This window comes from Sulfitobacter sp. M368, assembly GCF_025141875.1.
Lineage (GTDB): Bacteria > Pseudomonadota > Alphaproteobacteria > Rhodobacterales > Rhodobacteraceae > Sulfitobacter > Sulfitobacter mediterraneus_A.
This window is the reverse complement of record NZ_CP081113.1, coordinates 229877-679548: the sequence shown is the minus strand read 5'-3', so window position 1 is coordinate 679548 and position 449672 is coordinate 229877. Positions and strand designations below refer to the sequence as shown.

The 449672-nt window shown below is 58.0% G+C and carries 468 protein-coding genes, 5 tRNA genes, 1 other RNA gene, 1 pseudogene and 2 riboswitches (2 of these 477 running past the window's edge); of the genes and pseudogenes, 183 read left to right on the top strand and 292 right to left on the bottom strand.

Going from position 1 to position 449672, the window contains the following annotated elements; all coding sequences use genetic code 11:
• The 8 genes from rplF to rpmC all read right to left on the bottom strand — a co-directional run.
• Window positions 1–248 carry the 5' portion of a 50S ribosomal protein L6 gene (gene rplF, locus K3754_RS03480; RefSeq protein ID WP_203209032.1) on the bottom strand. Its footprint begins 286 nt before the window's first position, so the window shows 248 of its 534 coding nt (coding positions 1–248); the start codon lies at window positions 246–248; its stop codon lies off the left edge, out of view.
• Window positions 249–258: 10 nt separating this feature from the next.
• Window positions 259–651 (bottom strand): 30S ribosomal protein S8, encoded by a 393-nt coding sequence (gene rpsH, locus K3754_RS03475; protein ID WP_025048083.1) that lies wholly within the window; start codon window positions 649–651, stop codon window positions 259–261.
• Window positions 652–663: 12 nt separating this feature from the next.
• Window positions 664–969 carry a 30S ribosomal protein S14 gene (rpsN, locus tag K3754_RS03470; RefSeq protein ID WP_025048084.1) on the bottom strand — a complete coding sequence of 102 codons (306 nt, stop codon included), beginning with the start codon at window positions 967–969 and terminating at the stop codon, window positions 664–666.
• A gap of 18 nt (window positions 970–987) precedes the next feature.
• A complete protein-coding gene (gene rplE, locus K3754_RS03465; protein WP_203209033.1) occupies window positions 988–1551 on the bottom strand; it encodes a 50S ribosomal protein L5 in 564 nt (187 codons plus the stop codon).
• The gene (gene rplX, locus K3754_RS03460) at window positions 1544–1855 is read right to left on the bottom strand and encodes a 50S ribosomal protein L24 (RefSeq protein WP_025048086.1); all 312 of its coding nucleotides are present in this window, start codon (window positions 1853–1855) and stop codon (window positions 1544–1546) included. The genes rplE and rplX overlap by 8 nt, the downstream gene beginning before the upstream one ends.
• A complete protein-coding gene (gene rplN, locus K3754_RS03455) occupies window positions 1855–2223 on the bottom strand; it encodes a 50S ribosomal protein L14 (RefSeq protein WP_025045929.1) in 369 nt (122 codons plus the stop codon). The genes rplX and rplN overlap by 1 nt, the downstream gene beginning before the upstream one ends.
• A 73-nt stretch (window positions 2224–2296) precedes the next feature.
• The gene (rpsQ, locus tag K3754_RS03450) at window positions 2297–2533 is read right to left on the bottom strand and encodes a 30S ribosomal protein S17 (RefSeq protein ID WP_025048087.1); all 237 of its coding nucleotides are present in this window, start codon (window positions 2531–2533) and stop codon (window positions 2297–2299) included.
• Window positions 2534–2545: 12 nt separating this feature from the next.
• Complete coding sequence (rpmC, locus tag K3754_RS03445; RefSeq protein ID WP_025048088.1) at window positions 2546–2752, bottom strand: 50S ribosomal protein L29; 207 nt, start codon at window positions 2750–2752, stop codon at window positions 2546–2548.
• A gap of 205 nt (window positions 2753–2957) precedes the next feature.
• On the opposite strand from rpmC, the gene K3754_RS03440 reads away from it, so the two are divergent.
• Entirely contained in the window at window positions 2958–3368 is a 411-nt protein-coding gene (locus K3754_RS03440) for a DUF6636 domain-containing protein (protein WP_259941030.1), read from the top strand.
• Window positions 3369–3415: 47 nt separating this feature from the next.
• Window positions 3416–4036: a TIGR02466 family protein gene (locus K3754_RS03435; protein WP_259941027.1), complete on the top strand. Its 621-nt coding sequence runs from the start codon at window positions 3416–3418 to the stop codon at window positions 4034–4036.
• 44 nt (window positions 4037–4080) lie between these two features.
• Here the strand turns inward: K3754_RS03435 and K3754_RS03430 are convergent, their stop codons facing one another.
• From K3754_RS03430 to rpsL, 16 genes are all read right to left on the bottom strand, one after another.
• Entirely contained in the window at window positions 4081–4287 is a 207-nt protein-coding gene (locus tag K3754_RS03430; protein ID WP_025048092.1) for a hypothetical protein, read from the bottom strand.
• A 286-nt stretch (window positions 4288–4573) separates the two neighbouring features.
• A complete protein-coding gene (gene rplP, locus K3754_RS03425; RefSeq protein WP_025048094.1) occupies window positions 4574–4987 on the bottom strand; it encodes a 50S ribosomal protein L16 in 414 nt (137 codons plus the stop codon).
• A 13-nt stretch (window positions 4988–5000) separates the two neighbouring features.
• Window positions 5001–5708: a 30S ribosomal protein S3 gene (gene rpsC, locus K3754_RS03420; protein ID WP_203209037.1), complete on the bottom strand. Its 708-nt coding sequence runs from the start codon at window positions 5706–5708 to the stop codon at window positions 5001–5003.
• Window positions 5708–6088, bottom strand: coding sequence for a 50S ribosomal protein L22 (rplV, locus tag K3754_RS03415; RefSeq protein ID WP_025048096.1), 381 nt, complete (start codon window positions 6086–6088; stop codon window positions 5708–5710). Before rplV ends, rpsC begins: the two co-directional genes overlap by 1 nt.
• Window positions 6089–6091: 3 nt before the next feature.
• Window positions 6092–6370, bottom strand: a complete 279-nt coding sequence (gene rpsS / locus K3754_RS03410; protein WP_025048097.1) for a 30S ribosomal protein S19 — start codon at window positions 6368–6370, stop codon at window positions 6092–6094.
• A gap of 3 nt (window positions 6371–6373) precedes the next feature.
• Complete coding sequence (gene rplB / locus K3754_RS03405) at window positions 6374–7216, bottom strand: 50S ribosomal protein L2 (RefSeq protein ID WP_203209038.1); 843 nt, start codon at window positions 7214–7216, stop codon at window positions 6374–6376.
• A gap of 206 nt (window positions 7217–7422) precedes the next feature.
• Window positions 7423–9216 carry a DUF262 domain-containing protein gene (locus K3754_RS03400; protein WP_259941018.1) on the bottom strand — a complete coding sequence of 598 codons (1794 nt, stop codon included), beginning with the start codon at window positions 9214–9216 and terminating at the stop codon, window positions 7423–7425.
• Window positions 9217–9667: 451 nt separating this feature from the next.
• Entirely contained in the window at window positions 9668–9964 is a 297-nt protein-coding gene (locus K3754_RS03395) for a 50S ribosomal protein L23 (protein ID WP_203209040.1), read from the bottom strand.
• Complete coding sequence (gene rplD, locus K3754_RS03390; RefSeq protein WP_203209041.1) at window positions 9961–10578, bottom strand: 50S ribosomal protein L4; 618 nt, start codon at window positions 10576–10578, stop codon at window positions 9961–9963. Before rplD ends, K3754_RS03395 begins: the two co-directional genes overlap by 4 nt.
• Entirely contained in the window at window positions 10575–11411 is an 837-nt protein-coding gene (gene rplC, locus K3754_RS03385; RefSeq protein WP_203209042.1) for a 50S ribosomal protein L3, read from the bottom strand. Before rplC ends, rplD begins: the two co-directional genes overlap by 4 nt.
• 18 nt (window positions 11412–11429) lie before the next feature.
• Entirely contained in the window at window positions 11430–11750 is a 321-nt protein-coding gene (gene rpsJ, locus K3754_RS03380; RefSeq protein WP_025048103.1) for a 30S ribosomal protein S10, read from the bottom strand.
• A 528-nt stretch (window positions 11751–12278) separates the two neighbouring features.
• The gene (tuf, locus tag K3754_RS03375) at window positions 12279–13454 is read right to left on the bottom strand and encodes an elongation factor Tu (RefSeq protein WP_259941012.1); all 1176 of its coding nucleotides are present in this window, start codon (window positions 13452–13454) and stop codon (window positions 12279–12281) included.
• A gap of 24 nt (window positions 13455–13478) precedes the next feature.
• Window positions 13479–13982, bottom strand: a complete 504-nt coding sequence (locus tag K3754_RS03370) for a DUF6778 family protein (RefSeq protein WP_203197589.1) — start codon at window positions 13980–13982, stop codon at window positions 13479–13481.
• Between the two features lie 26 nt (window positions 13983–14008).
• The gene (gene fusA, locus K3754_RS03365) at window positions 14009–16129 is read right to left on the bottom strand and encodes an elongation factor G (protein WP_203209045.1); all 2121 of its coding nucleotides are present in this window, start codon (window positions 16127–16129) and stop codon (window positions 14009–14011) included.
• A gap of 95 nt (window positions 16130–16224) precedes the next feature.
• Window positions 16225–16695, bottom strand: a complete 471-nt coding sequence (gene rpsG / locus K3754_RS03360) for a 30S ribosomal protein S7 (protein WP_037911456.1) — start codon at window positions 16693–16695, stop codon at window positions 16225–16227.
• 87 nt (window positions 16696–16782) lie between these two features.
• Window positions 16783–17154, bottom strand: coding sequence for a 30S ribosomal protein S12 (gene rpsL / locus K3754_RS03355; RefSeq protein WP_011570072.1), 372 nt, complete (start codon window positions 17152–17154; stop codon window positions 16783–16785).
• A gap of 381 nt (window positions 17155–17535) precedes the next feature.
• Between rpsL and K3754_RS03350 the strand changes: the two genes are divergently transcribed.
• The gene (locus K3754_RS03350; RefSeq protein ID WP_259940991.1) at window positions 17536–18360 is read left to right on the top strand and encodes a putative rhamnosyl transferase; all 825 of its coding nucleotides are present in this window, start codon (window positions 17536–17538) and stop codon (window positions 18358–18360) included.
• On the opposite strand, the gene K3754_RS03345 is transcribed toward K3754_RS03350, so the two are convergent.
• The 15 genes from K3754_RS03345 to K3754_RS03275 form a co-directional block, all read right to left on the bottom strand.
• The gene (locus K3754_RS03345) at window positions 18346–19212 is read right to left on the bottom strand and encodes a DMT family transporter (protein ID WP_203209047.1); all 867 of its coding nucleotides are present in this window, start codon (window positions 19210–19212) and stop codon (window positions 18346–18348) included. The genes K3754_RS03350 and K3754_RS03345 overlap by 15 nt on opposite strands.
• Window positions 19213–20025, bottom strand: a complete 813-nt coding sequence (locus tag K3754_RS03340) for a glycosyltransferase (protein WP_203209048.1) — start codon at window positions 20023–20025, stop codon at window positions 19213–19215.
• Window positions 20026–20052: 27 nt separating this feature from the next.
• Window positions 20053–21930, bottom strand: a complete 1878-nt coding sequence (locus tag K3754_RS03335) for an FAD-dependent monooxygenase (protein WP_259940985.1) — start codon at window positions 21928–21930, stop codon at window positions 20053–20055.
• A gap of 136 nt (window positions 21931–22066) precedes the next feature.
• Window positions 22067–26314, bottom strand: coding sequence for a DNA-directed RNA polymerase subunit beta' (gene rpoC, locus K3754_RS03330; RefSeq protein WP_203209050.1), 4248 nt, complete (start codon window positions 26312–26314; stop codon window positions 22067–22069).
• 97 nt (window positions 26315–26411) lie between these two features.
• A complete protein-coding gene (rpoB, locus tag K3754_RS03325) occupies window positions 26412–30551 on the bottom strand; it encodes a DNA-directed RNA polymerase subunit beta (protein WP_259940981.1) in 4140 nt (1379 codons plus the stop codon).
• A gap of 288 nt (window positions 30552–30839) precedes the next feature.
• A complete protein-coding gene (gene rplL / locus K3754_RS03320; RefSeq protein ID WP_203209052.1) occupies window positions 30840–31211 on the bottom strand; it encodes a 50S ribosomal protein L7/L12 in 372 nt (123 codons plus the stop codon).
• A gap of 74 nt (window positions 31212–31285) precedes the next feature.
• Complete coding sequence (rplJ, locus tag K3754_RS03315; protein ID WP_203209053.1) at window positions 31286–31798, bottom strand: 50S ribosomal protein L10; 513 nt, start codon at window positions 31796–31798, stop codon at window positions 31286–31288.
• Window positions 31799–32131: 333 nt separating this feature from the next.
• On the bottom strand, window positions 32132–33049 hold the full coding sequence (locus K3754_RS03310) for a glycosyltransferase family 2 protein (protein WP_259940978.1): 918 nt from the start codon (window positions 33047–33049) through the stop codon (window positions 32132–32134).
• Between the two features lie 274 nt (window positions 33050–33323).
• On the bottom strand, window positions 33324–34022 hold the full coding sequence (gene rplA / locus K3754_RS03305; protein WP_203209055.1) for a 50S ribosomal protein L1: 699 nt from the start codon (window positions 34020–34022) through the stop codon (window positions 33324–33326).
• A 1-nt stretch (window position 34023) separates the two neighbouring features.
• Window positions 34024–34449 carry a 50S ribosomal protein L11 gene (gene rplK / locus K3754_RS03300; RefSeq protein WP_203209056.1) on the bottom strand — a complete coding sequence of 142 codons (426 nt, stop codon included), beginning with the start codon at window positions 34447–34449 and terminating at the stop codon, window positions 34024–34026.
• 288 nt (window positions 34450–34737) lie between these two features.
• Window positions 34738–35271 (bottom strand): transcription termination/antitermination protein NusG, encoded by a 534-nt coding sequence (gene nusG, locus K3754_RS03295; RefSeq protein WP_025048119.1) that lies wholly within the window; start codon window positions 35269–35271, stop codon window positions 34738–34740.
• A gap of 210 nt (window positions 35272–35481) precedes the next feature.
• On the bottom strand, window positions 35482–35679 hold the full coding sequence (secE, locus tag K3754_RS03290) for a preprotein translocase subunit SecE (RefSeq protein WP_025048120.1): 198 nt from the start codon (window positions 35677–35679) through the stop codon (window positions 35482–35484).
• 87 nt (window positions 35680–35766) lie between these two features.
• Entirely contained in the window at window positions 35767–36495 is a 729-nt protein-coding gene (locus K3754_RS03285; RefSeq protein ID WP_259940964.1) for a hypothetical protein, read from the bottom strand.
• A gap of 138 nt (window positions 36496–36633) precedes the next feature.
• Window positions 36634–36709, bottom strand: a tRNA-Trp gene (locus K3754_RS03280).
• A 44-nt stretch (window positions 36710–36753) separates the two neighbouring features.
• Entirely contained in the window at window positions 36754–37335 is a 582-nt protein-coding gene (locus K3754_RS03275) for a Crp/Fnr family transcriptional regulator (protein WP_259940961.1), read from the bottom strand.
• A 79-nt stretch (window positions 37336–37414) separates the two neighbouring features.
• Here K3754_RS03275 and K3754_RS03270 point away from each other — a divergent pair, with 79 nt between their 5' ends.
• Window positions 37415–37957 (top strand): hypothetical protein, encoded by a 543-nt coding sequence (locus K3754_RS03270; protein ID WP_259940958.1) that lies wholly within the window; start codon window positions 37415–37417, stop codon window positions 37955–37957.
• Here K3754_RS03270 and K3754_RS03265 read toward each other — a convergent pair whose 3' ends face one another.
• Window positions 37958–38629, bottom strand: coding sequence for a CatB-related O-acetyltransferase (locus K3754_RS03265; protein ID WP_259940956.1), 672 nt, complete (start codon window positions 38627–38629; stop codon window positions 37958–37960).
• 111 nt (window positions 38630–38740) lie between these two features.
• A complete protein-coding gene (locus K3754_RS03260) occupies window positions 38741–39859 on the bottom strand; it encodes an aminotransferase (protein ID WP_259943219.1) in 1119 nt (372 codons plus the stop codon).
• 242 nt (window positions 39860–40101) lie between these two features.
• On the opposite strand from K3754_RS03260, the gene K3754_RS03255 reads away from it, so the two are divergent.
• Window positions 40102–40980, top strand: a complete 879-nt coding sequence (locus K3754_RS03255) for a putative rhamnosyl transferase (RefSeq protein WP_259940954.1) — start codon at window positions 40102–40104, stop codon at window positions 40978–40980.
• Window positions 40981–41238: 258 nt separating this feature from the next.
• On the opposite strand, the gene tuf (K3754_RS03250) is transcribed toward K3754_RS03255, so the two are convergent.
• Both tuf (K3754_RS03250) and K3754_RS03245 read right to left on the bottom strand, forming a co-directional pair.
• Entirely contained in the window at window positions 41239–42414 is a 1176-nt protein-coding gene (gene tuf, locus K3754_RS03250) for an elongation factor Tu (RefSeq protein ID WP_203209043.1), read from the bottom strand.
• Between the two features lie 120 nt (window positions 42415–42534).
• Window positions 42535–43101, bottom strand: coding sequence for a hypothetical protein (locus tag K3754_RS03245; RefSeq protein ID WP_231024230.1), 567 nt, complete (start codon window positions 43099–43101; stop codon window positions 42535–42537).
• A 133-nt stretch (window positions 43102–43234) separates the two neighbouring features.
• Here K3754_RS03245 and K3754_RS03240 point away from each other — a divergent pair, with 133 nt between their 5' ends.
• Complete coding sequence (locus K3754_RS03240; RefSeq protein WP_259940947.1) at window positions 43235–44590, top strand: cytochrome P450; 1356 nt, start codon at window positions 43235–43237, stop codon at window positions 44588–44590.
• Window positions 44591–44655: 65 nt separating this feature from the next.
• Here the strand turns inward: K3754_RS03240 and K3754_RS03235 are convergent, their stop codons facing one another.
• From K3754_RS03235 to K3754_RS03225, 3 genes are all read right to left on the bottom strand, one after another.
• Window positions 44656–45771 (bottom strand): M48 family metallopeptidase, encoded by a 1116-nt coding sequence (locus K3754_RS03235; protein ID WP_259940945.1) that lies wholly within the window; start codon window positions 45769–45771, stop codon window positions 44656–44658.
• Window positions 45768–47033, bottom strand: a complete 1266-nt coding sequence (locus K3754_RS03230; protein WP_409202379.1) for a DUF898 family protein — start codon at window positions 47031–47033, stop codon at window positions 45768–45770. Before K3754_RS03230 ends, K3754_RS03235 begins: the two co-directional genes overlap by 4 nt.
• Before the next feature lie 101 nt (window positions 47034–47134).
• A complete protein-coding gene (locus tag K3754_RS03225) occupies window positions 47135–49438 on the bottom strand; it encodes a DNA topoisomerase IV subunit A (protein ID WP_259940940.1) in 2304 nt (767 codons plus the stop codon).
• A gap of 215 nt (window positions 49439–49653) precedes the next feature.
• On the opposite strand from K3754_RS03225, the gene K3754_RS03220 reads away from it, so the two are divergent.
• The 6 genes from K3754_RS03220 (at window position 49654) to K3754_RS03195 (ending at window position 54003) form a co-directional block, all read left to right on the top strand.
• Window positions 49654–50286: an SH3 domain-containing protein gene (locus tag K3754_RS03220; protein ID WP_259940937.1), complete on the top strand. Its 633-nt coding sequence runs from the start codon at window positions 49654–49656 to the stop codon at window positions 50284–50286.
• Between the two features lie 61 nt (window positions 50287–50347).
• Window positions 50348–51175: an SDR family oxidoreductase gene (locus tag K3754_RS03215; RefSeq protein WP_259940936.1), complete on the top strand. Its 828-nt coding sequence runs from the start codon at window positions 50348–50350 to the stop codon at window positions 51173–51175.
• A gap of 59 nt (window positions 51176–51234) precedes the next feature.
• On the top strand, window positions 51235–51441 hold the full coding sequence (locus K3754_RS03210; protein WP_203209066.1) for a twin transmembrane helix small protein: 207 nt from the start codon (window positions 51235–51237) through the stop codon (window positions 51439–51441).
• Entirely contained in the window at window positions 51441–52013 is a 573-nt protein-coding gene (locus K3754_RS03205) for a cob(I)yrinic acid a,c-diamide adenosyltransferase (protein ID WP_203209067.1), read from the top strand. The genes K3754_RS03210 and K3754_RS03205 overlap by 1 nt, the downstream gene beginning before the upstream one ends.
• Window positions 52014–52318: 305 nt before the next feature.
• Window positions 52319–53077, top strand: a complete 759-nt coding sequence (locus K3754_RS03200; RefSeq protein ID WP_259940933.1) for an electron transfer flavoprotein subunit beta/FixA family protein — start codon at window positions 52319–52321, stop codon at window positions 53075–53077.
• The gene (locus K3754_RS03195) at window positions 53077–54003 is read left to right on the top strand and encodes an electron transfer flavoprotein subunit alpha/FixB family protein (protein WP_203209069.1); all 927 of its coding nucleotides are present in this window, start codon (window positions 53077–53079) and stop codon (window positions 54001–54003) included. The genes K3754_RS03200 and K3754_RS03195 overlap by 1 nt, the downstream gene beginning before the upstream one ends.
• 64 nt (window positions 54004–54067) lie before the next feature.
• Here the strand turns inward: K3754_RS03195 and K3754_RS03190 are convergent, their stop codons facing one another.
• Window positions 54068–54901 (bottom strand): DUF6473 family protein, encoded by an 834-nt coding sequence (locus tag K3754_RS03190; protein WP_259940929.1) that lies wholly within the window; start codon window positions 54899–54901, stop codon window positions 54068–54070.
• Window positions 54902–55058: 157 nt separating this feature from the next.
• On the opposite strand from K3754_RS03190, the gene K3754_RS03185 reads away from it, so the two are divergent.
• Window positions 55059–55934: a 3-hydroxybutyryl-CoA dehydrogenase gene (locus K3754_RS03185; protein ID WP_259940927.1), complete on the top strand. Its 876-nt coding sequence runs from the start codon at window positions 55059–55061 to the stop codon at window positions 55932–55934.
• Between the two features lie 134 nt (window positions 55935–56068).
• Here the strand turns inward: K3754_RS03185 and K3754_RS03180 are convergent, their stop codons facing one another.
• The 7 genes from K3754_RS03180 to K3754_RS03150 are packed head-to-tail and all read right to left on the bottom strand — an operon-like array spanning window position 56069 to window position 61470.
• Complete coding sequence (locus K3754_RS03180; protein ID WP_203212224.1) at window positions 56069–56947, bottom strand: lysophospholipid acyltransferase family protein; 879 nt, start codon at window positions 56945–56947, stop codon at window positions 56069–56071.
• Window positions 56948–56992: 45 nt separating this feature from the next.
• Window positions 56993–57262: an HPr family phosphocarrier protein gene (locus K3754_RS03175; RefSeq protein ID WP_203209072.1), complete on the bottom strand. Its 270-nt coding sequence runs from the start codon at window positions 57260–57262 to the stop codon at window positions 56993–56995.
• A gap of 13 nt (window positions 57263–57275) precedes the next feature.
• The gene (locus K3754_RS03170; protein ID WP_203209073.1) at window positions 57276–57668 is read right to left on the bottom strand and encodes a PTS sugar transporter subunit IIA; all 393 of its coding nucleotides are present in this window, start codon (window positions 57666–57668) and stop codon (window positions 57276–57278) included.
• Window positions 57665–58558, bottom strand: coding sequence for an RNase adapter RapZ (rapZ, locus tag K3754_RS03165; protein ID WP_409202378.1), 894 nt, complete (start codon window positions 58556–58558; stop codon window positions 57665–57667). The genes K3754_RS03170 and rapZ overlap by 4 nt, the downstream gene beginning before the upstream one ends.
• Before the next feature lie 20 nt (window positions 58559–58578).
• Window positions 58579–59010, bottom strand: coding sequence for an HPr kinase/phosphorylase (locus K3754_RS03160; protein ID WP_259940921.1), 432 nt, complete (start codon window positions 59008–59010; stop codon window positions 58579–58581).
• A gap of 21 nt (window positions 59011–59031) precedes the next feature.
• Entirely contained in the window at window positions 59032–60759 is a 1728-nt protein-coding gene (locus tag K3754_RS03155) for a sensor histidine kinase (protein ID WP_259940918.1), read from the bottom strand.
• Window positions 60760–60768: 9 nt separating this feature from the next.
• A complete protein-coding gene (locus tag K3754_RS03150) occupies window positions 60769–61470 on the bottom strand; it encodes a response regulator transcription factor (RefSeq protein WP_037905394.1) in 702 nt (233 codons plus the stop codon).
• Between the two features lie 373 nt (window positions 61471–61843).
• On the opposite strand from K3754_RS03150, the gene K3754_RS03145 reads away from it, so the two are divergent.
• On the top strand, window positions 61844–63442 hold the full coding sequence (locus tag K3754_RS03145; protein WP_259940913.1) for a phosphoenolpyruvate carboxykinase: 1599 nt from the start codon (window positions 61844–61846) through the stop codon (window positions 63440–63442).
• A gap of 72 nt (window positions 63443–63514) precedes the next feature.
• Here the strand turns inward: K3754_RS03145 and K3754_RS03140 are convergent, their stop codons facing one another.
• Both K3754_RS03140 and K3754_RS03135 read right to left on the bottom strand, forming a co-directional pair.
• Window positions 63515–64231 (bottom strand): hypothetical protein, encoded by a 717-nt coding sequence (locus K3754_RS03140; protein ID WP_259940911.1) that lies wholly within the window; start codon window positions 64229–64231, stop codon window positions 63515–63517.
• A 98-nt stretch (window positions 64232–64329) separates the two neighbouring features.
• Window positions 64330–65271 carry a LysR family transcriptional regulator gene (locus K3754_RS03135; RefSeq protein WP_259940909.1) on the bottom strand — a complete coding sequence of 314 codons (942 nt, stop codon included), beginning with the start codon at window positions 65269–65271 and terminating at the stop codon, window positions 64330–64332.
• 147 nt (window positions 65272–65418) lie between these two features.
• Here K3754_RS03135 and K3754_RS03130 point away from each other — a divergent pair, with 147 nt between their 5' ends.
• Window positions 65419–65778, top strand: a complete 360-nt coding sequence (locus K3754_RS03130; RefSeq protein ID WP_025046922.1) for a helix-turn-helix domain-containing protein — start codon at window positions 65419–65421, stop codon at window positions 65776–65778.
• Between the two features lie 44 nt (window positions 65779–65822).
• Here K3754_RS03130 and K3754_RS03125 read toward each other — a convergent pair whose 3' ends face one another.
• Window positions 65823–66587, bottom strand: coding sequence for a sulfite exporter TauE/SafE family protein (locus K3754_RS03125; protein WP_259943217.1), 765 nt, complete (start codon window positions 66585–66587; stop codon window positions 65823–65825).
• Window positions 66588–66732: 145 nt separating this feature from the next.
• Between K3754_RS03125 and K3754_RS03120 the strand changes: the two genes are divergently transcribed.
• The gene (locus tag K3754_RS03120) at window positions 66733–68418 is read left to right on the top strand and encodes an acyl-CoA dehydrogenase family protein (RefSeq protein WP_259940904.1); all 1686 of its coding nucleotides are present in this window, start codon (window positions 66733–66735) and stop codon (window positions 68416–68418) included.
• Between the two features lie 36 nt (window positions 68419–68454).
• Here the strand turns inward: K3754_RS03120 and K3754_RS03115 are convergent, their stop codons facing one another.
• Entirely contained in the window at window positions 68455–68820 is a 366-nt protein-coding gene (locus K3754_RS03115) for a hypothetical protein (RefSeq protein WP_203209080.1), read from the bottom strand.
• 78 nt (window positions 68821–68898) lie between these two features.
• Between K3754_RS03115 and K3754_RS03110 the strand changes: the two genes are divergently transcribed.
• Together K3754_RS03110 and K3754_RS03105 are read left to right on the top strand one after the other, a co-directional pair.
• Window positions 68899–69453: a TetR/AcrR family transcriptional regulator gene (locus K3754_RS03110; RefSeq protein ID WP_203240794.1), complete on the top strand. Its 555-nt coding sequence runs from the start codon at window positions 68899–68901 to the stop codon at window positions 69451–69453.
• Window positions 69450–69884 carry an META domain-containing protein gene (locus tag K3754_RS03105; RefSeq protein WP_259940899.1) on the top strand — a complete coding sequence of 145 codons (435 nt, stop codon included), beginning with the start codon at window positions 69450–69452 and terminating at the stop codon, window positions 69882–69884. Before K3754_RS03110 ends, K3754_RS03105 begins: the two co-directional genes overlap by 4 nt.
• Here the strand turns inward: K3754_RS03105 and recO are convergent.
• From recO to folK, 12 genes are all read right to left on the bottom strand, one after another.
• Window positions 69859–70593: a DNA repair protein RecO gene (gene recO, locus K3754_RS03100; RefSeq protein WP_203209082.1), complete on the bottom strand. Its 735-nt coding sequence runs from the start codon at window positions 70591–70593 to the stop codon at window positions 69859–69861. The genes K3754_RS03105 and recO overlap by 26 nt on opposite strands.
• Window positions 70593–70922: a DUF1491 family protein gene (locus tag K3754_RS03095; RefSeq protein ID WP_203209083.1), complete on the bottom strand. Its 330-nt coding sequence runs from the start codon at window positions 70920–70922 to the stop codon at window positions 70593–70595. Before K3754_RS03095 ends, recO begins: the two co-directional genes overlap by 1 nt.
• An 84-nt stretch (window positions 70923–71006) precedes the next feature.
• Window positions 71007–71915: a GTPase Era gene (gene era, locus K3754_RS03090; RefSeq protein ID WP_259940897.1), complete on the bottom strand. Its 909-nt coding sequence runs from the start codon at window positions 71913–71915 to the stop codon at window positions 71007–71009.
• Window positions 71912–72598 (bottom strand): ribonuclease III, encoded by a 687-nt coding sequence (gene rnc / locus K3754_RS03085; protein WP_203209085.1) that lies wholly within the window; start codon window positions 72596–72598, stop codon window positions 71912–71914. Before rnc ends, era begins: the two co-directional genes overlap by 4 nt.
• Complete coding sequence (gene lepB / locus K3754_RS03080) at window positions 72595–73431, bottom strand: signal peptidase I (protein ID WP_203209086.1); 837 nt, start codon at window positions 73429–73431, stop codon at window positions 72595–72597. The genes rnc and lepB overlap by 4 nt, the downstream gene beginning before the upstream one ends.
• A 111-nt stretch (window positions 73432–73542) precedes the next feature.
• Entirely contained in the window at window positions 73543–73944 is a 402-nt protein-coding gene (acpS, locus tag K3754_RS03075) for a holo-ACP synthase (protein ID WP_203209087.1), read from the bottom strand.
• A 9-nt stretch (window positions 73945–73953) separates the two neighbouring features.
• The gene (locus K3754_RS03070) at window positions 73954–74394 is read right to left on the bottom strand and encodes a hypothetical protein (RefSeq protein ID WP_259940893.1); all 441 of its coding nucleotides are present in this window, start codon (window positions 74392–74394) and stop codon (window positions 73954–73956) included.
• Between the two features lie 2 nt (window positions 74395–74396).
• The gene (locus K3754_RS03065; RefSeq protein ID WP_203209089.1) at window positions 74397–75152 is read right to left on the bottom strand and encodes a pyridoxine 5'-phosphate synthase; all 756 of its coding nucleotides are present in this window, start codon (window positions 75150–75152) and stop codon (window positions 74397–74399) included.
• Window positions 75153–75186: 34 nt separating this feature from the next.
• Window positions 75187–75843: a DUF2062 domain-containing protein gene (locus K3754_RS03060; RefSeq protein WP_025046934.1), complete on the bottom strand. Its 657-nt coding sequence runs from the start codon at window positions 75841–75843 to the stop codon at window positions 75187–75189.
• A 35-nt stretch (window positions 75844–75878) separates the two neighbouring features.
• On the bottom strand, window positions 75879–78029 hold the full coding sequence (locus K3754_RS03055) for a bifunctional (p)ppGpp synthetase/guanosine-3',5'-bis(diphosphate) 3'-pyrophosphohydrolase (protein WP_259940889.1): 2151 nt from the start codon (window positions 78027–78029) through the stop codon (window positions 75879–75881).
• 37 nt (window positions 78030–78066) lie between these two features.
• Window positions 78067–78420: a DNA-directed RNA polymerase subunit omega gene (rpoZ, locus tag K3754_RS03050; RefSeq protein ID WP_025043502.1), complete on the bottom strand. Its 354-nt coding sequence runs from the start codon at window positions 78418–78420 to the stop codon at window positions 78067–78069.
• A gap of 72 nt (window positions 78421–78492) precedes the next feature.
• Complete coding sequence (folK, locus tag K3754_RS03045; RefSeq protein ID WP_203209091.1) at window positions 78493–79104, bottom strand: 2-amino-4-hydroxy-6-hydroxymethyldihydropteridine diphosphokinase; 612 nt, start codon at window positions 79102–79104, stop codon at window positions 78493–78495.
• Window positions 79105–79231: 127 nt separating this feature from the next.
• On the opposite strand from folK, the gene K3754_RS03040 reads away from it, so the two are divergent.
• Both K3754_RS03040 and K3754_RS03035 read left to right on the top strand, forming a co-directional pair.
• On the top strand, window positions 79232–79786 hold the full coding sequence (locus K3754_RS03040; protein ID WP_203209092.1) for an NYN domain-containing protein: 555 nt from the start codon (window positions 79232–79234) through the stop codon (window positions 79784–79786).
• 179 nt (window positions 79787–79965) lie between these two features.
• Window positions 79966–80685 carry a LuxR family transcriptional regulator gene (locus K3754_RS03035; protein WP_259940879.1) on the top strand — a complete coding sequence of 240 codons (720 nt, stop codon included), beginning with the start codon at window positions 79966–79968 and terminating at the stop codon, window positions 80683–80685.
• Here K3754_RS03035 and K3754_RS03030 read toward each other — a convergent pair.
• Window positions 80682–81566: a DMT family transporter gene (locus tag K3754_RS03030; protein ID WP_259940877.1), complete on the bottom strand. Its 885-nt coding sequence runs from the start codon at window positions 81564–81566 to the stop codon at window positions 80682–80684. The genes K3754_RS03035 and K3754_RS03030 overlap by 4 nt on opposite strands.
• A 95-nt stretch (window positions 81567–81661) precedes the next feature.
• On the opposite strand from K3754_RS03030, the gene K3754_RS03025 reads away from it, so the two are divergent.
• From K3754_RS03025 to K3754_RS02995, 7 genes are all read left to right on the top strand, one after another.
• A complete protein-coding gene (locus K3754_RS03025) occupies window positions 81662–82141 on the top strand; it encodes a MarR family winged helix-turn-helix transcriptional regulator (RefSeq protein WP_203209095.1) in 480 nt (159 codons plus the stop codon).
• 78 nt (window positions 82142–82219) lie between these two features.
• Window positions 82220–83170, top strand: a complete 951-nt coding sequence (gene ispH, locus K3754_RS03020; RefSeq protein WP_259940875.1) for a 4-hydroxy-3-methylbut-2-enyl diphosphate reductase — start codon at window positions 82220–82222, stop codon at window positions 83168–83170.
• 63 nt (window positions 83171–83233) lie between these two features.
• Entirely contained in the window at window positions 83234–83848 is a 615-nt protein-coding gene (locus tag K3754_RS03015; protein WP_259940873.1) for a LysE family translocator, read from the top strand.
• A 1-nt stretch (window position 83849) separates the two neighbouring features.
• Entirely contained in the window at window positions 83850–84302 is a 453-nt protein-coding gene (locus K3754_RS03010; protein WP_259940871.1) for a DUF3429 domain-containing protein, read from the top strand.
• Complete coding sequence (locus K3754_RS03005) at window positions 84299–84886, top strand: bifunctional 2-polyprenyl-6-hydroxyphenol methylase/3-demethylubiquinol 3-O-methyltransferase UbiG (protein WP_259940869.1); 588 nt, start codon at window positions 84299–84301, stop codon at window positions 84884–84886. The genes K3754_RS03010 and K3754_RS03005 overlap by 4 nt, the downstream gene beginning before the upstream one ends.
• Window positions 84879–85331 (top strand): ribonuclease HI, encoded by a 453-nt coding sequence (rnhA, locus tag K3754_RS03000; protein WP_203209100.1) that lies wholly within the window; start codon window positions 84879–84881, stop codon window positions 85329–85331. Before K3754_RS03005 ends, rnhA begins: the two co-directional genes overlap by 8 nt.
• Window positions 85328–85951 (top strand): trimeric intracellular cation channel family protein, encoded by a 624-nt coding sequence (locus K3754_RS02995; RefSeq protein ID WP_203209101.1) that lies wholly within the window; start codon window positions 85328–85330, stop codon window positions 85949–85951. Before rnhA ends, K3754_RS02995 begins: the two co-directional genes overlap by 4 nt.
• A 74-nt stretch (window positions 85952–86025) precedes the next feature.
• Here K3754_RS02995 and K3754_RS02990 read toward each other — a convergent pair whose 3' ends face one another.
• From K3754_RS02990 to def (K3754_RS02970), 5 genes are read right to left on the bottom strand one after another with little or no spacing between them, the layout of a single operon-like run.
• Complete coding sequence (locus K3754_RS02990; RefSeq protein WP_259940866.1) at window positions 86026–86262, bottom strand: hypothetical protein; 237 nt, start codon at window positions 86260–86262, stop codon at window positions 86026–86028.
• Between the two features lie 2 nt (window positions 86263–86264).
• Entirely contained in the window at window positions 86265–87179 is a 915-nt protein-coding gene (fmt, locus tag K3754_RS02985; RefSeq protein WP_259940863.1) for a methionyl-tRNA formyltransferase, read from the bottom strand.
• Window positions 87180–87213: 34 nt separating this feature from the next.
• Window positions 87214–87711, bottom strand: coding sequence for a peptide deformylase (gene def / locus K3754_RS02980; RefSeq protein WP_259940860.1), 498 nt, complete (start codon window positions 87709–87711; stop codon window positions 87214–87216).
• Window positions 87708–88205 (bottom strand): peptide deformylase, encoded by a 498-nt coding sequence (def, locus tag K3754_RS02975; protein ID WP_259940857.1) that lies wholly within the window; start codon window positions 88203–88205, stop codon window positions 87708–87710. The genes def (K3754_RS02980) and def (K3754_RS02975) overlap by 4 nt, the downstream gene beginning before the upstream one ends.
• The gene (gene def / locus K3754_RS02970) at window positions 88202–88720 is read right to left on the bottom strand and encodes a peptide deformylase (protein ID WP_203209106.1); all 519 of its coding nucleotides are present in this window, start codon (window positions 88718–88720) and stop codon (window positions 88202–88204) included. The genes def (K3754_RS02975) and def (K3754_RS02970) overlap by 4 nt, the downstream gene beginning before the upstream one ends.
• Window positions 88721–88815: 95 nt before the next feature.
• On the opposite strand from def (K3754_RS02970), the gene K3754_RS02965 reads away from it, so the two are divergent.
• Both K3754_RS02965 and K3754_RS02960 read left to right on the top strand, forming a co-directional pair.
• Complete coding sequence (locus K3754_RS02965) at window positions 88816–89985, top strand: MalY/PatB family protein (RefSeq protein WP_259940853.1); 1170 nt, start codon at window positions 88816–88818, stop codon at window positions 89983–89985.
• Window positions 89986–90128: 143 nt separating this feature from the next.
• Complete coding sequence (locus K3754_RS02960) at window positions 90129–91025, top strand: DMT family transporter (RefSeq protein ID WP_259940851.1); 897 nt, start codon at window positions 90129–90131, stop codon at window positions 91023–91025.
• Here K3754_RS02960 and K3754_RS02955 read toward each other — a convergent pair.
• A complete protein-coding gene (locus K3754_RS02955; RefSeq protein WP_203209109.1) occupies window positions 91022–91381 on the bottom strand; it encodes a hypothetical protein in 360 nt (119 codons plus the stop codon). The genes K3754_RS02960 and K3754_RS02955 overlap by 4 nt on opposite strands.
• A 174-nt stretch (window positions 91382–91555) precedes the next feature.
• Between K3754_RS02955 and K3754_RS02950 the strand changes: the two genes are divergently transcribed.
• A complete protein-coding gene (locus K3754_RS02950; RefSeq protein WP_259940845.1) occupies window positions 91556–92530 on the top strand; it encodes a glutathione S-transferase family protein in 975 nt (324 codons plus the stop codon).
• Here K3754_RS02950 and K3754_RS02945 read toward each other — a convergent pair.
• A complete protein-coding gene (locus K3754_RS02945; RefSeq protein ID WP_259940843.1) occupies window positions 92527–92892 on the bottom strand; it encodes a response regulator in 366 nt (121 codons plus the stop codon). The genes K3754_RS02950 and K3754_RS02945 overlap by 4 nt on opposite strands.
• A 187-nt stretch (window positions 92893–93079) precedes the next feature.
• Between K3754_RS02945 and K3754_RS02940 the strand changes: the two genes are divergently transcribed.
• Genes K3754_RS02940 through K3754_RS02920 form a run of 5 tightly spaced genes read left to right on the top strand, consistent with a single transcriptional unit; the run spans window position 93080 to window position 96833 of the window.
• The gene (locus tag K3754_RS02940; protein WP_259940841.1) at window positions 93080–94027 is read left to right on the top strand and encodes a threonine-phosphate decarboxylase; all 948 of its coding nucleotides are present in this window, start codon (window positions 93080–93082) and stop codon (window positions 94025–94027) included.
• Entirely contained in the window at window positions 94024–94938 is a 915-nt protein-coding gene (cbiB, locus tag K3754_RS02935) for an adenosylcobinamide-phosphate synthase CbiB (protein WP_259940839.1), read from the top strand. Before K3754_RS02940 ends, cbiB begins: the two co-directional genes overlap by 4 nt.
• Window positions 94939–94947: 9 nt before the next feature.
• Window positions 94948–96120, top strand: a complete 1173-nt coding sequence (locus K3754_RS02930) for a lytic murein transglycosylase (protein ID WP_409202366.1) — start codon at window positions 94948–94950, stop codon at window positions 96118–96120.
• A 12-nt stretch (window positions 96121–96132) separates the two neighbouring features.
• Complete coding sequence (locus K3754_RS02925) at window positions 96133–96528, top strand: rhodanese-like domain-containing protein (RefSeq protein WP_203209115.1); 396 nt, start codon at window positions 96133–96135, stop codon at window positions 96526–96528.
• Window positions 96529–96578: 50 nt separating this feature from the next.
• Entirely contained in the window at window positions 96579–96833 is a 255-nt protein-coding gene (locus K3754_RS02920) for a hypothetical protein (RefSeq protein WP_259940834.1), read from the top strand.
• A gap of 18 nt (window positions 96834–96851) precedes the next feature.
• Here the strand turns inward: K3754_RS02920 and K3754_RS02915 are convergent, their stop codons facing one another.
• The 3 genes from K3754_RS02915 to K3754_RS02905 all read right to left on the bottom strand — a co-directional run bounded on the left by K3754_RS02915 (window position 96852) and on the right by K3754_RS02905 (window position 101158).
• Window positions 96852–97157 carry a hypothetical protein gene (locus K3754_RS02915; RefSeq protein ID WP_259940832.1) on the bottom strand — a complete coding sequence of 102 codons (306 nt, stop codon included), beginning with the start codon at window positions 97155–97157 and terminating at the stop codon, window positions 96852–96854.
• A gap of 84 nt (window positions 97158–97241) precedes the next feature.
• Window positions 97242–100697, bottom strand: a complete 3456-nt coding sequence (smc, locus tag K3754_RS02910) for a chromosome segregation protein SMC (protein ID WP_259940830.1) — start codon at window positions 100695–100697, stop codon at window positions 97242–97244.
• Between the two features lie 167 nt (window positions 100698–100864).
• Window positions 100865–101158, bottom strand: a complete 294-nt coding sequence (locus K3754_RS02905; protein WP_259940827.1) for a hypothetical protein — start codon at window positions 101156–101158, stop codon at window positions 100865–100867.
• A 140-nt stretch (window positions 101159–101298) separates the two neighbouring features.
• On the opposite strand from K3754_RS02905, the pseudogene K3754_RS19875 reads away from it, so the two are divergent.
• Both K3754_RS19875 and K3754_RS02900 read left to right on the top strand, forming a co-directional pair.
• A pseudogene (locus K3754_RS19875) lies at window positions 101299–101508 on the top strand (FadR/GntR family transcriptional regulator); the annotation flags it as partial.
• 21 nt (window positions 101509–101529) lie between these two features.
• Window positions 101530–102063 carry a FadR/GntR family transcriptional regulator gene (locus tag K3754_RS02900; RefSeq protein WP_409202377.1) on the top strand — a complete coding sequence of 178 codons (534 nt, stop codon included), beginning with the start codon at window positions 101530–101532 and terminating at the stop codon, window positions 102061–102063.
• 12 nt (window positions 102064–102075) lie between these two features.
• Here K3754_RS02900 and K3754_RS02895 read toward each other — a convergent pair whose 3' ends face one another.
• The 7 genes from K3754_RS02895 to K3754_RS02865 all read right to left on the bottom strand — a co-directional run bounded on the left by K3754_RS02895 (window position 102076) and on the right by K3754_RS02865 (window position 106780).
• Window positions 102076–102876, bottom strand: coding sequence for a serine protease (locus tag K3754_RS02895; RefSeq protein ID WP_259940823.1), 801 nt, complete (start codon window positions 102874–102876; stop codon window positions 102076–102078).
• 238 nt (window positions 102877–103114) lie between these two features.
• Window positions 103115–103675 carry a F0F1 ATP synthase subunit B gene (locus K3754_RS02890; RefSeq protein ID WP_203209121.1) on the bottom strand — a complete coding sequence of 187 codons (561 nt, stop codon included), beginning with the start codon at window positions 103673–103675 and terminating at the stop codon, window positions 103115–103117.
• 3 nt (window positions 103676–103678) lie between these two features.
• Window positions 103679–104212 (bottom strand): F0F1 ATP synthase subunit B', encoded by a 534-nt coding sequence (locus tag K3754_RS02885; protein WP_203209122.1) that lies wholly within the window; start codon window positions 104210–104212, stop codon window positions 103679–103681.
• A gap of 87 nt (window positions 104213–104299) precedes the next feature.
• Window positions 104300–104524: a F0F1 ATP synthase subunit C gene (locus K3754_RS02880; protein WP_025046967.1), complete on the bottom strand. Its 225-nt coding sequence runs from the start codon at window positions 104522–104524 to the stop codon at window positions 104300–104302.
• Between the two features lie 58 nt (window positions 104525–104582).
• Window positions 104583–105341, bottom strand: coding sequence for a F0F1 ATP synthase subunit A (locus K3754_RS02875; RefSeq protein ID WP_259940817.1), 759 nt, complete (start codon window positions 105339–105341; stop codon window positions 104583–104585).
• A gap of 27 nt (window positions 105342–105368) precedes the next feature.
• Window positions 105369–105695, bottom strand: a complete 327-nt coding sequence (locus tag K3754_RS02870; protein ID WP_203209124.1) for an AtpZ/AtpI family protein — start codon at window positions 105693–105695, stop codon at window positions 105369–105371.
• A 185-nt stretch (window positions 105696–105880) separates the two neighbouring features.
• Window positions 105881–106780, bottom strand: a complete 900-nt coding sequence (locus K3754_RS02865; protein ID WP_259940814.1) for a LysR substrate-binding domain-containing protein — start codon at window positions 106778–106780, stop codon at window positions 105881–105883.
• Window positions 106781–107157: 377 nt separating this feature from the next.
• On the opposite strand from K3754_RS02865, the gene K3754_RS02860 reads away from it, so the two are divergent.
• Window positions 107158–107517 (top strand): metalloregulator ArsR/SmtB family transcription factor, encoded by a 360-nt coding sequence (locus K3754_RS02860; protein ID WP_259940812.1) that lies wholly within the window; start codon window positions 107158–107160, stop codon window positions 107515–107517.
• Window positions 107518–107652: 135 nt separating this feature from the next.
• Here the strand turns inward: K3754_RS02860 and K3754_RS02855 are convergent, their stop codons facing one another.
• A complete protein-coding gene (locus K3754_RS02855; RefSeq protein ID WP_259943214.1) occupies window positions 107653–108522 on the bottom strand; it encodes a DMT family transporter in 870 nt (289 codons plus the stop codon).
• 26 nt (window positions 108523–108548) lie between these two features.
• Window positions 108549–109427 carry a LysR family transcriptional regulator gene (locus K3754_RS02850; protein ID WP_259940810.1) on the bottom strand — a complete coding sequence of 293 codons (879 nt, stop codon included), beginning with the start codon at window positions 109425–109427 and terminating at the stop codon, window positions 108549–108551.
• A gap of 81 nt (window positions 109428–109508) precedes the next feature.
• Here K3754_RS02850 and K3754_RS02845 point away from each other — a divergent pair, with 81 nt between their 5' ends.
• The 12 genes from K3754_RS02845 to trmD all read left to right on the top strand — a co-directional run bounded on the left by K3754_RS02845 (window position 109509) and on the right by trmD (window position 116575).
• Entirely contained in the window at window positions 109509–110000 is a 492-nt protein-coding gene (locus K3754_RS02845) for a hypothetical protein (protein ID WP_259940808.1), read from the top strand.
• Window positions 110001–110158: 158 nt separating this feature from the next.
• The gene (ffh, locus tag K3754_RS02840; protein ID WP_259940805.1) at window positions 110159–111658 is read left to right on the top strand and encodes a signal recognition particle protein; all 1500 of its coding nucleotides are present in this window, start codon (window positions 110159–110161) and stop codon (window positions 111656–111658) included.
• Entirely contained in the window at window positions 111655–111987 is a 333-nt protein-coding gene (locus K3754_RS02835; protein WP_259940801.1) for an NIPSNAP family protein, read from the top strand. The genes ffh and K3754_RS02835 overlap by 4 nt, the downstream gene beginning before the upstream one ends.
• On the top strand, window positions 111984–112487 hold the full coding sequence (locus K3754_RS02830) for a GNAT family N-acetyltransferase (protein ID WP_259940798.1): 504 nt from the start codon (window positions 111984–111986) through the stop codon (window positions 112485–112487). The genes K3754_RS02835 and K3754_RS02830 overlap by 4 nt, the downstream gene beginning before the upstream one ends.
• Window positions 112484–112768, top strand: a complete 285-nt coding sequence (locus tag K3754_RS02825) for a hypothetical protein (RefSeq protein ID WP_259940795.1) — start codon at window positions 112484–112486, stop codon at window positions 112766–112768. The genes K3754_RS02830 and K3754_RS02825 overlap by 4 nt, the downstream gene beginning before the upstream one ends.
• Complete coding sequence (locus tag K3754_RS02820; RefSeq protein ID WP_203209133.1) at window positions 112765–113061, top strand: chorismate mutase; 297 nt, start codon at window positions 112765–112767, stop codon at window positions 113059–113061. Before K3754_RS02825 ends, K3754_RS02820 begins: the two co-directional genes overlap by 4 nt.
• A 43-nt stretch (window positions 113062–113104) precedes the next feature.
• Entirely contained in the window at window positions 113105–113506 is a 402-nt protein-coding gene (gene rpsP / locus K3754_RS02815) for a 30S ribosomal protein S16 (protein ID WP_259940793.1), read from the top strand.
• Window positions 113507–113524: 18 nt separating this feature from the next.
• The gene (bluB, locus tag K3754_RS02810; RefSeq protein WP_259940790.1) at window positions 113525–114154 is read left to right on the top strand and encodes a 5,6-dimethylbenzimidazole synthase; all 630 of its coding nucleotides are present in this window, start codon (window positions 113525–113527) and stop codon (window positions 114152–114154) included.
• A gap of 1 nt (window position 114155) precedes the next feature.
• On the top strand, window positions 114156–114305 hold the full coding sequence (locus K3754_RS02805; RefSeq protein WP_162933416.1) for a hypothetical protein: 150 nt from the start codon (window positions 114156–114158) through the stop codon (window positions 114303–114305).
• A 175-nt stretch (window positions 114306–114480) separates the two neighbouring features.
• Window positions 114481–115002: a ribosome maturation factor RimM gene (rimM, locus tag K3754_RS02800; protein WP_203209137.1), complete on the top strand. Its 522-nt coding sequence runs from the start codon at window positions 114481–114483 to the stop codon at window positions 115000–115002.
• Window positions 115002–115790 carry a hypothetical protein gene (locus K3754_RS02795; RefSeq protein WP_259940782.1) on the top strand — a complete coding sequence of 263 codons (789 nt, stop codon included), beginning with the start codon at window positions 115002–115004 and terminating at the stop codon, window positions 115788–115790. Before rimM ends, K3754_RS02795 begins: the two co-directional genes overlap by 1 nt.
• On the top strand, window positions 115787–116575 hold the full coding sequence (trmD, locus tag K3754_RS02790) for a tRNA (guanosine(37)-N1)-methyltransferase TrmD (RefSeq protein WP_259940780.1): 789 nt from the start codon (window positions 115787–115789) through the stop codon (window positions 116573–116575). Before K3754_RS02795 ends, trmD begins: the two co-directional genes overlap by 4 nt.
• A gap of 19 nt (window positions 116576–116594) precedes the next feature.
• Here trmD and K3754_RS02785 read toward each other — a convergent pair whose 3' ends face one another.
• Together K3754_RS02785 and ppk2 are read right to left on the bottom strand one after the other, a co-directional pair.
• Window positions 116595–116846: a YdcH family protein gene (locus tag K3754_RS02785; protein ID WP_203209140.1), complete on the bottom strand. Its 252-nt coding sequence runs from the start codon at window positions 116844–116846 to the stop codon at window positions 116595–116597.
• 23 nt (window positions 116847–116869) lie between these two features.
• Window positions 116870–117733 (bottom strand): polyphosphate kinase 2, encoded by an 864-nt coding sequence (ppk2, locus tag K3754_RS02780; protein WP_231024241.1) that lies wholly within the window; start codon window positions 117731–117733, stop codon window positions 116870–116872.
• Between the two features lie 370 nt (window positions 117734–118103).
• Between ppk2 and rplS the strand changes: the two genes are divergently transcribed.
• Window positions 118104–118478 carry a 50S ribosomal protein L19 gene (gene rplS, locus K3754_RS02775; protein ID WP_203209142.1) on the top strand — a complete coding sequence of 125 codons (375 nt, stop codon included), beginning with the start codon at window positions 118104–118106 and terminating at the stop codon, window positions 118476–118478.
• Window positions 118479–118491: 13 nt separating this feature from the next.
• A complete protein-coding gene (rpmE, locus tag K3754_RS02770; protein ID WP_025046988.1) occupies window positions 118492–118713 on the top strand; it encodes a 50S ribosomal protein L31 in 222 nt (73 codons plus the stop codon).
• A gap of 116 nt (window positions 118714–118829) precedes the next feature.
• Here rpmE and K3754_RS02765 read toward each other — a convergent pair whose 3' ends face one another.
• From K3754_RS02765 to K3754_RS02755, 3 genes are all read right to left on the bottom strand, one after another.
• The gene (locus K3754_RS02765; protein WP_259940777.1) at window positions 118830–120194 is read right to left on the bottom strand and encodes an IS1182 family transposase; all 1365 of its coding nucleotides are present in this window, start codon (window positions 120192–120194) and stop codon (window positions 118830–118832) included.
• A gap of 104 nt (window positions 120195–120298) precedes the next feature.
• Window positions 120299–121819, bottom strand: coding sequence for an ABC-F family ATP-binding cassette domain-containing protein (locus K3754_RS02760; RefSeq protein ID WP_259940773.1), 1521 nt, complete (start codon window positions 121817–121819; stop codon window positions 120299–120301).
• Window positions 121820–122035: 216 nt separating this feature from the next.
• Window positions 122036–123040 carry a PAS domain-containing protein gene (locus tag K3754_RS02755; protein ID WP_259940771.1) on the bottom strand — a complete coding sequence of 335 codons (1005 nt, stop codon included), beginning with the start codon at window positions 123038–123040 and terminating at the stop codon, window positions 122036–122038.
• Window positions 123041–123290: 250 nt separating this feature from the next.
• Between K3754_RS02755 and K3754_RS02750 the strand changes: the two genes are divergently transcribed.
• Complete coding sequence (locus tag K3754_RS02750; RefSeq protein ID WP_203209145.1) at window positions 123291–124100, top strand: division plane positioning ATPase MipZ; 810 nt, start codon at window positions 123291–123293, stop codon at window positions 124098–124100.
• Between the two features lie 5 nt (window positions 124101–124105).
• On the opposite strand, the gene K3754_RS02745 is transcribed toward K3754_RS02750, so the two are convergent.
• Together K3754_RS02745 and K3754_RS02740 are read right to left on the bottom strand one after the other, a co-directional pair.
• The gene (locus K3754_RS02745; protein WP_259940768.1) at window positions 124106–124966 is read right to left on the bottom strand and encodes a DMT family transporter; all 861 of its coding nucleotides are present in this window, start codon (window positions 124964–124966) and stop codon (window positions 124106–124108) included.
• Window positions 124967–124992: 26 nt separating this feature from the next.
• Window positions 124993–125442 (bottom strand): MarR family winged helix-turn-helix transcriptional regulator, encoded by a 450-nt coding sequence (locus K3754_RS02740; protein WP_259940765.1) that lies wholly within the window; start codon window positions 125440–125442, stop codon window positions 124993–124995.
• Window positions 125443–125511: 69 nt separating this feature from the next.
• Between K3754_RS02740 and hmgA the strand changes: the two genes are divergently transcribed.
• The 7 genes from hmgA (at window position 125512) to K3754_RS02705 (ending at window position 133642) form a co-directional block, all read left to right on the top strand.
• The gene (gene hmgA / locus K3754_RS02735; protein ID WP_259940763.1) at window positions 125512–126873 is read left to right on the top strand and encodes a homogentisate 1,2-dioxygenase; all 1362 of its coding nucleotides are present in this window, start codon (window positions 125512–125514) and stop codon (window positions 126871–126873) included.
• Window positions 126874–126969: 96 nt separating this feature from the next.
• Window positions 126970–128235 (top strand): fumarylacetoacetase, encoded by a 1266-nt coding sequence (gene fahA, locus K3754_RS02730; RefSeq protein WP_259940760.1) that lies wholly within the window; start codon window positions 126970–126972, stop codon window positions 128233–128235.
• The gene (locus K3754_RS02725; RefSeq protein WP_259940757.1) at window positions 128232–128612 is read left to right on the top strand and encodes a VOC family protein; all 381 of its coding nucleotides are present in this window, start codon (window positions 128232–128234) and stop codon (window positions 128610–128612) included. Before fahA ends, K3754_RS02725 begins: the two co-directional genes overlap by 4 nt.
• 57 nt (window positions 128613–128669) lie before the next feature.
• The gene (locus K3754_RS02720; RefSeq protein ID WP_259940754.1) at window positions 128670–129620 is read left to right on the top strand and encodes an MBL fold metallo-hydrolase; all 951 of its coding nucleotides are present in this window, start codon (window positions 128670–128672) and stop codon (window positions 129618–129620) included.
• A gap of 30 nt (window positions 129621–129650) precedes the next feature.
• A complete protein-coding gene (locus K3754_RS02715) occupies window positions 129651–131255 on the top strand; it encodes an FAD-dependent oxidoreductase (RefSeq protein ID WP_259940751.1) in 1605 nt (534 codons plus the stop codon).
• Window positions 131252–131440, top strand: coding sequence for a DUF2783 domain-containing protein (locus K3754_RS02710; protein ID WP_259940748.1), 189 nt, complete (start codon window positions 131252–131254; stop codon window positions 131438–131440). The genes K3754_RS02715 and K3754_RS02710 overlap by 4 nt, the downstream gene beginning before the upstream one ends.
• Window positions 131441–131965: 525 nt before the next feature.
• On the top strand, window positions 131966–133642 hold the full coding sequence (locus tag K3754_RS02705) for an ABC transporter substrate-binding protein (protein ID WP_203209153.1): 1677 nt from the start codon (window positions 131966–131968) through the stop codon (window positions 133640–133642).
• Between the two features lie 50 nt (window positions 133643–133692).
• Here K3754_RS02705 and K3754_RS02700 read toward each other — a convergent pair whose 3' ends face one another.
• From K3754_RS02700 to K3754_RS02635, 14 genes are all read right to left on the bottom strand, one after another.
• Window positions 133693–134199 (bottom strand): 3-hydroxyacyl-CoA dehydrogenase family protein, encoded by a 507-nt coding sequence (locus K3754_RS02700; RefSeq protein ID WP_259940744.1) that lies wholly within the window; start codon window positions 134197–134199, stop codon window positions 133693–133695.
• Window positions 134196–135083 carry a helix-turn-helix transcriptional regulator gene (locus K3754_RS02695; protein WP_259940742.1) on the bottom strand — a complete coding sequence of 296 codons (888 nt, stop codon included), beginning with the start codon at window positions 135081–135083 and terminating at the stop codon, window positions 134196–134198. Before K3754_RS02695 ends, K3754_RS02700 begins: the two co-directional genes overlap by 4 nt.
• A gap of 84 nt (window positions 135084–135167) precedes the next feature.
• Window positions 135168–135593, bottom strand: a complete 426-nt coding sequence (locus K3754_RS02690) for a thioesterase family protein (protein ID WP_203209156.1) — start codon at window positions 135591–135593, stop codon at window positions 135168–135170.
• Window positions 135594–136772 (bottom strand): benzoyl-CoA 2,3-epoxidase subunit BoxA, encoded by a 1179-nt coding sequence (gene boxA, locus K3754_RS02685; protein ID WP_259940739.1) that lies wholly within the window; start codon window positions 136770–136772, stop codon window positions 135594–135596.
• 82 nt (window positions 136773–136854) lie between these two features.
• The gene (gene boxB, locus K3754_RS02680) at window positions 136855–138306 is read right to left on the bottom strand and encodes a benzoyl-CoA 2,3-epoxidase subunit BoxB (RefSeq protein ID WP_203209158.1); all 1452 of its coding nucleotides are present in this window, start codon (window positions 138304–138306) and stop codon (window positions 136855–136857) included.
• Window positions 138307–138390: 84 nt separating this feature from the next.
• On the bottom strand, window positions 138391–140049 hold the full coding sequence (boxC, locus tag K3754_RS02675) for a 2,3-epoxybenzoyl-CoA dihydrolase (protein ID WP_259940736.1): 1659 nt from the start codon (window positions 140047–140049) through the stop codon (window positions 138391–138393).
• Window positions 140050–140159: 110 nt separating this feature from the next.
• Window positions 140160–140606 carry a DUF309 domain-containing protein gene (locus K3754_RS02670; protein ID WP_259940734.1) on the bottom strand — a complete coding sequence of 149 codons (447 nt, stop codon included), beginning with the start codon at window positions 140604–140606 and terminating at the stop codon, window positions 140160–140162.
• Window positions 140599–141423: an alpha/beta fold hydrolase gene (locus K3754_RS02665; RefSeq protein ID WP_259940732.1), complete on the bottom strand. Its 825-nt coding sequence runs from the start codon at window positions 141421–141423 to the stop codon at window positions 140599–140601. Before K3754_RS02665 ends, K3754_RS02670 begins: the two co-directional genes overlap by 8 nt.
• Window positions 141423–142961: a benzoate-CoA ligase family protein gene (locus K3754_RS02660; RefSeq protein WP_203209162.1), complete on the bottom strand. Its 1539-nt coding sequence runs from the start codon at window positions 142959–142961 to the stop codon at window positions 141423–141425. The genes K3754_RS02665 and K3754_RS02660 overlap by 1 nt, the downstream gene beginning before the upstream one ends.
• Before the next feature lie 75 nt (window positions 142962–143036).
• Window positions 143037–144851 carry a feruloyl-CoA synthase gene (locus K3754_RS02655; protein ID WP_259940728.1) on the bottom strand — a complete coding sequence of 605 codons (1815 nt, stop codon included), beginning with the start codon at window positions 144849–144851 and terminating at the stop codon, window positions 143037–143039.
• A 70-nt stretch (window positions 144852–144921) separates the two neighbouring features.
• Window positions 144922–146241, bottom strand: coding sequence for a TRAP transporter large permease (locus K3754_RS02650; RefSeq protein ID WP_203209164.1), 1320 nt, complete (start codon window positions 146239–146241; stop codon window positions 144922–144924).
• 1 nt (window position 146242) lies between these two features.
• Window positions 146243–146824 (bottom strand): TRAP transporter small permease, encoded by a 582-nt coding sequence (locus K3754_RS02645; RefSeq protein ID WP_203209165.1) that lies wholly within the window; start codon window positions 146822–146824, stop codon window positions 146243–146245.
• A 73-nt stretch (window positions 146825–146897) separates the two neighbouring features.
• The gene (locus K3754_RS02640; protein WP_203209166.1) at window positions 146898–147932 is read right to left on the bottom strand and encodes a TRAP transporter substrate-binding protein; all 1035 of its coding nucleotides are present in this window, start codon (window positions 147930–147932) and stop codon (window positions 146898–146900) included.
• 321 nt (window positions 147933–148253) lie between these two features.
• A tRNA-Met gene (locus tag K3754_RS02635) sits at window positions 148254–148330 on the bottom strand.
• 205 nt (window positions 148331–148535) lie between these two features.
• Here K3754_RS02635 and K3754_RS02630 point away from each other — a divergent pair.
• Window positions 148536–149531: a phosphatase PAP2 family protein gene (locus tag K3754_RS02630; protein WP_259940723.1), complete on the top strand. Its 996-nt coding sequence runs from the start codon at window positions 148536–148538 to the stop codon at window positions 149529–149531.
• Here the strand turns inward: K3754_RS02630 and K3754_RS02625 are convergent, their stop codons facing one another.
• Genes K3754_RS02625 through clpS form a run of 3 tightly spaced genes read right to left on the bottom strand, consistent with a single transcriptional unit; the run spans window position 149532 to window position 151695 of the window.
• Window positions 149532–150332: an SDR family NAD(P)-dependent oxidoreductase gene (locus K3754_RS02625; protein ID WP_203209168.1), complete on the bottom strand. Its 801-nt coding sequence runs from the start codon at window positions 150330–150332 to the stop codon at window positions 149532–149534.
• A gap of 22 nt (window positions 150333–150354) precedes the next feature.
• Entirely contained in the window at window positions 150355–151347 is a 993-nt protein-coding gene (locus tag K3754_RS02620; RefSeq protein ID WP_259940719.1) for a class I SAM-dependent methyltransferase, read from the bottom strand.
• Between the two features lie 3 nt (window positions 151348–151350).
• The gene (gene clpS, locus K3754_RS02615) at window positions 151351–151695 is read right to left on the bottom strand and encodes an ATP-dependent Clp protease adapter ClpS (protein ID WP_025047014.1); all 345 of its coding nucleotides are present in this window, start codon (window positions 151693–151695) and stop codon (window positions 151351–151353) included.
• Between the two features lie 88 nt (window positions 151696–151783).
• Between clpS and K3754_RS02610 the strand changes: the two genes are divergently transcribed.
• Complete coding sequence (locus tag K3754_RS02610) at window positions 151784–152491, top strand: HAD family hydrolase (RefSeq protein ID WP_259940717.1); 708 nt, start codon at window positions 151784–151786, stop codon at window positions 152489–152491.
• A gap of 263 nt (window positions 152492–152754) precedes the next feature.
• Complete coding sequence (locus K3754_RS02605) at window positions 152755–154206, top strand: serine hydrolase (protein WP_259940715.1); 1452 nt, start codon at window positions 152755–152757, stop codon at window positions 154204–154206.
• A 21-nt stretch (window positions 154207–154227) separates the two neighbouring features.
• Here K3754_RS02605 and K3754_RS02600 read toward each other — a convergent pair whose 3' ends face one another.
• Window positions 154228–155109 (bottom strand): LysR family transcriptional regulator, encoded by an 882-nt coding sequence (locus K3754_RS02600; RefSeq protein ID WP_259940711.1) that lies wholly within the window; start codon window positions 155107–155109, stop codon window positions 154228–154230.
• A 99-nt stretch (window positions 155110–155208) separates the two neighbouring features.
• On the opposite strand from K3754_RS02600, the gene K3754_RS02595 reads away from it, so the two are divergent.
• The 3 genes from K3754_RS02595 to K3754_RS02585 are packed head-to-tail and all read left to right on the top strand — an operon-like array spanning window position 155209 to window position 156149.
• Window positions 155209–155355 (top strand): hypothetical protein, encoded by a 147-nt coding sequence (locus K3754_RS02595; protein ID WP_259940708.1) that lies wholly within the window; start codon window positions 155209–155211, stop codon window positions 155353–155355.
• Between the two features lie 7 nt (window positions 155356–155362).
• Entirely contained in the window at window positions 155363–155890 is a 528-nt protein-coding gene (locus K3754_RS02590) for a cysteine hydrolase family protein (RefSeq protein ID WP_259940705.1), read from the top strand.
• A 34-nt stretch (window positions 155891–155924) separates the two neighbouring features.
• Complete coding sequence (locus K3754_RS02585; RefSeq protein ID WP_203209174.1) at window positions 155925–156149, top strand: DUF6552 family protein; 225 nt, start codon at window positions 155925–155927, stop codon at window positions 156147–156149.
• Between the two features lie 9 nt (window positions 156150–156158).
• On the opposite strand, the gene K3754_RS02580 is transcribed toward K3754_RS02585, so the two are convergent.
• The 6 genes from K3754_RS02580 to K3754_RS02555 form a co-directional block, all read right to left on the bottom strand.
• Entirely contained in the window at window positions 156159–156923 is a 765-nt protein-coding gene (locus K3754_RS02580) for a DUF2189 domain-containing protein (RefSeq protein WP_259940702.1), read from the bottom strand.
• Window positions 156924–156974: 51 nt separating this feature from the next.
• Window positions 156975–158555, bottom strand: coding sequence for an ABC transporter ATP-binding protein (locus tag K3754_RS02575; RefSeq protein ID WP_259940699.1), 1581 nt, complete (start codon window positions 158553–158555; stop codon window positions 156975–156977).
• Window positions 158552–159658 (bottom strand): ABC transporter permease, encoded by a 1107-nt coding sequence (locus K3754_RS02570; RefSeq protein WP_203209177.1) that lies wholly within the window; start codon window positions 159656–159658, stop codon window positions 158552–158554. The genes K3754_RS02575 and K3754_RS02570 overlap by 4 nt, the downstream gene beginning before the upstream one ends.
• A complete protein-coding gene (locus K3754_RS02565; protein WP_203209178.1) occupies window positions 159658–160749 on the bottom strand; it encodes a microcin C ABC transporter permease YejB in 1092 nt (363 codons plus the stop codon). Before K3754_RS02565 ends, K3754_RS02570 begins: the two co-directional genes overlap by 1 nt.
• A gap of 9 nt (window positions 160750–160758) precedes the next feature.
• Window positions 160759–162687: an extracellular solute-binding protein gene (locus K3754_RS02560; protein ID WP_409202365.1), complete on the bottom strand. Its 1929-nt coding sequence runs from the start codon at window positions 162685–162687 to the stop codon at window positions 160759–160761.
• 154 nt (window positions 162688–162841) lie between these two features.
• The gene (locus K3754_RS02555; protein WP_259940697.1) at window positions 162842–163342 is read right to left on the bottom strand and encodes a cytochrome c family protein; all 501 of its coding nucleotides are present in this window, start codon (window positions 163340–163342) and stop codon (window positions 162842–162844) included.
• Window positions 163343–163470: 128 nt separating this feature from the next.
• Here K3754_RS02555 and K3754_RS02550 point away from each other — a divergent pair, with 128 nt between their 5' ends.
• Window positions 163471–164313, top strand: coding sequence for a prephenate dehydratase (locus tag K3754_RS02550; protein ID WP_203209181.1), 843 nt, complete (start codon window positions 163471–163473; stop codon window positions 164311–164313).
• A gap of 3 nt (window positions 164314–164316) precedes the next feature.
• On the opposite strand, the gene K3754_RS02545 is transcribed toward K3754_RS02550, so the two are convergent.
• From K3754_RS02545 to nudC, 3 genes are read right to left on the bottom strand one after another with little or no spacing between them, the layout of a single operon-like run.
• On the bottom strand, window positions 164317–165117 hold the full coding sequence (locus K3754_RS02545; RefSeq protein WP_259940693.1) for an endonuclease/exonuclease/phosphatase family protein: 801 nt from the start codon (window positions 165115–165117) through the stop codon (window positions 164317–164319).
• 45 nt (window positions 165118–165162) lie between these two features.
• The gene (locus tag K3754_RS02540; RefSeq protein ID WP_203209183.1) at window positions 165163–165630 is read right to left on the bottom strand and encodes an SRPBCC family protein; all 468 of its coding nucleotides are present in this window, start codon (window positions 165628–165630) and stop codon (window positions 165163–165165) included.
• A 59-nt stretch (window positions 165631–165689) separates the two neighbouring features.
• The gene (gene nudC, locus K3754_RS02535; protein WP_259940691.1) at window positions 165690–166658 is read right to left on the bottom strand and encodes an NAD(+) diphosphatase; all 969 of its coding nucleotides are present in this window, start codon (window positions 166656–166658) and stop codon (window positions 165690–165692) included.
• A gap of 155 nt (window positions 166659–166813) precedes the next feature.
• Between nudC and K3754_RS02530 the strand changes: the two genes are divergently transcribed.
• Together K3754_RS02530 and ffs are read left to right on the top strand one after the other, a co-directional pair.
• Entirely contained in the window at window positions 166814–168649 is a 1836-nt protein-coding gene (locus tag K3754_RS02530) for a 5'-nucleotidase C-terminal domain-containing protein (protein ID WP_311201466.1), read from the top strand.
• A gap of 37 nt (window positions 168650–168686) precedes the next feature.
• Window positions 168687–168784, top strand: an RNA gene (ffs, locus tag K3754_RS02525) — signal recognition particle sRNA small type.
• Between the two features lie 35 nt (window positions 168785–168819).
• On the opposite strand, the gene K3754_RS02520 is transcribed toward ffs, so the two are convergent.
• Entirely contained in the window at window positions 168820–169659 is an 840-nt protein-coding gene (locus K3754_RS02520; protein WP_259940687.1) for an alpha/beta fold hydrolase, read from the bottom strand.
• 126 nt (window positions 169660–169785) lie between these two features.
• On the opposite strand from K3754_RS02520, the gene K3754_RS02515 reads away from it, so the two are divergent.
• Window positions 169786–170340, top strand: a complete 555-nt coding sequence (locus K3754_RS02515; protein WP_203209187.1) for a TetR/AcrR family transcriptional regulator — start codon at window positions 169786–169788, stop codon at window positions 170338–170340.
• Here K3754_RS02515 and K3754_RS02510 read toward each other — a convergent pair.
• Complete coding sequence (locus tag K3754_RS02510) at window positions 170337–171188, bottom strand: neutral zinc metallopeptidase (protein WP_203209188.1); 852 nt, start codon at window positions 171186–171188, stop codon at window positions 170337–170339. The genes K3754_RS02515 and K3754_RS02510 overlap by 4 nt on opposite strands.
• Window positions 171189–171251: 63 nt before the next feature.
• Here K3754_RS02510 and K3754_RS02505 point away from each other — a divergent pair, with 63 nt between their 5' ends.
• The 4 genes from K3754_RS02505 (at window position 171252) to recR (ending at window position 174485) form a co-directional block, all read left to right on the top strand.
• Window positions 171252–171614 carry a YidH family protein gene (locus tag K3754_RS02505; RefSeq protein ID WP_203209189.1) on the top strand — a complete coding sequence of 121 codons (363 nt, stop codon included), beginning with the start codon at window positions 171252–171254 and terminating at the stop codon, window positions 171612–171614.
• 67 nt (window positions 171615–171681) lie between these two features.
• Window positions 171682–173427: a DNA polymerase III subunit gamma/tau gene (locus tag K3754_RS02500; protein ID WP_259940683.1), complete on the top strand. Its 1746-nt coding sequence runs from the start codon at window positions 171682–171684 to the stop codon at window positions 173425–173427.
• 54 nt (window positions 173428–173481) lie between these two features.
• Window positions 173482–173826 carry a YbaB/EbfC family nucleoid-associated protein gene (locus K3754_RS02495; protein WP_203209191.1) on the top strand — a complete coding sequence of 115 codons (345 nt, stop codon included), beginning with the start codon at window positions 173482–173484 and terminating at the stop codon, window positions 173824–173826.
• Window positions 173827–173891: 65 nt separating this feature from the next.
• Complete coding sequence (recR, locus tag K3754_RS02490; protein ID WP_259940681.1) at window positions 173892–174485, top strand: recombination mediator RecR; 594 nt, start codon at window positions 173892–173894, stop codon at window positions 174483–174485.
• 103 nt (window positions 174486–174588) lie between these two features.
• Here the strand turns inward: recR and K3754_RS02485 are convergent, their stop codons facing one another.
• The 3 genes from K3754_RS02485 to K3754_RS02475 form a co-directional block, all read right to left on the bottom strand.
• Entirely contained in the window at window positions 174589–175767 is a 1179-nt protein-coding gene (locus tag K3754_RS02485) for a type III PLP-dependent enzyme (RefSeq protein ID WP_203209193.1), read from the bottom strand.
• Between the two features lie 244 nt (window positions 175768–176011).
• Entirely contained in the window at window positions 176012–177109 is a 1098-nt protein-coding gene (locus K3754_RS02480) for an endonuclease/exonuclease/phosphatase family protein (RefSeq protein ID WP_259940678.1), read from the bottom strand.
• A gap of 126 nt (window positions 177110–177235) precedes the next feature.
• The gene (locus K3754_RS02475) at window positions 177236–178009 is read right to left on the bottom strand and encodes a DUF1013 domain-containing protein (protein WP_259940675.1); all 774 of its coding nucleotides are present in this window, start codon (window positions 178007–178009) and stop codon (window positions 177236–177238) included.
• 127 nt (window positions 178010–178136) lie between these two features.
• Here K3754_RS02475 and K3754_RS02470 point away from each other — a divergent pair, with 127 nt between their 5' ends.
• Window positions 178137–178781: a ribonuclease T2 gene (locus K3754_RS02470; RefSeq protein ID WP_259940671.1), complete on the top strand. Its 645-nt coding sequence runs from the start codon at window positions 178137–178139 to the stop codon at window positions 178779–178781.
• Window positions 178782–179060: 279 nt separating this feature from the next.
• Here the strand turns inward: K3754_RS02470 and K3754_RS02465 are convergent, their stop codons facing one another.
• The gene (locus K3754_RS02465; RefSeq protein ID WP_259940669.1) at window positions 179061–180047 is read right to left on the bottom strand and encodes an NAD(P)H-quinone oxidoreductase; all 987 of its coding nucleotides are present in this window, start codon (window positions 180045–180047) and stop codon (window positions 179061–179063) included.
• A gap of 129 nt (window positions 180048–180176) precedes the next feature.
• On the opposite strand from K3754_RS02465, the gene K3754_RS02460 reads away from it, so the two are divergent.
• Both K3754_RS02460 and K3754_RS02455 read left to right on the top strand, forming a co-directional pair.
• Complete coding sequence (locus tag K3754_RS02460; RefSeq protein WP_259940667.1) at window positions 180177–181415, top strand: AMP-binding protein; 1239 nt, start codon at window positions 180177–180179, stop codon at window positions 181413–181415.
• Window positions 181412–182515: a thiolase family protein gene (locus tag K3754_RS02455; protein ID WP_259940665.1), complete on the top strand. Its 1104-nt coding sequence runs from the start codon at window positions 181412–181414 to the stop codon at window positions 182513–182515. Before K3754_RS02460 ends, K3754_RS02455 begins: the two co-directional genes overlap by 4 nt.
• On the opposite strand, the gene K3754_RS02450 is transcribed toward K3754_RS02455, so the two are convergent.
• The 4 genes from K3754_RS02450 to K3754_RS02435 form a co-directional block, all read right to left on the bottom strand.
• Window positions 182504–183049 (bottom strand): biotin transporter BioY, encoded by a 546-nt coding sequence (locus K3754_RS02450; protein WP_203209200.1) that lies wholly within the window; start codon window positions 183047–183049, stop codon window positions 182504–182506. The genes K3754_RS02455 and K3754_RS02450 overlap by 12 nt on opposite strands.
• 80 nt (window positions 183050–183129) lie before the next feature.
• On the bottom strand, window positions 183130–183726 hold the full coding sequence (locus K3754_RS02445; RefSeq protein WP_259940663.1) for an energy-coupling factor transporter transmembrane protein EcfT: 597 nt from the start codon (window positions 183724–183726) through the stop codon (window positions 183130–183132).
• Window positions 183701–184435: an energy-coupling factor ABC transporter ATP-binding protein gene (locus tag K3754_RS02440; protein WP_259940660.1), complete on the bottom strand. Its 735-nt coding sequence runs from the start codon at window positions 184433–184435 to the stop codon at window positions 183701–183703. The genes K3754_RS02445 and K3754_RS02440 overlap by 26 nt, the downstream gene beginning before the upstream one ends.
• Window positions 184436–184522: 87 nt before the next feature.
• The gene (locus K3754_RS02435; protein ID WP_259940658.1) at window positions 184523–185221 is read right to left on the bottom strand and encodes a COQ9 family protein; all 699 of its coding nucleotides are present in this window, start codon (window positions 185219–185221) and stop codon (window positions 184523–184525) included.
• A 114-nt stretch (window positions 185222–185335) separates the two neighbouring features.
• On the opposite strand from K3754_RS02435, the gene rpsU reads away from it, so the two are divergent.
• Entirely contained in the window at window positions 185336–185542 is a 207-nt protein-coding gene (gene rpsU / locus K3754_RS02430; RefSeq protein ID WP_007118112.1) for a 30S ribosomal protein S21, read from the top strand.
• 88 nt (window positions 185543–185630) lie between these two features.
• Here rpsU and K3754_RS02425 read toward each other — a convergent pair whose 3' ends face one another.
• Both K3754_RS02425 and K3754_RS02420 read right to left on the bottom strand, forming a co-directional pair.
• Window positions 185631–186593, bottom strand: coding sequence for an HWE histidine kinase domain-containing protein (locus tag K3754_RS02425; protein ID WP_259940593.1), 963 nt, complete (start codon window positions 186591–186593; stop codon window positions 185631–185633).
• A gap of 166 nt (window positions 186594–186759) precedes the next feature.
• On the bottom strand, window positions 186760–187218 hold the full coding sequence (locus K3754_RS02420) for an Lrp/AsnC family transcriptional regulator (RefSeq protein ID WP_025047050.1): 459 nt from the start codon (window positions 187216–187218) through the stop codon (window positions 186760–186762).
• Window positions 187219–187357: 139 nt separating this feature from the next.
• Between K3754_RS02420 and ald the strand changes: the two genes are divergently transcribed.
• Window positions 187358–188476, top strand: coding sequence for an alanine dehydrogenase (gene ald, locus K3754_RS02415; protein ID WP_259943209.1), 1119 nt, complete (start codon window positions 187358–187360; stop codon window positions 188474–188476).
• Here the strand turns inward: ald and K3754_RS02410 are convergent, their stop codons facing one another.
• Complete coding sequence (locus K3754_RS02410) at window positions 188477–189358, bottom strand: LysR family transcriptional regulator (RefSeq protein WP_203209205.1); 882 nt, start codon at window positions 189356–189358, stop codon at window positions 188477–188479. It lies immediately after the preceding gene.
• 102 nt (window positions 189359–189460) lie between these two features.
• Here K3754_RS02410 and K3754_RS02405 point away from each other — a divergent pair, with 102 nt between their 5' ends.
• The gene (locus K3754_RS02405) at window positions 189461–189742 is read left to right on the top strand and encodes a DUF1330 domain-containing protein (protein ID WP_259940589.1); all 282 of its coding nucleotides are present in this window, start codon (window positions 189461–189463) and stop codon (window positions 189740–189742) included.
• Window positions 189743–189807: 65 nt separating this feature from the next.
• On the opposite strand, the gene mscL is transcribed toward K3754_RS02405, so the two are convergent.
• Window positions 189808–190242: a large conductance mechanosensitive channel protein MscL gene (mscL, locus tag K3754_RS02400; RefSeq protein ID WP_203209207.1), complete on the bottom strand. Its 435-nt coding sequence runs from the start codon at window positions 190240–190242 to the stop codon at window positions 189808–189810.
• A gap of 148 nt (window positions 190243–190390) precedes the next feature.
• Here mscL and K3754_RS02395 point away from each other — a divergent pair, with 148 nt between their 5' ends.
• Window positions 190391–191092, top strand: coding sequence for a glutathione S-transferase family protein (locus tag K3754_RS02395; RefSeq protein ID WP_203209208.1), 702 nt, complete (start codon window positions 190391–190393; stop codon window positions 191090–191092).
• A gap of 2 nt (window positions 191093–191094) precedes the next feature.
• On the opposite strand, the gene K3754_RS02390 is transcribed toward K3754_RS02395, so the two are convergent.
• From K3754_RS02390 to K3754_RS02360, 7 genes are all read right to left on the bottom strand, one after another.
• A complete protein-coding gene (locus K3754_RS02390; protein ID WP_259940584.1) occupies window positions 191095–191541 on the bottom strand; it encodes a YtoQ family protein in 447 nt (148 codons plus the stop codon).
• A 15-nt stretch (window positions 191542–191556) separates the two neighbouring features.
• On the bottom strand, window positions 191557–193956 hold the full coding sequence (gene pheT / locus K3754_RS02385; RefSeq protein WP_259940581.1) for a phenylalanine--tRNA ligase subunit beta: 2400 nt from the start codon (window positions 193954–193956) through the stop codon (window positions 191557–191559).
• Window positions 193957–194034: 78 nt separating this feature from the next.
• A complete protein-coding gene (locus K3754_RS02380; RefSeq protein WP_259940577.1) occupies window positions 194035–194838 on the bottom strand; it encodes a PHB depolymerase family esterase in 804 nt (267 codons plus the stop codon).
• Between the two features lie 36 nt (window positions 194839–194874).
• Window positions 194875–195645 carry a type 1 glutamine amidotransferase gene (locus K3754_RS02375; protein WP_259940575.1) on the bottom strand — a complete coding sequence of 257 codons (771 nt, stop codon included), beginning with the start codon at window positions 195643–195645 and terminating at the stop codon, window positions 194875–194877.
• Window positions 195646–195956: 311 nt separating this feature from the next.
• Window positions 195957–196385: a hypothetical protein gene (locus tag K3754_RS02370; RefSeq protein WP_259940573.1), complete on the bottom strand. Its 429-nt coding sequence runs from the start codon at window positions 196383–196385 to the stop codon at window positions 195957–195959.
• A gap of 23 nt (window positions 196386–196408) precedes the next feature.
• Window positions 196409–197482: a phenylalanine--tRNA ligase subunit alpha gene (pheS, locus tag K3754_RS02365; RefSeq protein ID WP_203209213.1), complete on the bottom strand. Its 1074-nt coding sequence runs from the start codon at window positions 197480–197482 to the stop codon at window positions 196409–196411.
• Window positions 197483–197556: 74 nt separating this feature from the next.
• The gene (locus tag K3754_RS02360) at window positions 197557–198135 is read right to left on the bottom strand and encodes a TetR/AcrR family transcriptional regulator (RefSeq protein ID WP_259940571.1); all 579 of its coding nucleotides are present in this window, start codon (window positions 198133–198135) and stop codon (window positions 197557–197559) included.
• Window positions 198136–198237: 102 nt separating this feature from the next.
• Between K3754_RS02360 and K3754_RS02355 the strand changes: the two genes are divergently transcribed.
• Complete coding sequence (locus tag K3754_RS02355) at window positions 198238–198825, top strand: NAD(P)H-dependent oxidoreductase (RefSeq protein ID WP_259940569.1); 588 nt, start codon at window positions 198238–198240, stop codon at window positions 198823–198825.
• 76 nt (window positions 198826–198901) lie between these two features.
• Here K3754_RS02355 and rplT read toward each other — a convergent pair whose 3' ends face one another.
• From rplT to pyk, 5 genes are all read right to left on the bottom strand, one after another.
• On the bottom strand, window positions 198902–199267 hold the full coding sequence (gene rplT / locus K3754_RS02350; RefSeq protein WP_025047063.1) for a 50S ribosomal protein L20: 366 nt from the start codon (window positions 199265–199267) through the stop codon (window positions 198902–198904).
• 15 nt (window positions 199268–199282) lie between these two features.
• Window positions 199283–199483: a 50S ribosomal protein L35 gene (gene rpmI, locus K3754_RS02345; RefSeq protein WP_203209216.1), complete on the bottom strand. Its 201-nt coding sequence runs from the start codon at window positions 199481–199483 to the stop codon at window positions 199283–199285.
• 119 nt (window positions 199484–199602) lie between these two features.
• Complete coding sequence (locus K3754_RS02340; RefSeq protein ID WP_259940563.1) at window positions 199603–201081, bottom strand: EF-hand domain-containing protein; 1479 nt, start codon at window positions 201079–201081, stop codon at window positions 199603–199605.
• Window positions 201082–201327: 246 nt separating this feature from the next.
• Entirely contained in the window at window positions 201328–201552 is a 225-nt protein-coding gene (locus K3754_RS02335; RefSeq protein WP_259940560.1) for a hypothetical protein, read from the bottom strand.
• 30 nt (window positions 201553–201582) lie between these two features.
• The gene (gene pyk, locus K3754_RS02330; RefSeq protein ID WP_259940557.1) at window positions 201583–203028 is read right to left on the bottom strand and encodes a pyruvate kinase; all 1446 of its coding nucleotides are present in this window, start codon (window positions 203026–203028) and stop codon (window positions 201583–201585) included.
• 121 nt (window positions 203029–203149) lie between these two features.
• Here pyk and K3754_RS02325 point away from each other — a divergent pair, with 121 nt between their 5' ends.
• Genes K3754_RS02325 through K3754_RS02315 form a run of 3 tightly spaced genes read left to right on the top strand, consistent with a single transcriptional unit; the run spans window position 203150 to window position 204566 of the window.
• The gene (locus tag K3754_RS02325; protein WP_203209220.1) at window positions 203150–203887 is read left to right on the top strand and encodes an N-formylglutamate amidohydrolase; all 738 of its coding nucleotides are present in this window, start codon (window positions 203150–203152) and stop codon (window positions 203885–203887) included.
• Between the two features lie 11 nt (window positions 203888–203898).
• The gene (locus K3754_RS02320) at window positions 203899–204240 is read left to right on the top strand and encodes a 5-carboxymethyl-2-hydroxymuconate Delta-isomerase (protein WP_259940552.1); all 342 of its coding nucleotides are present in this window, start codon (window positions 203899–203901) and stop codon (window positions 204238–204240) included.
• A gap of 14 nt (window positions 204241–204254) precedes the next feature.
• Window positions 204255–204566, top strand: a complete 312-nt coding sequence (locus K3754_RS02315; RefSeq protein WP_259940549.1) for a DUF1244 domain-containing protein — start codon at window positions 204255–204257, stop codon at window positions 204564–204566.
• Window positions 204567–204589: 23 nt separating this feature from the next.
• Here the strand turns inward: K3754_RS02315 and K3754_RS02310 are convergent, their stop codons facing one another.
• The gene (locus K3754_RS02310; protein WP_259940546.1) at window positions 204590–205048 is read right to left on the bottom strand and encodes a MaoC family dehydratase; all 459 of its coding nucleotides are present in this window, start codon (window positions 205046–205048) and stop codon (window positions 204590–204592) included.
• 60 nt (window positions 205049–205108) lie between these two features.
• Between K3754_RS02310 and K3754_RS02305 the strand changes: the two genes are divergently transcribed.
• On the top strand, window positions 205109–205552 hold the full coding sequence (locus K3754_RS02305) for a DMT family transporter (protein ID WP_203209224.1): 444 nt from the start codon (window positions 205109–205111) through the stop codon (window positions 205550–205552).
• On the opposite strand, the gene K3754_RS02300 is transcribed toward K3754_RS02305, so the two are convergent.
• From K3754_RS02300 to dgcN, 3 genes are read right to left on the bottom strand one after another with little or no spacing between them, the layout of a single operon-like run.
• On the bottom strand, window positions 205549–206409 hold the full coding sequence (locus K3754_RS02300; protein WP_203209225.1) for a D-amino-acid transaminase: 861 nt from the start codon (window positions 206407–206409) through the stop codon (window positions 205549–205551). The genes K3754_RS02305 and K3754_RS02300 overlap by 4 nt on opposite strands.
• Before the next feature lie 6 nt (window positions 206410–206415).
• On the bottom strand, window positions 206416–207381 hold the full coding sequence (gene dgcA, locus K3754_RS02295) for an N-acetyl-D-Glu racemase DgcA (protein WP_259940544.1): 966 nt from the start codon (window positions 207379–207381) through the stop codon (window positions 206416–206418).
• Between the two features lie 57 nt (window positions 207382–207438).
• Window positions 207439–208440, bottom strand: coding sequence for an N-acetyltransferase DgcN (dgcN, locus tag K3754_RS02290; protein WP_259940541.1), 1002 nt, complete (start codon window positions 208438–208440; stop codon window positions 207439–207441).
• A 244-nt stretch (window positions 208441–208684) separates the two neighbouring features.
• Between dgcN and K3754_RS02285 the strand changes: the two genes are divergently transcribed.
• Window positions 208685–209641, top strand: coding sequence for a CoA ester lyase (locus K3754_RS02285; protein WP_203209228.1), 957 nt, complete (start codon window positions 208685–208687; stop codon window positions 209639–209641).
• 170 nt (window positions 209642–209811) lie between these two features.
• Here the strand turns inward: K3754_RS02285 and K3754_RS02280 are convergent, their stop codons facing one another.
• On the bottom strand, window positions 209812–210264 hold the full coding sequence (locus K3754_RS02280) for an Lrp/AsnC family transcriptional regulator (protein ID WP_203209229.1): 453 nt from the start codon (window positions 210262–210264) through the stop codon (window positions 209812–209814).
• A gap of 73 nt (window positions 210265–210337) precedes the next feature.
• Here K3754_RS02280 and K3754_RS02275 point away from each other — a divergent pair, with 73 nt between their 5' ends.
• A complete protein-coding gene (locus K3754_RS02275; RefSeq protein ID WP_203209230.1) occupies window positions 210338–210937 on the top strand; it encodes a LysE family translocator in 600 nt (199 codons plus the stop codon).
• Between the two features lie 72 nt (window positions 210938–211009).
• Entirely contained in the window at window positions 211010–211972 is a 963-nt protein-coding gene (locus tag K3754_RS02270) for an acetyl-CoA carboxylase carboxyltransferase subunit alpha (RefSeq protein ID WP_203209231.1), read from the top strand.
• 3 nt (window positions 211973–211975) lie between these two features.
• Here K3754_RS02270 and K3754_RS02265 read toward each other — a convergent pair whose 3' ends face one another.
• A complete protein-coding gene (locus K3754_RS02265) occupies window positions 211976–212431 on the bottom strand; it encodes a GNAT family N-acetyltransferase (RefSeq protein ID WP_259940535.1) in 456 nt (151 codons plus the stop codon).
• A 311-nt stretch (window positions 212432–212742) separates the two neighbouring features.
• Between K3754_RS02265 and K3754_RS02260 the strand changes: the two genes are divergently transcribed.
• Window positions 212743–213054: a hypothetical protein gene (locus K3754_RS02260; protein WP_259940532.1), complete on the top strand. Its 312-nt coding sequence runs from the start codon at window positions 212743–212745 to the stop codon at window positions 213052–213054.
• On the opposite strand, the gene K3754_RS02255 is transcribed toward K3754_RS02260, so the two are convergent.
• Genes K3754_RS02255 through K3754_RS02245 form a run of 3 tightly spaced genes read right to left on the bottom strand, consistent with a single transcriptional unit; the run spans window position 213051 to window position 215286 of the window.
• Window positions 213051–213701: a GntR family transcriptional regulator gene (locus tag K3754_RS02255; RefSeq protein WP_203209234.1), complete on the bottom strand. Its 651-nt coding sequence runs from the start codon at window positions 213699–213701 to the stop codon at window positions 213051–213053. The genes K3754_RS02260 and K3754_RS02255 overlap by 4 nt on opposite strands.
• A gap of 50 nt (window positions 213702–213751) precedes the next feature.
• The gene (locus tag K3754_RS02250) at window positions 213752–214588 is read right to left on the bottom strand and encodes a GNAT family N-acetyltransferase (protein ID WP_259940529.1); all 837 of its coding nucleotides are present in this window, start codon (window positions 214586–214588) and stop codon (window positions 213752–213754) included.
• The gene (locus tag K3754_RS02245) at window positions 214588–215286 is read right to left on the bottom strand and encodes a M48 family metallopeptidase (protein WP_259940526.1); all 699 of its coding nucleotides are present in this window, start codon (window positions 215284–215286) and stop codon (window positions 214588–214590) included. Before K3754_RS02245 ends, K3754_RS02250 begins: the two co-directional genes overlap by 1 nt.
• Window positions 215287–215397: 111 nt before the next feature.
• On the opposite strand from K3754_RS02245, the gene K3754_RS02240 reads away from it, so the two are divergent.
• From K3754_RS02240 to K3754_RS02230, 3 genes are all read left to right on the top strand, one after another.
• Window positions 215398–215724: a TIGR02300 family protein gene (locus K3754_RS02240; RefSeq protein WP_203209237.1), complete on the top strand. Its 327-nt coding sequence runs from the start codon at window positions 215398–215400 to the stop codon at window positions 215722–215724.
• A 90-nt stretch (window positions 215725–215814) separates the two neighbouring features.
• A tRNA-Ala gene (locus K3754_RS02235) sits at window positions 215815–215890 on the top strand.
• A gap of 145 nt (window positions 215891–216035) precedes the next feature.
• Window positions 216036–216422, top strand: a complete 387-nt coding sequence (locus K3754_RS02230; RefSeq protein ID WP_203209238.1) for a GFA family protein — start codon at window positions 216036–216038, stop codon at window positions 216420–216422.
• Between the two features lie 12 nt (window positions 216423–216434).
• On the opposite strand, the gene K3754_RS02225 is transcribed toward K3754_RS02230, so the two are convergent.
• Window positions 216435–216770 carry a helix-turn-helix transcriptional regulator gene (locus tag K3754_RS02225; protein ID WP_259940522.1) on the bottom strand — a complete coding sequence of 112 codons (336 nt, stop codon included), beginning with the start codon at window positions 216768–216770 and terminating at the stop codon, window positions 216435–216437.
• 31 nt (window positions 216771–216801) lie between these two features.
• On the opposite strand from K3754_RS02225, the gene K3754_RS02220 reads away from it, so the two are divergent.
• The 3 genes from K3754_RS02220 to mnmH are packed head-to-tail and all read left to right on the top strand — an operon-like array spanning window position 216802 to window position 219729.
• Window positions 216802–217677, top strand: a complete 876-nt coding sequence (locus tag K3754_RS02220) for a PhzF family phenazine biosynthesis protein (protein WP_259940519.1) — start codon at window positions 216802–216804, stop codon at window positions 217675–217677.
• A 5-nt stretch (window positions 217678–217682) separates the two neighbouring features.
• Window positions 217683–218651 carry an ornithine cyclodeaminase family protein gene (locus K3754_RS02215; protein WP_259940516.1) on the top strand — a complete coding sequence of 323 codons (969 nt, stop codon included), beginning with the start codon at window positions 217683–217685 and terminating at the stop codon, window positions 218649–218651.
• A gap of 25 nt (window positions 218652–218676) precedes the next feature.
• Window positions 218677–219729, top strand: coding sequence for a tRNA 2-selenouridine(34) synthase MnmH (gene mnmH, locus K3754_RS02210; RefSeq protein ID WP_259940513.1), 1053 nt, complete (start codon window positions 218677–218679; stop codon window positions 219727–219729).
• On the opposite strand, the gene selD is transcribed toward mnmH, so the two are convergent.
• From selD to K3754_RS02185, 5 genes are all read right to left on the bottom strand, one after another.
• Window positions 219707–221878, bottom strand: coding sequence for a selenide, water dikinase SelD (gene selD / locus K3754_RS02205; protein ID WP_259940511.1), 2172 nt, complete (start codon window positions 221876–221878; stop codon window positions 219707–219709). The genes mnmH and selD overlap by 23 nt on opposite strands.
• A gap of 134 nt (window positions 221879–222012) precedes the next feature.
• Window positions 222013–225324 carry an error-prone DNA polymerase gene (locus K3754_RS02200; RefSeq protein WP_259940509.1) on the bottom strand — a complete coding sequence of 1104 codons (3312 nt, stop codon included), beginning with the start codon at window positions 225322–225324 and terminating at the stop codon, window positions 222013–222015.
• A 581-nt stretch (window positions 225325–225905) separates the two neighbouring features.
• On the bottom strand, window positions 225906–227450 hold the full coding sequence (locus K3754_RS02195; protein WP_259940506.1) for a DNA polymerase Y family protein: 1545 nt from the start codon (window positions 227448–227450) through the stop codon (window positions 225906–225908).
• Window positions 227344–228075: an ImuA family protein gene (locus tag K3754_RS02190; protein ID WP_259940503.1), complete on the bottom strand. Its 732-nt coding sequence runs from the start codon at window positions 228073–228075 to the stop codon at window positions 227344–227346. The genes K3754_RS02195 and K3754_RS02190 overlap by 107 nt, the downstream gene beginning before the upstream one ends.
• A 160-nt stretch (window positions 228076–228235) precedes the next feature.
• Entirely contained in the window at window positions 228236–228778 is a 543-nt protein-coding gene (locus tag K3754_RS02185) for a MarR family winged helix-turn-helix transcriptional regulator (protein WP_203209246.1), read from the bottom strand.
• A gap of 216 nt (window positions 228779–228994) precedes the next feature.
• Here K3754_RS02185 and K3754_RS02180 point away from each other — a divergent pair, with 216 nt between their 5' ends.
• Window positions 228995–231055, top strand: a complete 2061-nt coding sequence (locus K3754_RS02180) for a DEAD/DEAH box helicase (protein WP_259943208.1) — start codon at window positions 228995–228997, stop codon at window positions 231053–231055.
• Window positions 231056–231241: 186 nt separating this feature from the next.
• Here the strand turns inward: K3754_RS02180 and K3754_RS02175 are convergent, their stop codons facing one another.
• The 3 genes from K3754_RS02175 to K3754_RS02165 form a co-directional block, all read right to left on the bottom strand.
• On the bottom strand, window positions 231242–232507 hold the full coding sequence (locus tag K3754_RS02175) for an ABC transporter permease (protein WP_203212232.1): 1266 nt from the start codon (window positions 232505–232507) through the stop codon (window positions 231242–231244).
• 5 nt (window positions 232508–232512) lie between these two features.
• The gene (locus tag K3754_RS02170) at window positions 232513–233319 is read right to left on the bottom strand and encodes a taurine ABC transporter ATP-binding protein (RefSeq protein WP_203209248.1); all 807 of its coding nucleotides are present in this window, start codon (window positions 233317–233319) and stop codon (window positions 232513–232515) included.
• Window positions 233320–233427: 108 nt separating this feature from the next.
• The gene (locus K3754_RS02165; protein WP_203209249.1) at window positions 233428–234429 is read right to left on the bottom strand and encodes an ABC transporter substrate-binding protein; all 1002 of its coding nucleotides are present in this window, start codon (window positions 234427–234429) and stop codon (window positions 233428–233430) included.
• Window positions 234430–234839: 410 nt separating this feature from the next.
• Here K3754_RS02165 and K3754_RS02160 point away from each other — a divergent pair, with 410 nt between their 5' ends.
• The 10 genes from K3754_RS02160 (at window position 234840) to K3754_RS02115 (ending at window position 246616) form a co-directional block, all read left to right on the top strand.
• Complete coding sequence (locus K3754_RS02160; RefSeq protein WP_259940498.1) at window positions 234840–235229, top strand: hypothetical protein; 390 nt, start codon at window positions 234840–234842, stop codon at window positions 235227–235229.
• Window positions 235154–236545, top strand: a complete 1392-nt coding sequence (locus tag K3754_RS02155) for an aspartate aminotransferase family protein (RefSeq protein WP_203209250.1) — start codon at window positions 235154–235156, stop codon at window positions 236543–236545. The genes K3754_RS02160 and K3754_RS02155 overlap by 76 nt, the downstream gene beginning before the upstream one ends.
• Before the next feature lie 136 nt (window positions 236546–236681).
• On the top strand, window positions 236682–236945 hold the full coding sequence (locus K3754_RS02150; RefSeq protein ID WP_203209251.1) for a glycine zipper 2TM domain-containing protein: 264 nt from the start codon (window positions 236682–236684) through the stop codon (window positions 236943–236945).
• Window positions 236946–237202: 257 nt separating this feature from the next.
• Window positions 237203–238666: a PLP-dependent aminotransferase family protein gene (locus K3754_RS02145; RefSeq protein ID WP_259940494.1), complete on the top strand. Its 1464-nt coding sequence runs from the start codon at window positions 237203–237205 to the stop codon at window positions 238664–238666.
• Window positions 238667–238783: 117 nt separating this feature from the next.
• Window positions 238784–240562: a sulfoacetaldehyde acetyltransferase gene (gene xsc, locus K3754_RS02140; RefSeq protein WP_203209253.1), complete on the top strand. Its 1779-nt coding sequence runs from the start codon at window positions 238784–238786 to the stop codon at window positions 240560–240562.
• Window positions 240563–240602: 40 nt separating this feature from the next.
• Window positions 240603–241601, top strand: a complete 999-nt coding sequence (pta, locus tag K3754_RS02135) for a phosphate acetyltransferase (RefSeq protein WP_259940491.1) — start codon at window positions 240603–240605, stop codon at window positions 241599–241601.
• Window positions 241602–241619: 18 nt separating this feature from the next.
• On the top strand, window positions 241620–244439 hold the full coding sequence (locus K3754_RS02130; RefSeq protein WP_259940488.1) for a molybdopterin oxidoreductase family protein: 2820 nt from the start codon (window positions 241620–241622) through the stop codon (window positions 244437–244439).
• 79 nt (window positions 244440–244518) lie between these two features.
• Window positions 244519–245265: a 4Fe-4S dicluster domain-containing protein gene (locus K3754_RS02125; protein WP_203209256.1), complete on the top strand. Its 747-nt coding sequence runs from the start codon at window positions 244519–244521 to the stop codon at window positions 245263–245265.
• Complete coding sequence (locus K3754_RS02120; protein WP_259940484.1) at window positions 245265–246137, top strand: DmsC/YnfH family molybdoenzyme membrane anchor subunit; 873 nt, start codon at window positions 245265–245267, stop codon at window positions 246135–246137. The genes K3754_RS02125 and K3754_RS02120 overlap by 1 nt, the downstream gene beginning before the upstream one ends.
• Window positions 246134–246616, top strand: coding sequence for a GNAT family N-acetyltransferase (locus K3754_RS02115; protein WP_259940481.1), 483 nt, complete (start codon window positions 246134–246136; stop codon window positions 246614–246616). Before K3754_RS02120 ends, K3754_RS02115 begins: the two co-directional genes overlap by 4 nt.
• A 35-nt stretch (window positions 246617–246651) precedes the next feature.
• Here K3754_RS02115 and K3754_RS02110 read toward each other — a convergent pair whose 3' ends face one another.
• Together K3754_RS02110 and dapA are read right to left on the bottom strand one after the other, a co-directional pair.
• Complete coding sequence (locus tag K3754_RS02110; protein WP_259940479.1) at window positions 246652–247818, bottom strand: M20 aminoacylase family protein; 1167 nt, start codon at window positions 247816–247818, stop codon at window positions 246652–246654.
• 99 nt (window positions 247819–247917) lie between these two features.
• Complete coding sequence (gene dapA / locus K3754_RS02105; RefSeq protein WP_203209260.1) at window positions 247918–248793, bottom strand: 4-hydroxy-tetrahydrodipicolinate synthase; 876 nt, start codon at window positions 248791–248793, stop codon at window positions 247918–247920.
• Window positions 248794–248921: 128 nt separating this feature from the next.
• On the opposite strand from dapA, the gene K3754_RS02100 reads away from it, so the two are divergent.
• Window positions 248922–250895, top strand: coding sequence for a lytic transglycosylase domain-containing protein (locus tag K3754_RS02100; RefSeq protein WP_259940474.1), 1974 nt, complete (start codon window positions 248922–248924; stop codon window positions 250893–250895).
• Here the strand turns inward: K3754_RS02100 and K3754_RS02095 are convergent.
• Together K3754_RS02095 and mnmD are read right to left on the bottom strand one after the other, a co-directional pair.
• A complete protein-coding gene (locus K3754_RS02095) occupies window positions 250851–251729 on the bottom strand; it encodes a DMT family transporter (RefSeq protein ID WP_259940472.1) in 879 nt (292 codons plus the stop codon). The genes K3754_RS02100 and K3754_RS02095 overlap by 45 nt on opposite strands.
• A complete protein-coding gene (gene mnmD / locus K3754_RS02090; RefSeq protein WP_259940470.1) occupies window positions 251726–252403 on the bottom strand; it encodes a tRNA (5-methylaminomethyl-2-thiouridine)(34)-methyltransferase MnmD in 678 nt (225 codons plus the stop codon). The genes K3754_RS02095 and mnmD overlap by 4 nt, the downstream gene beginning before the upstream one ends.
• A 61-nt stretch (window positions 252404–252464) precedes the next feature.
• Here mnmD and K3754_RS02085 point away from each other — a divergent pair, with 61 nt between their 5' ends.
• Entirely contained in the window at window positions 252465–253496 is a 1032-nt protein-coding gene (locus K3754_RS02085) for an FAD-binding oxidoreductase (RefSeq protein WP_259940468.1), read from the top strand.
• 9 nt (window positions 253497–253505) lie between these two features.
• On the opposite strand, the gene K3754_RS02080 is transcribed toward K3754_RS02085, so the two are convergent.
• Window positions 253506–254303, bottom strand: a complete 798-nt coding sequence (locus tag K3754_RS02080) for a MaoC family dehydratase N-terminal domain-containing protein (protein ID WP_259940466.1) — start codon at window positions 254301–254303, stop codon at window positions 253506–253508.
• 26 nt (window positions 254304–254329) lie between these two features.
• On the opposite strand from K3754_RS02080, the gene K3754_RS02075 reads away from it, so the two are divergent.
• Window positions 254330–254746, top strand: a complete 417-nt coding sequence (locus tag K3754_RS02075) for a VOC family protein (protein ID WP_203209266.1) — start codon at window positions 254330–254332, stop codon at window positions 254744–254746.
• Here K3754_RS02075 and K3754_RS02070 read toward each other — a convergent pair.
• From K3754_RS02070 to K3754_RS02060, 3 genes are all read right to left on the bottom strand, one after another.
• Window positions 254743–255279 (bottom strand): NADPH-dependent FMN reductase, encoded by a 537-nt coding sequence (locus K3754_RS02070; protein WP_203209267.1) that lies wholly within the window; start codon window positions 255277–255279, stop codon window positions 254743–254745. The two genes, K3754_RS02075 and K3754_RS02070, sit on opposite strands and share 4 nt — an antisense overlap.
• 115 nt (window positions 255280–255394) lie before the next feature.
• Complete coding sequence (locus K3754_RS02065; RefSeq protein ID WP_203209268.1) at window positions 255395–256063, bottom strand: OmpA family protein; 669 nt, start codon at window positions 256061–256063, stop codon at window positions 255395–255397.
• A 123-nt stretch (window positions 256064–256186) separates the two neighbouring features.
• Window positions 256187–257056: a bifunctional helix-turn-helix domain-containing protein/methylated-DNA--[protein]-cysteine S-methyltransferase gene (locus tag K3754_RS02060; protein WP_259940463.1), complete on the bottom strand. Its 870-nt coding sequence runs from the start codon at window positions 257054–257056 to the stop codon at window positions 256187–256189.
• Between the two features lie 110 nt (window positions 257057–257166).
• On the opposite strand from K3754_RS02060, the gene nth reads away from it, so the two are divergent.
• The 3 genes from nth to K3754_RS02045 are packed head-to-tail and all read left to right on the top strand — an operon-like array spanning window position 257167 to window position 259393.
• Window positions 257167–257811 carry an endonuclease III gene (nth, locus tag K3754_RS02055; protein ID WP_259940461.1) on the top strand — a complete coding sequence of 215 codons (645 nt, stop codon included), beginning with the start codon at window positions 257167–257169 and terminating at the stop codon, window positions 257809–257811.
• Window positions 257808–258803 carry an adenosine kinase gene (locus K3754_RS02050; RefSeq protein ID WP_203209271.1) on the top strand — a complete coding sequence of 332 codons (996 nt, stop codon included), beginning with the start codon at window positions 257808–257810 and terminating at the stop codon, window positions 258801–258803. Before nth ends, K3754_RS02050 begins: the two co-directional genes overlap by 4 nt.
• On the top strand, window positions 258800–259393 hold the full coding sequence (locus tag K3754_RS02045) for a GNAT family N-acetyltransferase (protein ID WP_259940456.1): 594 nt from the start codon (window positions 258800–258802) through the stop codon (window positions 259391–259393). Before K3754_RS02050 ends, K3754_RS02045 begins: the two co-directional genes overlap by 4 nt.
• On the opposite strand, the gene K3754_RS02040 is transcribed toward K3754_RS02045, so the two are convergent.
• Genes K3754_RS02040 through K3754_RS02030 form a run of 3 tightly spaced genes read right to left on the bottom strand, consistent with a single transcriptional unit; the run spans window position 259390 to window position 260812 of the window.
• A complete protein-coding gene (locus K3754_RS02040) occupies window positions 259390–259866 on the bottom strand; it encodes a hypothetical protein (protein WP_259940454.1) in 477 nt (158 codons plus the stop codon). The two genes, K3754_RS02045 and K3754_RS02040, sit on opposite strands and share 4 nt — an antisense overlap.
• Window positions 259863–260345, bottom strand: coding sequence for an RNA pyrophosphohydrolase (locus K3754_RS02035; RefSeq protein ID WP_203209274.1), 483 nt, complete (start codon window positions 260343–260345; stop codon window positions 259863–259865). The genes K3754_RS02040 and K3754_RS02035 overlap by 4 nt, the downstream gene beginning before the upstream one ends.
• Window positions 260342–260812 (bottom strand): GNAT family N-acetyltransferase, encoded by a 471-nt coding sequence (locus K3754_RS02030; protein WP_203209275.1) that lies wholly within the window; start codon window positions 260810–260812, stop codon window positions 260342–260344. The genes K3754_RS02035 and K3754_RS02030 overlap by 4 nt, the downstream gene beginning before the upstream one ends.
• A 125-nt stretch (window positions 260813–260937) precedes the next feature.
• On the opposite strand from K3754_RS02030, the gene K3754_RS02025 reads away from it, so the two are divergent.
• The 3 genes from K3754_RS02025 (at window position 260938) to K3754_RS02015 (ending at window position 265035) form a co-directional block, all read left to right on the top strand.
• Window positions 260938–262965 carry an NADPH-dependent 2,4-dienoyl-CoA reductase gene (locus K3754_RS02025; RefSeq protein WP_259940448.1) on the top strand — a complete coding sequence of 676 codons (2028 nt, stop codon included), beginning with the start codon at window positions 260938–260940 and terminating at the stop codon, window positions 262963–262965.
• A 77-nt stretch (window positions 262966–263042) separates the two neighbouring features.
• A complete protein-coding gene (locus K3754_RS02020) occupies window positions 263043–263984 on the top strand; it encodes a CorA family divalent cation transporter (RefSeq protein ID WP_259940446.1) in 942 nt (313 codons plus the stop codon).
• Window positions 263985–264129: 145 nt separating this feature from the next.
• Window positions 264130–265035 (top strand): LysR family transcriptional regulator, encoded by a 906-nt coding sequence (locus K3754_RS02015; RefSeq protein WP_203209278.1) that lies wholly within the window; start codon window positions 264130–264132, stop codon window positions 265033–265035.
• 70 nt (window positions 265036–265105) lie between these two features.
• Here K3754_RS02015 and K3754_RS02010 read toward each other — a convergent pair whose 3' ends face one another.
• The 4 genes from K3754_RS02010 to K3754_RS01995 are packed head-to-tail and all read right to left on the bottom strand — an operon-like array spanning window position 265106 to window position 268095.
• Window positions 265106–266080 carry an OmpA family protein gene (locus K3754_RS02010; RefSeq protein WP_259940444.1) on the bottom strand — a complete coding sequence of 325 codons (975 nt, stop codon included), beginning with the start codon at window positions 266078–266080 and terminating at the stop codon, window positions 265106–265108.
• Window positions 266077–266646, bottom strand: coding sequence for a peroxidase-related enzyme (locus K3754_RS02005; RefSeq protein ID WP_259940442.1), 570 nt, complete (start codon window positions 266644–266646; stop codon window positions 266077–266079). The genes K3754_RS02010 and K3754_RS02005 overlap by 4 nt, the downstream gene beginning before the upstream one ends.
• Before the next feature lie 13 nt (window positions 266647–266659).
• Window positions 266660–267379 (bottom strand): GNAT family N-acetyltransferase, encoded by a 720-nt coding sequence (locus tag K3754_RS02000; protein ID WP_259940440.1) that lies wholly within the window; start codon window positions 267377–267379, stop codon window positions 266660–266662.
• Complete coding sequence (locus K3754_RS01995; protein ID WP_203209282.1) at window positions 267376–268095, bottom strand: molybdopterin-binding protein; 720 nt, start codon at window positions 268093–268095, stop codon at window positions 267376–267378. The genes K3754_RS02000 and K3754_RS01995 overlap by 4 nt, the downstream gene beginning before the upstream one ends.
• A gap of 47 nt (window positions 268096–268142) precedes the next feature.
• On the opposite strand from K3754_RS01995, the gene sfsA reads away from it, so the two are divergent.
• The 3 genes from sfsA (at window position 268143) to K3754_RS01980 (ending at window position 271057) form a co-directional block, all read left to right on the top strand.
• Complete coding sequence (gene sfsA / locus K3754_RS01990) at window positions 268143–268859, top strand: DNA/RNA nuclease SfsA (protein ID WP_259940437.1); 717 nt, start codon at window positions 268143–268145, stop codon at window positions 268857–268859.
• A 31-nt stretch (window positions 268860–268890) separates the two neighbouring features.
• On the top strand, window positions 268891–269703 hold the full coding sequence (gene map / locus K3754_RS01985) for a type I methionyl aminopeptidase (protein WP_231024207.1): 813 nt from the start codon (window positions 268891–268893) through the stop codon (window positions 269701–269703).
• A gap of 142 nt (window positions 269704–269845) precedes the next feature.
• Window positions 269846–271057, top strand: coding sequence for a PLP-dependent aminotransferase family protein (locus K3754_RS01980; RefSeq protein WP_259940434.1), 1212 nt, complete (start codon window positions 269846–269848; stop codon window positions 271055–271057).
• Here K3754_RS01980 and rsmD read toward each other — a convergent pair.
• Complete coding sequence (gene rsmD / locus K3754_RS01975) at window positions 271054–271614, bottom strand: 16S rRNA (guanine(966)-N(2))-methyltransferase RsmD (RefSeq protein WP_259940432.1); 561 nt, start codon at window positions 271612–271614, stop codon at window positions 271054–271056. The genes K3754_RS01980 and rsmD overlap by 4 nt on opposite strands.
• Window positions 271611–272819 carry an NAD(P)/FAD-dependent oxidoreductase gene (locus K3754_RS01970; protein ID WP_259940430.1) on the bottom strand — a complete coding sequence of 403 codons (1209 nt, stop codon included), beginning with the start codon at window positions 272817–272819 and terminating at the stop codon, window positions 271611–271613. Before K3754_RS01970 ends, rsmD begins: the two co-directional genes overlap by 4 nt.
• Before the next feature lie 90 nt (window positions 272820–272909).
• Between K3754_RS01970 and K3754_RS01965 the strand changes: the two genes are divergently transcribed.
• A complete protein-coding gene (locus K3754_RS01965) occupies window positions 272910–273398 on the top strand; it encodes a peroxiredoxin (RefSeq protein ID WP_203209288.1) in 489 nt (162 codons plus the stop codon).
• Window positions 273399–273453: 55 nt separating this feature from the next.
• On the opposite strand, the gene K3754_RS01960 is transcribed toward K3754_RS01965, so the two are convergent.
• The 9 genes from K3754_RS01960 to K3754_RS01920 form a co-directional block, all read right to left on the bottom strand.
• A complete protein-coding gene (locus K3754_RS01960; protein WP_259940426.1) occupies window positions 273454–274299 on the bottom strand; it encodes a mechanosensitive ion channel family protein in 846 nt (281 codons plus the stop codon).
• A gap of 10 nt (window positions 274300–274309) precedes the next feature.
• Complete coding sequence (locus K3754_RS01955) at window positions 274310–274618, bottom strand: 4a-hydroxytetrahydrobiopterin dehydratase (RefSeq protein WP_203209290.1); 309 nt, start codon at window positions 274616–274618, stop codon at window positions 274310–274312.
• Window positions 274615–275802 carry a GNAT family N-acetyltransferase gene (locus K3754_RS01950; protein ID WP_259940423.1) on the bottom strand — a complete coding sequence of 396 codons (1188 nt, stop codon included), beginning with the start codon at window positions 275800–275802 and terminating at the stop codon, window positions 274615–274617. Before K3754_RS01950 ends, K3754_RS01955 begins: the two co-directional genes overlap by 4 nt.
• Before the next feature lie 47 nt (window positions 275803–275849).
• Window positions 275850–276611 carry a glycerophosphodiester phosphodiesterase family protein gene (locus K3754_RS01945; protein ID WP_259940421.1) on the bottom strand — a complete coding sequence of 254 codons (762 nt, stop codon included), beginning with the start codon at window positions 276609–276611 and terminating at the stop codon, window positions 275850–275852.
• Complete coding sequence (locus K3754_RS01940; protein WP_259940418.1) at window positions 276608–277066, bottom strand: RidA family protein; 459 nt, start codon at window positions 277064–277066, stop codon at window positions 276608–276610. Before K3754_RS01940 ends, K3754_RS01945 begins: the two co-directional genes overlap by 4 nt.
• A gap of 70 nt (window positions 277067–277136) precedes the next feature.
• A complete protein-coding gene (locus K3754_RS01935; RefSeq protein WP_259940415.1) occupies window positions 277137–278432 on the bottom strand; it encodes an HlyD family type I secretion periplasmic adaptor subunit in 1296 nt (431 codons plus the stop codon).
• Window positions 278429–280165, bottom strand: coding sequence for a type I secretion system permease/ATPase (locus tag K3754_RS01930; protein WP_259940412.1), 1737 nt, complete (start codon window positions 280163–280165; stop codon window positions 278429–278431). The genes K3754_RS01935 and K3754_RS01930 overlap by 4 nt, the downstream gene beginning before the upstream one ends.
• Window positions 280166–280258: 93 nt before the next feature.
• Window positions 280259–281107: a PhzF family phenazine biosynthesis protein gene (locus K3754_RS01925; RefSeq protein WP_259940410.1), complete on the bottom strand. Its 849-nt coding sequence runs from the start codon at window positions 281105–281107 to the stop codon at window positions 280259–280261.
• 117 nt (window positions 281108–281224) lie between these two features.
• On the bottom strand, window positions 281225–283438 hold the full coding sequence (locus K3754_RS01920; RefSeq protein ID WP_259940408.1) for a transglycosylase domain-containing protein: 2214 nt from the start codon (window positions 283436–283438) through the stop codon (window positions 281225–281227).
• A 254-nt stretch (window positions 283439–283692) separates the two neighbouring features.
• Between K3754_RS01920 and K3754_RS01915 the strand changes: the two genes are divergently transcribed.
• Together K3754_RS01915 and K3754_RS01910 are read left to right on the top strand one after the other, a co-directional pair.
• A complete protein-coding gene (locus K3754_RS01915; RefSeq protein WP_203209297.1) occupies window positions 283693–284031 on the top strand; it encodes a P-II family nitrogen regulator in 339 nt (112 codons plus the stop codon).
• 30 nt (window positions 284032–284061) lie between these two features.
• Entirely contained in the window at window positions 284062–285369 is a 1308-nt protein-coding gene (locus K3754_RS01910) for an ammonium transporter (protein ID WP_259940405.1), read from the top strand.
• A 165-nt stretch (window positions 285370–285534) separates the two neighbouring features.
• Here the strand turns inward: K3754_RS01910 and K3754_RS01905 are convergent, their stop codons facing one another.
• The 4 genes from K3754_RS01905 to smpB form a co-directional block, all read right to left on the bottom strand.
• Window positions 285535–286719, bottom strand: coding sequence for an amino acid aminotransferase (locus tag K3754_RS01905; protein ID WP_259940402.1), 1185 nt, complete (start codon window positions 286717–286719; stop codon window positions 285535–285537).
• Entirely contained in the window at window positions 286719–287573 is an 855-nt protein-coding gene (gene sseA, locus K3754_RS01900) for a 3-mercaptopyruvate sulfurtransferase (protein WP_259940400.1), read from the bottom strand. Before sseA ends, K3754_RS01905 begins: the two co-directional genes overlap by 1 nt.
• An 87-nt stretch (window positions 287574–287660) precedes the next feature.
• Entirely contained in the window at window positions 287661–288305 is a 645-nt protein-coding gene (locus tag K3754_RS01895; protein WP_259940398.1) for a glutathione S-transferase family protein, read from the bottom strand.
• On the bottom strand, window positions 288298–288786 hold the full coding sequence (gene smpB, locus K3754_RS01890) for an SsrA-binding protein SmpB (protein WP_203209302.1): 489 nt from the start codon (window positions 288784–288786) through the stop codon (window positions 288298–288300). The genes K3754_RS01895 and smpB overlap by 8 nt, the downstream gene beginning before the upstream one ends.
• A 139-nt stretch (window positions 288787–288925) precedes the next feature.
• On the opposite strand from smpB, the gene K3754_RS01885 reads away from it, so the two are divergent.
• Window positions 288926–290581 carry a hypothetical protein gene (locus K3754_RS01885; protein ID WP_259940393.1) on the top strand — a complete coding sequence of 552 codons (1656 nt, stop codon included), beginning with the start codon at window positions 288926–288928 and terminating at the stop codon, window positions 290579–290581.
• A gap of 84 nt (window positions 290582–290665) precedes the next feature.
• Complete coding sequence (locus K3754_RS01880; protein WP_259940391.1) at window positions 290666–291379, top strand: SGNH/GDSL hydrolase family protein; 714 nt, start codon at window positions 290666–290668, stop codon at window positions 291377–291379.
• A 3-nt stretch (window positions 291380–291382) separates the two neighbouring features.
• On the opposite strand, the gene K3754_RS01875 is transcribed toward K3754_RS01880, so the two are convergent.
• A complete protein-coding gene (locus K3754_RS01875) occupies window positions 291383–292201 on the bottom strand; it encodes a sulfotransferase family protein (protein WP_203209304.1) in 819 nt (272 codons plus the stop codon).
• Window positions 292202–292345: 144 nt separating this feature from the next.
• Here K3754_RS01875 and K3754_RS01870 point away from each other — a divergent pair, with 144 nt between their 5' ends.
• Window positions 292346–293923, top strand: a complete 1578-nt coding sequence (locus tag K3754_RS01870) for a beta-1,6-N-acetylglucosaminyltransferase (RefSeq protein WP_259940388.1) — start codon at window positions 292346–292348, stop codon at window positions 293921–293923.
• A gap of 104 nt (window positions 293924–294027) precedes the next feature.
• On the opposite strand, the gene K3754_RS01865 is transcribed toward K3754_RS01870, so the two are convergent.
• The 9 genes from K3754_RS01865 to K3754_RS01825 all read right to left on the bottom strand — a co-directional run bounded on the left by K3754_RS01865 (window position 294028) and on the right by K3754_RS01825 (window position 303485).
• Complete coding sequence (locus K3754_RS01865) at window positions 294028–294663, bottom strand: DUF1523 family protein (RefSeq protein ID WP_203209306.1); 636 nt, start codon at window positions 294661–294663, stop codon at window positions 294028–294030.
• A 12-nt stretch (window positions 294664–294675) separates the two neighbouring features.
• Complete coding sequence (locus tag K3754_RS01860; RefSeq protein ID WP_203209307.1) at window positions 294676–294942, bottom strand: hypothetical protein; 267 nt, start codon at window positions 294940–294942, stop codon at window positions 294676–294678.
• A gap of 1 nt (window position 294943) precedes the next feature.
• Window positions 294944–296299 (bottom strand): DUF6638 family protein, encoded by a 1356-nt coding sequence (locus tag K3754_RS01855; protein WP_259940384.1) that lies wholly within the window; start codon window positions 296297–296299, stop codon window positions 294944–294946.
• Window positions 296296–297123 carry a hypothetical protein gene (locus K3754_RS01850; RefSeq protein ID WP_259940381.1) on the bottom strand — a complete coding sequence of 276 codons (828 nt, stop codon included), beginning with the start codon at window positions 297121–297123 and terminating at the stop codon, window positions 296296–296298. Before K3754_RS01850 ends, K3754_RS01855 begins: the two co-directional genes overlap by 4 nt.
• A 3-nt stretch (window positions 297124–297126) precedes the next feature.
• Window positions 297127–299064, bottom strand: a complete 1938-nt coding sequence (locus K3754_RS01845; RefSeq protein ID WP_259940378.1) for an ATP-binding protein — start codon at window positions 299062–299064, stop codon at window positions 297127–297129.
• 54 nt (window positions 299065–299118) lie between these two features.
• Complete coding sequence (locus K3754_RS01840; RefSeq protein WP_259940376.1) at window positions 299119–300240, bottom strand: hypothetical protein; 1122 nt, start codon at window positions 300238–300240, stop codon at window positions 299119–299121.
• A 27-nt stretch (window positions 300241–300267) separates the two neighbouring features.
• Window positions 300268–301344 carry a hypothetical protein gene (locus K3754_RS01835; protein WP_203209311.1) on the bottom strand — a complete coding sequence of 359 codons (1077 nt, stop codon included), beginning with the start codon at window positions 301342–301344 and terminating at the stop codon, window positions 300268–300270.
• Between the two features lie 120 nt (window positions 301345–301464).
• Window positions 301465–302682 carry an MFS transporter gene (locus tag K3754_RS01830; protein WP_259940372.1) on the bottom strand — a complete coding sequence of 406 codons (1218 nt, stop codon included), beginning with the start codon at window positions 302680–302682 and terminating at the stop codon, window positions 301465–301467.
• A gap of 14 nt (window positions 302683–302696) precedes the next feature.
• Window positions 302697–303485, bottom strand: a complete 789-nt coding sequence (locus K3754_RS01825) for an alpha/beta hydrolase (protein ID WP_259940369.1) — start codon at window positions 303483–303485, stop codon at window positions 302697–302699.
• 96 nt (window positions 303486–303581) lie between these two features.
• On the opposite strand from K3754_RS01825, the gene K3754_RS01820 reads away from it, so the two are divergent.
• The gene (locus tag K3754_RS01820; RefSeq protein WP_259940366.1) at window positions 303582–305054 is read left to right on the top strand and encodes an NAD-dependent succinate-semialdehyde dehydrogenase; all 1473 of its coding nucleotides are present in this window, start codon (window positions 303582–303584) and stop codon (window positions 305052–305054) included.
• Between the two features lie 55 nt (window positions 305055–305109).
• On the opposite strand, the gene K3754_RS01815 is transcribed toward K3754_RS01820, so the two are convergent.
• Complete coding sequence (locus K3754_RS01815; RefSeq protein ID WP_203209315.1) at window positions 305110–305736, bottom strand: TetR/AcrR family transcriptional regulator; 627 nt, start codon at window positions 305734–305736, stop codon at window positions 305110–305112.
• A gap of 108 nt (window positions 305737–305844) precedes the next feature.
• Here K3754_RS01815 and K3754_RS01810 point away from each other — a divergent pair, with 108 nt between their 5' ends.
• Together K3754_RS01810 and K3754_RS01805 are read left to right on the top strand one after the other, a co-directional pair.
• Entirely contained in the window at window positions 305845–306528 is a 684-nt protein-coding gene (locus tag K3754_RS01810) for a PspA/IM30 family protein (RefSeq protein ID WP_259940361.1), read from the top strand.
• 19 nt (window positions 306529–306547) lie between these two features.
• Window positions 306548–306826, top strand: coding sequence for a YiaA/YiaB family inner membrane protein (locus tag K3754_RS01805; protein ID WP_203209317.1), 279 nt, complete (start codon window positions 306548–306550; stop codon window positions 306824–306826).
• 101 nt (window positions 306827–306927) lie between these two features.
• Here K3754_RS01805 and K3754_RS01800 read toward each other — a convergent pair whose 3' ends face one another.
• The 6 genes from K3754_RS01800 to K3754_RS01775 all read right to left on the bottom strand — a co-directional run bounded on the left by K3754_RS01800 (window position 306928) and on the right by K3754_RS01775 (window position 313236).
• Entirely contained in the window at window positions 306928–307398 is a 471-nt protein-coding gene (locus K3754_RS01800; protein WP_203209318.1) for an Hsp20 family protein, read from the bottom strand.
• A gap of 129 nt (window positions 307399–307527) precedes the next feature.
• Window positions 307528–308235: a serine protease gene (locus K3754_RS01795; RefSeq protein ID WP_203209319.1), complete on the bottom strand. Its 708-nt coding sequence runs from the start codon at window positions 308233–308235 to the stop codon at window positions 307528–307530.
• Between the two features lie 119 nt (window positions 308236–308354).
• Window positions 308355–309143, bottom strand: a complete 789-nt coding sequence (locus K3754_RS01790; RefSeq protein WP_203212236.1) for a serine protease — start codon at window positions 309141–309143, stop codon at window positions 308355–308357.
• 95 nt (window positions 309144–309238) lie between these two features.
• Window positions 309239–310570 (bottom strand): glycolate oxidase subunit GlcF, encoded by a 1332-nt coding sequence (gene glcF / locus K3754_RS01785; RefSeq protein WP_259940355.1) that lies wholly within the window; start codon window positions 310568–310570, stop codon window positions 309239–309241.
• A 39-nt stretch (window positions 310571–310609) separates the two neighbouring features.
• The gene (locus K3754_RS01780) at window positions 310610–311728 is read right to left on the bottom strand and encodes an FAD-binding protein (protein ID WP_203209321.1); all 1119 of its coding nucleotides are present in this window, start codon (window positions 311726–311728) and stop codon (window positions 310610–310612) included.
• Between the two features lie 59 nt (window positions 311729–311787).
• Window positions 311788–313236: an FAD-linked oxidase C-terminal domain-containing protein gene (locus K3754_RS01775; RefSeq protein ID WP_259940353.1), complete on the bottom strand. Its 1449-nt coding sequence runs from the start codon at window positions 313234–313236 to the stop codon at window positions 311788–311790.
• A gap of 81 nt (window positions 313237–313317) precedes the next feature.
• On the opposite strand from K3754_RS01775, the gene K3754_RS01770 reads away from it, so the two are divergent.
• Window positions 313318–314010: a DUF599 domain-containing protein gene (locus K3754_RS01770; RefSeq protein ID WP_259940351.1), complete on the top strand. Its 693-nt coding sequence runs from the start codon at window positions 313318–313320 to the stop codon at window positions 314008–314010.
• A gap of 44 nt (window positions 314011–314054) precedes the next feature.
• Window positions 314055–314408 (top strand): hypothetical protein, encoded by a 354-nt coding sequence (locus K3754_RS01765; protein ID WP_203209324.1) that lies wholly within the window; start codon window positions 314055–314057, stop codon window positions 314406–314408.
• A 4-nt stretch (window positions 314409–314412) separates the two neighbouring features.
• On the opposite strand, the gene rlmH is transcribed toward K3754_RS01765, so the two are convergent.
• The 3 genes from rlmH to K3754_RS01750 all read right to left on the bottom strand — a co-directional run bounded on the left by rlmH (window position 314413) and on the right by K3754_RS01750 (window position 316846).
• A complete protein-coding gene (rlmH, locus tag K3754_RS01760; RefSeq protein WP_259940349.1) occupies window positions 314413–314883 on the bottom strand; it encodes a 23S rRNA (pseudouridine(1915)-N(3))-methyltransferase RlmH in 471 nt (156 codons plus the stop codon).
• Window positions 314884–314905: 22 nt separating this feature from the next.
• A complete protein-coding gene (gene rsfS, locus K3754_RS01755; protein WP_259940347.1) occupies window positions 314906–315271 on the bottom strand; it encodes a ribosome silencing factor in 366 nt (121 codons plus the stop codon).
• Window positions 315272–315484: 213 nt separating this feature from the next.
• Window positions 315485–316846: a mechanosensitive ion channel family protein gene (locus K3754_RS01750; protein ID WP_259940345.1), complete on the bottom strand. Its 1362-nt coding sequence runs from the start codon at window positions 316844–316846 to the stop codon at window positions 315485–315487.
• Between the two features lie 273 nt (window positions 316847–317119).
• Between K3754_RS01750 and leuC the strand changes: the two genes are divergently transcribed.
• The 8 genes from leuC to glpK all read left to right on the top strand — a co-directional run bounded on the left by leuC (window position 317120) and on the right by glpK (window position 326163).
• On the top strand, window positions 317120–318526 hold the full coding sequence (leuC, locus tag K3754_RS01745) for a 3-isopropylmalate dehydratase large subunit (RefSeq protein WP_203209328.1): 1407 nt from the start codon (window positions 317120–317122) through the stop codon (window positions 318524–318526).
• Complete coding sequence (leuD, locus tag K3754_RS01740; RefSeq protein WP_203209329.1) at window positions 318526–319131, top strand: 3-isopropylmalate dehydratase small subunit; 606 nt, start codon at window positions 318526–318528, stop codon at window positions 319129–319131. Before leuC ends, leuD begins: the two co-directional genes overlap by 1 nt.
• A 313-nt stretch (window positions 319132–319444) precedes the next feature.
• Window positions 319445–320275 carry a hypothetical protein gene (locus K3754_RS01735; protein ID WP_203209330.1) on the top strand — a complete coding sequence of 277 codons (831 nt, stop codon included), beginning with the start codon at window positions 319445–319447 and terminating at the stop codon, window positions 320273–320275.
• Window positions 320276–320304: 29 nt separating this feature from the next.
• Window positions 320305–321261: an endonuclease/exonuclease/phosphatase family protein gene (locus tag K3754_RS01730; RefSeq protein ID WP_259940341.1), complete on the top strand. Its 957-nt coding sequence runs from the start codon at window positions 320305–320307 to the stop codon at window positions 321259–321261.
• A gap of 66 nt (window positions 321262–321327) precedes the next feature.
• The gene (gene leuB, locus K3754_RS01725; RefSeq protein WP_259940339.1) at window positions 321328–322434 is read left to right on the top strand and encodes a 3-isopropylmalate dehydrogenase; all 1107 of its coding nucleotides are present in this window, start codon (window positions 321328–321330) and stop codon (window positions 322432–322434) included.
• Between the two features lie 118 nt (window positions 322435–322552).
• Window positions 322553–322933: a VOC family protein gene (locus K3754_RS01720; protein ID WP_259940337.1), complete on the top strand. Its 381-nt coding sequence runs from the start codon at window positions 322553–322555 to the stop codon at window positions 322931–322933.
• 71 nt (window positions 322934–323004) lie between these two features.
• Window positions 323005–324624: a glycerol-3-phosphate dehydrogenase gene (glpD, locus tag K3754_RS01715; protein ID WP_259940335.1), complete on the top strand. Its 1620-nt coding sequence runs from the start codon at window positions 323005–323007 to the stop codon at window positions 324622–324624.
• 51 nt (window positions 324625–324675) lie between these two features.
• Window positions 324676–326163 carry a glycerol kinase GlpK gene (glpK, locus tag K3754_RS01710; protein ID WP_259940333.1) on the top strand — a complete coding sequence of 496 codons (1488 nt, stop codon included), beginning with the start codon at window positions 324676–324678 and terminating at the stop codon, window positions 326161–326163.
• 15 nt (window positions 326164–326178) lie between these two features.
• Here glpK and K3754_RS01705 read toward each other — a convergent pair whose 3' ends face one another.
• From K3754_RS01705 to K3754_RS01665, 9 genes are all read right to left on the bottom strand, one after another.
• Window positions 326179–327324 (bottom strand): M56 family metallopeptidase, encoded by a 1146-nt coding sequence (locus K3754_RS01705; protein ID WP_259940331.1) that lies wholly within the window; start codon window positions 327322–327324, stop codon window positions 326179–326181.
• Window positions 327311–327706, bottom strand: a complete 396-nt coding sequence (locus tag K3754_RS01700) for a BlaI/MecI/CopY family transcriptional regulator (RefSeq protein ID WP_025047187.1) — start codon at window positions 327704–327706, stop codon at window positions 327311–327313. Before K3754_RS01700 ends, K3754_RS01705 begins: the two co-directional genes overlap by 14 nt.
• Window positions 327707–327785: 79 nt before the next feature.
• Complete coding sequence (locus K3754_RS01695; RefSeq protein ID WP_259940329.1) at window positions 327786–328187, bottom strand: DUF2160 domain-containing protein; 402 nt, start codon at window positions 328185–328187, stop codon at window positions 327786–327788.
• Window positions 328187–328984, bottom strand: coding sequence for a carbohydrate ABC transporter permease (locus tag K3754_RS01690; protein WP_025047189.1), 798 nt, complete (start codon window positions 328982–328984; stop codon window positions 328187–328189). The genes K3754_RS01695 and K3754_RS01690 overlap by 1 nt, the downstream gene beginning before the upstream one ends.
• The gene (locus tag K3754_RS01685) at window positions 328981–329844 is read right to left on the bottom strand and encodes a carbohydrate ABC transporter permease (RefSeq protein ID WP_259940325.1); all 864 of its coding nucleotides are present in this window, start codon (window positions 329842–329844) and stop codon (window positions 328981–328983) included. The genes K3754_RS01690 and K3754_RS01685 overlap by 4 nt, the downstream gene beginning before the upstream one ends.
• Entirely contained in the window at window positions 329841–330914 is a 1074-nt protein-coding gene (locus K3754_RS01680) for an ABC transporter ATP-binding protein (protein ID WP_259940323.1), read from the bottom strand. The genes K3754_RS01685 and K3754_RS01680 overlap by 4 nt, the downstream gene beginning before the upstream one ends.
• Window positions 330914–331975 (bottom strand): ABC transporter ATP-binding protein, encoded by a 1062-nt coding sequence (locus tag K3754_RS01675; RefSeq protein ID WP_259940321.1) that lies wholly within the window; start codon window positions 331973–331975, stop codon window positions 330914–330916. The genes K3754_RS01680 and K3754_RS01675 overlap by 1 nt, the downstream gene beginning before the upstream one ends.
• Before the next feature lie 106 nt (window positions 331976–332081).
• The gene (locus K3754_RS01670; RefSeq protein ID WP_203209341.1) at window positions 332082–333815 is read right to left on the bottom strand and encodes an ABC transporter substrate-binding protein; all 1734 of its coding nucleotides are present in this window, start codon (window positions 333813–333815) and stop codon (window positions 332082–332084) included.
• A gap of 151 nt (window positions 333816–333966) precedes the next feature.
• On the bottom strand, window positions 333967–334890 hold the full coding sequence (locus K3754_RS01665) for a LysR family transcriptional regulator (protein WP_203209342.1): 924 nt from the start codon (window positions 334888–334890) through the stop codon (window positions 333967–333969).
• 211 nt (window positions 334891–335101) lie between these two features.
• Between K3754_RS01665 and K3754_RS01660 the strand changes: the two genes are divergently transcribed.
• From K3754_RS01660 to K3754_RS01645, 4 genes are all read left to right on the top strand, one after another.
• Window positions 335102–336160, top strand: coding sequence for a saccharopine dehydrogenase family protein (locus tag K3754_RS01660; protein ID WP_259940319.1), 1059 nt, complete (start codon window positions 335102–335104; stop codon window positions 336158–336160).
• Between the two features lie 301 nt (window positions 336161–336461).
• Window positions 336462–338798 (top strand): FecR domain-containing protein, encoded by a 2337-nt coding sequence (locus tag K3754_RS01655; RefSeq protein ID WP_203209344.1) that lies wholly within the window; start codon window positions 336462–336464, stop codon window positions 338796–338798.
• A 37-nt stretch (window positions 338799–338835) separates the two neighbouring features.
• On the top strand, window positions 338836–343683 hold the full coding sequence (locus tag K3754_RS01650; protein WP_259940314.1) for a PKD domain-containing protein: 4848 nt from the start codon (window positions 338836–338838) through the stop codon (window positions 343681–343683).
• A gap of 92 nt (window positions 343684–343775) precedes the next feature.
• Entirely contained in the window at window positions 343776–345494 is a 1719-nt protein-coding gene (locus K3754_RS01645) for an adenylate/guanylate cyclase domain-containing protein (protein ID WP_259940311.1), read from the top strand.
• On the opposite strand, the gene K3754_RS01640 is transcribed toward K3754_RS01645, so the two are convergent.
• Window positions 345484–345873, bottom strand: a complete 390-nt coding sequence (locus K3754_RS01640) for a DUF3307 domain-containing protein (protein ID WP_203209347.1) — start codon at window positions 345871–345873, stop codon at window positions 345484–345486. The two genes, K3754_RS01645 and K3754_RS01640, sit on opposite strands and share 11 nt — an antisense overlap.
• A gap of 199 nt (window positions 345874–346072) precedes the next feature.
• Here K3754_RS01640 and K3754_RS01635 point away from each other — a divergent pair, with 199 nt between their 5' ends.
• Window positions 346073–349003: an ABC transporter transmembrane domain-containing protein gene (locus K3754_RS01635; protein ID WP_259940307.1), complete on the top strand. Its 2931-nt coding sequence runs from the start codon at window positions 346073–346075 to the stop codon at window positions 349001–349003.
• On the opposite strand, the gene K3754_RS01630 is transcribed toward K3754_RS01635, so the two are convergent.
• The 9 genes from K3754_RS01630 to K3754_RS01590 all read right to left on the bottom strand — a co-directional run bounded on the left by K3754_RS01630 (window position 348988) and on the right by K3754_RS01590 (window position 357510).
• The gene (locus K3754_RS01630; RefSeq protein ID WP_259940305.1) at window positions 348988–349821 is read right to left on the bottom strand and encodes a phosphotransferase family protein; all 834 of its coding nucleotides are present in this window, start codon (window positions 349819–349821) and stop codon (window positions 348988–348990) included. The genes K3754_RS01635 and K3754_RS01630 overlap by 16 nt on opposite strands.
• A 4-nt stretch (window positions 349822–349825) precedes the next feature.
• Complete coding sequence (locus K3754_RS01625; RefSeq protein WP_203209350.1) at window positions 349826–350599, bottom strand: LamB/YcsF family protein; 774 nt, start codon at window positions 350597–350599, stop codon at window positions 349826–349828.
• A gap of 1 nt (window position 350600) precedes the next feature.
• Window positions 350601–351629 carry a biotin-dependent carboxyltransferase family protein gene (locus K3754_RS01620; protein ID WP_259940303.1) on the bottom strand — a complete coding sequence of 343 codons (1029 nt, stop codon included), beginning with the start codon at window positions 351627–351629 and terminating at the stop codon, window positions 350601–350603.
• On the bottom strand, window positions 351626–352363 hold the full coding sequence (locus K3754_RS01615; RefSeq protein WP_259940301.1) for an allophanate hydrolase subunit 1: 738 nt from the start codon (window positions 352361–352363) through the stop codon (window positions 351626–351628). The genes K3754_RS01620 and K3754_RS01615 overlap by 4 nt, the downstream gene beginning before the upstream one ends.
• Window positions 352356–353294 carry a hypothetical protein gene (locus K3754_RS01610; RefSeq protein ID WP_259940299.1) on the bottom strand — a complete coding sequence of 313 codons (939 nt, stop codon included), beginning with the start codon at window positions 353292–353294 and terminating at the stop codon, window positions 352356–352358. Before K3754_RS01610 ends, K3754_RS01615 begins: the two co-directional genes overlap by 8 nt.
• An 11-nt stretch (window positions 353295–353305) precedes the next feature.
• Window positions 353306–354616 (bottom strand): TRAP transporter large permease, encoded by a 1311-nt coding sequence (locus K3754_RS01605; RefSeq protein WP_203209354.1) that lies wholly within the window; start codon window positions 354614–354616, stop codon window positions 353306–353308.
• 4 nt (window positions 354617–354620) lie between these two features.
• On the bottom strand, window positions 354621–355145 hold the full coding sequence (locus K3754_RS01600; RefSeq protein ID WP_203209355.1) for a TRAP transporter small permease: 525 nt from the start codon (window positions 355143–355145) through the stop codon (window positions 354621–354623).
• A gap of 105 nt (window positions 355146–355250) precedes the next feature.
• Entirely contained in the window at window positions 355251–356240 is a 990-nt protein-coding gene (locus K3754_RS01595) for a TRAP transporter substrate-binding protein (protein ID WP_203209356.1), read from the bottom strand.
• A gap of 31 nt (window positions 356241–356271) precedes the next feature.
• Window positions 356272–357510 carry an FAD-binding oxidoreductase gene (locus K3754_RS01590; protein WP_259940296.1) on the bottom strand — a complete coding sequence of 413 codons (1239 nt, stop codon included), beginning with the start codon at window positions 357508–357510 and terminating at the stop codon, window positions 356272–356274.
• A gap of 170 nt (window positions 357511–357680) precedes the next feature.
• Here K3754_RS01590 and K3754_RS01585 point away from each other — a divergent pair, with 170 nt between their 5' ends.
• Window positions 357681–358376, top strand: coding sequence for an aspartate/glutamate racemase family protein (locus K3754_RS01585; RefSeq protein ID WP_259940294.1), 696 nt, complete (start codon window positions 357681–357683; stop codon window positions 358374–358376).
• Between the two features lie 12 nt (window positions 358377–358388).
• Here K3754_RS01585 and K3754_RS01580 read toward each other — a convergent pair whose 3' ends face one another.
• Both K3754_RS01580 and K3754_RS01575 read right to left on the bottom strand, forming a co-directional pair.
• Window positions 358389–359588 (bottom strand): winged helix-turn-helix domain-containing protein, encoded by a 1200-nt coding sequence (locus tag K3754_RS01580; protein WP_259940293.1) that lies wholly within the window; start codon window positions 359586–359588, stop codon window positions 358389–358391.
• Between the two features lies 1 nt (window position 359589).
• On the bottom strand, window positions 359590–360627 hold the full coding sequence (locus K3754_RS01575) for a LacI family DNA-binding transcriptional regulator (protein WP_259940290.1): 1038 nt from the start codon (window positions 360625–360627) through the stop codon (window positions 359590–359592).
• A 124-nt stretch (window positions 360628–360751) separates the two neighbouring features.
• Between K3754_RS01575 and K3754_RS01570 the strand changes: the two genes are divergently transcribed.
• From K3754_RS01570 to K3754_RS01555, 4 genes are all read left to right on the top strand, one after another.
• Window positions 360752–360828, top strand: a tRNA-Arg gene (locus tag K3754_RS01570).
• 57 nt (window positions 360829–360885) lie between these two features.
• Window positions 360886–361134 carry a hypothetical protein gene (locus tag K3754_RS01565; protein WP_259940288.1) on the top strand — a complete coding sequence of 83 codons (249 nt, stop codon included), beginning with the start codon at window positions 360886–360888 and terminating at the stop codon, window positions 361132–361134.
• Window positions 361131–362219, top strand: a complete 1089-nt coding sequence (locus tag K3754_RS01560) for a helix-turn-helix domain-containing protein (protein ID WP_259940286.1) — start codon at window positions 361131–361133, stop codon at window positions 362217–362219. The genes K3754_RS01565 and K3754_RS01560 overlap by 4 nt, the downstream gene beginning before the upstream one ends.
• 135 nt (window positions 362220–362354) lie before the next feature.
• Window positions 362355–362711: a MobC family plasmid mobilization relaxosome protein gene (locus K3754_RS01555; protein ID WP_259940283.1), complete on the top strand. Its 357-nt coding sequence runs from the start codon at window positions 362355–362357 to the stop codon at window positions 362709–362711.
• Window positions 362712–362749: 38 nt separating this feature from the next.
• On the opposite strand, the gene K3754_RS01550 is transcribed toward K3754_RS01555, so the two are convergent.
• Together K3754_RS01550 and K3754_RS01545 are read right to left on the bottom strand one after the other, a co-directional pair.
• On the bottom strand, window positions 362750–363076 hold the full coding sequence (locus K3754_RS01550; RefSeq protein ID WP_259940281.1) for a hypothetical protein: 327 nt from the start codon (window positions 363074–363076) through the stop codon (window positions 362750–362752).
• Window positions 363077–363235: 159 nt separating this feature from the next.
• Complete coding sequence (locus tag K3754_RS01545; protein WP_259940280.1) at window positions 363236–363493, bottom strand: hypothetical protein; 258 nt, start codon at window positions 363491–363493, stop codon at window positions 363236–363238.
• 49 nt (window positions 363494–363542) lie between these two features.
• Here K3754_RS01545 and K3754_RS01540 point away from each other — a divergent pair, with 49 nt between their 5' ends.
• Together K3754_RS01540 and K3754_RS01535 are read left to right on the top strand one after the other, a co-directional pair.
• Window positions 363543–364088 (top strand): hypothetical protein, encoded by a 546-nt coding sequence (locus K3754_RS01540; RefSeq protein ID WP_259940277.1) that lies wholly within the window; start codon window positions 363543–363545, stop codon window positions 364086–364088.
• Window positions 364089–364091: 3 nt separating this feature from the next.
• On the top strand, window positions 364092–364313 hold the full coding sequence (locus K3754_RS01535) for a hypothetical protein (RefSeq protein ID WP_259940274.1): 222 nt from the start codon (window positions 364092–364094) through the stop codon (window positions 364311–364313).
• A 113-nt stretch (window positions 364314–364426) separates the two neighbouring features.
• Here the strand turns inward: K3754_RS01535 and K3754_RS01530 are convergent, their stop codons facing one another.
• From K3754_RS01530 to K3754_RS01500, 7 genes are all read right to left on the bottom strand, one after another.
• Complete coding sequence (locus K3754_RS01530) at window positions 364427–365266, bottom strand: DUF3037 domain-containing protein (RefSeq protein WP_259940271.1); 840 nt, start codon at window positions 365264–365266, stop codon at window positions 364427–364429.
• Window positions 365263–366051 carry a HipA family kinase gene (locus K3754_RS01525; RefSeq protein ID WP_311201461.1) on the bottom strand — a complete coding sequence of 263 codons (789 nt, stop codon included), beginning with the start codon at window positions 366049–366051 and terminating at the stop codon, window positions 365263–365265. The genes K3754_RS01530 and K3754_RS01525 overlap by 4 nt, the downstream gene beginning before the upstream one ends.
• A 146-nt stretch (window positions 366052–366197) precedes the next feature.
• Window positions 366198–367001, bottom strand: a complete 804-nt coding sequence (locus tag K3754_RS01520; protein WP_259940264.1) for a metallophosphoesterase — start codon at window positions 366999–367001, stop codon at window positions 366198–366200.
• A 5-nt stretch (window positions 367002–367006) separates the two neighbouring features.
• The gene (locus K3754_RS01515) at window positions 367007–367234 is read right to left on the bottom strand and encodes a hypothetical protein (RefSeq protein ID WP_259940262.1); all 228 of its coding nucleotides are present in this window, start codon (window positions 367232–367234) and stop codon (window positions 367007–367009) included.
• Complete coding sequence (locus K3754_RS01510; protein ID WP_259940257.1) at window positions 367235–367801, bottom strand: metallophosphoesterase; 567 nt, start codon at window positions 367799–367801, stop codon at window positions 367235–367237. It abuts the gene before it with no gap.
• Between the two features lie 180 nt (window positions 367802–367981).
• Window positions 367982–368830 (bottom strand): hypothetical protein, encoded by an 849-nt coding sequence (locus K3754_RS01505; protein ID WP_259940255.1) that lies wholly within the window; start codon window positions 368828–368830, stop codon window positions 367982–367984.
• The gene (locus tag K3754_RS01500; protein WP_259940253.1) at window positions 368827–369597 is read right to left on the bottom strand and encodes a hypothetical protein; all 771 of its coding nucleotides are present in this window, start codon (window positions 369595–369597) and stop codon (window positions 368827–368829) included. The genes K3754_RS01505 and K3754_RS01500 overlap by 4 nt, the downstream gene beginning before the upstream one ends.
• Window positions 369598–369669: 72 nt before the next feature.
• Here K3754_RS01500 and K3754_RS01495 point away from each other — a divergent pair, with 72 nt between their 5' ends.
• On the top strand, window positions 369670–369879 hold the full coding sequence (locus tag K3754_RS01495) for a helix-turn-helix domain-containing protein (RefSeq protein ID WP_259940250.1): 210 nt from the start codon (window positions 369670–369672) through the stop codon (window positions 369877–369879).
• A gap of 52 nt (window positions 369880–369931) precedes the next feature.
• On the opposite strand, the gene K3754_RS01490 is transcribed toward K3754_RS01495, so the two are convergent.
• The 7 genes from K3754_RS01490 to K3754_RS01460 form a co-directional block, all read right to left on the bottom strand.
• Window positions 369932–373069: a type I restriction endonuclease subunit R gene (locus K3754_RS01490; protein ID WP_259940248.1), complete on the bottom strand. Its 3138-nt coding sequence runs from the start codon at window positions 373067–373069 to the stop codon at window positions 369932–369934.
• Entirely contained in the window at window positions 373066–374355 is a 1290-nt protein-coding gene (locus K3754_RS01485; RefSeq protein WP_259940245.1) for an FRG domain-containing protein, read from the bottom strand. The genes K3754_RS01490 and K3754_RS01485 overlap by 4 nt, the downstream gene beginning before the upstream one ends.
• Entirely contained in the window at window positions 374348–375247 is a 900-nt protein-coding gene (locus K3754_RS01480; protein ID WP_259940242.1) for a DUF6615 family protein, read from the bottom strand. Before K3754_RS01480 ends, K3754_RS01485 begins: the two co-directional genes overlap by 8 nt.
• Window positions 375244–376512 carry a restriction endonuclease subunit S gene (locus K3754_RS01475; RefSeq protein ID WP_259940240.1) on the bottom strand — a complete coding sequence of 423 codons (1269 nt, stop codon included), beginning with the start codon at window positions 376510–376512 and terminating at the stop codon, window positions 375244–375246. Before K3754_RS01475 ends, K3754_RS01480 begins: the two co-directional genes overlap by 4 nt.
• Before the next feature lie 7 nt (window positions 376513–376519).
• Window positions 376520–378085 (bottom strand): class I SAM-dependent DNA methyltransferase, encoded by a 1566-nt coding sequence (locus K3754_RS01470; protein ID WP_259940238.1) that lies wholly within the window; start codon window positions 378083–378085, stop codon window positions 376520–376522.
• Window positions 378082–378240 carry a hypothetical protein gene (locus K3754_RS01465; protein ID WP_259940237.1) on the bottom strand — a complete coding sequence of 53 codons (159 nt, stop codon included), beginning with the start codon at window positions 378238–378240 and terminating at the stop codon, window positions 378082–378084. The genes K3754_RS01470 and K3754_RS01465 overlap by 4 nt, the downstream gene beginning before the upstream one ends.
• A gap of 128 nt (window positions 378241–378368) precedes the next feature.
• Window positions 378369–378776, bottom strand: a complete 408-nt coding sequence (locus K3754_RS01460; protein ID WP_259940235.1) for a helix-turn-helix domain-containing protein — start codon at window positions 378774–378776, stop codon at window positions 378369–378371.
• Window positions 378777–378877: 101 nt separating this feature from the next.
• On the opposite strand from K3754_RS01460, the gene K3754_RS01455 reads away from it, so the two are divergent.
• Together K3754_RS01455 and K3754_RS01450 are read left to right on the top strand one after the other, a co-directional pair.
• A complete protein-coding gene (locus tag K3754_RS01455) occupies window positions 378878–379114 on the top strand; it encodes a helix-turn-helix domain-containing protein (protein WP_259940232.1) in 237 nt (78 codons plus the stop codon).
• A gap of 195 nt (window positions 379115–379309) precedes the next feature.
• A complete protein-coding gene (locus tag K3754_RS01450) occupies window positions 379310–380419 on the top strand; it encodes a tyrosine-type recombinase/integrase (RefSeq protein WP_259940229.1) in 1110 nt (369 codons plus the stop codon).
• 280 nt (window positions 380420–380699) lie between these two features.
• Here the strand turns inward: K3754_RS01450 and K3754_RS01445 are convergent, their stop codons facing one another.
• Genes K3754_RS01445 through K3754_RS01435 form a run of 3 tightly spaced genes read right to left on the bottom strand, consistent with a single transcriptional unit; the run spans window position 380700 to window position 384621 of the window.
• Window positions 380700–382193, bottom strand: coding sequence for an aldehyde dehydrogenase (NADP(+)) (locus tag K3754_RS01445; protein ID WP_259940226.1), 1494 nt, complete (start codon window positions 382191–382193; stop codon window positions 380700–380702).
• 19 nt (window positions 382194–382212) lie between these two features.
• Complete coding sequence (locus tag K3754_RS01440; RefSeq protein ID WP_259940224.1) at window positions 382213–383859, bottom strand: thiamine pyrophosphate-binding protein; 1647 nt, start codon at window positions 383857–383859, stop codon at window positions 382213–382215.
• 18 nt (window positions 383860–383877) lie between these two features.
• On the bottom strand, window positions 383878–384621 hold the full coding sequence (locus K3754_RS01435; protein ID WP_203209363.1) for a FadR/GntR family transcriptional regulator: 744 nt from the start codon (window positions 384619–384621) through the stop codon (window positions 383878–383880).
• A gap of 134 nt (window positions 384622–384755) precedes the next feature.
• Between K3754_RS01435 and K3754_RS01430 the strand changes: the two genes are divergently transcribed.
• From K3754_RS01430 to K3754_RS01410, 5 genes are all read left to right on the top strand, one after another.
• Entirely contained in the window at window positions 384756–385652 is an 897-nt protein-coding gene (locus K3754_RS01430; RefSeq protein WP_259940221.1) for an NAD(P)-dependent oxidoreductase, read from the top strand.
• A gap of 71 nt (window positions 385653–385723) precedes the next feature.
• Window positions 385724–386695 (top strand): TRAP transporter substrate-binding protein, encoded by a 972-nt coding sequence (locus K3754_RS01425; RefSeq protein WP_259940218.1) that lies wholly within the window; start codon window positions 385724–385726, stop codon window positions 386693–386695.
• Between the two features lie 57 nt (window positions 386696–386752).
• Entirely contained in the window at window positions 386753–388039 is a 1287-nt protein-coding gene (locus tag K3754_RS01420; protein WP_259940216.1) for a TRAP transporter large permease, read from the top strand.
• Window positions 388036–388509: a TRAP transporter small permease gene (locus K3754_RS01415; protein WP_259940214.1), complete on the top strand. Its 474-nt coding sequence runs from the start codon at window positions 388036–388038 to the stop codon at window positions 388507–388509. Before K3754_RS01420 ends, K3754_RS01415 begins: the two co-directional genes overlap by 4 nt.
• On the top strand, window positions 388506–388826 hold the full coding sequence (locus tag K3754_RS01410) for an NIPSNAP family protein (RefSeq protein WP_259940212.1): 321 nt from the start codon (window positions 388506–388508) through the stop codon (window positions 388824–388826). Before K3754_RS01415 ends, K3754_RS01410 begins: the two co-directional genes overlap by 4 nt.
• 158 nt (window positions 388827–388984) lie before the next feature.
• Here K3754_RS01410 and K3754_RS01405 read toward each other — a convergent pair whose 3' ends face one another.
• The gene (locus K3754_RS01405; protein WP_231024193.1) at window positions 388985–389521 is read right to left on the bottom strand and encodes a helix-turn-helix domain-containing protein; all 537 of its coding nucleotides are present in this window, start codon (window positions 389519–389521) and stop codon (window positions 388985–388987) included.
• A 176-nt stretch (window positions 389522–389697) separates the two neighbouring features.
• Here K3754_RS01405 and K3754_RS01400 point away from each other — a divergent pair, with 176 nt between their 5' ends.
• From K3754_RS01400 to K3754_RS01380, 5 genes are read left to right on the top strand one after another with little or no spacing between them, the layout of a single operon-like run.
• On the top strand, window positions 389698–390831 hold the full coding sequence (locus tag K3754_RS01400; protein ID WP_259940209.1) for an FAD-binding oxidoreductase: 1134 nt from the start codon (window positions 389698–389700) through the stop codon (window positions 390829–390831).
• Window positions 390828–392111: a TRAP transporter large permease gene (locus K3754_RS01395; RefSeq protein ID WP_203209371.1), complete on the top strand. Its 1284-nt coding sequence runs from the start codon at window positions 390828–390830 to the stop codon at window positions 392109–392111. Before K3754_RS01400 ends, K3754_RS01395 begins: the two co-directional genes overlap by 4 nt.
• Window positions 392112–392140: 29 nt before the next feature.
• The gene (locus K3754_RS01390; RefSeq protein ID WP_231024192.1) at window positions 392141–393115 is read left to right on the top strand and encodes a TRAP transporter substrate-binding protein; all 975 of its coding nucleotides are present in this window, start codon (window positions 392141–392143) and stop codon (window positions 393113–393115) included.
• A 4-nt stretch (window positions 393116–393119) separates the two neighbouring features.
• Window positions 393120–393650 carry a TRAP transporter small permease gene (locus K3754_RS01385; protein WP_259940206.1) on the top strand — a complete coding sequence of 177 codons (531 nt, stop codon included), beginning with the start codon at window positions 393120–393122 and terminating at the stop codon, window positions 393648–393650.
• Window positions 393647–395095, top strand: a complete 1449-nt coding sequence (locus K3754_RS01380) for a M81 family metallopeptidase (protein WP_259940204.1) — start codon at window positions 393647–393649, stop codon at window positions 395093–395095. Before K3754_RS01385 ends, K3754_RS01380 begins: the two co-directional genes overlap by 4 nt.
• Window positions 395096–395136: 41 nt before the next feature.
• Here K3754_RS01380 and K3754_RS01375 read toward each other — a convergent pair whose 3' ends face one another.
• Window positions 395137–396177, bottom strand: a complete 1041-nt coding sequence (locus tag K3754_RS01375) for a pyridoxal-phosphate dependent enzyme (protein WP_259940202.1) — start codon at window positions 396175–396177, stop codon at window positions 395137–395139.
• 132 nt (window positions 396178–396309) lie between these two features.
• On the opposite strand from K3754_RS01375, the gene K3754_RS01370 reads away from it, so the two are divergent.
• Window positions 396310–397863 carry a trimethylamine methyltransferase family protein gene (locus K3754_RS01370; RefSeq protein ID WP_259940200.1) on the top strand — a complete coding sequence of 518 codons (1554 nt, stop codon included), beginning with the start codon at window positions 396310–396312 and terminating at the stop codon, window positions 397861–397863.
• A gap of 57 nt (window positions 397864–397920) precedes the next feature.
• Here the strand turns inward: K3754_RS01370 and K3754_RS01365 are convergent, their stop codons facing one another.
• From K3754_RS01365 to K3754_RS01350, 4 genes are all read right to left on the bottom strand, one after another.
• A complete protein-coding gene (locus K3754_RS01365; RefSeq protein ID WP_259940199.1) occupies window positions 397921–398481 on the bottom strand; it encodes a hypothetical protein in 561 nt (186 codons plus the stop codon).
• Entirely contained in the window at window positions 398481–400721 is a 2241-nt protein-coding gene (locus K3754_RS01360; protein ID WP_259940196.1) for a xanthine dehydrogenase family protein molybdopterin-binding subunit, read from the bottom strand. Before K3754_RS01360 ends, K3754_RS01365 begins: the two co-directional genes overlap by 1 nt.
• A gap of 2 nt (window positions 400722–400723) precedes the next feature.
• Window positions 400724–401182, bottom strand: a complete 459-nt coding sequence (locus K3754_RS01355) for a (2Fe-2S)-binding protein (RefSeq protein WP_259940194.1) — start codon at window positions 401180–401182, stop codon at window positions 400724–400726.
• A 102-nt stretch (window positions 401183–401284) separates the two neighbouring features.
• Complete coding sequence (locus tag K3754_RS01350) at window positions 401285–402397, bottom strand: S-(hydroxymethyl)glutathione dehydrogenase/class III alcohol dehydrogenase (RefSeq protein ID WP_203212239.1); 1113 nt, start codon at window positions 402395–402397, stop codon at window positions 401285–401287.
• A 278-nt stretch (window positions 402398–402675) separates the two neighbouring features.
• Here K3754_RS01350 and K3754_RS01345 point away from each other — a divergent pair, with 278 nt between their 5' ends.
• Complete coding sequence (locus K3754_RS01345; RefSeq protein WP_203209380.1) at window positions 402676–402897, top strand: DUF2061 domain-containing protein; 222 nt, start codon at window positions 402676–402678, stop codon at window positions 402895–402897.
• On the opposite strand, the gene K3754_RS01340 is transcribed toward K3754_RS01345, so the two are convergent.
• Window positions 402894–403343 (bottom strand): Lrp/AsnC family transcriptional regulator, encoded by a 450-nt coding sequence (locus tag K3754_RS01340; RefSeq protein ID WP_259940191.1) that lies wholly within the window; start codon window positions 403341–403343, stop codon window positions 402894–402896. The genes K3754_RS01345 and K3754_RS01340 overlap by 4 nt on opposite strands.
• Before the next feature lie 135 nt (window positions 403344–403478).
• Here K3754_RS01340 and K3754_RS01335 point away from each other — a divergent pair, with 135 nt between their 5' ends.
• A complete protein-coding gene (locus tag K3754_RS01335; RefSeq protein ID WP_259940190.1) occupies window positions 403479–406877 on the top strand; it encodes an indolepyruvate ferredoxin oxidoreductase family protein in 3399 nt (1132 codons plus the stop codon).
• A 47-nt stretch (window positions 406878–406924) separates the two neighbouring features.
• On the opposite strand, the gene K3754_RS01330 is transcribed toward K3754_RS01335, so the two are convergent.
• The 4 genes from K3754_RS01330 to hisD all read right to left on the bottom strand — a co-directional run bounded on the left by K3754_RS01330 (window position 406925) and on the right by hisD (window position 411885).
• A complete protein-coding gene (locus K3754_RS01330; RefSeq protein WP_259940188.1) occupies window positions 406925–409330 on the bottom strand; it encodes an FAD-dependent oxidoreductase in 2406 nt (801 codons plus the stop codon).
• A 139-nt stretch (window positions 409331–409469) separates the two neighbouring features.
• Complete coding sequence (gene comE, locus K3754_RS01325) at window positions 409470–410024, bottom strand: sulfopyruvate decarboxylase subunit beta (protein ID WP_203209384.1); 555 nt, start codon at window positions 410022–410024, stop codon at window positions 409470–409472.
• Window positions 410024–410521: a sulfopyruvate decarboxylase subunit alpha gene (gene comD, locus K3754_RS01320; RefSeq protein WP_025047231.1), complete on the bottom strand. Its 498-nt coding sequence runs from the start codon at window positions 410519–410521 to the stop codon at window positions 410024–410026. The genes comE and comD overlap by 1 nt, the downstream gene beginning before the upstream one ends.
• Window positions 410522–410577: 56 nt before the next feature.
• A complete protein-coding gene (hisD, locus tag K3754_RS01315) occupies window positions 410578–411885 on the bottom strand; it encodes a histidinol dehydrogenase (protein ID WP_259940184.1) in 1308 nt (435 codons plus the stop codon).
• A 336-nt stretch (window positions 411886–412221) separates the two neighbouring features.
• On the opposite strand from hisD, the gene K3754_RS01310 reads away from it, so the two are divergent.
• Window positions 412222–413490 (top strand): flavin-dependent oxidoreductase, encoded by a 1269-nt coding sequence (locus K3754_RS01310; RefSeq protein WP_259940183.1) that lies wholly within the window; start codon window positions 412222–412224, stop codon window positions 413488–413490.
• A gap of 20 nt (window positions 413491–413510) precedes the next feature.
• On the opposite strand, the gene K3754_RS01305 is transcribed toward K3754_RS01310, so the two are convergent.
• The 3 genes from K3754_RS01305 to K3754_RS01295 form a co-directional block, all read right to left on the bottom strand.
• A complete protein-coding gene (locus tag K3754_RS01305) occupies window positions 413511–414041 on the bottom strand; it encodes a hypothetical protein (protein WP_203209387.1) in 531 nt (176 codons plus the stop codon).
• A gap of 77 nt (window positions 414042–414118) precedes the next feature.
• Window positions 414119–414865, bottom strand: a complete 747-nt coding sequence (locus K3754_RS01300; RefSeq protein ID WP_259940180.1) for an SDR family oxidoreductase — start codon at window positions 414863–414865, stop codon at window positions 414119–414121.
• Between the two features lie 9 nt (window positions 414866–414874).
• Complete coding sequence (locus K3754_RS01295; protein WP_259940178.1) at window positions 414875–416329, bottom strand: aldehyde dehydrogenase family protein; 1455 nt, start codon at window positions 416327–416329, stop codon at window positions 414875–414877.
• Between the two features lie 239 nt (window positions 416330–416568).
• Between K3754_RS01295 and K3754_RS01290 the strand changes: the two genes are divergently transcribed.
• Window positions 416569–418305 (top strand): SulP family inorganic anion transporter, encoded by a 1737-nt coding sequence (locus tag K3754_RS01290; protein ID WP_259940175.1) that lies wholly within the window; start codon window positions 416569–416571, stop codon window positions 418303–418305.
• Between the two features lie 71 nt (window positions 418306–418376).
• Window positions 418377–419891: a malonyl-CoA synthase gene (locus K3754_RS01285; protein WP_259940173.1), complete on the top strand. Its 1515-nt coding sequence runs from the start codon at window positions 418377–418379 to the stop codon at window positions 419889–419891.
• 6 nt (window positions 419892–419897) lie between these two features.
• Here the strand turns inward: K3754_RS01285 and K3754_RS01280 are convergent, their stop codons facing one another.
• From K3754_RS01280 to K3754_RS01255, 6 genes are all read right to left on the bottom strand, one after another.
• The gene (locus K3754_RS01280; protein ID WP_259940171.1) at window positions 419898–420953 is read right to left on the bottom strand and encodes a cupin domain-containing protein; all 1056 of its coding nucleotides are present in this window, start codon (window positions 420951–420953) and stop codon (window positions 419898–419900) included.
• A gap of 100 nt (window positions 420954–421053) precedes the next feature.
• Window positions 421054–421452 carry a DUF2177 family protein gene (locus K3754_RS01275; RefSeq protein WP_259940169.1) on the bottom strand — a complete coding sequence of 133 codons (399 nt, stop codon included), beginning with the start codon at window positions 421450–421452 and terminating at the stop codon, window positions 421054–421056.
• Window positions 421453–421479: 27 nt separating this feature from the next.
• The gene (locus tag K3754_RS01270; RefSeq protein ID WP_259940167.1) at window positions 421480–422217 is read right to left on the bottom strand and encodes an SDR family oxidoreductase; all 738 of its coding nucleotides are present in this window, start codon (window positions 422215–422217) and stop codon (window positions 421480–421482) included.
• Entirely contained in the window at window positions 422210–423367 is a 1158-nt protein-coding gene (locus K3754_RS01265) for a cyclopropane-fatty-acyl-phospholipid synthase family protein (protein WP_259940165.1), read from the bottom strand. Before K3754_RS01265 ends, K3754_RS01270 begins: the two co-directional genes overlap by 8 nt.
• A complete protein-coding gene (locus K3754_RS01260; RefSeq protein WP_203209396.1) occupies window positions 423367–424122 on the bottom strand; it encodes a DUF1365 domain-containing protein in 756 nt (251 codons plus the stop codon). The genes K3754_RS01265 and K3754_RS01260 overlap by 1 nt, the downstream gene beginning before the upstream one ends.
• Window positions 424119–425399 carry an NAD(P)/FAD-dependent oxidoreductase gene (locus K3754_RS01255; protein WP_259940162.1) on the bottom strand — a complete coding sequence of 427 codons (1281 nt, stop codon included), beginning with the start codon at window positions 425397–425399 and terminating at the stop codon, window positions 424119–424121. Before K3754_RS01255 ends, K3754_RS01260 begins: the two co-directional genes overlap by 4 nt.
• Before the next feature lie 158 nt (window positions 425400–425557).
• On the opposite strand from K3754_RS01255, the gene K3754_RS01250 reads away from it, so the two are divergent.
• Together K3754_RS01250 and K3754_RS01245 are read left to right on the top strand one after the other, a co-directional pair.
• Entirely contained in the window at window positions 425558–426124 is a 567-nt protein-coding gene (locus tag K3754_RS01250) for a sigma-70 family RNA polymerase sigma factor (protein ID WP_231024191.1), read from the top strand.
• Window positions 426125–426760, top strand: a complete 636-nt coding sequence (locus K3754_RS01245; protein WP_259940160.1) for a ChrR family anti-sigma-E factor — start codon at window positions 426125–426127, stop codon at window positions 426758–426760.
• A 235-nt stretch (window positions 426761–426995) separates the two neighbouring features.
• On the opposite strand, the gene K3754_RS01240 is transcribed toward K3754_RS01245, so the two are convergent.
• Window positions 426996–427071: transfer RNA gene (locus tag K3754_RS01240), tRNA-Lys, on the bottom strand.
• A gap of 104 nt (window positions 427072–427175) precedes the next feature.
• Between K3754_RS01240 and dapF the strand changes: the two genes are divergently transcribed.
• Both dapF and mtaB read left to right on the top strand, forming a co-directional pair.
• Entirely contained in the window at window positions 427176–428009 is an 834-nt protein-coding gene (dapF, locus tag K3754_RS01235; protein WP_259943206.1) for a diaminopimelate epimerase, read from the top strand.
• Entirely contained in the window at window positions 428006–429262 is a 1257-nt protein-coding gene (gene mtaB, locus K3754_RS01230; RefSeq protein WP_259940158.1) for a tRNA (N(6)-L-threonylcarbamoyladenosine(37)-C(2))-methylthiotransferase MtaB, read from the top strand. The genes dapF and mtaB overlap by 4 nt, the downstream gene beginning before the upstream one ends.
• A 100-nt stretch (window positions 429263–429362) precedes the next feature.
• On the opposite strand, the gene K3754_RS01225 is transcribed toward mtaB, so the two are convergent.
• From K3754_RS01225 to K3754_RS01205, 5 genes are all read right to left on the bottom strand, one after another.
• Complete coding sequence (locus K3754_RS01225) at window positions 429363–430154, bottom strand: cytochrome c1 (protein ID WP_203209401.1); 792 nt, start codon at window positions 430152–430154, stop codon at window positions 429363–429365.
• 11 nt (window positions 430155–430165) lie between these two features.
• A complete protein-coding gene (petB, locus tag K3754_RS01220) occupies window positions 430166–431506 on the bottom strand; it encodes a cytochrome b (RefSeq protein WP_203209402.1) in 1341 nt (446 codons plus the stop codon).
• 12 nt (window positions 431507–431518) lie between these two features.
• Window positions 431519–432076 carry a ubiquinol-cytochrome c reductase iron-sulfur subunit gene (gene petA / locus K3754_RS01215; RefSeq protein ID WP_203209403.1) on the bottom strand — a complete coding sequence of 186 codons (558 nt, stop codon included), beginning with the start codon at window positions 432074–432076 and terminating at the stop codon, window positions 431519–431521.
• Window positions 432077–432251: 175 nt separating this feature from the next.
• Window positions 432252–432863 carry a glutathione S-transferase gene (locus tag K3754_RS01210; protein ID WP_259940153.1) on the bottom strand — a complete coding sequence of 204 codons (612 nt, stop codon included), beginning with the start codon at window positions 432861–432863 and terminating at the stop codon, window positions 432252–432254.
• 72 nt (window positions 432864–432935) lie between these two features.
• Window positions 432936–433559 (bottom strand): FMN-binding negative transcriptional regulator, encoded by a 624-nt coding sequence (locus K3754_RS01205; RefSeq protein ID WP_259940151.1) that lies wholly within the window; start codon window positions 433557–433559, stop codon window positions 432936–432938.
• Window positions 433560–433624: 65 nt separating this feature from the next.
• Window positions 433625–433775: riboswitch (FMN riboswitch) on the top strand.
• A gap of 75 nt (window positions 433776–433850) precedes the next feature.
• On the opposite strand from K3754_RS01205, the gene K3754_RS01200 reads away from it, so the two are divergent.
• Complete coding sequence (locus K3754_RS01200) at window positions 433851–434300, top strand: 6,7-dimethyl-8-ribityllumazine synthase (protein WP_259940149.1); 450 nt, start codon at window positions 433851–433853, stop codon at window positions 434298–434300.
• Window positions 434301–434443: 143 nt separating this feature from the next.
• Here the strand turns inward: K3754_RS01200 and K3754_RS01195 are convergent, their stop codons facing one another.
• The 3 genes from K3754_RS01195 to thiB are packed head-to-tail and all read right to left on the bottom strand — an operon-like array spanning window position 434444 to window position 437632.
• Complete coding sequence (locus K3754_RS01195; RefSeq protein ID WP_259940147.1) at window positions 434444–435136, bottom strand: ATP-binding cassette domain-containing protein; 693 nt, start codon at window positions 435134–435136, stop codon at window positions 434444–434446.
• Window positions 435123–436679 carry a thiamine/thiamine pyrophosphate ABC transporter permease ThiP gene (locus K3754_RS01190; protein ID WP_259940145.1) on the bottom strand — a complete coding sequence of 519 codons (1557 nt, stop codon included), beginning with the start codon at window positions 436677–436679 and terminating at the stop codon, window positions 435123–435125. The genes K3754_RS01195 and K3754_RS01190 overlap by 14 nt, the downstream gene beginning before the upstream one ends.
• Entirely contained in the window at window positions 436655–437632 is a 978-nt protein-coding gene (thiB, locus tag K3754_RS01185) for a thiamine ABC transporter substrate binding subunit (RefSeq protein WP_259940143.1), read from the bottom strand. Before thiB ends, K3754_RS01190 begins: the two co-directional genes overlap by 25 nt.
• 36 nt (window positions 437633–437668) lie before the next feature.
• A riboswitch (TPP riboswitch) is annotated at window positions 437669–437771 on the bottom strand.
• A gap of 91 nt (window positions 437772–437862) precedes the next feature.
• Between thiB and aroC the strand changes: the two genes are divergently transcribed.
• The 4 genes from aroC to K3754_RS01165 all read left to right on the top strand — a co-directional run bounded on the left by aroC (window position 437863) and on the right by K3754_RS01165 (window position 441423).
• Window positions 437863–438966, top strand: coding sequence for a chorismate synthase (aroC, locus tag K3754_RS01180; protein ID WP_259940141.1), 1104 nt, complete (start codon window positions 437863–437865; stop codon window positions 438964–438966).
• 102 nt (window positions 438967–439068) lie between these two features.
• The gene (locus K3754_RS01175) at window positions 439069–440043 is read left to right on the top strand and encodes a DMT family transporter (RefSeq protein ID WP_203209411.1); all 975 of its coding nucleotides are present in this window, start codon (window positions 439069–439071) and stop codon (window positions 440041–440043) included.
• Between the two features lie 13 nt (window positions 440044–440056).
• A complete protein-coding gene (gene cobO, locus K3754_RS01170; RefSeq protein WP_203209412.1) occupies window positions 440057–440656 on the top strand; it encodes a cob(I)yrinic acid a,c-diamide adenosyltransferase in 600 nt (199 codons plus the stop codon).
• Window positions 440656–441423, top strand: a complete 768-nt coding sequence (locus K3754_RS01165) for an SDR family NAD(P)-dependent oxidoreductase (protein ID WP_259940136.1) — start codon at window positions 440656–440658, stop codon at window positions 441421–441423. The genes cobO and K3754_RS01165 overlap by 1 nt, the downstream gene beginning before the upstream one ends.
• Window positions 441424–441436: 13 nt before the next feature.
• Here the strand turns inward: K3754_RS01165 and K3754_RS01160 are convergent, their stop codons facing one another.
• Complete coding sequence (locus K3754_RS01160) at window positions 441437–442306, bottom strand: branched-chain amino acid aminotransferase (protein WP_259940134.1); 870 nt, start codon at window positions 442304–442306, stop codon at window positions 441437–441439.
• 158 nt (window positions 442307–442464) lie between these two features.
• Here K3754_RS01160 and K3754_RS01155 point away from each other — a divergent pair, with 158 nt between their 5' ends.
• From K3754_RS01155 to dxs, 5 genes are all read left to right on the top strand, one after another.
• Window positions 442465–442977 (top strand): MarR family winged helix-turn-helix transcriptional regulator, encoded by a 513-nt coding sequence (locus tag K3754_RS01155; protein WP_259940129.1) that lies wholly within the window; start codon window positions 442465–442467, stop codon window positions 442975–442977.
• A complete protein-coding gene (locus tag K3754_RS01150; RefSeq protein WP_203209416.1) occupies window positions 442974–443675 on the top strand; it encodes a response regulator in 702 nt (233 codons plus the stop codon). The genes K3754_RS01155 and K3754_RS01150 overlap by 4 nt, the downstream gene beginning before the upstream one ends.
• Window positions 443676–443828: 153 nt before the next feature.
• Window positions 443829–444071, top strand: a complete 243-nt coding sequence (locus tag K3754_RS01145; protein ID WP_259940124.1) for an exodeoxyribonuclease VII small subunit — start codon at window positions 443829–443831, stop codon at window positions 444069–444071.
• Window positions 444031–444957: a polyprenyl synthetase family protein gene (locus tag K3754_RS01140; RefSeq protein WP_259940123.1), complete on the top strand. Its 927-nt coding sequence runs from the start codon at window positions 444031–444033 to the stop codon at window positions 444955–444957. The genes K3754_RS01145 and K3754_RS01140 overlap by 41 nt, the downstream gene beginning before the upstream one ends.
• Window positions 444958–444978: 21 nt before the next feature.
• Window positions 444979–446907: a 1-deoxy-D-xylulose-5-phosphate synthase gene (dxs, locus tag K3754_RS01135; protein ID WP_259940119.1), complete on the top strand. Its 1929-nt coding sequence runs from the start codon at window positions 444979–444981 to the stop codon at window positions 446905–446907.
• Here dxs and K3754_RS01130 read toward each other — a convergent pair.
• The 4 genes from K3754_RS01130 to K3754_RS01115 form a co-directional block, all read right to left on the bottom strand.
• Window positions 446904–447695: an ion transporter gene (locus K3754_RS01130; protein WP_259940114.1), complete on the bottom strand. Its 792-nt coding sequence runs from the start codon at window positions 447693–447695 to the stop codon at window positions 446904–446906. The two genes, dxs and K3754_RS01130, sit on opposite strands and share 4 nt — an antisense overlap.
• 66 nt (window positions 447696–447761) lie before the next feature.
• Window positions 447762–448346: an exopolysaccharide biosynthesis protein gene (locus tag K3754_RS01125; RefSeq protein ID WP_259940112.1), complete on the bottom strand. Its 585-nt coding sequence runs from the start codon at window positions 448344–448346 to the stop codon at window positions 447762–447764.
• 4 nt (window positions 448347–448350) lie between these two features.
• A complete protein-coding gene (locus K3754_RS01120) occupies window positions 448351–449211 on the bottom strand; it encodes an SDR family oxidoreductase (protein WP_259940108.1) in 861 nt (286 codons plus the stop codon).
• Between the two features lie 46 nt (window positions 449212–449257).
• Window positions 449258–449672, bottom strand: partial view of a sugar transferase gene (locus K3754_RS01115; RefSeq protein ID WP_259940106.1) — the 3' portion only. It continues 203 nt past the right edge of the window; only the last 415 of its 618 coding nucleotides appear in the window; its start codon lies off the right edge, out of view; it ends in the stop codon at window positions 449258–449260.

Below are 449672 nucleotides of genomic sequence, written 5' to 3'. Positions count from 1 at the left end.
AAGCCTTCGGTCACGCCGGTGACCAAGTTGGCGACCATGGTGCGGGACATGCCCCACTGCTGGCGCGCGCGCTTGGATTTGCCGCGTGGCGTGATGGACACAACGTTGTCTTCAACAGACATTGTCACATCATCTGTGGCCTTAAAGCTCCGAGTACCCTTAGGGCCCTTCACTTCGATGGTCTGACCGCTGACAGAGGCGCTTACGCCGCTGGGCAGTTCAACCGGTTTTTTACCAATACGAGACATGATCTACTCCTTAGAATACGGTGCAGAGCACTTCGCCGCCAACGTTCTGGCTGCGTGCACTTTGATCCGACATCACACCCTTTGGGGTGGAGACAATCGACACACCCAGGCCCTGACGGACAACTGGAATGTCATTGACGCCCATGTAGACGCGGCGGCCAGGCTTGGAAACCCGCTTCAGCTCACGAATAACAGGTTCGCCCTCGTAGTACTTGAGGCTGATTTCGATGGCTGGGTGGCCATCTGCGCCCGTGGTTTTTTCGTAGCCACGGATGTAACCTTCGTCTGCAAGCACATCCAGAACCCAGGCACGCAGCTTGGACGCTGGTGTCGAGACAGTGGATTTGCCGCGCATAGAAGAGTTACGGATGCGTGTCAGCATATCTGCGATAGGATCGTTCATCTGATGCGCTCCTTACCAGCTCGACTTGACCATGCCGGGGATCTGGCCTGCTGAGCCAAGATCACGCAGCGCGATACGCGAGATTTTCAGTTTACGATAATAAGCGTGTGGACGACCTGTCAGCTGGCAGCGGTTGTGCAAACGCACAGCGCTGGAGTTGCGAGGCAGTTTCGCCAGCTTCAGGGAGGCGCGGAAACGCTCTTCCATTGGCTTGCTTTCGTCGCTCACGATCTCTTTGAGAGCGGCACGCTTTGCTGCGTATTTCTTGACCAGTGCTTCACGCTTTTTCTCGCGTGCGATCATGGATTTCTTAGCCATATCTAATCCTTCCCGCGCTTATTGGCTGAAAGGCATGTTGAACGCTGTCAACAATGCTTTCGCTTCTGCGTCGGTTTTCGCCGTGGTGGCGATGACGATGTCCATACCCCAGTTTTCATCAACTTTATCAAAGTCGATTTCAGGGAATACGAGGTGCTCTTTGAGACCCATGGCATAGTTGCCACGGCCATCGAAAGACTTGCCAGAGATGCCGCGGAAGTCGCGGATACGAGGCATTGCAATCGTAATCAGACGGTCAAGGAATTCGTACATACGTTCGCCGCGCAGGGTCACTTTCGCGCCCAGTGGCATTTCTTCACGCACACGGAAACCCGCGATGGATTTCTTGGCAATTGTGGTCATCGCTTTCTGGCCGGCAATCGCAGTCAGGTCTTCCTGAGCGGATTTGGCTTTCTTGCTGTCACGAACAGCAGCAGCACCACAACCGATGTTCAGCACGATCTTATCAAGACGTGGGATCATCATGTCGTTCTTGTAACCGAATTCTTCTTTCATCTTGGCGCGGATCTCGTCGCGGTAGACGTTCAGAAGGCGGGGTGTGTAGTTTGCAGTATCAAGCATCAATCACGTCCCCCGTGGTTTTTGCAAAGCGCACTTTCTTGTCGCCTTCCATTTTGAAGCCTACGCGTGTCGCTTTGCCGTTGGCATCCACGATGGCGAGGTTCGACAGGTCGATCGGCATCGCTTTTGGGATGCGGCCGCCCTGGCTTTCCTGGGATTGGCGTGTGGCGCGGATGGCGATTTTAACGCCGTCTACGATGGCCTTACCGGATTTTGGGTCTACAGAGGAAATTGTCCCTGTTTTGCCCTTGTCCTTACCGGCAAGCACGATGACCTTGTCACCTTTGCGAAGTTTAGCAGCCATTACAGCACCTCCGGCGCGAGCGAGATAATCTTCATGAAGTTTTTGCCGCGGAGCTCACGAACAACTGGTCCAAAGATACGTGTACCTACGGGCTCATTGTTGTTGTTCAGGATGACCGCTGCATTGCGGTCAAAGCGGATGGCGGTGCCATCGTCGCGACGAACTTCTTTGGCTGTGCGAACAACGACGGCCTTGCGGACGTCGCCTTTTTTCACACGACCGCGTGGGATGGCTTCCTTAACCGAGACAACAATGATGTCGCCTACGGATGCGTACTTACGCTTGGAACCACCCAGGACCTTGATGCACTGAACACGGCGCGCGCCGCTGTTGTCAGCAACATCCAGGTTGGTCTGCATCTGGATCATTTGGTTTCTCCCGACCTGTAGGGGGCGATGCGTGCCTTATCCCTAGGGTTTCGATTAAGTTGGTTAGATCTGGTTACGCCTCGGCGGTCAGAACTTCCCAACGTTTGGTCTTGGACTTGGGTGCACATTCGATGATGCGAACGCTGTCGCCCACTTTGTATGCGTTGTTCTCGTCGTGAGCCCGGTACTTCTTGGACTTACGGATGGTTTTTTTCAGAACCGGGTGCGTAAAGCGACGCTCTACGGATACGGTGACTGTCTGTGCATTGGCGTCCGATGTTACGGTGCCTGTCAGGATACGCTTTGGCATTATTCAGGCTCCTTATTCAGCGGATGCCGCGGCAGCGGCTTTTTGGTTCAACACAGTGTGGACACGTGCCACGTCGCGCTTAACACTGCGCAGACGCGCAGGGTTCTCGAGTTGGCCAGTCGCCTGCTGGAAACGCAGGTTAAAGGCTTCTTTCTTGAGGTTCACAAGTTCGTCACGGAGTTGATCCGGCGTCTTGTCATGCAGTTCGTTGGCTTTCACGGCCTTGTCCTTTCAACATCACCAGTAGGCCCCAAGAGGGTGACCATGATTCTGGTGGAGTTCATGATGAAGGGTGCCAATACGCCCTGCCCGATCATAATGCAAGCCCCTAGGGGGCCGGTATTCCAATGATCCGCCCGCTGGTAGCCGAATCCGGGATTTTTCATTTATACTTGGCCTATTATCACGATGAATTGGAGAGATCATGTTTCGTTTGTCCCTTGTCCTGCTGACCCTTTCAGCCGCCCCGGCCCTTGCCGATGTCTGGACCTTCAACACTCCTTCGGGGAACATCGAATGTTCGGTGGGCGAAGGGTTTGACGGATCAGACATCATTTGCAGCATCTTCAAACGCAGCGGCCCGTCGTCGGTACCGCAGATGGCCGGTTGCCCTGTAAGCCGCGGGATCAAGGTCGAGATGTTGGACCGCGGCTATGTCAGCATGAGCTGTCTCGGGGCGGGAGAGCGTGGCTACGGCGGGCAAAGCGTCGCAGAATACGGGGTGACAGGCCAGTTTGGCGGCATCACCTGCCAGTCCTCGACCAAGGGGCTGGATTGCCGTAATCAGGACGGTCACGGGTTCTTCTTGTCCCGCGCCGTTCAGAATGCATGGTAGCGCCTTCCCCTCTCGCCTCCGGATCTCAGCTGCGTTAAGAACGGCCCATGTCAGATATCAAATCACTGTTTGTGACCCGCCTTTATCACGCCGCGCTGACCGAGCACGGCACACCCGTCGATCAAGCGGAGCTTGAAGCATCCTGCTGGTCCATTGCAGAGGACGATGAGGCGGGCCAGCAATGGTGCGAGGACAACGGGTATCCCGGCTACACCTCCTATGCATCGCTCACGGATCTGGGCTGGCGGTTTCCGGTGTTCGAGGCGCTGATCAAGGTGCTGGACGCACATGTTGTGGCCTTTGCCAAGGAGCTGGCCTTTGATCTGGACGGCAAAGAGCTGAAGCTCGAAGACATCTGGATCAACATCCTGCCTGAGGGCGGCATCCACACCTCCCACATCCATCCGCATTCAGTAATCTCCGGCACCACCTATGTGGCCCTGCCGGACGGCTCTGCTTCGATCAAATACGAAGATCCACGCCTGCCGATGATGATGGCCGCACCGGGCCGAACCAAGGACGCGCCGGATGATTTGCGGGCGTTCTTCTATGCCAAACCGGCGGTTGGCGATGTGCTTCTCTGGGAAAGCTGGCTGCGCCATGAGGTGCCAATGAACATGGCCGAAGACGACCGGATCTCGGTCAGCTTCAACTACAGCTGGGGTTAATGCCAGTGGCGGGGCCGTATCCGGCGACCTGAGCCGAACCGAAACTACTTCTTCGCGGCCTTCTTGGCCTCTTCTTCCTGCGCCTTCACAGCGGCCTTTTCCTCTTTGGTCAGCTTGTTACCCCACTGATTGTTGCTCAGCCCCAGGTCAGCAGGCATCGGCTTGGTCTTGCCCTTTTTGACAGACCCGCCCTTATCAAGAAATTCCTTGATCAGGTCCGCATCAGTGGTGGGCTTTGGAACATGTTTCATATGTGGTCCGCCTGGCAGCTGTGAGTATGTGGCTTACGCTACTCGGCTCAGGCGCAGTTGGCCAGAGGGATGCTGTGGGGGCTGGCCCGCCGGCTTGCAGTAATGGCGCGCACTGATCACCCTCAAAAACAAAAAGCCCCCGCCGAAAACTCGGCGGGGGCTTATTCTAAAACTGTGGGTGCGCATCAAATGTGCACCGGACCTCAAAAACCGGGGCCGGAACGGGCATTTCTGCGAAATACCCTGCCTCCGGCTGGCCCGCACCGGCGATGCCGGTGCGACCTGTTTACCAGTCTTCGCGGACCACGACGCGTGTTTTGATTGGCAGCTTCATTGCCGCCAGACGCAGCGCTTCACGCGCGATGTCATCATTCACACCATCGATCTCAAACATGATCCGGCCCGGCTTGACCTTGGCCGCCCAGAAATCCACGGAACCTTTACCTTTACCCATACGCACTTCGACGGGCTTAGAGGTTACGGGCACATCCGGGAAGATGCGGATCCAGACACGGCCTTGACGTTTCATGTGACGCGTCATGGCACGACGTGCAGCTTCGATCTGGCGTGCAGTCACACGCTCAGGCTGCAGAGCCTTCAGGCCGTAGGTGCCAAAGTTCAGGTCAGACCCGCCCTTTGCCAGACCCTTGATCGAGCCTTTGAACTGCTTACGGAACTTCGTACGCTTTGGTTGAAGCATCTTTCAGCCCTCCTTAGCGACGACCGCCGGCACCGCGAGGTGCTGGGCCGTCTTGGATTTCTTGTGCCTTGCGGTCACGTGCTGCCGGGTCATGTTCCATGATCTCGCCTTTGAAGATCCAGGTCTTGATCCCGATGATGCCGTAAGCGGTTGTCGCTTCAACATGTGCGTAATCAATGTCAGCACGCAGAGTGTGCAGTGGCACGCGGCCCTCACGGTACCATTCGGTACGCGCGATTTCTGCACCGCCCAGACGGCCGGCAACGTTCACACGGATACCCAGGGCACCCATACGCATGGCGTTTTGTACCGCACGCTTCATGGCGCGGCGGAAAGATACCCGGCGCTCCAGCTGCTGTGCGATGCTTTCACCAACCAGTGCGGCATCCAGTTCGGGCTTGCGGACCTCAACGATGTTCAGGTGCAGTTCCGAAGAGGTCATCTTGGCGATTTTCTGACGCAGACCTTCAATGTCTGCACCTTTCTTACCAATGATAACGCCAGGACGGGCAGTGTGGATCGTAACGCGGCACTTCTTGTGCGGACGTTCGATGATCACACGCGCGATACCGGCCTGCTTGCACTCTTCTTTGATGAAGGCACGGATGGCCAGATCTTCGAGAAGAAGATCACCATAGTCCTTGGTGTCGGCGTACCAGCGGCTGTCCCATGTGCGGTTCACCTGCAGGCGCATGCCGATCGGGTTTACTTTGTTACCCATTATGCTTGCTCCTCAACTTGACGCACGACGATTGTGACTTCTGCGAACGGCTTCATGATCTTGCCGAAACGGCCACGCGCACGTGGACGACCACGCTTGAGTGTCATGTTCTTACCGACATAGGCCTCGGCCACGATCAGCTCGTCCACGTCAAGGTTGTGGTTGTTCTCGGCGTTGGCGATTGCAGACTGAAGGCATTTTTTCACGTCTTGTGCGACACGCTTTTTAGAGAACGTCAGGTCCGTCAGGGCCTTGTCCACCTTCTTGCCGCGGATCAGGCCAGCAACGAGGTTCAGTTTCTGCGGCGACGTCTTCAGCATGCGCAGTTTTGCACGTGCTTCATTGTCTGCCACGCGGCGGGGATTCTTATCCTTGCTCATGGCTTATTTCCGCTTCGCTTTTTTGTCGGCGGCATGACCGTAGTAGGTCCGTGTTGGCGAGAACTCACCAAACTTCTGACCAATCATGTCTTCGCTGACGTTTACAGGGATGTGCTTGTGACCGTTATAGACACCGAATGTCAGGCCAACAAACTGGGGCAGAATTGTCGAACGGCGCGACCAGATCTTGATCACTTCGTTACGACCGCTTTCGCGAGATGCTTCGGCCTTCTTGAGGACATAAGAGTCAACAAAAGGACCTTTCCATACTGAACGAGACATTGATTAACGCCCCTTCTTCTTGGCGTGCCGGGACCGTACGATAAGACGGCTGGACGCTTTGTTCTTGTTGCGGGTCTTTGCACCCTTTGTCGGCTTACCCCAAGGTGTCACTGGGTGACGACCACCGGATGTACGGCCTTCACCACCACCGTGCGGGTGATCGATCGGGTTCATCACGACACCACGTACCGAAGGACGGATGCCCTTGTGACGCATGCGGCCCGCTTTACCGTAGTTCTGGTTGGAGTTGTCAGGGTTGGACACGGCACCAACGGTGGCCATGCATTCCTGACGCACGAGACGCAGTTCGCCGGAGCTCAGACGGATCTGAGCGTAGCCACCGTCACGGCCCACGAACTGGGCGTATGTACCGGCGGCACGGGCGATCTGACCACCCTTACCGGGCTTCATCTCGATGTTGTGCACGATTGTACCGATTGGCATGCCAGAGAAAGGCATTGCATTGCCTGGCTTGATGTCGGCTTTGGCGGAGGCGATGACCTTGTCACCCACAGCCAAACGCTGCGGTGCGAGGATATAGGCCTGCTCGCCATCTTCATATTGAATCAGGGCGATAAACGCGGTCCGGTTCGGGTCATATTCGATCCGAGCCACAACAGCGGACATGTCCATCTTGTTGCGCTTGAAATCAACGATACGGTAAAGGCGCTTTGCACCCCCACCTTTGCGACGCATTGTGATCCGTCCGGTGTTGTTCCGTCCGCCGTGTTTTGTAAGACCTTCCGTGAGGGCCTTAACAGGGCGACCTTTCCAAAGCTCCGAACGGTCGATCAGTACCAGCCCACGCTGGCCCGGCGTCGTCGGTTTGTACGACTTGAGTGCCATGTTGTCTGTCTTCCGTTTAGCTGTAGTGCCACCCCGAAAGGCGGCAATGGTTATAGGGCCCCGAAGGTCCCCGGTGGATGTCTGCTTGTTGGGCCATGGCCCCGCAATGCAAACAACAACAAAGCCCCAGACGAATCTGGGGCTGTGCCGATGGGGTCGTTTAGGAGGGATTGGGAGTGGGGTCAAGGGCAAGTATCTAGCCGTTGTTAACTGAACCTAGCGAAAAGGCTGTGTAGGTCTTCTGTCGCAACCTCTTGTGTTTGTGTTCCTTGGCGCTGAAAGAACCTATTATCATACAGGGATGGTCCTTTTTGCCCTTCCACTTCGAACACGAAGATCGTTTTGTCATAGTAACTCACGCTCTTTAGACGGCCGTTCAGTACCGATTTGAGTGGTTCAGATATAGGGCTAGCAGATAACCTTTGAGTGATGTCATGGAAAAGATCGTCAAGCGACTTATTGAGATGTTTTGCCTCATGCTCAACTCCGGTCACGTAGAAGCCATTGAAAGCATCGCTGGATGTACCAAATAACTCGGACACGCGCGTTGCTGTTTGCTCGTTCTCAGCGACGCCGACGACAACATAACCACGATGCTTTGGTGCTATGTTCGAGATCGCGACACACGTCTCAAGAATGCGCCGAAATGCATCCTCATCAAAGCTCGGTTTGTCAGCTAATTTAAGAAACCCTTGCTTGAAATCATAAGCAGATTGCTCGGTTCGAGAACTTGTAAGCAAATTCTGAAACTGCGACACCCAATGAACCTTTGCTGGGTCAGGCGCCGTATTGTCTTCAAAAAAGCCCTGTATCATGCCAACTACAGCATTAACTGCATTAGACCGATTCTCTGCGCCCCAACGCCCACCCTCTTGGATCGCGATGCTTTTTCCGCAATCAACCATCTGCTTTACAAGCCCGGCTCGATCGGAGACGATCATGTTTCTTCTCACCATTAACTCATGAAACGCTAAGAATATGGCTTGGAAGTATCTAGGTGCAGGGTTATTCGCATTATTGTCGGCGAAAAGTAATTGCGTAAAGTTACTATTTGCATGGGCAATGGTCAAAACAATGTCGTCAAAGACCCTAGAAAAATCATAAGACAGCAGGTCAGTTGTTCGCTGCTTCACCGCTTTGTCCATTGCAATGAAGCGCTCCTCCCGGGCACCAGTTCGCGGGAAAAACGACCCATAGTAGTCATCAAAAAGCTCAGTTCTAGAAGCAGTAGGGGAATCCGACGCCATATAAGCGACAAGATCAGCAATTAGTTCCTCATCTCTGCTTTGCCTAAGCTGGTCACGTGTAATTATGTTGTTCTTGATCCAGAACACGTCATCTGCATTGATGCCGTATTCAAGCTCCCTGTTAGTGATGCTGATATTTTTCATATCATTTAGGGAAACAATATCGGTACTAGATGCATCACCGCGAACATGAGAAGAAATAACGCGCACACACTGAGCAAATGCGTCCGTTGCACCAGCGACTCGCAGCTCTTGTCTAGAAAGCTGCCTTCCGCCAGAATTGATGCGTCGAAAGACTTCATCCACAGAACTAGCCTCAGCTGACTCATAAATGGACAGCGGTACAGGGTATCCAGCAATTGCCACACACAGTGATCGGTCTAGAACTGGCTCCTTTTGTTCCAACTCGCCACTATCGAGAAGCGCCTTTGCTTCCGCAAAAGTGTTCAGGTCAAAGTACCCACCCTCAATCGCGTATTCGTTATTTATAAACGACGTAACCGCGTTGAGGCGTTGCATGCCGTCGATTAGTTCGTACGTCCCAGCTTTTGCATCTTTCGGTTCAGCTAAGAGGATTATTGGAACAGGAAGACCTTTGGCGAGGGAGTCAATAAAGCTCTGCTTCTCTTCAAGAGTCCAGATCAATTTTCTCTGATATCGTCTGTTTACGATGTACCTTTCATTACGGTATGAAGAATAAACTCTCTCGACTGTTTCGCCTCTGACTACGAGTTCTTGCTGTATATCAGCCAATTCGCCGCTCCTGAAAATGAGGAAGTGCCCAAACCATGAGTGGGCCATACCTTTCCCAAGTCTAAGAAAAAAATGAGGATCTCGGCAAGTGGCCATTGTGAGCATATTGCGACTAACTTATCCAAAGTTATGGTTGCAACAAAATTCGGCCCCATTGCAGGGTACGATGGTATTTTGAGATTACGTCCCGCCCCCTACTCCACCAAGCGCACAAAAGATGTCTGCCGCGTACCAACCCACTTCTGCAGTTGGCACATCGGCGTGCAATGAACATATTCTCCGCTACTTCAATCCTTTAGAATAGTTACGTTTCCCCAAAAAACCATCCGCTCCCGTATCTGCGCTCTTGATGTACAACTTGTGTACAGTGTGTAAGGGTTAACCTATCCATCACAATCAAAAAGCCCCCCGCGTTTCCGCGAGGGGCTTTCAGATTGTCTAAAACCGGGAATTACAGACCGGTGCTCACGTCGATCGTGTTGCCTTCTTCTAGCGTCACATAGGCCTTTTTCACGTCTTTACGCTTACCAATCTGGCCGCGGAAACGTTTGACCTTGCCTTTGGTGATGGTCGTGTTCACGGCCTTCACCTTGACACCAAAGAGCGCCTCAACGGCCTCTTTGATCATCGGCTTGTTGCTGTCCATCGCCACTTCGAAAACAACGGCGTTGGCTTCGGATGCCATGGTTGCTTTCTCGGTGATGATCGGCTTGCGGATCACGTCATAGTGGTTGTGCTTGGCGCTCATTTCAAACGGGCCTCCAGTGCTTCGATACCCGCTTTGGTGATCACCAGAGTGTCACGCTTCAGGATATCATATACGTTTGCACCCATTGTCGGCAGGATATCCAGACCTTCAATGTTGCGGGCAGCCTGAGCGAAGTTTTCGTTCACGGATGCACCGTCGATGACCAATGCACGCTTCCAACCGAGGCTGGAGATCTGCTTGGCCAGTGCGGCAGTTTTGCCTTCGGATGCGGCTTCGTCGATGATGACCAGCTCGCCCGCTTTGGCTTTGGCGGACAGCGCATGGCGCAGGCCCAGCTTGCGGAACTTCTTGGTCAGCTCGTGGCCGTGGCTGCGCGGGGTTGGACCCTTGTAGATACCACCTTTACGGAAGATCGGCGCGTTGCGGTCACCGTGGCGTGCGCCGCCGGTGCCTTTTTGGCGATAGATCTTCTTGGTCGAATAGGAGGTCTCGGACCGGGTCTTTACCTTGTGCGTGCCAGCCTGCGCATTGTTACGCTGCCAGCGCACAACACGGTGCAGGATGTCGGCGCGTGGCTCAAGACCGAACAGGGCCTCGTCCAGGTCTACCGAACCGGCTTTGCCGCCGTCGAGTTTGATGACATCGAGTTTCATGCGTCACCTTCTTTCTTGTCTGCATCGTCACCGGCTGGTGCTTCTGCGGCTTCCATCGCGGCCTGCTCTGCTGCTGCGGCCTCGGCTGCTGCTGCTTCTGCTTCGGCCTCTGCGGCGGCGGCTGCTTCTTCAGCGGCTTTCGCAGCTTCTTTGGCAGCGGATGCCAGCGCGGCTGGTACAATCGCGTTCTCAGGGAACGGCTTTTTCACCGCGTCCTTGATTGTCACCCAACCACCTTTGGAGCCTGGAACCGCACCTTTGACCATGATCAGGCCGCGGGCTGTGTCGGTTTTCACAACTTCAAGGTTCTGGGTTGTCACGCGGGCGGCGCCCATGTGACCGGCCATTTTCTTGCCTTTGAAAACCTTACCGGGATCCTGACACTGACCGGTGGAACCGTGCGAACGGTGAGAGATCGAAACACCGTGTGTCGCACGCAGACCGCCAAAGTTGTGGCGCTTCATCGCACCGGCAAAACCTTTACCGATGGATGTGCCCGCAACGTCAACATACTGACCTGCGAAGTAGTGGTCCGCGATGATCTCTTCGCCAACCGGCAGCATCGCATCCGGGTCAACGCGGAATTCAGCAACCTTACGCTTTGGTTCAACCTTTGCTGCTGCAAAGTGGCCGCGCATCGCCTTGGACGTCCGCTTGGCTTTGGCTGTACCGGCACCCAGCTGAACAGCAACATAGCCGTCCTTCTCGATGGTACGCTGTGCAACAACCTGAAGGTTGTCGAGCTGAAGAACGGTCACAGGGATCTGCTTGCCATCTTCCATGAACAGACGGGTCATGCCCATCTTTTTTGCAATAACGCCTGAGCGCAACATGATATTACCCTCCTACGCTTATGACTGCAGCTTGATCTCGACGTCCACACCAGCGGCGAGGTCGAGCTTCATCAGCGCGTCCACGGTCTGGGGGGTCGGATCAACGATATCCAGCATACGCTTGTGCGTGCGGATCTCGAACTGGTCACGGGATTTCTTGTCCACGTGTGGGCCACGCAGAACGGTAAATTTTTCGATCTTGTTCGGCAGCGGAATGGGGCCACGAACAGAAGCGCCTGTGCGCTTTGCGGTGTTGACGATTTCCTGGGTGGAGGCATCAAGCACCCGGTAATCAAACGCCTTCAGGCGGATGCGGATGTTTTGGCTTTGAGCGGCCATATGCATATCCCTTACTTGGGGATTTTAACGGAGAGGAAGATATACGCTCATCGCAGACCTTCATCGCGTCATATGTCAACTGAAACGGGGCGCGTATGAACGCACCCCGAGGCAGTGGGGGTGCTATAGGGGGAGTCGCGGGGCATGGCAAGGGGGTTTTGAAAACTCCCATGTTTTCAGAACCGGTGCGCAAGATCGCTTCTCTTGGGACGGGACCGCTCGGACCGTCAGCGTTCAACCAAAGCAGGTGGGGTACACCCGGAGTGATAGCTCAAACAATGTCATTCGCCCCATATCCCGATGTCTTTAAAGACATCGCACCGGACCTTTTGAAAGGTCCGATTGGGGGTCTGCCGCAGACCGGGGTTCACCCCGGCACAGCACGACCCAATGAAATAGGCCGCCCCGGTGAGGAGCGGCCTTTGTTGTTTCAGCAACCGGGTGCCTTTGCCTTGCTCTCGTGTTCTTTTCCCAAAGGTAAAAGACACTGCCACAAGGCTGCGCACCGGTAACAACGCTTATGCGTTGTTACTCAGTGATCTTGGACACAACGCCCGCGCCGACCGTACGGCCACCTTCGCGGATCGCGAAGCGCAGACCCTGCTCCATCGCGATCGGTGCGATCAGCTCAACGTCGAACTTCAGGTTGTCGCCTGGCATAACCATTTCTGTGCCCTCGGGCAGCTGAACGGTGCCGGTCACATCCGTGGTCCGGAAGTAGAACTGTGGACGGTAGTTCGCGAAGAACGGCGTGTGACGGCCGCCTTCTTCCTTGGTCAGGATATAGGCCTCGGCTTCGAACTTGGTGTGCGGGTTAACCGAACCTGGCTTACACAGAACCTGGCCACGCTCAACACCTTCACGGTCAATACCGCGCAGCAATGCGCCGATGTTGTCGCCAGCTTCACCGCGGTCGAGCAGCTTGCGGAACATTTCAACGCCTGTGCAGGTGGTTTTCTTGGTGTCGCGGATACCGACGATTTCGATCTCGTCGCCCACGTTGATCACACCGCGCTCAACACGGCCTGTCACAACTGTACCACGACCGGAAATCGAGAACACGTCTTCCACAGGCATCAGGAACGGCTGGTCAACCGCACGTGCAGGTGTCGGGATGTACTCGTCCACAGCCGCCATCAGTTCCTTGATCTTCTCTTCGCCGATTTCTGGCTTGTTGCCTTCCATCGCCGCCAGGGCGGAACCTGCAATGATCGGAATATCGTCGCCTGGGTACTCGTAAGAGGACAGCAGCTCGCGGATTTCCATTTCCACCAGTTCCAGCAGCTCTTCGTCGTCGACCTGGTCAACCTTGTTCATGAAGACAACCATGTAAGGGATGCCAACCTGGCGGCCCAGCAGGATGTGCTCACGCGTCTGTGGCATCGGGCCGTCAGCGGCGTTCACAACCAGGATCGCGCCGTCCATCTGCGCCGCACCGGTGATCATGTTCTTGACGTAGTCAGCGTGGCCGGGGCAGTCGACGTGCGCGTAGTGACGCGCTTCGGTTTCATACTCAACGTGCGCGGTCGAGATCGTGATCCCGCGGGCCTTCTCTTCGGGCGCGCCGTCAATCTGATCATACGCCTTGAAGTCACCAAAATACTTGGTGATCGCCGCTGTCAGCGTCGTTTTACCGTGGTCAACGTGGCCAATCGTGCCAATGTTGACGTGCGGCTTATTACGTTCAAACTTTTCCTTTGCCATGGTAGTGGCTCCTTCTTAATTCAGTTATTTCTCTGCGCCGAGCAGGCGCTTGCGGACATCCTGAGAGAAGCCCACGATTGTTGCTTTGTAGTCCTGCTCAGGGGTTTGATCCGCCTTCACAGCCGCACCGACCAACCCACCGAGCGCCCATCCGCCCTTGGCTGTGCCGTAGACCTTGGTAGGTTCGAGAACCACCGTGCCATTGCGGGCATCTTTGACAGTCAGCACACCGGAGATTGTGCTTGTGCCGCCAACCAGCAAGGCCTGACCTGGAGAGACCAGGTGGAATTGCGTGATGGAGACCTCTGCCTTGACGGGCCGGCTCCCGACTGACCCATCCTTGAGATAGGCCAGCAGGTGATTGCGGACATCCGCCTGGATTTTTTCGGGGGCGACGGTGATCTGCCGCCCCTTCACACCTTCGATTTGCGAAACGTCAACCGACACATCCACAACCTTGAGGCTCCCCGCTGTCTGTTCATCCAGAAGCGGTTCCGCACAGGCTGCAACGGCTGTCAAAGCAGCCATTGCAAGGAATGAACGCCGGTTCATCATCACGCGAACTTTGCCTGAATCTCGTCAGAGATGTTCTGAGGAACGGCTTCGTAGTGGTCGAACTGCATGGTGAAGTTCGCACGACCAGAAGACATCGAACGCAGGGTGTTGATGTAGCCGAACATGTTCGCCAGAGGCACGAAGGCGTCGATGGCAATCGCGTTACCGCGGGTGTCCTGACCCTGTACCTGACCGCGACGGGATGTCAGATCGCCGATGATGCCGCCTGTGTATTCTTCAGGCGTGACAACTTCGACTTTCATGATCGGCTCAAGCATTTTCGCGCCGGCTTTTTTCATGCCTTCGCGCATACCCATACGGGCCGCGATTTCGAACGCCAGAACCGAGGAGTCAACGTCGTGGAACTTACCGTCGATCAGGGCCACTTTGAAGTCGATCACAGGGAAGCCCGCCAGAGGACCGGAGTCCATGACCGACTGGATACCTTTTTCAACACCCGGGATGTATTCCTTTGGAACAGCACCACCAACGATGCGGCTCTCAAATGAGTAACCTTCGCCTGGCTCGGTTGGCATCAGGATCATTTTCACTTCAGCAAACTGACCGGAACCACCGGACTGTTTCTTGTGGGTGTAAGTGATCTCAGCTTCACGAGAGATGGTCTCACGATAAGCAACCTGAGGCGCACCGATGTTCGCTTCAACTTTGAATTCACGCTTCAGACGGTCCACAAGGATGTCGAGGTGAAGTTCGCCCATGCCCTTCATGATGGTCTGACCGGATTCCAGATCAGTCTCAACACGGAAGGATGGATCCTCTGCAGCCAAACGCTGAAGGCCAATGCCCATTTTCTCTTGGTCGGCCTTCGTTTTTGGCTCAACCGCGATCTCGATCACCGGATCAGGGAAGGTCATTGTTTCCAGAACCACAGGATCGTTGACGGCGCAAAGCGTGTCACCTGTTGTGGTGTCTTTCAGACCCGCCAGCGCGATGATGTCGCCTGCGAATGCTTCGGTGATTTCCTCACGGTCGTTGGAGTGCATCATCATCATCCGGCCAACGCGCTCTTTACGCTGCTTGGTGGAGTTCAGAAGCGTGTCACCTTTGTTCAACACACCAGAGTAGATGCGTGTAAACGTCAGTGTACCCACAAACGGGTCGTTCATGATTTTGAACGCAAGGCCAGAGAACGCCATGTTATCGTCCGCGCGGCGGGCGATGTTACGTGTTTCTGTCTCATCGCCTGGCTTGAAGCCCATGTAGTCAACAACATCCATCGGGGATGGCAGATAGTCGATCACAGCGTTGAGCAGAGGCTGAACGCCTTTGTTCTTGAACGCGGAGCCACACAGAACGGGGATGAATTTGATGGCCAGAGTACCGGCACGGATCAGACGGCGCAGTGTTGGCACATCCGGCTCAGCACCGTCCATCAGGTAGTTTTCCATCGCGTCATCGTCCATTTCGACGGCGACTTCGATCATTTTGGCGCGCCATTCGTCGGCCAGCTCTTTCAAGCTGTCGCGGATCGGGCGTTTTTCCCAGGATGCGCCGAGGTCTTCACCGGCCCAGACCCATTCTTCCATGGTGACCAGATCAACCATGCCTTCCAATTCGGTTTCTGACCCGATTGGAATCTGGATCGGACAAGGTGTGGCACCTGTACGGTCTTGGATCATGTGAACGCAGTTGAAGAAGTCCGCGCCGATTTTGTCCATCTTGTTGACGAACACGATACGTGGAACCTTGTAACGGTCGGCCTGGCGCCAAACGGTTTCGGTCTGCGGCTCGACACCGGCGTTGGCGTCCAGAACAGCAACAGCGCCGTCGAGAACAGCCAAGGAACGCTCAACTTCGATAGTGAAGTCAACGTGGCCAGGCGTGTCGATGATGTTCATCCGGTGCTTGGGCGTGTCCGCCGTTGCGCCGTCCTCTGTACGCTCCCAGAACGTGGTGGTCGCAGCGGAAGTGATGGTGATACCACGTTCCTGTTCTTGCTCCATCCAGTCCATCGTGGCGGCGCCATCATGCACCTCACCGATGTTGTGGGATTTGCCTGTATAATACAGGATACGTTCGGAACATGTGGTCTTGCCGGCATCAATGTGAGCCATGATGCCGAAGTTGCGATAGCGGTCTAGCGGATAGTCGCGTGCCATTTGAAAAGCTTCCTCAGGAGTGTGCTTTGAAAAGGGCCAAAGCCCAATGAAACGATGGGGCCCAGCGGATCTGAGCCCCGATCTTTTGATCTAGATTACCAGCGGTAGTGGCTGAACGCTTTGTTGGCGTCGGCCATCTTGTGCGTGTCTTCGCGCTTTTTCACCGCGGTGCCGCGGGACTGAACAGCGTCCAGAAGCTCGCCTGCGAGGCGCTCTTCCATGGTGTTCTCGTTGCGCGAACGGGCCGCTTTGATCAACCAACGGATCGCCAGAGCCTGACGGCGCTCGGGGCGCACTTCGACAGGCACCTGATACGTCGCACCACCAACGCGGCGCGAACGCACTTCGACGGATGGCTGGATGTTTTCAAGCGCTTCGTGGAACACTTCGATGGGCGCGCGTTTGATCTTGTCTTCAACGCGGTTCATCGCGCTATAGACAATGCGCTCAGCGACGGATTTCTTACCGTCGATCATCAGGTTGTTCATGAATTTTGTCAGAACCAGATCACCATACTTGGCGTCTGGCAGTACTTCGCGTTTTTCAGCGGCGTGACGGCGTGACATGTCGTTGTCTTCCTTGGAATTTGGGGCGGCGGGGTAAACCCCGCCCTACAAATGGACGGTAGGGCGGGGTTCACCCCGCCACTGCGATTACTTGGGACGCTTGGCGCCATACTTGGAACGGCGCTGCTTACGGTCTTTAACGCCCTGAGTATCCAGAACACCGCGCAGGATGTGGTAACGCACACCGGGAAGGTCTTTTACACGACCGCCGCGGATCAGAACCACCGAGTGTTCCTGAAGGTTGTGGCTTTCACCGGGAATGTAGGAGATCACTTCGAAACCGTTTGTCAGGCGCACTTTGGCCACTTTCCGCATCGCGGAGTTCGGTTTCTTAGGAGTGGTTGTATAAACGCGCGTACATACGCCGCGCTTTTGTGGGCACTCTTGCAAGTGCATGGATTTGGATCGTTTGATTTTAGGCTGCCGCGGTTTGCGGATCAGCTGCTGGATCGTTGGCATTCAGGTTATCCCCGTCTTAGCTCACATGGTGCACGAGGAGGCCCCCATGCGGTTTCAAATTCAATGCTTTGCATCATGCAAAGACTTCTGCGTGGCCCTCTGTCAGCGCCGCACGTCGTGCAACGCAAAATCACCGCAGCGTTTCCGTACCGGGGAAAACGAGGCGGTGGGGCTACAGAGGATCGGGTCAGCATTAGACCGGATCTTGACCACTTTGGTTCTGATGTCGGTTTGGCGGGTTTTCCCCCACCTTCCGAGATAGCGGGCGTATAGGAGGTTGCAGCCCAGCTGTCAACAGCTGCCCCTCCCTTGCGCGGACTGGCGCAGGCTGCAATGCTGTCGGCATATTGCTGACCCTTCTGTGACAAGGCCCGCCCCTATATGCAAGCCATCGGCATTTGCCGCTTTTCCTACCCCGGTGACGGCGGGTTTCAGGTTGAACATGACAGCCTCAAGGCGCGGATGGACTATCTATATGCCCCAACCCGCATGGAAGAACGCTTTGCCACCTTCGAGACAATGATGCTGCCGCCCCTGCGCGCCCAGACAGATGGTGATTTCACACTGGCCGTGGTGATTGGCGACAGCCTGCCTGCCCCGTACCGCGACCGGCTTGAGGCGCTATTGGCCGATATGCCGCAGGCGGTGATCTTGCCCCGCGCCCCCGGCCCGCACCGCAAAGTGATGCAAGACGCCATCAACAGCGTCAGGCGATTCGATGACGCGCCGTGCCTTCAATTCCGCATGGACGACGATGATGCCGTGGCCTGCACCTATGTCGAAAAACTGCGTCAAGCCGCCCGCGATGTTGCACCGATGGCGGCCCGGCATCGACATATCGCAATAGATTTCAACCAAGGCTACATCGTGCAGCCCGGACCGGACGGCCTGTTGGCGGCGCCCACCAAAGCGCCCTATGCCACTGCGGCATTGGCCCTGATGATCCGCCATGATTTGCCGCTCAGTGTGATGAACTTCGCCCATATGAAGGTGGGGCGCAAAATGCCCACTGTTACTTTCACAGGTGAGGATATGCTGCTGCGGGGGCACAACGCCTATAACGATTCCCGGCAAAAGCCCGGCATCAAGCAACCGGATTTTGCGCCGCTCGATGCTGCGGGCCAAACGCACTTCAAAAAGACCTATAACATAGATGCAGGCAAGGTCGCGGCGGCCTTTGCCGCGCTGCCCTCAGCTGCCCGCTAGTTTGCGCTCACGGTAAAGCGTGAAGATCCCGGTTCCGACAACGATCCCTGCTCCGGTCAATGTCATCCATCCGGGCCATTCGCCAAAAAACACGAAGCCCAGCAGCAACGCCCAGACCAGCCCTGTGTACCGGAACGGCGCGATAAAGGAGACATCACCGATCCGCATCACGTGAATGGAAAAGAAGTAACCGCCCAGAACCAGCACCGCCGAGGCGGCAATCAGCAGGCCAACAGATGGATCAACCGCCACCCAGGGCTCTGTCAACGACGCCAGACCAGCCGCAATCAGAACTGTCAGCGCCGTGACCAAAGTGACCGTCATCGACGGCACCGATGGCGACAGCTTGCGGGTGATCAAATCGCGGAAGGTCACGCCCAACATCGCGATCACGGCATAAAGGGACCAGACGTTAAACCCGTCCGCCCCCGGCTTGACGATCAACAGCACCCCGATAAAGCCAACCGCAATCGCAACCATCCGCCGCCAACCCACGGCCTCCCGCAGAAAGAGCGCCGATGCCAGTGTCACCGTCAGAGGCACACATTGCAAAATCGCTGTCAGGTTCGCCAAAGGCATGTTGAACAGCGCCGTGAGAAAGAAGTATGCGATCAAGGCTTCGGTCACCGCGCGGATCATGATCAGCACCCAATCGCGCCGCGCAATATCGAAATGCAAGGCGCCCAAACGCCCTTTCGTGGCAAGGATCAACGCGCAGGAGATCAGCCCCCGCAAAAACAAAAGTTGAAACAGCGGCACCGCGCCGCCGGTCAGTTTGAGCACCGCATCGCTCACCACAAAACAGGCCATTGACGCCATCATCAACAGCGCACCCACCAGATTTGGCGACATTCAGAACCCTTCCAGCATTTCAGGGGTCAGATCGAACCCCTCGCGCAAGTTGCGCCGGATCCCCGCCGGGCGCAACTGCCCCCGCCGCCCCGTGGTAGAGGCCGCTGAATCGTTGTCCTGATGCACCGATCGGATAAACATCGGCCGCGTCGTTTCTGTGTAGCAATCGTAGTATTCGGTCAATTGCCGGTGATTGCGCCGGAATATGGTGGCCGGATCTCCCTTCGCCGCAATCATCGCAAGCCCGATGCCCAGCGGCGTCCGTTCATACCATTCGGTGATCGGTTCAGGCGCCGAGGGATCAAAGTAGAAACCTCGGTTAAACCCGATCACAAAGGGCCGCTTGGTCTCGCGGGTTTGCAACAACGCGCCGCCCAAACTGCGAATGCGGGCCAGCGTGCTGCGGTGCATCGCGTCATCGTCATCTTGCCGGAACGTCGCAATATGGGTCGCCTTGGCCTGATCGGGCAGCGCGGCATATGCCTGCTTCACGGCTTGAATATGCACCATCGGCGGCAGGGCAACGATATGGGCCTGTTTGAAATCCACCAGCAAGTTCTCAAGCCGTTGCCGCGCCGCATCGGGCAGGCTGTCTCCAATGAGGATCGCCACCGAAAAATCCGGGTCATCCTGTATCGCCAGTGAATGCAGTGCCAGACGTTCAAACAGCGCAAACCGCCGGTTGAGCCGCTCCGGATCATAAAGTGTTGCGCGGGTTTTCTCGATCCCTTGCGCCGAATGGGCAAAGCCGTTTTCGGACAGGTATGAAAACCGTATCAGCCCTTTGATCTGTATCCGATGTGCCTGTGCCATCCGCGCCCTGCTGCTTTTCCCTGCAACCTAGGGCAAAGACGGGGCTGGCAAAAGCACCTGATCCAGAAAAGCCGAAAGTCCTGCGTGATTTGACAAGGAATAGACCCCCGCCACAAACTGGTCGGGTCGGACCAGCACGATCGCACCCCGCTGCCGATCAATGCCGCGCATATCAAAAACATCCCCTGCCCCGGAATGATCCGCGCAGAAAATCTTTTCATAATCAGTCAACCCCAGCCGCCCCTTAGAGGGCCGCAAGGCCGCTGGCATCATGCCAAGATCCAACTGCCGGTGGCCTTGTTGGAAAACGGCCCGCAGATCAATAACCGCGTCGCGGTCTGCGCCGGCAATTGTCACCTTGGTCATCGGACCAGTCGAAAGCGCTTCACAGGCATCCGCCACTGCCCCGTCCGCTACGCCGGTATCCCCCTCAGGCGCAAAAAGGATCGCCCGCCAACGCCCGTCAGCCCGGACCACATGACCAAGCTGCATGGGCTTGGCATCCGCCAAACGGATTACCGGTGCAGAATGAAACCGCGCCCCGACAGGCAATCCAGCGGCAAGGCTTTGATCACATCCCTCTGCAATGACCAGCGATGGATCATACCGCGTTTCTACACCCGCTGTGTAGCGGCCATGCTTTTGAAAATACGCCTGAAACGTCGCCTCATCACTGGATTTGCGATCTTTCGAGCTGAAGAGTTTGGCCATATCGCGGTCGAAATCTATCAACTCTTGCGCTTTTGCCTGCCGTTCCTCCGAGTAGCTTTTCAGAAGCGCAGACGGCGCCTGCCCGCGCAGAACGGCGGCGAGTTTCCAACCTAGATTGAATGTATCGGCCATCGACACGTTCATGCCCTGCCCCGCCTTGGGGCTGTGAGTATGGCAAGCGTCCCCAGCGATAAACACATGCGGATCGTCCCCGCTGTTCAGAGCCCCGCCCAGATTGTCGAACCGCGCCGAGACCCTTTGCCCGATCTCATAGGCCGAGCACCAAACAACCTCTTTCACCTCAAAGCGATAGGGCGACAGGATTGCACCTGCCCTTTGGATCAACATATCCGAGGTCACATTGCGGTCCGCCACGCGCTCATCATCTTTGAGCGCGTCTAGTTCAATATACAGCCGGACCATGGTCCCGCCCTCACGCGGAATGATCAGCATGCTGCCCGCATCGGCAGATTGGATCGCACATTTCAGCCGAATATCGGGAAAATCCGTGATCGCCAGCACATCCATCACGCCCCAAAGCTGCCGTGCGGATTGCCCCTCAAGGCGCAGACCCATGGCTTTGCGCACCGCGCTGCGGGCACCATCACAGCCCACAACATATTTCGCCCGCACCACTTCGTCCGCAGCCCCTTTAAGCCCGCGCAGCTGCGCCACTACCGGATGCGTCGCACCACTTTCAATGCGCAGCCCATCCAGCTCCAGATCATAATCGGGCGTCAGCCGGCTGGGCGCTTTGGCCATTTCCTCAAGAAAGAAATCATGCACACGGGCCTGACTGAGAATGGTATGCGGCATTTCCGACAGATCATCTTCGACATCTTTGATCCTGTCCGCGCGGGCGATACCACCGTCCTGAGCGGGACGCCAAAAACAGGTCTCGTTCACCCAATAGGCTTCCTTTTTGACCCGATCTGCAAATCCGAATGCCTCGAACATCTCCATCGACCGGCAGGCAATCCCATCGGCTTGCCCCATCTCAAGCGGTCCTGATTTGCGCTCCACTATGCGGGTCGAGATATCAGAAAATTGCGCAAGCTGGGCCGCAAGGGTCAGGCCCGCTGGGCCACAGCCGATGATCAGAACATCCACCGCAGACCGATCAAAGTCTGCGGCTTTGGCCTGAGGTTTCACACTGGGATCGCCGGGGTGAAACCCATCATAATGGTACTGCATTTTGTACTCCGGGCCGGAATTACGTCCCTGCCACGCTATCACAGCGGCCCGCCCTGCCAAGCCTTACAACAGTCCAAAAGAAAAGCCCCCACAGCGGTCAGGCTGCGGGGGCTTTTGATTTCAGGTATGGATCAGATCAGCTGCGGCTGTCGTCGTCCGTGATCACCGTGTCAAACACGTCACCACCCACGATGTCATCCGTGCTGGCCGTTGGCGCGGCAAGCGCGGCGGCGGCTTCGGCTTCTTCGCGGCGGGCTTCGATCACGACGTTGTCGCGATCTTGTGCCACTTTGCGCATCTGCTGCGTTGCACCACCGGTGCCCGCCGGGATCAGACGACCCACGATGACGTTCTCTTTGAGGCCAACCAGCTTGTCACGTTTGCCCTGCACCGATGCTTCGGTCAGAACGCGCGTGGTTTCCTGGAAGGACGCCGCAGAGATAAAGCTACGGGTCTGCAACGACGCCTTGGTGATGCCAAGCAGGATCGGTTCGCCCTTGGCAGGACGGCCACCTTTCGACAGCGCCTTTTCATTGGCGTGATCGAATTCCTGTTTGTCCACATGTTCACCCTTGAGCAACGTGGTGTCACCAGATTCCTGGATCTCCCATTTCTGCAACATCTGGCGCACGATCACTTCGATATGCTTGTCGTTGATCTTCACACCCTGAAGGCGATAAACATCCTGCACTTCGTCGATCATGTAATCAGCCAGGGCCTCAACACCCATGATCGACAGGATGTCATGCGGCGCCGGATTGCCGTCCATGATGTAGTCGCCCTTCTGGACAAAATCACCTTCCGCAACCGGAATGTGTTTGCCCTTCGGCACCATGTATTCGACCTTCACATCGGCATCGTCAGAGGACTCAATCGCGATACGGCGCTTGTTTTTGTAGTCCTTGCCAAAGCGCACATAACCATCGATTTCCGCGATGATGGCGTGATCTTTGGGACGACGTGCCTCAAAGAGTTCGGCCACACGTGGCAGACCACCGGTGATGTCCTTTGTTTTGGCGCCCTCACGCGGGATACGTGCAACGACGTCACCGGCCTGAATTTCAGAACCGTCCTCAATGGACAGAACCGCATCAACAGACATCGGATAGGTCACTGGGTTGCCCGCATCATTGCGCACAGGCTCACCGTTCGCATCAACCAGAATGATCTCAGGCTTCAGCTCGTTGCCTTTTGGCGCTGCACGCCAGTCGATCACGATTTTCTGGGTCATACCGGTCGCATCATCGGTCTCGTCGCGGACAGCAATGCCCGAAACCAGATCAACAAATTTGGTTGTACCGGATTTCTCAGCGATGATCGGCAGGGTGTAGGGATCCCATTCAAACAGCTTGTCGCCACGAGAAATCGATTGTCCGTCTTTGACAAACAGTTTGGAGCCATACCCAACCTTGTGGCTGGCACGCTCTTCCCCGTCGTCACCTTGGATGGACAACTTCATGTTCCGGCCCATGACCATGATCTCGCCGGCGGCGTTCTCAAGGGTCTGTGCGTTTTCAAACACGATCTTGCCTTCCTGAGAGGCTTCGAGGAACGACTGCTGGCCACCCTGCGCAACGCCGCCGATGTGGAACGTCCGCATCGTCAGCTGTGTACCCGGCTCACCAATGGATTGCGCCGCGATGATACCCACCGCCTCGCCTTGGTTCACCAAAGTACCGCGTGCAAGGTCACGGCCATAACACATGGCGCAAACACCCTCTTCGGCCTCGCAGGTCAGCGGCGAGCGGATGCGTGTGGATTGAACACCCGCCTCTTCGATCGCATCCGACAGACGTTCGTCGATCAGCGTGCCTGCAGGCACCAGCACTTCATCCGTGCCCGGCACCAGAATGTCGTCCGCAGCCACACGGCCCAGCAAACGCTCGGCCAGCGAGGAAACAACCTCACCATCGTTCACGGCCGCTTCTGCAGTGATCGCGGTTTCGGTACCACAGTCGTGCATACGTACGATGCAGTCCTGCGCAACGTCCACCAGGCGACGTGTCAGGTAACCGGAGTTCGCTGTTTTCAAAGCCGTGTCCGACAGACCCTTACGGGCACCGTGGGTGGAGTTGAAGTACTCCAGAACGGTCAGACCTTCTTTAAAGTTCGAGATGATCGGCGTCTCGATGATGTCGCCGTTCGGCTTGGCCATCAAGCCGCGCATCCCGCCCAGCTGTTTCATCTGCGTTACAGAACCACGCGCACCGGAGTGGGCCATCATGTAGACCGAGTTCGGCTCCATTTCGGCGCCGTTCTCGTCCGTCCGCTCAGCGGAGATCGAGCCCATCATCGCGTCGGTAACCTTGTCGTTACACTTTGACCAGGCATCGACAACTTTGTTGTACTTTTCACCCTGGGTGATCAGGCCGTCCATGTACTGCTGTTCAAAGTCTTTGACCTGATCGCGTGTCTCATCAACCAGCGTCCATTTTGTTTCCGGGATCAACATGTCGTCTTTGCCGAAGGAAATGCCAGCCTTGAACGCTTCACGGAATCCCATGGTCATGATCTGGTCACAGAAGATGACAGATTCTTTCTGACCACAGTAACGGTAGACCGTATCGATGACCTGCTGCACTTCTTTCTTACGCAGCAGACGGTTCACCAGATCAAAAGGTGCCTTGGTGTTCAGAGGCAGCAAAGCGCCCAAACGGACACGGCCCGGCGTGGTGTCAAAGCGTACGAACACTTCGTTGCCTTCGTCGTCGATCTGTTTGATCCGCGCTTTGATCTTGGAGTGCAAATGAACTTCACCGGCGTCAAGCGCATGCTGCACCTCATCGACGGTGCCGAACACTTTGCCTTCGCCAACCATGCCGTCACGCGCAAGGGTCGTGTAGTAGAGACCCAAGATCATATCCTGCGATGGAACAATGATCGGAGCACCGTTTGCAGGCGACAGAACGTTGTTCGTGGACATCATCAGAACACGTGCTTCAAGCTGTGCTTCGAGGGACAGCGGGACGTGAACCGCCATCTGGTCACCGTCAAAGTCGGCGTTGAAGGCGGAACACACCAGCGGGTGCAGCTGGATGGCTTTACCCTCGATCAGAACCGGCTCAAACGCCTGAATGCCCAAACGGTGCAGCGTCGGCGCACGGTTCAGCATGACAGGGTGTTCGCGGATCACTTCGTCGAGAATATCCCACACTTCGGGACGCTCTTTTTCGACCAGTTTTTTGGCTTGCTTCACTGTAGAAGACAAACCTTTGGCCTCAAGACGGCTGTAGATGAACGGCTTGAACAGCTCCAGTGCCATCTTCTTCGGCAGCCCGCATTGATGCAGCTTCAGCTCTGGACCCGTCACAATCACCGAACGACCGGAGAAGTCGACGCGCTTACCCAAAAGGTTTTGGCGGAAACGGCCTTGCTTGCCCTTCAGCATGTCAGACAGCGATTTAAGCGGACGCTTGTTGGCGCCCGTGATCACGCGGCCGCGGCGGCCGTTGTCGAACAATGCATCAACAGATTCCTGCAACATCCGCTTTTCGTTGCGGACGATGATATCAGGCGCACGCAGTTCGATCAGACGCTTCAGACGGTTGTTCCGGTTGATCACTCGGCGATACAGATCGTTCAGATCCGACGTCGCAAAACGGCCACCATCCAGCGGCACCAGCGGGCGCAGTTCCGGCGGGATCACTGGGATCACGGTCAGCACCATCCATTCCGGGCGGTTGCCGGATTCCAGGAAGCTTTCCACAACCTTCAGACGCTTGATGATCTTCTTCGGCTTCAACTCGCCTGTGGCCTCTTTCAGATCAGCACGCAGCTGGTCTGCTTCGGCTTCCAGATCGATCGCCGCCAGCATCTCGCGGATCGCCTCAGCGCCGATATTGGCGGTGAAAGCATCCATGCCGTAAGCATCTTGGGCATCCATATATTCTTCTTCGGTCATCATCTGGCCATAGGTCAGATCCGTCAGACCGGGCTCGATCACCACGTAGTTCTCGAAATAGAGAACCCGCTCCAGATCGCGCAGGGTCATGTCCAGCATCAGGCCGATCCGGGACGGAAGCGACTTGAGGAACCAGATATGCGCAACAGGCGCGGCCAGTTCGATATGGCCCATACGCTCGCGGCGGACCTTTTGCAGGGTCACTTCGACCCCGCATTTTTCGCAGACAACGCCGCGATATTTCATGCGCTTGTATTTGCCGCAGAGGCATTCGTAATCTTTGATCGGGCCAAAGATACGCGCACAGAACAAACCGTCACGTTCTGGCTTGAACGTCCGATAGTTGATGGTTTCTGGTTTCTTGATCTCACCGAAAGACCAGCTCAAAATCCGCTCTGGCGAGGCCAGCGAGACTTTGATCTCGTCAAACACCTTGGGTGGTGTGAGCGGGTTGAACGGGTTGTTTGTCAGTTCCTGGTTCATTTTCAAATCCTTGAAAGGGGAGCGTTAGGCAAATGTTTGGGGGTCGTTTTCTTTCAAAGAAAACGGTCGGGAATTTTCAAAATTCCCGCGCCATCCCTCACTCATCTTCCTCCGCATCCAGGAGTTCCATATTCAGGCCGAGGCCGCGCACTTCCTTGACGAGAACGTTAAAGCTCTCTGGGATGCCCGCTTCGAAGTTGTCCTCGCCCTTGACGATGCTTTCATAGACCTTGGTCCGGCCTGCCACGTCATCCGACTTAACGGTGAGCATTTCCTGCAGGGTATAGGCCGCGCCATAAGCTTCGAGAGCCCAGACTTCCATTTCCCCGAAACGCTGACCACCGAATTGCGCTTTACCGCCCAATGGCTGCTGGGTGACCAGCGAGTATGGACCAGTAGAACGCGCGTGGATTTTGTCGTCCACAAGGTGGTGCAGCTTCAGCAGGTATTTGACACCCACGGTCACAGGACGCGCAAACTGCTCGCCCGTGCGGCCATCAAACAGAACCGACTGGCCAGATGTGTCAAAGCCGGCGCGGATCAGCGCATCGTTGACATCCAGTTCCTTGGCCCCATCAAATACGGGTGTCGCAATCGGAACGCCGCGTGTGACATTGCCCGCCGCTTCCAGCAGAGTTTCCTCGTCCATGTCGGTGATGCCCTCTTGGTAGACATCCTCGCCATAGGCCAGGCTCATCGCCTCACGCACAGGGGTCAAATCGCCGGAGCGTTTGTATTCCTGCAGCGCCTCATCAACGTTCACACCCAGACCGCGTGCGGCCCAACCCATGTGGGTCTCAAGGATCTGACCAACGTTCATACGCGATGGAACACCAAGCGGGTTCAAACAGAAATCAACCGGTGTACCATCCGCAAGGAACGGCATGTCTTCCATTGGAACAACCTTGGAAATAACACCCTTGTTCCCGTGACGGCCCGCCATCTTGTCGCCTGGCTGAAGCTTACGCTTCACCGCGACAAAGACTTTGACCATCTTCATCACACCCGGAGGCAGATCGTCGCCGCGGCGCACTTTCTCGACCTTGTCCTCGAACCGTGCATCCAAGGCCCGTTTCTGGATCTCGTACTGCTCGTTCAGGGCTTCGACGATTTTGGCGTCGTCTTCATCCTCAAGCGCAAGCTGCCACCACTGACCACGGGTCAGTTGCTCTGTCAGCAATTCTTCGGTGATCTGGCTGTTCGGTTTGACACCCTTGGGGCCTTTTACAGCAATCTTACCCATGATCAACTGCTTGAGACGGGCATAGATGTTGCGGTCAAGGATCGCCAATTCGTCATCCCGGTCACGGGCCAGACGTTCGACTTCTTCACGTTCGATCTGCAGTGCGCGTTCGTCTTTTTCCACACCATGGCGGTTAAAGACGCGCACTTCTACAACCGTACCGAAATCGCCGGGCTTCACGCGCAACGATGTATCGCGCACGTCAGAGGCTTTCTCACCAAAGATAGCACGCAGAAGCTTTTCTTCCGGTGTCATCGGGCTTTCGCCCTTCGGTGTGATCTTGCCCACCAGGATATCCCCCGGCTCAACGTCCGCGCCGATGTAAACGATGCCCGCCTCGTCGAGGTTGCGCAGCGCTTCTTCACCGACGTTCGGAATGTCGCGGGTGATCTCTTCTGGCCCAAGTTTGGTGTCACGCGCGGCGACCTCGAACTCTTCGATATGGATCGAGGTAAAGACGTCATCACGTGAAATCCGCTCGGAGATCAGGATGGAGTCTTCGTAGTTGTAGCCGTTCCAAGGCATAAACGCGACGACCACGTTCTTACCAAGGGCCAACTCACCCATGTCAGTGGATGGACCATCCGCCACAACCTGACCTTTTTGAACCGTATCGCCCACCTTCACCAGCGGTCGCTGGTTGATGCAGGTGTTCTGGTTCGAACGCTGGAACTTGCGCATGCGGTAGATGTCCACCCCTGCATCGCCCAGTTCAAGATCTTCGGTGGCCCGGATCACGATACGCTGTGCATCAACCTGGTCGATGATGCCGCCACGTTTGGCCATGATCGCAGCGCCGGAATCGCGTGCCACAACCTCTTCGATACCTGTCCCGACAAGTGGCGCTTCTGCTTGCAGCAGCGGCACAGCCTGACGTTGCATGTTCGAACCCATCAAGGCGCGGTTGGCGTCATCGTTTTCAAGGAACGGGATCAAGGAAGCCGCAACCGACACCAACTGCTTGGGCGATACGTCAATCAGATCCACGTTTTCCGATGGCGCCAGCGTGTAGTCACCGGACTGACGTGTAGAAACCAGATCGTTCACGAACTTCATGTTTTCATCAAGGTTCGCGTTCGCCTGCGCCACGGTGTGACGCATCTCTTCGGTGGCGGACATGTAGTGAACCTCATCGGTCACAACGCTATCCTTCACCACACGATATGGCGTTTCGATAAAGCCGTATTTGTTCACGCGGGCAAAGGTCGCCAGCGAGTTGATCAGACCAATGTTCGGCCCTTCCGGCGTTTCAATCGGACACATCCGGCCATAGTGGGTCGGGTGAACGTCACGCACTTCAAAGCCGGCACGCTCGCGCGTCAGACCGCCAGGTCCAAGCGCGGACAGGCGACGCTTGTGCGTCACTTCGGACAGCGGGTTGGTTTGGTCCATGAACTGCGACAGCTGCGAAGAGCCGAAGAATTCACGCACCGCAGCCGCGGCCGGTTTGGCGTTGATCAGGTCTTGTGGCATCACGGTGTCGATCTCGACGGAGGACATCCGTTCTTTGATCGCACGTTCCATGCGCAGCAGGCCGACGCGGTACTGGTTTTCCATCAATTCACCGACAGAACGCACACGGCGGTTGCCGAGGTGGTCGATGTCGTCGATGTCGCCGCGACCGTCACGCAGATCCACCAGCGCCTTGATGCAGGCCACGATATCTTCGCGGCGCAATGTGCGTTGGGTGTCTTCTGCATCCAGATCCAGACGCATGTTCATTTTCACACGGCCAACCGCCGACAGATCATACCGTTCTGAATCGAAGAACAACGTATCAAACAGCGCAGACGCCGCTTCTACGGTGGGCGGCTCGCCCGGACGCATGACGCGGTAAATGTCCATGAGCGCGGTGTCGCGGTTCATGTTCTTGTCGTTCGCCATGGTGTTGCGCATGTAGGGGCCGACATTGACGTTGTCGATGTCCAAGAGTGGGATCTCGGTAATGCCCGCGTCGATCAGTTCTTTGGCTGTGCCGCCAATCAGATCTCCGTCTTTGTCGTATTCCAGCGTCAGTTCATCACCGGCTTCGACATAGATCGCGCCGTTTTCTTCGTTGATGATGTCTTTGGCGGCAAATTTGCCGACGATGTGGTCAAACGGCAAAAGCAGCTCTTTGACCGCGCCTTCGTCGATCAGCTTTTTCACCGCGCGTGGCGTGACCTTCTTGCCCGCTTCAAACAGAACTTCGCCTGTCTTGGCGTCAACGATGTCATAAGTCGGACGTGTGCCCCGCACACGCTCAGGGAAGAACGGCGCAACCCAGCCTTTGTTCTTCTTCAGCTTGTAAGTCACCGTGTCGTAGTAAGCATCCATGATGCTTTCCTGATCCAGACCCAGCGCATAAAGCAAAGTTGTCACGGGCAGTTTGCGGCGACGGTCGATCCGGGCAAAGACGATATCTTTTGCGTCGAATTCAAAGTCGAGCCAGCTGCCGCGGTATGGGATGATACGGCAGGCAAACAGAAGTTTACCGGACGAGTGGGTTTTGCCCTTGTCGTGGTCAAAGAACACGCCAGGCGAACGGTGCATCTGGGATACGATCACACGCTCGGTGCCGTTCACAATGAACGTACCGTTTGGTGTCATCAAAGGCATGTCGCCCATAAAGACGTCTTGTTCCTTGATGTCCTTGACCGATTTCGCGCCGGTATCTTCGTCGATATCAAACACGATCAGACGCAGGGTGACTTTCAGCGGCGCCGAATAGGTCATATCGCGCTGCTGGCACTCTTCTACGTCGTACTTTGGTTTTTCCAGCTCATACTTGACGTATTCAAGCACACTGGTTTCATTGAAGTCCTTGATCGGGAAAACCGACTGGAAAACGCCCATGATACCCTCACCATCGGTGGGGGTCTCGGCATCGCCGGAATTCAGGAACAGATCATACGAGGATTTCTGCACCTCGATCAGATTTGGCATCTCCAGCACTTCGCGGATTTTGCCGTAATATTTACGAAGACGTTTCTGGCCAAGAAAAGTTTGTGCCATGTGTCGTGTCACCTTTCGTGTCTCTTGCCGAGCGCACCAACCACCGGGGCCGTGGTGTGCGCCCATAAGAGCGGAAATTACCGGTCAATTCTTGAGACACGTCCCACCGCGCCTCTTCCGACCTTTGGACCTTTCCAGAGGGATGCTTTGGAAAAAGCACCCTTCAAGACAGGTTTGGCTGGACAGGGAAATCTCCCCATCCAGCCATTGTTTTCTCCGGGAACATCGCAAACTTCAGAAGTTTGCGACCGCATTGTTTGAAACAACGCGTTCCCTTTTTCGCGCGACTTAGGCCAGCTCGACTTCGGCGCCAGCTGCTTCCAGCTTGCCCTTGATGTCTTCTGCTTCGGCTTTGTCGACGCCTTCTTTGATTTTGCCGCCGGCTTCAACCAGATCTTTGGCTTCTTTCAGGCCCAGACCGGTGATGCCGCGAACTTCCTTGATCACGTTGATCTTGGATGCGCCAGCGTTCTTCAGAACGACGTCAAATTCAGTTTTCTCTTCCTCGGCGCCACCGGCGTCTGCAGGGCCAGCCATCATCACTGCGCCGCCTGCTGCGGGCTCGATGCCGTACTCGTCCTTGAGGATGGTTTTCAGTTCTTGTGCTTCAAGCAGTGTCAGACCAACGATCTCTTCTGCCAGTTTCTTCAGATCAGCCATGTTTAGCTCTTTCCGTTAACGATATGTGTGTTCCAACGTGTTGTTTCAACCAACGCGTCGATATGACGTTTGCTTTACGCAGCTTTGTCCTCGATCGTGGACAAAATGGATGCGATATTGCTTGCAGGTGCGCCAATGGCTCCGGCGATGTTGGAAGCAGGTGCGCCCAGCATACCCGCGATGGTGGAGATAAGCTCCTCCCGCGAAGGCATTTTGGACACGGCTTCAACACCGGCGACGTCCAGAGCGTTCTCGCCCATTGCGCCACCAAGGATCACGAACTTTTGGTTCTCCTTGGCGAACTCCTGAGCAACCTTGGCCGCGGCCACAGGATCCTCAGAATAGGTCAGAACGGTCATACCCGTCAGCAAGGAAGAAATGCTTTCGCATGGCTTCCCGTCGAGGGCGATTTTGGCGAGCCTGTTCTTGGCAACACGCACGGCCCCGCCAGCGGCACGAGCACGCGCGCGAAGGTCCTGCATTTCAGCAACTGTCAGACCGACGTAGTGGGCTACCACAACGACGCCAGAGCTTTCAAAGATTTGGCCGAGCTCTTCGACCAACTGTTCTTTTTGTGCTCTATCCACAGTTTCACTCCAGTAAGGGAGGGGTGACCCTCCGGCTCAGTTCTGCCGGGACGAAAGTCCCGACTAATCGGGTCCTTACGGGGTCCTGCGCATCGCTGCGGATGGCCAAATGTGGCTATCCGAAGAAAATCTGCCGTTACCCGTCTCAGGCAGGAATTATGTCATGCGGTTGCGTGACACCCACCGTCTCGGACGAATCGCCCACAGGGGTACAGATGCAACCCTATGGACAGAGGCGCGGAATAGAATGTTTTGGGGTAAATGTGAAGGGGCTTTTACAAAAAACCCGATGCCGTCACGTCAACAACCTAAAATTGTTCTGCCTGCGCAGGGTCACGCTGCCCGAACCAGCCGGCCGGGAAAGTAGTCTTCCACCAATCCGCTCATGTTCAGACGTACCTCAAGACGTGACTGCAATAGCTCTAGCAAACCCATCCGATCCTCGTCAAACACATGCAGTCTGTTATAGATCTCGCGCAAACGATCTTCGGTGTCTGGTCCATTCAGGCAGGCACGCAGATGGTCTTTGAAGTTCTCGCGAAATCCGCGTGAGCTCAGCCGCCAGTTTAGTTTCGAACGCCAGATATCATAGCCCTGATCAAAAAAGTGCAGCACATAGGCGCCCTCGCCATGCCCCAGCACTTGATCCAGCACACGCTCCCCATCTGGGCCTTGCATGAAATGCTGACGCATCTGAAATCCCACAAGCCCGGCCCGCGTTGCCGTTTTGCCAATGGTGTGCCCGCTGAGCCCGCGGCGCTTGACCATAAAGGGGGCCAGATCGCCATAGACCCGCCCGCAAGCCTCATCCGACATCGCAAGCCGGAATTGCAAATGCGGCGTTTGCGGGCATTGGATCGCCTCGGCAGGACGCAGGGTCACCGACCGGACCTCATCGGGTTGCGCGGCCAACAGGTTGCGAAGGTTGCGCCTCTGCACGTAGGCCAGTTCATCCCCGTCCACATTCAGGAACCAGCCCTCGGTCAGCCCGTCATACACATATTGCATCGCGCGGTTCTGACGGCGCGTGAACCGCGTGCGCGGACGACATCCAAGGTTGATCCAGAAACTACGGGTACAGCGGATGCAGCGCACCTTGGGATGATCACGCAAGATCTCGATAGCCGGATCAAGCGGATCATCAAAACACAACACAATCTGATCGGCACCCGCGTCCAGATACCAGCTCACAAACCGAAGCGTGGTCTCCAGCGGTTCTTTCAAAATGGCCCCTACCGTCAGCATGGCCATGCCACCACCCGGCGGACCTCTGAATTTCTGTGCTGCATTCTGCACCCTGCCCTCATTTGGCGAAGGACACTGGAATCGCGACATCAAAAAGGATGTCACTGCTTTGCCCCTCGCCCCGCCCAAAGCGGAAAGCGCCTGAACTTACCGCCCAGTTAACGCTCAATTAATGAAGGCAATTTGCGCCAGCCTTGGCGCAAAAGCAAAAGGCGAACCCGAAGGTCCGCCTTTTCCAAATCACTTGTTACGTCCACGCCACAGTGGCGCGACGGACGGCTTATTCGCCAGCGGCGTTTTCAACAGCCACAGATACGCCTGGACCCATTGTGGAGCTCAGGTTGATCTTTTTCAGGTATGTCCCCTTGGACCCCGATGGCTTGGCCTTGGCAACTGCGCCAACAAAGGCACGGATGTTTTCAGCCAGTTGCTCTTCGCCGAAGGATGCTTTGCCAACACCTGCGTGCACAACGCCGCCTTTCTCCGCCTTGAACTGAACTTCGCCACCTTTGGCCGCTTTTACAGCGTCCGCAACGTCCATGGTCACTGTGCCAACTTTCGGGTTCGGCATCAGGTTACGTGGGCCAAGCACTTTGCCCAGACGGCCAACAATTGGCATCATGTCTGGTGTCGCGATGCAGCGATCAAAGTCGATCTTGCCGGATTGTACGATTTCCATCAGATCCTCGGCGCCCACGATGTCGGCTCCGGCCGCTGTCGCTTCTTCTGCTTTTGGACCGCGTGCAAAAACCGCAACGCGCATGGTTTTGCCGGTGCCGTTTGGCAGGCCAACCACACCGCGGACCATCTGGTCAGCGTGGCGTGGGTCAACACCGAGGTTCATTGCAATCTCGACAGTTTCGTCGAATTTGACGTTGGAGTTGGCTTTGATCAGCGCTACGGCTTCTTCAACTGTCAGGTCTTCTTTGCCGGCGAATGCTTCGCGTGCGGCGCGGGTGCGTTTTCCTACTTTTGCCATCTTATTTGACCTCGATGCCCATGGACTTCGCAGAGCCCAGAATGATCTTCATAGCCTGTTCAACGTCATTGGCGCTCAGGTCGACCATTTTCGCTTCGGCGATTTCACGCAGCTGCTTGGGGGTCACCGAACCAACGGTTTCACGGGACGGGGTTTTTGCACCAGAATTGATCTTGGCCGCTTTTTTCAGGTAGTAGGACGCAGGAGGCGTCTTGATGTCCATGGTAAAGGACTTGTCCTGGAAATAGCTGATCACGGTCGGGCAAGGGGCGCCTGGCTCCATGTCCGCTGTCTTCGCGTTGAACGCTTTACAGAATTCCATGATGTTGATGCCGCGCTGACCCAATGCTGGACCTACGGGCGGGGACGGGTTGGCTTGCCCCGCCTTAATCTGCAACTTCATCGTACCGACGAGTTTCTTGGCCATTGGCCTTCTCCTTTTCAACTCCCTTGGGACGCGTCCCTCAGGATGTATGTTGCGTGGTCCGGTCTGGTCACCGCGGTGCCCTCGCCTCCCACAAACCGAGTCGCCATTGCGGGCGACTTGCGCGGGATATAGCGGTGTGGGGCATATTGCAAGGGTTTGGTTGAGGAGACACCGAGGGTGGAGGATTTACCCGCCCCGAACCAATCAGCATCACTGCACCGGGCGTTAGCGTAAGGCGGGGTTCACCCCGCCACCGCGTAAAAAAGGCGGGGAAAACCCCGCCTAAAATCAGGTCTGCTTGATCACCTGAGTATATTCCAGCTCAACCGGTGTTTCGCGACCAAAGATAGACACGGACACTTTCAAACGCTGGTTGTCGTCGTCAACTTCTTCGATCATGCCGTCGAAGTCTTCAAACGGACCATCGGCCACTTTGACCTTCTCACCGATCTCAAAGTGAATAAGCGTACGTGGTGCTTCTTCGCCTTCTTGAACGCGGCCCAGGATGGCCTGCACTTCGGCATCGCGCATTGGCATCGGGCGGCCCTGCGGACCCAGAAAACCAGTGACGCGGTTGATGGAGTTGATCAGGTGATAGCCCTGGTCGGACATTTCCATGTGAACCAGAACATAACCGGGCATAAAGCGACGCTCGGTCGTGACCTTCTTGCCGCGGCGCACTTCGATCACTTCTTCGGTCGGAACCAAAACTTCGTCGATCTGCTCGCTCAGACCCTGCTCCTCAGCAGTTGTGCGGATCTGTTCTGCGATTTTCTTTTCGAAATTCGAAAGAACACTGACCGAATACCACCGTTTTGCCATCTGAACTCTGGTCCCTGTCTTGCGATGCAACCCATCAATCGGGGCATCTTAACCGTAAATCATGTCGGGCCAATACCCGGCGCTTGTGAACAAAAAATCGGCGCGCAACTCGAATCGCCGCACGCCCTATTCTTTGGTCAGGTCTGCGCAATAGCCCGCGCACCCCGATGTTTCAAGTCTGCAAAGCGATTTTTGGCTGACCTGTGCTGCTTAACCAAACATCCCAAGAACGCCCTGAAGGCCGCTCCGGATGATGATATCGACGATGGCAAAGAACACCGCCGTCAGCGCCGCAAGGATAAACACCATCACTGTGGTCAACATCACCTCGCGGCGGGTTGGCCAAACGACCTTGGCAACTTCAGCACGCACCTGCTGGATAAACTGAAGAGGGTTGGTGGTTGCCATGACGGGTATCCTTGATTGTCTGCCTGCTGCATCTAACGGCAGTTTCACGCGGTTTCAAGCCTGCGCTGCACCGCGCCTGCGCAATGATCAGACTTCGTTTTCGCGCAAGTCCTGCATCCGGCGGTCCAGCGCCTCTGCATGGCGGGCGTCCCGTTGGGCCATATCGCCCAGATCCGGCAGGTAAAGACCGTCCACCGTGCCTTCGGGAAAACGGTCAAGAAACGCATCCCATTTCATCGCGAAAGTGTCGAATTTCCGGTTCAGTTCTTCAGCACGATCCGGGTGGCGGCTGGCATACCACCGCGCCGCGCCCATCGCCCTGAGCCAGAAGCCGTCATAACCGAGCACCAGAAAGACCAGACCCAAAAGCAACAAACCCAAGACCAACAAACCAACAACGAGCCAAGGCCGGAACACGATCAGCAGGGCCGCACTGGCCAACAGGATGTGCCGCGGGGTTGGCCGATAGCCGGTGATCCGCGCCTTGACCGCACCGATCCAGCCAGATCCGGCGCTTTGTTGTTTCGCCGCCCTGGGTGCCGGCTTGCTCCGCTTGAACCTCGATTTCCTGGGAGGCGGCGCCGGGGCGGCTTCTGCCAGATCTGGAAAGGCCTGCGCCGCCCGGCGCTCTGGCTCTGGCTCCGGTTGTGGTGCCTCGCGATAAGCAGCTTCCGCCGCCACCGCGTTCACGGCCGCATCCTCCGGCGCTTCTTCGACCAGCAACGCCTTGATCGCCGCCAGGGATTGCGGGTCTAGATCGTCTGTCATCGCTCCATCGGATTGCGGGTTCTCTGTGGTATTCGGTTCAGGTTTCATCTTCATCTCACTCGCCCAAGCGACATCAGGATACCGGTGCATTCGGACAGGGAATGGGCCGAAAAATGGTGAAATGATGGCGACCGCACAAAGGTTGAAACCGGTGCATTATCGTAAACTGCAAAGATGGAAGTGGCGTGGCAGGGGCTGAGGGACTCGAACCCACGACCCTCGGTTTTGGAGACCGATGCTCTACCAACTGAGCTAAACCCCTACGCCGGGGGTTGGGTAGTCGGAAACGCGCCTAGGATCAAGAGCCTAATCGCCCCCGGATCGCGTTTCCTTGCGCAATCGGCTCAGGCTGACGGGCGTCATACCCAGAAACGACGCAATCAGCCCGTGCGCAAAGCTGTTTTCGTACTCCGGGTAATTTGTCCGAAACCACGCAAGACGGCCCGCGCCCCCCAGTGAGGCCAGCGCCCATTCGCGATCTGCCTTCCGCTGAATCTCCTGTCGCAGCACCGCATTGGCCCAATTGCGAATCTCTTCGTTGCTCAGCATCCGCTCGGTCAGGGCCTCAGTGTCCATCTGTGCGATCAGCGCCTCTTCGGTGATCTCCAGCGTGGCGAAGGCATCGCCGTCGCGGGTCCGCGCCAGATTGGGCGTGATCACGCATGGGCTGTCAAAAAGCCCGACACAGACAAGCCCACCCTCCGTATCGCCAATCGTCAGGGTGGCTTTGCCGTTCAGCAACAGATATTCGCCCCTGTCCGGCTCTCCCTGACGGCAGAGCAGCGCTCCGGCCATTGCCCGCCCGACCTTCCAATCGGCGGCAAATCCTGCTGCCGCCGCACGGGCCATCGGGTTGTTGCCCTGTGTCAGAAAAGAAAGAAGGTCCATTCGTCGCGGCCATTATCAAATGTTAACGCAGGCCAACCGCCAGCGCCCTAAGGATCACCCATTCATAGGAGCATAGCAAATGACGCAACCCTTTTCCCCACAGCAAGAAGGCCGCCGCGCCTTGCGTTTCGGATTGGCTGCCCTAGCCGTCTATCTGATCATGACCCAAATCACCCTTGCGCATCTGCATCAGATTGCAGGGCTGGTGCCTTTCGATCTGCGCCCAACTGGATACGGTCCCGTGCAGGCTCGTAACTTGCTTGAAGCATTGGGCGCGGATGGCCAGCACTATTACCTCACCCGGCAGTTGCCCCTTGATCTGCTGTATCCGACGCTCTTTGGCCTTTGCCTGTCTGCCGCGATCCGGTGGGCGCTTGGCTGGACGGCACCATCCCGGATCACACGAGTGGCGCCCATCCTGCCGTGGTTGGCCGCCCTTGCCGATTATCTTGAAAATCTCGGCATCGCGTCGATGATCATGCTGTGGCCTGCACTGCCTGATCCCCTGATTCATGCCTCCGCCGCCGCCTCGGTCAGCAAGGCGGGCCTGACAACCGTCGCGGTCTTGGTGTTCATCACCGCTTTGGCGGCCAAGGGCATTGGCCGCCTGAACCGGGCGTAATCAGTCAGGCGCAACCAACTCAAGCGCATCAACATTCCCTGCCATGATCAGGCTCTCATGGGCGAGGATCAGATCAATGGGCCAATCCCACCAAGCGATCCGTTGCAATCGCCCGGCATCTGCCTGCGAAAAACGCTGGCGCAAAACCCGCGCCGGGTTGCCGCCAATGATGGAATAGGCTGGGACCCTTCCGGCAACCACGGCCCCTGCACCGACAATCACACCATCACCAATATCCGCGCCGGGCAATATGCGCGCGCCTTGACCGATCCAAACGTCGTTGCCAATGTGTGTGTCCGCGCCCGGTCCCGGCATCGAGGGCCGGTCTTCAATCGGACCACCGCCGAATATCGCGAAAGGATAGCTTGAGATCCCGTCATAGCGATGATTGGCCGACGATGTAATGAATACGACCCCGTCCGCGATCTGACAGAACTTGCCGATGTGAAGCTGCTCGGGGCTGAAGTCGAACAAATAAGGGGCCAGCCGCGCCGCCCAATCCTCTGGCGGGTCAAAGGCACTGGCGTAAGTGTAATCCCCCACCACAAATCGAGGGTGATCCACCGCAGCATTCAGAAATACGGTGCCCGCATGAGGGCTGCCATCGGGCAATCTAACGGGATGAGAGGTATCAGGCGCCGGAAAGGGGCGCAGGTCGTCTTGGTCAGGCATGACAAATCCTTTGATCGAGTATGATTAATGCTCAGATCCCGGTCTTGTTCATGTCACCCTCCATCACTTTCACGCATTTTATCCATTGGTGCGATCCAAGCGCAATAGCCCTTAAAGCCGCGCAAGAAATTCCGAGATTTTTGCCAGCCCTGCGCGAAGGTCATCCTGCGGATTGGCAAATCCGATCCGCAGATAACCTTCCATCCCGAAAGCGGAGCCCGGGGTCAACAGCACACCTGTTTCTTTCAGCAACTGAATGCAAAACGCCTCTGACGGAATATCCACATCATAGCGCAGCAGGGTCACGGTGGCCGATTTTGGCCTAACCCATGCGATCTTGGGCTCGCCTTCGACCCAAGCCTCAAGGATGGCCAGATTGTCCCGCGTGATCTGCTTGCTGCGGGCCAAGATGCGATCGCTGTTTTCCAAGGCCAAGGCCGCAAAATGGTCGTCAATCTTGCCCACCGAGATCGTGTCGTAGTCGCGGTGGATCGACACTGCTTCGATCACCTCGCCTGGTCCGGCGATCCACCCCAGACGCAATCCGGCCAAGGAAAACGCCTTGGACATGCCCGCCGTGGAGATGCCCTTTTCATAAATGTCCGCAACCGCATCCGTCATGCCGCCGCCCTGTTGATCTGTCCCGCGATAGACCTCATCGCACAGCAACCAGGCATCGGCCTGCCGCGCGATTTGCGCGATCTCTTCCAGCATTGCGCGATCCATCAAAGCACCGGTTGGATTATTGGGATTGTTGATGGCAATCAGCCGGGTTTGCGGTGTGACGAGACGGCGGAGCGCTTTCAGATCCGGCAGCCAACCATCCTCTTCACGCAACTTCAGCTGATGGACATCTGCACCTATGCTCGCAGGAATCGAATAATGCTGTTGATAGGTTGGCACCACAGCGACAACCCGGTCGCCCCTGCTGATCATCGCCTTATGCACCAGCATATTGGCCCCGATGGTGCCATGGGTCACGATCACGTTTTCGGTCTGTTGTTTGCGGTAAAGAGCACAAATCGCATGGATCAGCCGCGATGATCCACGAATTTCGCCATAGGTCATTTTGAGGCCAAGCAGCTCGGACAGATCTGCCGTGTTCTTGCCGGACAAAGCCAGCAACTGTTCGATTGTCAGACTTTCCACACAGGTTTCAGCCAGGTTCAGTTCGCATTTGAACTCCCACTCGTTCATCCAAATCTCTACGCCGAATGGATCAATATGCATCATGTACCCCTGTGCGCTGACGTTTGACCGGCCTTTGGTGCCGGTTCTGTCTTGAATGACAAGTAAAGCCATAGCCGCGCAATTGGCCAGCGGACAATTCGAAATGCGATGGCCAAGCGGTCCGAGAACACTTGGATCGGCGCTGGCGGACCTGCATGGGCGGTGATACGCTAAAGATGCGCAATCTGTGGAAACATCAACCATAGAGTGCAACAGTGCATGAGATCGCAAGGGCCAGTTGGATGACAGATCCAAAAATTCAAACGCTTGGCGTCACTCGGTGGTCTTATCCCGGCCAAACTCGAGGGTTTCGCCGGTCTGCTGATGATTTGGACCACCTGCGCACGCAGCTTTATGCCCCCCATCGGCTGGATCATCGGTTGTTCTTGCTTGAACAACTTCTGATCCCCTGTCTGGCCCATCAAACCGACCCTGACTTTCTGCACCTGGTTGTCATTGGGGATCAGCTTCCTGATCCGTGGCGGTCCCGCGTTCTGGACCTTGTCGATAGCCTGCCGCAGCTTGAAGCCGTGATCGAACCCGAAGGCAACGACATGCGCGACATGCTGTCAGAGGTGATCCCGCGATACAAAGACGATCAATGCGATGTGATCGCGCAATATCGGTTGGATGATGACGATGCGGTCGCCGTGGAGTTTGTCGCCAAATCGCGGGAGATATTTTCGGACCTGCGGCCTTTCTTTGCTGCAGACGGCATTACAGCGTTGGACTACACGCGCGGTTTCATCATGTCGACAGACGACAGCGGCCTGAACATCCGTTCCGTCTCCTCGCGGTTTTGGGCCCCCGGCATGATGATCTTTCAAGACATGGAAACGGCAAAGTCACTGTTCGAGTTTCCGCATATGCGGGTCTGGCACGACATGCCCACGTTGACATGGAAAGAGACCCCGATGTTCATTCGCGGATCACATCATGACAATGACAGCGAATTGAGCAATTTCGGGCGGCGCACGAAGTCGTTCAAATTCAATCCGCAAAACCTTGGGCGCTATATGGATCGGCGGTTCGGGATCGACCTCAAACAAATGCGCAAGGAATGGACCATGCACCGACAATGGTTCATGGGTGAGACCGAAAACCAAACTGCCGCGCAGTAATTCCCCGCGCTCCGCGTTTATGAGAGAATGCGCTCCGGTGATTTTGAAAACACCGGGTGGTGGGCGGCGCATGTTCGTCGCCGCAGACTGGGGTTCACCCCGGCACAACACGGGGCCCAACGCAAAAGGCCGCCCCGGTGAGGAACGGCCTTAGTTTTTTAGCAACCGGGTGTCTCCGCCTTGCTCTCATCGTTCTTGCAGAACGACTGCCGCAAGGCGTCGCACGCGGCAGGCTTTGCTGGCGCAAAGCCGCCGTGCTTACTCAGTGATCTTGGACACAACGCCCGCGCCGACCGTACGGCCACCTTCGCGGATCGCGAAGCGCAGACCCTGCTCCATCGCGATAGGCGCGATCAGCTCAACGTCGAACTTCAGGTTGTCGCCTGGCATAACCATTTCTGTGCCCTCGGGCAGCTGAACGGTGCCGGTCACATCCGTGGTCCGGAAGTAGAACTGTGGACGGTAGTTCGCAAAGAATGGCGTGTGACGGCCACCTTCTTCCTTGGTCAGGATATAGGCTTCGGCTTCGAACTTGGTGTGCGGGGTCACGGAACCGGGCTTACACAGAACCTGGCCACGCTCAACACCGTCACGGTCCACACCGCGCAGCAATGCGCCGATGTTGTCGCCCGCTTCGCCGCTGTCCAGCAGCTTGCGGAACATTTCAACGCCTGTGCAGGTGGTTTTCTTGGTGTCGCGGATACCAACGATTTCGATCTCGTCGCCCACGTTGATCACACCGCGCTCAACACGGCCGGTCACAACTGTACCACGGCCGGAAATCGAGAACACGTCTTCCACAGGCATCAGGAACGGCTGGTCAACCGCACGTGCAGGTGTCGGGATGTACTCGTCCACAGCCGCCATCAGTTCTTTGATTTTCTCTTCGCCGATTTCTGGCTTGTTGCCTTCCATCGCCGCCAGAGCGGAACCTGCAATGATCGGAATATCGTCGCCTGGGTACTCGTAAGAGGACAGCAGCTCGCGGATTTCCATTTCCACCAGTTCCAGCAGCTCTTCGTCGTCGACCTGGTCAACTTTGTTCATGAAGACAACCATGTAAGGGATGCCAACCTGGCGGCCCAGCAGGATGTGCTCGCGCGTCTGTGGCATTGGGCCGTCAGCGGCGTTCACAACCAGGATCGCGCCGTCCATCTGCGCCGCACCGGTGATCATGTTCTTGACGTAGTCAGCGTGGCCGGGGCAGTCGACGTGCGCGTAGTGACGCGCTTCGGTTTCATACTCAACGTGCGCGGTCGAGATCGTGATCCCGCGGGCCTTCTCTTCGGGCGCGCCGTCAATCTGGTCATACGCCTTGAAGTCACCAAAATACTTGGTGATCGCCGCTGTCAGCGTCGTTTTACCGTGGTCAACGTGGCCAATCGTGCCAATGTTGACGTGCGGCTTATTACGTTCAAACTTTTCCTTTGCCATGCTGCAAGCACCCTTTTGTAATTGAAGAGCCCATCGGACCCGATCCTCATATGGCGGGCGATGTATTGGGTCTGGAGGCTAAAATCAAGCAGGAGTTCGCGCGATCACGTGGAACCGCAATTATTCTGCCGTAACTGCGCCTTCTGCGTCCCCGTTGAACCAGCCGTTTTCAGCGTTTTGCTTGACCAGATAGCTTTCAATGGCTTTTGCGGCATTCTGCGACAGGTTCTTAAGCTGCTCTTCGGCGCTTTTGGTATAGCCCGACCCCACCACTGGCCCTTGATCCAGAGATTCGAAGACGGTGATCTGGTGCGGCTTGGGCGTCAGCTTGAGATTCTTGGCATCGTCCCAGACCGTCAGGTTGATCACGAGAATCGATTTCGGCGCAAACAGCACCGGCACCCCTGGCTGGGCCAGCACATAGCCTTCGATGCTCATCCCGAAATGATAGTTGCGCGTGCCGTTGTAACGACCGAACCGTTCGGCGGTGGCATCAGTCAACGCTTTGGTCAGCTCTTCTTTGCTTGCCTCACGGCTGAGCGGGCCTTTCACAACCTTGGGCGCCACAGCGATGTTATGCTGCAGTTTGAAATCCCCCAGCGGCACCGCAGCCTTGTTCAGATCAGCCGCACCGTTGCAGGCAACCAGCATGAAAAGGGACATCACAACCAAAACAACACGCATCATAACATAGCCCTTTCAAGGCGGAGGAGACCGCATTTCGATACCTCAAGCCCCCGCAAGGTGCAATCATTTGCCGCCTTGGCCAAACTGCAGTTCAACCCTATCTAGAAGACAGGACCATTCGGAGGACCGCAAGATGACCGCCGCCAGCCCCCTGCCCGTACGCGTGCCCCTTGTCACAGAACCCAAAAGCATTCTCGAAAGCCTGCAAATGGCGCGGCGTAATGTGCTGAGCATTATCCCCGCTATCGCCATGACACAGCCAATGGTCTCTGGCAAAACCGGCAAGCGCTGGCATATGGTCATGGACCCCGGCGCGATCCGGCAAATCCTGCTGGACCGGCTGGAGGATTATCCAAAGTCCGTGGTCACCAAAAACCTGCTGAAACCGGCCATTGGCGAATCGCTGTTTATTGCTGAAGGGGCGCACTGGCGCTGGCAAAGACGGGCCGCTGCACCGGTGTTTTCGCACCGCAACGTGATGAACCTCTCGCCGATCATGACAGCCGCTGCAGAACGTGCGGCAGATCGGATCACCGCCGCAGGGCCACGGGCGATCAATATGCTGGACGAGATGGTCACAACGACATTTGACGTCATTGGCGATGTGACCTTTTCGGGGGGCGATACCTTTGACCGCGACAAGGTGCATGGCGCGATTGACGATTACATCGCCGAGGCGGGCAAGATCAGCCTGTTTGACATACTCGGCCTGCCAGACTGGATCCCGCGCCCCGGCAGGGTGATGTCGGGCAAGGCGCTCAAGGAAATGAAAGCCCTGGCAGACCATGCCATCGTAGAGCGGGCACATCGCGGCCATGACGGCACACCGGATTTGCTCGACCTGCTGCTTGACGGGATCGACCCTGAGACAAAGCGCCAGATGTCCACCAGCGAACTGCGCGACAACCTGCTGACCTTTATTGTGGCGGGGCATGAAACCACTGCCCTGACCCTGGCCTGGGCGATGTATCTGGTTGGGTTTGACCAAAAGGTGCAAGACCGCGCCCGCGCCGAGGCACAAAGTGTTTTGAACGGCCGCGCCTGCACCGGCGATGATGTGGAGAAATTGCCATTCATCCGCATGATCATTGACGAAGCCCTGCGCATGTACCCCGCCGCCGGAATCATTTCGCGCACCGCCCAAAAGGCCGATACCCTCTGCGACCGCGAGATCAAACCAGGCGATACGGTGATGATCCCGATCTATGCACTTGGGCGGCACCAGATGCTGTGGGACGATCCGGACAGTTTCCGCCCAGAAAGATTTGCCGACCGCAAGGCGATTGACCGCTATGCCTATCTGCCCTTTGGCGACGGGCCACGCATCTGCATCGGAGCCTCCTTTGCCCTTCAGGAGGCAGTGATCATTTTGGCGACCTTGCTGTCACGGTTTGAGTTCACGCCTGTGGCTGGCAAAGACCCCGAACCGGTGATGATCCTGACACTGCGCCCGGAAGGCGGCGTCTGGATGACAGCCAAGCCGCTCTAATCCGGCGGCGGCGTTTTCTTCAGTCAAAACGGTACGGATCGTTCGGGTCAGGCCTACCGCTCGGCTCATTTGCAGATGTTTTGCAGCGCCGCCCAATCCTCATCGGGCATTGACGGGCCGTAGGCCGCATCCGGATCGACCGCTGCCCGCGCCGCGCGAATGCGATCCCCCATCGCCGGGTGGGTCAGGAAATGCGCGGCCACGCCGCTGCGGTCTCCATGCTCGCCCTGCAGGTTCTCAAACATCCGCCCCAATGCCGCCGGGCTGATCCCCGCATCCTCCAACGCCTCATGTGCAAATTCATCCGCAGCGGTTTCTGCAGCTTGGGAATACTGGGCGGCAATCAACCGTTCCGTCAGGAACAACACCGCCGCCCCGCCCGCAAAATCTCCGAACAAAAGTCCCAGCACCCCAATAGACCCGGCAGAGCGCAAAGCATGGCGCGTCGGGTCGCGGCTGTTCACATGGCCAATTTCATGCGCGACAACGGCGGCCACTTCATCAGGGCCATCTGCGGCCTCGATCAAACCCCGAAACAGCACGACATAGCCGCCCGGCAAGGCGAAGGCATTGACCATCTCGTGATCAAGAACGGCAATCGTCACGTCCTGCCGAAATGCGCGATCGCCGCTGAGCTTGGCAACCAGTTTGTTCAATGCCGTGGTGCCAACCTCAGAAGTACAAACCTCAATCGGGCTGAGCCCGGTGTCATCAAGCGCCTCTCGGATATGGCCAAAGGTCGCCTCGCCCAGCGCCTTTTCCCCGTCAACCGGGATGAACTTCGCCATGTTATCCGCAAGCAACGGCACCAGCACAAAGATTTGCAAAGCCACGGCAGCCACGGCAGCAAAAGCCCATTTGATCAACCGCCCGCGCCCTTTTGGCGGCGCACGGCGCGTGGCCTGTGGCAGCGCGGACAGCAAAAACGGATTGGGCGATACAAGCCGCGCCAAAGGATCGCCCGTCCAGCGCAGAACATATTGCGCCCGGCCCGAAATGTCCGGCAAGGCGCGGACCTCAGTCAAAGGCCATTCCACCACCTGCCCGTCGTCCAGCGTGATCTCAAGCAGGCTCTGCCCCTGTGTCAGCGCCAGTGTCACCTCCCGCGGCTGCGGCACATCCCCGTCGAAATAGCTGGCTCCGGTGGCATCCATCGCACGGGTTGCCAAAACATCGGTCATATCGCGGCCCCCAGATCAAGGGCTTCGGCAAAGCCTTCGGCCTCGGCAAAATCATCGCGGGCGCGTTGGCTGATATGATCCAGACCGTGATAATCCGGCAACCGTGTGGTCAGCGCCATATGCCGCATGATCGGGAAGGTCACAAAGGTGTTGTAGAGCACGCCCCAAAGCAAAAACGCAGACAGATAGAGCATCCCCATCAGCACCACCGCCACCCAGCGCGGCCAATCTCCGACCGCCGAAATGCCGCCTAATCCGAACCATGCCAGAAAACTGTCAAAGCCAAGCATCGCCGCGCCTATGAGGATCACCGCAAGGATCGCAACCGTCAGCACAAGATACGACAGGAAAACGCCCAAAACGTAAATCATCGCTATGCGCGGCGGCTTAAGATCAGAATAGAAGGTGATCCCGGGCGCGGTCTTGTAATTGGCCAGGATACGTTTGGCCGCCCACCGGTAATGAACAGCGCCATACATCAAGCCGAGAGCGCAGAGAACAAACAGCCACAGGCGTTCAGGATCGGCAAGAGCCGGCAATTCGGCATCGTCGTCAAACAAACCGTTCCAGCCTTCTGTTACAAGCTCGGCGAATGTTGTTTGTGGGAATACAGGTGCAAGCCAAATAATCCAGACCGTCAGGACAACCGTCAGTGCCAAGGACACTCCAATAGGCACCGCCGCACGATACAGCATTGTCCAATGCCCACCCTGCATCAGCCGGGCCGACCCAAAGAACGTTCTGTCAGTGCGGTATTTCTCAAGCCAGAAGGTCATGCGCGGCCACAAGACGCCCAAGGTACAAATCGTGATGGCCCAATGCACCAAGGCCCGCCATGCATAGCCCCATGCGCCTTTCTCCAGGCCGAACCGCACACCGCGCCAGCGGGTGCGGCCCAGAACATATCGCCGCGCCCGATACCGGGCATAAAACCAAAGCGGGATCACCCCGGCAAAGCTGGCCAGATACCCGACCCATGACGAATTGAAGACCGAGAAACTGACAAACATCAGCAGCAGATTCACGATGCCGATGTAGAAAGTCAGAATCACCACTGCGATAAAGAACCCCAGAAGCTTTTCAATCGGATCGCCCACATATTCCATCGGATTGCCGCCCGGCCGGATCGCGGACCAATACCAGCGGCGCAGGCGGGTTTTCATCCAGAACCGGTAGATGCCCAATGTGATGACTGTCAGAAACCCGGTCTTGAGCGCCAGCCAGAACAGCGCCCAGCGGCTGCCGACAAATTCCACCTTCATCCAGCCCGGTGCCTTGGCGGCAATCGGTGTGGTGGGCGCGGTCGGCGGTGTCCCCCAAGGGCCAGCATTGGAGGAACGGTCAGTCATCTGGCGTGCCCGGATCAGGTAAACGTGTTGTCACGAGGAAAACCGCGCGGCGCCATGCGCCCGGCACTGGCCCGTTTGCCCGACCATTCGGTCAGATCCGTTTCAGTGCGCGTGCGCCCGGCAGGGTCAAGCCAGCTGAGCCCCTGTGCACTGTCAAAGGTGGTGGCATCGGAAAGCCCGCCGTCCTTGTACTTTTGCAGCCGCACCCCTTTGCCGCGACCCATCTCGGGCAGTTCATCCACCCCAAAGACCAGCACTTTGCGGTTCTCGCCAACGGTCGCGACCATATCGCCATCGACCTCATGGCAAATCAACGCCGTGACATCGCCGCGCACGTTGAGCACCTGTTTGCCACTGCGCGTCTGCGCCACCACATCATTTTCGGGGACAATAAATCCATCCCCGGCACTGGAAGCCACCAGCAGCTTGCGATCCGGACGGTGGATAAACAGCCGGACGATCTGCACTTCATTGGGCAGATCGACCATCAGGCGCAAAGGCTCGCCCATGCCGCGCCCGCCCGGCAAGGCGCTGGCAGAGACAGTGTAGAACCTCCCGTTTGAGCCAAAGACCAACAAACGATCCGTGGTTTCCGCATGGAAGATAAACCGCGGCCCGTCGCCATCCTTGAACTTCAACTCGCGGGTCAGGTCGATGTGACCGGTCATTGCGCGAATCCAGCCCATCTCGGAACAGACCACCGTGATCGGCTCACGGTCGATCATCGCCTCGATTGGCACCTCTTCGATCTCGCCTGCCTCGGCAAATGTGGTGCGGCGCGCGCCGCCAGCGTAGTCCTTGCCAAATTGCTTTTTCGTGGCCCGCAACTGATCTGTGATCGTGGTCCATTGCAGGTCTTCGCTTTCCAGCAGGTCTTCAAGGCCCGCGCGTTCTTCCATCAGTGCAGATTGCTCGCGCAGCAATTCCAACTCTTCCAAGCGGCGCAGGGACCGCAGACGCATGTTCAGGATCGCATCCGCCTGAACCTCGCTCAGCTCCCCCTCTCCGGGTGCAGGCGACACATAGTCGGCCTCATTCATCGCGCGGACGTGGGTCTTGCCCCAATCCTCCCGCATCAGGGCTGCTTTGGGATCGTCGTCGTAACGGATAATATCAATAACCCGGTCAAGGTTGAGGAAGGCCACGATAAAGCCTTCGAGCACCTCAAGACGGTGGTCGATCTTCTCCATTCTATGGACAGAGCGCCGCTGCAACACCTCGCGCCGGTGGTCAACAAAGGCGCGCAGCACCTCTTTCATCGAGCAGACCTTGGGTGTGACCCCGTCGATCAGCACATTCATGTTCAATGAGAACCGGACCTCAAGATCCGAGTGGCGGTACATCATGCCCATCAGAACCTCTGGATCGACATTCTTGGACCGTGGCTCAAGGATCATCCGGATGTCATCGGCAGATTCGTCGCGCACATCGGCAAGGATCGGGATCTTCTTGGTCTGGATCGCCTCGGCAATCTTTTCGATCAGTTTCGACTTTTGCACCTGATAGGGGATCTCGGTGACAACGATCTGCCACTGCCCGCGCCCCAGATCTTCGACCTCGTAGCGGCAGCGCAGCCGGAAACCGCCCTTGCCCGTACGATAGGCCGTCGCGATGTTTTCTGGCGGCTCCACAATGATGCCACCGGTCGGGAAATCCGGCCCCGGCACGTATTTCAACAGCGTATCATCCCGGGCGTCGGGTGTTTTGATCAGATGGATGCAGGCGTCACACAATTCTGAGATATTGTGCGGCGGAATATTCGTCGCCATGCCAACGGCAATGCCGCTGGAACCATTGGCCAACAGATTGGGGAATTGGGCGGGCAAGACCACGGGTTCGGTCAGGGTGCCGTCATAATTCTCCCGAAAATCAACGGCGTTCTCGGTCAACCCATCCAACATCGCCTCTGCGACGGCGGTCATTCGGGCTTCGGTATACCGGCTGGCGGCGGGGTTATCGCCGTCAATATTGCCAAAGTTCCCCTGCCCATCGACCAGCGGATAGCGAACGTTGAAATCCTGCGCCAGACGCGCCATCGCGTCATAGATCGCCGCATCCCCATGGGGGTGATAGTTGCCCATCACATCGCCCGAGATTTTGGCCGATTTTCGGAAACCGCCGTTGGAGGCCAGCCGCAATTCCCGCATCGCATAGAGAATCCGGCGGTGTACCGGCTTGAGCCCGTCCCGCGCATCCGGCAAGGCCCGGTGCATGATCGTGCTCAGCGCATAGGTCAAATACCGTTCACCCAGCGCGCGGCGCAGGGGTTCGGACAGATTATGCGGGTCCATGCTGGGGGGATCGGTCACGTCAGACATAGATGTTGTGTAGCCAAGGGGGGCGGATGCAGCAAGCGCATCATTGGCCGCGAAAGCAAAACACACGTGCAAATTGCGACAGATTTACCACGGGGAGAGGTCGATATCATTTCCCCTCCCGGTGAATCGTTAAATTTGGTATTGAACTTTTGGGGGGAGTTTGACGTTAAACTCCAAACAGCTGCACTTTCGGGGTTCTTGTCATGTTTCGGTTTATGTTGGTTTCTTTCGGCTTTATGGGATGGGCGTTCTATGAGATGAGCGGCGGCTCGGATTTTGATCCGATTGCGACCCGCATGGCGCGTATTGAGCCCGCAGCCGAAACTCCATTCGATACTCCGGCCATCCCCAACGATCAGGTGGTCCTTGCCTCTGCCTCCACCGACATTGTGGATACCGACCCTTTTGCAAACGACACGGTCACACGCGTTTCGCTGAACCTGACCAGCCTGCAAGATGCGCTTGGTCAATCGGGCGATGCGGCGGTTGTGGCCCCGGCTGTACAAACGGTTGATCCGGCGGTTGTGCCAACCAACGTCGCAATCACCACGTCATCTGCGGACACGCCTGCCATTATCCCAAGCCTGATCGTGCAAGACGATACTGCGACGGACAACGCCACCCCTGCAGCGCTGATCTCCGAGGCCGGCCTCGATATCCGCACCGTATCCGGCAACCGCGTCAATGTGCGTGGCGGGCCAAGCACGAATTTCTCGGTGGTCAGCAAACTGGTGCGCGGTGACGCCGTCGAGATCCTCGAAGACAACGGGAATGGCTGGGTCAAGATGCGCTCGGTCCTGACGGGCGAAGAAGGCTGGATGGCCGACTTCCTGCTGTCTGAAAGCTGATACGATATTGCCAATCTGAGCATCGCACGTCATGAAAGGCCTCCGCTCCGGAGGCCTTTTTATGTCTGAACGCACTATCCTCATCACCGGCTGCTCCAGTGGTATTGGCTATGCCGCCGCGAAAACCTTGCGCGAACGCGGCTGGCGCGTGTTTGCTGCCTGTCGCAAGCAAGAAGACTGTGACCGCCTGCGCGGAGAAGGGTTTGATGCACCGCGCCTCGATTATCAGGACGAGGACAGCATCAAAACCGCGCTGGATGAGGTGCTCGGGGCGACTGGTGGCACTTTGGACGCTCTGTTCAACAATGGTGCCTATGCGATCCCCGGCGCGGTGGAAGACCTGCCAACGGAGGCACTTCGCGATATTTTTGAGAGCAATTTTTTCGGCTGGCATAGCCTGACGCGGGCTGTTCTGCCCGTGATGCGGGCGCAGGGGCATGGCCGGATTGTGCAATGCTCTTCGGTTTTGGGCCTGATCACAATGCCCTGGCGCGGCGCCTACAACGCCAGTAAATTTGCCCTCGAAGGGCTGACAGACACCTTGCGCATGGAAATGCGTGACACGGGCATTGACGTGGTGCTGATTGAACCGGGGCCAATCACCTCTGCTTTCCGGGCCAACTCGATCATTCAATTCGAACGTTGGATTGATTGGAAGAATGCCCCCCGGGCCGCGCAATATGAGACGCAACTGCGCCCGCGCCTCTACGATTCAGTGAAAAAGACCACGTTTGAGCTTGGCCCCGAAGCCGTGGTGGACAAGCTGATCCATGCCCTCGAAGCGCCCCGCCCCCGCCCGCGCTATTACGTCACAGTTCCCACCTATTTCTCCGGTTTCATGCGGCGTTTGCTGCCCACGCGCCTGCTCGACAAGGTCATGGGCGGCTGAAAAAACTTGCGCAAAGATTGTGGCCCGCTACATCACCATAGAACCCGAAAGGATTGGCCATGCCCTCTGACCCGCTATTTATCATCGTGATTCTCGCCGTGCTGGCGGTTGCCGTTGTTCTGCTGATCGGGCTTGGCGGTTTTGCCGGCGGCGGGGCGTTCAACAAGCGTAACGGCAACAAGATCATGCGCCTGCGCATCATCGCCCAGTTTGTCGCGGTACTGCTGATCCTCGGCTATATCTATCTTCGCAAGGACGCAGGCTGATGGTTGTTCTCAATAAGATTTACACGCGCACCGGCGATGCAGGTGCAACTGCGCTTGGCAACGGCGCACGGGTTGCCAAGCATAACGCACGGGTTGAGGCATATGGCACCAGCGATGAGCTGAACTGCTTTGTCGGCGTGGCCCGGCTTGAGGCCAGCGGCGAAACCGATGATGCATTGTCGCGCATCCAAAATGATTTGTTCGATCTGGGTGCCGATCTTTGCCGCCCCGATATGGAGGCCGACAAAGAAGCAGAATACCCGCCGCTGCGCATGACGGCAGAACAGGTCGACCGCCTTGAGGCGGAGATCGATATCATGAACGCCGAACTGGACCCCCTGCGCAGCTTTATTCTGCCCGGTGGCACTACATTGGCCGCGCAATTGCATGTTTGCCGCACCGTGGCGCGCCGCGCCGAACGGCTGGCTGTTTTGTTGTCAGAGCAAGAACCCATCAATCCTGTTGCAGTGAAATACCTCAACCGGCTCAGCGATTGGTTCTTTGTCGCGGCACGTATGGCCAACAACGGCGGCAAGGACGACGTGCTTTGGGTGCCGGGCGCCAACCGCTGAGCTTGGGACAGATCATGCCCGAACAAACAGGTAATCCAGCCCGGCCAATGCATCCCGCCTGACATAGGACCAAGGCCACGCCGCGAACAGCTGGTCCCAAATCACCCTGACTTCGAAACATCCCGATTTTTGAAACAATTCGGAAAAGTTTTGCCAAGCTGAGGCGCTAACATAAAAAACGCGGCGTACTTAATGCCGCAATTGCCGATTTTGCCCTGTTTCGGTTGTAAACCTTTCGCTAAACCACCCGAGAGGAAGTTCAAGGATTTGCCATTGGGTGAGTCGTAATCAAGGAGAAAACGCTCATGAAGGTACTCGTGCCGGTCAAGCGCGTGATTGACTACAACGTGAAAGTGCGCGTCAAAGCGGACGGATCGGGTGTTGATCTAGCCAACGTAAAAATGTCGATGAACCCGTTTGACGAGATTTCCGTCGAACAGGCGATCCGTCTGAAAGAAGCCGGTCAGGCGGATGAAGTGGTTGTTGTATCCATTGGCGTCAAGCAGGCGCAGGAAACACTGCGTACCGCGCTGGCCATGGGCGCAGATCGCGCCATTCTGGTTGTGGCTTCTGACGATGTACACAATGACATCGAACCGCTGGCCGTGGCCAAGATCCTCAAAGCGATCGTGGACGAAGAACAGCCCGGTCTGGTTCTGACAGGTAAGCAGGCGATCGACAACGACATGAACGCCACCGGCCAGATGCTTTCTGCGCTGCTGGGTTGGTCGCAGGGTGCATTTGCCTCCGAGATCAATATCGACGGCGACAACGCCGTTGTGACCCGCGAAGTGGACGGCGGTCTTCAGACCATCAAGGTGTCCATGCCAACGGTCATCACCGTTGACCTGCGCCTGAACGAGCCACGCTATGCCTCGCTTCCGAACATCATGAAGGCCAAGAAAAAGCCGCTGGAAGAAAAGACAGCCGCTGACTACGGCGTTGACGTGTCCAACCGTCTGGAAATCGTAAAAACAGTTGAGCCAGAAGAGCGTGCCGCCGGTATCAAGGTGGGCTCCGTGGATGAGCTGGTCGAGAAACTCAAAGAAGCGGGGGCTGTGTAATGGCTGTTCTACTCCTTGCAGAAGTAACCGATGGCGAACTGGCGATGGACGCAACGGCCAAGGCCGTGACCGCTGCCAAGCAATTGGGTGATGTAACTGTTCTGGCCGCCGGTGGCTCTGCCGCCGCGGCGGGCGATGCGGCAGCCAAAATTGACGGTGTTGCCAAGGTTCTGGTTGCGGAAGATGCCTCGCTGGGTCACCGCCTTGCGGAAGCCACAGCAGCATTGATCGTGTCTCTGGCGGGTGATTACGATCACATCGTTGCGCCAGCTACCACAGACGCCAAGAACGTGATGCCACGTGTTGCGGCGCTCTTGGATGTGCAGATCATCTCTGACGCCTCCGGCGTTGTGGACGCAGACACCTTCGAGCGTCCGATCTATGCGGGCAACGCAATCCAGACCGTCAAATCCACTGATGCCAAAAAGGTCATCACTTTCCGGACCGCGACATTTGACGCGGCTGGCGAAGGTGGCTCTGCATCTGTTGAAACAATTGGCGCGGCGGCAAACCCCGGTCTGTCTGAATGGGTCGAAGACAAGGTCGCCGAATCCGATCGCCCAGAGCTGACGTCGGCTGGCGTTGTTGTTTCCGGCGGTCGCGGTGTCGGCTCCGAAGATGACTTTGCCCTGATCGAAAAACTGGCTGACAAGCTGGGTGCCGCCGTTGGCGCATCCCGTGCGGCGGTTGACAGCGGCTATGCCCCGAACGACTGGCAGGTTGGCCAAACCGGCAAAGTTGTTGCACCTGATCTTTATGTTGCTGTTGGCATCTCCGGTGCGATCCAGCACCTTGCCGGTATGAAAGACAGCAAAATCATCGTCGCAATCAACAAAGACGAAGAAGCACCGATTTTCCAGGTTGCTGATTTTGGTCTGGTTGCCGACCTGTTCGAGGCCGTGCCCGAATTGATCGAAAAACTCTGATTGTCAGAGGTTCTCTTCTGAGCAACCGACAAACGGCCCGCCCTCACCGGCGGGCCGTTTTGCGTCAAAGGATCCTGTGCAGGGCTGACACCACTGCGTCCGCGGCCTCGATATGCGCCTGTTGGCCCAACATTTCTTCTGCGGCCATGGCCTCCATCTCGGCAAATATCATCCCTTCGGTTCCCATCACCCGCGCACGGGGGGAGGCAACAACCTCAACCACATGTGTGGCATGACCGGCAATCTCGTCCATCATCTGGCGCGTGATGAAAAGCGGATCATTCCCAATGGAGTGCGGCGGGCCACGCCCGGCATCCCTTGGCTTGTGCTCCGAAAACCAAAGCAGAACGGATTTGCCTCTGACCTGGCTCAACATCAACCGCATCCGCGCAAGCCAGGCTTGCTGCAACTCTTGCAAGACCGTCGCAAAACGATCTGGCGACACCTCAAGCAGCTTGCTCAACATATGTTTGGTAAAGTGGAAATCGGCAAAATCCACCTCGCGGTATATCGTCGCCAAAAGCGATGAGGCAGAGACAAACCGATCATTGCGCCTTGGATGCACAGCATAGAACCGATTGGTCATATTCTGCGCGCCCAGCACCTGTATCACCGCAACATCCGCCTGCGCTGCAGCGCCCAAAATGAACGGATCATTCACAAAAACGTCGATCCCGGCATTTGGCACACCAAAATTCGCGGCAGTTTTGCCAAACTCCTCTTCCACCAAAACAGGAAACGGTTTGGCGAGGAATTTTCCATAGGTTTCCGTCCCACCGATAAACGCGATATAGGGCTCGTCCAAACTTCGTTTCGGTCCCCGAAACAGCAACTTCGAATTGCCATAGCGGCACGGAAGATAATCAAGGGCCCCCAGCCCTAATGCATCAATGGTCATCACACCCACCTTGTTTCATTCACCCAGACACAACATGCAGCTGCTATTCCTGCGATTCGCTTAACGGGTGAATTTGCCACGCTTTTTGGACAAACCCTGCCCTTGCGACTGCCCCCCACCGCGCCTTATTGTAGGGGCAGGCAGAAAAGGACATTCCATGGACATCCAATCAATCGGCATCGTCGGCGCAGGCCAGATGGGCAACGGCATCGCGCATGTGATGGCTCTGGCCGGCTACGACGTGCTTGTCACCGATGTGAGCGCGGAGGCGCTCAAAAATGCCATGGAAATCATCGAAGGCAATCTTGGCCGACAGGTGGGCCGGGGCAAAGTGTCGGAGGCCGATGCCAATGCCGCCATGGCCCGGATCAAAACAACCCAAACCCTCACCGATCTGGGGCAAAGCGATCTGATCATTGAGGCCGCCACCGAACGCGAGACAGTCAAGCAAGCCATTTTCGAAGATCTGCTGCCGCATCTGAAGCCAGAGACAATCCTGACCTCGAACACCTCCTCGATTTCCATCACCCGCCTGGCCAGCCGCACCGACCGCCCGGAAAAATTCATGGGCTTCCACTTCATGAATCCGGTCCCGGTGATGCAATTGGTCGAATTGATCCGCGGCATCGCCACGGACACCGAAACCTATGACGCCTGCAAGGCCGTGGTGGACCGGCTTGGCAAAACCGCCGCTTCCGCCGAAGACTTCCCGGCCTTCATTGTGAACCGCATCCTGATGCCGATGATCAACGAGGCGGTTTACACCCTGTACGAAGGGGTCGGATCGGTGCAATCGATCGACAGCTCCATGAAACTGGGCGCCAACCATCCCATGGGCCCGCTTGAACTGGCAGACTTCATCGGCCTCGACACCTGTCTTGCGATTATGAATGTGCTGCACGACGGTCTGGCCGACACGAAATACCGCCCCTGCCCCCTGCTCACCAAATATGTTGAGGCCGGATGGCTGGGCCGCAAAACCAACCGCGGCTTCTACGACTACCGAGGCGACGTGCCCGTACCCACCAGATAGGGCAGACGGCCTTTGCCCCTTTTTGGCTCTAAATATTCCGGGGAGCTTGAGGGGCTGGCCCCTCAATCCGACCTGTCAGACAAACTCAACCGTCCAATATGCGCCCGGCACAACAGTTAGCCTGAACGCTGTAGTCAGTCCGTCAAACCAAGGGTCTGCTCGCGCAGCCACGCCATGAATCCGCGCGGATCATCTGCGCGGGCGTCGATTTCTTCTTGCGGGATAGGATGGCCGACAATAGGCGCTTGGGGTTTGTCACAACTGTGCACAATCTCATGCAACAAAAGACCCTGCCGCAACATCGGACTGACCTTGTTTGCGATCTGATAGGCGCGGCTGTTCTGTCCGGGGAATTTCATCGGAACCACCGTGGCGCCCGACCTGCGGATCATCTTGGCGGTAAAGACATTCCACTCCGCTTCCACCGCTGGCCCCCACCATGTTTCTGATGAGGCGACCACACCCGATGGGAACAGGGCCACGACACCGCCCTCTTTCAAATGCGCCATCGCCTTGGCCCGCATCTCAACGCCTTTGCGCTGCGCATCAGGATCATGGGGAAACGGCACCGGGATCATGTAGCTGCCCGCGACCTCATCAATTGAAGTCAGCAACGACCGCGTCAGAATACGATAGTCGGGGCGCACACGGCCAATCAGATCGGCAAAGATCATCCCGTCCACCATACCGTGCGGATGGTTGGCCACCACAATCACGGGGCCGGTCTTGGGAATGCGATCCAGTTGCGCCTGAGGGGTCAACAAATCAATGCCCATCGTATCAAGAGCGGCCCGCCAGAACGGTTGCCCTGACGGGGTGCCGCGCTTTTCAAACTGCTTGATCATGCGCAAGATCTTCAGCTTGCCGGTAAACAGCTCGATAATGCTGATGATCCGCGATTTGACCGGATCATCAAAAGTCGAGGCATAAGAAAGACTGCGGCGGTCATAGGTGACAAATGACACTTCGCCCGCTTCAGGCGTGCCTGTTTCAGCCGCGTCTGATGTTTGCAGATCTTTCACCAAGACATGTCACCCTTTTCCGGTCGCCTGAAATGCTCAGAAACCTTCGCCGAACTTGTCCGCCACCAACGCCTTCAGCGCCTCAGCAAGGGCATCTGCATCCGGTCCGGTGGTTTGGATGTCAATCGTGCTGCCCCGCGACGCGGCCAACATCAACAATCCCATGATGCTGTCGCCACAAGCGGTCATGCCATCCTTGCTGACATCAGCGCGGGCGTCAAATGCCTCAACCACTTCAACAAGTTTGGCCGAGGCGCGGGCGTGCAAACCCTTTTCGTTCACGATTTTTAGGGAAAATTCGGGCATAAATTTGGGCCTTCTAACCTGCGCTCACATTTTGGCTGTCGATATACTTCTTACCAGCATCAAGCGCGGCGCGCACCGCATCGGGCACATCCATCTGGCGGGATTTGGCCAGTTTGATCAACATCGGCAGGTTGGCACCATAGAGAATGCGCCGGTTCTCTGGACGGCACGCCAAAAGCGACAGGTTCGATGGCGATCCGCCAAACAGATCCGTCACGATCACAACGCCTGCACCCTGGTCAACCTCGTCAGCGGCGGCGCAGATCTCGGATTCCTTGGCACTGCGATCATGGTCAGCGTGGATCGAGATCGCCCGGACCCCATTTTGCGAGCCAACAACATGTTCAATCGCGGCAAGGTATTCCCCCGCCAGTCCGCCATGTGCGACTATCACAATTCCGATCACGTCGATGTCTCTTTCCGGTCCTGACGATCCAACTCGCGGTGTCTTATTGACACTTGCCAACCCTCCTGTGCAAGGCGCAAAGCATGATCTTCTGCCAACGTCACCGACCGATGCTGCCCGCCGGTACACCCAAAGGCGATTGAAATGTGTGACTTTCCCTCATCCTGAGAAGCAGGCAGAATCATCTGGCACAATTCAAAGACCTTCTCCGAGAAACTCGCAAAGCGCGGATCACTCCTGACATAGCCTGCAACCGCATCATCCGTGCCATTCAATCCCCGAAGGCTTTCGTCCCAGAACGGGTTGCGTAGAAAGCGGCAATCGAACACCAAATCCACACTGCGCGGCAGCCCCCGCTTGTAGGAAAAAGACTGCACAGAGATGCTCAGGTCATGCTTGCCGCCGGGCGCAAACCAATGCTCCACCTCCGCACGCAGCTCATGCACGTTCAGCTGGCTGGTGTCGATCAGAACGTCGGCCCGGGTCCGAAGCGGGCGCAGCAACAGCTGTTCGCGTTCAATGCCTGCGGCAGGGCTGTCTTCGGGGGCGAGCGGGTGCCTGCGGCGGGTTTCCGAAAACCGACGAAGCAGCACATCTGTGTCACAGTCGAGATAAAACAATTCGACCTTCAAATCGCTGCGGGCCGACAGTTCGCCCAACAGATCAAGAATGGCATCGGTCGAAAAATCACGGTTCCGCGCATCTATGCCCAAGGCCATCGGGTGGTCCTGTTCCGGGCTGGACAGCAGGGCAGGTAAAAGCCGAAGTGGCAGGTTGTCGATGGCCTCAAAGCCCGCGTCCTCAAGCACATTCAACGCCGAGGACCGGCCTGCGCCGGACGGTCCGGTCACGAGCACGATGCGGCGCTGTGGCCCTTCAACGGGGGTCATTGAGGCGTTGTCATTGGGGATCATGATCGAAGATTTATACTTCGCCGGAGGGAAAGCAAGATAGCTGCGGCAAAATGCGGCCCGTCAACACGGCGCAGACAGGGCAAGGGGATGTCCAGCACTTCGATACTGACAGGATCAGGCAATCGCTGTGCGCTATGCTGCCCCATATCAACGGCCAATACCACTTGTGCGGAATGCTCATAGGGCACGTTCAGAATACCGACGCCTCGTGCCTCGATCTTGCCTGCGATTGCGTCTGGCGCAGATGCGGTGACGGTCTTTGCATCGGATGTGAGGAGCGTTCGGTCATCCGCCACCAGAACCGCCCCAAGCGCGATCAGTTGAAGCGCCAGCGCGGATTTTCCGGTTCCCGATGCACCAAGGATGAGTGCCCCATGCCCATCCAGACTGACGGTTGTGGCATGCAGGGTCTCGGTCAGCGGTGCCATACCGTCATCATCGCCTTCTGATCAGGTTGGCAGGCCCACAACAAACCGGGCGCCCAGTGGTTCTGATGTGATGTCGGCCTCGGTCGGGCGAATATTCTCGGCCCAGATCACACCGCCATGCGCTTCCACGATTTGCTTGGAAATCGCCAGACCCAGACCAGAGTTGTTGCCAAAATGCTCGACCGGCCGTTCGGAATAGAACCGCTTGAAAATCTTGGACAGAGCCTGATCCGGAATACCGGGGCCAGTGTCCTCGACGACGACAAGAACGCGGTTCTCACGCTTGCGCGCCCAAACCCGGATAGCATCGCCATCTTCGCAAAACGAAATGGCGTTTGTGATCAAATTCACAAAGACCTGCGCCAAACGGGCCTCTAGCCCGTGAACGAGAATCGGGTTGGCCGGCAGATCGGTGATGAAATCAATGCCTTTGCTCTTGGCATCCTCGCCCAGGTACTGGCTCAGGTTGCCAACCATATTGAGCAGATCGAACTGTTCTTCTTCTTCTTTGACCAGTTCTGAATCCAGACGCGATGCGTTCGAAATGTCGCTCACCAGACGGTCAAGGCGCCGCACGTCGTGATCAATCACATCCAGCAGTTTCTCGCGCTGATCTTCACGCTTGATCATCCGCAGCGTGCCAACAGCGGAGCGCAGCGAAGCCAGTGGGTTCTTGATCTCATGCGCCACATCGGCTGCAAATTGTTCGTTGCCGTCAATCCGGTTGTAGAGTGCCGAAACCATGCCGCGCAACGCGCCGGACAAGCGCCCGATCTCATCAGGCCGCGCGGTTAGGTCAGGGATCCTTATCCGCCCCGGGTTCATCTTGCGGGCATCCTTGTCACGGCCAAGCTCGGCCGCAGCGGCCAGATCAGCCAGTGGATTGGCAATGGTTGACGCCAAAACAAGGCTCAGACCAATGGAAACCAGTGTGGCAATCACAAACATCTGCAAGACACGTTCACGTTCACTGCGGACAAGCTTATCAATTTCACCCGCGGCGGAGGCAATTGCCACAACGCCGAGCGGCTGACCGGACTGCATTATGGGGGTCAGCACCGTGAACAAGGTGTTGCCATTGGCATCAATGGTGTTCTCGATATGCGTGCCAGAGGTCAGGCTACCGGCGATCAACGGTTTGAACTGGTCTTCCAATGGCAGGGCGGCGGCATCGTCCTGACCACCGCTAAACACGCCGGACACGGCATCCCAGACGAAGGTCAGCCCGTCCGTCAGCAATGTGCGGCTGTCATCCCCTTCTGCGCCAAGTTTTTCGGCCAAGGGCAAACGCCCTTCGCTGGTGGCAATCAGTGTCTCGGTGGTGTCGAACACAAAAACATCGACGCCGCTGCGCAGATCGAGCCCCTCCAAGGTGGCCTCGACGTCAATGCCACCGCCGGTGGCAAGATCGACAACACCCCCCTCCGGCAACCGTGCCTCAATCACGTCGGCAATCAATTCCGCCTCAGACAAAAGCGAAGACGCCCGTTGAAGGGCCAGAGAATCCCGAGAAGAGTTCAGATACAAGATGCCCGCCACCAGCACATTCAACGCAATCAGGTTGAACGTGATGATCTTGCGGGTCAGCGGCGAGGTGCGCAGCGAAAACAACCCACGCCGTTCACGCCGCACGCGCAGCTCGTCCGGGGCGGATTGATCCGGGGCGACCCAATCATCGCCCAGAACAACATCTCCGTCCCGTGGGGTGGTGCTCAGGTCCCGCACAAAGTTCCTTTCGGCCAGTGCCATCGGTTCAGATCATTCTTCGTTATATCTGTAGCCGATGCCGTACAGTGTCTCAATCGCGGAGAACTCATCATCCGCGGTGCGCATCTTCTTACGCAGACGTTTGATGTGGCTGTCGATGGTGCGGTCATCCACATAGACCTGATCGTCATAGGCGACATCCATCAACTGATCGCGCGATTTTACAAAACCGGGGCGCTGCGCCAGTGCTTGGAGCAGCAGGAACTCTGTCACTGTGAGAGACACGTCCTTGCCCTTCCAGCTGACGGCGTGGCGCAGCGGATCCATCCGCAGATCGCCGCGTTCCATCACCTTGGTCTCTTCGGTCTCGCCCACCTCATCCGTGGCAACTGCGTCCTGCCGACGCAAAAGGGCGCGGATGCGTTCCACCAACAGGCGCTGGCTGAACGGTTTTTTCACGTAGTCATCTGCGCCCATCCGCAGGCCAAGAACCTCGTCAATCTCGTCATCTTTGGACGTGAGAAAGATTACTGGCATCGCAGTTTTCTGGCGCAACCGCTGGAGCAGGTCCATGCCGTCCATGCGCGGCATCTTGATATCCAGAACGGCCATATCGGGAAGGCGTTTGTTGAATGCGTCGAGTGCGGCCTGCCCGTCGTTGTAGGTTTCAACTTCAAAGCCTTCTGCTTCGAGAGTCATCGAAACAGACGTCAGGATGTTCCTGTCGTCGTCCACCAATGCAATTTTTGACATTGCCTGTTTCCTTATGCTGCTCAATTTTTAATTTTTTGTTTTGAGGCCATTGATCAACACTTTTGCCCCCCGAATCAATCTCAAACTGCGAATCAGTCCCGAAACACACCGTAATTTCGCCATAATTTGGTTAGGAATGGCTAAATTGCCGCAGTTTGCCCGATCGAACCCTGCCGCGATTTCAGGCGTTGCCCTGCGGAATTTGGGGCCTGAGGCCAAAGTTCGCCATGATGGCGCTAACTGCGGCAAAGCCGCCTGTTCATATCTTTCGCGGTCGTGTTATGAGGCGTTTCAAGGCCCTTTGAGGCCCAGGGCCAGTTGGCCCGATCAAGCCAGATAGCGCCAGTTTGCGCGCGCCTACAGGAGACATTGTATGACATTTGGACGGGTAAACCCGCAGTTCCGCCTTGAGGATCAACAGATCAACGGGCTGGGCAATGTCTATTATAACCTGATGGAACCCGCGCTGATCGAAACCGCGCTCAAGCGCGGCGAGGGCACCCTTGGCAACGGTGGCGCGTTCCTTGTTACAACAGGCAAGTTCACTGGACGTTCGCCCAAAGACAAACATGTCGTCAAGACAGACAGTGTCGCTGACAGCATTTGGTGGGAAAACAACGCGGAGATGTCGCCCGAAGGGTTTGACGCCCTATACGAAGACATGATCACCCATATGCAAGGCGGCGAGTATTTCGTTCAGGATCTGGTGGGCGGTGCAGATCCGCGGCATGCCATCAACGTGCGCATGGTCACCGAGTTGGCTTGGCATGGCCTGTTCATCCGCACCATGCTGCGCCGGCCCGAGCGTGATGCATTGGATGAATTCATCGCCGATTTCACCGTCATCAACTGCCCCAGCTTTCAGGCAGATCCGAAAAAGCACGCCTGCCGGTCCGAGACCGTGATCGCCATGAATTTTGACCGCAAGATGATCTTGATCGGCGGGACGGAATACGCAGGCGAAAACAAGAAATCCGTCTTTACCCTTCTGAACTACCTGCTGCCGGAAAAGGGCATCATGCCAATGCACTGCTCTGCCAACCATGCGACGGGCAATCCTGTGGACACAGCGGTGTTCTTTGGCCTGTCCGGGACCGGCAAGACGACACTCTCTGCCGATCCGCAGCGCACCTTGATTGGCGATGACGAACATGGCTGGTCTGACAATGGCACCTTCAACTTTGAAGGTGGCTGCTATGCCAAAACGATCAACCTCAGCGCCGAGGCAGAGCCAGAGATCTATGCGACCACCAAGAAATTCGGCACCGTCATCGAAAACATGGTCTTTGACGAAGACACCAAGGAACTGGACTTCAACGACGACAGCCTGACAGCCAACATGCGCTGCGCCTATCCGCTGCACTATATTTCAAACGCATCAGAAAAGGCTGTGGGCGGCCATCCCAAGAATATCATCATGCTGACCTGCGATGCCTTTGGCGTCTTGCCCCCCATTGCGCGGCTGACCCCGGCACAGGCGATGTATCATTTCCTGTCCGGCTTCACCTCCAAAGTGGCCGGAACAGAGCGCGGCGTGACCGAGCCGGAGCCGACCTTCTCCACCTGTTTTGGAGCGCCTTTCATGCCGCGCCGGCCGGAGGTTTACGGCAACCTGCTGCGCGAAAAGATCGCCCAACATGGCGCGACCTGCTGGTTGGTGAACACCGGCTGGACCGGCGGGGCATACGGCACCGGCTCCCGCATGCCGATCAAAGCCACACGCGCCTTGCTGACCGCCGCGCTTGAAGGGGCTCTGGCGGATGTAAAATACCGCAAGGACGCAAACTTCGGTTTTGAAGTACCCGTATCTGTAGACGGTGTCCCTGACATCCTGCTGGATCCGCGCCGCACATGGGACAATGCTGAAGCCTACGACCGTCAAGCGACCAAGCTGGTCAATATGTTCTCCGAAAACTTTGCACAGTATCTGCCCTTCATCGATGATGATGTGAAAGCCGCCGCTATCGGCTGATCTGCAGAACAAAAAAGAAAAAGAGCCGCAGAAACCTGCGGCTCTTTTTCTTTTTGCCAAAGGATAGTCAGGTCAGGCCGCTTCCATAACCAGATCTTCGACAGGAATATCCAGCAAGAACCGCGCGTCTTCCTGGCTGAGCCAGGTCAGGAACGCCTCGATCGGCACATCGCGGCCAGCGATCTGCCATTTCAATGCGTTCGGTTCGTTGTGCATATAGCCCATCCGCTCAGAGAACCCTTTGAACGCTACGGTGCGCAACATAAAGCCGAACATGAAGTCAGGATTCCAACGGCGCGTCACCTCAAGCAGGCCTGTACGCGCCAGAACCGTCGACAAACCAGAGCCGCGATACTTGCCCTTCTCGGGGGCCATCCAAACTTCGCCATGATAAACAACGTTGCCTACAATACGGTGGGAGCCCGGCGTCGCGCGAAACCGCGACCGCTCAAGGTTGACACCCGGAATTGGCGGCGGGAAATCCCGGAACCGGCTAAGCAGATGATTGGCCAGTGTTTTTCCGCGCAAAGGCACCTTCTTCGCCGCTTGGGTGTGGATCAATTCGCCCTCTTTGCTCCGCCCAATCAGCCAAAAGGCATTCTTCTTCGACAGATCATGCATTTCGTAATTGAAAGGCGCGCCGAGATTCTGAACCTTGCGTTCTTCTGAAATAATCCGGCTGTATTCCTCGAAATCACTACCAATTGTGACTTCGACCCCGTGAGCCCGCAATACATTGCGACTGGTCGCGATAAACGGCGCCGCGTCCTGAGGGAATTGGATCGTCATACTCTGTCTCCTTTGGCCTATTGTTTCTCACACTAGTACAAACAGCAAAAAAACACCCGATAATTGAATCGGATGGCCAAAGTTGTTGAGATATGATGTTATTTTCCGGAAATTCCCCTTTCGAATACGGCATCTTCGGGATCGAACGCGATGGGCGTAACGGGGTCTAGTGATTCGATCAGCGACGGGTCGAGCCCGCTGATCCGGACCTGATCCACTGGCAGAATCAGCGACATAACCGCCGGTGATCCATCCGGAAAGAACCCGCTGAGAATCAATCTTTGGTAGGCAACAGGGGCAAGCGAATCGCTTGGAAGGCGCGGCATTCGTGTAAAAACGTGGTCCAAACGCGCAGTTTGGGTGGCTTCAACCTCGTGGAACGCCTCGTAAATCAGGTAGGAAAACTCCTCACCGGCAGGCATTTGACTGATCGGGCGGCCAATACTTGAGCGGGCATAGTCCTGTCCGAACCAATTCACATAGACCGATTTTTGGCCAAATTCGACGCAGATCCACGCCCCTTCGGTCTGCCGATAGATGATCAGATAGGGACGGACATGTGCAAATTGCGGGCTCTCAATTTCGCCCGCAGACATCGCCCAAGCACGAAATGTTTCGCGCAACAGCAAGGACGGGTCTTTCCAAATGCGGCCGATGGGTTGCTGTTCTTGATAGAAATCCCACTTTCCAACATGCGCCTTGAGAAGCTGCAAATGACCAACAGAACTGACCTGCCCGCGCAGCCAAGTGGTCCCGCGGGCCAATAAATCCTTGGCTCCCGGCAGTGCGGCCTCTCCTGCGGCGGTCAATTGGTAGCGGCGGTCATCGACGAAGAAAAGCTGCGCACCCATCTGTTCTTCGAGCGTAGAGATGTGCCGCCTGACAGTCTGCCGCGTGCTGTCGAGCTCTTTCACGGCATGAGACAGGTTCAGCGTCGCAGCTAGGGTTACGAAAGACCGTATCATTTCAAACAAGAGCGCCGGTGGCGGAGGAGGCGCGTCCGATGCCGCCTCGGGCTTGGGATTAAGATGTTGGTTCATAACGGGCCTATGGTATGTAAATCATCCATTAGCGCAACAAAAATCATCCATCAATTGTACATATTTCTCCCAAAAGTGGAAAAATCTATTCAATTGAACGCGCTTAAGAAGTTCGCGATCAATGTCAGGCACAACCAGAGGTTTTTTATGTCACATCCAGTCGATATTCACGTTGGCCGCAAGCTGAAGCAGATCCGCACATTGCGGCGCCTGTCCCAGACCGACGTCGCCAAGAAGCTGAACCTGTCTTTCCAGCAGATTCAAAAATACGAGATCGGTTCGAACCGGGTCGCTGCAAGCCGCCTTTTTGAATTGGCTCAAATCCTTGATGTTCCGCCGTCCTACTTCTTCGAAGGTCTGCACGACAACAACAACGCCGCCCCTGCCCAAGACGCCGGGATGGAGATCGTGACCGCACTTGCCGCGATCAAAGACGAAGCGGTCAAAACCCGCATCAAAACCTTCATTGAAGACGTTTCAGGCGTCACCGTCGCACGGCGCGGCTAGATCTGGGGCGCAACAGCGACCCCAAAAAGGTCGGCCCAAGCGCTCTAGAACAGAGCGCGGCGTACCAAATTTGCACCAGCAAACAGCAGGACAATCAACGTAGACCGCCGGAAGATCTTTTGATCTATCCGGTCGGAGACGCGTCCGCCCAGCCACATGCCAAACAACGCAGGCGGCAGAAGGGCCAGCGAAAATGGCAACGTCTCGGCACGCAGTACACCTGACCCGAGATGTGCGCCAAACAGCGCCAACGCCCCCCCGCTGTAAATCACCCCCTGAATGCGCATCTGGTCCTGTTTTGCGGTCTCAAGCGCAGTCAGATACATCACAGTTGGCGGCCCCCAGACACCGGACAGCCCTCCGATAAGGCCCGCAATTGCCCCGATCACCGCTTCAACCGCCGCAGACTGGCCAGAGAGACGTAACGTCACTCCAAGAAGCTGGATCAGCACGAACACCATAACCGGCACCCCGATCAGCAGTTGCAGGGTCTCAACCGGCACAGTCCGAACCATCTGCGCGGATGTCACAAGAGCAATCCCGCCAACGGCGAGAAACACACGAAACGCTTTGATTGATTGCCAGGCGGCCCCAACCCCTTGCCTCAGGGACTGAACCGTATTGGCGACGAGCGTGGGAATGATCAGACCTGCCAGCGCATATTCCGGCGCGATAAAGGTGGTCAGCCCCGAAATGATGACCAAAGGCATCGCAAACCCCACAACACCTTTTACGAATCCGCCAAAAGCCGCGATCAACAGGGCAAGCGACAAGGTGGCGGGCGTCAAAAAGGGAAAAATCGCATCCATGCGTCTACATAACACCTCTGGTTTTCGCTGCACCCGCAATTTCGCCGCGTAATTTTCGAACAAAATGTCACATTCAAACGTATCTTTGTTGCGCTGCAACTGCGAAAGAGATATGCCGTGGCCAAGCAAAAAGAGGATCAGAAACATGGCTCATGATGGTCAGGACGTGACAATGCACACTTCGATTATTCTCGACAACCTGTTGGAACTGACGGCTGCTGCGGTTGGTCCGGTTGACGCGGTTCTGGAAAAAGCGGTTACATCCGTCCGCGCCCTGGTCAGTGCCGATGGCCGCGTTTCTGCTGCGCTTATTGAGCAACATCAAACAGCTGCGCATGGTTTGGCATGGCTTGCGACCTACGCACAGGCGCTACGGCAAATGCAAAAATGGGCCGAAAAGTTGTCCGGTGAGGGTCGCTTTGGCGAGACCGAGCAACTGATCCACCAGATCGCCTTTGGTGAATACCTCTGGCAGATCTACGGCGGCATCCAGATGAATCAGGGGGAAATGCTGCGCCTGCAAGATCTTGGACTGTCCCAAGACGACATGCGCGACATGATGGACCCCGCCATCATGGCCCTGACCCAAGGTGGCAACACCCAGAATGCCCGCACCCGCTTGGTCGAGCTGATGCAGGAACATTCCGCAAATATCACCGTCGGCGCGAGTGGTCTTGACGAAGAGCTAGAGATGATCCGTGAACAATTCCGCCGCTATGCAGTGGAGAAGGTTGAACCCTTTGCCCACGATTGGCATCTCAATGATGAGCTGATCCCGATGGAGGTTATCAATGAGCTGGCCGAGATGGGCGTCTTTGGCCTCACCATTCCTGAAGAATACGGCGGGTTTGGCCTGTCCAAAGCTTCCATGTGCGTGGTCTCCGAAGAACTCTCGCGCGGCTATATCGGTGTTGGTTCGCTCGGCACCCGTTCCGAGATTGCGGCGGAACTGATAATCGCAGGCGGCACGGACGAGCAAAAAACCAAATGGTTGCCCCGCATTGCCTCTGCCGAAACCCTGCCCACGGCCGTCTTTACAGAACCGAACACCGGCTCCGATCTGGGCTCCCTCCGAACCCGCGCCGTGAAAGAGGGCGACAACTACAAGATAACCGGCAACAAGACCTGGATCACCCATGCCGCCCGCACCCATGTGATGACATTGCTGGCCCGCACCGATCCGAACACAACCGATTATCGCGGGTTGTCCATGTTCCTGGCGGAAAAGACCCCCGGCACCGATGAAGACCCCTTCCCGACCGAAGGCATGACCGGCGGCGAGATCGAAGTGCTCGGCTATCGCGGTATGAAAGAATACGAACTGGGCTTTGACGGGTTTGAGGTTAAAGGCGAGAACCTTCTTGGCGGTGAAGAGGGCAAGGGTTTCAAGCAATTGATGGAGACCTTTGAAAGCGCCCGAATCCAGACCGCGGCCCGCGCCATCGGCGTGGCGCAATCAGCGTTGGATATTTCGATGCAATATGCGCAGGACCGCAAGCAATTCGGCAAGGCGCTGATCAACTTCCCGCGTGTGTCGTCCAAACTGGCAATGATGGCGGTGGAATTGATGGTTGCCCGCCAATTGACCTATTTCTCCGCCTTTGAAAAAGACGAGGGGCGCCGCTGCGACGTTGAGGCAGGCATGGCCAAATTGCTGGGCGCCCGTGTCGCCTGGGCGGCGGCGGACAATGGTCTGCAAATCCACGGCGGCAACGGCTTTGCGCTGGAATACAAAATCAGCCGCGTTTTGTGTGACGCCCGCATCCTGAATATCTTTGAAGGTGCGGCAGAAATTCAGGCGCAGGTCATCTCACGCCGTCTTTTGGGCTAAACTGGCGGGGCGGATCACTCCGCCCCGGCCAAGGATTTACCCGTAGACCGCCCAAAGGCTGAGCGCGGGTATGCCCAAAAAGATGATCCATTGTGGCATCTGTTTGAGATTGCCAAGCCGGCCCATGCCATAAGCAATAAACAATCCGGCAAACCCGATCTGCACGGCACATATCATCCAAAGCAAGGCTGGGTTAGGCACATAGGCCAGCCAGGCCAAACCCGCTGCCATCAGTAACAACATCACAGTGATACCGTGCCAAACCACATCGGCAACGGCCTTGACCGGCTTGCTCAAGTCGGATTGGCGAATGGGTGTCATAATTTCAGGACCGCCCGCAAACACATGAATGGCGCTGGTCAGCAGCATTAGAAAGGCGGCAATCATCAAAGCAACGGACATCTGGCTTCTCCTTATCCATACGCCAGCGTATGTTGCATATCTCCTTGCCGTCGTCAATACGGTGGCGTATGGTAAATCATGCCCAAACCAAACCGCCTCACCTCTGAAAATTGGATTGCTGCTGGCTTTCTTTCCTTGGCCCAGAATGGTCCGAAATCCCTGCGAGCGGAGCCTCTGGCGCGCAGCCTGAAAACCACAAAAGGTTCATTTTATTGGCATTTTGCGGACGTTCCGGCGTTTCATCAGGCCATGTTGACCCTTTGGGAGGATCGCGCCTTTTCCAGCATCGTTGCAGAATTGGACACCATGCCGGACCCAAGGCAACGCCTGCGGGCTTTGGGACAAATTGCTGCAGTTTCTGCACCCGAGGAAATGGGCGGGCAAGACCTTGAACCCGCCATCCGTGCCTGGGGCCGCGACGATACAAATGTCGCCGAGGCCATTGCGCGGGTTGACGCCAAGCGCGAGGGCTACCTTGCCGATCAACTGGCGCAGCTGGGCCTCTCCAACCCCGCTTTTGCCCGCATCATCTATGCCGCCTATGTGGGAGGCGATGATCTGTGCAGCCGCGATGGCAGCGATCCCGCTCCGGCGTTGACCACCTTGATTGATCTTATCCTCGCCTTGGAATGACCCTTGCAGTGGCCAAACGCCAATCCTACCTGAATAGAATGAAATGGATTGCCGCCCTTATCCCGCTCAGCTTGGTCGCAGGCTGTTTTGCCGACGAAACACTGCGCGGACACGGTGCGGCAGATAAAATCTGGGTGCTGGCAGAGGCGCGGGATTTTACCGCCACGCCAAGTATCACGCTGACATTCCCCGAACAGGGGCGCATTGTGGGTCAAGCCCCCTGCAACAGCTACGGTACCACGATGGACGTGCCCTACCCCTGGTTTGAGACCGGGCCGATTGCCGCGACCAAACGCGCCTGCCCTGAGTTGGAGACCGAGGTCGCTTTTTTCGACGCACTTGGCTCTGCCACACTGTCCGAGGTGTTTGGCAACACCTTGATGCTTTCGGATGATGATGGAATGCTTATGGTTTTCCGCTCAGACGGCTGAACGCTTCAACATACCGCGCACGCGCTTCGGGCAAGGGCTTACCGCCCAGATCCTGCGCCAGATGTGACTTCAGGAAATACCCAGTGGTTTTGAAGGCCTGCATAATCTGCGCCGCCTTCCCGTCGCCCTCGCCCCGCAAAACAGGCGGCAGTGGCAACAGACGATCCGCCCATTCTCCTGCACCTTTGGCGGAAACCGCCCTGCCCGATTTGGGCGAAACATAGATCAAATCCTCGGTTGATCCCGTCACGGCGCAAACCGTCAGATCGAGCCCATAGCCCATGTCTTCCAGCAAGGTCAGTTCCCAATGCAGATAGGCCAAAGGCCAAACGGTGTCTTCCCCCAGCAAATCCAATAACGCCTCTGTGCGTTGATAAAGCGCTAAGTGCGGCTCCCGCTCCGGCAGGCAGAACGACAACAGTGCTGTCACCGTGTTCAGCCCCGCCAGCGCCATCCGGTCGCCCATCGCCGCAGCAGCGCGGCTGCGCACCGGCTCAACCGTGAAACTGCCAATATGGTCTTCCAAACGCGCCCGCCAGGCCACGTCAAGCTGCGCACCCGGTTGCAGGATCGGCGCAATTTTGCGGCTGGTGCCACCGCGCACCACGCCCATATGGCGGCCCTGCTGGGGCGTGAACATCTCAATAATGGCCGAGGTTTCCCCATGGCGGCGCGTGCTTAGCAATATGCCCTGATCGCGCCATTCCATCAGCCAAGCCCCTCTTCATCCAACAGATGCCGGCCCTGCCTGTCCTCGACCTCAATCACCCAGATATCCGGATCAAACCCGCGCTGCCGTGCAATGGCCTCGTCTACCTCGGCCTCTTCCCCGCTGCTGAGTTCAATCCAGCGCCGCTCGCCGCTCATCAGGTCAAAAGACCGCTGAAACACCATTGCGCGACCATCCAGCGTGGACAATTTCACCAGAACCGCACCGCCCGTGTCGTCGCCATGAGCCACCACAAAGGCCGGGATATCCTGAAACCGCAAACGCGCAAGATAGGCATCAACCCAAAACCGAGAGGTCAGTCGCGCCATCTGCGGCCCCTCTTCCTTTGGCCAAAGAAACTCAATCCGCCGGTGTAACCCCCGCAGGCGTGAAAAATGTCAGAGCTTGCCCGCTCAGCCATTCCCATCTTTGAAATCCAAACCCATCTCAGAATAGCGTTCCGCATCATCCAGCCAGTTTGGCCGCACTTTGACTTGTAAGAAAAGGTGCACTTTGCGGCCAAGGAATTCTTCCAATTCTTCCCGCGCGGCCTTGCTCACCGATTTGATGGTCTCACCTTTATGGCCAAGCACGATCCCCTTGTGACCGTCGCGGACCACGTAAATCAATTGATCAATCTTGGCAGACCCGTCTTTGCGCTCTTCCCAATTTTCGGTCTCGACCGTCATCTGGTACGGCAATTCCTGATGCAGCCGCAGCGTCAGCTTTTCGCGGGTCATTTCGGCGGCAATCATCCGCATTGGCAGATCGGCGATCTGGTCTTCTGGGTAAAGCCACGGTCCTTCCGGCAGCACGCCCGCCAGATAGCGCCGCAGTACATCAACGCCATGCCCCCGTTCGGCCGAGATCATGAATGTTTCTTCGAAATCGAACCGTGCATTCAGATCCTGGCTGAGACCCAGCAACACCGGCGCTTCGACCTTGTCGATCTTGTTGATGGCCAAAGCCACGCGTCGCCCCTCGCCGATATCGGCAAGCCCTTCAAGAATACGCTCCACGCCTTCGGTAACACCGCGATGCGCTTCGATCAGCAAGACAACGACGTCCGCATCCGCAGCTCCGCCCCATGCAGCGGCCACCATCGCACGGTCAAGACGGCGACGTGGCTGAAAAAGGCCGGGCGTGTCAACAAAAACGATCTGCGCATCCCCCTCCATCGCGACGCCGCGAATGCGGGCACGGGTGGTCTGCACTTTATGTGTGACGATACTGACCTTGGCCCCAACCATACGGTTGAGCAAAGTGGATTTGCCTGCGTTAGGCTCTCCGATCAGGGCGACGAAACCGGCGCGGGTGGTCATTTGTTTTTCTCCAACTGCGCCAGCAAACTTGTGGCGGCAGCCTGCTCGGCTGCACGTTTTGATGAGGCGGTGGCACTTGCCTCAGCCCCGTTGTCCAGACGCGCTGCAATGGTAAACACCGGCGCATGGTCCGGTCCGCTGCGGGCGGTGGTGACGTATTTTGGTGGCGCCAGCTTGCGCGCCTGCGCCCATTCCTGCAAGGCGGTCTTGGCATCGCGGGCGTCCTCTTCGACGGTTTCGATCCGCCCGCCCCAAAGCCGAAGCACCAGCCCCTTGGCCGCATCAAAGCCGGCATCCAGGTAAACCGCAGCAATCACGGCCTCAATCGCATCACCAAGCAGCGCCTGTTTGCGCCGCCCCCCCGATAGCATCTCGGATCGGCCAAGCTTGAGCACTGTGCCCAGATCAATCTCGCGGGCCACATCCGCGCAGGTCTCCTTGCGCACCAGCGCGTTAAATCGTGGGGCCAACTGCCCCTCGGTCGCACCGGGGTCCAGCGCCAGCAGCGCCTCGGCCATGACAAGGCCCAAGACCCGATCGCCCAGAAACTCAAGCCGCTGGTTGTCGTCGCGATTGGCCGAGGACATCGACGCATGGGTGACCGCCCGATTCAACAGCTCCGGCGCGGCAAAGTGGTGGCCAATCCGGCCTTCAAAGGCCTTGAGTTCGCCGCTCAGCTTCATTCGATGCCTTTAAAGAACCGGTCGCTGCGCCATGTCCAGAAGAACAACATCGACCGCCCGGCAGAGCTGAACATGATCCGGTCCGCACGGCCAATCAGGTTTTCATAAGGCACAAATCCGACGCCACCCGCCTGCTGGGCCAAACGGCTGTCTGCGGAATTGTCGCGGTTGTCACCCATAAAGAAGTAATGCCCTTCCGGCACGGTATAAACACCCGTGCGGTCGGACCCTTGGTTCGTGATATTCAAGATCGCGTGGCTGGACCCGCCGGGCAGCGTTTCGATCATGCGGCCTTTCTTGCACAGGCCGCCCTCGCCAACCGCGCCGTTTTCACAGCGCGGGCGCAACCGTTGCGGACCTTGCGGAGCCATGACCTCTTCAAAAGTGCCAGCCTCTTTCAGCTTCACCGCCTCGCCATTGATGTGCAAAACGCCAGCTTTCATCTGGATCTTGTCACCGGGCAAGCCAGTCAGCCGTTTGATGTAGTCACGCCCTGAAACCGGATGGCGGAACACCACAACATCGCCGCGCTCAGGCTCGCCACCAAACAGGCGCGTATTGTCACCGTCAAAGGCACCGCAGATGTCCTTGGCATCCACTTCGATGCCAAACCGCGGCATCATCAGACTTGGGCAAGAGGCATAGGAATAACCATAAGCCATTTTGTTCACAAAGAGGAAATCGCCAATAAGCAGTGTCTCTTTCATCGATCCTGACGGAATCCAGAACGGCTGAAAGAACAGCGTCCGGAACACGCCCGCGATCAGCAGGGCATAAACAATGGTCTTGATCGTTTCGACAAAACCGTTGTCTGTCTTTTCCTTCTCGGCCATGCGGCGCAATCCTTCATTCGTGGGTGTGGGGTACATGCGGGGCGATGCCCCCACTGTCAAGGGAATGACGCCCGCATCGGCGGTCTGCCGTGGCGCCTCTTGCCTTTGTGATCAGGTCAGAGGCCGCGCTTCGATCACCACAAAGGCCTGTGCCCAGGGATGATCGTCCGTCAGGGTCACATGGATGATCGCCTCGTGCCCAGGCGGCGTCATGCTGTCCAATCGGTCTTTCGCCCAGCCTGTGACCTCCATCACCGGTTGCCCCGTGCGCAGATTGCTGACTGCCATGTCTCGCCAGCTGATCCCCATGCGCAGCCCCGTGCCCAGCGCCTTGGAACAGGCCTCTTTGGCGGCCCAGCGTTTCGCGTAGGTACCTGCAATGTCTTTGCGGCGTTCGGCCTTACGCTGTTCGACTTCGGTAAACACCCGATTGCGGAACCTGTCGCCAAACCGGTCCAGAGTGCCCTGAATGCGTTCGATATTGGCCAGATCTGTGCCTATCCCAAGGATCATCTGCGACTCCTATCGCGCCTGCCAGGCTTGCAACCGGGCAAGATCGATCCGCCAACGGGTTGGCACAGTCGGGCAGCAGCGCGGATCATTCGGCCCCGGCATCGTTGTTGTCATCATCGCAAAGCCACCCTCGAAGACTACATCCCTCGGGTTGTGACCAAAGAGATCGGCCACTGGCCCTGCAAACCCCCACTGGCCGCCAGATGGACGCAGGAACAGGCCAACCGCGATGGTCGTGTTTCCTGCGGACCCCGCGATATGTTCATAGACCACACCAAAGGCCGCCGTGGCCTGTGCGGGATCAATGGAATTGGGCAACCAATAGGACGTCTCTGCTCTGCCGCTGCGGGTCAAATGCGAAAACAGCAGCACATCAAGATTGCCCCAGCCTTCTGCCGCTACGGGCAAGCCCGCAACGCAGATCGCGGCAGAGAGCAAAAGTCCCTTCATCCTCACACCGGATCGCGCGCGTCATCCATCAGGCGGCGCATCTCGGCAATCGCAGGCTCCAGCCCGAGGAAGATCGCCTCACCAATCAGGAAATGCCCGATATTCAGCTCCCTCACTTCGGGGAAGGCCGCGACTGGCGATACGGTGTCATAGGTCAAACCATGCCCCGCATGTACCTCCAAGCCCAATGAATGGGCAAAGGTCGACATCTCTTCAAGCTTTTTGAGCTCCGCCTGCGCTTCGGGCCAGCGGCCTTCGGAAAAGGCGTCACAATAGGCACCGGTGTGAAGTTCGATCACTTCCGCACCAATGCGGTTCGCCGCCTCGATCTGGCGTTGATCGGCGGCGATAAAAATAGACACACGGCTGCCGGCCTCGCGCAAAGGCGCGATGAAATGGGCCAGCTTGTTTTCCTCGCGGGCCACCTCCAAACCACCCTCGGTGGTGCGCTCTTCCCGCTTTTCCGGAACAATGCAAACCGCATGCGGCTTGTGGCGCAGGGCGATCTTCTGCATTTCGTCCGTGGCGGCCATTTCAAAATTCAAAGGCACCGACAGCACATCCATCAGCCCCTCGATATCGGCATCCGAGATGTGACGGCGGTCTTCGCGCAGATGCGCGGTGATCCCGTCCGCACCAGCTTTTTCCGCAATCTTGGCCGCCCGCAACGGATCAGGATATGCCCCGCCCCGCGCATTGCGTACTGTCGCCACGTGATCGATGTTCACACCCAGCCTAAGCTTTTCCTGCGATGCCATACCGCCCCCTTTGAATCAGTCAGTTAAAGGGAACCTAGTCCGCTTTGCGCTTGGCGTCAGCCTTATGTGCCGCTTTTTGTTTCAAAGCTTCGAATTTCGCTTTGATCAGACCGCGGCGGCGTTTTTGGTAGGCCCGCAAGAGCGGCACCATCAGGTAATAGCTGATCGTCGCGCAAATGATGCCGGGCAGGATGCCACCAATCATATAGGGATAAAAAACCTCATCCGCGAAAACCAGAATGCCGGTCCAATCGGTTTCTTCGTGGGTAAAGATCGCACGGAAATTCACCCACAGATCCGCGCCCGCATCGGCGAACTTACCCACGAAGGAACGATGTTCACCTTCGTGCATCCGCGTGCCCAAGATCCAGTGGCCGGTTTTGAGAGAGGCAATGCCAATCGGCACATAGGTCAGGGGATTGCCGAAAAACGTGCCCATCAAGGCGGCAAGGATATTGCCCTTCATGGTCCGTGCAATCAGCGCCGCAATGATGAAGTGAAACCCATAGAGCGGCGTAAACGAGGTAAAGACCCCGCCCCAGATCCCCCGCGCGATGCGTTCGGGACTGTCGGGCAGGCGCCGCATCCGGTGTTTGACGTAATGAAACGCCCGCGTCCAGCCACCGCGCGGCCAAAGAAACTCGGCCACCGCGCGCAATGTCGGCTTTGGATCGCGGCGCTTAAAGATCAAACCTGGCTTCCCTCGTGGTCACACGCGCACCTCGGTCACGCGCCTTTCTCAGCATGCTGCACCGCGTTTACATCCCGATACCTCGAAATGGCAGCGACTTCGCTCTCGGCTTCCAATGTGACCATCAGGGAGTGCAGATGCGCAACATCCCGCAGAGACACATAGATCAAAAGGCGGTAAAAATCCGGTTTGCGTTCTTGAAACTCAAGATCGGAGATATTGGCTCCGGCCTCACCGATCAAGGTGCAGATCCGCCCCAGAACCCCGGTTCCGTTGCCTATCGTCAGGTCAATCACCGCATCATAAACCGCCGGATGGTTGCCCTCGTGCCAGCGCAGGTCGATCCAGCGTTCGGGCTGGTCCTCATAGGCCGACAGGCGGTCACAATCGATGGAATGTACCGTAACACCCTGACCGCGGAACGTAATGCCGATGATCCGCTCTCCCGGCAGCGGGTGGCAACAGGGCGCACGGTCAAACGATTGCCCCGGCTCAAGGCCAACGACAGCGCGTGCCGTATCAACCTGTTCCCCCTTGCGCGGGCTCAGATCGGCATAGACCGCCTGCACCACGTCATGACCGGTGATCTCGGAGCTGCCAAGCTGCGCCAGCAAATCCTGCATCCCGTCAAGCCGCATGTTCTTCGCAGCGGTTCGCAAGACCTTGTCCGTCGCCTCTTTGCCGACATGGGCAAAGGCAGATCGCGCCAGTTCGCGGCCCAGTTTCACAAACCGTGCCCTGTCTTCTTCGCGTAGGGATCTGCGGATCGCAGATTTGGCTTTGCCCGTGGTCGCAATGTCCAGCCATGTCACCTGCGGGGTCTGGCCCTCAGCGCGGATGATCTCGATCGACTGGCCGTTCTTGACCCGCGTCCAAAGCGGCACGCGCATGCCGTCAACCTTGGCGCCCACGCAGGCATTTCCGATCCGCGTGTGGATTGCATAGGCAAAATCAATTGGCGTGGCCCCGCGGGGCAGTTTTACGACATCACCCTTGGGCGTAAAGCAGAACACCTGGTCGGCATACATTTCCAGTTTGACCGCTTCGAGGAAATCTTCGTGATCCTCTTCTGCGTCAAACTGTTCGGTCAGCTGTGCAATCCAGCGGGCCGGATCGACCGCAAAGGGGTTTTTCGACCGGACACCATCGCGGTACGACCAATGCGCCGCAACGCCAGTTTCGGCCACATCATGCATCTGCCGGGTGCGGATCTGCACCTCGACCCGCTTGCCATCGCGCCCTGACACGGTTGTATGAATGGACCGATAACCATTGGTCTTGGGCTGGCTGATGTAATCTTTGAACCGACCGGGCACCGCGAACCAGCGGCGATGGATGGTGCCCAACGTCCGGTAACAATCCTCTTCGGTATCCGTGATGATCCGAAAGCCGTAAATATCGGACAGCCGGCTGAAGCTCAGCTCCTTTTCCTGCATCTTGCGCCAGATTGAATAGGGCTTTTTGGCGCGGCCAAACACATCGGCCTCGATGCCCGCCTGTTCCAGCTCATGGCGCATGTCACCCGTGATCCGCTGGATCACATCGCCGGTTTCACGCTGCAAGGTGATGAAGCGGCGGATGATGCTGGCACGCCCCTCGGGGTTCAGCACACGAAACGCCAGATCCTCCAGCTCCTCGCGCATCCATTGCATGCCCATGCGGCCCGCAAGCGGCGCATAGATATCCATGGTCTCACGCGCCTTTTGCAGCTGCTTTTCAGGGCGCATCGACTTGATCGTGCGCATGTTGTGCAAACGGTCCGCCAGCTTGACCAAAATCACCCGCAGGTCTTTTGACATCGCCATAAAGAGCTTGCGAAAGTTCTCGGCTTGTTTGGTCTGGGTTGAGTTCAGCTGTAGATTGGTCAGCTTGGTCACACCATCGACCAGTTCTGCCACCTCATTGCCAAACAGTTTCTCAACCTCGGCATAAGACGCAGGCGTGTCTTCGATGGTGTCATGCAACAGCGCGGTAATGATCGTGGCATCATCCAACTGCTGTTCAGTCAGGATCGCGGCAACGGAAACGGGATGGGTGAAATAAGCCTCACCCGAATGGCGGAACTGTCCGTCATGCATCTTGGCCCCGTAATCAAAGGCCGCGCGGATCAGTTTTTCATTTGTTCTTGGATTGTAGCCCTGAACAAGGGCTACAAGATCATCGGCAGTGATTTCGGCGGTGTCCATGCCTGCTGCCTTCTTAGCGCCCTTGGGCGCGCGGGCCTTAGCCCTGCCCCTGTGCAGCCATCAACTGGCGCAGCAACATTTCTTCGGACATGCTGTCTTCTTCAGGCTTGTCCTGCTCGGCCCCCATAAGAAGCGCCATTGCGTCCTCTTCGGGTTCATCAACCTCGATCTGGTTCTGGTTGCTTTCGATCAGGCGCTCGCGCAGATCATCCGCAGACTGGGTTTCATCTGCAATCTCGCGCAGGGAGACAACGGGGTTCTTGTCGTTGTCGCGGTCCACTGTCACGGCGGACCCGGCAGAGATTTCACGCGCACGATGCGCCGCAAGCATCACCAGCTCAAAGCGGTTTGGAACTTTATCAACACAATCTTCTACTGTGACGCGGGCCATGGAATACTCCGTTCAGTCTATCGGATCTCAGAAGCAGGCTATCTAGGCCTCTTTTGTACGATATACAAGTCGCTATTGACAGAGCCGGACCTCTAATTTGTCCTCCTCAGGCAGGGCGTCAAGCATCTGCGCAACGCTGATCCCGAGGATCGGATGCACCCAGTCCGGCGCGATCTCTGCCAGCGGCACCAGGACAAACGCCCGATCCTGCATGCGTGGATGCGGCAGGATCAATCGGTCCGGCGTACTGCCCACCTGTTTCTCAAGCGGCATATCGCGCCATGTGGCATGGGTTTGCCGGTCCGGCAGGACGGTGCTGCCATAGGCGATCATATCCAGATCCATGGTGCGCTGACCCCACCTTTGCACCCTCTCGCGGCCCAGCTGCGCCTCAACCTCGTGCAACACCGCCAGCGTCTCGGCCGCGCCCCAAGGCACAGCTATCTCGGCGGTTGCATTGATATAGTCAGGTCCAGCCCCTGCGGGAAAGGCCGGAGTGTGATATAATGAACTTGTTTTTCGAATCACTGCCCCGCGTTTTTTCAGGGCTTCAAACGCTGCCAGCGTGGTTTCGACCGGCGTTCCCACCGATGACGTCAGGTTACCCCCAAGTGCAATTAGGACCAATTGATCTGAATTAAGCTGATTCCCGCCGTTTTCTTTGTCTTCTCGGTCTTGCAGCATGGTCAAAAATCCTTAGGAATGCGCCCCGGCCAATCGGGCGAGAATACTTCGGTCACGTACTGTTCTCATAAGCTACCTGCACATTGGATCAACAGCATGAGTGGCGGCACCGCCGAAAGGAAATCAAATGTTTTACAAGGATGAGCGTCTTGCGCTGTTCATTGACGGCTCAAACCTCTACGCAGCGGCCAAGACCCTTGGCTTCGATATCGACTATAAATTGCTGCGACAGGAGTTTGTCCGCCGCGGCAAAATGCTGCGTGCCTTTTATTATACCGCGCTGCTGGAGAATGACGAATATTCCCCGATCCGCCCATTGGTCGATTGGCTGAACTACAACGGCTTCACCATGGTGACCAAGCCGGCCAAGGAATACACCGACAGCATGGGCCGCCGCCGGGTCAAGGGCAACATGGACATCGAACTGGCCGTCAATGCGATGGAGCTTGCACCCCATGTAGACCACATCGTGATCTTCTCTGGCGATGGTGATTTCCGCCCGCTGGTCGAGAGCCTTCAACGTCAGGGCGTGCGCGTGTCGGTTGTTTCGACCATCCGCAGCCAGCCGCCGATGATCTCAGATGATCTGCGCCGCCAAGCCGACAATTTTATCGAACTGGAAGACCTCAAAGATGTCATCGGCCGCCCCCCTCGGGAACCAATGGGCGACGCCGAAGACTAATCTCAACTAAGTTATTGAAAAAACGCGCCAGAGGCGGATAAATGCTTCTGGCGCGTTTGCGTGCTGAAATTGTTCGGGAAGTAATCGCCGCGCATTGCTTTGCGACGCCCCATTAAGACTATACATATTTACAACCCTCACGCGATCCCCCGAAACGGGGGAGGGAGATATTAAACAGGATGCTTGTTGACCAAGCGACCAGGCTGGAGCAGATCCAGTGTACAGAAGCATTGTGGCTTGGCGTTGTCGAAACCTTCGCCAAAGCTGGCCTTAGTCATGCGGTCTACCTCACCGTCGGAGCCGAGTTTGACGCGCCTTTCATGCGCAGCACGATCCCCGGCCTTTATGACAATTACCCCCCGGAACGTGATCCGTTTCTACGCCATTCCTGCACCAGCTACGATATCCTCACCCTTGGTGCCGCCTATATCGACAGCCACCCCTATGTGAGCGAGACCGAACGGGCCTTTGTCGAACGCGCAGCCAAGGCGGGGCTCAATGCGGGCCTCGGCATTCCTGTGCGCCTCAAGGGATTCGACCGGTTTGGTGGTTTCATTGTTGGAAATGACCAGGACAGCAAGGGCTTTGATGCCAATATCCTGCCCCGTGCGGACGAATTGCGGTTGTTCTGTCACCTGATCCATCGCCGATTTGAAGATCTCGCCGCCGACTCATCTACCCCCCTGCCCAAGGCCTTTGATGACCTCAGCCCTCGCGAGCGTGAGATTGTTCTGCTCCTTGCCCGCGGATGCAGCAGACAGGAAGCCGCCGAGATTTGTGACATTTCGGTTCATACGGTTTCGGACTATGCCAAGGCCGCCTACCGCAAACTTGGTGTTCACAATCGCGCACAGGCCGCCGCATTGCTGCACGCGGCGGCCACAGGCCATCGAGGTTAGGCCGCCACCCTGCCGCTGGCGCTTGGACGTTCGGGACGACGCAAAGCATATTGTCCGGCAATCACACTGCCCAGCACGATGACCATGCCAAGCCCTTGAGCCGGGGTGAGTGTCTCCGACACAAAAAGCCACCCCAGAACCGTTGCACTGATCGGGCTCAGCAGACCCAGAACCGACACCGCGTCAGGCTGCAACCGCGCGATCCCGCGCAACCAGATCACATAGGTCAGGGCCGCACCGATCAGACCGAGATACCCAAGCCCGATCATATTGCTTGGGGTCAGCGTCGCCCAATCCGTGCTGGCAAAAGGCGCGAACGGCAGCAAGAGCAGTCCTCCTGCCGTCAATTGCCACGCCGTAAACGTCAGGGCTGGCACCGGCGGTTGCCATTTGCGGCTCAAGACCGTGCCCAGCGCCATAGAGGCAGAGCCCATGATCCCCGCAAGAAGGCCCAGACCGTCCAACTTTGCCTCGGGGGTCAAAATCAACAAGGCCACCCCAAGCACGCCCGCCCCGATGGCCAGCAATGACAGAGGCCGGATCGCTGTACCCAGCAGCCCACGTGCAGCAAATACCACGATAAGGGGCTGCAACGCCCCCATGACCGCAGCCACACCGCCCGGCAAGCGGTATGCGGCGTAGAACAGCAAGCTCCAGAAAATAGCGAAGTTCAACGCCCCCAGAACCAGCATACGCAACACCCAGATTCCCCTGGGAAGCTGCCGCACGATCAGCAACAGCAACAGCCCCGCAGGCAAGGCTCTGAGAAGAGAGATCGTCAGCGGATCAAGGTTCGGCAGAAACTGCGTTGTGACAATATAGCTGCTGCCCCAAATCGCAGGCGCCAGGGCAGTCAGCAAAAGGTCTGTTGTACGGGTCATGGTTTGGATCTCCATTATCTTGGTATAAAGAATCTTGATGTGGAGATAATAGAGAAAATCTTGACGTCAAGACATAACCGATGTTTTCTGCGCGGATGGACGACATTGACAAGATCAAAGCCCAATGGGCCAAGCAGCGGCCAGACCTGAACACCGACCCGATGGCGTTGATCGGGCGGATCTCACGGCTGTCGCACCACTTGAGCCAGGAAATGGGCAAAACCTTTGACGCGCATGGCCTGACCAGCGCGGGTTTTGATGTTTTGGCCACCTTGCTGCGCTCCGGCCCGCCGCATGCCCTTTCGCCCAATCAACTGCTCGCCACGATGATGGTCACATCTGGCACCATGACCCACCGCATTGATCTGCTTGAAAAAGACGGGCTGGTGCGCCGCATCCGCAACCCGGACGACAAACGCGGTGTGATGGTTGCCCTGACAGACAAAGGCAAACAAATCATCAATGCCGCCGTCACGGATCACGTGGCAACCCAAGCACGGCTGGTCTCGCATCTTGGGCCGGATCAGCAAAAGCAGCTCAACGCATTGCTCAAGGTGTTTCTCAACGGCCTGTAACACTTCCGTTTCCAGCACCGCCAGACTGGACCCGGCCCGCGCGAACCCCTATCTGACATCCAAGAGCAGGAGCCCGCCATGACAAAACCGCCCCTCACCCTATACCTTGCAGCGCCGCGCGGCTTTTGTGCGGGTGTGGACCGCGCGATCAAGATTGTCGAAATGGCCTTGGAAAAATGGGGCGCCCCCGTCTATGTCCGCCACGAGATCGTGCACAACAAATTTGTCGTCGATGGCCTGCGGGAAAAGGGCGCGGTGTTTGTCGAGGAATTGACCGACTGTCCCGACGACCGGCCCGTGATCTTTTCCGCCCACGGCGTACCAAAATCAGTGCCTAACGCGGCGCAGGCCCGGAATATGATCTATGTTGATGCCACCTGCCCTCTGGTCAGCAAGGTGCATATCGAGGCCCAGCGCCACGCCGATGCCGGCCTGCAAATGATCATGATCGGCCACGCGGGCCACCCAGAGACCGTTGGCACCATGGGGCAATTGCCCGAGGGCGACGTTCTGTTGGTGGAAACCCCGCAAGACGTGGCAGAGGTAACAGTTCACGATGCATCCAAACTGGCCTATGTCACCCAGACCACCCTTAGCGTCGATGACACAGCCGAGATTGTCGCGGCGCTCAAATCCCGGTTTCCAGCCATCATTGGCCCGCACAAAGAGGACATCTGTTATGCCACCACCAACCGGCAGGAGGCGGTCAAGGCAATGGCCCCAAAATGCGACGCCATGCTGGTTGTCGGCGCGCCCAATTCATCAAACTCCAAACGGCTGGTCGAAGTCGGCACCCGCGCGGGCTGTTCCTATTCGCAACTGGTGCAACGCGCCGCCGATATCGACTGGCGCAGTCTTGAAGGTATCTCTTCGATCGGCATCACCGCTGGCGCCTCTGCGCCCGAGGTTCTGATCAACGAAGTCATCGACGCCTTTTGCGAGCGGTACGCTGTCACCCGCGAGCTGGTGGAAACCGCACAGGAAAACGTAGAGTTCAAAGTGCCGCGTGTGTTGCGCCAACCGGCCTGAGCATTGGCCTTTACGCCCCCGCCCACCTTGCATAGGTTTGGCTGAAACGGCTGGAGGCACCTGATGATCACCTTTCAATTTTTGCTCACCGCATTGGTGGTTGTTCTGGCCCCCGGCACAGGCGTGATTTACACGCTGGCGCTTGGCCTTGGTCAGGGCCGCCGCGCCGCGCTGTGGGCTGCGCTTGGCTGCACCTTCGGGATCGTGCCGCACCTCGCCGCCGCGACACTCGGCCTTGCCGCAGTATTGCACACCAGCGCCTTGCTGTTCTCCATCGTCAAATGGGCCGGGGTTGCCTACCTGCTGTATCTGGCATGGCAGATCCTGAAATCCGGAGGTGCGCTTTCTGTCACGGCAGAGGACAAGAGCGACAGCGGCCTGCGCATTGCCCGGCGCGGGGCGCTGATCAATATCCTGAACCCGAAGCTGTCGATCTTCTTTCTGGCCCTGCTGCCGCCCTTCCTGTCCGGTAACGCTGTCACGGCAACGGCTGAAATGGCCCTGTTGGGATTGGTGTTCATGGCCATGACCTTTGCCGTCTTTGTGATTTACGGATGTTTCGCCGCCGCCGCCCGCAGATGGATTCTCGGTTCTGAACGGGTGATGCGCGGGCTGAACCGCAGCTTTGCTGCGATCTTTGCCGCGCTTGCGGGTCGCCTCGCGCTTGAACGTGCCTGACATGCACCGCATCCCCGCCCCGGCATTTCTGCTTGGCCTTGCGGGGCTCTTGCCGTTTCTCTGGGGCGCCTTGCTGGTTCTGGGTTTTTCGGGTGGGTTAGAGGCTATCCTGCCCCAATCCCTAGGTGGGGATGGACGGCTGATCATGATCCGTTATGGCGGGATCATCCTGCCATTCATGTCCGGTGTACTTTGGGGATTTGCCACCAAGGCTGAAGGGCCACAGGCCGCCATGGCCTATGCACTATCGGTCCTGCCTGCGCTTTGGTGGTTCTTCATGCCCGGCACGGGCTATATGTCCGCGCTGATCAACCTGGCCAGCGGCTTTGCGGGCCTGTTGTTTCTGGACTACGCCTTTCAAAAATGGGGTCTTGCGCCCGGTTGGTGGATGTCTTTGCGCCTGCAACTGTCATCCGTTGTGCTGGCCTGTATTGCCGTGGGGATATGGGCATGAGCGATGATGAAACACTCAAGGTCTATGCCCAAAAGGCAGACGATTATGCAGCCGTTGTCGGCGACGATCACGATCCGCATCTGGCGGACTTTGCCAAGGCTTTGCCCAAAGGTGGCACGGTCCTCGACCTCGGTTGTGGGCCCGGGCATGTCGCGGCGGCGCTGGCCGATGGTGGCTTTGATGTCACCGCTACAGATGCCGTGCCCGAGATGGTCGCAATGGCAGATGCGCACCCCGGCGTCACGGCCTATTGCGCGACCTTTGACGAAATCTCCGGAACGGATCTCTATGATGGCATCTGGGCTAACTTCTGCCTTCTGCACGCACCCCGTGCCGATATGCCCCGCCACCTTGCCGCGCTAAAAACCGCGCTGAAACCCGGCGGCGTCTTTCACATTGCCCTGAAATCCGGCACCGGCAGCAAACGTGACGCCATTGGCAGGCTCTACACCTATTATACCGACGCAGAACTCACCGGTCTTTTGGAGGCAGCAGGGTTTTCTGTCACCGATCACACCTCAGGGCGCGGAAAAGGGCTGGACGGCACCTATGCCGATTGGATAGCCCTGCGCGCATATGGCTAAATTATACGCATACACAGATGGCGCCTGCTCAGGTAACCCCGGTCCCGGTGGCTGGGGCGCATTGATGCAGGCAAAGGACGGGGATACCGTCGTCAAGGAACGTGAACTCAAGGGCGGCGAGGCAGCAACCACCAACAACCGCATGGAACTGATGGCGGCGATCAGCGCGCTAGAGGCACTGGACCGGGCGACAGAGATCACCATCGTCACTGACAGCAACTACGTCAAGAACGGGATCACTGGCTGGATCCACGGCTGGAAGAAAAACGGCTGGAAGAACGCCGCGAAAAAGCCGGTGAAAAACGCGGAGCTTTGGCAGCGGCTGGACGCCGCCAACGCCCGCCACAAAGTGACATGGGAATGGGTCAAAGGCCACGCAGGCCACCCCGAAAACGAACGCGCCGATCAACTGGCCCGTGACGGCATGAAGCCGTTCAAACCGTGAGCCTGATCGACCTCCTGGATTATGGATCTGTCCTAATCTTCGCGATCACCGGCGCGTTGGTTGCAAGCCGCGCCCAGCTTGATCTTGTCGGATTTGCCTTCATCGCCAGCCTGACCGCCCTTGGCGGCGGCACCATCCGCGACCTGCTGCTGGACCGCAATCCAATCTTCTGGATCGACAACCCCGCCTATCTGGCCGTGGCAGGGGCTGCCGCACTGGCGGTGTTCTTTTCCGCCCACCTGCTCGAAAGCCGTTATCGCACTCTGATCTGGCTTGATAGCTTCGCTCTCGCCATCGCCGTTGCCGCGGGTGCAGCTGTTGCCATCGGTCAGGACCAATCTGCGGTGATCGTGATCCTGATGGGCATGATCACCGGATGTATGGGCGGGCTGATGCGGGATGTTGTGGTCGGGCAGGTTCCACTGATCCTCAAACAGGGGGAGCTCTATGCAACCGCCGCCTTTGCCGGTGCCGCCGCCGCCGCGACAGGCCGTCACTTCGGCCTCGATCCGCTGTTTTCACTGTCTGCTTGCGCGTTGATCAGCTGGATCTTGCGGGCAGGATCACTGGCGCTGGGTTGGCATCTGCCGGTCTACAAGAGCACACCGCCCAAGGTCTGATCGCGACCCGCTGCGCTTTTTGGCCCAAAATACTCCCGCCGGAGGCATGGCCTTGCCGCGCAAGGCCACCTGCATCAACGCCGCCAGTGAAACGGCACAATAATGAGCGCCCCGATCGAAGATATGATTGCATTCATCCCGGCGCTGTCAAAACCGATGTTGAACATGATCCGCACAAAGAAGAACACAAAAGCCCCGCCCACACAGATAATGATGCTCTGCAAAATGCCGTTGTGGGTCCAACCGGTCTTTTCCGACAGATAGCCAACGATCCCGGCGATCACGACCGTGCCAAACATCGTCAGAAACATCGCTACTCTCCCGTCAACTGCTGGCCAGCGCCGATCTGTGCGCCCTGCTGAAACACTTGCGTATCCTGCGCCGCTTTTCCTGCCCGTTGCAAGCGCGTCAACGCCACCGCGCCGGTCCCGCAGGCCACCCGTAGGTCAGGGCCAAGCACCTCACCCGGTGCGCCGGTGCCTTCCGCCAGCCGTGAGCCAAGCACCTTGATACGTACCCCGTCCAACTCAAACCACGCGCCGGGAAAGGCGGACAGCCCCCGGATCAGACGATCTACCACGGCGGCGGGTTTGGTCCAGTCAATCCGCGCTTCGGCCTTGTCGATCTTGGCAGCATAGGTCACGCCTTCCTCCGGCTGCGCGGCCGGGGTCAATTGATCCAACTGGTCCAGTGCCTCTACAATCGCGTCTGCGCCCATCCGGCTGAGCCGGTCATGCAGCTGTGCCGTGGTTTCTTCTGCGCCAATCGGCGTCGCCTTGCGCAACAAGACCGGCCCCGTGTCGAGCCCCGCTTCCATTTGCATGATGCACACACCGGTCTCTGCATCCCCAGCCATGATCGCCCGGTGAATGGGCGCCGCGCCGCGCCAACGCGGCAACAGGCTGGCGTGGATGTTCAAACACCCCCGCGCCGGCGCATCCAGAACAGATTGCGGCAGGATCAGCCCATAGGCCACGACGACCGCTACATCGGCATTGAGCGCGGCAAAATCCGCTTGTGCCTCTGGCGTCCTGAGCGAAACCGGATGACGGACCTCGAAACCCATCTGTTCGGCCCGCGCCTGAACTGGACTTGGGCGATCCTTCTTGCCCCGACCTGCCGGGCGCGGCGGCTGACAATAAACCGCCGTAATCTCATGCCCTGCCGTGGCCAGCTCCTCCAACACGGGCACGGAAAAATCCGGGGTTCCCATAAACACAATGCGCATCGCTGGCTCCTGACTGCCGGAGGTGCCGGCCCTGTTATCCGTTCAGTTTGCGCGCCTTGCGCAACAGCATGTCACGTTTGACCTTGCTGAGATTGTCGAAATACATCCGCCCTGCCAGATGGTCGATCTGGTGTTGAACGCTGGTCGCCTCAAGCCCGACAAAATCGCGCCGGGTGATCACGCCGTTCTCATCCAGAAACCGCACAGACACGCCGCGCGGGCGTCTGATCTTGGCCGATACGCCTGGCAGGTTCGGGCTGGCCTCTTCGTGCACATGCATCACGGCGGAGGCATCAATCACCTCCGGATTGGCCATGCGAACCCGGCGGTTGCGCCCTTCGGAGGCATCCACCACGGCCACCTGTAACATCACACCAATTTGCGGCGCGGCCAGCCCCACACCGGGCATGGCGTCCATGGTTTCGATCATGTCATCCCAAAGCCTGCGGATTTCGTCGGTGATCTCGTTCACCGGCTCTGCGGCGCGGCGCAGACGGGGGTCGGGCCAGGGGATAAATCGACGTTTGGTCATTGGGCCTCATACTCCGCTATCAGATCAGCGCGGGTTTGCGCATCCAGATGATCAAAGGTCACAACTCCGTCCAGATGATCCAGCTCATGCTGAGCACAGACCGCGCCAAAGCCGTCAAAACTTTGCACATAGCGCCCGCCGTTCAAGCCGGTCCAGACCATCTGCACCTGTGAAGGCCGGGATACATCGGCGGTCACACCGGGAATGCTCAGACATCCTTCGGTGTTCACGGCGCGGTCTTCGCCAATTTCCTGCAACATTGGATTGATGCAAACCAGTGGGTCAGATTTGCCCTCTTTCCATCCGATATCCATGACAAAGATCCGCAGCATCGCCCCCACCTGCGGCCCGGCAAGTCCACGGCCCGGCGCGGCATACATGGTCTCAAGCATATCGCGGGCCAGTGTCTCGATCTCCGGTGTGATCTTTTCCACCGGCGCACAGATCTCGGCCAGACGGGGGTCGGGCCACAGGACAATCGGCAGAACGCTCATCCGCGCGCCAACTCCCGCTTGAGCTTGACCATTTTGCGGGTGATCATCTGACGCTTGAGCGGTTTGAGGTAGTCAATGAACAGCTTGCCGTCCAAATGGTCGATCTCATGCTGCACACAGGTTGCCCACAACCCATCGAATCCTTCTTTATGTTCCTTGCCATCCCGATCCATCCAGCGCACCTCCACCTCGGCGGGGCGCGTCACTTCGGCAAATTGCTCGGGGATCGACAGACAGCCCTCCTCGTAGGTGTTCAAATCCTCTGACGAGGCCAGAACCTCGGGATTATACATCACCACTGGGCGCGGGCTGTCGTTTTCCTCTTTGTTGCAATCCAGCACGATCACGCGTTGCAACAACCCGATCTGCGGTGCCGCCAACCCAATGCCTGGGGCGTCATACATCGTTTCGAGCATATCATCGCCCAAAGCCCGCAGCGCATCGGACAAATCATCAACAGGCGCAGCGGTTTTCTTGAGCCGTGGATCGGGGTGCAGAAGGATATTACGTTTCATGAAGCTGATGTAGGCGATGGGCCTGCGCACTGCAACAGGGGCTTGCAGCCCCTGTATTTCCCGGTAGCTTGGCGCAAATTCCACAGGAGACCTTCATGAGCTTTGACGAGATTATCGACCGCCGCGGCACCCATTGTGCAAAATGGGACATGATGGAGGCGATTTATGGCGTCCCCGCCGATGACGGTATCGCGATGTGGGTCGCCGATATGGACTTCAAGCCGCCGCAAGTGGTGCGCGACGCCATGCAGGCACAGGTTGACCACGGTATTTTTGGTTATTTCGGCGATGACAGCAAATACATCGCGGCAATCCAGTGGTGGATGCAGAACCGTCATGGCTGGACCGTAGAGGCCGATTGGATTTTTACCACCCATGGTTTGGTCAATGGCACGGCCATGTGCCTTGACGCCTTCACGGCCCCCGGCGACGGAATTGTCTTGTTTACGCCCGTCTATCACGCCTTTGCCAAGGTGATTAACGCCTCTGGCCGCAGGGTTGTCGAATGCGAGCTGGTCAACAACAACGGCCATTATGAGATGGATTTCGACAGCTGGGATGCACAAATGACCGGCAAGGAAACCATGCTGGTGCTGTGTTCCCCGCACAATCCCGGCGGCCGGGTCTGGACCAAAGACGAGCTCGAGCAGGTGGCCGCGTTTGCCAAGCGGCATGACCTGATCCTTGTGTCCGACGAGGTGCACCACGATCTGGTGATGCCCGGCAACAGCCATACCCCCATGGCCAAGATCAAAGGCGTTGCCGACCGTTTGGTGATGATGACGGCCACCACCAAGACCTTTAACCTTGCGGGTGGTCATTCCGGCAATGTGATCATCCAAGATCCCGACCTGCGCGCGAAGTTTGCCGCACGGATGAACGCATTTGGATCATCGCCCAATTCCTTTGGCCTGATCATGGCGACCGCCGCCTATTCTCCCGAGGGCGCTGCATGGGTCGATGATCTGGTTGCCTACCTTGATGGCAATCGCAAACTCTTTGACGCTGCGGTCAATGCAATTCCCGGCTTGTCCTCTATGGACCTGCAAGCAACCTATCTGGCTTGGGTGGATTTTGAAGACACCGGAATGAGCAGGGAAGAGTTCACCAGGCGGGTTGAAGGGGACGCCCGCATTGCGGTCAACCATGGCACAACCTTTGGCAAAGGCGGTGAAAGCTTCCTGCGGTTCAACATCGCCACGCCCCGCGCCCGCATAGAAGAGGCCTGCAACCGTCTGGCTGAAGCTTTCAAAGACCTGCAATAACCGCTCCAACGGGACCGATCCAAGCAGGGCACTGACCTCGCTTGGATCGATCGGTCGGCAAGTCCACATTTGCCGAATTTTTCCTTGACCTAAAGTTAGGTGAAGCCCGCAAGGTCTCTCTCAGACCTTTTTGAGAGACAACTATGATACCGATCTGGATTATCGCCGCCCTTGCCACCGCCACCTGCTTTGCCGTGTCGGGCCTCCTGGCATATGACGCGGCGCGGGCACTTGGTGCGACGGTGTTCAGCTTTGTCCGGATGGCACTGGTTGCGATCGGCGCAGGTGGGTTGGTGCTGGTGTTCGGGCTCGACAGCCGGATGAACGGCGATGACGTTGCTCTGCTTTGTGCCTCGGGGGTGATGGGCGTGTTTTTGTCCGACACATGGCGCTACGCCTCGCTTGCGCGGGTGGGTCCGCAATTTCAATCGCTGCTCGGCACCGCGGTCGCACCCTTCGCGCTTCTTCTTGGGTTTCTTGTTTTAGGACAGACGGTTTCTATCCTGTCTTTGATTGGCACAGTTATGATCATTTCAGGTCTCGTGGCCGCTGCTGCCGCCCGCAGCAATACCAGCGACACAAGATTTACCGGCGAACCTGCGGGGCTTTTGGCGGGCATCGGTTTTGGTCTTGGGGCCGCGCTCACCCAAGCGGGCAGCGTCTTGATCGCAGCGCCGGTTATGGCCAAGGGCATCGATCCGTTGTCAGCAACCTTTGTGCGTTCCGTTGCCGGGGCGCTGAGCTTGCTTTTGCCCGTCTTGCTATCTGCCCCGCGCCGAAACCAAATTCAAAGCATGAGCCGCACCGTGGCAAAGCAGGTTGTCTTCAGCGCAGTCGTCGGCACTGGCCTTGGCATGTCGTTGCAGCTTTTCGCATTGGCAAGTGGGCCGGTCGGCATTGTTGCAACCTTGTCCGCAACAACGCCCCTGATCGTTTTGCCGTTGATTTGGATCATCGGTCGGTCTCGGCCCAAAGCATTGGCATGGCTTGGCGCCGTTATCGGGGTGGCTGGCGTCGCGCTGATCTCGAACGCGTCCTAGCCGGCCCGCCCATCCGAAATCAGACCAACAGGCGCATCCGCTGCCTTTTCAAAGTCCAGCGCAGCGGCGTAGGCCACGGCAGTGGCGCGCTTGAATTCATAGCGCATCTCGCCTGCCTCTTCCTCGCTGGCGACGATCAGGCACTGAAACAGGTGGTTGGCCCCATCGTACAAATCGACCAACCCGCGCAATTTTGGCGCGTCCTGCGCGTCCACGGCAAAGCCGGTTTTCCACATGCGCAGCACCGGATGGATCACGCCATTCACGTCGATCCGCAGTCGCGAGGCTTTGCGCAGACTGTCACGCCGCGCCGCATCGAGCCCCGCCTGAACTTCCTTGGAGAAATAAATTTCCATAGCAAACCCCCATTCACCTGATCAAAAACTGCCCTAAACCATGGCAAAATCAAGTTAAATTTCTGTGACACCCTTCTGGATGTGCAATTTTGCAGAGTCTCATGCGCAGCGCCATCCCTGTAGATTTACCCAAATGACACTAGATCTACCCTAACAGCACACAAGGAGATCAAAATGGGCCTTTTGGTAGATGGAAAATGGCAAGACCAATGGTATGACACCAAATCCACGGATGGTGCATTCAAACGCTCCTCTGCAAAATTCCGCAACTGGATCACCCCAGATGGAACCGCCGGCCCCTCAGGCGAAGCAGGCTTCAAAGCCGAATCGGGCCGCTATCATCTCTATGTCAGCTATGCCTGCCCCTGGGCGCACCGGACTTTGATCTTTCGCGCCCTCAAGGGCTTAGAAGATCACATTTCTGTCTCGGTTGTGCATCCTGATATGCTTGGCGAAGGATGGACCTTTGACGACGATTTTGACGGTGCCACCGGCGACACCCTGTTTGGCACACCCTTTGCCCGCGATATCTACATTCGCGCCAACCCCACATTCACCGGGCGGGTCACGGTGCCAATTCTGTGGGACAAATCCCAAAACACAATCGTCTCTAACGAAAGCTCTGAAATCATCCGCATGTTCAACAGTGCTTTTGACGGTATCACCGGGAATACGGATGACTTCTGGCCCGAGGACCGACGCGACCAGATCGAAGCGCTAAATGACCGGATTTATGACACCTTCAACAACGGTGTCTACAAGGCCGGATTTGCGACAACTCAGGCGGCCTATGATGCGGCGATTGTACCGCTGTTTGATACTCTTGATTGGGTCGAGGGCATCCTGTCAAAGAAACGCTATCTGACCGGTAACCAGATCACCGAAGCCGACTGGCGGCTCTTCACCACCCTTGTGCGATTTGATCCGGTGTATCACCAGCATTTCAAATGTAACCGAAAACGCATTGTCGATTATCCGAACCTCTGGGCCTACACCCGTGAGCTGTATCAGATACCGGGCGTTGCCGGTACGGTGAATTTTGATCACATCGTACGCCATTACCACTACAGCCACGATACGATTAATCCGAACCGGATCATCCCGATCAACCCTGTTTTGGATTTCGACGCCCCGCACGGGCGTGGTTAACAGCCCTCAGCACAGTAATGTTCAACCATCGTCGCCAGATCCTCTGGCGGCGTGGTGACAGGCAGAAACGCCCGTGCATTGGCAAAATGTGCAAAGATCGACCCATCCGAAAAAAACGTTTTGCCGGTCACAAAAACCACCCGCGCGTCGGGCTGTCGAAAGCTGGCATAATCGGCCACGTTCATCGCTGATCCACCTTTGAGTTCAAGATCAAGCACGATGGTCTCAACCGGTTCAGCCGAGAGACAGGCAATTGCATCGTCCGGACAGCACACCAGCTTTGTCGCCATGCCCAAACGGGCCAAGTGCCTTTGCCACAACTGACCAAGTTCTTGGCAGCTTTGGACGATCAACACTTGCATGGAGGCTCCTTCAATTGGATCAAAAAGACCCGCACCTCACTGGTCTGCCCAATTGGTTAACAAAAGGTTAACGCGAACCCGAAACCTTTAACCTTTGCAACATGACTTGAACACTTGGCACATTTCCGCTTTGACCTTTGCACCATCCGGCAAAATTTGGCCGGTGACGCACAAGAGGAAATGCAAGGTGGACAACGGCAAACGGGATCACGGCGGCGGATTGGACGCCGCAGCGGCGCGTCACGGCGGGCAGCGCCGCGACTGGCTTGACCTGTCAACCGGCATCAACCCCGTGCCCTACCCCCTGCCACAGATCGGTATGGATGCCTGGACCGCATTGCCCGATGAGGCGGCCCTGTCAGAACTGGAGGCCGCCGCACGTTTCTTCTGGCAAGTGCCGGACGATGCCGCCGTGATGGCGGTGCCTGGGGCCTCCGCCGCGATCGTTCATATTCCCCATCTCGCCCCCGCTGGCACCGTGCATATTCCCGGGCCAACCTACAATGAACATGCGGCCAGTTTCGCACAGGCCGGTTGGCGCGTCACCGACGAGGCCTCAGGCGCCGCCGCGAGTGTCCATGTCCACCCGAACAATCCCACAGGGCAACTTTGGCGAGCGCCCGATCTTACCGGTTCGTTGCGCGTGATCGACGAGAGCTTTTGTGACGTGACACCCGACCAGACCCTGATGGATCAATCGCTGGTCCCCGGCACTTTGATCCTGAAAAGCTTTGGCAAATTCTGGGGCTTGGCGGGCGTGCGCCTGGGGTTTGTCATTGGCGATCCTACTTTGGTGAACCAGCTGCGTGCGATGCTGGGACCATGGTGCGTTGCCGGTCCTGCACTGGCGATTGGAGCCGATGCTCTGCGCGCTGAACGCTGGGCTGAGGAGACACGCAACCGGTTGCACATAGACGCCCTGCGCCTTGACGCATTGGTTGCGCCCAAAGGTGCCAAACTGCTGGGCGGCACAGATCTGTTCCGGCTTTACGACGTGGAAAATGCGGCGGATTGGCAAAACATGCTGGCAAAGCACATGATTTGGAGCCGTGTTTTCCCGTACAATTCCCGTTGGTTACGGCTTGGCCTGCCCGCCCCGGACCAATGGCCCCGAATTGAAAAGGCGATATCATGACAATGGCAGGCCTTTTGATCATCGCGATGGTTTTGGACGCCATCCTGGGCGAGCCGAAGTGGCTTTGGCAACGGGTGCCACATCCGGCCGTTCTGATGGGCCGCGTCGTGGGCTGGCTTGATGAAAGACTGAATACCGGCAATGGCCGCAAGGCCAAAGGCCTCTTGGCGCTGCTGCTGTTGATCCTTCTAGGCTATCTGATTGGGCAGATCTTGGCCGCGTTCGGTCCCATAGCTGAAATCGCCACCGCCGCTGTGCTACTGGCCCAACGATCACTGGTTCAACATGTGCAAAAGGTCGCCGATGGGCTGCGCATGTCCGTTCAACAAGGCCGCCGCAATGTCGCGATGATCGTCAGCCGTGACACCGCCGCAATGGATGGACCTGCCGTCGCCCGATCGGCCATCGAAAGCGCCGCAGAAAACCTCAGCGATGGGGTGATCGCCCCGGCATTCTGGTTCCTGATCGGCGGGTTGCCCGGATTGTTGATCTACAAATTTGTCAACACAGCAGACAGCATGATTGGTTATCGAACGCCCCGGCATGAACAGTTTGGATGGGCGGCTGCGCGGATGGATGACCTGTTGAATTTGGTGCCCGCTCGGCTGACCGCTTTGTTTATCGCGCTGCCCGCGGGTGCGGTTGGCCAATGGCGATTGATCCGCAGCGATGCCGCCCAACACAAATCACCCAACGCCGGTTGGCCCGAAGCGGCGATGGCCCGCGCCATTGATGTGGCCCTTGCTGGCCCGCGCACTTATGATGGTGTGACACAGCAATTTGCATGGGTGCACAGCGCCGGATCGCGCAACATCGGCCCTATCGAAATTGATGCGGCGATCACCCGTCTGTGGCATGCTTGGGCTGTGATGTTGGGCGCTGCAATTCTGCTGTGTCTGTTAACGAGTTAAAGGATGAAAATGCGCCGCTTTCTAATTGCCGCTGCTTTGATCGCAGCCCCACTGACCGCTCTCGCCGATGCGCCCTGTGGCGGGTCATTCTCCAAGTTTGTGCAAGGGCTGAAGACCGAGACCATTGCCACGGGTATTGACGCCGCGACAGCAGATGCCTTTTTCAATGGCGTAAAACAAGACCCTGCCGTTCTGCGCGCCGACCGCAAACAGGGCGTTTTTCAAATCCCCTTTGTTGATTTCTCGCGCCGCCTGATTTCCAACGACAGGATCAACAGAGGCCGCGCCAACGGCAAGAAATACGATGCTGTCTTTGACCGGATTGAGAAAACCTATGGCGTGGATCGCGGTGTATTGCTGGCGTTTTGGGCCTTTGAAACCGACTACGGCAGTTTTCAGGGCGATTTCAACACCGCAAATGCCCTCATCACGCTCGCGCATGACTGCCGCCGCCCCGAGCTGTTCCGCCCGCAAGTCATTGCCGCAGTAGAGCTTTTTGCACAAGGCGGATTTGATCCCAAAACCACCACAGGCGCATGGGCCGGCGAGATCGGCATGGTGCAAATGCTGCCCCGCGACATACTGGAAAACGGTGTGGACGGAGATGGCGACGGCATAGTGTCGCTCAAGACTTCTGCGGCGGATGCCCTGATGTCGGGGGCCAAGATGTTGCACCATCTTGGCTGGCGCGCAGGCGAGCCATGGCTGGACGAGGTGAGCCTACCGCAGGACTTTGATTGGTCCCTGACTGGGTTGGACGTGCAAAAAACCACAGCCGAATGGCAGGCTATGGGCGTCGCCCCGCGCAACGGTGATCTTGCCAATGGATTGACCGCCTCCCTGCTTTTGCCCCAAGGGCGCGGTGGCCCCGCCTTTATCGCCTACCCCAACTTTCGCGTTTACTTTGAGTGGAACCAAAGCTTTACCTACGTATTGACCGCCGCTTATTTTGCCACCCGCTTGCAGGGCGCCAAAGTCTTTGACGCTGGCAATCCAGAGCCGGGTCTTGAGGGCGGTCAGATGAAACTGCTGCAAACCAAATTACAGAACCATGGCTATGATGTGGGTGAGATCGACGGTATCCTTGGCGCCAAAACCCGCTCTGCCGTGCGCAAGGAACAAGCGCGGCTAGGTCTGCCCGTGGATGGATGGCCGACCCCCGCCCTACTTGCCAAACTCTGATCGGAGACCGATATGCCGCTAAAGCTTTCTTCTGCCCAAATGGTCGCCGACGCCCGCGCCCGCATTGAAGAGATTGACAGCGCCGAGGGCATCGCCATGGTCGATGATCCGAATGTACAGATCGTCGATATCCGAGATCCCCGCGAGCGGGAGCGGGTTGGCTTTATCCCTGGCAGTTTCCACTGCCCCCGCGGAATGCTGGAGTTTTGGATCGACCCGGACAGCCCCTATTTCAAAGAGGTGTTCGGCGAGGACAGAAAGTTCGTCTTTCACTGCGCCTCTGGCTGGCGCTCGGCCATTTCCGTGGCCACGTTGCAAGATATGGGGTTTGAGGCTGCACATCTCAAAGATGGATTTTCCGGTTGGGAAAAGGCCGGCGGGCCGGTCGAAAAGAAAGCCGCGAAGTAAGTCCCTGTTAACCATGCTGTGCCAGGTAAATTGAAATCCAAAAGGGGTTTTTGAGTACCTTGGAGTTGCGGCACGTGCATATTCAAACATATCACGGCAAAAAAGACCCCGCAGAGCTGTTACTCTGCGCGGTCACCTTCATTCGGGGCCTTTGGACCGCAAACAAGGACCGGATGACCGTCACCAGCAGCGTTGCCGTTGCGATAAAGACTATCCACTTCCAGAACGTGTTTTTACTCGATCCAATCACCTTCTTGCACCGCAACAAGTTGCGGCATCGACAGCCCAGCAATGAAATCTCGTGAAGGTATTATCCAAAAATCCTAGGGCCGGATCGGGAACCTTTGACCATCTTCGGTAATCATCACAACCCGACCGTGGCTGTGCACAAATTGATCGCAGCGGTTTCGGCCATTGCGGAAATCCACACAAACCACACCATCCGGGCCAACTTGGAACCGACCAAAGGCCGTACCCCCGCCCGCGTAGGTGTAGCTGTACGCGCCGCCGACGGAATAATGCGATACGCCGCCTTCATAGAATTCCACCCGTTGAGTGGCCGTCAGAGACAGAACCTCTTCCCGGCTCAAGGCCGCATCCCCGTCAAGCAGGGAAAAGTCACCAGCCATGGCCACGCCGGGCAAACACAAAAGAAACAATAAGATCCGCATGCGACAACCCTATGCGATCCGCCCCAGCCGAACCACAAACGTTTACGCGACCAGTGTTTCCGCTTTCTTGAGGTCCACCGATACCAACTGGCTGACGCCTTGTTCGGCCATCGTGACACCAAACAATCGATCCATCCGCGCCATTGTCACCGCGTGGTGTGTAATGATCAAAAACCGCGTGTCGGTCTGGCGGCACATCTCATCCAGCAGATCGCAAAAGCGCGTCACATTGGCATCATCCAGTGGCGCGTCGACCTCATCCAAAACACAAATCGGCGCAGGATTGGCCAGGAACACAGCAAAGATCAACGCCATCGCCGTCAGCGTCTGTTCTCCACCAGACAGCAGGCTCAGCGTGCTGAGCTTCTTGCCCGGAGGTTGGCACATGATCTCAAGTCCGGCCTCAAGCGGATCATCGGATTCCACCATCACCAGATTGGCCTCACCGCCACCAAACAGATGGGTGAACAGCATCGAGAAGTTGGAGTTCACCTGCTCAAAGGCCGTCAAAAGGCGCTCGCGTCCCTCGCGGTTCAGACTGGCGATACCGCTGCGCAGGGTCTTGATTGCCTCTTCGAGGTCAGCCTTTTCATTGGTCAGGGTATCATGTTCTTCCTGAACCTCCTTGGCGTCCTCCTCCGCGCGCAGGTTGACCGCGCCCAATGCGTCCCGTTGCCGTTTCAAACGGCTCACGTCGGCCTCCAGCGTGCCAGAGGGGGGCATCCGGTCCGGGTTCACCTCAAGGGAGGTCAGCAATTGATTGGGCGTCATCTGGCTTTCTTCGGCAATCCGCTCGGCCGCTGCACCCACAGTTTCACGCGCTGCCTCGGCCAAAGCTTCGGCCCGCGCCCGTGCCTCGCGGGCCTCGGAGGCCAGCCGCTCTGCATCACGCTCCTGCACTGTTGCCTCGCGCAGGGTCGCTTCGCCCTTGGCCAAAACCTCCGCTGCCTCTGTGCGCCGCTTCTCCGCCGCTGACATCTCGGTGCTCAGCTGATCGCGCTTGGCTGCAATCTCGGCCGGGGCGGCGCTGGCCTCTTTCAACTCAGCTTCAGATGCGGTCTTGCGCTCCAACAATTCGGCGCTGCGTTTCTCAGCTGTTTCCAAGCGGTGCCGCCACCCGCTCAGCTCTTTTGTCACCTCTTGCGCACGGCGCGTGCGGGCCTCGCCCTCACGGCGCAGTTCGTCATGGGCGGACCGGCGCGACATCATCGTGATCCGGGCGGCTTCGACCGTCATGCGGATGTCTTCGATGCCAGCCCTGGCCGCGCCCAGATCGCCCAAATCAGACAGGGCGCGTTCGGCCTCCAACACACGGCCCCGCGCCGACAATGCCTCATCCTCATGACGCTTGACCGCCAGACCGAGGCTCTCCAACCGCCCCTGCGCCAGATTGCGATCTGCCTCGGCACGGCTCAGGGCTCGGCCCGCATCCGCGACCATCCGGTCTGCCATGCGCCGGTCCTCGCGGGCACGTTTGTCGGCCTCCGATTGCTCTGCCAAGGTCCGGGTCAAAAGGTCATGCGCCGCGCGCGCACCTTCAGCCCGCTGGCTCGCCTGTTCAAGCGATTGCTTGAGCACCTCAAGACGGTTCAACTGCTGCAACCGCAGCGCCGCCGCAGATGGCGCATCTTCGGCCCATGCGCGAAACCCGTCCCAACGCCACAAATCCCCCTCGGGCGAGACAAGACGCTGGCCCGGCAAGAGGGCCGCCTGCAACGCAGGTCCGTCATCAGGATCAACCAATCCGATCTGCCCCATGCGCCGCGACAGAACATCCGGCACCGATACGTGCTGTGTCAGAGGCGTCACGCCTGCCGGCAACGGCTGTGCGGTGTCATAGCTTGGCAAAACCGCCCAGCCTGACGGACCGTCCGCGTCCACCTCGGGCGCCCGCAGATCATCGGCCAAGGCAGCGCCCAATGCTTTTTCAAACCCGTGTTCCACCTGTAAACGGTCCAGAATCTGGCCACCCTCGGCTGTGTCCCGCTCAACCAGCTTGGCCAACGCCGTGGTCTCCGCCCGCAGCGCGTTCATCTCGCCTTCGGCCTCAGACCGTTCTGCGCGGGCTTCGGCCTCTCTGGTTTGGGTCTGTGCGCGGGTTTCTTCAGCGCGGATCAAGGCCTCGTCCGCCGCTTTGGCCGCCGCAACGGCCTCCGCTTCGGCCAATTGAGCCGCCTCGAAGTCATCACCAGCCTTGGTCAATGCCGCCTGGCTTTGCGCAACTGCATCATGGGCTTTTTGCGCCTCGGCTTCGGACCGGTTCTGGGTCTTGCGACTGTCTTCCAGCAGGCGTTCCGCCGACCCGTGCCGGGCGGCAAGGCGGGCCACATCCTCGGTCTGCTGCGCCAGATCTCCCTCGCGGGCCTGCAACACAGCCGCCGCCTCACGGGCCGCTTCCGACGCGGCCTCCAACGCCGCCTCATGGCCTTCGCCGGCCTTTGCCAATTCGCGGGCTTCCCATTCCAACCGCTCAATGGTTTCGCCCGCGTCGCGGTTCAATCCACCTTCGCGTTCAATGTCACGCGCCAGTTGGGCAATGCGGCCAGTGAGCGTATCAATCGTCGCCTTGGCACGGGTTTCCTGATCATCCAGCGTGTCACGTTGCACCGTCAGGCGCTGCAAGACGGCCACCGCAATCGCCTCTTCCTCGCGCAGGGGCGGCAAGGCGTCCTCGGCCAGCTGTCGCGCTTTGGCGGCCTGCTGTACGATGGCCTGCCCCTGACTGGCGGCACTCACACGGTTGCGCAATTCCTCATCCGCCGCGGCACGGGCATCATCGGCCTCGCGCCACCGCCGATACAGCAACATGCCTTCGGTCCGGCGCAGCTGGTCGCCGATCTCGCGGTAGCGGGCCGCCTGCCGTGCTTGCCGCGCCAGTTGTGCCAATTGCGCCGCCAACTGTTCGATCACATCATCCACACGGGCAAGATTGGTTTCCGCCGCGTTCAGCTTGAGCTCCGCCTCATGGCGGCGTTGATAAAGGCCCGAAATCCCGGCGGCCTCTTCCAGAATGCGCCGCCGGTTCTTTGGCTTGGCGTTGATCAGTTCCGCAATTTGTCCCTGCCGCACCAAGGCCGGGCTGTGCGCCCCTGTCGAGGCATCGGCAAACAGCATCTGCACATCCCGCGCCCGCACGTCTTTGCCCGCCGCTTTATAGGCGCTGCCCACATCACGGGTGATGCGGCGCACAATCTCGAGCTGGTCGTTGTCGTTGAAACCTGCGGGCGCCAAACGCTCGGTGTTGTCGATATGCAGGGCCACTTCGGCAAAGTTGCGGGCGGGCCGCGTGGCCGCACCGGCAAAGATCACATCTTCCATGCCGCCGCCCCGCATCGCCGTGGGCCGGTTTTCCCCCATCACCCACCGCAAGGCCTCAAGCAGATTGGACTTCCCACAGCCGTTTGGCCCCACCACCCCTGTCAAACCATCGGCGATGATCAGGTCGGTTGGATCCACAAAGCTCTTGAAGCCCGTCAATCTGAGTTTGGAAAAGCGCACGTGTGTGACGGCTCCGATGATTCCTTGGGTTCATCGAAAATGCGGGCTGCACCCCCTTCAAGTCAACCAAAACACACAACAGACGGGGGTATTCCGCCGGTTATCCCCAAGATATTGGGGTTATCCCCAGCTTGCGACCCTGAATTGAACGTCCCATTGGCGGCCTTTCAATCACAATCCAATATTCCCGTCGCCTGTGCCTGATCACCGCGCACATCCTTGACGGTGCAACCGCTGACCTGCGCCATCGCGATACCCGCACGCCGCTGGATCGGGCCAAATCGGGGCGCATATTCCGCATTGATGCGAATGACCTCGGCCAGTTCACCACGCACGCGCACATCGAAGGTTGACCCCTCAACCGTGATCCGCGTGGCAGGCAGCCCGCGGAAATGCGGCCCAGCGGTGTTACAGGCCGAAAGCATGGCCAGAGAGATCAGAAGCGGCAAGAGTGGTTTCATACCCAATCTTGCCGGGCATTTGGTTAACAAATTCTTTCCGCCTTCAGCCTCCGTCACGGGACAAAACAACTTAAGACTGAATTTGAATTGCGGGTTGTTCCTCGTGGTCATATAATTTGACCAATCAAAGGAAATGCTGCATGCCCTTTCGCCCCGTCGCGCCTGAAAAACTATCCCATGCGGTTGTCCGCCAGATCGAAGAACTGATCCTGCGCGGAATCCTGCGCCCCGGTGAGCGCCTGCCATCAGAACGCGAGCTGGCCGAGCGGTTGAACGTGTCACGCCCCTCCCTGCGGGATGCCATTGCGCAATTGCAGGACTCGGGGCTTTTATCCGCCAAGCCGGGTGCCGGTATCTATGTGGCCGAGGTCTTGGGGAGCGCTTTTGCCCCAGCATTGGTTGATCTCTTTGGCCGTCATGATGAAGCGGTTTTTGATTACCTGTCGTTTCGCCGTGATATGGAAGCCCTCGCGGCAGAGCGGGCCGCGAAATATGCCTCCGACACCGATCTCGCGGTGGTGCAGGCGGTATTCGACAAGATGGAAGCGGTCCACAGCAAACGCAACGCCGAAGAAGAGGCACAGCTCGACGCGCAGTTTCACATGGCAATCATCGAGGCCAGCCATAACGTGGTGATGCTGCATATGATGCGGTCGATGTATGAGCTGCTGCGCGGCGGCGTTTTCTACAACAGGCAAGTGATGTTCAAACAGCGCACCAGCCGTGCCGCGTTGTTGGACCAGCACCGCGCGATCAACGACGCCTTGCAACGGCGCGACCCGGCAGGCGCGCGGGCCGCGATAGAGAAACATCTGAATTTTGTTGAGGCGTCCCTGAATGATCAACAAAAAGCAGAACGGAACGAAGAAATCGCCCGCCAGAGGCTTCAGCACGAGACTGGGTAATAGGGCCGGCCCTTATGATCCGCCGCCGTCGAGGGCATTCTGCAATGCCCTTCGAAACACGCCGTTGCGCACACTCAGGCTGAAGACACCGCTTGGGGTCACGAATGTTCCCACAAAAACGCCGGCAATCTGATACGCCCCACCTGTATTGATCAGCAAAGGTGCGCCGGAATCCCCCCGCATTGCCGCGCAGGAGTTGAGATAGATCCGATTTGCCCGGTCTGTTGACGTCGCGCCGCACGCCTCAACCAAGGACAAAACATGGGACCGCAGCGCAGGATATCCGGCAAGCTGCACCTTGGCCGATTTGTCGGCAGGACTGAAAGCTGCAAGCGGCAGATACCCCATCGTATCCAAAATCGGTTCGTCCAGAATCAATAACGCCCAATCCTGTGCAAAGCCCGCCCTGAAATCCCGGCTGCTCACGTCATGCACCGGATCAACCACGTAGCGGGCAATTCGTGCGGTCGCCTGACCCTTGCCACGTTGGTATCCGGCCACAAAAAACAGGCTCTGAACCGGAATCCACGCCTTGCGTTGAAAGTTATAAAGGCAGTGAGACGCCGTCAGAACCACGGTGCTTGCCAGCAGCGTCCCGGTGCAATGGCTGCGGATATTGCGGTCAGTGGAATTGACCCGGCCGACCGTGCGCCATGGCCAATCAGCGGAAGGCAACATCGGCCGCGCGCGGATCGCCTCGCAACCCTCACCCAGCCGTTGCCCCACACCGCAAACCGCATCCAGCGCAGGCTGGAACAAATCAACATCCAGTAGACCAGCATCCGGCAGATCGGCATCGTCTGCCTGTACCATGGGCGCAAAAGTCAGCGTCAAAAGACATGAAATGATCGCAAGTCCACATCGAAATACCATGTGTGCCCCTAGATTAACCCAAAGCTCGCCCATTATGTGAAATCACGGCGCCAAGTGGGGGATGTTAGAATGGCAGAGACAAAAAGAGAAATCATTGTCTGCTGCCGATAAAAGCTATGTCTGAAATGAAAAAGCCCCGGCACGAACCGGGGCCTTTTGTCTGTCTGTAACGCGCCGCTTAGTGCAGCTTGTCACCCACCTGTACGATGGCATCGTCAATCAGCTTGTTGCCGTCCGTGGCCGTCATCTGTTTGGCGATCACGTCACGCGCCGCGGCGATTGCGATTGTCACCGCCTGATCACGCACCTCTTTGACAGCGGCAGCTTGGGCAGATGTGATCTGATCCTCGGCTGCGGCCATGCGGCGTTCAAGAGATTTGGCCAAATCCACCTGCGCCTGTGCGGCAGCGGCTTTGGCTTCTTCCTTGGCGGCGGTCACAATACGGTCCGCTTGATCCTGAACTTCCTTCTGCTTGCGCTCATATGACGCCAGCAGTGTCTGGGCTTCTTCCCGCAACGCGCGGGCTTCTTCCAGTTCGGATTTGATGGTGTCCGCACGTTTATCCAACATGCCGCCCAGAAGGCTAGGCACTTTGAAGTAGAACAGAACCGCGATGAACAGGATGAACGCCAGCAGAACAACAAAATCGGTGTTCTTCAGCGAGAAGAAAACATCACCTGCCGCGAGGGCGGGAGAGGCGATCATACCGGCAAGAACGGCTGTAAGGGTCAAACGCATGGCTTATCCTTTCATCCGTGCTGTGACTGCGGCGGTGACGGTCTTGGCATCTGCCTTACCACCCATCGCAGCGACGATTTCCTTTGCGGTGTCTTTTGCCACAACCTTCACGTTCTCCAGCGCGGAGGCGCGGATCTCGCTGATGGCTTTGGCCGATTCCGCTGACTTCGCAGCAATCTCGGCATCCGCCTTGGAAATGGCGACATCAAGGTCCGCCTGAATTTCTGCTTTGGCGTCTGCTACGATCCGCTGCGCCTCGGCGCGGGCATCGAGCAAAGCCTTGTCGTAGGCAGCTTCGGCCTCAATGGCCTTGGCCTTGAGATCTTCGGCTGCGGCGATGTCATTGGTGATCGTACCCTGACGTTCGGCCAGAACCGCGCCAATACGTGGCAGGGCCACGCGGGACAGGATCAGATAGGTCGCGATCAGCGCAAGGACGAGCCAAAAGATCTGGTTGCCCCAGGTGGAGAAATCCAGCTGTGGCATGCCCGGACCCGCGGCTGCGGCGTCGGCTGCGCTATGTGTTTCAGTTGCCATCTTGGCTTCTCCTTGGAAACTTGGCCGTTACAGTCGGGCAGACATATATCACGCCTGCCCGCTCGTAAGGATGTCGTTACCTAAGAGTTAAACAGCGAACATCAGCAGCAGAGCGACGAGGAACGAGAAGATCCCCAGGGCTTCTGCGAACGCGATGCCGATGAACAGTGTTGCTGTCTGGGAAGCAGCAGCGGATGGGTTGCGCAGTGCGCCAGCCAGGTAGTTGCCTGCAACGTTGCCAACCCCGATTGCGGCTGCGCCGGAACCGATTGCTGCCAGACCTGCGCCGATGTGTGCGAGTTCGCCTTCCATGTGAATTCTCCTTACGATTGGAAGTTGAGTATTTGGACGGGTGTATAGATCGCCCGAATTAGTGAGACGGATGCAATGCGTCTTTCAGATACACGCATGTCAGAATGGTAAATACGTAGGCCTGGATAAAGGACACCAGCACCTCAAGCCCGTACATGGCTGTGATGGCCACAACCGAAACCGGGCTGATCACCGTGATCGCGGCAAAGCCTGCGAACACTTTGATCACCGCGTGGCCCGCCATAACGTTGCCCGCCAAACGAATGGAGTGGCTGACCGGACGCACGAAATAAGAGATCAGTTCGATGATCGCCAGAACCGGACGGAGCGGAAGCGGTGCCGAAGACACCCAGAACAGCCCCAGGAAGGCCGCGCCGTTTTTGACAAAGCCCAGCACGGTCACGGTCAGGAATACCGCCAGTGCCAGCACCACCGTGACCGCAAAATGCGACGTCGGGGTAAAGGATGTCGGGATCAGGCCGAGGAAGTTGGCACAGACAATGAACATGAACAGCGTCATGATATAGGGGAAGTATTTCACCCCCTCCTTGCCACAGATGTCTTCGACCATTTTATAGACAAAACCGTAGGCCAGCTCCGCAACCGACTGCATCCGCGAGGGGATCATCGCCCGTTTGGAGCTGCCCAGAACCAGCAGCGCAAAGGTTGCAACAACGGCCAGCGCCATCCAGACGGTGGCATTGGTCACGGTGAACATGCCGATCGCGCCATCGCCAAACGCTGGTTCGATTTTAAACTGGTCCATCGGGTGAAAGACCAGACCGCCTTCTTCCGCACCGGGTGTCTCTGTCGCCATTTCAGGCTCCTTCGTTCTTGCCGCCACTTAGGGCGATTTGTTCTCGGCCTCTTCGGCCATTTTCTTGTCCTGGATCTCTTGCGCAGATCGGAGCATCGTCTTCACTCCCGCCGCAAGGCCCAGCATTACAAACAGCACCATAAAGATGGGCAGGGTGCCAAACAGCAGGTCCAACCCGTATCCGATGCCGAAACCGATCCCTAGACCGGCCACCAGTTCAATCACCATCCGCCACGCCAAGTTGGCCTGAGAATAATGTTCATCCGCGCGGGGCTTGGGCGCAGAACGCTGTTTTGCTGCGTCGATCTTGGCCTCAAGCTGCTCAAGTTGCCGCTGTTGGTCCGGGTCAGCCACGCCGATATCCCCACTGGATGCTTGAGGCCTGTGCTAATGGTGGGGCGGCTCAGAGTCAACATGCGTGACAATTGGCGCAACACATTGATTTACATATCATTTTTAAACCACCCATCAGCCATTCTGCTGTAAGCTTTGGGCATTTGCGTAAATACCGGCGCTTTGCGGTTATTCAACCAAATGGTTTAGGATGGCGATCGGCCGCTGCGCCACTGCGCACTTTGCGCCATCAACCACTCGCGAAAGATCCGCACAGGTTTGCGGCGCAACACCCCTTCGGTGCGGATCAAATGATAACCGCCCTCGCGGAACCCGATGTCCGACACCCTAACCAATCGGCCCGCCGCAACCTCGCCCGCGACCACCTCGGCAGAGACAAGCAACACACCCTGCCCGGCAATCGCCGCCTCGACCGCCAGGACCGATGACATGCGCCAGGTAAGCTGCGGCACATCTTGCAGCGCCACGCCGCCGGCCTTTTCAAACCAGACGCCCCATGTGCCATTGGTCCGGTCGCGCAGCAGTGGATAGTTGAGCAAATCGGCAGGCGTAGACAGCGGCAGATCAACCACCCCTGGCGCGGCAAAGGGATATAGCGGCGCGTCACTAATTAATTCGGCCCCCGGATAGGCTCCGCCCGGATGCACAAAACGGATCGCGAGATCGGCTTCGTACCGAGCCACATCCGCCAGATGGCGCGAAGCCTCAAGCCGAACATCAATCTCTGGGTAGGCCTGGGAAAAATCCCCCAACCGCGGCACCAGCCATTTGGTCGCAAACAGCGGCTCACTGTTGATGGTCACGGTGCCTTTGGGCCGCTCTGATAAACCTTCTGTCGCATCGGCAATCGCATCCAAGGCCGGCGACACCTGCGCCAGATAGGCCGCGCCGTCGGGTGACAGGGCCAGCCCGCGCGGCAGATCGCGAAACAATTGCACATTCAGCCGGTCCTCCAGCCCGCGCACATGGCGGCTGATGGCGGAATGGCTGACGCCCAACTCCTCCGCTGCGCGGGAAAAGCTTTGATGCCGCCCCGCAGCTTCAAACGCGCGCAGGGCATTCAGAGGGGGAAGTTTTCGGGCCATGAAATATGTGACTTTTCCAGACATATGTTGTCAAGCAATTGTCTTTGATACGTCCCGCGCCAAGGCTCATATTCAGAGTGTAGTCACAAAGAATTGGCCCATCTCATGACCGTTACACCACCTACCGCCGTTTCTTGCGGGGATTGCGCACGTTCAGAAAACGCACATCTTGGCAAGATAATCCAATGGCTCGCTCGAAAGTGGCGATACCGCAAGCATCCGCATGTTCGGGATATATCCATCAGGCAAGCCTGTGATATTGGCCTTTCCACATCTGAACATTCTCGGCTGACCCACCGCTGGCCGTCCGAAACCACCCATCACCCGCGCGGCTGAAACGCTTTGCTCTGACCTGCGCCGCGATGTAGATACCAAGGATGAGCAATCAGCTGGATCAGGTATTTGCCGCCCTCGCGGACCCGACGCGCCGCGCTATTCTGGCGATGTTGCTGGAGGACGACATGGCGGTGACCGATGTGGCAGACCCGTTCGAGATGTCGCTGGCAGCGATTTCCAAACATCTGGGGGTGCTGACAGCGGCAGGCCTGATCTCTCAGGAGAAACGCGGGCGGGTGAAATGGTGCAAGATCGAGCCGGACGCCTTGCGCGATGCCAGCATCTGGATGCAGGGGTTTGGGCAGTTTGAACCGGTCAACCTTGAGGCGTTTGAACGGTTCTTGGCAGTTGAGCTGCCCGAAATAGAAGAGGCTGACGATCCGGTCGGACCATCAGCCTGATTTTGTAGGGGTCAAAGGACGAACTGCACAATCGCAAGAACAATCACAACAAGTCCGACAAGATAAATAATATTTCGCATGGCGAGGCCTTTCATATTTTGCACGACTTAACGCCTGAACCCGCAAAAGGTTCCCTCACCCGGCCTTTGGTGCCGCGCTGTCATCCCGCAGGAGCATCAGCAGCGCCAAAATGGTCAGTGCCACACCGCCCAACGTCAAGGCCGAGGGCACCCCGTTGCCCAGCGCGATTTCCCACACGATCACCCATGTCGGCGTCAGATAGGTATAGGCCATCACCTTGGCCGACGGCAGGCGCAGGGTGGCAAATTGCAAAAGCAGCGCAGTCGCGGCGGTGGCAATGACCACGATATAGGCCAGTGTCACCCAAACCATTCCCGGCAAGACGGCCCATTCGGTGACTGCCAGATCAGGCGCGGCATAGATCAGCAGCACGATGGAGCCCGCTACCAGCATCCCGAAAGTGAAGCTATAAATGCTTTCGCCCCGGTTCAGACGCCGCACCATGGGTGTGTAGATTGCATGAGATACGCAACCGATGAAGTAAATCACCTCGCCCCGCCCGACATCAAAGCCAAGAAGGGCAGACAGGTCCGCCCGAAAAATCACCCAAAGCGCCCCGGCGGCTCCGATGGCCAGCGCTGCCGCCATCCGCCCTGTCATCACCTGACGCAGCAGGAACCAGGCAAAGATCGCGGACATGACCGGCACCAGAGTAAACACAGACGCCGCACTGACCGGTGGCGCGGTCTTGAGCCCCTCAAACATCATCACAAAATAGAACGCGAACAACCCGCCCAGGATCAGATACCGCCAGGGTGCCGCAAAATCACCCGCACGAAACCCGCCACGCATATGGGTGATCAAACCCACAAGCGCTGCGCCAAGGCAGAACCGCAAGGCGGTGATTGCAGACGGCGCAATGTCATTGGCAACCATCGCGCCCAAGGAAAACGACCCCGCAACAAGGGCGGAAAACGCTAGCATGGCCAGATGCCCCTGTGCGCCAGGGCTCACCAGCCCTCCTCTTTGACTTCATCCTTGATAAACGACAGCAACGCCTGCACCTTGAACGTGCGATGCAGGTCCACATGGGTCACAAGCCACAGAGGCGAAGACCACACGTCCCGCGCGGCATGGACTTCGACCAGATCGGGGTGTTTCTGCGCTTCGGTCACGGGCATAAAACCGATGCCTGCCCCAGCCAGAATCGCCGATTCCACAGCGCCCGCATCGGTACAGCGGAAGGTCACAGAGGCATCCGGAACATTATCGCGCATCCAGACATAGCAAGGTGCACGGCTTTCGCGGTTTTCCGGCCCGACGAAGCGGTGTTTGGTATAGTCCTCTGAACCGCCCGGTACCCCATGCGCCTCAACGTAGGATGTGCTGGCATAGGCCGCCATTTGTAGCTGCACCAAGGGCTGCACCACGTTGTCCGGTTGTTCCGGCGCAGCGCCAGCGCGCACCGCAACATGGGCCTCTCCGTATTCCAGCCGAAACAACCGCTCTCCGGTCACATATCGCACGACAACGGCTGGATGCATCTTTTGAAACCGCGCCAACATCGGCGCCATATATCCGGCCAGTGACACCAGCGATGTCACCACAAGATCCCCCGCCACATCAGATCCACGCCCCTTGATCCGGCCAGACAACTGGCTGAACTGATCGTCAGCCGACTGCGCCACCCTCAACAGGTCTTCACCCGCCTCCGTTGGTGTATAGCCACGCGCATGACGTTGGAAAAGCTTTGCGCCCAACCGCTGCTCCAGCGCATCGATGTGCCGGATGACAGTGGCATGATGCACACCCAGCACCTCGGCCGCGCCGCTGACCGTGCCCATCCGGGCGACCTGAAAGGCGGTCCTGATCTCGTCCCAATTGTCCATGCCCTGCAAAATGCCGGATGTTCCGGTCGGGGCAAGGGTAAAATCACTTGGCGCGGGAAAATGCGATGGCATACTGCAACGATGAAGATCACCCGCAACACACCCGAACAGCTTATCGTGGAAAATAATCCGCTTTGGCTGGCAATCTTTATCTCTGTCTTTTCGCTGGTCTTTGTCGGCATCGGCCTTGTCACCATCCGGACCGAACCGGGCACCGGCATCGCTTTCCTTTTAGGCGGGCTGGTTATGGGCGGCGGTTTTACGACAGCCTTTATCAGGCGCACCCAACTGATCCTCGACCGCCCCCGCAATCTGGTGGAACTGCGGCGCAAGTCGCTGCTTGGGTATCACCGGCGGAGCTGGGATTTGCACGACCTCGACCGGGCCTTTGTCGAAACCTCACAATCTGGCGACACCAACACCTACCGTGCAGCCCTGCATTTCAGCGGCGGCATGGATGCAGGCACCCATCCGATCACTCTGGTCTATTCCAGTGGCGGTGGCGCCCGCCGCGCCGAAGCGGCGATCAACGATTGGCTCGCTGCCCTTGACTCAGCGCCCCCTGCGGCGTAAATCGCCCCCAATTCCCGGAAGCATTGCCTTCCGGTCCCGGCCTATTGTCGGGATCGCCCCCCGTCAGCGCGTTGCGCCCACGGGGGCATTTGTGCATTCACGCTGGCGTTCCTAAGTTAGGAACATCCCGCAACCGACCGACGAAAGGGCCTGTGCCCATGTTTGAAAATCTCAGCGAACGCCTCTCCGGTGTCTTTGACCGCCTGACCAAACAGGGCGCTCTGTCCGAGGACGACGTCAAAACCGCCCTGCGCGAGGTGCGCGTGGCCCTGCTTGAGGCGGACGTGTCGCTGCCGGTTGCACGCGACTTTGTCAAAGCAGTGCAGGAACAAGCCACCGGTCAGGCCGTCACCAAATCCATCACCCCCGGTCAGCAGGTTGTCAAAATTGTCCACGACGCCCTGATCGACGTGCTGCAAGGCGAAGGCGAGCCCGGCGCGCTCAAGGTCGACAACCCGCCCGCACCGATCCTGATGGTCGGCCTGCAGGGCGGCGGTAAAACCACAACCACCGCCAAGCTCGCCAAACGCCTGAAGGAAAGAGACGGTAAACGGGTGCTGATGGCCTCGCTCGACGTGAACCGCCCTGCCGCGATGGAACAGCTGGCGATCCTCGGCAACCAGATCGGCGTGGATACCCTGCCCATCGTCAAGGGCGAAGATCCCGTTGCGATCGCAAAACGCGCCAAGACCCAGGCCGGCCTCGGCGGCTATGATGTCTATATGCTCGACACCGCCGGGCGCCTGTCCATCGACGAAGAGCTGATGCAACAGGTCAAAGCGGTGCGCGATGTCGCCACCCCGCGCGAGACCCTGCTGGTGGTCGATGGCCTGACGGGCCAGGACGCCGTGCACACGGCTGAGAATTTCGACGAGCGCATCGGCATCACCGGCGTGGTCCTGACACGGATGGACGGCGACGGACGCGGTGGTGCAGCCCTGTCCATGCGGGCCGTCACCGGCAAGCCGATCAAATTTGTCGGCTTGGGCGAGAAGCTGGACGCGCTGGAAACCTTTGAGCCGGAACGTGTGGCGGGCCGAATCCTCGGTATGGGCGACATTGTCGCGCTGGTCGAAAAGGCCCAGGAGACCATCGAGGCCGAACAGGCCGAGAAGATGATGCGCCGCATGACCAAGGGCCAGTTCAACATGAACGACCTGAAAATGCAGCTTGAACAAATGATCAAGATGGGCGGCATGCAAGGCATGATGGGCATGATGCCCGGCATGGGCAAAATGGCCAAACAGGTCGAAGACGCGGGCCTCGATGACAAGATCCTCAAACAGCAGATCGCGTTGATCCAGTCGATGACCAAGAAAGAACGCGCCAACCCGCAGCTTTTGCAGGCCTCCCGCAAGAAACGCATCGCCAAAGGCGCGGGTATGGAGGTTTCCGACCTCAACAAGCTGATGAAAATGCACCGCCAGATGTCCGACATGATGAAAAAGATGGGCAAAATGGGCAAAGGCGGCATGCTGAAACAAGCCATGAAAGGCATGTTCGGCAAGGGCGGCATGGACCCGGCCGCCATGGCACAGGGCATGGACCCCAAGGCACTGGAAGCGGCCGCCAAACAAATGGGCGGCAAACTGCCCGGAGGCATGGGTGGCGGTATGGGCCTGCCCTCTGGCCTGTCCGGGTTTGGCAAAAAGAAATGATCACCTGTTCGCTGACATATGAAATTGACCCGGCCAAGGTGGACGATTTTGAAACCTACGCAAGGGCGTGGATCAAGATCGTGAACCGCATGGGCGGCACACATCACGGCTATTGGCTGCCCCATGAGGGCGCCAATGACCTCGCCTATTGCCACTTTTCATTTGCCAGCCTCGCCGCCTACGAAGACTACCGCACACGCATGGCAGAAGACGCCGAATGCCAGGCCGCCTATGCTTTCGCGGAACGCACCCAGTGCATCCACCGCTATGACCGCAGCTTCACCCGACCCGTGCTTGAAGGCCGCGCTCTGGAAAGCAACCAGCCATGACACAAGCCCCAATCCTCACCGGCGACACCATCCGCCTGCGGCCACACCACCTGTCCGATATGGAGGCCTTCTGGACGTTCTACCAATCGCCCCGCGCCGCCCTGATGGATGTGCCGAACAACAAGACACACCTGTGGTACGGCTTCGCCTCCGAAGTCGGCAGTTGGGCTTTGAACGGGATGGGGGGCTGGGCCATTGAAACCCTGGACGGCGATCTCGCCGGTCAGGTGGCCCTGACCCACCCCCCGCATTTTGCCGAAACAGAACTTGGCTGGATGGTCTTTGACGGCTTCGAAGGGCGCGGTATCGCAGGCGAAGCGGCCAGGCTCGCCCTGGGTTATGCCCGCAGCACACTCAAACCGGCAAGCCTTGTCAGCTACATCCACAAGGACAACACACGGTCCATCGCACTGGCCCAGCGGCTCGGGGCACAGCTTGACCCTACGGCCATCCCACATGACGAGACCGATGTGGTCTACCGCCATGAGGTGTCCCAATGACCCGTATTTTCAAAGGTGATTCTGCCCAGGGTCAAGGATCGCGCAGCGACCAATCTTTGATTGGCCTGTCCTTGACGCTGGGCGGAATCGCCACCCACCCTCGCACAGGTGCCTTGAGCGCAGACCTGCGGCTCAAGCACCTCAGCGCAAAACGGGCCACTGCCCTATCAACGGCCGCCGCGCCGATGACGCGGGCTCAGGATGCAACAGGCACCCATAATCTCATCGCGCGTCAGCGCGGCAATGGGATCACGTCCAATGACCGGAGGGACTTCGCATGACCGATCCAGTAACCCGCGCCGCCGAGGTGCTCAAAGGTCACCGCGCCTCCATCGACCGGCTCGACGCGATCCTCGTCTTTACCCTGGGCGAGCGCTTCAAACACACACAGGCTGTGGGGAAACTCAAAGCCGAACACGACCTTCCCCCGTCCGATCCAAACCGCGAAGCGGATCAGATCGCACGGCTCGAAGATTTGGCGAAAGAGGCCGACCTCGATCCCGAATTCGCCAAGAAGTTTCTCAACTTCATCATCGCTGAAGTCATTCAGCACCACAAAAAGCACCAATCGTAAGCCGGGGTTCACCCCGGCAACAAACCCAAAAGGACTACACACCATGGCTATGAAAATTCGTCTCGCCCGCGGCGGCTCCAAAAAGCGCCCCTTCTACCGTATCGTTGCAGCGGACAGCCGCATGCCACGCGATGGCCGTTTCATCGAAAAGCTGGGCACATATAACCCGCTGCTGCCGAAAGACAGCGAAGAGCGCGTGAAAATGGACATTGAAAAGATCCAGGACTGGATCTCCAAAGGCGCCCAGCCAACAGAGCGCGTTGCACGTATGCTCGAAGCGGCTGGCGTGAAAGAAAAAGTTGCGCGCAACAACCCCAAGAAGGGCACACCGGGCAAGAAAGCCCAGGAACGTGTAGAAGAGAAAGCCGCCAAAGCCGCAGCAGCAGCCGAAGCCGCCGCAGCCCCGGCCGAAGAGGCATCTGCTGACGAAGCCGCAGCAGAATAAGCAAGGCCAGCGCCCGGCATGGAACAGTTTTGTGATGATTTCCGTGCCGGGCTGCACGATCTGATGCGTTGGCGGCGCGATGTGCGCCACTTTCGCACGGACCCGGTGGATGAGGCCTTGGTGCAAACCTGCTTGGACACCTTTAATCTTGCCCCCTCCGTGGGCCTGTCAGAGCCTTGGCGCATCCTGCGCGTGGCATCAGACACAGCGCGGCAAGCCGCGCTTGAGAATTTCAAAACCGCAAATGAAACGGCCCTTGCTGGCTATGACGGGGATCAGGCGGCGCTTTATGCCTCTCTCAAACTGTCGGGCATGCAGGATGCGCCCGTGCAACTGGCGATCTTTTGCGATGACACCACAACCAAGGGCAGCGGCCTTGGTGCCGCTTCAATGCCGGAAATGCGCCGGTATTCGGTGGTTGGCGCCGTCACCCAGATGTGGCTTGCCGCCCGCGCCTACGGATTGGGCGTTGGCTGGGTCTCCGTGCTTGACCCGGGTCGCCTGAGCCGTGATCTTAAGGCCAAGGAAGAGTGGCATCTGGTGGCTTATCTTTGCCTTGGCTGGCCAAAGGAAGAGACCCTGACGCCCGAACTGGAAACCAAAGGCTGGGAACATCGCGCCCGGCACCTGATTATCGAGACACGCTGATATGTTGCGCCTGATCTTCTTGCTGTTTGCCGCCGCCATCGGCTTTGGTCTTGGCATCAAATATGATCGCATGCAGATGGCCGCTGAATGCGCCAATGGCGAGGGCGAATGGACCGGCACGATCTGCGTCAACTCGGAGCTTTTGCAATGACAATCCTACGCGCTTGGGGACGGCAGGTGCTGCTTTCGTTTGTTGTGCTCGCCGCCGTTTTTGCGTCCGGCTTCCTCGCAGGATCATCTGCCAGCGTCGCTGCGATGCAAGACGAGTGTTTGTTGGCTGATGGTAAATGGTCCCAGGGATTCTGCGTAATTGTGGAGATGTCGAAATGACCGACAGAATTTGTGTAGGGGCCATTGCCGGCGCTTATGGCGTCAAGGGCGAGCTGCGCATCAAGAGCTTTTGCGCCACCCCTGAAGACATCGAAAACTACACCCCGCTGTGGTCCGAGGACGGCAGCCGCCAGTTTGCCCTGGCCATCCTGCGCCCCATCAAGAACGGGTTTTCCGCCCGCATCGCCGATGTCGCCACCAAGGAAGAGGCCGACGCCCTGCGCGGCGTGAACCTTTTTGCCGACCGCAATCAGATGCCGTCCCTGCCTGATGATGAATTCTATCATGCCGATCTGATTGACCTTGAGGTCTACGACACCGGCGGCGTGCTGCTGGGCCGTGTAAAAACTGTTCAGAACCACGGGGCCGACGACCTTCTGGAACTGCAGTTGGCAGGCACCTCCGCAACGACCTTTCTGCCCTTCACCAAGGCGGCTGTCCCCACCGTGGATCTCACTGCGGGTCGCATCGTCGCTGATCCGCCTTTGGGCATACTGCCGGAAACGGACAAGGACTGATGCCGCGCCGGATCATCCTGCATGCAGGGTTTCACAAGACCGGCACGACCACCCTTCAAGCCACCCTGCGCGGGAACCGGGCCGCGCTGAAAAAACACATCGCGCTGCGTCTGCGCTGGCATCTCAAGGATTTGCTGTCTGCCACGCGCGGCTATTCGACATGGCGCGATCCCCTGACCATGCTCAAGGTGCAAGACCGTTTTGAGGCGATGCTGAACGAGCTGCCCGGCATGCCGCGCCGCAGTTTGATTATCTCTTCCGAGGAGCTTTGCGGCCATCTGCCCGGTCGCGGCGACCTGATGGATTATTCCGCTGCGCCCGTGCTGCTTTATGCCTTCTGGGACAGCGCCCGCCAGCGGTTCCCCAAAGCCGATATACTGATCTATCTGACCACGCGCGCGCCGGGTGCCTGGCTGCGCTCGGCCTGGGCCGAACATGTCAAATCGTCCGGAATGACCCTGGATTACCCCGCGTTTGAGACCAAATATGCCGCCGCCGCAAAGCTGGAAGAGATGGTGCAGGAAATCGCCAGCCGCGTGCCCGCGCCGGTGCATCATGCCGCGCTGGAAGACTGTGCCGATCTGCCCCTTGGAACCGCCGATCCCTTGCTGGATCTATGTGACATCCCGCTTGCCCTGCGCGGCACTCTTCACGCGCCGCCCCCCGCCAACACACGATTGGAGGATGACATCCTGCGGCAGATGTTGCAGATCAACCGCACCCATGACGGGGCCGAGGCCCGCAATGCCGCCAAGGCGGCACTACTGAACAAGGTGCAGGACAAATGAAACCGACACGGTCCCATGGCCGCCAATCCATTCGCGCCACTCTGCAACCGCGCGAGCTGATGCAGGACAAACCGGATTACTCGGATGTCTGGCAGGCGCGGATCGTGACGTTGTTTCCCGACCTCTTTCCCGGTGTGCTGGGGGCCAGCCTGACGGGTAAGGCCCTGCAGGACGGTTTATGGCAATTGCACACCCATGATCTGCGCCAGTTCGGGATTGGCAAGCACCGCAATGTCGATGACACCCCTGCGGGCGGTGGTGCAGGCATGGTCATGCGCGCTGATGTCGTCGGCCCCGCAATAGAAGCGGCGCAGGCCCACGCCCATGGCCGCTGGCCCATCCTTTACATGTCCCCGCGCGGCCGCCGCTTTGATCAGGCGATGGCCCGTGATCTGGCGGGCTGTGCCGGTGTGACCATGCTGTGCGGGCGGTTTGAGGGCGTCGATGAACGGGTCATCGAACACTATGGCATCACCGAGGTCTCGCTTGGGGATTTTGTGATGACAGGCGGCGAACTGGCCGCCCAAGCCATGATCGACGCTACCGTGCGCCTGCTACCGGGTGTGTTGGGCAATGCCGAAAGCACGGTCGAGGAAAGCCATTCCAACGGTTTGCTTGAGCATCCACAATATACCCGCCCGGCCATTTGGAAGGACCGTGAAATCCCGCCAGTGTTGATGTCGGGCAATCACAAGGAAATCGCGAAATGGCGCCGTGCACAATCGCTGTCTCTCACGCGGTCGCGGCGGCCAGATCTGGTCAGGGATGAGGATGGCGATACCTGATCGCCACCCTCGATGGCCATTAGGCCGTTTCTGAATTGGCCTTCACATAGGCATAGATCTCATCTTTCAGCGCCATGCGTTCTTTGCGCATGTCGACCATGTGATCATCACTTGTCGGCTCCACATTTGTTTCGGCACGGTGCAGGGCGCGGTTCAGCGTGTGATAGGCATCGCTCAGCTTTTCGAAATGGCTGTCGGATTGGCGCAGGGCCGCCATCTGATCCACCAGTTCGGGGAACTCTTCGGTCAGTTCATGTGGTGTGTGAGACATAGGTGATCTTCCTTCTGTTGGGTTTATGTACGTTTCCGGCTCTTCGGATGCAGCGAAGAAGCCAGGATATGGTCGCTGTCGCGCAGCAGGGCTTCGGCCTGATGAAAGATCAGCGGATCGGGTGCGGTGGCGACAGAATGGTCCTTGTCTGGATAATCGAGCTGCGACAGGAAGTGCCGCATACAGGTCAGCCGGGCGCGTTTCTTGTCATTGGATCTGATCACGGTCCAAGGCGCATCCGCCGTATCTGTGTAGAAAAACATCGCTTCCTTGGCCTCGGTATAATCGTCCCACTTGTCCAGGCTGGCGCGGTCGATCGGGGAAAGTTTCCACCGCTTGAGCGGATCGGTTTCCCGCGAGGCAAAGCGGCGCTTTTGCTCTTCTTGCGTGACCGAGAACCAATATTTGAACAGCTTGATCCCGGACCGGACCAACATCCGTTCGAATTCCGGCGTCTGGCGCATGAATTCGAGGTATTCCGCCGGAGCGCAAAAATCCATCACCCGCTCTACACCGGCGCGGTTGTACCAGGACCGGTCATACAGAACGATCTCGCCCGCCGTGGGCAGATGTTTGACATAGCGTTGAAAGAACCATTGCCCGCGCTCTTCGTCGGTGGGTTTGTTCAGGGCCACAACACGGGCGGCGCGTGGGTTGAGGTGTTCGGTGAACCGCTTGATCGTGCCGCCCTTGCCCGCCGCATCACGGCCTTCAAACAACAGCACAAACTTCTGGCCGGTCTCCTGCACCCAATGCTGCACCTTCAACAACTCGACCTGAAGCGCGGATTTCTCAGCCTCGTATGTCTTGCGGTCCAGCTTGGTCTGATAGGGGTATTCACCTTGTTCAAATCCAACAATTGCCGCGCTGCGGTCTGAATGTTCCATCGCCTCTGTCTGCTGTGTTTCAGCCGCCATGCTGTCCCCTTCCAATGCCTGGTTTTCTCTTGCGGCCCTACCTAGCCACAGCCGCACGGCCATTGCCTTGACGTGGATCAAGCAAAGCGGCAAAGCTGTGGAACCCGGATCAAATCCAGACGGGTTTTCCCCCCTTGATCCCTGCTAACTTCCCCCCTATACCCCGCCCATCCGGAATCGCTTGTCGCGTCTCCGGTGCTTTGCGTTACGTGCAGGGCAAACAAGGAATGACGATGCTACCTCCGGCGGGCCGCTACGGCGCAGTCCCGATAGACCCCGAAGCTCTTGGATCGCGCAATAACTTCGTGGAACACCACGAGCATCATAGGAGAAGCGTCAGATGAACCTGATCGCAGAGATTGAGGCGGAACAAATCGCCGAACTTGGCAAGGAAATCCCAGATTTCCGCGCGGGCGACACCATCCGCGTTGGCTTTAAAGTCACCGAAGGCACCCGCACCCGTGTGCAGAACTACGAAGGCGTCTGCATCGCCCGTAACAACGGTCACGGCATTGCCGGGTCTTTCACAGTTCGCAAAATCAGCTTCGGCGAAGGTGTTGAGCGCGTATTCCCGCTGCACTCCACCAACATCGACAGCATCACAGTGGTCCGCCGTGGCCGTGTGCGTCGCGCCAAACTGTACTACTTGCGCTCACGTCGTGGTAAATCCGCGCGTATCGTTGAGAATTCCAACTACAAGCCGAAGAAAGCGTAAGGGGGCCGGACCAATGAAAGCCGATACACATCCCGAATACCACATGATCAACGTCAAGATGACTGACGGTACGATCGTACAGATGAAATCCACATGGGGCAAAGAAGGCGATCAACTGTCGCTGGACATCGACCCATCCGTGCACCCAGCATGGACAGGCGGCACATCCCGCCTCATGGACACCGGTGGCCGCGTGTCCAAGTTCAAGAACAAATACGCAGGTCTCAGCCTGTAAGTCACTTGACGACGTTTATTGCGAAAAGGCGCGGACCACGGTCCGCGCCTCAGATTACTGACAAACCCCGTCATTTTGGCGGGGTTTTGTTTATGTGTTTAGGGGTTTGCTCTGTCTCAGGTGCTTTGTGGTGTTCCACGCGATACAGCCATTGCGATTTTCTTGATGTTCTGGGCGGTGGCTGCCAGGAGGCATTGGGTCTGGACTTTGGCTCGGGATCGGAAGCGGGCGTAGCGGTGGCCGAAGAGTTGTTTGGCGTCCGCAAAGGAGCGCTCGACGGTTTCTTTTCGTCGTTTGTAGAGCGCCTTGCCCCAGTCGGTCAGGCGGTGGGCATCTGTGCGTTCGCGGGCGTCGGCCCAGACATGGCGGGTGACGGTTTTCTGGGCCTTGGCGTTGGTGGTACAGGAGGCCAGCAGTGGACAGTCGCGGCACTGTGACGGGTCAGATTTGTAGTGACGGTAGCCGCTGCGGTCGGTCGTGGCGTAAGGGATCACCTGACCTTCGGGGCAGCGATAGGCGTCCACTGCCGCATCATACCGGAAGGCGCGTTTGGGCAGCATCCCTTTAGGACGCGACGGGCGCAGGTACCCCGTAACACCGAGGATACCGCGATCCTCCAGCCCCCTGGCAATCGGCGCGCTGGCATAGCCTGCATCCAGGCCCACCGCCTGCACGTCAAATCCGAACCGCGCCCGCTGACGGTCCAACCGCCCCAGATAGGGGATGCTGTCATGCACGTTGGCGGCCGTCACATGGGTGTCGGTGATGATGGCGTAGCGCCCGTCCACTGTACGGTGATCAAGGTAAAAGAACCCTTTAGGTTTGCCGTCACGCACCATGTAACCTGCGTCCGGGTCGGTGCGGCTGACCTTGGTTTCCTTCACCGGCGGCTGGCGATCCTTCGGCTTGAGGGGATTTTTGCCATGCGCGGCACGGTCGGCAGTGATGGCCGCATCCAAATCATCCCAATAGGCGGCGCGGGATTTGGCGACCATGTCCTTGTCATAGCGGCCCTTGTTGGCATTGGCCTTCAGATGCGTGCTGTCTGTATAGAGCACCTCACCGCCCACAAGCCCGCGCCCAATGGCCTGCTCCACAATATGATCAAAGATGCGCTGTGCGATATTCGTCCCGTCGAACCGGCGGCGGCGGTTCTGGCTGAAGGTGCTGGCGTCAAAAACGCTGTCCGTTAGCCGCAGCCCGATGAACCAACGATAAGCCACGTTCACCTCGATCTCCCGCATCAGCTGCCGTTCCGAGCGGATGCCGAACAAGTATCCGACAAACAGCGCCTTGAAGAGCATCTCAGGCGCAATCGGCGGGCGACCATTGTCGGGGCAATAAAGGTCCTCGGTCATCTCCCGGATGAACCCGAAGTCAATCGCAGAACTCACCTTGCGCAAAAGATGATCGCTCGGCACCAATTGCTCCAACGTAACCATCTCAAGTTCGGTCTGCTGTGGGGAAGGCTTTCTCAACATACCCCATTGAATCAAAAGTCCCCGCTCATGGCGAGGACTTTGTCAGCAGTCTGAGGCGCGGACCACGGTCCGCGCCTTTTTTGTTGCGCGATGTGATATGGGCATTAGTTGCCCGCCATCTCGCCTTGCAAAAAGGCCTCTGGGCTGTCGACCTCTTCCAGCTTCTTTCCGTTGATCCACCAAAACCTGTTGCCCACATTGCGCAGAAAGCTCCGGTCGTGACTGACCAAAAGGCAAGACGCGCCATGAGCGATCAATTCCTCCTCAAGCGCCTCCTGCCCCTCGATATCCAGATGGTTGGTTGGTTCATCCAAAAGATAAAAGTTCGGGTTTCTCAGCCGCAGCACCAGCATCGCCAGACGTGCCTTTTGCCCGCCGGACAATGCGCCAATCTTGGTATCCTGCATCTGGATGTTCACACCGGCCCCCGCCAGCAACCCCCTCGCCCGCTGATCACCCACGTCGAACTGACCCGCCACTGTTGTCATGGGTGTGGCGGCATCGTCCAACTGGCTGAGATGTTGATCCGAATAGGCAGGCACCACCGAGGGCGCGGACTTGACCGCGCCGCCCTCATGCCCCTCAAGCGCGCGCTGCACCATCTCGATCAACTGGGTCTTGCCCGTGCCATTGGCCCCAAGCAAAACCACACGGTCCCCTTTCGAGATCCACTTTTGCCCGGTCCGGTACAAAAGCCGGCCGTCGGGTGTGGTCACATCCGCCTCGTCAAAGGTGATCAAGGCTTTGGCATGGGTACCGCTGTTGCCCAGCTTGATCTCGCCTGCGCTGCGTTCCCTATGTGCCGGTTTCGCGGCCGCTTCCATCTTGGCGGCGCGTTCATTCAACTGCTTGGTCTTGGTGATCAACAGATCAGAGCCAGAATTGACGCCGATGTTCTTGAGCTTGGCCGCCTGTTTGCGCAACTGCTGCGCCTTGTTCAGATCATTGGCAAACCGGCGCTCGTCGGCCGCGTCGGCCTCTTCCAGCGCGGCCCGCGCCGGTGTGAAAGGCAGATCGAAAGCCCGCGATCTTTCCGCCCTCAGAAACAGCGTGCGATTGGTAGTGGCATCCAGAAACGCCCGGTCATGCGATGTGATCAATACCGGCAGTTCCCTCGGCAATGCCGCAATCCAGCCCTGCAATAACCCGATCCGGTGCAGATCAAGGTGGTTGGTCGGCTCATCCAGCATCAACATGTCCGGCTCATTGATCCAGGCCGCCGCCAGCAGCGCCGTGCGCTGCCAGCCGCCGCTGAGTGTGTTCAGGGGCTGATGTTGCAAGTCATACGGCACTGCCAGCTCATCCAGCGCCACGTCCACGCGCCAGCTTTCGTATTCGGCCTGTTCCGTCGGGAGGGCGTCGAGCACCAGATCATAAAGCGTCAGCTCTTGTGCCGCCTCGGGCACATATTGCTGCACGTGGCCGATGCGCAACCCGCGCGCGCGGGTCACATCACCAGTGGTCTGGTCCAACGTGCCGGCAAGGCAGCTCATCAATGTGGATTTGCCGCGCCCGTTCGCGGCCACCAAACCGATGCGGTCGCCTTTGGAAATGGTCAGGTTCAGGTCGGTAAAAAGCGGGTCACCAAGGGTTACGCCCAAGGCATTTACATTCAACAGTGTCATTTTGGTCTCAAGTCATATCAAAACGGGCCGCAAAGCGGCTTGAGGCAGACCAATGGGCAATTGTTCCCTGATCAGCCCTGCAAACGGATTTACAGGGCGGTGCGGGGACCATGCTGAAGACGGCGGATGATACGCATATTCAGCTGTTGCCCTCCTGTTGTTGAAATAGACCGTTGCATCAGACTAGGAAAAGCCTGCCACAATGGCAACCATGGATCACAGTGGGAAATCCGCCTTAACGATCAGCCCACTTTCGCGCCAATCAAAGGCCATATCGCCGCCGGTGCTGGTGGTGAGGGTCTTGATGATGCGCGATCCGCTTTGCCGGGCTGGCACAACCACGGGCGGACCGTTGGTTTCCTCCCAATGAAAGGCAATGCTGCGCCCCTCTTCGCGGTCCTGCACAACCCATCGCAATTCAACCCGCCCTTCAGCCACACTGAGCGCGCCGTGTTTGACGGAATTGGTTGCCAACTCATGCAGGCCAAGCGTGATGGGCGAGATCAGCCCCGCAGGCAGTGCCACGGCAGGCCCGGAAAGAGTGAGCTGCACCAAACCGCCCGGCGCATAGGGGGCCAGAATGGTCCGCGCCAGCGCTTCAAATTCTGTTCCCTCATCCGTATTGGGCCGGATCGTGTTGAAATGCACATCGCTCAGCGCCGTCAGACGCTCGCCGATCTTGGTGGCCAACGCCGCGGTGTCATTTTCCTCACGCCCCGTCATGCGCACAATCACATTCATCACGTTCACAATATTGCGCAACCGGTGCAGCAGCTCATCATCGGCAAGCTGGCGTGCCTGTTTCTCCATCTCTCGTTTGGCGGTCACATCCAGTTGCGAGCCAAAATAATACATCAGCGCCCCGTCATCATCGAGGATCGGACCGATCTGCAATGCATTCACAAATGAGGTGCCATCCTTGCGGTAGTTCAGGATCTCGACCGTATCCACCTCGGCGCTTGCAATCACCTTGCGGATCGCCGCAACGCTTTCTTCCGTTGTGCCCGGCCCCTGCAACATCCGGCAGTTCTGGCCGATGACCTCTTCCTCAACGTAACCTGTCAACTCACAAAACGCCGCATTGGCAAACACAATCGGATTATCCGGCAATGTCGGATCCGTAATACAGAGGGGAATTTGCGCGTGCCGCACGGTCTCTGCAATCGCACGGTCATTGCGCAGCGCCCATGCGCCTTCCCTGCCGTTTCTGTCCAACGTCACTCTCCGGTAAAAATTTCGCACCAAGGCCGTCTTGCGCATCCGATCCTGGCACATCATAGAGATGCAGACCGTCCGGAGACGCGGCCCCTAGCGTTAAACATAAGGTCTGAAATCACAATTTGCCAAGCCCAAGCATCGGTGACGCAGAGGGAAGCTTGGCCAATCCTAACACTTTCAAATTCAGGCAACCCAACATATAGTGGTGCCCAACAAGATCCTGTGAGTAGCAGGCATGAAGAGGGACAGCAGAATGGCGCATATCATTGTCGTCGGTAACGAAAAAGGCGGCGCGGGCAAATCCACCGTATCCATGCATGTGGCGACCGCCCTTGCCCGGATGGGGCACCGCATCAGCGGCTTGGATCTGGACCTGCGCCAACGCACATTCGGCCGCTATATCGAAAACCGTCGTGCCTATATCGAGGACTCGGGTCTGGATCTGGCCTGCCCTGCCCTGTGTGATTTGCCCGAAGTGGCACAAGAAAGCCTGCGTCCTGGCGAGAACATGTATGATCACCGGCTCAGCGCTGCGGTGGCGCAGATGGAAGCTGACAACGATTTTATCCTGATTGATTGCCCCGGCTCCCACACCCGGCTCAGCCAAGTGGCGCATTCTCTGGCCGATACGTTGATCACGCCCCTGAACGACAGCTTTATCGACTTTGACCTGCTGGCCCACACCGATGCCAGCGGCGAAAAGATCACCGGACCGTCCGTCTACTCCGAAATGGTCTGGAACGCGCGGCAGTTACGGGCACAGGCTGGCCTGTCCGCGATTGACTGGGTTGTGGTGCGCAACCGCATGGGCGCACAGCGCATGGTCAACAAGGAAAAGATGGAACGCGCGATTGAGAATCTTAGCAAGCGCATCGGGTTCCGCATCGCACCGGGCTTTAACGAGCGGGTGATCTTCCGAGAGCTGTTCCCACGTGGCCTGACTTTGCTGGACCTCAAGGACATTGGCGTCAAACAGCTCAATATCTCAAATATCGCGGCCCGTCAGGAATTGCGCGATCTGGTCAAGGCGCTGAACCTGCCGGATGTGACCGTCGATTTCTGATCCCGCTACCGGCGTTGCCGGAGCAGCACCACCAGATTGGACAGAAACAGCGCACCAATCACAATCGCGCCGCCAATCAGCGCATAGGGGCCGGGATATTCCCGGATCACACCCCATGCCAAAAGCGGCGCAAGCACGGATTCCAACAAAACCAGCAACCCCACCTCTGCCGAGGTGATATAGCGTGGCCCAATCGCCAGAAGCACGGAACTGATCAGAATCACCCCCGCATGGGCCAACACCAGCGGCCATGCACCGCTTGGCATGTCAAAGGGCGCGGCCCATGGCAGGATCAACAGCGCCGCCATGACATAGCCCATCGCCACCCCTGCCACCATGGATGTGCCCTTGGCCGCCCGCGCCGCCGTCAACGCCGCTGCAAACAGGGCCGAAAGGCAGAGCGCCAACAGATCTCCGGCAATATGCGCATTTTCGGTCTCGCCTGAGCCATAGGCGATCACCGCCAGTCCCGGCACCACCGCGGCAATGGTCAACAGCGTGCGCTGGCTAAACGGCTCGGACAAAAAAATCCGGCTGAACACCGCGGCAAACACCGGCAGCGACGCGATGATAAAGACAACATTGGCGACTGATGTCAGGCTGACCGCGATCACAAACAGAACACCGCTTGCCCCCACGCCAACCATATAGATCCACCCGTAGAGGCCCGTCTCCAGAACTGCCCCAAACGGCGCTGTGCCACGGCGCAGCAACAACCAGATCCCGGTGCCGCCGCCCGCCAGCAGAACGCGCCAGAAGGCAATTGTCAGAGGGTCGGCAGGGATCAACCGCACAAAAAGCGAATCCGGCACCACAAACAGGACACCGAAAAGGGTTATCAAAAGGCCTTTGGTTTGATCACTCATGCGCCATCGGTGACGGTTTTGGGGCGTTAAGTAAAGCGGCCCGGATCAACCTGAGACAGTTTCATCAACGCCTTGCGCAGCACCTTGCCTTCCTGCGGTGTCAACTCAGACAGCAGTTTTTGCTCGTACTGGCGCGCCGTTTCGCGCAGATCCCTATACGCCGCCTCGCCCTGAGCGGTCAGGGCAAGATGCTCCACCCGCCGGTCCGTCTTGTCCTTTGTTCGCGTCAGAAACCGGCGCTCGGCAAGGCGCTGCACAGCGCGGCTGATCTTGGTCTTATGAAGCCGGGCCCGGTTGCCGATCTCGCTTGCGGTCATGCTGCCATAAAGGCCGAGGTGAAACAAAACCCGCCATTCCGTTCGCAACATGCCATAACGGTCTTTGTAGATACGCTGAAACGCGAGGGAACTGACCTCTGCAGACTGGTTCAGCAGGTAAGGAAGGAACTCTTCCAGTTCAAAATTGTCGTCAGACATGCGCCACACCGCTTGTTAGTTACAAAAACAACTATTACATCCGCAACAAACTCGCAATAGGGGAACCTCATGAACCGTCAGACAAGTCCCAGCGGCATGATCCGCGCCGCATCGCCCGCCGGCCCGCACGAAGGCTATATGCCCGGCTTTGGCAACGATTTTGAAACGGAGGCCCTGCCCGGTGCCTTGCCGCAGGGCATGAACAGCCCGCAAAAGTGTAACTATGGTCTTTATGGTGAACAGCTGACCGGCACCGCCTTCACCGCGCCCAGCCACCAGAACGAGCGCACATGGTGCTACCGCATCCGCCCCTCGGTGAAACATTCCCACCGCTATGAACGCATCGACCTGCCCTATTGGAAATCGGCGCCGCACATCCCCGAAGATGTGACATCGCTTGGCCAATACCGCTGGGATCCCGTACCACATTCAGAGGAAAAGCTGACATGGCTCACGGGCATGCGCACCATGACCTCAGCCGGTGATGTGAACACGCAGGTCGGCATGGCCACGCATATCTATCTGGTCACCGAAAGCATGGTGGACAGCTATTTCTACTCCGCCGACAGCGAATTGCTGGTGGTGCCCCAGGAAGGCCGCCTGCGGTTCTGCACCGAGCTGGGGATCATTGATCTGGAACCCAAGGAAATTGCGATCCTGCCGCGCGGGCTGCTGTACCGCGTCGAGGTGCTTGAAGGGCCGGCACGCGGCTTTGTCTGCGAAAACTACGGGCAAAAGTTCGAATTGCCGGGCCGCGGCCCCATCGGGGCCAACTGCATGGCCAACCGCCGTGATTTCAAAACCCCCGTGGCCGCCTACGAAGACCGCGATGCCCCCTCCACAGTGACGATCAAATGGTGTGGCCAGTTCCACGAAACCAAGATCGGCCATTCGCCGCTGGATGTGGTGGCCTGGCACGGCAATTACTGTCCGGTGAAATATGACCTGCGCACCTATTGCCCGGTCGGCGCGATCCTCTTTGATCACCCCGATCCCTCGATCTTTACCGTGCTGACCGCCCCTTCGGGCCAGCCCGGCACCGCGAACATCGACTTTGTCCTGTTCCGCGAACGCTGGATGGTGGCCGAAGATACCTTCCGCCCGCCCTGGTATCACAAGAACATCATGTCCGAGCTGATGGGCAACATCTATGGACAGTATGACGCCAAGCCGCAGGGCTTTGTTCCCGGAGGCATCAGCCTGCACAACATGATGCTACCGCACGGGCCGGACAAGAACGCCTTTGAGGGGGCGTCTAACGCCGATCTTCAGGCGGAAAAGCTGGACAACACCATGTCCTTCATGTTCGAGACCCGCTTCCCGCAGCATCTGACGGAATTCGCCGCCAAAGAGGCACCGCTGCAGGACGATTACATCGACTGCTGGGAAGACATTGAAAAGAAATTTGATGGCACACCGGGCCAGAAATGACGCCGCAAAATGACGGGTTGTGGTGGGGATAATCCCCACCCTACCTTGCTTGCATTGGGCGGGAAGCCTCCCGCCGCACCGACCAAAGGACCATACATGACCCTCCTCCCCTCTTGGGTGACCAGCGCCAACAGCGCAGACACCGACTTTCCTCTGAACAACCTGCCCTATGGCGTGTTCTCGACCGACGATCTGTCGCCGCGTTGCGGTGTGGCCATCGGCGATATGATCCTCGACATGGCCCGCGCCGAAGAAGAAGGGCTGATCAACCTCAATGATGAGGCGCTGTTTGACGTGCCGTTTTGGAACGAAGTCATGGAATTGGGCCCTGACACATGGTCCAGCCTGCGCGCCCGCCTGACCGAGATCCTCGCCGAAGGATCGCCCGATCAGGCCGCCGCTGCGCCGTTGCTCGTTGCCCGCGCCGACGCCGAACTGCACCTGCCGTTCCTTGTGTCCGAATACACCGATTTCTACGCAGGCCGCCAACACGCGGAGAACATGGGGTCTATCCTGCGCGGCGGTCCGGAACTGCCCGCCAACTGGCTGCATATCCCCATCGGTTACAACGGCCGCGCCTCTTCGGTGGTGGTCTCTGGCACGCCCATCACCCGCCCATTGGGCCAGATCAAAGCGCCTGACGCCGAAGTGCCAAGCTTTGGCCCCAGTAAGCGCCTTGATATCGAGCTGGAGATGGGTGCGGTTGTCGGCATGGGCAGTGAATTTGGCCAGCCGATCACAACCGAACAAGCCGATGAGATGATCTTTGGCTATGTCCTGCTGAACGATTGGTCCGCGCGGGACATTCAGGGCTGGGAATACCAACCGCTTGGCCCGTTTCAGGGCAAGGCATTTGGCACCTCCATCTCGCCATGGATCGTCACCAAAGAGGCGCTTGAACCTTTCCGCACCGAGGTGCCCGAGCGCAGCAAGGAACTGCTACCCTACCTCAGCGAAAGCAAGCCGGGCCTTTATGACATTGACCTCGAAGTGTTGATGCAACCCGAAGGCGCGGCCAAGGCCAGCTCCATCGCCAAAACCAACTACAGCCGCATGTATTATTCCGCCGCACAACAGCTGACCCACCACGCGGTGGGCGGTTGCGGCATGAACCCCGGTGATCTGCTGGGCTCAGGCACAATCTCCGGCCCCACCCGCGCCGAATACGGATCATTGATGGAACTCAGCTGGGCCGGGCGCGAACCCTTCACGCTGGAGACCGGCGAGACCCGCGGCTTTCTCGAAGACGGCGACACGATGACCCTGCGCGGCGCGGCCCATGGGGACGGCTACCGCATCGGTTTTGGCGATTGCACCGGGCAGATCCAGCCTGCCCTTGACGATCCGTTCACCCGCCAATGACCCTGCGACTGGATCATATCCAACTTGCAATCCCCGCAGGCGGAGAAGATCAGGCACGCACCTTTTGGTGCCAACTGATCGGCCTGCCGGAGATCCGCAAACCCGCTGCCCTGCAAGGGCGCGGCGGGCTTTGGTTGGCGCTTGCCGGGGCCAAGTTGCACTTGGGGGTCGAAACCCCTTTTGCCCCGGCTGGCAAAGCCCACCCCGGCTTTCTGGTCGAAGACATCGAAGCGCTGGCAATGCAGCTGAACGCCGCCGATCACCCGCTGCAATGGGACGCGGCGCTGAAAGACCGCAAACGGTTCTTCACCACCGATCCATTTGGCAACCGGCTGGAGTTTCTGGCCTACGACGCCAGCCCGCAACCAGCCCCTTAAACGCACGCCAGCAGCACCCTATACCGGCATCCACCCAACGCACAAAGGACATCCCTCATGGCCAAAGCATTCGCATCCCAAGGCGACATGACCGAAAAGAAAATCACATTTGACGAGATCGGCCGCGATCTCTGGGCCTTTACCGCCGAGGGTGATCCCAACTCCGGCGTGATCATTGGCGACGACAGCGTGATGATCGTCGAGGCACAGGCGACCCCCCGTCTGGCGGGCAAGGTGATCGAAAAGGTCCGCGAAGTGACCGACAAACCGATCAGCCATGTTGTGCTGACCCATTATCACGCGGTGCGTGTGCTGGGCGCATCGGCCTATGGCGCGGACCAGATCATCATGTCCGATGCTGCGCGTGGCATGGTTGTGGAACGTGGGCAGGAAGACTGGGACAGCGAATTCCAACGTTTCCCGCGCCTGTTTGAAGGCCATGAAAGCATCCCCGGCCTGACCTATCCAACCACCACCTTCTCAGACAGCATGACCGTCTATCTGGGCAACCGCCGCGTCGATCTGATGCATCTGGGCCGCGCCCATACGGCGGGTGATATCGTGGTGCAGGTGCAGGACGAAAACGTGATGTTCACCGGTGACATCGTCGAAGACCATTCCGCCTGCTATTGCGGCGACGGGCATTTTCACGAATGGGGTCACACCCTTGATAACATCGCCAGCTTTGACGTCGATGCCATCGCCCCCGGTCGCGGCGGCGCATTGATCGGCAAAGACGCCGTGGAACGTGCCATCGAAAGCACCCGTGATTTTGTCGACAGCACCTATGCCCCGGCCGCCCGCGTCGCGGCCCGTGGTGGCACCTTGAAAGAAGCATGGGATGCGGTCCGCGCCGCCTGCGATCCCAAGTTCGCGGACTACGCCATCTACGAACACTGTCTGCCCTTCAACGTTGCCCGCGCCTATGACGAAGCCCGCGGCATCGAAACGCCCCGCATCTGGACCGCACAGCGCGATCTGGAAATGTGGGAGGCCTTGCAAGGCTGACCCGAAAAACACCCAAAACAGGAGCGCCCCATGGCCTATGATTACGCCCCATACCCCTACATCGCACCGCCCGGTTTAAGCGGACCCGAGCCGCGCCATCCGGTTGTGATTGTGGGCGCGGGGCCGATCGGGCTGGCCATGGCGGTCGATCTTGCGCTGCAAGGCGTCAAATCGGTGGTGTTGGACGACAACAACGTGGTGTCGGTCGGATCACGCGCGATCTGCTGGTCCAAACGAACGCTGGAAATCTTTGACCGGCTCGGCGTGGGCGAACGGATGCTCGAAAAAGGCGTCACATGGAAAGTCGGGCGTCAGTTCCACGGCAAGGACGAGATCTACAGCTTTGATCTGTTGCCAGAGCCGGGCCACAAATACCCTGCTTTTATCAATCTACAGCAATACTACGTCGAGCAATATCTGGTGGAACGGGCGCAGGACTTTCCGGACCTGATCGACCTGCGGTTCCTCAACAAAGTCATAGATCACACCGACAATGGCGATCATGTTGTGCTGACGGTGGAAACGCCAGATGGCCCCTATAGGCTTGAGGCAGAGTGGTACATCGCCTGCGACGGGGCCGGCAGCGCCACGCGGCAACGGATGAACCTCGCTTTTGATGGCCAGACCTTCGAAGAGCATTTCCTGATTGTCGACGTGGAAATGGAAAGCTCGCCCTTTGGCGATCACGACACGCCCGAACGCTGGTTCTGGTTCGCACCGCCCTTCCACCCCGGCCAATCCGCACTGCTGCACAAACAACCTGACAACATCTACCGGATTGATCTGCAACTGGGGCCGGACACCGACCCCAAGGAAGAAGCCACCGAAGAAAAGGTGATCCCCCGGATCAAACAGATCGTTGGGGATGCACCCTTCCGCCTTGATTGGATGAGCGTCTATAAATTCCGCTGCGCCAAGCTGGACAGGTTTGTGCATGGCCGGGTTCTGTTTGTCGGGGACAGCGCCCATGTGGTCAGCCCCTTTGGGGCAAGGGGCGGCAATGGCGGGGTGCAGGATCTCGACAATCTCGGCTGGAAACTCGCCGCCGTGCTGCGCGGTGATGCACCGCTTGCCCTGATTGAAACCTACAACGAAGAGCGCTCCCATGGGTCGGCCGAGAATATCCTGAACTCGTCCCGCGCCACCAATTTCATGACACCCAAATCCCCGATTGAAGCGCTGTTTCGCGATGAGGTTTTGACCCTCGCGAGCCGCCATCCCTTTGCCCGCCGGTTGATCAACTCCGGGCGGCTGTCTTTGCCGTGTTCCCTCGAAGGGATGCGCCTGCAAACCCCCGGCGGCGCCCCCGTGGCCCCCGGTGAGGTGGTCACAGACGCCCCGTTGTCCGGCCCCAACGGCGACACCTGGCTGATCCACGAGGTGCAGGGACAGTTTACGCTTGTCGGTTTTGGCGATGTGGCATTGCCGCAGATCGACGGTATCGCCCGTATCGGGATCAACAGCCGCGGAAATTACCCCTGCTTCGAGGCAACGGACGGCCACGCCATCCGCCGCTATGGCCGTGACCATATCTATCTGTTCCGCCCCGACGGCCATGTCTGCGCCGTGTTCTCCACACCGGATGTCACCGCGATCAGCACTGCAATGGAAAATGCAATGGGAGCATCCCTATGATCCTTGATGATAAATTGGGGCAGGACACCGACGCCTTTTATAACGCCCTCATGGACCTGCACGACGGCCTGAGCGAGGCACAAAGTCATGCATTGAATGCCCGCCTTGTCTTGATTTTAAGTAATGAAATCGGAGATTTGGAAAAACTTAAGAAACTGATGCACGCAGCTGTTGATGTGACCTGAAGCGGCGCGAATAGATTCGTTTGCACGCCCCCTCAAGGCCCAAGTTCGCGCCTCCGGCAGATCTATCCAAACTTTTTTTATTTCAAAATGCGCCGCAATTCGGAAAGAAACGAACCCGAATTGCGGCGGGAAAATCGCCTCCGTCCACGGCTGAAAATTGTGGGGGTTATACCTTGGCTCCATGGCGGCTTGCCCGAAAGCGACACATGAGCAGCCTGAATTGGCGCTGACGGACTGAAATTGCGAGTGGCTTAGATCTTCATCACTCTGCCGCAAAACCGCTGCAAGAAAATGAACATCCTGACCGCCGACGCACAACCGCTGTTTGCGTGGCCTATCCGATCCCGCGACCCATGGACAAGATACCGTGATGGGCTTGACGCCACGGGCCTGTGTGTTTGACTATTGCCATGCAACCGCGTCAGCGGGCCAGAAAAGCAGGAAAACTGTATCATCTGGCGCCATCAAATTGGCGTCACAAAGGGCGGCTCTCAGAGATCGCCACCGACAACAGAGAGGAAGACCATGAGTTATTTGACACGCACCGGAAAGCCACTGCCGCAATCGATCCACGATTCCGCAGAAGCCGCCAAGAAAGATCCGGTCAACCGCCGCGAGTTCCTGGCATTGGCCAGCGCATTCGGCGCAACCGCCGCAACCGCCTATTCCATGATTGGCATGGCAGCTCCGGCAAACGCCGCAGCCCACGCCAACATCAAGCCGGGCGGCACTGTCCGCATTCAGATGGAAGTCCGCGCGTTGAAAGATCCACGCACATATGACTGGTCACAGATCGCGAACTTCTCACGCGGTTGGCTGGAATATCTGGCCATCTGGGAGAACGATGGCACATTCACCCCAGCCTTGCTCGAAAGCTGGGAAATCAACGATAACGCAACCGAGTACACACTGAACGTTCGCAAAGGCGTCAAGTGGAACAATGGTGACGACTTCACCGCCGAAGATGTTGCCCGCAACATCACAGCATGGTGTGATAAATCCGTTGAAGGTAACTCCATGGCCGGCCGCTTTGCGACCCTCATCGACGAAGCCACAGGCAAAGCCATCGAAGGTGCCATTCAGGTTGTTGACAGCCACACTGTGAAACTGATGCTGCCTGCATCCGACATCACGTTGATCCCAGGCATGGCCGACTATCCTGCCGCGATTGTCCACAGCTCCTTCACCGCGGACAGCATGCTGGACAACCCGATCGGCACCGGTCCTTATCTGCCAGAATCCCTCGAAGTGGGCGTAAAAGGTGTGCTGGTTAAAAACCCAGATCATACATGGTGGGGCACGGAAATCACCGGCGGACCGTTCATCGACCGTCTGGAATACATCGACTACGGCACCGACCCATCTGCATGGATCGCCGCTGCCGAAGCCGAAGAGGTTGATGGTTTCTATTCCATGGAAGGCGAATACATCGACATCATGTCGACGCTGGACGGCTGGGTCGAGAACTCCATCGCGACCGCCGCGACAATCGTTATCCGTCCCAACCAGCTGGCAGAAGTTGATGGCAAGCAGCCTTATGCAGACAAACGTGTGCGCCAGGCGATTGGCATGGCCGTAGACAACGAAGTTCTGCTGGAACTGGGGTATGGCGGCCGCGGTATTGTCGCGGAAAACCACCACGTTGGTCCGATGCACCCGGAGTATGCCGAAATGCCAGCCCGCAAGGTTGATCCGGCCGCCGCCAAGGCGCTGATGGACGAAGCCGGCATGGCCGACTTTGAGCACGAACTGATGTCGATCGACGATGCGTGGCGCAAAGACACCACCGATGCCGTCGCCGCCCAGCTGCGTGATGCGGGCATCAAGGTCAAACGGACAATCCTGCCCGGTTCGACGTTCTGGAATGACTGGTCCAAATATCCGTTCAGCTCTACCAACTGGAACGCCCGTCCATTGGGTGTTCAGATCTGGGCCCTGGCCTATCGCAGCGGCGAAGCATGGAACGAGTTTGGCTGGAGCAATGCAGAGTTTGACGCACTGCTGGCCGAAGCCCTCGCAACTGCGGACGTTGAAAAGCGCCGTGGCTTGATGGCCAAAGGCCAGGCGATGATCCAGGACGAAGGCGTGACCATTCAGCCGTACTGGCGCTCTCTCTACAACCACACCAGAGAGGGTCTGGTTGGTGCGGCGCACCACATCGGTTTTGAATTGCACCCCGCACGTATGGGTTGGTCTGCATAAAACTCGCCGATCACAGACATTGAAAAAGGCCGCGCATGTCGCGGCCTTTTTTATGTCCGCTGGGTGAGTTCCCCCAAGATCTTGTCTTTGGGGAAATGCACGGCCCGCACCAACACAGACAACGCCTCCGCATCCGGCAAGGACAACCGATCTAACGCTTGGACCAACGCGGCATTCATCGTCTCGACGATCTGTGCATCGCTGATCTCGCTCCGAACATCGCCGGCAAACCATGCCTCCTCGCGAAACATATCTTCAATCAAAGGGTCAATGACCGCCCCGCCGCCACCGGGATAGCGATAGTAGCCAACGCCGCCCGATTTGCCGATACGCCCTTCCGCCACCATGCGCGGCAAAATCGGCACTGGGCGGTTTGGTTCGCGGGCAAGGATCTTTTCCAGCCCGATCAGATCCTGCGCTTCACATGGGCCCATGGTATAGCCCCAATCGGTCAGCGCCTCGTCCAGCTCCCAAGGGGTCGTATGGAGATACATCAGCGCCTCACCGGCCTGCCAGAACGCATCCTGCAACACAGCCGCCGCATCACGCGCGGTCATTTGGCCCCGTCAAGGAAACGGTATTTGGCAATCACCGCCAGCAGATCATTGGCCGATGACCGCACCGCACGGTTGGTTGTGTTCACCTGCGCTTCGGCTTTTTGATAAAGTGGTATCCGGCTTTCCAACAGCGACTTGAGATGCGCCATTGCCGCCGGGTTGCCCTCCATCGGGCGCAGGTCACCCTGCCCGCGCACCCGCTGCATATGCTCTGCCGGGCTGGTCTTGATCCAGACGGTGTGAAACCGCTCAAGCAGGCGGGCATAGGTATCCGGCTGGGCCACAATCCCTCCCGCAACGGCAAGGATCATCTTGTCATGTTTGGCCGATGCACGCTCAAGCGCCTCGGCCTCCAGCTTGCGATAGCCGTCCTCACCGTAAAACGCCATCACCTCCGCGAGCGGCATATCGGCGTCTGTCTCAATGTTGTGATTCAACTCCACAAACGGAATGCCCAGCGCCTCTCCGGCCATGCGGCCAAGGGTGGATTTGCCCGCCCCACGCAGCCCGATCAAACAGATCCGCCCGGCCCGCATGACCTTGGGGTTTTGCGGCGCGAGCAACCCGCAGACCTGCTGTTGTATCTGCGGCGGCGCCTGCCGGAACAAGGCCGTGATCCGCTCTGCCTCGTGGTCCATCGGGATGCCTTCAGCCAACAGCGCCTCAATCCGCAGATCAAGGGCACTGGCCACCCGCTGCAACAGCAGCACCGAGATATTGCCCTCACCCGCCTCCAGCTGCGCCAGATAGCGCGGCGAGACACCGGACATCTCCGACAAGACCCTCCGCGACAGCCCGCGCAGCTTGCGGGCCTCCGCCACGCGGGCCGCCAGGCGCGCAATCAAAGCGGCGCCGAGGTCTTCTGAGGGGGAAAGGTCAGTCATAAAACCAGAGAGATGATTAGGAATAATACTGCATCGTTGCCTGTCATTTGGCGAAAAACAATCCTTACGGAACGATTTGTTGCACTATTCCGCACGCAGACGCGGCTCAATCACCGCCCTGAACTCTGCCGGAGCCGATTGGCTTTTGAACTGATCGGCAATGATAAACACGCAGGTAAAGCGGCCTTCAAAACACAGCACATCATCTTGCCGCCCCTTCACCGCAAAGGTGATCGACTTGTCGCCCAGCCGTGTCGGATATGTTTCGCACAACAGCTTATGGCGAGGCGTCACGGGGCTGCGAAAATCCATCGACATGTTGACGAATGGCGTACCGACATTGCGATCAATCTCCATCTGGAACCAACCGTCGCCATCCAGATGGGCCTCCCACCAGGCATTGATCGCATCCAATGCAAAGTAAGGCAGCCGCGCGGTATAGGCGATGCGGGCGGGGTCACAATCGGCCCAGGTCACATTGACCGGATGCACAAAATTCTCTGCGCTCATCTAATAGGTCTCCACGTGATAGCGACCCTCGTCACGCATCACATCACGCAGGGCGGTCCATTGCTGGCCGATGCTTTCGGCGATGGAGGTCATGGCAAGCTCAACCCCCTCTTCCATCCCCCGCAACCCGCAGATGTAGATATGGGTGCGGTCATCACCCAGCATTTCGGCGACCTCGTCCTGTTCGGCCACGATCCGGTCCTGCACATATTCCTTGTCCGCATCCGGCAGGCGGCTAAACACCAGATGTTGCCGCAGGATCTTTTCCGGGATCTTCTTGAGCGGTCCGAAATACGGCAGGCTTTCGGGTGTGCGTGCACCAAAGAACATGGTCATGCCGCCCGTGGCACCGCCGCGCTGCCGCTGCATGGTGAAGGCCCGCATCGGCGCTGATCCGGTGCCGGTACAGATCAACAACAGGCGCGCATTGGGGTCATTCGGCATCAGGAAGGTAGAGCCAAACGGACCAGTGACCTCAACCTCTGAACCTTGCTCAAGATCGCACAGGTAGTTGGACGCCAGCCCGCCATTTTCGCGTTTCACGGTCAGCGAGATGTTGTGATAGCCGGGGCGCTCTCCGTCGCGGGGGCTGGACACGGAATAGAGCCGCGGCAAATGCGCCTTGCCTTCCGCATCTTGCCCCGGTGGAATGATGCCGACCGATTGCCCCTCCAGCACGGGAAAGGGCAATGCGCCGGGGTCCAGAATGATATGGCGCACATCATGGCTTGGATCGTCGGTCAGGCGGTAGTTGCCCTGTACTTTCATCTTGGCCGGTTTGCCAAGCGTGTACATATTGACCGCCGGTTTCGCCGCTGTCAGTGGCGCACGCGCCTTGCCGCCCGCGCCCTTGTGCGCCTCGGCCAACAGGGCCGCAACCGGATCTGCGTCGCCCTCGTCACCGCCCGCTGGCGCCGCCTCGATCTCGGCCTGTTCGGGCAGTTCATCAAATCCGTACTGCTCTTCAAGGGTGTAAGGCGTTTCCACCACCCGCCATTCGTCAATGGACCCCGTAGGACAGACCGGGATACAATCCATGCAGAAATTACAGACATCCGCATTCACAACGACATTGTTGTCGTCATGTTCGATTGCCCCAATTTGGCAGGTCATCTCACAGGTGTAGCAACGGATACAGATCTCGGGATCAATCAGGTGCTGTTTGACGGGGGTGGTCATAGGCTCTCCCATTCATCAAAAGAAGGGCGGAGAGACCCCCACCCTTGGTATTCTGCAAGGCGGGGTCTACCCCGCCAAACTGTCAGGCCATGTGCAGCTTAACATACTCATAATCGCCCGGCTTGTTGTCTATCCCAACCTTGGGCGCTGCGATCCAAGAGGCGTATTTGCCCGGCTCAAAACAAGGCACCATCAAGGATTGGATGAAATCCCCATCGGCCTTGGTCGGCAACCAGTCACCCTGACGCTTTTGCCACTCTTCCGCCGACAGGATATTGCCGTCCGGATCAATCGCAACTGTGCTAAAGACACCGATCTGGCGGTGGAAACCCTCATGCGGCAGCTTCAGTTCAAACTCCACGCCCGACTTGGCAATCAGCTTGTTCCAACGGCCCACCCCGCCCGCAGCATCGCGCACGTAATCATCGCGAAGGCGCATGTTGATCGCGGTCAATGCAGGTACATCTTCAGTCAGGATCTTGCCATCCTTGATCGAGGTGACCGGATAGGTCGCATCATTCAGCTTGTGATCGTCGTCGATCCGCTGCTCCATATAGCGGCCCTTGATGCCGGAGTTGAACGCATTGGCGGCGTTGGTGGACACTTCCTGACCAAACAGATCCAGTGAAAGCGTATAATGCAGGTTCAGCTTTTTCTGGATCGTCGGCAGGTCAATCACCCCCAGATCGCGGATCTTGTTGATGTCATAGGGATCGGTGATACCATTTGCGTTCATCGCCTCAACAGTTGCCTGAATGGTCCGGCCCACGCCGGTCTCGCCGACAAACATGTGATGCGCCTCTTCGGTCAGCATGAACCGGCAGGTGCGCGACAGCGGGTCAAACCCCGATTGCGCTAGGCTTTCCAATTGCATCTTGCCATCACGGTCGGTGAAATAGGTGAACATGAAGAACGACAACCAATCGGGCGTTTCCTCGTTGAACGCGCCCAACATGCGCGGCGCGTCTTCGGACCCGGAGGAGCGCACCAACAGGTCGTTCGCCTCTTCGCGGCCATCGCGGCCAAAATATTTCTGCAGCAGATACACCATCGCCCAAAGGTGGCGGCCTTCTTCGACGTTCACCTGAAAAAGGTTGCGCATGTCATAAAGGGATGGCGCCGTCAGACCAAGAAACCGCTGCTGTTCTACCGATCCCGGCTCAGTGTCGCCCTGAATGACGATCAGGCGCTTGAGCATATTGCGATACTCACCTGGCACCTCTTGCCATGCCGGCTCACCGTAATGCTCACCCATCGGGATCTTGCGATCCTCAACCGCTGGTGCCAGCAGAACACCCCAGCGATATTCTGGCATCTTCACATAGTCGAACTTCGCCCAGCCCTTGGGATCAACGCTCACCGCGGTGCGCAGGTAGACCATGCTTTCCTGAAAGTTCTGGGGGATCAGATCATTCCACCAGTTGATATAACCGGGGTGCCATTTCTCCAGCGCTTTGAGCACCTTCTTGTCCTCGGACAGCCCGACATTGTTCGGGATTTGCGTGTCATAACTTACGTTGATCAGATCGAGCATTGTCGAAGTTCCTTTTCAGTCTGGGCATCGGAAACCTGAGGCGTTCCCGACCGGCTTCTTTCGAGGACGCCGTTCCATTGATGATTACACACGTTCCATATTGTATTTGCCGCGCACCCCGGTGCCGTAGCGTTGCAAGGCGCCCTCTTCACCAACTGCGTTGGGGCGCTGGAAAATCCAGTTCTGCCATGCAGTCAGGCGGCCAAAAATCCGGGTTTCCATGGTTTCTGGCCCGGCAAAGCGCAGATTGGCTTCCATCCCCGTCATCGCATCGGGGCTGAAACTGGCACGTTCTTCCATGAACAGGCGCACCTCATCCTCCCAATCGATGTCGTCGTAGGCATAGGTGATCAGGCCCAGTTCCTCTGCGTCATCCGCCTCCAGTGCCTCCCCTATGGAGGATTTCAGCTTTTCCACCTGCTCCGGAGTGCCAAGGAAACGGGTCTGCAAACGGGTCAGGTCATTGCCCATCGGATAGGTGCCAAAGTTGCCCTCTGACATCGCAACGGTTGCCAGCGCCCGGTTGTCGCCGTCAAACTCCTCCAGCATCATATAGCTGCGGTCCACCGCCCAAAGCAGTTCGGCCAGAACCCCGGCAAAGCATGATCCATGCTCCACGATCGCCACCAATGACCGCGAGGTCATGTCGATGCGTTTCAGTACCCGTTTCCAATATTGCAACACCTCGTTGGCCAGCCAATGATCAGGGTTGCCCAGCAACAGCGCCTCATGCGCCAGCACGGTTTCAGGATCGCCCTGGGTCTGGAATTCAATCAGCCCCAGTTCCTTTTCGTTGTTGCGCAAATGCAAAATTGCGTCGTCCAGTTCCCGCGCACAGCGCAGCATCCAATTCTCCGCCCCCTTGGCGGTGAAGGCATCCATATCCGCCGGCGCATCTCCCTCGGGCCCTTTGATTGTGATTGTGGCACGGCTTTCATTCCGCACAAGCGCCACCTCAACCGTGGAATAGCTCACACCATCCTCGGCAAAACTGCGGGACAGCGGAGTAAGTTCGATCCCCTCCGCCACATCAGGTTTGGCCGATTCTGCGGCCAGCGTGGCCGCCCGTTCCGCGACCTTTTCATCAAAGCTGGAGTTCGGGAACACTTCGTCCACCAGCCGCCATTGCACCGCGCGTTTGCCCTTCACGCCCTCTTCGATAGAACAGAACACATCTGCCAGATCACGGCGCACCTTGCGTTTGTCGGTCACTCGGGTCAGCCCACCTGTGCCCGGCAGAACCGCCAGCAACGGCACCTCAGGCAAGGCCACAGAGGACGTGCTGTCATCGGTCAGCATGATGTGATTGCACGCCAAGGCCAGCTCATAACCGCCGCCCGCACAGGCCCCTTTGACCGCGCAGATATAGTTCTGCCCGCTGTCGGCCAAAGCGGCCTCATACGTGTTGCGGGTCTCGTTGGTGAATTTGCAGAAATTGACCTTATGGGCATGCGCCGCGCCGCCCAGCATGCGGATGTTGGCCCCTGCACAGAACACCTTGTCCTTGGCCGAACGCATGACCACCACTTTGACCTCAGGATGTTCAAACCGCATCCGTTGCACAACGTCAGCCAGCTCGATGTCGACACCCAGATCATAGCTGTTCAGCTTGAGCTCATAGCCGTCGAACAACCCGCCCTTTTCGTCCACATCCATCGAAAGCCATGCAATCGGACCATCATATTCAATCTTCCAGTGCCGGTACTTGGACGGATCGGTCTGAAAGTCGATCACTTTGGTCATCGGTGGTCCCCTCATGAATCAGTCGCATTGATGCGATATAGTTCAGAATACTTAGCGGAAACGGCCGGTAGTTACATTATTTTCCGGATAACGTGAATTATAGTGCATCTTCATTGATCGATCAGGATCAAAGTTTCCTGCACCAGCCGTTCCATCTTGGGCCGTTCCAACCCCAAAACCGGCAGTCCCATCGGGCATCGCGCAAGATGTGCCAGCACCATATCACACAGCCGCCGCGCAGCATTTAGGCGCTGCATCCGGATCTTGATCCGTGCATTGGCCAGCTGGATCATCGCCTGCGCCATGTCCCGCTCTGCCGACCACTCCGGCGTTTGCAACCAAACAGCCTCAAGCACCTCGTGGCATTCCCAGTAATAGCCGGCCTCGAAATATTCCAATCCCGCCTGCCAGGCGAGCGTCAGATGCAGCGCATCCAGCGGTGTCTGCGGGCCCACACTGATCTTGATGTCATCGAACCAATCTTCGGGATGACGTGCATTCACCCCCGGCAAATAGGCATGGGACGGCCGCGGAATATGGGCGGGCTGATCAGCCAATCCTGACCTCATCCTCTTCGAGCCGCCGCAGCCGGGCGCAGAACTCCGTGATCTCCGCCAGGGTTTCCTTCGGTTTCTCCAGGTGCGGCGCATGCCCGCAATCGTCAAGGATCAGCGTATCCAGCGGTGAATAGATCCGGTCTTCTATCTCTTGGATTTGCGCCAGGGTGCCATAGGCATCATCGCGCCCCTGAATGGCCAGAACCGGAATGCGCCAGTGGTCAATTGCATCAGCCACGTTCCACTTGGCAAAGGCAGGATCAGTCCAGACATCATGCCAGCCCTTGAACGCCACTTCGACATTGGCGTGATATTTCCCAAGGCGCTGTTTCAGATCCCCGTCTTCAAACGCCTCGCCTGCCGCGCGGATCGCCGCCAGCCCGGAAGGTTCGGTAAAGAAATGCGGCGCGATCAGGACAAGCCCGCGCACCCGCATATCGGACACTGAACCGGCATAAATTGCGGCAATGGTCGCACCGTCCGAATGCCCCATCAAAATGCAATGCTCGATTCCGGCCGCATCCAACACGTCACCCAGAACATCCTCAGCCTCACGCGTCTGAAAATCAAGCGGTCGGGGCAGTGTCACGGGATCAGAGCCGCCATAACCCGCTCGACTATAGGCAAAGACACCAAAGCCCGTGCGTGCGGCCAATTGCGCAGGCACATCCTTCCACTGCGCGACAGAACCAAGCCCCTCATGCAGCAGCACCAGCGTAGGTGCCTTGTGCGGCGCGGGGCCCCAGCAGGCATACTCAAGCGATTGGCCGTTGACCGCAATCCGCGCCCCATCGGCATTCGTCCAATTGATCGCCATCACGCGCCCTCTCTGAGTTTGAACCGCTGGATCTTTCCGGTTGCGGTTTTTGGCAAGTCTTCCACCACTTCGATCCAGCGGGGATATTTCCATTTGCCGATTTTCTCTTTCACAAAGTCTTTCAGCTCGGCTTCAAGGGTGTCTGATCCCTCACCCGATTGCAGCACGATAAACGCCTTGGGCTTTTCCAGCCCATCGGAATCCCGCATGGCCACGACCGCCGCCTCCAGCACCTGCGGATGGCTCACCAACGCGCCTTCAACCTCGAACGGGGACAGCCAGATACCCGAGACCTTGAACATGTCGTCCGTGCGCCCGCAATAGACCAGCCGCCCATCCTCGCGGCGCTCGTATTTGTCGCCCGTGCGGGTCCAGACCCCTTCGAAGGTCTCACGCGATTTGTCGCGCTGGTTCCAGTAACAATGCGCGGCGGACGCCCCGTTGACCAAGAGTTCCCCCACTTCTCCAACGCCCACCTCTGCGCCGCTTTCGTCGACCAGACGCAATTCGTATCCCGGCACCGCAACCCCCGAAGTGCCATAGACGATATCGCCCGGCCCGTTGCTCAGGAAAATATGCAGCATCTCGGTTGATCCGACACCATCCAGAATGCCCACTCCCGTATGCGCCTCCCACCGTTTGCCCACATCTTCGGGCAACGCCTCACCTGCCGAGATGCAGGTGCGCAATGGCGCATCGGGCGCACCAGTTTGATCCATCTGTGCGACCATCGCCGCATACAGTGTCGGCACCCCGCAGAAGATCGTCGGCCGATGCGCGGCAATTGTTTCGATCATGTCCGGCGGCGTGGGCCGGCCAGTGAACAGCACCGTGCTGGCCCCGACAGACAGCGGAAAGGTCATCGCATTGCCCAGCCCATAGGCGAAAAAGAATTTGGCGGCTGACAGCACCACGTCATCCTCGGCAATACGCAGCACCTTGGCACCGTAAGTGTCTGCCGTGGCCTTCAGGGCGGAATGCACATGCGCAACGCCCTTTGGCTGCCCGGTAGAGCCAGACGAATAGAGCCAGAATGCCACCTCGTCGGCACTGACGGCCATGGTGTCTTGGGCGGGGGCATCGCGCATGAAGTCATCAAACCCCTGCGTGTCCTCCGGCGCATCGCCAATCATAACCACCTGCCGCAGATAGGGATTGCCTGCGACCGCAGGGGCAACCACGGGCCAAAGCGCCTCTGACACAAACAGGACCGCCGCGCGGCTGTCGCGCAGGATCGCGTCATAAACCGGCGTGGCCAACAGCGTGTTGAGCGGGACCGGCACCACACCGGCCTTGATCGCGCCCCAGAAAATCTGTGGAAATTCGATCTGGTCCAGCACCAGCATCGCCGCGCGTTCCTCGGGCCGGATACCAGCGCGGGTCAACGCCCCCGCCACCTGCGCGGCACCTGCGGCCATGTCGCTATAGCTCAGGCTGCGTCCGCTTTGTGCTTCCAAGAAGGCACGCTTGTCGCCGCGTCCTTCGTCCAGATGTCGATCCACAAAATAGGTGACAGCGTTATTGTCGGTAGAAACCATGTAACCCCCCAGTATTTGCGCAACATTGTGCATCCCGCCCGCATATGCGCAACCGGCAGCACAAAAGGTTGCACTTTAATGCGCAGTGGTGATCCGGCTTGCGGTCTGCGGATTATAAAGCTGATCCACCAGATCGGCGCGGCGGCGCAGGAACTTGGGAAAGTTGATATTTCCCTTCGCGGTCGCCTCTCCCTCGGCCATGGAGGCCGGTTCAGACAAGACCAAGGCGCAGCTGACATGCGTGGATTGATCTGACTGCGCGGCCAACGCCGACAGACGCCGGCCCAGTTCTTCTTGCAACGGGGCGCAGGTGATTACGCCATCCGCCTCTGTCATAGTCCAGCCTTGCGCGGTAATCGCGGCGCGGTTGGGCAGGATCATCACCCCCACCTCGGACCGGTCTTCCCCGGTGATCACCACGTCCTGCGCCAGGGGGGCCAGTGCCGCCAGCAGATCAAGGCGCAATTGTGAGGCCCGCACCCAAGTGCCGGTCATCAGTTTGAAGTTTTCGGAGATCCGCCCGTCAAACATCAGCCCGCGATCGGCAACTGCGGGGTCCACCAACTGCATTGCGTCGCCGGTGATGAAATAACCCTCGCCGTCGAACGCCTCCTGCGTTTTTTCAGGGTTGTTCAGATATCCGGGCGTGACGTTGTCGCCTTTGACCCGCACATCAAAGCGGCCATCCCCATCCGGCACCAGCTTGACCGTGCACCCCGGCATCGGCACGCCAACAAGCCCTGCCCCCTTGGCCGGCTCGTGGCTGATCATCACCCCCGGTGCGGTTTCGGTCAGCCCCCAAGAGGTGGTGATCAGGGGCAATTGCCCGCAAGTGTCCAACGCCAGTTGTTCCAACGCCATCCAGATGTCCTGCGGCAGGGACGCGCCTGCGTAAAAGATCATATCGAGATCGGCAAAATAGGTCTCGCGCAGCGCCTTATCCGCCTTTAGCGCCGTGACCAACTGGGCAAAACCAACAGGTACGTTAAAGCTTATGGTGGCCGAGATTTCGGCGAGGTTCTGGCGGGTCCGGTCAAACAGCCCCGGCGCAGGTTTGCCATCGTCCAGATGCATGCTACCGCCATTGACCAGCACCAGATTGAAATTATACGACCCTCCGAAGGTGTGATTCCACGGCAACCAATCGACCAACCGGGGCGGGCGTTTGGCGAGGAACGGCAGGCAGGCCGCGACCTGTGCCTGATTGGTGGTCATCATTCGCTGCGTGGTCAGCACCCCTTTGGGATCGGAGGTGGAACCGGAGGTGAGCAGGATCTTGGCCAGCGTCTTGGGCGTCACCGCATCCGCCGCCGTCTGCACATCGCCGGTGCCAGGGCGCATCAAATCGGCCAGATCTGTCGCACCACTGCCCCCCGGCATCGACGATAGTTTTTCAACGCCCGCAAATATCTCCAGATCCAGCGCGGCTGCATATTGGGACGCATCCGATGCATAGACCAAACCGGGGCGCACCATGTCTGCGGCATGGATCAACCGCCCATGCGCGGCGGGGATCAGGGCGTATTGTTCGGCAACAGGCACCACTGGAATGCCGACATATTGCGCCGCAAGGCTGAGCAAGGCGTGGTCAATGCTGTTGCCGGAGATGATCAAAACAGGCCGGTCCGGGCCAAGATCGCGGTTCAGCAGGTGCCCCGCTATCGTCCGGACCTTATCCCGCGCCGCGCCGTAGGTGACCTTGCGCCAGCCTGTGCCGGACCGTTCGGCCAGAAACAGGGCGTCGGGCGTTGCATCCGCCCATTGATCCAGCCAATCCCCTGTGCACCGCGCCACCGGCCCATGGGTATACCCGGACTGCAAGACAATTGCCCCATCCGCGCGATCCGCGCGCAGAACCTGATGTGGTTTTAGCCCCAAATGTGCCGTCATTGCAAACCTCCCTAAGCCTGCAAAATTGCAGGGCGGTTGATCCAGCGGCAGCTTTCCCGATGGCGGCCCGTCAGCCGGGCAGCAGGAACAATGTAATCGCGGGGAAAGCCACCAGAATGATAACGCGCAGGATGTCGGAGCCGACAAAATACATCACTGATTTGTAGGTCTCGGTCATCGGGGTCTCGCGGTCCATCGAGTTGATGATAAACAGGTTCATCCCCACCGGCGGCGTGATCAAACCAACCTCGACCACGATCAGCACCAGAATGCCGAACCAGATCGCCAGATGTTCCGGGCTCATCCCAAAATCCATCGCCGAGATCACCGGGAAAAAGATCGGCACGGTCAGCAGGATCATCGACAGGCTGTCCATCAGACAACCAAAGACCAGATAGAAGGCCAAGATTACGCAAAGCACCAACAGCGGGCTGAAGCCTTGTGTCACGACCCAATCGGCCATGAACTGCGGCACGCCCGACAGGGCAAGGAAGCCGTTGTAAAACGCCGCGCCCAGCACGATGAAAAAGATCATCGCCGTGGTCCGCGCTGTACCCAAAAGGCTGTCACCCAGCACTTTCCAGTTCAAACTGCCGGACACCAGCGCCACCAGCCCCGTGCCCATCGCGCCAATGGCGGAGCCTTCGGTGGGTGTAAACCAGCCCAGATAGATGCCGCCAACCACCACGAGGAAGATCACCAGAACCGGCCATGTGTCGGCCAGAGCGCGAAACCGCTCGGCCATGGGGACCGCAGGACGGGTGCCTGCCGCATCCGGGTGCAGACGCACATAGATGGAAATGGTCAGAATATACCCCAGCGCCGCCAGAATGCCCGGTATGAACGCTGCGAGGAACAGCTTGGCGATATTTTGTTCGGTCAGGATGGCGTAGATCACCAAGATCACAGAGGGCGGGATCAGAATGCCCAGCGTGCCGCCAGCGGCCAGCGTCGCGGTGGAGAAACCACCCGAATAGCCATAGCGCTTCAGCTCTGGCAGGGCGACCTTGGACATGGTCGCAGCCGTGGCCAGCGACGATCCGCAAATCGCGCCAAACCCGGCACAGGCTCCCACCGCCGCCATGGCAACGCCGCCGCGGCGGTGACCAAGAAAGCTTTCTGCTGCTTTGAAAAGGGCTTGGCTCATCCCGGACAGGGTCGCAAATTGCCCCATCAGCAAGAACATCGGAATGATGGTCAGCGAATAGCTGGAAAAGGTGGTGTAGGTCTCAGATTTCAGCTTGGCCAACAGCGGGGTCGGATTGCCGCCCATCGCCATATACCAGCCGCCAAATCCGCACAGCAGCATAGCCAGACCAATCGGCGCGCGCAGAAACACCATGATCATCAGGATGGGAAAGGACCAAAAGCCCAATTCGAGGTTGGTCATTTCAATGTTCCCCATGCTCGGACGGCAGAATGCTGTGGTTCTGCACCGCCTCCAAAAGGCGCATCACCGCGCAATAGGCCGCGACAATGCAGGTCACGACGCCAGCAGCAAAGCTGGCCGCATAGGCCCACCAAACCGGAAACTGCAGGAACAACGTTGTCTCGCCATTGCCCATGTAGCGCTGCATCCCCTCGTACAGCCGCCAGATGATCAGCGCCAGCACGAGCGCCAGAACAATCTCCCAAAATGCGGCGATCCAACGGTTCGCCCGGACCGGAAGAGCGGCGGTAAACACATCCACTGTCGCATGGGCGCCATAAAGCTGGCACAGCGGCAGGAAAGAAAAAATCGCAAAGGCGACGCCGGCCTCAAGCAGCTCGTAGCTGCCATTGATCTCACCAATGCCGAGATCAAGCAGGGCTTGGGAAAAGCCGGTCATCTTTTGCTGAAAGAAGTCATTGTGCAGCAGCTTGTTCACGGAGCGCCCAATGATCGACAGTGACGTTAGAACGATCAACACGATCAGCACAAACCCACCAGCCAAAGCGGTGAGGCGTGCAAGGGACTGGATCAGCCGGTGCATTGCTATTCTCTCAGTTCAGTAAAAAAGATCTGCGGCAGCAGGACTGCCGCAGATCTGTATTCATGCAAGGCGATTACTTATCGTAAGCGTCCATCAGCATTCTTGCTTCGTCGATCAGAGCCTGACCGTCGATGCCTTTAGACTTCATGTCTGCGATCCATTCGTCATAGATCGGCTGCGCCACATCGCGCCACGCCTGAACATCATCACCCGAAACTGTCACGATGGTGTTGCCACGATCCACGGCGGCCTGACGTGAAGGACCATCGGCATCGGACTGCGTGCCACCTGCAAAGATCGAGAATTCCAGACCGGAGTTGTCGTCGATCACCTTTTGCAGATCCGCTGGCAGACCCTCGTAGCGGTCCTTGTTCATCGCCAGAACGAAGGTCAGAACATAAAGGGCATTGCCTTCAAATTCGGTGTGGTAATCCACCAGCTCTGGCACTTTCAACGCGCCGGTCACTTCCCAAGGGATGGTTGTGCCGTCGATCACACCTTTGGACAGGCCTTCTGGCACGGCCGGAACCGGCATACCCACGGGTGTGGAGCCCATTTTTTCCAGCAGAGAGTTCACAAGACGCGAACCACCGCGGATTTTCAGGCCTTCCATATCGGCAGGCGTGCGGACTTCCTTGTTGACGTGAATCATGCCGGGGCCGTGAACCCATGTGCCCAGAATGTGCACATCTTTGAATTCACCGTCTTTCATGTGCTTTTCAAACATCTGCCAATAGGCCGAAGAGGCCGCGCGGGCGTTGGTCATCATGAACGGCAGTTCGAACACCTCGGTGCTGGGATAGCGGCCCGGCGTATAGCCAACCACGGTCCAGACGATGTCGGCCACGCCGTCGATCGCTTGGTCCATCAGTTCTGGTGGTTTGCCGCCCAGCTGCATGGAAGGATAGCGCTCAACCTTGATACGGCCGCCGCTGTCTTTTTCAACGTTGTCCGCCCAGACATCCAGCACCAGCTTGGGCACATTGGCCTGCGGTGGCAGGAATTGGTGCATGCGCAGCGTCACCTCCTGCGCCATTGCGGTTGTCGCCATCAAGGTTGCAGCAACAGCTGCCCCCGCCATACCCATCAGGGTTCTGCGAAAAATCATAGTGGTCTCCCTTTGTTATCCATCTGGCCCCGGTTGTACCGCGGTCCTGATTTTGCCGAAGTGCTGCTTGCACCCCCGGTTGTGCCTATAATCAATACCCGCTGGCCGCGATGACGCAAGCCAAGACAGGCAAAAACGCAATTTGTCACAGGTTTACCGGCCAAAACCGGCCCTTCCGACAGGACAAGTCGCGCACAGACAAAGCATTTTAGTGCAGATCATCCCAAGCCAGCGCCGCGCCGCAGTCAACGGCAAAGATAAATCTGCGCATTATAGTGCTTAGGTGCAGACCTGAGCGGCATTGGAAAACCAGGGAGGAGATGGTGGCGTTACCTGGATTTGAACCAGGGACCTAACGATTATGAGTCGTTCGCTCTAACCAACTGAGCTATAACGCCATCGGCGCGTGAAGTAGGACAGCCTCCGCTTGGCGTCAAGCCCAAAACCTCATCGAAAATTACATCAGTTTGCTGGCGCAGGCACCGCCGGGAATTTCCCGTTGCGGGCCGCGACGCACTGAGCTTCACCCAATTGCCCCGCTCGCGCCCAAATCTGGCCCAAAAAACCAAAGATACCAACTGTGACCAACTCCGGAGAGCGTCCATGCCAACCGATGCCAGCCTAACTTTCGCCGCCCCTCAAAAGACGGCACCAAGACCCGCCTTGGAAAAGGTCGGGCTGTGGCTGGCCCCTGCCGAGATTTTCCTCATTGTGTTGTCAGTGCTGACAGGCGCGCTCGCGGCAGTTCTGGCCTTTGCATTTGACCAGCAGGTCGCCTGGGCCGCGTTTCTTATCAGCTTTGCACCGGCCATCGGGTTGATTGGTCTGGGTGCATTTATCCGTGTCAAAAAACAAATGCACCGTGCCGGATTGGCGGCGATTGGCGCGGGCATCTATATCGGGTTTTCCGGCGTCATCGCGATCTTGATCTATCTGCGGTTTCCGATCAGCACGCCGTTGATCGACACAGACCTTATGCGTATCGACCAGTGGCTGGTTGGATATGACTGGGTCGGCTTCGTCGGCTTCATTGCGCAGTATCCAACCCTCGGCAAGATCCTTGGCTGGGTTTACAACACCTCACTGGGTCAGTTGTTCGTGGTGATCTTTGTACTGGGCTTGACGGGCCGCACGGTGCAATTGCACCGCGTGCTGGTGGCCGGCATTGTCTCGCTGCTGTTTGCTGTGGCGTTCTGGTGGGCTTGGCCCAGCATTGGCCCTTCCGCATATTTCACCTTGCCAACCTCCACCGAACAGGCGCTTGGGCTGGTCCACGGTCACGCCGAAGGCGGGCAGTTGTTGCGCATGACCCAGGAAGGCAATGCATTGATCGCCCCCGGTATGATCATGGGCACAATCGCCTTTCCATCATACCATACGGTGATGGTGTTTCTCGCGATCTGCTTTGTTCGGGGGACGATGATCTTTTGGCCGATGGTCTTGCTCAATATCGGGATGTTGCCAGCGATCCTGTCACACGGCGGGCATCACTTTAGCGATCTGTTGGGCGGATTTGCGGTGTTTGTCTTGGCGTGGCTGTTTGCCCGCTGGATTGTGCCGAGCAATGCGAAAGATCAAGCCGCAGAGGCAAACGCCTGATCAATGTGCAGGGGCGCTCACCGCGTCCAGCAGGCTGCGCCCGCCGTCGATCACCATCACTTCACCGGTCATAAAAGCAGAGCTTTCAGCGGCGAGAAATTGCACCGCTTCGCACAGTTCCGTTGGAGAGGCGATGCGCCCAAGCGGGGTATGATCGCGAATATCATCGCGCCACTCGCGGTTTTCCGCAACCGTGGCCCGCAAGCTCCCGCTCATCACCGATCCGAACGAGATCGCATTCACGCGAATCCGGTGCTGGGCCAGAACCAGCGCCATGGAGCGCGTCATCTGCTGCACCGCGGATGCGGCGATGGCATAACCCATCAAGTCCGGCTGAATTTGCCGCGCCGCGATCGAGCTGAGATTGATGATAGAGCCGATTTGCCCCTCGGGCTGGTCCGCCTCTTGTTTGATCATGCGTTTGGCCACGAACTGCGTCAAACGCAGGGCCGTCATCAGGTTTTGATCCAGCAGCGTCGAAACAGAATCGTCTTCGACGTTAAGCGCATCTGTCGGCAGCAATTGCCGCGAGGCGTTCACCAGAATGTCGATCTGATCAAAAGCATCAATGGTTGCCGATACCAGATTGGCCACCGTCAACCGCTGGCGCAGATCCCCTGCAAAGGTGCGGATATTGCCATCTTCCGGTTCATCCCCCAATTCGGCGATCAGACCTTTTTCATCCGCATCCGCACACATCACATTGGCGCCGTGGTCGGCCAGATGGCGGGCAATGGCCAGGCCGATCCCATTGGCCGCACCTGTCACAATGGCGGTTTTTCCAGAAACAGAAAAAGACATGAGGTGCCCCTTTTTGGTGAAATCAGCGCCTTGGGCGCGATGGCCGCGTCGCGTGGAACAGCTTGAACCGCGCATCGCCGCCCATCTCTTCTACATGGGCGAAGCGTTTTTTCAACTCAACTTCATAAGGCAGGTGCCGGTTGGCGACCATCCACAGATGCCCCTGCGGCGCCAAAATCCGCGCGGCAGCGGCGACAAAGGCCTGACCGATCTGCGGCTCTGCGGCGCGGCCCGTGTGAAAGGGCGGGTTCATCACGACCGTATCCATCCGGTGCGGCGGCTGCCAAGTGGTGGCATCCTCCCAATAGAACTTTGCACGGTCATCGGTGACATTGTGGCGCGCACATTCCAGCGCCATATGCCCCGCCTCAACCATATGCACAGAAGTCACTTCGGGCCGTGTGAGGACATGCGCGGAAAGAAAGCCCCAACCGGCCCCCAGATCCGCAACTTCTTTGCCCAGTTTATCTGGCAGGGCATCTACCAGCAAAGCCGAGGCCAGATCGACCCCATCCGCAGAAAACACCCCCGGCGCGGTCCAGAACCCGCCATCGGTCTGCTCTGGTCCGGCCTCCCAATCGGCAAAACAATCGGCGGCAGGCGCGTCGATCCAGAACAATTTGCCATGCGCCTTGGAAATCGGGCCATGCACTGTCACCCGGCCGCGCATCTCACGAAAAATGGAATCGATACCATCGGTCTTTTGGCCATCTACAACGACCGGCCCATCGCTGAACGCGCAGGCCTGCGCAATCAAACTGCGGGCCTCTTGCTTGGCCCGAGGCAGGCAAACAACCGTCGCGGCAAAGCGCTCAGTTGGCGCATTGGCCACGGTATAGCCGCGGCTTTCCCATGCTGCGTAGAATGGTTTGAAATCATGCAGAATCTGGCACCGATCCATGACGATCCCGTCAAGGTCGGCATCAACAGGCGGACGGAACACCCCGATCAGACCGTCCTCGGGCAGGTCCAATCCACCCCCACCCAGCGCCAGCTGCAATCGCGCGTCAATCACGCGCTATTCTTCCTTTTCCATCGTGCACTGCAACGGATGCTGATGCCGGCGGGCAAAATCCATAACTTGCGCCACTTTGGTTTCGGCAATCTCGTGGCTGAACACACCCACAACTGCCAGCCCCTTTTTGTGAACTGTCAGCATGATCTCGAAAGCCTGCGCATGATTGAGCCCAAAGAAACGCTCAAGCACATGCACAACAAATTCCATCGGTGTGAAATCGTCATTGAGCAGCATCACCTTGTACAAAGGCGGGCGTTTGGTCTTTGGCTTGGTCTTGGTCAGCAGGTCGGTCTGGCCGTCGTCATCGCCGGGCCGGTCTGCCATCATATGATCATCAAGGCGCATTGCTGCTCCTGAGTTGCTTCGAAACATTGGTGAGTCGTGTTGGCGTCTATATAACCTGCCACAGGCATTAGAAAAGAGGCAGAAGAAAATGACCACGCCGTTAACAGCCATCGGATTGGATGCCGATGACACGCTTTGGCACAATGAACGCTTCTTTGCGATGACTCAGGCCCATTTTGCCGAACTTCTGGCCGATCACACCGAGAAGGACCATTTGATGGGCCGCCTCTTGGCGGCGGAGCGGCGCAATTTGCCGCATTACGGCTTTGGCATCAAAGGGTTCACCCTGTCGATGATCGAAACCGCGATTGAAGTGACAGAAGGAAAAGTGCCCGCAGACGTCATTGGCGAAATACTCGCGGCGGGGCGCGATATGCTGTCCCATCCGATTGAATTGCTGCCCCACGTCGAGACCACGCTGGCGACGCTGCGCGATGATTTCAAACTGATACTGATCACCAAGGGCGATCTTCTGGACCAGTCGCGTAAATTGGCGCAATCGGGTCTGCGCGAGCATTTTGATGCCATCGAGATCGTTTCCCACAAGACCGCCGCCGAGTACCACGAAATTTTTACCCGGCTTGGCACGGGCGCGGATCAGGGTTTGATGGCGGGCAATTCCATGGCCTCGGATGTGGTGCCGATGATTGATGCGGGCGGATGGGGCGTGTTGATCCCGCATGGGCTGACCTGGGCGATTGAGCACGCCAAAGCCCCCGCTGACGCGCCACGATTTGCAGAGCTTGCTGATCTCGGCGCGCTACCCGATTTTATTTACGGTCTGACGCAGGCCTGATCAGGGCGATTCCGAACCCAAAAATCCGGGCCAAACGAAAGATGGCGGCCCGCCAAGTTCTTGCCTTATTCCCGCCACAATGGCCGTGGTGGGGTCACGCGCCGGAGCAAACCCAACATGTTGACAAGCCAGAACGTTAATTTCCCGTTAATCCTTTGAATGAATGGGTTTATTTTGAATACACCTTATGCTAGTGTCGAACGATAATAATACATGGTCAGCCGAATAAATCGGCGGCTTGAGGCAGAAAAAGGCAGTTCATCATGAAGGCGCGGCGCGTTCAGCCGGCCCGTTTGGGGCTATTTTTTATCACGGCTTTTTGGCTCTTGGTGGTGCTTCCGCTCAGTGCGATGGCTGCACCCTATGCCGCTTATGTAATCGATGCCCGCACCGGTAAGGTGCTGCATGCCCGCAACGCCGACACCCGCCTACATCCGGCATCTCTGACCAAGATGATGACCCTTTACGTGGCCTTTGAGGCGATACAGCGCGGTGAAATCTCCCTTGATACCAAGGTCACTATTTCCAAGAAGGCCGCAGCAGAGCCGCCCAGCAAACTGGGCCTGCGCCCTGGACAGCGCATCGCCCTGCGTTATCTGATCCGCGCCGCCGCTGTGAAATCCGCCAATGACGCCGCCACCGCAATTGGCGAGGCGATCTCGGGGTCCGAAGCCAAGTTTGCCCGCCGCATGAACCGTACCGCCAAGGCGCTGGGTATGACGCGGACCACGTTCAAGAATATGCACGGCCTGACCGAAGCGGGCCACCTGTCCACCGCCCGCGACATGACCATCGCGGGGCGCCACCTGCTGTATGATTTTCCGCAATATTACAATCTGTTTTCGCGCATCACCGCTGATGCGGGTGTGCGCAAAGTAACACACACGAACCGCCGTTTCCTGAACGACTATCGCGGTGCAGACGGGATCAAGACGGGATATACACGCGCCTCCGGCTTTAACCTCACCGCCTCTGCTGAACGGGGCAATGAACGCATTATCGTGACCGTGTTTGGCGGCAAATCCACCTCTTCACGCAATGCCAAGGTGGCAGAGCTGATGGATCTTGGTTTCCGCCGCGCGCCCTCACGTGCGCCGTTGCGCAAACCGGCCAAGCCGGTTTATGCCGATGTCGAGACCGAAAAATCCGTTGTGCCCGGTTCCACTGCAGGTGGCGCTGGCAAGACCATTCGCGTCGTCGGCGCCGTCAAGAAATCAAAGCGCCCTGTTCTGCGTCCGGGCCATCAAGCCCCGGTATTGGTCGCCGAGGCCAAGCCGGCAGAGCCAGCAAAGCCGCCAGTTAAACCTGTCGCCGAAGCCGCCGAAACGAAACCAGCCGAAACAGCGCCGGTTGTGACCCTGGCCTCTGCCGCCGTGTCAATCAGACCTGCAGCACGTCCATCCACCTTGGCCTCAGTCGCGCCAGAACCGAAGAAGGCCCGTTCCCAAGAAATCGTGACCCGTGTTTCCACATCAGGTGGCCGGCATTGGGGCGTCAACGTGGGCCGCTACCCCAGCAAGTTTGCCGCAGAAAAAGTGCTGCTTAAAACCGCCTTGGCAGAAATGGCCACACTCGATGGCAGCCTGCGCAAGGTGGTGCGACGCCCACAGGGCTTTGACGCCAATTTTCTCGGGATGACACGCGAAACCGCCGATCTGGCCTGCCGACGTCTGGCGGCGCGCAAGATCAGCTGTTTCATGATTGGGCCCAGCTAGACCGCCCACACCATTTCCTGGTCAGGCAGTCTCACGCGCCTCACGGCGTATCCATGTCACAAATGATTTCAGAACGGGCCGCATCACGCCGGGCCGTTTGACAAGGTGATAGCCGGCATCATCGTCCGGTTCGATGTGCAACTCACGCAATCGCCCCGCCGCGATATCCCGCGCAACAAATTCACGCACGGTTACAATCACCCCCTGCCCGTCCCGCGCCCCGTCAAGCAAGAGATTGCCGGGCACCTGCACCATCCCGTGTTTGCGTGCGCCGGACATCCCGTGACGGTCCAGCCATCTGGTGCTTTCAGATGTGCCAAACTCTTCGAGCCACGGCAGATCGGCCAAGGCATTGATGTCCGGGCCCGGACCATCGCCAACCAAACAGGGCGCAGCCACCACGACCATAGGCGAGCGGAGCAGCATTTCCGCATCCAGCCCCGGCCACGGCCCAACGCCATAACGCAGCGCCACATCAATTCCGTCTGAGGACAGCGTGACAATCTCTGGTGTTGGATCAATCATCAGATCCACCTCGGGATGCCGCGCCCGAAACTTTGGCATGCGCGGCATCAACCATGAGGCGGCAAAGGTGGGCGTGACAGAAATATGCAGCGGCTTGTCGTCCAACGCGCCGGTGATCTCTTGCGTCGCTTCGATCATCGCGGCAAAGCCCGCGTGCAGGGCTTTGGCCAATGTCTCGCCCGCGTCCGTCAGCAGCAGACCCCGCCCGGACCGATCAAGCAATGCCACGTCCAGATGTGACTCAAGCGCACGCAACTGTTGGCTGATCGCGGCGTGGCTGACGCCAAGCGCCTCACCTGCCGCCACCACATTACGGGTCTGGGCAAAGGCCGAAAACGCCCTGAGCGCCGACAATGGCGGTAGGTGACGCCAATCCATATTAAACCCCAGCTTACACAATGCGAACATCCGTGACTCGCAGTATGTCACCGTTTCAAACATATTCAACAGCAGATGCATGCAAGGAAAGGAACCGACATGTTAAAAATTTATGCTCAAGCCTTCATGACTGCGACCCGCACCGACAAAGTGGAAATGCGCGAGCACCCCAAGACAAACAAGACCACCCGGCGCCGCTGGTTCCAGCGCGGCAAGACCGTCCAGATCAACCCGCTGGACCTGTGAGGCTGGTATGAGCAATGCAAATGCCCTGATCATTGTGGACATTCAGAACGACTATTTCACCGGCGGGCTGTGGCCCGTGGAAGACATGGAAAGCGTCGCGTCACATGCTGCCGAAGTGCTGCAGGACACTCGGACCGCTGGTGAGATGGTCGTGCATGTCTATCACGAAGCCGCCAGCGACAGCGCACCATTCTTTCGTCCCGGCACCCAGGGGGCGCAAATCCACGCCTCCGTCGCACCGCAGGAAGGTGAGGCGGTGATCCTCAAACACCGCCCCAACAGCTTTCATGGAACAGATCTGCACGCACATCTTCAGGCGGCGGGGATCACCCATGTGACGATCATCGGCGCTATGACGCAAATGTGCATTGATGCGACCGCGCGTGCGGCACGAGATCTGGGATATGACGTGACGCTGGTTGCCGATGCCTGCGGGGCCAAGGCGCTGTCATTCAATGGCGTGCACCTCAGCGCTGCCGAAGTGCAGGCGGCCTTTCTCGCCCCGCTTGTCATGTCTTATGCAAAGGTGATCTGAAATGCCGTCAATACCCCACCCTCGTCTCGGGACAATGCAACGGGAACGCGGCATCATGACCCTCAAATGGGCCGCTTCGGTTGTGCAGATCATGGGCTACAGCGCCACGGCATTCGGGCTGACGCCGCTCAATATCTATCTGTTCCTGATCGGGCTGATCGGCTGGTTCACAGTGGGCGTGTTGTGGCGCGACAAGGCGATCATGTTGATCCATGTCGTGGCCTTGGGCGCCATGGTGGCAGGATTGATCAGCGGTTAGGGCCTGATCCTAGGCAGCCACGCGCCGGTAGAGATGCCATGTGGCGTGGCCCAGCACTGGCATCGCAATAAAAAGCCCCAGAAACAGCGGGATCATCGCAGCCAGGGTCACAACGCCGATGAATATCCCCCAGAGGATATAAAGCGCGAAACTGTCCTGCACCGCGGACATGGAACGCAACATCGCTGTCATAAAATCGACGTCGCGATCCAGCAGCATCGGCATACCAAGAACGCTGAGCGAGAACACCACAGTTGCAAAGATCGCACCGATCACGGTGCCGAAGCCAAGCATCATCAGTCCATCGGGGCGCAGAAACACCTCAAGCGAGGTGGAAACATTGGTCATAGGAGAAAGGCCCAGAAACAGCGCAAAAATCATATGACCTAGGAAGAACCAGAACAGGAAAATCACCACAATGATTGTGGCCAGCCAAGGCAACTGGCCCGATTTGCTGGTCCAGACCACGCGCAGCACATCGGGGAAATGAATATCTTCTCCTGCGGCCCTGAGGCGGCTTGTCTCATAAAACCCAAGTGCCGCCAGCGCCCCGACCAAAGGAAAGCCCAGCACCGCAAGGATCAGCCAGAACGTCTGTCCGGTGGCATAGGTGATCCAGCCCATGATCAACCCGACAATGACAAAGAAACTGGCGAAGAACAGATCCGTGACAGGATTGGCAAGGAAATCGCGAAGGCCCAGTCCAAGGCTGGTTTTGAAATCTGCAATAGTGGGTCTGCGCAGGGTTGGTGCGCCTTCGGGTCTGGTGTTCATTCCGGCAGTATTGCCAAGAAATTCAGAAAAGCAAATTCTTGCTTTTGTTTCTCAGGTCGCGGCCTGCAACAAGGTGCGGGTATAGTCACTTTTTGGTCTGTCGTAGAGGTCTTCTGCAGCGCCATATTCGACCACGTCACCGCGTTTCATCACCAGCACCTTGTGCGACATTGCGCGGACCACCTTAAGGTCATGACTGATGAACAAATAAGCCAGCCCGTATTTGACCTGCAGGTCGCGCAGCAGCTCAACAATCTGAACCTGCACAGTCATATCCAAGGCCGACGTTGGCTCATCCAGCACCAGAAGGCGCGGGCGCAGGACCATGGCGCGGGCAATGGCGATCCGCTGACGTTGGCCGCCGGAAAACTCATGCGGATATCGGTCCATGGTGGCCGGGTCGAGGCCCACTTCGACCATCACTTCGTGGACCAGTTCACGCTGGTCACGGTTTGGGTCCACTTTGTGAATGTCGAGACCCTCGGCAATGATCTGAAAGCAGGTCATGCGCGGGCTCAGCGATCCAAAAGGATCCTGAAACACGATCTGCATATCCTTGCGCAGCCGCCGCAACTCACGGGTCGACCATTTGCGCACGTCCTGCCCCATAAAGGTGATCCCCCCCTCGGAGGAAATCAGACGCATGATTGCCAGCGCCAGCGTTGTCTTGCCCGACCCGCTTTCCCCGACAATACCAAGCGTTTCACCGGCACGCACAGACAGGGTCGCGTCATTCACGGCCTTCACATGGCCCACCGTACGGCGCAGCAGCCCTTGCTGGATCGGAAACCACACCTTGAGGTGTTCGGTGTTGACGATCTCTTCGGCCTCTGGGGCAACGGGGTCCGGCGCGCCTGTTGGTTCGGCGCTGAGCAGCTTGATCGTATAGGGATGCTGCGGGGCGTCAAAAATCTCTTTGGTGAGGCCTTGCTCAACAATCTCGCCATTCTGCATCACACAGACACGGTCCGCGATGCGGCGCACGATGCCCAGATCATGCGTGATGAACAAAAGACCCATGCCCTCGCTGTCTTTGAGATCTTTTAACAGATCAAGGATCTGCGCCTGAATGGTCACATCTAGCGCGGTTGTTGGTTCATCCGCGATCAACACGTCGGGCTTGTTGGCCAAGGCCATTGCGATCATCACACGCTGGCGCTGTCCACCGGACAACTGGTGCGGATAAGCACCCAAGCGGCTTTGCGCATCGTTGATGCCAACCTTGTCCAGCAATTCAAGAATCCGGTCTCGGGCCGCCACCCCAACCAGCCCCTGGTGCAGGGCCAGCGATTCCGCCAGTTGCTTTTCAATCGTGTGCAGCGGATTGAGCGAGGTCATCGGCTCTTGAAAGATAAAGCTGATGTCGTTGCCGCGCACCTTGCGAAGCAATGCGTCATCCGCGCCGATCATCTGCTGGCCGTCATAGGTGACAGAGCCGGACACCTCTGCACTGCTGCCCAACAGGGCCACAGTGGACAGCGCCGAGACCGATTTGCCCGAACCGCTCTCCCCGACGAGCGCGACCGTCTCGCCCCGCTCCACGTGGAAGGAAACACCCTTGACCGCATGGGTCAGCGCCCCGTCCTGGCGGAAAGATACGCTCAGGTCTTTGACATCTAGCAGTGCAGTCACGAAAACGTCTTTCTTGGATCAAAGGCATCGCGGATGCCCTCAAAAATGAACACCAACAGCGACAGCATGATCGCAAAGGTAAAGAACGCGGTGAAGGCCAGCCAGGGCGCTTGCAGGTTCTGTTTGGCCTGCAATGTCAGCTCACCCAGCGAGGGGGCCGATGAGGGCAGACCGAAGCCGAGGAAATCCAGCACCGCCAGCGTGCTGATGGTGCCCGTGATGATAAAGGGCAGCATCGTCAGCGTTGCCACCATCGCATTGGGCAGCATATGGCGGAACATGATAGTGATATTCCCCACGCCCAGCGCCCGCGCCGCCCGCACATATTCAAGATTCCGCGCCCGCAGGAATTCGGCCCGCACCACGCCCACAAGGGACATCCAGCCGAACAGCACCATCAGGAACACCAACAGCCAGAAACTGCGCCCCAGAATGGCGAACATAATAATGATCACGTAAATCTGCGGCGTGGAGGACCAGATCTCGATGATCCGCTGAAAGATCAGATCGACCCACCCGCCAAAGAAGCCCTGCACCGCCCCTGCAATAATCCCGATGACAGAAGCCAGCCCCGTCACGATCAGGGTGAACAGGATCGACAGGCGGAAGCCATGGATGACCCGCGCCAGCACGTCGCGTTTGGTGCCGTCCGTACCAAGCCAGTTTTGTTCATTCGGCGGCAAGGGCGCCGCGCCGGGGCGGTCCACGGCCGTGTTGAAAGAATAGGGAATGATCGGCCAGATCGCCCAGCCCTTGACGATGTCTTCGCCGTCGATCACGCCATCTTGGGCATCTTCGATCAAGGCCTCGGGGTCGTCAAAACAGGCGTCAAGCCCGCCGGTTTCGATCAGGCATTTTACCTCTGGATCGCGGTAGATCGCTTCGGTCTGGAAATCGCCACCAAACTCGGTCTCCGGGTAGAAGTTAAAAATCGGCGTGTAATATTCGCCTCGATAATTCACGAGGATCGGTTTGTCGTTGGCGACAAATTCGGCAAACAGCGAGATCCCGAACAGCACCGCAAAGATCCAGAGCGACCAATAGGCGCGGCGGTTGCGGGTGAAATTGCGCCAACGGCGTTGGTTCAGGGGGGACAGGGTCATCAGCCTTCCCTCCGTTCAAAGTCAATGCGCGGATCAACCAGCACATACATCAGGTCCGACAGAATTCCCACCAACAGACCGATCAGCCCGAAGATAAACAATGAGCCAAACACGATCGGATAATCCCGCGCCACCGTCGCCTCAAAGGCAAGGCGCCCCAAGCCATCAAGGCTAAAGATCGTCTCGATGATCAGGGAGCTGCCAAAGAAGACCCCGATGAACACCGCCGGAAAACCCGCGATCACGATCAACATCGCGTTGCGGAACACATGGCCATAAAGCACCTTGCTCTCGGACAGGCCCTTTGCGCGGGCGGTCATGACATAGTGTTTCTTGATCTCGTCGAGAAAGCTGTTCTTGGTCAGCAGCGTCAGCGTGGCAAAGGCGCTGATGGTCGAAGCCAGCACTGGCAAGGTGATGTGCCAGAAATAGTCCCCGACCTTGCCCAGCAGGCTGAGCTGATCAAAATTGTCGGAGGTCAGACCGCGCAGCGGGAAGATCTGCCAGTAAGATCCGCCAGCAAAGAGCACCAGCAGCAGGATCGCGAACAGAAATCCGGGGATGGCATAGGCCGCAATGATCGCGCCGGACGTCCAGGTGTCAAAGCGGCTGCCATCGCGCACCGCCTTGCGGATTCCAAGCGGGATTGAGATCATATAAGCGATGAGCGTTGACCATAGGCCCAGCGTGATCGACACAGGCAGCTTTTCCTTGATCAGGTCAATCACACTGATGGAACGAAAATAACTCTCCCCGAAATCAAAGCGCATGTAGTTCCACATCATGTTGATGAAGCGTTCGACGGGCGGTTTGTCAAAACCGAACTCTTTTTCCAGTTCCGCAATGAACTCTGGCGGCAAGCCGCGCGCGCCCACATAGGTGCTGTCAGAGGCGTTATCGATCGGATCGGAACCGGCGTCAGAGTTGGTCCCGGCAAATCCGCCAAACACGTCGCCGCCACCCTGCGCACGGGCAATCGCCTGCTCAACCGGACCGCCGGGCACAAACTGCGCCAGGGTAAAGTTGATCAGCATGATCCCCAACAATGTCGGGATGATCAAAAGCAACCGTCGAAGAATATATGCGCCCATGGCTGCGGCTTACCTCAATGCACCAGAGGCGCGCAATGCAGCGGCTTTTTCCGGGTTGTACCACCAAAAATCAAGATAGCCCAAACCATAGGCTGGGATCTCTTCGGGATGTTCGTACTGGTCGTAATAGGCCACCCAGTGACTGTCGTTGTACCAGACCGGGATCATGATCAACTCTTGGCGCAAGGCGCGGTCGATGGCCATCATCGCGGCGGTTTCTTCCTCGCGGGTTTGGGCCGCCAGCGACACTTCGATCAACTCATCCACCAGTTTGCTGGCCACGCCCGCCGGGTTGAACAGGGAATAGCTTGCCGCTTCGGACCCGAAGTATTGGGCCAATCCGGTGCCGGTACCCAAAAAGGCAGGATAGCTATCATAGATCAGATCATAATCGCGATCACGCTCGCGGGCGGTGTATTGCGAACTGTCGACTTTCTCCAACTTGGCGTCGATGCCAAACGCCTGAAGGTTTGACACAAAATTCTCGATCACCGCCGAAATGGTGGCGGAACTGGCGGAGTTGAACAGAAAATTGAGCGACAGCGGCTCCCCTTCCGCATTGACCCGCTTGCCATCCTTTATCGTCCATCCAGCCTCTTCCAGAAGCTTGCCAGCGCGGCGGGCATTGCGCCGGTCAAACAACCGGTCCCCTTTGGAGGTATGCGGCACGCGCACCTCCTCGCTTAGCATCTCTGGCGGGACCAGATCGCCGAGTTTCTGCAATAACGCCAATTCAGCCCCTTCGGGTTTGCCTTGGGCCATCAGCGGCGTGTCTTGTGAAAAAGAGGCCCGTTGCTTGAACAACCCGTATTGCAGCGATTCATTGGTCCATTCAAAGTTGAACGCCAAAGAGATCGCCTCACGCACGCGTTTATCCTGCAAGTTCTCGCTCGCCAGATTAAAAATGATCCCGCTGGAGCTCGGCGGCTGACCGTCTGGCAGCTCTTTCTTGACCACCTGACCCCGTTCGACTTTGGGGAAGTCATAGCCCGCCGCCCATTTCTTGGAATCGGACTCGCGGCGGAAGGTGTATTCACCTGCTTTGAACGCTTCAAACGACGCGGTGTCATCGCTGAATATCTCAAGGCGGATGGTGTCAAAGTTGTTTCGGCCCTGATTGATCGGCAGGTCTTTGCCCCAATAATCGGGGTTCCGCTCAAGCACGATCCGCCGGGTCAGATCGATATCCTTGATCACATAAGGCCCAGAACCGGGCGGCGATGTGAGCCATGAATCCTTCAGGCCGACACCATTCTTCTCCATCCATTCTTTGGGCCAAGCCGGCACGCCGCCGACCTGCTCAATCAAGCTGCGGCGCGAGATACCATCGGCAAAGTAGAACTTGATGGTGTGGTCGTCGATCACCTCAACCTTGGGAATGCGTTTGCGCACGGCATCAGCATAGGATTTTAGCCCCTCATCAAGCAGCAGATTGTGGGAAAATGCGATGTCATGCGCCGTTACTGGTGCGCCATCGGAAAATCGCGCCTCGGGTCGCATTCGGAAAATGACCCATGATTTGTCTTCTGGGTACTCCACAGACTCGCACAGCAGGCAGTAAGCTTCGGAGTATTGATCGGCAGGCAAACCATCCGAGGGCGCTTCGCCCAACAGGCTTTCATAGCCAAAGATGGAGAACAGATGCGCCCGACCTTTGCCGGAATAGGGGTTCATCGAATCCAGCGATCCGACAAAGGCAATTGCCAATTCGCCACCCTTAGGGGCGTCTGGGTTCACATAGTCAAAATGCGGATAGTCGGCCGGATAAGACAGATCGCCATAAAAGGAATAGCCATGGCTGACGGTGGTATCTGCATCCTGCGCCCGGACCGCCCCGGCCATGACGACCCCAACCCCAAGTGACAACAGCGCAGTCCAGTTCATCCAGCTTTTTATGGGCAGGGTTCGGGCGGCGGTGCGGGTCTTGGGTCTGGTCATCAGGCGCATCCTCTTGATCGCAAATCACGTTTGTCGCTTGATGTAAGCTAAAGTGCGGCCATGCCAAGATACAAGTTGCGATTATGTGATTGGCTGCTCCTCGCACAAAAAAGGCCGCCCAATGGGCGGCCTCTCGTCCCTCAAAGGGATCAAATCAGTTTGCGATGCTTTGCAGATAGGCAATCACGTTTGCGCGGTCTGTCGGCTTTTTCAGACCGGCGAAACCCATTGTGGTGCCCGGCGCATAGTTTTTAGGGCTCTCAAGGAAACCGCTCAGGTTTTCTGGGGTCCATGCGCCTTCCAGACCGGTCAAGGCGCCGGAGTACCCAAACCCATCAACCGCGGCGATGTCGCGGTCAACAACAGCATAAAGGTGTGGACCAACGGCATTGGCGCCATCTTCGACTTTGTGACAGGCCGTGCATTTCTTGAACACTTTGGCGCCCTTGTCGACATCGGCTTCGGCCATCATGGCGGCAAAGTCGATCTCTTCTTCTGGCTCGGCCTCGCCACCGGCAACTTCAATCACATAGGACTGTTCGCCATGCGCTTCGGCATGATAAATCTCTTCGGCCGCCCATTTGCCCAGAAGCAGGATCAGCCACGCGCCAAACAGGCCGCCGGCAATTTTGGTCAGTGTCATTGTATCGAACATGGCATAGGTCCAGTGTTTTGGTATCAAGCGTCGTTTTGCGCGTATCTATTGCTTTCCCTTGTCGCAAGCAAGGTGTAGTTACCGCGACCATTCGCCCATCCTCCGATATTTTACAACGGATTGCGTTCATGAGTGCCAAAACCACCCCCCGTATCGCCTTTCAAGGTGCCTTGGGTGCCTACAGCCACGAGGCCTGCCTGCAGGCCCGGCCCGAGATGATTCCCGTGCCATGCCTCACATTCGAAGAGGTGATCCGCGCGGTGAAAGAAGGCCATGCCGATCTGGCGATGTTACCGGTGGAGAACACGACCTACGGACGGGTCGCCGATATTCACAGATTGCTACCCGAAAGTGGCCTGCACATCGTCGGAGAGGCCTTTGTCCGCGTGCGCATTGCGCTGATGGCCAAGCCGGGAGTGAAGCTGGAGGACATCAAACATGTCCGCGCCCATCTGGTCTTGCTGCCGCAGGCCCGGACCTTCTTGAATGCCCATGGCATCACATCCGAGCCCGCCGCCGACAGCGCAGGCGCAGCAGCGGATCTGGCAGCCTCCGATTGCATGACCGAAGGGGTTCTGGCCAGTGAGGTTGCGGCGGAGATTCACGGACTTGAGGTTCTGGCGCGGGATATTGAGGATCTTGACCACAACACCACGCGCTTCTTGCTGATGTCGCCGGAAATCGATGAAACGCGCCGCAGTGAAAAGATGCTGACCACGTTCATTTTTGAGGTCCGCAACATCCCTGCTGCGCTTTACAAAGGCATGGGCGGTTTCGCGACCAATGGCGTGAACATGACCAAGCTGGAAAGCTATATGGTGGGCGGCTCTTTCACGGCCACCCAGTTCTATGCCGACATCGAAGGCCACCCCGAGGATCCGCCCGTGCGCCGTGCGTTGGAGGAATTGGATTACTTTACCAATATGCTGGAAATCCTTGGGGTATATCCTGCTGACGCGGATCGGGGCTGAGGGTCAAAGGCGCAGAACCAGCGGACAATGATCCGAGACTTCTGGCGTGTAGATCACATCAAAGTCTGCCCTCCCACCCAAACCGCGCACCAACATGTAATCAGCGAACCGGCCCGGTTTGAGATATTGTGCGGTGCGGGTGCCGGGGAAATTGCCGGAAGTCACCAGTTCTTCAAATCCGGCTTTGCGCATCAAGGCCAGCGTTTCGCTGTCCGGCTCAACGTTGAAATCGCCGCAGATCACTGCGATGTCATCTGCCCGCGCCACGCTGTCAAACAGCGCCAGCATTGATCGCGCCTGCGCCCTGCGTTCGACGGTGTCCATCTTGCCGCGCAAATCGCGCAACCCGTGCATATGCCCAACCGTCACGCTGCGCCCGGTTTCGTGATTATGGACCCGCACCACATGGGCGCTGCGCGATCTGGGATGATCACCGTAACCATCTGTGCCGTAGGATTTGTGAACGAACCCCTGCGCCTGACCGATCACAGGCAAATCCCGGCTGACAAAGGTCGCAAGCCCCCATTGGGACGGCACCGACATGTCGCCATCCCACAACACGCCCTGCGCAGCCGGGCAAAAGCTGGCAGCATGTGTGGGCAGCACCGCACAAACATCCCCAAAGAAATTCGCCCGCTGCGGCAAGACATGGTCCCCGTCGCGGTAGGTCAGTTCAGGTTTTGAAGACCGCGGGCTGTGCACCACTTCCTGCAGACAAAGGATATCGGGCTGTTCACGTTGCAGGTAAGGCAAAAGCACATCGTGCATCTTGCCGCCCCAGCCGTTCAGACACATGATTTTCATCGGCACGGCCCTCAGTTCGTCGATGCAAGTTGCCGCGATAGCGCCTCAGGCCTGCTTAAGATACCGTTCTTCCATCGTGGTGGCATAATCAGCCACGCGCAGTTTGTATTTCTTGGTCAGGGACGCTTTGGCGAGTTTGAGAGATTGCACAAACAGACGTGCGCTGAGGTTCTTCGGCTTTATTTCAAGTTCAACCCTGATACGGGTCCGGGAGCGGGACAATGCAATCAGTTCAAACCGCATTTCTCCGATAAGCCCGGGTGACGTGCTGTGGATGACCATCTCGTTTGGACGATCAAACTGCACCATCTCGACCTGCAATTCCCGGCGTTTGCCGCGCAGTTCGAACACCGCGTGCCATTGCATTCCGATACCGGGATCGTCCAGACGATCCACGCGCCGCACATCCGCACCGCGCCGCATTGCCGCCCGTTCAAAGCTTTCAAAGTCGCACAACATCGCAAAAACTGCATCAATCGGAGCTTCGAGGTCTTCTCGTGTTGAAAACTTCATCGGTCTGCCTTGTCTCTTCGTCAACTTGTCTGCGTTAACGTTCGTTTAACACATTCACCTCAATCCAGCGTATCCGCAAGCCAATTTTCCAGCAGGAAATGTGCGATTGCGCCCTTACGCGCGGGCAGCAGCTTGGGGTGGTTTCCGGCAAAGACGTCCATCATATCTTCGCGACTGACCCAAAGCGCATCTTCGATTTCCACCGGATCAATGGTGATCTTGTCGTCAAGGGCCTCACCTTGGCATCCAAACATTAACGAAGCCGGAAAAGGCCAGGGTTGGCTTGCCAAATAGCTGACCGGACCAACCGGCACGCCCGCCTCTTCGAACACCTCGCGGCGCACAGCGGCCTCAAGCGTTTCGCCTGGCTCCACAAATCCTGCTAGCAGCGAATACATCCCTTCGGGCCAGCCGGGCGAACGCCCCATCAACACCGAATTGCCATGGGTGATCAGCATGATCACAACCGGATCGGTACGCGGGAAATGCGAGGCATTGCAAGCCGGGCATGTCCGTTGCCAACCGCCGTGCGTGATATCAGAGGCCACACCGCAAACCGCGCAGAACCCGTGGATGTCATGCCAGCCAATGATCGCCTTGCCGGTCGCGGCCAGTTCCGCATCACGGGGGGACAGCCAAGTCATAACGCGCCGCAATTCATAAAAACCCATCGTGTCCGGTAGAGCCGGATGGCGCTGCTCTGACGGGTCAAGGAACGCGCCCAAAGACGCCTCATCAAGACCTTCGGGCAACCAGGGCGAGAGGTCAAAAGCAAACCGCGGACCGCCATTTTCGCGTCCCAAAAGGATCGGGTCGGCCTCTGCTTCGTTCAAAATTACGTGATCCATCGGCAGCCGCACCAATTGGGAAGGCCGTTCGGGGGAGATCAGGACCTTGCCTCGCCAAAATAGGATCGCACGGGCATCAGGATGCTGGCGCGCTTCGGTCAAGGCTTTGGGATCACTGCGAATTTCGCCTGCACGATCCAATGCGGACCCTCCAAAGGTCACCTGCTCTGCATGCTTCATACCGTGCTCCTGCTGACAATTACGCTGCTCGGATACAGGAATGCACCATGGTCACCGCGAGGGCAATCGGATGCTGTCACTTGACGAAGTTGTGACACCTATGCGAACTCAATCATTAGTAGACTGAGTCAACTATCTATACCGTTAGGCATGTATTGACAGCTTTTGACACATTATTCTCCGGACCGCCCTTGGGCCCGGATGACCACAAGGGGAGATCGGTCGGGCTCAGGATTCTGGCGACCACGGATCTGCATTTGCAACTTCACGGATATGACTACCACGCAGACCGGCAGGGCCCACATTTCGGCCTCGCGGGGCTTGCGCCCCAAATCACGACCGCCCGCGAGGAGGCAGAGCGGATGGGAATGGCCTGCGTCCTGCTCGACAACGGTGATTTCATTCAAGGCGGCGCGATGGGTACATGGCTGGCCAACCGGCCCGTGACCGCCGCGCATCCGCTGGTCAAGACAATGAACACCATCGGGTACGACGCCATCGGGTTGGGCAATCACGATCTGGATTTTGGCTTGCCCTATCTCAACGCGCTGGCGGGGCATCTGAATATGCCACTGGTCGCCAGCAATCTGCGGGGGCCAACGACATCCGCCCTTTACCGCAGTGCGATCGTCTCTGCCCGGCTCCCCTCGCACGGAACACCCCCGGCCGCGGCGCTGCGGGTTGGGGTGATCTCTGTCCTGCCGCGCGGTACGGATCAATGGAATGCCAACGTTCTGTCAGGGCAAGCCACGGTACAAGACTATCACAAAGCGGTTGAACGGGCCGCGCCCGCCCTGCGCAGTGCCGGGGCGCACGTGGTTGTCCTTCTCGCGCATATGGGCAGGCAAGAGTTCCATACAGGGACCGCATCAGACCCCGCATTGGCATCCCTCAGGGGCATCGATGCGATCGTTTTGGGACACACTCATGAAAGCTTTCCACTGTCAAAAAGCGCCTGCAGCCCCAACAGTCCTGCGGGCCGCATTGCAGGTCGTCCCGCGATCATGCCCGGACATCACGGATCTCATCTGGGCGTGCTGGACATCACCTTGCAAGCGGGCAGCGACAACCAGTGGCGCGTCTGCGCCCATCAAGCCGAATTGCGAGAAAACACATCAAGGCCCTGCGAAAAACTCCTGTCCGCCTCTGCGCAGGCGCACGGTCTGGTCCAGCGTCACTTGAGACAGCCGGTAGGGCGCCTTCAACGCCGGATGCACAATTACTTTTCCTTTGCCGCGCCCACACAGATATGCGCCCTGCTCGCACAGGCCAAAAGGGCCGCCATATTGGACCAGATTCGCGACACCGCCAATGCGGCTTTGCCCCTTGCCATTGCTGTCTCTGCCCAAACCGCGGGTGGGCGCAGCGGCGCTGACAACTTTGTTGAGGTTGCGCCCGGCCCCATTCTCCGGCGTGATCTCAACGCGCTTTGCCCCCATGACAATGAAATCTGGGCGCTTCGTGTGACGGGCCGCGAAATTCGCGGGTGGCTCGAACAGGCGGCGGCGGTGTTTCAGCGCTTGCAAGCATGCGAACCCGATCAAAACCTGCTGAACCCCGGCACGGCACCCTTTCACTTTCTTACCCTTTATGGCCTGCGTTATGAGATTGATCCGACAAAGCCCTTGGGCGCACGCATCAGCGATTTACGCTGCGATCAGGGGCCATTGGCGCCAAAAGATTCTGTCGTGCTGGTCACAGACCATTTTCGCGCCGGTGGTGGCGGAGGATATCCGGCACTTGATCCAAAGAACGTGATCCTGCGCCATGCCGCCAATCTGCACGCCGCAGTTCAAGATAGTCTTACCGGCAACATTCTGGAAGAGGATCCCCTGGTCAGGCCTTGGAAACTCAAGCCATCCCAAAGCGTGAAAGCGATTCTGAATACATCACCAAGGGCGCGACACCACTTGCAAGACATCGCTCATCTCAAGCCAGAGGACTGCGGGACAAGTGAAGATGGCTTTGCAAAAATACGCCTGTCGCTCTGATGCTTGCGCTTGGTGCGGCGGCGTCCTATATGAGCGGTGAGAGGTTGGTGCGGGCAGGCGCCTCGCCAACCCGGTCAGATCCGGAAGGAAGCAGCCGTAACGAGTCCCGCTTGGGTCGTTATCAATCTCTCACCTGATGCAACGGTCCCCAGTGGGCCGCGCATTCCGGCTCATCGTAAAATCTGATCCCAAACCGCCCGGTTCTTTCGGGAAAACGCGCCGATATGGCCAACGGCTTCGAGACCAAGCGCCGCTGGCGTAATCACGGTGACATCGGCATCGGTTTTGCCATAATCCCGCGCCAGCCGTTTCACACAATGCGGCGGCATCATTACGTCATCTTCAAAGGCGATGAATTTGACCTCGGTCGCGGGTTGGTTCCAGTTGATCGCAGGCAAGGTCTGGCCGGCCTCATCGCCAAAGGTGTTCTTGGAAGTGCACCAATGCCGCCATTGCCAATAGGCCGGTCCCGGCAGATCCTCCCCAATGCCAAGCAGTTTGCCCGGAATATATCCAAACAGCGCCGCCACCATTGGCCCAAGGCCAAACCAGAACATAAGCGCCTGTGCGCGGTAAGGCCAAGGATGATCGGAGTGGCTGACATTGCCGGAAGCCACACAGATCACGCGATCAATACCGCTCGTGTCCTGCTGTAACGGCAGTGTCATGGCACCAAGGGAATGGCCAATTGTCCAGAATGCAAGTTCAGGGAAATTCCGCCGCACATAGGCGCGGGCGGCTTGCTGATCTTGCAACCCCCAGTCGGCCATCGAAGCGGTCGATTTGCGTACAGATCCACGCCCGGACCGCCCCATATCGCGGTAGTCATAGGTGAACACGACAAAGCCATGCTCTTGTGCAGCATATTCGGCAAAGGCCCGATAAAATGTTTGCGGTACGCCCGTAGCGCCATTGATCACCAGCGCGCCGCGTGCGGCCCCCGACGGCAAGAAAAACTCGCCAATCAATTCAGCTCCATCTTTGGTCTTGAAGACCTCAACCTTCTTCATCGGGCCCCTCAAATGGGCATATGTCGCGCCGTCTGCCATGCTGTTTCTCCACAGAATACAGGCTAGACCAATCGGTCCAATTGATTCCATCTGGACCAATCGGTCTAGTTATGTCAAGAAGGAAAAATGACCAAACGCGCACTCTCCACCAAGGATCGATTGATACGATCTGCCGCCAACCTGTTTCGGGTGCGCGGGTATCATGGGGTCGGACTGAACGATCTTTTGGCCCATGCAAATGCGCCCAAGGGTTCGCTTTACCATCATTTTCCTGATGGAAAACCGGACCTTGCCAAGGCGGCGGCGATCTGGGCCTCCGATGAAATGCTGCGGCTTATCGCCGTCAGCTTTGAGGAGGCAAAAACCTTTGAGGACGGCATGACAACGCTGTGTCACAAACTGGCGAAATTGTTTGACCTTGCCGGCCGATGGGATGGTTGCCCGATCTCGTCCACCCTATTCGAAGGGCCGGACAACGAAGATTTTCGTGCCTGCGCCGAGCAGTTGTTCAACGGCTGGATTGCCGAAGGGGCAGAGGCGGCGGAACGTCTGGGTGATGCGCCCGACGAGGCCCGCCGCAAATCGGAACGCATGTTTATCATGGTGCAGGGCGGCTGGACGCTTGCCCGCGCCCGCCGGTCCTCCGATGTGCTGCGCGAATTGCCCGGTTTGCTCAACTAAAGCCGTGCGGCGGCGAAGGTATCACATTGCCCGATATCACCGCTTTCATAGCCCCGCGCAAACCAACGCGCCCGCTGTTCTGAGGTGCCATGGGTAAAGGTATGCGGCTGCGGGACACGCCCGGCCTGTCTTTGCAAATGGTCATCGCCGATCTTGCGGGCCGCATTCAGCGCCTCTTGCAAATCGCCCTTTTCCATCAACCCCTGCACATTGGTGGCCCAAATACCCGAGAGACAATCGGCCATCAGCTCCAGCCGGACGGTCAGGGCATTGGCTTCGACCTTACTGGCTTGCTGCCGCGCGGCGTTGACCTTGGGCAAGATGCCAAGCTGGTTCTGCACGTGATGCGCCACCTCATGGGCGATCACATAGGCCGCGGCAAAATCACCGCCCGCCCCCATACGTTGATCCAGCAAGGTGAAAAAGCTGGTGTCCAGATAAGCCTTGTTGTCCGCCGGACAGTAGAACGGCCCCGTGGCGCCCGATGCACCGCCACACGGGCTTTGCGTAACGCCGGAAAATACGACCAGCTTTGGTGGTTGATATTGGCGGTTGAGCTGCTGCGCAAAGATATTGGTCCAGACATCTTCGGTGGTGGCCAAAACCTGCGCTGAGAATTGGGTTGCGCGACTGTCGGCGTCAGACACGGGCGCAGTTTGCTGCGTTTGAACGGTGCCGCCGCCTTGCAGGAGAGGGCTCACATCAATGCCGGTGAAATATCCGATTGCAAGAACCGCAATGACACCCACAAGGCCAAGCCCACCAGCACGGCCACCGCGGCCACCGCCCCTGCGTCCCCCGCTGCGCACTTCTACATTTCTGCTGCGCCGAATACCTCTCAACCGCATGACACCACCCCTTTTTGCAACGGCACTATTGTCAGCCGAACGCATCAGCCACACAATAGTTCAATGAACGATAGCAATGAAATGGCAAAAGACCGGACAGATTGGGCCGAAGACCGCACCATTCTGGCGAACGAACGCACTTTTGCAGGCTGGATGCGCACAGGCATGGCGTCATTGGCCATCGCTGTGGGGCTCAAGGCGGTGTTTGGCGCATTTGACCCCACATGGCTGGCCAAGTCGGTTGCATCGGTGTTTGTCCTGATCGCGATCTATATTTTCTGGGCCGCGCAGCAGCAAAGCCGCCGCACCCTCGACCGGCTCAGCGAACATCAGGCCGCCTCACAACCCCACAGCCGAATGCGCAACCTTGCCATTGCCTTCATCGGCGGTTCGATTGCGACGGGCGCGATCCTCTGGACACTGTGAGGGTGGTGGACGCCGCGCGGCGGAACGCCTAGTTTAACACCTTGACCGAATCCGCCGCAGGAACACCATGACCGCACCCACAGCCTACCGCGTGCTGGCCCGCAAATACCGGCCCGAAACCTTTGTCGATCTGGTCGGCCAGGACGCCATGGTGCGCACCCTCAAGAATGCCTTCGAGGCGGATCGCATTGCCCAAGCCTTTGTAATGACAGGCATTCGCGGCACCGGCAAAACCACAACCGCGCGGATCATCGCCAAAGGCATGAACTGTATCGGCCCCGATGGCACCGGCGGCCCAACCACCGAACCCTGCGGCGTTTGCGAGCATTGCACCGCAATCATGGAGGGGCGCCATGTTGACGTGATGGAAATGGACGCCGCCTCTAATACCGGCGTCGCCAACATCCGCGAAATTATCGACAGCGTGCATTACCGCGCCGCATCGGCCCGTTACAAAGTCTACATCATCGACGAAGTTCACATGCTGTCCACAGGTGCGTTCAACGCCTTGCTCAAGACGCTGGAAGAACCGCCCGAGCACGTCAAATTCATCTTTGCGACCACCGAGATTCGCAAAGTGCCGGTCACGGTGCTGTCGCGCTGCCAGAGGTTTGACCTGCGCCGGATCGAACCCGAAGTCATGATCGAAATGCTGCGCCGGATTGCAAACGGCGAAGAGGCCCAGATCACGGATGATGCGTTGGCCCTGATCACCCGCGCCGCCGAAGGATCCGCGCGGGATGCGACCTCCCTTCTTGATCAGGCAATCAGCCACGGCGCCGGAGAAACCACCGCTGATCAGGTGCGGGCCATGCTGGGTCTGGCCGACCGGGGCCGGGTGCTCGATCTGTTTGACATGATCTTGCGCGGCGATGCTGCCGCCGCCCTGACCGAACTGAGCGGCCAATATGCCGATGGTGCCGATCCGATGGCGGTGCTGCGCGATCTGGCCGAGATCACCCACTGGATTTCGGTGGTGAAAATCACACCAGAGGCTGCCGAAGACCCAACCGTATCCCCCGAAGAGCGCAATCGCGGCACCCAGATGGCTGAGGCCCTGCCGATGCGGGTGCTGACGCGGCTCTGGCAGATGCTGCTCAAGGCGCTGGATGAAGTCGCGGCGGCCCCCAACGCGATGATGGCCGCAGAAATGGCGATTATCCGATTGACTCACGTGGCCGATCTGCCCTCCCCCGAGGAACTGGTGCGCAAGTTGCAAAACACCACGCCCCCCCCCGCCCCTTCGGGCGGCGGATACGGCGGCGGCATGGCCCCCTCAGGCGGTGCACCCATGGCCCAATCAGGCCGGACCGCGCCATCCGGTGGTGGCGGCGGCAGCCCGGTAACGGCCTTGGCGACGGATACCGACGCAGCATTGGCGCGTTTTCCGACCTTTCACCATGTCGTCGAGCTGATCCGCGCCAACCGCGATGTGAAACTGCTGGTCGAGGTGGAAACCTCCCTGCGTCTGGTCGCCTACCAGCCCGGTCGCATCGAATTTACCCCAACCGACAATGCCCCGCGCGATATGGCACAGCGCCTTGGCGCAAAGCTTCAGCAATGGACAGGCAACCGCTGGGCCGTGACTGTGGTGAACGACGGCGACAGCGAGACCATTGCCGAAGTTCGGGACGCCAAAGACCGCGCCCTGCGGCAAGAGGCCGAAGATCACCCCCTGATGCAGGCCGTTCTGGCGCAATTCCCCAAGGCAAAGATCACCGCGATCCGCACCCCCGAAGACATCGCAGCCGCCGCTGTTCAGGAGGCATTGCCGGAAGTCGAAGACGAATGGGATCCCTTCGAGGAGGATTGATTCCCCCTTCTCAGGGCCACATATAGATCCGAACAACACCCAAAGGAGAGAGCAATGCTCAAAGGACTAGGCGCACTTGGCGATATGGCCGGGATGATGAAAAAAGCACAGGAAATGCAGGGCAAGATGGCCCAACTGCAAGACGACATGCACAACATCATGGTCACCGGCGAAAGCGGCGCGGGTCTGGTCAAAGCGGTCTGCTCTGCCAAGGGCGAGCTGAAATCGCTCGACATCGACCCGTCGATCTTCAATGGCGATGACAAAGAGGTGGTCGAGGATCTCATCCTTGCAGCCATCAAAGACGCCCAGGCCAAAGCCTCTGACAAGGCGCAGGCCGAAATGGCGAAATTGACCGAAGGCATGGGCCTGCCCGCCGATATGAAACTGCCGTTCTGACAATGCGGCCGCTGCTTCATTTGGAAAAATAAACTCAACCCTTCCCGCGCAACAGGTGCCTCCCTTTGAGCTCAACCCGCGACATCGACAACCTGATCGAGATGATGGCCAAGCTCCCGGGGCTTGGCCCGCGATCGGCGCGGCGGGCGGTTTTGCATCTGATCCGAAAACGTGCCCTGTTGCTGACGCCCTTGTCGGACCTGATGCAGACGGTCGCGGCCACGGCACGGGAATGTCTGAACTGCGGCAATATCGGCACTGAGGACATCTGCGATATCTGCACCTCTGAAAAACGCGCCAATGGAGAGTTATGCGTGGTCGAAGACGTGGCCGATCTATGGGCGATGGAGCGGTCAGGCGTGTTCAAAGGGCGCTATCATGTGCTGGGCGGCACATTGTCTGCGCTGGATGCCATCGGCCCGCAGGAATTGCGCATTCCCCGCCTGATTGACCGCGTCGCGACCGAAGCGGTCAGCGAGGTCATCCTTGCCCTCAACGCCACCATCGACGGCCAGACCACGGCGCATTACATCGCTGATCAACTCGACGGGCAGGTCACACTGACCTCACTGGCGCAGGGCGTGCCCATCGGCGGAGAGCTTGACTACCTCGATGATGGCACGATCACGGCGGCCATGCGCGCACGCAAAAGCCTGTAGCCAGATTTTTTGAAAATTTCCGCCAACCCCAGCAGCCAGCATCAAACAAAATTGGCCGCCTGCCCCTCCCAAGACAGACGGCCATTCCGCGCGATGACAATTGTCAGAGGACAATCACATCCAGCGGCGGAAAACCATTGAACCCGACCGAGCTGTAAGAGCTGGTATAAGCCCCACAGTTGCGAATGACGACCTTGTCACCACAGGCCAGTGCCATTGGCAGATTGATCGGCCGTTTTTCATACAGAATATCGGCACTGTCACAGGACGGTCCAGCAAGAATGCAAGGGCCAGTGTCGCCGCCATCATGTTTGGTCACAAACTGATAACGGATCGCCTCGCCTTCGGTTTCGGCCAGACCGGAGAAACGGCCAATGTCCAGATAGACCCAGCGGTGCAGATCATCCGCAGATTTCCGCGAGACAAGCATCACCTCGGCTGCGATATGCCCCGCCTCGGCCACCAGACCGCGGCCCGGCTCTGCCATCACCTGCGGCACATCGCCAAACCGCGCGGCAACCGCACGCATGACCGAAGCGGCATAGATGCGCGGCGCTTCGACATGCTCGCCGTAGAAGGCCGGAAAACCGCCGCCAAGGTTCAAGAGCTGAAGCTCGTGACCTGCCGCAATCGCCGCTTTCCACAAAGGCGCGATCTGATCCAAAACCGGGTTCCAGAACTCTGCCTTGCGGGTCTGCGATCCAACGTGGAACGACAGACCAAATGGCACAAGACCAACCGCTTTGGCATGATCCAGCAGTGCAGGCAGCGCTGATGCGGCGCAGCCAAACTTACGGCTCAGCGGCCAATCGGCCAGCGAATTTTCCACGATCAGGCGGATATAGACCCGTGCACCAGGTGCATGGGCGGCAATCTTGTCCAGCTCGGCCTCGGAATCAGCCGCGAACAGGGACACACCAGCGGAATGCGCGAAGGCAATGTCAGAGGCGCGTTTGATTGTATTGCCAAAGGAGATATTGGCCGGCTTGGCCCCTTGCGACAGGCACAGTTCGATTTCGGCGCGGGATGCGGCATCAAAACCAGAACCCTTTTTCACCAACAGGCGGATGATTTCCGGCGCAGGGTTGGCTTTGACAGCATAATGGATATGTGCGCGACCCAAACCCGCGTGCAGCGCATCGTATTGTGCGGCAACGCGATCACGGCTGATCACCAGTGTTGGACGGTCAAAATCATTGGCCGCAATAAATGCAACTGCAGGATCGGCATAGACAGGGGTTGCGGCGCGCAGGGCGCCGGGGAGGGTAGCGTTCATGGTCATCTCCAAAGAGCAAGTGGGGAATAGCCCCATAAGTCGTTTCAAGAGACGTTACCGTCGCTACATAAACGCGGGTCAGTCAGGCCCAAGTTGGGAAAGCTGACCGGCCAGAGGCGCGTGCGTTGGCGTCTGTACGCCGCCATTTACGCCGATTTCGGATTCGCACAATATGGAAAATGCACCGCCATGCATTTTTTGCCGCAATGTCAAAACTGTGTCGCAAAAGCCGCAGCAAGGCTGTTCGATGCTAGCCGTCTTCCCAATCGCTTCCGATAGCCTCCCGGTCACGCTTCTTCTCTTCGGCGATCATCTCTTTGACGTCCTGCTCTTCCTGCGCATCCGCCTGTTCTGGCAGGGTGTCCGGCAGGGCATCTCCAGTCAGTGCCAGAACAAACCACATCGGGAAATGATCCGATCCGATTTTGCCAAGCCGCGCCATGTCGATCAGCCTGAACCGCGCATCATGAAACAGATGGTCCAGCGGCCAGCGCATCCAGGGCATCGTCGCACTAAATGTGTTGTAGAACCCGCGCCCGACCCTTGGGTCCAAAAGCCCTGAAAGACGTTGAAACCGCCGCGTGGTGGTGGACCATGCCACATCGTTCAAATCTCCGGTCACGACGGCAGGCAGCAAATCCTCGGCCGCCTCCAGCCCGATCAAAGCAATCTCGCTGTCGCGGCCCTTGGTGTCATGAGAGATGATGGGCGGCTCCGGGTGTACGACATAAAGTCGGATCTGTTGCCCGTCCCGCAAGGTCACTTTGGTACGGATGGACGGCACCCCTTCGGTCACCAACTCGCGCACTTCTGTTTCATCCAGTGGCAGCCGCGACATCAGACATAGGCCGTAACTGTTGGCCCGTGGCACCTCGACCCAATGCGGGAACATCCCGCCAAGTGGCCCGCGCAGTGCGGCGATCCACTCCGCATCCACTTCAATGGCCATCAGAACATCTGGCGTTTTTTGCTGTACCAGTGAAATCAGCCTATCATAGGCGCGGTTGGACTGTTTGACATTGGCGGCGAGCAGGCTGATCTGGCGGCCCTTGTCCGCGAGATGCGCCGATGATGCATCAACAGACTGCTTCTTCCAGATCGGGGTAAATTTCGCGATATAGACCAGCTGCACCAGAGCCACCCCCAGCAAAAGCGCCACCCCTACACTGGCAGCAGGCGCCGGCTGAAAGAATATCATGAACGGCAGCAGGACGACCGCCAGCACAAAAAATTGCTCACGCGGGAACGCCAACCCTCGGATGGTGCCAAAAGGGATCTTGCTGAGCGGCAGCAAGCTCGCGATCACCAAGAACCCCGTCAAACCCCAAAGCACGATTGCGCTGATCATCTTGTCCCTTTCCGCCAGAAGCGGCTGTCACTGCATCACAAACGAAAAAGGGTGCAGGGCCAATGCCCCACACCCTTTATCCAAACACGCAGCGGCCCAATTGGTTCCGCTGGAGCAGCACCGCGATCACGCCTTGGCGTCATCCTCATCATCATCCGCGCCACCTTCGGGCAGGGAAAAGAAGCTGTCGGCATCGGAATAGTCACCTTTGCTCGCATCATCTTCATCCTCGTCATCAACATCGCTGCCAGACAGGGTAAAGGTTTCAAGCCCTTCGATGGCTGTCGGGATCTTCGGCTCTGTATCCATGCCGAGGCTCTGCTCTGTGCTCACCAGCTTGCGGCGCTCGTCATCGCTCATCACTTCGCCATCCGCAGCCTTTTTCGCCGCCGCTTTCTGCACAGCCGCGTCCAGTTCGGACTGCTTGCACAGACCCAAGGCCACAGGGTCGATCGGCTGAATGTTGGAAATGTTCCAATGCGTCCGCTCGCGAATCGCCTGAATGGTCGGCTTGGTGGTACCCACCAGTTTACTGATCTGGCCATCGCTCAGTTCAGGGTGGAATTTGACCAACCACAGGATCGACGCCGGACGGTCCTGACGTTTCGACAGCGGCGTATAACGCGGCCCGCGGCGCTTTTCTTCACCCTGCGCTGCTGCGTTGAATTTCAACGACAGTTTGTGCAGCGGATTGGCCTGCGCCTCGTCAATCTCTTCCTGGGTCAACTGGTTGTTGGCAATGGGATCAAACCCCTTGACTCCCTGCGCCACATCGCCATCCGCGATGCCTTGCACTTCCAGTTCGTGCATACCGACAAAATCAGCAATCTGTTTGAAGCTGATTGTTGTGTTGTCCACCAGCCAAACTGCGGTGGCTTTGGCCATAATCGGTTTTGCCATTGTGATCTCTCCTAAAGTCGCAACTTTCCCGTCGCCTGAAAAGGCTGTCTCGGCGGGCCGAAACGGTCTCCATTGTCGGGGAACTTGCACGCCTTATACTGAGCCATAGCAAATAAGGAAAGACCCAATGCACAAGCTGCTTTTGCCGCTTTCGATCTGGCTGATCACAGCCGCCCTGCCCGCCAGCAGCGAAACAGGCAAGGCCGGGGCGTTTGACTATTACGTCCTCGCGCTCAGCTGGTCACCCAACTGGTGTGTCCGGACAGGCAATGCCCGCAACTCACCCCAATGCGTCCGAAACAGCGGCCACGGCTGGATCCTGCATGGCCTCTGGCCGCAATATCACCGCGGCTATCCATCGTTCTGCCGCAGCGCAAAGAAACCGCCCTCACGGGGAATGACTGCACAAATGGCCGATATCATGGGCACCAGCGGCCTGGCCTGGCATCAATGGAAGAAACACGGGGTCTGCACAGGACTTTCGGCGAAGGACTACTACAACCTATCGCGCCGCGCCTATGGGCAAGTTAAACGGCCAGCCGTGTTCCGCAAATTGACCCGCACGGTCAAGCTGCCCGCATCGGTGGTTGAAGAAGCCTTCCTCAAGGCCAACCCCGACATGGAACCCGACGGGGTCACCGTGACCTGCAAAGGCGCCCAAATCCAGGAGGTCCGCATTTGTCTGTCCCGCAGCCTTGCGCCGGTGCCATGCGGCCAGGACGTCGTGCGTGACTGCAAAAAGAAAGACGCTCTTTTCGCACCTCTGCAATGAACACTGACGCCCCGCCCGCCGCTTTTTGCGGAACGCTCCGCGGGGAGTATTTATTTGCCAAAAAGGCGTAAGAAACTCTTAACCTTAATGTGGTCAATTCCCGATGCGGTACAGGCGGGAGCGCCGATGACCGCGCCGGAAAGGAAGCGTTGCTTTCGTCCGAAGGGAGGAAAGGACATGAGCCATTCCTCCCTTTTTGGCTCTTAAATATTCCCGCCGGAGGCACGATTTGCGCCTGCGCAAATCCAAACATCGTGCCGCGCGCAGCGCGACCTTTTCTTAACCACCGACGCTGAGCACGATCTTGCCAATATGGCCGCTTGTTTCCATCCGCGCATGGGCCTCTGACGCTTGATCCAGCGGATAGCAACTGTCCATCACAGGTGCGACCTGCCCGCTTTCCAACAGTGGCCAGACCTCACTGCGCAAATCTTGCGCAATCCGCGCCTTGGCCAAATCACTTTGCGGGCGCAGGGTTGATCCTGTCATCGTCAACCGCCGGGTCATCAGCGCGGCGAAATTCACCTCTGCCTTGGGCCCTTGCAAGAATGCGATCTGCACCAAACGTCCATCCTCGGCCAAAGCCTTGAGATTGCGCGGAATGTAATCGCCGCCGACCATATCAAGGATCAGATCGGCGCCACCCTCGGCCTGCATCACATCCACAAAATCCATATCACGATAGTTGATCGCGGCCTCCGCCCCCAGCCCGGCGCAGGCGGCGCATTTGGCATCCGTACCAGCAGTCGCAAAGACCCGCGCACCTTTCACATGCGCCAGCTGGATCGCGGTTGTTCCAATCCCGGATGATCCACCATGCACCAAAAACCGTTCACCTGCCTTCAGCCCGCCGCGCATAAACACGTTGGACCAGACCGTGAAAAACGTCTCGGGCAAGCAAGCCGCCTCTTTCATCCCCATGCCCTTTGGCACGGGCAGACAATGCGCCGCCGGGGTCGCCACAAATTCCGCATAACCGCCCCCCGGCAGCAGCGCACAGACCTGATCACCAATGCGCAGATCAGACACCCCTGCACCCAGCGCAACCACCTCGCCTGACGCTTCAAGCCCTGGCAAATCGCTGGCTGTTGGGGGCGGCGCATACATGCCTGCCCGTTGCAGCGCATCTGGCCGGTTCACACCGGCAAAAGCCACTTTCAGCACCACCTGACCGGGGCCTGCCTGCGGCATTGGTCGCTGCGTGGGTTGCAAAACATCCGGGCCGCCGGGTTGGGTAATCTCAATCGCGCGCATTGTGTCGGGCATCAGCTATCCTTTGGGTCTTGGTTCGCGGTCAACATAATGCGCAAACAGGTGATGCACACCCCGATTGTCACGCTTGGCCTTTCGCGCGGCAATTTGATAGGAACACCAGCGAAAGACACAGGCAGCGCAATGACAGACAATCAGCAACGTTTTCGCTGGCATCCCGATGCGCAGCTCTTTGCCGGGGCTTTGCCTGTCCCCCGCATTGATGTGCGCCCCGCATCCCGGTTTTGCGCCATTGACGCCATAACCACCGCCGATGCCCTCACCGCCCTTGGCGCGGCATTGCAAAGCGGTTCGGGCTTTTGTCTTTACGAGGGCATTGATCCTTCCGGGCTGAGCTCGGAGCCGGATCAGTTCATCACGCTTTCAGGCGGCTCGTCCGGCCAGCCAAAGGGCATTCTGCGCCGGCAATCCAGCTGGATCGACAGTTTCGACACGAACGCCCGGCTTTTTGGGTATACCGCACAGGACCGGATCGCGGTTTTGGGCCGGTTGAGCCATTCCCTGGCCCTTTATGGTGTTTTGGAATCCTTGCATCTTGGCCTTGACGCATTTGCCCTCGATGCCGTGCCATATCGCAAGCAGGCCGCCATTCTGGCCGCTCGGGACATCAGCATTCTCTACGCCACCCCAACTCAATTACGCCTGCTGGCGCTTGGCACCGCGACCGAAGGGTTGCCCCATCTCCGGTTGATCCTATGTGGAGGTGGCGCGTTGGATGACAGCACCGCGCAAAGCATTCAAAGCCTCTGTCCCAACGCCGAGATCCGGGTGTTCTATGGCGCGGCCGAAACCAGTTTTATTACACTGTCCGGACCGGACACGCCGCATGGGTCCGTTGGCCAGGCCTATCCCGAAGTGACAATTCAAATCCGTGATCCCGATGGACAAAAAACCACGCAAATTGGCGAGGTCTGTGTGCGCAGCCCTTACCTATTTGATCGCTACGCCTTGGGCCATGCCAATGACACACGGCTTCATAGCGGGTTCCTCAGCGTTGGTGAAATGGGCCGCCTCGATGACGATGGCAACCTGTTCTTGCTGGGGCGCAAGACGCGCATGGTTCAGATCGCGGATCAAACGGTTTTCCCCGAAGAAATCGAGGCGCATGTCTGCGCATCGACCGCCGTTGCCGCCTGTGCCATCTTGCCCCGACCCGACCCCGTGCGCGGCCAACGCTTGAGCGCAGTGATTGAAGGTCCGGCCGATCCTGACCTGGCCGCCCAGGTGCAACAGATTTGCCGTGACCGCTTTGGTCCGCTCATTGCCCCAAAACAGATCTTGTTTCACCCCGCTTTGCCCTTGTTGGCGTCAGGCAAAATTGATTTGCCACAACTCGCAAAATGGGTGGAGGGTCAGACATGACCAGCTTTATCGCCAGCGCTTGCCGCAGCCCTGTTGCCCCGCGCGGCGGCGGTTTGTCCGCAATGGCGTTGCATGAACTCGCAGCGCCCGTGATCCGCGCCGCACTGCGCGGCGCTGGCCTGAGCCCACAGGACGTGGACGAGGTGATCTTGAGCAATGCTCTGGGCGGCGGCGGCAACCCTGCCCGCATCGCCGCGCTGGCGGCGGGTCTACCGGAACATGTCGCAGGACTGAGCACGGACCGACAATGTGCAGGCGGGCTCGACGCCATTTTATTGGCCGCGATGATGGTGCAAAGCGGCCATGCCGATGTGGTGGTTGCTGGTGGTGCAGAAAGCTATTCCCGTCGCCCCCTGCGGCTGCGGACCTTTGCGGATGGCCGTGCACCGGAGCCTTATGATCAGGCGCCCTTCACCCCTTGGCCGGACCGCGACCCTGAAATGGCCCTTGCGGCGGCAGAACTGGCCAGATCGCAGGGCATAAGCAGGATGGCCCAAGACGATTGGGCCGTCGCCAGCCACGCCAAAGCCTTGGCGCAATCAGCGGGATCGTCCGAAATCCTTCCCCTTGCCGGCCTGCAAACAGACAGCTTTGCCCGTGCTCTAAGCCCTGGGTTGTGCAAGCGGGCCAAGGTAATCTCGGGCGACATCACAGCGGCCAATGCGGCGGTGGCGGCCGATGGCGCGGCATTCTGCGTGGTGGTTTCGCCAAGGGTTGCAGCGCGGCTAACCTCGCCGCTTGTGCGCGTGATTGGCGGGGCCACACGCGGCGGAACGCCAGAATGCCCCGGCGTTGCGCCCGTCGTTGCGATTCAGTCATCACTGGCCCGCCACGGTCTCAGCGCCGCGGATATCGGCACCGCCGAGATTATGGAGGCCTATGCCGTACAGGCCATCGCTTGCGTGCAAGGGGCGAAACTGGATCCAGCGGTTGTCAACCGTGGCGGCGGCGCCCTGGCGCGAGGGCATCCCATTGGCGCATCAGGTGCGATCAACGCAGTGCGTCTTTACCACGAGTTGATCCGGTCCGGTGGCGGCACCGGCCTTGCCGCAATTGCGGCGGCCGGTGGCCTTGGTACGGCGCTGCTGTTAGGAGCGTGAGAGCAGGCTTGCAGGACGCGCCTTGGCCAGACCTGCGGTGATGAACCCCGCCAGCACGGCCTTGATCAGATCACCCGGCACAAAGGCCAGCACCAGACCGGAGGCTTCAAGCAGGTCTTTTTTCAGCGCCACCATCAGGCCGCCAATGCCAAAGGCATAAAGCACGACAACACCGCCCAGGATCGACGCCACGCCAGCCGCCCAACCAATCGGCAAAGCGCGGAACTGTTGCATAGCCAGACCCGTGACAAAGGCTGCGATTGGAAACCCGATGACAAAACCTGCGGTGGGGCTTGCAAAGACACCCAGACCGCCCCGGCCGCCCGCCAAAAGCGGCAGACCCAGCGCGACCAGCCCAATGAACAGGAGCGCCGCCAAACCGCCACGCTTGGCGCCCAAAACCGTACCACATAGCATGACACCCATGCTTTGCGCCGTGATCGGCACACCAAAGGCAAGGTCGAATTTCGGGATCAACCCCAGTGCCGCAATCAGAGCGGCAAAAAGGGCGATAAGCGTGAGGGAACGTTCCATATCAATCCTGTTATTTGCGTTTTGGTGCATGTTGGGCGCAGCGGTAGGGTGCAGGCCTGGTAAGGTCAACCGCTATTGCGTCACAGCCCGCCCCGCGCCCGCAAGGCTTCGGCGACATGTTCGGCATCGTCAATGGCTAGAATCGCAAAGGGCGTGATCACCCGCCAGCCCAAACGCCGGGCGGCGCGGGCCTTCCAAGCCAGCGCGAGTGTCTGCCCCTTCTGCGCCAACACCGGCGTGAATCGGACCACCAAGGCAATGGCAAGTTCGATACTCCGGGTTTGCACGCCAAAGCGGCGCAGTGGTGCAGAGAGCCAGCGCACAACCTCAATCATATCGCTGAGCTTGGTGGTCATTGTGACAAGATTTGCCAGACCAACAGCAGTGATCATCCGCACCACGATCACAGCGCCGTTGGCAAAGTCATTTGTGAAATAATGCCAAAGCAAGATGATCACGGCAAACGGCCATAGCACCCGCAGCCGCCTCATACCGCCTTGGAAAAACGACCACCCCGGCAGCGCGTACATGCACAGCGCAGCGGCGAGAAACCCAAGATGCCAAACCAGTCCTTCAACCGCGAAAAGCATCACTGTCGCCAAACAAAGCCCCGCGAGCTTGGCCCCAGCGGGCCAGCCGTGCGCCCGTGTTTCAACCGGTGAGGTCAGAGAGATCATCGCCCGCTCCGATCTGGGTCATACGGTCTTGAAAGGCGGGCAAAACCTGCGCAGCTGCGCCAATCAATTCGGTTTTTCCTTGATCAACCCAAAGCACCTCGTCGTATCCAACCAGCACAGCAGGATCATGGGTGATGTGAACCAGCGTCAGATCAATGGCCTTCAAAGTGCGCTGTAAATGCAATGTCGTCGGGATATCCAGCCCCGCAAAAGGCTCATCCAGGATGATCACCTTTGGGCGCATCGCCAGAACCGACATCAGGCACACAAGCTGCCTTTGCCCTTGTGACAACTGATGGATCGCCGCCTTGGCCCAATGGCTCTTTCCAAATTCGGCAAGGGTCTGGGCCACTGCTCGCGCGGCTTCGCTTTTCGGATGGCCTTGTTGCAGCAGGCCAAAGGCAAGCTCTTCTTCGACCGTGGGAAAGATGATCTGATGGTCGGGATTCTGGAACAAAATTCCGATCACGCCCAGCGCCGCTTTGCGATCCTTGGCCACATCGATGCCTGCAATACGGACCTGACCGGCGTCCGGCGCGATCAATCCCGCCATGATCCGCGCCAAGGTGGTCTTACCCGATCCATTGCGCCCAACCACACCGATCCTGCGGGCATTGCTGCGCAGATCAATGTCCGACAACACCGGCTTGCCCTCCGGGGCAAAGCCGATGGCCTGCATATCTATCAGATGCGCATTGGGGTCAGTCATAGGGATCTAGGGCCGGCTGTTCACTGGCGCACTGCCTAACAGGTCGCGGCCTGAAGTAAAGTGGGCCGCACACCCTGGGCCAAGCCCCTAGTCGCGCGGGGCCGTCCATGAGCCAGGCAAATTCCCTTTGGGAAATCTTGTAGGCGCTTTGATCTGTCCCAGAACCCAGTTTGGACCAGCCAACAATTTGCTCAGCGTCGGGCTTTGACGCACCTGCGCTTTGACCTTTTCGATTTGCATTACGTTGTCGATGCGGCGGTCTAGGAAATCCCAGGTGGCCTGATTTCCTTCGCTGGTGTCACCGAGCCAGAACAGCAAGGTAGAGGAATATACCCCCGAGAGCGTAGCGCGCTTTGTGTACCAGTTCACATCTTCGGAGGTATCGCCCAGCGCGGTCCAAATCGCATCACATGTCCCCCAGACCAGTTTGGCCCCTTCGGGCGCATGATGCGGCAGCGCAAACAGCGTGGTGCCACGGCGCACGACCTCTTTGTCGGTGGCCACCTCCAAACGCAGCCGCACTGCCCGTGCAATCCGGTCACGAAACCGCAGCGCGTCCAGATCTTCTTCCTTGAGCTGCGCCAACATCACCGCATCGCCGCGATGATGATAGGCCACTGCCAGATCAACCGCGCCGCGTGGACAGATCGCCCGCGCCACAGTCGGATCAACACCGCTGTCTTTCACGGCGGCGGCAAATGTTGCCTCTGACCAGCCGTCAAAAGGCACATGATCAAGGGCTGCGTTTAACAATTGGGTCTTTGGCTCTGGCTGCGGATCGGTCATCGCGGGCTCCTTTTTGTGCAGGGATGAAAGACTCGACAAACCCAAATGGGCTTGCTATAGGCCGGTTTCCTGCAAATCATTGCAACTTTATCCTAGAAAGGTGGTGACAACCACATGCAGGTTAGTGTTCGCGACAACAATGTCGATCAGGCCCTCCGGGCTCTGAAGAAAAAGCTCCAGCGCGAAGGCGTTTTCCGTGAAATGAAGCTCAAGCAACATTTCGAGAAGCCGTCCGAGAAAAAAGCGCGCGAGAAAGCTGAAGCGATCCGTCGTGCCCGTAAACTGGCACGCAAAAAAGCACAACGCGAAGGGATGATGTAAATCATCCTCAGCATTGGCTGAGAATTAGAACCCCCGCACCATCGTGGTTGCGGGGGTTTTTCTTTGGCTGTGTCGGACATTCGCCGGGTCAATCAGGCCTGTTGATCGTCAACTCGTACCGAAATGTATCGCCGTCGAAATGCCGCGTGCCCACGCCATGCAACTGCCGCGGCAAGATCGTGGTCAATAGCATCGTGCCATAGCCGGTTTGCTCTGGACCATCCGATCCGCTGACCCCGGTCTCCTGCCAAGTGAGGGTGACTGTATCCTGGCTGTCAACCGCCCAAGAAATGTCCAACTTTCCATCGGGATTGCGGATTGCGCCGTATTTCAGCGAATTGGTGCTCAATTCATGCACTGCCATCGAAACCGCCTGCGCCTCAACCGGCGAGAGCGGCACGTCCGGCCCGGATTTGACAATCCGGTCATGCGCCGAAGCAGCATAAACCTTAAGCTGTTCATCGATCACCGATTGCAGACCGTCCCGCTGTTCACTGCCGGGCATCAGTTGTTTCTGGATGGTAAAGAACGATTCAAGCCTGCTGTTGAAGCGGTCCATAAAGTCGGGCACATCCGCTGCACTGCGGGCCACCTGCCGCCCGATCGCGCCCACCACGGCAAAGAAATTGCCGATGCGGTGCTGCATTTCGCCCAGCATAGCGTCCTTGAGTTCGCGCAGGTGCACCTGCTCGGTGACATTCTCGCTATATTGGACAAGGTATTTGATGGACCCATCCGCCCCCGGCACAGGTGCATGAGATGCCGTCCACCAGTGTTCGACCAGCTTTCCATCTCTTGCAATCGTGAAAGGAATTTCCTTGAAGACTGGTCGCTCCCCTTCAAACACCTTTTGAAAAATCTCGACCATGGCTTCAACGCGATCCGGTTCTTCCGGGAAGACGTCAAAAACATATCGTCCGATCAAATCCCCCTTAGCCTTTGACACCATCGTGAGATAGGCATCATTGGCCGTGACAAAATGCAACTGCCGGTCCAACACCATCATTGGAACGGGCGCATCCATTAAAATCGCTTCGAAGTTCAGGGGCATTCGCACTGTCCTTGTTACCCGGAGCGGACAATCGGCTTGGCGCATGACATGTTCAGCGGGTCAGCAAGATACGTCCAAAGACGTGTTTACCCACCACCGATTTGCTTGGCTACAAAAATAAGCGATTGCGCGGGCCACTTTGGGTCCTGAACCCAAGGTCACGCTCTCAAACAGGCAAAGCCGTGGTTTTGCACACGGTTCGCAAGGCAAAGCTGGATTGCATTTGCCCGACACCGGGCAGACGGGCCAGATATTGCCTATGGATGCGGGCAAAATCCTCGGTATTCTCGGCAACGACCTTGAGCAGGTAATCCGCCGACCCCGCCATCAGATGACATTCCAAAACATCAGGGATACGGGCTACGGATTTCTCAAAAGCATCCAGAATCTCGTCCGCCTGACCGCGCAGGGTAATTTCCACAAAGACGGTAGTCGGCACGCCCAGTTTACGCGGGTCCAGTAACGCGACATAATCACGGATATATCCCTCTTTCTCCATCCGCTGCACCCGGCGATGGCAGGCAGAGGGAGACAGATGCACATCTTCGGATAGCTCCGCATTCGACATTCTGCCGTTGCGCTGAAGCGCCTTCAGGATACGTCGATCAATCTCATCAAGGCTCATTTGCGCAAAACTTTCGCGTGGCTGTGGCATGTTGCGCAATACTATCCCAACAAGCATCGCTCTGACCACGGTTATTCGTGCCTCTTTGCACAGCGGATCGCCTAAAAATCAGGCAATCTACAAACAAAAGGTCATCACCATGAAAATCGGCTGCCCAACAGAGATCAAACCCCAGGAATTCCGCGTCGGCCTGACGCCAAGCGCGGCCCTGGAAGCCGTGAACAACGGCCACGACGTGATCGTGCAATCCAGCGCAGGCATCGGCGCCGGCTTTGACGATGCCGCTTATGAGGCCGCAGGCGCCAAAATCATCGCCACAGCGGAAGAGGTTTTTGCCCAGGCGGACATGATCGTTAAGGTCAAGGAACCGCAGGCCGCAGAGCGCAAGATGCTGCGCGAAGGCCAGCTGCTGTTTACCTATCTGCACCTCGCCCCCGATCCAGAGCAAACCAAAGATCTGCTGGCCTCCGGCTGCACGGCCATCGCTTATGAGACCGTGACTGACCGTAATGGCGGCCTGCCCCTGCTGGCCCCGATGTCAGAGGTTGCCGGGCGCCTTGCTCCACAGGTGGGCGCATGGACACTTCAAAAGGCCAATGGCGGTCGTGGGGTCTTGATGGGCGGCGTGCCCGGTGTTGGCCCGGCGCGGGTCATGGTCATCGGCGGCGGTGTCGTCGGCACCCACGCGGCCCGCATTGCGGCTGGCATGGGCGCCGATGTGACCGTCCTTGACCGGTCCCTGCCACGGCTGCGCTATCTTGATGATGTCTATGGCGGTACCTTCAAGACCTCCTATGCCTCGGCGCAGAACACAATCGAACTGGCCCGCGAGGCCGATATGATCATCGGTGCGGTGCTGATCCCCGGCGCAGCCGCGCCCAAGCTGATCAGCCGCGCACAATTGTCCGAGCTCAAGCCCGGTGCGGCGCTTGTTGATGTTGCCATTGACCAAGGTGGTTGTTTTGAAACCTCGAAAGCCACAACGCACCAAGATCCCGTCTACGACGTTGACGGCATCATGCACTACTGCGTGGCCAACATGCCCGGCGCGGTGGCGCGTACATCGACCATTGCCCTTGGCAATGCCACGATGCCTTTCATGCTGAACCTTGCCAACAAGGGCTGGCGTCAGGCCTGCAAAGATGATCCGCATCTCAAGGCAGGCCTGAACGTACACGCCGGCCAGTTGACCTATGCCGCCGTGGGTGAGGCGCTTGGCATGGATTTCATCACCGCCGATCAAGCCATCGCTGGCTGACTACTGCGCTGCGCCCTCGAACAGGGGGCGCAGCGCTGCAAATTCACGAGCAGCAAAATCGGTGAAAGCCGAGACTTTGGCGGTTTTCGCCAAATCCGGATGCGCCAGTACCCACAGCGGGCGATAGGGCAGCAAAGGCACATTTGGCAAACGCTCCATTAACGGATCGGGATCGCCCAGAAAACACGGCATCCGGGTCGCTCCGATATTCTCACGCACGGCCGCAATCGCCGCGTACATATCATCCACCGTCATCCGCACGCGCCGGTTCGGCCAGTTCTGCTTGATCACCTCGGGCGGTCCGGGCCAATGGGCAAATCGCACCCAATCCAGCGGCAACGCCGGATCATCGCGCAACCGCGCGGCCTGCTTTTTGCCGACATAAACGGTCGCATTCTGTTCCGTCACCCGGCGCCCCACGAGCGTATCGCCCGGCGTGTCAGAGATGCGAAAAGCCACGTCCGCCTCCATCCGCGACAGGTTCAATTCGCGGTTCGCCGCCACCACCTTGAGCTCAATCGCCGGATAGCGGTTCGCGAACTGGTGCAGGATCGGGGCCAGCGTCCGTTCAAACAGCAGTTGAGGCGCAGTGATGGTCAATGATCCGCTGAGCGCCTGATCCTTGGCCCCGATGCGGCGGCCCAGATCATGACTGGCCGCCTCCATCTGCTCGGCGCTGCGAGCGGCTTCTCTGCCCGCCTCGGTCGGGCGATAACCGCTGGCATGACGGTCAAACAGTCGCGTGCCCATCGCCGCCTCCGCCGCGGTGATCCGCCGTGCAACGGTCGCATGATTGACCCGAAGCGCCCGCGCCGCTCCGCTGATCCCGCCTTGGCGCACGGTCTCCAACACAAACCGCAGATCATTCCAATCAAGAGACATTCGGCCTTCCGATCATTACCGCACATCCATTCCGCAACCTTGCGCGGTTTTCGCACATTGTCGCAACACCTATTTTTCAACCATCAACAAAGGAGAGAGACCATGACCGCATATGCCGTTGTTACCCTGAACGTCACCGACCCTGACATGATGGCCCGCTACCGCGAGGCCGCTGGCCCCGCGATGGAAAAACATGGAGTGTCTGCCCTGCACGTCAGTCCTGCGCCCAAACAGATTGAGGGCGATGGACCTGTCCCACAAATCATCGTCCTGCTGACCTTCCCCAGCCGCGAAGCTGCCGAAGCCTGGAACACCGATCCTGAGATCGCCGATGTGCGTGCGATGCGCCAAAACGCGGGCGAGTCCAATATCTTTCTGCTGTAAAGTGCGCCAAAAAGAAAAGGCCCGCCAAACGGCGGGCCTGATCCAATCACGAGAACTCGCGCCTTTTACTTGGCTTTTGCCAGGGAATCCCGGATCTCAAGCAGCACGTCGAGTTCGGATGGGCCAGTCGGCACTTCTGGCGCAACCTCGTCGGGCTTCTCTGCCACCGCCTTGGCCTTGTTCACAGCTTTGACCAACATGAACACCACATAAGCAATGATCAGGAAATTGATCACGGCCATGATGAAGGAACCATAGGCAAAAACCGATGCTCCCGCCTCCCGCGCGGCCTCAAGCGATGCGCCTTCCGCAACCTCACCCGCCAGCACGGCATATTTATTGGTGAAATCCACACCGCCGGTAAACAAGCCGATGATCGGATTGATCAGATCACTGACCAAGGATTTCACGATCGCCGTAAAGGCGGCACCGATGATGATACCAACCGCCATGTCCATAACATTGCCCTTGGCAATGAAGTCTTTGAATTCTTGAAGCATTTTCCGTCCCTTTTTTTGACATGCGGCTTGATATTCGCACCAAACGGTTCGCCGCTGCACAATTGTTAACACAAACGCGCACAGACCAAACTCTGTATTTGCGGGGAAAAATCCCTACCTCTTACCCATACCAAAAAAGGAACCACACATGACCGATCTCTCCGCTTTCCCGATCACCAAGAAATGGCCTGCACAGAACCCAGATGTGCTGCAGCTGTATTCATTCCCAACCCCCAATGGCGTCAAAGTGTCCATCGCGCTTGAGGAAATGGGCATTCCCTACGAGGCACATCGTGTGACTTTGGCGGATGCAGATGTCAAAAGCCCTGAGTTCTTGTCCTTGAACCCCAACAACAAGATCCCTGCGATCATTGATCCCAACGGTCCGGATGGCACGCCGATTGGCCTGTTCGAATCCGGTGCGATCCTGATCTATCTGGCCGAGAAATCCGGCAAACTGCTGGGCAATAACGCGGCTGAGCGGGCACAGATCATTCAATGGGTGATGTTCCAGATGGGCGGCCTTGGCCCCATGCTTGGACAGCTTGGGTTCTTCTACAAATTTGCCGGTTCCGAATGGGAAGACAAACGCCCGATGGAGCGCTACCTGAACGAGGGCAAGCGTCTTCTGAACGTGCTGAACCTTGAACTGGCAGGCAAGGAATGGATTGCAGGCTCGGAATTTTCAATCGCCGATATCGCCATCGCACCATGGTTGCGGGCGCTGGATTTCTACGGCGCGAAAGAGGCCATCGGCTGGGAAGAACACGGCAATCTGGTCGACTACCTCAAACGGTTTGAGGCGCGTCCGGCGGTGCAAAAAGGGCTGGTCACACCGCCGCGCGACTGATCCTAGCCGGGCAAATTGCCCGACAAAACATAGCGCAGGATCTGGACAACCTGTTCCGGTTCCTGCGCGACGGCCAGCGCCGCAGCGTCGACTTCCTTTAACGCATGTGCGTGATCAGGCCCGTGCAGGATGATCAAGGACTTGCCCAAAGCCGCAGCGTAGCCTGCATCAAAAGCTGCGTTCCACTGTTTGTACTGATCGCCAAAGCGCACCACGACAACATCCGCATCCGCAATCCCCTTGCGGGTGCGGATCGCGTTCAACTGGGCGCCTTTGCGGTCGTGCCAGAACTTGTCCGCCTCCGCCCCGAGGATCGCAACGCCGCAATCATCGCTGGCGGCGTGATCGGTGACAGGGCTGTCAAATCTGACATCCAATCCCTCAGCCCCATTGATGATCCGCTCGCGCCAATCGGTGTGAATTTCGCCCGATAGATAAACCTTAAGCATCCAGAACCCTCCTCTTCAGCCGCGCAGCACGCCGCCGGTGGCTTTGGTAACCTTTTCGATCACCTTGGCACCCACCGCTTCGATGTCCGCATCCTTCAATGTTTTGTCACTGGGTTGCAGGCGCACTGTGATGGCGAGAGACTTCTTGCCCTCACCAAGGCTACCGCCGATGAATTCATCAAAGACGCGGACCTCTTCGATCAATGCCTTGTCTGCGCCTTTCGCGGCATTGACCAAGGTCAGCGCCTCTACGTCTGCGTCCACGACAAAGGCAAAATCACGTTCAACCGCTTGCAGATCACTGATCTGGAGGGCGGCCCGTGTTGCACCGGATTTGCGCGGCAAAGGCACTTCGCCCGGCCACAGGGTAAAGGCCATCGCAGGTCCTTTGACATCCATCGCAGCCAGCACACGCGGGTGCAATTCGCCGTAGATGCCCAGCACCTTTTTCGGACCAAGACAGATCTTGCCGTGACGCCCCGGATGCCACCAATCGGCAGCATCGCGCAGAATTTGCACCTTTGCAGGCGCACCCATTGCAGCCAGCACCGCCTCGGCATCGGCTTTGACATCAAACACATCCACAGGGCGGGACGCGCCATGCACATCTTTGGGACCAGTACGCCCAACGATCAGACCAGAGACCAGCATATGTTGCTCTCCCGGTTCACCGCCGTGAAACGCCGGGCCAACCTCGAACAGCGCCATATCGGCAAAACCGCGCGCCTGATTGCGGGCCGCAGCCTGCAACAGACCGGGCAACAGGGCGGGGCGCATGTGGCTCATGTCCGAAGAGATCGGATTTTCCAGACGGGTTTCGTCAGTCCCGCCACCAAAGAGCGCGGCAGAAGCCTGATCAATAAAGCTGTAGCTGATGCATTCGTTGTACCCCAGAGCGGCGCAGGTCCGCCGCGCGGCGCTCATCCGCCGCTGCATGGGCGACAGGATCGGGCGCGGCACGCCATCGGTCAGGCGCGGCAAGGGCCGGCCCTCAAGCTGGGTCAGGGAGGCAATTCGCGCGACCTCTTCCACCAGATCCGCCTCGCCCTGCACATCGGGGCGCCAGCTTGGCACATGGGCCATGTTGCCCTCAAGGCGGAAGCCAAGCGCTGTCAACGTCTGGCGCTGGTCGCTTTCGGGGATGGTCATGCCAACCAGCGACTGCACCCGCGCGGCATCGAGTTTATAGGCGCGTGAAGTGTCCGGGATCTTACCCGCGACCACCACTTCGGAAGCTTCGCCCCCCGCGATATCGAGAATCATCTGGGTGGCATGTTCGATGCCATAGGGTGTCCATTCGGGATCAATCCCGCGCTCGAACCGATACCGTGCATCCGAATTGATCTTGAGCGCCCGGCCCGTATATGCGGTGCGGATCGGATCGAAATAGGCCGCCTCAAGGAACACATTTACGGTGTCTTCGGAACAGCCGGACGCCGCGCCACCCATAATGCCGCCAAGGCTTTCCACACCTTCGGCATCGGAGATGGCGATCATCTCAGGTTCAAGGGTGTATTCCTTTTCATCCAGCGCCACCAAGGTTTCGCCGCCCTTGGCGCGGTGAATACGCAAGGTGCCACCCGAGACTTTGTCGGCATCGAATACGTGCAGGGGGCGGTTGCGATCATAGGTGAAATAGTTGGTCACATCGACAAGGAACGAGATCGGACGCAGGCCAATAGCCCGCAGCTTGTCTTGCAGCCAAGTCGGGCTTGGCCCGTTCTTCACACCCTTGATCAAACGGCCGTAAAAGACCGGACAGGCGTCCAGCGTGTCTTCATCAATGGTGACAGAGATCGGGCAGGGGAATTGTCCTTCGACCGCGGGCACATCGCGCGGCTTGAGTTTGCCAAGACCGCGCGCCGCCAAATCACGGGCAATCCCGCGCACACCCAGCGCATCGGGGCGGTTCGGGGTGATCGCAATCTCGATCACCGGATCAACCTTGGCCGGATCATTCTCGGCCAGCCAATCGACAAACCGGTCACCCACCGAACCGGACGGCAGCTCGATGATGCCATCATGTTCTTCGCTCAGCTCCAGCTCCCGTTCGGAGGCCATCATGCCAAAGCTTTCGATGCCGCGGATTTTGCCAACGCCGATGGTCGTGTCGATACCCGGCACGTAAACGCCCGGCTTGGCAATCACCACCGTGATGCCTTCGCGGGCATTGGGCGCACCGCAGATGATTTGCTGTACACCTTCGTCAGTCTCGACCTGACACACACGCAGACGGTCCGCATCGGGGTGTTTCTCAGCTGACTTCACAAAACCCAATGTGAAATCGGCAAGCCGCGCACCGCGATCTTCGACGCCTTCAACCTCAAGGCCCAGATCGGTCAGGGCATAGGTGATTTCATCCACCGAAGCGGTGGTATCGAGATGTTCTTTCAGCCAGGACAGGGTGAATTTCATCGGTCAGTTCCTCGTGCAAACGCTTGTGGCTTCGGTATCGTCAAATGCGCAAGGTTTCAATGCATCTAGCATGTGGACCTAAGGATACTGCGGCACACGCCCCATCAATTGATCCAATTGCCAGCCGATCCAGCCATGCGGTATGAAATGCCCACCCGAATGCAGATCCAGCGTCACGGTGTGCCCGCGATCACAATTGTCCCAGTGCCAACGCTCAAAAGACAGAAAGCTGACGATCTCCCATTGCGGCAGGCGGCGGCCAGCACCACAGCCCAGCGCCTCGCGCCACAGGGCCACCGGATGGGTCTCATCGCCGTCCGGCCCCATCGGGAAATCCATTACAGTATCGGCAAAACCATGCACATGACGGATATGTTTGGGGGCCTGCGGGCAGCGCTCCGATTGGCGCAACGTGCCGGACACCGCCAATAGCCCCGCGACCCCATTGCCATTCTCACAGGCATAGCGCCACGCCATCGCAGCGCCGTAGGAATAGCCCGAAACAAAGATCCGATCACGGTCTATTGGAAACCGCTTGGCCACATCTTCGATCACGGCGGCGGCAAACGGCACATCGGCGCTGTCTTGATCCCAGAAATCCCATGTGCGCCCCCGGCCATTGGGCGCAACCAACAGAACGCCGCGCCGGCGTGTATGACCCGAAATCCGTTGGTGTTTGACGATCAGATCACCCTGTCGCCCCCAGCCGTGAAAATGCAAGAGCACCGGCAGCGCGGTTTCACCATCCCAATCATCGGGCATACGGATGTGATAGGATCGGCCGTCCAGTTCACAGGCCTTTGCGCCTTCGCAAGCCTGCCACGGCCCCATGGCAGGCAAGATCGAGATAACAATCAAGAACAAAAATGAACGCAAAATCATGGCGCCAAGGAACGACGCCCGCGCCCGAATGTCACTTCACAATGACGCCAGCCAATTGTGCAATTCGGTCATCCGCGTGTTCGGATTCATATCAGAGACCCGCACCCCCAAACGCTGTGCCGCGTCTGGATCCCGCTCGACAATCTCCAGATCCTGCGCGTCTTGCGCGGACAGCCAGTTCATCCGCCCCAAGCTCGGGCCCAGATTTTGCGGATCAAGCTCGGGGTGGTACTGCATGCCCCAGAATTTCACCCCGTCCCGCTCATAGGCGAAGGCCTGGACGCCGGAATGGTCATTGCCCGCCAAAAGCACGGCCCCTTCGGGCAGCTGCGTGACCTCATCGCGGTGCACACAGGGCACGGCAAAGCCATCTTCGCGCCCCTTGAGCAGCGGATGATCCCGTCCTGCGTCCGTCAGGCGCACACCTTTGGCCAGACCATCCTCGCGGCCATTTGGCGAAGCATCAGATTTGCCGCCCAGCACGCTTGCCGCCAGTTGCATGCCATTGCACGACCCGAGCGTTGGCAGACCCTGGGCGAACACCTTGCGCATCACATCAGCCAAAGGCGCGGCGCGGGTGTCGTCGGTGTTCCATTCCACGCTGGAGCCGGTGAACACCACGCCATCGAATTCTTTGAGTGCCGGCAGTTCCTCTCCGTCATAGGGCGCGACAATCGTAATCGTCAGATCATCCCGACAGGTTTGCAGCGCTGCTGCGTAATTCTCACCGATGGTCATGCCTTGCGTTTCCTTAAACGGGGCATTGGCGGCGGCAGGGTTGGAATCGACGATGAGGATGTTGAGCATGATGTGTCTCGCGCAATGGGGTGCACGCTCACTCTTCCGCACCTATTGGAACGAAATCAAGCACAGACATTTGTAAAGGCGCAATTCGTTCATTCAGCCGTGCCATCGCCTGCCCGCGGGATGGTGATGAAACAGCCGGTCTCTGGCAATTAATGTTTCGGCTTTGCTGGAAACTGTCGAGGGTGGGCCCAGCCTCACCAAATCGCCAGCCCGGTGGTGCGGGCAGGCGATGGCACAACGGCTGCAAGCAGCCTTGAGTCCGTGCGGAGGGGCTAGACAATAAAAGAGTTGAAAAATCCAAGGCCCAACTGTCAAACCCAGCCAAATAGCCTTGCAATCCACGCTGCCAAAAGGGTCGCCAGAACCGAAGTTACAATGACCGGTACATTGTTAGATATTTGCCGAAACCAACTTTCAATAATCGGAACATCGTGAGCTTCTATATACTCCCATCCTGACTGGGTAAGTCTCACAATTTCATCACCTAGATCATATCCCGACTTGTTGGGTCCGCTTTTCCATTCGATCTCTCTGAAGTTGGACCTTTCTACATAGCCGAAACGGTAAGCAAGTATCAGATAATCTTCGAATTCTTGGCTAGAAAAGGTCAATGCAGGCAATGGGGAAATTCGCGCTTTTGACGACTGACGGGTACCAACCGCATTCATCAGCTCCAATAGCGCATTGTACTCTAAACCGTGAATTCCTGCTTCCCCAACGATAGCCAAAGCTTGAGCCATTGCTTTTCGTCGGAATGAAAAACTCACCTGCTCAAACCACCATGCAAGTTCGGCTGATCCAGGCTCGCAAACCCGTAGTGCCGCAGCCAGCGCAGATCGCTGTCGAAGAATGCCCGCAGATCGGGGATGCCGTATTTCAGCATCGCAATCCGGTCGATCCCCATGCCAAAGGCAAAGCCTTGCCATTCATTCGGATCAATCCCGCCTGCGGCCAGCACCTTGGGATGCACCATGCCGGAGCCCAGAACCTCAAGCCAGCCGTCGCCTTCGCCAATGCGCAGCTGTCCATCAACCCAGGAACACTGGATATCCACCTCTGCAGAAGGTTCGGTGAACGGGAAATGCGAGGCCCGGAAACGGGTCTTGATGCCGTCAATCTCAAAGAATGCGGCAAAGAATTCTTCCAGCACCCATTTGAGATTTGCCATCGAAATGTCTTTGTCGATCGCCAGACCTTCGACCTGATGGAACATCGGTGTGTGAGTCTGGTCATAATCGGCACGGTAGACACCGCCGGGGCAAATGATGCGCAACGGTGCGCCTTCGGCCTCCATCGTGCGAATCTGCACGGGGCTGGTGTGGGTGCGCAGCACATGCGGCGGGCGGTTGTCGCCTTCGGCACGGCTCATGTAAAACGTGTCCATCTCGGCGCGGGCCGGGTGGTGGCCGGGGATGTTCAGCGCATCGAAGTTGTACCAATCGGTATCAATGCGCGGCCCCTCGGCGACAGAAAAGCCCATTTCTGCAAAAATCGCAGTCAGCTCTTCAGTCACTTGGCTGACAGGATGGATGCTGCCTTCGCGGCGGGCGCGGGTTGGCAAGGTCACATCCAACCATTCACTGCGCAGACGTTCATCCAGCGCCGCATCGCCCAGCGCGGCCTTTTTGGCGGCAAGGGCGCTGTTGATCTCATCCTTGAGCGCATTCAGCGCGGGACCGGCCACTTGCCGCTCTTCCGGGGTCATCTTGCCCAGCTCGCGCATTTTCAACGCCACTTCGCCTTTTTTGCCAACCGCAGCGAGCCGGATATCCTCAAGCGCCGCTTCATCCGCAGCATCGGCAATCTGGCTCAGGTATTTTTGCTTGAGATCGTCCATCGTCCGCCCGTCCTTCAAAGTCCGCTGACGTGCTAGCAGATACGCGGCTGATTACAAGGGAGAGCCGCCCCGGATCAGCCTTTGGGCAGCAGCCAGGCATCGAGATAGACCTGCAAACGGTCCCGCATATCCACATCGGCATGAATGGCGCAGAAATGCAGGGCCATCACCTGCACCAGAAAGGCCTGCACCCCTTCGGCCATCAACAAGGTCGAGATGTCACGCCGAAACGGCCCATCACGCAACCAATCCGCCACCACGATCAGATGTCGGCCAAAGGTCTTTGCGATCGGCCCGATTTGATCAGACATAGCCGCTCCGGAATGGCGCAGGATCACATCGAACACATAGCGCTCGCAGGTCATGAACCGCATCATTGGATCCATTGCCGCGATCAGATCTGCGGTGGAGCCCGGCACTGGCTGCCGTTCCAGATCATCCAGGAGCCCGTCAATTTTGGCCCCGATCAGCAGGTCCATCAACGCATCCTTGTCCTTGAAATGCGCAAAGAAGGTGCCCTTGGCCACCCCCGCGGTCTTCACCACCTCTTCCACCCGCAGGGCATCATAGCCGTGATCTGCGATCAGAGCTTCGGCAGCCGCAGTCAGTTTGGCGCGAGTTTTCAGTGTGCGGGGTTGGATGGCATCTTTCATGCGTTGTGTTTCGCATGCTTTTTGACCGCGGTCAAATTAGTTATTGACCACGGTCATTTTTGAATCTACCAAATTGACCACGGTCATTTATTGGAGATTCCCATGCCCAAACGCATTTTCGTCCTCAACGGACACCCCGCTGACAACTCACTGAACCACGCGCTTGCCGATAGCTATGCCAAGGCGGCCCGCGCCGCAGGGCATGATGTTCGCCTGACACATCTGCACGATCTGAGCTTTGATATGGATTACGAATTCGCAGGCTACAAAAAGTCCAAACCGCTTGAACCGGCCCTCGAAACCGTGATGAGCGATCTCGAATGGTGCGAACACTTCGTCCTTGCCACCCCGATGTGGTGGGGCAGCCTGCCTGCGAAATTGAAAGGTCTGTTCGACCGCGTCCTATTGCCCGGCCGCGCCTTTGACACGCGCGTGCCCCCCGGCACTATGCCCAAACCAATGCTTGGCGGGCGCACGGGGCGGGTCTTGCTCACCTCTGATTCGCCAAAATGGTTCCTGAACCTGATGTACCGCGGTGCCATGCTGCATCAGTTGCGCGGCCAAATCCTGAAATTCATCGGCATCAAACCTGCCAAGATCAGCTATTTTGCCGGTGCCAGCCATCCCAAGCCGGGCCAGCCGGAAAAATGGCTCAAGCAGGCTGGCGCATTGGGCGGCCTAGCGGCGTAATGCGCAGCGCCCACCTGAACAAACAAAAAAGCCGCCCCGGTTGGAGCGGCTTTTCCAATTCTAGTACCAAACCAGCTTAAGCAGCCAGCGCAGCCTGTGCCTGCTTTACAATCGCACCGAAGGCTTCGGGCTCGTGTACAGCCAGATCGGCCAGAACCTTACGGTCCACTTCGATACCGGCCATGTTCAGACCATTGATGAAACGGCTGTATGTCAGCGCTTCGTCGTGGGAACGCACAGCGGCGTTGATCCGCTGAATCCACAGGGCGCGGAAATTCCGCTTGCGGTTCTTACGGTCGCGCGTGGCGTATTGGTTGGCCTTGTCGACCGCCTGTGTGGCGACTTTAAAGACATTGGAACGACGACCATAGTAGCCTTTGGCGGCTTTGATGATCTTCTTGTGACGGGCGTGGGTTACTGTACCACCTTTAACTCGGGACATCTCAGCTCTCCTCTATCAGCGGTCGTAGGGCATGAAGCCCTTGATGATCTTTGCATCGGGCTCAGACAAAGCTGTTGTGCCACGTGCGTTACGGATGAATTTATTGCTCCGCTTGATCATGCCGTGCTGTTTGCCAGCCTGGCTGCCGATGACCTTGCCGGTCGCCGAGATCTTAAAGCGCTTTTTGGCGCTCGATTTCGTCTTCATCTTGGGCATTTCCGTCTCCTATCTTAGGTCGGTGATCGCACGACTCGGCATGCCTCTTGGGCCGGTCGCACGGGATGAAAGGGGCGTATAGGCCCATGTCTCAGCTTTGGCAAGAGGGGTCGGGTGGATCAATCCAACGAGGGCAGCATTTCGCATGGCACCCCATCAACACAGCGACCTGTCTCCAGATTTTCATAGTTGTATTCACTCAGATTACCAGCCTCAATGTCCAGCGTAACCTGCGGGTCAACATAGAACCGGTAGCCCCTGCTATTGGCCCCGTTCGTTTTAAACCCAGAAGGCAGCATTTCAACCGGGCGGGTGATCACCAATGTGTCGACTGCATGCCCCCGCAACACGCCTTGATCCAACAATTGTAGCAGGCCTGCTTGTAACGGGAGCACCGAATAGCGCTGCGCCTTGCCCTGCAAAACCAGCGTTTCCGGGTCAATGCGCGCAACGCCGTAGGGATAATCAAGGTCAAACTGGTACTGAACCTGCCGCCGCGATGCCACGTCGTTCTCCAGCTCGCGCAGGGCGCCGTCCACCATTTCAAAAGCCTTGCCATTGCGACGGATCGGTTTGTCCACCGCATCAAGCTGATCCTTGTGAATGATCCGTTCATGACTGGGGAAGGTCCGACTGCCCATCCACTCGGCCGTTTTTCCATCAAACCGTTGCCGGTCAAAAGCGACCTCAAGCGTGCTTCGGAATGTCCGCTGCGCAACCGCCTGCCCGAGATCTGATGGACCCGGAACGCAGACACCCGACCGCGCAAAGTGAACCTGCGTGCTGTCCAGACCCGAAACCGCATTGCCCGAATGCGTGATCAGCCGCTCGATACGCTCGACAGCGCCGGTGAATTGCCAAATCACAGAAGTCTGCGCACCCGCGATCAGGTAAAGAGGTTGCTCACCTGCTTCGACATGCAACCTCACAACAGTGGTGGCTTGATGCAGGCCACTAATCGAAATCGTTGAAACCGCGCCTCCACGCAGGGTCGAAAGCCAATGCAAACCCGCCTCTTCGGACTTGGGCGGATAGGCGCAAATCTCGGGCAACCCGGCCTCTGCCAACGCCACCCGCTTGGCCTCGAACCGCGCCTCATATTCGGCCATTCGCAGCTCGCGTTCCTTTTGGGCGGCTGTCAGCGCCGGGGATTTCCTTGTGTCCTTGTTATTCTTTTTTGAATTGCCGTCTGCTTCATCACGAAGCAGATCAACCACGGCAATGATTTCCTCTGCAGTGACTGCCCCATCATCGTTGAGGTCAAATTGCATCAGCTGCGATCCGGGCGCTCGGGTGGTCTCCAACTGACCAAGCTGCGCATCCTCCGCCATCATCAGTTCTGATTGGGACAGATTTCCATCCTTGTCCGCGTCAAAAGCATAACGCAGCCAGATCAGTTCCGCCCGATCCTGCGGCTTCAGCGCCGGCTCTTGTTGCTTGATCTCGGCTGCACTCACCAAATGGTCGCCATTCAGATCGAACCGAAAGTAGGCGGACCGAAAATGTGCACGGCGGCGCAAAACCTCGGCGCGATGCCGCTGGTCCAGAATGTCTTGAGTCACCAAATCCTGCACCGCATAGCTGAAAAACGCGTTCAATGTTCTCTTTACAAAGTATTCTGGCTTGGTCCGCGCCTGCGCCACAGACCGATTGTCCAACTTGGCAAGTCCGCGGGCCTGGTCCCCTGAAGTTTGGTCCGCAACTGCGGGACCAGACAGAACCGAAAAAACCAAAATCCAGAATAACCTGTGCATGAATCCTGCCTTTTCTCCACAACCATTTGCAGAACGCCTATTGCGCAAATAGGGCAAGACTATGTCAGCTGCGCCAACTGGTGTCGGCAATTAGATCAAGTAGCGGTTAAAGACCCTATTGAACACGTCAGGGACATCACCCAGAGAATACCCTCCCGGCTGTGACTGGACCGCAAACAAGATCAACGCGCCACCGATGAGGATGGTCAGTGCAGAGGCACGCGGGGCCCGCCTGTCTGACATGGCCGACAGCACGGAGGGAATAGACAGACCTGCGATAGTGACACCCAGAACAAGTGCAAGATCCGGTTCCATCGTCATTCCTCCTTCCCTGACGGCAGGAGTTTACTCCGGATCAGAGGAAAAAATCAATCTTTCGTCGCAGGGCGCAACCCGCAGGATGTTGGTGCTGCCCGGCACATTGAAAGGCACACCGGCGGTGACCACGATGTGATCCTCCGGCCCGGCAAAGCCTTCGCTGCGCGCCGCTTTGGCAGCGGAGACCACCGCGCTCTTGAACCGCTCCAACTCGCCGGTGATCACACAATTGGTGCCCCAGCTGAGCGCCAGACGCCGCGCCGTGCCGACCAGCGGGGTTAAGGCGATGATCGGCACGCGGGGCCGCTCGCGGGCGGTCAGCAGCGCGGTTGTCCCGCTTTGTGTGAAACAGCAGATCGCTTTGATATCGGTCGTTTCAGCGATCTCGCGGGCGGCGGCCACGATCCCGTCCGCGACGGTCATCCGGTCGGCCTTGCGCGAGGCCTCGATAATCTGGGTATAGGTCGGGTCTTGCTCAACCTCGGTTGCAACGTTGTCCATCGTCTGGACCGCTTGCACGGGATAATCGCCTGCTGCGGATTCCGCGCTCAACATCACGGCGTCCGCGCCTTCATAGATTGCAGTGGCCACATCGGACACTTCGGCGCGGGTCGGCATCGGGCTTTCGATCATGCTTTCCAGCATCTGCGTGGCCACAATCACCGGCTTGGCCGCCGCACGGCATTTGCGCACGAGACGTTTCTGGATCGGCGGCACGTTCTGCACCGGCAGTTCCACACCCAGATCGCCCCGCGCCACCATGATGCCGTCGCTTGCAGCGAGAATGTCATCAAACCGGTCCACGGCAGAGGGTTTCTCGATCTTCGACAGAATCGCTGCACGCCCCTTGGCCAGCGCCCGTGCTTCGTCCACATCTTCAGGGCGCTGTACAAAGCTGAGCGCAAGCCAATCCACACCCAGACCGCAAACAAATTCCAGATCGGCGCGATCCTTGTCCGACAGCGCCGCCAGCGGCAGCACCACATCCGGCACGTTCACGCCTTTGCGGTTAGAGATCACACCGCCGGTGATCACCTCGCAATTGGCATAGTCGGCCCCGCAATCGGTGACCTTGAGGCGGATCTTGCCGTCATTGACCAACAGGCTTGCACCTGGCTCAAGCGCGGCAAAAATTTCTGGATGCGGCAGGCAAACCCGTGAAGCATCCCCATCCGCCGGATCAAGATCCAGACGGAAACTGGCACCCTCATCCAATTGTTCGCTGTCACCTGCAAAGACGCCCACACGCAACTTTGGCCCTTGCAGATCGGCAAGAATGCCAATGGTGCTGCCCGTGGCTTCCTCAACCTTGCGGATGATCGCGTGTTTCTCGCGGATTTCCTCATGGCTGCCGTGGCTCATATTGAGCCGGAACACGTCCGCCCCCGCCTTGTGCAGCGTTTCGATCATGTCGTAAGTGTCTGATGCTGGTCCCAGCGTCGCCACGATCTTTACATTGCGCAAGCGTTTCATATGGTGCGTCCTCGTTGGTTGGTTGGCAGGCCCGCCAACAGAAAGAAAATTCGTTAGCGATAACAATACGTCGCTTAGGCGCTTATAGAATGCCGTCATGCAAGTCAAAGGTTTCACAAATATGACCTATCAACCTTTTCACATCGAGGGAGAGGACAGACCCGCCCGTTGGCTGATCACCTGTGATCACGCTGCCAACACGGTGCCGCCACAGATCAATGGCGGATCCCTGGGCCTGGACCCTGCGGATATGGGCCGCCACATCGCCTATGATCCGGGAACCGCCGGGGTTGGCAAGGCGCTTGGCAAACTGCTGAATGCGCCGGTGATCATGTCCAACTTTTCGCGGCTGGTGATTGATCCAAACCGCGGCGAGGATGACCCAACCTTGCTGATGAAACTCTATGACGGCACCATCATTCCCGCCAATCGTCACGCCGATCTGGCCGAACGCGAACGCCGGCTGGACCTGTGTTATCGCCCCTATCACGATGCCCTGACCCGCCTCGCGGCACGGCCAGGCACCGTTATCCTGTCTCTGCACAGTTTTACCCCGCAACTGCGCGGCCGCCCGCCACGTCCTTGGGAAATTGGTGTGCTATATGCCCGCGACACCCGGCTGGCCCATCCGTTTCTGAACCGTCTGCGGCAAGAACCGGATCTGACCGTTGGCGACAATGAACCCTACTCGGGCCATTTGCCCGGTGATGCCGTGGACCGTCATGCGCTGCAACACGGGCGGCCAAACGTCCTGATCGAACTGCGCAACGATCTGATCTCGGATGGTGAAGGGCAAACCAAATGGGCAAACCGGCTTGCCCCCATGCTGACCGAAGTCCTTGATGCCACCGGATTATAAAGGAAACGCAGATGCCTCACTTCATTCTCGAACATTCACCCGACATTTCAGCGGATCAGATCTCTGACACACTCGACGCGCTCTTTGCTGCGGCCAGCGATCACCCCGAATTTCCTGACCCCGCGGCGATCAAAATGCGCGCCCTGCCCTGCGCCCAACAGCGGATGGCGGGCAAGGTACACAGCTTTGCCCATCTGACAATCAAACTGCTGACCGGGCGCGACACTCCAACAAAAGCGGCATTGGCACAAGACATGCTAATGGTCTTGGACTCGCAATTGCCGCAGGTTGGCCAGCTCACCGTTGACCCCCGCGATATGGCACGCGACACTTACGCAAAACGCATTCTCTGAAGTTAGGAGCCGTCATGGACGACCAAACCAAGCTGGAAATCGAAGCCGCCGCCTTTCGCCGGTTGCGGCAGCATCTGATGCAAGACCGGACCGATGTGCAAAACATCGACATGATGAATCTCGCCGGTTTTTGCCGCAATTGCCTGTCCCGTTGGTATCAAGAAGCGGCCAATGAACGCGGCATCGAAATGACCAAGGATGAAGCGCGAGAAAGCTATTACGGGATGACCATGGCAGAGTGGAAAGCCAACTATCAGACCGACGCATCCCCGGAAAAACAAGACGCGTTCAAAACCGCATTCGCAGAAAACGTCGGCAAATCGTAGGGCGGGATTCACCCCGCCATCCGTCAAAACGAATACAGCAACAACCACTCCGCCCTGAGCACGGGGCGGGCCGTCCCCTGCATCTGCACCTCCGCACCGATCCGCACCATCAGATCGCTGCGGCCACGTACTTTGACATCCAGCACAGTAAATTGCCCCCGGACCATCGCACCAACCGGCACGGGTGCCAGAAACCGCACCTTATCAAACCCGTAATTCATACAGGCGCTTTGCCCCTCCACCTGCGGCATCGCTTCAAAGGCCATGCCAGACATCATCGACAAGGTCAGCAAGCCATGGGCAATCGTGCCGCCAAATTCGGTCATCGCCGCCCGCGCCGGATCTATATGCAGGAACTGCCTATCCCCGCTCACTTCAGCAAAGGCATCAATCTGCGCCTGATCGACCAAGGTCCAGTCTGATTGCGCCAAGATCTGGCCGATCATAGCGGTCAAAGCCTCACGGTCGATGGGATTTGCCATTGGGTGGCCTCTTGGGGTTCATTGGGACAGATCCTTCTTCTTTGACCGAAAGACCCCCTTATGAACACCCCTCTGATTGCCCTTGGCCTTGTCGCCCTTGCTGGTTGCGCCGTTGCTTTGCAAACCCCGATGAACGCTGCCCTTGGCCGCAGCCTTGGCAGCGGGGTCGCCGCCGCTGCCGTGTCATTCGGTGTTGGATTTCTGGTGTTGCTGGCCGTTCTCGGCCTGTCCGGCGATCTCGCGTCACTTGGGCGGGTCGCCACCACGCCACCTGTCTTTCTGGTTGGCGGGGCATTGGGGGCATTTTATGTCTGGACCGTACTTTGGGCGATCCCGACCCTGGGCGCGCTGACCACGATCACCGCACTGATCCTCGGGCAACTGTCGGCGGCGCTGTTGATCGACGCCGCCGGTCTGTTTGGTCTGGCCGTACAGGCCATCACTCCGACCCGCCTCGCCGCAGCGGCATTGGTCGGGGCGGGCGTTGTTTTGTCGCGGTTTTAGATCGCAGCCTTGCGCATCTCGTCAAGGTAGATTTCCCGCAGGCGCGGGGCCACACGCCCCGGCGTACCATCGCCCAGCGCAACACCGTCGATCTCCACCACCGGCATGACAAAGGCACTGGCCGAGGTGGTAAACGCCTCATCGGCCTGTTTCGCCTCGTCGATGGTGAAGTTGCGCTCTTCCACTTCCATCTGCGCCTCTCGGGCAAAACGCAAAACCGCCGCGCGGGTGATCCCGTGCAGAATGTCATGGCTCAGGGCGCGGGTGATGATCTTGTTGCCCTTCACGATATAGGCGTTGTTCGACGTGCCTTCGGTGACAAAGCCATCCTCGACCATCCAGGCATCATCACAACCTGCCTTCTTGGCCATCATCTTACCCATCGACGGATAAAGCAGCTGCACTGTCTTGATGTCGCGGCGACCCCAGCGAATGTCATCAATCGAAATAATCTTGGCACCACGCTTGGCCGCAGGACTATCCGCCAGACCCGGTTTGTTCTGCGTGAACAAAACAATGGTCGGTACCGTGGTTTCAGGGTCAGGGAAAGCAAAATCCCGATCGCCATCCGATCCGCGCGTGATCTGCAGATAGATCAAACCCTCGTCAATCTCGTTCAAACGCACCAATTCTCGGTGGACTTCAAGCAGATCCGCCTTGCTGATCGGGTTTTTCATCTCCAACTCGTTCAAGGATCGGCTCAGCCGTACCGCATGACCGTCAAAATCAATCAGCTTACCATCCAGCACCGATGTCACCTCATAGACACCGTCCGCCATCAAAAAGCCGCGGTCAAAGATGGAAATGCTGGCTTCGGTTTCTGGCAGGTATTCGCCGTTTACATAAACTGTCCGCATGATGTCTTAGCCCCAAAGTCCGGCCACGGGCGGATGCACCCCGGCCTTGTCAAAAATCAAAGGTTCATCGCGGTCTTCGGCCAACAGAAGCGGGCCGTCAAGGTCTACAATTTTGGCCCCCTGCGCCACGAGGGTCGCGGGCGCCATGGCCAATGACGATCCAACCATGCAGCCAACCATCACATCATAGCCTTCGGCGCGGGCGGCATTCCGCAACGCCAAGGCCTCGGTCAAACCGCCGGTCTTGTCCAGTTTGATGTTTACCACGTCATATTTGCCCTTGAGTTTGGGAAGGCTGGCACGGTCATGGGCGCTTTCATCCGCGCAAACCGGCACGGGCCGGTCCAGCCCGATCAGCGCGTCATCCTCGCCGGCTGGCAGAGGCTGCTCCACCAGGGCCACACCAAGGCGCTGCAAATGCGGGGCCAGATCGGCATAAACTGCAGCGGACCACCCCTCATTGGCATCCACGATGATGGTCGATTTGGGTGCACCGGCCCGTACGGCCTCAAGCCGGGGCATGTCATCGGGCGTGCCCAGCTTGATCTTCAACAAAGGCCGCTGGGCATGTTTGGCCGCCTGCGCCTGCATCTCGGCAGGGCTGGCCAGTGACAGGGTATATGCTGTGATCTCTGGCCCCGGCTGCGCCAGTCCCGCCAATTGCCAAACCCGCTTGCCGGCTTGTTTGGCCTCAAGATCCCACAGCGCACAATCTACCGCATTGCGTGCCGCACCCGCTGGTAGCAGATCGTAAAGTGCCGCGCGGGTGATATCGCCAGGCAGCGCCTCGATCTCGGCGGTGACACTTTCCAAGGTTTCCCCATAGCGAGCGTAAGGCACACATTCGCCCCAGCCCGTGAGGCCGCCCGCATGCAAGCGCACAGTCAGAACCTTTGCCTCGGTCCGCGATCCGCGCGAGATGGTGAACACCTCCGCCAGCTTAAAGACGTCCCGCGTCACTTCGATGCGCATACCGGCTCCTTCATTTGGCCAAAAAACTCAATCCCCCGCGCGGGGCTTGGTGCAGACTTACAATGCCTCCAGCGCTTCGGCCAGCCGCGCCGCGCCGTGGCGGAACGGATCCACCGCAGGCAGGCCCATCTCCGCCTCGACCTTTGCAAGATAGGCGTTTGCCTCGTCTTCCGACATATGTTGGGTATTGACGGAAATACCCACGACCTTACAGGCCGGATTGGCCACTTTGGCCAGGGTCAACGCCATATCCGACACCGCTTGCATGGTCGGCAGCTGGTATTCCGGAAGGCCGCGCATGTGTTTGCGTGTGGGTTCGTGGCAAATGATCAAAGCGTCCGGTTGGCCGCCATGGATCAGCGCCATCGTGACGCCCGAATAACTAACGTGGAACAGGCTGCCCTGCCCTTCAATGATATCCCAATGGTCCTCATCATTGTCAGGGGTCAGATATTCCACTGCACCAGCCATAAAATCGGCAATCACAGCATCCAGCGGCACACCCGATCCGGTGATCAGAATGCCGGTCTGGCCGGTGGCGCGGAAGGTGCTGTTCACACCGCGTTCCTGCAACGCTTCGTCCAGCGCGAGCGCCGTGTACATCTTTCCGACCGAACAATCGGTGCCAACCGCCAGCACCCGTTTGCCGCTGCGCTTGACCCCATTGGCAATCGGATATTGAACGTTCGGCACCCGCACATCGTGCAAGGTGCAGCCGTTCACCTGGGAAGCGGCGACAAGATCGCCCTCGTCATGCAGCATGTTGTGCAGGCCGGAAGCCAGATCAAAACCCATACCCAGCGCCTCGATCAGCACCTCTTTCCAGGCCTGAGAGATCACGCCGCCCCGGTTGGCCACACCGATCACCAGCGTTTTGGCGCCGGCCGCCTTGGCTTCTGCCAATGTCAGGTCTTTCAGACCGACATCCGCCTTGCAGCCATCCATGCGGAACTGGCCCACGGCATTTTCCGGCCGCCAGTCCTTGATGCCCTGCGCCACTTTCGCGGCAAGTTGGTCCGGTGCATCGCCGAGGAAAAGAAGATATGGTGTTTCGATCATGGCGGTCTCCTAGCGTTGAGTTTCAGCACATATTGAAGCACGATTGCCGCAAATCCTTTGCGAGTCTGCGGTCAAATTCAGAAACTGCGCGATAATCTCTCGCTCAATAAGATTCCGGCGCGAGATTTTTGCATGCCGCAACTGCGAATGCTGCATGTGCGAAATCAGCCTTGCAGGCCGCGGCGCAATTTAATACCAGATAAACCCAGAGCAAACGCAACAATATTACCGCAAGGAATCGCCCATGTCTTTCCGCCTGCAACCTGCCGCCCCGGCCCGCCCGAACCGCTGCCAGCTTTTTGGCCCCGGATCACGCCCGGCAATCTTTGAAAAAATGGCCAGTTCTGCTGCGGATGTCATCAACCTTGATCTTGAGGACAGTGTGGCACCTTCGGACAAAGAAAGCGCTCGCGCCAACGTGATTGCCGCCATCGGCGATCTCGACTGGGGCACCAAGACTCTTTCGGTGCGGATTAATGGCTTGGACACGCCATATTGGTATCGCGACGTTGTGGACCTGATGGAACAGGCTGGCGAACGGCTTGACCAGATTATGATCCCCAAAGTTGGCTGCGCGGCGGATATCTATGCGGTCGACGCATTGGTGACCGCGATCGAAGCGGCCAAAGGGCGCAGCAAACGGATCTCTTTTGAGGTGATCATCGAATCGGCGGCGGGCCTGGCCCATGTCGAAGAGATCGCGGCCAGCTCACCGCGCTTGCAGGCGATGAGCCTTGGCGCCGCCGATTTTGCTGCCTCGATGGGCATGCAGACGACCGGCATCGGCGGCACACAGGAAAACTATTACATGCTGCGCGACGGTGAAAAGCACTGGTCTGATCCATGGCATTGGGCACAGGCCGCGATTGTAGCCGCATGCCGGACCCATGGCGTGTTGCCTGTAGACGGCCCGTTTGGCGATTTCTCCGATGACGAAGGCTTCCGCGCGCAGGCCCGCCGTTCAGCGACCTTGGGCATGGTTGGCAAATGGGCCATTCACCCAAAGCAGATCGGCATCGCCAACGAAGTGTTTACGCCGTCCGAAGAAGCAGTGGCGGAAGCGCGGGAAATTCTGGCTGCGATGGAACAGGCCAAGGCAAACGGCGAGGGCGCGACAGTTTACAAAGGCCGGTTGGTCGACATCGCCAGCATCAAACAGGCCGAAGTTATCGTGCGTCAGTCCGAAATGATTGCAGGCTGATACATCGGATCGCTTGCGCGATCCGACAGGGGCGGGGCGTTGCCCCGCCTTTTTTCACGCGTGGGTGATTTCGGCGGTTGGCAACGGGTTTCACGCCCCAGACCCGGCGTCGCTACTGGGATTTCACACCTCCAGACCCCCGTGGAGGTTTTCCGGCCAAATGAAGGGGGTCAGGCGCGTTCGTCTTTGGGGGAACCCATCACAACGTAAGATGTGATGCCATTCACTTGCGGCAAAGCACCCAGCATGTCGGTGTGAAAGCTCTTGTAAGCTTTGAGGTCCGCGCATTCTACGCGCAGCAGGTATTCAATTGTGCCGGTGATATTGTGGCATTCACGTACTTCTGGGGCATGCGAAATCGCACGCTCAAAGGCCTCTTGGCTGGCTTTGGAATGATCTTTGAGGCCGACGCCCACATAGGCCACAAACCCCGCCCCCAGCGCCGCCCGGTCCAGCACCGCACGGTAGCCGGTGATCACGCCGCGCTTTTCCAGATCCTGCACCCGGCGCAGGCAGGCAGAGGGCGACAGGCCCACCTTGTCAGCCAGTTCGATATTGCTGATCCGCCCATTGCGAGATAACTCTTGCAATATCTGTTCGGAAATTCGGTCAAGAACCGCCATATATTGTCCAAATCTTGTAAAGAACCTCCAATTCACAATTACGCGGCGCGGAATATCTGTCAAACATTGCGTCATGAATCTTGATGTCATTCCCGCGCTTGCGCTTTTCGCCTTTGTCAGCTCCGCCACACCGGGGCCGAATAACCTGATGTTGATGGCCTCCGGTGCAAACTACGGGTTCTTGCGGACCATTCCGCATATGCTTGGGATTTCTGGTGGTTTCATGGTGTTGATGCTGTTGACCGGTATGGGGCTGGTGCAAATCTTTGACCTCTACCCGGTTAGCTACACCCTGCTGAAGATCGCCAGCGTCGCCTATATGGTTTATCTGGCGTGGAAGATTGCCAATGCCGCCCCGATCGAGAAACGATCCGCAGAAGGCCGCCCGATGACATTTCTGCAGGCGGCAGCCTTTCAATGGGTGAACCCGAAAGCCTGGGCCATGGCGCTGACCGCGATCACCGTCTATGTGGCGGATCAGGGGGCGTTGATGCTGCTGGCGGCGGCGCTGTGTTTTTCCACCGTCAATCTTCCATCAGTCGGGGTCTGGACCATTCTGGGCCAGCAGATGGCGCGGTTTCTAACCAATCCGGGGCGGCTCAGGGCATTTAACTGGACCATGGCGGCCTTGCTCATTGCCTCGCTTTATCCTGTTCTGGGCCTTGGTGGGTGATCAACGCACCGCGGCGCGTTGCAAATGCCCCAAATGCCCGCCATATATCATGGCAAACAGCCGGAGCACCCAATGACCCAATATCTGGATTTCGAAAAACCCTTGGCCGAGATTGAAGGCAAGGCGGAAGAACTGCGCGCATTGGCGCGGGCGAATGAAGAGATGGATATCACCGAAGAGGCCAAGGCGCTTGATGCAAAGGCCGCTGCTCTGCTGGAGGAACTCTACAGCGACCTGACCCCTTGGCGGAAATGCCAGGTGGCGCGGCACCCCGAGCGACCCCATTGCAAAGACTACATAGAGGCGCTGTTCACAGAGTTCACGCCGTTGGCGGGAGACCGCAATTTTGCCGATGACCTGGCGGTGATGGGCGGGTTGGCGCGTTTCAACGATCAGCCGGTGATGGTGATTGGTCACGAAAAGGGCAATGATACCAAGTCCCGGATTGAACGGAACTTCGGCATGGCCCGCCCCGAGGGCTATCGCAAAGCGGTGCGGCTCCTGGAGCTTGCGGGCCGCTTTGGCCTGCCTGTGGTGACACTGGTCGATACCCCCGGCGCCTATCCCGGCAAGGGTGCAGAGGAACGTGGGCAGTCAGAGGCGATTGCGCGCTCCACAGAGAAATGCCTGCAGATCGGCGTGCCACTGGTCAGCGTGATCATCGGCGAAGGCGGTTCTGGCGGCGCGGTGGCCTTTGCCACGGCAAACCGAGTCGCGATGTTGGAGCATTCGGTGTATTCCGTCATCACTCCCGAAGGTTGCGCCTCGATCCTGTGGAAAGACAGCGAGAAAATGCGCGAAGCGGCAGAGGCAATGCGGCTGACGGCCAAGGATCTCAAGAAGCTGGGCGTGACAGACCGGATCATTCCCGAACCCAAGGGCGGTGCCCATCGGGATGCCAAGAAGACCATCGAAGCAGTGCGCGGCGCCATCGCCGAAATGCTCAAAGAGCTAGAGGGCAAGGATGGCAAGGCGTTGATCGCGGACCGGCGGCGCAAGTATCTTGATATTGGCGGCAAGGGGCTGGCGGCTTGATCGCTAGTCAAATTTGATCCGAAAGCGTGGTCCGATCCCGTCAAGCGGCTCAAATCCGGCGGCCAGATAGATGCCCTGCGCGGTGACGTTATCTGGATGGGTGCCAACGGTCATATAGCGGCACCCTTGGTCCTTCGCTGCGGCAATACTGGCATCAATCAGTTGCTTGCTCAGCCCAAGACCGCGTGCCTGCGGGCTGACAAACAGATGGTGCAGGTCCATGCCCCGCACACCGAATTGCAGCTGCGCCATTGGGCATAAAGCGGTATATCCCAGCAGCACCTTGCCTTGCGCGGCCACCAACACCGTCAGCCACGGTGCGGCGCCCATCACATCCCGTTCAAGGGTGGAAAGGGTCACGGCGGCCGTGTCCTCGTGATGGGCCGCGAGCCCCTTGATCATCTCAAGGACAGCCGGAAGATCGGGCGCAGCAACGGGTCTGATAGTGATGGATGACATTTGTTGTTCCTAGGGGCAGCGCTGCACGGCACAAAGCCGCGCAAGGCGGCCAGTGTTCTGAAATTGCAAGGAAAGGGCCGCGACTAAATAGAGCGGCGATAATAAGCGATATGTCTGTGCGCGAGCATGGGTGCACCTTGCGCGATGGTGTGGCGGTGGTCAAGTGGGCGGATGAGCCGTCCATCCCCGAATTTGTGATCACACTTGAATTGAAACGGCTGTCGCGCATCCCCATATCAATAGATGAGGGAGCCACAGACCCCTTCTTTGCGTTCTGCGCTCCTTCTTTCGCCTGAGAAAAGGAGCATGTCATGTACAAACGTATCCTCACCTCCGCCCTGCTGTTCGGGATGGTCGCGACGGGCCCTCCCGCTGCGGCAATGACCTGTGCGCCGCGTGTCGATCTGGTGGATCGGCTCAGCACGGAATTCAACGAAACACTGACCGCCACAGGCCTTCAGAATGCCCGCTCTTTGATTGAGGTCTGGTCCTCCGTGGGCGGCGATAGCTTTACCATATTGGTCAGCCATCCAAACGGGATCAGCTGCGTTGTGTCTGCCGGCAAATACTGGACAACCATCACGCCCGCACCTGCGCCCGACAAGGAAGGTGTTGCCGGTTAACTGGCCAGCATCCGCAAGCCCTGGGTCACATCGGATCGCACGGCAAGGCGCAAGCCCGGTTCATCCCCCGCCTTGAGCGCAGCAATGATCAACCGGTGGAATTGCGGTGGATCGGTGCGGCGCAGGCGGCCGTAAAGCGCCCGCATTGTTGGCCCCATCTGGAGCCAGACGGTCTCGGCCATCGCCAGCATCGCCGGCGCCTGTGCCCGCAGATAAAGCGTGCGGTGGAATTCCAGATTGGTGCGGATGTAGCTGACCGCGTCGCGGTGGGCGACGGCCTCAGATATGGCGTTATTGATGGTTTGCATCCGGTCAATCAGCGCCATATGCGCACGCGGCAATGCCCGGCTGGCCAGTTCGACCTCTATCAAGGCGCGCAGCGCGGCCAGCTCTTCGATCCGCTCATTAGACAGCTCCGGTGTGCTGATCCGGCCAGAGGTGGACATCGTCAAAGCGCCTTCTGCGACCAGCCTGCGCACGGCCTCACGGGCGGGCGTCATCGACACCTCGTATTCCTTGCCAATCCCCCTCAGGGTCAGCGGGTGACCGGGGGGCAAATCTCCATGCATGATCCGGCTGCGCAACCCGCGATAAACGCGGTCATGGGCGGGCGAGGTTGCATCGGATGGACGGGCGGTCAGGGTCATATCTGTTTGTGATCACAAAACCGAGCACCGTCAAGTCCCGCTTGCCTGTTTCATAGCGGCATCGCCATTTCAAACTGTTGCACAAGCGGGCGAGCCTCACAGGCCCGCATGAACGCGGCAAAGCTCGCATCGCTCGCATCTGCATTGATCACCAGCAACTCCGCCACTTGGAGCCGCCGGCCCGCAGCCGTCAACAGCGCCCGCCCAAGACCCTGGCGGCGCAGCGCGGGCCGCACGGCAAGTTGGGCAACGCTCGCCCTATCCTGATAAAGCGCCAGATACCCGGCAAGCTGATCCCCGTCCCAGGCCGCGAGGCACTGCAGATTGTCGCCTGCCGCCTCAAGCGCGGGACTATCATTCTGCCAAGAGGGCCGCCATTGCCAAAGGGTCGGGGCCGTGGCGGAAATGTCTGACAAGGGGCAAAACCTGATTTCGAATGCGGTCTCCGCGCTTGAGGAGGGCGCGGTCAGTGAATAGCTGTTCAGATCACGCTGGGTCTGCAGGCCAAGGCCCTGATAAAGCGCAATTGCCGCTGGGTTGTTCTGCAAGACCTCCAGCTGAAACCTGCAAACGCCACGCGCCTTCAGGACCTCGAACGAACGGGCCGCCATCGCCCGTGCCAAGCCCTGCTTACGAAAGGGCGGGCGGGTGCCGCTGCTCGCCAGATAGGCCGCTTGCCCCCTGATGGCAGTGAGCCAAAGCGCGGCGATTTCGTCTCCCTGTGTTGCGACAACCGCGCTGGCCAGATCAACGCCGCGTTGACGCAAGAAAGCCTCGAACCCCGGCAGATCCTGTTGCAGAGGAACCGGATAATCGGAAAAGGCGTCATTCATTGCTGTCAGAAGCTGCGCGGCGGAAAAGCGATCCGCGGGTTGGAGATCAAACATCAGCGGTCCTCCCCAAACCGATAACGATGTAAATCACTGCCGTGTTGGCGCAACCACCTGCGCGGCGCTTTGTAGTCACCGTAGATCCGTTCAACTCCGGCCCAGAAGGCGGCGGAATGGTTCATCTCGGCCAGATGCGCGACCTCATGTGCGGCGACATAATCCAGCACTTCGGGCGGTGCCATAATCAGCCGCCAGGAAAACATCAACGCACCGTCACTTGTACAGCTGCCCCAACGGGACCGGGTGTCGCGCATCGTGATCCGGCCATAGCTTTTGCCAAGCAATGCAGCATAGTCATCGCAAGCACCCGCCAGCCGATCACGCGCCACTTCCTTGAGATAAGCACCAAGCCGCACGGCCACCCGATCCGGGGCCCCGGGCACGGCGATACTGTCCTGCCCGATCTGCACGCCGCGCCCCTGCCCCGGCACGATTCGCAACATCTGCCCGCCCACTGGCAGCGCCGCGCCCAGTGCAACCGGCACGTCCTCGCCGCGTGCCTCAAGATGTTTGCGAATCCATGGCTCCTTGCTGCGGGCAAAGGCCATCGCCTCGGCTTCTGCCAGCTTGGCGGGCATGGTCAATGTCACTCGGCCGTCCAACTGGGAAATCCGCAAAGAGATCCGTTTTGCCCGCGCAGAACGCCGCGTCAGCAACACAATTGGCGGATCGCCGGGCAGAATTGGGTCGGTCATCAACAGGGTCCAATTGGCAACAGTCGGCTAAAGCCTTTGACAGTGCCACCCTCATATGGCACTTGGCCGGAATCATCTATACGCAACCGAAAATTCGAAGAGGGGTGTTCCATGCCCAAAGAAGAATGGGGAACGAAGCGCCTGTGCCCCACAACGGGCAAGCGCTTCTATGACCTGAACAAGAGCCCGATCGTTAGCCCCTACACCGGCGAAGTACTGGAAGTAGACGCATCCAAATCCCGGATGATCGCGGCCGACGCCGAAGATGCCGTCACAGCCAAGGCCAAGGAAGCCGAAGTCGACGAGGATGTAATCCTCGATGACGACGACGTCGATGTAGATCTGGATGACGATATTCTGGACGATGATGACGACGATAGCGACACTGTTCCGCTAGACGATATTGCGGACGTGGCATCGGACGACGACGATTCCTAAAATTCGGGGGCGGGAGGTGGATTTTCCACTTGATCCCGCCTTCGCTTGCGCCTAGACACCGGCGCATCCACTAAGGTCACAGACCTGAATGGGGCATTAGCTCAGCTGGGAGAGCGCCTGCATGGCATGCAGGAGGTCAGCGGTTCGATCCCGCTATGCTCCACCAAACCCTTCCCTTCCAGCACCTTGATACTTATCGCACCTCACAAGGGCTGACTGTCGCCCGTATTCCATTCCGATTTGCTATTGTTGCGCACCAAATGTTCACGTATTGTTCTCTCACTGCAGTCATTGAAAAAGGGTTTGGGCGCATGCTGAAGGGAAGTTGTTATTGCGGGGCCATCGAGTTTGCTTTGGACGCGCCGCCGACGACGATGGGCACCTGCCATTGTTCGCGCTGCCGCAAGGCCGGGGCCAGTGCGATTGTCTTTGTGAAAAAGAACGATTTGCGTTGGATCAAAGGCAAAGACAACGTGCAGGCCTTTGTCCCTGAGGCGCCTTACAAATACCCCAGATGCTTTTGCAAAACCTGTGGCACCTCTCTCGGCGAAATCCTGTCAGAGGAGGACAGCTTTCCCATCTCGGCCAATGCCTTTGACGATGAATTGCCGATCAAGAACGGCTTTCATGAACATGTGAACGAGAAGCCGTCTTGGTACGAAATTTGCGACCCCTCGGAACCGCCGGCAAAAGGCTAAGCCTCTGCCGGATCATGTCTTGGCAAGCTGACTGACATCCTCAAGACAGCTTGCAACCTTCCCTCGGATCAATTGGTAAAAAACCCAGTTCTTGATCCGTTTGCTGCGCACAAAGCCGGCATCCTGCAAAATCTTCATATGATTGGTCACAGTCGGCTGTTTAAGGCCAATCTTCTCGGTGATGAAACCGACACAAACGCCGTCCTGCACCAAATCGCCATCCACTTGCGGCGGAAAGAACCGCTCCGGATCAGCCAACCAATGCAGGATCAGCAATCGGTTCTCGTTCGCCAAAGCCTTCAGTGGGCCAGCGATTGACACAATTTCGGCAAGCGTATAGTCATTCATCTATATAGATTCTCCACTATGCAGGTGTGCTATGCCACGGACGCAGGATGACTACAACTTTGTGCATTGCGACGTCTTTGCCAGCCAACCCTATGCAGGCAACAGCCTTGCGGTTTTTACCGATTGCGCCGGGCTCAGCGCCCAGCAGATGCTGCGCATGACACAGGAAATGCGCCATTTCGAATCCATATTCCTCAGTCAGGATCAAGATCGCATCACGGCACGCGTCTTTGATCTGTTGGAAGAACTGCCGTTCGCCGGACATCCGTTGATTGGCGCGGCCTGCACATTGCATCGCGCCTCGGGCGACACTGCACCGCAAACATGGGCCATTACGCTAAACGGTGGCCGAATGGTTACGATCCGCACCGCGTTGGAGAATGGCATATACACCGGCACCCTCGATCAAGGTGCCCCGGATTTCATCGCCGTTCTGCCCATGGGCGCAAAGCCCGGCTTTGCGGATGCGTTTCATCTCGCCGAGACGCAGATGGCCGATCTGCCATTGGAGGTGATCTCGACAGGGCTGAAGTATTTGGTGATCCCGGTAAGCCGCGGCTTGGATCAGGCGCGGATCACCGTGGATGATCTTGATCAGCAATTGGCCGCAGTTGGCGCAGAATTTGCCTATCTTTTCGACGTAGACACCTTTGAAGGGCGGCATTGGAACAACGATGGTGTGATCGAGGACGTCGCCACAGGAAGCGCGGCGGGAGTGGTCGGGGCTTATGCGTTAAAACACGGGCTGATCAATGCGGGCGACCCCGTCACCCTCAGGCAAGGGCATTTCATGGGCCGCCCGAGCCAGTTGCAGGTGACGGCCTATGGCACCCCTGATAGCATCACAAATATCTCCGTTGCAGGGCATGTTGCCTTTGTGGGTGAAGGAAAGGTCTGCGCTCCATGATCCCCATGTTCCAACCAGATGATATCGCCCCGCATCTGGACATCGCTGCCCTTCTGCCCGCCGCAAAAGACGCCTTTCGCGCCATTTCAGATGGCAGTGCACAGGCGCCCGTCTATGTGTTGCATCCCAATGACATGGCAGACATTCACGTCAAATCCGCCTGCCTGCCCGATTGCCCGATCTTTACGGTGAAAATGGCGGGTTGGTCACAGGTGCTGATCGATCGCGGAGAACCGGCCTCCAGCGGATTGATCGTGGTGTTTGACAGCATCACCTGCAAACCGATTGCGATCCTGCAGGACAATCACCTGATTTCGGACTATCGCACTGCCGCAGCTGGCGCAGTTGTCGCCGAATTGTTGGTCCCGGTCGATGCCGCCAATGCATTGGTTGTCGGCACTGGAATGCAGGCGCGTTTGCAGGTTGAGGCATTGCTGTTATCGCGCAGCGTGCAGCAAATTGCCGTCTGGGGGCGCGATCCACAAAAGTCCGAGCAACTGCGCGATGATCTGGCCAAGACCCACCCTGAAACAGAATTCTCACTCGCAGGCGATCTTGCAGAGGCCGTGCCGCTTGCCGATGTCATCCTCACCGCCACTGCCGCCAAAGATCCGGTGATCGACGCAAATTGGCTTCGGCCCGGCCAACACATCACCTCCGTTGGCTCCGATGACGCAACCAAATGCGAGATTGACCCGCAGGTGATGGCACAGGCGACTATCTTTGTAGATGCCTGCACCTCGGGTGAAGCGTTTGGATCACCCCATCGGGCGATCGCGCAAGGGATTATCACGGCAGATGACCTGACCGAGATTGGCACCTGTTTGACACATGGTACAGTGCGCGACCCCAAGGGCGTCACCCTCGCGTGCCTGAGCGGTCTGGGCATTCAGGATCTCACCGCCGTGCGCCACCTTTGGCAAAAGATCCAAGCCGCCGCGCAACTGGACCTCACCGGCAAAGCCGTTACATAGGGAAGGTTCCGATCCGAGGCACCTGATGATCCCCTGCACCCTTTCCACTTATAGCGACCTGACAGATCTGGCTGTGGATACGATCATTGATGTCCGCGCGCCTTCTGAATTTGCCGAAGACCACCTGCCCGGCGCGATCAACCTGCCGGTGCTCGATGATGCCGAGCGGGCCAAGGTTGGCACGATATACAAACAAGACAGCCCCTTCAGTGCCCGCAAAATAGGCGGCGCACTTGTGGCGCAAAACACCGCTGCGCATTTGCAAGGGCCGCTGGCCGGCAAAGGTGGCGATTGGCAACCACTGGTCTATTGTTGGCGCGGTGGCCAAAGGTCCGGTGCATTTACCACCATCCTTGATCAGGTGGGCTGGCGGGTGCGGCTGCTCAGCGGCGGCTATCGCAGTTACCGCAGTCTGGTCAGCAAGATGCTTTATGATGGTCCGCTGCCGCACCAGTTGATCTTGGTATCGGGAGGCACCGGCACCGCCAAAACCCGCCTGCTCCAACATCTTGAAACCGCCGGAGGCCAGATACTGGACCTCGAAGCGCTGGCCGGTCACCGCGGTTCGATCTTTGGGGCAACCGCAAGCGAACAACCCAAACAAAAAATGTTCGAATCCCGTTTGGCCTCGGCTTGCGCACAGCTTGATCCAAACAAGGTGACTTGGGTCGAGGCCGAAAGCAGTAAAATCGGCGACCGAGTCGTGCCGCCTGCGCTTTGGAGCCGTATGTGTACGGCTCCGAGGATTGAAATATCGGCCCCCTTGCCAGCCCGCGCCGATTTCCTGTGCCGTGCTTACGAGGATTTGACGGACGATCCGGCGCAATTCGGTGCACAGATTGAACAATTGCGGCCCTATCACCCCGTAGAGCTCATAGGACAATGGCATGACCTTGCCAAAAACGGCGATTGGCAAACCCTCGCAACCGGCCTTGTGCGCGACCACTACGACCCGCGCTATGCGAAATCCGCCGCCCGCTCCGCCACGCCGGTCAGACGTCTGGAATTGCCTGACCTGTCAGAAACCACTTTGCAACAGGCAGCACAAACATTGCTCAGCGGCGCTGCTCCAGCGTGATCGCGCCTTGGCCGGAAGATAGCCTGCCAATCACCGCCGCCGTAATGCCCTGCGCCTCCATCTGCGCCACGGCTGTGGCTGCGGCATCTGGCGGCAAAGCGGCCAGCAATCCACCCGCCGTTTGCGGATCATAAAGCAGCGCATCATCCACCCCCGCAACCGGCGCATCACGGCGATTGGCCGGCATCAGGCTTGACGCCATCCCCTTGTCCGACAAGGCCCGCGCACCACCATAGACCGGTATCTGATCCTGCCACAAAACCGCATCCATGGCCGACGCCCGGCACATCGCCTGAATATGCCCGGCAAGGCCAAACCCCGTTACATCGGTCATTGCATGGGCCTTGGCCAGCGCCGCCGCCGCGATATCCTGCGGCTCTTGCATGACGCGCAAGGCAGCAGCGACATCGCGCCCATCCGCCTTGCCTTGCATATCCGCCGCAAAGATCACCCCCGTGCCAATGGGCCGGGTCAACACCAAAAAATCACCATTCTGCGCCCCGGAAACGGTAATCGGCATCTCGTCACGCAGCCCCGTTACCGTGAACCCGACCGTCAATTCGGCCCCCATGGTGGTGTGCCCGCCCACCAGTTGCGCCCCTGCCGCGCCCATCACAGCCGAGGCCGCCTGAGTGATCTCTGCCAAGGTTCGTGCCTGCAAATCCGGTGTCATCTGCGGCAAGATCAGATGCGCCAGCGCCACCTGCGGCTTGGCACCCATTGCCCAGATATCTCCCAGCGCATGAACCGCCGCCACCTGTGTCATGCATACGGGGTCCGCAATCATCGCCCTCAGATGATCCGTACTGATCACCTGAAAACCACCGCCAGGCTGGCGCAATACCGCCGCATCATCCCCTGCTCCGGTCAGAATTGCGCCGCTGACAGGCTTCAACCGATCCAACGCAGTGCCCAAGACACCGCCACCCACCTTGGCCCCGCAACCACCACAAAGCGGCGCAGCTTCCAGCATCTCGGCAACACCTGCCGCCACGGGGCCGCGCGGTGGTGCCACCTTCATCACCGGCAGGTTGGTGAATTTTTCCATAAAGGCCCGATCAATCCGGTCCTTCCAGCGCCACAGCAATGGGCCAGACAGGCTCACCCCGAACTTCTCCGCCATCGCGGATTTGCCGCCAAGCGAGATCAACTTGAGATAATGCGCTTGCGGCTTGAACCTGCGGCGGCGACCAACGCCCAGAGCCGCTCGTAAATTGTGATGCAGAACCGGGGCGGCACGCACGGCAAACACCCCGGCCTTTGGCCTTGGCGCGAAAGGCATATGTGCGCAATCCCCCACGGCAAACAAAGCGGGGTCACCCTCCACGCCCAATGTTTCATCAACCCGAATAAAGCCATCCTGAAGCGGCAGGTCAGTCTCGCCAACCCACTCATGCGCAAAGGCACCAGCAGCCCCGACACAAAACGCGGCGGCAACCGTGTCTTGCCCGGCAATCTCGACCCGCTGTGCCCCGATCCGGGTCACTTGCGCCCCGCACCGCACGGCCACGCCAAGCTGCTGCATCTGTGCCAACAACCGCCGCCGCGCAGAGGCGCCCACACCGGAAATCTCGGCGGCGGCCTCGATCACAGTCACCTCTGGTACAGCGCCTGCCTGCCGCAAGGCATGGGCCATCGCCAGCGCCAGCTCGCACCCGGCGACGCCGCCACCGATCACCGCAACCTCCGGCGCGGCATCCCCTGCCTGCACCTGCGCCAGAAAATCACGCCAGCGGGCCGCATAAACATCCAGCGGCTTGGCCCCGACCCCGTGCTCGGCAAATCCCGGCAGATCCATCTGCGCGGTGATCCCCACGTCGATGGAGGCCACGTCATAGGCCACCGGCATCCGCCCCTCCATCAAGACCTGCCGCCCTGCCCGATCAATCCCGCAGGCCTTGTCCAGAATAAGCCGCGCACCGGCATGGCGGCACAATCGCACCAAATCAATCTCCAGCGTGTCCCGCGCATAATGTCCCGCCACATGCCCCGGCAACATCCCCGTATAGGGTGCCGTCGGCCCCGGATTGATCACCGTCAACCGCACCCCCGGCAGGGGCTTCATCCCCCAGGACCGCAACACCAGCGCATGGGCATGCCCGCCCCCGACCAACACCAGATCCCGCGTCAAAGGCACGTTGCCCAACATCTTTGCCCACTTCCCTTTTTGGCCCCAAATACTTCAGGGAGTTTGAGGGACAGCGTCCCTCATCACCAAAATTAAATCACTTGCGGGCCCCTAAGGGGGCCGCGCCTGTCCCTACCAGTGCCACATAGACACCGCTAATGAAAATCCCGCGACTTCGGGATCACCCGCACATCGCGTGGATGCCTCCGGGCGCTCACCTGCCCCGCGATCGGATGCGTCGGATGATCGCCCCGCGCCTGCGTTTGCGGCACCCGGTCCACCGCCAGATCATCAAGCCGGTCGGTGCGGTTCTCAAGCCGGTCCGCAACCACGTGAATAACCCGCCCGTCACTCTGCACCCGCCCATGCACCACCAAAAGCCGTGCCCCCATGATCACCGGGCGGAAATGCTCAAACAGCTTGGGCCAGATCACCAGATTGGCCACCCCTGCCTCATCTTCCAGTGTGATGAAACACACGCCCTTGGCACTGCCGGGCTTTTGCCGCACCAACACCAGTCCCGCCAGTGACACCCGCGCCCCATTTCGCATCCCCGGCAGTTGGTCGGTCACAGCAAACCCCTGACGCCGCAGGCTGGCCCGAAAAAAGCTGACCGGATGCGCCTTCAGCGACAGCCGCAGGGTCTGATAATCGGCCACCACATGTTCGGCCTGGGGCATGGCGGGCAGCGATACTGCTGGCTCCGCACCCTCATCCATGGCCTCGGCGTGGGTAAAGATCGGCAGATCCGGCGCATCTTTCAAGGCCTGCCCCTGCCACAGCGCCTGACGCCGGTCGATTCCCATGGACCGCATCGCATCCGCCGCCGCCAACCGCCGCACCGTCCCGCGGTCCAGCCGCGCCCGCGCCTTGAGATCGGCCACATCAACAAACGGCATGTCCCGCGCTGCCATGATCCGCGCCGCGGCATCCTCGCGCATGCCGTCCACCTGCCGCAGGCCAAGCCGCAGTGCAAATCCGGTCTCGCAGGGCTCCAGCGTGCTGTTCCAATCGGAATAATTGGCATCCACCCCGCGCAATTCGACACCATGTTCCCGCGCATCCCGCACGATCTGCGCGGGCGCATAAAACCCCATCGGCTGGGAATTGAGCAGCGCACAGGCAAAGGCCGCCGGATAGTGGCATTTCATCCAGGAGGACACATAAACCAGCTTGGCAAAGCTGGCCGCGTGGCTTTCGGGAAAGCCATAATCGCCAAATCCTTTGATCTGATCAAAACACCGCCGCGCAAAATCTTCCGAATAGCCGCGATCGGTCATCCTCCCGACCATCTTGTTTTGCAGCGTTTCAATGGTCCCGCGTGAGCGAAAAGTGGCCATCGCCTTGCGCAGCTCATTGGCCTCCTTGGGCGTAAACCGCGCCGCATCAATGGCGATCTTCATCGCCTGTTCCTGAAAGATCGGCACGCCCAGCGTCCGCCCCAGGATCTTGAGCAGTTCATCCTGCGGATGTTCCGGCCCCGGCGCGGGATAGCTGACCCCCTCCAATCCCTGACGCCGCCGCAGGAACGGATGCACCATATCGCCCTGAATAGGGCCGGGGCGCACAATCGCCACCTCGATCACCAGATCGTAAAACACCCGGGGCCGCAGCTTCGGCAGCATCGCCATCTGCGCCCGGCTTTCCACCTGAAACACCCCAAGGCTGTCCCCCGCACAGAGCATATCATAGGTCGCCGCATCATCCGCCGGAACGCTGGCCAGATCATGATTCACGCCGTAATGCGCCCGCAGAAGGTCAAAACACTTGGCAATACAGGTCAACATCCCCAACGCCAGAATATCCACCTTGAAGATGCCCAAGGCATCAATGTCATCCTTGTCCCATTCGATGAAACTGCGCTCTGGCATCGCGCCATTTCCAATGGGCACCATCTCTGTCAGGGGCCGTTCGGTCAGGATAAATCCGCCCACATGCTGGCTCAAATGGCGCGGCATGCCGGTCATCTCGCGGGCCAGCGCGATCACCCGGCGCAGATAGGGGTCAGACAGGTCCATGCCCGCATCCTTGACCCGCTCATCGCCCATCTGCCCCTCAAAACTGCCCCAGACCGTGCTGGCCAGTTTCGCCGTCACATCCTCGGACAGGCCCATCGCCTTGCCGACCTCGCGGATCGCGGATCGCGGGCGGTAATGGATCACCGTGGCGCAGAGCCCGGCCCGCTCCCGCCCGTATTTTTCATACATGTACTGGATCACTTCCTCGCGCCGCTCATGTTCGAAATCCACGTCGATGTCGGGCGGCTCGTCCCGCTCTTCGCTGAGAAACCGTTCAAACAGCACGTCATGTTCCTCTGGATCCACCGCCGTGATGCCAAGGCAGAAACAAACGGCAGAATTGGCGGCAGATCCACGCCCCTGGCACAGGATGGGCGGCTCTGCCACCTCGCGGGCAAAGCGGACGATGTCGTTGATGGTCAGGAAATAGCGGGCAATCTTCTTGGAGCGGATCAGCGCAAATTCCTTTTCGATGATCCCCCTGATCCGCGCCGATACTCCATCCGGGTAACGCTGCGCTGCACCTTCCCACGTCAGATGCTCCAACTCCTCCTGCGCACCGCGCCCTTCCGGCACGATCTCATGGGGGTATTCGTATTTCAGATCACTCAGCGAAAAGGCGCAGGCATCCGCCACCTCGCGCGTGGCCCGGATGGCATGGGGCCAGGCACCGAACAAACGGCACATCTCGGCGGGGGATTTCAGATGCCGCTCTGCGTTGGCCTCCAGCAGGAAACCGGCCTTGTCGATCGTACAGCTCTCGCGGATGCAGGTCATCACATCCTGCAGGGGGCGGCGCTGGGGCGTGTGGTACAGCACGTCGTTGGTGGCCAGAATGCCCAGGCCCTGCGCCCGCGCCATCCCATCCAACCGGTTGATCCGCGCCACATCATCGCCGCGATAAAGATAGGCCGCGCCGATATGGCGCAGCTGCGGCAGCGCCCGCACCAGCCGGGGCAATCCGGCCTCAAACACATCCAGTTGCGCAGGCGGCATCACGATCAGTTGCAGCCCCTCGGCATGGGCGGCCAGCATCTCAAGCGTCAGATGGGTTTCACCTTTTTCCTGCCAGCCGCCCTCAACGTCCGACATCTTGCCACGGCTCAGCAGTGTCGACAGCCGGGCATAGGCGGCGCGGTCTTTTGGATAGGCCAGCAGTTCTGTGCCGCACAGCAAAACCAGCCGCGCCCCGATCAATGGGCGCAGCTTGGCTTTCTGTGCCTCGGTATGGATGCGCACGACCCCGGCCAGCGTGTTGTGATCGGCAATGCCCATGGCGTCATAGCCCAGCAGATTGGCCGTCGCTGTCAGATCCACCGCGTCAGAGGCCGCCCGCAGAAACGAAAAACAGCTGGCCAGACCCAGCTCCACATAGGGGCTCGGCGGGTGCCACTGGAACGGATCGTCAGGATCCAGCGTGCGGCGTTTATGTCCGTCTTGCTGGGGCATGGAACGTTATAAAGCGACAGGGCGATGCAGGTGATTTCTACAGGCGGAGGATCTAAAGAGGCGCAAATCAAAAATATTTGCACCCGGCACGGAGCCAAGGCTGCAAAGCAGCCGCCGCGCCATCGCCGGCCCGCCCCACCGGGCAGGCGATTTGGAAAAGCTTGGCGTACCCTTGTCAGATCGCGCCATAAAGGCAGGCATAAACTGCCATACTGCACCCTTCGGATCGCCCACCCGCGGGCCCGCGATGGCGCGGTGCGCATAACGGCAAAACAACGGAGCGCCCCTCAATGTGCTCTCAAAGACAACGGTGGGTGGGGTGCTGCCACAGGCGCAAAGTGGCCCGCTTTGCACCCACTTGGATGCATCATGCTGTGCCATCGCCTGCCCGTGGGTTGGTGTGCCCATCTGTGCCGTCTGGCAGTTTATCTTAGCGTTTGTGATGGGTGCCAGAAACCTGGCACCGGAGCGGGCCAAATCGCCTACCCGTCCGGGCGGGCAGGCGATGGCACGGCGGCTGCAAGACAACCTGGATTCCGTGCCAACGGTAGATTTTGGTGGGGCGCAGGCCGGTCCTTTCATCATGCAAAGATTCCCTGCATGAACCAGCGCGGATCGCCGCCGCGCCCGTCGCCCAGAATCCCCTCGCGATAGATCCAGAACCGCCGCCCATCGCCGACCTCGACCTTGTAATAATCCCGCAGCCGCGTACCGGGCCGGTCGCGCCACCATTCGGGGGCAATCCGTTCCGGCCCCTCGTGGCGACGCGTCAGATAGGCCACCCGCCGCCAGCGAAACCGCGCGGGCGGACCTTCGGGCACGGCGTACAGCACCGCGATCTCTTCGGGCGGCTCAAGCAATCGCAAGGGCCGCGCCCGGTCCAGCACCGGTGCCTGCCTCGCCACATGCCCCAGCGCCGGCAGGGCATGCTCCACCCGTTCGGGCAGATGGCTTTGCACCCAGGCGGACCAGGTGATCTTGTCCGGCCCCAGCCGCGCGGTCAGCCGGTCCAGCAACGCCGCCACATCCCGCTGCGCATCGCGACGGCCCTCCAGATGGTCCTGCTGCAACGCCAGCGGTTCAACCCGCAATGCCTCAAGTGTCAGCAGATCAAAGCCAAAGCCGGGGTCGATCCCGTCCAGCTTGCCCGCCAACAACCGCAACAGATGCGCCGGATCACGGCTGGCGCTGGCCGTGGCCACATCGCGGCTGCGCCATTCGCCATCCACGCGGTAGATCGTCAGCCGCAGCTGCCGCGCGCCTTGCTCCGCCTCGGCCAGTTGCACACATAAATCCTGCGCCAGTGCCTCAAGATGCGGCAGCGGATCAATCACCGGTTCGGGCAGGCGTACCCGCGCCAGCCAATGCCGTGCATCCGCAGGCGCATTCAGCGGATCCGCCGTCCGGCCAAGGGCACGGTCCAGCAACACCAGCGGATTGATTTCTTCGGCCAGCCGGTCAAAGCGCCGCATCAGCGCCACACGCGGCACCTGCATCAAGGCGCCCAGCGTCTTGAGGCCCAGCCGTTGCAGCAGCCGATCTGTATCCGCGCCAATCCGCAGCGCCGCCACGGGTAGCGGTGCAAGACACATCTCAAGATCCTCGGTGTCACAGATCACCCGCCCCGCGCCAAACCGCGCCAACATTTGTGCGCCGCCACGCGTCGGCGCCATCGCCAGCCGCGCGGTCAGCCCCTGCATCTGAAATCTTGTACCAATATCACGCAACATCGCGGTCTCTCCGCCAAACAAATGGTCCGCGCCGGTCACATCCATCACAATGCCATCTGCGCCATCCCGCACCGTCCACGGGCACCAACGCCGTGCCCAATGGGCAACCCTGTCCAACAGCTTGCGATCCCCTGGTGCATCGGCCTGTTCCACATGCAGATCAGGGTGGATCGCCTGCACATCAACAATCCGTTCGCCTTCCGATATGCCCCGCCTCTGCGCCGCCACACTCACCGCATAGACCACCGGCCCATGACGGCCCGCCTGCGCCAGAACCACAGGCACGGTCTCATCCGGCAGCGTCCGCTGCTGCGCGGTGATCCTCCGCCAGCGATCCATCGCCAGATCGGGAAACCAGACGGAGACGATCCGCGGCTGTGCGGGCGCTGCTGTCATAGCCCGCGCTCCAGACCCCCGGCGCACGACCACGGGCGCGAAACAGCTCGGCCTCCCATTGCGGTAGACCCGGCGCCTGTGGATTGTCCGGGTGCATCTGCGACGGCAAGGATGACAACCGCCAGCGTTCGCGGGCCGCCGACAACGCCCCGTGATCGGCAGACCGGATCAACCAGACCGGCACTTGCGCGGTCTCGGCCCTGAGCGCCAACCGCTTGGTCGCGGTAAAGCTCAGCACCTCGGGCGCGCCATGAATCTCGCCCACCACCGCCGCCAATCCGGCACAGCCCGCGCCCTCTTCCATCGCCCAAAGCACATCGCGCGGGTGGCTGACCTCGACCCGCAGGATTGGCCCCTTGAGACCAAACTGCGCCAGCGCTGGCCCATAAAGCCGCCCGTTTTCGCGCCGTGACATGCGGTCGCTGACCCAAAGCACCGGCGCGGCACTGTCGGGCAAAGCGGCCAGAACAAACCCCGCCGGTGCCGCATCGAACGGCCCGCCTGCCAGCACATCGCGCAACACCGCAGCGCCCGGCGCGGCGGCGTCGCCGGGGCGCGGCACATCCTGAACCAAATGTTTGTGAGACAGGGAAATCACCTGTCCAAAAGGGGAATCGGGTGGCATACATTCCTCCATATGTTCACTATTTGTTCTAATTGAAAAGACAGCATTTGGCGAGAGGCCCAAGCCATTTTCCGCACATTTTCCGCTAAGCCTGCGCAGCCAAAGTGAAATATTACGGCACTGCCGCCTGGCCCTGAAAATAACGATGGGGCCGCCCCGATCAGTTCCCGCGGCGCATCTGTCCTTCAAGGTGATCATAGCTGTGATCAATCAACCGCTGCAGCATATCACTGAACAACAGAATTTCCTCTGCGGACAGCGGCGCAAGCACTTCTTCATTGCTGCGCAGCACCTCAGCCATCATGCTGTTGTATAGCTTGTCGCCCTCGGGCGTGAGTTCCAGCATCAGCGCCCGGCCATCATCGGGGTCTTCGCCCGTGACAACCAGCCCCTTGGATTGCAGGGATTTGATCAGACGGCTGGCCTGGCTTTTGTCCATCAGGATAAAGTCGGCAATGTCGCCCGCCCGCGCCGGCATCCGCGCCTTGATCAATGCCAAAAGCCGCCATTCATTCAAGCTGAGATCAAACAGATCCTCGGACCAAAGATGGCCCTCACGTTCCCCAATCAACACCAGCCGCCGCAGCTTGAAGGTGATCACGTCCTCAATCGTCAGAACGTCAGGATGCTTGCCGCCCGTCCGCAGCACCCCGCCGCGATTTGGCACGGAATCACCCTGCGCTGCATTAAAATCATCAGACATAAAAAACCTTTCCCACAGGCCTGCGAGATAAAATTACGGTAAAATACCCAAAACAGTTCTTAAAATCCACAAAACAAGGGTCACATTTACCCCACGAAACATAAACACCATGTACAATCACCCTGCAAACCCTTACCGACGCCCAAACCTTGCGCCGAGGCTCTCTGCCTCTGGCCGCCTGCACTGCAGGCTATGCTTTCAGAACAGGATGATCCCTTGATCCAGACCATCGCAGATGCGCTAGCCCAACAGGGCTATGAAACTCTTACCGCCGTTCAGGAGGCCGTGACCGATCCGGCGCTTGCCCAGGCCGACCTTTTGGTCTCGGCCCAGACCGGCTCTGGCAAGACCGTCGGCTTTGGCCTGGCCATCGCACCGACCTTGCTGGACGGGGCTGAACATTTCGGCCCGGCCGCCGCGCCCTTGGCATTGGTGATCGCACCAACACGCGAATTGGCCATGCAGGTCAGCCGCGAGCTCAGCTGGCTCTATGGCAAGGCTGGCGCGATTGTCACCACCTGTGTTGGCGGCATGGACCAACGCACCGAACGCCGCGCCCTGGACCGGGGTGTTCATGTGGTTGTGGCCACGCCGGGGCGTCTGTGCGACCACATCAAACGCGGCAACATCGACCTTGGCGATCTGCGGGCCGTTGTTTTGGACGAAGCAGATGAAATGCTCGATCTCGGGTTCCGCGACGAGCTGGAATTCATCCTGTCCGAAGCGCCCGAAGACCGCCGCACCCTGCTGTTCTCGGCCACCGTGCCGGCCGCAATTGCCAAGCTCGCGCAGTCCTACCAACGTGACGCGCAACGCATCAGCACCGTCGGCGAAGCCAAACAGCACGCGGATATCGAATACCGCGCCCTGAACGTGCACCCGCGTGACACGGAAAACGCTATTATCAACGTGCTGCGGTTCTACGAGGCCAAGAATGCCATCGTTTTCTGCAACACCCGCGCCGCTGTGGCGCGGCTGACTGCCAAGTTCACCAACCGCGGCTTTTCTGTTGTTGCCCTGTCAGGGGAGCTGACCCAATCGGAACGCACCAATGCCTTGCAAGCCCTGCGTGATGGCCGGGCGCGGGTCTGTATTGCCACCGATGTGGCCGCACGCGGGATCGACCTGCCCAATCTGGAGCTGGTAATTCACGCCGATCTGCCGTCCAACTCGGACACCCTTCTGCACCGCTCTGGCCGGACCGGCCGTGCTGGGCGCAAGGGGGTTTCGGCGCTGATCGTCCCGCCCAAGATGAAAACAAAGGCCAACCGCCTGCTGGGTTGGGCCAAACTGAAAGCCGAATGGGCCGCCGCACCCACCGCCGCCGAGGTGAATGCCGCCGACGAAGCCCGACTGCTGGGCGATGATGCATGGTCTGCGCCTATCCCTGAAGACGCAGAAGCTTTTGTGGCCAACCTGGTCGAGCAATTCAGTGCCGAACAACTGGCAACCGCATTTGTGAACCTCTACCGCGCACGTGCCTCTGCCCCCGAAGATCTGACCGATCCGGGCGAACGCGGCGACGACAAACCCCGCCCCGCCTTTGGGCCTTCTGTCTGGTTTTCGGTCTCTGCAGGCCGCAATGATGGGGCAGAGCCGCGCACCTTGCTGCCGATGCTGTGCCGCTTGGGCGATCTGACCAAAGACGACATTGGCGCAATCCGCGTACAGCCAAGCCACAGCTTTGTTGAAATTCTGGCCTCCTCCGCAACCAAGTTTGTCAATGCTCTTGGGCCAGACATGAAAGCCGAAGGCGGCGCTGTTGTCACCCAGCTCGACAGCCCTCCGGACCTGCCGCGCGGTCCAAAGCCAGGCGGCCCGAAACGGGGTCCCAAGCCGGGTGGAAAGCCGCATCGCAAATCTTACGATTCCGACGCACCGTCCGAACCGCGCAAGCCGCGCAAACCCTACCGCGAGGATCCGGTGGCCGAAGTTCGCGCAGAGCGCAGTGAAAAGCCCAGGTTCGACAAACCGCGCGGCGGCCCCAAGGGCGAGCGCCCGCCGAAGTCTCACAAAACCGACCGCAGCCCGATGAAGCCCGGCGCCAAGCCAAAGCCAAAATCAAATGGCGAAGCCCCCGGCAAGCCCAAGGCAAAGGCCGTCTGGAAGAAAGAGAAACCAGCGACCGAGGCGCCGCGCAAACCTAAGGGTGCGCCGAAGAAGTCGGCACCGGAGCCAAGCAGCTACAAACGCGCAAGCGATCCGTCCAAGCGTTTCTCTCCGCCAAACAAGGTCGGGAAACAAGGCGGTAAAGCCGGACCCAAACGCGGCAAATAACCGTGATACCCCAAGAGGCGAATAATGAATAAGTCCACTTCGTTTTCTTTCAAGAAAATAGCTTCGCGATCATTGGGCTAACAGCCAAACAAAAAAACGCCGGAGGAACCCCTCCGGCGTTTTCTATTCCGTGACCGGAGTTTCCAAAAACCCCGGCACACTTGCTTTGATGAAAGCGGGCTCAGATCAGCCCTTACCTTTCCATGGTACGAGATACTTCTCAGCGGCCCGCATCAGCATATCAATGCCAAACCCGATAACGCCAATCAGGATGATCCCCATAATCACGATGTCGGTGTTCTGGAACTTTGACGCGGTCATGATCATCATACCCGCGCCTTGTTCCGCCGCGACCAGTTCGGCGGCCACGACCGTGCCCCAACAAACGCCCATCGCAACCCGCGCACCGGTAAAGATCTCCGGCAGAGAGTTCGGGACAATCACGTGGCGCATGATCTGCCATTTGCTGGCGCCCAGCGAATAGGCCGCATGCACCTTGGAGATTTTCACCCCGGACACACCGGACCGCGCCGCAATCGCCATGATCCAAAGCGCCGCAAGGAACAGCAGGATGATCTTGCCAGCCTCGCCAATACCGGCCCAAATGATCACCAGCGGGATCAAGGCAAGCGGCGGTACTGGGCGCATGAATTCCACAATCGGATCGAACCAACCCCGGAACCAATTGCTGAGCCCCATCGCATAACCCAACGGAATGCCGACGATTGCACCAAGAACGAAGCCAACAACAACCCGGAAGAGCGAGAAGCCAAGGTGTTCAAGCAAGGTGAAGTTACGGAAGCCCTCCTGCATGATCTGGACCGAACGGGTCCAAACCTGTTCGGGCGCTGGCAGATAAAGCGGTTCCATCTGCCAGCCCTTCGCTGGCTCAAAGTTGGGCGTTCCCTTGTCAGAAAGGGTCACGGCACCGCCCGCCGTCTTGACGGTTTCGCCCGGCGCAATTTTCTGGCCGTTGATGGCAATCACCTTGGCGCCGTCTTTCTTGGTCAGCTCGTCATTCTTGTCGACCCGCACCAGACCAGTCCGCCACTGCGCGATGGCAATGGAATCGTTCTTGGCAAATCCGTCACCCGGCGCAACTTCGGGCGCCTCTGCCGGTTCGCTACGTGGATGCACAAGGACCGTCACCTCCGCATCATCGGGGGCCTGCCCTTCGACCTGCGCAGTATAGGTAAAGCTGGTGGTCCCCTCAAAAGGGCCCGGCGCATGCAAAAAGGATGGCAGCAGGTTTGACCCGGTGAACACGCCCCACATCAGGAAAATCGTCAGGATCGAGATGATCCCGGCAGCACGGTTGGGTGTCACCGCACTTTCGTCACCGAAGGTCACAGTTTTCAAAGATGTGTAATCACGAATGCCTTTCTGCAGCAGTTTTGTCACCACAAAGGCGCTGCCGACAAAGATCGCTACATAAATGATCAGAAAGAAAATGCCGGTCATGCCGCGTCCTCCTTGGTGCCCATGATCTCTTCTTCCATGTCCCAGATCATATTGAGGATCTCTTCACGTTTGGGGCCGAAATCGGGATGTTTCTTGACCTCGCGCAGGTCGGCGTTCACGCCCAGCTCTGCAAACGGCAGTCGGTATTCCTTGTGAATGCGCCCTGGCCGCGGGGCCATCACGATCAAACGCTCGCCCAAGAGCAACGCCTCTTCGACGGAGTGGGTGATCAGGATGATCGTCTTGCCGGTCTCTTTCCAAAGTTTCAAAACCAGGCTCTGCATCTTTTCGCGGGTCAAGGCATCAAGCGCGCCCAGCGGTTCGTCCATCAAAATGACATCGGGGTCATTGGCCAGACAACGGGCCAAAGCCACACGCTGCTGCATCCCGCCCGAAAGCTCGTAAACGGCCTTTTCTTTAAAGTCCTGCAAACCAACCACATCCAGCAGATGATCGACGATTTCTGCCTTGTCATTCTTGGGCATGCCTTTCATCGACGGACCAAAGCCCACGTTCTCACGCACACTCATCCATTCAAACAGCGCACCTTGTTGGAAGACCATGCCGCGTTCGGCGTCCGGGCCGGTGATCGTGTGACCATTGAGGGTCATCACACCGGAAGTTGGCGCGAGAAAACCCGCAACGATATTGAGCAGCGTCGTCTTACCGCAGCCCGATGGCCCCAGCACACTCAGCAATTCGCCCGCTTTGAGGTCAATCGATACGTCTTGCAACGCTTGCACGTGTCCGCCATCCGGCAGATCAAATCGCATCGACAGTTTATCAATGGAGAGTCCGGTCATAATTCCGCGTCCCACCCCCGTCAGGGATCAAAGGGCAGGGTTTTCCCCACCTCTGTTTCATTGGAAAAAGGGCGGTGCGGCCCTCACGGCCACACCGCCCCCTTTGGATTACATGCCTTTGGCAGCTTCGAGTGGGCCAGTGTTCACTGTGCCTTCATAGCTGTCGAGCGCGGAGTCGATGGACCCTGCTTCGACAAACACATCTGCCACACCTTTCATGAAGGAGGCCGCGTTGCCGCCAAGCCATGCTTCGGAAAGCTGCTCATCTACAGATGGGAATTCAAACGTGGAGATGGATGCCTTGGTTGCTTCAACGTCCATGCCGGATTCTTTTGCAATCACCGCGAGCATTTCGTCACTCTGGTTGGCTTTCCAGTCTGCGTTTGCCGCGGCTGTCACAGCGGCGAATTTAGCCGCGGTATCGCCGTTTTCGGCAAGGAAGGCCGCTGGCGCGGATGTCACGTCAAACACCAGAATGCCCAGTTCCTGCTTTTCAGCACCGGTCAAAAGGATGTTGCCGTATTCTTTCATCCGTGCGAGGCCACCGCCCCAACCGCAGGCGAAGTCAACTGCGCCCTGGCTGAGCGCGGCTGCGCCTTCTGGTGGCGCCATGTCCACAACCTGCAAGGTGGACACATCAACACCGAAGTGGTCCATCTGGCGCAGGAAGCCGTAGTGCGCGGCTGTACCCAGTGGCACAGCGACTTTCTTGCCAGCCAGTTCGCCAGCGCTATCCTTGTCGATCTCCAGATCAGAGCGAACAACGCAGTTGTCGTTTTCTGAATAGGACACCGCAACGTCGATGATCTGAAGATCCTGACCGCCAGATGTTGCCACAACGAAGGGCGGCACACCCTGCGAGACGGAAATCTGCACATCGCCCGACGCCATCGCTGCAGACATTGCGGTACCGGTTTCAAAAGAAACCCAGTTCACTTTCATGCCCAGCGCTTCGTCGTAGGCACCGGATGCCTTTGCTGCGAGGAATGGCATTGGCCATTCGAGGAAGTAACCGACGGTGATTTCACCGTGGCCATCGGCCATTGCGGCCTGACCGGTCATCGCCATTACGGCGCCGGCTACAAATCCTGTTGCTGTCTTCTTGATCATAACAATCTCCCTGTTGATCTTTTGTCCGGCCTGTCCAAGCCGGTTTGTTGATTAGATACGCCGGCATGTTTTGCCGGTCTCATTTTGTGATGCATGTGCCCACATATACCTTGGTACTATGTGGAAAATTTGCGACGATGTCAGTTGGTGTGCGACACCAGCATGTAATTTATCTGCGAATTGGGCAACCTTCTCTGCCGAACTTGCGTTTTGTCACATCTACCCTTTGAGTTATTCAAAAGATGGCTTTCCCAACGGACCAGATCTGACCTGGGAAAATTCTGGCGGGAATCGAGGTCAATAATAAACGTCCACTTCCAATGCCTGCATGAGTCCAGTTCCCGCACTTCAATTCATTGAGATGCCCCTGGGTCAACGATGAGCCGGACAAAGGGCAACTGTACAATAGTATGGACCTGCCGGTTCGGGCCGGCGGCTGCGCTTTCTTTATCTGCAATAAGCGCCCTGCCTTTACTGATCTTTGGGGCAAAACCGCATTGCATGGCCATGGGGGCGTCAAAGTGTTGCCCAGGCTTGATCTTTCAGCTTGCCTGCCCGATCCAACGCGCCATTCAGCCTGTTGGACAGTATTGATTTCTGGCGCTAACAATACGAATGATCTGGCCCTACTTGATTCTGCATTCAAACAGCAAAGATTGACCCATAGAGGCGCAGTGCGCCTTGATTTCATTCATCCAACCCGCGCAACGAAAGGTCTGGCACCATGGACGGTAACTTCAATGAAAACGACATTTCCCGCGTTGTCGAAGCAGACCGCGCGCATATCTGGCATCACCTGAGCCAGCACAAACCCTATGAGACCACCGATCCGCGCATTATTGTCGAAGGCAAGGGCATGCGCGTTTGGGATCAAAAGGGCAAAGAGCACCTTGATGCTGTGTCCGGCGGTGTATGGACCGTCAACGTGGGCTATGGCCGCGAACGGATCGCCAATGCTGTGCGTGACCAGCTGATCAAGCTGAACTACTTTGCAGGCTCTGCCGGATCCATCCCGGGCTCCAACTTCGCCGAAATGTTGATCGACAAGATGCCCGGCATGAGCCGGGTCTACTATTGCAACTCTGGCTCTGAAGCGAACGAGAAGGGCTTTAAGATGGTCCGCCAGATCGCGCACAAACGGTATGGCGGCAAGAAGCACAAGATCCTCTACCGCGACCGTGACTATCACGGCACCACCATCGCCTGCCTGTCGGCTGGTGGTCAGGACGAGCGCAATGCACAATACGGCCCCTTCACCGATGGCTTTGTGCGCGTTCCGCATTGCCTTGAGTACCGTGCATTCGAACAGGACGGTGCGCCGCAGGAAAATTACGGCGTCTGGGCGGCGGATCAGATCGAAAAAGTGATCCTTGCCGAAGGCCCAGACACCGTAGGCGCCCTTTGCCTTGAGCCCGTCACCGCAGGCGGCGGTGTGATCACCCCGCCCGAAGGCTATTGGGACCGCGTGCAGGAGATCTGCAAGAAATATGACATCCTGCTGCACATCGACGAAGTTGTCTGTGGCGTGGGCCGGACCGGCACATGGTTTGGTTACCAGCATTACGGCATCAAGCCCGACATGGTGACCATGGCCAAAGGTGTGGCCTCCGGGTATGCCGCGATTGCCTGCCTTGTGACCACCGAAGAGGTGTTCAACATGTTCAAGGACGACGCCTCTGATCCGATGAACTATTTCCGCGACATTTCGACCTTTGGCGGCTGCACGGCCGGACCAACGGCAGGTATCGAGAACATGGCGATCATCGAAGATGAGAACCTGCTGCAAAACACCACCGACATGGGCCACTATATGTTGGATGAGCTGAACGCACTGGCGGACAAGCACGCCGTGATCGGCCAAGTGCGCGGCAAGGGACTGTTCCTTGGCGCCGAATTGGTCGATGACCGTGACAGCCGCGCGCCCGTCGCCGAGAGCCTTGTTCAAAAGGTCGTTGGAGATTGCATGCAACAAGGCGTGATCATCGGCGCGACAAACCGGTCGCTGCCCGGCAAGAACAACACATTGTGTTTCTCGCCAGCCCTGATCGCCACGAAGGACGACATCAACCAGATCGTCAGCGCCGTAGACGGTGCGCTGGGGCGTGTCTTCGGTTAACCCCATTGACCTTAATCTCCCAAAACCGCCGGAGCGTTCCGGCGGTTTTTTGCTGCCCTGCCACCGCATACCGATGGAAACGGGAACTCTTCTGAAGGGAAAGCGTTTGGTCCCGTAACCATTCGGGAGATTAACGATGAAAAAGATTTTGATGACCGTACCGATGATCGCCGCACTGGCCGCCTGTAACGGGACAACCGCAAATCAGGGCGCTCTGACCGGTGCCGCACTGGGTGCAGCGGCGGGCGCGGCCGTATCCAACGATGATGACAAAGTTGTCGGCGCACTGATTGGTGGCGCAGCAGGTGCAGCAGCAGGCAACTACATCGGCAAGACGCAGTCGGGCCAATGTGTGTATGAGAACTCCGCCGGCCAACGCTACACAGCGGCCTGCCCTTAAGGCCACACGATCAGCATGACAGAAAACCCCCGGTCCTTCCGGGGGTTTTCACATTCACAAAATTCAAATTCCAAGAGGTCGAAGAGCGGTAAAAAGAAAACCGCATTTGCCCCATTTTGCCATTTTTCAATACTATTTGTCTCGATTTTTCACCTATAGGTATTGATTATTGACGATTTTTCCGCCACTACAGATCCAATTTCGCGCAACCGTAATACCAAATCTGGCACAGCGTAACGCCAGTTTAGGGGATTCTGATGGCACTTCCGGTCGAAACTTTCTTTCTTCACCCGGAATCCCACGGCACCTTGCAGCAACAAATCCAGCAGATGATCGCCCAAGGCATTCTCTCTGGCCGGTTCCAGCAGGGCGAGAAGCTCCCCTCCACCCGCAAACTGGCGCTGCACCTCGGGGTCAGCCGGATCACGGTCACGATTGCTTACACCGAACTTCTGGCAAATGATTACCTGACCTCAAAGGGGCGTTCAGGTTATTTTGTTTCCGAAAACGCCCCCTCCCCGCCAAATTTCAGCCCCGCCACCGAAAACCAGGAAGCCGTAGATTGGAACCGCGCCATCGGGCGACGGTTCGGGGCCAGCGTTGTGCCCGGAAAACCGCAGGATTGGGCCAAATTCCGGTATCCTTTCATCTATGGCCAGGCGGATCCAAGCCTGTTTGACCATGCAAATTGGCGGCTCTGCGCCCTGCAAGCTTTGGGCCAACGGGATTTCTCTGCTTTGACGGCAGATTACTTTGATCAGGACGATCCGCAGCTGATCGAATTCATTGCCCGCCACACATTGCCGCGCCGGGGTATCTCGGCGCGCCCTGAACAGATTTTGATTACCCTTGGCGCTCAGAACGCGCTCTGGCTTACGACCCAGGTTCTGCTCACCCAGCGTCGCCGCGCCGCTTTGGAGGATCCATGTTATCCGGCACTGCGTGATATCCTGTCCCAGTCGCGTTGCCATGTAACGCCTGTGCGCGTGGATCAAGACGGCTTGCCACCGGATGCCATCCCCCCCGATACCGATGTAATATTCAGCACACCCAGCCATCAATGCCCGACCAATGCGACCATGCCAATGGACCGCCGCCGCGCCTTGCTTGAACGCGCACGAGAGTTGGAAGCGATCATTGTCGAAGATGATTACGAGTTTGAGATGTCCTTTCTCAAATCGCCCTCACCGGCGCTCAAATCCCTCGATACAGATGGCCGGGTTGTTTATGTCGGTAGCTTCTCCAAATCACTGTTTCCAGGGCTCCGGCTGGGCTATCTGGTGGGGTCCGAACCCTTTATTCGCGAGGCACGCGCCCTGAGAGCCAGCGTCTTGCGTCACCCGCCCGGTCACATTCAACGCACCGCCGCTTATTTTCTGTCGCTTGGGCATTACGATGCCCTGATCCGCCGCATGGGGACTGCCATGCATGAACGCCGCCGCGTTATGGAAGAGGCGCTTGCTGCACATGAATTGCAAGTCTCGGGCCGGGGTGCCTACGGCGGTTCATCTTTCTGGATGCGGGCGCCGGATAGGATCAACACCGAAGAACTGGCCCGCCGTTTGCATCCAAAAGGGGTCTTGATCGAGCCGGGCCGCGCCTTCTTTGCCGGGGACCACCAACCGCAAAACTACTACCGCCTCGCCTATTCTTCGATCCCCACAACAAGGATTCCAGAAGGCGTCAATCTGATTGCGCAGGAAATGAGGCAAATTCACTAGCCTGGCGCTATCCCACCTCGACGACTGGACCTAACCTCACCACCACGCAAACTTTAGTTTGGCAAACAGCAAATTACGGGATTCGCCCCGCTCCACCAATCCTAAGGATGAACCGCCATGAAAATGACCACCGAAGAAGCATTTGTAAAAGTTCTTCAGATGCACGGCATCGACAATGCCTTTGGGATCATCGGCTCTGCGATGATGCCCATTTCCGACCTGTTCCCGGCTGCGGGCATCAAGTTTTTTGACTGCGCCCACGAATGCAACGCCGGCATGATGGCGGACGGTTACACCCGCGCGACTGGCAAGGTGTCGATGATGGTTGCGCAGAATGGCCCCGGCATCACCAATTTTGTCACGCCCGTAAAAACTGCCTATTGGAACCACACGCCGCTGCTGCTGGTTACACCTCAGGCCGCGAACAAAACCATCGGTCAGGGCGGTTTCCAGGAAGTGGAGCAAATGGCCCTCTTCGAAGACATGGTCGCCTATCAAGAAGAGGTCCGCGATCCTTCGCGGATCGCCGAGACCCTGAACCGCGTTATTATTCAGGCCAAACGCGCCAGCGCCCCGGCCCAGATCAACATCCCGCGCGATTTCTGGACACAGGTGATCGACATCGAATTGCCTGCGATTGTGGAATTTGAACGCCCCTCCGGCGGCGAACAGGCCATCGACGACGCGGCCAAGCTGCTGTCCGAAGCCAAATTCCCAGTCATTCTGAACGGTGCAGGTGTCGTCATCGGCGGCGCAATCGACGCCTCCAAGGCACTGGCTGAACGACTGGATGCGCCTGTCTGCTGCGGTTATCAGCACAACGATGCATTCCCCGGCTCGCACCCGCTGTCGGTTGGTCCTTTGGGCTACAACGGGTCCAAGGCCGCGATGGAACTGATTTCCAAAGCGGATGTTGTCCTGGCGCTTGGCACCCGTTTGAACCCGTTCTCGACCCTGCCCGGCTATGGCATCGATTATTGGCCCACCGACGCCAAAATCATTCAGGTGGACATTAACCCCGACCGGATTGGCCTGACCAAGAAGGTCACTGTCGGTATCGTTGGCGACGCCAAGAAAGTCGCGAACAGCATCCTGTCAAAACTGGCCGATGATGCAGGTGATACAGGCCGCGCAGATCGTAAGAACCTGATCAGCACAACCAAGTCCGCCTGGGCGCAGGAACTGACCTCCATGGATCACGAGGATGACGATCCGGGCACCACATGGAACGAACGCGCACGCAGCCGTGAACCGGGCAAAATGTCCCCGCGGATGGCATGGCGCGCGATCCAGTCGGCCTTGCCTAAGGATGCGATCATTTCCTCCGACATCGGCAACAACTGTGCCATCGGCAACGCCTATCCAACCTTCGAAGCGGGCCGCAAATACCTCGCACCCGGCCTCTTCGGTCCTTGCGGATACGGCTTCCCTGCCATTGCTGGCGCCAAGGTGGGCTGTCCGGATGTTCCGGTTGTCGGCTTTGCCGGTGACGGTGCATTCGGCATCTCGATGAACGAAATGGTATCGGTCAGCCGCGATGACTGGCCACCAATCACCATGGTGATCTTCCGTAACTATCAGTGGGGCGCGGAAAAGCGGAACACGACTCTTTGGTTCGACGACAACTTTGTCGGCACCGAACTGGCGCAGGATGTGGACTATTCCGCCATTGCAAAGGCCTGCGGCGTTCTGGGCGTTCAGGTCTCCGGTATGGACGAATTGACTGACGCATTGGACAAGGCGATCAAGGCCCAGATGAACGACGGCAAAACCACATTCATCGAGGTGTTGCTGAACCAGGAATTAGGTGAGCCATTCCGCCGCGACGCGATGAAAAAACCTGTCTCGGTGGCGGGCATCAGCCGCGACGACATGCGCCCGCAAGCGGGTGCATGATCTGAATGCCACATTGGCAACATAAACGAATGGGCAAGCCATGAGAGTGCTGCAAGGTCTGCAAGACCGCGCTGCCGCCCGGCCTGCCCATATCGTGCTCAGCGAAGGCCACGACCCACGGGTCGTGGCCGGCGCCGTTTCTGCCGTGCGAGCCGGGATTGCCCGGATCACACTGGTCGGGCCGATGGCAGACGTGCTGGCTCAACTGGCCGACGCTGGCGTCGCGGCTGGTGCCAACATCGCAGTGGAAGATCCGCTAACTTCGGCCCTCACGGGAGAATTCGCCCAAACCTATTTTGATCTGCGCAAACACAAAGGCGTCAGCAAAGACATCGCCGCCGCCCAAGCGCGTGATCCATTGGTATTTGCCGCCATGATGGTGCGCAATGGCCATGCGGATGGCACTGTTGGCGGGGCGGTTGCGACCACGTCCGAAACCGTGCGCGCCGCGCTGCAGATCATCGGCAAAGCCAAAGATGCCCCCCTGGTTTCCAGCTTTTTCCTGATGGCCTTGCCAATGGGGCATCCATCAGGCCGCAGCGCAATGATTTTCGGAGATTGCGGACTTGTCATTGATCCAACCGCCGAAGAGCTTGCCGCGATCGCAGTGGCCTCGGCCGCCTCGTGCAGACAACTGCTTGGCGATGCCCCCAAGGTGGCGCTACTGTCGTTTTCAACCAAGGGCAGTGCCCGCCATCCCGCCGTCACCAAAGTCAGCGACGCGGTTGAGATCTTGAAACGAGATCATCCAAACCTCCCCGCCGACGGTGAATTGCAGTTCGACGCCGCTTTTGTTCCGGAGGTCGGCGCAACCAAAGCGCCGGGATCTTCCGTCGCGGGCCATGCCAACGTGATGATCTTCCCCAACCTTGATGCGGGCAATATCGGCTATAAGATCGCCCAACGCATCGGCGGTGCGGATGCCATCGGACCCGTGTTGCAAGGCCTGTCCAAACCCGCCAACGATTTGTCTCGCGGGTGCACCGCACAGGACGTTACAAACATGATTGCCGTGACCACCCTTCAGGCAACCTCTTAAGATCAAACAGGAAATTCCATGACACAAAAACAGCCCGTGATCGACCTGAGCCCGCATGTGTCAGACGAGGTCCGTAAAACCACCTGTTACATGTGCGCCTGCCGCTGTGGCATCAACGTGCATTTGAAGGACGGCAAGGTCGCCTATATCGAGGGCAACCGCGACCATCCGGTGAACCAGGGTGTTTTGTGCGCCAAAGGTTCGGCTGGCATCATGCAGCACAACGCGCCATCGCGGCTCAAATCACCGCTCAAGCGGGTTGGTCCGCGCGGGTCCGGCGAGTTCGAAGAGATCAGTTGGGACGAAGCCTACCAAATCGCCGCCGATTGGCTTGAGCCGATCCGCAAGGACAACCCCGAAAAGCTGGCGTTCTTCACCGGCCGCGATCAATCGCAATCCTTCACCAGCCTTTGGGCACAGGCCTTTGGCACGCCCAATTATGCGGCTCACGGCGGGTTCTGTTCGGTCAATATGGCCGCTGCCGGCATTTACACCATGGGCGGTGCATTTTGGGAGTTTGGCCAGCCGGATTGGGACCACACCAAACTATTCATGCTTTTCGGTGTGGCCGAAGACCATGATTCCAACCCGATCAAGATGGGTCTGGGCAAGATCAAGCAACGCGGCGCGCGCGTCATCGGTGTGAACCCGATCCGCACCGGCTACAACGCCGTTGCGGATGACTGGGTCGGTATCACGCCAGGCACCGATGGGCTGTTTATCCTGTCGATGATCCATTGCCTGATGAAAGCGGGCAAGATCGACCTGAATTATCTGGCCCAATACACCGACGCGCCGGTGTTGGTGAATGGCGATGAGAAGTCGCCCGAGTTTGGCCTTTTCCTGCGAGATAAGAATGGCAAGGAACTTGTCATCGACCGCGCCACGGGCAAGCTGACCCCCTTTGACCAACCCGGTGTCAAACCCGATCTTGCCGCAACCCACCGCGCCAAAGGAGTGACACACCGCCCGGTGTTCCACCAAATGGCCGATCAATACCTGTCTGACGATTACACCCCCGAAGCCGTGGCAGACCGCGTTGGTATCCCCGCGGGGCGCATCCGCGCCATCGCTGCAGAATTGGCCCGCGTCGCCTTTGAAGAAGCGTTCGAGCTTGATCACGAATGGACCGACTTCCGCGGTGAAAAGCATCAGACCATGACGGGCCGCCCTGTGTCCTTTCACGCGATGCGCGGGATCTCCGCTCACGCCAATGGCTTTCAAACTTGCCGCGCCTTGCATGTGCTGCAAATCCTCCTTGGCACGGTCGAAGTGCCTGGCGGTTTTCGCTTCAAGCCACCCTATCCAAAACCTGCCAAGGCACACCCTAAACCCCATGTGGGCATGACCCCCGGCGCACCGCTGAATGGTCCGCACCTTGGCTTTGTACACGGTCCCGAAGACCTCGCGCTGAAACCCGACGGCACCGCCGCCCGCATCGACAAGGCCTTCACTTGGGACAACCCAATGTCGTCCCACGGGCTGATGCATATGGTGATCTCGAACGCCCATGCCGGTGATCCCTACAAGATCGACACATTGTTCATGTACATGGCAAATATGTCGTGGAACTCCTCGATGAACACCGGCGGCGTGATGGAGATGCTGACGGACAAGGATGAAAACGGCGATTACGTGATCCCCCATATCATCTATTCCGATGCCTATTCGTCGGAGATGGTCGCCTATGCCGATCTGATCCTGCCCGATACGACATATCTAGAACGGCACGATTGTATCTCGTTGCTGGACCGCCCGATCTGCGAGGCGGACGCGGCGGCGGATGCCATTCGCTGGCCGGTGGTGGAGCCGGACCGGAATGTGAAAGGCTTCCAGTCCGCGCTTTGTGATCTGGGCGCAAAACTGGGTCTGCCCGGCTTTGTCAACGATGACGGCAGCCAGAAATACGCAGATTATGCCGACTACATCACCAACCACGAACGCCGCCCCGGCATTGGCCCCTTGGCCGGCTGGCGCATGGGCGAAAACGGCCTGCAATCGGGGCGCGGCGGCGTCAACGAAAGCCAGATCGACAATTACATCGAGAACGGCGGTTTCTTTGTCGAACACATCCCCGAGGGCGCCAACTACTACAAACCGTGGAACCGCGCCTATCAGGATTGGGCCGTGGGCATGGGCCTCTATGACGCGCCGCAACCCTATCTGTTCAACCTCTACGTCGAGCCGATGCGCAAGTTCCAACTGGCTGCAGAAGGCCACGGAGACATTCAACCACCCGACCACCTGCGCGAGCGGATCAAACACACGATGTCGCCGCTGCCGATCTGGTACGAAACCGACCAGCAGGGCAACGAAGGCTTTACCGTCAACGCCCTGACCCAACGCCCCATGGCAATGTACCACTCGTGGGGGTCGCAAAACGCTTGGCTGCGCCAGTTGCACGGCCACAACCCGCTGTACCTGCCTACCAAGCTGATGCGCCAGCATGATTTGTCTGATGGCGATTGGGCGCGGGTCTCCTCCCCCCACGGCGAAATCACCGTACCGGTGATGGAAATGGCGGCCCTCAACGACAACACGGTCTGGACCTGGAACGCCATTGGCAAACGCAAAGGCGCATGGGCGTTGGACAAAGACGCACCAGAGGCCACCAAAGGCTTTCTGCTCAACCATCTGATCCATGAATTGCTGCCGCCCAAAGGCGACGGCATGCGCTGGGCCAACTCCGACCCGATTACAGGTCAGGCCGCTTGGTTCGATCTTAAGGTCCGTATCGAAAAGGCTGAGGCGCCAAAACAATCGCGGCCTGAATATCCGCCGATCAATTCCCCCGTAGGTCAGGGTCCAGACAAGCTGGCATGGAAGGTGGGCAAATGATCCTCTCCCTTTTTGGCCTTAAATATTCCGGGGGTCCGGGGGCTGGCCCCCGGTTCGACATCCAACAGGAGCGCCGCATATGACAACCCTGCCTCAACACACCGACAAGAAACTCGGCCTCGTCATTGATCTGGACACCTGTGTCGGCTGCCACGCCTGTGTGATTTCCTGCAAAGGCTGGAACACCGAAAACTATGGCGCGCCCCTGTCTGATCAAGATCCCTATGGCGCTGATCCATCCGGCACCTTCCTCAACCGGGTGCATTCCTACGAGATCCAGCCGGCCGAGGGTCACGCCCAACTGATCCACTTCCCAAAGTCATGCCTGCACTGCGAAGACGCCCCCTGCGTCACGGTCTGCCCCACCGGCGCCAGCTACAAACGTGTCGAGGACGGCATTGTGTTGGTCAACGAAAGCGATTGTATCGGTTGCGGCCTTTGCGCCTGGGCCTGCCCATACGGCGCCCGCGAAATGGATCAGGAAGAGAAGGTGATGAAAAAATGCACCCTTTGCGTGGACCGGATCTATAATGAAAACCTGCCCGAGGTGGACCGCGTCCCGTCCTGCGTGCGCACCTGCCCTGCCGGTGCGCGGCATTTCGGTGATCTCGGCGATCCCGGCAGCGCCGTCAGCCAATTGGTTGCGGAACGCGGCGGTGTTGATCTGATGCCGGAACAGGGCACCAAACCTGTGAACAAATACCTGCCGCCCCGCCCCAAGGATGCGCTGCCCGAATTTGATGTTCTGGCGCCCTTCCTGGAACCCGTGGCGCAAGAGCCGAAAGGCTTTCTTGGCTGGCTCGACAAAACACTGGAGAAACTCTGATGCATCCGGCCCCTTCTGTTATCTTTTTCTCGACCTTCTCCGGGCTGGGCTTTGGACTGCTGTTCTGGCTTGGCCTTGGCATTCCGACCGTTACAGGCTTTTCCGCCTTTGCCTTTTTCACCATCGCCTATCTGCTGGCGGTGGGCGGGTTGATCTCCTCTACTTTCCACCTCGGTCATCCCGAACGGGCGCTCAAGGCCTTCACCCAATGGCGCAGCAGCTGGCTCAGCCGTGAAGGCTGGTGTGCGGTTCTGGCGCTGATCATCCTGGCGGTTTACGGCATTGGCCTTGTGTTCTTTGACAGCCGTTGGACCCTTTTGGGGATTATCGGGGCGGTGTTTGCCCTTGGGACAGTGTTCACCACCTCGATGATCTATGCCCAACTCAAGACAGTTCCGCGTTGGAACATGCCTCTGACCCCTGCCAATTTCCTGTCTCTGAGCATCGCGGGCGGTGCCCTTTTGGCAGGGCAGGTCACATGGGCTATTGGATTGCTGGTGGTGTCCGGCCTGATCCAGGCTGCAACTTGGATAATGGGCGACAAGGCCTTTGGCAGCTCGGGCAGCGATCTGGCCAGCGCAACCCAATTGGGTCACATCGGCACCCCTCGCGCCTTTGAGCCGCCGCACACCGGCACCAACTATCTGCTGCGGGAATTTGTGCATGTGATTGGCCGCAAGCACGCACAAAAACTGCGACTCATTGCGATTGCATTGATGGCCGTGCTGCCGGTGGTTCTGCTTTTGCTGCCGTTCAATCACCTGCTGGCGATCATCGCCGTTTTGGCCCATGTGGCCGGGGTGTTGACGGCCCGTTGGTTGTTCTTTGCCGAGGCCGAACATGTGGTTGGCCTCTACTACGGCAAACGATGACAGCCATGGAACTCAACCTGCGCCTGGCCCGTTCGGAGGAGGCTGACACGCTCACCGCTTTGGTGATGCGGTCCAAACAATCCAACGGCTATGACGATGCCTTCATGGCGGCCTGCGCGGATGAACTGCGCGTCACGCCTGCGCGCATAGAGAAGGGTAATTTCTGGGTGGCTGAAGCGCAGGGCAATCTGCGCGGCTGCGTCACCCTCGATCCGGATGCAGCCACGGGCGCTGGCACAATATCGACCTTCTTTATTGATCCGGACGCCAAAAGGCAGGGCGTGGGCCGCGCCCTTTGGCAGGTGGTCCAAGCCGCCGCAAGGGCGCAAGGCCTGTTGCTGCTCAAGCTGGACGCCGATCCGGCAGCGGTGCCATTTTACGAGGCGATGGGGTTCAAAACCGTCCGCGAGGTTCCCTCAGGCTCCATTCCCGGACGGGTTCTGCCGCAAATGGAATTGGCGCTGCTTCCAGCGGCGTAGGGCGGGGTTCACCCCGCCACCTCCGCAACCAACCCTCACGACAGTGGCAAACGCACCTCAACCACACGCGCCATTATTGACGCGCCCACGGGCAGGATTGAGGTATCCAGAACATATTCGGGATTGTGCAGCGGCGCGGTACCGCCATGACCAACCGTGCAATAGGCCCCCGGTACGACCCGCAGCATATCAGCAAAATCCTCTGACCCAGTGACAGGCGGAGCATGCGGGTCAAGGTTCTCAACCCCGACAATATCACCCGCCGCCTGCATATAGACATCCGACAGTTCGTCATCATTGATCAGAACGTCAAAGACCGACCGCAAATCAAGTGTGATCTCAACCCCATGAGCGATGGCAAAACCATCACACAAGGCCTGCATCCGCGATGCGGCCAATTCGTACATCTCATCCGCAAAGTACCGGACCGTGCCCGCCAAAGTGGCGGTCTCTGGCACCACGTTATAAGCCGATCCCGAGTGGATTTGCGTGATCGACATCACCAGAACCTCTTGCGCGGGAATATTGCGGCTGAGGATGGTTTGCATCTCGCTGGCCAGTGACGCCGCAATGATCAATGCGTCACGGGAATCGCTCGGCTTGGCCGCATGGCTGCCTTTGCCCTTTATGTGAATGTCAAAAAACGCCGCTCCGGCCATCGCTTGGCCCTTACAGATCCCCACTTTGCCGGGCTTGCCATTGGGATGGTTGTGCATCCCGAAAATCTCATCACAGGGGAATTGTTCGAACAAACCATCCGCCAGCATCTGTTTGGCCCCGCCAAGCCCCTCTTCGGCAGGCTGAAACACCACCACCGCTGTCCCGTCAAAATCCCGCGTTGCGGCCAGATGTTTGGCTGCGCCCAACAGCATCGTGGTATGGCTGTCATGCCCACAAGCATGCATCACACCGTCATTCTTTGAGGCATAGGGAAGACCCGTCGCTTCCTGTATCGGCAGCGCATCCATGTCGGCCCGAAGACCGACACGGCGATTGCCTTGCCCCTTGCCACGAATGATCCCGACAACACCCGTTTTGCCCAAACCTTCATGCACCTCGTCCACACCATAGCTGCGCAGCTTTTCCGCCACGATGCCGCTGGTGCGCACTTCGGTAAAACCAATCTCGGGATGAGCATGAAGATCGCGAAAGATGTCCTCCAGCTCGGGGACGCTGTCGGCGATGGTGGGCAAAATATTCATGAATAGGCTCCGGGTTGTTTTCAACGCATGGTGGGGCGAAGCCCAGCAAACCGCAACCCGGAACCGAAGGGCGGGGTTTACCCCGCCATTTAGCCAAAATTAATTCGTCAAACCCGCATGGCGCATCGCGTCATCGACCAGCACCTTAGTCTCATCCGACAGGGCTGTCAGTGGCAAGCGCACCTCGTCCGAGCAAAGATCAAGCTTGGACATGGCGTATTTCACGCCCACCAAACCCGGCTCTGTAAATATGGCTTTGTGCAGGGGCATCAGCCGGTCCTGAATATCAAGCGCAGCGCGATAATCGCCGGCTGCGCAGGCCGCCTGCATCTTGGCCAGCATCGCAGGTGCCACGTTCGCAGTGACCGAAATACAGCCGGTACCACCTTGGGCATTAAACCCGTGGGCCGTGGCATCTTCACCGGACAACTGGATAAAATCAGGACCGCAGGTCAGACGCTGGTCACAGACCCGCGCCAGATCACCGGTGGCGTCTTTTACACCTACAATGCGCGGCAGCTTGGCCAATTCGCCCATGGTTGCTGGCGTCATATCCACCACGGACCGGCCGGGGATATTGTAGATGATTACGGGCAAGTTGCAGCAATCATGCACCGCGGTAAAATGCGCGATCAGGCCGCGCTGGGTTGGCTTGTTGTAATAGGGCGTCACGACCAGAACCGCATCGGCGCCAACAGATTCTGCATGACGGGCCAAACGGATGCTTTCGGTGGTGTTGTTGGACCCAGCACCGGCAATGACCGGAACCCGGCCTGCGGCAGCTTTGACCACCTCTTCCACGACAATCTCATGCTCACGGTGGGTCAGGGTCGGCGATTCGCCGGTAGTGCCAACAGGGACAAGGCCATCACTGCCTTCGCCGATGTGCCACTCCACGAGTTTCTTCAAGGTCTCCAGATCCAGCTCGCCGTTGCGAAACGGCGTGACGAGGGCAGGCATAGAACCTGTAAACATGTGCACGCTCCTTTGTTGTGCTGGCCGGCAGAATTGCCGAACTTCTGAATGACCATTGGCGCGGGTGTGATTTGATTACGGTGCGCCACGGTATATGTTTCAAGGCTCTAGCCTCTGACCCATGGGAAATGCAAGCAATGACACGCATTCTGACGCTCTTCGCGCTTGTTTTTATGCTTGCTGTGCCTGCTTTGGCCGAGCGGCCCCGCCCCTTGGCCAAAGCGCTTGAGGCGATGCGCAGCGGTAATTGGGACAACGCAAGCCGGATCGCGGTCCGTGATGGGCAAATAGCCGCCGACATTATCACCTGGCATTACCTGCGTGCCGGGCGCGGCACCTACACAGAAATTGTGGATTTTCTGACCCGCCGAACCAATTGGCCCGGAGAGGCATATCTTCGCAAGCAATCCGAAGCCGTGGTTATCGGGCAAGGCGACCCAAATATCCTGAAGTTCTTCAAAGACCACCCGCCGCAAACCCCGCTGGGCGTGCTGGCCTACGCTGGGGCGCTGAGCCGCAGTGATAAAAAGGACAGGGCCGAGGCTCTGTTGATCCAAGCTTGGCAGCGCATGGACATGGATCGCCCTGCGCAAATCCTGTTCCTCGCGGAACATGCCACCTTGCTCAAGCCCCATCACAATGCGCGATTGGAGGCCTTGCTGTGGCAACGCAAACATGACGCCGCCCGCCGGATGTTTGATCTGGTGAGCACAGATAGGGTCGCCCTCGCCGAAACGCGCATCGCGCTGCAGCGGCTATCGCGTGAGGTGAACAAGTTGATAGATGCCCTGCCGCCCCAGCACGCCAACGATCCCGGCTTGCAACATGACCGTTTCGAATGGCGCATTCGCAAGGGGCTCAGCGGATCGGCTAAGGAGCTCTTGCTTGCGCAATCCACAAGCGCCAAGGCCTTGGGAAAACCATCCGCATGGGGCAATCGTCGACGTGCACTGGCCCGGTCCGAAATGCGGGCAGGCAATGGTCAACTGGCCTATCAACTGGCATCGCAACATTTCCTGACCGAAGGATCCGACTATGCCGATCTTGAATGGTTGTCCGGCTATCTGGCGTTGAGGTTCCTCAAAGACCCAGCGCGGGCGCATCAACATTTCATGAATCACGACAGCGCCGTGCAATCGCCGATTTCGCAAGGGCGTGCCGGATATTGGCAAGGCCGGGCGCTTGAGGCGATGGGAGACAAGGACGGCGCTCAAAGGGCCTATTCCGAGGGCGCGAAATACCAGACATCTTTCTACGGGTTGCTGGCCGCAGAGCGGGGCGGATTGCCGTTTGACAGCAGCCTCGCAGGCACGGAAACGCCACCCGATTGGCGGGGTGCAGCCTTCGCCAGTGACCCACGGTTCGAGGCTGGCATATTGCTACAGGCGTCGGGTGAGCTGTCACTCGGCGAACGGTTCTGGCTGCATCTTGCAGATGAACTGGATGAAGCCGGGTTGGCGCAGCTGGGCCAAGCTGGCATAGATCTGAACCAGCCGCATCTTGCGGTGATGATCGGCAAACGCGCAGCAAGACGCGGGCTTACGATTGCCGCGCCATACTACCCCCTGCATTCCCTGCTGGAACTTGACCTGCCAATGGCGCCCGAGATGAACCTCGCCATCGCCCGCCGCGAAAGTGAATTTGATCCTGTAGTGGTCAGCCACGCGGGCGCGCGAGGATTGATGCAGCTGATGCCCGCCACCGCCCGCGATGTTGCCTCTGATCTGGGCATCTCCGGCCTGCACACCACGAACCGGTTGACCGCAGATCCTGATCACAACGCCCGGCTTGGTGCCGCCTATCTGTCGCAGATGGCAGGGCGGTTTGATGGCAATGTCTCCATGGTTGCGGCGGCATACAACGCCGGGCCCAGCAGGCCGGATCGCTGGATGGCCACCTACGGCGATCCGCGCAAAGGTCAGATTGATATCGTCGATTGGGTCGAAATGATCCCGTTCCGTGAAACCCAAAACTACGTAATGCGCGTCACCGAAAGTCTGCCGATTTACCGGGCGCGGCTGGGCAAAGACCCGCTACCGATCCCGTTTTCCGAAGAATTAGTGGGCCGCACGCTTTTGCCGTTCGCGCCAAAAGGTGAATAGCCCCGCCGCCACGATCAGCCCTGCGCCAATGGCGACGTTGTTGCGGATGGTTTCCCCAAAAAAGCTGATCCCGATCAACGCAGCAAACACCAGTTGCAGATAGGCGAAGGGCTGCACCGCGCTGGCCTCCGCCACCTCGTAACAGCGGATCAAGAGCCAATGACCGGTGACCCCCGTAACACAGAGGCACCCCATGAACATCCAATCGGTTGCGGCCATCGGTTCCCAAAACCATACGCCAGCGAATGTCATGGCAATGGCCCCGGTCACACCCGTCCAAAAGAAGCTGGTGGCGGTGCTGTCACGCCGAGACACATAGCGGGTGAGCAACCCATAGACCGCGAACATCGTAGCAGACAAAAGCGGGATCACAGCCGCGGGGTCAAACACCGACATGCCCGGCTGCAAGATGATCAATACCCCGATGAAGCCCACTCCGATCGCCGCCCAGCGCCGCCAGCCGACTTTCTCTCCCAGAACCGGGCCAGAAAGCGCGGCAACCAAGAGCGGATAGCAGGTAAACACCGCATGGCTTTCCACCAGGCCAAGGATCGTAAACGCCGCCACCATAACACAAATTTCCGCTGCCAGCAGGACGCCGCGCAGAGTTTGCAGAAACGGTTGATGGGTCTTGGCCGCCGCCCGAATGCCCCCCGACCTGCGCCGTGCAATGGCAATCACAAAGGCCGCAAAGAACCAATAGCGGATCATCACGACCATCAGAACATTGTATTCGCCCGCCAAATGCTGCGACAGCCCATCCTGCACCGCGAACACAAAGGTGGTGGCTACCATCAAGGCGATGCCAAGTGGAATATTGTTGGACTGGCTCATGCTGTTTGCATCTTTGCGCGGGTCATATGGCGCTTGCGCCCGTATCCCGAAACCCGCTCAACCGCAAAGCCAGCATCGCCCAAGCCGCGCCGGACAAAGCCTGCTGCGGTGTAGGTTGCGGCTGTTCCATACGGTTTCGTATGTATACCCACAGCCACCATCAGATCTGCTGACCACAGTTCGGGATTCTTGGCCGGTGAAAACCCGTCCAAGAACCACGCATCGGCCATCCCATCCCAGCGTGGAAGTGTTTCACGTGCGTCCCCCACGATGACCTGCGCCCGCACACCCGGCAGGTCAATCACGCCGCCCTGCCCGGTCCAGGCCGCGGTCAACAAATCGCGTTTACCGCCAAACTCGGGAAAGGCAGCATGGGCCCGCGCCATATCTTCCGGCGACATCGGAAACGCCTCAAAACTCGTAAAGCGCAACTGCCCCTCAACGCCGCTGGATGCAAAAGCATCCCAAGCCACCAGCAGATTCAGCCCGGTGCCAAAACCAAGCTCGGCAATCTGGAAGCCGTCCACGAACCGCTCCGGCAGGTCATTGCCTGCCAAAAACACATGCTCTGTCTCGGCCACACCATTCTCAAGGCTGAAGAACGGATCATCAAAGCGGGTCGAAACCGGCACCTCGCCATCGCGCCAAAGGATCTGATCTGTCTGGTTCTGCACGGCAACACCAAGTAAGGGAAGGACAACGCGCCGACACTGCGCAAAGGAACGGAGCTTGGCAATGGTCGAAATTACGGTGCGCGGGGCGGGAATTTTTGGCCTCTCGGTGGCATGGGCCTGCGTACAGCGCGGCGCCAAGGTCTGTGTGGTTGATCCCAACGGCCCCGCTTCGGGCAGCAGCGGCGGCTTGGTTGGTGCTTTGGCGCCGCATGTGCCGGAAAACTGGAACTCCAAGAAGGCCTTCCAATTGGAAAGTCTGCTGATGGCCCCGGATTTCTGGGCAGAAGTTGAGGCCGCTGGTGGCGGGTATGCCGGATATGCACGCAGTGGCCGTTTGCAGCCGATCAATGATGAGGCCGCGCTTGCATTGGCGCAGCGACGCTCTGAAACGGCCAAGGCCCTATGGCAAGATCACGCAATTTGGGAGGTGATACCGGCCCCTGACACCGATTGGATGCCACAAACCCCATCGGGCCTGCTGATCCGTGACACGCTCAGCGCCTTGGCGCACCCCCGAAAGGCCTGCGATGCCTTGGTGAAAGCGCTCACCGCAAAAGGGGTTGAGATCACCGCAGATGCGCCTGATCGGAGGCAGGTACTATGGGCCACCGGAGTGGCGGGCCTGCTGGAAATGACCGAAAACCATCACCGCAGTGTCGGCAATGGGGTCAAGGGTCAGGCGGCACTGATGCGCTATGATGCGCGGGGGTTGCCACAGCTGTTTGCGGGCGGCGTGCATGTCATTCCGCACCATGATGGCACAGTCGCGATTGGCTCCACTTCAGAGCGGGAGTATGTCACACCCAATCAAACCGATGCGCAGCTTGATGGGGTGATTGAAGCAGCACGGGCGGCCGTCCCCGCCTTGCGTGATGCCCCGGTGCTGGAACGTTGGGCCGGTGTCCGCCCCCGTGCCCGCAGCCGTGCGCCGATGCTCGGGGCTTGGCCAGACCGCCCCGGTCATTTTATCGCCAATGGTGGCTTCAAAATCGGCTTTGGCATGGCCCCGAAGGTGGCGCAGGTTATGGCCGATCTCATGTTGGACGGGCGCGACACCATACCGGATGGGTTCCGTGTTGAGGATAACCTTTAAGGCAAATCACTAGGCACGGGCCTGCATACATTGCCGTCCGTCCGGCCCGCGCACCCAGAGATCGCGCCCCTTGCGGCAAAACTCAGCCTCTTCAAAATGCATCAGCGGGGCTGTTGCCCGAAACTGAAACGTGGTCAGCGGGCCAAGTTCGGCTTCGGCCAGCAACATCAGTTTTTGCGCCAAGAGCGGCCCGTGAACGACCAATCCGTCATAGCCTTCGACCTCGCGGGCATAGTCCAGATCATAGTGGATGCGGTGCCCGTTGAACGTCAGCGCCGAATAGCGAAACAGCAGAGTTGAGGAGAACGAGGCCGCGATACGGCTTTCCTCATCAATCCGGGCGACAGGCGGCGCAGGTTTGATCGCATCTGGCGCGGGATCTTCTCGGTAGACCAGATCCTGCCATTCGGTGAGGCACAAAACGCCATTTTGATGAATGTCGTGGCGCATCGTAACAAAGGCAAGCGGCCCAGTGCGCCCCTCCTTGTTGGCCGCGCTTTCGCACTGCGACGTTTTCACCGCCTCAGCGCCGGTGCGCAAAGGCGCATGAAACTGCAACCTTCCCCCGGCCCACATGCGTCGCGGTAACCCCATATCAGGGATCAGCCCGCCAACCTGCGGATGACCATCGCGGCCAAGTCCACCGGGCGGTTGCGGATCCCAAAAATACAGTTGGTGAAAAAACGGAGGCAATGCATCGCCTGCACCGATGGTCGGCCCTTGCCCCAGCGCCACCTGCATCGCGGCGGCGCGGGCGCTGTCCATGACATCGCTTTGACTTGTCTGTTTGGGCTGTGCAGGATTCATGCCATTGGTCTAGCGAAGGAAACTCAATGCTGCAATCCGAACCCAAATTCACCTTGGATGCACTCGATCATCTGGTTCTGACAGTGGCCAGTATTCCGACAACCGTCGCCTTTTACCAAGACGTGCTGGGCATGCGGGCGGAGAGGTTTGAAACCGCTACAGGCGAGGTTCGGCAGGCGCTGAAATTCGGTATTTCAAAAATCAACCTGCATCAACACGGTCAAGAATTTGAACCCAAGGCGTTTTGCCCCACCCCCGGCAGCGCCGATTTGTGTTTCCTGACACGGACCCCGATCCAGAACTGGCAACAGCATTTGGCCGCGCAGGGCGTCACCATTGAAGACGGCCCTGTCGCACGCACCGGTGCAGCAGGGCCGATTTTGTCGATCTACATCCGTGACCCCGACCAGAACCTGATCGAGATTTCAGAGCAGCAAGGCTAGATCAAGCCTCGCAGGCTTTGCATCAGGGCAGTCAGATCCTTGGTGTACATTTCGCCGATCAGTTGGCCATTTTCATCAAATGCGTTGGAGGAATCCGCGAGATGGATCTCTGGCCCTTGCAGGATCATCGGGCGGAACGGCACCATAAAGCCGCGCAAGACCATCTGCGCCCGCACACCACCGGCCCGGCCTGCCGCTGCAGACATTACGGCAACAGGTTTGCCGTTCCACGGGTTGCCTTCTGTGCGGCTGATCCAGTCCAGCGCGTTTTTCAGAACGCCAGAGGGACCGGAGTTATATTCCGGGGTAGAGAGGATCACCGCATCCGCTGCCGCGATCTGATCTGCCACCTTTTGTACCGCAGCCGGCACACCTGTGCTTGCCTCATCATCCCCGTCATACAGCGGGAAGTTGATGTCAGCCAATTCGTATTCACTGTTACCGAACAGCCGCGCTGCTTCGGTCAGCAATTTGGTATTTGTCGCCTCGCGGCGCAAAGAGCCGGAGATGCCAAGCAACTTGGGGGAGGTCATATTTAACATTCCATTTTGTTTTCTCTGTGCTCTTTATCTCGTTCTTTCGCGCGAAAATGCAAGAAGCCCCCGCGATATGCAGGGGCTTTGTGCGTTTTTGCAGAGGTACACCAGATCAAGCGTTGGGCAGGATCACGATCTCAACCCGGCGGTTTTGCGCTTTGCCTGCCGGGGTCAGGTTGCTTGCGATCGGCTGGCTTTCGCCGCGACCAAAGGCCTGCACACGGCTGGTCGGCACCCCATTGCTATAAAGTACATTGGCCACAGCATAGGCACGCCCTTCGGAAAGCTGCTGATTATAAGCCGCGTCGCCGTCGCTGTCTGTGTGCCCGATCACCTGAACCGTGGAGTTTGGATAAGACTGCAGGCTATTTGCCAGGGTCCGCAGATCGCCCATCAGCCCCGGCTGCACGGTCGTACTGTCCACGGCAAAGAGAATATCCTGCGGCAATGTCACGATCAAACGGTCACCGGTGTTGGTGATCACCACGTCATTGCCCATTTGCTGGCGCAGCTCGGCCTCTTGCCGGTCCAGCGCATAGCCAACACCAGCACCCAAGGCGCCACCGATCAACGCCCCCTTCAAGGCGCCATCGCCACGGTTGCCGTCGCCTTTGGACAGCGCACCCAGAAGGGCACCTGCGCCTGCGCCAATCAATGCGCCGTTCTTGGTCTTTTGGTTGGGATCACCCGGTTGCGCACCGATCCGGCCCGGATCAGTACATGCGGAAAGCGCCAATGCGCCGGCCAAAACGCTGGCCAATGTGAGCTTGGAAGAAATCATACTACTGCCTTCATGTTGCTGGCCCCGTTCGGGCAGGGCATCTTGATATGTGGCAATATATAACGGCGATGAGCGGAAAAAAGTCAGGGGGAAAAATAAGTCGGCGCAAACCCGCGCATCGGATCACGCTTCTGCACGGGCCGCTTCGAATGCCAGCATCGCGCGTTTGACGGGCAAGCCCCAGTGATAACCGCCAAGCGCCCCGGACTTTCGCAATGCCCGGTGGCAGGGGATCAGCCAGGACACAGGATTACGACCCACCGCTGTGCCCACGGCCCGCACGGCACGCGGATTGCCGATCGATTCGGCAATGTCTGAATAGGTCGTCACCTCCCCGGATGGAATGGTCAGCAATGCCTCCCATACCTTGATCTGGAACGGCGCACCGATCAGGAACAAGGGCGCCTTGTCCAGCCCGCCGTCCTTTGCGCCAAATGCGGTCAGCACCCAGGGGCGCAGCATCATCGGGTCTTCGACGTAGGTCGCATTGGGCCAGCGCAAAGTCAGATCCTGCATTGCAGCTTGCTCTCCCATTTCGGAGGCCAAGGCCAAACCGCAGATACCCTTTTCCGTACCCATCACCAAAGCCAGTCCAAAGGGACTGTCGAACCAACCCCAATAGATCGTCAGCCCCGCGCCTTTGCGGGCAAACTCCCCCGGGCTCATCGATTCCCAACGCAGGAACAAGTCATGCAGCCGCCCGGTGCCGGACAGCCCAACCTCATGCGCGGCCTGCAATGTCGTGGCATTGCTGCGCAGCATCTGCTTGGCCTGTCCAAGCATCAGATACTGCTGATACCGTTTCGGCGACACGCCGACCCAGCGGGAGAAGATACGTTGAAAATGCGCAGGCGACATGCCCATTTTTTGCGCAAGCTGGTCAAGAGGCATCATGTCTTCGGAGGCATCAATCAGGTCAATGGCGCGGCGCATGACCTGAAAATGATAACCGTCATCAGTGGCGGCAGTGGGAATAGGCGTGATCTGTGTCATGCTGCCAATCTAGGCAGACAGACCGCCCCAAGCGACCCGAAACTTGCGCCTTCGCCACAGAGGCGCGGCCAAGACTTGCCCCCCGGCCCCATTCCGCGCATACCGATGGAATGGCAAAACAGCTTGATTATCATACCATCCGCGAGATTTTCACCCGCTTTCAGGACGCTGACCCAGAACCCAAGGGTGAGCTGGAGCATGTGAATGTCTATACACTTGTTGTGGCCGTGGCGCTTTCGGCGCAGGCGACCGATGCTGGCGTCAACAAGGCCACCCGTGCCCTGTTTCAAATCGCCGATACACCGCAGAAAATGCTGGATCTGGGCCTTGAGGGGCTGACCGAACATATCAAGACGATTGGCTTGTTCCGTCAAAAGGCCAAGAACGTCATGAAACTTAGCCAGATTCTCGTGGATGACTATGGCGGCGAGGTGCCAAACAGCCGCGCGGCGCTGCAATCCCTGCCCGGCGTGGGGCGCAAGACCGCCAATGTGGTGCTCAACATGTGGTGGCGCCAACCGGCACAAGCCGTTGATACCCATATCTTCCGCGTCGGAAACCGCACTGGCATTGCGCCGGGCAAAACGGTAGACGCCGTCGAGCGTGCGATTGAAGACAACATTCCGGCTGATTTCCAGCTGCACGCGCATCACTGGCTCATCCTGCATGGCCGTTACCACTGCAAGGCCCGCAAACCGCAATGCCGTACCTGTATCATCCGTGACCTTTGCCAATTTGAGGACAAAACTGAATGAAGACCTACGAACTTGTTGGCATCGGGAATGCCGTTGTTGATGTGATCACCCAGACCGACGACAGCTTTCTGGGGCATATGGGCATCGAAAAAGGCATCATGCAGCTGATCGAACAGGAACGCGCCGAAGTCCTTTATGCCGCGATGAACGAACGGGTGCAGACGCCGGGCGGCGCTGTGGCCAATACAATTGCAGGCGCAGGTGCGCTTGGCATGCAAACCGCCTTTATCGGGCGGGTGCGGGACGATGCGCTGGGTCATTTTTATGCGGATGCGATGACGGATCACGGCATCGACTTTGTGAATCCGCCGGTTGCGAATGGCGATACGCCAACCTCTCGCTGCATGATCTTTGTCACACCGGACGGGGAACGGTCGCTGAACACTTATCTTGGTATTTCTACAGGCCTCAATTCGGACGATGTGCCAACCGACGTGTCCGGCAATGCCAAGCTGATGTTTCTTGAAGGTTATCTGTTTGACCACGACGCCGGAAAAACCGCATTCCGCGAGGCCGCACGCGCCACCAAGGCGGGTGGCGGCAAGGCGGGCATCGCCATCTCCGATCCCTTTTGCGTGGAACGTCACCGCGATGATTTCCTGTCCCTGATCAAGAACGATCTGGACTATGTGATCGGCAACGAGGCCGAGATGCGGTCGCTGTTTGAAACCGATGACACCGAGCTGGCCCTGTCCAAAACCGCCGACATGTGCCCCATCGTGGTGTGCACCCGGTCCGGCGATGGCGTCAGCCTGATCCGCGATGGCGAACGGGTGGATGTGCCTGTGCAATCCGTGACCCCGGTCGACGCCACCGGCGCAGGCGATCAATTTGCCGCCGGCTTCCTGTTTGGCCTGTCCCGCGGCTGCGAGCTGGAAGTCTGCGGCCGGATGGGCAATCTGTGCGCAGGCGAAGTGATCAGCCATATCGGCCCACGCCCACAGCAAGACATGCTGGCCGCCTTCCGCGCCGAAGGGTTGATCGACACATGATTGAGGACGGACTCTACGATATTCCACCGGGCAAGGTGGCAGCGGTCATGACGCATCTGGAAATGCTGACCCCTGCGCCTGAACGCCCTGTGCCTGCGCCGAAGGGCGTCACCTTTGAACAGATCAAACCTGACCTGGACCGGTATCGTGATCTGTTCAAACGGGTCGGCAGCTTTGATTGGCTCTGGCATGGACGGCTCAAGATGAAAGAGGCCGATCTGAACGCGATCCTTAACGATCCGAAGGTCGCCTTTTACACTCTCAGCAAAAATGGCAAAGACGAAGCCTTGCTGGAGCTGGATTTTCGCCAAGACGGCGCATGCGAACTGGCCTATTTTGGGCTGACTGCCAACCTCATCGGCAGTGGCGCAGGCCGGTTCTTGATGAACAAAGCGATCTCGCTCGCTTGGGCGCAAGACATCTCCCGCTTTCATGTCCACACCTGTACAATGGACAGCCCACAAGCCCTGCCGTTCTATATCCGCAGCGGGTTTATTCCCTGTGATCTGAAGGTCGAGATTGGCGATGATCCCCGTTTGGACGGAACCCTGCCACGCAGTGCTGCCACACATGTCCCGATATTCGACTAGTCCAGCAGGCAGCTTTCACCGCGAAAACACTGCTGGATCGTGTTGATCTGATCCTCGCTGGGGTTGGGGTAAACAAAGCCGCCGCATGGGTCGATTGTCATCGTGTAGCGGCCATCGGCCTTTTCGACAAAGGCCAGCACGTCCGTGCCATCCACAGCACCTCCGCACCACGGGCCAAAGCAAAGCACCTCAAGCGTTATCTCGCGATCAAAGTGATGGATGAACCCCGCCATCGACAATGAAGTGCCAGTGATCCGGGCCGGTAGCTTTGTCTGTTTCGGCGGTGCGGGGTCCGTCATGCCCTTCGGCAATGCACCCTCATCAAAAGACAGCCGACCACGTACAACGACATAGGTCTCGGGCGCGGCGCTGGCAGCGTGGAACCCGCGCGCAACGGAAGGTTCAGCACAAGACAGCGCAAGCGCAGGCAAAGGGGCGCAGATCGCAACGAGATATGCCAGAAGGCGGATCACAGATGCGGCTCGAACTCGGACAGAACTGTTTCATACACCGCGCGCTTGAACGGCACGATTTGCGGCACCAGATCGGCGGTCGGCAGCCAGCGCCACTTCGAAAATTCTGGGTGCTCTGTTTCGATATTCACCTGATCGTCACGGCCTTCAAACCGCATCAGGAACCATTTCTGTTCCTGCCCCCGAAACCGGCCTTTCCAGATATGGGGCACAATGTCGTGTGGCAAATCATAGGGCACCCAGCCAGCGGTTTCCGCCACCACCTGCACCAAATCGCGCGAGACACCCGTTTCTTCTTCCAACTCACGCAGCGCCGCCTCACGGGGGTCTTCGCCCTTTTCCACACCGCCCTGCGGCATTTGCCATGCGTCCTGATCACGGTCCTTGCGCTGTCCGACAAAGGCGGCACCATCGGCATTGATCAACATCACCCCCACACAGGGGCGATAGGGAAGTTTGGCAATTTCATCTGGCGTCATTGCAGGGGTTTCTCCATCTCGGCACGGTCGAGCGTTTCGCCATGCCGCGCCACGCTTTCATGCCGGATAACATGAAAGCCAACCGCCAGAAAGGCGGGCTGCGCCATCAGGCTGGCATGGGTCCAAAGCCGCTGATGCCCTTGGACCAGCGCCGCTGCCTCCAAATGATCGTAAAGCCGCCGAAACAGCCCCCGACCCTGTGCATCGCCCCGAACAAAGGCCATATCGACGTATCCGTCCTTTCGCAGGGTCAAAAAGGCGAGCGCGTTGCCGTCCTCTTCGGCCAGCCAAACATCCTGCTCGGCCAACCGTTCAGCCCATTTGGCACCGCTGTTCGGTGAGGATTGCCATGCCGCGCGTTGCGCTGCGGTGTATCTGCTGGCGCCACTATGGATCGCATCGTACATCACCTGGCCCAGTGCGTCGGCATCCTGCGACTGTGCAAGCCGTATTTTCAGTTCTGTCATTCTACCTTGCCTCTGATCCTTCCTTGGCGTCCAATCGGGAAAGGTGACGCCGCGTTGCGCGTGACTTAGCGCATCACATCAGGTGTTGTCACCGGCAACCAGCGTCCTGCCAGAGAGGCCCGAACATGTCCAATTACCCCCATATGCTTGCCCCCCTTGATCTGGGCTTTACCACGCTCAAGAACCGTGTCCTGATGGGATCAATGCACACCGGTCTGGAAGAAACGAAAGACTGGAACCGTGTTGCCGAATTCTACGCGACCCGTGCGCGAGGGGATGTCGGGCTGATGGTCACAGGCGGGATCGGCCCCAACCCCGAAGGATCGGTGGCGCATGGCGCGGCGATGATGGTCAGCCAGCAAGACGTGGACAACCACAGCATCGTCACCAGCCGCGTGCATGAGGCCGGCGGCAAGATTGCAATGCAGATCCTGCATGCAGGCCGCTATGCGTTTTCGCCCGATTGTGTTGCCCCCTCCGCGATCAAATCGCCAATCTCTATGTTCGCCCCCAAGGAACTGGACGCAGAAGGCATCGAAAAACAGATCAGTGATATCGTCGCCTGTGCCGCCCGCGCCAAGCAGGCCGGTTATGACGGGGTCGAGATTATGGGCTCCGAAGGGTATTTCATCAACCAGTTCCTTGTTACCCACACCAACAAGCGCACCGACGAATGGGGCGGCTCCTACGAGAACCGCATGCGCCTGCCTATCGAGATCGTTCGCCGCACCCGCGAGGCGGTGGGCGAGGATTTCATCCTGATCTACCGCCTGTCGATGATAGATCTGATCCCCAACGGCTCCACTTATGAAGAGGTCGTGCAACTGGCGCAGGAAATCGAAAAGGCAGGTGCCACGATCATCAACACCGGCATTGGCTGGCACGAGGCGCGTATTCCCACCATCGCCACCTCGGTCCCGCGTGCGGCCTTTGCCTGGGTCACCAAGAAATTGATGGGCAAGGTCGGTATTCCTCTGATCACCTCCAACCGCATCAACACACCCGAGGTGGCCGAAGAGGTGCTCGCCGATGGCTGTGCCGATATGGTGTCGCTGGCGCGGCCAATGCTTGCCGACCCTGACTTTGTCGCCAAGGCAATGGCAGGGAAATCCGGCCATATCGCCCCATGTATCGCCTGCAATCAGGCCTGTCTGGATCACACCTTTGGCGGCAAAATCTCAAGCTGTCTGGTCAATCCGCAAGCCTGCTACGAGACCGAGTTGACCCTTGATCCAGTGAGCGCGGCCAAAAGCATCGCCATTGTGGGCGCGGGTCCTGCGGGCTTGTCCACCGCCATTGCTGCGGCACAACGGGGGCATAAAGTTACAGTCTTTGATCGGGCCAGCGAAATTGGCGGACAGTTGAACCTGGCCAAACAAGTCGCGGGCAAAGAGGAATTCTGGGGTTTTGTGGATTGGTACCGCACCATGGTCGCCGATCTGAAGATTGACGTGAAACTGAACAACGAAGTTTCCGCGAACGATCTGGACGGCTTTGACGAGGTTGTCATCGCAACCGGCGTTATTCCCCGCGATCCGCAGATCCCCGGCCAGAATGGCGACAACGTCGTGTCCTACATTGATGTGCTGAACGGCAGCGCCAAGGTTGGCCAGAAGGTCGCCGTGATCGGTGCTGGCGGTATCGGCTTTGACGTGTCCGAACATCTGGCACATGACGGAGAAAGCACAACACTGAACCTGCCGGAATGGATGCGCGAATGGGGCGTCGCCGATCCCGCTGAACATCGCAGCGGACTGGCCCCCGAAGGTCCGCAACCCCATCCTGCCGCGCGGGAGATCACCATGCTACAGCGCAAGACCAGTAAGCTGGGCAAAGGGCTGGGCAAGACAACGGGTTGGATACATCGCGCCTCACTGACCATGAAAGAGGTCAAGATGATCGCGGGTGTGAACTACGAAAAAATCGACGACAGCGGTCTGCACATCAGCTTTGGCGAGGCCCGCGAAAATCCGACGCTTGTCGAGGCCGACACGATAGTCCTGTGTGCCGGGCAACTGTCAGACCGCAGCCTTGCAGACGCGCTTGAGGCGACAGGCAAGATCTGCCATGTGATCGGCGGCGCCGATGTTGCGGCGGAACTGGACGCCAAACGCGCCATTGATCAAGGCACCCGGCTGGCGGCCACGCTTTGACCAGATGACAATCGGTGGCGGGCCTAATCCCCGCCACCGCCATTGCAAGCATCCCGCTTCCCTTGCAAGGTAGATGCATGGCTATTTGCGTCTTTGATATCTATCCCGATGGGACCACCAAACCGGCAGATGATACTGCGCTGACGGGGGATGGCACCTATCGTTGGTGGCATTTTGATCTGAATGATCCGGCGCTGACCGAATGGTTGCCCGAACATTTGCCTGCCATTCCTGCCGGCGCCTTGATCCAGCCAGAAACCCGCCCCCGATGCGATGCCTATGAAAACGGTCTGATGTTGAACCTGCGGGGCATCAACCTGAACGCGGGGCAACCGGCCGATCAGATGGTATCGGTGCGGATGTGGGTCGATGATGATGTGGTCATCACGGTGCGCATGCGCAAAGTCTTTGCCCTGGAGGATATCCGCCAAGGTATCGAAGCAGGTGCCGCGCCCGCAACACCGGCCGCTTTTGTCGAGGCCTTGGTGTCACGCCTGACCACGCGCGTACAGGAAGAGGTAATGGAGATTGCCAAACTGGCCGAGTATTACGAAGCGGATCTAGATGACGACACCACGCCGCCGCCCAAAGACCTACCCGCCACGCGGCGGCGTGTGATCCGCTTGCGCCGCTATCTGGAGCCGCAGCGCACCGCATTGACCAAGCTGGCGGCAGTTGATCTGCCTTTGATGCCCGAACCTGACGGTCTGCGCCTGCGCGAACTTGCGAACCGCACCACACTGGCGGTTGAGGAACTCGATGCGCTGCGCGACCGGCTTTTGACGGTGCAAGACGATCACGATCTCTTTGTCGCCCGCACGCAGGCCCGGCATGGGTACCGGTTGTCTGTGGCTGCGGGGGTGTTCTTGCCGCTTGGGTTTCTGACCGGGCTGTTTGGCGTCAACATCGGCGGCATGCCGGGGCTGGACAACCCGATGGCCTTTGCCTGGCTATGCCTCTCGATGGCTGCACTTGCCCTCGTGATGCTGCTGATTCTCAAACTTACCAGATGGCTTTGACTCCGGGTGAGAAACAGCTGTTTCCATGTTTCCATGCCATGAACGATCCCGCAATTACCACGCAACTGTCCCACCCCTGCCCCGTTCCTGCCTGAATTGCGCGTCATACCTTTTCCTTGAAACAAGTATTTTGAAGGAAGCCCAAATGGACCGCCTCACAGAAATGGAAGCTTTTGCCACCGTGGTGGATCAGGGTGGCTTTACCGATGCCGCCAAGAAGATGGGGATATCCAAATCCGCCGTCTCAAAACACGTCTCATCGCTTGAGGCACGCCTTGGCGCGCGGCTTCTGAACCGGACAACCCGGCGGGTCTCGCCCACTGAAATTGGCCTTGCCTATTATGACCGCGCCCGCCGCGTTCTGAACGATGCCGGCGAAGCGGATGCATTGGTCACATCCATGCAATCGGCACCTTCGGGGCTGCTGCGCATTTCGGTGGCCACGGATTTTGGGGTCAACCACCTGTCACCGGCGCTGTCGGAATTCCTCAGCGATTTCCCGGACATTACGGTGAACATGGTGCTGAACAACCGCTATGTTGAGCTGATCAGCGAAGGCTTTGACATGGCCGTCCGCATCGGTGAGCTGGAAGACAGCACCTTGCGGGCCCGCAAGCTGACGGAAACCACCAAACGCATGATCGCCAGCCCAAAGTATTTTGAAGAATACGGCCGGCCCGAAAAGATCGACGATCTGAATGATCACAAGCTGCTGCATTACTCCAACCAATCGTCGGGAAATGTCTGGAAACTGACCGCCCCATCTGGCGAGAAACGCCAGGTGCGCACCGCGGGCTGGCTGTCTGTGAACGACGGGCAGAGCCTCTTGAACGCGGCGATCTCGGGTCTCGGCATCGCCTATTTGCCAAGCTTCCTTTACTCCGACGCGATGGCGCAAGGTCTGGTCGAGGACGCAATCCCCGATCTGCCAATGGAAACCCAAGGCATCTACGCGGTCTACCCACCCGGCCGGTTTACCCAGCCCAAGGTCCGCGCCTTTATCGATTTTCTGGTCCATGCCTTTGCCGAAAAAGGCCCAAGCGACTGGTAACGAAACACCAATCCCCTCGGTGAAACTTCGCCCGGCATCCATCCACTGGTTGCCGGGCCTTTTTGTCTGCTCAATTGGGCGCAGGCAGCAGCACCGCCTCGACACGGCGATTGTGGGTGCGCCCCGCTTCGGTCCGGTTTGTGGCGATGGGGGAAAGATAACCGACGGCCTCCGCCTCCAGCCGTGAGGGAGAGATGCTGTGCACGTCGATCAGCCGCTGCCGCACCGATTGTGCCCGTTCCCGTGAGATATTGATGTTGGCCTGCAATCCACCAACAGAATCCGTATGTCCCACCAGTGCCAGCCTGAGATCCGGTTGATCGCGCATCAATTCTGCCAAGGCCTGCAGGCTTGCGAACGGCCCTTGCCCCAATGACGTTGTCCCGGTGTCAAAATCGAGATCTGACAAAACGGCATGACCCGCGTTCAGCAGGGCAGAGGCCAGATCCCCTTGAGCAGTTGGACGAGAAGGTCCAGCCTCTCCTACGGGTACAGGCACCTCGGCCTTGGCCGTGACGCTTGTGGTCCGCTCTGCCAAAGCGCCCGCTTGAATAATCTGGATATAGGCAGATGTGGCAGACGTGCTGCTGAGAACGGTCACAACTTCCTGCACCGTGCCATTTGTTTTGCGTACCGCCGTGACAAAGTGAAATGCCCTGATGTTCACATACATATTTGGTCCGGGCAGGGTTTCTGTGGCGAACCGGAAATCGAACCCGCCGCATGCGGCGCTGGCACAATCCAGCAGTATTTCAAATCCGGCATCGACAAGCTGTCTGCGCAGCGGGACAATCACCTGCAATGGCGTCAACCCAGGTGAGCCAAGCCGCCAGGCACCGCGCCGCACATCACCTTCGACCGACAGCACAGGCACCTTTCCGGCCTCAAACACCCCAATGGGGGCGGCGTAAAGATCGGGTGATGTATTGCGCTCAACCGTGGGGCGGGCGTTGACGGGCAAGGCCAGATCAAGCGCAAGCACCGGCCCGGCCATCAATGCCGCACAAAACGCGGCACCGATAAGACAGGCAAAGCGCCGCGTCATCGCGCCTGCGCGTGGTATTCTTCGTTGGGGCGCATATCCGACGCGCTTGCCACGCGGTTGGTCATGTTAAAGAACGCCGCAACGCTGGCGATGTCCCAAATGTCCCGATCGGAAAAACCGGCATCGCGCAGGGCTTGACGGTCTGTCTCAACCACATTGGCGCTCTCCTTGGTAAGCTTGACCGCGAAGTCCAGCATCGCACGCTGTTTGTCCGTGACCTTGGCCACCTTGTAATTCATCACCAGCGCCTCGCCCAATTGCGGATCACCCGACAATTCACGCACCGCAGCCCCATGCGCCACAAGGCAGTAGTAGCATTTGTTGACCGAAGACACCGCCACCGCGATCATCTCCCGCTCCAGCTTGGACAGTTCAGAGGCCCCCAGCATCAAATCGTTGTACATCGCGGTAAAGCTGTTCAGCTTTTCAATATCAAAGGCATAGGCCCGAAGGACATTCGGAATCATGCCCAGCTTTTCCTGACACACATCGAAATATTTCTGCGTGGCCTCGGGCAATGGATCAACCATCGGCAGGTCAAGGGCGGTCGGCATGGTATCGGCCATCTGCGGTATCTCCTCAGGCAGGGTGTTGGCGGTAATGATAACCGCCTGCCGGGGCAAAGCCCAGTGCGCGATATAGCGCATTGGCCCCTTCATTCTGCTTGACGCAAAGCACCGCCAGATGGCTTGCCCCCTGTTCCTGACCCCAGAACGCCGCCTTGCGCATCATCCAGTCGGCAACACCCTGACGGCGCTGTTCGGGGCGCACCTCGACAGCATGGACCATGCAGATCCCGTCATGGACGGCGGCAAAAGCCACACCGCCGGGCATCTCGTTCCAGCGCGAAAAAATACCGGTTTTGACCTTAGCCCGCGCCATCACATCCAGACGCGCCGGACCAATCCCGCCCGCGGCCCAGATTTCGGTCATGATCGCCAGGGGTTCCCAGACGGCAAAGGCGGTCACGCGCGGGATCGGCTTGTCCGTCAGTCGCTCGATCGGGAGCGTATAGATTGTGACCGGATCAACGACGTCATATCCTTTGCCAGCCAACAACCCGTCCAGCCGGTCCTCATCCTCACGCAACATGAAAAGCGGGGTCTGGCCAATGCTTCGCATCGCATCCTCTGCCGCTTCGATGTCCGCCTCTGTCACCGGACCGTTGGCCGTGGCTGCTGACACACGTTTGCCGCCCCCCTTGCCCTCGCGCAAGGTCCATGGACCTTGGTTCCAGACCCTTGCCGCAGGCCAGGTCTCGTCGCTGGCCCTGAACAATTGTTCCGTTGTCGGTGTCATCTAAATATCGCCTCAAGCTCGGCAATGGCCGCATCCACCGCATCCGGATCATTGCCGCGGATCACCACATGTGCACCATATTTGCCGTCTTTCTGAAACGGGTAAGATCCCATGGACAGCAACGGGAATTTCTCTGCCAGCTCACCCAAAGGTCCGGCAATATCCCCTTCGCCCCGGTCCACACGCAGTGTCTTGCTGATCAAGGGTGCACCGCCTGTCAATGTGGGCAGAACTGATTGCACCATCGCCTGAAACACCGAAGGGACACCAGCCATCACATGCACATTTTCAAGCTTGAACCCCGGCGCGGCCGAAACCGGATTTTCGATCAACTCCGCCCCGTCGGGGATACGCGCCATGCGCAGCCGCGCAGAGTTCAGCTCGGTTCCGGATTTGGCGTAATGTTCCGCCAGGATGGCCCGCGCGTCATCCCGCACATCAATCGCGCGATCAAAAGCCGCCGCAATGCAATCCGCGGTGATGTCATCGTGGGTTGGGCCGATACCGCCAGAGGTAAAGACATAGTCATGCGCATTGGACAGCGCCTGCACCGCTGCGATGATGGTCCCGCGCTCGTCCCCGACCACACGCACTTCTTTGAGGTCGATGCCGGCGTTGGTCAGTTCTCCTGCCAGATGATACATGTTTGAATCGCGGGTGCGGCCAGACAGAATTTCATCTCCGATCACCAGCATCGCGGCTGTTGGGTTGGTCATGGGCAAGTTCCTTGAGCATGTGCTCTTGTCGGTATAGGCCCGCATACATGCGCTTTCAAACCGATCTTGTCCCCGCCCGCCTGATCCGCCGTTACAAAAGGTTTCTGGCCGATTGTACCTTGGAGGAATCGGGGGCCGAGGTAACGGCCCATTGTGCCAATCCCGGCTCCATGATGGGTCTGGCCGAACCCGGAAGCCGCATCTGGCTTGAGCCCAACGATGATCCCAAGAAAAAGCTGAAATTCGGTTGGCGCCTTGTAGATCATGAAAACGGCCATTTCACCGGCGTCGATACCGCATTGCCGAACCGCGCAGTGCGGGCCGCTTTGCAAGGCGGGCAGATCGCAGCGCTGGCGGATTACATTAACGTGCGGGCCGAAGTGAAATATGGCGAGAAATCCCGCATAGACTTTCTGCTGAGCGAAAGCGGCCTGCCCGACGCCTATGTCGAGGTCAAAAGCGTGACCCTATCGCGCCAATCGGGACTGGCGGAATTTCCTGACAGTGTCACGGCAAGGGGCACCAAACATCTGGGTGAACTGGCGCAAATGGCCCGCCAGGGGCACCGTGCGGTCCTGCTTTATCTGGTGCAACGGACCGATTGCACCCATGTCGCGATGGCAGGTGACATCGACCCCGCCTATGCCGCCGCCCATGCAGAGGCTACCGAGGCCGGGGTGGAAACCCTGTGCATCGGCACCCATATCACCCCTCAAGAGGTAACTCTTGCTGCGCCTCTGGCCCTTGGCCGCCCGGCGATGTAAGAGAGGCCGACCCTAAAAGATGGAGAAACCGGTGAACGATCAACACCGTGGCCGCCAGACGAAAGACGGCATTCGCATTTACGACCCTTCGGATTTCGCCGGCATGCATGCCGCGGGCAAACTGGCGGCGACCATTCTCGATGAGATCGCAGAACATGTGACCGTTGGCCAAACCACGGGCGAACTGGACCGAATCATCGAAGACAAGGTCAAGGCCGCAGGCGCCAAATCCGCCACCATCGGTTACAAGGGCTACAAACACGCCAGCTGTATCTCGGTCAATCACGTGGTCTGCCACGGCATTCCGGGCGACAAAAAGCTGAAAGACGGGGACATCCTGAACATCGACGTGACCGTGATCGTGGACGGCTGGTACGGTGACACCTCGCGGATGTATGTCGCGGGCAAACTGCCGCGCAAGGCCGAACGGCTGATCGAGGTGACCCACGACAGCCTGATGCGCGGGATTTCTGTTGTGAAACCGGGCAATACATTTGGTGATATCGGCCACGCGATCCAAAGCTTTGTCGAAGGTCACCGGATGAGCGTTGTGACCGATTTCTGCGGTCATGGCCTGGGCCGGGTGTTCCATTCGCCGCCCAACGTTCTGCATTACGGTCGCCCCGGCACGGGCGCGGTTTTGGAACCGGGCATGTTCTTTACCATTGAGCCGATGGTCAATCTGGGCCGTGCCGAAACCAAGACGTTGGCCGATGATTGGACCGCCGTGACACGTGACAAATCACTGTCAGCGCAATTTGAACATTCGGTGGGCGTGACCGAAGACGGGGTTGAGATTTTCACCCTGTCACCGGCCAACAAGTTTCACCCAACCTACGGTTAAGTCCCATCAGACCAGGTTTTCGGAATGCCGCGCCCATCAAAGCGCGGCATTTTGCATTTGTGGTTTTCTCGCCTCTTTAGGTAAGAAATGTTGCCATAATTATAGAATCGTGTTCATTTGCCGAAAATTGGGAGAACGTCACATGAATTGGCAGGACATTTTTGCAACCCGCATGGACCGGATGAAGGCCAGCGAGATCCGTGAATTGCTCAAGCTGCTGGATCAGCCGGACATCATTTCCTTTGCCGGCGGTATTCCCGATCCAGCGCTGTTCCCGACCGAGGCCTTTCAAAAGGCGCTTGGCAATGCGCTGTCGCCCGAGAACCAAAGCACTGCTTTGCAATATTCGGTTTCCGAAGGTTACGGCCCGCTGCGCGACTGGATTGTGGGAAAAATGACCGAGATCGGCGTGCCCTGTACCCGCGACAACGTCCTGATCACCTCCGGCTCGCAACAGGCGCTGGATTATCTGGGCAAACTGATGCTGTCCCCCAATGACACCGCCCTACTGGGTTGGCCGACCTATCTGGGCGCATTGGGAGCGTTCAACGCCTATGAGCCGCATTATGACCGGCTGATCCCCGGCGGCAACCGATCCGCCGAAGACTACGCCCAAACCGCCAAAGACAACGGCGGGCGGGTCAAATTTGCCTATATGTCCGTGGATTTTGCCAACCCGACCGGCGAAACGCTTGACCAAACGGCCCGTGAGAACATTCTGGATCTGGCCGATGATCTGGACATTGCGGTGATCGAAGATGCCGCCTATCAGGCGCTGCGCTTTGATGGGGATCCGATCCCGCCAGTGCTGGCTTTGGAAGTGGCACGCAAGGGCTCGATAGACGCCTGCCGGACCCTTTATTGCGGCAGCTTCTCCAAATCGCTTGCCCCCGGATTGCGGGTTGGCTGGATCTGCGGTGCGGCAGATGTCATCTCGCGGCTGGTGCTGATGAAACAGGCCAGCGATCTGCATTCATCTACCATCAACCAAATGGCGATCGCGGAGGTTGCCAACACGATTTTCGAGGAACACACCGCAAAGCTGCGCCAGACCTACACCGCCCGCCGCGATGCGATGCTTTCCGCACTGGAGGCACAGATGCCCGATGGTGTGACATGGACCAAACCCGAAGGCGGCATGTTTGTCTGGCTCACCTTGCCCAAGCACATGGACGGCGGCGAACTGTTGCGCCAATCGCTTGAGACACAGCGCGTGGCCTTTGTCCCGGGCCAGGCATTCTTTGCGGATCGGTCCGGCAAGAACACCCTCCGGCTCAGTTTCTCTCTGGCCGATGACGCCCAGATCGCCGAAGGAATCACCCGGCTCGGCGCGGCCATTCGCGCAGCGCTTTAACCTGCCACCACGTGGCGCAGCAACGTCACGTGGGTGTCACCATATTTGCGTTTGTCGATCCGCTCAAACCCCTCGGGCGCGTTCATCGGGGCGTTTTCCTCCCAGACGATCATCGCATCGGGGGCCAAGTACCCCCCTGCACGCGCAGCCGCCAGCGCGGTCTGGCCCATGCCCTTGCCATAGGGCGGATCCAGAAACACCAGATCAAACCGGGCATTGGGCCAAGGGCCGAGCCGTGTTGCGTCGTTGCGCATGAGGGTTGTCTCTCCCTCCGCCCGCAGTTTTTCAATGTTCTCGCGTAGAAGCTTTTGCCCGGCGCGGCCATTCTCCACAAAACAGACCTCTGCCGCACCGCGCGACAAGGCCTCAAGCCCCAAGGCTCCGGTGCCCGCAAAAAGGTCAAGCACCCGCGCTCCATGAATTACGTCATGGTGGGTCAGCATTGAAAACAGGCTTTCCCGCACCCTGTCTGAGGTCGGACGCAAATGCGCCGCGGCATCCCCCTTGCCAACATTGGCCAGCGCTGTGCCCCGAAATTTGCCCGCGATGATCCTCACGCCTTCAAAAGCGCCTTCAGATTGGTCGCTGGATCTTCGATCAGAGCCGGATCTGGGGATTTGCCGCCCTCAATCAGGCGTTTCCCAACCATATAGCCGCGCGGATCGTTCATCGCATCCACTGCCAAAAGCTGATCGCCCTGATAATACCAAAAGCTGACGCTGTCTTCTTCGGCGCGCCGCGTGACGACCCTGTCATACCCCGTGTTCAGCCCGCCGATCTGCAATTTCACGTCGTATTGGTCCGACCAGAACCACGGCTTTGCCAGATAATCCTCGGCTGCGCCCATGATGTTCTGCGCGACGCATTCTGCTTGTTCAATTGCGTTGGGCACCGATTCGAGCCGGATACGTCCGCCTTGATAAGGGAAAGACGTGCAATCCCCGGCCGCCCAGACATGCGCAGCGGAGGTTCGCCCATGCGCATCCACCTTGATCCCGTTGTCGATCTCAATGCCTGCCGCCTCGGCCAATGCGGTGCCGGGGCGTATGCCGACGCCCACAATCACAAAATCCGCCGCGATCTCGGAGCCATCGGTCAGCTTCGCCCCGCTCACCGCGCCAGTTCCGGTCAGATGATCCAATCCCACACCCTCAAGAATTTCGACCCCATGCGAGCGATGCAGATCACGGAAGAAATCGCTGGTCTCGGGCGCGGCGACCCGTTGCAGGATGCGGTCGGCCATTTCGACCAATGTCACCTTGAGCCCCAGCTTGGCCGCCACCGCCGCCGCTTCAAGCCCGATATATCCACCCCCGACAATCAGCACCCGCGCCCCTTCGGTAAATCGCGGTGCCATGGCGTCCACGTCCGCCAAATCACGCACGGTGAACACCCCATCCAGATCGCCACCAATGGCCACAGGCAAACGGTTCGGAACAGACCCAGTGGTCAGCACCAGATCGTCGTAGGGCAGCACTTCATCGCCCAGTGTCACGGTTTGAGCGGCGGTATCAATCGCATCCACACTCTGCCCCATACGCAGAGTGATATCATGTTCCCCGTAGAAGCTCTCTGGCCGCAGGAAAAGGCGGTCCAAACTCATTTCTCCCAGCAAATAGGCCTTGCTTAGCGGTGGCCGTTGATAGGGCGGCACCGGCTCGGCCCCGATGAGTGTGATGCCCCCTTCAAAGCCATTGTTGCGCAGCTTGGCCACGCAAGAGGCACCTGCCTGCCCTGCTCCGATCACGATTACTTGGCCCATGGTTTCATTCTCCCGAATTCGCTGGTCGCCTGTCGCCGGAAACCTATATTGAGCGACATAGCAAACGCAATGTCATGAAAGGTCTAGCTGATGACAATCTCACAAGGGGACACGCTGCCCGACGCCACGCTGGTGCAAATGGGCGCTGAGGGGCCAACGCCCGTGAAAATGGCCGACAAAGTCAAGGGCCGTAAGGTTGTGATCTTTGCTGTGCCCGGTGCCTTTACCCCGACATGCCATTCCGCGCATGTTCCCAGCTTTGTGCGCACCAAGGATCAATACGATGCCAAAGGCGTGGATGAGATCATCTGCGTGTCCTGTAACGATCCTTTTGTGATGCAAGCCTGGGGCGAGGCAACGGGTGCCACGGCTGCTGGGATCACCATGCTGGCCGATGCGCAATCTGAATTTACCAAGGCCATCGGCATGGAATTTGACGCCGCTCCAGCCGGGCTGATGTCACGTTCCAAGCGTTACGCGATGCTGGTCGATGACGGCAAGGTAACGTTGTTCCAGCCCGAGATTCAGGCCGGTGTCTGCGATCTGTCAGGTGGCGAAGGCCTGCTGGAAAACATGTAAAGAAAAACGGGGCGCAGTTTGCCTGCGCCCCGATGCTTGTGGCTTGTCCGGCGTATCATTCCGCCGCTTGAACAATCGTCCGGGTTGGGAACGGGATATCGACACCGCCCTCGTCCATCGCCTCTTTGACTTTGCGGGTCATGTCGGCCTTGAACGCAAAGTAATCGGATGCATCGCACCAAACCCGCACCAGAAAATCAACCGAACTGTCGCCCAGATTTGTCACCTGAATGAACGGTTCGGGGTCTGAGTGAGACCGGCTGTCGCCCATGATCGTATCGCGGATGATCCCCTCTGCGGTCTTGAGATTGGCACCATAGCCCACACCAAAGGTCCACTCGGCGCGGCGCTTTTGATTGACGGAATAATTGGTGATCACATTGCCCCAGACTTCGGAATTGGGCACGATCACCTGCACGTTGCTGAGGTCGGCCAGTTCGGTAAAATTCAGGTTGATCTGTTTCACTGTCCCCATCTCGCCTGCGACCTCGACAAAATCGCCGATCTTGATCGGACGGAACAGGATCAGCATCACGCCCGCCGCAACATTGGACAGAGTGCCCTGCAGCGCCAGCCCGATGGCCAGACCCGCAGCACCGATGACCGCGACAACCGATGTTGTCTGCACGCCAAACGTGTTAAGAACAAACAGGACGGTAAAGCCAAGCACAACATAGCGCACGATCGAGGCCAGGAAATCAAACAGCATCTCATCGAGATGCTTGTTGTTCTTGCCCAGCTGTTGCACCCGGCCCTGAAGCCATTTCGACACTATCCAACCCAAAAGCAGGATCGCAAGTGCGCCCATGACTGAGCCGACCGCGCTGGCGAGAAATTCGATGGTCAGCAAATCACCAATGGTTTTGCCTTGCCAAACTTCGGTGTTCATCAGGTTTTCCATTTCAGACCCCCTATCCGTTGTCAGGCGCAAACAGGCCGTCCATCTTGCGTGCGAGCTTGGCGTCAAGCGTGCTGAGACCATCCACGCTATGTGTGGTCAATGTCACCGTCACACGATTGTAGGTGTTCTGCCATTCGGGATGGTGATCCCACTTCTCCGACCAAAACGCCGCGCGGGTCATCCAGCCAAATGCATCGGTAAAATCAGGGAATTTGAAGGTTTTGCAGATCGCATCGCGTCCGTCGACCATCGCCCATCCTGTATCAAAAAGCGGCTGTAACACGGTCTTGCGTGTCTCTTCGCTCAGTCGTTCTGTCATTCCTGTTCCTCAATCTGGACCTGTTTGAAAGGCCCGTAGTCCGTCAGTATTTCAATCTCGCGGTCCACCGCATCGCGTTCCGCCTCAAGGTATTCACCAACTGCATTTGCAAACCCTTCGTCGCGCAGCCAGTGCACCGACCATGTCGGCGTCGGCAAATAGCCGCGCGCCAGCTTGTGTTCGCCCTGTGCGCCCGCCTCTACCGTGGCCAACCTATTTGCAATCGCAAAATCAATGGCTTGGTAATAGCAAAGCTCAAAATGCAGACAGGGGTGATGCTCTGCACACCCCCAATACCTTCCGTACAACGCATCAGCGCCGATAAAGTTCAATGCACCCGCCACCCAGCGCCCGTCGCGCCGCGCCAGAACCAGCGCGATGTCGTCCCGCAAGGTCTCATGCGCGATGTCAAAGAACGCACGTGTCAGATAGGGCGACCCCCATTTTCGTGCGCCGGTGTCTTGGTAAAACTGCCAGAACGCATCCCAGTGCTCCGGTTCGATCTGATCCCCGGTGAAGGTCTCTATCGTGCCGCCAAACGCTTGTGCCTGTTTGCGTTCCTTGCGGATGTTTTTGCGCTTGCGTGAATTGAGGCTGGCAAGGAAGTCGTCAAAATCACAATAGCCGTCATTGCGCCAATGAAACTGCTGGTTCTTGCGCACCATCAGCCCCATTCCCTGCGCACGCAGCGCCTCGTCTTTGGTGCAAAACGTGGCATGCAGAGAGGACAAATGGTTGTTCTCGGTCAGCTGCACCGCGCCCTGTACCAAGGCCGCCATGCCCGTGTCCTCAAAACCCGGGCGGGTCAGAAACCGGCGTCCGGTCGCGGGGGTATGCGGCACCGCGATCTGTAGCTTTGGATAGTACCGGCCCCCCGCACGCTCATAGGCATGGGCCCAGTTGTGATCAAAGATGTACTCACCCTGGCTGTGCGATTTGGCATAAAGCGGTGCCACCGCAATGATCTGCCCGCCCACAGCCGCCGTCAGGTACTGCGGTTGCCAACCCGTGCCGGGACCAACACTGCCGCTTTCCTCCAACGCCGACAGAAACCGGTAAGTTGTGAATGGGTCAACCGGTCGCGCACCCTCCGCCGCTTCGGGGCAGGCGCATGCATCCCATTGTTCCTGGCCGATCTCGGCCAGATGCGGCACCACGGTGATTTCGATTTCTTGCGCGCTCATGTTCTGCCCTTTGCCTTTGATCCAATGTGTGGCTTTCGCAGCAGGGATCAAGCATCAAGCGCGGCGATGTACCCTTCAAAGGTGATGTTGTCCGCAATCTGGCGGGCCTCATTCTCAACATCAACGCTGCAAACCGTCCAGCAACAGATCATCGCACCCTGCGCTTTCAACTCTGCCACGCGAGGGCGGTCCAGATCATCGACCTCATGGCTGATGAAACACGAACCCGTCCGGTCATAGTCGGGAATATCACGCAGTTGGTCACAGGTGGCCTTGGGCAGCGGCCATTCGTCATAGCGATAGGCGCTGGTCACAATCCCGCGCGGCACGTCCGGCAACAGGTCGCGCATCATTGCCACGGAATGGGGGTTGAATGACATCACCGCAACCGGACCCGCGTAATCGATAAGCGCGGCAGCCGTAGCTTGCTCCAGCGGACCCAGATCATCGCCCATCGCGCCATCCTGATCCTTCAACTCGATCAGCAGCGGCACTTGTCCGGCGACCAACCGCAACACTTCGGGTAGGTCGGGGATACCCTCACCCCCGCCCTTTAGCGGCACCGCCTTCAGTTCATCAGCACTGCGCAAACGCACTGCGCCGCTGTTGTGGGTCAGGCGGTCCAGCGCGTAGTCATGAAACACCATTGCCGCGCCATCGGCACTGAGCTGGACATCAATCTCAATGCCATACCCTGCCGCAATTGCGGCACGGATGGCTGCCCGGCTGTTTTCGGGCCGCCCCCGCGCCACATCATGCAATGCACGATGCGCCAGCGGCACTTCATAAAAGGCGCGCGGCAGGGTCATTTGATTTCAAAGATGCCTTCGATCTCAACCGCAACGCCAAGCGGCAAAGAAACCGCAGACACCGCCGAACGGGCATGCCGACCAGCATCCCCCAAAGCCTCGACCATAAAGTCGGACGCGCCATTGATCACTTTGGGTTGGTCAGTGAAATCGGCCGTGGAGTTCACAAAGCCGACCAATTTGACGACGCGGACAAGCCGTTCAATGTCGCCGCCACAAGCCGCCTTGACCTGCGCCAGCAAGCTGATCGCGCAGGTTTTTGCGGCTTGCGCCCCGGCGGCAACATCCATATCCGCGCCCAGCTTGCCGGTGATCAACCCATCCGGGCCCATCGAGATTTGACCCGACACATGGACAAGATTTCCAACCCGCACAAACGGCACGTAATTCGCCGCAGGCGCAGGTGCATCAGGAAGGGTCACACCCAGTTCGGACAGACGTGCGGTAAAGCTCATGGAGTAATTCCTCAAAATGGTTTTCACGCGGGACGCTAGTCACTTTCAGCGCTGCAGAAAAGAGGCGACATCAACTTTCGCGCCAGGCCCGCACGAAATAGTCGGTGAGCGGTTTCACAAGATAAGACATCGCAGATCTGGGCGCTTGAATTACAAAAACTTCGACCGGCATCCCCGGCAACAGCGGTATGTCGGACGCCAATTGCTGTGACGCTCCTGCTGGCAACTGCACCGTGATGTTGTAGTGGCTCTGCATTCCATTCTGGCCCGTGATCCTATCCGGCGAAACATGCACCACCTGACCCGTGAGTTCCGGAGTTTCCGGCCGGTTGTAGCCCGTCAACCTCAGGCGGGCGGTTTGGCCAACATGGACTTGGTCTACCGCTTTGGGTGCGACCCGCGCGATGACGGTCATTGGTCTGTTTTGCGGCACAATATGCATCAACGTTTCGCCCCCGCGGACCACCGCACCTTGGTTTTTCACGACTAACCGGTGCACAATCCCGGAGACAGGTGCGCGGATCGACAACCTGTTCAGATCTTGCAAAACAGCCTCCCTTGCGCCCGTCAGCCGCAACAGTTCACTTGAGACCTTATTAAGTTGCGCGATGATCTCTTCCCTACGGGTCTCCTTTTGGTGCAACGCATCCAAATTCAGACCAGTGATCCTTTCGCGTGCGGCCGCCTCGGCGCTGCGCAACTCGCCTTGATGTCCGGTCAACCGGGCATGTTCTCGCCTCAAGGCCAGCACGGATGTCGCCGGTGCCAACCCCCGCGCGCGCAATGCTTCTTGCGCGGCCAGTTGCTCTGCAATGAGGTCGATTTGCAAAACGACCGAAGCACGCTGCGCCTGAATACCCGTTATCTGCGCTCTGATCTGATCCTTGGCGGTGGCTATCTGTGCCTGCCCGTCCAGAAACATCGCTTTGCGAACCTCCAGATGGTGGCGCTCGCCCTCTTTGATGCGGGCGATTTCCTGCGGATCCACATTGCCTGCGACAAACGGAAAGTCGATCCGTACCATGCCATCCTGCTCTGCCCAAAGGCGCGCACGGCGCAAGGTGAGTTCGGCGATTTTTTCGTTAATCGCGTCCTCTCGCAATTGCTCGGCGCCGCGATCGAGTTGAAACAACAAATCGCCACCCCGCACATGATCCCCTTCGGCAACATGCACACCTGTGATGCGTCCGCCGGTTTCGGACTGCACAATCTGGTTGCTCCGCTCGATCTCGAGCTGTCCTTGCACCACAATTGCGCCGGTAATCTCGACCTGAACCGCCCAAACCACCACGCCGCCCAAAAGAGCGCAGATCACAGCGATGCCTGCGATCACAAAGCGGTGGCATGCAAGGTCTGCCCGCGTCATCCCAGCCCACCTGCCTGTGCTGGCACCTGCTGAATTGCGCCCGCATTCTTGACCATCCCGGCCAACACCTCGTTCTTTGGGCCAAAGGCAACGCGCATTCCGCCATCCAGAACCAGCAGCATATCGCATTCCTGTATGGCGGCAGGCCGATGCGCCATGATCAAGACGGCCCTGCCCGCCTCCTTCATCCGGCGCACCGCATGGTTCAGGGCCAATGAACCGCTGTTGTCGAGATTTGCATTGGGTTCATCCAGAATCAGGATCACCGGATCGTCATAAAGCGCCCGCGCCAAGCCGATCCGCTGTATCTGTCCGCCCGACAATCGCACCTGCCCGGCGTCGATCACAGTGTCATATCCTTGTGGCAGGGCCAGTATCATCTCATGCGCCGCGGCCTTTTGCGCAGCGGACACAACCTTGCTGTCATCAGCATCCCGCCTCAGCCGCGCAATGTTTTCCGCGATTGTACCGTCAAACAGCGTCGGTTTCTGCGGCAGGTATCCGATATACCGCCCCAACGATTGTGGCCCGTATTGCCCAACCGTTGCCCCGTCTAGCCGCACATGACCTCCGGCCACTGGCCAGGCCCCCATCACGGCGCGCGCCAGAGTTGATTTTCCGCTGGCAGATGGCCCGATAACGCCAACCGCCTGACCCGGCATCATTTCAAAACTAACCGATTTTAGCGTTGCGCGTTTTTCTCCCGGCGGCACAACAGTCAGGGCTTCCACGCTCAACCGGGCAGCAGGTTCAGGCAGATCGATGCGAACCGGCGCTGCGCCGACCTCTCCCAACAGCGCCGCCAGACTGCACCATCCCTTGCGCCCCTGTTGCAAGACCGGCCAATGGTTCAGCAAGGCCTCGACCGGTGCGAGCGCCCGCCCCATCAAAACCGAACCGGCAATCATCGCGCCGCCCGAGATCTGCCCTTGCAGCACCAGCCAAGCGCCAAGACCCAGCATCACAGATTGTAACGCGAGCCGAAGCGTGCGGGTTAAGACACTGAAACCGCCTCCAATATCCGCCACCGCCAACTGGCTTGCCAATGCGACGGTCCGCGCCCCTTGCCAGCGATGATATCCGGCTTCCGCCATACCAAGGGCGTGAACGATCTCTGCCTCGCGCTGCAATTGCCCTTGGATCACACGCGCCCCCTGCGCAGCGATATCCGCCCTGGCTTGCGGATCGCGAGACAGAATTTGATTTGCTACCGTGATTGCGACCAGCAACATTGCCCCAAAGAGCGCCCCAAGCCCCAACAGCGGGTGAAAGGCAAAGATCGCCACAAAAAAGACCGGCGTCCAAGGCAGGTCAAAGAACGCAATCAGCACGGGCGAAGCAATCAGCCGCTGCACCGCGTCGAGATCGCGAAGCCCCTGCCCGTCACCGTCATCCGGCAACAGCGCCGATTTGCGCAATATCGCATCGAACACACGCTTTTCCAGATCCGCCTGAAACCGCAGACCAATCCGGGTCATGATCCGGTCACGCAGAAAGTCCAGCAGGCCCAAAACGACGAACAGAAAAATCACCAAGCCGGACAGGGCAACCAATGTTTCTTGGGACCCTGACCCAAGCACGCGGTCGTAGACCTGAAGCATGAACACCGGACCGGTCAGCAACAGCAGATTTGCGAAGAGGCTGAACACTGCGACGGCACAATAAAGAGGCCGGCTTTGCCTGCGTATACGGCGCAGCTCTGCCTCGCCGCGTTTGATCGCCCCGGATTTCAATTGGCACACCCTGACTTAGCGTTCCCGCGCCCCGGCGCAAAACGGGGCCGGGACGTGGGATTGGACCACAGGGTGTTTAATATCTTGTTGCTGCTATTGGCCCGCGTTCATCCAGCGTGCTGCGCCGCTGACCCGAACCGACCCGCCTTTTGTGCCGGTCACCTCGACAGTCAGCTCCGATGGCATGCCCATATCCTCCCCCTGCGAGATGGAGAATTGGCCGCCCTCTTGTAAACCGTCCCATTCCAGATCGACCAATGCCCCGCCAAGCGCCGCCGCCGCTGCACCTGTTGCAGGGTCTTCAACCACGCCGCCACTGGCAAAAGCATTGCGCGACGTGATGGCGCGGGGCGACCTGAAATGCAGCAGACTCACGGTGACCAGATCATGGTCCAGCATCAAGGCCTGCATCGCATCAAAAGGATAGGACATAGCAGCCAGTTTGCTGCGATCTTTCAGCGCCAGAATGCCATGTCGCACCCCGGCAAAGCCAAGCGTCGGCGGAAATGCCGGGTCAAGATCATCCTGTGACAGTCCGAAATGGCTCAGCAACGCCAGCAACAAATCCTCTGCCATCGGCTTTGACCATGTTGCCGGAGATTGCAGTGCCGCGTGCCAATCTGTGCCAACCTGCATCGCCTCAACCGTGATATCGTCGTCGCGCAGATGAAGATCGTAGCGACCAGCGCCGTTCTCCTGGCCCAATGCCGCGCCCAGCGCGATGGTCGCGTGGCCGCAGAAGGCAACCTCACCTACGGGCGCATAATAGCGGACCTTCCAGCCCCCGCCCTGAGGCGCGGCAAAGGCGGTTTCGGAATAACCGAGTTCCCTTGCGATTTGCTGCATGGTGTCAGGATCTGGCAGGCGATCAGAAATGACCACCCCTGCCGGATTGCCGCCGCTGTCGCCGCGAGAAAAAGAGGAGATATGTAAGGGAGTCATGTTGCACCTTTCCAATGTGTCTGCCGAAGCTGACACATAAGACGATGAAACAAAAATGAATGAATGTGAGCTATTCCATCAGCTATCGGAATGCCCGCGCCACCTAGGGTCAGGGCCCTAACGATCTCCGCCCTCCGGGTTCGGAGCATTTGATCCTGATCCGCTTTTCCCGAATATCTCGTTCAGGATCTGATCAATGACGGTTCCTGCGCCGCCTCCGTTCCCCGTGGGATTGGTGCCCTGGCTCTCGTCAGAAAAATCGCTCAACGGCGCTGGCGCTGACATCGGCAGATCCTTGAGCGGCAAACCCTCATGAACACGGCTCATCACTTCGCGCCAGATGTCTGTGGGCAGACCGCCACCCGTCACACCGCTCAGCGGGGTGTTGTCGTCATACCCCATCCAGACGCCCGCAACATAATCGGCAGAAAAACCGATAAACCACGCGTCTTTCGCCGCCGATGTTGTACCGGTCTTCCCCGCCAGCTGCCGCCCGCCGAATTGGCCACGCTGGCCAGAGCCTTCGGAGATGACCTTTTCCATCATGTAAACCAACTGCCGCGCAGCGCTTTCCTGAATGACACGTTCGCCGATCCCGCCACCGGTGCCCATCAGGGGCTCTTCATCGCCCTGCAACCGCAGTTCGACCAGACCATAGGGTGTCACCGAAGAACCGCCATTGAGAATGCCCGCATAGGCACCGGCCATCTCGATCAAGGTGCTTTCAGATGCGCCCAGAGCCAAGGCCGGCCCTGCGGCAAGATCGCTTTGAATGCCGAACTGACTTGCCACCTGGCTGACCAGATCACGGCCAACGCTCTCCGAGATTTTCACGGCCGGTACATTCAACGAATCCTTCAAGGCCTGGGTCATCGTGACCATACCTTCAAAGCGCTTGGTGTAGTTTTTGGGGCACCATTCACCCGATCCGGGGATCGTCATGCAAAACGGAGAATCGTCAATCAGATCATTGGGCGAATAGCCAAGATCCAAAGCGGCGGCATAGACAAACGGCTTGAACGCTGATCCGGTTTGCCTCAGCGCCTGCGTGGCGCGGTTAAAGGCACCCGCAACCTTGGTCTTGCGCCCGCCAACCATGGCGCGCACGGCGCCGTCCGCAGACATCACAATGATCGCTGCCTGCGCTTTGGATCCTTCACGCACCTTGTTATCGAACACCCACTTCAGACCTTCTTCGGCAGCCTTCTGCATCCTCTGGTCCAAAGTGGTCTTGATGATCACATCCTCGGTGGTGTTTCGGGTGAAAAACTCCGGCCCGGTGGACATCACCCAATCGGCGAAATATCCACCCGCCTTGGCCTCTGCCGCTTCGGAAAGTTCTGCCGGATTGGCCTGAGCCTGTGCTGCCTCGTCCTCTGTCAGATAGCCCTGTTCCCGCATCAACCGGATCACAGTGGCCGCGCGGCTTTGCGACCGATCCAGATTGTTGGTGGGCGAAAGGGTTGTGGGCGCTGTTAGAAGACCGGCCAGCATGGCCCCCTCCGCCGCATTCACCGCTGCGGCGGGTTTGCCAAAGAACCGCTGCGCCGCCGCTTCGGCCCCAAAGGCACCCCCGCCCATATAGGCGCGGTTCAAATAGATAGAGAGGATATCGTTCTTGGTGTATTTCACCTCCATCGCCATGGAGAACAACGCCTCTTTCGCCTTGCGTTGCAGGGACGTCCGGCGACAGGCGGATTCGTATTCCTTTTCGGTCAGGCCCGCGTTCGGGTCAAACGGCTCGCCAAGACACAAAAGTTTCGCCACCTGCTGTGTGATGGTAGACCCGCCATGCCCCTGCAACGGGCCGCGCCCCTCGCTGAGGTTGATGCGCACCGCAGAGGCGATGCCGCGTGGGCTGATCCCGAAATGGCGGTAAAAGCGTTTGTCCTCGGTCGCGATCACCGCATTCTTCAAGTGGCGTGACACGCTGTCTGCGGTCACCACACCGCCAAACTGGTCCCCGCGCCATGCAAAAACATCGCCGTAACGATCCTGCATCGTCACTGAGCCGCGCGCGCGGCCATCCAACAGCGCCTCAAGCGGCGGCAACGTGGTGTAGAAATAACCGACAGCCAATGACAGCACCAGAACCGCGACAGCGGTGATCCGCCATGTGATTCTCCAAATCAGCCGAAAGATCCACCGGAACAAAGCCGAGAACAATCCGATGATCCCGCCCCGCTTGGCACGTTTAGGCGCGGCCTTGCGTTTGGTCGCGGGTTTCTTCGGCGCAGGTTTCTTGGCCGGCTTTTTCGCCGCGGCCTTGCCCTTGCTCGGATAGCGTTTGTCAGCCACCAACGGGCGTTTGCGCTTGGAACTGTCACTCATTTTGTTGCCTGCCCGGCCTGATTTTTTCTTACTTTACCTTGGCGGCCTCCGATTGTTTAGCACCGTCAGCCGCTTTCAACATCAAATTTTCGCCCACTTTTTAAGCAAGATGCCTCATGCGCACAAATTTTGGGCGGTGACAAGCGAATGCAACACCGGATTCGCCTGCGACTCCTTCCATTACCGCCGCTTCTTCCGATTTTCTGCACCTGCACAATGCAGGGCAACCCTGCCAACCGGAAGAGGGCCATAAGGTGAAACTCATCATTGCAACGATCAAACCATTCAAACTGGAACAGGTCCGCGAAGCACTGACCGAAGCGGGCATTCGCGGTTTGATGGTCACAGAAGTCAAAGGCTTTGGCGCACAGTCAGGCCATACCGAAATCTATCGCGGCGCCGAATACGTCGTGAACTTTGTCCCAAAAGTAAAACTGGAACTGGTCGTCGCCGACAGCATGGCCGACCAGATCGTCGAGGTGATCTCGACCTCCGCCCGCACGGGCAAGATTGGCGACGGTAAAATCTTTGTTCTCGACGTCAATCAAACCGTGCGCGTGCGCACCGGTGAAACCGGCGAAGACGCCATCTGATCTCCTCCCCGATCAAAAGGAAACCCATCCATGACCAAGATCAAATATCTACCATTGGCCGCCGCGATTGCCATGGTCCCGACATTGGGCGCCGCGCAAGACGCCGAATTTGCCACGCTCGAACAAACAACATTCATCTTTAACACACTGCTGTTTCTCATCGGCGGCTTTCTGGTGTTCTGGATGGCCGCAGGCTTTGCCATGCTCGAAGCCGGGCTAGTCCGGTCCAAAAACGTCACAACCCAGCTGACCAAGAACATGGGCCTGTTTGGCATTGCCGCCATCATGTATTGGCTCATTGGCTATAACATCATGTATCCCGGCGATGGCAATTGGATCATCGAAGGGGTGTTTGGCACCATCTCACCCAAAGACATCAAGACTGACATCGATGCAGGCGGCTATTCCAACGCCTCTGATTTCTTCTTTCAGTTGATGTTCTGCGCCACCACGGCTTCCATTGTGTCTGGCACCATGGCTGAACGGGTCAAACTGTGGCCCTTCCTGATCTTTGTAGTTGTGCTCACAGGTATCATCTACCCGATCGAAGCCAGCTGGCAGTGGGGTGGCGGCTTCTTGAGCACCATGGGCTTTAGCGATTTTGCCGGCTCGACCCTCGTACATGCCGCCGGTGGCTTTGCCGCACTGGCCGGTGCCATCATCCTCGGACCGCGTCTGGGCAAATACAGCAAAGAAGGCCGTGTGATCCCGCTGCCGGGCTCCAACCTGGCGCTGGCCACCTTGGGCACATTCATCCTCTGGATGGGCTGGTTCGGGTTTAACGGCGCATCACAGCTGGCCATGGGCACGCTCGAAGATGTCGATGCCGTCGCGCAGATCTTCGCCAACACCAACATGGCCGCTGCAGCGGGCGCTATTGCCGCGCTGATCCTGACGCAGGTGATGTATGGCAAGGTTGACCTGACAATGGTCCTCAACGGTGCGCTGGCCGGTCTGGTCTCCATCACCGCCGGGCCGCTTGATCCGACGCTCTTTGGGGCGCTTTGGATTGGTGCTGTTGGCGGTGTGATCGTGGTCTTTGCCGTGCCCTTCCTCGACAAGCTCAAGATCGACGATGTTGTGGGCGCTATCCCGGTTCACCTGATCGCGGGTTTCTGGGGCACATTGGTGGTGCCGGTCTATACCGAAGGCACATCCTTCGTGACCCAGATCATCGGCTTTGCCGCAGTGGGCATCTTTGTCTTCGTGATCAGCCTGATCGCTTGGATGGTCCTCAAGGCAACCCTCGGCATCCGTGCCAGCGAAGAGGCCGAGATCAACGGTTTGGACACATCCGAACTGGGCATGGAAGCCTATCCGGAGTTCTCCAACGGCTGAGCACTCACCATCAAAAAACCAAAAGCCCGGTCAATCGACCGGGCTTTTTCTATTCCATCAATCCCATTGGCTTGGTTTCAAAAGTCGAGCACTGCCCTTGGCTTCATTTGGCAAGAAAAACTCAATCCCCGCCCATCAACCCGCGACGCCCTTGGGACAAACGCCTCAAACGCCCGCGTCAATGATCGCCTTGGCCAAGACGGGCACTGTGTCAGCATTCAAACCCGCGATGTTCATGCGGCTGTCGCCCACCATATAGATCCCGTGTTCCTTGCGCAGCAGTTCAACCTTTTCGGGTGACGTTCCCAAAAGCGAGAACATGCCGCGGTGCTGGGCCAAAAACCCGAACCGGTCCGACCCTGAAAGCCGCTGCAATTCCGCTGCCAACTGCTGCCGCAGATCCAGCATGCCAAGGCGCACCTCTTCAAGCTCCGCCATCCAATCGCTGCGCAGCGCATCATCGGTGAGGATCGTGGTGACGATCCGTGCACCATGATCGGGCGGAAAGCTGTAGTTCTGGCGGTTCAGATAGGCCAGCGTGCCTTGGTTCAACGTATGCGCCGCAGGGTCCGCTGCGATGGCCATCAAGAGGCCTGTGCGTTCGCGGTAGATACCGAAGTTCTTGGAACAACTCGCCGCGATCAGGCATTCCGGAACTGCCGCAACCAGTTTGCGCGTTGCTGCCGCATCTTCGGCCAGCCCGTCGCCAAAGCCCTGATAGGCAATGTCGATCATCGGGGTTGCACCGGTTTCCTGCAGCACCGCAATCACCGCGTCCCACTCCGCCGCGTTCAGGTTCGCACCGGTCGGGTTGTGACAACAGCCATGCAGCAAAACCACATCACCCTTTTTTGCAGTCTTCAGATCGGCCAGCATGCCATCAAAATCAACGCCGCGCGTTTCACCGTCGAAATAGCGGTATGGCACCGCTTCGATACCAAGATACGACAGGATCGAGAGGTGGTTTGGCCATGTCGGGTTGGATACGAACACTCGCGCCTTTGCATTGGCCATACGGATCATTTCAAACGCCTGGCGCACCGCACCGGTGCCACCGGGCGTTGCCGCCGCCGCAATGGTGTTCCGCGGTACTGCGCCGTTCAGCACCAGTTCAATCATCGCATCCGAATAGGCCGGATCACCAATCAGCCCGGTATAGACCTTGGTATCCTGGGTTTCCCAGATCTTCTGCTCGGCCGCTTTCACCGCCCGCATCACCGGCGTCAGCCCCGTTGCATCTTTATAAACGCCAACACCCAGATCGACCTTCGTATCGCGCGGGTCTTCGCGGTACATCTGCATCAGCGCAAGGATCTTGTCCGCTGGTTGGGTTTTCAATGTCTCGAACATTAGGCTTCTCCGGTTGCCACAGGAACGGTGGGGAACATCCCCCATTCCGACCATGATCCATCATAAAGGGACCAAGAATGATGCCCCATCCGCTCAAGCGCGAGCGCCAATACCGACGCCGTGACGCCTGACCCGCATGAGGTGATGACGGGTTTTTCCAGATCCACACCCGCCGCTTCAAAAACGGCGCGGGTCTCGTCCGGAGTCTTCATGGTTTTGTCGTCATTGAGCAGGGTGCCAAAAGGCACGTTGCGCGAACCCGGAATATGGCCAGCGCGCAATCCTTCACGCGGCTCAGGCGCATCGCCGCGGAACCGTGCAGCGGCGCGGGCATCCACGATCTGCGGATCACCCAGCTTGGAGGCATGCGCCACCTGCGTGACATCGCGCACCAACTGGTTCTGGAAACGGACCGTCATGTGGCGATCACGCGGGATCGGCGGCATGTCTTCGGTCGGATGCCCCTCGGCGACCCATTTGGGAAGACCGCCATCCAGCACAGCAACGTTTTCCTGCCCCATGAGACGGAACAGCCACCAGACACGCGCGGCAGAGAAAAGGCCAGCGCCATCATAGACCACTACCTGATGCCCGTCGCCAACGCCCATCGCCCGCATCCGCGACATGAACTTTTCCACCGGCGGTGCCATATGTGGCAAGTCCGACCGAGCATCGGAAATCTCGTCTATGTCGAAAAACCGTGCACCGGGGATATGCGCAGCGTCATATTCGGCTTTGGCATCGCGGCCCTCATCGGGCAAATACCATGACGCATCCAAAAGCCGCAGATCGGGATCTTTCAGGTGTTTGGCCAACCATGCGGTCGACACCAGTGTTTTGGGATCATCAGCCATCGGGAATCCTTTGCAAAACAGGTCGCACACTGCCTATCTCCGCAGACGCAGACTGGCAAGGTGGTAGCATGCAGCAAGGGTCTTGAACTATTGGTCTGGAAAGGGATCCGTATTCCGTAAAGAGGGGTGATTTGAAATCTCATCCCACCACGCGCTTAACGCAGGGTAATGCCGCAACAAATCAGCAGCTTCAGGCACCCTGACGAAATAATCGATCATCGGGGCCAAATGCAGATCGGCAAGGCTGATGTCCCGCCCGCCAAGCTGCAATCCGCCAGCGGCAATGTTGTTGAGCGCCCGCAACGGCGCTTGGGACAGGGACAATCCCTCTGCCACAACCGAAGAATCGCCCTCCTCACCCACCGCGGCTTGGTAAAACCCGTGAGAGAACACTTTGCGCACCAAAGGTTGGTAGACATAGGCATCCACGATCCCCATCACCTGCGCCATCCGCGCGGCGGCCTGCGGATCGGGGGGGATCAAACTGGCCTTAGGACCAAGATCATTGAGATACCGCAAAATCGCGGCAGTTTCCGTAAGCACGAAATCCCCATGTTGCAACACAGGCACCCGCCCAAGCGGTGTCATCGCGGCCAAAACCGGATCAGGCTCAGCCGCAAAGGGGTTCGCCTCAACGTAGGTTGCTGTCAGCCCGGTCTCGATCAGGCCCATGCGGGCAATCCGCGTATAAACCGAATGGCGAAAGCCGAGCAGGTTCAAAGGCTCAGCCATGGTCTTTCAACAAACGTGATTTCTGCCGCGACCAATCGCGTTTGGCCGCTGTTTCGCGCTTGTCATGATTTTTCTTGCCCTTGGCGATGCCGAGTTTGATCTTTGCCATTCCGCGATGGTTGAAATACATCACCAGTGGCACAAGGGTCATGCCCTTGCGCTGGGTTTCGTTCCAAAGGTTCGACAATTCCTTGCGGGACACCATCAACTTGCGGCGGCGGCGCTCTTCGTGACCAAAGGTCTTGGCCTGCGCGTAGGGAGCGATATAGCTGTTCACCAGCCACAATTCACCATCCTCAACCGCGGCATAGCTTTCCGCAATATTCGCCCCGCCTTGGCGCAGTGATTTGACCTCGGACCCTTCCAGAATGATTCCGCACTCGATGTCGTCTTCAATAGCATAATCATACCGCGCCCGGCGGTTTTCAGCGATCACCTTGTAGTTCGGATCGGATTTTGAAGAGGATTTGACCTGTGACATGCACAGGGATGTAGATCTTGAACGTCAGCCACGCAAGGCACGAGCAATCTTTTAAATTATTGAAGGTCAGATCACCATGCGGTCTTAATAACGCCCCATTTCGCCATAAGGTTGCATTTCAAACAACAAAGGCACCACCATGCGATCAATTTTCTTTCTCACCTGTGCTGTTCTATGGGCAAGCCTATGCAACGCACAAGATATCACCCCCTCCAAGGTTCGAGCGGCAATTATTGCCCGCGATTTTGAAAAAGTTGATCACCTGCTGGAAACGGCACAGGCCGATTATCTGGCTGGTAACCGGGATGCAGATAACATTCGGGCGCTTTACATCACCCTGTCGCGATCACACCCCGCTGCTGTCCAATTTGTCTCTGACTGGCTCGAGAAAGATCCGGAAAACCACAAGGCACAGATCTCAAGGGCTTGGAGCCTCTACAACGCCGCAAATTATGTGCAGTGGGGACGGAACACCTATTCCAATGAGGTGGCGCACCATATGCATCGCCAGATTTTTGACCTGGTGGCCGCAGCTTACCGGAGCAGCCCGGATCTTATTCCTGTATCCGATGCGGTCGTGCGGGAGCTAGGTCGCAATAACTTTGGCATTCCTTCTTCGCTCGAGGCCTTTGACTTGGTGATGAAAGAAAGACCGAACTGGGGAACGCTGCAAAGAACACTCCCAACCGTTTATCATCTGTCTTTCGAAATGATCATGTCCTTTTGCAAGTCGGCAAGTGAGAATTTTCCGACCCGCTACATGCAGAGGATAATCGAAAATCGCTGCATTCTTCAGGCCGCCAACCAATCGAAGAGCTCCGATCTCAGAGCAGAAGCCACAAAATTACTTTGGAAAATTGAAGATCCTGCACTCGTGATGGATCAGTTGGATTTTCTGATCAGAACCAAAACCTATCAAGACTGGACAAAAAAGGAGATCGCCTGGGCCAAAGCGCAACTGCTGACGGCGCCCGTCGATCAGTTTGAACTGGCCCATTTTCGATTTCTGGCCGAGCGCCTCGCTTTTATTGCTCGCACATCACATGGGGACCGCGATCCATTCTTTGAACGCTTTAGGTGGGCCAGGCTCGACCAAGCGAAGGTGTTTCTGGATCACGACCCCTACAATCTGGATCTACTTGAATTGATCGATGGCGTTGAATTTGGGCAGAAAGTTGCAACGGAAACGGATGCAGACAACCAAACCAGCCACCACCTTGTCCCAAATCACCTGACCAAAGAACAACGCCACGCCCGTGACTCGCAAAACGATGATTTTGCAATGCGCCGCCTGCGGGCCTCGCCGTATTCACCGTACCATTGGGCAAAAGTTGCCACCATTGTCAGCAAAAGAAACATTCCTGAGAGCACTTTTTCCGGTGATCTTGCGATGCGTAACTCAATTGTCTTTTCAGATGATCCCGCAGCGTCGCTCCTCCAAATGATGAGGTATAAGCTCAACCAATATCAAACCTACTCCAAGGCTTCTGATATATCCGCCGAAGATCTGGCCCGACTTCCAAATTGGCGACGCTTCCTGCAGCAAACCAATCTCGCCGATCAAATCCTTTGTCCCTATCTCAGGGCCTATCTGTTGTACCAAGCGAGCTGCGAGCATTATTCACCAGGCGCCGAACAGTGCCGAGAACTCAGGGGAGAAGAAGCCACCGCTCACGCCTCCCTGCGCGAACCGGCAAACAATGAGCCGGCCTGCGCGGGATATCTCAATGCCTCTATCGAAGAGCTTTGGTATGATCCCGCAAGTTTTGCTGAAGCAACGGAGCAGCTTGAATAATGCCGGGGCCAGACAACGCACAAAGCTAAACGAAACAGAGCGTGAATTGCCTCCACATTGCTGCCGCATTAATTTGCAATTCGAATGACCAATGATGCAGTTAAGGTCCATAAGATGCACAATATTGCGGCACGATCCCTTCTAGTACTTGCGCTTTTCTTGCCCAGCCCCAGCCTGGCCAAAGACCCGCTTCGCATCCTTGTCATGGGCGATTCTTTCATGACTTCAAATGGCTCTGCCGGATCGGCAGTGCCTAGCCTGCTGCGCCGTGACCTGCAGGCCAACGTCCAAAGCCGCGCGGTCACGGGGGCGCGGTTTGTCTACCGCCTGCCGATCACCGGGGCATTGGGCATGAACATCGCCAAGCAATATCGCCCCGGCCCGTGGGATTTTGTCGTGATGAACGGCGGCGGCAACGATCTGTGGATGGGCTGCGGCTGCACACGATGCCGCAAGCGGTTGAACCGGTTGATTTCCCCGGACGGACGCAAAGGTGAAATCCCCAGCGCCGTAAACACGGCCCGCAAAAGCGGCGCCAAGGTCATCTATGTCGGTTACTTGCGCAGCCCCGGCCTTGGCTCTCCCATCGAGCACTGCCGCAAAGTGGGTGACGCATTGGAGGCCCGGATCAACGTGATGGCGAAACAGGACGCTGGCATCAGCTTTGTCTCACTGGCGGACATGGTGCCGCATGGCGATCGCAGTTTTCACGCCGCTGACATGATTCACCCCTCGCCCAAAGGCAGCGCCGCCGCGACCAAGAGGATCGCCCAAGCCATTCGAAACATCAAGAAGTAACGATCAATCGCCCAACTTGGCATGGACCTCATCAAGATCAATCTCGCCCACAGGCATTTTGTTTCCGGGGTTGTCAAAATCATATTTGAACAAGGTGAAATCGCGCTTGTAGATCTCACGCACCAGATGCATCGAAAGATCATCAAAATAGTCTTCCACCGGATGCGCCCTTTTGGGCCCGTGCCCTTCGCTTTCGTTAAACCGTGGAATATCCGCCAGTTTCACCGAATGCGGGGTCTGGATTGAATCCAGAACGCTCTGCATGCCGTCGTTGAAGCTTTCGGTCCAAACGATCTTGTCATATTTGCCGCCGTTCACAATGAACGTGCTGACATGCCCTGCCTGCGCAGACCAGTGAATGTCAGGGTCCATCGGCCGCCGCCAGCGGATCGTGTCACGGGCAAACAACAAAAACCGGCGGAAGCTGGCGATCTGGTCAAACTCCTGTTTGCCATCCTCGCCGCCTACCTCAATCCCGTATTTCTGGATCAGCAGCGGCACCAGGTTGCCGCGATACCGCCGCCCGTTGCGTTGAATGCCGCAAATCTTGTCAAAGAACGACGACAGGACACGCGTGTAAGGGTTGCGCACACAGGTAAAGGCAAAGGATTTATGCGCCGTCACGTTGCGGGTGATCGGATCTTGTGACGCATCCAGTGCCCACTTGTGCAACCCGGACTGGGCATCATGGATATCGCCGTCAAAAAACGCCCCATGATCAGAGTAATACATGATTTGCCCGATGGTTGAGCAGGCACATTTTGGCACCACCCGATAGACCACGCTTTCGCTTTCCGTCATCCATGTTCCGGGAAACCCCATAGCGTTCCTGCCTCCTGCCGGCTGCGACTGTTTTCACAACAGTTTCGCGATAACCCCAAAAAAGGGATAAATTCTGTTTATTCAATCCACCTTCACCATTATCTAGGTAAACAAACAGAGGTAAAGAGGCAGTTCGTTTCAGGTATGGCAAAAATCGCCTACATCTTGCTGTGTCACAAAGACCCGGCTGCCATCATTCGGCAGGCCGAGCGGTTGACGGCAGCCGGTGATTATATGTCAATCCACTTTGACGCCTCTGCAGATGCCGATGCTTTTCGCGAGATCCAGGCGGCCCTTGCCGACAATCCCAACGTCACCTTTGCACACAAACGGATCAAATGTGGCTGGGGTGAATGGTCCCTGGTCCAGGCAACGATCTATGCCGTTCAATCCGCGGTCGATGCCTTCCCCAGAGCCACGCACTTCTACATGCTCTCGGGCGATTGCATGGCCATCAAGACCGCCGAATACACCCACAGGTTTCTTGACGACAACGATGCCGATTTCATCGAGAGCTTTGATTATTTCGAAAGCGATTGGATCAAGACCGGTTGGCGTGAGGAACGTCTGATCTACCGCCACTACGTCAACGAACGGACCCACAAAAAACTGTTCTACGCGATGTTCGAGGCCCAAAAACGCTTTGGTCTCAAACGGAAAATTCCGGCAGATCTGCAAATCCAGATTGGCAGCCAATGGTGGTGCCTACGCCGAAACACCGTTGAATCGGTGCTGGAATTCATCCAGAAACGCCGCGATGTACTACGGTTTTTCCGCACCACATGGATCCCGGATGAAACCTTTTTTCAGACCCTCGTCCGGCATCTGGTGCCGGAGAACGAGATCCGCGCCCGCACTCTGACCTTCCTGATGTTCACCGACTACGGGATGCCGGTCACTTTCTACAATGATCACTACGATCTTCTGCTCAGCCAGGATTACCTCTTTGCCCGCAAAATCAGCCCCGAAGCGCAGGATCTCAAACGCAGGCTCGGCCTGCTCTATGCGGCAGAAGGTGTGGATTTCCAGATTAGCAACGAAGGCCGCAGCCTGTTCAAATTTCTCAGTGGCCGTGGCCGCGTTGGTCGCCGTTTTGCGACCCGTTTCTGGGAAACCGAAAGCACGCTTGGCCGTGAACGCGAACTGCTGATCGTGGTGTGCAAAAAGTGGCACGTGGCCAAACGGGTGCTTGAACGCATCCGGCAAGTGACCAATGTTCCCGCCATTGAATACCTCTTTAACGAAGAAGACACACCGTTGCCCGATCTTGGCGGCATTCAAAATACGCTGGAAAAACGCACGCGCCACCGCCGCGCGCTGATGCGCATGCTGTTTGACTATTTCGAAACCGACCGCCTGATCGTTTGCATGGACCCCAGCAATCTGGACCTACTGAATGACTTTGCCTCGGACCGGTCCGTCACCCGCATCCTGGAAATCGAATGCCAGTTCTCGGACGATTACCTGATTGGCCATGCCATGCGGGTCGGCCTTGCAGGCGATCAAACCTCCAAAGACACGCTGGCCCGGCTGCTGCCCACCATCCGCAATGACATGTTGCACGAACGTGATCAGCTCAACGATGCCGAGTTTGAGAACCACTGCCGGATGCGCGAAACCGCCGGCGCGGACGAAAATGCGCAGGAACTTGGCCATTTCCTGAACATCCCCACGGACAAAGCCGCCGAGGTGACACAAACCGACCACCTCTTTGCCGACTGACCCTCTGCCCTTTTTGGCCCCTAAATACTCCAGGGGGAGTTTGAGGGGGCATGCAGCCCCCTCATCAGCCCAGATATCGCATGCGGCAACGCCGCCCGATCAGGTTAACTCTTGTCTTTGGCACGCCATGTGCCGATCCAGCGGCTAAAACGCCCCCGCTTTTCGACCAGATCGTCCTCGATGGCTTCCAATGTCGGGTCGATCCGCGCCATGCGGAACCGTCGCCAGCGCACCCAGATGGCATAGGCGATGGCAAAGAACACCACGAGAATAAAGATGTTCAACCATGGAATACCTTTCGCCGCATCCGGTCCGTCCACCGCCCGGATCGAAATGGCATTGGGAAAGATCGACAGGAATTCATTACGCCAGCCATAATGTTTGATCGCAACATATTTTGCCGCCTCGCCTGTGGATTTGGCATCGGCCGCCTCAGCCTGCAGATTGGAGGTGTCGAATTTGAAATAGGGCGGCCAGCCCCAGCCCGTATCCTCATTGCGGTAAACCATGACATCGCCTTTGGCGCGCCGCGTCTGGATAAAGAACACATCGCGGTTCACCGCCGTGCCATCGCTGCCCACATCCGCTTGCGCCCAAAAGATCGAGTTCTCGCCAAAATCGATCCGCTTTTCATAGGTGTCTGTCACCCGCACGATATCGACCTGCGGCAAAGTGTAGTGAAAGAAACACCCCACCAGCACCCAGAAGGTGATCCAGAAAACCCATTTGATAATCGCCATCTGATGGCTCCTTCAGGAAAAATTGGTGAGGTAGATGATCACGCCGACCACCACCACCGGAACAACATAAACACCCAGGATCAGCTTGCGCCGGATAGATCCATCGTATTTCTCAAGCCCGCGCTGCACGAAGGTTTCGCGGTCCACTTTCTGCGGTCCGTCCTGCCACTTCTGCCGCAGCTTTCCCTTGCGCACCGCGCGGGAGTAAAACGACAGGCAGACATAGATCACCGTCAGAACGACAAATCCAACCACCACGAGCCGTGCCAATGCGAACATCTTATCGCCTCCTTACCGCGCCCCAGGGGCCAACCCGCGCGATCATCTCTGACACCGGATCGGGCCTGGCCCTGCGCGGCTCTTCCATCGGCGCATCATGCCCGAAAAGCGCGGCCCGCGCACCGGCTTTGTCCACCTGATACTCGGCCACAAGAAAATCGGCAACATAGGCCTTCTTGGTCTCGGCCCAGCCTGCATAGGTGCGATAGAACAGTTCCTTGTGGCAAATGAACATCTGCCGTGCATCCTTGGGTGCCAGCTCCGCCAAGAGCATATTCACCAGTGCCGCATCCTTGGTGTCCGACGCCCGAAGCGTATAGAAATAGGCCGGATGATCCGAAGTGATCCGCGGCCATGCCCCGCCATTCTCGGCCCAGCGCACCAATGCGCCCAGCGCATGAAACTCCGGCGGCAGCTTGTCACCGTGATGCCGCGCCAGCCTGCGCATATCCGCCCGGTTTGCACCAGACAAATCCACCCCCAGATCAGCCACCGCATCGACCAGAATGAAATCCATCTTTTGCCGCAGGATCGCCGCCGCATCCACGCCCCGCGCCTTCACAATCGGCTCCACCAGATCGTTGTAGTCAAAAAACTTCGCGATCTGGTTTCGGTTGCCCCCATCAAACACGTATTTTATCGGCAGATCTTCCAGCCCATCCTTGCCCGCAGGGGCAATCAGCGCCGGATGATCAAGATCCTGAAACAGATACAGCCCGCCAAAATGCGCGGTCCAGAAATTGCGCTGATCAAATCCCATCTGCTTGAGCTTGACCGGATTGCGGATCACGTCCCCGGTTTTGCCTGCCAGCGTGATCATCTCGGCAATCAACACATCATCAAACCAACCGTCCGGCTCGCTCTTGAACCGGTCCACCAAACCGCCCAGCTTCTCCGCATCCCGCAAGGTGCCGCCCGTGGTATCCGCCTCAATCTCGACCCGGCGAATATCAAACAGTCGCGCCGGCGTGCTGACGTCATAAACCGAATTCACCAACTCCCCCGTCACCGCATCCCGCGCAGTCAGGGCAAAGAGCTGCGCCTCATTGGCATCCATGAACTGCTGCAAGATCTCCCGCGAGGTGGAGAATTTGGTGTTCAACAAAGGACATCTGCGTTGCTCCATGCTCAGCAGGATAAACTGCCGGTTCACCCCCGCATGGTTGAGATAGAGATGATCGTCCAACGCGTCACCGACCTCGGGGGAATAGCCGGAAATGTCGATGTGAAAGTCGCTCAGATCGGTGGTCTTGCCGGTCAGATGTTCCAACGCACGGTTGTAACGCTCCACCAAGGCGGGGGAGGCAACATGGAAGAGATTGCCGAACATGAGGCCGTGGCGGATGAGGCGGTTCATTTGGTCGTATCCGTAGAGAACCGCTGATGCCACAACTTTTCGTTCCGCATGATACCCTGGAGGCTTGAGGAGAATTCCTTCAATCTCATAGTCTTGGCCTTCTCTCTACACGCGAGAGTCCCCTGATCATTTGCCTCAAGCACTGACTCCACCGCAGCGAGAAGCTCAGAAAACCGTGGTTCAAGAAACGGCTTGGTTTTGAAGCCTTTTCCATTTGAGGCAGCTAGGATTGACTTCACACGATGGAAATAAGTGTCAATTTCCTCCAGAATGTAGCCGTAGCCGCTGCTCTTGCCGCTAGGACCAGCAATTAACCTAATCATCTCTTCTTTTCTTGCTGTCGATCTGTCTTCAGCAATTGTCCAAGTGTGCTCATGATCTTCGAATCCAAAAAAGGACTCTCCAAGTCGAATTAGTCGTTCCTCAAATACTGCATCGAAAGATTTCCGTTCCTCTCGAGTAAGCCGCTTTTGCTCAATTTCGGCCTGCGCTTCGAGGGCTTTGGCCATATCTTGAGTTGCTTTGCGCTGATCTGACAACTCTTCCCTTTGCGCTGCTAATTCTTGGCCTTGAAGCCACACCGTGGCTATCAGCCACACAAATGCAAGTGCACCGGCAAATCCAGCAAGGGTGTCGCCGACTTCATTAGGTTTTGACGCTAAGAAAACGCGCCACTTTGGTGAGCACTCTTGCGCACCGTTGGCAATAGATTCGCAACTCTGCAGAATGCCCAAAATCACGCCAAAAGCGATCACAAACGCAGTAGCAAGAACGCCCCAAAGAATAGGGTTATTGAAACGGAAGAATTTGTTCTCTGCTGGCAATTTCTAGCCACTCCTTCCCAAATACCGTTTCTTCGCCTCTTCCATCCGGCTCATCTCGCGCACGGCGTTTTCGATCGCCACCTCGTCGGATTTGTCGGCATAGCGGAATTCGCTGTCCGCATAGCGGTTGATCTCCTGCACCACCATCTCCACCGTGATCGGCTGGCGCAGATCGCTGATCATCGCCTTTTTGGTCTCATAATCCTTGAACAGGAACAGATCGGGCTCTTCCATCCATTCATCCGGCAGCTCAAAATCCATCGCCCGCACCTTGACCGCGTCGGTGATGTTCTTGATCGCCCGCCCGGTGAACCGCGGATCGGCCTCTTGGATCGCCTTGAGGTAACTGCCCAGCTTGTTGATCGTATCCAGCACACCGATCCTGGCCTGCACCGCCTCGAAAACCTCGATCAGCCCCGCCTCATGCGGGCGCGCATGGCTCTCGAACGAGGCAGCAACTGCCTTTTTGATCGCTTGCGCCTCAAACACCTGATGATCGCCCAGCGGAATATCGTGGTTCTTGCCCATCAGCAGATAGAGGATATCGACGTAGTCCTCCCGCGTTTGCGGCCCATCGACCAAGAAACGCGCACCGGCCCTTTGGCGCAAGGCATCATCGACGTTTTCGGGATAGTTCGAGAACATCCCAAAGGTGCAGTTCCCCCGCACAACGGTATTGGCCCCGGCAAAGCTCTCCATCAGAACCGCCGTGATCTCAAGCTGGCCCGCTGAGGACTGCCTGTCACCGCGTTTGCCCGCCAGCTGGTCAATATCATCAATCGTGCCAAAGCCAATAACCGAGGGATCAATGATATTGTTGATAAATGCCTTGGCGTTCTGCCCCGATTTCCCCTGATAACTGTCGATATTATCGGTGCTCAGGTTCTGATACCGAAACGGATATCCGGCATTGCCGCAATACTCCGAAATCAACCCCGCCATCATCTGGATCAGCGTGGTTTTCCCCGTCCCCGGCGCGCCATCCCCCATAAAGGTAAAGATAAAACCGCCCAACTCGGCAAAGGGGTTCAGCCGCCGGTCAAAATCATAAGCCATCAGCATCTTGGCCAGCTTCATCGCCTGATATTTGGCGATGTGGTTGCCCACCACCTCATTGGGTTTTTTGAAGGTCATGGTCAGCGTGGTTGATTTCGCCTTGGAGGCCGGGCTGAACCCACGCACGGTGAAATCATCCGCCTCAACCCGCCAGGCGGCAGATTTGAATCCTTCCAGGCGCGGCGCGGTCTGGGCACGCAGGGCAACCTTTTCCATCAGGCTCTCGGCAAAGGCCGCCACCGTCGCCACCAGCCGCGCATCATCCTGCGCATGGGCGGCGATGTCCTGATCCAACTCCCACAATGCGCCGTGCAGTGCGACCTGTCCGTTGTCGGTCAAGACCTCATCGACCTCGCCCACCTCCACAGTGGTCTCGGACAGATGCGACGACATCAGATAGGCCGTGGCATTGCCCAACACATAGAGCGTCACCAGGGCCTCCGCCGACAGAAGCTCGCTGAACTCGCTCTTGCGGGCCGCCGGCAATGAGCCCTCCAGATTGGCGCGTTTGAGATCGCCCAGCCCCGATTGCTCCGCCACGTTTTCCGCCACCGCCAAGGCAATCGCTATCGCGCGGCGTAACACATGCAGCACCGTCGCCTGCATCGGGCTGATCAACGTATCGCCTTCATCCGCGCCTTCAATCCGCGCAATCAATTGCACTGCCCCGGTCGGCACCCTGCGCCGTGTCACTAGCCCCGGTGTGGTGGTCCGAAACCGCCGCCGCGTGCCAAGGCCCGATGATTGCTCTGCCACGCTGTCATCGCCGGTGGCCTTGCCAATCCGCGGCGCGTGATCAAACCCGTCCAACATCGCCTGCGCCATCGGCACATGTTTTTGAATATCCTCCTCGCGGAGTTCCATCGCATCTGAAATCTGGCTCATCTTGTAAGGGCCTTCCCTTTTTGGCTCTAAATATTCCCGCCGGAGGCATAAAAATTAATAACGCAGCACTTGCCCCGATCCGCTCACGACAAATTTTCGCACGGCGGCAAACCCCGGTGGATCCTGCTCTTCCAACACCTGATAGGGGCGTTGCGGCAGGATGATGCTGCGCTCTTGCCGGGTGGCACCCAGATCGGCGCCCTTGCCGCCAAACGGATCCAGCGCAAAGACCTCCCGTTCAACAGTGCTAAACCAGCCCGATTTTTCTTCGATCACCCGGTCGCTGACCAATTCCTCTTCGGTCCAGACCAAAGCCCAATCCTGCCCCTCGGGCGCTTTGGCGTCAGCCAAAACATCGCGCAGCGGCCCGGCCTGCCGGGTAAAGGCATGGCTGTACATCGGACCCACATGAAACCGCCGCAACCGCTTGGGGTGCAGGTCGTCAAAATCCTGATCAAAACCGCGCGCAATTGTCACCAGCTTCAGCCCGCCCAGCGCCTGCGCCGACAGATGCGCCTGCACCTCCGGCCAGCGTCGTTCATCCTTGGGCAGCCCAACCTTGCCGTTGTCCTCCAGCTCCATCAGATAGATCACCGGCAGGTTCACTTGGCTGTCATAGGTCGCCCAATGCAGCCGGAAAGTGCGCCGTCCTTCGCTCAGATTTCCGGTCCAATCGGCCTGCGGATCATTCTGCACCCAGAACAGATCCCCCTTGATCAGTTCCTCGTAATAAAGCCGCTGCGACAACGCGAATTGCAGCTTGGTCGGCACCTTCCTGTCGCCCAGGATCATTTGGACCATTTCGTTCTTGAGCGTGGCAACCGAAGGCATGTTTTCCAGATGTTTGGCCGCCTGCTGCGCATCATTGGCCATCGTCATCAGCTCTTCGGCCACCGGAAAACCACTGTCGCGATTGTCGATACTGAGCGAGCCAAAAAAACGCCCTGTTTCCCGCCCCACCAACAGATACTTAAGGCTCAGCGCCTTGAACGTGTGGGTCAACATCACCGCATAGCGGGTCAGGATTTCCACCTCATCCCGGTTCAACTTGCTTTCCGCCTCCATCACTCCGGCCACGCGCAGCATATGCTGCATGATACCCTCGAACTTGCGGAAATACCGGCGCGAAGCAAAGGTATCCATAAGGCCGACGTGGTCGCGAGCGGGGTCAGTCATCTTTGGTGTTCCGCAAGAACAAGCTGATTAAGCCCCATACTGATTGCTGTCATGCTTCTCGATGATCTTCTGGAACCGGCGGGCGAAACGCTCATCCGCCTTGGCTTTCGCCTCCAGCACTTCGCGGGCAAAGACCATGTGATCTTCGTGTTTCTCCATCATCTCCGCCATCCGCGCATTGGTGGCGGCACCAATCCCCGCCATGGCAGATTGCGCCTCTTGGTCGGTTTTTACGCCGATCTCGTTGATCCGGTGGGCGACGTCCTGCTGCTGTGCTGTCTTGAGCGATTTGGTCAGCGCATCATAGAGCACGACCCGTTGTTTGGTGTCGGTCTGCAGCTTGTTGATCAACACCATCTGGGTCGCCGCCTGGTTCTGCAGGGAATCGATCCAGGTCTTGCCCTTTTCGATATAGCGCTCGAGCGTCTGCGACTTGGCCAGCTTGACCTGCTCTTCCTGCACCAGCGCATTGTAGCGGGTGTTCATCTCGGCCAGTTCGGTTTCCAGCTTGGTGCGCTTTGCGGCATCGGTCTCGCTGGCGATCGCATTTTCCAGCTTGATAATATCGGGGTCCATCCCGCCAATATCGCTGCGAATGGTTTCCAGTTCTCCCACCGTCATCTCGCGCTCGTCCAGTGTTTCGGTCAGGTTGCTTTCGACCTTGACTTTCTGCTCTTCCAGCATCGCCAGCTGCCCTTCGAGCAGTTGCACAATCACGTCGGACTTGCTGATCAAATCCTGCAATTTGTCGTCGATAGAGGCGGACCTCACCCGTTCCTGCCGCATGCTATCCGACTTCGCCCCTGAGAAGATCCCGACAAAGGTTTCCCAACCGGTCTTGTTGCGCATCTCGTCAAAGTCACGGCTGAATCCGGCGGTCACATCGTCCAGTCCCATGATCAACTCGGCGATGTTAGCGTTCATCACCTCTGTATGGGCATGCACATCTTCGAGTGTGGCATTTTCAATGTCGATCATCGCATCGTCGCCAGCTTTCAATTTGGCACGTGCGGTTTCGATCCGGCCCGTCAACTCGGCAATCTTGCTTTGCGCTTCGGCGACTTGCGCCTGGGATTCTTTTACCTGTGCATCCAAATTGGCCATCAAACGATCCTCTATATCAATATCTTAGCCCATATATAGGCAATGTTACGCTGATTTACATCAGCGCGTTCAAAACTTTTCTCGATTGTGCCAAATGGCCCTGACCTTGAAAAGGGCAGATCAATCTGTCTGCCTCTCCTGCTGCACACCGGCCCACCTTAGGGTCAGCAACAGCACCATCAGGCATAAAATGCCTACCAATGCGTACCAGCCCAAGGTCAGGCGGATATCATCATAAGCCATAGCCGTTCGATCCGAAACCTGCACCGACGCGAGCAGCAAACTGCCCGCAAACAGCAGCCTGCCTGCGAAACTCTGCACAGACAGGAACGTGGCGCGCCCTGCGTCGCTCAGCAAAGGTTGCATACGCGCGATGATAAAGGGCCGCGACAGGGAATTGGGCACCATACGCAAGAACAATACCGCGATAGCAAAGATACTGTTGGTCACGGCCAATGTCGCAATCAACCCCACCTGAATCCCAAAGGCCAGCATCAATAGCACCGCCAGACCAAACCGCCTGCGCAGCCGCAGCGCAAACAGAGTGGCGATAGCGGACACCAACATCATAATCGCGGAAACACCGCCACTGACCATCGGCGCGTCACCGTGTAATCCTATATTGCGCAGGGCTTCGGCGATGAAAGGTTGGCCAAAAACGAAGGGAATATGACTAAATCCATACATCAACACCGATAGCGTAAACAGCCAGACCAAAACCGGCACACCCATGGCAGAACGAAACAGCCGCGCCTGGAACACCGGACCGGCGGTCTCGGTCCGGTTTATCTCATGCGGCGGCTCACAAAACCGCAATGCCACGATAAAACAAGCCATCTGAGCCACTGCACCCGCAGCGAAGGCCAGCCCATAGCCCCATTGCGCCATCACCCCGCCCGTGAACGCAGACAGGGCAAGCCCGATCAACGAAAACTGCCAACTGCGGGTTTCCTGCGCCTCGGTTTCTGCTTCCCGGCCATCTGCTGCGAGCGATTCATACAAAAACGCATTGTCGGTTCCCGATGCAAAAGCCGCTCCGGCCCCCAACAAAATCTGCGCGCAGGCAAAGGTCGCAAAGCCATCGCCAAAGGCGATCAACGCCGCACCGGCACTGGCCGCAATACCTGACACAATCAGCGTCCGCCTCCGGCCCAATCGATCAGACATATAGCCTGAAGGAACTTCCATCGCGGTCGTGCCAACATCATAGATGGCATAAAGCATGATCGCCTCGGCGCCCGACAACTCCTTTTGAAAGAACAAGAACCAGATCGCCTGCCAGAACACGAGGTTTTGAAAGAACTTGAACCATGGGTACAACGCAATGTTGCGCGCCATCGGTGTGGCCGCGATCACCCGCTGACCAAAATATTGGTCAACTCATGCTCAGGATCTGCCAGCGCATCGATCACATCAAAATGGTGCTTGCCCGCATCCACCACCTGCCGTGCGCCCCAAGCCCGCGACAGGGCTTCGGCTTGCTCAAGGAACACGGGGCGCTCTTCCGCGCCAACCCAAACCGTCACGGCAACCCCATGCGGCGGGATCATATTGACCGGGCTTTCGGCCATGGCCTCTGCCTCATCCAGCCGTAGATCAACGTTCATCGACGTTTGCAACAAAGGCATCAGATCCGCCACGGGCGAGATCGGCACAACCGTCTTGATCCGGCTCCGCACATCCCCCGGCAACACCAGCGGATCCATCATCCGCGCCACGAGATGCCCGCCGGCAGAATGGCCCGCCAAGGCAATTGGCCCAAAAGTCCGGTTGGCGATATGGCGCACTGCCGCGGCAATCTGGGCCGTGATTTCACTGATCCGCACCTGCGGACATAATACATAGCTGGGCATGGCAACCGCCCAGCCCCGCGCCAACGCCCCGGCGGCCAAATGGGACCACGAACTCTTGTCAAATGCCTTCCAATAGCCGCCATGCACAAAGATCAGCGTGCCGCGCGACACGCCCTCGGGCTGGAAAAAATCATAAGCCTCCCGATCCGATCCGCCATAGGAAACATCAACCTGCGCCCGCGCGCCAAGTTCGGCGCGAAAAGCAGCCGCAGCCGCAGCCCAGCGCGGCGGATATTCGTCAGCGCCATCAATGTAGGCACCATTGGCATAGGCATCATCAAGCTTCATTTGTGGCTCCTGTAGGTATTCAGCCCATAAACTGGACCTAGACAATCATAGACTTACTTGCTTTGGGTAGCACAACCAAAACGCGGAGACACCCAAATGACCGACGCTACAACGAATCTCAAATCCCTGCTCAAAGATCCCAGCCTGCTCGAAACCCGCGCCTATATCGGCGGTAAATGGGTGGATGGCGAAGATGGCGCCTTTGACGTGACAAACCCAGCCCGCGGCGATGTGATCGCCAAGGTGGCCAACCTCAGCCGCGCCCAGGTGGCCGGCGCCATCGCCCAAGCCGAAGCGGCCCAGAAAGAATGGGCCAGCTGGACCGGCAAGGAACGCGCAGGCGTTCTGCGCAAATGGTTCGACCTGATGATGGCAAACCAGGACGACCTCGGCGCGATCCTGACCGCAGAGCAAGGCAAACCACTGGCCGAAGCAAAAGGCGAGGTGGCCTATGGTGCCTCCTTCATCGAGTTTTTTGGCGAAGAGGCCAAACGCATCTACGGTGAAACCATCCCCGGCCACCAGCGCGACAAACGGATCACGGTGCTGAAACAGCCTATCGGCGTGGCGGCCTCAATCACGCCGTGGAACTTCCCCAACGCAATGATCACCCGCAAGGCCGCGCCCGCGCTGGCCGCCGGTTGTTCTTTCGTCGCCCGCCCTGCCGCTGAAACACCGCTTTCCGCTATCGTGATGGGCGTGCTGGCCGAACGTGCAGGCATCCCCGCAGGGGTCTTCAACGTGGTGCCGTCCTCCTCGTCCTCTGCAGTGGGCAAGGAGTTCTGTGAAAACCCTGCCGTGCGCAAACTGACTTTCACCGGATCCACCGAAGTGGGACGGATCTTGCTCAAGCAGGCCGCCGATCAGGTGATGAAGTGTTCGATGGAGCTGGGCGGCAACGCCCCCTTCATCGTGTTTGACGATGCCGATCTTGATGCGGCGGTCGAAGGCGCCATCATGTGCAAATTCCGCAACAACGGCCAAACCTGCGTCTGCGCCAACCGCATCTATGTGCAATCCGGCGTCTACGACACCTTTGCCGAAAAACTCAAAGCCCGCGTGGAACAGATGAAAATCGGTGATGGCTTTGAAGAAGGCGTGGACCTCGGTCCGCTCATCAACCCCGCCGCCGGCGAAAAAGTCAAAGAGCACATCGACGACGCGATCAGCAAGGGCGCAACCGTGATTCTCGGCGGCAACGGCGCGATGGACGGCAATTTCCTTCCCCCCACCATCGTCACTGGCGTCACTCAAGACATGCAGGTCGCGCAGGACGAAACCTTTGGCCCCTTCGCCCCCCTGTTCAAGTTCGAGGACGAAGACGAGGTGATCGCAATGGCCAATGACACGATCTTTGGTCTGGCATCCTATTTCTACGCCAACGACCTCAGCCGGGTCTACAAAGTGGCCGAAGCGCTGGAATACGGGATCGTGGGCGTGAACACCGGCATCATCTCAACCGAGGTCGCCCCCTTTGGCGGCGTCAAACAATCCGGCCTCGGCCGTGAAGGCAGCCACCACGGCATCGAAGACTATCTGGAGATGAAATACATCTGCATGAGCGTCTGACCGCAGCGCCCAAACAGGGTCCGACCATATTGGCCAGACCCCTTCTTCACTGGCACTATAAACTCCGAGGCGTTTGAGGGGCTGGCCCCTCAAGCCCTCGGGCAAGTGCATCCAGCAGCGCATCCACTTCCGCATGCAGCATCTCCTTTGGCACGCCCACATAGCGCCCATGGATCGACATTGAGACCACCCCGTGCACCGCAGCATAAAGCGTGCGCGCCCGGATCGTCAGAGCCTCTTCCTCAAGCTCGGGCAGCAGTTCTGACAGCGGCGCGATGATTTGCTCAATCAGGACCGGGTAATCGGCTTTGTGCCAATCGGGAAACTCCCGCCCCTCTGGCAATTGCTGGTAAAAGATCGCCGCCCAAAGCCGGGTGTGATCCAACGCAAAGCTGACATAGGCGGCCGCCAAGGCCCGCAACGCATCAACCGGCCGCCCGCCTTTGGGGAGTGCTTCGCGCAAAGAGGCCCCCATCCGGCGCAGGGTGCGCGAATTCACATGGGTGATCAGATCATCCAGATCCTCAACCACCGTATAAAGCGCACCAAGCGCGCAGCCTGCCTTGGTCGCAATGTCCCGTGCCTTGAGGCTGCGCAAGCCCCGCTGCGCCACCTCGGCCTCGGCGGCGTCAATCAGACGTTCAAGCAGATCCTGCTTCTTTTTGCTCAAATTCGTTTTCATCCCCACCTCGAAAAAAATTGAACAACGTTCAAAAAAAGACTTGAACATTGTTCACACTTCACCCATGTTCCCATCGTGAACAGTGTTCATGTATCGGAGAACCAACCTATGCTCAAACAACTTTTTTCACTTGCACGCGGTCAAACTGTCGATCGCACCCAATCATTTCTTGATGCCAATGCCCTCACGCTGCTGCGCCAGCAAATGCGTGAGGCCGCCGAAAGCGTTAGCCGCGCGCGCAAAGCGGTTGCTGTTGCGATGGCCTATGAGGCCCGCGAACGCAAAGCGCTTGAGGCGCTTGAAGCGCAACTGGCCGATCTTGAAACCCGCGCGCGGGCTGCATTGGAACAGGGGCGCGAAGACCTCGCGGCCGAAGCCGCGTCGGCAATTGCGGGCCTTGAGGCGGAACGCGCTTCTCTACGCAAAGTGGTTCAAACCTACGCCCAGGATATCGCCGCACTGCGCCAGGCTTTGCGCCAAAGTGAGGCCCAATTGGCCGAGCTAAAACGCGGTCAACGTCTGGCCGAGGCCACCGGAAAAACCCAATCCATGCGCGCTGGCGCGCAGGTTTCTGCGCGCAGCCCACTGGCGGATGCGGCCAGCACACTCACCCGGCTGCAAGAGCGCCAGAAACTAGCAGATACCACCCTGCAAGCCATGTCAGATCTGTCGTCTGAAACCAGCGCAGAAGCGCTGAGTGATCGCCTCGCCGCCGCTGGCATGGGCGCGGCCAAAACAACATCAGCCGAGGATGTGCTCACCCGGCTGAAAAAAGACATCAATTCCAATTAACTTTGTTAGGAGACATAAGATGAACGCTTACGCCAACAAACCTTCGTCCAGCTGGACCCTTTTTACCTATCTTCAGTTTGCCGTGGCCGCCGGCATGATGGCCGGGGGGATCTATTTCCTCGAAGCCAGCTTTGCCGCCAAGGGCTTTTACGCCATGGCAGCGATCATGCTGGTCAGCGCGACGGTAGCGATCACCAAATCCCTGCGCGATGTGGAAGAATCCGACCGCATACACAACAAGATCGAAGATGCCCGCACGGAGCGCCTCCTGGCTGATGCAGGAGAGGAATTGATCTAAACCTCAGCGCAAAGCAAAGGCGGCCACCGTACGGCTGGTGGCCGCCGCTTCTGGTTCAGCGAAGTATCTTAAGCGCCCTTGGTGCTCGCGGCTCCTAACGCTCAGTTGACAGACTTGGCCTCGACCACGTCCTTGTCCAGAACCGCACGGTCAGAGGCGATCTGGATCTGCCGCGGTTTCAGGGCTTCTGGCATTTGCCGTTCCAGGTCAATGTGCAGCATCCCATCGGCATGGGCGGCCCCGGTCACATGCACATGATCGGCCAGATGGAACCGGCGCTCAAAGGCGCGGGTTGCAATGCCGCGATGCAGATAGGTCTTTTCTTCGTCTTCGTCCGCCTTGCGGGCCGAAACAATCAGCGATTTTTCCCGCACCTCGACACTCAGATCACTGTCCGAGAAACCGGCAACCGCGATGGAAATCCGATAGGCATCATCGGCGGTTTTTTCAATGTTGTAAGGGGGGTAGCTGGGTGTGGCACCATCATTGCTCAGCACACGATCCATCATGTTGGCGATCTGGTCGAACCCGACTGTGGAACGGTAAAGCGGTGCAAAATCATAACTACGCATTTGGTCATCCTCATCTTAGAGCGATTGAACTTCAGGGCCTTCCACCATTGGACAGGCCCGTTTTTCATTGCCCAAGACCCTCACTAGGCGCCTTGGACATCATTCATGTGGGAATGGTTATCCGGCCTTTCAAGACCCTTTTGCGGTCACAAACTTTGCCCCTGTGCCATCTTTGTTGCCGCCCACGGTCAAACGTTTCACCCGTGCGCGGGGCGCAGGTTTATTGGCCCGCATCTGTCGCTTCAACGCGCCGACAACTTCTGGCAAAACCATACCCAGGGCCACTTCCTGCCCGCCCCATGATCCACCGCCAGAGATAAGCGCGACAATCTGGCCGCGCCCGTTCAAATGGGTAAACACTGGCGCACCGCTGGACCCGAAGGTCAGATCGCAGTCAAGGCCGAGCAGACCGGAATGCGCATGCACCACCTGGCATTGATCCTGCCGGGAAAGCGCCTCTGACCGGCCTTTGCCGTAGGAGACAACGCTTACCGGTCCTCTGGGCAATTGCCCCGAATAAACCCGAAACGGATCAAGCTCATGGGTTGGAATACTCTCAGCCAAACGGACAAGTGCAACATCGGTGCGGATATTTTTTGCGCTCATGCCATCAGAAGGATCGTAGGTATTGAGCACTTCAATCTGCGAGATCGGACGTTTGGCCGCAGCTGTTCCGTGGGTCAGCCCCGCCTGAAACGTCAGATCGGAGGGGTCGACCAGATCATTGCCTGCAAAAACACAATGCGCGGCCGTCAAGACCAGATCAGGTGAGATCAGCGTGCCCGTGCAATAGCTGCCCTTGGCACTGTCCAACCGGCCGACCGCCTGCCAGACCATTGCTTCGTTTTTGGTGTCCAGGGACCGCAGATTTGATGAAGGATTATTTTGTGCGGCTGCGCCGCCAGCAGATAGACCAAGCGCCAATACAGCGCAGGTGATATGCCGCGACAGCCCCATCATGGTTTCACAAATTTTGCGCCGGTGCGGCGGTTGGCATCTCCCGCCACGATCCGCTGTGGCGCAGCGTCGGAGGATGAATAGACGCCCTTTCCCGCAACCAATTCGGCCCGCAACACGGCCAGTGGCGCACCCAGGGAGGTCCCCAAAGAAACATCAGACCCTTCAACCTCGGCTTTGGCCGAAACAACTGAAACGATCTGCGGCGCGCCATTTGCGAAGGTAAAGATCGGAGCCCCGCTTGACCCGAAATCAACCGCACATGAGGTGACAAGCACACCTTCCTGCTGCGCCAGAACGTTGCACCGTTCCTGAAGCGAAGGCGCCTCGGACCGGTCGCGGGCGTAGCTGACCACGCCGACAGGATCTCCCGGGCGGGGCCGTGCCGCGGTGGCGAAGGGGGTAATTGTTGTGTTGTTGATCGGGCGTTGCAGTTCCAGTAGGGCCAGATCATTGCGCACTCGCTGCGAAGAAACCTCGCCATCATAAACGTAATCGGGGTGCACAACGGCCCGCCGAACATCGCGGTATGCACCCGCACGTCCGTTGCGGAACCCGGCGAGGAATTGCACGTTGCCGTGATCAATCCGCTGTTTTGTCTCCTTGTCATAGAGGCAATGTGCAGCAGTCAAAACCAGCCGTGGTGCGATCAATGCGCCAGTGCAAAATCCGCGCCCGTCAATGTCCAGACGTCCGACGGCTTCCCAGGCTTTTCCCGTCACTCCGGTTTCCAACCGTTTGAGCCGCGAATCCTGTGCATATGCTGCCGAAGTGACAACAAGAGCCATGAGTGAAAGAGCCATCCAGCGCCGCAAAAGACCATCCCCGTTCTTGTCTATACTTAGGCACTACGGGGCAGATACGGCAAAATTGCGGCAATTTTTCAACGCAAGCGTGGCACGCCTTGATTGTGCGCATTTCCGCCGGTCATCGCAGGTGGTTTGGGTCCACCGGTGGCCCAATCAAGCAGCTCGACCGTGTGCACAATCGGCACCGACGCACCGGACCCGATCTGCATCATACAGCCGATATTGCCCGCTGCGATCACATCTGGGTTCCTGGCCTCAAGGGTTTTGATCTTGCGGTCTTTCAACTGCCCCGAAATCTCCGGTTGCATCAGGTTGTACGTCCCTGCCGATCCGCAGCACAGATGCGGATCGGCAGGTTCCACCACTGTGAACCCCACCCGCCTTAGCAGATCTTTGGGGAAAGTCTTGATCTGTTGCCCGTGTTGCAACGAACAGGCCGCATGATAGGCCACGGTCAGGGGCTCAGGCGGCGCTTGCACTTGCCTTTCATCCAGCAAGTCGATCAGCACCTCAGACACGTCCTTTGCGATCTTGGACACCCGCGCGGCGTCCTTTGCCAGAGGCTCATTGCGGAACATATGCCCGTAGTCCTTGACCGTTGTTCCGCAACCGGAGGTGTTGATCACAATTGCATCCAACCCACCGGCATCCATCTGCACGCTCCAGGCGCGGATATTCTTGGCAGCGGTGCGATGGCTCTCATCGGTTTTGCCCATGTGATGGGTCAATGCCCCGCAGCATCCTGCGCCCTCGGCCACCACCACCTCACAGCCCAGCCGGGTGAGCAAGCGAATGGTGGCATCGTTGATATCGGTGTTCAGCGCCTTCTGTGCGCACCCCGTCATAAGGGCCACCCGCTTGCGGCGCGGTCCCTCCGGCGCAAAACTCTGCGGATCATCGTTGCGGCTGACCGGCGGAATGGTCTTTGGCGCCATCTCCAGCATTGCCCGCAGCCGCGCATCCGGCATCATGCGCGCAAATGGCCGACCGATCTTGGCCCCCAATAGCGCCAGTCGAAAGCGGGTCGGATAGGGCAAGATTCGCGCCAAAATCCAACGCAATGCACGATCCGAGAAGGGCCGTTTGTAGCGCTCTTCGATATACTCCCGCGCGTGATCCACCAAATGCATGTAGTGAACGCCGGACGGGCAGGTCGTCATACAGGCCAAGCAACTCAGACAACGATCAATGTGTTTGACCGTCTTGGCGTCCGGGTCACGGTTGTTCTCCAACATATCCTTGATCAGGTAGATCCGCCCGCGCGGGCTGTCCAATTCATCACCCAGCACCTGATAGGTTGGGCAGGTCGCCGTACAAAATCCGCAATGCACGCAAGCGCGCAGAATCTCATTGCTGCGGGCAATGGCGGGATTGTTCAATTGCTCGGGTGTAAAGGTGGTCTGCATCGTGGTTCCGCCAATCTTAATCTTTGTCCCAGCGCAGTCTTACTGCGCCGCGCCCATCAGGCCGCTGTTGAAAATGCCGCGTGGGTCAAACCGCGCTCTCAGGCCCGCCGTGAGCCGCGCCACACCAGGCGCTTCAGGTTGAAACACACCCAGCTTCGCGCGTGTTTCATCGGCCCCGCGCAGCAATGTGGCGTGACCATCGAACCCACTCATCCGTGCCCGCACATCCGTGCCGGCAACCGTGCGCATCCAAATCAGGCCTCCGGCCCAGTCATAACAATGTGCCTCCGCTGCCGCTTTGGCAGCCAGTGCCGGCGCATCCGATGGCTTGCACGACACCCGCCAAACATCACCTTCACCTTCAGCAAAAGCGGCAACATCGCGCTGCGACGTCCAGAACGTTGCAGATGCGGCGGCATCCAATTCCGAGATCTCGCCGCCCGCATTTGCCAGCAAATCTTTCAAACGCTGCATCCGGTAAGCCACGGAAGCCTCAAACCCCTCAATGCGCATCACGGTCTGCCCGTTTGCCGGATCATGCGCCGCGCCAGTCACCTCGAACGGGCTGCCCATTCCGCGGGCTAGCGCCGCAATCGCTTGCACATCATCCATCCCATGCAACACAAGACTCGCCTCGGTCTCAGGACAGGGCAAAACCTTGAACGACACCTCGGTCAACACAGCAAGCGTGCCAAAAGACCCAGCCATCAGCTTGACCAAATCATAGCCGGTCACATTCTTCATAACCCGCCCGCCATTCTTCACCACCGCGCCAGCACCATCCACGAACCGCACCCCCAGAAGGAAGTCACGCGCCGCCCCAACGGCGATCCGGCGGGGTCCGCTGACATTGGCGGCAAAAATCCCTCCGATGGTTGGTGTGCCTGTGGTGCCGAGAACACTGCGATGATCCATAGGCTCAAACGCCAACCGCTGGTTTTCTTTCGCCAGCGCCGCTTCGATCTCGGCCACGGGCGTTCCGGCCTGCGCCACCATGGTCAGGGCACCAGGCTCATAAAGCGTGATCCCGCTCAGCCCAGCCACGGACAGTTCTGCGCCAGCGGGCGCGAAGCCCCGCGTGTTGCCACCGGAAATGGCCATAGGCCCATCCGCAGCCCGAACAGCCTCAACCAAGTCTTTCTCTGATGTGATCTTCATTTCTTTTTGGCCTTAAATATTCCGGGGGTCCGGGGGCTGGCCCCCGATCTTGGGCTGGATCACTCCGCCGCCAATGGCGGGGCACGCCGTGCCTCGGAGGCGTCCAATGGAAACACCTTGGCAGGGTTCAGCAGCCAACCGGGGTCGAACACATCTTTCACTGCCATCTGCGCCTCAAGGTCCGCAGGCGCATATTGAACATGCATCAGGTCGCGCTTTTCGATGCCCACACCATGCTCACCGGTCAAACATCCACCCGCCTCAACGCAAAGCTTGAGGATCTCGGCGCCAAACGCCTCGCAAAGCTCAAGATCACCAGGCTTGTTGGCGTCAAACAGGATCAGCGGATGCATGTTGCCGTCGCCAGCGTGAAACACATTGCCAACCTTCAGACCGAACTCTTCCGACATCTCGCCAATCCGCCGCAAAACCATCGGCAAACTGCTGACCGGGATGGTGCCGTCCAGACACATGTAATCGTTGATCTGCCCCATCGCACCAAAGGCCGATTTCCGGCCCAGCCAGATCGCCGCGCTTTCCTCGGCCGATTTGCTTTCGCGCAATTCCACCGGATTGTGGCGGCGCGCGATCTCCATGATCAACGACAATTGGTGGTCAATTTCGGCTTCTGACCCTTCAACCTCGACGATCAACAGCGCCTCGCACATGGGATAGCCCGCCTTGGCAAAGGCCTCCGTGGCCTCGATGCAGGGCCGGTCCATAAATTCAATCGCAACGGGCAAAACCCCCGCCTTGATGATGTCCGACACACAGGCCCCTGCCACTTCGTTGTCGTCAAACCCCATCAACACCGGGCGCGCGCCTTCCGGCTTCGGCAAGATACGCAAAGTCGCTTCTGTAACGACGCCAAGCTGCCCCTCAGATCCGCAGATCAGCCCCAGCAGGTCCAGCCCGCTCGAATCCAGATGACCGCCGCCAATCTCGACGATCTCGCCATCCATCATCACCATGGTCACGCCCATCAGATTGTTGGTCGTCACGCCATATTTGAGACAATGCGCCCCGCCCGAGTTCATCGCGATGTTGCCAGCGATGGCACAGGCCAGCTGCGATGACGGGTCCGGTGCATAGAAAAACCCGTCTTCTTCCACCGCGCCCGTCACGCTCAGATTGGTGCGTCCCGTTTGCACGCGGATCAACCGGTTTTGATAGTCGGTCTCGATCACATCATTCATCCGGGCGACGCCCAGAATAACGCAGTCCGCCGTCGGCAGCGCCCCACCCGCAAGCGACGTGCCAGACCCGCGCGGCACCACCGGCACACCCTCTTCGTGGCAGATCCGCAAAACCGCGGCGACCTCCTTGGTGTTCTGCGGCAGCACCGCGACCATGGGAGGGCATTTGTATGCGGTCAGCGCATCACATTCATAGGCACGCGTTTCCCGCTCGTCATGGATGACGGCCGTATCTGGCAGAACCTCCCTCAAACGGGCCACAATCCGCGCTTTGCGCGAGAGGACTTCTTGATCGGGTTTTGGCATTTCCATAACGGCACCTCAAATTTGGTAAGTTTATATTACCAATTTATCGATCTGGCAAGTTCTATCCACACTCGCTATCACCCCGTCATGGATTGGCCTGCACAACTCACCCTTTTTGAACCGCTCGACTTTGCCGCTGTCGCCATCAATCTGGCACTTTGGCTGATTGTCGGTTGGCGGGTGGAACATCCTACGGCGAAGCGGCCATCGGTCTCCAAGATCATGGCCGGATATCGCCGCGAATGGATGCGCCAGATGATCACCCGTGAGCCGCGCATCTTCGACGCGCAAACGGTCGCGACGCTGCGGCAGGGCACGTCTTTCTTTGCCTCCACAAGCGTTATCGCGATCGGCGGCACGCTTGCGCTGATGGGCAATGCCGACAGCCTTGCAAATGTCGCCCAAGACCTGACCACGGAGGCCCAGCCTCGCATTGTATGGGAAATCAAGCTACTGCTTGTGGTGTTCTTCCTGACCAATGCGTTCTTGAAATTTGCATGGTCAAACCGTCTGTTTGGCTATTGTTCTGTCGTGATGGCAGCCGTTCCAAATGATCCCGGCCATAGCGATGCCATCCGTATGGCAGACAAGGCGGCGGAGCTGAACATAACAGCTGCACGCAGCTTTAACCGGGGTTTGCGATCTGTCTATTTCGCGTTGGCCAGTGTGGCATGGCTGGCGGGGGCCCTGCCTTTGATTATTGGTGCAATAATCACACTGATTGTGATCTGGCGGCGGGAATTCGCCTCCTTGTCACGTGAAATTCTTTTGAAAACTTGAAAAGAATACCTATATCAAGCTCGTTCCGAAACAATGGTGATACCATGTTAAAACGCAGTTTGCTTGCCCTCGTGGCCTCGACATTTCCCGCCTTCGCTGATGCGCCGGTGATCAAGAACGTGAACGCAAAACTGGTCGGTGATCTTTGGACCTTTGACGTGACATTGCGCCATGGCGATACCGGCTGGGAAGACTATGCCGACGCTTGGCGTGTATTGGACAAGGACGGCAAGGTTTTGGGTCTGCGCAATCTCGCGCATCCGCATGTAGATGAACAGCCCTTCACCCGGTCGCTGTCGGGCGTATCTATCCCGCGGGATGTGACCGAGGTTGCCGTGCAGGCCCGCGATTCGGTTGGCGGATGGTCCCCAACCACTGTCACAGTCAAATTACGTTAAAAGCCTAGGTCCGGTGGTATGGTCCACCGGACAGAATCGACGCCGCACGGTACAATTGTTCTGAGAGCATCACCCGCACCATCATATGCGGCCAAACCATCTTACCAAATGACAGGGAATGATCTGCCGTTCCGCGCAAAGCCGAATCAATTCCATCAGCGCCGCCGATCACAAAGGCCAGATCACCGCGCCCCATGTCGCGCCAATTGGCCAAACGGTAGGCAAAATCCGGTGACTTTTCAACCTTGCCGCGCTCATCCAACACACAGATCAGCGCCCCTTGCGGGATCGCCTTTTGCAACAGCGCGGCCTCTGCCGCCATACCGCCGCCCTTTTTGTCCTCAACCTCAACGACCCGCGCCGGACCAAGGCCAAGGTTGCGGCCTGTCCGGTCAAAGCGGGTCAGATAATCGTCAATGAGGGTTTTCTCGGGACCGGCGCGCAACCGCCCGACAGCACAGATATGAACACGCATCAGCGGCGTTCAATCAGTCAGGTCAGCTTTGCGGTGCGGGCGCGTCGCCCCCAACCCACATCTTTTCCAACTGATAGAATTCACGCACTTCAGGGCGGAAAACATGCACAATCACGTCGCCTGTGTCGATCAAGACCCAGTCGCCAATGTCCTTGCCTTCCACCTTGGGCGTCCGCCCGAATTCATCCTTGACGCGCTGAGCCAGCTTTTCGGAGATCGCGGAAACCTGACGGGTCGAACGGCCCGTACAAATAACCATGTAATCACCGATCTCCGTTTTGCCGCGCAGATTGATCTGCACGATGTCTTCGGCTTTGTCGTCTTCAAGGGATTTCAGGATTGTCGCCAAAAGCGCATCGCTTGTGGTCATTTCACCGGCAACAGACATTATAGCCGCCCCGGTATCCGCAGCCGTGGCTGCGTTCGCTTGGATTGACAGGACATCGTCCTCCTTTTTGCGCGCCGCCGGACCCCCGGCGCTGGGGATGGGCCCAAGATAGCAACGCCAAAGTGACAATTCAATGACAAGCAACCCCAGCAGCAGGAACCGGCCAAAGGCTGTGACAATGTTGCTTGTTCAGGTCGCCAGCGCCGTCCGAACCTAATCCAGCGCTTTGCCTACGGGTCTGTTCGAAACGGCAAGCTGGCTGTCTTCCAACATGCGCACTTCGCGCTGTGGGAAGGGAATTGAGATGTCGTTCTCTTTGAAGGTATCCCAAAGCGCGAGATATACGTTGCCGCGAATATTTGTCAGGCCCCCGGTCGGGTCTTTGATCCAGAACCGCAGAATGTAATCCACACTGCTGTCACCAAATCCAACGATATGACACACAGGCGCCTTGAAGCCGAGCACTCTGTCCACGCCTTTGGCCGCTTCGATGGCCAGTTTACGCACCTTATGGGGATCGTCGGAATAGGCCGTGCCAAAATAGATATCGAGGCGCACAAAATCATTGGAGTGCGACCAGTTAACCACTTGCCCGGTGATCAGATCCTCATTCGGGATCAGGTATTCCTTTCCGTCCCGCGTCACCACAGAGGCATAGCGCGCGCCAAGGGTCTGGATCCAGCCGAAGGTCTCCCCAAGGCTGATCACATCACCGGGTTTGATGGATTTGTCGATCAGGATGATCACACCCGAAACAAGGTTCGACACCACCTTTTGCAGGCCAAAGCCGAGGCCCACACCAATCGCACCCGACAACACCGCAAGCCCGGTCAGATCAATGCCAACGGCCCGCACACCCATGAAGAAGGCGATACCATAGAGGAATATCTGCACCCCTTTGACAGCCAGCACCTGCATGGAGGGGCTGATATCTTCGTTGCGGCGGATGCTGGCGGCAGTGGTGGTGCTGACCAATCTGGCAAAGGTAAACAAAACCCCGATCACCACCAAAGCCGTGATCATATCCAGCAAGGACAGGCGGAACTCCCCTATCTTTAGGGCGACCCCCTCAAGAAATTCGGAAACCTCGTCCGCGACATTGAGGAAATACAGCGTTGCATAAATCCAAAGCGCCCATGTCACCATACGCCGTAAGAACCGGTTGCGAACCAATCGCACAGCAAAGGCGATCCCGACCCATACAATCGCCAGTGTGGCTGCCAGCCCGATCAGATAGGATCGCGACGGCCAGGTCACATTCTGCATGACCAGATAAACACCCGCCGCCATGAGCGCGAACCACATCAACCCCAAACGCCGGCGCACCTGCACCACAATACGCAGCTGCCATTTCGACCAGCCTTCACGCGAGCGCACCCAGTTTTGCAATGCAGTGTCTGACAGGCGGTGCAAGCCCCAGGCAATCAATGCCAATGCAATCAGGATCAGGATCTGATTCTGTCGCCATCCGGGGGTGATAACCCCCTCAAGGAAACTCATTACGCTCGCAAACAGGGTTTGCAGCGACATCAGGAAATCCACGTAGGGATCAACAGGATCGGTTTCCGGCGTCATAATCAAAGACAACCACAGCCAAAGCCCAGCGGCAAGCCGCCGCTGCCCAAGTCCTGCTTTATTCGGTCGCGGCGCTTTGCCAACACGGCAATTCCCTTGAACCATGGGTCATTTCAGGCTAGTCCGCGATACATGACACAGGTGTTTGATCTGGACGACCGCGCACGCCTGCGCGAACGCTTTTTCGGAGCGCGGCACAGCGTGCTCGCTTTCCTATAAGCGACCAACCCCCAGCCACATACCATCACCCAAACAATACGGGAGAGGACCATCATGTCCCCCAAGACGATCTACGATAAAATCTGGGATGCCCATGTCGCGCATGAAGCGGACGACGGCACCTGCCTTCTTTATATTGACCGCCATCTGGTGCACGAAGTGACCAGCCCGCAGGCCTTTGAAGGGCTGCGCATGACAGGCCGGACAGTCCGCGCACCGGACAAGACCATCGCGGTGCCCGATCACAACGTTCCGACAACGCTGGACCGCGCCAATGCGGAAACCATGACCGAAGACAGCCGCATTCAGGTTGAAGCGCTGGACAAGAACGCCAAGGACTTTGGCATTCACTACTACCCCGTGTCGGACGTGCGTCAGGGCATCGTTCACATCGTTGGCCCCGAACAGGGCTGGACCTTGCCCGGCATGACCGTGGTCTGCGGCGACAGCCACACCGCCACCCACGGCGCCTTTGGCGCATTGGCCCACGGCATCGGCACCTCCGAGGTGGAGCATGTTCTGGCCACGCAGACGCTGATCCAGAAGAAATCCAAAAACATGAAGGTCGAGATCACCGGCAAGCTCAAGCCGGGTGTGACCGCCAAGGACATCACGCTGGCCGTGATTGGCGAAACCGGCACCGCAGGCGGCACCGGCTATGTGATCGAATATTGCGGCGAAGCGATCCGCGATCTGTCCATGGAAGGGCGGATGACCGTCTGCAACATGGCCATCGAAGGCGGCGCGCGCGCCGGTTTGATCGCGCCGGATGAAACCACCTATGAATACGTCAAAGGTCGCCCACACGCCCCCAAAGGCGCACAATGGGAAGCGGCGCTGGCGTGGTGGAAAACCCTTTATACCGATGAGGGTGCACATTTCGATAAGGTCATCACACTGCGCGGTGAAGACATTCAGCCCGTGGTCACATGGGGCACATCACCCGAAGATGTTCTGCCGATCACCGCAACAGTGCCCAGCCCGGAAGATTTCGAAGGCGGCAAGGTTGAAGCGGCGCGGCGGTCCATTGAATACATGGGCCTCAAGCCCGGTCAGAAGCTGACAGACATCGAAATCGACACGGTGTTCATCGGATCATGCACCAATGGCCGGATCGAAGATCTGCGGGCCGCGGCCGCGATCCTTAAAGGCAAGAAGATCAAAGACGGAATGCGGGCAATGGTTGTTCCCGGCTCCGGCCTCGTCCGGGCGCAGGCCGAAGAAGAAGGCCTTGCCGACATTTTCAAGGAGGCAGGGTTCGAATGGCGTCTGGCGGGATGTTCCATGTGTCTGGCAATGAACCCCGACCAACTGGCCGAGGAAGAACGCTGCGCATCCACATCCAACCGTAACTTCGAAGGCCGGCAGGGTTACAAGGGGCGCACGCACCTCGTCTCCCCCGGCATGGCCGCCGCTGCCGCAATCACCGGCAAACTCACCGACGTCCGGGAGATGATGTAATGGAAAAGTTCGACAAACTCACAGGGATCGCTGCACCAATGCCGCTGGTCAATATCGATACAGATATGATCATCCCCAAGGTTTTCCTGAAAACCATCAAACGGTCCGGCCTCGGCGTGAACCTGTTTGACGAAATGCGCTATGACCGTCAGGGCAACGAAATCGAAGATTTTGTGCTGAACAAGCCGCAGTACCGCGAGACAGAGATTCTTGTCGCGGGCGACAACTTCGGTTGTGGATCGTCGCGCGAACACGCCCCATGGGCGATCAAGGACTTTGGCATCAAATGTGTGATCTCCACATCCTTTGCCGACATCTTTTTCAACAACTGCTTCAAAAATGGCATCCTGCCTATCGTCCTGCCGAAGGATCAGGTGGATGTTTTGATGCAGGACGCGGAGAAGGGTGCAAACGCCCGTGTGACCGTTGATCTCGAAGCGCAGACCGTCACGACATCTGACGGTGAATGCTTCTCATTCGAGGTGGACTCGTTCAAAAAGCACTGCCTTATGAATGGCTTGGACGATATTGGCCTGACCATGGAAAAGGCCGCGTCCATCGACACATTTGAAGAGCAAGCAGCGCAAAGCCGCCCTTGGGTTTGATACCTGCTCTTACGAATTAACAAAAAAGACACATTTTTCAGTGTTCCTAGTGGGTGCCCTCGTGGCACCCACAACATCTTGGAAACTGCCTTCTTATGGTCATCAAAATGATGCAAGAAGGCACCACCTTCACCGTCAAAATGCCACAAGTCTTAGCTTCAATGCGTCTAGCGGCTTGAGAACTATGGCAAAAGAAGGCACAAATCGGGCAGAATTGAGGCGCCCCTGAAAAACAGTGGGCAACAAGTTGGAATAGGTCGCGGCAACGTATCGGGACTGGCCAGTTTGGAAAGGCGCAGTAGTGATTGGACGAATGACAGGCGCGGCAACGCGTGGCCTTTTGGTGGCGTTGCTGATTGCAACACCGGCATTGATCTTGCCCGGTGTTGCCGCAGACTCGACCCAAATCACCGCGCTGATGGCCCTGCTTGCCGGTTTCCTGACCTTCGTCGAATACAACTCCAGCTTTCCCAGCATTGTCGAATTCCGCGATGCCCCCCCATTCAACCGTCTGCGATTTATCGCCATGTTTGTGACCGTCTTGATGATCACCCAGGTGATCAAGAGCCATTCCGAAGTGACCCTGCTCAGCGGCGCGTTATTCTCATTGGGTACAATCATCGGCAATGCCCTCGATTTTCCCTATTCTCCGGTCCGCCTTGCCGTCTTGATGCTGCCGGAAACGGCCAGCATTCAGTTGGTTGAAACCATCCGCGCAGCCGCTGGCCTTGCCTATCTGGTCGCAGCAATTGCGTTGATCGTTTTTGTGGTGATCGTGCGCGTTCTGGGTTGGCCTACCCGCCACGGCGCATTTAACGTCTGGGTGAACCTGCCTCTGTTTGATCCGACGGCAGGCGGTGACGTGATTTCTCGCCTACAGCGGGAAGCGAGGATCAATATTGCACTCGGCTTCTTGCTGCCATTCCTGATCCCTGCGATGGTCAAGCTTGCATCATATCTGATTGATCCGATTCCATTTGAGAACCCGCAAACATTGATCTGGACCGTAAGCGCATGGGCCTTTTTGCCAGCCAGCATGGTCATGCGAGGCATCGCCATGAACAGGGTTGCCGGCATGATCGAAGACAAGCGCCGCCGCACATATGCCGACGCGGAAACCGAAGCAGGTTTGCAAATCGCCTGATAGCACTCGCGGCGGCTCTGATTTGGACTTTGCCTGCTTGGGCAGACACCCTTCGGGTTGCGACCTTCAACACAGAACTGTCCCGCAATGGCCCCGGCCTGTTGCTACGCGATATCCTCAAGGGAACAGATGCACAAATCACTGCAGTGCTGGATCTGCTGGCGCAGACCAATGCCGATGTGATCACCTTGCAGGGGTTCGACTATGATCTCGAAAACCGCGCCCTCATGGCCTTTGCCAATGCTCTTGAGAAACGTGGGTTGCACTATCCTCATCGTTTCGCCGCGCCGCCCAATGCCGGCTTCCGAACCGGGCTTGATCTGAACGGTGACGGACGCAGAGGCGGGCCAGATGACGCGCAAGGCTACGGGCGGTTTTTTGGCGCGGGCAGCATAGCAGTGCTGTCCCGTTTTGTGATTGAAAGGGATGAGGTGCAGGATTTCACGTCGCTGTTGTGGCGCGATCTGCCGGGGGCCGACCTGCCTCAGATCGATGGCAAACCTTTCCCAAGTGCCGAGGCCCAGGCCGTGCAACGCCTGTCGTCACGCGGTCATTGGGTGGTGCCGATCCTGCACCCCAAAATGGGCCGGGTTTCAATCCTGACCTTTCATGCCACACCGCCCGTTTTCGATGGACCCGAAGACCGTAATGGCAAACGCAATGCGGATGAAATCCGGTTCTGGCAGCATTTCCTGGATGGGAAAATTGGCCAGGCGCCAGCAGCCCGGTTTGTTTTGGTAGGTGACGCGAACCTTGATCCCAATAGGGACGAAGGCGAGCACGAGGCCATCAAGGCATTGTTGGATCATCCCGCACTGGTTGATGCCATGCCAAAACTGCCAACGGTCGATTGGCCACAAACCGGGCCAATGCGGGTCAGCTACATCCTGCCCTCAACCGATTGGCATATTGTGGACGCTCAAGTTGTGCCTCAAATCGCCGCAGCCAGCCGCCATAATCTGCTTTGGATGGACCTCAAACAGTAGGTTATCTTGACCCTCCGGCATCCACGGGCTAGGCCGCTTCTGACAGTTTTTTGCAAGGAGCGCCCCATGGCCAACCCAACTCTGCTTATCCTCGCCGGTGACGGCATCGGACCGGAAGTCATGGCGCAAGTCACCCGTGTCATCGACTGGTTTGGTGCCAAGCGTGATTTGACCTTCGATGTGGAGCATGATCTGGTCGGCGGCGCAGCTTACGACAAACACGGCACGCCCCTGCATGACGATACGATGGCCCGCGCGCTTGAGGCGGATGCGGTCCTGCTCGGTGCGGTTGGCGGCCCAAAATATGACGATCTGGATTTCAGCGTAAAACCAGAGCGCGGCCTGCTGCGTCTGCGCAAGGAGATGGACCTTTATTCCAACCTGCGCCCGGCGCAGTGTTTTGATGCCCTGGCCGATTTTTCGTCTTTGAAGAAAGACATCGTTGCCGGCCTCGACATCATGATCGTGCGCGAACTGACCTCTGGCGTTTACTTCGGCGAGCCGCGCGGCATCTTCGAAGAGGGCAACGAACGGGTCGGCATCAACACGCAGCGTTATACCGAAAGCGAAATTGACCGTGTTGCCCGCTCTGCTTTTGAACTGGCTCGCCGCCGTGGCAACAAAGTCTGCTCCATGGAAAAAGCCAACGTGATGGAAAGCGGCATCTTGTGGCGCGAGGTGGTGCAGCGGGTGCATGACGCGGATTACCCCGATGTCGAGTTGAGCCATATGTACGCCGACAATGGCGCGATGCAGTTGGTACGCGCCCCCAAACAGTTTGACGTTATCCTGACGGACAACCTGTTTGGTGACATCCTATCCGATTGCGCCGCGATGCTGACCGGCTCGCTTGGCATGTTGCCATCCGCCTCTCTTGGCGCCCCCAATGCCGACGGCCGCCCCAAAGCGCTTTATGAACCGGTCCACGGATCGGCGCCTGACATCACCGGTCAAGGCAAAGCAAACCCCATCGCCTGCATCCTGAGTTTTGCGATGGCACTGCGTTACTCCTTTGATCAAGGCGACGAGGCCGCGCGTCTTGAAAAAGCGATTGAAAAGGTGCTGGCAGACGGTGCCCGCACTGCGGACCTGATGGGCGAAGAGGGCGGCACCCCGATCAGCACCTCTGACATGGGCGACGCCATTCTGGCCGCGCTTGACTCCAGCCTTTAAAAACGCCCAAAACGGGAAAACGAAAAGCAGCGCCTTGTGCGCTGCTTTTTTCTTGCCTGCCATTGGGGGAGGCGGGAGTACCGTGTTACCCTATCCACCTCAATGCAAGGAGGCCGCGATGCACTGGAAACCAGAAGGATACACAAGCGTCAGCCCATATCTGATCGTGTCAGATGCTCAAGCGACGCTTAACTTCGCACAAGCCGTTTTTGACGCAGAACGTCTGCGCCTGCATCACCGAGAGGACGGCGGGATCAAACACGCCGAGTTCCGGATCGACGACACCGTTGTCATGGTCGGAGAGATGTCCGGCGGAGCCACAGCGCATATCCATGTTTATGTTCCCGATGCCGATGCGGCCTTTGCTCTGGCGCTGGCAACAGGGGGCAACGCCGTTCAGGAAATGACCCGCGCTGGCGACGGCGATTACCGTGGCGGTGTGGCTGATGCCAACGGCACAGTTTGGTGGATTTCCCAACAAGAAGAATACCGCGAGTAACTCTTGTTTGTGACGTATCGGCACTTTGGTTTGCACCCCCGAAATCATTGCTTGCGCCCTGTTTTTAAGGTATGTCAGCGGTAACATTTCTGGATAAGAGAACACCTTTGAACCAAGCGCAGAAAACGGACGCCCCTTTGGATCTTTTTGTGATCGGCGGCGGCATCAATGGCTGCGGCATTGCCCGCGATGCGGCAGGGCGCGGTTTGTCTGTGGCACTGGCAGAAATGAACGATTTGGCCTCGGCCACCTCATCCGCTTCGACCAAATTGTTTCACGGTGGATTGCGGTATCTTGAATATTTCGAGATTGCATTGGTGCGTCATGCTTTGGGTGAGCGCGAGACATTGCTCAAGGCGATGCCGCATATCTCATGGCCGATGCGGTTTGTTCTGCCTTACCACAAAGACATGCGGTTTGAGGCCGACACGCCCGCCTCCAAGATCCTGAATTTCGCCATGCCCTGGACCAAGGGCCGCCGTCCGGCGTGGCTGATCCGGTTTGGCCTGTTCCTTTATGACCATTTGGGCGGTCGCAAGATATTGCCGGCAACCCGTACCCTGTCACTGAACGGCACGCCCGAGGGTGTGCCACTGCAACCGCAGTTCAGCAAAGCCTTTGAATACTCGGACTGCTGGGTAGAAGACGCACGCCTCGTTGTTCTGAACGCCCGCGATGCCGAGGCACGCGGTGCCAAAATCCTGACGCGCACAAAAGTCATCAGCGCCGCCCGAAAAGGTGACCTTTGGGAGATCACCACCGAAGACACTGGAACCGGCACGCAGCAGGTACATCAGGCCAAGATGCTGATCAACGCAGGCGGTCCGTGGGTGGGCGACATCATCCAAAGCAAAGTGCGTATCAATTCCCGCGAGGGCGTGCGTCTGGTACGCGGCAGTCATATCGTCACCAAACGGCTTTATGACCACGACAAATGCTATTTCTTTCAAGGTGGCGATGGCCGGATCATTTTTGCGATACCCTATGAGACCGATTTCACCCTGATCGGCACCACCGATATGGATCACCCTGATCCTTCGGTGCGCCCCGAATGCACGCCGGAGGAACGGGACTATCTGATCAATTTCGCCAACGGCTATTTCCAGCAGGAGCTGAGCGCCGATGATGTGGTCTGGACCTACTCTGGTGTGCGGCCGCTCTACGATGATGGTGCCAGCTCTGCCGCTGCTGCGACCCGCGACTACACGCTCAAGATCGACGCAAATGGTGGTGCGCCAATCCTGAATATCTTTGGCGGCAAGATCACCACCTATCGAAAGCTGGCCGAAGACGCGATGGAGAAGATTGCGCCGTTTTTTGAGGACACCGCAGATCATTGGACCGCAGGCGTCGCCCTTCCCGGGGGTGATTTCCCGGTTGGCGATGTGCAAAAACTGATCGGAACATTGATGTCCGACTATCCCTTCCTTGACCGCGCTTGGGCCACACGCCTGATCCGTGCCTACGGCACCGAAGCCCGGCAAATCCTTGGTGATGCCAGGGCTGCAACCGATCTGGGCGAAACCTTCGGATACAACCTGACCGAAACCGAAGTGCGTTGGCTGATGCAGCGCGAATATGCAAAGACCGCCGATGATGTCTTATGGCGGCGCAGCAAGCTGGGTTTGCGGCTGTCCAAGGTCGAGGCGGCAACTCTGGATCGATGGATGCAGACCCAGCCCGGATCTTGACAACAAAGCCCCCGAAAGAAACCATTCCGCGAACAACACCGAAGGCCCGTTATGACACATATTCTTGCCATTGATCAGGGCACAACGTCCTCCCGCGCCTTGGTTTTTGATAGTGCGATGACCGTCGCAGCCACGGCACAGCAAGAGTTCGCGCAGCACTTCCCTCATAGTGGCTGGGTCGAGCATGATCCGTCTGACCTGTGGTCTACCACCTTGAAAACCTGCCGCGACGCCATAGCGCAGGCCGGACTGGATGGATCAGACATCACCGCAATTGGCATTACGAACCAACGCGAGACCACCGTGGTTTGGGATCGTGAAACGGGCGAGCCGGTCTACAACGCCATTGTTTGGCAAGACCGCCGCACCGCCAAATACTGCGCCGAATTGCGCGCCGCAGGCCATGACGAGATGATCACCGCCAAAACCGGCCTCTTGGCAGATCCCTATTTTTCAGGCACCAAGCTCAAGTGGATATTGGATGAGGTTGAAGGCGCACGGGATCGTGCCCGCGCTGGGAAACTGTTGTTTGGAACGGTCGATAGTTTCCTGATCTGGAATCTGACCAATGGCGCGTCCCATGTCACCGATGCCACCAATGCCGCCCGCACCCTGCTTTATGACATTCACAATGGCCGGTGGAGCAAAAGCATCTGCGATTTGTTCGACATCCCGATGGAGATGCTGCCCGAGGTGAAGGACTGCGCCGCCGATTTTGGCATGACGGATGCCGCGCATCTGGGTGCGGCCTTGCCTATTCTGGGCGTTGCGGGCGACCAACAGGCCGCCACCATCGGGCAGGCCTGTTTTGAACCGGGCATGTTGAAATCCACCTATGGCACCGGATGTTTTGCGCTGCTCAACACCGGGGAAAATGCGGTGACCTCCAACAATCGCTTGTTGACCACTATCGCCTATCAACTGGATGGTAAGACGACATATGCGCTCGAAGGGTCGATCTTTGTGGCAGGGGCGGTTGTGCAATGGCTGCGCGACGGCTTGCAGATCATCAAAGGTGCCGCAGAAACGCAACCCTTGGCAGAAACCGCGGATAACCAGCAAAACGTGATCATCGTTCCGGCCTTTACCGGCCTCGGCGCGCCCTACTGGAATGCAGAATGTCGCGGTGCGGTTTTTGGGCTGACCCGCGGATCGGGACCAGCCGAATTTGCCCGCGCCGCATTGGAAAGCGTCGGATATCAGACCCGCGATCTGATGGAGGCCATGCATGCCGATTGGCAGGACGAAGGGGCCGCGCCCACACTGCGTGTGGATGGCGGGATGAGCGCGAGCGACTGGGCGATGCAATTTCTGTCCGACATCCTCGACGCACCAGTGGACCGTCCGCATGTTCTGGAGACCACGGCAATGGGCGCTGCGTGGCTGGCCGGGCAGCGGGCTGGGATTTATCCCGGAATGGACGAGTTTGCAAAAAGCTGGGTCAAGGAACGTAGTTTTGCGCCTGCCATGGATGATAAGACCCGTGCGGAAAAATATGCGGGTTGGCAACGCGCAGTTACCGCAACCCTGTCGGTCTAGATCGGGCGCGCAGGCTTAGTTGCGGACGCGGCCAAACGTCGACAGGCGGTTGATTTCGTCCAGCCGTTCAAGATTGACAACGGTGGACAACATCAAACGGTCATGGCTCCAATCGCCTGGGCGTTGAATTGAGATTGCCGTCAGGGTCGTCACCGCAAACAACGGCAGGATGACCGCAGCGAGGATCAAACGCGGATGCGTCACGCGCCGCGCATCCAACAGCGATCTGATGCGGTGCTCAAGAAAGCTGGTTTTGCCTTCGCGCAGGGTCGCGCGATCCGCAGTCACCAAGGCGACCTTGGGCACAGCAATCACAAAGGTCCGGTCCTTGCGCAACGTCTTTTGACAAACCGACAACAAAGTATCGCAATAAGTCTTCACGCAGATACTGCCACGTGTCAGAACCGCACTGTCGCAGCTCAACTCGCGCAGATGTTCGACCTGCCGCTTCCAAGCGTGGTAGGCCGGATTAAGAAAGAACAGCGGCTTGAGCGCCTCAAGCAGGATTTCCCACTCAAGATCGCCCTGACGCATGTGTTGGAATTCATGCGCCAAAGATACTTTGAGCTCGCTTCCTTGGCTCAACATATGTGTCGGGATCACCACATAATAATTGCGAATGCCACGTGTGGAGAACGGCACCAGCGTCCGGTCAGACAGCAACAGACGCACCCGGCCAAACCGCCGCCAGATAAAGCTTCGGCTGACAATCTTGTGCAGACAAAACATCGAATATACCAGTCGCACCGCGCCAAGTATCAGCCCCGCAAGAAACGCAACGATCATCGCCTGCGCGAAAAATCCTACACCGCTGAGAATGTTGGATGACAGGGTCTCGCGGATCTGGATCAGGCTTTCAAAGCGGGTCGCCTTCATCTCGAACCCGCCATTCAGGTAATGAGACACCACCATATCGGACAAATTCAGGTTTACGCCTGAGGCAATGCCATTGTTTTGCAAACCATTGAACAGCAGGACAAGGAAAGGTGCAAAAACGATCGCCAGAAAGGCCCCGTTTAGAAGTTGAAGTTGGGTTCCGTAGGCATGTCGAAGGCCCAGATAATTCAACCCGATGCGCGTCAGGTGCCAAAGCCCATAGGCCACGCAAAACAGAATATTGGCGTTGATGAAAGCGTCGAGAACTGCATCACCCGGTATCATTTTTCAACCTCCGATCCACAAGTGCCCGGATTTGCCCCAATGCTTCGTCTGTGAGAGCATCATCGTTGACCAAACGCGCCACGAGAGAGGCAGGCGTGCCATCGAACAGCTTCATCGACAGATCTTTGAGTGAGCGGCTCTGGTAGGCGTCTTTGCCAAGCGCGGGAATATAGACATGGCTTTTGCCTTCTTTCCGGCTGGTGACGAATTCCTTTTGTTCCAGAATGCGCAGGATGGTGGCAGCGGATGTATAGGCCAGATTGCGCTCCTTAGGCAGCTGGTCCAGCACATCACGCACCGTCCCCTCCCCCAAGGCCCAAAGTTCATTCATGAACTCCAGTTCAACCTCTGTTAACAACTCGCGTTTTTTCTTTTCTCTCATTGCCATCCAGTCCGTGGGCATTGCTCACTCGTTACTCTCGCGGAGTAAATACTAAGTTTTTCGTAAACCAAAGCGATTTCTAAACCTTGCGGAAACAGAACACCGCCCACCCCACGGAAATTGCCAGCGGCCACCACAGCGGCTGCCCGACGATGCCAAGCCATGCGAGAAAAATATAGGCTGTTCCCAACAGCGAGATAAACAAGCGATCCCCGCGCGTTGTGGTCAGGCCAAGAACCCCGCGCCGTTCATCCCCGCCCGGACGGCGGATTTCCAGCACGGTGATAATCGCCATTGCGGAAAAGATCCCGCAGAACAGCAGAAATGTGGCGGGCGTCCAAGCCATCCAGAACTCAGGCCACAGGGGATCTGTCCAGGAGAAACCCTTTTCCTCTTCCTTTTTGGCGACATTGCCCCAACCCTGCGCTCCGGCGGGAACCGCCAAAAGCACCGCGGCGATTGCGAGAGAAAAGCGCGTCATCAAACCCTCCCTAGGGCAAAGCCCTTGGCGATGTAATTGCGGACAAAATAGATCACGATGGCACCGGGAATGATGGTGAGCGTCCCCGCCGCCGCAAGCAGGCCAAGTTCATACCCCGCAGATGAGGCAGTCTTGGTCATGGTGGCGGCAATCGGCTTGGCTGCGACCGCCGTCAGGGTCTTGGCCAACAACAGTTCAACCCAAGAGAACATAAAGCAGAAGAACGCGGCGACCCCCACACCCGCTTTGATCGTCGGCAGAAAGATCTTCACAAAGAAGCGCGGGAAGGAATAGCCATCCACATAGGCGGTTTCGTCCAGTTCCTTTGGCACGCCGCCCATGAACCCCTCGAGAATCCAAACCGCCAGCGGGATATTGAACAGGCAATGCGCCAAGGCCACAGCAAGATGTGTGTCAAACAGCCCGACCGAAGAATACAATTGAAAGAACGGCAGCGCAAAAACTGCGGCGGGGGCCATCCGGTTGGTCAGCAGCCAGAAGAACAACTGCTTGTCCCCAAGGAATCGATACCGGGAAAACGCATAGGCGGCAGGCAGGGCCACCGCAACGGATATGACCGTGTTCAGCGACACATAGATGATCGAGTTGATATAGCCCCAGTACCACGTCGGATCAGTAAAGATCACCTTGTAATTCTCAAGCGTAAAGGTCTGGGGAAACAGGCTGAACCCCGAAAGGATCTCACCGGTTGTCTTAAAGCTCATCGCGATGAGCCAATAGATCGGCAGCATCAGAAACAGGATATATAGGATCGGAATGAGGGAGCGTTTTCTCATTGCGCGTCATCCTTTGTCATGAGGGTGTAGAACAACCAGCTCACCAGCAGCGTGATGGCGAAATAGATCAGCGACATCGCCGCCGCTGGCCCAAGGTCAAACTGGCCCAATGCGATCTTCACCAGATCAATGGAAAGCAAGGTCGTCGAATTGCCGGGCCCGCCTCCGGTCAGAACAAAGGGTTCCGTGTAGATGTTAAAGCTGTCCATAAACCGCAATAGAATGGCGATGGTCAGTACAGTCTTCAGCTTGGGCAGCTGAATGAAACGAAAGACTTTCCACGCGCTAGCACCGTCAATCTTGGCCGCCTGATAATAGGCATCCGGGATCGAAACGAGCCCTGCATAAGACAGTAGCACCACAAGCGAAGTCCAATGCCAGACGTCCATCGTGATGATCGTGACCCAAGCCGCAAACGGGTTCTGCGTCATGTCATATGGAATGCCCAGCGTATGGTTCATCAGATAACCCAGCAGCCCGATGTCCGGCAGCGTAAAAATATTCCACATCGCGCCCACAACGTTCCAGGGGATCAGCATCGGCAGCGCCATTGTGACAAGGCAAACCGGCACCCAGAAACCACTGCGTGGCATCGAAAGGGCAATGATAATGCCCAGCGGCACCTCGATGATCAGGATCAGGAAGGTAAATAGAAATTGCCGCCCCAAGGCCGCCTGAAACCGGTCAGACCGCAAGATCTGTTCAAACCAGTCCAGCCCCTGCCAAAAGAACACGTTATTCCCAAAGGTTTCCTGCACCGAATAATTGACCACTGTCATGATCGGCACCAGCGCATTGAACGCCACCAGCAATAGGACCGGCAGCACAAAGAACCACGCTTTTTGATTTTCGGTTTTCATGAGCCCACCTCCGTTGCGATCCAGCCGTCGCGATAAAGCCGGGTTTGATCGGCGCGAAAGGCCAGATGCACGGCCTCGCCCTGTGCGGGCACCGGACCGTCGATCACGGCCTTGATCGAGGTGTCGCCCACCATCGCCTCCAGCACGGAATGCCGGCCAATGTCTGACACTTTGCGCACATGGCCCGGCAGGCCCGTCTTGGCAAGCGAGACAAATTCGGGCCGGATGCCAACCTGCGCCACGCCGCCACGGCCCGTGACTTCGCCTTCCAGCGTGATCGGGTGACCCTCAACCGTGACGCCGCCTTGCTCCTCATCGGCGGGCAGCACATTCATGCCCGGCGAACCGATAAAATGGCCGACAAAGGTATGCTGCGGGCGCTCAAAGAGTTCGACAGGTGTGCCGATTTGTACGATCTCACCATCCTGCATCACCACCACCTGATCGGCAAAGGTCAACGCCTCGGTCTGATCATGGGTTACATAAATCATCGTCGCACGGACCCGTTGATGCAGTTCCTTGAGCTTGGAGCGCAATTTCCATTTCAGATGCGGATCAATCACCGTCAACGGCTCGTCAAACATCACCACGTTCACATCGTCGCGCACCAATCCGCGCCCCATGGAGATCTTTTGTTTGTTGTCCGGTGACAGATGCGAGGCGCGGGTATCGAGCATCTCTTCGACTTCAAGCATCGCGGCAATCTCCGCCACCCGCTCGGTTATCTTGGCCTGTGCCACCCCGCGATTGCGCAGTGGAAACGCCAGATTTTCGCGCACGGTCATCGTGTCGTAGATCACCGGAAACTGAAACACCTGCGCAATGTTACGCTGATCGGGTGGCAGGTCGGTGACATCCTTGCCATCAAACAAGATCCGCCCTTCGGATGGGACCAGCAAACCGGAGATGATATTCAACAATGTGGACTTGCCACACCCCGAAGGCCCCAACAGCGCATAGGCACCGCCGTTCTGCCAATCGAGGTCGATCTCTTTAAGCGCAAAGTCCTCAGGCCCTTTTGGATTCGGCAGGTAGGAATGGCGCAGGTTGGAAAGGGTGATTTTCGCCATCAGGCAACGAGCCTCCCGTCCGGAGCAAAATAGAATGCCTGTGTGGTGTCCATGTAGAACCGGTGGCTTTCGCCCACGTTGTAGGGATGCACCCCATGAGCCAAAGACACCCATGCTTCCTGACCTACCTCAAAATGGGCGCTGGATTCTGAGCCGGACAATTCCGTGACCAAAACCGTGCCGTCCATCGCCACGGTGCTGCCCGAGGCAACTGGCGTAACGTGATGCGGGCGCACGGCGACGACATATGGCCCATCAGGCAATTCTGCCGCCGATCCCCCCATGGTCCAGCTGATCCCGTTTTGCATCTTGGCAGTGGTTCCCGTTTTTACGATTTCGGCCGAGTTGATCGGCGGGTCGGAAAACACACGCGCTGCTGTCAGGTTTTCCGGCCTACGATAGATCTCTGCCGTGGTGCCGAATTGGGTGACAACACCATCGTCCAAAAGCGCGGTCTTGCCACCAAGCAACAGCGCCTCTTCCGGCTCGGACGTGGCGTAGACCACAACCGCGCCGCGGCCTGCAAAGAGTTCAGGCAGCTGTTCGCGCAGTTCCTCGCGCAGTTTGTAATCAAGGTTGGCCAAAGGCTCATCCAGAAACACCGCGCGGCTCTCCTTGGCAATGGCGCGGGCCAAGGCGCAGCGTTGCTGTTGCCCGCCCGACAGCTCTTGCGGACGCCGGTTGAGCATCGGACGCAGTTGCAAGATATCTGCGGCTTCTTCTACGCGCCCGGCGATCTCGGATTTGGCCATGCCTGCAACCCGCAAGGGGGAGGCAATGTTCTCAAAAACTGTCATATGCGGATAGTTTACAAAGAATTGATGTACGAGGCTGATGTTACGCTTTTGAGTGGACAGCTTTGACACATCTTCTCCGTCCATATGAATCTCGCCTGCACCCAACGGATCAAGTCCCGCCATCAATTTGATCAAGGATGTCTTGCCCGATCCGGTCTGCCCCAGCAGAACGTTGAAATGCCCCGCCTCCAGTGACAGCGTGGTGGGTTTGATGTGGGTGATGCCCCTGACGACCTTGGTCGCGGCGCGCAGTTGGATTGTCATGTCGTTCAGCCCGGAATTGCGCCTGAAAGCGCGGCGTCAGAAAAGGCCGAAGCCCAGAGAGGGAACTTCGGCCAACGCTGGCCCCACATGGGGGCCAACACATGGTTTATTGGTTCCAGCGGGCTACCAGATCGTCGTAGTTGACGGTCTCGCCCTGCGGCTTTTCATTGTCCAGCTTAGCTTTCGCCCCGCCTTTGCCCAGCCATTCAGAGGGATCTTTTTCCTCGTTCAGACGCGGGCCACAACCGCCGTAAACACCAGCCGCCTCATCTGCCTGCTGCATCCGGGCCATGGTGATGTCCATCTCTTCGGCCAGACGATCCATCGCCTGTTGCGGTGTAAACGCACCAGAGTTCACATCACCAATCTGCTGCCACCAGATCTGCGCCAGCTTGGGATAATCAGGCACGTTGATACCGGTTGGCGACCATGCCACACGATCGGGCGAACGGTAGAATTCGACCAGACCGCCCAGTTTCGGTGCGCGTTCGGTAAAGGATTCATGGTTCACCGTGGAATCGCGCATGAACGTCAGACCAACGTGGGATTTTTTCACATCCACGGTTTTGGACGTCACGAACTGAGCATAAAGCCAGGCCGCCTGCGCCCGATCAGATGGTGTGGACTTAAGGAAGGTCCAAGACCCGACATCCTGATAGCCAACCTTCTGACCTTCTTCCCAATATGGGCCGTGCGGCGATGGCGCCATGCGCCACAGTGGATTGCCCGCATCGTCAACGGTGTTGTTGCCTTCCGACTTTGGCTTCACCATGTCGGCGGTAAAGGCCGTGTACCAGAAGATCTGCTGGGCCACATTGCCTTGCGCCAGCGCTGGCAAGGATTGGTAGAAGTCATAAGACGCCGCACCCGGAGGCGCATAAGCCCGCAGCCATTCGTCCCATTTGCGGATCGCATAGACCGCCGCCGGACCGTTGGCCGCGCCGCCCCGAGTAACAGAGGCACCCGCAGGGTTACACGAACCGGCCTCCATCCGGATGCCCCATTCGTCGATTGGCACGCCGTTTGGTTCACCCTTGGAGCCGGTGCCTGCCATCGACAGCCAGGCATCGGTCATCCGCCAGCCCAGATCGGGCGCGCGTTTGCCATAATCCATGTGACCATAGATCGCGACACCATCAATTTCTTTCACGTCATTGGAAAAGAAATCAGCAATATCCTCATAGGCAGACCAGTTGACCGGAACACCCAATTCATAACCATACTTGGCCTTGAACGCAGCTTTGTTGGCTTCGTCATCGAACCAGTCCTTGCGGAACCAATAGAGGTTCGCAAACTGCTGGTCGGGCAACTGGTACAAGTTACCGTCCGGACCTGTGGTGAACTGAATGCCCATAAAGTCATCCAGATCAAGCGTTGGCGATGTCGTCGCCGCCCATTCGCCATTCATCTGTTCGGTCAGGTTATAGGCCAGCTGCAACCGCGAGTGGGTGCCAATCAGGTCGGAATCGTTGACATAGCCGTCATAGAGGTTCCGCTGGGTTTGCATCTGCGTCTGAACAGCCTGCACCACTTCGCCTTCACCAAGGATCTGGTGGTTTACCTTGATCCCTGTGATGTCCTCAAAGGCCTTGGTCAGTACTTCGGATTCATAACCATGCGTCGGGATACCTTCCGACAGCACGTTGATCTCCATACCCTTAAACGGTTCCGCCGCACTGATGAACCACTCCATCTCGGACATTTGTTCGTCTTTGCTAAGCGTGGACGGCTGGAACTCTTGATCAATCCATTTCTGAGCCGCTGCCGTATCGGCAAAAGCAGTCCCAGACCCCGCGATGACGGCCAATGCCGCAGTCGCGGAGAGCAGATACTTGCGCATCTTGTCTCCTCCCAAAGTGTTTGTGAGCCGGACCATGCCGACCTAACACTACGCTAATGCCAGAAATGCAAATCTGTCAAACTAAATTGTTAGTAGTTAATTTACCATTACTTACAAATAGTTACCGAGACGAGGCATTATTGACGTAGGGTCACTGCTTCGCCCTACCCTGCTCTTCCCGGTCAGAAACACATTCCGCCAACCAATCACACAACCTGGTCACATGGGCATTGTTCTGGTTTTGCGGCGTCACCAAATAATAGCTGTTGCTGGTGGTCATCCCGCCCGCATGCAATGGCACCAACTGGCCGCTTTGCAGCTCCTGTTCAATTAAATAGTCCGGGATCAACCCCACCCCCAAAGACGCCGTCGCCGCCGCGATGATCATCAGAAATTGATCAAAATACTTCCCCGACATCGCCATCGGCCGATCAATCTCCAAATCCTCCAGATACTCCTGCCAGGCAAACGGACGGGTCGCGAGGTGCAACAGCGGCACCGCGCCTAGGTCTTGCGAACCCTTCACCCCATGCTTGTCGATAAACGCAGGCGAAGCGACCGGAATCAATGTCTCGCTGCACAGGTAGCGTAGATCGGCGCCCGGCCAGTCGGCCTTGCCGAAATGCACAGCCAGGTCAAAGCGCCCCTCGGACATGTCAAAAGGTTCCAACCGGGTGGAGAGGCTTACCTCGATATTCGGATAACGCTCAAAAAATGCAGGCAGGCGCGGAATCATAAACCGGCTGGCAAAGGCGGGCAGCGTGGCAACACGAATGGCGGCCCCCATCTTGCCCGCAGACACCGCCCGCATGATGGTGCGGTGCATATTCTCCAGATCAACGGCCAGCCCATCCGCCAGATTTTGCCCGGCGGCGGTCAGAACCACCCCCCGCCCGACACGGCGGAACAGGGCAGTGCCAACCGTGTTCTCCAATTCCTTCACCTGACGGCTGATCGCGCTTTGCGTCAGATGCAGCTCTCCGGCTGCCAGCGTAAAGCTTTGGTGCCGGGCGGCGGATTCGAAACTGCGCAAAACAGCATGGGACGGCAGATAACGCCTTTGGTATTCTGACATTGCGGGTGTTCCTGCCTCAAGATGCGGTCATAGTCACCCATACCGGCGTCCGGCAGGTTGAGATATGAATATTATTCATGAGTGGATGAGTATCAAGCGATTGTATCTGCCCACCGGGGCGCATTAGGTGGCTGCAATCTGAAATGGCGGCAGGCAGCTCTATCACATGCCGATCCCGCCTTTTCTCAACAGCTATGATTGAGGGTTGGCTATGAAAAAGATTGCAGTTCTTGGGCTTGGAAAAGTTGGCACATTGGCAGCGGAACTGCTGCACAATTCAGGGTTTGACGTGACCGGCATAGATATGGCGCAACCCGCCACATCGCTGCCTTTTGCCGTCAAGGCGATGGATCTGAGCCAGACCGGCGACGTTTCTGCCGAGTTTGCACAGCAAGATGCCGTCCTGTCCTGCCTCCCGTTTCACCTGAACGCCCGGCTGGCGCAGATCGCCCATGATGCTGGCATCCACTACTTCGACCTGACCGAAGACGTGCCAACCACCAAATCCATCATTGAGCTGAGCAAAACCTCCAAAGGGTTGATGGCGCCGCAATGTGGTCTGGCACCGGGTTTCATCGGAATTGTCGGCGCAGATCTGATCGCATCGCTTGATGAATGCCGCAGCTGTAAAATGCGGGTTGGTGCCCTTCCGCAAAACCCCACCGGCTTGATGGGTTATGCCTTCAATTGGTCGCCCGAAGGTGTGGTCAACGAATATCTGAACGACTGCGAAGTGATCGAAGACGGTGAGATCAAGTGGGTCTCGGCGATGGAATGGCTCGAAGATATCTACATCGACGGGGTCAAACTTGAAGCTTTCACGACCTCAGGCGGTTTGGGCACAATGTGCGACACCTATTTGGGCAAGGTTGCCAACATCGACTACAAAACCATGCGCTATCCCGGTCACGCCGCGCAGATGAACTTTTTCTTCCACGAGCTGTTGATGCGCGAGCGCCGCAAAGAGGCAGGAGAGATCCTTGTGAACGCCAAGCCGCCCGTGGATGACGACGTGGTCTATGTGCACGTCGCGGCAGAGGGCAAGAAAAACGGGCGAATGGCCCGCAAGGAGTTTGTGCGCGGCTACCGTCCGATTGATGTTGCAGGCAAATCCCGCACGGCCATCGCGTGGACCACCGCAGGATCGGTCGTCGCAATCATCGAAATGGTGCGCGACGGCAAGTTGCCAGCCAGCGGGTTCCTCAAGCAAGAAGACATTCCGCTGTCCGATTTCCTCGCGACGCCCACAGGCGGCCTTTACGCCCAATAGTGTCAAAGTTTGCCACGGTTTCGAGCACAGTCGGAACCGCGGCAATTCTCCAGAGAATCAGAGCCGGGCCCGCTTCAAACACGTTGGTTACAAAAACGACCACCGCAAATGGCCCGCTTACGTATAGATGCCAAATACGCGACAATGCCCCTTAAAACTGGGCTATTGATGCACTTCAACAGACCAATCCACCCCAGAAACAGTTACTTTGTTAACGAATAAACTTGCTTGAACAGGGGTTTCTCCGGAGGATTGTGCCAATTTTTAGGCACTTCTCTTTGATCCCTCGGGGGCGGCAATATTGTTTTGTACTGTCCGACATATTCTGCGCGGCCTTGTTTTAGCCAGCGCTTTTGCATCAGGACTGGCGGTTCAGCCGGCCCTGAGCCAAACGCGCAGCGCAACGCTTGAGTTCGAGAACATTACATTCACCTCTGCCGACACCATCCGCGATTTTGTTGGGCGGCATCTGGGGGATCCTGATCTATGGCCCTACGTCCTTGAACTGAACCAGATCGCAACACCCACCGATTTACGGCCCAACGACACGCTCAAGATGCCGGTCAAACAGGTTCGCGCGGCGGACGAGGCGCTCCAACAGGCGCTCAACACCATCCAGACCGCAACAGCGGAAGGCGCGCAAGTCTTTGCGCCGGTTCAGATCGGCAATGCCGTCGCCAGCCGCGAAACCGCGCTGGAGCGGCGTGAAACCTATCAGTGGGGCGAGGTCATTGATCTGTCCGACATCGCCACTCTGCTGGCGCAGGAGGCGCTTGAGATCGCGATTGCCCAACGCGACCGCTCTGCCGAGGCGGTCGTGTCCGATGTGCAAGGTGATGTGCAGGGCCGCGCCCCGGCCGAGCCGCGCTGGTCTGGTCGAAACCTCAACGACATTCTGATCGAATTTGAACGCGTGCGCACCCTTTCGGGCAGCACAACCCAGATTACCTTTCGCGATCTGTCGCGCCTGCGGTTGAACGCCAATTCCAATGCCACGATCCAACGCATGCGCTCTGACCCGTTGACCGGGGATGAGGTGACTAAGGTCTCGCTGGTGGACGGCGACTTTTATGCGGTTCTGAACCAACTGTCGGACAAGACCGCTTTTGAAATTGATGTGCCGGGTGTCGAGACCAAGACGAACTCATCGGATTTCTGGGTCAAGAACGACACCAGCGGCGCAAAGTTTGTGAATTATGATCAAGCCAGCCTTGAGGTCAGGCAGGGCGATACTGCCGTGGTGATCGGTGAAAATGAAGGTGTTGTGCTCAACCGCGACGGCGCCCAGACCGCCGATGTTCTGGATAGCCCCGTACTCAGCCGACCGGACGATAATGAAATCTTGTATTCCAGCGCTGTTGATCTGGCTTGGGCCGGATTTGACGGCGCTGCGGGGTATTGGATCGAAGTGGCCCGCGACGCTGGATTTAATGAAATGCAGGTCAGTGAATGGGGCATCGCCGAAACCGCTTTTACCACGCCGGAATTGCCCCCGGCTCGCTATTTCTGGCGGGTTGCCGCGCTTGATCAATTGGGGCTCCCCGGACAATGGAGCAAACCCGCTGGCTTTATCGTGCGCCGGGACAACACGCCGCCGTTTCTGACGTTGCTGGCCCCCGGTGATGGCACCCTGTCCGAAGAGCCGACGATCATCGTCTTCGGCGCGTCCGAGCCGGATGCCACTGTCCTGCTCAACGGTGCGCCGCTGGAGCTGAACCAGGACGGCAGCTTTGAAATCGAAGTGCCTTTGAATGTGGGCGAAAACCTGCTGCGTCTTGATGCAACCGATCTGGCAGGAAACCAAAGCAACCTTGGACAAACCGTCATTTACCGCCCCGCGGTTGCGGTTGAGATCGCATTTGATCCTGCCATGCCCCGCGCTGACGATGCTTTTGCTACGCGATCTGGGGAACTGGTTGTTCGCGCGGCGACCACCGCGCAACCCGATGCACCGGTCGTTGTCATTGATGCCTCGGGCGCTGTGGTGGTGCAGGCCGTAACAGGCCCACAAGGCGCCCTTTCGTTTAGTGTCCCGGCAACATCTCAAATTCAGGGCTATCAGATTGAAATTTTCGCGCCCAATGGCAAATCCGAAGGTCGCGCCGATTTCTTTGTCTTACGCGATGAAATGCCCCCGGAGGTGAAGCTTGATCTGCCGCTACCCAAGGCCACTGACAATCCTGATCTAGAGATCACCGGCACGGCAGGGGATGCGGTCAACCTGACACTGGATGGCCAGCCCGTGGAGATTGCTGACGGAGCCTTTGCCATCGCAACCGAGCTGCAACCCGGCATCAACGATTTTGATCTGCTGGCGACCGATGCTGTTGGCAACGTCACGGCTGTACGCTTGCAAACCGTTTATGACATTGAGCCACCCGTGATCACCCGCGCCGAAGTGATCCGAGCCGAAGGCAATGCCGGGCCAATCACCATCGAAGTGGCCGCAACCGACCCAAGCGGGCTGCGCAAGTCCGCCACCTATCTGATTGAGATTGGCGGTGCGGAACGGGACGGATTTTTGCGCTGCGACAGTGGCGCGGGCATCTGCCGCGCCAGCCTGCCGCCCGAAACCGGCCAGATCCAACTGATCGAAGTGGCCGTCGAAGACTACGCCGGAAACACGGCATTCAAATGACCTCTCGGGCGCTGCGCCTGAGGGATGGAGGAAGACGATGAACTGGATGAAACGCATCACACTGGCTGCCGGCGCCCTTACTGCGCTTGCCCTGCCGCTGAGCGCCCAAACCACCGCTGACACGGCCAGCCTGCTGGTGGTCTACGGAATCTCCGCGCCCAGTTCCGAAGGCGACGTGGATCACCGCGAACAGATCCTTTTCTCGATCCCTGAAAACACGCCCGGACGTGTCTATGTGCGCATCTTTGATCCCGAAACCAGCGGCAACGATGACTTCACCTATGGCGGCCCGCGCGATTCATTGACGACCTATCGCATCATGGGCGGCGAAGGTGCCTTTACTGGCGCAACCCGCCCCGCCATGGTGCAGGAACGCGAACGACCGGCCCGTATTTCGACCCTCACAACCGATCCTGGCAAGGTCTTGGCGCAATCTGAATACGGCTATGATAAAGGCACCGATGGCCGCTGGGTAACACTGGGCACCGTCCGCGCGCGTCAAGGTGAGATCGTGAATGGCCGCGCCTATTTCCGCATTGATGTGGACGGTACCGCCGGCAACGACGGCAACGGTTTTTCGGTCGCTGTCAGCACAGTGCGCGACCGTAACCGCGCGCCCAATGACCTGTCGATGTTCGCCTACCAGCCCACGATCAGGTGGAGCGCCGGCACATCCGCAACCCGCGTCACGGTAGACCCCGCCGCGCAAGGGCCGTTCAAGGTGCAGAATTTTGACGGCGCCAAGGGCGATCTGACCTTTGTGACCGACTACACTGATATACCGCTGCAAATCTCTGGTCAGAACTATTGGTCCATCGACAGCGCGGCGCCGGAAAGCGGCGCTTTGGCACTTAGTCTTAAAGGCGGGTTTGAAACACCAAATGATGTGACCGTATCCGTGTTTGACAAAGACGGCGCAGCCGTCGGCTTGCAAATGCCCCCGGTAAAGGCGCTTGATCCGGCCCGCCCGACAGCCATCGGAACCGCCAGCCCTCTGGCAGATTGCCGCGCTGTAGCCTTTGACGCCAGCCCCTCGCAAGGGCGCGTGCCGCTCAGCTACATCTGGGAGTTTGGCGATGGCAAATCGACCGATCAATCCGTGATCGCACACCGCTATGACGCGCCGGGCCGCTATACCGCGACACTCAAGGTGATGGAACAAGGCACCCGTGCTGGCCGTGGATCCAGCGTTGCCGTACCCGTGCATGTCCGGTCTGGCCCAACAGCCAAACCCGGCGATCCGATCACAGTGGCCCCCGGTCAGGTTGTGCCTTTTGACGGTTCAACATCAGAACCATCAGACAGCCCCATCAGCCGCTACATCTGGAGCTTTGGCGATGGCACCGGCGCGGCTGGCAGCTATGCCGAGAAAACCTATGAAAAGCCAGGCACCTACCGCAGCAACCTGCGGGTTGAAGACAACAGCGATCACCCCTGTAACTTCGGCGTTGAAACCCGCCTGATCACGGTCAACTTTCCCCCCGTCGCCGAAGCAGGTACGGACCAAACCGCCGAGACCGGCCAAACGCTGCTGTTTGATGCCAGTGCCAGCTACGACGTGGATGGAACTCTCAACACTTATGTTTGGGACATGGGCGACGGCACCATCATTGAAGGTGCACGGATCAGCCACACCTACACCAAGCCCGACACCTACTATGCCACCCTGACCGTCAAAGACGACAGCGGCGTTGAGAACAATTATGACTGGGATCAATTGATCGTGGTCGTGAACGCGCCGCCAGAGCCGATGTTCACGATCCCGGACCGCCCTGTGTCTGTTTCCGAGGCAGCCAGTCTCTCTGCGGAGGCCAGTGTTGATCCCGATGGATCGATCCTGTCCTACATGTGGGATTTCGGTGATGGCGCATTGGGGGACGGTGAGATCGTCGAATACGCCTGGACCGCGCCGGGGATCTATACCGTGACCCTGACCGTCACAGATGACAGCGGCACGGCCTCAGCCATTCAAAAGATCGAAAAGCAGATCGTGATTGATGCCGCCCCAACCGCGAATGCAGGTCCGGCCCAATTTGTCACGGCCAGCGAAGTCCAGTTTGACGGCACCGCGTCCTCCGATCCCGAAGGTGGGATCACATCCTACGAATGGGACTTTGGCGATGGTCACACTGGCACCGGCCCGACGCCGGTTCATGCCTATGCGCGGCCCGGCATTTACGAGGTGGCGCTTGTCGTACGCGACGAAAGCACTGCACCTTTGAACGTCGACCGTGCCACAACAACGATCACGATCAACGCCACGCCTATCGCCGATGCTGGCCCGCCCCTGACCGTGGCACCGAACGAAGAGTTTGTCCTGTCTGGCCGCGCCTCACTGGACCCCGATGGCCGCGTCAGCGTCCACGAATGGACGTTGCCGGATGGCACCTCACAATCTGCCGAACGCATCGCTGTCGCTTTGGCCAGTCCCGGCCTTTACCGGTTTGGTCTGACAGTCAAAGACAGCTTTTCCGGCGGCCCGGCGGCTGACACAGCCGAGACATTGATCACCGTCAACGCTGCCCCTGTTGCAGAAGCGGGTGCCGACCAGCTGGTCGCGCCGGGCGATCCCGTGCGCTTTGACGGCGGTCTGTCCTACGACACGGACGGCGAGATTATCAGCTACATGTGGGAATTTGACGATGGTGTTGATCCTGTTGCTATCCCCGCCTTTGAACGCACCTATGACACCCCCGGCGTATGGTCCGCGCAACTGGTCGTGACCGATGACAGCGGCGTGACCAACGCCACCGACACCGATGATCTGACCATTCGGGTCAACCACGCCCCGGTCGCCGAAGCCGGACCGCGCATTGATACCGAAGTTCTACAGGTCTCATTTGACGGTTCAGCCTCCTCAGATGCCGATGGTGATGCGTTGATTTATGCCTGGGATTTTGGCGACGGCTCCGCCCCGATGGAAGGGGCGCAGGTCACCCATGTCTACGAAAAATCCGGCATCTACCCGGTGACGCTGCGCGTCGATGACGGGACGGGCCTGAAGAACGCGAAAGCCATCGACACAACGGTCGTCACGATCAAGACCCGTCCAATTGCGGTGGCAGGCGGCAACAAGGATGTGTGTTCCGGCCAGCCGATCCTGTTTGACGCCTCAGACAGCTCCGACCCCGATGGCAGTTTGCTGCTGTATTCCTGGGACTTCGGCGATGGCGAAACCTCCGATCTGGTGAACCCGTCAAAAACCTACGAACAGCCCGGCGCCTATCCGGTCACCCTGACCGTGCGCAATGGCACCGGCACCGAATGGGGCACCGCGGTGGACCGTATCGCCGCCCTGATCCGCGAAGGACCGATCTCTGATGCTGGCGAGGATATGACCGTTTGCACCAATCAGGCCGTGCGCTTTGACGGGTCCGGATCGACCGATGCAGATGGGGCGGTGAACTCTTTCGCCTGGACCTTTGGTGATGGCGGAACAGCCAGCGGTGAACGCCCTGAATACCGTTTCAAAAAGCCCGGCAACTACGTGGTGAACCTGACCATTACAGGCGAAGCTTTGGGGTCCTGCAGCCCGCTGGACACCGATACCGTGAATGTCGAGGTCGTCGCAGCGCCCGCGCAGACCATCGTCGGCTCTGAACGCGCCGCCGCTGGAATGCCTGCGAAGTTCTCCATTGATCTCAGCGATCTTGAGGGGGCATCCGTGATCTCTCACAGCTGGAGCTTTAGCGATGGTGCAACCGCAGAAGGGGCTGAGGTTTCGCACGTCTTTGAAACACCGGGCGTTTATTTTGCGACCCTGAAAACGGAGCTTTCTGGCGGCAACCAAGGGTGCAGTACCATCGAGACAACCCGCAAGGTTGTGGTCAATGAGGCACCTGCCGCTGACATCAAGGGCCCGCAATCCATGGCCGCAGGTGAGGCGGTGATCTTTGATGCGGGCGGCTCAAACGACGCGGATGGCGTGATCATCAACTACGCCTGGGACTTTGGCGATGGCAACACCAGCGAAGGCTTGCGCCCCGCCCACCGTTTTGCCAAAGCCGGTACCTACAAGGTGGCCCTGACGGTGACGGATGATGCGGGCGTTGGTAACAGCCGTGTCACCCGCGAACATGAAGTTGTGGTGAATCCCGCCCCGGTCGCCGATCTTGAAGCGCCGCAATGGATCTGTCCTGCCGTGGAATTGCCTTGGCAGGTTGACGTTCCGGAAGGTACGGATGTTGCATGGATCTTCGGCGACACCGGTGTGCGTGCCGAGGGGGCCAGTGTGCGCTACCAATTTGCAAATCCGGGCCTCTACCCGGTGAGCGTCGCCTTGGATGACGGCAAGAACCTCGCCAACAGCCAACGCCGCGAGGAACGCTATGTGCGGGTCAATGCGGCACCAACGGCACTTGCCGGACCGGACCGTGTGGTCTGCCCTGGCGATGTGACGGTATTTGATGCCGGTGCTTCGGGTGATCTGGACGGCCTGATCGAACAGTTTGAGTGGAAGTTCAGCGATGGCGTGACACTGACCGGCCCAAGGGTTGAGCGCAGTTTTGATACCGCTGGTCCTGTCACCGTGGATCTGGTCGTGACCGACAATAGTGGTCTGACCTGCGGCACCGGTACAGATCGCGCAGCCGTTCTGGTCAATCATACACCAAGCGTCGATGCCGGGCCGGACATCACAACAAAGCTGGGCGCGGCCCATGACGTTGCTGATTTTGATGCATCCAATGCCTTTGACCCAGATGGCCAAGGCTTGGACCTGCACTGGAATTATGGCGACGGAACCACCGGCACAGGCGCAGTATCACGGCATCGCTATGCAACGCCCGGCACCTACACCGTGACGGTTGAGGCACGCGACCCAACCGGGTTGGCCTGCGGGGTCGGCCGTGACACGGCAACTGTCACGGCGCTGCCGCGCAACTGATCTTTGCCCACGCCGCAGCGGTCAAACCGCTGCGGCGTGCGGGTGGCAGATAGCCCATATTCAGAGCCTGTTTTCTGCTCTAAGGTGCGCACATGAGATTTCCATTACGCATCAAATTTTTCCTGTTTGCCACTTTGCTTGCCGTGCTGCCGCTGGCCATTGTTGGCCAGAACCTGACCAAGCTGACCCGCGACGAATTAAAGAGCGCCGCCAACGAAGATCTGACTGCAGTTGCCAGCCAGCTGCGCCGCGCCTTCGACAATGAATTTCAGGGCCGCTGGCTTTCACCGCTGCAAGTGATCCGCAATGGCATCGACAGCCCCGATCTGGATGTACAACAGAAGGTGTCCCTGCTGACGCTGGGCATTCAGGAACTTCCCCAAGTGGTCGCGCTGCAATTGGCGATTGACGGATCAAAACTGCCAATCCTTGCCCCGGATCAGGGCTTTGCCCAACGGCTGGACGCTGCGGGACTTGATCCTGTCACCACACTCAGCACCTCTCCGGAACTCTTGGCTGATCTGCGGGCACGCGGTGCCTACGGCAAGCCGCTGATTGACCAGATTGATGCGACCGGCGATTGGATCGCGACCATCGCCCTGCCGTTGGACACCAAGATCGCAGGCCGTGAAGTCACCTTTGCCGCAAAGATCAACCTTGCCTCCATGGCAGCGTTGGTGGCCAATCACCCGTTCTCGGCGCGTGGGGAAATCTCTGTGATTGATCCTCAGGGGTACACTGTTTTAACGCCCGAGCGCACCTCGCTCACGGACCGGTCATTGGTCCGCTCTGCCATGCCACTGATTACGGCAAACGCGCGGGCCGACACCTTGCAAGGCTATACCCGCACCGATGGCACCAAGATGCTTGGCGCTTACGCCTTTCCCAACCGGTTTCCCTGGGCCGTGGTGACCGAACAAAGCGAAGATCAAGCCTACGGCGTGGTGAATGCCATCACGGAACAGATCCTGATTGTTGGCCTGCTGGGGTTTGCGATTGCCAGCATCGGCGCCCTCATCTTTGCGCGGCGACTGACCAAACCCATACTTGAGATCGGCAGCGTGGCAGAGAAGGTCGGTAGCGGTGATTTCAGCGCCCGTGTGCAAAACGTCAATTCGCGCGATGAAATCGGCGATCTGTCAAACCGCATCAACCAGATGATCGGCCATCTGGGAGAACGATTGGAGCTGATGAAATTTGTCAGCCACGGCACCATGAACGCCATTCAAGGATCGCATGAAGCAGGCATGTCGCGCGGCGGGCAACGGCGGCGGGTCTCGGTCATTTTTACCGATATTCGCGGCTATACCGAATTCTCCGAACGGGTACCGCCCGAGGTCGTGATTGAGGCGCTGAACCAGTATTTTGATGTGCAGACCGATATCGTCGAAGAACATAAGGGCGACGTTGACAAGTTCATCGGTGACGCACTGGTCGCTGTTTTTGAAGGCGAAGAGATGGAGATTCGCGCGGTACAATGCGCGGTCAAGATCACCAACGCGATGCAAGACCTTTTGATGAAATTTCCCGACTACAACCTTCATGTGGGCATTGGCATCGCATCAGGTGAAGTGGTTGTCGGGGCCATGGGCGCCCGGGAGCGGATGGATTTCACCGTGCTTGGCTCCACCGTGAACCTGTCAGCGCGCCTGTGCTCCAAAGCGGATCCGGGGCAGGTTCTTCTGGATCAGGCAACCCGAGATGCCAGCGGCGATCTTGAGGGTGTGGCATTCGAAACCTTGGCGCCAATTGCCTTGAAAGGTTACGCCAAGCCGGTGCCGAACTTCGCGGCAAAGGCCGTCACAGCGTAAAGTTGGCCCAAGCCCAGACCATCGCGATATAGGTCAGCTGATGAAGCAATTGATCAACCCCAAAGGCCCGCCAATACCCTGGGTCGGTTGGCGTATATCCCGTCTTGTCCGAATGCACCCCTTTGGCCCAATCAATGTGGTAATGCACAACCAGTTCCACGAGGCAGAGGATCGCGACAAACATCACCGGCGCCCCGCAGACCAGCAGGGCGCAGACAGAAAACGCCGCATGCAGCCCGGCATGTTGCGCACGACCCAAATGGACATACTGCCCACGGCCGGACAACATGCGCGGCGTTTGCAGAAAAAAATCCGCAAACAGGTGTTTGATCTCCAGCAATAACAGCAGGAGCAAAGCGGTCTGAAGCTCTGCGGTCACGCACGTCCTCCCTCAAGGTACGATCCTAACGGAACCTGCGAAACCTGCAAATCAATTGATTTTAGCGTCCCAGAGTTGTTAAGACTCTGAGGTTGATGATTTTCAAAGTCTTTTTGTTTCACCTCAGCATTGGATCTGCCCCATCGAACGCACGCTGTTCAGTTTCATCTGGAAATATTCCAAACGCGATCAGCTGATTTTGCTGGCCGTGACGCTGACGCTGTTTCCATTGCTGTACCTGACCTTGGAATTGCCCAAGCGGATCATCAATGACGCCATCGGCGCGGGCGGGCCTGTCACCGTTTATGGCTACGAAATGCAGCAGGTGCCGTTCTTGATGTTCCTGTGCGGTCTGTTCCTGTTGTCCGTCTTTGGTCACGGCATCATGAAAATGCGGATCAACACGATGAAGGGGGTGCTGGCCGAACGTTTGCTGCGGCGGCTGCGGTATACCCTGATCGCGCGCATCCTGCGATTCCCCGCCCCCTATTTCGAACGCACCAGCCAAGGTGAGCTGGTTTCGATGGTCACGTCGGAATCCGAACCGATGGGCGGGCTGATGGGCGATGCAGTTGCGCAACCCGTCTTGCAAGCAGGCCAGATGGCGACGATCCTTGGCTTCCTGTTCCTGCAAAGCTTTACCTTTGGGTTGGCCGCCTGCGCGTTCATTCCGCTACAGGCGTGGTTGATCCCCAAACTGCAGCGGCAAGTGAACAAACTGAACAAAAAACGGGTGATCCAGTTGCGGGCGCTGGCGTCGGAAATCGGCGAAAGTTCGGCAGGAGCAAGCACCCTGCGTGTCAACGGCGGCTGGCGTTATCGTCTCGCGATGGTCTCCTTCCGTTTGGGGCGGCTCTTTGCCATCCGGTTTGAGATCTTCCAAAAGAAATTCTTTATGAAGTTCGTCAACAACTTCATCTCGCAACTGACACCGTTCTTTTTCTATTCGCTTGGCGGCTATCTCGCGATCAAGGGCGAGATCACCGTGGGCGCCCTTGTTGCGGCTCTGGCTGCTTACAAAGACCTGTCCAGCCCATGGAAAGAACTGCTGGCCTATTACAACCAGTCTCAGGATATGGCCCTGCGGTGGGAAACCATTACCGAACGGTTTGCCCCTCAGGGCATGATCCCCGAAGACCTGTTCGATGGTTATCCTGAGAAGCTGGAAGATCTGGCAGGAACAGTCCAGTTGCACGGCGTCAACGTGCAGGATGCCGATGGTAATCCGGTGCTCGAAGACTTGAACGTCACTTTTGATGCCGGCACCTCCATCGCCATCACCGCGCCCAGCGATGAAGACCGCCGCGCCCTTGCAGAGGTGCTGGTGCGTGAGGTGATCCCGTCTTCGGGCAAGATCACCATCGGCGATCTGCAGCTTTCCGACCTGCATCAGGCAACAATTGCCAAGCGCATCGGCCACGCCACATCCCGTCCCGTGATGTTCCTCGGCAGCTTTGGCGACAACGTCATGCTGCCCCTGAAGCTGCAGCCTGGCGGCGAACAAGACGAAACCGCCGCAGAAAGCGCACGGGCAGGCAACAGCACAGACCCACTTGAAACAGATTGGCAGGATATCGAAGACGACGTGTCAGCCGAAGATCTGCGGTCCTGGTGGCTGGAATTGATCACCGGGATGGGCATTGATCAGGCGCTGTTCAAACGCGGCGTCGAACAGCGGATCAATGCAACGGTCCATACCAAACTGGCCCGCGCGTTGGTCGCACTTCGGCCTGATGTTGAAAAAGCGGTCAGAGATGCCGGCCTGCGCGATGCTGTTTATTTCTTCCGCGAGGATCTGTTCAATCCCAGCCTACCCGTGGCCGAGAACATGTTGTTTGCCACGTCGCGCAATCATGTCACCGCAGAAAACCTGCTTGAGCAGGCGCAATTCCTGAACCTTCTCGAAGAGTTGCATCTTGAGGCGGACCTGCTGCAACTGGCGGCCGATATCGTTGATCTTTTGCGCCAGATATTTGGTCTGGACGGCACCGATCATCCGATGTTCCGCAAGCTTGGTCTCGATCCAGAAACCTACGAAAATGCTGTCGCATTGTTGACCAAGCACCAAGACGGCGGTCAGCTTGAGCGCGATGAAAAAGCCCGTCTTCTGGCCGTGACCTTTGTAATTTCCGCCGACAAACTGGGCACCGCGTTTCCCGAAGAAATCACCACCCGCGTGCTGCAAATCCGCAAGGAACATGGCGCGCAATTGCAAGCCAGCATGGTGGATCTGCTCAGCCCGATTGACGCGGATGCACCGGTTGCGGGCCTCACTGTGCTGGAAAACGCGCTCTATGGCCGGATCGTGGCCAGCGCCGGCGCCAAAGCCGATGAGTTGCGTGATCTGATTGGCGACATCCTGCGAAAGGCGGATTTGGCCGGCCTTGTGCTCGACCTCATTTTTGAGATGCCGCTGACCTTGGGCGGTGGCAATCTGCCCGCATTGCTCACGGAATCGCTCGCCATAAGCCGCGCCACGATCAAGCGACCTCACATATTGATCCTTGACGGTGTGCTGGCCAGCTTTGATGACGAGACCCGGAACATCCTGCCGCAAAAACTGCGCGCATTGTTGCCACGCACCACGATCATCTGTCTTGCGCCCAGCTTCGAAAACACCGGCGATTTCACAGCCGTTTACGAGATGCAGGCAGGCCGGATTTCGTCCATTGCCAGTGCCGCGCCACAAGATGAGGACAGCACCGTCAGCGCCGATCTCGCCCGCAAACTGCGGGCCATCGAAGGGACCGACCTGTTCTCTGGCCTCGCCCGCAAACAACTGCGGCTGCTGGCCTTCGGGGCGCGGTGGTACAAGGCCGAGCCGGGCGAATATGTTTTTCATAAAGATGACGACCCGACCTCTGGCGCCTATCTGGTGATCGACGGGGAAGCTGATCTGCTGCTGCCCCGTGACGGCGAGGATGATCTGCTGATCACGACCTCTGGCCCCGGCGCATTGGTCGGGGAATTGGGCCTGATCCGCAATGTACCCCGCGCGTTGGATATGCGGGCCAAATCGGACCTGACCTGCCTGCGCATTGGCGGTGAGGAATTCCTTGATGTGGTCGGCAGCGATGCTGGCACAGCCTACAAACTGCTACAGGTTGTCGCGGGCTACGTATCCAACTGAACAGGATGATTATCCAGAAATGTTTGCGCCGCTGCGGCCTTGGCCCGGCCCCGCATCAACGCTGCAATGGCCAATGTCTGGGCAAATGGTAGCACCTTATCAAGATCTACGGCATTGCCCGGATATCCCGCTAAGACAGCGTCAAAGCTGCCTCGCCCGTAAGCCAACAAAACCGCAGCCAGATCCCAGCGACAGTCACAGCGCCGCGCCAAACCGAAATCCAATATCGCGATCCCGCCGTGCCGCTTCCGGAACACTTGATCTGCATGCAAATCGCCGTGACAGACGGCAACGCGGGTGTTTTCTGGAGCCAGGGTATGGTTGATCAACTCCTGGTACAGAGCCTGCTTTGCGCCCGGCCGCAATTTGCCCAACCCAGACAGGGCCGATGGCAAGCTGACCGGAATTTCCTCCCATGCGTCCTGATCGAGACCGTGTATCACCCCAAGTGAGTGACCCAGATCATTGGCCGGTTGCCGGGGCAGCGGCCCTGACAATGGCCGTCCATCCACAAAATCGTCCAACACCCATTGCGCAGAAATTTCTGGCGTCGTCACCTCCTCAGAGGTTAACACCGGACGGACAACTGCAGCGCCATTTTGAGAAAGCGTGCGGCGCAATCTGGCATCGACCGCTGGATGTAGCCCCGGCGCACCGGGTTTAAGCACGCGCAGCGCATAGGTGCGCCGGTCTGTTTGAATACGCCAGATCGATGCCTGTGCCCCGCCACCCAACACCGAAATCGCAACCGCTTTTTCCCCCAATGCGTCAAAGATCGGGGCCAGCTTGGCCAATTGCGCCTGTGTCTGTACATCCATTGCGCTAATCTGACCGATGCCCTTCAAACTTGCGCAGAGACACATCAGCCGCTTCCAATTGGCGCCTGACCGATCCGGCAATCTGAACCGCCTCTGCTGTATCGCCATGCAGGCAGATCGTATCAATCTGTGTCGGAATATGTTTGCCGCTTTCGGTGATGATTGCGCCAGCCTGAACCATCTGAACCATCCGAGCACCAGCATGATCCGCGTCATGGATCACCGCACCGGGCAAAGACCGGTCCACCAGCGTGGCATCGTCGTTATAGGCGCGGTCGGCAAAGATCTCTCCGGCCCAGAGGCAGCCCAGCTTTTCCACCGCCGACTGTTGCGCGGTGGCGGCCAGCACCATGACAATCAAATCGGGCGCAACGCTCAACGCCGCCTCGTATAGGTCACGCGCCATGTCCTCGTCTTCGGCACACATGTTGGCCATTGCGCCGTGCAGCTTGAGATGCCGCACTTCTGCGCCCACGCTGCGGGCCATGCCGAGACTTGCGGCCACTTGATAGCGCACTTGATTTTGCAACGTCCCGCGCGGCACTGACATGCGGTTGCGGCCAAATCCGGCGATGTCCATGAACCCCGGATGCGCGCCAATGCCCACACCGTTGCTTTGGGCCATCGTCATGGTCGCCGCCATCACATCCGCATCACCTGCATGACCACCACAAGCGATATTTGCCGAGGTCACAATGTTCAAAAGCGCCGCATCGTCGCCCATTTTCCATGCGCCATAACTCTCTCCCATATCCGCGTTCAGATCGACATGTGGCATCTCAATTCTCCTCTTCAAAAGGGTTCGCTTGAGCCGAAACCGCGCCGCTGATCAACTGGTAGCCCAGCAGATCACGGATATTGGCCGGATCACGCACAAGCGGCATCACTTTGGACGGCAGTGATTTCAGCTCAGACAGAAAGCGGGTTTGCAACGCGATGGCCTCGGCCATCTCAACAAATTCAAACCGGATCGTGGCCCCCATCTGGGCCTGCGCAACCCGCGGCAGATCACAAGGGATCACTGTGCCGATGCGCGGATATCCCCCTGTTGTCTGGCATTCATACATCAGCACAAATGGTGCGCCATCACCGGTGATTTGGATATCGCCGGGCACAATGACCTCGGACACGATGGTAAGCTGCCCTTCGGTGGCGAACCCCTCGCCCGGTTGATCCATCCGCACACCCATGCGATTGGCCCGAGCATCACGGGCAAATTGTGTTTGGCAAAACCTGTCCCGCGTGTCTTGCGAAAAGGACGTTGTTTGCATTGAAGACACCACGCGCACCGCGCCACCGCCAAAGCGGGTCACAGGTGTCAGGGTCATGCCCACCTGCCCCGCCCCGTCCTGGCCAAGCGGCAAGCTGTCCTCATCCTGCAAAGCGCGGCCCAAACCCGCGCTGAGATGGCTGGACCGCGATCCCATCTGTGGCGGCGTGTCAAATCCACCGCCCACATGCAGGTATCCATAGCTGCCGTTTCGCGCCCCGCCGATGGTCAGCGTCGCACCGGCAGGTAGCAGATGCGAGGCGTTCCAGATAAGCGGGTCACCGTCGATGTTTGCCGCCATTTCCGCGCCCGTCAGGGCAATGCGGATCTCGCCACTGGCCCGAAATGCGCCGCCACTTCCGGCCATTTCTATCGCCGCCGTATCGGCAGGCTGCCCCAAGAGCGCCGCACCCTCGTAAAGAGCGACCGGATCAGCCGCACCGCCTATGGTCAGCCCCTGCGCCCGAAAGCCGGGACGCCCCAAATCTTGCAGGCTCAGCCCCGGACCGGCTTGGATAATGCCCAGATGCGCAGTCATGTCAGTGCCTCTGAACTGGCACCACCATTGCCGCTGTCGTCTTTGGCACGGATCTGCGCCAACTCGGCTTGCGTCACAGAAGGGAACACCAGTTCATCCCCCGGTGACAAGGCAAAGGGTTGCGATGCATCAGGGCGGAATGTGCGAAAGGCGGTTTGGCCGATGTGCCGCCACCCTGTGGGAGAGGCGTTGGTAAAGATGATCAACTGCCGGATCGCCACCACCAGCGCCCCCGCGGGCACGGACTTGGTCAACGCCTGCTGGCGCGGGATATTCCATGTCTCGCTGAGCTCTCCCATATAGGGCTGGCCGGGTGCAAAACCGATGGTCAGAACCCGCACCCGCGATGTCGACAATTCGCGGACAGCTGAATCAGGATCAACGCCCGCAGCCTCTGCGGCCTCTTCCAATTGCGGCGCCAGATCCGTGCCATAGACGGTCGGCACATGCCACAAAGTGCGCCCCGCTGGCAAAGGCGCATTAAGCCAGTCTGACAGAGCAAGCAGGTCTTGCAGTTTCTCAACCAGTGCATCCGGCGCTGCCTCTGCCAAATCAACCTGCAAGAAGACCGATACCAACGATGTGCTGGTCTCTGCCACCTCGGGCCAGTCTGCCGCATCTACAGCCGCGCGAAAGGCCAGGGCGGCGCGGTTGGCAGGCTCTGACATTTTGTCGGCAAAGCTGACCAATATGCCAGACAAGCCGACGGTACGTATCTGAGGCCAGTCACTCATCCCCAAGCGCCCATTTGTAGAGGCGCGGCAAAAGCACCGGCGTCAGATACATTGGCAATTGCCAACAGCCGATAAACACCATCAGCGGCGCCAGAACCTCGGCGGGCAGGGCCACCAGAAAGATCGCGATATTGCGGTTTCCTGCACCGATTGCGATAGGCCCGGCGACCGCCTTGAGTTTGCCGTGCCGGAGGGTCAGCAGCGTGAAAAGCTGCAACAGATAGCTGATCGCGAAAGCCAACAAGGCCCACCACAGAACCGCTACCGGATCGCTCCGCAAGGCGGGGTTCAGCGCTGCCATCAGCCCCACAACAATTGAGGAGAAGGCGATCACAGACAACCCGTCGAGCGCCTTGATCTGGGCCGGTGAGGGTCGCGGAAAGAACAGCCGGCGCAACACAAAACCGGTGCCCGCCGATACCGCGATGATCACCAACAACCGCAACGCTGCAAACACCACCTCCGACACCGGGCCAAGCTGTGGCAACGCCGCCAGAACCGGCAGAACAGTAAGAGGAAACGCCGCCGTGCCCAGCACGAAAATCTGCATCATGCGCCCGCCATCCAGCCCGAGGATCAGCGCCAGATTGACCGACCCGGCAATGGCGGGGGCAGCACTTGCCAGCACGATGGCGAGGGTTGCTGGGCTGTCGCCGAATCCTGCCAAAGTCATGATGCCCAAGCCCGCCAGCGGCACGCCCATTTGCAGCAGCAATACTGCGCTGAGCCCCCAGCGCAGATCGCTCACCGCGCCCATTGCCGCGCGCCAGCCAATGCGCAACGCCGTGATCGTCAGCAGCCCTGCAACCATATGCGGCAACCACGGCACCAAGGCATTCGCGACGGTGGGCAACAAAAGCCCGCCTGCCAACCCGAGGATCAGACAGAGCCGCGCATGGGACGATGCGGCAGATAAGATGTGTTGGATCATAGGTCACTGTCTCAGGACGGCCCGCTGCGCAGGTTCTCTGGCAGCCATGTCGCAATCTCCGGGAACCAGATCAAGACAAAGACCATCAGAACCATGATAAAAAACATCGGAAGCGCCGCGCGGGTGATATAGCCCATCTCGTGATCGGTCATGCCTTGCAGCACAAAAAGGTTAAATCCGATGGGCGGCGTGATTTGTGCCATCTCGACCACCACGACGACAAAAATGCCAAACCAGATCAGATCAATGCCCGCGCCCCGCACCATCGGCTCGACCACGGCCATGGTCAGAACAACCGATGAGATACCATCAAGGAACATGCCCAGCACGATGTAAAACACCAAGAGCGCCATCAGCAGCTGGAAGCGGGTCAATTCCATCGCCGCAATCCCATCCGCCAGCGCTCGTGGCAATCCGGTAAAGCCCATCGAGAGCTTCAGAAATGCTGCCCCCGCAAGGATCAGCGCGATCATCGCAGAGGTTCGCGTGGCCCCCATCAGACTTTCGCGGAAACTGTCCCAGGTCAGCGACCCTTGGAACATCGCCAGCACCAGCGCCCCGATGACCCCGATGGCCGCCGCTTCGGTGGCTGTGGCCAGACCCAAATACATTGACCCGATGACCACAGTGATCAGGGCAAACACCGGCAACAGGAACCGCGAATTGCGGACCTTTTCGGCAAAGCTCATGCCGGTTTCAACATCGGGATTCCAATCCTTGGAGGTGAAACTGACAAAGGCCACATAGGCCATAAACATGCCCGCCAAGACCAAGCCCGGAAACACGCCTGCAAAGAACAGTTTGGTGATGCTTTCGTTCACCGTGACGCCGTAGACAATCAATGCCAGCGACGGCGGGATCATCAGACCCAGAGTGGCCGCCCCTGCCAATGTGCCGATGATCATCTTCTCAGGATAGTTTCGGGCCCTCAGTTCCGGGATCGACATCTTGCCCACTGTGGTCAGGGTCGCAGCAGATGATCCAGACACCGCCGCAAACACGGTGCATGACACGATATTGGTATGCACCAATCCGCCCGGCAACCTTGCCAGCCATGGTGACAGCCCCTTGAACATATCCTCGCTTAATCGCGTACGATACAGGATCTCTCCCATCCAAATGAACAGGGGCAAGGCCGTCAGTGTCCAGGAACTGGACGAAGCCCAAATCGTAGTGATCATCGTGTCGCCGACCGGGCGGGTGGTAAACAGCTCCATCCCGACCCAAGCGACCCCCATCAGGGCCAGCCCAACCCAGACACCTGTGCCCAACAGGAAAAACAAGACAAAAAGGAAAAGCGTTATGGCGTAAATCTCTGTCATGTTCTTATTCCCCGTGCGTCTGATCGACGATGTCGCGGCTGATGCGGTGCTCACCTTTGAACAGCACATTTAGCAAGTTGTCGGTCAGCGCGATCGCCAACAGGCCGCCCCCCAAGACCATCACCGATTGCGGTATCCACAAATGCGTGGCGTCCTGCCCTTGTGAGACCTCTTTGAATTTCCACGACCAGTAGACAAACCAGTAAGCGTAATAAGTGAAATACCATGCGATCCCCGCCGCCAGCGCAAAGCACCAGATCTCCAACAACCTTTTCGGGCCGGGTGGCACGGCGTTCAGCAGGACGGATACACGGATGTGCGCACCGCGATTCAAAGCATTGGCAAAGGCAAAAAAGCTCGCCGCGGCCATGGCATAGCCGGCATAACTGGGCGCACCGGGAAAGATCTCGCCAATCCAGCGGGCCAGCATTTGTGCCACGATCAAGCTGAGGATCGAGATCAGGCATAGCGCGGCCAGAACGCCGGATGCCAGATACAGAAAATCGAGGAACCGTCGGAGGAATGTCATGATCTGACCCCTGTCAAAAGATGGCTTTGCCGTGATGAGAAAACATCGCGCGCGCGGCGCGAAGAGGGCCGGCGCACCGGCCCTCTTGTGGTTTTCTGCGTTGCCTTATTGCATGGACTTGAAGGCATCGACGATGGCCGCGCCATCTTCGCCTGCTGCTTCGAGCCATTCGGCGGTCATGGTTTCACCCACAGCACGCAGATCACCCATCAGCTGATCACCGGCTGGACCAACCGTCATGCCGCCTGCGGCCAGACCATCCATTGTGAACTGGGTGTAGTCTTTGGACGCCTGCAAACCACGCGCTTGTGCTTCTCCAGCGCAGGTTGTGATTGCCGTTTTGTTGGCATCAGACACGTCCGCCCAGACATCTTTGTTTACCATCACATAGTTGTACGGCAGCCATGCATCGACTTCATAAAAATGGCTCAGGCTTTCCCACACCTTGCGGTCATAGCCTGTCGCGCCGGAGGAAATCATCGATTCCGCCACACCTGTCGCAAACGCCTGGGAAATTTCTGCTGCCTCAATGGTGACGGGCAACATGCCGGTCAGCTCTGCCAGTCGGGCAGTGGCGTTGTTGTAGGACCGGAACTTGATGCCCTGCATATCCGCAGCGCTGTTCACTTCCTTGTTGAAATACAGACCCTGTGGTGGCCATGGCACGGCATAGAGCATCACGAGGTTCTGTTCGTCCAGCACCGCGTCCAGCTTTGGCTTGGCCGCTTTGAACAGCTTGGCGCTGTCCTCAAAGGACGGGGCAAGGAAAGGCACGGAATCAAATCCGAACACCGCGTTTTCATTCTGGTGACCAGACAGCAGACGCTCACCAATCTGGACCTGACCGGTCTGGATTGCGCGTTTGATGTCTGCACCTGCAAACAGCGACCCGCCCGGATGCACAGTGATATCAATATCGCCGTTGGTCGCGCCGCGTACACAATCTGCAAAAGCGACGCCATTCTCCGAATGGAAGTTGGACGCGGAATAGGCCATCGGCATATCCCATTTCTCAGCAGCCATTGCGGGCATCGCCGCTGTCAGGGCCACGGCGGCGGTTGCCACGCCTGCCATTAATCTTGTTGTCAGTTTCATTGAGTTTCTCCCTTTTTGGATGTCTTGAACACTAATCAAAGCGTTGTGGGTGATATGGGGTCAGGTCCGTGTTCGGGGCCTGCCCGGTGATCAATCCGGCCACAAGGCGGCCCGTCTTTGGCCCGCCCGTCAACCCGATGTGGTGATGCCCGAAGGCAGTAAAGACCCGGCTGTTTCCAACCTCACCGATCAACGGCAGGCTGTCACTGGGGGCGGGTCTGTGCCCCAGCCATTCGATTTCGTTTGTCGCCTTTAGCCCTGGAAAGGCCGCCCTGGCTTGACGTCTGAGCAAGGCCAGCGGGGCGGGCGATGGTCCGGCTTCAAGCCCGCCCAACTCCACAATGCCCGCACAGCGCAGACCTTGTTCCATGGGCGTTGCCACAAATTTTCCGCTGGCGATCATAGTTGGCCGCGCTGGTCCGCCGGATGCATCTTCAAAAACGATATGATAGCCCCGTTCGGCCTCAAGCGGAATGTTCAGGCCCAGCTTCTTCATCAACGGCTTGGACCAAACGCCTGTCGCCAGCACCAGATTATCGCAAGGGACGGTGCCTTCAGAAGTCTGAACGCCGCGCACCTGCCCGCCGAAAAGGTCAAAATCCTTGACCTCCGCCTTCATGATGGTGCCGCCCATCCCTTCAAAAGCTTTGGCCAAGGCTTGCACATAGCCACCGGGGCTGCGGATAAATCCGTGATCCTTCATCACCGCCAGCGTGTTGATTTGCGGCCCTAGCGCAGGCTCATAGTCATGAACCTCAGCCCCTTCGATCAGGCGCGGCTCAAACCCCGCCTCTTTGCGCAGCTCCCAAACGTAGTGTTCCGCCTCAAAGGCCGCGCGACTGTTATAGGCAAAGCAATATTCGCTTTCGCTGACCCAGTCACCGAGACCAAGTTCATCACACAGGCTTTTGTGCTGCTCTACGGAATCGCCGGTGATCGTGGTGAGCCCTTTGGCGATCCGGCGTGTGTCGGAATCATTGGCCACCGCCAGATACTTGCGCAGCCATGGCAGCAGGCGCGGCAGATAGGACCAGCGCAGAAACAATGGGAAATCCCGATCCAGTAACATTCCCGGCGCTTTGCGTAGTAGCCCTGGTCCTGTGACCGGCACCATCGCGCATGACGCCAGCACACCTGCATTGCCGTGAGAAGTGCCCGTGCCGGGCGCACCCCGGTCAATCACCGTCACCTCGACGCCAGCGCGGCGCAGCCAGATCGCCGTGGACACGCCGACGATGCCCGCCCCTATGACAACGCAATGGCCGGTCACATCGCAAGCCCGGTGCAATTTGTTCTGTTCATGACGTTCTCCCTGCCTCCATTCTTATCAAAAATATCAAAACGTCAACAATTTGTTTGTATTTTGTAATTGTTTGAATTTTCTCTTGTATGAATTGGCACGAAACCGCAGTGTTTGCTGGGCTTTGGCGGGACAGGCACATGAACAACAAAGACAACGCACGCCTCGGTATCCTGATGCTGGACACCAGATTTCCGCGAATCCCCGGCGATGTTGGAAACCCTGACACCTGGCCGTTTGCGGTGAAATTCGCAGTGGTTGAAGGTGCCACACCTGAGGCCATCGTCTGTGACGACGTTGAACCATTTGTGCAGGCCTTTGTGGCCGCGGGTCAAGAATTGGTCGCTTCAGGGTGCAGCGGGATTGCCACCACGTGCGGATTTCTTTCCCTGATCCGGCCCCGCCTTGCGGCAGAAATAGGGGTTCCAGTGGCCGCCTCCGCGCTTGAACAGGCGGCACAGATACAAGCCATGTTGCCCCCCGGCCAAACCATTGGCGTGCTGACCATCTCGGCTCGCACCCTGACGCCCGCTCACCTTGCCGCGGCAGGCGTCCCCGAGGACGCGTCAGTTCAAGGCACTGACGGCAGCAGCTTTTCCCAGACGATTTTGGGCAACCAACCCAGTTTGGATGTGCCCGCCGCCCGTGCCGATCTGGTAAGCGCGGCCATGGCCCTTGTGACCGATCACCCCGATGTCGGCGCGATCATTCTGGAATGTACAAATATGGTGCCCTATTCCGCAGCCATCGCCGCCGCCACCCAAAGGCCCGTCTTTTCTATCTACAGCTACCTGATGTGGTTTCACGAAGGTTTGCGGCCACGCGAATTTGGCTAGCCTTAACCGCGACTAGCGCAGCCAGTCATCCTCGAACGCGACACGGCTCACACCCGCCAGCCTTTTGATCCGCTCAAGTTCTGCTTCGAACGCGGCGATCCGGCCACTGCCCCATTTGACCTTATCCTCCGGCCAAAGCGCCCGCACCCGCAGCACATCTTCATCGCGAAAGGCTTTCATATCGACGCGCCCAACCAATCGATCGCCCTGCAGGATCGGGAAAACGTAATACCCATACTTGCGTTTCGCCGCGGGAACGAACACCTCAATCCGGTAGTCAAAGCCGAACAACCGCTCCGCCCGCTTGCGATCTCGCAGGGCCGGATCAAATGGGCTGAGCACCCGCAAACGATTTGTCGGAGGTTGGTCAATTGCTGGATCATCGGCCAGACCAGGCCGCGCATAGGCCATCTTGAGGCTGCCATCCACACCCGTGATCTGAACCTGCTCAAGCCGCCCTGCCGCCAATTCTGCCTTGCACCACCCCTGCGCCTCGGCCGGGGTGATATGCGCCCAGAACGCGGCCAGTTCTCCATGCGTGGCAAAACCCAGCCGTTCAAGCGCCTGATCGCAACACCAATCAATCGTCTCGTCCAAATCAGGGGCATTCGAGACGTCACACAGATGCTGTTCCAGCACCCGCTCGGTCAGGTCATAGCGTTTCTGAAACCCCTCGCGCCCGACAACGCACAACGCCCCACTGCGCCACAGATATTCCAACGCGGTCTTGGATGGGTGCCAATCCCACCAGCCACCTGATCCGCGTTTTTCATCCTTGCCCACATCGGCAGAACACACCGGGCCGTCAGACTTGATCTGATCCAAAACCGCCTGGAAACACGCCTCAAAGCCCGCACGTCGCCCGTCACGCCAGTGGCCGCGCAAACGCTCCGCATCGCGCTGCCGCCGCAGGTGCCAATAGGGGTAATAGGGCATCGGAACCACAGCCGCGTCATGGGTCCAATGCTCAAACAACGCGCGGTCTTTCTCATAAAGGGACTTGAGCGCCTTGGGCCGATACCGCTGCCGCCGGGCAAACAGGATAAGATCATGCGCCCGCGCAACCGTGTTGATGCTGTCGAGTTGCACAAAGCCAAGATTTTCGATCAGGCCAAGCAGATCATCGCCCTTGCCCGGCCCTTGCGGCAGACCGGACAGGTGGTGCCGGTCAAGAAACACGCGCCGCGCGGCACTGTTGGAAAGGGTCAGCATGTTATCTTTTGCGATGGCGGCGCAGCGTATCACCAAATGACAACGTTGGCGTCAGTGTAACCTGCTGCGGCATGTCCGGATCCGGCTCATCGGTGGTCTGGTTTAAGATAATCCGCGCCGCCGCCTGCCCGATCTCGGCGCGGCAGGCATCCATGGTCGCCAACTGGCGCGGCAATCCTTGCAACAGCTCAACTCCGTTAAAGCCAGCCAGACCGATCTGGCCGGGGATATCGACGCCTTGATCAATCAGGTACAACAACCCGCCCGCGCCGATCATATCATTGGAGTAATACAGAAAATCCAGATCGGGAGAGCGTTCAAGCATCTCCTGTGTCATCTCGCGACCCTTGGCCAACGCCGACCCGCCGGAATAAAAAGCGCGGTCCTCGATCTCTATGCCAGCCTTTGCCAATCCTTCGGTAAATCCCTCGAACCGTTTGCGCGCCCGATGGTCCAACGGCATTTTGGTGCCCATAAAACCGATGTGCTCATATCCCTCTTTCAGGATAGCATTGGCCATCTCGCGCCCCGCGCGGCGGTGCGAGATCCCCACCATCGCGTCGACAGGCCGGCCATCGGTGTCCATGATCTCAACCACCGGAATACCCGCATTGCGCAACATCGCCCGCGTCGCTTCAGAATGCTCCAGCCCCGCAATAATCACCCCGGACGGACGCCACGACAGCATCTCGTAAAGCACCCGCTCTTCTTTCTCAGGCAAATAGTCGGTCACGCCAACCACAGGCTGCAATGGCGTGTCTTCCAACACCTGATTGACGCCGTTCAAAACCTCCGGGAAGACCATGTTGGACAGGGACGGAATGATCACCGCCACCAAATTGACCCGTTGGCTGGCCAATGATCCGGCAATCTGGTTCGGCACATAACCCAGTTCCTTGGCCGCGGTCAGCACCTTTTTCCGTGTGGCTTCAGACACATCACCGCGATTGCGCAACACCCGGCTGACGGTCATTTCAGAGACGCCGCAGGCATCGGATACATCACGAAGGGTCAGCGGGCGTTTTGAGGGTGTGTTCAAATTTCTATTCCTGAATGCATATGAAACAGTTACCGCGAAGCACCCCTCACGATCAAGCGCCGCCTGCACCCAATGCAATATGCCGATGACAAGCCCCGAACGCTGGGCTAAACCCAAGCCTGCTGGCCCCGTGGCTCAACTGGATAGAGCAGCCCCCTCCTAAGGGGCAGGTTGCAGGTTCGAATCCTGCCGGGGTCGCCAAACCTGCCAATAAAATCAGTGTCTTGTGGACTTTGCAGCGGTGCGCTTTGCAACATCGTGCAGGATTTTGCAGCTTCTGTACGAGAACATGTAAAGAACACCCGTACAAAACCCGTACAGGCTGATCCGCCGGACAAGGGTTCCTGGGAACACTATAAACAGAAAAATCCCGGCTCGGCGGCAACCGAAACCGGGATCAAATCTAAAACAAAAGCGTCCAGCTTTCACGACTACAATACCTCAAGAACCGCCGTCAAAGCAACCGACATTCAGGGCTGTCCTTGGCTGTCAGGCGGTGCATCATGAGCGTTCGCCTTGTACACGGAGGTCTCCCCTCAGACATCACGCCTTATCAACTGAAGCGATTTCTCAAGCGGGCCAGAGTGTCGCTTGGCTTGTCAAAAGGTGCGATAGAATATCTCGTCTTTGCCATCGACAACTGTCAGCCCTCAGATTTTGTTCAAGGCAGGATCTGTGCGATCTGGCATTCTCTGGAACGGCTTGCTCAGAATTTTGGACTATCTAAACGGCAGGTTGGACGGATCGAAGCTGAGCTTGTTGACGCGGGTTTGATCCTTCGCACCTACCCTGAGCGCAAGAGCCGCTCTGGTGACCGGGCTGATGGTGTCATCAAGCGTGCAGCGGGTATCAATCTCGCCCCGCTGATTGAACAAGCCGAGTATGTTCGTTCGCTGGTCAGTCGCCAGATGCAAGCCGACGAAGACCAGAAGCGCTTGCGCGAGCATATTCAAGGCCTGTTCCGGCAAATCAGGGAGCTGGGCAAGGCTGACGCTGATGAAGCCGCAACCAGCATTCTGCCCCGTCGTCGGCCAACTGAACTCAACGACATCGCCAAAATGCAGGAAGTTGCAGAAGCGCTGGAAGCCGTGCTTTCCGACTTTTCGACAGATTGCGGTCCGCCAAACATGACCGTCGGGTCAGACGAAAACGTCCGACTCAATACGAACAAAGAAAAGAAAACCAAAACTTGTATGGCTGAGAAGCCGATGGAAGAACCCCGCTTGAACACCAGCCCAGCTCACGCCCGGCTGCTGGCTGGGCCACAGTTGGCCGAGTACATTGATCTGTATGCCTGCGGTGGTCCGCCCGACTGGCAAACGGTCACAAGGGCTGCGCATGACCGAGCTTACGAGCTGGGTGTCTCTGGCCGGTTGTGGCGCGAGAGATGCATTCAGCTTGGCGAGGCAAGGACCGCGCTTTGCCTGATTGTGGCAGATCGAAACTCGCAGAGGGATGGCCCATTTGGTAGGAAAAACCCGGCCGCTTCCTTTGCAGGGATGACCCGAAGGGAAGCCGGACGGATCGCTGTTCTAGACGGTTTGATCGGTGAGCTGACGCATGCGCTGATCCGATCAGGCGGCAATCCATGAATAGTCTTCGTGTACCCCAAAAGGAAAGGGAGCAAGGTTACGCGTGTGGCTACGCCAAACGCACCTTGGAAGGGAATGGGCAAGCCCTTTCCCCTTCACCCCAAACCCACGCGCAAAGCGCGTCAGGCGGCTGCCATGAGCAAGAGTAAGTTGGGATCGCGTCCGGTCCGTAAATTGGTCCTGCGGGTGCGCTGCTCGGAGGAAGAACGTGCGACATGGTTGAGGAAAGCGCGCGCCCAAGAGCGGTCATTATCCGACTTTGCTCGTCATGTTCTCTCTGCCGAACCAATGCAGCGCCGGGTGCGACCACCGACGGTCGATCCCGCGTTACTGGCGGCGGTCGGGCGTGCGGGCAACAATCTGAATCAAATCGCACGCGCCATGCACTCCGACCGCAAGGCGGGGCGGCGCATCGATCTGATCGCCGTCTACACTTTGCTGATGGCATTGGACCGCGAGCTGGCTGAGATTGTCGCGGAGCATTCCCGATGATGGTTCGCTTCTTCGCCCATGGCGACGGCTCAGGGCGGTCAGCGGTCGATTACCTCGTGGCAAAGGAGGTGGCTGCCTATACGAAAGACCGCAAGCGCATCGCTGGTAAGACCGTCCGGCGAGATGTAGCCCCAGAGGTACTGGCCGGCGATCCCGACCTGACGTGCCACCTGATCGACAGCAACACTCGCAAATGGAGATACACATCGGGGGTCGTTGCATTCCATGCTGAGGACGATCCCTCGGAAGTAGAGCAAGCCAATGTCATGCGGGATTTTGAGAAAGCCGCGCTCGCGGGGCTCGAAGCCGACCAAGCGAATATCCTCTGGGTCCGTCACCAGCACATGGGTAATGTTGAATTGCATTTCCTGATCCCGCGCGTCGAGCTTTATAGTGACCGGTCGTTCAATCCCGCGCCCCCCGGGTCAGAGGGGTTCTACAATACCTTTCGCGATTACTGGAACACCCGCGAAGGATGGGTCAGCCCCGAGGAGCCGGACAGAAAACGGATGGTCAAACCCGTTTTAGATCTGGGCGACCGGAAGGGCATTAAGGAAACCATCCGAACTTTCATGCTCCAGAAAATCGAAGCTGGCGCGGTCCGAAATCATGCAGACGTTCGTGCTGTTCTGAGCGAACTGGATGGCCTCGAATTCAAACCGTTGACCGAGAAGCAGCTTGAGAAGCGCCGCAAGGCCGATGCCGTAGAAGCGAAAGGCGGCAAGCCGCGCGGCCGCGACACCCGGATCACGGTACGGGTCGCCGGAACCTCGGACAGTCAAAACACTTTCAGATTAGAGGATCGCATTTTCCATGAAACCTGGACCGCAGATGAATACTTTGCTGCAAAGCCTGCAAGCGAAGGTGGAGACCCAAAGCCACGCCACCGAAGAGCAGACCCAGCAGATGTTGAACGACTTCGAGCAGCGTTTGTCACAAGCGTTGAACGCCGCGCTGCGAAAAATCGATCACGATATGCGCGCCCTCGAAAGGTTGAGCAGCTCACTCAACAACCTGACGACCCACGAGATCGAGGCGCAGGCCAGCAAAATTCGGGACGCGACAGCGGCGTTGGAAGAGAGCCGGAAGGAATGGCGCACCGTGACCTGGAAGACGATGCTGCCGACCTACTTGGCGGGGGTCTTTCTGACCTTCTGGGTGCTCTTGATGGCTGTGCAGCTGACCTTTCCGGAGCAACCGTCAAGGATCGAAACACTGGGGCTGGCAACATTCGGTCTGGAGGGCACGCGCGTGACACGTGGCCTTGGCGGCTTGGGCCAGGTGGTCAACCTTCCGCCTGGCGTAACACTGGCAAACTGTCCCGTGCCCAATCTGGGCGGTGGCGAAATCTGCGTCGAAACCGCGAGAACGAGGTAAGCTATGTCACACCATCAATTGACGCCCTTCGAGACAGCGTTGTTACGCGCTGTCGAAGATCTGAACGCAACCTTCGAGGCTGGTTTGAAGAGCGCAGGCGCTTCTCCGAAGGAATTGGTGAATTTGCAGCACGAATTCGAACGGTTTGCGAGCGACTTAGAGAAGCGCTTGAGCGCTTTGGAACAACAGCAAGGCGAGTTGAAGCAGCTATTGCAAGATGGTTGACCGAGAAATCGGCCAAGCAAAAGGAGACATCCCGAAAATCTGCCAAATCGAGTGTTGAACCACCATCCCCGTCATTCGGTCCTGGTCTTTAACTTGTCGACGAAACGAACAGATCAGTTACGGAAAGCGTGGACCAGCCGATCAGCAACATTTGCACTGTCTTCTTCGCGAACAACGACTGGATTTCTCGGAGCCGAACTTAGCAGTTTTTCGGCCGCCTCAAACGCGCTGAAGAACGATTTCCTGGAAGGTTTGCCGATAATAAAGTACGGCTGGAAATCCTCGGAAGCTTCCTCCGCTTGCATCAAATGACCAGCCCACCTGGCGGCCTTGCTGTCAATCGTATCTCGGTCAGAATGATCGAATGATAGGGGTTGGACACAGTGCCAAATCCCGTTCTTGAAAGACCTCTTGAAGCGCACGTCCCCGCGCGGCGAACGCACGACGTGTTCAGTCATTTGCTGAAGCAGTTGGGTGTCGTCCAGATGCGACTTCAGCGACTGGAAAACATCTTCATCATCACGCCGGTCATGATGGCTAACGTGATCAAAGCGAGCAATCAATTCATCGTAGAGTTTTTCCAGCTCTGTCTGGGGATCATGCGTAACGCCGGAACCCTGCGAACCCCAGACTATTGACCCTTCAGGAGAACCAAACAAGCTCAGCAGTAGCCCCTCTGCTGTGTTGCACCTCGCGCGCGTATCGAGCGGCGTGCTGAAGCCGTCTGATGCGATCCTTTGTGCCGCTACCGACAGCGACTTCAGGTCCGATCTTACAGCGCTGCGATCAAAATCAGGATATGCATCGGTAAACCGCTTCCACGACTCTCGGATTTTCAGCTGGGCAAAATTTCGCTTCTCACACACCAAGAGCAGGCCAATATTCAACCGTTCCCCGGCGAAGGGGCTGTGCTGATATTGCAGCACAATAAAGGTATATGGCATACGTTTCATTGGGTTACGTGTTCTTCTGCCATCTCGCAGAAACCTCGTGCTTCTGCCTTTGCTCTAAATATATAATCCCGAATTCGGTCCATTGTAGGGCGATCCCAGTCATCGGGAGCTTGGTTTGCATACTCTGAAATCTCCGCATCGGGCAAGCTCTCCCATCGGTCAGCAACCGGCGAAAAGTCGCATCGTGACTTTGGCACCAAGTGTGGAACGAGGGAATGCTGAGCCGTCCCAGCCACGAAATTCATCAGCCCGTTCATCCCCCAGGGCCCTGAACCGTCCCCTGTGACAGCATGGCTGAAGGCTTCCTCTTGGTCGATCATCTTCAGCATGTCGCCATGTCGCAGCAGGTTGGGGTTTGACCGGCTTCGGTCGCTGTTCTCAACAAGGCAATCAAACGTAACGATATGCTGAATCATCGGCAAACACGACCAAGGAAGTTTCGAGCTTGTATCGAATAGTCTCCAGCCGTCACCCGCGTGGACAGACCCCAACAAGACCCCGGGGCCGTTCGCCATGGCAATTCGGAGTTCTTCATCCAATACGGAGTCGATAAACTCCTCCTGCACTCTGACCGCTATCACCGGCGCAACCGGAAGGCTCAAAGTCTGAGCCAGCTTAGTAGCCATCCACTCTCGTTCCAAAGATGTGCTTGGGGTGGATGGGTGAAAGTCTGGCGACTTGAGCCAAATCTGACACTGCTCACCAACGTCGTTCTCTGCAAAGCAAAGCGGTGGGCGAGACCGCCCACGTTCGGCCCTGCGTAGCAATGTCCGAGCTTCAAACACTGACCCGATCAAACTTCCATAAAATCAAACGCTTGTTAGATTGCTCTCAGTTTACGCGCGATTATTCAATGAAAATCGCTTTTGTTGCCCTTTTTGCGTGCCAAAGATTTGGAATGCGCGGACACCCGTCGGCCCATGAGAATTCCCTATATCTGAATGTGATAGGCTGGGTCGAACCTCACTCCTTCACCCGGATATCCCCGCTGGTTCGTGATGAAGCGGATTTCACCCTTTTCCCCTTCGCCTTTCCAATTCTGACCCTCGTGGCTGTGGCCCCATATCCAAGTGTGGATGTCGAAGGCGCGGATTTCGTCCCAAAGATCACAGGCGAAACCGTTGGTCATTGCGCGCTTCTCATGCCCACCGATTGTGCGCGCTGGTGAGATGAGTTGGCGGACCGGCAAATGATGGGTCATGACCACAGTGGGGCCGCTATAGGGTTCGCTGAGCGCGCTTAGGATCGCCGCCTTGTCCCGCGCGTGACACGCCAGCATGTCGTCGATTGAAAAGCGTGTCTTGGGCGCAGTCCGAATGGCGCGGTAGTCTTGCATGTAGGCAGATACCATCATCCGGGCCAGATATTCGAATGGTGGGTAGAGCGCTAAATCTGTCCAGAGGGTCGCACCAATGATGCGGACGCCAGCAATCTCTGTCGCTGCGCCGTAAAGCACTCGAATGTCGAGCCCTTCACTGCGTAGGGTCTCAAGCTGCCGTTCTTCGTCTTCCAGAAGGTCAGACCAGATCGACCCATAGGGCTCATGATTGCCCCAGATCAGCACAGCAGGGCAACCATATTTGCGTGCCGCGCGTGCCGGGATGTCCAGATGGCGGCCCATCGTGTGCGTGTCGCCAGCAATCAAAACTCCGTCTACCTGTGCGGACAGATCAGGCAGGTCGAAGCCGGTCCAGAATTCATCATGCAGGTCACTCCAGACCAGGAAACGTGCCATCTGAATTACTTTCTCATGATTTCGGGAAAGCGGGCAGGATCAATCCGCTGCTTGCCATCCTTGGGTGCGCCCCATGGGTTGCCAAACAGTTTACCGGAGGGAGCATCTTCAATTTCCAGATCGCACGCGTTGAGAGCGCGTCTGGCCCGTTTGTGCTCCGCCTTCTTGAACACCTTGTCGCTGGCAGCCTTTGTCATCCCGCAAATCGGTGTCTTTCGGTATGAGCGGGCCATCTAAATCTCCTTCGCATTGTGCTCGACGTCGGCCCAGTGCTTGTTCACGGGGAGCGTCTTGGCACGGCGGGCGATGTCCTCGAACCGGACAGGCATGTAGTCCCAGACATCGACGCCAGCATTCACGCTGTTGCGGGAGCCGCGCCAGTTGTTGTGGACATGACCGAAGATCTGGAGCGCATCGCGTCGCGCGTGGTTCCAGGTGATCATCGGATAATGGCAAAGCGTATGTGCCTGGTTCTGGGGGCCGTCGCGGACTTCGGCTAGATGCGTCACACTGGTCCATGGCAGCGCCTGTGTCGGTTCAAGGTCATGGTTGCCGACAACCAGGTGCTTTTCTGCGCCGGGCAGCTTGTCGAAAAGCTTGCGAAGCCAGTCTGAATCCTTGGCCTTGGGACCGTGAGCAAAGTCGCCAATGATCCAGAGCGCGTCCTTGGGGCCAACCATGGCCCAAAGGTTCTGCATCAGAACCGCATCCATGTGGCTCGCTGACCGGAAGGGTCGCTTGCAGAACTTGATGACGTTCTCATGCCCGAAATGCGGGTCTGCGGTGTACCAGTTGGTCATGACTTCTCTCCGTCGTCTGTCGTCGGCGGAGCGGCAATCTGGCGATGCGGAGATGGGAATCATCAAAGGCGAACAGCGCGATGCCGCCCGCCAAATGTGCGGGCGTTACAGGGTGATATGTACGCGTTTGATGTTCATGCGGTGCTCATAGCGCCTTTCGGTGCGTGTGGCTATCCCTGTTCACAGATCCATGTCTGAGGCTTCCACCTCTTCGCCCGTCAGGGCTTCTACAATCTGGCGATCCAACTCGGCCATATGTTGGCGGCCAAGCTCAAAGTCTTCCAAAGAGAAGCCGATGACAGTGCTGCCTGGTTCGCCGCGATAGCGGACGGTGAAAGTCGCGATGCACCCTGTCTTGATGTCCTCGTCACGTGGATAGGTAAAGCGGTATTCGACGTTGTTACGATAGTGCTGGGCGTTACCGCACAACTCGTATTCCGAGCGACGAACGCTGCCCGAGGCGAAGGTTTCTTCGTGGACCAAGGGAGGCAGGGCGTCCAGATCGGCAATGAACCCGTCTTCGCCCCAGGCGTAGGTCAAGGTCATCTCGCGCCCGCTGATCTCGACGCGGGACGGCGGGCCATAGGCTTCTTCGATCTGGGCTTTCAGCTCCAGCGGTTCCGGCAGTTGATCGCTTGGCTGGCGGATCGAGCGATGGATCGCCATGGGGCGCTGTTCCATCACATCTGACGACAGCATAGCTGTCACCTGATCCTGATCCGCTTTTGCAAGCCGCCCATTGATGCCGACATCACCGATCCGTGTGAACTTCTGGTAGGTGAACTCGAACACATTCCCATCAGGCGACTGTACACGCAGAACTTCGCTCTCGCTTGTTGGGGCAGCGTCGCTGCGTTCTGCGTAGATTGACAGGATGTCGTCCAGTGGGTCGCCGGGTTGCAGGCCAAGGATTTCATAGGGGTATTGGCGAGCTTCTGGCGCGGGCAATGGCGTCAACACATTCTCAGCCATAGCTGGCTGCGTCAGTGAAGTCATAGTGAGAGCTATGGTCAGCGATGTGCGGATCATGCGACGGCCTTTCTTTTGATGGGATAAGCAGACAGGCCGTCGAAGGGTTCAAGTCGATGGCCGTTCAAGGCAAATTCGACCTCGAAGGCGAAGCGTTGGACAGCAGTCCAGGCAAACTGCGCCTCTCGGAACCGTGCGAAGCCGGGTTTGTCGGATCGGCAGGTAAGAGACGACGTAAAGTGGGCGATATCACCGTTTATGATCTGATCAGACAATGCCTCAGCCCAAGGCAGTTCTGACAGGAACACAGCGTGATGACCAAAGGCACAGCGCGTTTCAGCGGCCTCGGCTGCGCCATTCCGGCAGCCGTTGACCAGGCAGATCACGTCCTCGGCCGGCCCCAGATATTCGTCGATGCCGTCAAGAATGCATCTGGCCTCGAACGGACTGATCGCAGGGGCAATCACTAGGTCAGCAATGCCGAGGGCGGCAATCTGAGGCTCGCGAATGCGGGCAAAGGTGTCGATTAACAGAATATCGATCCCCTGCGCATCAGCGGCGGCAGCGCTGTCTTCGACTTCTTCGCGCGTCTGGCATTCAATCAGTTCGAGCTGAGGAGGACGAAACTTGCACGCCGCCATCTGCTTCAACCAGTTCTGCAGTGTCGATGGATGCGGACCGGTTGGGTTACAGCCTGCCAGGTCTGTGCAGTCCATCACCGCTACGCGCTTGCCTTGCGCGAGAAAGCCAGAGGCAAGCGCCATTGTAGCGACAGTGCGACCGGAGCCGCCCTTGTTCGCGAAGAAGGTGATGGTGTGCATCGACATAGACCGTCTATTGTTACAAATACATATTATAGTTGATAACATTAAAGTATGTAATTTCCAATGGTCAGGCGCATGGATATGCGCAAACTTGTTGGAAAAAACTTCGCACGCCTACGACGCGAAAAAGGCCTCACGCAGGAGCAGATCGAAGAGCGTTCGGGGTTTAGCCAGCAGTATTTGAGCGGCTTAGAGCGAGGTAAGCGAAACCCCACTGTGATTACGCTCTACGAGTTAGCGCAGGCTATTGGTGTCAACCATGTTGAGTTGGTTAAGCCTGACTGACCTCACCATATGCCAATTCGCGTAAAGATGCCGGAAACAGAATACGTTGCTGTCAGTTGACCTCTTTAAGCAATGCTTCTGCTTGCTCTAACACTGTTTGCACAGCTTCTTTCGATAAATCAGGTGGATAGCCGAATTTCTTAAGAATTCGTTTAACAAGAATTCTCATTCTGGCACGGGCGCTTTCCTTCTTGTGCCAGTCAACGGTCACATTTCTGCGGACTTGCTCCAAGAGTTCGTGCGCGATCAATCGGAGTTGTTCATTGCCCATCGCCTCGACTGCGCTGTCGTTCTGCGCCAATGCGTCATAGAATGCCAGCTCATCGTCGGTCATTCCTTCTGCTTCGCCTCTCGCCGCTGAGGCCTTGACGTCCTTTGCCAGGTCGATAAGAGTTTGTATCATCTCAACCGTCGAAATGGCATTGGCGTGGTAGCGCGCGACCGCCTCTTCAAGCCTTTCGCTAAAGGCTCGGCTTTCAACGATATTGCGCCTAGCCTTACTTCTTATTTCTCCATTCAGCAGCTTCTTGAGTGCTTCGAGGGCAAGATTCTTGCGCTCCATCGACTGAATCTCGAGGAGGAAATCATCCGACAATATCGAGATATCTGGCGTCTGAATGCCTGCCGCATGCAAGATGTCCACGATCTCGGCGTCTGCTACTGCCTTGTCTACCAACTGCTCAATGGCGAACTGTTTTGCTCTGGACGACAACTTACCTTTGACTGCAGTCTTCAACATGGCAGCGCGTACTGCTTGAAGAAACCCAACCTCGTCCTTGACAGTTTTTGCAAGATCACTGGATGACGCCAACGCGAAGGCCCGCGACAACTCAAGGGTAGCATCCTGAAAACGCGAAAGTTCTTTCTTTTTTTCTGGATCAGATGATCGTTGCTGCGCTAACCGCGCCTGTTTTCCAACAATATAATCGACTGCGTCTCCAAGTGCCTGAAGCCGAGCCTGTGCCGCTCCTTCAAGGCCAGAGACATAATCGTGTCCTGCAAACATGTTGCGCACGACATCGAGTTTCTCGGCAAGCAATGCAACAGCTTGTTCTTCGTCGATACCGGTGCGTTCACGGTCCGCGTCGGAGTATTGGGAAAGAGCATTCTTCAGGTTTTGAGCAATGCCGATATAGTCGACTATTAGGCCGCCGGGTTTGTCACAAAAAACGCGGTTTACCCGAGCAATGGCCTGCATAAGCCCGTGCCCATGCATTGGTTTGTCGATGTACATGGTGTGCATGCACGGGGCGTCGAACCCGGTTAGCCACATGTCCCGCACGATCACGAGCTTAAGTGGGTCGCCAGGATCACGAGCCCTCTTGGCGAGGTCGTCACGGCGTTTCTTGCTACCAATATGGTTTTGCCACTCCAATGGATCAGATGCAGAGCCGGTCATCACAACCTTGATGGAGCCGTTTGCGTCATCGTCGGAATGCCAGTCTGGGCGTTGCGCGACAATTTCATCATAAAGTGCCACACAGATTCGACGGCTCATACAGACTACCATCGCCTTACCACCAAGCGCATCAGTCCGCGCTTCGAGATGTGCAACTAGGTCTGTCGCTACCTGCTTCAGGCGCTTCTCTGCCCCGACCAGTGCTTCGACTGTGCTCCACTTAGCTTTGGTCTTTTCTTGTTCCGAAAGGCTCTCATCTTCAAGAATTGCCGCAATTTCATCGTCTATCTTTGGCTTCTCATCATCGTCGAGCTCGATGCGCGCCAACCTGCTTTCATAGTAAATTGGGACCGTCGCTTTGTCTTCGACCGCCCTGGTGATGTCGTAAATGTCGATATAGTTACCAAACACAGCCGGGGTATTCACATCGGCCGTTTCAATGGGCGTACCGGTAAAGCCAACAAAGGATGCGTTCGGCAGGGCTTGCCTTACGTAATGGGCGTACCCGTATTTCCGTTCGCCGGTTTTGGTATTTACCTTGGCATCCAGACCGTATTGGCTTCTGTGGGCCTCATCAGCAATGACAACGACATTGCGTCGGTCAGTTAAAGCTGGGTAGTGCTCTTCTCCTTGCTCAGGTGAAAACTTCTGCATGGTAGTAAAGATGACGCCGCCAGATTGCCGAGTGAGCAATTCACGCAGCTCGTCACGACTTTCAGCATGTTCGGGAGTTTGGCGGATCAAATCCTTTGTCATCGCAAAGGTTTGGAACAATTGGTCATCCAAATCATTGCGGTCTGTGAGCACTACCAATGTCGGATTCTGCAGCTCAGGACTGCGAACCAAAAGCCCAGCGAAAAAGGCCATCAGCAGCGATTTGCCAGAACCTTGTGTGTGCCAGATTACTCCAATACGGCGGTCCCCTTCCGGAGCTGAGGCCTCAATAGAACTGGCTAAGGCTTTGCGTGCGCCGAAAAACTGATGATAGCCTGCAATGATCTTGAAGGGTCCGTCACCCATATCCCCGAACACGGTGAAATCCCGTAGCAGCTCAAGAAAGCGCCCCTTGTCGAAAACACCCTTGAGAAGCGTGGCCATCTCCTGTGGTCCCTCGGGGGTGAAATCCCCATTTGAACCTGTGACTGAGCGCCACGGCATGAACCTTTCTTCATTGGCTGTGAGCGAGCCGATCCGAGCCAATAGTCCATCGGAACTGACTAGGACCGCGTTTGTTCGAAATAGTGACGGGATCTGCAGTTTATAGGTCTGGAGTTGCGCGAAGGCATCCTCGATGGTCGCGGCTTCGCTGGCAGCATTCTTCAGCTCGATCACTGCGACAGGAAGACCATTCAGAAAAACCACAATATCTGGGCGACGATTGTGCTTCCCCTCAATCACGGTGAACTGGTTTGTCACCAGCCAATCGTTCGCCCCAGGTTTTTCGTAGTCTACTAGCCAAACTTTATCGCCTCGGATCGAGCCGTCATCAGTTTTGAACTCGACATCCACGCCATTTACCAGAAGCGCGTGGAGTCGCCGGTTCTCCTCGATCATGCTTTGTGATGCTGAGCCGGTAACCTGCCGCAGCGCATCTTGTCGAGCATCGGTCGGGATGTTGGGGTTCAATCGCGCCACGGCTTCTTCTAACCGCGCCATCAGCAGAACCTCACCGTAGGACGGGCGCTCCGGCTGTGTTCCATCGGGCGAGATCACATCCGCGCCCAGATATGGTATGCCCTGATCTTGCAGGATATCCAGCGCAGCTTGTTCGACGAGGTCTTCGTTGATCATACCTTTGGAGCTCCACTCGCGGCAGCTTTGTAGAATTCTACTAATTGATCAACGACTTGGTCGCGAAGACTGTCGGAAAAGCTAAAGGCTGCAGCTAGGCGGCGTTGACCGGTCTTCACCCTCGCGGTTTTGCTTTCTGACAGGTGCCACTCAAATGACTGATCTTGTTGGAAACGATCATAAAAGCGTTCGGAAAAATCATCTTTCTCGTGCGGCAAATATTCGTCGCCGAGCACTTGGGTGACAATAGCTTTAACTGCTGCCAATGCGTCCGGCGCGGCTGCTATCGCCTCTTTGGTAGCCTCTGTCGAGGTCGTTCGAGCCGCACGCTGGGCGGCCTTTTCCCGTTCAGCCTTCTCTTCCCGTAGAATGCGCTCAAGCCAGTCATTGCAATACAGCGAAGCACCTTGGGCATCAGGGAACAGGGTCCCGTTGTGTATGTTCATCTTGCGCAACGTTGCCAAGCAATCCATCCGACCGGTATTGGGAATATGGATCTTCTGGATGTACTGTTTCAGCTGCTCCGACAGGTTGTCAGTAACCGTGTATTCGAGCTCTGGTACTTCCGACCCAGAGCTTTCGACCGTTGCTGTCTTGGTTACAGGCTCAGCGCTGACGACCCCCTCTTCCTGCAGCGTGTTGATGATGTAGCTGGCGAAGTTGTCGTCATCATCGGGAATCATTGTGAATAGGCCAGCCTGGTTGACCAGACGACTGTTATTGTGACCCATCGGATCACGGAAAAGCGGCTGATCACCTAAGGCACTTCGCAATGCCGACATGTTCACGCAATAAATCGCGCGAGACGGGTTCGCTTCCGTATCATCGGCGCTGTTGAAGGCGAAGAACAGAGCGATGAAAGGCGACCGTGTCCAATCTAGTAACGGCGTGAGCAAACCGTGGTGCTGGCCTATTGCCCACTTCTCGATTTCGGACCCATCGCCATTAAAGGCGCTCAGATCATACCCGCGCCCGCGCATCGCGAGCTCGAACTGAGCGAGCAACCCCTGCCGCTTCTCCACCGGAATGCTGCCACCATCGAACTTCCGCCCGAGCGTTGAGGCCAAAGGCCAATCGCCGCCACGTTGCCCGCGATAGACCCACTCACTGGCGGCTCGGTTGTGCAATGGATCGCGCATCGCCTCAACGAAGCTCTCCCAGCTTTCGACGCGACACGTCGGAATGAGTCCATCGACTTTGGGATCACCTTCACGGAATTCGGGCCAGATGGGGAGCGAGTCAAGCTTGGCGCGAAGCTCGTCCGGGGTGAGTTTGTCGTCACTCATCAACGGCCTCAGTCTCCTCAATAACAGCGATACCTCTGAGGTTCAGACGATCCATCTCTTCGTCTAAACGGCCTTCACTATCGCTGCCCTCTCGCAGCAGCCCGACCCATTTCGGGACGTTGTCTGTGGGTTCAAATGAAAATTCCAAATCAGACAATGCAGCACGATCATCGTCACCGTCTCCGAGGCTGTATCCATAGAGTTGACGCAGCCCATGGCCGACCAGGGAAGGGAGCGAAGGATCAGCAGGGCGATCATCCCAGCAGCAGCCACAGACAATGCAATGCCAGGGGATCATCGGAAATTGGCCAGGGCTGTTGTCTTTGCCCCAATTGGCATGCTTGATTGCCAGCGCGCTCGCCGCGCTGATCCCCCAATCCGTTGAAAAGTATGGAAAGCCGCAAAGCTTCCACCAAGCCAGGTGTGTGTGGAACGACAGCGCCGAGTTCAGTTCCAACTGATCCGAATTGTAGAACAGATACATCGGTACCAGACCGTCTTTGTAGTTCAGTAGGGTTTCGCACTGATTGGGTGTCAGTTTGCCAGAGGCTTTGCTGGCCTCCTTCTGCTTCTTGCTTTGGTGATAGAGCGAGCTGTAGGCACCATCATCAGCGAACAGCCGCTTGGCCTGAATGCGTGCGCCGATCCCGTTCCAAGCCCCGTTCGCGAACCAGAAAGCCCAGTCGGCACCGTTTTTGCCTTCCTCCTTTTTGGTGTAAGCCTTGATCTCGAGCCCACGCCCTTTGTGCTTACGGGCAAGGCTCAGCAGCAGCTCTTCTGTCGTGGTTTCTTCATTGCGCGGTAGGTTGAAACCCTCGGCTTCCGACATGTCATGCCAGACCTGATGGGCTTCTTGCCGGAAAGAATGGCAGTAGTTCGGGAGAACTCTCATACCTCCGCCTCCGCGCCTTTAAGGCGGATTTCGCCGGACATGAGTTTGGGGAGCAGGAGGTCTCGGGTGGCGGCGACGGTTTGGTTTTCTTTTTCGTTTGCTTCGATTAGCTGGACCAGTGGCAACAGAATGCCCTGAAATGTCTCAAGCACTGGATCCCCAGGGAAAACAAGCGACAGCTTCGCAATATCGCCATTTGACACGAAAGGTTGGGCAGCGCCTTTGCGTATCGTTGTCAGGTCGAGTCCGCGGAGCGCATAGAAAAACCATTCGGGCTTAGTCCCGTTCTTGAGTTCAAAGAAGGAGGCGTTGTTGTTGATCCAAGCTAGCCCACGGTGGGCAACGAAGTTACCGCAGTAAGCTCCGACCCTTCCGACGGAAATGACATAACCAGAGGCGTTCGCTTTGTCGGTGTTGCCCATGTGGCCAGCACCGCCAAAAACCGGAATATCGCCGTCTTCAACAAACTCCGTTTTCGGGAGCTGTTTACCACCTTTCAACTTGGCGAATGAGCCAACTTCGCGCTCTTCCCACCCCTCCGGCAGGCCGTTGTCTCCGAAGCGGTCGGGAAAGAGGGCGGCAAGTTCAGTGGCTTTGGCGGGATCGGGGAGGATGCCGCCGAGGATGGCGACGGGGTCTGTTTCGCTAGCGGCCTTACGTCGGGTGGGGCCGAAATCGACGAACCAATCCCGAAACACCGCCCGCGCCATAGCTTCCAGCGTCTCATTCATCCGCCGGTTCAGCTCGATCTTGTCATCAAACGTATGCAGGATGTCCGCAACCAGAGTTTGTTGTTCAGGGGAAGGCAGTAGGATGGGGATGCGTGCAATTGTTTTTTGGTTCAAAGAAGCCATCGTTGAACCGGTAGAGTGCTGATGTAGCCAGTTCTTAATTTTTCCCTGAGAAATCCAGTACTTGACGTATTGTGCATTGACTGTTGTAGGTAAGCGGAGCCGGATGCCATCTGAACCCAAGAACCAACCTACCTGGTCCTCGCCTACAATCGCAGACCTTTCGACAGAGCCCTTTCTGGCAAAAACGATGTCTCCCTTTTCGAGAAGGTATTCCGGTAGCCTTAATGTAACCTTTTCATCAACCCGAGGTGTTTTGTCGTCGATGTGGAAGGTTCCCGCTCCGATCTCTTTGACAGAGATCAGGGGTACCCCCGTTGAAGTGTACTCTGATGCCTTGAGCGTCGTGCCGAAGGGACCAGTTTTGATGCTGCCCCCATACTCAGCTATGATTTCTCCAATGGTTGTTGACATGTCGGCTTCAATTCAACCTTTCGAAAAGGCTTCGAATCTTACTTTGTAGTTTCTGAGAGGAAGCGAACTGATCACTAAGTTGCGCTGATAGTGTTCCAAACTTTTCTTCAAATGGGACACCATCATCTGTTTCATCAGCGGCGCCAACGTAGCGGCCAGGAGTCAATACGAAGTCATGTTTTTGGATCGTCTCCAGATCCACGCTGGCGCAAAAGCCGGGCTCATCCTTGTATTGCACTTCGGGCTCTTTGGAACGCCATCGATGGTAGGTTTCGGCAATCTTCTCGATGTCGCTATCACCAAAGTCTCGGCGCACGCGATCGACCATGTGCCCCATCTGGCGTGCGTCGATGAACAGCACCTCGCCTCGCCGGTCGCGGTGGCCATTCGCGGACTTGTCATTGGCCAAAATCCAGAGGCATGCGGGGATCTGGGTGGAGTAGAACAGCTGCCCTGGCAGCGCCACCATACAGTCGACCACATCACCCCCGATTTGATTACCCTTCTCGTCGAACAAGGGCTCGATCATGGCCCGTCGAATGTCGCCCTCGCCCGATTGCTGAGACGACATAGACCCATTTGCGAGCACGACGCCCGCAGTGCCGCGCGGGGCCAAATGATGCAGGATATGTTGTAGCCAGGCGTAGTTCGCGTTGCCCTTGGGCGGTGTGCCGTACTTCTTCCATCTTGCGTCATCGGCCAGCCGCTCGCCGCCCCAATCGGAAATATTGAACGGCGGGTTGGCCAAGACATAGTCAGCCCGCAAGTCGGGAAGCTCGTCGCGGATAAATGAACCTTCGTTATTCCACTTGATCTCGGCGTCGATTCCCTGGACGGCGAGGTTCATCATCGCCAGCCGCCAGGTGGTGTGGTTGATTTCCTGACCGTAGACCGAGATGTCGTCACGGCGACCACCATGGTCTTCGATAAAGTTCTCGGACTGGATGAACATACCGCCCGAGCCGCAACAGGGGTCATAGACGCGGCCTTGCTTAGGCTCCAGCATGGCGACCAGCGTTTTGACGACAGAACGCGGTGTGAAGAACTCACCCCCTCGCTTACCTTCGGAGGACGCGAAACCTGACAGAAAGTACTCGTAAACGCGGCCGAGCAGGTCGCGCGCCTCGGTCGCGTTGCCACGCATATCGATGCCGGAGAACAGGTCGATCAGATCTCCCAGCATCTCTTTGTTGAGCGTGGGGCGGGCGTAGTTCTTGGGGAGAACACCCTTGAGCTTTTCGTTCGATGGTTCGCGCTCGATGGCCACCATCGCGTCGTCGATGATTTTGCCGATGTTTGGATCGCGCGCCTTGTCGCGCAGGTGCGACCAACGCGCCTCGACCGGCACCCAAAAGATGTTTTCAGCGAGGTATTCTTCCGGGTCTTCCGGGTCGGCGTAGTCGTCCTCAGCCAGTTTTGCGTGGTAGCTCTCGAACGCTTCGGAGATGTATTTCAAAAACACCAAGCCAAGGACGACGTGCTTATATTCGGACGGCTCTAGGTTGCCGCGCAAGCGGTCGGCGGCCTTGAAGAGCTCAGCCTCAAAGCCCAGGTCGGAAGTTTGAGAACTCATCTTGTGACACCAAGGGATGGGCGGGCATTGAAGGACATGCACAGGGCGGCAGTCCAAGCCACGAAGATTGCCAAGATCGTCAGACCGGCGAATGTCGCCGCACCGGTTTCTGATCCCGTAATCAAGAACATGTAGCCAAATCCAAACCAGCTCATACCAGCTGCGAAGCATGCAGACAGGGCCAATTGAAAGCAGCGTTTTCTAGCCAAGTTTAGCTGAGACGAGTTCGCCCTCGCATGTGCCTTAGCTACGATCCTGCGCGCCTGCTCTAGAAATGGGTTCGTCATTTTTGGTCTTTCCTCAATGTTCTAAAGTATGCGTCCATTCGTGAGGCGTTCAGGCCGCCTTCACGAAGAATTTCGTCGAAAACGAAAAGAACGACGTCGGACTCATAGTCAGGACTTGGCACCTCATCTTCTGCAATGAAGTGCTCCCGGACTGCGATGACGGCGGCTTTGATAGCATCACGTACTTCGAGACCTGATCTGGCTCCATCTCCTGTGAGCAGCCAAGCGATATTGGCGTCGTATTTTTCGGAGATTTCCAAGGCCACTGCCAGCGGAAGTTCCCGGATACCAAGCTCGTAGTTTTTGTATGCGCGATCAGAGAGCCCAAGGTCCGCACCAAAGGCGGCTTGGGACATGCCAGTTGCTTTTCTTATCGACGACAATCGCTCTTGCAGGCTACTCATCGTTACCTTATGGTATCAAATGTTACCAGAATCAGCGACTGAGAGTCGAATCTTCCGCTTCATTCCCAACCGTAGCGGTTCGTTCCCAGTTCGCCAAGAAAATGGAGGCTCTTTTGGAAGGATTCTCTACGCCACGTGAATTGGCAAATGCTTCGGGTTGGCCGGAAAAGACCATTCGGAGCCTGATCGCCACGAATGAGTTGCGCCATCTGAAACTGAAGCAGCGCTTCTTTGTTCCGGATGGCGCTCTTGAGGAATTCATCAAACGCAGGATGGTCGTGCCCGAGAGCTCGGGAACGGACCAAAATCAACCGGAGAATTCCGATGATCGTGCCTGAACGTCTTGGTTCCGAGGTCTTAGACACTGGCCTGACACCGAAGCAGTGGGTCGATCTCCTCAAAGAGCGAGGAATCGACATCACCGAGCGAACACTTCGGGCTGTCGCAAATCGGATTGGTGCTTGTCACAAACTCGGCAACGCAATGATCATCACTGCCGCCCAAATCGACGTAATTTTACGGGAGGGCAAAAAATGCCGCTCGAACCGATCAAACGTGGCCGCTACTACTATGCCCAAGGCCGCGTTGAATACAACGGGACCCCAATCACAGAATACTACCGAAAAAGCACTGGTTCGCTTACGGAAGCAGGCGCAGTCGACTGGATAGCGGTCGAAACAGCGAAGCGGCGTCGTGCATATGTCGTTGGCCCGGAAGCAGCATTTACATTTGCTGAAGCGACCATGGTTTATCCTGCATCTCCAAAAACAGCTAAAAAACTGATTCCTATCGTCAAACAGATTGGGGACATGCCAGTTGAGTCTATAACCGAGGATGTACTGAAAGACCTCGGTCGAGCGCTGAAGCCTGATGCCTCTACAGACACTTGGTGGAGAGAAATCGTTACCCCCGCACGCGCCGTCATCAATAAGCTTCATCGCACGAACCGTAAATTTTCGGCCATCTCTGTGAGCAGCTACACCGGCGAAGAACGCAATGCTCAAGATGAAAGACGGGGCAAATTGAGTAGAGTAGAAAAACAACCTTCAGACAGAGACTGGATTGAGCGATTTTGCCGGGCTGCTGATGTGCACAACGCTGCGCTCGCCCGCTTCATGTTTGAAACTGGTGCAAGAATTGGACAAGCGGTTGCAATCACACACGCCCATTTGGACCCAAAGAAGTGTCAAGTGCAGCTCAAAGCGCAAAAGGGTCACAAACAGACTTCGATAGTCGTTTCTCCAGAGATGATGGAGGAACTGCAAGCGCTGCAACCGAAGCGCACACGCAATCCAAAGTCTGGAAAGCTGCTAGAGGCACGCGTTTTTGGCTATGTCAGCTCCACCAGCTACAATGAGAGGTGGAAGCGAATTTGCGCCAAGGCCGAGATACCTTACCTGTCCGCTCATGAAGCAGGGCGTCATGGTTTCTTCACTGAGTTGACCGTCAACATCGGTGTGAATCCGGTCGATGCAGCGAAAGCGGGACGTTGGAAGGATCCTACCGTCCCAATGCGGATTTATGCTCATTCCAAGGCGGATGAGGCCGCGATTAGAGGGCTGTTTCGCACAAAACTCGTACAGCCTTTACTGAATGACGCTACTAACAACCTGAAAGAAAAGGAAAAATCAGATGATGAATAGCCCCCTCCTAAGGGGCAGGTTGCAGGTTCGAATCCTGCCGGGGTCGCCAGCCTTGTCCATAGCGATGGATGACGCGAAAGGCACCGATGTGCTGGACTGTCGGATGGGCGGCATTTATCGGTATCGCATTCTCACGAGGCAATGCGAACCGGCAGGCGATCCCTCGAGATCAGCCCCAAGATCGTCCGAGTTCTCCTCGAAAGGGTGCTGCGAAATTCCGGTTTAGGATCAGGTAAAACCGGGATTTGGCCTTTCGCGGTCGTTCTCGGAAAACTGGGGTTCATATCACAAGATAGTCGGGCATGTCCTGATAGCAGACGGGTCGCATCCAACGGCGGATGGCCATGGTGCCAACTGACGTATGACCAAAATTCGTTGAGGCTGGATATGGCCCGCCATGCACCATCGCGGATGCCACTTCTACTCCGGTCGGAAATCCGTTGGCGAGAATTCTGCCCGCTTTTCGCTCCAGGATGGCAAGCAGTTTGCGGGCCTGTGGGGCGTCTTCTTCATCCACGTGCAAGGTGCAGGTCAATTGACCCTCCAGCTCATCGGCCAATGACAGCGTCGTTTCCGGATCCGGTGAACGCACGATCAGTCCGAAGGGTCCAAACACCTCATGGCGCAGCGCTGGGTTGGCACGATATTCCGACGCAGCTACGGAACTGACGAATGGCGTCACCTCACGGTTTTTGGTTTGACCTTGAAACGCCAATCTGCTCATTTGCGCGATTTTTTGTGTCTTAAGGGCGAAGTCATCGGCAATTCCAGATGTCAGCATCGGCTGGGGCGCGACCTCTTGGAGAGCCGCCACTGCATCATCAAGAAATGCATCGCCCTGTGGCCCTTCGGGCAATACGATCAAGCCGGGATTGGTGCAAAACTGCCCGACGCCCATGGTCAGTGAAGCCGCCCAGGCCTTGGCAATGTCGGTGCCTCGTGCTGCCAAGGCGTGCGGCAAAACAAAAACCGGGTTGATGGATCCAAGCTCTCCGAAAAATGGGATCGGAACCGGCCTTTTTGCACAAAGGTCGAACAGTGCCCGCCCGGCCCCTAGCGAGCCGGTAAAGCCCACGGCGCTGATCAGAGGATGCTCAACCATTGCGCGGCCCAGATCATGGGTGCTGCCCTGGATCATTTGGAACATCGCTGCGGGATAACCTTCGGCGGCGACGGCGGCCCCAATGGCGCGTGCAACGATTTCACCCGTGGCTGGGTGGGCTGGATGACCTTTCACAATGACCGGGCATCCGGCGGCCAATGCTGATGCCGTGTCGCCACCGGCGGTTGAGAATGCCAGTGGGAAATTGGAGGCGCCAAACACAGCGACCGGACCAACGGGACGCTGCACCAAGCGCAGATCAGGGGCGGGCATGGGGCTTCGATCCGGCTGTGCGGGATCATGGCGTTGATCCAGATGATCTCTGCTTTCAATGTAATCGGCAAACATGCGCAGCTGCCCGACAGTTCTGCCACGTTCCCCAACCAAACGCCCGTTGGGAAGGCCAGTTTCTGCCATTCCATAGGCTGTGATTGCGCCAGCCTGGGCGTCGATATGGGCCGCGATCCTGCGCAACAAAGCGGCATGGCGCTCCACCGGCATCGCGCTCACGCTGGCAAAACAGGCCTCTGCGGCCATCACTGCCCGGTCTACCTCTGCGGCGGTACCTTCGCTGACCTCAACACCGTGCCCGGTCAGTGGTTTGCTTGTGAATTTGGCGTCAGAACTGACCCAATCTCCATCGATCAGGTGTTGGCCTGTTGGTTCAATCACGAGGGATCTCCAATTTGGTTTAATGTCCCTCAAGGCGCATCTTTGGCGACAGCGCGGCAGGGTCGAGTTTCAGATGAAGAATGGCAGGCAGGCCGCTTTCACGGGCCGCGGTCAGCGCGGGGCCGAACGCCTCGGTGGTGGTTACGGTCGCACCGAAACCGCCATAGGCTTTTGCAAGCGCTGCGAAATCGGGATTTTTCATCATTGTTCCGGACGGGCGCCCCGGATAATGGCGCTGTTGATGCATCCGGATTGTGCCATACATACCGTTGTCAGAAACGAGGGTGATCACAGCCGCGCCCTGCTCGCATGCGGTCCCAAATTCCTGGCTGACCATCTGGAAACACCCGTCACCGGCAAGGCAAATTACATCGCGTTCTGGGTGCTGCAACTTGGCCGCGATGGCCGCAGGCAAACCATAGCCCATTGAGCCTGATGTCGGCGCCAGCTGGGTCCGCCAACCACGATAGCGGTAATACCGGTGCAACCACGCAGAGTAATTGCCCGCACCATTGGTCAGAATAGCATCGTCGGAAAGTGCCGTGTTCAAGTGCGAAATCACCTGCTCCATCTTAAGCGCGCCGGGTGTCTCTTGCGGTTCTTGCCATTGCTCATAGGCCGCGCGCGCATCCGTCAACCATGCCCCACCTTCGCGGGAAATGGACATATCCCGGAGCTGTTTGATAACCGGTCCCGGCTGGGCCACGACGGCCAAAGTGGGGTAATATACTCGGCCGATTTCCGATGGGTCTGCATGAATATGGATCAGTTCCTGATGTGAAACAGGCGGGGTCAAGAGCGTATATCCAGAGGTCGTCATCTCACCCAACCGCGCACCAAGGGCCAGAATCAAATCTGCCTCTTGCACCCGTTTCGCGAGGGCCGGATTGATCCCGATCCCAACATCGCCGACATAGTTTGGATGCCGGTTGTCGAGAAAATCCTGACACCTGAAGGATGCGCCGACAGGCAAACCCATCTGCTTTGCAAATGTGCCAAGCGCCTCTGCCGCCTCCGCATCCCAACTGGCCCCGCCTGCAATGATCAACGGTCGCTTGGCCGTGGCCAATTTTTCCACAACACCCCTTAGATCGGTGTCCGCAGCCTTGCCCGATGGCAATGTTGCTGCCGGAACCGGTACGCCTTGTGCAACGCCAGACAACATATCCTCCGGAAGCGCGAGAACCACAGGGCCGGGCCTGCCGGATTGCGCGATATGAAACGCGTGGCTGATGTATTCCGGGATGCGGTCGGCGCGGTCGATCTCGGCGACCCATTTCGCCAGCGGACCAAACATCGCGCGATAGTCCACCTCCTGAAACGCCTCGCGGTCGCGTTGGTCACTTGCGACCTGCCCCACAAATAGAATCATCGGTGTGCTGTCCTGGAAGGCGATGTGGACACCGGCACTTGCATTTGTTGCGCCCGGACCACGGGTGACAAAGGCAATACCGGGCTTTCCGGTGAGTTTCCCGGTCGCTTCGGCCATCATCGCGGCCCCGCCTTCCTGACGGGCGACGACCACATCGATATCGGCATCATACAGCCCGTCAAGCGCCGCCAAGAAGCTTTCGCCCGGAATGCAGAACACCCGCTCGACCCCCTGTGCCACCAGGCATTGCGTCAAAAGGGCGCCGCCGTGCAGCGGGGAAGAAGCGTCGGTCATTTTCGGGATATCCTTGTATCAGGCAAAATCGGCCCGCGCGGCCAATCGATCGGCAGCACGTTCAAAACGGGTGCGGGTTGCCGTGCGCGCGGCCTCCGTGTTTCCGGCACGCAGAGCGTCAAGCACAGCGCTGTGTTCGGCAATAATCTCCGGCCCAAATTCCGAGGCCGCAGCGTTTTTCAGGAACGCTGAGCGCAGATTATTCTGGATGTTTGCTTCGATCATCGCGACGACCTCGGCATAATAGGGATTGTTCGACGCCTCTGTGATGTAGCGATAAAGCAGCAGTTCGCTATCGACCCGCTCTTCGAGCGCATCAGAAGGGCCACGTTCGTCTGCGACAACCATGCGCTTGAAGGCAGCTTCGATCTGCGCCAGTTGATCGGATGTGCGCGTGCTTGCCGCCAATGCCGAGGCCCCTGCCTGAACGCCTGTGCGCAACTGCAAGAGCTGAACAATCTGCTTTCGCTTTTCAAAACAGGCGGGGCTGATTCGAAAGGCGGCCCGTTGCGACGCGTCCGTGACAAATGCACCCACGCCCCGCCGGGAATCCACGATACCATCATAACGCAGCAGAGATATGGCCTCTCGCACAACGGTTCGGGCCACGCCAAAGCGCTTTGACAGCTCCGATTCTGTTGGCAAGCGATCGCCCGGCATCAACTGCCCACCCTCGATCGCACCAATGATGGAAACCGCGACTTCGTCCGGCAAACGGCGCGGGCGATCGATCCGATCAAAAAGATTCGCACTGTCTGACATCAAAAATTCTCCAAAATTAAGGCTGTTGCGTCCTTAGCATAGGGTCTCAGACAGCCATTATCAAATGGGATATGATAAAACAGGTTGTCTGACAACTGTTTTAATGCTTTGGTGAACGAAATTGGGAGAAACATATGAGAATCGGGTTGATTGGCCTTGGCGGCATGGGACGTGGGCTGGCCAAGAACATGGCGGCAAAAGGTGTCGACATAACAGTTTCGGATCTGGATCAAGCGCGTGTTGATCACGCCGTAGGTCTGGGGGCGAAGGAAGGAAGCACAGCCGCGCAGATGGCTTCAGACTGCAATGTATTGATGATCTGCGTCACCACAGCCGAGGCAGTGCAAAGCATAACTCTGGGCCCGGATGGCGCACTGTCACATATGTCCCCTGGCGACGTTCTGGTAGATCACACAACCGTATCTGCCGAACACGTAGATCTTATGCGTGCACAATGCGGCGCCGTCGGTGTCCGCTACGCCGAAGCGCCGATGACGCGCACCCCGGCACATGCCGACCGCGGAGAGGTCAACATCCTGTTTGGTGGTGACGAAGACCTGATCGAACATCTTCGCCCGGTATTTGAAACCTATGCCGAAAACATTTTTCATGTCGGGCCCGCCGGTCATGCGATCCGCCTCAAGTTGATCCACAATTACATCGCCTTCGCCAATGTCGCGACCTTCTGCGAAGGCTTCGCGCTGGCGGCAAAAGAAGGTCTCGATATGAGCAAGGTCATCGGGATTATCTCCGCTGCCGGCGGGAAATCGGGGATGATGGACCTTTATGGCGAATTGACCCTGCTCCGGGACTTTACCCCGCATATGTCCCTGTCCAACGCGCAAAAGGACGTTCGCTATTACGCTGAATGGCTGGAACAAGCAGGCCTGCCCGGCTTTATGGCGCAGTCCGTTCATCAAACCTACGCGCTGGCCTCGATCATGGGGCATGGCGACGAAGGCTGCACAGCCGTCATCAAGGCATACGAAGATCTAACCGGGGTCGAGGCGAAACTGCCCGAGGCACAATAGGCCTTGCCCCAAACACATGCCGCAATGGGTCATCTGCGCGGCGCAATAACTGCATTACGGGAGGAAACCAAATGCTCAAGAAACTACTCATCACCGGCGCGATAACGGCGCTTATGTCCGGAACGGCGTTCGCACAGGATGTCACGCTGCGGCTCGCACATTTCGCGGCCGAGGCGCATCCGGGTCACATCGCCGCGCAGGCCTTTGCCAAAGCGGTTTCTGAGCGCACGGATGGCGCCGTCGCGGTGGAACTTTTCCCGGCCAACCAGCTTGGCAGCCCGCCAGAGCAGCTTGAGCAAACTGTTCTCGGTGCCATCGAAATGAACCTGCCTACGCAGGGTGCGCTCGACAAATATGAAAAGGCATTTGGCACGGTGATGACGCCATTCGCTTTCTCCAGCTATGAAGAAGCGCATGCGATCCTCGATGGCCCGTTCATGGACTGGGCCGCGCCCAAGCTCGAAAAGCAGGGCCTCGTTATGCTGTCGAACTGGGAATACGGATTTCGCAACATCACCAACTCCGTTCGCCCGATCAATTCACCCAGCGATGTTGCAGGTTTGAAACTGCGCACCCCGTCAGAGTTGCAAATTGTAGCGGCCATGGAAGGGCTAGGCGCGGCGACAACGCAAATTGCCTTCCCCGAACTTCCCAATGCATTGAATCAGGGTGTTGTTGACGGGCAGGAAAACCCGATTGGCGTCATCTATCACTTCAAGCTGAATGATTTCCAAACCAATCTTGCCGTCACGCGCCACGTCTACAATTCCATGGTGCATGTCATCAACAAGGATGTCTTTGACGCACTCACTCCAGAGCAGCAGACCATTCTGCGCGAAGAAAGCAAACGCGCGGGCGACATGATGCGCGCCGCTGTGATCGCTCAAGAAGAAGACGAGATCGCGGCGCTTGAAGCGGCTGGCATGGCCGTGACACGGCCGGATCTCGCCCCCTTCGCAGCCCTCATGGGCCCAGCGCGGGCGCGGGTTGCCGAGTTCTCCGGCAAGGAGAACATGGACACCTTCCTCAGCTTCCTGAAGTAACCCATAGGTTGCCCGCGATCCAATGGGTCGCGGGCGGCCCCATTCAGGACTTATCACATGACGACGTTTATCATTCTGGGTGTGCTGGTGCTGTTGATCGCCATTGGTGTGCCGATTGCGGTTTCGCTAGGCCTGACGGCGGTTGGCTTTTACGCATTGCAAGGCGACTTTCGCATTCTCGCAATGCTGCCGCAGCGCATGTTCTCCGCAACAACCGGCTTCACTCTTCTGGCGATCCCGTTTTTCATTCTGGCGGGCACGCTGATGAATACAGGCGGCATCACCGAACGCATCTTTCGCTTTGCCAATGCCTGTGTGGGTCATGTGCGCGGCGGGTTGGGTCAGGTCAACGTCCTGGCATCGCTCTTTTTCTCCGGCATGTCCGGGGCTGCAGTGGCGGATGCTGCCGGTCTGGGACAGGTTGAACTCAAGGCGATGGCCGACAAGGGCTATGATCCCGACTTCAGCGCGGCGATCACCGCGGCCTCTTCAACCATTGGGCCGGTGTTTCCCCCCTCGATCCCATTTGTCCTTTATTCCTCTATCACCGGCGTGTCAGTCGCACAGTTGTTCCTTGCCGGCGTGGTCCCGGGCGTTCTGATGGCGCTGGCCCTGATGGGGGCGGTCTGGCTGGTGGCATTGCGCCACAAGATGCCGCGAGCCGATCACATTGACTGGGCCGAGATCTGGGAAAGTTTCAAGGGCGCTGCCCTCTCCCTCTTGACCCCGGTCATCATCATCGCGGGTATTTTTGGTGGGCTCTTCACACCCACCGAGGCCGGCGTTGCCGCCAGCGCCTATGCAATGTTCCTGTCCATGATCGTCTACCGCGAGATTACCCCGCGCGACCTGCCCGGCATTTTCTGGAGCACTCTGCAACACACCATTCGCGTGATGTTTGTCATCGCCGCAGCAGGTTTCTTTGGCTGGCTTCTGGTCCACCAGCGCGTGCCGGATGCGCTTGTTTCCTCGATGGTTGGGTTTTCTGACAATCCCGCCGTGATTCTGATTATCGTCGTCGCGATCCTGCTGGTGTTGGGCATGTTCCTAGAGGGGATTGCCGTTATCGTGTTGACCGTGCCGTTGTTCCTGCCGGTGATGCAGCAGATTGGTGTCGATCCGGTTCAGTTTGGTGTGATCATGATCATGTGCTCAATGCTGGGCCTGCTCACTCCGCCAGTTGGAATGGTGCTTTTTGCCGTTGCTTCGGTGGCGCAGATGCCAGTCGGGCGTCTGTCCCGCGCCCTTGTGCCCTATCTCATCGGTCTTGCACTGGTTCTTGTGTTGGTGGTCGCGGTGCCGGGAGTCTCGACCTGGCTGCCCAATCTGGTGATGGGACCATGAGCGTGCTGGATCACCGCATCGGTCAGCTTTTGCGGATCATCCCGATCACATGCCTTAGCCTGCTGTTCCTGCTGCTGTTCATCAACGTTGTCGCGCGGACCTTCCAGCTTGCTGGCTTCGCGTGGTTCGATGAGGTGGTGCAGGGCCTTTTTGCCTGGATGGTCTTTATCGGCGCCGCTGCCCTTTGGCGGGACAAGGATCACTTTCAGGTTCATTGGCTGATAGACGCCTTGCCGCCAGCGCCCTCGCGCCTGCTGCGCCTTTTGATTGCGCTCATCAGCCTGTGCTTCTTGTCCGCAATGACATGGTACGGCGCGTCCCTCACCCTTGATGCACGCGCGCTGACCCCGATTCTCGATCTGCCGACATCCTTGTTCTATGCCGCCATCCCCATCTCGGGCGCAGTGATGAGCATCTATGCCTGCGTCGATCTTTTCAAATTAACCACCAACAAGGAGATCAATTCATGATCTATGATCACCGCACCTATACCTGCCATCCGGGCCGGATCAAAAAACACATGCAGCTCTATGCCGATCACGGCTGGGACGTGCAGCGCAAGCATTTGGGTGAGCCCGCAGTCTATGGCGCGGTCGAAACCGGTGACGTTAATTCCTACGTCCATATCTGGGTCTACAAAGATGCGGCAGACCGCAGCGCCCGCCGCGCCGCGCTGGCCGCGGACCCGGACTGGCAGAAGTTTCTCAAACTCAGCAGCGAAAGCGGCAATCTTGCCAGTCAGGTCAATACGATCCTGACCCCTGCCCCCTTCTTTGATCCCAAATAAGCGATCGACCAGCCGCCAGAACGTCGAAGACAGTGTGGCACACACGCGCGTCTTCGACCCGTTTCCGCAGTGTTGACCGTTTTCGCAATCATTGCAGTCGTCGCGATGTGGCGGGCCAAAAGGGAACCATCAACCCAGGATCAAAAAACCAACCGGCGCTACCCCGGCTTCCAGCAAACGCCCAGCAGAACCGCATCGGTTGCACCTGTGGAGACATAAGCGTGGCCAAGCCCGGAATCGAAATAGAGGTTGTCACCGGGGTAGAGCACCACAGGATCACGCCCCTTGAGGTAAACGGTCACTTCGCCTTTGAGGATATGAATGAACTCTTCCCCCGGATGCGCAATGAAATCTTCGAAGGTCGAGAAACTGTTGGCTTTGACATGGCCAATCATCGGGATCATGTGTTTGCCCGCCAAATCACCGGCAATCATTTCGTAGTCATAAGTGTCAGAGCGGTGAATCGGCCCCTCACCCGCGCGGGTGATGGTCACGGAACCACGTGAAAACCCCTCGGCGTCAGCGTCGAAAAGTTCGCCCACGTCCATGCCCAACCCCTGCGCCAGTCGCATGAACCGGTCATAAGTCAAAGAAATTTCGCCGCGTTCCATCTTGGAAATGGTCGAAACAGCCAGACCCGTGCGATCCGCTAAATCCTTGAGTTTCCAGCCACGTGCCTTGCGAATTTGGCGCACGCGCACGCCAAGGGACGATTCTGATGCGGTGTCCGTTGGGTCCAAATTCAGGGATGAAGTGAGTTCAGAATTTTCCAATGCGAAAATTTCCCTATTTTCCGATTGGAAAACATGTTACCACCACTCCCATCGTAAGCCAATGGAATCCGGAACCAAGCAAAGTGACCTCCAAAGCGATGGACCAGAGTTTTGATATTGCCGTAATCGGCGCGGGGATCGCAGGTGCTTCGATTGCGGCTGAATTGTCGGCGCAAGCCCGTGTCGTCCTGATCGAAATGGAAGCGCATCCGGGCTATCATACAACAGGCAGATCAGCGGCGGTTTTTGCACCTATCTATGGCCCGGCTCCGGTGCGGGCGCTGACCCGCGCGTCAGAGCCGTTTTTCCGCACCCCGCCCGACGGCTTTGCCCAGGAAGACCTGTTCGCGCCGCGCAAGATCCTGATGATGGCCCGTGCAGATCAGGAACCATCGCTCGACGCGCTTTTGTCCGAGGTGGGCGCCGCCGCCTCCGTATCGCGACTGGACGAAGCTGCTTTGCTTGAGGTCAATCCGCTGGTGCGACCGGGCTATGCCAAATGGGCGATGCTGGACAGCAACGGTCAGGACATAGACGTGGCCGCGCTGCACCAGGGGTATCTAAGACAGTTCAAGGCCTTGGGCGGTACACTTCTGACCCGGAGTGAACTGCATTCCCTTACGCGCAGCGGCGCAAGCTGGGAATTGCAACTGAAAACCGCGGACATAAACGCTGGGGTGGTGGTAAACGCAGCCGGCGCTTGGGCTGATGTGGTTGGCAAGATGGCGGGCGTCGCGGAAATTGGCCTGACACCGAAACGCCGCACCGCCGCAATCATCGCAGCGCCACAAACACTGGCGACAGATCACCTGCCGATCACCATCGACATCGACGAACAGTTTTACCTGAAACCCGATGCCGGGCGTTTGCTGATCTCTCCTGCAGACGAAACGCCTTCTGCCCCCTGTGATGCCCAACCGGAGGAAATGGATATCGCGATCTGCGTCGACCGAATTGAAACGGTTTTTGACGTTGCCGTGCGCCGCATTGAAAACAAGTGGGCAGGTCTGCGCAGCTTTGTTCAGGACAAATCACCCGTTGCTGGATACGCCGAAGATGCAGAAGGGTTCTATTGGCTTGCCGGTCAAGGCGGCTACGGCATTCAATCATCGCCAGCACTGGCACGTTTTGCAGCCTCTCAGGTGCTGCGGCGCGATGTGCCACAAGACATCGTTGATCAAGGGGTTCGCGTGCAAGATCTGTCGCCCGCACGGCTGAGGGTTCCGGCTTGATCTGGCTGCTTCCTTTGACTGTGGTCCTGCTTCTGGGATCGGGATTGGCCTTGGCCTATGTCATCGGCGGTGTTGCCGTCCTGTCGTTCATCGCAACCGAAAATGCGCGATACTTGGCAATCCTGCCGCAAAAGGTGTTTTCGCAAATCAGCGTGTTTTCCTTGTTGGCCATGCCGCTTTTCATTCTGGCGGGCGAGTTGATGAACCGCGGCGGCGTGACAAAGGCGCTGATTGATCTGAGCATGGCACTGGTCGGACGGCTGCGCGGCGGACTTGGCCATGTGAACATCATGACCAGCGTCTTCTTTGCCGGAATCTCTGGATCGGCCATCGCAGATGCAGCAGCACTTTCAAACACGCTTGTGCCTGCAATGAAAGAACGTGGTTACTCCGAAACATATGCCGGTGCGATCACGGCGGCCTCTGCCATCATCGGCCCGATTGTACCACCATCCATCATCCTCATTTTCTATGGCGCGCTGATGCAGACCTCGGTGGCTGCATTGTTTGTGGCCGGCATCATTCCGGGGCTCTTGCTTGCCGCTGTTCTGTTTGTGATGAACGCCTTTTTCGCCTGGAAAGAAGACCACCCGCGCCTGTCCAAGGAAGAGGCCGTTGCCATCCTTCCCGCAGTTCGCGCCGCGCTGCCTGCGCTGTCGCTGCCGTTGATTATCGTCGGTGGGATCGTGTTTGGCTGGATGACGCCAACCGAAGCGGCCGCCGTGGCCGTTGTTGCCGCATTCGTCGCGGGATATTTCTATACTGGATTTTCTTTGGCCGATCTGCGCGAAAGCCTTGAGCGGACGGCGACCTTGACCGGATCGATCTTCATCATTCTGTGCGCCGTTGCCGCCCTGGGGCATGTTGCCTCGCTTGAACGGGTGCCGCAGGCGATCTCAGTTGCCGTTGAAAATCTGGGGCTTGGGCCGATTGGTTTTCTGTTGTTGATGAACCTGATTTTCATCTTCGCAGGCATGCTGCTGGACATCACGGTTGCCCTTGCGCTCTTGGTGCCGTTGCTGGCGCCTGTTGCCCTGTTGAACGGGGCCGATCCTGTCCACCTGGGGATCGTTATCTGTTTCAATTTGTCGATTGGACTGGTGTCGCCGCCTTTGGGGGGCTGCCTGCTGATCGTCTCGACCGTGACTGGCATGAACTATTGGGCATTGGCCGCAAAGGTCATTCCCTTCGTCATTGCGGAAATACTCGTGTTGGGCCTGTTGGTCTTTGTGCCGGACATTTCATTGGTCCTGCCAAGGCTCATGGGTCTGTGGAATTAACTGATAACTTCAAATCTGGGAGGATGACTATGACAATTTCGAAAACTCTGATGGGCGCGGCAAGCGCTTTGGTGCTGGGACTTGCAGCGCCGGCATTCGCTGAAATCAAGGTCGCGCTCGACAGCCCCGCCAGCATGGATTCGGGCACCTATGTCTGGGCGCATACCTTTACCGAATATCTGAACGCGAACGGTATGGAAGCGGTCGAATACGAACGGGGCGCCCTTGGCGGCGAGGCGGAAAAACTTGATCAAGTCAGCCAAGGCTTGCTTGAAGTGTCCATGTCCGACGTGAAATCCGCCGGGACACTTGATGGCACGATCTTTGGGGTCTTTCTCCCCTACTTTTTTGAGGACTACCACCAGATCGACAAGGCCATGACCAAAGGCGGGATGCTGGAACGGATCAACGCAGGCACCACGCCCAAAGGGGTCCGCGTGGCCAACGTCGTTTATCTTGGCGATGCCGCCGGGATCTTCACAACCAACAAATCCGTAAAATCCATGGCGGACATGGAGGGTTTGCGCATGCGGGCGCTGGACGAAGCACAGATCGAAATCTTCAAAGCCTGGGGTGCACAGGGCACAATTGTCAGCTGGGCCGAGGTGCCAAACGCGTTGCAAACCGGTGTGGCTGACGGATATCTGAACCCATCCTTTGTACCGCTTCTCTTTGGCCACACAGGATTTATCAAACATTTCACCGACGCTCAGATCGTGCCGTCCTCACGCGCTGCGGTGATGTCCGAAGATTGGTATCAAGGCCTGTCCGATGCAGAGCGCGACACCGTCAATGCAGCCATAGAGGCGGCCAACACCGCAAACCGCGAATGGCTCAAGAACCAGGCATCGGTTCTGGATAAACTGGAAGAGGCCGGTGTCGAAGTGATCAAGCTCGACGACGCAAAACGCGGCGAATTCCGCGAGGCATCCCAAGCCATCTGGGGCAACATCCCGATGCCAGACGGCGCGCTTGACGCATGGAAAGCGGCGATCAAGGACTAAACGGATGCGTGCGATTGCCTATATGCTGGACCGGCTGTCCTACCACCTGCACCGGATCGCTCTGGTTTGTGCTGTCTTGGCGGTGCTGGTGCTGTTGGCGGCTGCCGGCTGGCAGGTGATCGCACGCTACTTTCTCGCTCAACCGCCCGCCTGGACCGAAGAGCTTGCCCGCTTTTCGATGGTTTGGGCCGGGTTGCTAGGTGCGTCCTGCGCGTTTCGTATGAACGCAGATCCGTCTTTGTTTCCCGCCCTGCAAAACCCAAAAGGCACCATTGGCAAACTGCGTGCCGTCTTAAGAACCATCGGCGTGCTGGCCTTTATCTCCCCAATCCTCTGGTATTCCTTCTTTGGTCCAAACATGAACCCCGCCCGCGGCTATCTGGCGCGTTTGGCTGGACGGCAAGCAGAGACAATGGATGTGCCAATGTCGTTGTTTGGTATCGCCATTCCCATCGCGTTCACCCTGATTGCCATTCACCTGATCGCACAATTGGTCGGCGCCTTTGCGGACCAAACTGAAAGGAACCCTTCATGAAAGTCTTGATTGCCGGGATTGCCACCGAATCCAACAGCTTCTCTCCCATTCCAACGGGTGAGCAATCGTTTGAAGAGACCTTTGTGTCGCGCCGGGCCACCGAAGAGACCCCAAACCTGTTTTCCGCGCCACTTCACGAATGGCGCGCCGCCGCCGAGGCGCGTGATTGGGAAGTGGTCGAAAGTCTCAGTGCCTTTGCCCAGCCGGCCGGACCAACCATCCGTTCCGTGTACGAAAAATATCGCGATGAAATACTGTCCGATATCGAGGCCGCCCAACCGGATATCATCTTGCTAAGCATGCATGGCGCGATGATCGCCGATGGCTATGATGATTGCGAAGGCGATCTGGCCAAACGCGCCCGTTCCATCATGGGAGACAAGGCCATCATAGGGATGGAGCTGGACCCCCATCACCATCTGACCGAAGACATGATGCAAGCAATGGATGCCATTGTCGCCTATAAGGAATACCCTCACACCGACAGCCGTGAACGCGCACAAGAGCTGTTTGCGATCGTTGCGGATACCGCCGAAGGCAAGATCAAACCGGTGATGCGGGATTACGATTGCCGCATGCTCACGATGTATCACACGCCTTTCGAGCCAGCGCGCAGCTTTGTCGATGAAATGATGGCCCGAGAAGGGCAAGACGGGGTTCTGAGCCTCTCTTTGACCCACGGATTTCCATGGGGCGACAGTCCGCGCACCGGGACACGTATGATCGCCATCACCGATGGAAACGCTGACCAGGCCGAGGCTGTCGCCAAAGAGTTTGGAATGAAGTTATGGGGCCTGCGCGAACAGCTTCGCGCGTCTTATCCGTCCATTTCCGAAGCTCTGGACAAGGTCCAATCTGGCAGCGAGTTTCCCTTCGTCCTGGCCGATTTTGCCGATAACGCGGGCGGCGGGGCACCGTCGGATTCAACTTTTGTGCTGCAGGAAGTGCTGGCCAAAGGCATGAAGGACGTCGCCCTTGGCATCTACTGGGATCCGATCATGGTGCGCATGTGTACCGAGGCAGGCGTAGGCAGTACCATGGATGTCAGGATCGGTGGCAAACTGGGCAAGACCTCCGGCGATCCGGTTGATTTGCGCGTGACGGTACGCGGTGCAAAAAGTGACATGGCGCAGGAACTTGGCGGCAGTAAAATGCCGATGGGCAACGCCGTTTGGCTCGAAGCGGACGGCGTGCATCTTGTGGTCAATGATTTGCGCAGCCAGACATTTCACCCCAGCGCCTTTACCGATCTGGGAATAGACCTGCAAACGATGAAAGCTGTCATCGTGAAAAGCTCGCAACATTTCTACGCAGGTTTTGCGCCCATCGCTTCAGAGGTTATTCACATGAAAGGGCCAGGGGCGATCCCACCCGATTTCACAATCATCCCCTTCACCAAGCGGGATGACAATTACTGGCCCAAGACGGAAAACCCCTTTGATTGAAATCAGTCCCCGCCGGCCCGAGACTTCTAGAGGTCGGGAGTTTACCCTTCCGGCCCTTCACTCAGAATGCACAGAACCCGCGCATCTTTCGTCAAATGCAATTCCTGATGTTGGTCAGCCGATGTGGCCAGCAAGGCCGCAACACCAGCAGCACCGGATTCCGTCGATGGCCACCCGGCCACCATCATAGCGCCAGCGCCCGCTTCGGCCTCAGCCTCGGACAGTAAAACAAAATCATCGGCATCGCGTGCCAACCCCTTGAGGGCAATCAGCGATGGCATTTTGCAATCCAAACGCCCCATATTGCTGACCGGACCGCCGGCTTCGGTTGGCTTACCGGCGGAGATGGAACTGTGCAGCGCTGCTGCAAATGCCGGTTCCACCACGATTATTCTTGGCGCATCGCCCCACGCCTGCCGTGCCAGCGCCGCGCATGATCCCGCAAGGCCGCCAACGCCCGCCTGCAAAAAAATATGGCTGGGCACTTGCTCCATCTGTTCAATCGCCTCCGCCATAAGGGCAAGATACCCCTCCATTACGCGGTAGGGGTAATCCATATAACCCTCCCACGAACTGTCCGACAAAAGCCACCAGCCATTGTCAGTCGCAGCTTGCGCCGCTGCGACCATGGACGCCTCATAATTGTCTCCAGCCCGCACCACCTCAGCCCCTTGATCTGACAAGCGGGCAGCAAAGGCTTCAGGCACGGTTTCGGCGATATAGACAACCGCTTTCGCCCCAAATGCAGCCGCACCTGCGGCCACGGACATGCCGTGATTTCCCGCGCTGGCCGTTACATAGGTTGCGCCTTTGGCACGACCCTGCTCTGCGTCATGAGCAATAGCGTACGCCGCGCCCAGCGCCTTGAAACTGCCCAGCCCCATCCGGCCGCGTTCGTCCTTGATCCACACTTCAGCCACTTCTGCCTGTGCCGCAATGGGTTTGGCTGGCATCAGCGGCGTTTGCCCCGCCGCCGGGCACCGCCGGAGCAACGCCATCGGCGCATCCGCATCAACCGACGGAAAAGGAACACGATCAAGGCCAGTCACGGCTGCCGGGCGGGTGTTGTGCAAAATATCCATGCCAGCACTCCATTACGCAGCCGCCCACAGGTCAAGCGATTTACGGCCTCTTTTGCGGAAAACACTTCGCCATTGGACAACCAGCGACGTCGCTTATGTGCAAGCCTGAGTGCAAATCAGAAAGGGTTCGCCATGACAGATCAAGCTATAGCGCCAGCGCGCTCCGGCGGCCGCGCCGCCCGGCGGGCCCTGCGGCAAACCACCAATGTTTCCATGCTGCCTGGCATCCACAACAAGATCCCCACCTGCGAAATCATGACGGGATCACAGGTGAAACGAATTGATGCGGCCTCCATGGACATTCTGGAAAATGTCGGCGTGGTGTTCCGCGATGACATCGCCCTCGCGGATTGGCGCAAGGCCGGGGCCAAGGTGGTCGGCGACCGTGTGTATCTGGATCGCGGACTGGTGCGCAATCTGATCGCATCCATTCCAGCGCGGTTCACATACCAGGCCCGCGATCCAAACAAGAACCTCGCCCTTGGCGGGCGCGACGCGATGTTTGTCCCGATGACCGGTGCCCCCTATCTGCGTGATCTCGATGACGTGCGCCGCAATCCGACGCTGGATGATTTGGCGATGTTCCACAAGCTGGCCCATATGATGCCCGCCCTGCATTCCAGCGCCCACCACATCGTCGAACCTTATGATCACGCGATCAGCCAGCGTCATCTGCGGATCACGTATTCATCCATGAAATACTCCGACAAAACCTTCATGGGGATGACCACCAGCCCCAAAAACGCCGAAGACGTCATCGACATGTGCCGCATCCTGTTCGGGTCCGGATTTGTTGAACAGCACCCTGTCGTTACTGGCAATTGCAATGGCAATTCGCCGCTGGTTTGGGACGAGACCATGCTTGGCGCAATGCGGGCCTTCAGCCGCGCCAATCAACCGGTGCTGTGTTCGCCCTTCGTGCTGGGCGGGGCCAATACGCCTGCCTCTGTCGCCGCCTCTGTTGCGCAGTTGAACGCCGAAGCCCTATCGGCACTGGCCTACACGCAGGTGATCCGCAAAGGTTGCCCTGCGATCTATGGTCATTACCTCTCCAGCGTCAGCATGAAGTCGGGCGCACCGATGGCAGGCACGCCGGAAATCTCATTGATGAACTTTATGATTGGCCAAATGGCGCGGCACTACGATGTGCCATGGCGGACCTCGAACACATTGGGCGGGGCCAAGACATTCGACGCACAGGCCGGGTATGAAAGTGCCACGACCCTCTCATCGGTGATGCATGCAGGTGCCAACTACATCTGGCACTCGGCGGGTTGGAACGAAGCGGGTATGCATTGTTCAGTCGCAAAATTCATCGTCGATGCCGAACAATGCGCCATGGCCCACCGCATGGCGCAAGGTCCAAACTTTGACGATTTTGAGGAGGCCCTTGCCGCCGTACCCGATGTTGGACCCGGCGGGCATTACCTTGGCCATCCTCACACCCAAGATAATTTTCAAACCGCGTTCTTTATGCCTGAACTTTTCGACAACAACTCCATCGAACAATGGCAGGCGGACGGCAGCAAAGAAATCACCGAACGCGCTCTGATCCATGCCCGCAAGTTACTATCCGAATACCAAGAGCCGCATCTCGACATCGCAAAGGATGAAGAGTTACGTGCATATATTGCCAAACGTGAGGCCGAAATCCCGGCCTGCGACGAACTCAATCAAAGCTACTAAAGCGCTGCCCCGCTTCATTTGGCTGGAAAAACTCCTGCGCTTCGCCTGCCAAAGGCACTATCGGCAAGGGGTATCCGCTGCCCCCCAGATCGCCAGCTCCCGCGCCAGATCGGCCACGGTGCCCTCTGGCGCTGAGCGGCCCGCGCCGGGAGTGAACCCCCAGCGGACAAAGGCAGAGCTTTGCACATGGTCGATCAGATCCGCGATGTCGCTGCCGTCATTGGTCTCTGGATCGCGCAACTGCACACAAATCTCGGCAGAGGATTTGCCCAACCATGCCAATTCCTCCGGTGGCAACCGCCAGGCATCGTCAATATGCGGCGGCGCATGCGGCACAGTGTTTTCCGCGGCGCTGGTCACATGACAGGTTCGGCAGGGCATGGTTTCTGCCCCGATCCTGCTTTCATCGGCCCGCACATACATCCCGTGGAGTGCCCCGGCGCCATAGCCAAGCCCCTCCCACATCGGCCGATCCTCGGTGACGTGGCAATTTGTGCAACGCGGATGCGATGTGACCTCAAAAATCTTGTCCCAGGCTTGTAAACCCTCGGCACGGCTGGCGGTGTCTTGCGCCGCCAAAGGGGACGCCAACATCATCAAAGCAAAGGCATAGCGCATCAGGCAAACCTCACATGTTTATCAAAGGGCATTTCGCGAATGCGCTGTCCGGTTGCATCAAAGATCGCATTGGCCAAGGCAGGCGCGGCAGGCGGCACGCCCGGTTCTCCAATGCCGCGGATCTTGTCGCCGTTTTCCAGTCCGCGCACCGTGATCTGCGGCGTCTGGTACAAGCGCATGCCCTCAAAGGCGTGGTAATTGCCCTGTTGTGGCACGCCGCCCTCATAGGTCAGCTCGCAATTCATCGCATGGCCAAGCCCCCAGATCACACCGCCTGTAACCTGCGCCTCAAAGTTCACCGGATCCAAGATTCGTCCCACATCTGCCGCAACAAAAACCTTGTCGATACGAATACCGGCATCGGTATCTGTGACCTCAACCACCTGTGCCACAGGCACGCCGAAGGCCAGCACAAAGGCAACCCCGCGCCCACGACGGGGACCAAGATCGCTGCCCCAGCTCGACATCTCGCCAACAGTTTCCAGAACCTTGCGCGACACCTCGTGACTGCACAGGCGCAGGCGTTCCTGCAAGGGATCGGCACCCGCCGCATGGCACAGCTCATCCATGAAACTTTCGTGCAAAAACCCGTTGCCCGATGCCCCGACGGAACGCCAGGAACTGACCGGGACCATCGCAGGCGCGCGATATCCGGTGACGCGGTAGTCGGGAATGGCAAAGGGTTGGTCCCATGCGCCTGCGACGATGGCCACGTCCGGCCCCATCGCCGGTTGGCCCAAACGACCAAGGCTGCTTTCCGTTACGGAGGTTGTAGAAATGCCCAGATCAAACGCCGTCACCGCACCTTGCGCCACCTTCCCACGGGCACGCGCCAATTGCATGGGGCGGGGAAAATCATGCGTGAAATCTTCTTCACGACTCCAGGTCATCTTGATCGGCACATCCGGCATCTGCCGAGCAATCTCGACAGCCTGCAGCACATAATCATCCTCAAGCCGCCGACCAAAACTGCCGCCAGACATCAGGACATGAACATAAACTTGCTCGGCCTCCAGCCCCGCCAACTTGGCTGCGTTGAGCTGCATAAACCGCGGGATTTGGGTGCCGGTCCAGATGTCCAGCCGTCCAGTGGCCAGTTTGACAACAACACTCATCGGCTCCAACGGTGCATGTGCCAGATAGGGGATTTGGTAGGTCGCCTCTATCACGTCACCAGTGCCCAACGCAGCTTCTACATCGCCATCATCTCGAAACCGGCTGTCCTGCAATTCACTGGTAAACGCCGCATCAAGCGTTGCAATCTGTTCCTCGGTTTCACCGATGTAAGGGCTGTCGCCCCACTCACAATCAACCGCATCCGCAGCCTGAAAGGCCCTCCAGGTGTTATCCGCGACGACGGCAATGCCGTCACGGATCGGAAAGATGGCCCGCACGCCACGCATTGTTTCGGCTTCTGACGCGTCATAGCCCAGAATTCCGCCCCCGCGCGCCGGGTTGGTCCGGGTGGTGGCATGGACCAGACCATCCATTCGCAAATCAATGCCGTAGGCTTGCGTGCCGGTCGATTTGGGAACGATATCGCTGCGCTGGTGAGCCTTTCCCAGATGTTTCCATTCAGATGGGCTCCGCAGTGGCGCATCTTGCACAGGGTCCGTTTCGGCTGCCGCACCCGCAAGATCGACATAGAGCAGCCGCGTGCCATCAGGCAGGATCACCGCGCCTTCCGCGGTATCAAGCTGATCCCGCGCCAAACCGGTTTGTGCCATCGCCGCCGCAACCAAGGTTTCTCGCGCCATCGCACCCGCCTCGCGCAGTCGGTCGTACATATCGGGCACGGTTGAAGACCCGCCAGTCAGTTGCAGCCCCAGCAGCTTGCCCGCAATATCGGCAGCTCCGCGTCCTGCTTTTGCAAAGAAGCTGTCGGAAACTGCCGCTATCGGCATCCCCTCAACGGCAACCACGTGGTTGTAATAGGCTGCGGCTGGCGGGCCGGGATCAAGGCGAACTTGCGCCACATCCACATCCAACTCTTCGGCAATCAGATGTGCCTGAACAGAATAGGCACCCTGCCCCACATCCGCACGGGGCGTGATCAGGGTAATGCCATCCGTATCGATCATCACATAGGGGTTAAAGGCCACCTCGCCAGGCGCGAGCTGATCCAAAAGCGGGTTCTCGACCTCGCGTTTGTAAAGATAGGTGCCAAAGGCCACACCGCCCAAAACGGCGGCAGACCCAACCAGAAAGCTGCGGCGGGCAATCGTGCGCACGCGTCCCATGATCAGGCCTCCTGCAACTTGGCAGCGGCGGTTTTCACCGCAGCGCGAATGCGTGGGTAGGTGCCGCAGCGGCACAGATTGCCGCTCATCGCGGCATCGATCTGATCATCCGAAGGTTCCGGGTTCAGATCCAGAAAGGATGCGGCCTGCATGATCTGTCCGGACTGACAATAGCCGCATTGTGCTACCTGATGATCCACCCATGCGGCCTGAACCGCATGCAATGATTGCGGTGTGCCCAACCCTTCGATGGTGGTCACGTCGCCATCCACATCCGCCGCCGCCAATTGGCAGGATCGCACTGCAATACCGTCAACATGCACCGTACAGGCTCCGCATTGCCCAATGCCACAGCCATATTTCGGCCCGGTGATCCCCAATTCGTCCCGCAAAACCCAAAGCAGCGGCATGTCATCTTCGACATCCACAGCGTGCTCTTTTCCGTTGACGATGAGTTTCATGGGCGGCTCCTGCTGAACTGTTTCGTTCAATTTAGGAGCGCCGTTTGTGTCGGCAACCCGCAACCGATTGTGGCTGCGGGTTACCTTGGGTCATTTTTCAGATCAGAATTCGACAACCGCACGAATGCTTTTGCCTTCGTGCATCAGCTCGAACCCGTGGTTGATCTCTTCAAGCTTCAGCTTGTGGGTAATCATCGGATCAATCTCAATTTTGCCGTCCATGTACCAATCAACAATCTTGGGCACATCTGTGCGGCCCTTGGCACCGCCAAATGCGGTGCCGCGCCAAACACGCCCTGTCACCAGTTGGAAGGGACGTGTCGAAATCTCGGCACCGGCCGGAGCCACACCGATGATGATGCTTTCACCCCAACCCTTGTGCGCACATTCCAGCGCGTCACGCATCACCTTGGTGTTGCCAGTTGCGTCAAAGGAATAATCGGCGCCGCCCTTGGTCAGCTCAACCAGATGCGCGACCAGATCACCCTCAACCTTGGACGGGTTCACAAAATCGGTCATGCCGAAATATTTGCCCGTCTCGGCCTTGTCGTCGTTGAGATCCACACCGACAATCTGATCCGCGCCAGCAAGACGCAAACCCTGAATCACATTGAGACCGATACCGCCCAGACCAAAGACAACGCAGCGCGCGCCGATCTCGACCTTGGCGGTGTTGATTACCGCGCCGATGCCCGTGGTGACGCCGCAACCGATGTAGCAGATCTTGTCAAACGGCGCGTCCTTGCGCACCTTGGCCAGCGCGATCTCAGGCACAACCGTGTGATTGGCAAAGGTCGAACAGCCCATGTAGTGATGGATGGGCGTACCATCCAGCATGGAAAAGCGGGTTGTGCCATCCGGCAATTGCCCGCGCCCTTGGGTGATCCGGATCTTCTGGCATAGGTTTGTCTTACCGCTGAGGCAATATTCGCATTCGCGGCACTCGGGCGTGTAGAGCGGGATCACGTGATCGCCCGGTTCCAGTGTGGTCACACCTTCGCCCACTTCCAAAACAACGCCTGCGCCTTCATGGCCAAGGATCGCCGGGAAGATACCCTCAGGATCGTCGCCGGAACGGGTGAATTCATCTGTATGGCACAGACCGGTTGCTTTGATCTCAACCAGAACTTCGCCTTTACGAGGGCCTTCGAGGTTCACCTCCATGATCTCAAGCGGTTTTCCTGCCTCAACGGCAACGGCGGCACGGGTTTTCATCATGGGGGTATCCTCCGGAATTGTTTTGCGCAGGAAGCTTAAGGGCGGGCGGCTTGTCAAGGCAAGCAGCACCGCCTGAGGGTTCAGATGCGACACCTTACGGGAAAGCGTCGGAGCTCTCCGGAGCGGATTCTACCAACCGGCCAAGACACAGTGTTCCGAGGCGGATATAAATCAACAACAGTGATTAACATCTACGACCGTGACCAATATCTGACAATTCTCTGAATGGTCCGATCGCGACGGCTGCCGTAGAGCTTGGCCAAGAAGGAACACCAATGCAGCACCCCAAGCGCACAATAGCCAAAGCATTAACCTGGCAAACATCCGGCCTGCTGATGATGGTAATTCTCGGCTATCTGACCACCGGGTCGATCCGCGCGGCTGGCGGCCTTGCCCTGGCCAGCTTTGCCACGGGAACGGTCACCTATTTCATCCACGAACGGATTTGGGATCGCATCCGATGGGGTCAAATTTTGCCAAAAGATCAAGTGAGTTAGCGCACTGGCGCATTCGCCTTAATCCGCCGCAACACCACATTCGTCTGCGCGGAATTCACCGCTGGTTGCACAAACAAGAACCCTTCGAGAAACTCGTTATAGGCGTCAATGTCACGGCAGAGGATGCGCAGGTGGTAATCGGCCTGCCCCGTGGTCGCATAACATTCTGTCACCTCTTCGCGGCGTTGAACGGCGGCGATGAACCGGGCCAAGGCTTCGGTGTCATGGCGGGTTAGGTGGACATGCACGATCGCTTCAAACCGCAGGCCCATCCTCTTGGGGTTGACGATGGCGGCGTAGCGCTCAACAATTCCGACCTCTTCCAATGCTTTGACCCTGCGCCAGCACGACGAGGCGGAGATATTCAGCTTTTCCGCCAACTGCGCATTTGGAAGCCGCGAATCCTGCTGAAGAAACATCAGCAGCTTACGATCAATATCATCCATAGCATCTCCGAATATAATCCCCAGATAATCCCTATATACTGAAAGAATTACCCGCAACACTAGCGCAAACGCAGAAAGAATGAAGCCGAAATCCAGAAGTTCCAGTGTATTTTCCCCAAAAGCTAGGAGTGCGTAATGTCCCATCCTGATCACCAGTTCAAAACCTATCAACTTGACGACCGCTATGCGCAGGTCCGCGGCCGCGTCTTCATGACCGGCACGCAGGCACTCACGCGGATCATGTTGGACCAAGCACGCCGGGACCGTGATGGGGGCATGAACACGGCCGGTTTTGTCTCTGGTTACCGCGGTTCTCCTTTGGGTGGTTTGGATCAGGAAATGTGGCGCATTGCCCCGCGGCTTGAAGAAAACCGCATCAAATTCATGCCCGCCGTGAACGAAGATCTGGGCGCAACCGCCGTTCTGGGCGCACAACAGGCGCATCTGGACCCCCACGCCGAAGTCGATGGCGTGTTTTCGATGTGGTACGGCAAGGGGCCAGGTGTTGACCGTTCGGGCGATGCGCTCAAACACGGCAATGCCTATGGGTCCGCGCCAAAGGGCGGCGTTCTGGTGGTGGCAGGGGACGATCACGGTTGTGTCTCATCCTCCATGCCGCACCAATCGGACGTGGCGTTCATGGCGTGGTTCATGCCAACGCTGAACCCCGCATCGGTCGCTGAATATCAAAGCTTTGGCGAATATGGGTTCGCCCTGTCGCGGTTCTCCGGCACTTGGGTGGGCTTCAAGGCGATCTCCGAAACGGTGGAATCCGGCGCATCCGTCGATCTTTTGCCTGACCGAACCTTCAAACAGCCAGATTACACCGCGCCGGCCGGCGGGCTGCATGTTCGTTTGGGTGATCTCCCCTCGCCGGGGATCGAGACGCGGATTCATGACAAGCTTGAAGCGGTCGAAGCCTTTGTTGAGGCCAATCCGATTGATCGCAAAATCTATGATATCGACGATGCCCCTTTTGGCATTGTCAGCACCGGCAAAGGGCATCTTGATCTGATGGAGGCGCTGCGCCTGCTAGGCCTCAGCGAAGAGAAATGCCGCGCGCTTGGCATCGACATCTACAAGGTCGGCATGGTCTGGCCCTTGGCCCGCCGCGACGCGCTGGAGTTTGTGAAAGGCAAGAAAGAAGTCCTCGTGATCGAGGAAAAACGCGGCATTATCGAAAGCCAATTCAAAGAGGCATTCTATGACTGGCCCGGCTCCAAGCCGCAGCGGATGGTCGGCAAACATGACGAAAACCTCGAAGAGCTGGTGCCTTGGACGGGCGAACTGTCACCGCTGAAGCTGGTGCCAATCATCGCCGCGCGGCTCGATGCGTTTTTCCCAAGCGAAAAGCTGATGGAGCGCGCCAAAGTTTTGACCAGCACCCCGGTGCCGGTGCTCAACGTGCCGGGGGCGAACCGAACGCCCTATTTCTGCTCGGGCTGCCCGCACAACACCTCCACCAAGCTGCCCGCAGGGTCCAAAGCGGCCTCCGGCATCGGCTGTCATGTCATGGCCAGTTGGATGGACCGCGACACCGCCGGATTTGCCCAGATGGGCGGTGAAGGGGTGCCGTGGATTGCCACATCGCTTTTCAACGGTGGCAAGCATATCTTCCAGAACCTTGGTGAGGGCACATGGTATCACTCCGGCTCGCTCGCGATCCGGCAAGCGGTCGCGGCCAAGGCCAATATCACCTACAAAATTCTCTACAACGACGCCGTGGCGATGACAGGCGGGCAACCCGTTGATGGGCCGGTGTCGGTTAGTGGCATCGCCCAAGCCGCCCGCGCCGAAGGTGTCAACCGCATCGCACTTGTCTCGGATCATCCCGAGAAATTTACCCGCGCCGATTTTCCCGCTGGGACATCATTCGACCACCGCCGAGATCTGGACACGGTGCAACGCGAATTGCGCGAGATCCCCGGCGTGACGGTCCTGATCTACGAACAGACCTGCGCAACAGAAAAACGCCGCAAGCGCAAACGCGGGCAGATGGATGACCCCAAACGCTTTGTCATGATCAACGATCTGGTCTGCGAAGGCTGCGGGGACTGCTCGCTCGAAAGCAATTGTCTGAGCGTTGAACCAAAGAAGACCGAGTTCGGAACCAAGCGGAAGATCAACCAATCCACTTGCAACAAGGATTATTCCTGCCTCAACGGATTTTGCCCATCCTTTGTCACCATCGAAGGCGGCGAACGGCGCAAGAAATCCGGTGCAGGCTTGGATGTGAACAGCATGGTCGCAGACCTGCCCCGCCCCAAGTTGCCGACACTGGATCAACCCTTTGACCTGCTTGTAACCGGCGTGGGTGGAACCGGGGTTGTGACCGTGGGTGCGCTGATCTCCATGGCGGCCCATCTCGAAGGCAAAGGCGCAAGCGTGCTGGATTTCACCGGATTTGCCCAGAAATTCGGAACCGTGCTGGGCTATGTCCGGTTGGCCAAAAGTCCCGATGCTGTGCATCAGGTGCGGATTGATGAGGGCAGCGCCGATGCGGTCATCGGATGTGACATGGTGGTCAGCTCCGCGCCCAAGGCCTCGGCCCATTATCGCAAGGGCACACGGATCGTTCTGAACCGTGCCGAAATGCCGACCGGTGATCTGGTGCTGAACCGCGACGCAGATCTGCGCATTGACGACCGTGAAGATGTGATCGCAGGTGTGGTTGGTGCAGAAAACCTGTCGGCCTTCGATGCAAACGCCATGGCTGAACGCCTGATGGGCGATGCGGTGTTTGCCAACGTCATGATGCTGGGCTTTGCATGGCAAAAGGGCTTGGTCCCGGTTTCCGTTGATGCCCTCTATCAGGCGATAGAGCTAAACGGCGTTGCGCCGGACAGAAACAAAACCGCCTTTGCCTATGGTCGGATCATGGCCGACAGCCCCGAGCTTCTGACGCAGGACGAGAAAGCGCCGACAACAGACGAAAGCATTTCTGCCCTGATCGCACGGCGTGTGGCGTTTCTGACCGACTACCAGAATGCCGCCTATGCGGCCCGCTACCAATCAAAGCTTGAAACCTTTGCACAAACCGGGGCGAGCGAGGAATTGATCCGTGCAGCGGCCAAATCCCTGTTCAAACTGATGGCCTACAAAGACGAATATGAGGTCGCTCGCCTGCATGCCCACTCTGGCTTTACCGATCAGATCGCGCAGGATTTTGAGGGCGACTACAAGATCAAATACCATCTCGCGCCGCCGCTTTGGCCCACGGGCAAAGACACGCGCGGTCGGCCTTTCAAGAAAACCTTTGGTCCGTGGATGGGCAATGCCTTTGCCCTTCTGGCCCGGATGAAAGGTCTGCGCGGCACCTGGGCCGATGTGTTCCGATATGGCGCGGATCGCAAGCTGGAGATCGCACTGATCGGTTGGTTCGAAGAGGTGATGGAACAGGTCAAGACCGCCGCATTGGACGAGGAGGCCGCGCTTGCCGTTCTAACCGCCCCGATGGAGATCCGAGGCTACGGACCGGTCAAGGAAAAAGCCGCAGCCCAGGTCAAAGAGAAAGTCGCGGCGCTTCTGGGCTGATCGGCGCATGGGGCAGAGCATCCCTAAATGCTCTGCTCAAATCATCGTTATCCGCGCATCACTTGACCCTGCGGGTCATAGGGTGACGGTGCGATCACAGTTGCAGGCCGTTCGGCCCCAACCACATGCACCGAAAGCGCCGTTCCTTCGGCAGCGCTGCCTCTGTCCACCAATGCCATGGCCAGCGATTTGCCCACACAATGCCCATAACCGCCAGAGGTCACAAAACCGACCTTGCGCCCGTCATGCCAAACGGGTTCGTACCCGCTGGCATCTGCATCCAGCGCATCAATCTCAAGCGTCACCAACAACTTGTCCGGCCCCGACCCGTCGCGTTCTGCCAAAGCGGCATCTTTGCCGACAAAGTCTTTGGACCAATCAATCCAGCGGTCCATCCCCGTCATGCCAGGCGTATACCCTTGGGTGAATTCCGCTGACCAAATGCCAAAGCTCTTCTCAAGACGCAGCGACAACAGCGCATTGAAGCCATATTCGATCATGCCATGATCCGCCCCCGCTGCCAGCAGGTGTTCACGCAGCGCCTTCAGATCGCCCGCGCGGCAGTGCAGCTCATAACCCAGCTCGCCCGCGACCGACAAACGCCCCACTTTGCAGCGGATCAACCCCACATCCATCTGCGCACAGCCCATGAACCGCAGGGCATCCAGATCACCATCGCTCAACGCCGCTTGCAAGACCTCGCGTGATCTAGGACCAGCCAGCGACAGCCCGCCCATTTCGTCACCCAGATCGCGCAGGTTCACGCCGTCCTGCATATGGTCATTAAACCACCGCATGTGCCATTGGCGCAGGTAGTAGGATCCGGTGATCCACCATGTCCCATCGCCCCAGTTAAAGATTGTCAGATCCCCTTTGAGTCGCCCGTCCTCGCCCAGCATTGGCGCCAGTTTCGCACGCCCCGGCGCAGGCAGTTTGGAGGCCATCAAATGATTGAGCCAGCTTTCGGCATTTGGGCCAGAAACCTCGAACCGCGAAAACGCCGTTATGTCCAGCAGACCAACCCTATCGCGCACCGCACGGCATTCCGCCCCGACGATATCATGCGCATTCGACCGCTTGAGCGATGGCGTTTCCTCAAACCCCTGTGGCGCAAAGTAAAGCGGCACCTCAAGATCCCAGCTTTGCCCCCATTTCGCGCCCGCGGCGGTCATGTCGGAATAGACGCCAGTCGTCCTGATCGGGCGGCCAGCGGGCAATTGCTCGTTCGGATAAGTCATCACAAAGCGGCGCGAATAAAACTGCCCCGTGGTCTGCGCGATGTACTGTTTGTTCTCGGCCCAGATGCCGTAACGGGCCACATCCATGCCATAGACATCCGCCTCCGGCTCACCATGGATCATCCACTCCGCAAGGCTCTTGCCCACACCGCCGCCTTGCAGGAAACCGGCCATAACCGCACAAGCCGACCAATAACCACGCTTGCCCGGAACCGGACCCACCAGGGGATTGCCATCGGGACTAAAGGTAAACGCGCCGTTGACCCATGTTTTCACACCCACATCCTGCAACGCGGGATAACGCTCAAACCCCAGCGTCAGTTCATGTTCAATCCGGTCTGTGTCTTCCTGAAACAGCTCCATCCCGTAGTCCCACGGGGCACCGTCCATCGCCCAATGTTCCGTGTTCACCTCATAAATGCCCAGCAGAACACCTTTCTGGTCTTGGCGCAGATAGGTGAACCCTTCGAGGTCCACGGTCATCGGCACCTCAAAATCCAGACCTTCAAGCGCCGGGATGGTGTCGGAAATCAGGTAATGGTGCTTGAGCGGTGCAACAGGCAGTTCGACACCGGCCATCCGTCCCACCTGTTTGGCCCAAAGACCGCCCGCATTGACCACATGTTCGCAAGAAATCGTGCCTTTTTCCGTCACCACCTCCCACCCTTGCAGGGTCTGGTTCAGCTCAAGCACGCGGTTGTGTTCAATCACAGTTGCACCGCGTTTCTTGGCCGCGCCTGCGTAGGCATGAACTGTGCCTGTGGTGTCAATATACCCCTCACGGTCGGCCCACATGCCGCCCAAGAGCCCTTCGCCGGACATGATCGGGTTCAGCGCGACTGCCTCTTCCACACTGACAAGGCGGCAATCCTCAATGCCGATGGATTGAAATGTGCGGTAGGCCGATTGCAGCCATTCCCAGCGGTCCGGCGTACCCGCCATCGTCAAACCGCCAGTCATATGCAGCCCGATATTCTGGCCACTTTCCTCTTCGATCTCGCTCAGCAGATCAATTGTATAGGCCTGCAAAGCCGCGATATTTGGATCGGCGTTCAGCGCATGAATGCCCCCTGCCGCATGCCAGCTGGATCCGGCGGTCAGAACCGACCGTTCGACCAGCGCAACATCGCTCCACCCAAGTTTGGCCAAATGATAAAGGACCGATGCCCCGACAACGCCGCCGCCGATAACGACCACTCTGTAGTGCGATTTCATGCCCGCTCTCCCCTCGCGCTGATTGGGTCAAGCAGACAAGCGCGATCCGCCTCGCGTCAAGAGCAATCGCGACACGGCCAGGAAAAAGGCGCGCACCCGGCGAGGGTACGCGCCAATTCTTCAGAAGTATTATTTTAAATCAGGATGCTACGGCCTTCATAAACCGGTCGCGGATCACCACGGGGTCTTTGGTGATCACCGGCACTTTGATGTTACCGCTGTCGCATTTCACCACCATGATCGTCATTTGCTTGGATGCGATTGCCGCCTCAAGCGCCGGACCGCAGTCCTTGTCTTGCACTTCGACCACATTTTCGCAGCCGCAGGCCGTTGCCACAGCGGCCAGCGATGTCTTCTTGCCCGCATAGGTCGGTTGATCGCCGGTCGAACCATATGATCCGTTGTCGATGATCATCAGGATGAAATTGTCCGCCACGTTGTTGGCGATGGTCGGCAAGGTGCCAAAGTTGGTCAGCACAGACCCGTCACCATCAATCGCGATGACTGTTTTTTCCTGCGCCAGCGCCACGCCAAGCCCGATGGAGGACGCGAGCCCCATGGTGCCCAACATGTAAAAGTTTGTCGGCTGATCGTCGATCATATGCAATTCCTGACTGGGCAGGCCGATATTGCAGATGACCAACTGGTCGCGCAGGATCGGCGCGATCTCTTTGAGAATTTCGGAACGGATCATCAGTAACCTCCCCAGAACGTCGCGTCCGTCAGGATGGCGACAGGTTTGTTGCACATGAATGTGTATTTCAGGATCGCATCCAATTCCTGCGCATCTTCTTGCTTGTGAAAGTGGTATGTCGGGATGTTCAACTGGTTGAGAAGAGCCTTGGTGTGCACCGCCATTTCAACCTGACAGGCGACCGGCTCTTTCAACTCTCCCCGATAGCTGATCAGCATCGGCAAGGGCATCCGGTAGAACTGTGTCAGTGTAACCAGAGTGTTCACTGTTACACCGATGGCGGTGTTCTGCATGATGATGGCAGGGCGTTTGCCGCCCATGAAAGCACCGGCACACAGCCCCATGCCCTCGTCCTCTTTGTTGGACGGAATGTGATAGATCTCTGGCCGGGTCTCGACCTCGTCAATCACGCCGGCCAACTGCTTGCACGGCACGGTCGTTACAAATGAGATGTCATTGGCGACAAAATCATCAACGATTTGTTTGGATATGGACAAAGGTCTACTCCTGACGGTTCTGAGGTTCGAGATAGGCGTTGGCTGGGACGCGACCGTTAGCCGGACATGCCAAGATCAAACTGCTGGTCAGGAAAGTATTTTGCAAGGCGCACATCGGCGGACCTTGCATGCCCTTCCATCCCTTCCAGACGTGAAATTCTTGCCGTCGCTTCGGCCACGGGGCGGGCGCCCTCGCGCGTTGCCTGTTGCCAGGTGACGATCTTCATGTACTTGTGAACCGACAGACCACCCGTGTAGGTCGCCGCCCCAGAGGTGGGCAAAACGTGGTTTGTACCGCTGGCCTTGTCACCAAAAGACACGGTCGTTTCCTCGCCAAGAAACAGTGATCCATATGATGTCAATCGATCAAGCCACCAAGGCAAATCGTCAGCCTGCACCGTCAAATGCTCGGGCGCGTATTGATCAGAGACCACTGCCATTTCCTCGCGGTCCGCGCACAGCACAACCTCGGCGTAATCACGCCAGGCCGCCAGTGCGTTGTCGCGGTTCAGTGTCGGCAGATCGTCGATCATGCCGGGCACCATCGCCATCACGTCATCGGCCAGTTTCTGGTCATCTGTCACCAGCCAGACCGGGGAATTGTAGCCGTGCTCTGCCTGCGACACGAGATCCGTCGCGACGATATGGGCATCTGCAGTTGCATCGGCCAATATCAGACTGTCCGTGGGGCCAGCGACCATATCAATACCAACGCGCCCATAAAGAATGCGCTTGGCCTCTGCGACAAATTGATTTCCCGGACCTACCAGAATGTTGGCCTTGGGCTGACCAAACAGGCCAAAGGTCATCGCCGCAATCCCCTGCACACCGCCAATAGCCATGATGCTGTCCGCGCCGCACACATGCGCGGCATAAATGATCGCGGGATTGATCCCCACACCAGGGCGCGGCGGCGAACAGGCCATGATGTGTTTGCATCCGGCAACCTTGGCGGTGGTCACGGTCATGATCGCGCTGGCAATATGGCTGTAGCGCCCGCCCGGCACATAACAACCCACGGCATCGACAGGGATCACTTTCTGCCCGGCGGTCAGTCCCGGTACAACTTCAATCTCGACATCGCCTATGGTGGATTTTTGCGCCTCGGCAAAGCGTTTCACATTGTCATGGGCAAACCTTATGTCCGCTTTGACCTGATCAGACACCAGCGCACCCGCGGCGGCGATTTCTTCTTTCGACAGGACGATATTACCGTCGTACTTGTCGAATTTGGCGGCATATTCCAGCGCCTTTTCTTCCCCGCCGCTTTCGATTTCGGACAGAATGGTTTGCACAGTTTTCTGCACATCCGAAGATCCGCTCTGCGCTGTCATGCTGGCTTTTTTCAGATATGTCGGGGCCATTTCATGCAGTCCTTTGTTCGAAAAAAATGAGGGCAATCCCCTGCGCCCGCTTTACGAGAAACAGTGGGTTATGCCTGTTCTTGGGGGGCGCTGTGGCCATTTGCAAGACTTTCAACCGTTTCCAAGCCTCCATTTTCAAAAGCCAAAAACAGGCTTTCGAGGACTGAAATGCAGGGGTCAATTTGGTCCGGATTTGTCGATTTTTGGATGATTGATGTCGGCAATGCTGAAAATGCCGCGGCTGGGGAGATTCGCCGGATCGGGCGCCGTGTTGCTCTTGACAGTCCCGGCGCCTTTCACACCCTATGCCTCCACGCAAAACGAAGGGGGCGAGTTATGACAGTACTAATTGCCGGAGGCGGGATCGCAGGGCTTGCACTGGGACTGACGTGTCATCAGATCGGCGTGCCCTTCAAAGTCTTCGAAGCTGTGCAGACATTGCGTCCCCTGGGGGTTGGCATCAACCTTCAGCCCACTGCCGTCCGTGAACTGATTGATCTGGGTCTCGAAGGTGAACTGGAACAAATCGGCGTGCGCACCCAAGACTACGGGATGTACACGCGCCATGGCGTGCATGTCTGGACCGAACCGCGCGGTCATTGGGCCGGCTACGACTGGCCGCAATACTCTGTCCATCGCGGCAAATTGCACATGATGCTCTATCACGCACTGATCCAGCGGGCCGGACCAGACGCAGTCGAGACAGGTTGGGCCGCCACCGGATTTGACAACACAGACACAGGCGCAACATTGCACCTGCGCGGCACTGATGGGCAAACGCAGTCATTGGACGGCTCTGTGGTGATCGGGGCTGATGGCATTCATTCTGCGATCCGCGGCCAGATCGACCCAAAAGGCGGCCCGCCAAAATGGGGCGGCACGATCATGTGGCGCGGAACAACGTTGGCCAAACCGTTCAAAACCGGCGCATCCATGGTGATGATTGGCTCAAAGGGATTGCGCTTTGTATCTTATCCGATCTCGAAGCCGGACCCAGACACCGGCCTTGCCGAGATCAACTGGATTGCGACGCTCTTGCAGGATCCAGACGCCGATTGGAACAAGGAAGACTGGAGTCGCGAAGCCGATAAAAACGATGTCCTGCCCGCCTTCTCGGTATTTGACCTCGATTGGATCGACATCCCCGGATTGATCCGCGATGCAGGCAAAGTCTACGAATACCCGATGGTAGACCGTGATCCGATGGACCGCTGGCAACAGGGCTGCGTGACATTGATGGGCGATGCCGCCCATGCCGCCTACCCAGTGGGATCAAACGGCGCTGGTTCAGCCATCATCGACGCCCGCAAACTGGGCGCGGCATTCCTTGAACATGGCGTCGGGGCAAAAGCGCTGGAGGTTTATGAAACCGAAATGCGCCCCCAGACTGCACAAGTGACCTTGATGAACCGCGTGGCTGGCCCCGATTCCATTCTCGATCTGGTCGAGCAACGCGCAGACGGCGCATTCACCGACATTTCCGAAGTGATGAGCAAGGAAGAGCTTGCCGCGCATGCGGACAAATACAAAGCAGCCGCAGGTTACGGGATCGAAGATACCAATGCGCGGCCACGCACGATTGCCGAAGGGGCAAGAATGGGCTGAGGACTATAAAAAGACAGGGGTTATTCTACTTTGGACAAGAACGCCTTGATCTCACGTTCTACCGCGCCTTGCTTGACCCGCCGGAACACAAGATCCAGCCCGCCTTCTGCCAGCGTGCGGTGATATTCCTGCATTTCGTATTCGCCCGCCTCGTTGATAAAAAGCGAGAACGTAGAGAACGTGTCGCCGCTGATCCGGGTCCAGACAAACGGCTCACCATTGAGCGGGTCCAGCGGCTCTGGCTTGCCAAAGACGTTGGTTTTCATGGCTGAGCCATAGATGCCATCGCGCGGGCTTGGCACAAATTCGATGGTATAGACCTTCTGCTTGATCCGCCCGTCGCTTTTGTAGCTGACCGATGTCCAACTCAGCTCGAAACCCTTTTTCGACGGCTTGATAGTGGTGCTCAGATCGCGGCGCTGCGTTTCGCCATCCTGCACAAACTCAGAACTGCCCTCATAGACGCCCGCAAATCGGTCAATTTCAGCGGCCAGGGCCACGATCGGCAGAACGCTGAAAACCAGCGCAAGGAGCAGTCGATGAAGCGGCATAAAAAATCTCATGTATTGTATGTAGTAAAGTTGCGAAAGATTACCAGAGGCGGTGATGCACAAGCCCGTCAATACCTTCAGATACAGCGCCCGCCATCCACCTCCATGCAGACCCCGGTGACCATGCTGGCCTCGTCCGAGCACAGGTAGCAGGCGGCATTGCCCATATCTTCTGGTGTGGAAAACCGGCCCAATGGAATGGTCGATAAAAACTTCGCCCGCACTTCAGGGGTGTCTTCACCCATGAACATCTTCAGAAGCGGCGTTTCACCTGCAACCGGATTGATCGCATTCACGCGCACCCCGTCGGGGGCCAGTTCCACGGCCATCCCCTTGGTCGCGTTGTTCATCCATCCTTTGGAAGCATTATACCAGTTCAGACGCGGTCGTGGACTGACCCCGGCAGTGGATGCCACGTTCAGAATCGCCCCTGTTCTGCGGGCCTTCATCAAAGGCACAATGGATTTCGCAGTCAGATAAACCGATTTGACGTTCACCGCGATCACCTTGTCAAAATCTTCTTCGCTGACCTCTTCCATCGGTGCGGGCAAATGCGTGGTGCCTGCATTGTTGACCAGAATGTCGATCAGTCCAAACGCTGACAAAGCGGCCTGCGTCATCGCCTCAACATCAGCAGCCTTGGCCACATTGGTGGTGCAGACCCGCACCCCATCGCCCAGTTCTGCCGCCAGCTCCTCTGCCAGCTCGGTGTTTAGATCCGCGATCAAAACCTTCGCCCCTTCGGCATGAAACTTTCGGACAATGCCAGCACCAAAGCCCGATGCACCGCCGGTGACGATTGCTGTTTTGTTACCTAATCTCATTTGATCCTCCTAGCCGTGCAGCGCCGCGACAGTCTTGAGTTGTGAAAATCCGTAAAGCGCCTCAAAGCCCTTTTCGCGCCCGTGCCCGGACAGACCCGTGCCGCCAAAGGGCAGTTCCACACCGCCGCCCGCGCCATAATTGTTCAAGAAAACCTGCCCCGCCCGCAGCCGTTTGGCCAGCCGCATCTGCCGCGCACCATCGCGCGACCAAACCGAAGCAACCAGCCCAAAGGCGGTCCCATTGGCAATCTGAACGGCCTCTTCTTCGGTTTCAAACGGAATAACGACCTGCACAGGCCCAAAAATCTCGTCCTGCGCCAACAGGTGATCAGGCTTCACACCCGCAAACAGGGTCGGTGCAACATAGGCACCACCGGCGGGCGCATCGGAAACAACCTGACCCTGCGCCGCGATCTCAAGGTCTTTGCCCCTGGACAGAAACCCTTCAACAATCTCTTTTTGACGCGCTGACACCAGCGGCCCAACATCAAGATCATTCATCGCCGGACCAGCACGAAGCGCGGAGTAGCGTTCTGCCATGCCGTTCAATACCTCGTCATACCGACTGCGGTGTACCAGAATGCGCGAAGACGCCGAGCAGGTTTGACCCGCATTCTGAATGCCCGCATTGGTCAGAAACGGCAGCGCCGCATCCACATCCGCGTCCTCAAACACCAATTGTGGTGATTTACCACCCAGCTCTAGCGTGACCGGCACAACATTGGCCGCCGCCGCTGTCTGGATCAACTTGCCGACCCCGACCGAGCCGGTGAAAGACACATGCCGAACACCGGGATGACCGGCCAAGGCGGCGCCCGCCTCCGCACCCAGCCCCGGCACCACATTCAGCGCCCCATCCGGCAGCCCGGCGCGGCGGGCAATCTCGGCAAAGGCCAGCGCAGTCAGACAGGCCTCTTCCGCCGGTTTCAAAACTGCCGCATTGCCCATCGCAAGGGCCGCCCCAACGGAACGCCCGATGATCTGCATCGGATAGTTCCACGGGATGATATGCCCGGTGACGCCATGCGGCTCGCGAAGGGTATAGACGGTATAGCCATCGAGATAGGGAATTGTCGTGCCATGGATTTTATCAACCGCCCCGGCATAGAATTCCATGTACCGGGCAAGGGCGATCACATCAGCACGGGCCTGCTTGAGCGGTTTACCCACATCAAGCGCCTCCAGCTGGGCCAGTTCGTCGACATGTTCCAAAACCAGGGTGCCGATCCTTTGCAGGATCCTGCCACGTTCAAACTGCGGCATCCGGCCCCATGGCCCTGCCAGCGCGGCCTCCGCCGCCTCAACCGCACGATCAACATCAGCCGCACGCCCGCGTGCAATCTCGCACAGGGTCGATCCATCTGACGGATTGCGCAGCACGATGGTCTCACCACCATCCGCCGCACCCCATGTGCCGCCGATAAAACACAAGCCGGGATCGATGCCTAAGGGTCGCAGGGTCACGTTCCATCCTCACTGTGGTGTCTGAACTGCACCCAAGCTGCGGCAGAACCACATGAATGAACAGCCCAAAATCGCATGAACAGGGTTTCCACGCTGTCCACGCTACCACTTCGGGCCTATGTTCAAAATTCGATCGGCAAAGTGACTAAGTCACCGAAACCCAGGCATCTTTGCAATATGATCAAGACCACCGATCACCCCACGCTTGCGTCTTTCGCGCAGCCTTGCCGGACCACTTCATGAACAGCTCCCTCAGCAAATTTCTTCCCATCCTTAATTGGGGCCGCAGCTACAACCGCAGCAGTTTCAGCAATGATCTGATGGCGGCCGTGATCGTCACCATCATGCTTATCCCACAGTCCTTGGCCTATGCCCTGTTGGCCGGCTTGCCGCCCGAGGCGGGGCTTTACGCCTCGATCTTGCCCATCATGCTTTATGCGGTGTTCGGAACCAGCCGCGCCTTGGCGGTCGGGCCCGTTGCCGTGGTTTCCTTGATGACGGCCGCCACTTTGGGGGAGGTAGCCGCGCAGGGCAGCGCCGGATATGCCGCCGCGGCCTTGACCCTTGCGGCGTTGTCGGGCGCGATCCTGCTAGCGATGGGTCTGTTCCGCCTTGGCTTTGTTGCGAACTTCCTGTCACATCCGGTGATTGCCGGCTTTATCACCGCTTCCGGTCTGTTGATCGCGGCCAGTCAGTTGAAACATATTCTTGGTATTGAGGCGCATGGCCATACGCTGTTGGAACTTGTCACACCCCTGATCCGCCATCTGCCGCAAACCAATTGGATCACTCTGACCATCGGCGCCGGCGCAGTGGCATTCCTATTCTGGGTGCGCAAAGGCCTGGCGCCGCTGCTCTCACGGTTCGGCCTGTCCGAAGGTGTCAAATCAGCCTTGGTCAAGGCCGGACCTGTGGCCGTTGTTGTTGTAACTACCCTGGCGGTCTGGGGGGTCGATCTGAGCCAAAGCGGCGTGCAGATTGTCGGCGCTGTCCCGCAAAGCTTGCCGCCCTTTACCCTTCCCCCTGTCCCCCTTGATCTATTGCAGAAACTGCTTTTGCCGGCCTTCCTGATCTCGCTGATCGGATTTGTGGAATCCATCTCGGTGGCGCAAACACTCGCCGCAAAAAAGCGCCAGCGGATCGACCCGGATCAAGAGTTGATCGGCCTCGGCGCGGCCAATATTGGCGCGGCGCTCACCGGCGGTTTCCCTGTCACCGGCGGATTTTCCAGATCGGTTGTGAATTTTGACGCAGGCGCAGAAACCCCTGCCGCCGGAGCCTTTACCGCCATCGGTCTTGCCATCGCAGCGTTGCTGCTGACCCCGTTGATCTTTTTCCTACCCAAGGCGACACTGGCCGCGACCATCATCGTTGCGGTGCTGAGCCTCGTTGATTTCTCCATCCTGACTCGCAGCTGGCACTACTCCAAATCCGACTTTGCCGCCGTGGCCGTGACAATCCTGCTGACCCTTGGCATGGGGGTCGAGGCAGGCGTGACTGCGGGTGTGCTGCTTTCGATACTGCTGCATCTGTACAAGTCATCCAAACCCCATATCGCCGAGGTCGGCCGTGTGCCGGGCACCGAGCATTACCGCAATATTCTCCGTCACAAGGTGATCACTGACCCCACTGTCGTGTCTCTGCGGGTGGACGAGAGCCTTTATTTCGCAAACGCACGATTCCTAGAGGATCAGATCCACAACCGCGTCGCACGTGATCCGGCGATCCGGCATGTGATCTTGCAATGCTCCGCCATCAACGCAATTGACCTCAGCGCCTTGGAATCCCTTGAGATGATCAACACCCGGCTCAGGGAAATGAATGTTTGTCTGCATCTGTCCGAGGTCAAAGGCCCGGTGATGGACCGGCTGGAGGAACAACATTTCTTGCAGGAGATGACTGGCAAAGTGTTCCTGACCCAGTTTGAAGCCGCCCAATATGTCGCCAGCCAATCCAGCACAGAGGAGCCATCATAGCGGCATAGCGCCCCTTTACGCCGCAAAGCCAATATCGCAAGTTCGGGCGAAGTCTCCGCAAAGGAATGATGATGGCAAATCCGCTTTTCGACGCTCTGTTTGGTCGCCACCAAGGCAAGGAAACGCCGTTTCTGCATTTGCCAAACGGCCAGACCGTGACCCATGCGGCATTTCTGGCCCGCACAGCGCGGTTTGCCAATGCCTTTGCCAAGGTTGGCCTAACCCCCGGAGACAGAGTTGCCGTTCAGATCGAGAAATCCGCCGATGCGCTGGCGCTTTATGCCGCCTGCGTGCAGGCCGGTCTGGTTTTTCTACCTCTGAACACCGCCTACAAACCTGCCGAAGTAGACTATTTCGTCAGCAACTCCGGCGCGCGGTTGTTGGTTTGTGATCCCGACAAGGCCGACGGCCTGACACCCGTGGCCATGGACGCCGGCGCGCGGCTGGAAACGCTGGACGGATCGGGCGGCGGCACCTTGGTGGAACTGGCCGAAGCGCAACCAGACAGCTTTCAAACGGTCGACAGATCTGCTGACGATCTGGCCGCGTTCCTTTATACCTCCGGCACAACAGGGCGGTCCAAAGGCGCTATGCTCAGCCAATCCAATCTGCTGAGCAATGCGGAAACCCTCAAGGATTTCTGGCGTTTTACCGATAATGACGTTCTGCTGCATGCCTTACCGATCTTTCACACACACGGGTTGTTTGTGGCGACAAATATCATCCTGCTTTCGGGCGGATCGATGGTGTTCCTGCCCAAGCTTGATGTGGATGAATTGATCCGGTTCATACCTCGCGCCACAAGTTTGATGGGGGTGCCGACGTTCTACACCCGGCTGCTGGATCATCCCGATTTCACCAAAGACCTGACGGCACATATGCGGCTCTTTATTTCTGGGTCTGCCCCGCTTTTGGCGGAAACTCACAAGGCGTTTGAGGCCCGAACAGGCCACCGGATCTTGGAACGCTACGGAATGACCGAAACCAATATGAACACCTCAAACCCCTATGACGGGGAGCGCCGCGCAGGCACGGTTGGCCATCCCCTGCCGGGGGTCGAGCTGAAGGTGACGGACCCGGACAGCGGCGCAACCCTGCCGGATGGCGAGATAGGCGTGATCGAAGTACGCGGGCCAAATGTGTTTCAGGGCTATTGGCAGATGCCGGAAAAGACCGCCGCAGAACTGCGCAGCGACGGGTTCTTTATCACTGGCGATTTGGGCCTGATAGACGATCAGGGCTATGTGCAGATTGTCGGGCGCGGCAAGGATCTGATCATATCAGGCGGCTACAATATCTACCCCAAAGAGATTGAGCTGGTGCTGGACGAACAGCCGGGCGTGCTCGAATCGGCTGTGATCGGCGTACCGCACGGCGATCTGGGCGAGGCGCCGCTGGGCATTCTGGTGCGGGAAAAAGGCGCGGAGCCGGACAGCGAGGCGATCTTGGCGCAACTCAATTTTGATTTGGCGCGATTTAAATGTCCGCGAAAATTGATCGTGGTGGACGCCCTGCCGCGCAACACCATGGGCAAGGTTCAAAAGAACGTGCTGCGCGAAACCTATGCGGATGTATTTGGGCGCTAGGCGGCGTCAGACCTCTGCCAGATCATGAACCGTCCGCGCGTCGCTGGCGGTGCCTGTGTTCACCGTGCTCGCCGGCTCAAGCAGAACCACCTCGCAACTTTCTGACAATGCCACGGGGCAATGTTCAACGCCGCGCGGCACCACGATAAATTCACCCTCTTCAATGATCTCTTCGCGGTCGCGAAATTTCATCAAGAGCCGCCCGCGATGGACCAGAAACAACTCATCCTGATCGTGATGGAAATGCCATGTGAAATTTCCGGAAAACTTGGCCAACTTGATCTGCATATTGTTGATTTGCCCGGCAACGTGCGGCGCCCATGTTTCCTCAAAGGACCCAAAAGCGCGGTCGAGGCTCTTTTTGCCAAATGGTGACAAATGCCCGTTCAACTCAGCCACGTCGCGGACAATTGCGCTCAATTGCGTTGCCAGATCATTGGCTTCGGCCGGGTACAGCCCGTCCAATGCTGCGGTGCCAACGGTGAAACCGGCAGCCCCTGCATTCTTCACATCTGCAATCCGCGACGGGTCGGCAATCGATCCGGCCGCGATCACCGGTTTGCCGGCTGCCTCACACACAGCGCGGATCAACTCAGGCACATCCGTCTTGGACCGATATGCCAGTAGATCCAGCCCATCCACGCCGTCCCGGGACGCCAATTCTGCCGCGCTTTTGGCGATCTCTTCGATACTGCCTTGCAGCACGCTGGGGTGCCCCTCAATCCGACCGGGAAACGGATAATAGGCGATGCTCCGCCCCGCCAGAACCGGCAGCACCTCATCGACACGTGTACCGCCAAGCAAAACATCGACACCGATCTCAACAGCCGCACGGGCAGAACGGACTTCGCTGTCCTGATCAAGAGAAACCACCTCAAGATAAGATGTCGCGCCCTTGGCCTTGATCGTCTTGTTCAACTCTTTGAGCGCGGCAACCGGCAAGCCGACATCCTTAAACCCCACATGCCGCACACCCAATGCCAGAGCGGTCGCAAGATGCGCCGCCGCATCTTCCACCGTTCGGTCGTTGCGGGTCAGCATAAAGATAAATCGCAGGCCCATGTGATGGCCTCCCTAATGGTGATGCGGATGCTGTTGATACTTAGACAATATACATCGCATCGCCATCCGCAAAGAGGACCGAACCCCTACCGTGGCTGGCCTAGACCAGCGCCCGTGTGATCATGACCCCGGCCCAAGCAGAAAATCCAGTGAGGACCGCACCCCAAAGACTGTCAACGACGACCTGCGTCATCGACCAGTCACGCAGGGTCGCATAGTTGGTAAACTCGTAGGTGCCATAGGCCATCAGACCAAGCAGCGCGCCGCCAATCAACGCCGCAACCGGATTACCGTCCCGCAAAGCAGGCAATGACACAAACCAAAGCAGGCCCGCGACATAACCAAGATAAAACACCGCCGCCGGCACAACACGGAACGGATCGGCATAAAGATGCGCGATGTGCCGGTCGAACACTGGTTTGATCAACAGTCTCAGACCCACGGCATCCGCAGCAAAAAACACCAGAACGGTCGAGAGGTACAGAACAAGAATTTTCATGGTTTTGCGTCTTTCATCAATCTGGGGTTAGCGGGTCAAACGCCCGGTTAGAGGCAGAGCCGCCCAATAGGGCAGCGCACTCAACCACTTGAGCGGCCATGTGAGGCGGCGCGGGAAATGCACTTCGAAGGAACGGCCCATCAATCCTTTGATGATCTCCTCCGCAGCACGTTCTGGGGTCACCATGGCGGGCATGTCAAAATCGTTCTGCGCGGTCAGTCGGGTCTCAACAAAACCGGGGTTGATCAGCCTGACGTCCACCTTTCCCGAGAGCTCAGCCCTGAGGGTTTCGGCAAGGTTGATGACCGCCGCTTTGGTCGCGGAATAGATCTGTCCTTGCGGCAATCCGATGTAGCCTGCCACCGATCCACAAAGCGCCATCTGCCCGCCCGCACGCAATACCTTTGGTGCCACCTGCGCCACATGAAAGGTTCCGGCCAAATTCACGGTAACAATCTGTTCGGCCTTGTTAGGGTCCAGATCTGCAAGCTTTCCAGGGTCGTAGATCGCCGCCAAGTGAACAACGCGGTCAACCGGCCCGATCTTTGCGATGGCATCCGACGCGCGATCAAGGCTGTCGCGATCCGACACATCCAGCGGCTGCGCCACATGGTCCGGTCCCAGTTCAGCCGCAAATGCCTCAAGCTTGTCTTCGGACCGTGCTGACAGGATCAGACGTGCGCCCTTGGCCGACCAAGCGCGGGCCAGGGCCGCGCCAATTCCGTCACTGGCCCCGATGATCCAAATGATCTCACGCTCAGACATGGCTCAGCTCCACTTGGACAACATCCGTTTGTGCCGCTTTGAACGAAGCGGCGCAGGCACCAAGGTAATAGCGCCAGCTCCGCAGAAACGCGTCGTCATATCCAAGCGCCCGGATTTTGCCGGTTTTTTCTTCAATCCGCGCATCCCAGGCCGCGCAGGTGCGGGCGTAATCCTGACCAAAGGCATAGCTGTCCGTGACCTTCAAACCGGCCCGCTCTGCCTGCTGGCGGATCGCCGCATCACACAAAAGCAAACCGCCCGGAAATGTATGCTGCCTGATATAATCTGCAGTACGCCGATAGGTGTCGAAATAATCGTCTGACACCGTTATCGCCTGGACCACGGCACGCCCCCCGTCGGCGAGCCGGTCCTTGAGCATCGCAAAATAGGTCGGCCAATATTTCTGGCCGACCGCTTCGATCATCTCGATGGACACGATACCATCATACTTGCCATCGCTGTCACGGTAGTCCTGCAACCGGATGTCGGCCCGTCCGTCCAGACGGGCATCGGCATAACCTTTTTGACTGCGTGAAATGGTCAGGCCGGTCACATAACGCCCGCTGTCCGCCGCCCGCTCCGCGAAACCACCCCAGCCGCAACCGACTTCAAGCACATTTTCAGCCTCGCCAAGACGGTTCAGAATGCGGTCGTATTTGCGGTTTTGCGCCCGCAACAAATCATTATCACCCGCCGCGAACATGGCGGAGGAATAGGTCATGCCCTCGTCCAGCCAGAGTTGGTAAAACTCGTTGCCAACATCGTAGTGCGCGCGGATATTGCGGGCTGCACCACTGCGCGAATTGGCGCGCAAAATCTGGTTGACCACACGGTATTTCAGGTTTGACCAAAAGCCCGCATAGGCATAGCCGTGAAACTGGTCGAGATTGCGAATGGCAACTTCAACCAGATCAGCGATGGAAGAAGTTTCCCAAAGGCCCGAAACGTATGTTTCACCCAATCCGATATCCCCACGCGCCGCGATGGATGTGACGACGGACCAATCGTAAATGCGCATCTCAGCGGCCGGAGATCCCACGCCAAAATCGTAGATCTCGCCTTCAGGCGTGCGCAGGCGCAGACTGCCGGTGGTGATCCGTTCACATGTGTCGAGAAAGTCCCGCTTCACACGGTTTGTCAGAAAAAGCATCAGCTTACCTCGGTCTTGGGCGGTGTTGGACGGGACCGGTAGTTGGCCCCTTTGAGTTTCAGGATCAGCGCCTGCCAATAGATCAGCCCGATGGTGCGCATTGCCCCAAGCGGACGGCGCAGGCTGGCTTTGATCAGGTCCGGGCTTGTCATCGGAACGCGGGGGCCGGACAGTGTCGCGACAACTCCCTCCTCACCATTTTTGTGAATGATCCGGATGGCAATTTGATCTTCGCGGATGTCGAACCCGAATTGATAATGTCCTGCGACGTCCTGATAGGGCGACACATGCAGCCATTTCGGCTTTTCGATGCGGCTTTCACTGGTGATCGGCGCAAAATCCGGCAAATGGCACAGATAGCTGTGACGGTCATGGAACGGCGTGGAGACTTCAGCAATCACCGCAACCAGATCCGACCCCCTGAAGGCCAGCCAGAAACTAACCGGGTTAAAGACATAGCCCAAGAACCGCGGCTGGGTCAAAAGGCGCAGATCCACGCCGTGGTCCGGCAAACCATTGGCCCGCAACGCTGCCCGCGCCCATGCAGAACCACGGCCAGCCCCAAGTGGGCCACCGTGATCCACGTCATGCACCGCGCTGAAATTGAACCTGTTGCGGGAAAACAAGAACGGACTGCGCTGATCCTGCTCGGGGTCGATCAACACGTAATCGACGCCATAGCGGAAACCATGCCGCACCGCACCCTTGCGGGTATGGGTTGTCACCCCTGAGATATATTCCGGCGTTGATGTCATGCGAACTGCCGATCCATCAAACGGGCAATCCGCGCGGCGCTGGCAAATCCGTCCTCATGAAACCCGTGGCGCGTGTAGGCTCCCGCAAACCATGTGTTGTTCTGCCCCTGCAGATCACGCAGCTTATGCTGGGCGTTCAGCGCAGCAGCATCAAAAACCGGATGGCGGAACGTCTTTTGATCGTAAATCAATTCATCGGGCACCCGATCAGACGGATTCAGTGAGACAAAAAGCGGATCTGTCTCGGGAATGTTCTGCAACCGGTTCATCCAATAAGTCACACCAATCGCTGGCTCCGGCCGCGTGGTGTCGGCCTTGTAAACCCAACTGGACCAAACCGATTTGTTCTTGGGCATTTGCGCAGTGTCGCGGTGCAGGATCATCTGGTTGTCCTGAAACCGGATCGCAGATAACGCGGACTGCTCTTGCGGAGTTGGCCGTTCCAGTATCCGCAAGGCCTGATCGGGATGGCAGGCAAAGATCACCTGGTCAAAGGTTTCGTCCGGGGCTCCGGCGGTGTGAACCGTGCTTTCAATCCCGGTCCTGCTGACACCTTGCACAGGTGTACCTGTGCGAAGCGCCACTCCGCGCCCGCGCAGATGCGCTTCCAAACGGCGCACATATTCGATGCTGCCACCATCAACCGTCCACCATTGATGCTGACCAAATGTGCTCAGCAAGGCGTGGTTGCGAAAAAACTGGATCAGCGCACGCGCCGGAAAAGACCGGATCTTGTCTGGCGGCGTTGACCAGATCGCACCGCAAAGCGGCATCAGGTAATAGCGCTGAAACCAATCGCCCAATTTCAGATCGTCCATAAACTCTCCGATTGTGGCGTCCGTATCGCCGGTCGTTTCCTCAGCCTTTTTGTTGAACCGCAGGATATCGGCCAGCATGCGGGTAAAGCCGGGCCGCATCAGATTGCGTGGCTGGGCAAACAGTGCCGCGATGGTGTTCAAACCGTATTCGATCCGGCCATCATCAATCGACGCCCCGAAACTCATGTCACTTTTGGCCACTGGTACGTCCAGATCCTGGAACATTCGGGTCAGATGTGGGTAATTGGCATAGTTGAAAACGATAAATCCGGTATCGACAGGCTGATCCCCATTCAGGCCCGCCATGACTGTGCGGGCATGGCCGCCCAATCGCGGCGCGGCCTCATAAACTGTAACCGCATGATGCGGCGCCAACAGGTAGGCCGCAGCCAATCCAGAGATCCCTCCACCAATGATAGCGACACGTTGCGGGCGGATGGGAAGGGCATCAAATGACATGTAGGCTCCAGTGCTTATTCCCTCTGGTTACGAGACGCGAAAAAAATTGGATCAAAAATGATCCGACTTTTATCGCCCCCCGTAATGAGATTATGCTGATTGCGAGCCTAAATAACCCAACCACGCTCAAACCGCCCCCTGCGCGGTTTGGAAAGGACATGACACAGGTGACGAAACCGTCAGCCCAAGTCTCTCCACAGACAACGTGGATGCTATTGGTCCGCGACCAACGCGACCGCGACGCCTTTGCGATGCTGTTTGATTTTTTTGCACCGCGCCTAAAGGGTTTCATCATGCGGTCCGGCATGGGCACCGGGCAAGCCGAAGAGATCGTGCAAGAGGTGATGCTGACCGTCTGGCGCAAGTCAGCGCAATTTGATCCCGAACGCGCTCAGGTTTCAGCATGGATTTACCAGATCGCCCGCAACCGCCAGATCGACGTAATCCGTAAAGAAAACCGCCCCCTTCCCGAAGAACTGGCCGAGGATCCAGAGACCGAGCCAGACGCCGGTCAGATCCTCGCCGTGGAGCAAGAGGCGGGGGCACTGAAAAAAGCGTTATCGCTGCTCAAACCCGATCAACGTGAAATTATTGAAAAGGCCTATCTCGGAGAGCTGACCCATCAGGAGATCCGCACCCAGACCGGCCTGCCGCTTGGCACAATAAAATCCCGAATTCGACTGGGATTGGAAAAGTTGCGCCATGAACTCAAGGACATGCGTTAAATGACCGCAATAAATCATCATATCCCTGACGATCTGCTGGCCGCCTATGCCGCTGGCACCTTGCCGCATGCTTATGCGGTGGTCGTGGCCGCCCATGTTTCGCTGTGCCTGGATTGCCGCGCAGGATTTGAAGCGCATCAAATGGCAGGCGGCGCCGTTTTGGAGACCGCCACCAGCGAAGCTGTGTCAGGTGATCTGAAGCACAGCACCTTGGCCCTGCTGGACGAACCTGTACCGGTCGAGAAAACCTATGCGCGGTCCGGTGTGTATCCCGGACCTGTGATGGAAGCCCTCAAGGGCAAGCCGCCGCGGTGGAAGTCTCTGGGCCTTGGCGTGCGGCAGTGCATCCTGTCCGGTGATCGCGACGGATCAGTGCGGCTTCTTTATATTCCCCCCGGTCAGGCTGTGCCGGATCACTCCCACAACGGATTGGAACTGACATTGGTTCTGCAAGGCAGTTTCAGCGATGAAACCGGGCGGTTCGGTGTGGGCGATCTGGAAGTCGCGGATCAGGATCTGGAACACACACCCATTGCGGATGCTGGCCCCCCTTGCATCTGCCTGGCGGCGACGGATGCACCGCTTCGTTTCAATGCCCTGTTGCCGAGACTGCTCCAGCCGTTGTTCAAAATCTGATCACCGGTTTGCGGCTCCTAACGAATCCTGCAGGTTGAGCTGCTGCCTGTCCTTTTCCGGACAGCAGCGGCCATCGGACCCATTGCCCCAACGATATTTTTGACAGCCACCTGTGGCGTTTGCCGGCAAACCGCCAGCCGCAAATGTAACGCCCATGCCCGGATCACAAAGATCCCGCGACGGACGCATTGAACGTTGTGGTTATGCGTAACCACTTGATCCATTTGGGAAGAAGTGGTGAGCCGTGTTGGGTTCGAACCAACGACCTACTGATTAAAAGTCAGTTGCTCTACCAACTGAGCTAACGGCCCACTGGGCGCGTATCTAGAAAGCTAGAGGGGCAGGGTCAAGCCCAAAAACAGGAAAATGCCTGGACATGCTGGATTACTTCGCGGCGCATCGTTATATGCGCCGAATGTGCTCTGAAAACACCGATAATCTGCCCTTTATGAAGATGCATGGGTTGGGCAACGACTTTGTCGTTGTGGATGCGCGTGCGCAGACGCGGGTGATCACGCCCGAAATGGCCAAAGGAATCGGTCATCGGCACTTTGGCGTGGGATTCGATCAGCTTGCACTGATCACAAGGGGCAAAGGTGACGCCCATCTGACGTTTTTCAATTCTGACGGATCTTTGTCTGCCGCTTGCGGGAATGCCACACGCTGTATCGCGCGGTTCATCATGGATGAGACCGGCAAGTCCGAACTCGACCTGACCACGGATCGCGGGGATTTGGCGGCGAAAGACGCAGGTAACGGACTAACCTCTGTCAATATGGGCCTGCCACAACTTGATTGGACCGAAGTGCCATTGGCACGGCAAATGGATACGCTGGCGCTGCCCATTGATGGCAGTCCGACCGCCACCGGCATGGGAAATCCGCATTGCACCTTCTTTGTCGATGACGTGATGGCGGCAAACCTCGAAGAGATCGGACCACGGATCGAGCATCACCCGCTTTACCCTCAGCGCACTAACGTACAAATTGCGCAGATCATCGGCCCCGATCACATCCGCATGCGGGTCTGGGAACGGGGCGTTGGTGTGACACTGGCCTCTGGTTCCTCCTCCTGCGCCACTGCCGTTGCGGCGGCGCGGCGGGGGCTGACGGGACGAGAGGTCCGCATTGATCTGGATGGTGGCACGTTGCACCTGAATTGGGCCGAGGACGGCGTCTGGATGACCGGACCGACCTCACATGTGTTCAGTGGCGTATTCACGACCGCCTTTCTGGACAGCCTGAAATGAAACCCCCGGTCTTTTCCAACCACGGTTGCCGCCTCAACGCCTATGAGGTGGAGGCGATGAAGGATCTCGCCGGGCAGGCCGGGCTTGAGAACGCGATTGTCGTAAACACCTGCGCTGTCACGGCAGAGGCCGTGCGCAAGGGTCGGCAGGATATCCGAAAGCTGCGCAAGGCCCATCCTAACGCCCGCCTGATCGTCACAGGCTGCGCCGCACAGACCGAGCCGGACACCTTTGCCAAAATGGAAGAGGTCGACGCCGTCATTGGCAACACCGAAAAGATGCGCCCCGAAACATGGCTCGGGCTGGCCGCGGATTTTATCGGTGAAACAGAGGCCGTGCAGGTCGATGACATCATGTCCGTCACCGAAACTGCCGGACATTTGATCGACGGGTTCGGCACCCGAAGCCGGGCCTATGTACAGGTCCAGAATGGCTGTGATCACCGCTGCACCTTCTGCATCATCCCCTATGGCCGTGGCAATTCACGCTCCGTCCCCGCAGGCGTTGTGGTGGACCAGATCAAACGTTTGGTGGGCAAAGGTTTTAACGAGGTCGTGCTGACCGGTGTTGATCTGACCTCTTGGGGCGCGGACCTGCCAGCGACGCCCAAGCTGGGTGATCTGGTCATGCGCATCCTGCGGCTGGTGCCCGACCTGCCCCGCCTGCGCATCAGTTCGATCGACAGCATCGAGGTGGACGAAAACCTGATGCAGGCCATCGCGACAGAGCCGCGTCTGATGCCGCATTTGCATCTGTCGCTCCAGCATGGGGATGACATGATCCTCAAACGGATGAAGCGGCGGCACCTGCGCGATGACGCGATCCGGTTTACGGAAGAGGCCAAGCGCCTGCGCCCGGATATGACGTTCGGGGCCGATATCATTGCGGGGTTCCCGACGGAGACAGACGCACATTTTGAGAACTCGCTCAAGCTGGTCAAAGACTGTGATCTGACATGGCTCCATGTGTTCCCCTATTCCAAAAGGGAAGGCACACCGGCCGCGAAGATTCCAAATCAGGTGAACGGGACAGTGATCAAAACCCGTGCTGCGCAATTGCGCGCGGCGGGCGATACACAGGTGCAGCGGCACTTGCAGGCGCAGATCGGCAAGACTCATCGTATCTTGATGGAAAACCCGACCATGGGCCGGACTGAGCAGTTTACAGAGGTGACCTTTGCGCAGCCACAGACCGAAGGGCAGATCGTCACCACCGCTATCCTCGGGCAATCCGGCAACCAACTCACCGCCTGAACCGTTTAATCTCAAAGGTTCGGGCGGGTTTCATTACACACATCACAAAAAAGCCTCCGCAGTTCCCTACGGAGGCTTTTGAATTCCGGCTTAGGCCAGCTTAGTCGCGGTTTTTGTATTTCACCGGCGCCCAAAGGCGTTTGTTGGTCAAATACAGCAGAACCGAAAGCAGGGTCAGGAACAGCACACCGGCAAAACCGGCTTGCTTGCGCGCCATCATCTTGGGCTCAGCGGTCCACATCAGGAACGCCGAAACGTCTTCGGACAGGTGATGCAGATCGTTGGCATGGCCATCGATGAATTCAACAGATTCATCGTCCAGCGGTGGTGCCATGGCAATCCAGCCACCCGGAAACGCGGTGTTCTCATAGAAGGTCACACCGGCTTGTTCCTTGGTCTCACCTGTATAGCCATTCAGCAGTGCCGCAATATACTCCGCGCCGCCCATGCCTTTGAAGAACTGGTTGATGCCAAGGCCGTAAGGGCCATGAAAACCCGCCCGCTTTTTTGCCATCAGCGACAGATCAGGTGCCGTTTCCAGGTTGGATTCCGGAAAGTGGTCCACAGGTGTTGCCGCGCGGAAATCATCGAGATCGGCATCAAACACTTCGAACTGTTTGGCGTATTCGATGACCTGATCTTCGGGCAACTGAGGGCCGCCCTCATCACCAAGGGTTCGGATCGCCACGTATTTCAGACCGTGACAAGCCGCACAGACCTCGGTGTAGATCTGCAAACCGCGCTGAAGTTGGTTCACGTCATAGGCACCAAACGGGCCGTCAAACGAGAAATCGATGTTCTCAATGTGTTGTTCGCCACCACCGGCGGCCATTGCGCCGGAAGTGCCAAGGCCAAGCGCAACAAGCGCGGACAGGGTCAGTTTCTTGATCATTGTCATGTCCTTCACTCCGCCGGTTTTGCCGCTGCGTCAGCATCGGCTTTGTGGGCGTAATGTGCATCGAAATCTTCTTCGATGGTTGCCGGTTGCGGCAGCGGTTTCTCGATCACGCCAAGCAGCGGCAGGATTACCAGGAAGTAGGCAAACCAATAGGCCGATGCAATCAGCGAGAAGCTCGCATAAGGCTCCTCGGCCGGCATCGCACCCAGCCACATCAGGGCGAAGAAGTCGATCACCAGCAGGGCGAACCACCATTTGAACATCGGGCGATAACGGCCCGAACGCACGCTGGATGTGTCCAGCCATGGTACCAGCGCCATCACTGCGATCGCGCCGAACATTGCCAGAACCCCAAAGAACTTCGCGTCAATGATACCACCGGTCACGAAGGACGCGATCTGTACGACCCAAACCTCAGAGGTGAACGCCCGCAGGATCGCGTAGAATGGCAAGAAATACCATTCCGGCACAATATGCGCAGGTGTCGAAAGCGGGTTCGCTTCGATGTAGTTGTCCGGGTGGCCCAGATAGTTTGGCATAAAGCCAACGATGGCAAAGAACACCGCGAGGATCACGGCAAGCGCGAACAGATCCTTGATCACGAAGTAGGGCCAGAACGGCAGCGTGTCTTTCTCTGCTTCTTCCTTGGAGCCGCGGCGCACTTCAACACCTGTTGGGTTGTTGTTGCCGGTGCTGTGGAAGGCCCAGATGTGAACCGCAACAAGCGCAGCAATCACGAAGGGCAGCAGATAGTGCAAGCTGAAGAAGCGGTTCAATGTGGCATTGTCCACCGCAGGTCCGCCCAGCAGGAAGGTTTGCAGGCTTTCACCCACGAACGGGATCGCGCCAAACAGGCCGGTGATCACGGTCGCACCCCAGAAGGACATCTGCCCCCATGGGAGAACATAACCCATAAAGCCGGTCGCCATCATCAGCAGGTAAATCAGCATACCGATGATCCAGGTGATCTCGCGCGGGGCTTTGTAAGACCCGTAATAGAGACCGCGGAAAATATGCGCATAAACTGCAACAAAGAACAGCGATGCGCCGTTCATGTGCAGATACCGCAGCATGTAGCCGCCGTTCACGTTGCGCATGATGTGTTCAACAGACGAGAACGCCAGATCGACATGCGGTGTATAATGCATAACCAGAACGATACCGGTGACGATCTGAAGCGCCAGACAGAACGTCAGCACAATACCCCAGATCCACATCCAGTTCAGGTTCTTGGGTGTGGGGATCATCAATGTATCATAGAGCAGGCCAACGATGGGCAGGCGGCTGTGCAGCCACTTTTCGCCGTTTGACTTTGGCTCGTAATGGTCGTGAGGAATTCCAGACATTGGTGTGCTCCCTTAACCCAGTTTGATCGTGGTTTCATCCACGAATTCAGCGACAGGCACCGGCAGGTTGGTCGGCGCTGGCCCTTTGCGGATACGGCCCGCGGTGTCGTAGTGTGAACCGTGGCAGGGGCAGAACCAGCCGCCAAAGTCACCGGCATCGCCCAAAGGCACACAGCCAAGGTGCGTACACACACCCATCATCACCAACCATTCGCCCGCTTCATCCAGCGTGCGGTTCTCGTCGGACGCATCCACGGAGCCAAGGTTGTCATTCTGTGCCACCGGATCGGGCAGGTCAGACAAAGCCACGGCGCGGGCTTCGTCGATCTCTTCTTGAGTGCGGCGACGGATGAAAACCGGTTTGCCGAGCCACTTCACAGTCAACTGGGTGCCGGGTTCAACATCGGCAACATCCACACGGATAGAGGACAGCGCCAGAACGTCAGCAGATGGATTCATCTGATTGACAAGCGGCCAGGCAACAGCACCGGCGGCTACAGCACCGGTTCCGGCGGTTGCGTAATACAGGAAATCCCTCCGGGTGCCTGCGTGATCATCTGCTTGGGACACGGGTTTACTCCACTTCTCGGCCAAAACGGGCCATCAGACATAGAGGCGGCGCGAATGCGCCACCTGACTTCAAGCGGTATCTAACGGGCCAAAGCGAGTCCGTCCAGATGGCAATGCCGCGCAAAGGGTCGCAGTTTGCCGAAGAAACCGGAAAAATGGCCGTTTGAACAAAAAATTAACCCGCTGGCGGGACAGTTGCCTGCATCGACGGGCGCGAATCAAAAGTCTGGAACCACGCGGCCAATGCATCATTGCCCTTGCGCCAACCACGCGCGTCCAAACGGAAATCCAGATAACCCAGCGCAGAACCCACCGCGATCTGGCCGATATTCATCGGAGCAGACAGCTGGCTCATCCAACGTGTGTTCAATGCAGCACAGGCGCGTTCAATTTTGCCCCATTGCCCCTCGATCCAGGCATCCATACGGATCTCTTCGGGGCGCAGACGCGATTCATAGACCATCAACAGGGCCGCATCGAGAATCCCGTCCGCCGTGGCTTCGAGCGTCAACAGATCCCAGCGTGCCGCGCCGCTGCCATAAAGACCAGCCTTGGCGCGATCATCCAGATAGGCGCAAATCACCCGGCTGTCATAGATCGACGGGCCATCGGCCCGTTCCAGTGCAGGCACCTTGCCCAGCGGGTTTTGTGGCAACAATCCAACAGCCGGCGCCAGAGGCGTCCCGTGCTGTTCTTCCAGCGTGACATCATCAAGCTGGCCGGTTTCATGAAGCAAAACCATGATTTTGCGGACATAGGGGGAAGTCGGCGAGTAGGCGAGTTTCATGCAGGTCTCCTGATAAGATCGACCAAGTATTGCGCCGCAATGCCATGGGCGCAATCACTGCATTGTACCAAATCAACCCTTGGGTACACCGCGCATCATGGCGGCGATCACATGCGCTTCCGATCCAAAACCGAAGGCTTCAATCTGGCCCGCGGCGGCATCGCGCACCGCATCAGGCTTGTTCTGGCCCAGCTTCCACGTCCCATCGACACCCGACACCCTGATCCGGCAAGGCACAATCATGCGCATCATCTTGTCCAGCGCATCCGGTGTCATCTTGCCGGTTTTCCATGGCGGCTTGGGCAGAAGCCGATCCTCATAGAAGGCCGATTGCCGGTCGAGCAGAGCCAGCAATTCCTCTTGTGGTCGCCGCTCAAGAACACCCGTCAGATGCACCGCGACATAATTCCACGTCGGAACCTGATCTGCGACTTCGTACCAATCAGGAGAGACATAAGTATCGCCACCGGACACCGCCAAAGTCACAGGTATCGGTTCTTTCAAGGCACGGACAATCGGATTGGACCGCACCAGATGCAAATCAGCGACAGCGCCATCTTCGGACAGCAGGAAAGGAATATGGCTCAGCATCGGCGCATCCGTACCCTGCACGGCCAAGACCCCAAAGCCACGTTCGCGGGCAAACGCAACGTTCCGTGCATCGTCGGCATCGTGAAATATCGGATTGGGATGCATGGCGCGTTCCTTTGCAAATCACTCATTTTCGCTCTTGCAGAGTTTTGCATGACATTGCAACGTGGCGCTATTCTCAGGGCGGGGTGAAATTCCCCACCGGCGGTATGCAGGGCAAGACCTTGCGAGCCCGCGAGCGCAATTCCCGTAAGGAATTGGTCAGCAGATCTGGTGAGATGCCAGAGCCGACGGTCATAGTCCGGATGAAAGAGAATGCGGCATTTTCAGGGGTCTCGCCCCTGTCTGTGGTCGTGATCGCCTTGGGTGGACGTGTCTGAACCAAAGGAGATCATTATGACACAAGGCAATACAGCCCCCGCCCGCTTCGCATTTATCAAAGCTCAATGGCACGCAGATATCGTTGATCGCGCGCTTGAGGGGTTTTGCGAACTTATTCCCGCCGCGCAGGTCGATGTTGTCGATGTGCCCGGCGCATTTGAATTGCCACTGATGGCACAGACCCTTGCACGCACGGGGAACTACAGCGCCGTTGCCTGTGCCGCCTTTGTGGTCGATGGCGGCATCTACCGGCATGATTTTGTCGCCGCCGCCGTGGTCGATGGGTTGATGCGGGTAGGGCTGGATACCGGCGTACCTGTTCTGTCGGTGTCGTTGACCCCGCATCATTATCAGGAAACCGATCACCACAATGCGATCTACCGTGCGCATTTTGTTGAAAAAGGCCGCGAAGCCGCCCGCGCCGCCCTCAAGATCGCCGAGGTGGAAACAGCGCTGGCGGCCTGACCCGATGTTGCCCTAACAGCCGTCCCGGCGGTCTTCACATTGCCGGGGCACCGCCAAACCGTTTCCTTTAAAGGAAACGGACCGAAGTCTTTAAAGACTTCGCCACCGCGCAGCCAAACAGCACGACCTGACAGGTGCGCCTTTCAACCCAAATATGACCGCAGCGCCGGCGGCGGGTTATCCATCAACGCCGCCGCCGGTTGCGGAGCCTCGGCCCGGCCTTCGGCGACAAACACCACCTGATCGGCTATGCGCCGCACGTCTTCTGGGGCATGTGTCACCATGATCAGCGCCGCTTCGGTTTCGGCCACCAATTCAGCCACCAGATCCAACATCTCATTGCGCAGGGCCGGACCCAGAGCCGCGAAAGGTTCGTCCAGCAGGACAAGTGGCCGGGCCTGCACCAACACCCGCGCCAGTGCTGCACGGCTTTGTTGACCACCCGACAAGGCCGCTGGCCGCTTGCCGCTGTGCGTTTCAAGTCCCACCCGGCGCAGCGCATCCTGCACCTTGGCTTGCTCCGCGCCCGACAGCCGCAAATCAGGACGCAGGCCAAGGCCCACGTTCTGCTGCACGGTCAGATGCGGAAACAGATTGTTGTCCTGAAACAGCATCGTCATGGGCCGTTGGCCCGGATCATCCTGCGTAATATCCCGCCCCTGCCAAAGGATCCGGCCCGATTGCAACGGCACAAACCCACAAAGCGCGCTGAGCAAGGTTGATTTGCCTGCCCCCGACGGACCGATCACGGCATATCGCTGCGCCTGCTTCAGTTCCAGATCCGCAGCCAGGGAAAAATCACCCAACACAATTTCTGCCTGCTCAACTTTCAGCATGCCAGCGTCCTCCCCTGTCGCAAAGCCAAAATATTCCCAAGGCCAGTGCCAATAAGATCAAGGCCGCCCCCGCCGCCGCTTCCATTCGGTAGGCGCCCATCAACCGATACATCTGAAGCGGTAATGTTGCCCGTTCCTGATCAGCAAAAAGCGCAATCACACCCAGATCGCCCACCGACAATGCACCGGTCAATCCGGCCGCAAACCCCAATTGCGCCCGCAGACGTGGCAAGATCACCCATCGCCAAAGCGGCCAGCCTTGCAGGCCAAGCGAGACAGAGAGCCGGCCGAAATCTGCCAGGGTATCGCGCAGACGCGGGACCAAAATTCGCAACGCAAAGGGCAGCGCCATCAAGGCATTGACCAAAGCCGTGACCGGTAAGGCCAGATCTGACGGGTTCATCACAGGATTGATCAAAATGAACCAGCCCGTGCCGATCATCAAAGGGGACGCGGACAAGCCCAGCAAACCTATGGCCTCCACCCCGCCTCTTTGGCGGCTGGCGATCCAGCCCGCCATCGGCAGCGCCAAAAGGCACAGCGTCAGCACGCTGATCACCGCCACAAACACCGACAGCCCCGCCGCATGCCAGACCGCGACAGGCACCTTTGCAAGCCCCGCAACACCGCGCAGCACAACCGCCGCCAGCGGCAGCAACAAAAACAGCGCCGCCAAGGTGATCACCGCCCCGTCCCGCGCACGTTGCACGCCGCCCCGCGCATCCCAACGTTGCAGCGTCCGGTCCTGACCACCGCCCAATGAGATTGACGGAATGATCCACAGTGCCGCCAATGCAGCGCCCCCTGCCAATACCAGCTGCACCAAAGACAAAAGCGCCGCTCGCGATAAATCAAAATCAAACAAGAACGCCTGATAAATTGCCAGTTCAAGCGTTGTGGCCCTTGGACCACCACCAAGCGTCAGCGCGACGGCAAAACTGGTCAGGCAAATCACGAAAATCAACGCCGCCACCCCCGGCACAACTTGGCGCAGCAGGGGCCATTCGAGAGTCAGAAAAATCGCACGCGGCCCAAGGCGCAATTGGGCAGCAAGGCGAAACCGCTCTGCCGGGATGCTTTGCCAACCCTGCAGGATCAGCCGTGTCGCCAAGGGCAGGTTGAAGAATACATGGGCCAAAACCACGCCGTGTAGTCCGTAGATCGAGACCTCAGGCAGCCCCAATAGGCCAAGCAATTGGTTCATCCAGCCCGATCTGCCGAACACCGTCAACAGCCCGAGCACAGCCACAATCACGGGCAGAATGAACGGCGCACCCAGCAGCGTCACCAGCAAGGTCCGACCTGCAAACCGTCGCCGCGCCAATGCGCGGGCGACCGGAATGGCCAAGAGCGTTGAAATCATCGAAGACAAGACAGCCTGCCAAACGGTGAACCGCACAGCCGCCCAATCAGAGCGCAGAAAACCCGCGCCGGGCTCTGCCCGCGAGATCACCGCGAGCAAAGCAGCAAGCACCAGCGCTGCGACCAAAATCGCAGCACCGATACCCGCAGCATGTCTCATTGCGACAACGCGCCGAGCCATTCTTGCAATGCCGCATCACGTATGGCTGGCACCTCTTCGGCGGGGATCAACCGCGCGTTTTCAGGTTGCACAAGCGCCTCGAACCCTTTGGGCAAACCGCCACTGGGCATCACCGCCGGATACATCCAGTTGGTTGTTGGTAGAATGGATTGCGCCACGTCTGACACCATGAAGTTCAAGAACGCCTCGGCCAGCTCTGGCTGATCGCTGTTTGCCAGACGCCCGGCCACTTCGACCTGCATGTAGTGACCTTCGTCAAACACGGCGGCGGCTTTGCTTTCGTCCTCTTCTGCTATGATGTGATAGGCAGGCGAGGTCGTGTAGCTCAGCACCATGTCGGCTTCGCCCTCAAGGAACAGACCATACGCCTCGGACCAGCCTTTGGTCACGGTCACGACATTGTCGGCCAAGCCCTGCCAGATGGCTTCGGCCTCGTCACCGTAGGCATCCTTGACCCACATCATCAGCCCCAAACCGGGGGTCGAGGAACGCGGATCCTGAATGACGATTTTCACGTCACTTTCGCCCAGCGCCTTGAAATTTGTGGGCGGGGTCATGTCCGTGTTGTGCACAAAGGCAAAGTAGCCCCAGTCATAAGGCGCAAAAACCGCATCGTCCCAAGTGATCGGCAAGGCATAATCGGCGCTCACAGATGTTTCAGTGAACAATCCGGTGTCCTTCGCTGCGGCGATCAGGCCGGTATCAAGCCCAAGCACCACATCTGCGTCAGACCGCGCGCCTTCAAGCTTGAGCCGCGCCAAAAGCGCCGCGCCATCGCCCATTCCGACAAATTTCAGATCGCAAGCACAGTTTTCCTCAAACGCCTTTTCGATCTGCGGGCCCGGCCCCCAGTCAGAAACAAAACTGTCATAGGTATAGACTGTCAGCACTGGTGTTTCGGCAATCGCTGCCGAGGCCCCAAGCAAGCCCGCTGCAAGTGTAAGATACTTCATCGCATCCTCCTTTTGCGGCGAAAGGGAAAAAGGATGGATGATTGTCCAGACCTTCCCTCCGCCGGTGTTAACCGGTTCAGGTTCAACGGGTCCATGCAAACGCACATCTCAGCTCAATCGAGCCCCCCGAGGTATCGCCATCGTTAGGAGCATGTACAAAGGGATGCAAGCCAAAACCCCTTGAGACACAGCACCGCGCCCGTTAATGCAGAGCCAACAGGAGTGCATTTATGTCGATGAACAGCTTTGGCCATCTCTTCCGCGTGACCACTTGGGGCGAAAGCCACGGCCCGGCCTTGGGCGCAACCGTTGACGGATGCCCGCCCGGAGTTCCGGTCACAGCCGAGATGATCCAGCACTGGCTCGACAAACGCAAACCCGGCCAGAACAAGTTTACCACCCAGCGGCGCGAGGCCGATGAGGTCAAGATCCTGTCTGGTGTATTTGAAGGTGTAACCACCGGCACCCCGGTTCAGTTGATGATCGAAAATACCGATCAACGGTCCAAGGACTACGGCGATATCAAGGACAAGTTCCGCCCCGGACATGCAGACATCACCTATTTCCAGAAATACGGAATCCGCGATTATCGCGGCGGCGGGCGGTCCTCTGCGCGCGAAACGGCCTCCCGCGTGGCGGCGGGTGGATTGGCCCGCGAGGCCATCAAGGCGATGGCGCCGGATGTTCAGATCACCGGCTACATGGTGCAGATGGGTCCGCATCAGATTGACCGCACTGCCTTCGATTGGGACCAGATTGAGCAAAACCCGTTCTGGGTTCCAGATGCACAGGCCGCATCAGACTGGGCGACCTACCTTGATGGGTTGCGCAAATCCGGCTCCTCCGTCGGGGCAATCATCGAGGTGGTCGCGCGCGGCGTGCCTGCAGGCATAGGCGCACCGGTTTACGGCAAACTTGACACCGATCTGTCCGCCGCAATGATGAGCATCAATGCCGTCAAAGGTGTCGAAATTGGCGAGGGCATGTCAGCGGCGATGCTAACGGGAGAGGCCAACGCGGATGAGATTTACATGGGCAACGACGGACAGCCCCGATTCTCGTCAAACCACGCGGGTGGTATTCTGGGCGGGATCAGCACCGGACAGAACATCGTCGTGCGCTTTGCCGTCAAACCAACCTCCAGCATCCTGACCACCCGCAAAACCATCACCAAGAGTGGTGAGGAAACCGAGATCATCACCAAGGGCCGCCATGACCCCTGCGTGGGTATTCGCGCCGTTCCTGTGGGTGAGGCGATGATGGCCTGTGTGATCCTCGACCACCTGTTGCTGCACCGCGGACAGGTTGGGGAAAACCGCGGCATCATCGGCTGAGGGCGCGGAAAATTTCAAATTTTCCGGACCGGACTTTTCAAAAAAGTCCGCCACCCTACCCACACGCTTGCACTTTCCCGATCAGAGGCGCATGACTCCGCCATGCCCGCCAGTCTGACGCAAAACCGCCCCGGCCGTGCCATCGCGCTTAAACTTTGTGCGATCTTTCTGTTCATGGTCATGGCCGCGCTGATCAAGGCCGCATCGGGCCAAGTCCCTCCGGGGCAGGCTGTCTTTTTCCGCTCATTGTTTGCGATACCGATCATCGGCCTCTGGCTCTGGCAAAGCGGGCATTTGCACGATGGGCTCAAGGTCAACAACCTCTTTGGGCATATCTGGCGGGGTCTGTTTGGCACCACCGCCATGGGCCTGACCTTTGCCGGGCTTGCCTTGTTGCCCCTGCCTGAAGTCACCGCCATCGGCTATGCCACGCCGATGTTCACCGTCATATTCGCAGCGTTGTTTCTGGGTGAACGGGTGCGCCTTTTTCGCCTGTCGGCTGTGGCGCTTGGCCTGATTGGAGTGATGATCGTGATTGCCCCGCGCCTGTCTGTGGACGCCAACTTTAGCGCCGCCGCGACCTATGGCGCGTTGATGGTGTTGGCGGCGTCCATTCTGCGATCCTTGGTGCAAATTCACGTCCGCCGGCTTGTGCAAACCGACAGCACCTCGGCCATCGTCTTTTACTTTTCGCTGACGGCCACCTGCCTGTCCCTGCTGACCCTGCCGTTGGGCTGGCTCATTCAAACACCTGCCCTTACATGGACCGCGCCCGGCATAGAGGTGTTGGGCCTGATCATCTGTGCGGGTCTGATCGGCGGCGTCGCGCAGATCCTTGTCACATCCTCCTTCCGCTTTGGCAGCGCTTCGATGCTGGCCCCCTTTGACTATTCCTCGATGATCTTCGCCAGCCTCATTGGTTGGGTGGTGTTCAGCGAAGTGCCCACAGCAACAATTCTGCTTGGTGCCGGGCTTGTCATTGCCGGCGGCGTGCTGATTATCTGGCGCGAACGGCAATTGGGGGTGGACAGGAGCAAATCAAAGCCCAATGTCCCCCCACCAGGCACCCCCGGTTAAAGGAGAAAACCCCATGTCCGAGACAGCAGACCACAAAGAAAAAATGCAAAAGCGTCAGGCCGAGCAGCGCAAGAAAGTCGCAGAGCTTCAGGATCCTGAAAAGGGGCTGGTTCTGGTCCACACCGGCGCGGGCAAAGGCAAAACCTCCAGCGCCTTTGGCGTGGTGGTGCGGGCGCTTGGTTGGAAACAGCGGGTGGGCGTGGTGCAGTTCATCAAGGGCAAATGGAAGACCGGCGAACGGCTGTTCTTTGATCGTCTTGAAGAGGTCACATGGCACACTATGGGCGAAGGCTTTACCTGGGACACCCAAGACAAAGAGCGTGACATTGCCGCCGCACAGGCGGCCTTTGCCAAGGCCCGCGAAATGATGGAAAGCGGCGATTATGATCTGGTGGTCCTGGACGAGATCAACATCGCGATGCGCTATGAATACATCAGCGTCGAAGACGTGATCGCAGGTCTGGACGCCCGTGCCAAGGACACAGGCGTGATCCTCACGGGCCGCGATGCCAAGCCGGAACTTTGCGCCTATGCCGATCTGGTGACAGAGATGACCGAGGTCAAACACCCGTTCAAGGCAGGCATCAAAGCCCAGCGCGGTGTCGATTTCTGATGGCGACTGCCAAGCACGCCAAGGTCGCGCTGATCACTGGCGCGGCACGGGGGATCGGGCTGGCCACAGCGCATCTGATGGTCAAAGACGGCTGGAAAGTTGCGCTGCTGGATCGCGACGCTGACGCGTTAAAAGCCGCGGCGGCAGAGTTTGACGGCGCCGCGTTGGACTTGCTGTTCGACGTTTCCGACCCGCAAGCCGCGCCACAAGCGATCCGGGCTTGCATCGATCATTTCGGGCGGCTCGATGCCTTGGTCAACAATGCCGGCGTTGCGGATTTTGGTCCTATCGAAGAAACCGACTTTGCCCGCTGGCGAAGGGTGATGGAAACCAATCTGGACGGCGTGTTTCTGATGACGCAAGCCGCGACAGCGGCGCTCAAAGACAGTGCTGGTGCGATCGTCAATATCGCTTCAATCTCTGGCTTGCGGGCCTCGACGCTTCGGGTTGCCTACGGCACATCCAAGGCCGCTGTGATCCACCTGACCAAACAACAGGCCGCAGAACTCGGGGAATATGGGATTCGCGTAAATGCCGTTTGCCCCGGCCCCGTGCGCACAAAACTTGCCATGGCAGTCCACACACAGAACATTATCGAGGCCTACCATGATGCGATCCCACTGAACCGCTATGGGTCGGAGCAGGAAATTGGTGAGGTCATCGCGTTTTTGTGCAGTGAAAAGGCCAGCTATGTCACTGGCCAGATCATCGCATCAGATGGCGGGTTTGAAAGCACAGGCGTAGGCCTGCCTGCGCTTCGCAAATAATGTGGTGCGGGGGTCAGGCCCGCACCAGCTTTTCATAGCTTTCCGCGATGTCGCGGGTCAGGGCGCCGACCTCAAAGTTGAAATCACCGATCTGGCCCACTGGGGTCACTTCCGCCGCTGTGCCGGTCAGCCAGCATTGCTCAAACCCTTCAAGCTCTTCTGGCATGATGTGGCGCTCGTGTACGGTGATGCCTTTTTCCTTGAGCATGCCAACAACTGTCTGTCGCGTGATCCCGTTGAGAAAGCAATCCGGATCGGGCGTGTGTACTTCGCCATCTTTTACGAAAAAGATGTTCGCGCCCGTCGCCTCGGCCACGTAGCCGCGATAGTCGAACATCATCGCATCTGAACAACCCTTTGCCTCTGCTGCGTGTTTGGACATGGTGCAGATCATATAGAGGCCCGCCGCCTTGGCATGGCTTGGGATCGTCTCGGGGCTGGGGCGCTTCCATTTGGAGATATCCAATTTGGCGCCCTTCATCTTGGCATCCCCGTAATAGGCGCCCCATTCCCATGCGGCGATGGCCAGGCGCACAGGGTTACGAGCCGAGGCCACGCCCATGTCTTCGCCCGCGCCACGCCACGCGATAGCACGCACATAGGCATCAGACAGCCCGGATTTGGCCAGAACTTCGACCTTGGCCGACTCGATCTCGTCCACGGTCCATGGGATCTGGAAATCAATCATCTCGGCCGAGCGGCGCAACCGCTCTGAGTGTTCGCGACTCTTGAAGATCTTGCCGTTATAGGCCCGCTCTCCTTCAAACACCGAAGACGCATAATGCATCGCATGGGTCAGGATATGCACATTGGCGTCGCGCCAGTTGACCATTTCACCATCCAACCAGATGAAACCATCACGATCATCATATGCTCCAGCCATTTGCATTCCTCCAACTTAGCGGGATATTTTTCGAATATTGCGCAATAAATGGCCAATTTGGTCATTTAATTACGCAAAAGCTGCGATTCCCTAGCCTTTCGTCCTTGGAGTGTCAACAAGGCTGACGTAATGTCTGCACACCAACACATGAGGACATTATGGCAGACGGACGCGGCCCCGCAGGCAGCAGTGGCGAGAGCCTGCTTTTTCTGACGGATGAACAGCTGAGGCAGGCGATAGAGGCAATGTTCTTTGCCTATCGCGGCTTTACTGCGGACCCGGACCGTATCCTGGTCGACATGGCCTATGGCCGGGCCCATCACCGTGCCATCCACTTTATCAACCGGGCGCCGGGCACAACGGTGAACAACCTGTTGAATATCCTTGGCGTCACGAAACAGTCACTCAACCGTGTGTTGCGGACCCTGATCGCAGATGGTCTTGTCGAAAGCAGGGTGGGTCGCAACGACAAACGCGAACGCCACCTTTACCTGACGGATGCGGGCCGCGCCCTGGAACAGACCCTGTCTGATGCCCAACGCGCCCGGATGCGCACAGCGTTCCGCGATGCCGGTCCCGAAGCGGTGGCCGGATTTCGCACTGTATTGGAGGCGATGATGGATCCTGAAATGGGCGCAAGCTACACGCGGCTCAAGGAAAGCGGATCATGATGGACATGGACGCCCATCTGCTGATCGTGGATGACGATGAGCGCATTCGCACGCTGCTCCAGAAATTCTTGATGCGAAACGGGTTTTTGGTCACTGCGGCCCGTGATGCCGCCCATGCGCGGCGCATTCTGGCGGGGCTGGATTTTGACCTGATCGTTCTGGATGTGATGATGCCGGGCGAAGATGGCCTGTCGCTCACCCAATCGCTGCGCGAGACAATGCAGACACCGATCATGCTGCTGACCGCCAAAGGCGAGACTGGCAACCGGATCGAAGGGCTTGAGGCAGGCGCCGATGATTATCTGGCCAAACCCTTTGAGCCCAAGGAACTTCTGCTGAGGATCAACGCCATTTTGCGCCGTATGCCGGACACCAGCGCACAAGATGCCGCGCCCAAGGTGCTGTCGCTCGGGCCGATCCGCTATGATCTGGAACGCGGCGAGATGTGGCAAGGGGATGACCTCGTGCGACTGACCGCTACCGAAGTGCAATTGATGAAAATCTTTGCCGCGCAGCCCGGCGCGCCGCTCAGCCGTGCCAAACTGGTTGAGGAATTGGGCCGCGATCGCGGGCAGGCGCAGGAACGTGCGGTAGACGTACAGATCACCCGCTTGCGCCGCAAGATCGAGGATAATCCCAAACAGCCGCGCTATCTTCAAACGGTGCGCGGTGCGGGTTATATGCTGGCGCCGGATTGATAAAAAGTCCGGGTTTGGCCAGCGCCGCAAAGGGGGGCCAGCCCCCCTGACCCCCCGAAATATTTAAGGCCAAAAAGAAAGATGACCGGCGCATCTGGCAGGCCTTTCGCTTCACCGTTAATGTGGCCGGGAATTTGACAGAAAGGCACTGACATGTCCGAAACATCCGTGGATGAGATGAACTTTGAAACTGCGATGGCGGAGCTGGAAAAGGTTCTCGGCCAGCTGGAGCGGGGCGATGTGGCACTGGACGAATCGATTGCGCTTTATGAGAGGGGTGCCGCGTTGAAGGCGCGGTGCGAGGCCAAGCTGAAGGAAGCCGAAGAAAAGGTCGCGGCGATCACTTTGGACGGCGATGGCAATCCTGTGGGGGCCAAGCCTGTTGAAGGTCTCTGAGATAGACGGATCAACCGCGCGGTTGCCTTTCGCGCAGGCGCTTGGCGCGGCGCAGGATGTGGCCGCGCATTGGATTGGCGCAACCCTTGCCAAGAACAGCAGCGAGATCGCGCAAGCCATGGGATATGCCACCCGCGGCGGCAAGGGATTGCGCGCGTTTTTGGTGTTGGAAAGCGCCCGGATCTGCGGATGCAGCGCGGCGCAGGCCGGACCGGCGGCGGGCGCGATTGAGGCGCTGCATGCCTATTCTCTGATCCATGATGATCTGCCTTGCATGGATGATGACGACCTGCGCCGCGGCCAGCCGACAGTGCATCGCAAATGGGATGAGGCCACGGCGGTATTGGCGGGCGACGCCTTGCATTCATTGGCGTTTGAATTGCTTGGTGATGTGGTGTGCGATCCGGCACAGAAGATGGATCTGGCCGTTAGCCTTGCAAGAGCGGCGGGCGTGGCTGGCATGGTCGGCGGACAGGCGATGGACATCGCGGCAGAAACCGCTGCGCTGCCTTTGACATTGGACGAGATAACTGCGCTTCAGGCCGGCAAGACCGGCGCGTTGATCATATGGTCCGCGATGGCCGGGCCGCGCATGACCGGCACGGATGGCACCGCGTTCAAATCCTATGCTGATGCCCTTGGGCTGGCCTTCCAGATTGCGGATGACATTCTGGATGTCGAAGGCGACGCGGCCGTGGTTGGCAAAGCCACGGGCAAGGACGCGGGCGCGGGCAAGGCCACCTTCGTGTCGCTGCTGGGGCTGGATGGGGCCAAAAGCCGCGCCTCTGACCTGGTGCAATCTGCCTGTGATGCCCTATCTTCCTATGGAGAGGATGCCGAAACCTTGCGAGAGGCCGCTCGCTTCGTTATTGCCCGCGAGAAATAAATCACCCGGAGGGGGGTTCAAATGACCGACCGACCTGTCACCCCGCTGCTGGACCGCGCCAAGCGGCCCGCCGACCTCAAACAATTCAGCGATTCTGAACTGACCACGCTGGCCAGGGAACTGCGTCAGGAAACCATTTCTGCCGTTTCAGTAACCGGTGGGCATTTGGGGGCAGGTCTGGGTGTTGTTGAACTCACCGTCGCCCTGCATGCGGTCTTTGACACGCCACGCGACAAGATAATCTGGGACGTCGGGCATCAGTGTTATCCGCATAAAATCCTGACCGAGCGACGAGACCGCATTCGCACCCTGCGTCAGAAGGATGGGCTTAGCGGGTTCACCAAACGCAGTGAAAGCCCCTATGATCCTTTCGGCGCGGCCCACAGCTCAACCTCGATCAGCGCGGCACTTGGCTTTGCCGTGGCGCGGGATCTGGGCGGAAACATCCCCGAAGGGCTGGGCGATGCGATTGCAGTGATTGGCGATGGGTCGATCTCGGCCGGAATGGCCTATGAGGCGATGAATAACGCGGGCCATCTGGGCAAGCGGATGATCGTCATCCTCAATGACAACGAGATGTCGATTGCGCCACCCGTTGGCGCAATGTCCAGCTATCTCAGCCGTCTTTATGCCGAAGAGCCTTTTCAGGATTTCAAAGCCGCCGCCAAAGGTGCAGTGAGCCTGTTGCCTGAGCCCTTCCGCGAAGGGGCAAAACGGGCCAAGGACATCCTCAAGGGGATGGCCGTTGGCGGCACCTTGTTTGAACAACTTGGTTTCTCGTACGTCGGGCCGATTGATGGACACGACATGAACCAACTGCTGCCCGTGCTGCGTACGGTCAAGGAACGCGCCACCGGGCCGATCCTGATCCATGTGCTGACCAAAAAGGGCAAGGGATACGCCCCCGCGGAGAAGGCCCGAGACAAGGGCCATGGTGTTGCCAAGTTCAATGTGGTCACGGGCGAGCAGAAAAAAGCGCCCTCCAACGCGCCAAGCTACACCTCGGTCTTTGCGCAAAGCTTGCTGCAAGAAGCGGCGGAAGACGACAAGATTTGCGCCGTGACCGCCGCCATGCCCGACGGCACCGGATTGAACCTCTTTGCAGAACGCTATCCCTCGCGGTGCTTCGATGTAGCGATTGCCGAACAGCATGGCGTGACCTTCTGTGCCGCGCTGGCCGCAGGCGGAATGAAACCCTTTTGCACGATGTATTCGACCTTCCTTCAGCGCGGGTATGATCAGGTGGTGCATGACGTGGCGATCCAGCGTTTGCCGGTCCGTTTCGCAATTGACCGCGCCGGACTGGTGGGCGCGGATGGCGCGACCCATGCAGGCGCTTTCGATATCGCCTATCTGGCCAACCTGCCGGGGTTTGTGGTCATGGCCGCTGCCGACGAGGCGGAACTGAAACATATGGTCGCCACCGCAGCGGCTCACGACGACGGACCCATCGCCTTTCGTTTTCCCCGTGGCGAAGGGCGCGGCGTTGATATGCCGGAGCGTGGCACGCCGATTGAAATCGGCAAGGGCCGGATGATCACCCAAGGGTCCAAAGTGGCGCTGTTGTCCTTCGGCACGCGGCTGGAAGAAGTCGAAAAAGCCGCCGAAGCCTTGGAAGCAAAAGGCATCACGCCGACGATTGCCGATGCCCGTTTTGCCAAACCGCTGGACCGCGATTTGATCCTGTCATTGGCCGCGGATCACGAGGCACTGATCACCATCGAAGAGGGCGCTGTTGGCGGCTTTGGCAGCCATGTAGCGCAGCTGCTTGCAGATGAGGGTGTGTTTGACGAGGGGCTGAAGTACCGCTCCATGGTCTTGCCGGACACGTTTATTGATCAAGCCAGCCCGGCAGACATGTATGCCGTGGCCGGAATGAACGCCGAACATATCGAAGCGAAAGTTCTGGACGTTCTGGGCATTGCCAGCCTTGGGGCGCAGCGGGCCTAGGGCTTTTTCTGCTGCTCCAAAAGCTGTGCCAATTGCCCCTCAATCACCAGCAAACGCGCGGTGACGTCATCGCGGTAGGCCCCGGTTTCGGCGTCCGCTTCTTCGTGGTGGGCGTCTTGCATGGAATTCACGATCAGACCCACCAAGAGGTTCACCACGGCAAAAGTGGTGACCATGATGAAGGGAATGAAGAACATCCAAGCGAGTGGGTACACCTCCATCACCGGACGCACGATGCCCATTGACCAGCTTTCAAGTGTCATGATCTGGAACAGGGAATAGGCCGACAGGCCCAGCGTGCCAAACCAGTCAGGAAAGCTTGCCGCAAAAAGCTTGGTCGAGATCACCGATCCGATGTAAAAAATCAGCGCCATCAGGGAAAAGACCGAGGCCATGCCGGGCAAGGCGGTGATGAACCCTTCGACAACGCGGCGCAGACGCGGCGCAGCGGAAACCAGTCGCAGCACCCGCAGGATGCGCAATGCCCGCAACGCCGAGAAACCCTGAGCCGCAGGCACCAAAGACACGCCAACAATGACAAAATCAAAGATGTTCCATCCGTCGCGGAAAAACCGAAGCCGGTAGGCGAACAATTTGGCCAGCAACTCCAGCACAAAAATAGCAAGACACAGCCTGTCCAACGTCAGGATCAAATCACCGGCGACATCCATCGCGGTCCTGGAGGTCTCAAGGCCAAGCAGCACGGCATTGAAAACAATCACCGACATAATTGCGGTGCCAAATTTTTTCGTCGCCAAAAACGCCTGAAGTCGTTGCTGTACCGTCATATTCCTGCCTATGCCACTTTTGCCCCTATATGGCGTTGGCCGGGTGCCTGAACAAGCCCGCACGGATCAAAGCAATGAGACCCCTGCAAATATGCTGAGCGCAACAGCGCAATACCCCAACAGCACGTAGACCCCGTCATGTGTTAAAAGACCAAAGACCAGCAACGCGACGGTAGCCGCCCCGATCGAGGTGACCAAAGGCAGGATTTCCAACAAGGGCCAAGCCAGTGGGAGTGCGGCGCAAATGGCCAGGGTGATCCAACGCATCACACCTCTGGTCAGAAATTGCAGCCGCATCTGCGAATGTCGGTCCAGAAACGCGCAGGGTTTTCGCATCCAACGCACCGCCTGAAGCAATCGCTCGGATCGAAAACGCTGACGCAACAGGATTTCCGGCAACCAAATACGTTTGCGCCCGGACAATGCCTGCACGGCCATCGTGACAATGATCATCGCCGCGAGGCTTGGCATCCCCGGAATTCCAGAAAGTGGCGATACCATCAGCAGCGCTATAAGCAAAATAAAGGGTGTGATCGCCCGGTTGCCAAACTGGCGTAGCAGATCGCGAAAGGACACTTTGCGATCCTGCCCCGCCTCTTCCAAACCATCGAGCATTTCTGTCAGTCTATGGTCTGTATCAGGCGCGGGCATGTGATCAACTTGAGGTTTCCCGTTTCAAAAGGTCGGTCAGACCACTTCGATAATCGGGGTATTGCGGTTGCCAACCCAACGCCTCTTTGATCCGATTGTTCCTGACCTTCTTGCTTTCTGCATAAAAGCTGCGGGCCATCGGGGTCATCTCAGCGGTTTCAAAATCCATCGATGGCGGCAATGGCACATCCAAAAGGGTGGCCGCATATCCGATAACATCTTGCGGCGGCGCGGGGTCATCATCGCACAGATTGTAGATCGCGCCGGGCTGCGGGGTGGCGATTGACAACTCAAGCGCCAGAGCAATGTCTTCCACATGAATTCGTGAGAACACCTGCCCCTTTTTGATGATCCGCCGTGCGGTGCCCTTGCGCACCTTTGCAAAGGGGCCGCGGCCGGGGCCATAGATCCCGGCAAGACGGAAGATGTGCAGCGGCAAATCAGGGATTTCCTGCCACGCCGTCTCGGCGCTGACACGGGCCAATCCACGCTTTGTGGCGGGGGTCAAAGGCGTATCCTCATCTACCCAATCACCGCCGTGATCTCCGTAAACACCGGTTGTCGAAAGATACCCCGCCCAACGCAGATGCGGCGCTGCTGCGGCGATCTCATCGCGCAAAACGCCAAGCACCGGATCGCCGTCTGGGCCTGGCCCTGCAGAGATGAGAATATGCGGCACCTGCGAAAAAAGCGGCGCGATATCCGTGCCGGGCCATAGCAGAGGTTCAACACCGGTCGCCGCAATGTCATCCAGTTTGTCCGCGCTGCGCGTTGTTCCGATGATCCGCCAGCCCTGCGGGATCAGCCGCTCGGCCAACGCGCGGGCGCTGTATCCGTGTCCCAAAGAAAGAAGCGTTTTGTCCATCTGCAATACCTGCCCCTTTGCGCCCCGCGCAGCAAGAGGGCAATGGTCATCTAAATCTGCCTGAGATCAGTACTGACACCGTGCGCCAAAGCAATTTTATGTCCAGGCAAAGGCTTTGATTGCGCTGATAGATCAAATCCAGCTTTGCCTTGCGCGGTACAAAAACCCGCGCATACACCGCATCTGTTTCGGACGCGGTGTAACAGTGTTGCAGGCGGTGCTCCTCCACACCGTGACAAATGATGCTGGCCAGCCCCGTCACACCCGGACGGTTTTGCAGAACATCCGCGTAAAGATCCGGAAAACGCTCAACATAAGCTCGCAATGGCGGGCGCGGCCCGACAAAGCTCATGTCACCGCGCAGGATGTTCCACAATTGCGGCAGCTCATCCAACCGAAACCGTCGCAACCAACGGCCGCTTGGGGTCATTCGGTTGGCCTTGTCGCCGCCGGTCACCCCC

Excerpts from the sequence above, each read along its gene's own strand:
- aroC (WP_259940141.1), top strand. The coding sequence starts at position 437,863 with ATGTCGATGAACAGCTTTGGCCATCTCTTCCGCGTGACCACTTGGGGC.
- K3754_RS01140 (WP_259940123.1), top strand. The coding sequence starts at position 444,031 with ATGGCAATCCTGTGGGGGCCAAGCCTGTTGAAGGTCTCTGAGATAGAC.
- def (WP_259940860.1), bottom strand. The coding sequence starts at position 87,711 with ATGACCAAACGTCGATTTATCCCCTGGCCCGACCCCCGTCTGCGCCGC.
- K3754_RS02000 (WP_259940440.1), bottom strand. The coding sequence starts at position 267,379 with ATGACACCGACAACGGAACAATTGTTCAGGGCCAGCGACGAGACCTGG.
- K3754_RS02035 (WP_203209274.1), bottom strand. The coding sequence starts at position 260,345 with ATGACGCCAGATGAAATTGCCAAACTTCCCTATCGCCCCTGTGTGGGG.
- pta (WP_259940491.1), top strand. The coding sequence starts at position 240,603 with ATGAGAGTGCTGCAAGGTCTGCAAGACCGCGCTGCCGCCCGGCCTGCC.
- K3754_RS02315 (WP_259940549.1), top strand. The coding sequence starts at position 204,255 with ATGGACGACCAAACCAAGCTGGAAATCGAAGCCGCCGCCTTTCGCCGG.
- K3754_RS03140 (WP_259940911.1), bottom strand. The coding sequence starts at position 64,231 with ATGACGATCCAATTCCCTCAGGACGCGGCGCCGTTTATCGCGACCAGT.
- K3754_RS02875 (WP_259940817.1), bottom strand. The coding sequence starts at position 105,341 with ATGGCGACAGAGACACCCGGTGCGGAAGAAGGCGGTCTGGTCTTTCAC.
- K3754_RS02720 (WP_259940754.1), top strand. The coding sequence starts at position 128,670 with ATGGCCAAAGCATTCGCATCCCAAGGCGACATGACCGAAAAGAAAATC.
- rlmH (WP_259940349.1), bottom strand. The coding sequence starts at position 314,883 with ATGCGTGTTCATATCTGTGCTGTCGGGCGGTTGCGCGCCGGTCCCGAG.
- pheS (WP_203209213.1), bottom strand. The coding sequence starts at position 197,482 with ATGGACGATCTCAAGCAAAAATACCTGAGCCAGATTGCCGATGCTGCG.
- K3754_RS01245 (WP_259940160.1), top strand. The coding sequence starts at position 426,125 with ATGACCGCAATAAATCATCATATCCCTGACGATCTGCTGGCCGCCTAT.
- K3754_RS03430 (WP_025048092.1), bottom strand. The coding sequence starts at position 4,287 with ATGAAACATGTTCCAAAGCCCACCACTGATGCGGACCTGATCAAGGAA.
- K3754_RS03435 (WP_259941027.1), top strand. The coding sequence starts at position 3,416 with ATGTCAGATATCAAATCACTGTTTGTGACCCGCCTTTATCACGCCGCG.
- K3754_RS02520 (WP_259940687.1), bottom strand. The coding sequence starts at position 169,659 with ATGAAGAAGGTTGAGGTCTTCAAGACCAAAGATGGAGCTGAATTGATT.
- K3754_RS02475 (WP_259940675.1), bottom strand. The coding sequence starts at position 178,009 with ATGGCAAAACCGATTATGGCCAAAGCCACCGCAGTTTGGCTGGTGGAC.
- K3754_RS01150 (WP_203209416.1), top strand. The coding sequence starts at position 442,974 with ATGATGGACATGGACGCCCATCTGCTGATCGTGGATGACGATGAGCGC.
- K3754_RS03235 (WP_259940945.1), bottom strand. The coding sequence starts at position 45,771 with ATGACCGATGTTTTGGCAACCCGTGCGATGGATGCCACCGGAGCCAGC.
- K3754_RS01600 (WP_203209355.1), bottom strand. The coding sequence starts at position 355,145 with ATGACATTCCTCCGACGGTTCCTCGATTTTCTGTATCTGGCATCCGGC.
- K3754_RS02725 (WP_259940757.1), top strand. The coding sequence starts at position 128,232 with ATGACCCTGCGACTGGATCATATCCAACTTGCAATCCCCGCAGGCGGA.
- K3754_RS02860 (WP_259940812.1), top strand. The coding sequence starts at position 107,158 with ATGAGCAATCAGCTGGATCAGGTATTTGCCGCCCTCGCGGACCCGACG.
- recO (WP_203209082.1), bottom strand. The coding sequence starts at position 70,593 with ATGGAATGGCGCGATCAGGGCATATTGCTAAGCACGCGCCGCCATGGG.
- K3754_RS02930 (WP_409202366.1), top strand. The coding sequence starts at position 94,948 with ATGCGCCGCTTTCTAATTGCCGCTGCTTTGATCGCAGCCCCACTGACC.
- K3754_RS03260 (WP_259943219.1), bottom strand. The coding sequence starts at position 39,859 with ATGCATATTGATCCATTCGGCGTAGAGATTTGGATGAACGAGTGGGAG.
- rplS (WP_203209142.1), top strand. The coding sequence starts at position 118,104 with ATGAACCTGATCGCAGAGATTGAGGCGGAACAAATCGCCGAACTTGGC.
- K3754_RS02565 (WP_203209178.1), bottom strand. The coding sequence starts at position 160,749 with ATGGGCGCATATATTCTTCGACGGTTGCTTTTGATCATCCCGACATTG.
- K3754_RS02905 (WP_259940827.1), bottom strand. The coding sequence starts at position 101,158 with ATGAAACCACTCTTGCCGCTTCTGATCTCTCTGGCCATGCTTTCGGCC.
- K3754_RS02440 (WP_259940660.1), bottom strand. The coding sequence starts at position 184,435 with ATGACTGACCCCAATGCGCATCTGATAGATATGCAGGCCATCGGCTTT.
- K3754_RS01130 (WP_259940114.1), bottom strand. The coding sequence starts at position 447,695 with ATGACGGTACAGCAACGACTTCAGGCGTTTTTGGCGACGAAAAAATTT.
- K3754_RS01345 (WP_203209380.1), top strand. The coding sequence starts at position 402,676 with ATGCAGCACCCCAAGCGCACAATAGCCAAAGCATTAACCTGGCAAACA.
- K3754_RS01860 (WP_203209307.1), bottom strand. The coding sequence starts at position 294,942 with ATGTTCGCATTGGCACGGCTCGTGGTGGTTGGATTTGTCGTTCTGACG.
- K3754_RS02700 (WP_259940744.1), bottom strand. The coding sequence starts at position 134,199 with ATGACCGCGCGTGATGCGGCGGCTGTGTTGCAGGATGCGTTCTGGCAG.
- K3754_RS02515 (WP_203209187.1), top strand. The coding sequence starts at position 169,786 with ATGACCAAACGCGCACTCTCCACCAAGGATCGATTGATACGATCTGCC.
- K3754_RS03115 (WP_203209080.1), bottom strand. The coding sequence starts at position 68,820 with ATGTCCGTTGCTTTGATGATTGCCGCCTTTCTAATGCTGCTGACCAGC.
- tuf (WP_203209043.1), bottom strand. The coding sequence starts at position 42,414 with ATGGCAAAGGAAAAGTTTGAACGTAATAAGCCGCACGTCAACATTGGC.
- K3754_RS01580 (WP_259940293.1), bottom strand. The coding sequence starts at position 359,588 with ATGCTGACCCTTTCCAACAGTGCCGCGCGGCGCGTGTTTCTTGACCGG.
- K3754_RS01865 (WP_203209306.1), bottom strand. The coding sequence starts at position 294,663 with ATGGCGATTATCAAATGGGTTTTCTGGATCACCTTCTGGGTGCTGGTG.
- K3754_RS03015 (WP_259940873.1), top strand. The coding sequence starts at position 83,234 with ATGATCACCTTTCAATTTTTGCTCACCGCATTGGTGGTTGTTCTGGCC.
- K3754_RS02405 (WP_259940589.1), top strand. The coding sequence starts at position 189,461 with ATGACCGCATATGCCGTTGTTACCCTGAACGTCACCGACCCTGACATG.
- smpB (WP_203209302.1), bottom strand. The coding sequence starts at position 288,786 with ATGTCACAGGTCAAATCCTCTTCAAAATCCGATCCGAACTACAAGGTG.
- K3754_RS03205 (WP_203209067.1), top strand. The coding sequence starts at position 51,441 with ATGGTTGTTCTCAATAAGATTTACACGCGCACCGGCGATGCAGGTGCA.
- ispH (WP_259940875.1), top strand. The coding sequence starts at position 82,220 with ATGACAAAACCGCCCCTCACCCTATACCTTGCAGCGCCGCGCGGCTTT.
- boxB (WP_203209158.1), bottom strand. The coding sequence starts at position 138,306 with ATGCTCGATCTGATCAACGTAAGTTATGACACGCAAATCCCGAACAAT.
- K3754_RS02550 (WP_203209181.1), top strand. The coding sequence starts at position 163,471 with ATGAGTGCCAAAACCACCCCCCGTATCGCCTTTCAAGGTGCCTTGGGT.
- K3754_RS01145 (WP_259940124.1), top strand. The coding sequence starts at position 443,829 with ATGTCCGAAACATCCGTGGATGAGATGAACTTTGAAACTGCGATGGCG.
- K3754_RS02580 (WP_259940702.1), bottom strand. The coding sequence starts at position 156,923 with ATGAACACCAGACCCGAAGGCGCACCAACCCTGCGCAGACCCACTATT.
- K3754_RS03155 (WP_259940918.1), bottom strand. The coding sequence starts at position 60,759 with ATGGCACTGGCCGAAAGGAACTTTGTGCGGGACCTGAGCACCACCCCA.
- boxA (WP_259940739.1), bottom strand. The coding sequence starts at position 136,772 with ATGACCACCCCCGTCAAACAGCACCTGATTGATCCCGAGATCTGTATC.
- K3754_RS02025 (WP_259940448.1), top strand. The coding sequence starts at position 260,938 with ATGTCCAATTACCCCCATATGCTTGCCCCCCTTGATCTGGGCTTTACC.
- K3754_RS02170 (WP_203209248.1), bottom strand. The coding sequence starts at position 233,319 with ATGACCGGACTCTCCATTGATAAACTGTCGATGCGATTTGATCTGCCG.
- K3754_RS01940 (WP_259940418.1), bottom strand. The coding sequence starts at position 277,066 with ATGAGCTTTACCGCACGTCTGTCCGAACTGGGTGTGACCCTTCCTGAT.
- K3754_RS02110 (WP_259940479.1), bottom strand. The coding sequence starts at position 247,818 with ATGAATATTTTGCCCACCATCGCCGACAGCGTCCCCGAGCTGGAGGAC.
- K3754_RS02695 (WP_259940742.1), bottom strand. The coding sequence starts at position 135,083 with ATGACTGACCTTTCCCCCTCAGAAGACCTCGGCGCCGCTTTGATTGCG.
- petB (WP_203209402.1), bottom strand. The coding sequence starts at position 431,506 with ATGTCTGGAATTCCTCACGACCATTACGAGCCAAAGTCAAACGGCGAA.
- K3754_RS02705 (WP_203209153.1), top strand. The coding sequence starts at position 131,966 with ATGAGTTATTTGACACGCACCGGAAAGCCACTGCCGCAATCGATCCAC.
- K3754_RS01225 (WP_203209401.1), bottom strand. The coding sequence starts at position 430,154 with ATGATCAAGAAACTGACCCTGTCCGCGCTTGTTGCGCTTGGCCTTGGC.
- K3754_RS01495 (WP_259940250.1), top strand. The coding sequence starts at position 369,670 with ATGGATATGCGCAAACTTGTTGGAAAAAACTTCGCACGCCTACGACGC.
- K3754_RS03200 (WP_259940933.1), top strand. The coding sequence starts at position 52,319 with ATGAAGGTACTCGTGCCGGTCAAGCGCGTGATTGACTACAACGTGAAA.
- K3754_RS01980 (WP_259940434.1), top strand. The coding sequence starts at position 269,846 with ATGAATTGGCAGGACATTTTTGCAACCCGCATGGACCGGATGAAGGCC.
- K3754_RS02375 (WP_259940575.1), bottom strand. The coding sequence starts at position 195,645 with ATGCTCAACATCCTCATCGTCGATTCCAACCCTGCCGCCGCCAATGCC.
- K3754_RS02955 (WP_203209109.1), bottom strand. The coding sequence starts at position 91,381 with ATGGAAATTTATTTCTCCAAGGAAGTTCAGGCGGGGCTCGATGCGGCG.
- rplK (WP_203209056.1), bottom strand. The coding sequence starts at position 34,449 with ATGGCCAAGAAACTCGTCGGTACGATGAAGTTGCAGATTAAGGCGGGG.
- K3754_RS02030 (WP_203209275.1), bottom strand. The coding sequence starts at position 260,812 with ATGACAGAACTGAAAATACGGCTTGCACAGTCGCAGGATGCCGACGCA.
- K3754_RS01470 (WP_259940238.1), bottom strand. The coding sequence starts at position 378,085 with ATGAGTTCTCAAACTTCCGACCTGGGCTTTGAGGCTGAGCTCTTCAAG.
- boxC (WP_259940736.1), bottom strand. The coding sequence starts at position 140,049 with ATGACCAAAGTGATCGACTTTCAGACCGATCCGTCCAAGTACCGGCAC.
- K3754_RS03190 (WP_259940929.1), bottom strand. The coding sequence starts at position 54,901 with ATGACCATTGATGCATTAGGGCTGGGGGCCCTTGATTATCTTCCGTGC.
- cobO (WP_203209412.1), top strand. The coding sequence starts at position 440,057 with ATGTCCGAGACAGCAGACCACAAAGAAAAAATGCAAAAGCGTCAGGCC.
- K3754_RS01675 (WP_259940321.1), bottom strand. The coding sequence starts at position 331,975 with ATGACAATCCAACTGCGCGCCGCGACCAAGGTCGTCAGGGGCATCACC.
- K3754_RS02195 (WP_259940506.1), bottom strand. The coding sequence starts at position 227,450 with ATGACAGCAGCGCCCGCACAGCCGCGGATCGTCTCCGTCTGGTTTCCC.
- K3754_RS02740 (WP_259940765.1), bottom strand. The coding sequence starts at position 125,442 with ATGTCTGACGACAATTTTGAACTGGAAGAGTTCCTTCCTTACCTGCTG.
- K3754_RS01535 (WP_259940274.1), top strand. The coding sequence starts at position 364,092 with ATGTCACACCATCAATTGACGCCCTTCGAGACAGCGTTGTTACGCGCT.
- K3754_RS02410 (WP_203209205.1), bottom strand. The coding sequence starts at position 189,358 with ATGTCTCTTGATTGGAATGATCTGCGGTTTGTGTTGGAGACCGTGCGC.
- K3754_RS03125 (WP_259943217.1), bottom strand. The coding sequence starts at position 66,587 with ATGGATGCGATTTTTCCCTTTTTGACGCCCGCCACCTTGTCGCTTGCC.
- K3754_RS01790 (WP_203212236.1), bottom strand. The coding sequence starts at position 309,143 with ATGGCTCTTGTTGTCACTTCGGCAGCATATGCACAGGATTCGCGGCTC.
- K3754_RS03370 (WP_203197589.1), bottom strand. The coding sequence starts at position 13,982 with ATGGCTGCTTTGACAGCCGTTGCAGCCTGTGCGGAACCGCTTCTGGAT.
- rpsH (WP_025048083.1), bottom strand. The coding sequence starts at position 651 with ATGAACGATCCTATCGCAGATATGCTGACACGCATCCGTAACTCTTCT.
- K3754_RS01905 (WP_259940402.1), bottom strand. The coding sequence starts at position 286,719 with ATGTTCGAGACATTGAAAACCCAACCAGCGGACAAGATCCTTGCGCTG.
- K3754_RS01855 (WP_259940384.1), bottom strand. The coding sequence starts at position 296,299 with ATGAACCGCCTCATCCGCCACGGCCTCATGTTCGGCAATCTCTTCCAT.
- K3754_RS02095 (WP_259940472.1), bottom strand. The coding sequence starts at position 251,729 with ATGAGCCAGTCCAACAATATTCCACTTGGCATCGCCTTGATGGTAGCC.
- rplL (WP_203209052.1), bottom strand. The coding sequence starts at position 31,211 with ATGGCTGATCTGAAGAAACTGGCAGAAGAGATCGTTGGTCTGACACTG.
- nth (WP_259940461.1), top strand. The coding sequence starts at position 257,167 with ATGGCAAAACAGCTTGATTATCATACCATCCGCGAGATTTTCACCCGC.
- pheT (WP_259940581.1), bottom strand. The coding sequence starts at position 193,956 with ATGAAATTCACCCTGTCCTGGCTGAAAGAACATCTCGATACCACCGCT.
- K3754_RS03010 (WP_259940871.1), top strand. The coding sequence starts at position 83,850 with ATGCACCGCATCCCCGCCCCGGCATTTCTGCTTGGCCTTGCGGGGCTC.
- K3754_RS01695 (WP_259940329.1), bottom strand. The coding sequence starts at position 328,187 with ATGACGCGCTTTTCTCTCGCAATCGCCGCGGTGCTTTTGGCGGTTCCC.
- K3754_RS01805 (WP_203209317.1), top strand. The coding sequence starts at position 306,548 with ATGAACGCTTACGCCAACAAACCTTCGTCCAGCTGGACCCTTTTTACC.
- rapZ (WP_409202378.1), bottom strand. The coding sequence starts at position 58,558 with ATGACCCCCGTTGAAGGGCCACAGCGCCGCATCGTGCTCGTGACCGGA.
- K3754_RS02600 (WP_259940711.1), bottom strand. The coding sequence starts at position 155,109 with ATGGATTGGCGTCACCTACCGCCATTGTCGGCGCTCAGGGCGTTTTCG.
- K3754_RS03055 (WP_259940889.1), bottom strand. The coding sequence starts at position 78,029 with ATGGACACCGCCGAAATCACTGCCGATGATCTTGTAGCCCTTGTTCAG.
- rplA (WP_203209055.1), bottom strand. The coding sequence starts at position 34,022 with ATGGCAAAAGTAGGAAAACGCACCCGCGCCGCACGCGAAGCATTCGCC.
- K3754_RS01365 (WP_259940199.1), bottom strand. The coding sequence starts at position 398,481 with ATGCGCTATGCCTTTGCTTTGATGATGTTGGCGTCCCCTTTGGCGGCG.
- nusG (WP_025048119.1), bottom strand. The coding sequence starts at position 35,271 with ATGGCAAAACGGTGGTATTCGGTCAGTGTTCTTTCGAATTTCGAAAAG.
- K3754_RS03150 (WP_037905394.1), bottom strand. The coding sequence starts at position 61,470 with ATGTCAAAAATTGCATTGGTGGACGACGACAGGAACATCCTGACGTCT.
- rplC (WP_203209042.1), bottom strand. The coding sequence starts at position 11,411 with ATGTTGCGCTCAGGCGTTATTGCAAAAAAGATGGGCATGACCCGTCTG.
- K3754_RS01210 (WP_259940153.1), bottom strand. The coding sequence starts at position 432,863 with ATGAAACTCGCCTACTCGCCGACTTCCCCCTATGTCCGCAAAATCATG.
- mnmH (WP_259940513.1), top strand. The coding sequence starts at position 218,677 with ATGATCCCCTGCACCCTTTCCACTTATAGCGACCTGACAGATCTGGCT.
- K3754_RS01955 (WP_203209290.1), bottom strand. The coding sequence starts at position 274,618 with ATGACAGAACGACTGAGCGAAGAGACACGCAAGACCGTGTTACAGCCG.
- rpsJ (WP_025048103.1), bottom strand. The coding sequence starts at position 11,750 with ATGGCCGCTCAAAGCCAAAACATCCGCATCCGCCTGAAGGCGTTTGAT.
- K3754_RS02645 (WP_203209165.1), bottom strand. The coding sequence starts at position 146,824 with ATGCACCGGCTGATCCAGTCCCTTGCACGCCTCACCGCTTTGGCTGGT.
- K3754_RS01870 (WP_259940388.1), top strand. The coding sequence starts at position 292,346 with ATGGCAAAAATCGCCTACATCTTGCTGTGTCACAAAGACCCGGCTGCC.
- K3754_RS02300 (WP_203209225.1), bottom strand. The coding sequence starts at position 206,409 with ATGCGGACAGTTTATGTAAACGGCGAATACCTGCCAGAAACCGAAGCC.
- rpsC (WP_203209037.1), bottom strand. The coding sequence starts at position 5,708 with ATGGGTAACAAAGTAAACCCGATCGGCATGCGCCTGCAGGTGAACCGC.
- K3754_RS03135 (WP_259940909.1), bottom strand. The coding sequence starts at position 65,271 with ATGAACCAACATCTTAATCCCAAGCCCGAGGCGGCATCGGACGCGCCT.
- K3754_RS01720 (WP_259940337.1), top strand. The coding sequence starts at position 322,553 with ATGCACTGGAAACCAGAAGGATACACAAGCGTCAGCCCATATCTGATC.
- K3754_RS01965 (WP_203209288.1), top strand. The coding sequence starts at position 272,910 with ATGACAATCTCACAAGGGGACACGCTGCCCGACGCCACGCTGGTGCAA.
- K3754_RS02595 (WP_259940708.1), top strand. The coding sequence starts at position 155,209 with ATGTTAAAAATTTATGCTCAAGCCTTCATGACTGCGACCCGCACCGAC.
- K3754_RS02100 (WP_259940474.1), top strand. The coding sequence starts at position 248,922 with ATGCAAGCAATGACACGCATTCTGACGCTCTTCGCGCTTGTTTTTATG.
- rplV (WP_025048096.1), bottom strand. The coding sequence starts at position 6,088 with ATGAGCAAGGATAAGAATCCCCGCCGCGTGGCAGACAATGAAGCACGT.
- K3754_RS01440 (WP_259940224.1), bottom strand. The coding sequence starts at position 383,859 with ATGACCGACGCTTCTTCCCCGCTGCACGGCGGCGCCCTTTTGACGCAA.
- sfsA (WP_259940437.1), top strand. The coding sequence starts at position 268,143 with ATGCGCTTTCAAACCGATCTTGTCCCCGCCCGCCTGATCCGCCGTTAC.
- K3754_RS01910 (WP_259940405.1), top strand. The coding sequence starts at position 284,062 with ATGACCAAGATCAAATATCTACCATTGGCCGCCGCGATTGCCATGGTC.
- K3754_RS01630 (WP_259940305.1), bottom strand. The coding sequence starts at position 349,821 with ATGGATGTACAGACACAGGCGCAATTGGCCAAGCTGGCCCCGATCTTT.
- K3754_RS03230 (WP_409202379.1), bottom strand. The coding sequence starts at position 47,033 with ATGAAGGTGGAATTTGTCGGCAGCCGCTGGGCGCTGTTCTGGCTGGCG.
- K3754_RS01595 (WP_203209356.1), bottom strand. The coding sequence starts at position 356,240 with ATGAAACTGACAACAAGATTAATGGCAGGCGTGGCAACCGCCGCCGTG.
- K3754_RS01400 (WP_259940209.1), top strand. The coding sequence starts at position 389,698 with ATGGACCAGAGTTTTGATATTGCCGTAATCGGCGCGGGGATCGCAGGT.
- K3754_RS02305 (WP_203209224.1), top strand. The coding sequence starts at position 205,109 with ATGAACACCCCTCTGATTGCCCTTGGCCTTGTCGCCCTTGCTGGTTGC.
- K3754_RS01200 (WP_259940149.1), top strand. The coding sequence starts at position 433,851 with ATGACACAAGGCAATACAGCCCCCGCCCGCTTCGCATTTATCAAAGCT.
- mscL (WP_203209207.1), bottom strand. The coding sequence starts at position 190,242 with ATGCTTCAAGAATTCAAAGACTTCATTGCCAAGGGCAATGTTATGGAC.
- rpsL (WP_011570072.1), bottom strand. The coding sequence starts at position 17,154 with ATGCCAACGATCCAGCAGCTGATCCGCAAACCGCGGCAGCCTAAAATC.
- K3754_RS01485 (WP_259940245.1), bottom strand. The coding sequence starts at position 374,355 with ATGAGTGACGACAAACTCACCCCGGACGAGCTTCGCGCCAAGCTTGAC.
- K3754_RS01960 (WP_259940426.1), bottom strand. The coding sequence starts at position 274,299 with ATGGAAAACCTGATGAACACCGAAGTTTGGCAAGGCAAAACCATTGGT.
- fmt (WP_259940863.1), bottom strand. The coding sequence starts at position 87,179 with ATGCGCATTGTGTTTATGGGAACCCCGGATTTTTCCGTGCCCGTGTTG.
- K3754_RS01670 (WP_203209341.1), bottom strand. The coding sequence starts at position 333,815 with ATGCGCAAGTATCTGCTCTCCGCGACTGCGGCATTGGCCGTCATCGCG.
- K3754_RS03310 (WP_259940978.1), bottom strand. The coding sequence starts at position 33,049 with ATGGCCATGCTGACGGTAGGGGCCATTTTGAAAGAACCGCTGGAGACC.
- rpmI (WP_203209216.1), bottom strand. The coding sequence starts at position 199,483 with ATGCCCAAGATGAAGACGAAATCGAGCGCCAAAAAGCGCTTTAAGATC.
- K3754_RS01425 (WP_259940218.1), top strand. The coding sequence starts at position 385,724 with ATGCTCAAGAAACTACTCATCACCGGCGCGATAACGGCGCTTATGTCC.
- K3754_RS03340 (WP_203209048.1), bottom strand. The coding sequence starts at position 20,025 with ATGGCACAGGCACATCGGATACAGATCAAAGGGCTGATACGGTTTTCA.
- K3754_RS03095 (WP_203209083.1), bottom strand. The coding sequence starts at position 70,922 with ATGGCGCGACTGACCTCTCGGTTTTGGGTTGATGCCTATCTTGCGCGT.
- K3754_RS01255 (WP_259940162.1), bottom strand. The coding sequence starts at position 425,399 with ATGTCATTTGATGCCCTTCCCATCCGCCCGCAACGTGTCGCTATCATT.
- K3754_RS01925 (WP_259940410.1), bottom strand. The coding sequence starts at position 281,107 with ATGACTCCCTTACATATCTCCTCTTTTTCTCGCGGCGACAGCGGCGGC.
- K3754_RS02710 (WP_259940748.1), top strand. The coding sequence starts at position 131,252 with ATGATCCTTGATGATAAATTGGGGCAGGACACCGACGCCTTTTATAAC.
- K3754_RS01285 (WP_259940173.1), top strand. The coding sequence starts at position 418,377 with ATGGCAAATCCGCTTTTCGACGCTCTGTTTGGTCGCCACCAAGGCAAG.
- K3754_RS02145 (WP_259940494.1), top strand. The coding sequence starts at position 237,203 with ATGGCACTTCCGGTCGAAACTTTCTTTCTTCACCCGGAATCCCACGGC.
- K3754_RS02825 (WP_259940795.1), top strand. The coding sequence starts at position 112,484 with ATGACCCGTATTTTCAAAGGTGATTCTGCCCAGGGTCAAGGATCGCGC.
- K3754_RS02570 (WP_203209177.1), bottom strand. The coding sequence starts at position 159,658 with ATGACCCTGTCCCCCCTGAACCAACGCCGTTGGCGCAATTTCACCCGC.
- K3754_RS01340 (WP_259940191.1), bottom strand. The coding sequence starts at position 403,343 with ATGGATGATATTGATCGTAAGCTGCTGATGTTTCTTCAGCAGGATTCG.
- K3754_RS03270 (WP_259940958.1), top strand. The coding sequence starts at position 37,415 with ATGACGCAACCCTTTTCCCCACAGCAAGAAGGCCGCCGCGCCTTGCGT.
- K3754_RS01995 (WP_203209282.1), bottom strand. The coding sequence starts at position 268,095 with ATGACCAACCCAACAGCCGCGATGCTGGTGATCGGAGATGAAATTCTG.
- K3754_RS03215 (WP_259940936.1), top strand. The coding sequence starts at position 50,348 with ATGTCTGAACGCACTATCCTCATCACCGGCTGCTCCAGTGGTATTGGC.
- K3754_RS03110 (WP_203240794.1), top strand. The coding sequence starts at position 68,899 with ATGCCCAAACCAAACCGCCTCACCTCTGAAAATTGGATTGCTGCTGGC.
- cbiB (WP_259940839.1), top strand. The coding sequence starts at position 94,024 with ATGACAATGGCAGGCCTTTTGATCATCGCGATGGTTTTGGACGCCATC.
- lepB (WP_203209086.1), bottom strand. The coding sequence starts at position 73,431 with ATGGCCGAGAAGGAAAAGACAGACAACGGTTTTGTCGAAACGATCAAG.
- K3754_RS01615 (WP_259940301.1), bottom strand. The coding sequence starts at position 352,363 with ATGAGTGACTGGCCTCAGATACGTACCGTCGGCTTGTCTGGCATATTG.
- K3754_RS02370 (WP_259940573.1), bottom strand. The coding sequence starts at position 196,385 with ATGGCTCAAGCTTTGGCTATCGTTGGGGAAGCAGGAATTCACGGTTTA.
- K3754_RS02060 (WP_259940463.1), bottom strand. The coding sequence starts at position 257,056 with ATGACACAGATCACGCCTATTCCCACTGCCGCCACTGATGACGGTTAT.
- K3754_RS01355 (WP_259940194.1), bottom strand. The coding sequence starts at position 401,182 with ATGAAACTCATCGTCAACGGAAAAGAGCACGCTGTGGATGTCGAAGAT.
- K3754_RS02260 (WP_259940532.1), top strand. The coding sequence starts at position 212,743 with ATGTACAAACGTATCCTCACCTCCGCCCTGCTGTTCGGGATGGTCGCG.
- def (WP_203209106.1), bottom strand. The coding sequence starts at position 88,720 with ATGAAACGTAATATCCTTCTGCACCCCGATCCACGGCTCAAGAAAACC.
- K3754_RS01305 (WP_203209387.1), bottom strand. The coding sequence starts at position 414,041 with ATGCCGCTTCATCGACTGCTCCTTGCGCTGGTTTTCAGCGTTCTGCCG.
- K3754_RS01560 (WP_259940286.1), top strand. The coding sequence starts at position 361,131 with ATGAGCGTTCGCCTTGTACACGGAGGTCTCCCCTCAGACATCACGCCT.
- K3754_RS01945 (WP_259940421.1), bottom strand. The coding sequence starts at position 276,611 with ATGACCCTGCCGCGCGCCTTTTATGAAGTGCCGCTGGCGCATCGTGCA.
- K3754_RS02075 (WP_203209266.1), top strand. The coding sequence starts at position 254,330 with ATGCTGCAATCCGAACCCAAATTCACCTTGGATGCACTCGATCATCTG.
- K3754_RS01895 (WP_259940398.1), bottom strand. The coding sequence starts at position 288,305 with ATGGCTGAGCCTTTGAACCTGCTCGGCTTTCGCCATTCGGTTTATACG.
- ald (WP_259943209.1), top strand. The coding sequence starts at position 187,358 with ATGAAAATCGGCTGCCCAACAGAGATCAAACCCCAGGAATTCCGCGTC.
- K3754_RS01610 (WP_259940299.1), bottom strand. The coding sequence starts at position 353,294 with ATGATCCAACACATCTTATCTGCCGCATCGTCCCATGCGCGGCTCTGT.
- K3754_RS03070 (WP_259940893.1), bottom strand. The coding sequence starts at position 74,394 with ATGAAGGGACTTTTGCTCTCTGCCGCGATCTGCGTTGCGGGCTTGCCC.
- bluB (WP_259940790.1), top strand. The coding sequence starts at position 113,525 with ATGGAACAGTTTTGTGATGATTTCCGTGCCGGGCTGCACGATCTGATG.
- K3754_RS01520 (WP_259940264.1), bottom strand. The coding sequence starts at position 367,001 with ATGGCACGTTTCCTGGTCTGGAGTGACCTGCATGATGAATTCTGGACC.
- K3754_RS01585 (WP_259940294.1), top strand. The coding sequence starts at position 357,681 with ATGAACAACAAAGACAACGCACGCCTCGGTATCCTGATGCTGGACACC.
- sseA (WP_259940400.1), bottom strand. The coding sequence starts at position 287,573 with ATGGCTGATGATCCCAAAACACTGGTGTCGACCGCATGGTTGGCCAAA.
- K3754_RS02255 (WP_203209234.1), bottom strand. The coding sequence starts at position 213,701 with ATGACCCTGACCGCCCGTCCATCCGATGCAACCTCGCCCGCCCATGAC.
- K3754_RS01950 (WP_259940423.1), bottom strand. The coding sequence starts at position 275,802 with ATGAGCGCGCAAGAAATCGAAATCACCGTGGTGCCGCATCTGGCCGAG.
- K3754_RS02005 (WP_259940442.1), bottom strand. The coding sequence starts at position 266,646 with ATGGCCGATACCATGCCGACCGCCCTTGACCTGCCGATGGTTGATCCA.
- K3754_RS03225 (WP_259940940.1), bottom strand. The coding sequence starts at position 49,438 with ATGTCTGACGTGACCGATCCCCCCAGCATGGACCCGCATAATCTGTCC.
- K3754_RS01190 (WP_259940145.1), bottom strand. The coding sequence starts at position 436,679 with ATGGCTCGGCGCGTTGTCGCAATGAGACATGCTGCGGGTATCGGTGCT.
- K3754_RS03005 (WP_259940869.1), top strand. The coding sequence starts at position 84,299 with ATGAGCGATGATGAAACACTCAAGGTCTATGCCCAAAAGGCAGACGAT.
- K3754_RS01120 (WP_259940108.1), bottom strand. The coding sequence starts at position 449,211 with ATGGACAAAACGCTTCTTTCTTTGGGACACGGATACAGCGCCCGCGCG.
- rplE (WP_203209033.1), bottom strand. The coding sequence starts at position 1,551 with ATGCTTGATACTGCAAACTACACACCCCGCCTTCTGAACGTCTACCGC.
- K3754_RS02485 (WP_203209193.1), bottom strand. The coding sequence starts at position 175,767 with ATGACCATGAACGCTACCCTCCCCGGCGCCCTGCGCGCCGCAACCCCT.
- K3754_RS01875 (WP_203209304.1), bottom strand. The coding sequence starts at position 292,201 with ATGGGGTTTCCCGGAACATGGATGACGGAAAGCGAAAGCGTGGTCTAT.
- K3754_RS02765 (WP_259940777.1), bottom strand. The coding sequence starts at position 120,194 with ATGTTGAGAAAGCCTTCCCCACAGCAGACCGAACTTGAGATGGTTACG.
- K3754_RS02630 (WP_259940723.1), top strand. The coding sequence starts at position 148,536 with ATGCCAACCGATGCCAGCCTAACTTTCGCCGCCCCTCAAAAGACGGCA.
- K3754_RS01420 (WP_259940216.1), top strand. The coding sequence starts at position 386,753 with ATGACGACGTTTATCATTCTGGGTGTGCTGGTGCTGTTGATCGCCATT.
- K3754_RS01465 (WP_259940237.1), bottom strand. The coding sequence starts at position 378,240 with ATGAGCTGGTTTGGATTTGGCTACATGTTCTTGATTACGGGATCAGAA.
- rnc (WP_203209085.1), bottom strand. The coding sequence starts at position 72,598 with ATGAAGCTGAGCGGCGAACTCAAGGCCTTTGAAGGCCGGATTGGCCAC.
- glcF (WP_259940355.1), bottom strand. The coding sequence starts at position 310,570 with ATGCAGACCACCTTTACACCCGAGCAATTGAACAATCCCGCCATTGCC.
- K3754_RS02885 (WP_203209122.1), bottom strand. The coding sequence starts at position 104,212 with ATGGCAACTGAAACACATAGCGCAGCCGACGCCGCAGCCGCGGGTCCG.
- K3754_RS02190 (WP_259940503.1), bottom strand. The coding sequence starts at position 228,075 with ATGCCACCCGATTCCCCTTTTGGACAGGTGATTTCCCTGTCTCACAAA.
- K3754_RS02750 (WP_203209145.1), top strand. The coding sequence starts at position 123,291 with ATGGCGCATATCATTGTCGTCGGTAACGAAAAAGGCGGCGCGGGCAAA.
- K3754_RS01280 (WP_259940171.1), bottom strand. The coding sequence starts at position 420,953 with ATGGGCCTGCGATTTATCTTTATGCTGACCCGCAACGACCGAACGGTG.
- K3754_RS02745 (WP_259940768.1), bottom strand. The coding sequence starts at position 124,966 with ATGAGTGATCAAACCAAAGGCCTTTTGATAACCCTTTTCGGTGTCCTG.
- K3754_RS01270 (WP_259940167.1), bottom strand. The coding sequence starts at position 422,217 with ATGTCTGAGCGTGAGATCATTTGGATCATCGGGGCCAGTGACGGAATT.
- dapF (WP_259943206.1), top strand. The coding sequence starts at position 427,176 with ATGTGCTCTGAAAACACCGATAATCTGCCCTTTATGAAGATGCATGGG.
- K3754_RS02155 (WP_203209250.1), top strand. The coding sequence starts at position 235,154 with ATGGACGGTAACTTCAATGAAAACGACATTTCCCGCGTTGTCGAAGCA.
- K3754_RS01555 (WP_259940283.1), top strand. The coding sequence starts at position 362,355 with ATGAGCAAGAGTAAGTTGGGATCGCGTCCGGTCCGTAAATTGGTCCTG.
- K3754_RS03185 (WP_259940927.1), top strand. The coding sequence starts at position 55,059 with ATGGACATCCAATCAATCGGCATCGTCGGCGCAGGCCAGATGGGCAAC.
- K3754_RS01275 (WP_259940169.1), bottom strand. The coding sequence starts at position 421,452 with ATGAAAATTCTTGTTCTGTACCTCTCGACCGTTCTGGTGTTTTTTGCT.
- K3754_RS02560 (WP_409202365.1), bottom strand. The coding sequence starts at position 162,687 with ATGACCAGACCCAAGACCCGCACCGCCGCCCGAACCCTGCCCATAAAA.
- rpsN (WP_025048084.1), bottom strand. The coding sequence starts at position 969 with ATGGCTAAGAAATCCATGATCGCACGCGAGAAAAAGCGTGAAGCACTG.
- K3754_RS02275 (WP_203209230.1), top strand. The coding sequence starts at position 210,338 with ATGAATCTTGATGTCATTCCCGCGCTTGCGCTTTTCGCCTTTGTCAGC.
- rnhA (WP_203209100.1), top strand. The coding sequence starts at position 84,879 with ATGGCTAAATTATACGCATACACAGATGGCGCCTGCTCAGGTAACCCC.
- K3754_RS01650 (WP_259940314.1), top strand. The coding sequence starts at position 338,836 with ATGAACTGGATGAAACGCATCACACTGGCTGCCGGCGCCCTTACTGCG.
- K3754_RS01260 (WP_203209396.1), bottom strand. The coding sequence starts at position 424,122 with ATGACATCAACGCCGGAATATATCTCAGGGGTGACAACCCATACCCGC.
- K3754_RS02465 (WP_259940669.1), bottom strand. The coding sequence starts at position 180,047 with ATGCCCGACACAATGCGCGCGATTGAGATTACCCAACCCGGCGGCCCG.
- def (WP_259940857.1), bottom strand. The coding sequence starts at position 88,205 with ATGAGCGTTCTGCCGATTGTCCTGTGGCCCGACCCCCGTCTGGCCGAG.
- K3754_RS01505 (WP_259940255.1), bottom strand. The coding sequence starts at position 368,830 with ATGATCCGCACATCGCTGACCATAGCTCTCACTATGACTTCACTGACG.
- K3754_RS02890 (WP_203209121.1), bottom strand. The coding sequence starts at position 103,675 with ATGCGTTTGACCCTTACAGCCGTTCTTGCCGGTATGATCGCCTCTCCC.
- K3754_RS01490 (WP_259940248.1), bottom strand. The coding sequence starts at position 373,069 with ATGATCAACGAAGACCTCGTCGAACAAGCTGCGCTGGATATCCTGCAA.
- K3754_RS01775 (WP_259940353.1), bottom strand. The coding sequence starts at position 313,236 with ATGGAAATGCCAAAACCCGATCAAGAAGTCCTCTCGCGCAAAGCGCGG.
- K3754_RS01380 (WP_259940204.1), top strand. The coding sequence starts at position 393,647 with ATGAAAGTCTTGATTGCCGGGATTGCCACCGAATCCAACAGCTTCTCT.
- K3754_RS02820 (WP_203209133.1), top strand. The coding sequence starts at position 112,765 with ATGACCGATCCAGTAACCCGCGCCGCCGAGGTGCTCAAAGGTCACCGC.
- K3754_RS02240 (WP_203209237.1), top strand. The coding sequence starts at position 215,398 with ATGCCCAAAGAAGAATGGGGAACGAAGCGCCTGTGCCCCACAACGGGC.
- K3754_RS03255 (WP_259940954.1), top strand. The coding sequence starts at position 40,102 with ATGACAGATCCAAAAATTCAAACGCTTGGCGTCACTCGGTGGTCTTAT.
- K3754_RS02325 (WP_203209220.1), top strand. The coding sequence starts at position 203,150 with ATGACCTATCAACCTTTTCACATCGAGGGAGAGGACAGACCCGCCCGT.
- K3754_RS03160 (WP_259940921.1), bottom strand. The coding sequence starts at position 59,010 with ATGGCACCGCTGACCGAGACCCTGCATGCCACAACCGTCAGTCTGGAT.
- K3754_RS01665 (WP_203209342.1), bottom strand. The coding sequence starts at position 334,890 with ATGTCAGAATACCAAAGGCGTTATCTGCCGTCCCATGCTGTTTTGCGC.
- K3754_RS01645 (WP_259940311.1), top strand. The coding sequence starts at position 343,776 with ATGAGATTTCCATTACGCATCAAATTTTTCCTGTTTGCCACTTTGCTT.
- K3754_RS01375 (WP_259940202.1), bottom strand. The coding sequence starts at position 396,177 with ATGGATATTTTGCACAACACCCGCCCGGCAGCCGTGACTGGCCTTGAT.
- thiB (WP_259940143.1), bottom strand. The coding sequence starts at position 437,632 with ATGAAGTATCTTACACTTGCAGCGGGCTTGCTTGGGGCCTCGGCAGCG.
- K3754_RS02165 (WP_203209249.1), bottom strand. The coding sequence starts at position 234,429 with ATGATCAAGAAGACAGCAACAGGATTTGTAGCCGGCGCCGTAATGGCG.
- K3754_RS01770 (WP_259940351.1), top strand. The coding sequence starts at position 313,318 with ATGGATTGGCCTGCACAACTCACCCTTTTTGAACCGCTCGACTTTGCC.
- K3754_RS02395 (WP_203209208.1), top strand. The coding sequence starts at position 190,391 with ATGACCGATCTCTCCGCTTTCCCGATCACCAAGAAATGGCCTGCACAG.
- hisD (WP_259940184.1), bottom strand. The coding sequence starts at position 411,885 with ATGGCCCCGACATATCTGAAAAAAGCCAGCATGACAGCGCAGAGCGGA.
- K3754_RS01430 (WP_259940221.1), top strand. The coding sequence starts at position 384,756 with ATGAGAATCGGGTTGATTGGCCTTGGCGGCATGGGACGTGGGCTGGCC.
- K3754_RS02795 (WP_259940782.1), top strand. The coding sequence starts at position 115,002 with ATGCCGCGCCGGATCATCCTGCATGCAGGGTTTCACAAGACCGGCACG.
- hmgA (WP_259940763.1), top strand. The coding sequence starts at position 125,512 with ATGAACCGTCAGACAAGTCCCAGCGGCATGATCCGCGCCGCATCGCCC.
- K3754_RS01795 (WP_203209319.1), bottom strand. The coding sequence starts at position 308,235 with ATGGTCTGGCAGGCGGTCGGCCGGTTGGACAGTGCCAAGGGCAGCTAT.
- leuD (WP_203209329.1), top strand. The coding sequence starts at position 318,526 with ATGGAAAAGTTCGACAAACTCACAGGGATCGCTGCACCAATGCCGCTG.
- K3754_RS03245 (WP_231024230.1), bottom strand. The coding sequence starts at position 43,101 with ATGATGCGTGTTGTTTTGGTTGTGATGTCCCTTTTCATGCTGGTTGCC.
- K3754_RS01625 (WP_203209350.1), bottom strand. The coding sequence starts at position 350,599 with ATGCCACATGTCGATCTGAACGCGGATATGGGAGAGAGTTATGGCGCA.
- K3754_RS02200 (WP_259940509.1), bottom strand. The coding sequence starts at position 225,324 with ATGCCCCAGCAAGACGGACATAAACGCCGCACGCTGGATCCTGACGAT.
- K3754_RS03395 (WP_203209040.1), bottom strand. The coding sequence starts at position 9,964 with ATGAGCGCCAAGCACAACCACTATGACGTGATCCGCAAGCCGATCATC.
- rimM (WP_203209137.1), top strand. The coding sequence starts at position 114,481 with ATGACCGACAGAATTTGTGTAGGGGCCATTGCCGGCGCTTATGGCGTC.
- rpsU (WP_007118112.1), top strand. The coding sequence starts at position 185,336 with ATGCAGGTTAGTGTTCGCGACAACAATGTCGATCAGGCCCTCCGGGCT.
- rpsS (WP_025048097.1), bottom strand. The coding sequence starts at position 6,370 with ATGTCTCGTTCAGTATGGAAAGGTCCTTTTGTTGACTCTTATGTCCTC.
- K3754_RS01155 (WP_259940129.1), top strand. The coding sequence starts at position 442,465 with ATGGCAGACGGACGCGGCCCCGCAGGCAGCAGTGGCGAGAGCCTGCTT.
- K3754_RS01820 (WP_259940366.1), top strand. The coding sequence starts at position 303,582 with ATGACCGACGCTACAACGAATCTCAAATCCCTGCTCAAAGATCCCAGC.
- folK (WP_203209091.1), bottom strand. The coding sequence starts at position 79,104 with ATGCTGCAAGACCGAGAAGACAAAGAAAACGGCGGGAATCAGCTTAAT.
- K3754_RS02880 (WP_025046967.1), bottom strand. The coding sequence starts at position 104,524 with ATGGAAGGCGAACTCGCACACATCGGCGCAGGTCTGGCAGCAATCGGT.
- K3754_RS02785 (WP_203209140.1), bottom strand. The coding sequence starts at position 116,846 with ATGTCTCACACACCACATGAACTGACCGAAGAGTTCCCCGAACTGGTG.
- K3754_RS01165 (WP_259940136.1), top strand. The coding sequence starts at position 440,656 with ATGGCGACTGCCAAGCACGCCAAGGTCGCGCTGATCACTGGCGCGGCA.
- K3754_RS02125 (WP_203209256.1), top strand. The coding sequence starts at position 244,519 with ATGACAACCCTGCCTCAACACACCGACAAGAAACTCGGCCTCGTCATT.
- rplX (WP_025048086.1), bottom strand. The coding sequence starts at position 1,855 with ATGGCTGCTAAACTTCGCAAAGGTGACAAGGTCATCGTGCTTGCCGGT.
- rpmE (WP_025046988.1), top strand. The coding sequence starts at position 118,492 with ATGAAAGCCGATACACATCCCGAATACCACATGATCAACGTCAAGATG.
- K3754_RS01690 (WP_025047189.1), bottom strand. The coding sequence starts at position 328,984 with ATGAGAAAACGCTCCCTCATTCCGATCCTATATATCCTGTTTCTGATG.
- K3754_RS02285 (WP_203209228.1), top strand. The coding sequence starts at position 208,685 with ATGTCTTTCCGCCTGCAACCTGCCGCCCCGGCCCGCCCGAACCGCTGC.
- K3754_RS02250 (WP_259940529.1), bottom strand. The coding sequence starts at position 214,588 with ATGTTTGATCTCCAACCCGCGGATCGCTTTTCCGCCGCGCAGCTTCTG.
- K3754_RS02085 (WP_259940468.1), top strand. The coding sequence starts at position 252,465 with ATGGTCGAAATTACGGTGCGCGGGGCGGGAATTTTTGGCCTCTCGGTG.
- rpsP (WP_259940793.1), top strand. The coding sequence starts at position 113,105 with ATGGCTATGAAAATTCGTCTCGCCCGCGGCGGCTCCAAAAAGCGCCCC.
- K3754_RS02845 (WP_259940808.1), top strand. The coding sequence starts at position 109,509 with ATGAAGATCACCCGCAACACACCCGAACAGCTTATCGTGGAAAATAAT.
- K3754_RS02830 (WP_259940798.1), top strand. The coding sequence starts at position 111,984 with ATGACACAAGCCCCAATCCTCACCGGCGACACCATCCGCCTGCGGCCA.
- K3754_RS01845 (WP_259940378.1), bottom strand. The coding sequence starts at position 299,064 with ATGAGCCAGATTTCAGATGCGATGGAACTCCGCGAGGAGGATATTCAA.
- K3754_RS02230 (WP_203209238.1), top strand. The coding sequence starts at position 216,036 with ATGCTGAAGGGAAGTTGTTATTGCGGGGCCATCGAGTTTGCTTTGGAC.
- K3754_RS02455 (WP_259940665.1), top strand. The coding sequence starts at position 181,412 with ATGACCAGCTTTATCGCCAGCGCTTGCCGCAGCCCTGTTGCCCCGCGC.
- K3754_RS03350 (WP_259940991.1), top strand. The coding sequence starts at position 17,536 with ATGCAAGCCATCGGCATTTGCCGCTTTTCCTACCCCGGTGACGGCGGG.
- tuf (WP_259941012.1), bottom strand. The coding sequence starts at position 13,454 with ATGGCAAAGGAAAAGTTTGAACGTAATAAGCCGCACGTCAACATTGGC.
- K3754_RS02610 (WP_259940717.1), top strand. The coding sequence starts at position 151,784 with ATGACCACGCCGTTAACAGCCATCGGATTGGATGCCGATGACACGCTT.
- dapA (WP_203209260.1), bottom strand. The coding sequence starts at position 248,793 with ATGTTTACAGGTTCTATGCCTGCCCTCGTCACGCCGTTTCGCAACGGC.
- secE (WP_025048120.1), bottom strand. The coding sequence starts at position 35,679 with ATGGCAACCACCAACCCTCTTCAGTTTATCCAGCAGGTGCGTGCTGAA.
- K3754_RS02585 (WP_203209174.1), top strand. The coding sequence starts at position 155,925 with ATGCAACGGGAACGCGGCATCATGACCCTCAAATGGGCCGCTTCGGTT.
- K3754_RS02335 (WP_259940560.1), bottom strand. The coding sequence starts at position 201,552 with ATGGAACCGGATCTTGCACTTGTTCTGGGTGTCACTATCGCAGGTCTG.
- K3754_RS01310 (WP_259940183.1), top strand. The coding sequence starts at position 412,222 with ATGACAGTACTAATTGCCGGAGGCGGGATCGCAGGGCTTGCACTGGGA.
- K3754_RS03240 (WP_259940947.1), top strand. The coding sequence starts at position 43,235 with ATGACCGCCGCCAGCCCCCTGCCCGTACGCGTGCCCCTTGTCACAGAA.
- leuB (WP_259940339.1), top strand. The coding sequence starts at position 321,328 with ATGGCCAACCCAACTCTGCTTATCCTCGCCGGTGACGGCATCGGACCG.
- K3754_RS01480 (WP_259940242.1), bottom strand. The coding sequence starts at position 375,247 with ATGAGAGTTCTCCCGAACTACTGCCATTCTTTCCGGCAAGAAGCCCAT.
- K3754_RS02420 (WP_025047050.1), bottom strand. The coding sequence starts at position 187,218 with ATGAGCCTTGATGAGATTGATCGACGTATCCTGAAGGCGCTTCAGCGC.
- K3754_RS02450 (WP_203209200.1), bottom strand. The coding sequence starts at position 183,049 with ATGGAACGTTCCCTCACGCTTATCGCCCTTTTTGCCGCTCTGATTGCG.
- K3754_RS02065 (WP_203209268.1), bottom strand. The coding sequence starts at position 256,063 with ATGATTTCTTCCAAGCTCACATTGGCCAGCGTTTTGGCCGGCGCATTG.
- K3754_RS02050 (WP_203209271.1), top strand. The coding sequence starts at position 257,808 with ATGAAGACCTACGAACTTGTTGGCATCGGGAATGCCGTTGTTGATGTG.
- ffh (WP_259940805.1), top strand. The coding sequence starts at position 110,159 with ATGTTTGAAAATCTCAGCGAACGCCTCTCCGGTGTCTTTGACCGCCTG.
- K3754_RS02835 (WP_259940801.1), top strand. The coding sequence starts at position 111,655 with ATGATCACCTGTTCGCTGACATATGAAATTGACCCGGCCAAGGTGGAC.
- K3754_RS02625 (WP_203209168.1), bottom strand. The coding sequence starts at position 150,332 with ATGTCTTTTTCTGTTTCTGGAAAAACCGCCATTGTGACAGGTGCGGCC.
- K3754_RS02715 (WP_259940751.1), top strand. The coding sequence starts at position 129,651 with ATGGCCTATGATTACGCCCCATACCCCTACATCGCACCGCCCGGTTTA.
- K3754_RS02495 (WP_203209191.1), top strand. The coding sequence starts at position 173,482 with ATGCTCAAAGGACTAGGCGCACTTGGCGATATGGCCGGGATGATGAAA.
- K3754_RS01620 (WP_259940303.1), bottom strand. The coding sequence starts at position 351,629 with ATGACTGCGCATCTGGGCATTATCCAAGCCGGTCCGGGGCTGAGCCTG.
- K3754_RS01970 (WP_259940430.1), bottom strand. The coding sequence starts at position 272,819 with ATGGGCCAAGTAATCGTGATCGGAGCAGGGCAGGCAGGTGCCTCTTGC.
- K3754_RS01385 (WP_259940206.1), top strand. The coding sequence starts at position 393,120 with ATGCGTGCGATTGCCTATATGCTGGACCGGCTGTCCTACCACCTGCAC.
- K3754_RS02850 (WP_259940810.1), bottom strand. The coding sequence starts at position 109,427 with ATGGACAATTGGGACGAGATCAGGACCGCCTTTCAGGTCGCCCGGATG.
- K3754_RS03105 (WP_259940899.1), top strand. The coding sequence starts at position 69,450 with ATGACCCTTGCAGTGGCCAAACGCCAATCCTACCTGAATAGAATGAAA.
- K3754_RS02220 (WP_259940519.1), top strand. The coding sequence starts at position 216,802 with ATGCCACGGACGCAGGATGACTACAACTTTGTGCATTGCGACGTCTTT.
- K3754_RS02990 (WP_259940866.1), bottom strand. The coding sequence starts at position 86,262 with ATGTTTCTGACGATGTTTGGCACGGTCGTGATCGCCGGGATCGTTGGC.
- rpsQ (WP_025048087.1), bottom strand. The coding sequence starts at position 2,533 with ATGCCAAAGCGTATCCTGACAGGCACCGTAACATCGGACGCCAATGCA.
- K3754_RS01840 (WP_259940376.1), bottom strand. The coding sequence starts at position 300,240 with ATGACTGACCCCGCTCGCGACCACGTCGGCCTTATGGATACCTTTGCT.
- K3754_RS02215 (WP_259940516.1), top strand. The coding sequence starts at position 217,683 with ATGTTCCAACCAGATGATATCGCCCCGCATCTGGACATCGCTGCCCTT.
- K3754_RS01885 (WP_259940393.1), top strand. The coding sequence starts at position 288,926 with ATGCGATCAATTTTCTTTCTCACCTGTGCTGTTCTATGGGCAAGCCTA.
- K3754_RS02555 (WP_259940697.1), bottom strand. The coding sequence starts at position 163,342 with ATGTTCGATACAATGACACTGACCAAAATTGCCGGCGGCCTGTTTGGC.
- K3754_RS02500 (WP_259940683.1), top strand. The coding sequence starts at position 171,682 with ATGACCGCACCCACAGCCTACCGCGTGCTGGCCCGCAAATACCGGCCC.
- K3754_RS01685 (WP_259940325.1), bottom strand. The coding sequence starts at position 329,844 with ATGAAAACCGAAAATCAAAAAGCGTGGTTCTTTGTGCTGCCGGTCCTA.
- K3754_RS01360 (WP_259940196.1), bottom strand. The coding sequence starts at position 400,721 with ATGGGACGCGTGCGCACGATTGCCCGCCGCAGCTTTCTGGTTGGGTCT.
- K3754_RS01835 (WP_203209311.1), bottom strand. The coding sequence starts at position 301,344 with ATGGCCAATTTGGATGCACAGGTAAAAGAATCCCAGGCGCAAGTCGCC.
- K3754_RS03285 (WP_259940964.1), bottom strand. The coding sequence starts at position 36,495 with ATGAAACCTGAACCGAATACCACAGAGAACCCGCAATCCGATGGAGCG.
- K3754_RS01250 (WP_231024191.1), top strand. The coding sequence starts at position 425,558 with ATGACACAGGTGACGAAACCGTCAGCCCAAGTCTCTCCACAGACAACG.
- K3754_RS01460 (WP_259940235.1), bottom strand. The coding sequence starts at position 378,776 with ATGAGTAGCCTGCAAGAGCGATTGTCGTCGATAAGAAAAGCAACTGGC.
- clpS (WP_025047014.1), bottom strand. The coding sequence starts at position 151,695 with ATGCGCCTTGATGATCATATGATGGCAGACCGGCCCGGCGATGACGAC.
- K3754_RS02245 (WP_259940526.1), bottom strand. The coding sequence starts at position 215,286 with ATGACCGACCCAATTCTGCCCGGCGATCCGCCAATTGTGTTGCTGACG.
- K3754_RS03145 (WP_259940913.1), top strand. The coding sequence starts at position 61,844 with ATGACATTTGGACGGGTAAACCCGCAGTTCCGCCTTGAGGATCAACAG.
- K3754_RS01195 (WP_259940147.1), bottom strand. The coding sequence starts at position 435,136 with ATGCTGAAAGTTGAGCAGGCAGAAATTGTGTTGGGTGATTTTTCCCTG.
- K3754_RS01330 (WP_259940188.1), bottom strand. The coding sequence starts at position 409,330 with ATGAAATCGCACTACAGAGTGGTCGTTATCGGCGGCGGCGTTGTCGGG.
- K3754_RS01300 (WP_259940180.1), bottom strand. The coding sequence starts at position 414,865 with ATGAGATTAGGTAACAAAACAGCAATCGTCACCGGCGGTGCATCGGGC.
- K3754_RS01530 (WP_259940271.1), bottom strand. The coding sequence starts at position 365,266 with ATGAAACGTATGCCATATACCTTTATTGTGCTGCAATATCAGCACAGC.
- K3754_RS03275 (WP_259940961.1), bottom strand. The coding sequence starts at position 37,335 with ATGGACCTTCTTTCTTTTCTGACACAGGGCAACAACCCGATGGCCCGT.
- K3754_RS01475 (WP_259940240.1), bottom strand. The coding sequence starts at position 376,512 with ATGTCAACAACCATTGGAGAAATCATAGCTGAGTATGGGGGCAGCATC.
- K3754_RS02805 (WP_162933416.1), top strand. The coding sequence starts at position 114,156 with ATGTTGCGCCTGATCTTCTTGCTGTTTGCCGCCGCCATCGGCTTTGGT.
- K3754_RS03175 (WP_203209072.1), bottom strand. The coding sequence starts at position 57,262 with ATGCCCGAATTTTCCCTAAAAATCGTGAACGAAAAGGGTTTGCACGCC.
- K3754_RS01205 (WP_259940151.1), bottom strand. The coding sequence starts at position 433,559 with ATGCATCCCAATCCGATATTTCACGATGCCGACGATGCACGGAACGTT.
- nudC (WP_259940691.1), bottom strand. The coding sequence starts at position 166,658 with ATGAAGCATGCAGAGCAGGTGACCTTTGGAGGGTCCGCATTGGATCGT.
- rplP (WP_025048094.1), bottom strand. The coding sequence starts at position 4,987 with ATGCTTCAACCAAAGCGTACGAAGTTCCGTAAGCAGTTCAAAGGCTCG.
- K3754_RS02655 (WP_259940728.1), bottom strand. The coding sequence starts at position 144,851 with ATGACGGCACATTTGGGGCTAAAACCACATCAGGTTCTGCGCGCGGAT.
- K3754_RS01780 (WP_203209321.1), bottom strand. The coding sequence starts at position 311,728 with ATGAAGATCACATCAGAGAAAGACTTGGTTGAGGCTGTTCGGGCTGCG.
- K3754_RS02080 (WP_259940466.1), bottom strand. The coding sequence starts at position 254,303 with ATGAATCCTGCACAGCCCAAACAGACAAGTCAAAGCGATGTCATGGAC.
- K3754_RS02945 (WP_259940843.1), bottom strand. The coding sequence starts at position 92,892 with ATGCAAGTGTTGATCGTCCAAAGCTGCCAAGAACTTGGTCAGTTGTGG.
- K3754_RS02160 (WP_259940498.1), top strand. The coding sequence starts at position 234,840 with ATGGACCTGCCGGTTCGGGCCGGCGGCTGCGCTTTCTTTATCTGCAAT.
- K3754_RS03025 (WP_203209095.1), top strand. The coding sequence starts at position 81,662 with ATGGACGACATTGACAAGATCAAAGCCCAATGGGCCAAGCAGCGGCCA.
- K3754_RS01175 (WP_203209411.1), top strand. The coding sequence starts at position 439,069 with ATGCCCGCCAGTCTGACGCAAAACCGCCCCGGCCGTGCCATCGCGCTT.
- K3754_RS01765 (WP_203209324.1), top strand. The coding sequence starts at position 314,055 with ATGTTAAAACGCAGTTTGCTTGCCCTCGTGGCCTCGACATTTCCCGCC.
- K3754_RS02380 (WP_259940577.1), bottom strand. The coding sequence starts at position 194,838 with ATGATTTTGCGTTCATTTTTGTTCTTGATTGTTATCTCGATCTTGCCT.
- K3754_RS01265 (WP_259940165.1), bottom strand. The coding sequence starts at position 423,367 with ATGCTTTTTCTGACAAACCGTGTGAAGCGGGACTTTCTCGACACATGT.
- rplN (WP_025045929.1), bottom strand. The coding sequence starts at position 2,223 with ATGATCCAGATGCAGACCAACCTGGATGTTGCTGACAACAGCGGCGCG.
- K3754_RS02355 (WP_259940569.1), top strand. The coding sequence starts at position 198,238 with ATGCCCAAACGCATTTTCGTCCTCAACGGACACCCCGCTGACAACTCA.
- K3754_RS01810 (WP_259940361.1), top strand. The coding sequence starts at position 305,845 with ATGCTCAAACAACTTTTTTCACTTGCACGCGGTCAAACTGTCGATCGC.
- rpoZ (WP_025043502.1), bottom strand. The coding sequence starts at position 78,420 with ATGGCCCGCGTCACAGTAGAAGATTGTGTTGATAAAGTTCCAAACCGC.
- K3754_RS03040 (WP_203209092.1), top strand. The coding sequence starts at position 79,232 with ATGTTTTACAAGGATGAGCGTCTTGCGCTGTTCATTGACGGCTCAAAC.
- K3754_RS01455 (WP_259940232.1), top strand. The coding sequence starts at position 378,878 with ATGGAGGCTCTTTTGGAAGGATTCTCTACGCCACGTGAATTGGCAAAT.
- dxs (WP_259940119.1), top strand. The coding sequence starts at position 444,979 with ATGACCGACCGACCTGTCACCCCGCTGCTGGACCGCGCCAAGCGGCCC.
- K3754_RS02310 (WP_259940546.1), bottom strand. The coding sequence starts at position 205,048 with ATGGCAAATCCCATCGACCGTGAGGCTTTGACCGCTATGATCGGCCAG.
- K3754_RS02895 (WP_259940823.1), bottom strand. The coding sequence starts at position 102,876 with ATGGTACAGGCAGACGATGCCGATCTGCCGGATGCTGGTCTACTGGAT.
- K3754_RS01515 (WP_259940262.1), bottom strand. The coding sequence starts at position 367,234 with ATGGCCCGCTCATACCGAAAGACACCGATTTGCGGGATGACAAAGGCT.
- K3754_RS03130 (WP_025046922.1), top strand. The coding sequence starts at position 65,419 with ATGTCACATCCAGTCGATATTCACGTTGGCCGCAAGCTGAAGCAGATC.
- K3754_RS02070 (WP_203209267.1), bottom strand. The coding sequence starts at position 255,279 with ATGACCTCCCCCAAGTTGCTTGGCATCTCCGGCTCTTTGCGCCGCGAG.
- K3754_RS02865 (WP_259940814.1), bottom strand. The coding sequence starts at position 106,780 with ATGGCCCGAAAACTTCCCCCTCTGAATGCCCTGCGCGCGTTTGAAGCT.
- K3754_RS02960 (WP_259940851.1), top strand. The coding sequence starts at position 90,129 with ATGATACCGATCTGGATTATCGCCGCCCTTGCCACCGCCACCTGCTTT.
- K3754_RS01660 (WP_259940319.1), top strand. The coding sequence starts at position 335,102 with ATGAAAAAGATTGCAGTTCTTGGGCTTGGAAAAGTTGGCACATTGGCA.
- K3754_RS03035 (WP_259940879.1), top strand. The coding sequence starts at position 79,966 with ATGCTTGTTGACCAAGCGACCAGGCTGGAGCAGATCCAGTGTACAGAA.
- dgcN (WP_259940541.1), bottom strand. The coding sequence starts at position 208,440 with ATGATCGAAACACCATATCTTCTTTTCCTCGGCGATGCACCGGACCAA.
- K3754_RS03030 (WP_259940877.1), bottom strand. The coding sequence starts at position 81,566 with ATGACCCGTACAACAGACCTTTTGCTGACTGCCCTGGCGCCTGCGATT.
- K3754_RS01390 (WP_231024192.1), top strand. The coding sequence starts at position 392,141 with ATGACAATTTCGAAAACTCTGATGGGCGCGGCAAGCGCTTTGGTGCTG.
- K3754_RS02150 (WP_203209251.1), top strand. The coding sequence starts at position 236,682 with ATGAAAAAGATTTTGATGACCGTACCGATGATCGCCGCACTGGCCGCC.
- K3754_RS01370 (WP_259940200.1), top strand. The coding sequence starts at position 396,310 with ATGACAGATCAAGCTATAGCGCCAGCGCGCTCCGGCGGCCGCGCCGCC.
- K3754_RS02270 (WP_203209231.1), top strand. The coding sequence starts at position 211,010 with ATGACCCAATATCTGGATTTCGAAAAACCCTTGGCCGAGATTGAAGGC.
- K3754_RS01350 (WP_203212239.1), bottom strand. The coding sequence starts at position 402,397 with ATGAAAACCCGTGCCGCCGTTGCCGTTGAGGCAGGAAAACCGCTTGAG.
- K3754_RS02130 (WP_259940488.1), top strand. The coding sequence starts at position 241,620 with ATGACACAAAAACAGCCCGTGATCGACCTGAGCCCGCATGTGTCAGAC.
- acpS (WP_203209087.1), bottom strand. The coding sequence starts at position 73,944 with ATGATCCTTGGGATAGGCACAGATCTGGCCAATATCGAACGCATTCAG.
- K3754_RS01705 (WP_259940331.1), bottom strand. The coding sequence starts at position 327,324 with ATGATACCGGGTGATGCAGTTCTCGACGCTTTCATCAACGCCAATATT.
- K3754_RS02950 (WP_259940845.1), top strand. The coding sequence starts at position 91,556 with ATGGGCCTTTTGGTAGATGGAAAATGGCAAGACCAATGGTATGACACC.
- K3754_RS02965 (WP_259940853.1), top strand. The coding sequence starts at position 88,816 with ATGAGCTTTGACGAGATTATCGACCGCCGCGGCACCCATTGTGCAAAA.
- K3754_RS02425 (WP_259940593.1), bottom strand. The coding sequence starts at position 186,593 with ATGCCCCTGAACTTCGAAGCGATTTTAATGGATGCGCCCGTTCCAATG.
- K3754_RS03265 (WP_259940956.1), bottom strand. The coding sequence starts at position 38,629 with ATGCCTGACCAAGACGACCTGCGCCCCTTTCCGGCGCCTGATACCTCT.
- trmD (WP_259940780.1), top strand. The coding sequence starts at position 115,787 with ATGAAACCGACACGGTCCCATGGCCGCCAATCCATTCGCGCCACTCTG.
- K3754_RS01800 (WP_203209318.1), bottom strand. The coding sequence starts at position 307,398 with ATGCGTAGTTATGATTTTGCACCGCTTTACCGTTCCACAGTCGGGTTC.
- K3754_RS03345 (WP_203209047.1), bottom strand. The coding sequence starts at position 19,212 with ATGTCGCCAAATCTGGTGGGTGCGCTGTTGATGATGGCGTCAATGGCC.
- xsc (WP_203209253.1), top strand. The coding sequence starts at position 238,784 with ATGAAAATGACCACCGAAGAAGCATTTGTAAAAGTTCTTCAGATGCAC.
- K3754_RS02665 (WP_259940732.1), bottom strand. The coding sequence starts at position 141,423 with ATGGCGATCAATTGGACGAATGCCGATGGGGCGCGGATTGCGGTCAAC.
- K3754_RS01735 (WP_203209330.1), top strand. The coding sequence starts at position 319,445 with ATGACAGGCGCGGCAACGCGTGGCCTTTTGGTGGCGTTGCTGATTGCA.
- K3754_RS02115 (WP_259940481.1), top strand. The coding sequence starts at position 246,134 with ATGACAGCCATGGAACTCAACCTGCGCCTGGCCCGTTCGGAGGAGGCT.
- K3754_RS02650 (WP_203209164.1), bottom strand. The coding sequence starts at position 146,241 with ATGACCAACCTCGAATTGGGCTTTTGGTCCTTTCCCATCCTGATGATC.
- rpsG (WP_037911456.1), bottom strand. The coding sequence starts at position 16,695 with ATGTCACGCCGTCACGCCGCTGAAAAACGCGAAGTACTGCCAGACGCC.
- fahA (WP_259940760.1), top strand. The coding sequence starts at position 126,970 with ATGACCCTCCTCCCCTCTTGGGTGACCAGCGCCAACAGCGCAGACACC.
- K3754_RS02640 (WP_203209166.1), bottom strand. The coding sequence starts at position 147,932 with ATGATTTTTCGCAGAACCCTGATGGGTATGGCGGGGGCAGCTGTTGCT.
- K3754_RS02690 (WP_203209156.1), bottom strand. The coding sequence starts at position 135,593 with ATGAGCGCAGAGAATTTTGTGCATCCGGTCAATGTGACCTGGGCCGAT.
- K3754_RS01830 (WP_259940372.1), bottom strand. The coding sequence starts at position 302,682 with ATGGCGCGCAACATTGCGTTGTACCCATGGTTCAAGTTCTTTCAAAAC.
- K3754_RS01290 (WP_259940175.1), top strand. The coding sequence starts at position 416,569 with ATGAACAGCTCCCTCAGCAAATTTCTTCCCATCCTTAATTGGGGCCGC.
- K3754_RS01700 (WP_025047187.1), bottom strand. The coding sequence starts at position 327,706 with ATGAGAGAAAAGAAAAAACGCGAGTTGTTAACAGAGGTTGAACTGGAG.
- K3754_RS03195 (WP_203209069.1), top strand. The coding sequence starts at position 53,077 with ATGGCTGTTCTACTCCTTGCAGAAGTAACCGATGGCGAACTGGCGATG.
- leuC (WP_203209328.1), top strand. The coding sequence starts at position 317,120 with ATGTCCCCCAAGACGATCTACGATAAAATCTGGGATGCCCATGTCGCG.
- K3754_RS02915 (WP_259940832.1), bottom strand. The coding sequence starts at position 97,157 with ATGGCTGGTGACTTTTCCCTGCTTGACGGGGATGCGGCCTTGAGCCGG.
- K3754_RS02760 (WP_259940773.1), bottom strand. The coding sequence starts at position 121,819 with ATGACACTGTTGAATGTAAATGCCTTGGGCGTAACCCTTGGTGACCCG.
- K3754_RS01680 (WP_259940323.1), bottom strand. The coding sequence starts at position 330,914 with ATGGCGAAAATCACCCTTTCCAACCTGCGCCATTCCTACCTGCCGAAT.
- K3754_RS01500 (WP_259940253.1), bottom strand. The coding sequence starts at position 369,597 with ATGTCGATGCACACCATCACCTTCTTCGCGAACAAGGGCGGCTCCGGT.
- K3754_RS01415 (WP_259940214.1), top strand. The coding sequence starts at position 388,036 with ATGAGCGTGCTGGATCACCGCATCGGTCAGCTTTTGCGGATCATCCCG.
- K3754_RS02605 (WP_259940715.1), top strand. The coding sequence starts at position 152,755 with ATGAAGGCGCGGCGCGTTCAGCCGGCCCGTTTGGGGCTATTTTTTATC.
- K3754_RS02660 (WP_203209162.1), bottom strand. The coding sequence starts at position 142,961 with ATGGTTTCTACCGACAATAACGCTGTCACCTATTTTGTGGATCGACAT.
- selD (WP_259940511.1), bottom strand. The coding sequence starts at position 221,878 with ATGTTGGGCAACGTGCCTTTGACGCGGGATCTGGTGTTGGTCGGGGGC.
- comE (WP_203209384.1), bottom strand. The coding sequence starts at position 410,024 with ATGATCCGTTCCGAAATTCTCAAAGAGATCGCGCCGATCCTGCGCGAC.
- K3754_RS02470 (WP_259940671.1), top strand. The coding sequence starts at position 178,137 with ATGCACAAGCTGCTTTTGCCGCTTTCGATCTGGCTGATCACAGCCGCC.
- glpK (WP_259940333.1), top strand. The coding sequence starts at position 324,676 with ATGACACATATTCTTGCCATTGATCAGGGCACAACGTCCTCCCGCGCC.
- K3754_RS01880 (WP_259940391.1), top strand. The coding sequence starts at position 290,666 with ATGACCAATGATGCAGTTAAGGTCCATAAGATGCACAATATTGCGGCA.
- K3754_RS01435 (WP_203209363.1), bottom strand. The coding sequence starts at position 384,621 with ATGTCAGACAGTGCGAATCTTTTTGATCGGATCGATCGCCCGCGCCGT.
- K3754_RS02360 (WP_259940571.1), bottom strand. The coding sequence starts at position 198,135 with ATGAAAGATGCCATCCAACCCCGCACACTGAAAACTCGCGCCAAACTG.
- K3754_RS02015 (WP_203209278.1), top strand. The coding sequence starts at position 264,130 with ATGGACCGCCTCACAGAAATGGAAGCTTTTGCCACCGTGGTGGATCAG.
- K3754_RS02225 (WP_259940522.1), bottom strand. The coding sequence starts at position 216,770 with ATGAATGACTATACGCTTGCCGAAATTGTGTCAATCGCTGGCCCACTG.
- K3754_RS01510 (WP_259940257.1), bottom strand. The coding sequence starts at position 367,801 with ATGACCAACTGGTACACCGCAGACCCGCATTTCGGGCATGAGAACGTC.
- pyk (WP_259940557.1), bottom strand. The coding sequence starts at position 203,028 with ATGAAACGCTTGCGCAATGTAAAGATCGTGGCGACGCTGGGACCAGCA.
- K3754_RS02265 (WP_259940535.1), bottom strand. The coding sequence starts at position 212,431 with ATGTCATCCATCACTATCAGACCCGTTGCTGCGCCCGATCTTCCGGCT.
- K3754_RS01540 (WP_259940277.1), top strand. The coding sequence starts at position 363,543 with ATGAATACTTTGCTGCAAAGCCTGCAAGCGAAGGTGGAGACCCAAAGC.
- K3754_RS03065 (WP_203209089.1), bottom strand. The coding sequence starts at position 75,152 with ATGGCATCGCAGGAAAAGCTTAGGCTGGGTGTGAACATCGATCACGTG.
- rpoC (WP_203209050.1), bottom strand. The coding sequence starts at position 26,314 with ATGAACCAGGAACTGACAAACAACCCGTTCAACCCGCTCACACCACCC.
- K3754_RS02435 (WP_259940658.1), bottom strand. The coding sequence starts at position 185,221 with ATGACCGATCCGCAGCCAGAGCCAAAGACCCAATTGTTAAACGCAGCC.
- rpoB (WP_259940981.1), bottom strand. The coding sequence starts at position 30,551 with ATGGCACAAACTTTTCTTGGCCAGAAACGTCTTCGTAAATATTACGGC.
- K3754_RS02505 (WP_203209189.1), top strand. The coding sequence starts at position 171,252 with ATGAACGATAGCAATGAAATGGCAAAAGACCGGACAGATTGGGCCGAA.
- K3754_RS01825 (WP_259940369.1), bottom strand. The coding sequence starts at position 303,485 with ATGAAGCTTGATGATGCCTATGCCAATGGTGCCTACATTGATGGCGCT.
- glpD (WP_259940335.1), top strand. The coding sequence starts at position 323,005 with ATGTCAGCGGTAACATTTCTGGATAAGAGAACACCTTTGAACCAAGCG.
- K3754_RS02445 (WP_259940663.1), bottom strand. The coding sequence starts at position 183,726 with ATGATCTCTCTGACCTCACCGGTTGAAACACGGGCGCACGGCTGGCCC.
- K3754_RS01410 (WP_259940212.1), top strand. The coding sequence starts at position 388,506 with ATGATCTATGATCACCGCACCTATACCTGCCATCCGGGCCGGATCAAA.
- fusA (WP_203209045.1), bottom strand. The coding sequence starts at position 16,129 with ATGGCACGCGACTATCCGCTAGACCGCTATCGCAACTTCGGCATCATG.
- K3754_RS02925 (WP_203209115.1), top strand. The coding sequence starts at position 96,133 with ATGCCGCTAAAGCTTTCTTCTGCCCAAATGGTCGCCGACGCCCGCGCC.
- K3754_RS02855 (WP_259943214.1), bottom strand. The coding sequence starts at position 108,522 with ATGCTAGCGTTTTCCGCCCTTGTTGCGGGGTCGTTTTCCTTGGGCGCG.
- K3754_RS02020 (WP_259940446.1), top strand. The coding sequence starts at position 263,043 with ATGGCTATTTGCGTCTTTGATATCTATCCCGATGGGACCACCAAACCG.
- rplT (WP_025047063.1), bottom strand. The coding sequence starts at position 199,267 with ATGTCCCGAGTTAAAGGTGGTACAGTAACCCACGCCCGTCACAAGAAG.
- K3754_RS03120 (WP_259940904.1), top strand. The coding sequence starts at position 66,733 with ATGGCTCATGATGGTCAGGACGTGACAATGCACACTTCGATTATTCTC.
- K3754_RS02590 (WP_259940705.1), top strand. The coding sequence starts at position 155,363 with ATGAGCAATGCAAATGCCCTGATCATTGTGGACATTCAGAACGACTAT.
- rplB (WP_203209038.1), bottom strand. The coding sequence starts at position 7,216 with ATGGCACTCAAGTCGTACAAACCGACGACGCCGGGCCAGCGTGGGCTG.
- K3754_RS01605 (WP_203209354.1), bottom strand. The coding sequence starts at position 354,616 with ATGACAGAGATTTACGCCATAACGCTTTTCCTTTTTGTCTTGTTTTTC.
- K3754_RS01450 (WP_259940229.1), top strand. The coding sequence starts at position 379,310 with ATGCCGCTCGAACCGATCAAACGTGGCCGCTACTACTATGCCCAAGGC.
- K3754_RS01935 (WP_259940415.1), bottom strand. The coding sequence starts at position 278,432 with ATGACGCGGGCAGACCTTGCATGCCACCGCTTTGTGATCGCAGGCATC.
- K3754_RS02320 (WP_259940552.1), top strand. The coding sequence starts at position 203,899 with ATGCCTCACTTCATTCTCGAACATTCACCCGACATTTCAGCGGATCAG.
- K3754_RS01160 (WP_259940134.1), bottom strand. The coding sequence starts at position 442,306 with ATGGCTGGAGCATATGATGATCGTGATGGTTTCATCTGGTTGGATGGT.
- K3754_RS03440 (WP_259941030.1), top strand. The coding sequence starts at position 2,958 with ATGTTTCGTTTGTCCCTTGTCCTGCTGACCCTTTCAGCCGCCCCGGCC.
- dgcA (WP_259940544.1), bottom strand. The coding sequence starts at position 207,381 with ATGCGCATCGAAGTGACGCGGGACGTCTTTAAGCTGGCGGAGGTGTTC.
- K3754_RS01815 (WP_203209315.1), bottom strand. The coding sequence starts at position 305,736 with ATGAAAACGAATTTGAGCAAAAAGAAGCAGGATCTGCTTGAACGTCTG.
- K3754_RS02480 (WP_259940678.1), bottom strand. The coding sequence starts at position 177,109 with ATGATCAGCGCAATCGTGCTTTGGGGTTTGACGGGGTTCTTGGTGATC.
- K3754_RS03220 (WP_259940937.1), top strand. The coding sequence starts at position 49,654 with ATGTTGGTTTCTTTCGGCTTTATGGGATGGGCGTTCTATGAGATGAGC.
- K3754_RS03335 (WP_259940985.1), bottom strand. The coding sequence starts at position 21,930 with ATGCAGTACCATTATGATGGGTTTCACCCCGGCGATCCCAGTGTGAAA.
- K3754_RS02185 (WP_203209246.1), bottom strand. The coding sequence starts at position 228,778 with ATGTCTGATGATTTTAATGCAGCGCAGGGTGATTCCGTGCCAAATCGC.
- K3754_RS01550 (WP_259940281.1), bottom strand. The coding sequence starts at position 363,076 with ATGCAATTCAACATTACCCATGTGCTGGTGACGGACCCAGAGGATATT.
- ppk2 (WP_231024241.1), bottom strand. The coding sequence starts at position 117,733 with ATGGAACATTCAGACCGCAGCGCGGCAATTGTTGGATTTGAACAAGGT.
- rplD (WP_203209041.1), bottom strand. The coding sequence starts at position 10,578 with ATGAAACTCGATGTCATCAAACTCGACGGCGGCAAAGCCGGTTCGGTA.
- K3754_RS01125 (WP_259940112.1), bottom strand. The coding sequence starts at position 448,346 with ATGCCCGCGCCTGATACAGACCATAGACTGACAGAAATGCTCGATGGT.
- rsfS (WP_259940347.1), bottom strand. The coding sequence starts at position 315,271 with ATGTCTGTTGCCGGTGAAATGACCACAAGCGATGCGCTTTTGGCGACA.
- era (WP_259940897.1), bottom strand. The coding sequence starts at position 71,915 with ATGACCACCCGCGCCGGTTTCGTCGCCCTGATCGGAGAGCCTAACGCA.
- K3754_RS03210 (WP_203209066.1), top strand. The coding sequence starts at position 51,235 with ATGCCCTCTGACCCGCTATTTATCATCGTGATTCTCGCCGTGCTGGCG.
- K3754_RS02010 (WP_259940444.1), bottom strand. The coding sequence starts at position 266,080 with ATGACGCGGCGCTTTGCCTGTCTTATCGGTGCCGCGTTTTGTGCGGCA.
- K3754_RS02510 (WP_203209188.1), bottom strand. The coding sequence starts at position 171,188 with ATGCGGTTGAGAGGTATTCGGCGCAGCAGAAATGTAGAAGTGCGCAGC.
- mtaB (WP_259940158.1), top strand. The coding sequence starts at position 428,006 with ATGAAACCCCCGGTCTTTTCCAACCACGGTTGCCGCCTCAACGCCTAT.
- K3754_RS02280 (WP_203209229.1), bottom strand. The coding sequence starts at position 210,264 with ATGGCGGTTCTTGACCGAATTTCCGAACAGATATTGCAAGAGTTATCT.
- K3754_RS02545 (WP_259940693.1), bottom strand. The coding sequence starts at position 165,117 with ATGAAAATCATGTGTCTGAACGGCTGGGGCGGCAAGATGCACGATGTG.
- K3754_RS02460 (WP_259940667.1), top strand. The coding sequence starts at position 180,177 with ATGACAGACAATCAGCAACGTTTTCGCTGGCATCCCGATGCGCAGCTC.
- K3754_RS02120 (WP_259940484.1), top strand. The coding sequence starts at position 245,265 with ATGCATCCGGCCCCTTCTGTTATCTTTTTCTCGACCTTCTCCGGGCTG.
- K3754_RS02540 (WP_203209183.1), bottom strand. The coding sequence starts at position 165,630 with ATGAAGTTTTCAACACGAGAAGACCTCGAAGCTCCGATTGATGCAGTT.
- K3754_RS02390 (WP_259940584.1), bottom strand. The coding sequence starts at position 191,541 with ATGCTTAAGGTTTATCTATCGGGCGAAATTCACACCGATTGGCGCGAG.
- K3754_RS01920 (WP_259940408.1), bottom strand. The coding sequence starts at position 283,438 with ATGAGTGACAGTTCCAAGCGCAAACGCCCGTTGGTGGCTGACAAACGC.
- K3754_RS02045 (WP_259940456.1), top strand. The coding sequence starts at position 258,800 with ATGATTGAGGACGGACTCTACGATATTCCACCGGGCAAGGTGGCAGCG.
- K3754_RS01750 (WP_259940345.1), bottom strand. The coding sequence starts at position 316,846 with ATGACGCCGGAAACCGATCCTGTTGATCCCTACGTGGATTTCCTGATG.
- K3754_RS01335 (WP_259940190.1), top strand. The coding sequence starts at position 403,479 with ATGTCCCATCCTGATCACCAGTTCAAAACCTATCAACTTGACGACCGC.